This window comes from Variovorax sp. MHTC-1 (genome assembly GCF_003984645.1).
In the GTDB taxonomy this organism is placed as follows: domain Bacteria; phylum Pseudomonadota; class Gammaproteobacteria; order Burkholderiales; family Burkholderiaceae_C; genus Variovorax.
The window spans coordinates 55253-478575 of sequence record NZ_RWKI01000002.1; the positions used below are offsets into that span (position 1 = coordinate 55253).

Annotated in this window: 414 protein-coding genes and 2 pseudogenes (1 of these 416 cut by a window edge); 170 read left to right on the forward strand and 246 right to left on the reverse strand. The window is 67.5% G+C overall.

Translation table 11 applies throughout. From position 1 onward, the window contains the following. Both EJI01_RS03590 and EJI01_RS03595 read right to left on the reverse strand, forming a co-directional pair. Positions 1-1798, reverse strand: partial view of a hybrid sensor histidine kinase/response regulator gene (locus EJI01_RS03590; protein WP_126835754.1) — the 5' portion only. Its footprint begins 17 nt before the window's first position; only the first 1798 of its 1815 coding nucleotides appear in the window; it begins with the start codon at positions 1796-1798; its stop codon lies beyond the left edge, outside the window. Continuing rightward, a complete protein-coding gene (locus EJI01_RS03595) occupies positions 1798-2418 on the reverse strand; it encodes a response regulator (protein ID WP_126835755.1) in 621 nt (206 codons plus the stop codon). Before EJI01_RS03595 ends, EJI01_RS03590 begins: the two co-directional genes overlap by 1 nt. A gap of 145 nt (positions 2419-2563) precedes the next feature. On the opposite strand from EJI01_RS03595, the gene EJI01_RS03600 reads away from it, so the two are divergent. Continuing rightward, positions 2564-2839, forward strand: a complete 276-nt coding sequence (locus tag EJI01_RS03600) for a hypothetical protein (protein ID WP_126835756.1) — start codon at positions 2564-2566, stop codon at positions 2837-2839. On the opposite strand, the gene EJI01_RS03605 is transcribed toward EJI01_RS03600, so the two are convergent. After that, entirely contained in the window at positions 2840-3748 is a 909-nt protein-coding gene (locus EJI01_RS03605; RefSeq protein WP_126835757.1) for a LysR family transcriptional regulator, read from the reverse strand. A gap of 98 nt (positions 3749-3846) precedes the next feature. On the opposite strand from EJI01_RS03605, the gene EJI01_RS03610 reads away from it, so the two are divergent. Together EJI01_RS03610 and EJI01_RS03615 are read left to right on the forward strand one after the other, a co-directional pair. Next, positions 3847-4836 (forward strand): Bug family tripartite tricarboxylate transporter substrate binding protein, encoded by a 990-nt coding sequence (locus EJI01_RS03610; RefSeq protein WP_126835758.1) that lies wholly within the window; start codon positions 3847-3849, stop codon positions 4834-4836. Between the two features lie 10 nt (positions 4837-4846). Beyond that, positions 4847-6565: an FAD-dependent oxidoreductase gene (locus EJI01_RS03615; RefSeq protein ID WP_126835759.1), complete on the forward strand. Its 1719-nt coding sequence runs from the start codon at positions 4847-4849 to the stop codon at positions 6563-6565. Here EJI01_RS03615 and EJI01_RS03620 read toward each other — a convergent pair. Next, positions 6522-7991: an HD domain-containing phosphohydrolase gene (locus EJI01_RS03620; protein WP_185878802.1), complete on the reverse strand. Its 1470-nt coding sequence runs from the start codon at positions 7989-7991 to the stop codon at positions 6522-6524. The genes EJI01_RS03615 and EJI01_RS03620 overlap by 44 nt on opposite strands. 118 nt (positions 7992-8109) lie before the next feature. Here EJI01_RS03620 and EJI01_RS03625 point away from each other — a divergent pair, with 118 nt between their 5' ends. The 5 genes from EJI01_RS03625 to EJI01_RS03645 all read left to right on the forward strand — a co-directional run bounded on the left by EJI01_RS03625 (position 8110) and on the right by EJI01_RS03645 (position 10755). Beyond that, positions 8110-8817 (forward strand): response regulator transcription factor, encoded by a 708-nt coding sequence (locus EJI01_RS03625; protein ID WP_185878803.1) that lies wholly within the window; start codon positions 8110-8112, stop codon positions 8815-8817. Between the two features lie 68 nt (positions 8818-8885). After that, positions 8886-9419, forward strand: a complete 534-nt coding sequence (locus EJI01_RS03630; RefSeq protein WP_126835761.1) for a phosphatidylglycerophosphatase A — start codon at positions 8886-8888, stop codon at positions 9417-9419. 5 nt (positions 9420-9424) lie between these two features. Continuing rightward, a complete protein-coding gene (locus tag EJI01_RS03635) occupies positions 9425-9928 on the forward strand; it encodes a CinA family protein (RefSeq protein ID WP_260602306.1) in 504 nt (167 codons plus the stop codon). A gap of 27 nt (positions 9929-9955) precedes the next feature. Beyond that, positions 9956-10441, forward strand: a complete 486-nt coding sequence (locus EJI01_RS03640; RefSeq protein WP_126835763.1) for a nuclear transport factor 2 family protein — start codon at positions 9956-9958, stop codon at positions 10439-10441. A 5-nt stretch (positions 10442-10446) separates the two neighbouring features. Next, the gene (locus tag EJI01_RS03645) at positions 10447-10755 is read left to right on the forward strand and encodes a GNAT family N-acetyltransferase (RefSeq protein WP_126835764.1); all 309 of its coding nucleotides are present in this window, start codon (positions 10447-10449) and stop codon (positions 10753-10755) included. On the opposite strand, the gene EJI01_RS03650 is transcribed toward EJI01_RS03645, so the two are convergent. Both EJI01_RS03650 and EJI01_RS03660 read right to left on the reverse strand, forming a co-directional pair. Next, positions 10745-11929 (reverse strand): MFS transporter, encoded by a 1185-nt coding sequence (locus EJI01_RS03650; RefSeq protein WP_126836127.1) that lies wholly within the window; start codon positions 11927-11929, stop codon positions 10745-10747. The genes EJI01_RS03645 and EJI01_RS03650 overlap by 11 nt on opposite strands. Positions 11930-12107: 178 nt before the next feature. Continuing rightward, positions 12108-12890, reverse strand: coding sequence for a YecA family protein (locus EJI01_RS03660; RefSeq protein ID WP_126835765.1), 783 nt, complete (start codon positions 12888-12890; stop codon positions 12108-12110). Between the two features lie 141 nt (positions 12891-13031). Here EJI01_RS03660 and EJI01_RS03665 point away from each other — a divergent pair, with 141 nt between their 5' ends. After that, positions 13032-13949 (forward strand): hypothetical protein, encoded by a 918-nt coding sequence (locus tag EJI01_RS03665; protein ID WP_126835766.1) that lies wholly within the window; start codon positions 13032-13034, stop codon positions 13947-13949. A 25-nt stretch (positions 13950-13974) separates the two neighbouring features. Here EJI01_RS03665 and EJI01_RS03670 read toward each other — a convergent pair whose 3' ends face one another. The 10 genes from EJI01_RS03670 to EJI01_RS03715 form a co-directional block, all read right to left on the reverse strand. Further along, on the reverse strand, positions 13975-15312 hold the full coding sequence (locus EJI01_RS03670; RefSeq protein WP_126835767.1) for an HlyD family type I secretion periplasmic adaptor subunit: 1338 nt from the start codon (positions 15310-15312) through the stop codon (positions 13975-13977). Next, entirely contained in the window at positions 15309-17021 is a 1713-nt protein-coding gene (locus EJI01_RS03675; RefSeq protein ID WP_126835768.1) for a type I secretion system permease/ATPase, read from the reverse strand. Before EJI01_RS03675 ends, EJI01_RS03670 begins: the two co-directional genes overlap by 4 nt. A gap of 32 nt (positions 17022-17053) precedes the next feature. Continuing rightward, positions 17054-21427 carry a beta strand repeat-containing protein gene (locus tag EJI01_RS03680; protein ID WP_126835769.1) on the reverse strand — a complete coding sequence of 1458 codons (4374 nt, stop codon included), beginning with the start codon at positions 21425-21427 and terminating at the stop codon, positions 17054-17056. Between the two features lie 153 nt (positions 21428-21580). Beyond that, entirely contained in the window at positions 21581-23215 is a 1635-nt protein-coding gene (locus EJI01_RS03685) for an MFS transporter (protein WP_126835770.1), read from the reverse strand. Further along, positions 23212-23616, reverse strand: coding sequence for a DoxX family protein (locus EJI01_RS03690; RefSeq protein ID WP_126835771.1), 405 nt, complete (start codon positions 23614-23616; stop codon positions 23212-23214). Before EJI01_RS03690 ends, EJI01_RS03685 begins: the two co-directional genes overlap by 4 nt. Positions 23617-23624: 8 nt before the next feature. Next, a complete protein-coding gene (locus tag EJI01_RS03695; protein WP_126835772.1) occupies positions 23625-25508 on the reverse strand; it encodes an amidohydrolase in 1884 nt (627 codons plus the stop codon). Beyond that, on the reverse strand, positions 25501-25794 hold the full coding sequence (locus tag EJI01_RS03700) for a XapX domain-containing protein (RefSeq protein WP_126835773.1): 294 nt from the start codon (positions 25792-25794) through the stop codon (positions 25501-25503). The genes EJI01_RS03695 and EJI01_RS03700 overlap by 8 nt, the downstream gene beginning before the upstream one ends. Positions 25795-25803: 9 nt before the next feature. Further along, positions 25804-26457: a hydrolase gene (locus EJI01_RS03705; RefSeq protein ID WP_126835774.1), complete on the reverse strand. Its 654-nt coding sequence runs from the start codon at positions 26455-26457 to the stop codon at positions 25804-25806. 288 nt (positions 26458-26745) lie between these two features. Further along, positions 26746-27147 (reverse strand): putative toxin-antitoxin system toxin component, PIN family, encoded by a 402-nt coding sequence (locus EJI01_RS03710; protein WP_126835775.1) that lies wholly within the window; start codon positions 27145-27147, stop codon positions 26746-26748. A 49-nt stretch (positions 27148-27196) separates the two neighbouring features. Then, positions 27197-30121: a C1 family peptidase gene (locus EJI01_RS03715; RefSeq protein ID WP_126835776.1), complete on the reverse strand. Its 2925-nt coding sequence runs from the start codon at positions 30119-30121 to the stop codon at positions 27197-27199. A 165-nt stretch (positions 30122-30286) separates the two neighbouring features. Here EJI01_RS03715 and EJI01_RS03720 point away from each other — a divergent pair, with 165 nt between their 5' ends. The 4 genes from EJI01_RS03720 (at position 30287) to EJI01_RS03735 (ending at position 32469) form a co-directional block, all read left to right on the forward strand. After that, positions 30287-30715, forward strand: a complete 429-nt coding sequence (locus EJI01_RS03720) for a CBS domain-containing protein (protein WP_126835777.1) — start codon at positions 30287-30289, stop codon at positions 30713-30715. 98 nt (positions 30716-30813) lie between these two features. Then, positions 30814-31146: a hypothetical protein gene (locus EJI01_RS03725; RefSeq protein ID WP_126835778.1), complete on the forward strand. Its 333-nt coding sequence runs from the start codon at positions 30814-30816 to the stop codon at positions 31144-31146. 165 nt (positions 31147-31311) lie between these two features. Continuing rightward, positions 31312-31509, forward strand: a complete 198-nt coding sequence (locus EJI01_RS03730; RefSeq protein ID WP_126835779.1) for a hypothetical protein — start codon at positions 31312-31314, stop codon at positions 31507-31509. 9 nt (positions 31510-31518) lie between these two features. After that, positions 31519-32469 carry an alpha/beta fold hydrolase gene (locus EJI01_RS03735; protein WP_126835780.1) on the forward strand — a complete coding sequence of 317 codons (951 nt, stop codon included), beginning with the start codon at positions 31519-31521 and terminating at the stop codon, positions 32467-32469. Positions 32470-32482: 13 nt separating this feature from the next. Here the strand turns inward: EJI01_RS03735 and EJI01_RS03740 are convergent, their stop codons facing one another. Continuing rightward, a complete protein-coding gene (locus EJI01_RS03740) occupies positions 32483-33715 on the reverse strand; it encodes a class I SAM-dependent RNA methyltransferase (RefSeq protein ID WP_126835781.1) in 1233 nt (410 codons plus the stop codon). A 106-nt stretch (positions 33716-33821) separates the two neighbouring features. Here EJI01_RS03740 and EJI01_RS03745 point away from each other — a divergent pair, with 106 nt between their 5' ends. The 7 genes from EJI01_RS03745 (at position 33822) to EJI01_RS03770 (ending at position 38866) form a co-directional block, all read left to right on the forward strand. Then, on the forward strand, positions 33822-34481 hold the full coding sequence (locus tag EJI01_RS03745) for a response regulator (RefSeq protein WP_126835782.1): 660 nt from the start codon (positions 33822-33824) through the stop codon (positions 34479-34481). Continuing rightward, complete coding sequence (locus tag EJI01_RS03750) at positions 34481-36337, forward strand: ATP-binding protein (RefSeq protein ID WP_126835783.1); 1857 nt, start codon at positions 34481-34483, stop codon at positions 36335-36337. Before EJI01_RS03745 ends, EJI01_RS03750 begins: the two co-directional genes overlap by 1 nt. A gap of 132 nt (positions 36338-36469) precedes the next feature. Next, positions 36470-36763, forward strand: coding sequence for a hypothetical protein (locus EJI01_RS03755; RefSeq protein ID WP_126835784.1), 294 nt, complete (start codon positions 36470-36472; stop codon positions 36761-36763). 5 nt (positions 36764-36768) lie between these two features. Next, positions 36769-36891, forward strand: coding sequence for a hypothetical protein (locus EJI01_RS29205; RefSeq protein WP_260602308.1), 123 nt, complete (start codon positions 36769-36771; stop codon positions 36889-36891). A 28-nt stretch (positions 36892-36919) separates the two neighbouring features. After that, entirely contained in the window at positions 36920-37507 is a 588-nt protein-coding gene (locus EJI01_RS03760) for a cytochrome b (RefSeq protein WP_126835785.1), read from the forward strand. A gap of 143 nt (positions 37508-37650) precedes the next feature. After that, positions 37651-38190 carry a YceI family protein gene (locus EJI01_RS03765; protein WP_260602310.1) on the forward strand — a complete coding sequence of 180 codons (540 nt, stop codon included), beginning with the start codon at positions 37651-37653 and terminating at the stop codon, positions 38188-38190. A 46-nt stretch (positions 38191-38236) separates the two neighbouring features. Continuing rightward, positions 38237-38866, forward strand: a complete 630-nt coding sequence (locus tag EJI01_RS03770) for a YceI family protein (RefSeq protein WP_185878805.1) — start codon at positions 38237-38239, stop codon at positions 38864-38866. Here the strand turns inward: EJI01_RS03770 and EJI01_RS03775 are convergent. Next, complete coding sequence (locus EJI01_RS03775; protein ID WP_221885631.1) at positions 38847-39881, reverse strand: GSU2403 family nucleotidyltransferase fold protein; 1035 nt, start codon at positions 39879-39881, stop codon at positions 38847-38849. The two genes, EJI01_RS03770 and EJI01_RS03775, sit on opposite strands and share 20 nt — an antisense overlap. Positions 39882-40075: 194 nt before the next feature. On the opposite strand from EJI01_RS03775, the gene EJI01_RS03780 reads away from it, so the two are divergent. After that, the gene (locus EJI01_RS03780) at positions 40076-40447 is read left to right on the forward strand and encodes a hypothetical protein (protein ID WP_126835789.1); all 372 of its coding nucleotides are present in this window, start codon (positions 40076-40078) and stop codon (positions 40445-40447) included. 6 nt (positions 40448-40453) lie between these two features. Here the strand turns inward: EJI01_RS03780 and EJI01_RS03785 are convergent, their stop codons facing one another. The 7 genes from EJI01_RS03785 to argS form a co-directional block, all read right to left on the reverse strand. Continuing rightward, a complete protein-coding gene (locus EJI01_RS03785; protein WP_260602312.1) occupies positions 40454-42058 on the reverse strand; it encodes a phospholipase D family protein in 1605 nt (534 codons plus the stop codon). A 53-nt stretch (positions 42059-42111) separates the two neighbouring features. Further along, entirely contained in the window at positions 42112-43692 is a 1581-nt protein-coding gene (locus tag EJI01_RS03790) for an RNA polymerase factor sigma-54 (protein ID WP_126835791.1), read from the reverse strand. Positions 43693-43710: 18 nt separating this feature from the next. Continuing rightward, positions 43711-44487, reverse strand: coding sequence for an LPS export ABC transporter ATP-binding protein (lptB, locus tag EJI01_RS03795; RefSeq protein ID WP_126835792.1), 777 nt, complete (start codon positions 44485-44487; stop codon positions 43711-43713). Beyond that, complete coding sequence (gene lptA, locus EJI01_RS03800; protein ID WP_126835793.1) at positions 44484-45161, reverse strand: lipopolysaccharide transport periplasmic protein LptA; 678 nt, start codon at positions 45159-45161, stop codon at positions 44484-44486. The genes lptB and lptA overlap by 4 nt, the downstream gene beginning before the upstream one ends. Positions 45162-45284: 123 nt before the next feature. Next, the gene (locus tag EJI01_RS03805) at positions 45285-45929 is read right to left on the reverse strand and encodes a thiol:disulfide interchange protein DsbA/DsbL (RefSeq protein WP_126835794.1); all 645 of its coding nucleotides are present in this window, start codon (positions 45927-45929) and stop codon (positions 45285-45287) included. A gap of 84 nt (positions 45930-46013) precedes the next feature. Then, positions 46014-46733, reverse strand: coding sequence for an SPOR domain-containing protein (locus EJI01_RS03810; protein WP_126835795.1), 720 nt, complete (start codon positions 46731-46733; stop codon positions 46014-46016). 9 nt (positions 46734-46742) lie between these two features. Further along, complete coding sequence (gene argS / locus EJI01_RS03815; RefSeq protein ID WP_126835796.1) at positions 46743-48416, reverse strand: arginine--tRNA ligase; 1674 nt, start codon at positions 48414-48416, stop codon at positions 46743-46745. A 132-nt stretch (positions 48417-48548) separates the two neighbouring features. On the opposite strand from argS, the gene EJI01_RS03820 reads away from it, so the two are divergent. Continuing rightward, on the forward strand, positions 48549-48845 hold the full coding sequence (locus EJI01_RS03820) for a PsiF family protein (RefSeq protein WP_126835797.1): 297 nt from the start codon (positions 48549-48551) through the stop codon (positions 48843-48845). Positions 48846-48900: 55 nt separating this feature from the next. Here the strand turns inward: EJI01_RS03820 and EJI01_RS03825 are convergent, their stop codons facing one another. From EJI01_RS03825 to EJI01_RS03835, 3 genes are read right to left on the reverse strand one after another with little or no spacing between them, the layout of a single operon-like run. Then, entirely contained in the window at positions 48901-50934 is a 2034-nt protein-coding gene (locus tag EJI01_RS03825) for a spermidine synthase (RefSeq protein WP_126835798.1), read from the reverse strand. Positions 50935-50941: 7 nt separating this feature from the next. After that, the gene (locus EJI01_RS03830) at positions 50942-51400 is read right to left on the reverse strand and encodes a DUF2214 family protein (RefSeq protein ID WP_126835799.1); all 459 of its coding nucleotides are present in this window, start codon (positions 51398-51400) and stop codon (positions 50942-50944) included. Beyond that, a complete protein-coding gene (locus EJI01_RS03835; protein WP_126835800.1) occupies positions 51397-52356 on the reverse strand; it encodes a LysR family transcriptional regulator in 960 nt (319 codons plus the stop codon). The genes EJI01_RS03830 and EJI01_RS03835 overlap by 4 nt, the downstream gene beginning before the upstream one ends. An 85-nt stretch (positions 52357-52441) precedes the next feature. Between EJI01_RS03835 and EJI01_RS03840 the strand changes: the two genes are divergently transcribed. From EJI01_RS03840 to EJI01_RS03855, 4 genes are read left to right on the forward strand one after another with little or no spacing between them, the layout of a single operon-like run. Beyond that, positions 52442-53398 (forward strand): chromate resistance protein, encoded by a 957-nt coding sequence (locus EJI01_RS03840; RefSeq protein WP_260602313.1) that lies wholly within the window; start codon positions 52442-52444, stop codon positions 53396-53398. Further along, a complete protein-coding gene (chrA, locus tag EJI01_RS03845) occupies positions 53395-54768 on the forward strand; it encodes a chromate efflux transporter (protein ID WP_260602314.1) in 1374 nt (457 codons plus the stop codon). The genes EJI01_RS03840 and chrA overlap by 4 nt, the downstream gene beginning before the upstream one ends. Before the next feature lie 10 nt (positions 54769-54778). Next, a complete protein-coding gene (locus tag EJI01_RS03850; RefSeq protein WP_126835802.1) occupies positions 54779-55390 on the forward strand; it encodes a rhodanese-like domain-containing protein in 612 nt (203 codons plus the stop codon). Beyond that, positions 55387-55845, forward strand: a complete 459-nt coding sequence (locus EJI01_RS03855; protein ID WP_126835803.1) for a chromate resistance protein ChrB domain-containing protein — start codon at positions 55387-55389, stop codon at positions 55843-55845. The genes EJI01_RS03850 and EJI01_RS03855 overlap by 4 nt, the downstream gene beginning before the upstream one ends. A 9-nt stretch (positions 55846-55854) precedes the next feature. Here EJI01_RS03855 and EJI01_RS03860 read toward each other — a convergent pair whose 3' ends face one another. Then, entirely contained in the window at positions 55855-57048 is a 1194-nt protein-coding gene (locus tag EJI01_RS03860; protein WP_126835804.1) for a CaiB/BaiF CoA transferase family protein, read from the reverse strand. Beyond that, positions 57041-57973 (reverse strand): hydroxymethylglutaryl-CoA lyase, encoded by a 933-nt coding sequence (locus tag EJI01_RS03865; RefSeq protein ID WP_126835805.1) that lies wholly within the window; start codon positions 57971-57973, stop codon positions 57041-57043. The genes EJI01_RS03860 and EJI01_RS03865 overlap by 8 nt, the downstream gene beginning before the upstream one ends. A gap of 94 nt (positions 57974-58067) precedes the next feature. Between EJI01_RS03865 and EJI01_RS03870 the strand changes: the two genes are divergently transcribed. Beyond that, positions 58068-58808, forward strand: coding sequence for an IclR family transcriptional regulator (locus EJI01_RS03870; RefSeq protein WP_126835806.1), 741 nt, complete (start codon positions 58068-58070; stop codon positions 58806-58808). Between the two features lie 5 nt (positions 58809-58813). Here EJI01_RS03870 and EJI01_RS03875 read toward each other — a convergent pair whose 3' ends face one another. Then, positions 58814-59767 carry a Bug family tripartite tricarboxylate transporter substrate binding protein gene (locus EJI01_RS03875; RefSeq protein WP_126835807.1) on the reverse strand — a complete coding sequence of 318 codons (954 nt, stop codon included), beginning with the start codon at positions 59765-59767 and terminating at the stop codon, positions 58814-58816. A 28-nt stretch (positions 59768-59795) separates the two neighbouring features. Then, on the reverse strand, positions 59796-60791 hold the full coding sequence (gene hisC / locus EJI01_RS03880) for a histidinol-phosphate transaminase (RefSeq protein WP_126835808.1): 996 nt from the start codon (positions 60789-60791) through the stop codon (positions 59796-59798). 205 nt (positions 60792-60996) lie between these two features. Between hisC and EJI01_RS03885 the strand changes: the two genes are divergently transcribed. Further along, positions 60997-63171, forward strand: coding sequence for a malate synthase G (locus EJI01_RS03885; RefSeq protein WP_126835809.1), 2175 nt, complete (start codon positions 60997-60999; stop codon positions 63169-63171). A gap of 675 nt (positions 63172-63846) precedes the next feature. Here the strand turns inward: EJI01_RS03885 and EJI01_RS03895 are convergent. Next, positions 63847-64539, reverse strand: coding sequence for a ProQ/FINO family protein (locus EJI01_RS03895; protein ID WP_126835810.1), 693 nt, complete (start codon positions 64537-64539; stop codon positions 63847-63849). A gap of 183 nt (positions 64540-64722) precedes the next feature. Between EJI01_RS03895 and EJI01_RS28630 the strand changes: the two genes are divergently transcribed. Then, positions 64723-65022, forward strand: coding sequence for a proteophosphoglycan ppg4 (locus tag EJI01_RS28630; protein WP_185878806.1), 300 nt, complete (start codon positions 64723-64725; stop codon positions 65020-65022). 76 nt (positions 65023-65098) lie between these two features. Continuing rightward, the gene (locus EJI01_RS03905) at positions 65099-65707 is read left to right on the forward strand and encodes a L,D-transpeptidase (protein WP_260602315.1); all 609 of its coding nucleotides are present in this window, start codon (positions 65099-65101) and stop codon (positions 65705-65707) included. A gap of 3 nt (positions 65708-65710) precedes the next feature. On the opposite strand, the gene EJI01_RS03910 is transcribed toward EJI01_RS03905, so the two are convergent. Then, positions 65711-66643 carry a LysR substrate-binding domain-containing protein gene (locus EJI01_RS03910; protein WP_126835812.1) on the reverse strand — a complete coding sequence of 311 codons (933 nt, stop codon included), beginning with the start codon at positions 66641-66643 and terminating at the stop codon, positions 65711-65713. A gap of 82 nt (positions 66644-66725) precedes the next feature. Between EJI01_RS03910 and EJI01_RS03915 the strand changes: the two genes are divergently transcribed. From EJI01_RS03915 to EJI01_RS03950, 8 genes are all read left to right on the forward strand, one after another. Further along, positions 66726-67037, forward strand: coding sequence for a DUF2917 domain-containing protein (locus tag EJI01_RS03915; protein WP_126835813.1), 312 nt, complete (start codon positions 66726-66728; stop codon positions 67035-67037). A gap of 132 nt (positions 67038-67169) precedes the next feature. Continuing rightward, positions 67170-68348 carry an acetyl-CoA C-acetyltransferase gene (locus EJI01_RS03920; RefSeq protein WP_126835814.1) on the forward strand — a complete coding sequence of 393 codons (1179 nt, stop codon included), beginning with the start codon at positions 67170-67172 and terminating at the stop codon, positions 68346-68348. Next, a complete protein-coding gene (locus tag EJI01_RS03925) occupies positions 68348-69148 on the forward strand; it encodes an enoyl-CoA hydratase-related protein (RefSeq protein ID WP_126835815.1) in 801 nt (266 codons plus the stop codon). The genes EJI01_RS03920 and EJI01_RS03925 overlap by 1 nt, the downstream gene beginning before the upstream one ends. Beyond that, positions 69145-70308 (forward strand): acyl-CoA dehydrogenase family protein, encoded by a 1164-nt coding sequence (locus EJI01_RS03930; protein ID WP_126835816.1) that lies wholly within the window; start codon positions 69145-69147, stop codon positions 70306-70308. Before EJI01_RS03925 ends, EJI01_RS03930 begins: the two co-directional genes overlap by 4 nt. A 47-nt stretch (positions 70309-70355) precedes the next feature. After that, positions 70356-70658 (forward strand): type II toxin-antitoxin system HigB family toxin, encoded by a 303-nt coding sequence (locus tag EJI01_RS03935; RefSeq protein ID WP_126835817.1) that lies wholly within the window; start codon positions 70356-70358, stop codon positions 70656-70658. Positions 70659-70661: 3 nt separating this feature from the next. Beyond that, the gene (locus tag EJI01_RS03940) at positions 70662-71051 is read left to right on the forward strand and encodes a type II toxin-antitoxin system HigA family antitoxin (protein ID WP_126835818.1); all 390 of its coding nucleotides are present in this window, start codon (positions 70662-70664) and stop codon (positions 71049-71051) included. Positions 71052-71062: 11 nt separating this feature from the next. Further along, positions 71063-72319: a 6-phosphofructokinase gene (locus EJI01_RS03945; protein WP_126835819.1), complete on the forward strand. Its 1257-nt coding sequence runs from the start codon at positions 71063-71065 to the stop codon at positions 72317-72319. After that, a complete protein-coding gene (locus EJI01_RS03950; RefSeq protein WP_126835820.1) occupies positions 72316-72576 on the forward strand; it encodes a cysteine-rich CWC family protein in 261 nt (86 codons plus the stop codon). Before EJI01_RS03945 ends, EJI01_RS03950 begins: the two co-directional genes overlap by 4 nt. On the opposite strand, the gene EJI01_RS03955 is transcribed toward EJI01_RS03950, so the two are convergent. Next, entirely contained in the window at positions 72515-73801 is a 1287-nt protein-coding gene (locus EJI01_RS03955; protein WP_126835821.1) for a putative zinc-binding metallopeptidase, read from the reverse strand. The two genes, EJI01_RS03950 and EJI01_RS03955, sit on opposite strands and share 62 nt — an antisense overlap. Before the next feature lie 123 nt (positions 73802-73924). Between EJI01_RS03955 and EJI01_RS03960 the strand changes: the two genes are divergently transcribed. From EJI01_RS03960 to EJI01_RS03970, 3 genes are all read left to right on the forward strand, one after another. Further along, positions 73925-75367, forward strand: coding sequence for an MFS transporter (locus EJI01_RS03960; protein ID WP_126835822.1), 1443 nt, complete (start codon positions 73925-73927; stop codon positions 75365-75367). Positions 75368-75518: 151 nt separating this feature from the next. Further along, a complete protein-coding gene (locus EJI01_RS03965; protein WP_126835823.1) occupies positions 75519-76283 on the forward strand; it encodes a class II glutamine amidotransferase in 765 nt (254 codons plus the stop codon). Positions 76284-76370: 87 nt separating this feature from the next. Continuing rightward, on the forward strand, positions 76371-78569 hold the full coding sequence (locus tag EJI01_RS03970) for a TonB-dependent receptor (RefSeq protein WP_126835824.1): 2199 nt from the start codon (positions 76371-76373) through the stop codon (positions 78567-78569). 6 nt (positions 78570-78575) lie between these two features. On the opposite strand, the gene gshB is transcribed toward EJI01_RS03970, so the two are convergent. The 11 genes from gshB to EJI01_RS04025 all read right to left on the reverse strand — a co-directional run bounded on the left by gshB (position 78576) and on the right by EJI01_RS04025 (position 91797). Next, positions 78576-79517: a glutathione synthase gene (gene gshB, locus EJI01_RS03975; RefSeq protein ID WP_185878807.1), complete on the reverse strand. Its 942-nt coding sequence runs from the start codon at positions 79515-79517 to the stop codon at positions 78576-78578. 289 nt (positions 79518-79806) lie between these two features. Continuing rightward, positions 79807-81675: a potassium transporter Kup gene (locus EJI01_RS03980; protein WP_126835825.1), complete on the reverse strand. Its 1869-nt coding sequence runs from the start codon at positions 81673-81675 to the stop codon at positions 79807-79809. 155 nt (positions 81676-81830) lie between these two features. Next, positions 81831-83129 carry a glutamate--cysteine ligase gene (gshA, locus tag EJI01_RS03985; protein WP_126835826.1) on the reverse strand — a complete coding sequence of 433 codons (1299 nt, stop codon included), beginning with the start codon at positions 83127-83129 and terminating at the stop codon, positions 81831-81833. A 105-nt stretch (positions 83130-83234) separates the two neighbouring features. Then, positions 83235-84527 carry a glutamate-5-semialdehyde dehydrogenase gene (locus EJI01_RS03990; RefSeq protein WP_126835827.1) on the reverse strand — a complete coding sequence of 431 codons (1293 nt, stop codon included), beginning with the start codon at positions 84525-84527 and terminating at the stop codon, positions 83235-83237. 82 nt (positions 84528-84609) lie between these two features. Further along, positions 84610-85671 carry a DNA polymerase III subunit delta gene (gene holA / locus EJI01_RS03995; protein WP_126835828.1) on the reverse strand — a complete coding sequence of 354 codons (1062 nt, stop codon included), beginning with the start codon at positions 85669-85671 and terminating at the stop codon, positions 84610-84612. After that, on the reverse strand, positions 85671-86177 hold the full coding sequence (lptE, locus tag EJI01_RS04000) for an LPS assembly lipoprotein LptE (protein WP_126835829.1): 507 nt from the start codon (positions 86175-86177) through the stop codon (positions 85671-85673). The genes holA and lptE overlap by 1 nt, the downstream gene beginning before the upstream one ends. Before the next feature lie 11 nt (positions 86178-86188). Further along, complete coding sequence (gene leuS / locus EJI01_RS04005; RefSeq protein WP_126835830.1) at positions 86189-88852, reverse strand: leucine--tRNA ligase; 2664 nt, start codon at positions 88850-88852, stop codon at positions 86189-86191. A gap of 63 nt (positions 88853-88915) precedes the next feature. After that, complete coding sequence (locus tag EJI01_RS04010; protein WP_126835831.1) at positions 88916-89377, reverse strand: ExbD/TolR family protein; 462 nt, start codon at positions 89375-89377, stop codon at positions 88916-88918. A 10-nt stretch (positions 89378-89387) separates the two neighbouring features. Continuing rightward, on the reverse strand, positions 89388-90086 hold the full coding sequence (locus EJI01_RS04015) for a MotA/TolQ/ExbB proton channel family protein (protein ID WP_126836130.1): 699 nt from the start codon (positions 90084-90086) through the stop codon (positions 89388-89390). Between the two features lie 267 nt (positions 90087-90353). Further along, positions 90354-91154, reverse strand: a complete 801-nt coding sequence (dapB, locus tag EJI01_RS04020; RefSeq protein ID WP_185878829.1) for a 4-hydroxy-tetrahydrodipicolinate reductase — start codon at positions 91152-91154, stop codon at positions 90354-90356. An 88-nt stretch (positions 91155-91242) separates the two neighbouring features. Beyond that, positions 91243-91797 carry an outer membrane protein assembly factor BamE gene (locus EJI01_RS04025; protein ID WP_126835833.1) on the reverse strand — a complete coding sequence of 185 codons (555 nt, stop codon included), beginning with the start codon at positions 91795-91797 and terminating at the stop codon, positions 91243-91245. A gap of 94 nt (positions 91798-91891) precedes the next feature. Between EJI01_RS04025 and fur the strand changes: the two genes are divergently transcribed. Continuing rightward, positions 91892-92311: a ferric iron uptake transcriptional regulator gene (gene fur / locus EJI01_RS04030; protein ID WP_093109943.1), complete on the forward strand. Its 420-nt coding sequence runs from the start codon at positions 91892-91894 to the stop codon at positions 92309-92311. 107 nt (positions 92312-92418) lie between these two features. Here the strand turns inward: fur and hprK are convergent, their stop codons facing one another. The 4 genes from hprK to EJI01_RS04050 all read right to left on the reverse strand — a co-directional run bounded on the left by hprK (position 92419) and on the right by EJI01_RS04050 (position 96660). Further along, positions 92419-93378, reverse strand: a complete 960-nt coding sequence (gene hprK, locus EJI01_RS04035) for an HPr(Ser) kinase/phosphatase (RefSeq protein ID WP_093109942.1) — start codon at positions 93376-93378, stop codon at positions 92419-92421. Positions 93379-93406: 28 nt separating this feature from the next. Continuing rightward, complete coding sequence (locus EJI01_RS04040) at positions 93407-93874, reverse strand: PTS sugar transporter subunit IIA (RefSeq protein ID WP_126835834.1); 468 nt, start codon at positions 93872-93874, stop codon at positions 93407-93409. Positions 93875-93967: 93 nt separating this feature from the next. Further along, entirely contained in the window at positions 93968-94297 is a 330-nt protein-coding gene (hpf, locus tag EJI01_RS04045; RefSeq protein WP_093109940.1) for a ribosome hibernation-promoting factor, HPF/YfiA family, read from the reverse strand. Positions 94298-94548: 251 nt separating this feature from the next. Beyond that, positions 94549-96660, reverse strand: coding sequence for an ATP-dependent helicase (locus EJI01_RS04050; protein WP_126835835.1), 2112 nt, complete (start codon positions 96658-96660; stop codon positions 94549-94551). A 210-nt stretch (positions 96661-96870) separates the two neighbouring features. Between EJI01_RS04050 and corA the strand changes: the two genes are divergently transcribed. Continuing rightward, entirely contained in the window at positions 96871-97857 is a 987-nt protein-coding gene (gene corA / locus EJI01_RS04055) for a magnesium/cobalt transporter CorA (RefSeq protein ID WP_126835836.1), read from the forward strand. 60 nt (positions 97858-97917) lie between these two features. Here the strand turns inward: corA and EJI01_RS04060 are convergent, their stop codons facing one another. The 5 genes from EJI01_RS04060 to EJI01_RS04080 all read right to left on the reverse strand — a co-directional run bounded on the left by EJI01_RS04060 (position 97918) and on the right by EJI01_RS04080 (position 103434). Further along, a complete protein-coding gene (locus EJI01_RS04060) occupies positions 97918-98694 on the reverse strand; it encodes a 5'-methylthioadenosine/adenosylhomocysteine nucleosidase (protein WP_126835837.1) in 777 nt (258 codons plus the stop codon). 11 nt (positions 98695-98705) lie between these two features. Then, complete coding sequence (locus EJI01_RS04065; RefSeq protein WP_126835838.1) at positions 98706-100382, reverse strand: long-chain-fatty-acid--CoA ligase; 1677 nt, start codon at positions 100380-100382, stop codon at positions 98706-98708. Between the two features lie 88 nt (positions 100383-100470). After that, positions 100471-101958, reverse strand: coding sequence for an NAD(P)(+) transhydrogenase (Re/Si-specific) subunit beta (locus EJI01_RS04070; RefSeq protein ID WP_126835839.1), 1488 nt, complete (start codon positions 101956-101958; stop codon positions 100471-100473). Beyond that, a complete protein-coding gene (locus tag EJI01_RS04075) occupies positions 101955-102284 on the reverse strand; it encodes an NAD(P) transhydrogenase subunit alpha (protein ID WP_093109934.1) in 330 nt (109 codons plus the stop codon). The genes EJI01_RS04070 and EJI01_RS04075 overlap by 4 nt, the downstream gene beginning before the upstream one ends. A gap of 19 nt (positions 102285-102303) precedes the next feature. Beyond that, the gene (locus EJI01_RS04080; protein ID WP_126835840.1) at positions 102304-103434 is read right to left on the reverse strand and encodes a Re/Si-specific NAD(P)(+) transhydrogenase subunit alpha; all 1131 of its coding nucleotides are present in this window, start codon (positions 103432-103434) and stop codon (positions 102304-102306) included. 156 nt (positions 103435-103590) lie between these two features. On the opposite strand from EJI01_RS04080, the gene EJI01_RS04085 reads away from it, so the two are divergent. The 3 genes from EJI01_RS04085 to EJI01_RS04095 all read left to right on the forward strand — a co-directional run bounded on the left by EJI01_RS04085 (position 103591) and on the right by EJI01_RS04095 (position 105344). Continuing rightward, positions 103591-104319: a response regulator transcription factor gene (locus tag EJI01_RS04085; RefSeq protein ID WP_126835841.1), complete on the forward strand. Its 729-nt coding sequence runs from the start codon at positions 103591-103593 to the stop codon at positions 104317-104319. A gap of 43 nt (positions 104320-104362) precedes the next feature. Beyond that, positions 104363-104788: a DUF4019 domain-containing protein gene (locus EJI01_RS04090; protein ID WP_260602317.1), complete on the forward strand. Its 426-nt coding sequence runs from the start codon at positions 104363-104365 to the stop codon at positions 104786-104788. 70 nt (positions 104789-104858) lie between these two features. Further along, positions 104859-105344: an NUDIX hydrolase gene (locus EJI01_RS04095; protein WP_126835842.1), complete on the forward strand. Its 486-nt coding sequence runs from the start codon at positions 104859-104861 to the stop codon at positions 105342-105344. Here EJI01_RS04095 and mnmA read toward each other — a convergent pair. Then, the gene (mnmA, locus tag EJI01_RS04100; RefSeq protein WP_126835843.1) at positions 105341-106450 is read right to left on the reverse strand and encodes a tRNA 2-thiouridine(34) synthase MnmA; all 1110 of its coding nucleotides are present in this window, start codon (positions 106448-106450) and stop codon (positions 105341-105343) included. The two genes, EJI01_RS04095 and mnmA, sit on opposite strands and share 4 nt — an antisense overlap. Positions 106451-106644: 194 nt before the next feature. Here mnmA and EJI01_RS04105 point away from each other — a divergent pair, with 194 nt between their 5' ends. Then, positions 106645-108237 carry a WS/DGAT/MGAT family O-acyltransferase gene (locus EJI01_RS04105; RefSeq protein WP_126835844.1) on the forward strand — a complete coding sequence of 531 codons (1593 nt, stop codon included), beginning with the start codon at positions 106645-106647 and terminating at the stop codon, positions 108235-108237. A gap of 1 nt (position 108238) precedes the next feature. Here EJI01_RS04105 and EJI01_RS04110 read toward each other — a convergent pair whose 3' ends face one another. Further along, positions 108239-109219: an LLM class flavin-dependent oxidoreductase gene (locus tag EJI01_RS04110; RefSeq protein ID WP_126835845.1), complete on the reverse strand. Its 981-nt coding sequence runs from the start codon at positions 109217-109219 to the stop codon at positions 108239-108241. A gap of 138 nt (positions 109220-109357) precedes the next feature. Between EJI01_RS04110 and EJI01_RS04115 the strand changes: the two genes are divergently transcribed. Beyond that, positions 109358-109546, forward strand: a complete 189-nt coding sequence (locus EJI01_RS04115) for a hypothetical protein (RefSeq protein WP_126835846.1) — start codon at positions 109358-109360, stop codon at positions 109544-109546. Beyond that, complete coding sequence (locus EJI01_RS04120; protein WP_126835847.1) at positions 109540-110226, forward strand: hypothetical protein; 687 nt, start codon at positions 109540-109542, stop codon at positions 110224-110226. The genes EJI01_RS04115 and EJI01_RS04120 overlap by 7 nt, the downstream gene beginning before the upstream one ends. 299 nt (positions 110227-110525) lie before the next feature. Here the strand turns inward: EJI01_RS04120 and ssb are convergent, their stop codons facing one another. Beyond that, positions 110526-111038: a single-stranded DNA-binding protein gene (gene ssb, locus EJI01_RS04125; protein ID WP_126835848.1), complete on the reverse strand. Its 513-nt coding sequence runs from the start codon at positions 111036-111038 to the stop codon at positions 110526-110528. A 159-nt stretch (positions 111039-111197) separates the two neighbouring features. On the opposite strand from ssb, the gene uvrA reads away from it, so the two are divergent. The 6 genes from uvrA to EJI01_RS04150 all read left to right on the forward strand — a co-directional run bounded on the left by uvrA (position 111198) and on the right by EJI01_RS04150 (position 116307). Next, a complete protein-coding gene (gene uvrA, locus EJI01_RS04130) occupies positions 111198-114215 on the forward strand; it encodes an excinuclease ABC subunit UvrA (RefSeq protein WP_126835849.1) in 3018 nt (1005 codons plus the stop codon). Between the two features lie 28 nt (positions 114216-114243). Then, complete coding sequence (locus EJI01_RS28635; RefSeq protein ID WP_185878808.1) at positions 114244-114396, forward strand: hypothetical protein; 153 nt, start codon at positions 114244-114246, stop codon at positions 114394-114396. A 102-nt stretch (positions 114397-114498) separates the two neighbouring features. Further along, the gene (locus tag EJI01_RS04135) at positions 114499-114765 is read left to right on the forward strand and encodes a hypothetical protein (RefSeq protein WP_126835850.1); all 267 of its coding nucleotides are present in this window, start codon (positions 114499-114501) and stop codon (positions 114763-114765) included. Next, positions 114740-115006, forward strand: coding sequence for a DUF1488 family protein (locus EJI01_RS04140; protein WP_126835851.1), 267 nt, complete (start codon positions 114740-114742; stop codon positions 115004-115006). Before EJI01_RS04135 ends, EJI01_RS04140 begins: the two co-directional genes overlap by 26 nt. Positions 115007-115137: 131 nt before the next feature. Further along, positions 115138-115383, forward strand: a complete 246-nt coding sequence (gene atpE, locus EJI01_RS04145; protein WP_126835852.1) for a F0F1 ATP synthase subunit C — start codon at positions 115138-115140, stop codon at positions 115381-115383. 24 nt (positions 115384-115407) lie between these two features. Beyond that, a complete protein-coding gene (locus EJI01_RS04150) occupies positions 115408-116307 on the forward strand; it encodes a DMT family transporter (RefSeq protein WP_126835853.1) in 900 nt (299 codons plus the stop codon). Here EJI01_RS04150 and EJI01_RS04155 read toward each other — a convergent pair. Then, positions 116294-117610, reverse strand: coding sequence for a tetratricopeptide repeat protein (locus EJI01_RS04155; RefSeq protein ID WP_126835854.1), 1317 nt, complete (start codon positions 117608-117610; stop codon positions 116294-116296). The two genes, EJI01_RS04150 and EJI01_RS04155, sit on opposite strands and share 14 nt — an antisense overlap. A gap of 96 nt (positions 117611-117706) precedes the next feature. On the opposite strand from EJI01_RS04155, the gene EJI01_RS04160 reads away from it, so the two are divergent. Beyond that, on the forward strand, positions 117707-118756 hold the full coding sequence (locus tag EJI01_RS04160) for a GlxA family transcriptional regulator (RefSeq protein WP_126835855.1): 1050 nt from the start codon (positions 117707-117709) through the stop codon (positions 118754-118756). A gap of 15 nt (positions 118757-118771) precedes the next feature. Here the strand turns inward: EJI01_RS04160 and EJI01_RS04165 are convergent, their stop codons facing one another. The 7 genes from EJI01_RS04165 to gtdA all read right to left on the reverse strand — a co-directional run bounded on the left by EJI01_RS04165 (position 118772) and on the right by gtdA (position 126423). Further along, positions 118772-119689 (reverse strand): acyl-CoA thioesterase, encoded by a 918-nt coding sequence (locus EJI01_RS04165; protein ID WP_126835856.1) that lies wholly within the window; start codon positions 119687-119689, stop codon positions 118772-118774. A 151-nt stretch (positions 119690-119840) separates the two neighbouring features. Further along, the gene (locus tag EJI01_RS04170; protein WP_126835857.1) at positions 119841-121190 is read right to left on the reverse strand and encodes an FAD-dependent oxidoreductase; all 1350 of its coding nucleotides are present in this window, start codon (positions 121188-121190) and stop codon (positions 119841-119843) included. A 119-nt stretch (positions 121191-121309) separates the two neighbouring features. Next, positions 121310-122272, reverse strand: a complete 963-nt coding sequence (locus tag EJI01_RS04175; RefSeq protein ID WP_126835858.1) for a Bug family tripartite tricarboxylate transporter substrate binding protein — start codon at positions 122270-122272, stop codon at positions 121310-121312. Between the two features lie 60 nt (positions 122273-122332). Further along, positions 122333-123295 carry a Bug family tripartite tricarboxylate transporter substrate binding protein gene (locus EJI01_RS04180; RefSeq protein WP_126835859.1) on the reverse strand — a complete coding sequence of 321 codons (963 nt, stop codon included), beginning with the start codon at positions 123293-123295 and terminating at the stop codon, positions 122333-122335. Beyond that, positions 123292-124545, reverse strand: a complete 1254-nt coding sequence (locus EJI01_RS04185; RefSeq protein ID WP_126835860.1) for a 3-hydroxybenzoate 6-monooxygenase — start codon at positions 124543-124545, stop codon at positions 123292-123294. The genes EJI01_RS04180 and EJI01_RS04185 overlap by 4 nt, the downstream gene beginning before the upstream one ends. A 28-nt stretch (positions 124546-124573) precedes the next feature. Then, positions 124574-125278: a fumarylacetoacetate hydrolase family protein gene (locus tag EJI01_RS04190; protein ID WP_126835861.1), complete on the reverse strand. Its 705-nt coding sequence runs from the start codon at positions 125276-125278 to the stop codon at positions 124574-124576. 65 nt (positions 125279-125343) lie between these two features. Next, positions 125344-126423, reverse strand: a complete 1080-nt coding sequence (gtdA, locus tag EJI01_RS04195) for a gentisate 1,2-dioxygenase (RefSeq protein WP_409513926.1) — start codon at positions 126421-126423, stop codon at positions 125344-125346. Between the two features lie 116 nt (positions 126424-126539). Between gtdA and EJI01_RS04200 the strand changes: the two genes are divergently transcribed. From EJI01_RS04200 to EJI01_RS04215, 4 genes are all read left to right on the forward strand, one after another. Then, positions 126540-127454, forward strand: a complete 915-nt coding sequence (locus tag EJI01_RS04200) for a LysR family transcriptional regulator (RefSeq protein ID WP_126835863.1) — start codon at positions 126540-126542, stop codon at positions 127452-127454. Between the two features lie 44 nt (positions 127455-127498). Next, entirely contained in the window at positions 127499-127948 is a 450-nt protein-coding gene (locus EJI01_RS04205; RefSeq protein ID WP_126835864.1) for an acyl-CoA thioesterase, read from the forward strand. A 329-nt stretch (positions 127949-128277) separates the two neighbouring features. Next, on the forward strand, positions 128278-133203 hold the full coding sequence (locus EJI01_RS04210) for a HAMP domain-containing protein (protein ID WP_260602318.1): 4926 nt from the start codon (positions 128278-128280) through the stop codon (positions 133201-133203). Further along, the gene (locus EJI01_RS04215; RefSeq protein WP_185878809.1) at positions 133188-135449 is read left to right on the forward strand and encodes a response regulator; all 2262 of its coding nucleotides are present in this window, start codon (positions 133188-133190) and stop codon (positions 135447-135449) included. The genes EJI01_RS04210 and EJI01_RS04215 overlap by 16 nt, the downstream gene beginning before the upstream one ends. Here the strand turns inward: EJI01_RS04215 and EJI01_RS04220 are convergent. The 7 genes from EJI01_RS04220 to EJI01_RS04250 form a co-directional block, all read right to left on the reverse strand. Beyond that, complete coding sequence (locus tag EJI01_RS04220; RefSeq protein WP_126835867.1) at positions 135383-136069, reverse strand: hypothetical protein; 687 nt, start codon at positions 136067-136069, stop codon at positions 135383-135385. The two genes, EJI01_RS04215 and EJI01_RS04220, sit on opposite strands and share 67 nt — an antisense overlap. Continuing rightward, complete coding sequence (locus EJI01_RS04225; protein WP_126835868.1) at positions 136066-136428, reverse strand: response regulator; 363 nt, start codon at positions 136426-136428, stop codon at positions 136066-136068. The genes EJI01_RS04220 and EJI01_RS04225 overlap by 4 nt, the downstream gene beginning before the upstream one ends. A gap of 92 nt (positions 136429-136520) precedes the next feature. After that, positions 136521-137801 (reverse strand): fumarylacetoacetase, encoded by a 1281-nt coding sequence (fahA, locus tag EJI01_RS04230; RefSeq protein ID WP_126835869.1) that lies wholly within the window; start codon positions 137799-137801, stop codon positions 136521-136523. After that, the gene (gene hmgA / locus EJI01_RS04235; protein WP_126835870.1) at positions 137798-139117 is read right to left on the reverse strand and encodes a homogentisate 1,2-dioxygenase; all 1320 of its coding nucleotides are present in this window, start codon (positions 139115-139117) and stop codon (positions 137798-137800) included. Before hmgA ends, fahA begins: the two co-directional genes overlap by 4 nt. Next, complete coding sequence (locus EJI01_RS04240) at positions 139114-139323, reverse strand: DUF2783 domain-containing protein (RefSeq protein ID WP_126835871.1); 210 nt, start codon at positions 139321-139323, stop codon at positions 139114-139116. The genes hmgA and EJI01_RS04240 overlap by 4 nt, the downstream gene beginning before the upstream one ends. Before the next feature lie 10 nt (positions 139324-139333). Then, entirely contained in the window at positions 139334-140968 is a 1635-nt protein-coding gene (locus tag EJI01_RS04245; RefSeq protein ID WP_126835872.1) for an FAD-dependent oxidoreductase, read from the reverse strand. Between the two features lie 4 nt (positions 140969-140972). Next, complete coding sequence (locus EJI01_RS04250; protein ID WP_126835873.1) at positions 140973-141932, reverse strand: MBL fold metallo-hydrolase; 960 nt, start codon at positions 141930-141932, stop codon at positions 140973-140975. 121 nt (positions 141933-142053) lie between these two features. Between EJI01_RS04250 and EJI01_RS04255 the strand changes: the two genes are divergently transcribed. Then, the gene (locus EJI01_RS04255) at positions 142054-142899 is read left to right on the forward strand and encodes an IclR family transcriptional regulator (RefSeq protein ID WP_126835874.1); all 846 of its coding nucleotides are present in this window, start codon (positions 142054-142056) and stop codon (positions 142897-142899) included. Here the strand turns inward: EJI01_RS04255 and EJI01_RS04260 are convergent. The 11 genes from EJI01_RS04260 to EJI01_RS04310 form a co-directional block, all read right to left on the reverse strand. Further along, positions 142886-143131, reverse strand: coding sequence for a GlsB/YeaQ/YmgE family stress response membrane protein (locus EJI01_RS04260; protein WP_126835875.1), 246 nt, complete (start codon positions 143129-143131; stop codon positions 142886-142888). The two genes, EJI01_RS04255 and EJI01_RS04260, sit on opposite strands and share 14 nt — an antisense overlap. Positions 143132-143208: 77 nt before the next feature. Further along, the gene (locus EJI01_RS04265; protein ID WP_126835876.1) at positions 143209-143733 is read right to left on the reverse strand and encodes a GFA family protein; all 525 of its coding nucleotides are present in this window, start codon (positions 143731-143733) and stop codon (positions 143209-143211) included. 50 nt (positions 143734-143783) lie between these two features. Further along, on the reverse strand, positions 143784-144236 hold the full coding sequence (locus EJI01_RS04270; protein ID WP_126835877.1) for a YiiD C-terminal domain-containing protein: 453 nt from the start codon (positions 144234-144236) through the stop codon (positions 143784-143786). Continuing rightward, positions 144233-144580 carry a GFA family protein gene (locus EJI01_RS04275; protein ID WP_126835878.1) on the reverse strand — a complete coding sequence of 116 codons (348 nt, stop codon included), beginning with the start codon at positions 144578-144580 and terminating at the stop codon, positions 144233-144235. The genes EJI01_RS04270 and EJI01_RS04275 overlap by 4 nt, the downstream gene beginning before the upstream one ends. Before the next feature lie 265 nt (positions 144581-144845). After that, positions 144846-146312, reverse strand: a complete 1467-nt coding sequence (locus EJI01_RS04280; RefSeq protein WP_126835879.1) for a DUF1501 domain-containing protein — start codon at positions 146310-146312, stop codon at positions 144846-144848. Between the two features lie 11 nt (positions 146313-146323). Next, the gene (locus EJI01_RS04285) at positions 146324-148156 is read right to left on the reverse strand and encodes a DUF1800 family protein (RefSeq protein ID WP_126835880.1); all 1833 of its coding nucleotides are present in this window, start codon (positions 148154-148156) and stop codon (positions 146324-146326) included. A 186-nt stretch (positions 148157-148342) separates the two neighbouring features. Further along, a complete protein-coding gene (gene pyrF, locus EJI01_RS04290) occupies positions 148343-149167 on the reverse strand; it encodes an orotidine-5'-phosphate decarboxylase (protein WP_126835881.1) in 825 nt (274 codons plus the stop codon). A 39-nt stretch (positions 149168-149206) separates the two neighbouring features. After that, on the reverse strand, positions 149207-149986 hold the full coding sequence (locus EJI01_RS04295; protein WP_260602320.1) for a uracil-DNA glycosylase family protein: 780 nt from the start codon (positions 149984-149986) through the stop codon (positions 149207-149209). After that, the gene (locus tag EJI01_RS04300; RefSeq protein ID WP_126835883.1) at positions 149968-150543 is read right to left on the reverse strand and encodes a GNAT family N-acetyltransferase; all 576 of its coding nucleotides are present in this window, start codon (positions 150541-150543) and stop codon (positions 149968-149970) included. Before EJI01_RS04300 ends, EJI01_RS04295 begins: the two co-directional genes overlap by 19 nt. Beyond that, complete coding sequence (gene tsaB / locus EJI01_RS04305) at positions 150540-151244, reverse strand: tRNA (adenosine(37)-N6)-threonylcarbamoyltransferase complex dimerization subunit type 1 TsaB (protein WP_409513927.1); 705 nt, start codon at positions 151242-151244, stop codon at positions 150540-150542. Before tsaB ends, EJI01_RS04300 begins: the two co-directional genes overlap by 4 nt. Before the next feature lie 5 nt (positions 151245-151249). After that, on the reverse strand, positions 151250-152242 hold the full coding sequence (locus EJI01_RS04310; RefSeq protein WP_126835885.1) for a DMT family transporter: 993 nt from the start codon (positions 152240-152242) through the stop codon (positions 151250-151252). 75 nt (positions 152243-152317) lie between these two features. Here EJI01_RS04310 and dacB point away from each other — a divergent pair, with 75 nt between their 5' ends. Together dacB and EJI01_RS04320 are read left to right on the forward strand one after the other, a co-directional pair. Beyond that, the gene (dacB, locus tag EJI01_RS04315) at positions 152318-153757 is read left to right on the forward strand and encodes a D-alanyl-D-alanine carboxypeptidase/D-alanyl-D-alanine-endopeptidase (RefSeq protein ID WP_409513928.1); all 1440 of its coding nucleotides are present in this window, start codon (positions 152318-152320) and stop codon (positions 153755-153757) included. Between the two features lie 119 nt (positions 153758-153876). Beyond that, positions 153877-155211: a lipase family protein gene (locus EJI01_RS04320; RefSeq protein ID WP_126835886.1), complete on the forward strand. Its 1335-nt coding sequence runs from the start codon at positions 153877-153879 to the stop codon at positions 155209-155211. A gap of 7 nt (positions 155212-155218) precedes the next feature. On the opposite strand, the gene EJI01_RS04325 is transcribed toward EJI01_RS04320, so the two are convergent. The 3 genes from EJI01_RS04325 to purE form a co-directional block, all read right to left on the reverse strand. After that, the gene (locus EJI01_RS04325) at positions 155219-156220 is read right to left on the reverse strand and encodes an L-threonylcarbamoyladenylate synthase (protein ID WP_126835887.1); all 1002 of its coding nucleotides are present in this window, start codon (positions 156218-156220) and stop codon (positions 155219-155221) included. Then, the gene (locus tag EJI01_RS04330; protein WP_126835888.1) at positions 156217-157407 is read right to left on the reverse strand and encodes a 5-(carboxyamino)imidazole ribonucleotide synthase; all 1191 of its coding nucleotides are present in this window, start codon (positions 157405-157407) and stop codon (positions 156217-156219) included. The genes EJI01_RS04325 and EJI01_RS04330 overlap by 4 nt, the downstream gene beginning before the upstream one ends. 91 nt (positions 157408-157498) lie before the next feature. Then, positions 157499-158041 carry a 5-(carboxyamino)imidazole ribonucleotide mutase gene (gene purE, locus EJI01_RS04335; protein ID WP_126835889.1) on the reverse strand — a complete coding sequence of 181 codons (543 nt, stop codon included), beginning with the start codon at positions 158039-158041 and terminating at the stop codon, positions 157499-157501. A 36-nt stretch (positions 158042-158077) separates the two neighbouring features. On the opposite strand from purE, the gene EJI01_RS04340 reads away from it, so the two are divergent. The 5 genes from EJI01_RS04340 to EJI01_RS04360 all read left to right on the forward strand — a co-directional run bounded on the left by EJI01_RS04340 (position 158078) and on the right by EJI01_RS04360 (position 164444). Continuing rightward, entirely contained in the window at positions 158078-158998 is a 921-nt protein-coding gene (locus EJI01_RS04340; protein WP_126835890.1) for a tetratricopeptide repeat protein, read from the forward strand. Positions 158999-159097: 99 nt separating this feature from the next. Further along, entirely contained in the window at positions 159098-159538 is a 441-nt protein-coding gene (locus EJI01_RS04345; protein WP_126835891.1) for an META domain-containing protein, read from the forward strand. Between the two features lie 169 nt (positions 159539-159707). Beyond that, entirely contained in the window at positions 159708-161504 is a 1797-nt protein-coding gene (locus EJI01_RS04350; protein WP_185878810.1) for an adenylate/guanylate cyclase domain-containing protein, read from the forward strand. A 136-nt stretch (positions 161505-161640) separates the two neighbouring features. After that, the gene (locus tag EJI01_RS04355; RefSeq protein ID WP_221885632.1) at positions 161641-162567 is read left to right on the forward strand and encodes a phosphatase PAP2 family protein; all 927 of its coding nucleotides are present in this window, start codon (positions 161641-161643) and stop codon (positions 162565-162567) included. After that, entirely contained in the window at positions 162564-164444 is a 1881-nt protein-coding gene (locus tag EJI01_RS04360; protein ID WP_126835894.1) for a S8 family serine peptidase, read from the forward strand. Before EJI01_RS04355 ends, EJI01_RS04360 begins: the two co-directional genes overlap by 4 nt. 26 nt (positions 164445-164470) lie before the next feature. Here EJI01_RS04360 and EJI01_RS04365 read toward each other — a convergent pair whose 3' ends face one another. The 7 genes from EJI01_RS04365 to EJI01_RS04395 form a co-directional block, all read right to left on the reverse strand. Next, on the reverse strand, positions 164471-165133 hold the full coding sequence (locus tag EJI01_RS04365; protein WP_126835895.1) for a Crp/Fnr family transcriptional regulator: 663 nt from the start codon (positions 165131-165133) through the stop codon (positions 164471-164473). Between the two features lie 40 nt (positions 165134-165173). Beyond that, a complete protein-coding gene (locus EJI01_RS04370) occupies positions 165174-165845 on the reverse strand; it encodes a helix-turn-helix transcriptional regulator (protein WP_126835896.1) in 672 nt (223 codons plus the stop codon). A 111-nt stretch (positions 165846-165956) separates the two neighbouring features. Continuing rightward, on the reverse strand, positions 165957-166862 hold the full coding sequence (locus tag EJI01_RS04375; RefSeq protein ID WP_126835897.1) for a phosphoribosylaminoimidazolesuccinocarboxamide synthase: 906 nt from the start codon (positions 166860-166862) through the stop codon (positions 165957-165959). Between the two features lie 96 nt (positions 166863-166958). Next, complete coding sequence (fba, locus tag EJI01_RS04380) at positions 166959-168023, reverse strand: class II fructose-bisphosphate aldolase (protein WP_126835898.1); 1065 nt, start codon at positions 168021-168023, stop codon at positions 166959-166961. A 211-nt stretch (positions 168024-168234) separates the two neighbouring features. Next, positions 168235-169683 carry a pyruvate kinase gene (gene pyk, locus EJI01_RS04385; protein WP_126835899.1) on the reverse strand — a complete coding sequence of 483 codons (1449 nt, stop codon included), beginning with the start codon at positions 169681-169683 and terminating at the stop codon, positions 168235-168237. A 124-nt stretch (positions 169684-169807) separates the two neighbouring features. After that, positions 169808-171004, reverse strand: a complete 1197-nt coding sequence (locus EJI01_RS04390; protein WP_126835900.1) for a phosphoglycerate kinase — start codon at positions 171002-171004, stop codon at positions 169808-169810. An 86-nt stretch (positions 171005-171090) separates the two neighbouring features. After that, a complete protein-coding gene (locus tag EJI01_RS04395; protein WP_126835901.1) occupies positions 171091-172002 on the reverse strand; it encodes a LysR family transcriptional regulator in 912 nt (303 codons plus the stop codon). Positions 172003-172093: 91 nt separating this feature from the next. On the opposite strand from EJI01_RS04395, the gene EJI01_RS04400 reads away from it, so the two are divergent. From EJI01_RS04400 to EJI01_RS04425, 6 genes are read left to right on the forward strand one after another with little or no spacing between them, the layout of a single operon-like run. Continuing rightward, the gene (locus EJI01_RS04400; protein WP_126835902.1) at positions 172094-172627 is read left to right on the forward strand and encodes a VOC family protein; all 534 of its coding nucleotides are present in this window, start codon (positions 172094-172096) and stop codon (positions 172625-172627) included. Continuing rightward, complete coding sequence (locus EJI01_RS04405; protein WP_126835903.1) at positions 172620-173741, forward strand: alpha/beta hydrolase family protein; 1122 nt, start codon at positions 172620-172622, stop codon at positions 173739-173741. The genes EJI01_RS04400 and EJI01_RS04405 overlap by 8 nt, the downstream gene beginning before the upstream one ends. An 8-nt stretch (positions 173742-173749) precedes the next feature. Beyond that, positions 173750-175393 carry an FAD-dependent monooxygenase gene (locus tag EJI01_RS04410; RefSeq protein ID WP_126836133.1) on the forward strand — a complete coding sequence of 548 codons (1644 nt, stop codon included), beginning with the start codon at positions 173750-173752 and terminating at the stop codon, positions 175391-175393. Then, entirely contained in the window at positions 175390-175569 is a 180-nt protein-coding gene (locus EJI01_RS04415) for a DUF2783 domain-containing protein (RefSeq protein WP_126835904.1), read from the forward strand. The genes EJI01_RS04410 and EJI01_RS04415 overlap by 4 nt, the downstream gene beginning before the upstream one ends. After that, on the forward strand, positions 175566-176528 hold the full coding sequence (locus EJI01_RS04420) for an MBL fold metallo-hydrolase (RefSeq protein ID WP_126835905.1): 963 nt from the start codon (positions 175566-175568) through the stop codon (positions 176526-176528). The genes EJI01_RS04415 and EJI01_RS04420 overlap by 4 nt, the downstream gene beginning before the upstream one ends. A gap of 27 nt (positions 176529-176555) precedes the next feature. Further along, positions 176556-177527, forward strand: coding sequence for a Bug family tripartite tricarboxylate transporter substrate binding protein (locus EJI01_RS04425; RefSeq protein WP_126835906.1), 972 nt, complete (start codon positions 176556-176558; stop codon positions 177525-177527). Positions 177528-177533: 6 nt separating this feature from the next. On the opposite strand, the gene EJI01_RS04430 is transcribed toward EJI01_RS04425, so the two are convergent. The 5 genes from EJI01_RS04430 to def form a co-directional block, all read right to left on the reverse strand. Beyond that, the gene (locus EJI01_RS04430; protein ID WP_126836134.1) at positions 177534-177878 is read right to left on the reverse strand and encodes an AzlD domain-containing protein; all 345 of its coding nucleotides are present in this window, start codon (positions 177876-177878) and stop codon (positions 177534-177536) included. Between the two features lie 2 nt (positions 177879-177880). Then, positions 177881-178621 (reverse strand): AzlC family ABC transporter permease, encoded by a 741-nt coding sequence (locus EJI01_RS04435; RefSeq protein ID WP_126835907.1) that lies wholly within the window; start codon positions 178619-178621, stop codon positions 177881-177883. Between the two features lie 88 nt (positions 178622-178709). Further along, positions 178710-179660 carry a methionyl-tRNA formyltransferase gene (gene fmt / locus EJI01_RS04440; protein ID WP_126835908.1) on the reverse strand — a complete coding sequence of 317 codons (951 nt, stop codon included), beginning with the start codon at positions 179658-179660 and terminating at the stop codon, positions 178710-178712. Between the two features lie 7 nt (positions 179661-179667). Beyond that, positions 179668-180177: a hypothetical protein gene (locus EJI01_RS04445; RefSeq protein ID WP_126835909.1), complete on the reverse strand. Its 510-nt coding sequence runs from the start codon at positions 180175-180177 to the stop codon at positions 179668-179670. Beyond that, positions 180174-180707: a peptide deformylase gene (def, locus tag EJI01_RS04450; protein WP_126835910.1), complete on the reverse strand. Its 534-nt coding sequence runs from the start codon at positions 180705-180707 to the stop codon at positions 180174-180176. Before def ends, EJI01_RS04445 begins: the two co-directional genes overlap by 4 nt. Before the next feature lie 162 nt (positions 180708-180869). Between def and EJI01_RS04455 the strand changes: the two genes are divergently transcribed. The 3 genes and pseudogenes from EJI01_RS04455 to EJI01_RS04465 all read left to right on the forward strand — a co-directional run bounded on the left by EJI01_RS04455 (position 180870) and on the right by EJI01_RS04465 (position 183818). Then, positions 180870-182087, forward strand: a complete 1218-nt coding sequence (locus EJI01_RS04455) for a LysM peptidoglycan-binding domain-containing protein (RefSeq protein ID WP_126835911.1) — start codon at positions 180870-180872, stop codon at positions 182085-182087. Between the two features lie 21 nt (positions 182088-182108). Next, positions 182109-183243 (forward strand): annotated as a pseudogene (gene dprA / locus EJI01_RS04460) (DNA-processing protein DprA). Positions 183244-183302: 59 nt separating this feature from the next. Then, positions 183303-183818, forward strand: a complete 516-nt coding sequence (locus tag EJI01_RS04465; protein WP_126835912.1) for a DUF494 family protein — start codon at positions 183303-183305, stop codon at positions 183816-183818. Between the two features lie 94 nt (positions 183819-183912). Here EJI01_RS04465 and EJI01_RS04470 read toward each other — a convergent pair whose 3' ends face one another. From EJI01_RS04470 to EJI01_RS04490, 5 genes are all read right to left on the reverse strand, one after another. Beyond that, a complete protein-coding gene (locus EJI01_RS04470) occupies positions 183913-186300 on the reverse strand; it encodes a DUF1631 family protein (RefSeq protein WP_126835913.1) in 2388 nt (795 codons plus the stop codon). A gap of 128 nt (positions 186301-186428) precedes the next feature. Continuing rightward, complete coding sequence (gene secF / locus EJI01_RS04475) at positions 186429-187382, reverse strand: protein translocase subunit SecF (protein WP_126835914.1); 954 nt, start codon at positions 187380-187382, stop codon at positions 186429-186431. 8 nt (positions 187383-187390) lie between these two features. After that, positions 187391-189271: a protein translocase subunit SecD gene (gene secD / locus EJI01_RS04480; RefSeq protein ID WP_126835915.1), complete on the reverse strand. Its 1881-nt coding sequence runs from the start codon at positions 189269-189271 to the stop codon at positions 187391-187393. A 187-nt stretch (positions 189272-189458) separates the two neighbouring features. Beyond that, positions 189459-189791 carry a preprotein translocase subunit YajC gene (gene yajC / locus EJI01_RS04485; RefSeq protein ID WP_126835916.1) on the reverse strand — a complete coding sequence of 111 codons (333 nt, stop codon included), beginning with the start codon at positions 189789-189791 and terminating at the stop codon, positions 189459-189461. A 208-nt stretch (positions 189792-189999) separates the two neighbouring features. Next, positions 190000-193605 carry an indolepyruvate ferredoxin oxidoreductase family protein gene (locus tag EJI01_RS04490; protein ID WP_126835917.1) on the reverse strand — a complete coding sequence of 1202 codons (3606 nt, stop codon included), beginning with the start codon at positions 193603-193605 and terminating at the stop codon, positions 190000-190002. A gap of 180 nt (positions 193606-193785) precedes the next feature. Between EJI01_RS04490 and EJI01_RS04495 the strand changes: the two genes are divergently transcribed. Both EJI01_RS04495 and EJI01_RS04500 read left to right on the forward strand, forming a co-directional pair. Beyond that, entirely contained in the window at positions 193786-194298 is a 513-nt protein-coding gene (locus EJI01_RS04495) for an Lrp/AsnC family transcriptional regulator (protein ID WP_093108646.1), read from the forward strand. Positions 194299-194304: 6 nt separating this feature from the next. Next, a complete protein-coding gene (locus EJI01_RS04500) occupies positions 194305-195933 on the forward strand; it encodes an MFS transporter (RefSeq protein ID WP_126835918.1) in 1629 nt (542 codons plus the stop codon). A gap of 10 nt (positions 195934-195943) precedes the next feature. Here EJI01_RS04500 and EJI01_RS04505 read toward each other — a convergent pair whose 3' ends face one another. The 8 genes from EJI01_RS04505 to EJI01_RS04540 form a co-directional block, all read right to left on the reverse strand. Continuing rightward, on the reverse strand, positions 195944-196258 hold the full coding sequence (locus EJI01_RS04505) for a cytochrome C oxidase subunit IV family protein (protein WP_126835919.1): 315 nt from the start codon (positions 196256-196258) through the stop codon (positions 195944-195946). An 11-nt stretch (positions 196259-196269) separates the two neighbouring features. Further along, entirely contained in the window at positions 196270-196977 is a 708-nt protein-coding gene (locus tag EJI01_RS04510) for a heme-copper oxidase subunit III family protein (protein WP_126835920.1), read from the reverse strand. A 19-nt stretch (positions 196978-196996) separates the two neighbouring features. Further along, positions 196997-197611, reverse strand: coding sequence for a cytochrome c oxidase subunit 3 (locus EJI01_RS04515; protein ID WP_126835921.1), 615 nt, complete (start codon positions 197609-197611; stop codon positions 196997-196999). Further along, positions 197608-199404: a cytochrome c oxidase subunit I gene (gene ctaD, locus EJI01_RS04520; RefSeq protein WP_126835922.1), complete on the reverse strand. Its 1797-nt coding sequence runs from the start codon at positions 199402-199404 to the stop codon at positions 197608-197610. Before ctaD ends, EJI01_RS04515 begins: the two co-directional genes overlap by 4 nt. Continuing rightward, on the reverse strand, positions 199401-200552 hold the full coding sequence (locus EJI01_RS04525) for a cytochrome c oxidase subunit II (RefSeq protein WP_126835923.1): 1152 nt from the start codon (positions 200550-200552) through the stop codon (positions 199401-199403). The genes ctaD and EJI01_RS04525 overlap by 4 nt, the downstream gene beginning before the upstream one ends. 45 nt (positions 200553-200597) lie before the next feature. After that, entirely contained in the window at positions 200598-201113 is a 516-nt protein-coding gene (locus EJI01_RS04530) for a DUF1269 domain-containing protein (protein WP_126835924.1), read from the reverse strand. Between the two features lie 156 nt (positions 201114-201269). Beyond that, on the reverse strand, positions 201270-202259 hold the full coding sequence (locus EJI01_RS04535) for an AraC family transcriptional regulator (RefSeq protein ID WP_126835925.1): 990 nt from the start codon (positions 202257-202259) through the stop codon (positions 201270-201272). Further along, positions 202259-202792 carry an OsmC family protein gene (locus tag EJI01_RS04540; RefSeq protein WP_126835926.1) on the reverse strand — a complete coding sequence of 178 codons (534 nt, stop codon included), beginning with the start codon at positions 202790-202792 and terminating at the stop codon, positions 202259-202261. Before EJI01_RS04540 ends, EJI01_RS04535 begins: the two co-directional genes overlap by 1 nt. A gap of 253 nt (positions 202793-203045) precedes the next feature. Between EJI01_RS04540 and EJI01_RS04545 the strand changes: the two genes are divergently transcribed. Then, complete coding sequence (locus EJI01_RS04545; RefSeq protein WP_126835927.1) at positions 203046-203858, forward strand: class I SAM-dependent methyltransferase; 813 nt, start codon at positions 203046-203048, stop codon at positions 203856-203858. A 271-nt stretch (positions 203859-204129) separates the two neighbouring features. Next, a complete protein-coding gene (locus tag EJI01_RS04550) occupies positions 204130-204960 on the forward strand; it encodes a class I SAM-dependent methyltransferase (RefSeq protein WP_126835928.1) in 831 nt (276 codons plus the stop codon). Here the strand turns inward: EJI01_RS04550 and EJI01_RS04555 are convergent. The 7 genes from EJI01_RS04555 to ltnD all read right to left on the reverse strand — a co-directional run bounded on the left by EJI01_RS04555 (position 204900) and on the right by ltnD (position 211691). After that, positions 204900-205190, reverse strand: a complete 291-nt coding sequence (locus EJI01_RS04555; RefSeq protein ID WP_126835929.1) for a hypothetical protein — start codon at positions 205188-205190, stop codon at positions 204900-204902. The two genes, EJI01_RS04550 and EJI01_RS04555, sit on opposite strands and share 61 nt — an antisense overlap. Continuing rightward, complete coding sequence (locus EJI01_RS04560) at positions 205183-206427, reverse strand: glycerophosphodiester phosphodiesterase (protein ID WP_221885633.1); 1245 nt, start codon at positions 206425-206427, stop codon at positions 205183-205185. The genes EJI01_RS04555 and EJI01_RS04560 overlap by 8 nt, the downstream gene beginning before the upstream one ends. A 134-nt stretch (positions 206428-206561) precedes the next feature. Further along, complete coding sequence (locus EJI01_RS04565) at positions 206562-207752, reverse strand: amidohydrolase family protein (protein WP_126835930.1); 1191 nt, start codon at positions 207750-207752, stop codon at positions 206562-206564. Continuing rightward, positions 207749-208573 (reverse strand): 2-oxo-tetronate isomerase, encoded by an 825-nt coding sequence (gene otnI, locus EJI01_RS04570; RefSeq protein ID WP_126835931.1) that lies wholly within the window; start codon positions 208571-208573, stop codon positions 207749-207751. Before otnI ends, EJI01_RS04565 begins: the two co-directional genes overlap by 4 nt. A 97-nt stretch (positions 208574-208670) precedes the next feature. Beyond that, positions 208671-209345: an aldolase gene (locus EJI01_RS04575; RefSeq protein WP_126835932.1), complete on the reverse strand. Its 675-nt coding sequence runs from the start codon at positions 209343-209345 to the stop codon at positions 208671-208673. A gap of 82 nt (positions 209346-209427) precedes the next feature. Continuing rightward, complete coding sequence (otnK, locus tag EJI01_RS04580) at positions 209428-210696, reverse strand: 3-oxo-tetronate kinase (RefSeq protein ID WP_126835933.1); 1269 nt, start codon at positions 210694-210696, stop codon at positions 209428-209430. Then, the gene (gene ltnD / locus EJI01_RS04585) at positions 210693-211691 is read right to left on the reverse strand and encodes an L-threonate dehydrogenase (protein WP_409513929.1); all 999 of its coding nucleotides are present in this window, start codon (positions 211689-211691) and stop codon (positions 210693-210695) included. Before ltnD ends, otnK begins: the two co-directional genes overlap by 4 nt. Before the next feature lie 11 nt (positions 211692-211702). Here ltnD and EJI01_RS04590 point away from each other — a divergent pair, with 11 nt between their 5' ends. Further along, complete coding sequence (locus EJI01_RS04590; protein ID WP_126835934.1) at positions 211703-212005, forward strand: hypothetical protein; 303 nt, start codon at positions 211703-211705, stop codon at positions 212003-212005. Between the two features lie 46 nt (positions 212006-212051). After that, a complete protein-coding gene (locus EJI01_RS04595; protein WP_126835935.1) occupies positions 212052-212975 on the forward strand; it encodes a LysR family transcriptional regulator in 924 nt (307 codons plus the stop codon). Here EJI01_RS04595 and EJI01_RS04600 read toward each other — a convergent pair. After that, positions 212972-213208: a hypothetical protein gene (locus tag EJI01_RS04600; protein WP_126835936.1), complete on the reverse strand. Its 237-nt coding sequence runs from the start codon at positions 213206-213208 to the stop codon at positions 212972-212974. The two genes, EJI01_RS04595 and EJI01_RS04600, sit on opposite strands and share 4 nt — an antisense overlap. Positions 213209-213319: 111 nt before the next feature. Here EJI01_RS04600 and EJI01_RS04605 point away from each other — a divergent pair, with 111 nt between their 5' ends. Then, the gene (locus EJI01_RS04605) at positions 213320-214186 is read left to right on the forward strand and encodes a LysR family transcriptional regulator (protein ID WP_126836137.1); all 867 of its coding nucleotides are present in this window, start codon (positions 213320-213322) and stop codon (positions 214184-214186) included. 254 nt (positions 214187-214440) lie between these two features. Here the strand turns inward: EJI01_RS04605 and pyk (EJI01_RS04610) are convergent, their stop codons facing one another. The 10 genes from pyk (EJI01_RS04610) to oxc form a co-directional block, all read right to left on the reverse strand. Continuing rightward, entirely contained in the window at positions 214441-215859 is a 1419-nt protein-coding gene (gene pyk, locus EJI01_RS04610) for a pyruvate kinase (RefSeq protein WP_126835937.1), read from the reverse strand. Then, positions 215856-216872, reverse strand: coding sequence for a 2-dehydropantoate 2-reductase (locus tag EJI01_RS04615; RefSeq protein ID WP_126835938.1), 1017 nt, complete (start codon positions 216870-216872; stop codon positions 215856-215858). The genes pyk (EJI01_RS04610) and EJI01_RS04615 overlap by 4 nt, the downstream gene beginning before the upstream one ends. 29 nt (positions 216873-216901) lie before the next feature. Continuing rightward, on the reverse strand, positions 216902-217675 hold the full coding sequence (locus tag EJI01_RS04620) for a fumarylacetoacetate hydrolase family protein (protein WP_126835939.1): 774 nt from the start codon (positions 217673-217675) through the stop codon (positions 216902-216904). A gap of 170 nt (positions 217676-217845) precedes the next feature. Beyond that, positions 217846-218745 (reverse strand): succinate--CoA ligase subunit alpha, encoded by a 900-nt coding sequence (gene sucD / locus EJI01_RS04625; RefSeq protein ID WP_126835940.1) that lies wholly within the window; start codon positions 218743-218745, stop codon positions 217846-217848. Between the two features lies 1 nt (position 218746). Beyond that, positions 218747-219838: an ADP-forming succinate--CoA ligase subunit beta gene (gene sucC, locus EJI01_RS04630; RefSeq protein WP_126835941.1), complete on the reverse strand. Its 1092-nt coding sequence runs from the start codon at positions 219836-219838 to the stop codon at positions 218747-218749. A gap of 15 nt (positions 219839-219853) precedes the next feature. After that, positions 219854-220180, reverse strand: coding sequence for a hypothetical protein (locus tag EJI01_RS04635; protein ID WP_126836138.1), 327 nt, complete (start codon positions 220178-220180; stop codon positions 219854-219856). Between the two features lie 174 nt (positions 220181-220354). After that, positions 220355-221602 (reverse strand): formyl-CoA transferase, encoded by a 1248-nt coding sequence (frc, locus tag EJI01_RS04640; protein ID WP_126835942.1) that lies wholly within the window; start codon positions 221600-221602, stop codon positions 220355-220357. Next, a complete protein-coding gene (locus EJI01_RS04645; RefSeq protein WP_126835943.1) occupies positions 221599-222042 on the reverse strand; it encodes a PAS domain-containing protein in 444 nt (147 codons plus the stop codon). Before EJI01_RS04645 ends, frc (EJI01_RS04640) begins: the two co-directional genes overlap by 4 nt. A 22-nt stretch (positions 222043-222064) precedes the next feature. After that, on the reverse strand, positions 222065-223342 hold the full coding sequence (frc, locus tag EJI01_RS04650; RefSeq protein WP_126835944.1) for a formyl-CoA transferase: 1278 nt from the start codon (positions 223340-223342) through the stop codon (positions 222065-222067). A 25-nt stretch (positions 223343-223367) separates the two neighbouring features. Beyond that, positions 223368-225155 (reverse strand): oxalyl-CoA decarboxylase, encoded by a 1788-nt coding sequence (gene oxc, locus EJI01_RS04655; RefSeq protein ID WP_126835945.1) that lies wholly within the window; start codon positions 225153-225155, stop codon positions 223368-223370. A 155-nt stretch (positions 225156-225310) separates the two neighbouring features. On the opposite strand from oxc, the gene EJI01_RS04660 reads away from it, so the two are divergent. Continuing rightward, positions 225311-225919 (forward strand): Crp/Fnr family transcriptional regulator, encoded by a 609-nt coding sequence (locus EJI01_RS04660; protein WP_126836139.1) that lies wholly within the window; start codon positions 225311-225313, stop codon positions 225917-225919. On the opposite strand, the gene EJI01_RS04665 is transcribed toward EJI01_RS04660, so the two are convergent. From EJI01_RS04665 to EJI01_RS04680, 4 genes are all read right to left on the reverse strand, one after another. Further along, positions 225916-226752, reverse strand: a complete 837-nt coding sequence (locus tag EJI01_RS04665; RefSeq protein WP_126835946.1) for a cytidylate kinase family protein — start codon at positions 226750-226752, stop codon at positions 225916-225918. The genes EJI01_RS04660 and EJI01_RS04665 overlap by 4 nt on opposite strands. A gap of 16 nt (positions 226753-226768) precedes the next feature. Further along, a complete protein-coding gene (locus EJI01_RS04670) occupies positions 226769-228298 on the reverse strand; it encodes a tripartite tricarboxylate transporter permease (protein WP_126835947.1) in 1530 nt (509 codons plus the stop codon). Between the two features lie 21 nt (positions 228299-228319). Beyond that, entirely contained in the window at positions 228320-228841 is a 522-nt protein-coding gene (locus tag EJI01_RS04675; protein ID WP_126835948.1) for a tripartite tricarboxylate transporter TctB family protein, read from the reverse strand. 98 nt (positions 228842-228939) lie between these two features. After that, on the reverse strand, positions 228940-229971 hold the full coding sequence (locus EJI01_RS04680; protein ID WP_126835949.1) for a Bug family tripartite tricarboxylate transporter substrate binding protein: 1032 nt from the start codon (positions 229969-229971) through the stop codon (positions 228940-228942). A gap of 242 nt (positions 229972-230213) precedes the next feature. On the opposite strand from EJI01_RS04680, the gene EJI01_RS04685 reads away from it, so the two are divergent. Continuing rightward, on the forward strand, positions 230214-230453 hold the full coding sequence (locus EJI01_RS04685; RefSeq protein WP_126835950.1) for a hypothetical protein: 240 nt from the start codon (positions 230214-230216) through the stop codon (positions 230451-230453). Positions 230454-230489: 36 nt separating this feature from the next. Here EJI01_RS04685 and EJI01_RS04690 read toward each other — a convergent pair whose 3' ends face one another. The 3 genes from EJI01_RS04690 to aceE form a co-directional block, all read right to left on the reverse strand. Then, positions 230490-231194: a nucleotidyl transferase AbiEii/AbiGii toxin family protein gene (locus EJI01_RS04690; protein ID WP_126835951.1), complete on the reverse strand. Its 705-nt coding sequence runs from the start codon at positions 231192-231194 to the stop codon at positions 230490-230492. After that, complete coding sequence (locus EJI01_RS04695; RefSeq protein WP_126835952.1) at positions 231187-231672, reverse strand: helix-turn-helix domain-containing protein; 486 nt, start codon at positions 231670-231672, stop codon at positions 231187-231189. Before EJI01_RS04695 ends, EJI01_RS04690 begins: the two co-directional genes overlap by 8 nt. A gap of 61 nt (positions 231673-231733) precedes the next feature. Next, positions 231734-234451 carry a pyruvate dehydrogenase (acetyl-transferring), homodimeric type gene (gene aceE, locus EJI01_RS04700; RefSeq protein WP_126835953.1) on the reverse strand — a complete coding sequence of 906 codons (2718 nt, stop codon included), beginning with the start codon at positions 234449-234451 and terminating at the stop codon, positions 231734-231736. Positions 234452-234557: 106 nt separating this feature from the next. On the opposite strand from aceE, the gene EJI01_RS04705 reads away from it, so the two are divergent. Further along, complete coding sequence (locus tag EJI01_RS04705) at positions 234558-235022, forward strand: Lrp/AsnC family transcriptional regulator (RefSeq protein WP_126835954.1); 465 nt, start codon at positions 234558-234560, stop codon at positions 235020-235022. A 70-nt stretch (positions 235023-235092) separates the two neighbouring features. Here the strand turns inward: EJI01_RS04705 and EJI01_RS04710 are convergent, their stop codons facing one another. From EJI01_RS04710 to EJI01_RS04725, 4 genes are all read right to left on the reverse strand, one after another. Beyond that, positions 235093-236304 carry a hypothetical protein gene (locus EJI01_RS04710; protein WP_126835955.1) on the reverse strand — a complete coding sequence of 404 codons (1212 nt, stop codon included), beginning with the start codon at positions 236302-236304 and terminating at the stop codon, positions 235093-235095. A 103-nt stretch (positions 236305-236407) separates the two neighbouring features. Then, a complete protein-coding gene (locus EJI01_RS04715; RefSeq protein WP_260602321.1) occupies positions 236408-237820 on the reverse strand; it encodes a UbiA family prenyltransferase in 1413 nt (470 codons plus the stop codon). Positions 237821-237827: 7 nt separating this feature from the next. Further along, positions 237828-238202: a DMT family transporter gene (locus EJI01_RS04720; protein ID WP_126835957.1), complete on the reverse strand. Its 375-nt coding sequence runs from the start codon at positions 238200-238202 to the stop codon at positions 237828-237830. Positions 238203-238247: 45 nt separating this feature from the next. Beyond that, positions 238248-239390, reverse strand: coding sequence for a murein transglycosylase A (locus EJI01_RS04725; protein ID WP_126835958.1), 1143 nt, complete (start codon positions 239388-239390; stop codon positions 238248-238250). On the opposite strand from EJI01_RS04725, the gene EJI01_RS28640 reads away from it, so the two are divergent. Further along, complete coding sequence (locus tag EJI01_RS28640; RefSeq protein ID WP_185878812.1) at positions 239389-239550, forward strand: hypothetical protein; 162 nt, start codon at positions 239389-239391, stop codon at positions 239548-239550. The two genes, EJI01_RS04725 and EJI01_RS28640, sit on opposite strands and share 2 nt — an antisense overlap. Before the next feature lie 38 nt (positions 239551-239588). After that, a complete protein-coding gene (locus EJI01_RS04730; RefSeq protein WP_126835959.1) occupies positions 239589-240242 on the forward strand; it encodes an OmpA family protein in 654 nt (217 codons plus the stop codon). On the opposite strand, the gene EJI01_RS04735 is transcribed toward EJI01_RS04730, so the two are convergent. The 4 genes from EJI01_RS04735 to EJI01_RS04755 form a co-directional block, all read right to left on the reverse strand. After that, entirely contained in the window at positions 240239-240862 is a 624-nt protein-coding gene (locus EJI01_RS04735; RefSeq protein WP_126835960.1) for a response regulator transcription factor, read from the reverse strand. The genes EJI01_RS04730 and EJI01_RS04735 overlap by 4 nt on opposite strands. 163 nt (positions 240863-241025) lie before the next feature. Further along, complete coding sequence (locus EJI01_RS04745; RefSeq protein WP_260602339.1) at positions 241026-243038, reverse strand: two-component system sensor histidine kinase NtrB; 2013 nt, start codon at positions 243036-243038, stop codon at positions 241026-241028. Between the two features lie 65 nt (positions 243039-243103). After that, a complete protein-coding gene (locus tag EJI01_RS04750) occupies positions 243104-243919 on the reverse strand; it encodes a carbon-nitrogen hydrolase family protein (protein WP_126835962.1) in 816 nt (271 codons plus the stop codon). Between the two features lie 28 nt (positions 243920-243947). Beyond that, complete coding sequence (locus tag EJI01_RS04755) at positions 243948-248072, reverse strand: YhdP family protein (RefSeq protein ID WP_126835963.1); 4125 nt, start codon at positions 248070-248072, stop codon at positions 243948-243950. A 25-nt stretch (positions 248073-248097) separates the two neighbouring features. Here EJI01_RS04755 and glnE point away from each other — a divergent pair, with 25 nt between their 5' ends. Beyond that, complete coding sequence (glnE, locus tag EJI01_RS04760) at positions 248098-250857, forward strand: bifunctional [glutamate--ammonia ligase]-adenylyl-L-tyrosine phosphorylase/[glutamate--ammonia-ligase] adenylyltransferase (RefSeq protein WP_126835964.1); 2760 nt, start codon at positions 248098-248100, stop codon at positions 250855-250857. Beyond that, entirely contained in the window at positions 250850-251884 is a 1035-nt protein-coding gene (locus EJI01_RS04765) for a septal ring lytic transglycosylase RlpA family protein (RefSeq protein WP_126835965.1), read from the forward strand. Before glnE ends, EJI01_RS04765 begins: the two co-directional genes overlap by 8 nt. A gap of 4 nt (positions 251885-251888) precedes the next feature. Here EJI01_RS04765 and EJI01_RS04770 read toward each other — a convergent pair whose 3' ends face one another. Together EJI01_RS04770 and EJI01_RS04775 are read right to left on the reverse strand one after the other, a co-directional pair. Beyond that, positions 251889-252815: an RNA polymerase sigma-70 factor gene (locus EJI01_RS04770; RefSeq protein WP_126835966.1), complete on the reverse strand. Its 927-nt coding sequence runs from the start codon at positions 252813-252815 to the stop codon at positions 251889-251891. 58 nt (positions 252816-252873) lie between these two features. Continuing rightward, positions 252874-253731 (reverse strand): ferritin-like domain-containing protein, encoded by an 858-nt coding sequence (locus tag EJI01_RS04775; protein WP_126835967.1) that lies wholly within the window; start codon positions 253729-253731, stop codon positions 252874-252876. Between the two features lie 127 nt (positions 253732-253858). Between EJI01_RS04775 and EJI01_RS04780 the strand changes: the two genes are divergently transcribed. After that, on the forward strand, positions 253859-254446 hold the full coding sequence (locus EJI01_RS04780; protein WP_126835968.1) for a glutathione peroxidase: 588 nt from the start codon (positions 253859-253861) through the stop codon (positions 254444-254446). A gap of 359 nt (positions 254447-254805) precedes the next feature. On the opposite strand, the gene EJI01_RS04785 is transcribed toward EJI01_RS04780, so the two are convergent. Continuing rightward, positions 254806-255417 carry a glutathione S-transferase N-terminal domain-containing protein gene (locus tag EJI01_RS04785; RefSeq protein WP_126835969.1) on the reverse strand — a complete coding sequence of 204 codons (612 nt, stop codon included), beginning with the start codon at positions 255415-255417 and terminating at the stop codon, positions 254806-254808. Between the two features lie 106 nt (positions 255418-255523). Between EJI01_RS04785 and EJI01_RS04790 the strand changes: the two genes are divergently transcribed. Genes EJI01_RS04790 through EJI01_RS04805 form a run of 4 tightly spaced genes read left to right on the forward strand, consistent with a single transcriptional unit; the run spans position 255524 to position 259715 of the window. After that, entirely contained in the window at positions 255524-256684 is a 1161-nt protein-coding gene (locus tag EJI01_RS04790; protein ID WP_126835970.1) for a YjgN family protein, read from the forward strand. Continuing rightward, a complete protein-coding gene (locus tag EJI01_RS04795) occupies positions 256681-257745 on the forward strand; it encodes a M48 family metallopeptidase (RefSeq protein ID WP_126835971.1) in 1065 nt (354 codons plus the stop codon). The genes EJI01_RS04790 and EJI01_RS04795 overlap by 4 nt, the downstream gene beginning before the upstream one ends. A 30-nt stretch (positions 257746-257775) precedes the next feature. Beyond that, a complete protein-coding gene (gene purB / locus EJI01_RS04800; protein WP_126835972.1) occupies positions 257776-259155 on the forward strand; it encodes an adenylosuccinate lyase in 1380 nt (459 codons plus the stop codon). After that, on the forward strand, positions 259155-259715 hold the full coding sequence (locus EJI01_RS04805) for a YaeQ family protein (protein WP_126835973.1): 561 nt from the start codon (positions 259155-259157) through the stop codon (positions 259713-259715). The genes purB and EJI01_RS04805 overlap by 1 nt, the downstream gene beginning before the upstream one ends. An 11-nt stretch (positions 259716-259726) precedes the next feature. Here EJI01_RS04805 and EJI01_RS04810 read toward each other — a convergent pair whose 3' ends face one another. Together EJI01_RS04810 and EJI01_RS04815 are read right to left on the reverse strand one after the other, a co-directional pair. Beyond that, positions 259727-260032: a DUF2007 domain-containing protein gene (locus EJI01_RS04810; RefSeq protein ID WP_126835974.1), complete on the reverse strand. Its 306-nt coding sequence runs from the start codon at positions 260030-260032 to the stop codon at positions 259727-259729. Between the two features lie 12 nt (positions 260033-260044). Further along, positions 260045-260497 carry a DUF3717 domain-containing protein gene (locus tag EJI01_RS04815; protein WP_126835975.1) on the reverse strand — a complete coding sequence of 151 codons (453 nt, stop codon included), beginning with the start codon at positions 260495-260497 and terminating at the stop codon, positions 260045-260047. A gap of 419 nt (positions 260498-260916) precedes the next feature. On the opposite strand from EJI01_RS04815, the gene EJI01_RS04820 reads away from it, so the two are divergent. The 3 genes from EJI01_RS04820 to EJI01_RS04830 are packed head-to-tail and all read left to right on the forward strand — an operon-like array spanning position 260917 to position 262530. After that, a complete protein-coding gene (locus EJI01_RS04820; protein ID WP_126835976.1) occupies positions 260917-261654 on the forward strand; it encodes a TerC family protein in 738 nt (245 codons plus the stop codon). A 24-nt stretch (positions 261655-261678) separates the two neighbouring features. Next, positions 261679-262143 (forward strand): hypothetical protein, encoded by a 465-nt coding sequence (locus EJI01_RS04825; protein ID WP_126835977.1) that lies wholly within the window; start codon positions 261679-261681, stop codon positions 262141-262143. Positions 262144-262170: 27 nt separating this feature from the next. Next, positions 262171-262530 carry a phage holin family protein gene (locus tag EJI01_RS04830; protein ID WP_126835978.1) on the forward strand — a complete coding sequence of 120 codons (360 nt, stop codon included), beginning with the start codon at positions 262171-262173 and terminating at the stop codon, positions 262528-262530. Here the strand turns inward: EJI01_RS04830 and EJI01_RS04835 are convergent. Further along, positions 262523-264097: a M48 family metalloprotease gene (locus EJI01_RS04835; protein ID WP_126835979.1), complete on the reverse strand. Its 1575-nt coding sequence runs from the start codon at positions 264095-264097 to the stop codon at positions 262523-262525. The two genes, EJI01_RS04830 and EJI01_RS04835, sit on opposite strands and share 8 nt — an antisense overlap. A gap of 54 nt (positions 264098-264151) precedes the next feature. Between EJI01_RS04835 and moaC the strand changes: the two genes are divergently transcribed. Continuing rightward, the gene (gene moaC / locus EJI01_RS04840) at positions 264152-264643 is read left to right on the forward strand and encodes a cyclic pyranopterin monophosphate synthase MoaC (protein ID WP_126835980.1); all 492 of its coding nucleotides are present in this window, start codon (positions 264152-264154) and stop codon (positions 264641-264643) included. Here the strand turns inward: moaC and EJI01_RS04845 are convergent. Further along, the gene (locus EJI01_RS04845) at positions 264634-265728 is read right to left on the reverse strand and encodes a glycosyltransferase (RefSeq protein ID WP_126835981.1); all 1095 of its coding nucleotides are present in this window, start codon (positions 265726-265728) and stop codon (positions 264634-264636) included. The two genes, moaC and EJI01_RS04845, sit on opposite strands and share 10 nt — an antisense overlap. Before the next feature lie 28 nt (positions 265729-265756). Further along, entirely contained in the window at positions 265757-267436 is a 1680-nt protein-coding gene (locus EJI01_RS04850; protein ID WP_126835982.1) for a PglL family O-oligosaccharyltransferase, read from the reverse strand. Positions 267437-267643: 207 nt separating this feature from the next. On the opposite strand from EJI01_RS04850, the gene EJI01_RS04855 reads away from it, so the two are divergent. The 6 genes from EJI01_RS04855 to EJI01_RS04880 are packed head-to-tail and all read left to right on the forward strand — an operon-like array spanning position 267644 to position 275211. Next, positions 267644-268048 carry a type IV pilin protein gene (locus EJI01_RS04855; protein ID WP_221885634.1) on the forward strand — a complete coding sequence of 135 codons (405 nt, stop codon included), beginning with the start codon at positions 267644-267646 and terminating at the stop codon, positions 268046-268048. Next, positions 268048-268650, forward strand: coding sequence for a GspH/FimT family pseudopilin (locus tag EJI01_RS04860; RefSeq protein ID WP_126835983.1), 603 nt, complete (start codon positions 268048-268050; stop codon positions 268648-268650). The genes EJI01_RS04855 and EJI01_RS04860 overlap by 1 nt, the downstream gene beginning before the upstream one ends. Beyond that, entirely contained in the window at positions 268647-269042 is a 396-nt protein-coding gene (gene pilV, locus EJI01_RS04865) for a type IV pilus modification protein PilV (protein WP_126835984.1), read from the forward strand. Before EJI01_RS04860 ends, pilV begins: the two co-directional genes overlap by 4 nt. Further along, positions 269039-270289, forward strand: a complete 1251-nt coding sequence (locus EJI01_RS04870) for a PilW family protein (RefSeq protein WP_126836142.1) — start codon at positions 269039-269041, stop codon at positions 270287-270289. Before pilV ends, EJI01_RS04870 begins: the two co-directional genes overlap by 4 nt. Then, positions 270286-270960: a hypothetical protein gene (locus EJI01_RS04875; RefSeq protein WP_126835985.1), complete on the forward strand. Its 675-nt coding sequence runs from the start codon at positions 270286-270288 to the stop codon at positions 270958-270960. Before EJI01_RS04870 ends, EJI01_RS04875 begins: the two co-directional genes overlap by 4 nt. Before the next feature lie 15 nt (positions 270961-270975). Beyond that, positions 270976-275211, forward strand: a complete 4236-nt coding sequence (locus EJI01_RS04880) for a PilC/PilY family type IV pilus protein (RefSeq protein WP_126835986.1) — start codon at positions 270976-270978, stop codon at positions 275209-275211. Between the two features lie 94 nt (positions 275212-275305). On the opposite strand, the gene EJI01_RS04885 is transcribed toward EJI01_RS04880, so the two are convergent. The 25 genes from EJI01_RS04885 to sucC (EJI01_RS05005) all read right to left on the reverse strand — a co-directional run bounded on the left by EJI01_RS04885 (position 275306) and on the right by sucC (EJI01_RS05005) (position 301290). Then, the gene (locus tag EJI01_RS04885; RefSeq protein WP_126835987.1) at positions 275306-275947 is read right to left on the reverse strand and encodes a sugar transferase; all 642 of its coding nucleotides are present in this window, start codon (positions 275945-275947) and stop codon (positions 275306-275308) included. After that, a complete protein-coding gene (locus EJI01_RS04890) occupies positions 275947-277110 on the reverse strand; it encodes a DegT/DnrJ/EryC1/StrS family aminotransferase (RefSeq protein WP_126835988.1) in 1164 nt (387 codons plus the stop codon). Before EJI01_RS04890 ends, EJI01_RS04885 begins: the two co-directional genes overlap by 1 nt. 4 nt (positions 277111-277114) lie before the next feature. After that, on the reverse strand, positions 277115-277819 hold the full coding sequence (locus EJI01_RS04895) for a class I SAM-dependent methyltransferase (protein ID WP_126835989.1): 705 nt from the start codon (positions 277817-277819) through the stop codon (positions 277115-277117). Then, the gene (locus tag EJI01_RS04900) at positions 277816-279042 is read right to left on the reverse strand and encodes a glycosyltransferase family 4 protein (RefSeq protein ID WP_126835990.1); all 1227 of its coding nucleotides are present in this window, start codon (positions 279040-279042) and stop codon (positions 277816-277818) included. Before EJI01_RS04900 ends, EJI01_RS04895 begins: the two co-directional genes overlap by 4 nt. Next, positions 279039-280133, reverse strand: coding sequence for a non-hydrolyzing UDP-N-acetylglucosamine 2-epimerase (gene wecB / locus EJI01_RS04905; RefSeq protein WP_126835991.1), 1095 nt, complete (start codon positions 280131-280133; stop codon positions 279039-279041). Before wecB ends, EJI01_RS04900 begins: the two co-directional genes overlap by 4 nt. Beyond that, on the reverse strand, positions 280130-281260 hold the full coding sequence (locus tag EJI01_RS04910) for a glycosyltransferase family 4 protein (protein WP_260602323.1): 1131 nt from the start codon (positions 281258-281260) through the stop codon (positions 280130-280132). Before EJI01_RS04910 ends, wecB begins: the two co-directional genes overlap by 4 nt. Further along, positions 281247-282353 (reverse strand): N-acetyl sugar amidotransferase, encoded by a 1107-nt coding sequence (locus tag EJI01_RS04915; protein ID WP_409513930.1) that lies wholly within the window; start codon positions 282351-282353, stop codon positions 281247-281249. Before EJI01_RS04915 ends, EJI01_RS04910 begins: the two co-directional genes overlap by 14 nt. A gap of 141 nt (positions 282354-282494) precedes the next feature. Continuing rightward, a complete protein-coding gene (locus EJI01_RS04920) occupies positions 282495-283475 on the reverse strand; it encodes a hypothetical protein (RefSeq protein WP_126835993.1) in 981 nt (326 codons plus the stop codon). Next, positions 283462-284850: an MBOAT family protein gene (locus EJI01_RS04925; protein ID WP_260602340.1), complete on the reverse strand. Its 1389-nt coding sequence runs from the start codon at positions 284848-284850 to the stop codon at positions 283462-283464. Before EJI01_RS04925 ends, EJI01_RS04920 begins: the two co-directional genes overlap by 14 nt. 36 nt (positions 284851-284886) lie before the next feature. Beyond that, positions 284887-285645, reverse strand: coding sequence for an AglZ/HisF2 family acetamidino modification protein (locus tag EJI01_RS04930; protein WP_126835995.1), 759 nt, complete (start codon positions 285643-285645; stop codon positions 284887-284889). Position 285646: 1 nt separating this feature from the next. Continuing rightward, a complete protein-coding gene (gene hisH / locus EJI01_RS04935) occupies positions 285647-286249 on the reverse strand; it encodes an imidazole glycerol phosphate synthase subunit HisH (RefSeq protein WP_126835996.1) in 603 nt (200 codons plus the stop codon). Beyond that, a complete protein-coding gene (locus tag EJI01_RS04940) occupies positions 286249-287490 on the reverse strand; it encodes a lipopolysaccharide biosynthesis protein (RefSeq protein ID WP_126835997.1) in 1242 nt (413 codons plus the stop codon). Before EJI01_RS04940 ends, hisH begins: the two co-directional genes overlap by 1 nt. Before the next feature lie 42 nt (positions 287491-287532). Beyond that, the gene (locus EJI01_RS04945; protein ID WP_312846022.1) at positions 287533-288639 is read right to left on the reverse strand and encodes a DegT/DnrJ/EryC1/StrS family aminotransferase; all 1107 of its coding nucleotides are present in this window, start codon (positions 288637-288639) and stop codon (positions 287533-287535) included. Continuing rightward, a complete protein-coding gene (locus tag EJI01_RS04950; protein WP_126835998.1) occupies positions 288636-289208 on the reverse strand; it encodes an acyltransferase in 573 nt (190 codons plus the stop codon). Before EJI01_RS04950 ends, EJI01_RS04945 begins: the two co-directional genes overlap by 4 nt. Before the next feature lie 5 nt (positions 289209-289213). Then, positions 289214-290161, reverse strand: a complete 948-nt coding sequence (locus tag EJI01_RS04955) for a Gfo/Idh/MocA family oxidoreductase (protein ID WP_126835999.1) — start codon at positions 290159-290161, stop codon at positions 289214-289216. 2 nt (positions 290162-290163) lie between these two features. Further along, positions 290164-291459: a nucleotide sugar dehydrogenase gene (locus EJI01_RS04960; RefSeq protein WP_126836000.1), complete on the reverse strand. Its 1296-nt coding sequence runs from the start codon at positions 291457-291459 to the stop codon at positions 290164-290166. A 2-nt stretch (positions 291460-291461) separates the two neighbouring features. Next, positions 291462-293378: a polysaccharide biosynthesis protein gene (locus EJI01_RS04965; RefSeq protein WP_260602324.1), complete on the reverse strand. Its 1917-nt coding sequence runs from the start codon at positions 293376-293378 to the stop codon at positions 291462-291464. 59 nt (positions 293379-293437) lie between these two features. Then, a complete protein-coding gene (locus tag EJI01_RS04970; RefSeq protein WP_185878813.1) occupies positions 293438-295135 on the reverse strand; it encodes a PglL family O-oligosaccharyltransferase in 1698 nt (565 codons plus the stop codon). A gap of 119 nt (positions 295136-295254) precedes the next feature. After that, positions 295255-295728 carry a pilin gene (locus EJI01_RS04975; RefSeq protein ID WP_126836002.1) on the reverse strand — a complete coding sequence of 158 codons (474 nt, stop codon included), beginning with the start codon at positions 295726-295728 and terminating at the stop codon, positions 295255-295257. Positions 295729-295930: 202 nt separating this feature from the next. Then, complete coding sequence (locus tag EJI01_RS04980; protein ID WP_126836003.1) at positions 295931-296737, reverse strand: 3',5'-cyclic-nucleotide phosphodiesterase; 807 nt, start codon at positions 296735-296737, stop codon at positions 295931-295933. Positions 296738-296926: 189 nt separating this feature from the next. Beyond that, positions 296927-297577 (reverse strand): FHA domain-containing protein, encoded by a 651-nt coding sequence (locus EJI01_RS04985; RefSeq protein WP_126836004.1) that lies wholly within the window; start codon positions 297575-297577, stop codon positions 296927-296929. Between the two features lie 29 nt (positions 297578-297606). Then, complete coding sequence (locus tag EJI01_RS04990) at positions 297607-298416, reverse strand: Stp1/IreP family PP2C-type Ser/Thr phosphatase (protein WP_126836005.1); 810 nt, start codon at positions 298414-298416, stop codon at positions 297607-297609. Positions 298417-298445: 29 nt separating this feature from the next. Beyond that, a complete protein-coding gene (locus tag EJI01_RS04995; RefSeq protein ID WP_126836006.1) occupies positions 298446-299129 on the reverse strand; it encodes a TerC family protein in 684 nt (227 codons plus the stop codon). A gap of 91 nt (positions 299130-299220) precedes the next feature. Further along, the gene (gene sucD / locus EJI01_RS05000) at positions 299221-300114 is read right to left on the reverse strand and encodes a succinate--CoA ligase subunit alpha (protein WP_126836007.1); all 894 of its coding nucleotides are present in this window, start codon (positions 300112-300114) and stop codon (positions 299221-299223) included. 9 nt (positions 300115-300123) lie between these two features. After that, positions 300124-301290 carry an ADP-forming succinate--CoA ligase subunit beta gene (gene sucC / locus EJI01_RS05005; RefSeq protein ID WP_093108545.1) on the reverse strand — a complete coding sequence of 389 codons (1167 nt, stop codon included), beginning with the start codon at positions 301288-301290 and terminating at the stop codon, positions 300124-300126. 192 nt (positions 301291-301482) lie between these two features. Here sucC (EJI01_RS05005) and argC point away from each other — a divergent pair, with 192 nt between their 5' ends. Beyond that, on the forward strand, positions 301483-302412 hold the full coding sequence (gene argC / locus EJI01_RS05010) for an N-acetyl-gamma-glutamyl-phosphate reductase (protein ID WP_126836008.1): 930 nt from the start codon (positions 301483-301485) through the stop codon (positions 302410-302412). Positions 302413-302439: 27 nt separating this feature from the next. Here argC and recX read toward each other — a convergent pair whose 3' ends face one another. Then, positions 302440-302889 carry a recombination regulator RecX gene (gene recX, locus EJI01_RS05015; protein ID WP_126836009.1) on the reverse strand — a complete coding sequence of 150 codons (450 nt, stop codon included), beginning with the start codon at positions 302887-302889 and terminating at the stop codon, positions 302440-302442. A gap of 10 nt (positions 302890-302899) precedes the next feature. Next, positions 302900-303964: a recombinase RecA gene (gene recA / locus EJI01_RS05020; protein ID WP_126836010.1), complete on the reverse strand. Its 1065-nt coding sequence runs from the start codon at positions 303962-303964 to the stop codon at positions 302900-302902. Positions 303965-304111: 147 nt separating this feature from the next. On the opposite strand from recA, the gene EJI01_RS05025 reads away from it, so the two are divergent. Genes EJI01_RS05025 through EJI01_RS05040 form a run of 4 tightly spaced genes read left to right on the forward strand, consistent with a single transcriptional unit; the run spans position 304112 to position 306978 of the window. Continuing rightward, positions 304112-304597 carry a MarR family winged helix-turn-helix transcriptional regulator gene (locus EJI01_RS05025; protein ID WP_126836011.1) on the forward strand — a complete coding sequence of 162 codons (486 nt, stop codon included), beginning with the start codon at positions 304112-304114 and terminating at the stop codon, positions 304595-304597. A 24-nt stretch (positions 304598-304621) separates the two neighbouring features. Further along, positions 304622-305293: a response regulator transcription factor gene (locus tag EJI01_RS05030; RefSeq protein WP_126836012.1), complete on the forward strand. Its 672-nt coding sequence runs from the start codon at positions 304622-304624 to the stop codon at positions 305291-305293. A 7-nt stretch (positions 305294-305300) separates the two neighbouring features. Next, positions 305301-306749, forward strand: coding sequence for a sensor histidine kinase N-terminal domain-containing protein (locus EJI01_RS05035; RefSeq protein ID WP_126836013.1), 1449 nt, complete (start codon positions 305301-305303; stop codon positions 306747-306749). Further along, positions 306652-306978, forward strand: coding sequence for an N-6 DNA methylase (locus tag EJI01_RS05040; RefSeq protein ID WP_221885635.1), 327 nt, complete (start codon positions 306652-306654; stop codon positions 306976-306978). Before EJI01_RS05035 ends, EJI01_RS05040 begins: the two co-directional genes overlap by 98 nt. A gap of 187 nt (positions 306979-307165) precedes the next feature. On the opposite strand, the gene EJI01_RS05045 is transcribed toward EJI01_RS05040, so the two are convergent. Next, positions 307166-307438 carry a helix-turn-helix domain-containing protein gene (locus EJI01_RS05045; RefSeq protein WP_126836014.1) on the reverse strand — a complete coding sequence of 91 codons (273 nt, stop codon included), beginning with the start codon at positions 307436-307438 and terminating at the stop codon, positions 307166-307168. 81 nt (positions 307439-307519) lie between these two features. On the opposite strand from EJI01_RS05045, the gene EJI01_RS05050 reads away from it, so the two are divergent. After that, positions 307520-308188 carry a helix-turn-helix domain-containing protein gene (locus tag EJI01_RS05050; protein WP_126836015.1) on the forward strand — a complete coding sequence of 223 codons (669 nt, stop codon included), beginning with the start codon at positions 307520-307522 and terminating at the stop codon, positions 308186-308188. On the opposite strand, the gene EJI01_RS05055 is transcribed toward EJI01_RS05050, so the two are convergent. The 3 genes from EJI01_RS05055 to EJI01_RS05065 are packed head-to-tail and all read right to left on the reverse strand — an operon-like array spanning position 308185 to position 309718. Further along, positions 308185-308382: a sporulation protein gene (locus EJI01_RS05055; protein ID WP_126836016.1), complete on the reverse strand. Its 198-nt coding sequence runs from the start codon at positions 308380-308382 to the stop codon at positions 308185-308187. The two genes, EJI01_RS05050 and EJI01_RS05055, sit on opposite strands and share 4 nt — an antisense overlap. A gap of 2 nt (positions 308383-308384) precedes the next feature. Further along, the gene (locus EJI01_RS05060; RefSeq protein WP_126836017.1) at positions 308385-309173 is read right to left on the reverse strand and encodes a biotin--[acetyl-CoA-carboxylase] ligase; all 789 of its coding nucleotides are present in this window, start codon (positions 309171-309173) and stop codon (positions 308385-308387) included. Between the two features lie 2 nt (positions 309174-309175). Beyond that, complete coding sequence (locus tag EJI01_RS05065) at positions 309176-309718, reverse strand: SET domain-containing protein (protein ID WP_126836018.1); 543 nt, start codon at positions 309716-309718, stop codon at positions 309176-309178. Between the two features lie 205 nt (positions 309719-309923). On the opposite strand from EJI01_RS05065, the gene EJI01_RS05070 reads away from it, so the two are divergent. Together EJI01_RS05070 and EJI01_RS28645 are read left to right on the forward strand one after the other, a co-directional pair. Continuing rightward, entirely contained in the window at positions 309924-312863 is a 2940-nt protein-coding gene (locus tag EJI01_RS05070) for a DNA topoisomerase III (RefSeq protein WP_126836019.1), read from the forward strand. A 17-nt stretch (positions 312864-312880) separates the two neighbouring features. After that, the gene (locus EJI01_RS28645) at positions 312881-313048 is read left to right on the forward strand and encodes a hypothetical protein (RefSeq protein WP_185878831.1); all 168 of its coding nucleotides are present in this window, start codon (positions 312881-312883) and stop codon (positions 313046-313048) included. A 38-nt stretch (positions 313049-313086) separates the two neighbouring features. Here EJI01_RS28645 and EJI01_RS05075 read toward each other — a convergent pair whose 3' ends face one another. Further along, positions 313087-313968 (reverse strand): gamma-glutamyl-gamma-aminobutyrate hydrolase family protein, encoded by an 882-nt coding sequence (locus tag EJI01_RS05075; protein ID WP_126836020.1) that lies wholly within the window; start codon positions 313966-313968, stop codon positions 313087-313089. A 167-nt stretch (positions 313969-314135) separates the two neighbouring features. Between EJI01_RS05075 and EJI01_RS05080 the strand changes: the two genes are divergently transcribed. Continuing rightward, the gene (locus EJI01_RS05080) at positions 314136-315191 is read left to right on the forward strand and encodes a sugar phosphate isomerase/epimerase family protein (protein ID WP_126836021.1); all 1056 of its coding nucleotides are present in this window, start codon (positions 314136-314138) and stop codon (positions 315189-315191) included. A gap of 86 nt (positions 315192-315277) precedes the next feature. On the opposite strand, the gene EJI01_RS05085 is transcribed toward EJI01_RS05080, so the two are convergent. Continuing rightward, complete coding sequence (locus tag EJI01_RS05085) at positions 315278-316339, reverse strand: S1C family serine protease (protein ID WP_126836022.1); 1062 nt, start codon at positions 316337-316339, stop codon at positions 315278-315280. A gap of 512 nt (positions 316340-316851) precedes the next feature. Here EJI01_RS05085 and infA point away from each other — a divergent pair. From infA to EJI01_RS05100, 4 genes are read left to right on the forward strand one after another with little or no spacing between them, the layout of a single operon-like run. Further along, positions 316852-317121, forward strand: a complete 270-nt coding sequence (gene infA, locus EJI01_RS05090; protein WP_126836146.1) for a translation initiation factor IF-1 — start codon at positions 316852-316854, stop codon at positions 317119-317121. 11 nt (positions 317122-317132) lie between these two features. Then, complete coding sequence (dbpA, locus tag EJI01_RS05095) at positions 317133-318530, forward strand: ATP-dependent RNA helicase DbpA (RefSeq protein WP_260602327.1); 1398 nt, start codon at positions 317133-317135, stop codon at positions 318528-318530. Between the two features lie 34 nt (positions 318531-318564). Beyond that, a complete protein-coding gene (locus tag EJI01_RS28650; RefSeq protein ID WP_185878814.1) occupies positions 318565-318735 on the forward strand; it encodes a hypothetical protein in 171 nt (56 codons plus the stop codon). 55 nt (positions 318736-318790) lie between these two features. Further along, a complete protein-coding gene (locus EJI01_RS05100; protein WP_126836023.1) occupies positions 318791-319108 on the forward strand; it encodes a hypothetical protein in 318 nt (105 codons plus the stop codon). A gap of 4 nt (positions 319109-319112) precedes the next feature. On the opposite strand, the gene EJI01_RS05105 is transcribed toward EJI01_RS05100, so the two are convergent. Further along, positions 319113-319796 carry a TetR/AcrR family transcriptional regulator gene (locus EJI01_RS05105; protein ID WP_185878815.1) on the reverse strand — a complete coding sequence of 228 codons (684 nt, stop codon included), beginning with the start codon at positions 319794-319796 and terminating at the stop codon, positions 319113-319115. A 185-nt stretch (positions 319797-319981) separates the two neighbouring features. On the opposite strand from EJI01_RS05105, the gene EJI01_RS05110 reads away from it, so the two are divergent. Then, entirely contained in the window at positions 319982-320890 is a 909-nt protein-coding gene (locus EJI01_RS05110) for a c-type cytochrome (protein ID WP_126836025.1), read from the forward strand. 28 nt (positions 320891-320918) lie between these two features. On the opposite strand, the gene EJI01_RS05115 is transcribed toward EJI01_RS05110, so the two are convergent. Together EJI01_RS05115 and EJI01_RS05120 are read right to left on the reverse strand one after the other, a co-directional pair. Next, positions 320919-321896 (reverse strand): tripartite tricarboxylate transporter substrate-binding protein, encoded by a 978-nt coding sequence (locus tag EJI01_RS05115; protein WP_260602328.1) that lies wholly within the window; start codon positions 321894-321896, stop codon positions 320919-320921. Positions 321897-321932: 36 nt separating this feature from the next. Then, complete coding sequence (locus tag EJI01_RS05120; protein WP_126836027.1) at positions 321933-323132, reverse strand: M20 aminoacylase family protein; 1200 nt, start codon at positions 323130-323132, stop codon at positions 321933-321935. Positions 323133-323232: 100 nt separating this feature from the next. Between EJI01_RS05120 and EJI01_RS05125 the strand changes: the two genes are divergently transcribed. Beyond that, positions 323233-323421 (forward strand): hypothetical protein, encoded by a 189-nt coding sequence (locus EJI01_RS05125; protein ID WP_126836028.1) that lies wholly within the window; start codon positions 323233-323235, stop codon positions 323419-323421. A 21-nt stretch (positions 323422-323442) separates the two neighbouring features. Here the strand turns inward: EJI01_RS05125 and EJI01_RS05130 are convergent, their stop codons facing one another. From EJI01_RS05130 to EJI01_RS05145, 4 genes are all read right to left on the reverse strand, one after another. Further along, positions 323443-323754 carry a plasmid stabilization protein gene (locus tag EJI01_RS05130; RefSeq protein WP_126836029.1) on the reverse strand — a complete coding sequence of 104 codons (312 nt, stop codon included), beginning with the start codon at positions 323752-323754 and terminating at the stop codon, positions 323443-323445. Positions 323755-323861: 107 nt separating this feature from the next. Further along, positions 323862-324476 carry a hemerythrin domain-containing protein gene (locus EJI01_RS05135; RefSeq protein ID WP_126836030.1) on the reverse strand — a complete coding sequence of 205 codons (615 nt, stop codon included), beginning with the start codon at positions 324474-324476 and terminating at the stop codon, positions 323862-323864. A gap of 29 nt (positions 324477-324505) precedes the next feature. Continuing rightward, on the reverse strand, positions 324506-324757 hold the full coding sequence (locus EJI01_RS05140; protein WP_126836031.1) for a hypothetical protein: 252 nt from the start codon (positions 324755-324757) through the stop codon (positions 324506-324508). A 48-nt stretch (positions 324758-324805) separates the two neighbouring features. Then, positions 324806-327151, reverse strand: coding sequence for an ATP-dependent DNA helicase (locus tag EJI01_RS05145; RefSeq protein ID WP_185878816.1), 2346 nt, complete (start codon positions 327149-327151; stop codon positions 324806-324808). 82 nt (positions 327152-327233) lie between these two features. Here EJI01_RS05145 and EJI01_RS05150 point away from each other — a divergent pair, with 82 nt between their 5' ends. Together EJI01_RS05150 and EJI01_RS05155 are read left to right on the forward strand one after the other, a co-directional pair. Continuing rightward, entirely contained in the window at positions 327234-327656 is a 423-nt protein-coding gene (locus tag EJI01_RS05150; RefSeq protein ID WP_126836033.1) for a CopG family transcriptional regulator, read from the forward strand. Positions 327657-327683: 27 nt separating this feature from the next. Next, complete coding sequence (locus EJI01_RS05155) at positions 327684-328772, forward strand: alpha/beta hydrolase family esterase (protein ID WP_126836034.1); 1089 nt, start codon at positions 327684-327686, stop codon at positions 328770-328772. Positions 328773-328783: 11 nt separating this feature from the next. Here EJI01_RS05155 and EJI01_RS05160 read toward each other — a convergent pair whose 3' ends face one another. Beyond that, positions 328784-329416, reverse strand: coding sequence for a response regulator transcription factor (locus EJI01_RS05160; protein WP_126836035.1), 633 nt, complete (start codon positions 329414-329416; stop codon positions 328784-328786). A gap of 137 nt (positions 329417-329553) precedes the next feature. Beyond that, the gene (locus EJI01_RS05165; protein ID WP_126836036.1) at positions 329554-329928 is read right to left on the reverse strand and encodes a response regulator; all 375 of its coding nucleotides are present in this window, start codon (positions 329926-329928) and stop codon (positions 329554-329556) included. A 113-nt stretch (positions 329929-330041) separates the two neighbouring features. Here EJI01_RS05165 and EJI01_RS05170 point away from each other — a divergent pair, with 113 nt between their 5' ends. Beyond that, a complete protein-coding gene (locus EJI01_RS05170) occupies positions 330042-330224 on the forward strand; it encodes a hypothetical protein (RefSeq protein ID WP_126836037.1) in 183 nt (60 codons plus the stop codon). Positions 330225-330400: 176 nt separating this feature from the next. On the opposite strand, the gene EJI01_RS05175 is transcribed toward EJI01_RS05170, so the two are convergent. Further along, positions 330401-332788: a catalase gene (locus EJI01_RS05175; RefSeq protein WP_221885636.1), complete on the reverse strand. Its 2388-nt coding sequence runs from the start codon at positions 332786-332788 to the stop codon at positions 330401-330403. Positions 332789-332945: 157 nt separating this feature from the next. Between EJI01_RS05175 and EJI01_RS05180 the strand changes: the two genes are divergently transcribed. Next, positions 332946-333764 carry an SDR family NAD(P)-dependent oxidoreductase gene (locus EJI01_RS05180; RefSeq protein ID WP_126836039.1) on the forward strand — a complete coding sequence of 273 codons (819 nt, stop codon included), beginning with the start codon at positions 332946-332948 and terminating at the stop codon, positions 333762-333764. After that, positions 333751-334254, forward strand: a complete 504-nt coding sequence (locus EJI01_RS05185) for a CinA family protein (RefSeq protein WP_126836040.1) — start codon at positions 333751-333753, stop codon at positions 334252-334254. The genes EJI01_RS05180 and EJI01_RS05185 overlap by 14 nt, the downstream gene beginning before the upstream one ends. 15 nt (positions 334255-334269) lie before the next feature. Here the strand turns inward: EJI01_RS05185 and EJI01_RS05190 are convergent, their stop codons facing one another. Continuing rightward, positions 334270-335565, reverse strand: a complete 1296-nt coding sequence (locus EJI01_RS05190) for an NRAMP family divalent metal transporter (protein WP_126836041.1) — start codon at positions 335563-335565, stop codon at positions 334270-334272. 192 nt (positions 335566-335757) lie between these two features. Between EJI01_RS05190 and EJI01_RS05195 the strand changes: the two genes are divergently transcribed. Continuing rightward, on the forward strand, positions 335758-336744 hold the full coding sequence (locus EJI01_RS05195; protein ID WP_126836042.1) for an SDR family oxidoreductase: 987 nt from the start codon (positions 335758-335760) through the stop codon (positions 336742-336744). Here the strand turns inward: EJI01_RS05195 and EJI01_RS05200 are convergent. Both EJI01_RS05200 and EJI01_RS05205 read right to left on the reverse strand, forming a co-directional pair. Next, entirely contained in the window at positions 336719-337858 is a 1140-nt protein-coding gene (locus EJI01_RS05200) for a YihY/virulence factor BrkB family protein (RefSeq protein ID WP_126836043.1), read from the reverse strand. The two genes, EJI01_RS05195 and EJI01_RS05200, sit on opposite strands and share 26 nt — an antisense overlap. A gap of 112 nt (positions 337859-337970) precedes the next feature. Beyond that, entirely contained in the window at positions 337971-338873 is a 903-nt protein-coding gene (locus EJI01_RS05205; protein WP_126836044.1) for a LysR family transcriptional regulator, read from the reverse strand. Between the two features lie 108 nt (positions 338874-338981). On the opposite strand from EJI01_RS05205, the gene EJI01_RS05210 reads away from it, so the two are divergent. From EJI01_RS05210 to EJI01_RS05220, 3 genes are all read left to right on the forward strand, one after another. Next, on the forward strand, positions 338982-339740 hold the full coding sequence (locus tag EJI01_RS05210; RefSeq protein WP_126836045.1) for an SDR family oxidoreductase: 759 nt from the start codon (positions 338982-338984) through the stop codon (positions 339738-339740). A gap of 263 nt (positions 339741-340003) precedes the next feature. Next, positions 340004-340483 (forward strand): peptidylprolyl isomerase, encoded by a 480-nt coding sequence (locus tag EJI01_RS05215; protein ID WP_126836046.1) that lies wholly within the window; start codon positions 340004-340006, stop codon positions 340481-340483. 14 nt (positions 340484-340497) lie between these two features. Further along, the gene (locus EJI01_RS05220) at positions 340498-341343 is read left to right on the forward strand and encodes a DUF6216 family protein (RefSeq protein ID WP_126836047.1); all 846 of its coding nucleotides are present in this window, start codon (positions 340498-340500) and stop codon (positions 341341-341343) included. 41 nt (positions 341344-341384) lie between these two features. Here EJI01_RS05220 and EJI01_RS05225 read toward each other — a convergent pair whose 3' ends face one another. The 3 genes from EJI01_RS05225 to EJI01_RS05235 form a co-directional block, all read right to left on the reverse strand. Beyond that, on the reverse strand, positions 341385-341585 hold the full coding sequence (locus EJI01_RS05225) for a hypothetical protein (protein WP_126836048.1): 201 nt from the start codon (positions 341583-341585) through the stop codon (positions 341385-341387). 168 nt (positions 341586-341753) lie between these two features. After that, positions 341754-343292: an autotransporter domain-containing protein gene (locus tag EJI01_RS29640; RefSeq protein WP_126836049.1), complete on the reverse strand. Its 1539-nt coding sequence runs from the start codon at positions 343290-343292 to the stop codon at positions 341754-341756. Between the two features lie 378 nt (positions 343293-343670). Beyond that, the gene (locus EJI01_RS05235) at positions 343671-343994 is read right to left on the reverse strand and encodes a hypothetical protein (RefSeq protein ID WP_126836050.1); all 324 of its coding nucleotides are present in this window, start codon (positions 343992-343994) and stop codon (positions 343671-343673) included. Between the two features lie 225 nt (positions 343995-344219). Between EJI01_RS05235 and EJI01_RS05240 the strand changes: the two genes are divergently transcribed. Then, complete coding sequence (locus tag EJI01_RS05240) at positions 344220-345281, forward strand: pirin family protein (RefSeq protein WP_126836148.1); 1062 nt, start codon at positions 344220-344222, stop codon at positions 345279-345281. 18 nt (positions 345282-345299) lie between these two features. Here the strand turns inward: EJI01_RS05240 and EJI01_RS05245 are convergent, their stop codons facing one another. After that, positions 345300-346586, reverse strand: a complete 1287-nt coding sequence (locus EJI01_RS05245) for a PHB depolymerase family esterase (RefSeq protein WP_126836051.1) — start codon at positions 346584-346586, stop codon at positions 345300-345302. A gap of 13 nt (positions 346587-346599) precedes the next feature. Beyond that, the gene (locus EJI01_RS05250; protein ID WP_126836052.1) at positions 346600-348162 is read right to left on the reverse strand and encodes an FAD-dependent monooxygenase; all 1563 of its coding nucleotides are present in this window, start codon (positions 348160-348162) and stop codon (positions 346600-346602) included. A gap of 130 nt (positions 348163-348292) precedes the next feature. On the opposite strand from EJI01_RS05250, the gene EJI01_RS05255 reads away from it, so the two are divergent. Together EJI01_RS05255 and EJI01_RS05260 are read left to right on the forward strand one after the other, a co-directional pair. Then, on the forward strand, positions 348293-348742 hold the full coding sequence (locus EJI01_RS05255) for a hypothetical protein (protein WP_126836053.1): 450 nt from the start codon (positions 348293-348295) through the stop codon (positions 348740-348742). A gap of 87 nt (positions 348743-348829) precedes the next feature. After that, positions 348830-349246 carry a VOC family protein gene (locus EJI01_RS05260; RefSeq protein WP_126836054.1) on the forward strand — a complete coding sequence of 139 codons (417 nt, stop codon included), beginning with the start codon at positions 348830-348832 and terminating at the stop codon, positions 349244-349246. Between the two features lie 45 nt (positions 349247-349291). Here the strand turns inward: EJI01_RS05260 and EJI01_RS05265 are convergent, their stop codons facing one another. Further along, a complete protein-coding gene (locus tag EJI01_RS05265; protein WP_126836055.1) occupies positions 349292-349678 on the reverse strand; it encodes a hypothetical protein in 387 nt (128 codons plus the stop codon). 321 nt (positions 349679-349999) lie between these two features. Here EJI01_RS05265 and EJI01_RS05270 point away from each other — a divergent pair, with 321 nt between their 5' ends. After that, entirely contained in the window at positions 350000-350272 is a 273-nt protein-coding gene (locus EJI01_RS05270; RefSeq protein WP_185878817.1) for a DNA-directed RNA polymerase subunit alpha C-terminal domain-containing protein, read from the forward strand. Positions 350273-350282: 10 nt separating this feature from the next. On the opposite strand, the gene EJI01_RS05275 is transcribed toward EJI01_RS05270, so the two are convergent. From EJI01_RS05275 to EJI01_RS05290, 3 genes are all read right to left on the reverse strand, one after another. Continuing rightward, positions 350283-350651 carry a hypothetical protein gene (locus tag EJI01_RS05275; RefSeq protein WP_126836057.1) on the reverse strand — a complete coding sequence of 123 codons (369 nt, stop codon included), beginning with the start codon at positions 350649-350651 and terminating at the stop codon, positions 350283-350285. 148 nt (positions 350652-350799) lie between these two features. Beyond that, positions 350800-351678 (reverse strand): hypothetical protein, encoded by an 879-nt coding sequence (locus EJI01_RS28655; protein WP_185878818.1) that lies wholly within the window; start codon positions 351676-351678, stop codon positions 350800-350802. A gap of 126 nt (positions 351679-351804) precedes the next feature. Next, on the reverse strand, positions 351805-352140 hold the full coding sequence (locus tag EJI01_RS05290; protein WP_126836060.1) for a cupin domain-containing protein: 336 nt from the start codon (positions 352138-352140) through the stop codon (positions 351805-351807). 160 nt (positions 352141-352300) lie between these two features. Between EJI01_RS05290 and EJI01_RS05295 the strand changes: the two genes are divergently transcribed. Together EJI01_RS05295 and EJI01_RS29225 are read left to right on the forward strand one after the other, a co-directional pair. After that, positions 352301-352657: a hydroxyisourate hydrolase gene (locus EJI01_RS05295; protein ID WP_126836061.1), complete on the forward strand. Its 357-nt coding sequence runs from the start codon at positions 352301-352303 to the stop codon at positions 352655-352657. A gap of 344 nt (positions 352658-353001) precedes the next feature. Then, a pseudogene (locus EJI01_RS29225) lies at positions 353002-353118 on the forward strand (RidA family protein); the annotation flags it as partial. 74 nt (positions 353119-353192) lie between these two features. Here EJI01_RS29225 and EJI01_RS05305 read toward each other — a convergent pair. The 10 genes from EJI01_RS05305 to EJI01_RS05350 form a co-directional block, all read right to left on the reverse strand. Beyond that, on the reverse strand, positions 353193-353468 hold the full coding sequence (locus EJI01_RS05305; protein WP_126836062.1) for a DUF2164 domain-containing protein: 276 nt from the start codon (positions 353466-353468) through the stop codon (positions 353193-353195). After that, the gene (locus EJI01_RS05310) at positions 353458-354009 is read right to left on the reverse strand and encodes a cysteine hydrolase family protein (RefSeq protein ID WP_126836063.1); all 552 of its coding nucleotides are present in this window, start codon (positions 354007-354009) and stop codon (positions 353458-353460) included. Before EJI01_RS05310 ends, EJI01_RS05305 begins: the two co-directional genes overlap by 11 nt. A gap of 81 nt (positions 354010-354090) precedes the next feature. Beyond that, positions 354091-356526: a PepSY domain-containing protein gene (locus EJI01_RS05315; protein ID WP_126836064.1), complete on the reverse strand. Its 2436-nt coding sequence runs from the start codon at positions 356524-356526 to the stop codon at positions 354091-354093. A gap of 14 nt (positions 356527-356540) precedes the next feature. Beyond that, positions 356541-358664 (reverse strand): TonB-dependent siderophore receptor, encoded by a 2124-nt coding sequence (locus EJI01_RS05320; RefSeq protein ID WP_126836065.1) that lies wholly within the window; start codon positions 358662-358664, stop codon positions 356541-356543. A gap of 126 nt (positions 358665-358790) precedes the next feature. Further along, positions 358791-359171 (reverse strand): nuclear transport factor 2 family protein, encoded by a 381-nt coding sequence (locus tag EJI01_RS05325; protein WP_126836066.1) that lies wholly within the window; start codon positions 359169-359171, stop codon positions 358791-358793. A gap of 41 nt (positions 359172-359212) precedes the next feature. Continuing rightward, positions 359213-359803: a phosphonate degradation HD-domain oxygenase gene (locus EJI01_RS05330; protein WP_126836067.1), complete on the reverse strand. Its 591-nt coding sequence runs from the start codon at positions 359801-359803 to the stop codon at positions 359213-359215. A gap of 7 nt (positions 359804-359810) precedes the next feature. Beyond that, complete coding sequence (gene phnE, locus EJI01_RS05335) at positions 359811-360602, reverse strand: phosphonate ABC transporter, permease protein PhnE (protein WP_260602330.1); 792 nt, start codon at positions 360600-360602, stop codon at positions 359811-359813. A gap of 169 nt (positions 360603-360771) precedes the next feature. Then, positions 360772-361719: a phosphonate ABC transporter substrate-binding protein gene (gene phnD / locus EJI01_RS05340; protein WP_126836069.1), complete on the reverse strand. Its 948-nt coding sequence runs from the start codon at positions 361717-361719 to the stop codon at positions 360772-360774. Positions 361720-361753: 34 nt separating this feature from the next. Then, positions 361754-362605, reverse strand: coding sequence for a phosphonate ABC transporter ATP-binding protein (gene phnC / locus EJI01_RS05345; RefSeq protein WP_126836070.1), 852 nt, complete (start codon positions 362603-362605; stop codon positions 361754-361756). A gap of 108 nt (positions 362606-362713) precedes the next feature. Further along, positions 362714-363466, reverse strand: coding sequence for a TerC family protein (locus EJI01_RS05350; protein WP_126836071.1), 753 nt, complete (start codon positions 363464-363466; stop codon positions 362714-362716). A 140-nt stretch (positions 363467-363606) separates the two neighbouring features. Between EJI01_RS05350 and EJI01_RS05355 the strand changes: the two genes are divergently transcribed. Further along, positions 363607-364131: a GNAT family N-acetyltransferase gene (locus EJI01_RS05355; RefSeq protein WP_126836072.1), complete on the forward strand. Its 525-nt coding sequence runs from the start codon at positions 363607-363609 to the stop codon at positions 364129-364131. A 101-nt stretch (positions 364132-364232) separates the two neighbouring features. Beyond that, the gene (locus EJI01_RS05360) at positions 364233-364484 is read left to right on the forward strand and encodes a hypothetical protein (RefSeq protein ID WP_126836073.1); all 252 of its coding nucleotides are present in this window, start codon (positions 364233-364235) and stop codon (positions 364482-364484) included. Between the two features lie 34 nt (positions 364485-364518). On the opposite strand, the gene EJI01_RS05365 is transcribed toward EJI01_RS05360, so the two are convergent. After that, positions 364519-365658, reverse strand: a complete 1140-nt coding sequence (locus EJI01_RS05365) for an SMP-30/gluconolactonase/LRE family protein (protein ID WP_409513931.1) — start codon at positions 365656-365658, stop codon at positions 364519-364521. Between the two features lie 384 nt (positions 365659-366042). Between EJI01_RS05365 and EJI01_RS05370 the strand changes: the two genes are divergently transcribed. Then, positions 366043-366330 (forward strand): hypothetical protein, encoded by a 288-nt coding sequence (locus EJI01_RS05370; RefSeq protein WP_126836075.1) that lies wholly within the window; start codon positions 366043-366045, stop codon positions 366328-366330. Between the two features lie 257 nt (positions 366331-366587). Here EJI01_RS05370 and EJI01_RS05375 read toward each other — a convergent pair whose 3' ends face one another. Further along, complete coding sequence (locus EJI01_RS05375) at positions 366588-367004, reverse strand: DUF4189 domain-containing protein (RefSeq protein ID WP_185878820.1); 417 nt, start codon at positions 367002-367004, stop codon at positions 366588-366590. A 37-nt stretch (positions 367005-367041) separates the two neighbouring features. On the opposite strand from EJI01_RS05375, the gene EJI01_RS05380 reads away from it, so the two are divergent. Beyond that, the gene (locus EJI01_RS05380; RefSeq protein ID WP_185878821.1) at positions 367042-368145 is read left to right on the forward strand and encodes a lipocalin family protein; all 1104 of its coding nucleotides are present in this window, start codon (positions 367042-367044) and stop codon (positions 368143-368145) included. Between the two features lie 12 nt (positions 368146-368157). Here the strand turns inward: EJI01_RS05380 and EJI01_RS05385 are convergent, their stop codons facing one another. Genes EJI01_RS05385 through phnG form a run of 7 tightly spaced genes read right to left on the reverse strand, consistent with a single transcriptional unit; the run spans position 368158 to position 373974 of the window. After that, entirely contained in the window at positions 368158-369306 is a 1149-nt protein-coding gene (locus EJI01_RS05385) for an alpha-D-ribose 1-methylphosphonate 5-triphosphate diphosphatase (protein ID WP_126836078.1), read from the reverse strand. Further along, the gene (gene phnL / locus EJI01_RS05390; RefSeq protein WP_126836079.1) at positions 369303-370019 is read right to left on the reverse strand and encodes a phosphonate C-P lyase system protein PhnL; all 717 of its coding nucleotides are present in this window, start codon (positions 370017-370019) and stop codon (positions 369303-369305) included. Before phnL ends, EJI01_RS05385 begins: the two co-directional genes overlap by 4 nt. A gap of 59 nt (positions 370020-370078) precedes the next feature. After that, positions 370079-370861 (reverse strand): phosphonate C-P lyase system protein PhnK, encoded by a 783-nt coding sequence (gene phnK, locus EJI01_RS05395; protein ID WP_126836080.1) that lies wholly within the window; start codon positions 370859-370861, stop codon positions 370079-370081. After that, complete coding sequence (locus tag EJI01_RS05400; protein WP_126836081.1) at positions 370858-371730, reverse strand: alpha-D-ribose 1-methylphosphonate 5-phosphate C-P-lyase PhnJ; 873 nt, start codon at positions 371728-371730, stop codon at positions 370858-370860. The genes phnK and EJI01_RS05400 overlap by 4 nt, the downstream gene beginning before the upstream one ends. After that, positions 371727-372824 carry a carbon-phosphorus lyase complex subunit PhnI gene (locus EJI01_RS05405; RefSeq protein WP_126836082.1) on the reverse strand — a complete coding sequence of 366 codons (1098 nt, stop codon included), beginning with the start codon at positions 372822-372824 and terminating at the stop codon, positions 371727-371729. The genes EJI01_RS05400 and EJI01_RS05405 overlap by 4 nt, the downstream gene beginning before the upstream one ends. A gap of 2 nt (positions 372825-372826) precedes the next feature. After that, entirely contained in the window at positions 372827-373462 is a 636-nt protein-coding gene (gene phnH, locus EJI01_RS05410; protein ID WP_126836083.1) for a phosphonate C-P lyase system protein PhnH, read from the reverse strand. Beyond that, the gene (phnG, locus tag EJI01_RS05415) at positions 373459-373974 is read right to left on the reverse strand and encodes a phosphonate C-P lyase system protein PhnG (RefSeq protein ID WP_126836084.1); all 516 of its coding nucleotides are present in this window, start codon (positions 373972-373974) and stop codon (positions 373459-373461) included. Before phnG ends, phnH begins: the two co-directional genes overlap by 4 nt. A 77-nt stretch (positions 373975-374051) precedes the next feature. On the opposite strand from phnG, the gene phnF reads away from it, so the two are divergent. The 3 genes from phnF to phnN all read left to right on the forward strand — a co-directional run bounded on the left by phnF (position 374052) and on the right by phnN (position 376234). After that, a complete protein-coding gene (phnF, locus tag EJI01_RS05420) occupies positions 374052-374807 on the forward strand; it encodes a phosphonate metabolism transcriptional regulator PhnF (protein ID WP_126836085.1) in 756 nt (251 codons plus the stop codon). A 165-nt stretch (positions 374808-374972) separates the two neighbouring features. Then, the gene (locus EJI01_RS05425; protein WP_260602331.1) at positions 374973-375665 is read left to right on the forward strand and encodes a DUF1045 domain-containing protein; all 693 of its coding nucleotides are present in this window, start codon (positions 374973-374975) and stop codon (positions 375663-375665) included. Then, complete coding sequence (phnN, locus tag EJI01_RS05430; protein WP_126836087.1) at positions 375662-376234, forward strand: phosphonate metabolism protein/1,5-bisphosphokinase (PRPP-forming) PhnN; 573 nt, start codon at positions 375662-375664, stop codon at positions 376232-376234. Before EJI01_RS05425 ends, phnN begins: the two co-directional genes overlap by 4 nt. Here the strand turns inward: phnN and EJI01_RS05435 are convergent. After that, the gene (locus EJI01_RS05435) at positions 376218-377033 is read right to left on the reverse strand and encodes a hypothetical protein (RefSeq protein WP_126836088.1); all 816 of its coding nucleotides are present in this window, start codon (positions 377031-377033) and stop codon (positions 376218-376220) included. The two genes, phnN and EJI01_RS05435, sit on opposite strands and share 17 nt — an antisense overlap. Positions 377034-377357: 324 nt before the next feature. On the opposite strand from EJI01_RS05435, the gene EJI01_RS05440 reads away from it, so the two are divergent. The 4 genes from EJI01_RS05440 to EJI01_RS05455 are packed head-to-tail and all read left to right on the forward strand — an operon-like array spanning position 377358 to position 382626. Beyond that, the gene (locus EJI01_RS05440; RefSeq protein ID WP_126836089.1) at positions 377358-379157 is read left to right on the forward strand and encodes an FAD-dependent oxidoreductase; all 1800 of its coding nucleotides are present in this window, start codon (positions 377358-377360) and stop codon (positions 379155-379157) included. A gap of 58 nt (positions 379158-379215) precedes the next feature. Next, positions 379216-381090, forward strand: a complete 1875-nt coding sequence (locus tag EJI01_RS05445; protein ID WP_260602332.1) for a 2-oxoacid:acceptor oxidoreductase subunit alpha — start codon at positions 379216-379218, stop codon at positions 381088-381090. After that, a complete protein-coding gene (locus tag EJI01_RS05450) occupies positions 381087-382142 on the forward strand; it encodes a 2-oxoacid:ferredoxin oxidoreductase subunit beta (RefSeq protein ID WP_126836090.1) in 1056 nt (351 codons plus the stop codon). The genes EJI01_RS05445 and EJI01_RS05450 overlap by 4 nt, the downstream gene beginning before the upstream one ends. A gap of 46 nt (positions 382143-382188) precedes the next feature. Then, positions 382189-382626, forward strand: coding sequence for a cyclic nucleotide-binding/CBS domain-containing protein (locus tag EJI01_RS05455; protein ID WP_126836091.1), 438 nt, complete (start codon positions 382189-382191; stop codon positions 382624-382626). 17 nt (positions 382627-382643) lie between these two features. On the opposite strand, the gene EJI01_RS05460 is transcribed toward EJI01_RS05455, so the two are convergent. Continuing rightward, entirely contained in the window at positions 382644-383828 is a 1185-nt protein-coding gene (locus tag EJI01_RS05460; protein WP_126836092.1) for an amylo-alpha-1,6-glucosidase, read from the reverse strand. A 215-nt stretch (positions 383829-384043) separates the two neighbouring features. Here EJI01_RS05460 and EJI01_RS05465 point away from each other — a divergent pair, with 215 nt between their 5' ends. Then, a complete protein-coding gene (locus tag EJI01_RS05465) occupies positions 384044-384370 on the forward strand; it encodes a GYD domain-containing protein (protein WP_126836093.1) in 327 nt (108 codons plus the stop codon). Here the strand turns inward: EJI01_RS05465 and EJI01_RS05470 are convergent. From EJI01_RS05470 to EJI01_RS05485, 4 genes are all read right to left on the reverse strand, one after another. Further along, positions 384367-387750, reverse strand: coding sequence for an ATP-binding protein (locus EJI01_RS05470; protein WP_126836094.1), 3384 nt, complete (start codon positions 387748-387750; stop codon positions 384367-384369). The genes EJI01_RS05465 and EJI01_RS05470 overlap by 4 nt on opposite strands. Positions 387751-387938: 188 nt before the next feature. Then, positions 387939-389756 (reverse strand): IlvD/Edd family dehydratase, encoded by a 1818-nt coding sequence (locus EJI01_RS05475; RefSeq protein ID WP_126836095.1) that lies wholly within the window; start codon positions 389754-389756, stop codon positions 387939-387941. Further along, positions 389753-390772, reverse strand: coding sequence for a D-erythronate dehydrogenase (denD, locus tag EJI01_RS05480; RefSeq protein WP_126836096.1), 1020 nt, complete (start codon positions 390770-390772; stop codon positions 389753-389755). Before denD ends, EJI01_RS05475 begins: the two co-directional genes overlap by 4 nt. Then, the gene (locus EJI01_RS05485; RefSeq protein WP_260602333.1) at positions 390769-391548 is read right to left on the reverse strand and encodes a FadR/GntR family transcriptional regulator; all 780 of its coding nucleotides are present in this window, start codon (positions 391546-391548) and stop codon (positions 390769-390771) included. The genes denD and EJI01_RS05485 overlap by 4 nt, the downstream gene beginning before the upstream one ends. A 151-nt stretch (positions 391549-391699) precedes the next feature. On the opposite strand from EJI01_RS05485, the gene EJI01_RS05490 reads away from it, so the two are divergent. The 4 genes from EJI01_RS05490 (at position 391700) to EJI01_RS05505 (ending at position 395962) form a co-directional block, all read left to right on the forward strand. Further along, the gene (locus tag EJI01_RS05490) at positions 391700-392773 is read left to right on the forward strand and encodes an ABC transporter ATP-binding protein (protein WP_126836097.1); all 1074 of its coding nucleotides are present in this window, start codon (positions 391700-391702) and stop codon (positions 392771-392773) included. 45 nt (positions 392774-392818) lie between these two features. After that, on the forward strand, positions 392819-394147 hold the full coding sequence (locus tag EJI01_RS05495; protein ID WP_126836098.1) for an ABC transporter substrate-binding protein: 1329 nt from the start codon (positions 392819-392821) through the stop codon (positions 394145-394147). Positions 394148-394229: 82 nt separating this feature from the next. Next, a complete protein-coding gene (locus tag EJI01_RS05500) occupies positions 394230-395084 on the forward strand; it encodes a carbohydrate ABC transporter permease (protein WP_126836151.1) in 855 nt (284 codons plus the stop codon). Next, a complete protein-coding gene (locus EJI01_RS05505; RefSeq protein WP_126836099.1) occupies positions 395081-395962 on the forward strand; it encodes a carbohydrate ABC transporter permease in 882 nt (293 codons plus the stop codon). Before EJI01_RS05500 ends, EJI01_RS05505 begins: the two co-directional genes overlap by 4 nt. A gap of 27 nt (positions 395963-395989) precedes the next feature. Here EJI01_RS05505 and EJI01_RS05510 read toward each other — a convergent pair whose 3' ends face one another. Then, the gene (locus tag EJI01_RS05510) at positions 395990-396484 is read right to left on the reverse strand and encodes a PTS sugar transporter subunit IIA (RefSeq protein ID WP_185878822.1); all 495 of its coding nucleotides are present in this window, start codon (positions 396482-396484) and stop codon (positions 395990-395992) included. Positions 396485-396571: 87 nt separating this feature from the next. After that, positions 396572-397495: a LysR family transcriptional regulator gene (locus EJI01_RS05515; RefSeq protein WP_126836101.1), complete on the reverse strand. Its 924-nt coding sequence runs from the start codon at positions 397493-397495 to the stop codon at positions 396572-396574. Positions 397496-397562: 67 nt separating this feature from the next. On the opposite strand from EJI01_RS05515, the gene EJI01_RS05520 reads away from it, so the two are divergent. Then, a complete protein-coding gene (locus EJI01_RS05520; RefSeq protein ID WP_126836102.1) occupies positions 397563-398348 on the forward strand; it encodes an NAD(P)H-dependent oxidoreductase in 786 nt (261 codons plus the stop codon). Here EJI01_RS05520 and EJI01_RS05525 read toward each other — a convergent pair. From EJI01_RS05525 to EJI01_RS05540, 4 genes are read right to left on the reverse strand one after another with little or no spacing between them, the layout of a single operon-like run. Continuing rightward, on the reverse strand, positions 398341-398973 hold the full coding sequence (locus EJI01_RS05525; protein WP_126836103.1) for a hypothetical protein: 633 nt from the start codon (positions 398971-398973) through the stop codon (positions 398341-398343). The two genes, EJI01_RS05520 and EJI01_RS05525, sit on opposite strands and share 8 nt — an antisense overlap. A gap of 19 nt (positions 398974-398992) precedes the next feature. Next, positions 398993-399763, reverse strand: a complete 771-nt coding sequence (locus EJI01_RS05530; RefSeq protein ID WP_126836104.1) for a DUF899 domain-containing protein — start codon at positions 399761-399763, stop codon at positions 398993-398995. Positions 399764-399789: 26 nt separating this feature from the next. Further along, entirely contained in the window at positions 399790-400467 is a 678-nt protein-coding gene (locus EJI01_RS05535; protein ID WP_126836105.1) for a DUF5074 domain-containing protein, read from the reverse strand. Positions 400468-400512: 45 nt separating this feature from the next. Beyond that, complete coding sequence (locus tag EJI01_RS05540; RefSeq protein ID WP_126836106.1) at positions 400513-401733, reverse strand: helix-turn-helix domain-containing protein; 1221 nt, start codon at positions 401731-401733, stop codon at positions 400513-400515. A gap of 143 nt (positions 401734-401876) precedes the next feature. Between EJI01_RS05540 and EJI01_RS05545 the strand changes: the two genes are divergently transcribed. Beyond that, positions 401877-402578 (forward strand): DUF899 family protein, encoded by a 702-nt coding sequence (locus EJI01_RS05545; RefSeq protein WP_126836107.1) that lies wholly within the window; start codon positions 401877-401879, stop codon positions 402576-402578. 9 nt (positions 402579-402587) lie between these two features. Here the strand turns inward: EJI01_RS05545 and EJI01_RS05550 are convergent, their stop codons facing one another. Both EJI01_RS05550 and EJI01_RS05555 read right to left on the reverse strand, forming a co-directional pair. Continuing rightward, positions 402588-403349 carry an esterase/lipase family protein gene (locus tag EJI01_RS05550; protein ID WP_126836108.1) on the reverse strand — a complete coding sequence of 254 codons (762 nt, stop codon included), beginning with the start codon at positions 403347-403349 and terminating at the stop codon, positions 402588-402590. A 156-nt stretch (positions 403350-403505) separates the two neighbouring features. After that, complete coding sequence (locus tag EJI01_RS05555; protein ID WP_185878823.1) at positions 403506-404306, reverse strand: hypothetical protein; 801 nt, start codon at positions 404304-404306, stop codon at positions 403506-403508. A gap of 180 nt (positions 404307-404486) precedes the next feature. Between EJI01_RS05555 and EJI01_RS05560 the strand changes: the two genes are divergently transcribed. After that, positions 404487-405626 carry a PAS domain-containing sensor histidine kinase gene (locus EJI01_RS05560; RefSeq protein WP_221885638.1) on the forward strand — a complete coding sequence of 380 codons (1140 nt, stop codon included), beginning with the start codon at positions 404487-404489 and terminating at the stop codon, positions 405624-405626. 12 nt (positions 405627-405638) lie between these two features. Here EJI01_RS05560 and EJI01_RS05565 read toward each other — a convergent pair whose 3' ends face one another. Next, positions 405639-405875, reverse strand: a complete 237-nt coding sequence (locus EJI01_RS05565; protein WP_126836111.1) for a hypothetical protein — start codon at positions 405873-405875, stop codon at positions 405639-405641. Positions 405876-405984: 109 nt separating this feature from the next. Then, the gene (locus EJI01_RS05570; RefSeq protein ID WP_126836112.1) at positions 405985-406227 is read right to left on the reverse strand and encodes a hypothetical protein; all 243 of its coding nucleotides are present in this window, start codon (positions 406225-406227) and stop codon (positions 405985-405987) included. Between the two features lie 106 nt (positions 406228-406333). On the opposite strand from EJI01_RS05570, the gene EJI01_RS05575 reads away from it, so the two are divergent. Beyond that, positions 406334-406564 (forward strand): hypothetical protein, encoded by a 231-nt coding sequence (locus EJI01_RS05575; RefSeq protein WP_126836113.1) that lies wholly within the window; start codon positions 406334-406336, stop codon positions 406562-406564. Positions 406565-406581: 17 nt separating this feature from the next. On the opposite strand, the gene soxR is transcribed toward EJI01_RS05575, so the two are convergent. Continuing rightward, positions 406582-407061, reverse strand: a complete 480-nt coding sequence (soxR, locus tag EJI01_RS05580) for a redox-sensitive transcriptional activator SoxR (protein ID WP_126836114.1) — start codon at positions 407059-407061, stop codon at positions 406582-406584. Positions 407062-407158: 97 nt separating this feature from the next. Between soxR and EJI01_RS05585 the strand changes: the two genes are divergently transcribed. Both EJI01_RS05585 and EJI01_RS28665 read left to right on the forward strand, forming a co-directional pair. Further along, positions 407159-408064, forward strand: coding sequence for a DMT family transporter (locus EJI01_RS05585; RefSeq protein ID WP_185878825.1), 906 nt, complete (start codon positions 407159-407161; stop codon positions 408062-408064). Beyond that, a complete protein-coding gene (locus EJI01_RS28665) occupies positions 408061-408219 on the forward strand; it encodes a hypothetical protein (protein WP_185878826.1) in 159 nt (52 codons plus the stop codon). Before EJI01_RS05585 ends, EJI01_RS28665 begins: the two co-directional genes overlap by 4 nt. A gap of 121 nt (positions 408220-408340) precedes the next feature. On the opposite strand, the gene EJI01_RS28670 is transcribed toward EJI01_RS28665, so the two are convergent. Next, the gene (locus EJI01_RS28670; protein WP_185878827.1) at positions 408341-410707 is read right to left on the reverse strand and encodes a hypothetical protein; all 2367 of its coding nucleotides are present in this window, start codon (positions 410705-410707) and stop codon (positions 408341-408343) included. Positions 410708-411513: 806 nt separating this feature from the next. Between EJI01_RS28670 and EJI01_RS05595 the strand changes: the two genes are divergently transcribed. After that, positions 411514-412158, forward strand: coding sequence for a GyrI-like domain-containing protein (locus EJI01_RS05595; RefSeq protein WP_126836116.1), 645 nt, complete (start codon positions 411514-411516; stop codon positions 412156-412158). Here the strand turns inward: EJI01_RS05595 and EJI01_RS05600 are convergent. Then, entirely contained in the window at positions 412136-413044 is a 909-nt protein-coding gene (locus tag EJI01_RS05600) for a LysR substrate-binding domain-containing protein (RefSeq protein WP_126836117.1), read from the reverse strand. The two genes, EJI01_RS05595 and EJI01_RS05600, sit on opposite strands and share 23 nt — an antisense overlap. Before the next feature lie 107 nt (positions 413045-413151). Between EJI01_RS05600 and EJI01_RS05605 the strand changes: the two genes are divergently transcribed. The 11 genes from EJI01_RS05605 to EJI01_RS28675 all read left to right on the forward strand — a co-directional run bounded on the left by EJI01_RS05605 (position 413152) and on the right by EJI01_RS28675 (position 423285). Beyond that, on the forward strand, positions 413152-414039 hold the full coding sequence (locus EJI01_RS05605) for a dioxygenase (protein WP_126836118.1): 888 nt from the start codon (positions 413152-413154) through the stop codon (positions 414037-414039). Positions 414040-414072: 33 nt separating this feature from the next. Continuing rightward, on the forward strand, positions 414073-414879 hold the full coding sequence (locus EJI01_RS05610) for a citryl-CoA lyase (RefSeq protein WP_126836119.1): 807 nt from the start codon (positions 414073-414075) through the stop codon (positions 414877-414879). Further along, positions 414876-416042 (forward strand): CaiB/BaiF CoA transferase family protein, encoded by a 1167-nt coding sequence (locus EJI01_RS05615; RefSeq protein ID WP_126836120.1) that lies wholly within the window; start codon positions 414876-414878, stop codon positions 416040-416042. The genes EJI01_RS05610 and EJI01_RS05615 overlap by 4 nt, the downstream gene beginning before the upstream one ends. Then, positions 416039-416653 carry a tripartite tricarboxylate transporter substrate-binding protein gene (locus EJI01_RS29575; protein WP_312846026.1) on the forward strand — a complete coding sequence of 205 codons (615 nt, stop codon included), beginning with the start codon at positions 416039-416041 and terminating at the stop codon, positions 416651-416653. The genes EJI01_RS05615 and EJI01_RS29575 overlap by 4 nt, the downstream gene beginning before the upstream one ends. Further along, positions 416653-416997, forward strand: coding sequence for a tripartite tricarboxylate transporter substrate-binding protein (locus tag EJI01_RS29580; RefSeq protein WP_312846027.1), 345 nt, complete (start codon positions 416653-416655; stop codon positions 416995-416997). The genes EJI01_RS29575 and EJI01_RS29580 overlap by 1 nt, the downstream gene beginning before the upstream one ends. Positions 416998-417040: 43 nt before the next feature. After that, positions 417041-418255 carry an amino acid ABC transporter substrate-binding protein gene (locus EJI01_RS05625; protein WP_126836121.1) on the forward strand — a complete coding sequence of 405 codons (1215 nt, stop codon included), beginning with the start codon at positions 417041-417043 and terminating at the stop codon, positions 418253-418255. Between the two features lie 164 nt (positions 418256-418419). After that, entirely contained in the window at positions 418420-419277 is an 858-nt protein-coding gene (locus EJI01_RS05630) for a branched-chain amino acid ABC transporter permease (RefSeq protein WP_260602336.1), read from the forward strand. 164 nt (positions 419278-419441) lie between these two features. Next, positions 419442-421178: an ABC transporter permease subunit gene (locus EJI01_RS05635; protein WP_126836122.1), complete on the forward strand. Its 1737-nt coding sequence runs from the start codon at positions 419442-419444 to the stop codon at positions 421176-421178. Beyond that, positions 421171-421875 (forward strand): ABC transporter ATP-binding protein, encoded by a 705-nt coding sequence (locus EJI01_RS05640; RefSeq protein ID WP_126836123.1) that lies wholly within the window; start codon positions 421171-421173, stop codon positions 421873-421875. The genes EJI01_RS05635 and EJI01_RS05640 overlap by 8 nt, the downstream gene beginning before the upstream one ends. A gap of 22 nt (positions 421876-421897) precedes the next feature. Next, positions 421898-422923 carry a uroporphyrinogen decarboxylase family protein gene (locus EJI01_RS05645; RefSeq protein WP_126836124.1) on the forward strand — a complete coding sequence of 342 codons (1026 nt, stop codon included), beginning with the start codon at positions 421898-421900 and terminating at the stop codon, positions 422921-422923. Positions 422924-423105: 182 nt separating this feature from the next. Continuing rightward, a complete protein-coding gene (locus tag EJI01_RS28675; protein ID WP_185878828.1) occupies positions 423106-423285 on the forward strand; it encodes a hypothetical protein in 180 nt (59 codons plus the stop codon). Positions 423286-423323 lie beyond the last annotated feature (38 nt).

The following is a 423323-nucleotide window of genomic DNA, read 5'->3' on the forward strand; positions in this document are numbered from 1 at the left end:
CCAACGGCGAGGTATCGAGGCCCGCGAACGAGGAATCGAGCTCGCGCCCGTTCAGCACGAAGGTCATGGCGCGGTACAGCTCGCTCGGCAGCACCGGCTTGTGCAGCAGCGGCACGCCGCTGGCGCGCGCTTCACGCAGGCGCTGCGGCGCAGTGTCGCCGGTGATCAGGAGCGCCGGCAGTTCGGCGCCCAATTCGGCGCGCAGCGCGGCGATCGCCTCCGCGCCGGTGCGCAGTTCGCGCAGGCGGTAGTCGCTGATGACCAGGCCCGGCGGACGGGCGCGCGCGAGCGCCTGCGCCTCTTCGATGGAGTCGGCCACGTCGCAGTCGCAGCCCCAGGCGTCGAGCAGCTGGCGCATGCCGGTGCGCACCGACTCGTCGTCGTCGATCACCAGCACGCGCACATCGAACACGTTCGGCCCGCTGGGCGCGATGTCGGCACTGCCGGCCACCACGCCGATGCGAGCGACGGGCAGGCTGAGCCGGAAGACGGTGCCGCGCCCCGGCTTCGAAACCAGCGTGAGCTGTTGCCCGAGCGCCCGCGCCAGTCCCTGGGCAATGGCCAGGCCCAGGCCGAGGCCCTTGCGCCGGTCGCGCTCCGCATTGCCGAGCTGGTGGAATTCGCGAAAGATCGCCTGGTGCTGCGAGGGCTCGATGCCGATGCCGGTGTCCCACACCTCGACCAGCAGCGCCTCGCCGCGCGCGCGGCACCCCACCAGCACGCCGCCGCGCTCGGTGTAGCGGATCGCGTTCGACACCAGGTTGCGCAGGATCAGGGCCACCAGCGCCGGGTCCGCGTGCACTGCCGCATCGGTTTCGCGCGAGCGGTAGACGATGCCCTTGGCGTCGGCCTGCGGCGCGAGCTCGTTCTCGATCTTGTTGAGCAAGGGCTGCAGATGGAAAGACTGCATCTGCGGCTCGACCACGCCGGCCTCGATGCGCGAGAAGTCGAGCAGGGTGTCGAGCATCTCGGCCGAGGCCTGCCAGGTGGCGCGCGCATTCGCCAGCGCATCGTACTGGCCGGCCGAAAGCTTGCTGCGCGCCAGCACTTCGAGGAACAGGCCCTGCGCATGGATCGGCTGGCGCAGGTCGTGGCTGGCCGCGGCGAGGAACCTGGACTTGGCGAGGTTGGCTTCCTCGGCCGCGCGGTGCGCCGCCTGCGCATGCTCGGTCTCGACGCGCAGGCGTTCGATGAGTTCGAGGTTCTCGAAGCGCAGGCCGATCGCGGCGCGCGCCGCGCGCGAGCCGTTGCGCGCCTGGCCCAGCAGGGCCGCCGTATAGAGGAGCGCGGCCACGCCCAGGGCGTCGTACGCCGGATCGTCCATGGTCCACAGCTTCGTCCCCAGCACGATCAGCTCGGCGGCGCCGAACACGATGAACACCGGCAGGATCGGCGCCAGGGACGACATCGAGCTGCCCGCCACGCCGGCCAGCACGGCCACCACCAGGATGCTGCCTGCGACCGTGGTGGTGCCCAGCGCGGCCCAGGCCAGCGCGCCCCAGGCCGCGCCGTCGATCGCATTGAGCACCATCTTGTGCCGCAGCAGCCGGCGCGCACGCTCCGGGCTGATCTCGGACGCCAGCCAGCGCCGCGCCTCCCACGCCAGGTACAGCTTCAGCACCACGATGGCCGCGCACCAGGCGCGCAGCGCCACTGCGTTGCGCTCGTTGGAGAGCACCCACACGAGCAGCAACGCGACCAGGATGGTCGGAATGACCGAGCTTCCGATATTGCCCAGCTGCAGCCGCAGTTGCTCGACCAGCATGCGCTCCTCGGGCAGGCGGGAGCGCTCTGTCATCAGGCGACCAGGCCCCGGCGCCGGGCCGCGAAGCCGGCTTCCGACCGGCTCGACACCTGCAGCGCGGCCAGAACCGCCTGCACGTGGCCGCGCACGGTGTTCTCCGAGAGGTTGAGCCGGCGCCCGATGACCTTGTTCGAGAGTCCCTGGCACATCAGGTCGAGCACCTCGCTCTGGCGCGGCGTCAGAAGCTGGCGCGAGGCATCGCCTTCGCTCGCCGACATGGGCGCCGAGGATGCGGCCGCGACCGGCAGGCCCCGCCGCAGCTGATCGATCACGGCGAGGATCTTGTCGGCCGGTTCGGCCTTGGACACGAAGGCGAGCGCGCCGCGCTCCATGGCCAGCCTGACGTTGTGATGCGCGACGTCGGAAGAGAGGATGACCACCGCCGCCTCCGGCCACTTACGCTTGACGAGCGCGATGCCTTCCAGGCCGTTGAGCCCGTGCAGCTGGATGTCCAGCAGAACCAGCGCCGGGCTTTCCATCGGCGCACGCATGGCCTCCTCGAGCGAGGCCGCTTCTGCCACTTCCACGTCGGCGATGCCCGCGGCAAGCACCATGCGCAGTCCGCAGCGGAACAGCGCGTGGTCGTCGATGAGAAGAATTCTGGGCGGCAGCATGAGGGCGAGGCAATCTCGAAAAGCGCGATCATTCTGCGTCACTACGGCGGGCCTTCGCCCGGTCCAAATGGACTATTTACCCGCCAGCGCGTTGCGGCGACGATCCATAGCCAAAAGTTCACAAACCCCGCCCTCTTCCCGCCGAATGAAACCTCTCATCGAAATCCACCGCATCGGAACGGACGCCTATGGCTACCGCATCAGTGCTCTAGGCGGCGATGGGCAGGACAAGAGCGGCAGCGGCGCTTTCGATTCGCTGGAGCACTGCCTGTTCGACGCCGGCGCCTCGCTGGGCACGTATTTCTCGCGCGTGGAACTCAATCTCGAAGGCATGTTCCTGGGCTCCTGTTCTACCGACACGCTGCGCCGCAATCCCAAGGGCGTGGCCCAGCGTATCCGGCAGCACTTCCAGCCGGCCTGATCAACCCTCTTTCAGCGCACGCTGCAAGGTCTCGATGAAGCTGCGGCTCGCGGCCGACAGCGAACGCCCGCGCTTGGTCACGACCGAGATGTCGCGCGACACGCGCGGCGCGGCGATGGGCCGCACGACCAGCGCCGGGTCGCCCGCGGCCTTGGCGAAGGCCGAGGGCATGATCGACGCGCCCATGCCGCTGGCCGTCATCCAGAGCGCGGTCGAGAGGAACGAGACTTCGTTGACCACGTTGAGCGCCACGCCGGCCTGCGCCGCCGTGCCGTCGATCAGCGGACGGATGCCGTAGCCGGGGCGCACCGTGATCAGCGGGTGGCCGCCGAGATCCACCCAGCGCACCGCCTTCTTCGCCGACGCCAGCGCATGGTCGCGCGTGCAGACCAGCGCCAGGTGGTCGCGCAGCAAGGTCTGGGTTTCGACCTCGGCGCCCGGACGCTCGGGCGTGCCGATGCCGAAGTCCACATGCTCGCCGATGATGCGCGAGACGAACTGGTCGGGCGCGCAGTCGTCCACCACCACCCGCACTTGCGGATGCGCTTCGCCGAAACGCCGGATCGCCGCCGGCATCAAAAAGGAAGCCAGCGTCGGCGTGATGGCAAGGCAGACGCGGCCGCGCTGCAACTGCGAGAGCTCGCGGAAATCGGCAGAGAGCGAATCGACGTCGCGCAGGATGCGCTCGGCCGTGGGCAGCATCTCGGAGGCCGCGGCGGTCGGCTGCAGCGAGCGCGTGGTGCGGTCGAACAGCCGCGTGCCCAGGCCCTCCTCGAGCTGGCGGATCAGCATGCTCACGGCCGACTGCGTGACATAGAGCTTCTCGGCCGCGGCGCTGAGCTTGCGCAGCTGATGCACCGCGAGAAAGGCGCGCAGCTGGCGGATCGTGGGGCTGAACTTCTGATTCATCAGGGGAAATCATATTTCATTCGTAATTTATTGATTTACGAATGAATAAGGCTGCCGTCCAATGCGCGCTGGAGACAGACATTCACGAAGGAACGACGATGACAAGGAGCTTCGCCCGCGTACTGGTTCCGCTGGTCGCCGCCTGCGCCCTGCTCGCAGGCCCTGCCCGTGCCCAGGTGTCCGCCACGGACTTTCCCAACAAGCCGATCCGCATCGTCGTGACCTTCCCGCCCGGCGGCAGCGCCGACGCGGTGGTGCGCATGCTGGTGCCGCGGCTCAACGAGAAGCTCGGCCAGGCGGTGGTGGTCGACAACCGGCCCGGCGCCGGCGGCAACGTCGGCCTCGCCGTGGTGGCGAAGGCGCCGGGCGACGGCTACACGCTGGGCGTGGGCGCCGCCGGCGCGCTGTCGGCCAACACCAGCCTCTATGCGCAGATGCCCTTCGACCCGTCGAAGGACTTCAAGCCGGTCGGCATGCTCGCAGCCATTCCCTTCGTGATCGTGGGCCATCCCTCGCTCGCTGCGAAGACGCAGGCGCAGTTGATCGCGCTGGCGCGCGCCGAGCCGGGCAAGCTCTCGATCGGCCATGGCGGCAACGGCACGGCCATGCACCTGTCGGCCGCGCTGTTCAGCCAGATGGCCGAGGTCAAGCTGGTCGAAGTGCCCTACCGCGGCTCGGGGCCGGCGGCGGTCGACGCGATCGCGGGCCAGATCCCGCTGGCGGTGGTCGACCTGCCTTCCGCGCTGCAGCAGATCAAGGCCGGCAAGCTGATCGCCTTCGCGGTGACCAGCAGCGAGCGCCAGCCGATGCTGCCGGACGTGCCCACGGTGGCCGAGGCCGGCCTGCCCGGCTACGACTCCACCGGCTGGTTCGGCGTGGTGGCGCCGGCCGACACGCCGGCGCCCGTGGTCGCGCGCCTCAATGCCGAGATCAACGCGGCGCTCAACGACGAACAGGTGAAGAGCGCGATGCGCAACCTGGGCGTGGAGCCCGCGCCCGGCACCTCGAAGGCCTTCGACGACTACATCCGCGCCGAGACCCGGAAATGGGCCAAGGTGATCAAGGCCGCCAACATCAGGATCGAGTGAGAAGCGACGAATGAGCGAAGAATGGGAAGAACTCCAGGCCGACGTGTTCGTCGTCGGCGCCGGCCCGGTGGGCCTGACGCTGGCGATGGACCTGGCCTCGCGCGGCGTGCGCGTGCTGATCGCCGAGATTCGCCGCTATGCCGAACCGCCGAACGTGAAGTGCAACCACGTCTCGGCGCGCACGATGGAGCAGTTCCGCCGCCTGGGCGTGGCGCAAAAAGTGCGCGATGCCGGGCTGCCGGCGGACTACCCGAACGACGTGGTGTTCCGCACCAGCGTGACGGGCATGGAGCTCACGCGCATTCCGATTCCGTGCCGGCGCGACCGCTACACCGAGGCCGAGGGCCCCGACGCCTGGTGGCCGACGCCGGAGCCGCCGCACCGCATCAACCAGATCTACCTGGAACCGATCCTGCTCGAGCACGCGGCCGCGCTGCCGAACGTGACGCTGTTGAACCGCACGCAGGTCACGGACTTCGCGCAGGACGACGAAGGCGTGACCGCGACGGCCACCGACCTCGACACCGGCGCGACGCGCAGCGTCCGCTGCCGCTACATGGTGGGCTGCGACGGCGGCAGCTCCGGCGTGCGCAAGAAGATGGGCGCCAGGCTCGAAGGCACGGCCGTGATCCAGCGCGTGCAGTCGACCTACATCCGCGCGCCGCAGCTGCGCGCGATGATTCCGGGCAAGCCTGCGTGGTCGTACTACGCGATGAACCCGCGCCGCTGCGGCACCGTGTTCGCGATCGACGGGCACGAGACCTGGCTGGTGCACAACCACCTCAACGCCGAGGAGCCCGAGTTCGACTCGGTGGACCGCGACCGCTCGATCCGCGAGATCCTCGGCGTCGGCCCCGACTTCCGCTACGAGGTGATCAGCAAGGAAGACTGGATCGGCCGCCGCCTGGTGGCCAACCGCTTCCGCGCGGGCCGCGTCTTCATCGCGGGTGACGCGGCCCACCTTTGGGTGCCCTATGCGGGCTACGGCATGAACGCCGGCATTGCGGATGCCATCAACCTCTCCTGGCTGCTCTCGGCCTGCGTCGAGGGCTGGGCCGACGAGCGCATCCTCGATGCCTACGAGGCCGAGCGCCAGCCGATCACCGAACAGGTCTCGCAGTTCGCGATGGACCATGCGCAGAAGATGATGCGCGCACGCCGTGCCGTGCCGGCCGACATCGAGGCGCCCGGCGCCGCGGGCGATGCGCTGCGGGCCGAGGCCGGGCGCGAGGCCTATGCGCTCAACGTGCAGCAGTTCTGCTGCGGCGGCCTCAACTTCGGCTACTTCTACACCGGCTCGCCGATCATCGCGGGCGACGGCGAGGCGCCGCCGGCCTATTCGATGGGCGACTTCACGCCCTCCACGGTGCCTGGCTGCCGCGCACCGCACCTCTGGCTGGCCGACGGCCGCTCGCTCTACGACGCCTTCGGCCCGGGCTACACGCTGCTGCGCTTCGATCGCAGGATCGACGTCACGCCGCTCGAAGATGCCGCACGTGCCGTGCGCATGCCGCTCGCGGTGCTCGACGTCGACGCCGGGGACGTACCGCGCGCCTACCGGCACCGCCTGGTGCTGTGCCGCGCCGACCAGCACGTGGCCTGGCGCGGCGACCGCATTCCGGCCCAGGCGGATGCGCTGGTCGCCTTGCTGCGGGGGCAGGCGCGTCCCGCGGAAACGCCGGAACTCAATCGGAGCCCGGCGACAGCAGACCCATTGCCGACGCCTTGAGCGTGGCCGCGGCGCGACTCGTGGCGCCGAGCTTGCGGAACACGCTCTCGATGTGCGTGCGCACCGTCGCTGGGCTGATGCCCAGTTCTCGCGCCGCATCCTTGTTGCTGTCGCCGAGGCTGATGCGGCGCAGCACGTCGAGCTCGCGCGCCGTCAGGACGCTGCGCGATGCCGCCGGCCGAGGCGCTGGCGGCGCAGGGTCGTCCAGCGCCTGCACCACGCGCGCATCGAAAAGCCCTTGCTGCGCCCGCTGCGCCATCTGCCGCGACGCCTCCGTGGCCGACACGGCACTGCGCCAGGGCCGCCAGGCCTGCAGGGCGGTCCATGTCGCCGCCACCGGCAGCACGCGATAGACCATCGGGGTGGCGGCCTCGCCGACCCCCCGGAAATGGCCGGAGCCGTCGAGCCGCTCGCCCACCCAGGAGGCAATCTCCGCCTCCTGCTCCAGGCGCCGGATCTGGCGCGCGGCACGCCCGGTCCAGTAGGTGCTGAGCCGGATCTTCTCGCGGTCCTCGATCGTGAGCGGCGCCTGCGGATTCCACAAGGCATTGGGGATGCCAGCCCGGCCCAGTCCGTGCAGCAGGCCGGCACGCGCCACGCGCGCCTGCTCCGCGGGCGCCAGGCCGAGCCGCAGGGCGACCGACGCCGCAAGCCGCGACACCGCGCGCGAATGGCCGACCAGCCACGGCAGCTTGAGGTCGATCGCATCGGCCACGACGGCCAGGCTGACCATGGCATCGGCGGGCTCTCCCGGCTCCGGGGTGTCGAACGAAGGGTCGGGATCCTGCGCCAGCGCCGTCAGCCAGCGCTCCGCGCATTCGCAGGCCATCGCCACATGAGCGGCCGGATAGTACGTGCCGGCGCGCTCCTTCAGCATCGCCTGCGCGCCCGCGAGCCCATAGACGCGGGCGAAGATTTCGAGATCGCCTGCTAGCGAGACGATCAGGATCGCCAGCGGAATGGCGTCGCCGCGCAGGCCGCGCGGCTGCCCCTGGCCATCCCAGCGCTCGAAGGTGCAGCGCAACGCCTGCGCCACCGAGAGGCGAAGGCCCAGCAGTTCGGCAATCACCGCCGACACCTCGCAGTGGATCGCCGAGATCTCGCCGACGCGCTGCGGCAGCGACTCGGGCGCCACCAGGAGATGGATCCGGTCCATCTGCAGTGCGAGCATGGCGGCGCGTCCCGCCACGTCGTCGCTGATGGTCTGCGCGACGTCGGCTGCGTTGGCCGTGCAGCCGGCCCAGCGCAGCAGCGCTACCTGCAGCAGGTCGGCGCGCATCCCGGTCTCGAGCCCGAGCGCCTGCGCCAGCGCATCGGCCAGCTTCGCGACGCGGCAGGAATGGCCGATCGGCTGTCCCATGCTGAGGTCGCCCATGAAGGCCAGCGCCTTCAGGGCGTCGATGCGATGGATGCTTTCCGGATTCACTGTTCTGCTGCCGGCGGTGCTGCGATGGGACGACGATTTTGGCCGAAGGCGCGGTGACCGGCCCGCATCGGACATTCGACCGATACCGCATGCGCGGCCCGCACCACACAGTCGGCGCATGAGAAAGAGAATCAATGTGCTGGTCAGGCATTCCGAACCGCTGCTCGGCGTCGGCCTGGTGGCCGCGCTGCGGCAGCAGCCCGATTTCGAAGTGTTCGTGCACGGCGTCGACGAGCCCGCGGGAAGCAGCATCGACGTGGTGGTTGCCGACTACCAGGCCGGCCTGGCGCTGGCCGCCGGCCTGCGGCGCGATGCCGGGCCTGCGGCGCGGGCGCGCGCGAAGGTAATGGTCGTGGCCATGAGCGGCCGCGAGCACGAGATCCGCCTGGCGCTCGAAGGCGGCGTTCACGGCTACCTGCTGCTGGGCTGCGGCATCGAGGACCTGGCCGCCGGCGTTCGCAGCCTGGGCCGCGGCGCGCGCTACCTGTCTCCGGCCGCCGCGCAATGCCTCGCCGAGAGCCTGGCGCGCGAAGCGCTGACGGTGCGCGAGGCGGACGTGCTGCGCCTGCTGGCGCTCGGCCACAGCAACAAGGCGATCGCGCGCGAGCTCGGGATCGCGGTCGGCACGGTCAAGGCGCACGTCAAGCGCATCCTGGAGAAGCTCGGCGCGACGACCCGCACCGAAGCGGCGAGCATCGCCGTGCGGCACGGGCTGCTGGAGGTGCCGGCGCCCGCCGCGGGCGCGCCGGCGATCCATGCCTCGACAGCGACGCCGATGGCAAGCCGGGCCGATCGAAGGATCGCGCAGAGCGCGTGGGTCGCCTGAAACGCGCGGGTGGCGCCGCGGATGCGCGACACTGTCGCTCGATGCAGTCCGCTTCCAATTCCGGCGCCATGCCCGTTCCTTCTTTGCAGCGCCCGACGCTGCGCTTCCTGTTCGCACACCCCGCACACCTGATCGCGCTGGGCTTCGGCTCGGGGCTGCCGCGCCGCGCGCCGGGCACGGTGGGCACGCTGTGGGCCTGGGCCGCCTTCCTGGTCATGCAGCGCTGGCTCTCGACGCCGACGATCGGCTGGGTGATCCTCGCTTCGCTGCCGATCGGCTGGTGGGCCTGCACGGTGACCGCGCGCCACATGAACGTCGCCGATCCGGGCAGCATCGTGTGGGACGAAGTGGTCGCCTTCTGGCTGGTGCTGTGGCTGGTGATGCCGGCGGGGCTGCTGGCGCAGGCCGTCGCCTTCGCGCTGTTCCGCCTCTTCGATGCCGCCAAGCCCGGGCCGGTGGGCTGGGCCGACAAGCTCTTCAAGCAGCGCGACACCGCGCCGGGCGCGGTGCATTGGGGCGCGGCGGGCTTCGGCATCCTCTTCGACGACTTGGTGGCGGCCTTCTGTACCCTGCTGGTGATCGCCGCCTGGCACGGATGGTGAACGCGATGGACAACCACGAATCCGAAGACGACACGCCGGCGCTGGCCGGTCTGCTGGCCGAACTGCTGCAGCAAAAGGGCTGGATGCTCGCCACCGCCGAGAGCTGCACCGGGGGGCTGATCGCCGGCGCCTGCACCGAGCTCTCGGGCTCCAGCCTCTGGTTCGAACGCGGCTTCGTCACCTACTCCAACGCGGCGAAGACCGAGCTGCTGGGCGTCGACGCCGCGCTGATCGCGGCGCACGGCGCGGTCAGCGAGCCGGTCGCGCGCGCGATGGCCGAGGGCGCGCTGGCGCGCTCGCAGGCGCAGGCCGCGGTGTCGGTCACCGGCGTGGCCGGCCCCACCGGCGGCACCGCCGAGAAGCCGGTCGGCACGGTCTGGTTCGGCTGGTCGTTCGCAGGTCGCGTGCACACCGAACGCCGCCGCTTCGACGGCGACCGCGCCGCGGTGCGCGCCGCCACCGTGCGGCATGCGCTGCAGACGCTGGTGAACCTGCTGCGCGCAGGCTAGGGTCTTTTGACCCTAAGATGCCCGCCCATGCAAAACGAAGAAACCATCCAGCGCCTCTACCAGGCCTTCGCGAAGCTCGATGCCGACGCGATGGCCGCCTGCTACGCGCCGGATGCGCGCTTCGACGACGAGGCCTTCTCGCTCAAGGGCGCGCGCGAGGTCGGCGGCATGTGGAAGATGCTCTGCGAAGCCACGCGCGCCAAGGGCGCCGATGTCTGGAAGCTTAGCTGGCGCGACGTGAAAGCCGACGCCTCCACCGGCAGCGCCCACTGGGATGCACACTACCGCTTCAGCGCCACCGGCCGCCTGGTCGACAATTCGATCGACTCCAGCTTCACCTTCACGCCGGCCAGCTTGATCGCCACCCAGCGCGACCGCTTCGATTTTTGGGCCTGGTCGCGCCAGGCGCTCGGCACGCCGGGTCTGCTGCTCGGCTGGTCGCCGGTGCTGAAGAACAAGGTGCGCGCCGGCGCCGCGAAGAACCTGGCCGCCTACCTGGCCCGCAACCCCTGAACACCATGGCAGACATCAAGATCACCAACCAGCCCGCGCAGCACCGCTACGAGGCCCACATCGAAGGCCAGCTCGCCGGCTACTGCGAATACAACCTGCTCAGCGAAGCGGTGATGTTCACCCACACCGAGGTCCTGCCCGAGCACGAAGGCAAGGGCGTCGGCTCGGCCATCGCCAGGCACGTGCTCGACGAGGCGCGGGCCGAGGGCAAGCAGGTGATCCCGGTGTGCCAGTTCATCGCCGGCTGGATCCGCAAGCACCGCGAGTACGCCGAGCTCGTGCGGCCCGACGTGCAGCGCGCCTTCAAGATCTGAAGGCCGCGCCGGGCTTCGGCAGCCAGGCGAAGGCTGCGGCGCCGGCGACCAGCAGGAAGGCGATGGTCGCCAGCACCACCTTGAAGGTTTCGATGCCGTAAGCCGCGGCCACCGAGGCCACGGCGCCGGTGAGCCATTGCATCAGCGCCACGCCGAGGAACATCGCCATCGTGAACACCGCCATCGCGCGGCCGGTGAGCGCCACCGGGTAGGCGACCCGCACGTCGGCGTACTGCCAGACGATGAAGCCGGAGACGAGTCCGATCAGCATCGTGGCCGCGATGTCGAGCCAGGCCGCGTTCAAAAAGGCGATGGCGGCGAACAGGCCCGCATAGGCCAGCGCGCACAGCACGATGCGCCGGCGGCGCGCCGGGCCGTCGCGGTCGAAGCGGCCGAACAGCGGAGGGCCGACGAGCGAAATGACGGAAACGGCGAGCGCCACGTTGCCGCTTTGCACCAGCGAATAGCCGTGCCGCTCGATCAGCAGCGGGCCGAGCCACAGCCCGCGCAGCGAGATGAAGGCGGCATAGGTCACCGCGCCGAGCAGCAGGATGCCCAGCGTGTGCGGCATCGCGAACAGCGTGCCGAACTGGCGCAGCGCCGCCGGCACCGATTCCCTCGGCTGCGCGCCTTCGCGCGCCGGCTCGCGCACCCACAGCAGGATCGCCAGCCAGGCCGCCACCGAAGCCACGCCGAGCACGACGAAGCCCGCGCGCCACGAATGCGCCTGCACCAGCCACGCGAGCGGCGTGCCGGTCGCGAGCATGCCGACGCCGCCGATGCCGAGCACCAGCCCGGAGACCGAGGCGAAGCGCGCCGCCGGAAAGTGGCGCGCAATGAACACCGTGCACACCAGGAAGGCCGGCGCGCAGCCGACGCCGATCAGCACCTGGCCGGCCACCAGCACGAGGTAGTCGGTGGACAGCGCCGAGACCACCGCGCCGACGATGGCGAGCGGAAAGGCCGTCAAGACCGTGCGCCGCACGCCGTACAGGTCGATGCCGATGCCCATGAAGAGCTGCATCGCGCCGAAGGCGAAGTGGAAAGAGCCCGAGAAAACGCCCAGGTCCTGCGCCGAGAGCTTGAAATCCGCCTGCAGCTGCCCGGCCATGATCGCGCCCACGGTGCGGTAGGCCTGGCTCAGCGCGAAGGCGGTGCACAGGGCCAGCACCATGGCCCAGGCGCGGTTCAAGGGAAGTGCCAGCGACGCCGCGCTCACGGTGATCGCTCCGTCACGCCGCCGGGAACGCGATGCCAGGAACACCGCGGAACCGGCTTTGCCGGGCCGCTGGTGTTTCCCCCGGTGAGGGGGTTGGCGCAGCGACACGAAGTGCGCGAAGCCTGGGGGAGAGCTATTGCCCGTGGCATTTCTTGTATTTTTTGCCGCTGCCGCAGGGGCAGGGGTCGTTCCGGCCGGGCGTCGCTTCCTTGCGGATCGTCTCCACGCGCGGCCCCATGCTGCGCCAGAGCTGGCGCAGGTCGTACACGGCCCAGATCGCGGCGCCGAAATCGTCCAGGCGCTGCTGGCTCACGCTCGGCGGGCCGTCCTCGCTGTACATCGATACGTCGGGTTTGGCGCGGTCGTCCTCGGTCAGGGTGACGATGGTGTCGAGCGCCTCGTCGAGCATCCGCGCCGCCTCCTTGTCGCGCGGCGGGGCCCATTCCTCGGGCCAGTTCTCGACCGCGAACATGAAGCCGAGCGCCCAGACCTGCGCAAACGAAGGGATGGCCTCGCCCTCCATCTCGGCGCGCTCCTCCTCGGGCAGCGCCGCGATCGCGCCGCGCGTGTCCAGCACTTCGGGCTGCCAGGCGCGCTCGTCGTCGAGCGACTGCACGTCGGCGTCCAGCCCCTCGGCGATCTCGCGCCAGCGCCGCTTCCAGCGCCAGACGAACTCCATGTGCTGCGCCGGCACGAAGCTCTCGCCCAGCAGCACCGGCCAGTATTCGGCCGGCTCGATGGGCCGGCGCGTGCACACCAGCGCGGCCATGAAGCCCTCGCAGAACTCCCATTGCGGGATCTCGTCGTCGTGCTCGCGCATGGCGTCAAGCGCCTGGTCGAGGGCATCGAAATCGTCGGGGCCGAGAGGTGCGTCGTCGGGGCGGGAAGTGGGTGTAGCGGAGTCGATGGTCGTCATGGCGTTGCGGCGGCAGCCCTCTATGATGCAGCAGGGTTCTGGGAGACACACCATTTCAACACCGCCGCTTTCGCCGTTTCCTGCGCGTTACAGCGCCTTTGCGCCGTGCGCGCTCGGCCCGATCGCCAGCCTGCCAGCCCCATGAACCCTGTGAAACGAGGCACGCGCGTCCAGACGCGCAAGGGCCAGGCTTCGGCGCCGGCGCCGCTGGAGGCGAGCGCGCCGCCGCTGGAAGCCGGCGACTACGCGGAATTCCTGCGCACCATGCTGCCGCAGCAGCAGAAGGCGGTGGCCAGCCACCGGCTCGGCAGCGAGCGGGTATGGCTCAAGAAGGCCGGCCCGCCCCACGGCAAGCTGGGCTACCACCTGATGGCGGCGGTCGCCGGCCTGCTGCGGCTGGACGTGCTGACGCCGGTGCCGAATCCGGGCGGCGAGGCCGCCATCGCAACCGAGGCGCGGCGCCTGCGCGCGCTGGGCGCGGCCGGCCTGCGCGTGCCGGCGGTGCTGGCCCAGCAGCCGGACGGCCTGCTGATCTCCGACCTGGGCGAGAGCGGCCGGCCGCCGGTGGTGCTGCAGGAGCGGCTCGAACACGCCGCGGCCGCGGGCCCGGCCGCCCTGCTCTCGGTCTGGCGCGAAGGCCTGGCCGCCATCGCCACCGTCCATGCGCACGGCGCCTATCTGAGCCAAGCCTTCGACCGCAACCTCGTGCAATGCCCCGACGGCGTCATCGGCTACATCGACTTCGAGGACGACCCGGGCGAGACGCTGCCGCTGGCCGAGTGCCAGGTGCGCGACTGGCTCAGCTACCTGCACTCCACCGCCATGCTGGTGCGCGCCGCGTCGCCCCAGGCGGCCGGCGCGCGCTGGCACGCGGCGATGGCAGATGAAAGCGACGCAGTGCGCGAGCGGCTGGCCCTGGCGGCGCGGCGCATGCGCTGGCTTCGGCACCTGCCGGCCGGCCGGCGCTGGGGCCGGGACACGCAGCGCTCGCGCGCGGTGGCACGGCTGCTGGCGCGCTGGTACGGCCACGAGCTGCCCGCGCCGCCGCCGACGGACTGAGCCGCCGGCGGTCAGCAATTCTTCATCAGCGCTCCCGCACGGCGCGGCGCAGCACCTGCGTGACCGGCTCCACCAGGTACTGAAGCGGCGTGCGCTCGTCTCCCTTGACGTAGATCTCGGCCGGCATGCCGGCCAGCAGTTTCAGATCCCCTGCCGTCGCCAATGAAGCCGGGTCGGCCTCGACCAGCACCGAGTAGTAGGGGACATGGGTCGCGCGATCGATCAGGCGGTCGGCCGACACGTAGACCACCTTGCCGCGCACCAGCTGCGTGGTGCGGTACGTGAACGCGGTGAAACGGATGTCGGCTGCCTGGCCGCGATGGATCCGGCCAATGTCCTCGGTGCGAACGCGCGCATCGGTCACCAGCCGGGTGTCGTCCGGCACGACGTCGGCGATCGTCTCGCGCGGCGGGATCACCGAACCGGGCGTCGAATACTTCAGGTCGATGATTTCGCCGCTGGCCGGCGCCGTGATGACCTGGCGCGCCGACGCATCGAGCGACTTGCGCCGCTCCTGCTCGATCTCGGACAGCCGCGCCGCCGTGACCTTCAGCTGGTCGCTCGCATGCTGGCGGTAGTCGCTCTCCAGCGAGCGGATGCGCAGATCGGCATCGACCGTGCGCTGCTCGGCGCGCGCCAGCTCCGCGCGCCGTTCCTCGATCTTCACGCCGTAGTCGGCCACAGTGCCTTCCAGTTGGGCGATGCGGGTGGCCGAGATGAAGCCGTCCTTGAGCAGCTTCCGGTTGGTCTCGAGATCGCTTTTCTGGAACTTGATCGAATCGCTCGCCTGCGCGATCTGCGCGCGCAGCGCGACGATTTCTTCAGCGACCTTCTCGCGCTGCGAACGCAGCAAGCGCACCTGTCCCACGAGCGCATCGCGCCGCGCATCGAACAGCGAGCGTTCCTTCGCCAACTGCTCGGCCAGGCGCGGATCGCTTCCCGCAGTCTCGATCACGTCCGGCGGGAAGGTGATCGCGCGCGCCATGGTCTGCTCGGCGTCGAGTCGCGCCAGGCTCGCGCGCTCGGTCTTGACGCGATGGTCCAGCCGGTTCCTGTCGGCATCCACCGACACGTCGCCCAGCACCAGCAACGGCTCTCCCTGCCGCACGCGCTGGCCATCGCGCACCAGGACCTCGCGCACGATGCCGCCCTCGGCATGCTGCACCGGACGCCGGTTCAGGTCCACCTTCACGTAGGCCTGTGCCACGACGGCGGACGACAGCGGCGCGAAGCTCATCCAGGCGGCTGCCGGCAGCAATCCGCAGACGAGCACGGCCATGCCCCAGTGCGTCAGGCGACGCGCGTCGCGCACCTGGAGTGCCAGGGGATCATTGGCCGCGACGGCATTCGCGGCGTTGTTCATGACACCTTCTCCGCAGTGCGCGGCGGCATCGCCACCACCTGGCCGCCGCCCGTGTTCTGGCCCGTTCGCTTGATCGTCTGCATGACCTCCGCCACGGGTCCGTACTGCTGCACGCGACCGGCTTCCAGCACCAGCAGCTTGTCCATGTGCTGCACCAGCGTGCTGCGGTGCGTGACGAGGATCACCGTGACCTGCCCGCGCAGCGCCTTCAGCGCCTCCCCGAGCGCGAGTTCGCCGGCGCCGTCCAGGTTGGAATTGGGTTCGTCCAGCACCAGCAGCTTCGGGTTTCCATACAGCGCGCGTGCCAGCGCAATGCGCTGGCGCTGGCCCGGCGACAGCATCACGCCCATGGCGTCGATCACGGTGTCGTAGCCCTCGGGCAATGCCAGGACCAGCTCATGCACGCCGGCGCGTTCGGCCGCGTGCACGACCTTGTCCGGGTCGACTTCGCCCAGCCGCGCGATGTTGTCGGCCACGGTGCCGGCAAACAGCTCGACGTCCTGAGGCACGTAGCCGAGCCAGGGGCCGAGTTCCTCGCGCGGCCATTGCGCGAGGTCGACGTGGTCCAGCCGCACGACACCGGCGGTGGGCCTCCAGAGGCCCGTCAACAGGCGCACCAGGGTCGACTTGCCGGCACCGCTTGCGCCCGTGATGGCCAGCGATTCGCCGGGCTCCAGGCTCAGCGACACGCCGGCAAGGATCATCCGCTCGCTCTGCGGCGGCCGGAACACCAGGCCCTGCGCATGCAGGCGGCCGGTCGGCGCGGGCAGCGTCATGCGCTCCGGCTGGCGCTCGGCGGCGCCCAGCAGCTCGGACAGGCGCGCGAAGGCGAGACGCCCCTCGGCCAACACGCGCCAGCTCCCCACCACCTGTTCGACCGGCGCCAGCGCCCGGCCCAGCAGGATGGTGCAGGCCACGAGGATGCCGGGCGTGCCTTCGCCCGTGATGACGAGGTAGGCACCGAGGGCCTGCAGCAGCACCTGGACCGCCTGGCGCGTGGTCCGCGTGATCGCTGCCATCGCCACCGACTTGCGCGCGGTCGGTCCCTGCAGCGCGGTCACGCCGGCGTTGAGCTGCCGCCAGCGACCGATCAGCGCCTCACCCATCCCGAGCGACTGCGCGAGCTCGGCGTTCTGCATCGAGGCTTCGAGGTAGCGCGTGGCCTTGGCGGCTTCATTCTGCAGCGCCTCGATGTCGCGGCGCGTGACGCGGTCGTTCACCACGGCAAGGATGAGCATCAGCAACGACGCGCCGGCGGCCGCGATGCCCAGCGCCGGGTGCGCCAGCCAGATGACGGCGACGTAGACGAAGGCCCATGGCATGTCGAACAGCGCCAGCAGCCCCTGGGCGGAGAACAGGCTGCGCAGTGCCGCGACATCGCGCAGCCCTTCCGACGGCGCCCGCTCCGCGCGCTGCGCCGAGCGGGCCAGCATGACCTTGGCCACGGTCGGGGACAACTGCTCGCCGACCAGGTGGCCGGCGACGCCCTGCAGGCGGCTGCGCAGGTAGTCCAGCATCAGCATCAGGCCGAGGGCCACGGCCACGCCGAGCAACAGGACCAGCAGCGTTTCCTGGCTTTGGCTCGTCAGCACGCGGTCGAATACCTGCAGCATGAACAGCGCGGGGGCGAGCAGCAGCAGATTGACGAAGAAGGAGAAGCCCGCGACAAAAAGGAGCGGCCGCTTGAGCAGCCTTAAAAGAGGCTTCATGCCGCTCGCGCCGGCTGGCGAACGGCAGAAGGTCACGCGCCGACCTTGATGTCGTTGTGGTCGAACGTATCCGCCGGATTGGTTTGCGTCAGCGTCGCCACCAACGTGCGGTTGGCGGCGCTGAGGCCATCCGCGTCGTAGTACAGGTTGCCGGTCGCGCTGTCGTAGATCACGTGCACGCCCGAGCCCACTGTGTCTCCAGCACCGCCGCCGTCCAAGGATGCGAACTCGGTCGCCGACAGCGTGCTGCCGCTCGCGGTCGAGAGAGCCGTGAAGACTCCGAGCGACAGCTCGATCAGGTCGCCGCTCGCCGCCGACCCGGAGGCGTCGAAGTCGGAGATGAAGTCCACGGCGTTCGGCGCCGAGTCGAAAACGAAGGTGTCGTTGTCGGCCCCGCCGGTGAGCGTGTCGGCACCCGTCCCGCCGACGATCCGGTCGTCGCCGCCGAGGCCGTCGATCGCATCGTTGCCGCCGCCGCCGCGCAACTGGTCGGCCGACGCCGAGCCGGTGATCGTGTCGGCGAAGGCAGTGCCGATGACGCCCTCGAAGTTCTTGTAGGTGTCGGAGCCGAGCCCGGCGGCACTGGCATCGAAGCTCGTCGCGCTGCCGCCTTGCGTCAGCGTGAACGTGAGGCCGGCCGTGCCGTCCGAGAAGTCGAGCAGGTCTGCTGCGCCGCCGGCGCCGTCGAGCGTGTCGTTGCCGCCGCCGCCGCGCAGGATGTCGTTCGAGGCGCTGCCGGTCAGGGTGTCGGCGTGGGCTGTGCCGATCACGCCCTCGATGTTCTGGTATCTGTCGTTGTTGCCAAGCCCCCCGGTGCCGTTGGCGATGCTGGTCGACACGGCACTTTGGACGAGCGTGAAATTGACCGCCGCGGTGCCGTCCGAGAAGTCGAGCAGATCCTCGCTGCCGGCGCCGCCGTCCATCGAGTCGTTGCTGCCGGCGCCGCCTCGCAGCACGTCGTTGCCTGCGCCGCCAGACAGACTGTCGCTGCCATCGCCGCCAATCAGCAGATCGTTGCCGGAAGAGCCAATCAGCGTGTCGGCCCCATTGCCGCTGCCTCCGATGAAGACATCGCCGGCCGCACCACCCGTCAACTCGTCGGCACCGCCGCGGCCGTCGATGTAGGAGGCTTGATACGTGCCGGCCGCGCTGAGATCGATCTCGTCGGCGCCGTTTCCGGTGGACACGGCCCTGATGTCGATCGTCGCCGTCGCCGTCGCGGTGCCCCCGGCGCCGTCCGACACGGTGTACTGGAAACTGCCGGCCGTGGCTCCCGCCGTGTTGCCGCTGGTGAAGCTGATCGTGCCGTTGGCGGCGTTCAGGGTCAGGCCGGAAATTCCGACCGCGCCGCCGACGCTGGTGATCGTCAAGGCGAGACCATCGATGTCGGTGTCGTTGCCGAGGAGTGCGTTCACCGACATCGTGACGAGCGTATTGCTCGAGACGATGATCCTGTCGGGCGCCGCGACCGGGTTGTCGTTCACCGCGCTGACTGCGATGCTCGCCGTGTCGGTGGCGCTCGAGAATGCGGAGCTGCCCCCGCTGACTGCAGTGCTCACCATGGTGCCCGCCGTGCCGCTGGTTTGATCCCAGGCGCGGAAGGTGATGCCGTCGCTGACCGTGCCGTTGAAGTTGGAATCGCCCTGGAAGTAGACGCGCGTGTTCGTGTCGGCAGCCAGCAGCAGGGCGGAGGTTTCCGAAACTGCACCGACCGCCGTCCAGTCGCTCCCGCCATTGGTGGAATACCACCAAGTCCCATTGGCGCTGTTCACGCCCGTCAACGCGATGCCGGTGATGGCGCCGTTGTCCGCATCGGTCACGTTGTCGAGGCCGCCGGCCGGCGGGCTGAGATTCACCAGGCTGGACACGAGCGTGCCGACGGCTCCAGCAGGCGCGCCCGCGTCCTCGGTGACCGATGCCAGGACCGGTGTCGCGGCAGCACTCAGGAGCGGCGCGTCGTTGGCGCCATTGATGGTCACCGTCACGAGCTGGCTGGCCGTGCCGTCGGAGGACATGGCCGTGAAGCTGTCGCTGATCGACTGGCCGGCGCCCAACTGTTGGATCGCTGCTTGGCTGCTGTCGGCCGTGAAGCTCCAGCTGCCGTCGGTAGCCAGCGCGAAGCTGCCATAGCCGTTGCTGCCGGCAGTGCTCGCTTGAGGCGTGAAGTTGGACTGGCCTTGGTCGACATCGGCGATCGTCAGCATGCCGCCGGTGCTCAGGTTAGGCGTCGAGTCGTCCTCGCTTACGGTGCCGCTGGCCACGCCACCGATCACCGGCAGGTCGTTGGTGCCGGTGATGGTCACCGTCACGAGCCGGCTGGCCGTGCCGTCGGACGAGATGGCCGTGAAGCTGTCGCTGATCGACTGGCCTGCGCCCAGCTGTTGGATCGCTGTTTGGCTGTTGTCGGCCGTGTAGCTCCAGCTGCCATCGGCCAGCAAGCTGAAGCTGCCATAGCCGTTGCTGCCGGCGGTGCTGGCTTGGGACGCGAAGTTGGATTGGCCTGCATCGACATCAGCGATGGTCAGCACACCGCTCGTCGCAAGGTTGCTGCCAACCACGCCCACATCTTCTTGCACCGCGCCGCCGGCTACCCCACCGATCACCGGCACGTCGTTGGTGCCGGTGATGGTCACCGTCACCACTTGGCTCGCCGTGCCATCGGACGAGACTGCGATGAAGCTGTCACTGATCGACTGTCCGGCGCTTAGCTGCTGGATCGCTGTTTGGCTGTTGTCGGCCGTGTAGCTCCAGCTGCCATCAGCCAGCAAGCTGAAGCTGCCGTAGCCATTGCTGCCGGCAGTGCTTGTCTGAGGCGTGAAGCTGGACTGACCTTGGTCGACATCGGCGATCGTCAACACGCCGTTGGTGCTCAGGTTCGGCGTCGAGTCGTCCTCGCTCATCGCGCCGCTTGCCACGCCACCGATCACGGGCACGTCGTTGGTGCCATTGATGGTCACCGTCACCACTTGGCTCGCCGTGCCATCGGACGAGACTGCGGTGAAGCTGTCGCTGATCGATTGCCCAGCACCCAGCTGCTGGATCGCGCTTTGGCCGTTATTGGCTGTGTAGCTCCAGCTGCCATCAGCCAGCAAGCTGAAGCTGCCGTAGCCATTGCTGCCGGCCGTGCTGGCTTGGGGCGCGAAGTTGGATTGGCCTGCATCGACATCGACGATCGTCAACACACCGCTGGTGCTCAGGTTAGGCGTCGAGTCGTCCTCGCTTACCGCGCCGCTGGCCACGCCACCGATCACCGGCACGTCGTTGGTGCCGGTGATGGTCACGGTCACGAGCTGGCTCCCCGTGCCGTCGGAAGACACCGCGGTGAAGCTGTCGCTGATCGACTGGCCGGCACCCAACTGTTGGATCGCTGCTTGGCTGTTATCGGCCGTGTAGCTCCAGCTGCCGTCGACCGCCAGTGTGAAGCTGCCGTAACCGTTGCTGCCAGCCGTGCTTGTCTGAGGCGTGAAGCTGGACTGCCCTTGGTCGACATCGGTAATCGTCAACACGCCGCTGGTGCTGAGATTCGGCGCCGAGTCGTCCTCGCGTACGGCGCTGCTGGTCACGCCATCGATCACCGGCACGTCGTTGGTGCCGGTGATGGTGATGGTCACCGTCGCCAGACCGCTGTTTCCGTCGGCGTCCTTCACCTCGTACGTGAAGGTATCGGTCGCGCTCTCGCCCGCGGCCAGGTACTGGAAATCAGCCGGGTTGGGCTGGTAGTGGAAATACCACGTCGATGGACTGTCCATGGCCGGCTGCACAAGGGTCGCCGTTCCGTGAGTCGGCGCCGAGGCGAGCTCCAAGGTCTTGACAAGGTCGGGAACCAGATCGTTCTGCAGCACATGGATCTGCACCCCGGGCCCATCTTCGGTCGTCGTCTCGACGTCGTTCAGCGCCGTCACCGCTTCGTTGGCCGGATTCTGTTCGATGCCGTCCACGAGGATTCTCAAGACTTCCGTCATCTGGACCGTCAGCGTGGACGACCCGAAGCTAAAGACGAAATCGCTGGCCGAGCCATTGGAAACCTCGCCCGTCCTGGCGTTGGTGACAGCGGAAAGATGCGCCAGGTAGGCCGCAATTTGCGTCTGAGTGGAAGACTGCAGCCACTGCGCCCTGGTGAATTGGAGCTCAAGCGTATCGACACCCGACCCGCCCGTGTACACGTCATTCGTGCCCGCCGCGAGGTTTTCGCTCACGTTGTAGATCAACGTGTCGCTCCCCGATCCTCCGTTGAGCTGGTCGCTGCCACTGCCGCCGTCGAGGATGTCGCTTCCCGCTCCGCCATTCAGCGAATCGTTCCCGCTACCGCCATCGACGCTGTCATCGCCGTTGCCGCTGTTGATGGTGTCGTTGCCGACGGTGCCTGTGAGGCTGTCGTTTCCGTTGGAGCCTGTCATGGTCGCCATGTTTTTCCTTGAAGAGCACCGGGAATGCCGGCGATATGAAGACCATCATCAAGGTCATCGCTCTCAAGCGCATGGGACGGATGTCCTCATTTCATCGTCGACAAGTACCGGAACGATTCATACGAAAGTAGTACTTTTGTCCTGGCAACGCAGTCATGTCAGAGCAGCTTCGTCGCCGGCCGCCGCGCTGCGCGCCTCGAGCGCGAGGAAGTGATGCACCACCGGCCGCTCCGGCCCGAGGTGGAAGCGAAAGGCCTCGGCCTGCACGTCCGCGTCGGCATGGGACACGCGGCGGTGCTGCCGCAGGTGCTCGGCCCACGACTCCACCAGGAACCACTCCATCACACGTTCGGGCTCTGCCGCGTCCTCGGTGATGCCCCAGGCATAAGCGCCGTCGCGGCGGCGCTCCATCGACAGGCGCTGCATGGCCTGCACGAAGGCGGCGCGGTCTTCCTTGCGGATGCGGTACTCGACCTGGACCATGACCGGCCCGCGGTCGTGCGCGACGGACTCGGCGACGAGCGGCTCGGGCCAGTGGTTGGAAGGCTGCAGATCGGCTTCGCCCGCGGGCAGCCGGACGCGGTGGAAGCCGATCGCCACCAGCGCCAGCCCGAGGGCGCCGGCCAGCAAGGTCATCGGCACGCCGATCTGCTGCGCCACCAGGCCCCAACCCAGGCTGCCGGCTGCCATGGCGCCATTGAACACGGTGAGGTAGACGGCCAGCCCCCGGCCGCGCACCCAATTCGGCAGGATGGACTGCGCCACGCCGTTGAGCGTCGTGAGCGCGATGATCCAGCCGACGCCGAGCAGCAGCAGCAGCCCCACGGCCAGCCACTGTGGCGGCGCGAGCACCAGAGAGCCCATCACCGCGGCGGCGATCAGCGAGGCCAGCAGCACCAGCCCGTCGGCATCGAGTCGCGCTCGCAGGCGCGGCAGCAGCACCGCGCCCAGGATGGCGCCGGCGCCGACGGCGCCGAGCAGCAGACCGTAGAAGCCGGCGGAGCCGCCCAGCATCTGTCGCGCCACCAGCGGCAACAAAGCCCACACCGCGCTTGCGTACAGGAAGAACACGGCAGCGCGCAGCAGCACCACGTGCAGTTCGCGGCTGGCGCGCGTGTAGCGCAGGCCCGCGCGGAAGGCCCCGAGGAAGTTCTCGGACAAGCCGCTGTCGGCCGCGGCCGGCCGGCGCCACCAGAGCAGCGCCGCGATGACAAACACATAGCTCAGGACGTCGACGCCGTAGGTCAGCGCCGCGCCGAAGCTCGCGAGCAAAAGGCCGCCCGCCGCCGGGCCGATCGACCGCGCGATATTGATGCCTAGCGAGTTCAGCGCCACCGCGCTCTTGAGCTCCGCGCGCGGCACCAGCTCCGGCACGATGGACTGCCAGGTCGGCCCCATGAGGGCGGCGCCGATGCCACCCACGAAGGTCAGGGCGATGAGGTATTCCACCGTGAGTGCGCCCGTGTGCGAGAGCACAAGCAGCGTGCCGCTGACCGCGGCCAGCACCAGCTGCACGAAGATCAGGAAACGCCTGCGGTCGAGGATGTCGGACAGCACGCCCGCGGGAATCGCGAGCAGGAAGATCGGCAGCGTCGCGGCGGTCTGGACCAGCGCCACGGCGGCCGGACTGGCGGACAGATCCGTCACCAACCACGAGCTCGCCACGTCGCGCATGAAGCTGCCGATGTTGCCGAGCACGGTCGCCGCCCACAGCACGGCGAACACGGGCTGGCGCAGGGGCGCGAAGCTGCCTGGAGGCTTGGCGAGGGCGGATGCGGGCGAGTTCATGCGCGCCCCTCGTGCTGCGGCTGCAGGTCATGCCATGCCACCAGCACGAAGCCGCCGACCAGCCCCATGTGTTCGAAGAAGGAGTTCGCGGCCATGAAGCGCTCCGGCGGCGCCATCTCCCAGAATCGCAGGGCTACGAAGGTTGCGAGCAGCGTGAAGCCGGCCAACGCCAATGCGCCCAGCCAGCGATAGAAGCCCGTGAGGATCAGCACCGACGCGCCGAGCTCGAGCACGATGACGGCGATCGCGAGCGGCGCCGCGGGGGACAGGCCGAAGTGATTCATCTCGGCGATCGCCGCCGGGAAATCGATCGCCTTGTTCAAGCCGCCTTGCAGGTAGGCCGCACACAGGCCCAGCAACGCGAGCCATCGCACCCAGGGTGCGATGAAGAGATTGCGCATCGCAGCCATCACACCGCCCAGCAGGCGCAGCCGAGCGCGCCCCAGAAGCTCTTCAGGTCGGCGATGGGCAGTTGGCTGCTCCAGGCCGTCGCGTGCCGGTGGCCGTGCACGTTGCAGTCATTGGCGCAGGCGCAGGCCATCGCGGCGTGGCGCAAGGTCTTCTGCAACGGCACCCCCTCCTTGTCGCCCCATCCCGCGTAGCCGCCGAAGGCGCGCACCGGCGACCAGTCGGGCATGGCCGGCGGCGGCCTGCCCTCGTCGTGCGCCGCGAACGCGCCCGCGCCATAGACCACCTTGCCGCCCACCATCGTCAGCAGCGCGGTGGTGTCGGCGATTTCCGATTCGGGGCAGGCGAAGAAATCGCGGTCCGGCACGATGAGATCGGCGAACTGCCCGACCTCGATGCGCCCCTTCTTGCCCACCTCGTTGGAGAACCAGGTCACGTTCTCGGTCCACATGCGCAGCGCGGCCTCGCGGTCCAGGCAGTTGCGCTGCGGATAGATCTGCATGCCGCCCACCGTCTTGCCGGTGATGAGCCAAGAGAGCGAGACCCACGGGTTGTAGGAAGCGACGCGCGTGGCATCGGTGCCGGCCGAGACCTTGACGCCTTTTTCCAGCATGCGCTTGACCGGCGGCGTGGCCTCGGCCGCGCCGGGCCCATAGCGCTCGACGAAGTACTCGCCCTGGTAGGCCATGCGGTGCTGCACCGCGATGCCGCCGCCGAGCGCGGCGATGCGGTCGATGGATTGCTCGGAAATGGTCTCGGCATGGTCGAAGAACCAGTTGAGGCCGGCCAGCGGAATGTCGCGGTTCACCTTCTCGAACACGTCGAGCGCGCGCGTGATGGTCTCGTCATAGGTCGCGTGCATGCGCCAGGGCCACTTGTTCTCAGCCAGGATGCGCACCACCTCCTCGAGCTCGCCTTCCATCTCGGGCGCCATGTCCGGCCGCGGCTGGCGGAAGTCCTCGAAGTCGGCAGCCGAGAACACCAGCATCTCGCCCGCGCCGTTGTGGCGGAAGTAGTCGTCGCCCTGCTTGTACTTCGATGTCGCGGTCCAGTTCAGGAAGTCCTGCTTCTCCTGCTTGGCCTTCTGCGTGAAAAGGTTGTAGGCCAGGCGGATCGTCAGCTGGCCGGCGTCGGCGAGCTGCTGGATGACCTGGTAGTCCTCGGGGTAGTTCTGAAAGCCGCCGCCGGCGTCGATGGCGCCCGTGACGCCGAGCCGGTTGAGCTCGCGCATGAAGTGGCGCGTCGAATTGAGCTGGTACTCCATCGGCAGCTTCGGCCCCTTGGCGAGCGTCGCATAGAGGATCGCGGCATTCGGCTTGGCCAGCAGCAGGCCGGTCGGGTTGCCGCCGGCGTCGCGCACGATCTCGCCGCCTGGCGGGGCCGGTGTGTCTTTGGTGTAGCCCACCGCGCGCAGCGCTGCCCCGTTGAGCAGCGCGCGATCGTAGAGATGGAGGATGAACACCGGCGTGTCGGGCGCGACGGCGTTGAGCTCCTCGAGGGTCGGCAGCCGCTTCTCGGCGAACTGGTGCTCGGTGAAACCGCCCACCACGCGCACCCATTGCGGCGCCGGCGTCACCGCCACCTGGCGCTTGAGCATGCCCATCGCATCGGCCAGGCTCCTGACGCCGTCCCAGCGCAGCTCGAGGTTGTAGTTGAGGCCGCCGCGAATGATGTGGATGTGGTTGTCGATCAGGCCGGGCAGCACGCGCTTGCCCAGCAGGTCGATGACCTTGGTCGCGGGGCCGGCCATGGGCAGGATGTCCTCGTCCCGTCCCACGTGGGTGAAGCGGCCGTTCTTGACGGCCACGGCACTGGCCGTCGGGTTGCTGCGGTCCAGCGTGGCGAACAGGCCGCGGTGCAGGATCAGGTCGGGCGCTTCAGCCACGGGGGGCCTCCGGCGGCGCGGCCTGCGCCACCTGCTGCTGTTGTTGCGACGAGCATTTCGGCAGCTCGCCGAACATGTGCGGCTTGACCTGCTCGTGCAGCCACGAGGTCGAGGCCGGGGTCGCGTTGAACACCTGCCGCACCAGCGGCGGCAGCTGCTCGCCGACCAGGATGCCCAGCAGGCCGACCAGCGCGATCACCGGCGGCGCCGGCGAACGCACGTTGAACAGCGCATAGATCACGCCGACCAGCAGGCCGACCGCCAGGGAGACGATGTAGGGCTTCATCGCGTCCCCTCAGCCTTCGTGGGCGCCGAACATGGTCTTGGCGTAGATGATGCCCAGGCCGTAGGCGCCGCCGAACTTCTTGGCGATGCCGATGGTCATGTCGTAGGTCTCGGTGCGGGCCCAGTCGCGCTGCAGCTCGAGCAGGTACTGCAGCGAGGTCATCGGCCGGGCGCCGGCCTGCACCATGCGGTCCATGGCGCGGTTGTGGGCCTCGGCGGAGACGTCGCCGCAGGCATCGGCGATCACGTAGACCTCGAAGCCCTGGTCGAGCGCCGACAGCGCCGGGCCGACGATGCATACGCCGGTCCACAGGCCGGCCAGCACGATGCGGCTCTTGCCGATCTCGTTGATGCGCTTGATCACGTTCGCGTCCTCCCAGGTGTTCATGGAGGTGCGGTCGATCATCTTCTGTTCGGGGAAGGCGGCCGCGATCTCCTCGAACATAGGGCCCGAGAAGCTCTTCTCGGCCACCGTGGTGAGGATCGTCGAGGCGCCGAAGCCGGCGGCCGCATGCGCGACCAGCGCGGCATTGTTGCGCAGCGAGACCGCATCGATCGAGTGGGTGGCAAAGGCCATCTGCGACTGGAAGTCGATCATGACCAGCGTGTGGTCCTTCGGCGTGAGCAGCTTGGCGCCGGGCGTAGGGGTGGCAGTGACGGGCATGGGAAGGTCCTTTCGGGTGACGGGTGGCGGCAAAGATGACAGCGCCAGTTTGAAAGCGCAAGAACGGAAGCGGAACTGCCAAAGGGGACGGGAGGCAACACCCTCTTTTGGGCTAGGGGCCTGTAAACGCCATTTTGCGGGGTCGCGAAGGCCTGCCAGGAGCGCAACGCCGAGTGGCGCGCCCTGGCAGGCCTTCCCTTCGGGTTACCCAGCCAAGTGGCCGTCTGCGGCGTTGCATCCAGCCCCTTGGCTGGGCAACGCGATCCCCGCAAATAGCGTTAGCAGGCCCTAGATGCCGGACACTTCGACACCGAGCGCCGCCAGCCGCTTGCGCATCGCGAGCACCGCGCGGTCCTTGCTCAGGAGCCGCGCGCGGTGCGCCACCGCGAGGTCGATGAAGATCTGGTCCTCGGGGTCGCTGCACGCGCAGGGCGCGCGCGCCGGGGCCTCGCTCACAGGCCCCACCCGGCGGTCGAAGGCCGCCAGCACGCTCGCGGCATCGCGCCCGTTCTGCGCCAGGCGCGCGGCGATCAGCCGATAGCCGAGCACGCGCTCGAACTCGTCGCGCATCGCCGCGGTGGCGAGCCAGCGCAGCTCGCCGGCGTCGAGGGCCGCGGCAAGCGGCAGGCAGGCAGGGTCGTCGAAGACCAGCAGGTCGAGGGCGATGTTGGTGTCGATCACGAGGGTCATGGGCGAAGCGGCGCTTTTCCTTATGCCCCCCGATCCTAAGAGCCGGCGCTCAGAAGCCCCGCAGATCGTCCACCGGCAGCGCGAGCTCGGTGCCGGTGATGCGCTTGAGCGTGCGCGTGACGATGTCGAGATCGTTGTCGAAGCCGCCGTGCGCCGCGGCTTGCAGCACGGGCCGGCCCGCCGCGTCCTTCGCCACCTGCACGCGCTCGTCCTTGACCCGCTTGGTGCGGCTGTCGAGTTTGGCGGCCTTGGCGGCCTGGCGCCAGAGCGCGAGCGCCTCGCCCGTGTCGGAGGAGCCGTCCCAGCCGGAATAGGCCTCGTCGTGGATGCGGTCCAGGCCCAGGATGGGCGTGTGCAGGTCGGGCTCGAGCGCATTGGAGACGAAGTACAGGAGCGACTTGCGGTAGGCCGGGCTGACGCTGTCTTCGCGTTCGATCTTGTCCGACAGCACATCGATGTGGAGGCGTTCCATCACGGTCGAGCTGCCGGCGTAGTGGCGGTTGGCGAAGGCCACTGAGCACGCGGGCGCATAGAGATTCACCGACGCGAGCCGGTCCTCGAGGCCGCCATCGCGCCCAGCGCGCCGGCGCGCGGCCAGCGCGCTCAGCATGTGGCCGATCGCGATCGAACCTGCCGAATGGCCGACCAGATGAAGCTCGAACTGCGCGCCCCAGCTGCCGGCGAGCGACTGGATCGCATCGAGCAGCAGATCGCCGCCGTGGCGCTCCGCGAAGGCCAACTCGGCGTTCTCCTTCATCTCGGTCCACAGCGGGCGCGCGAAGGGCCGCCCGATGCTCTTCTCGACGAACGGGTCGGTCCGGTCGCTGATCCATTCGCCAATGCCGGCGCCGGCCGGCTGCGGCTGGATGCGGATGCGTTCCGAAAGGATGTTGCGGATGGATTCGAAAAGGCCGGTCTTCCAGATCAGGAACAGCGGATAGCAGCCGTTGCCGATGAAGTAGCGGCCCATGGCGCCGGCGCGCCTGATCGCTTCGTCTTCGTTGTTGAGCCCGCCATGCACGTAAAGCACCAGGCGCTTGCGCTCGCCGGCCTGCTTGCGGAACCACTCGTCCGGCAGCACGTAGGCCTGCTGCTGCAGCTTGCGCGGCTGCTCGTCTTCCGTCAGGTAGCGGCTCACGCGGCCGTCGTTGCCGAGCACGATGCTGTGCTGGTAGGCCAGCGCGGTGTCCCACCACTTGCTGCGGTCGGCGGTCGAGATGCCGGCGGCGCCGCCGCTGCCGGTGCCGGCCACGGCCAGCCGGCCGGCGATCACGCCCGGCACGCCGAGCGAGGCGACCCAGGCGTCCATCGCATTGGCCAGCCAGTCGAGGTAGCTGAGCACGGCGAAGCCGCCGGCACCCCACTTGCCGCCCCAGGAGTTCTGCAGGATGAAGCCTTGCGCATTGAAGCCGATCAGCGCGAAGGCATGGCCGCCGGTTTCGGAGCGCCGGCCGTCGAAGGCGATCACCGGCAGGTCGGCATGCACCTTCGGCGCCGCCGAGTGCGGCACCGCGTCCCAGCCGGCATGCGTGAAGGCGGAGGCGAAGACCGCGCGGTGCTGCGCGATCGCGGCCTGCATGTCGGTGATCGAGCTGGTGTCGATGCGGTAGTAGACGCCGAGGGTGTTCTGCACGGCCCGCGTCGCGAAGCCGTACTTCGCGGGATTCGATTTCTCCGGCAGGTAGGGCCAGTCCGGCTCCAGGCAGACGCCGTGGTTGAACCAGCCCTTGAGCGCGCCGCGGCAGCTCGAGCCTTCGTAGTTCTCGCCTTCGTATTCGTCGTGCCGGCGCGCCAGCGTGTAGAGCATGCGCGGGCTCACGGAGGGCATCTGCGCCGGCAGCCCGGCCTTGACCCAGCGCAGGTAGTTGACGACGCAGCTCAGGCCGAAGCCGGTGCACGCCCCTTCGCGGCCCTGGTCGAGGATCAGGCCGGCCTTGGTGTAGGCCGGCAGGTACTCGCGCATTTCCTTCACGGGCGGGAATTCGTCCGGCAGGCTGATCGCGGGCGGCTGGTAGAGGCGATCGCGCAGGTCGGCGGCGTCCTTGCGCGTGAGCGAGTCGGTCGAGCGGCGCGCGGCCGGCTGCGGCTCGGCCGGCGCAGCGGCGGCAGCGCCTCGCCCGGCGCCGCCGGCGCCCGCGCGCACTGGCGGCCAGACGGTCTTTGCGCGCTCGAACAGGTCCCTGAAGCGATCGAGCCCGTGCGCGCCGCCGTTCACCAGCTTGCGGGCTGCCGCCAAGCCGTCCTTGCCGTCGATGCCGTCGTTCCTGATCGCCTGGCGGAACTTGGTCGCCCGGTCGGCCAGGAACAGCGCGAGCAGCACCGCGGCGACTTCGGGCGCGTTGGCCCGCTCGGGGCTGGTGTCGAGCGGCACGCCGATGCGCTTGCCGTATTTCGTGTAGTTGTCCTTGCCGGTGAGCTGGACGAAGCCGCGGCCGCGGTAGCGCTCGCCGTCGCCGGCCTGGCTGTTGCCCAGGTCGCCGCGCGTGTCGTACTTGCTGAAGGGCGGGCCGCCGGGCGGCGTGTTGTATTTCGATGGCGCCTCGGCGATCGGCACGAAGCCCTCGGTCTCGGCGCGGATGGTGCCGAGCGCGCCCAGGATCATCGGCCGGTCGGTAAGCTCGGCAACGCCGAGCGCCGCTTCGATGTAGGGCAGGTAGCGCGCGATGTTGGCCGGCTTGGTGGCGGGAAAGAGGCGGCTGACGCTGCCCACGTTGAGCGCCAGCTCGAACCTGTTCGCGTCCAGCGCGAGGAGGTCGAGCAGCAGCTGGCATCGCGGCCCGACCACGCCGTCGCCGATGAGGCCGACGCCGGCCTGCCAGCGGCGTATCGCGGCATCGAAGTCTTCGTCGATCGGGGTGCCTGGTTTGGTGAGCGAAGGAAACATGCCGGCGTCTGCGCCGAGCGCATTTGCGATCGCTCGGCGCAGGCGGTCCACGTCGTCGCCAACGCTTCCCTTGCTCATCAGGATGTGCATCGCAGCTCCTCGCGCGGCGGTGGTCGCCGCGCGTCGCATGGTGATGCGCGCGGGTGCGGGTGTCCATCTCCCGAAATGCGTAGACCTTCGGCGTGGGGCCTATGATTTGCGCTGGCGCGGCCCTTGCGTGGGTTGCACGCGAACGTTTCTCCAGGAAGGCTTTCCATGAAACCTGTTTCCGAATTGCTCAAGCGCCGCGATTCCGCCGCCTGGCGCATCGAACCCGGCGCGACGATGTTCGACGCGCTGGAGGCGCTGGCCCGTCATGAGGTCGGCGCGCTGATGGTGATGTCGCACGACAAGCTCGTCGGCGTGATCTCGGAGCGCGACTACACGCGCAAGGTGGCGCTGCAGGGCCGGAACTCCAAGGAGGTGCTGGTGGCCGAGCTCATGACGCCCGATGTACTGACCGTGACGCCCGCCACCCGCACGCGCGAATGCATGACGCTGATGAGCCAGAAGCGCATCCGCCACCTGCCGGTGGTCGAGGGCGACAAGGTGGTCGGCATGATCTCGATCCGCGACCTGATGGACGACATCATCGCCGACCACGAAGAGACCATCGAGCAGCTGCGCACCTACATACAGAGCTGAGCGCTCCGGGGCGCGCAGACGCATTCGCGGGATTGAAGGGCGCCGCCGTCCGCAGCACGATTGCTCCGCGCGGCCAATCCGCGAAGAAGGAGCTCTTCATGACCACTCTGTCGATCCAGGTCCTGGCGCTGGCGCTGCCGCTGGCCTTCGCTGCGCATGTCCGCGCCGATGCACCGAACTTCGTCGCATCCGCAACCGTACAGCAGCTCAAGTACGTCTACCTGCGATGCGCCGAAGTATCCGCCAACGAGGTGCTGGACCGCGGCACCGCGGCGCATTGCTTGCTGGTGGCCGACGCGCTGCGCGACCGCGGCTTCGACGGCAGTTTCGAGCGCATGCTGCGCTGGTGGCACGTGGCGCGCGAGGCGCGCGCCGGGCAAGGGGAGGACGGCGGCGGCTCCTCCGCAACCACATCGGCAGTCATGCCTTGAGGCGTGCGGCAACCCGCAGGGTCGCCCCCCTTGGCATATGGCGCCGTTCGCAGTTCAATCGGCGGCTGGCTCCTAGTCCGATGCAGGTCTTCTGACAAGAGCACTTTTGGAGGAGGTGCAAGGGCGTCTGCCTTGCCACACTTCCGAAAATGGAAGGAAGTTGCCGTGACAAAGAAAATTCAGCTCAATGACGAACAGTGGAAAACCCTGCAGGCGCTGTACGAGGCCGCCGCCAGGCGATCGCCCACCGATTCGATCAAGGTTTCCAGCCGCCTCCGGTCCAACGGCTTCGTCGCTTCGGACCAGCGTGGCACCTTCTTCCTGACCGACCAGGGCCTCAGCCGGTTGAGCCAGGGGCGCTAGGACCTTTTCATGGGCCTCGCTGCGATCGACGAATTCGAAACCGTCGAGATCCAGACGGACGAGACCCATATCCATGCGCGCTGGTCCGGCTCCGGCCCGCCGATCCTGCTGTTGCACGGCTTTCCGCAGACGCACCTGATGTGGCGCAGCGTGGCGCCGCTGCTGGCCCGCAACTTCACCGTGGTCTGCGCCGATCTTCGCGGCTATGGGCGAAGCGGCTGCCCGGCCTCCGCGCCCGACCATGCGCCGTATTCGAAGCGTGCCATGGCACGCGACATGGCGATCGTCATGGAGCGGCTGGGCTTCCCGCATTTCTCCATTGCCGGACATGACCGCGGCGGCCGTGTCGCCTACCGCATGGCGCTCGACCATCCGAGCCGCGTCGACCGGCTCGCCGTCCTCGACATCCTGCCGACGGAAACGGTGTGGGCCCGCGCCGACGCCCGCTTCGCGCTCGGCTATTGGCCCTGGTCGCTGCTGGCCCAGCCCGAACCGCTGCCGGAACGTCTTCTGGCCGCGGCGCCCGAGGCCATCCTCGACGCTGCGCTCGGCGGCTGGGGCTCTCCCGCGGCGGTGTTCCCGCCGGAAGTGCGCTCGGCCTATCTGGAGACGCTGCAGGACCCCCAGCGCATCCACGCGATCTGCGAGGAGTACCGCGCGGCCGCGAGCCTCGATCGCACGCACGACCAGGTCGACGTTGCCGGCCGGCGGCGCATGGACTGCCCCGTGCTTGCGCTGTGGGGCGCGCAGGGCGCGCTCGACACCTGGTATCCCGAAGCGGGCGGGCCGCTCGGGCTCTGGCGCGCATGGGCCGGGGACGTGCAGGGCCACGCCATCGATGCCGGCCATTTCTTCCCGGAGGAAGCGCCGGAAGCCACCGCCGAAGCCTTGACCCGCTTCTTCTCGGTGCCGGTTTCGAACCATCCGGCCGGACCGCTGCTGCATCGCGACCCTGCCTGAGCGAAGGGCGCCCTCAGACCCGGGTGCGCGCCGAACCCGCCACCATGTCGAAGCGGAACAGCCGGCACTCGATCGGCCCGTTCCACATCGGCACGCGGCGCGACTCCTTCAGCCGCATGCGCTTGGGCAACTGGAGGTCGGGCGTCAGCACCCACGCGGTCCAGCCGGCGTAGTTCTTCTTCCAGTGGCTGGCGAGCTGCACGAAGAACTCGCCGCCGTCCTCGGTCTGCGCCTCTTCGCGCCCACCGCCCTTGCCGCGCGATGCCGCGACGCCACCGACCTCGATGCGCTCGCCATAGGGCGGATTGAGCACGATCACGCCCGATTCGGCCGGCGGCATGCGCTGCAGCGCGTCGCCGCCCCTGAACTGCACCGCTTCGGCCACGCCTGCGCGCTCGGCATTGCGCTCGGCGAAGTCGACCATGCGGTGCGATACGTCGGAGCCGAAGATCGCGACCTCGGGCGCCGTAGCACGCTGCGAGGACGTGGCCTTGAGCCCCGACCACACGTGAGGCTGGAAGGGCAGCAACTTCTCGAAGCCGAAGCGCCTCTGCGACCCAGCCGCGATGCCGCGCGCGATCTGCGCCGCTTCGATGGCGATCGTGCCGCTGCCGCAACAGGGGTCGTAGAGCGGCTCCCCGGCGACTTCGCCGGTTTCGGGATTCCACCAGCCGCTGGCGGCCAGCATGGCGGCGGCCAGGGTTTCCTTCAGCGGCGCATCGCCCTTGTCCTGCCGCCAGCCGCGCTTGAAGAGCGGCTCGCCCGAGGTGTCGATGTAGAGCGTGCACTGGTCGGTGGCCAGGTGCGCGAACACGCGCGCGTCGGGCCACTGGGTCTCGATGCTGGGGCGCACGCCGTTCGCCTTGGCGCGGAAGCGGTCGGCGATCGCGTCCTTGATGCGCAGGGTGGCGAAGTTGAGGCTGGTGAGCGGGCTGTGCTGCGCCGTGGTCTCGATCTTGAAGGTCTGCTTGGGCGTGAACCAGATCTCCCAGGCCACGCCGCTCGCGATCGCGTAGAGGTCGTTCTCGCTGCGGTAGGGCGCGTGGGCCAGTTCGATCAGCACGCGCTGCGCGAGGCGGCTGTGCAGGTTGAGCTTCATGGCTTCGCGCCAGTCGGCACGCACGCGCACGCCGCCGCGCAGGGTCAGCAGGTCCTGGCCGACGCGGCCGGTGAGCGCATGCACTTCTTGCGCGAGAAAGTCTTCGACGCCGGCAGCGCAAGGCAGGAAAAGGGAGAGGTCGTTCATGGCGGGATTCGAAGGGCAGTATCCCATGCGGCCCTACCGCGTTTGCGCTATCGCCACGCAACTCCCCGGTGCGAAAATCGCCGGGTCGCGTCGCGAAGGGGCTCACATGACCACCAGCGTGCTGATTGTCGAAGACGAACCGGAGTTCATGCGCCGTTTCTCGGATGCGGTGCTGGCAGATCCCGGCCTGCAGCTCATCGCGGCGGTGGCCACTGGACGCGCGGCGCTGGCGATGCTGGATGCCCAGGCGCCCGACGTGATGCTGGTCGACCTCGGGCTGCCCGACATCGATGGCGTCGAGGTGATCCGCCACGCCGCCCGCCATCGGCCCCAGTGCGACGTGCTGGTGGTCACGATGTTCGGCGACGACCAGCACGTGCTGTCGTCGATCGAGGCCGGTGCCACCGGCTACCTGCTCAAGGACGCCGGGTCGGACCGCATCGCCGCCAGCATCCACGAAGTGCGCGCCGGCGGCTCGCCCATCAGCCCGAGCATCGCGCGCCGCGTGCTGGCGCGCTTCCGCGTGAGCGCGCAGGCGCCGGCCGCGACCCCGCCGTCGACGCCCGAGACGCCGTCTCCCTTGACCGAGCGCGAGACCGAGATCCTGCGCCTCACGGCCAAGGGCCTGAGCTTCGACACCATCGGGGAGCTGATCGACATCTCGCCGCACACCGTGGTCGCGCACGTGAAGAAGATCTACCGCAAGCTGGCCGTCCATTCGCGCGGCGAAGCGGTCTACGAAGCGAGCCAGATGGGATTGCTGTGATGCGTCGGCTGGCGGTCGCCATGCTGTTGGCGGCCTGTATGGCGGGCAGCGTCCATGCGGCATTGCAGGAGCCGCGCCAGGCCTCGGTGCTCGCGGCACCGGAGGTCCCGCGGACCCCGCCGCCGCCCGACGCGGCCTGGGAAGCGGTGGCGCTACCCGACGACGCCGGATACTCTCGCCCCGCGCGCGCCAAGGCGCCGGCCTGGTACCGCATCGGCTTCGACTACCCCGACGATCCGGCCCGGCAGGCGCGGTGGGCCGTCTATGTGCCCTACTTCTACGACGGCGGCGAGCTGTGGCTCAACGGCACGCTGCTCGCCGGCGTGCAGGAGAACACCGACCAGGTCTACGCGCGCACCTACCGGCCGCAGATGGCGGTATTTCCGGCACCGATGCTGCGCCCCGGCCGCAACGAGCTGGCGATCCGCGTCGCGGCCCCCAAGGGCTACCCGCTGCGCTTCCCGCGCGTCGCCATCGGGCCGCAGGCCGAGATCCAGCCGCTGCACGACCGCCGCCTGTTCTGGACCCGCACCGTGCCCGAGCTCACGGTGCTGGTCTCCGTGCTGGTCGCCGGCTTCGTGGTGTTCATCTGGTGGCGCCGCCGCAGCGAGGTGCTCTACGGACTGTTCGGCCTGGCGGCCGCGCTGTGGGCCACCCGCACCATGACCTTCCTGATCGATGCGATGCCCATCGCGCAGTGGCAGTGGTGGCGCGTGCTCTACCACAGCGCCACGGGCGGCTTCGTGGTCGTGATGGCGGTGTTCACGCTGCGCTATGCCGGCGTCCATCGGCCCCGACTGGAGCGCGGACTGGTGGCTTACGGGCTGCTGGGCCCGCTCGGCTTCGCACTCGGCGGCTTCGCTGCGGAGCCGTACGTGGCGCGCTACTGGCTGGGCGGCATGATGGTGGTCGGCCTGCTGATCATCGCGACCTCGATCGGCTATGCGCGCCGCCGCGGCACGCTGACCTCGGCCGTGCTCTCCGCCGTCATGGCGTTCGCGGTGCTGGTGGGCGTGCACGACTACCTGATCACCTGGGACCCGCGCCTGCTCGGGCGCTTCCTGCCGGAATGGGTCGGACATCGCATCCACCTCCTGCATTTCGGCTCGAACACGCTGCTGCTCGCGATGGCCGCGCTCCTGACAGCACGCTTCCTGCGCACGCTGCGCTCGCTCGAGGACCTGAACCGCACTCTGGAGACGCGCGTGGCCGACCGCGAGCGCGCGCTGGCCGCCAACTACGAGCGGCTGGCCGCCCTGGAGCGCGAGCACGCGGCCTCGGAAGAACGCCAGCTGATCATGCGCGACCTGCACGACGGCCTGGGCTCGCAGCTCTTCACCTCGCTGTCGCGCGTGGAGCGCGGCGACATGGACGACGGCCAGATCGCCACCGCACTGCGCGGCTGCATCGCCGACATGCGGCTCGCGCTCGACGCGCTCGCGTCCGACGAGCACAACCTCGGCGCCGCGCTCGGCAATTTCATGTTCCGCTGGGAGGCGCAGCTGATCGCCGCCGGCGTGCACCCCCGCTGGGACATCGACCTGCCCGACGACGCAATGACCCTGTCGCCGCACGCCGCGCTGCAATTGCTGCGGGTGGCGCAGGAGGCCTTGACCAACGTGCTCAAGCACGCGCGGGCCACGCGGGTCGAGGTGCGGCTGCACCAGATCGGCGACATGCTCGAGATGGAAGTCGAGGACGACGGCCGGGGGCTGGGCATCGCCCCGCGGCAGGGCCACGGACTCGGCAACATGGGCGCGCGCGCCCGGCGGCTCGGCGGCGAGCTCGAGATGCGATCGGGTGCCAGCGGCACCTGCGTCGTGCTGCGCCTGCCGATGACCACGCCGGTCGCCTGAGCGGCCCCGCGCGGCCACTCCCGCGAACGCGGGATCACGAACGCGAAGGCGGCATTTTCCGCGCGAGCCTTCCTGCCTAGATTTGCATGCACACGCCTTCATCGCGTGCCATCCGAAGGAAGGAAGGACCTCATGCAGTTCCAATCCCACGCAGCGTCCAGATACCGGCTGTCGGCGCTCGCCGGAAAAAGCCGGAAGAAAAGCCGCATGCCGCGGCTGCTGCTCGGTTCGGTGGCCATGGCCGCGATCCTGCTTGTCGGCCTGGCCCTGCTCGGCCACTGGCAAGCCGAGGCCAGCGGCGCCACGGTGCAGCGCCAGGCCCCGCCTGCGGCCGCCTATCGGAGCAGCGACCCCTCGGTACCCGCCGCAAGCGAGGTGCTGACCGACCGCACGTCCGAACAAGCCGATCACGTACCGACCTTCTGACCGCCATGAACGACCGGTTCAACTCCGACAAGGAAGAGCGCGATGCGCCCTGGCTCGTGGTGCCCTTCGTGCTGATGCTGGTGCTGGGCCTCGGCTTGCTGCTGATCGCGCGCTGGAGCCTCGGGTAGGCGGCTTGCGGGGCGATATGCTCCGGGCATGCCCGCCGAGCCGCTCCATCCCGCGCTTGCCCACGCCCCTTCCGATGCCCCGCGCTACGGCGCGGTCGCCATGGGGCTGCATTGGCTGCTGGCACTGCTGATCGTGGCCGCCTTCAGCGTCGGCCTCTACATGGCCGGCCTGGCCTTCTCGCCGATGCGTCTCAAGCTCATCAACTGGCACAAGTGGGCCGGCATCACGATCCTGACGCTCTCGGCCTTGCGCCTGCTGTGGCGCCTGTCGCACCCGCCGCCGCCGCTGCCGGCGCGCATCGTGGAAGCGATGGCGGGCTGGCAGCTCGTCGCGCACCGCGGCACGCATCTGCTGCTGTACCTGCTGTTCTTCGCCGTGCCGCTCTTCGGCTGGGCCTACAGCTCGGGGCTGGGCATTCCGGTCGTCTGGTTCGGCGTCGTGCCGCTGCCGGACTTGGTGCCGGTGGACAAGGACTTCGCCGAGGCGGTGCTGAAGCCGATGCACAAGGGCAGCGCATTCACGCTGGCCGCCGTAGTGCTGCTGCACGCGGCGGCGGCGCTCAAGCATCACCTTATCGACCGCGACGGCCTGCTGGAGCGGATGTGGCCAAAGTGAAGCTCCCCCCCAGGCTTGCCCACTTCGCGTGGCCGCCAACCCCCTCGCCGGGGGCAACACCAGCGGCCCGGCAAAGCCCGTTCCGCGGTGTTCCCCGAATGGGCCTGGCGGCGCCGGCCGCACGCGCACTGGGCGCTGTCGCCATGATCGCCATCGCAGGGCTGGCGAGCGCCATGGAACCGATGGCGAAGCTCGTCCCCGGCCACGGCCAGATCGTCTTCGTCACCAAGCAGATGGGCGTGCCGGTCGAAGGCGCGTTCAAGAAGTTCGACGCCCAGATCGCCTTCGACCCGCAGAAGCCCGAGGGAGGCACGGTCGCCATGCAGATCGACATGGGCAGCGCCACCCTCGGCGTGCCGCAAAGCGATGCCGAGCTGCCCAAGGCGCCATGGTTCGACACGGCGCGATTTCCCAAGGCCAACTTCCATTCGAGCAGGATCAAGACCCTCGGCGGCGGCCGCTTCGAGATCGCAGGCAGGCTCACGATCAAAGGCACTACCCAGGAGCTCGTGGTGCCGGTGACGATCACGCAATCCGCGGGTCAATCGGTGGCGACCGGAAGCTTTGCGATCCAGCGCCTCGCCTTCAAGATCGGCGAGGGCGAATGGACCGACACCTCGATGGTCGGCGACGACGTGCAGGTCCGTTTCAAGCTCGTGCTGACGGGCCTGCGTCCGCTTTGACCCTGACCTTCTTTCATTCTTTCATCGCCCCATTCGAAAGCTCGTCATGATCAAGTCCATTGCCCTCGTTGCACTCGCGGCCGCAGCGACCCTCGCCGCCGCGCAGCAGGCACCGGAGCTGCCCGCCCTGCCGGCAGGAGGTCCGGTCAAGGGCGCCAGCTACGTGGTCGACCCGACCCACACCTTCGTGATGTACGAGATGGGCCACTACGGCACCACCACCAACCGCGGCCGCTTCAGCACCAAGGACGGCACCGTCAAGATCGACGCCTCGGGCAAGAGCGGCAAGATCGACATCACGATGGATATCGGCTCCATCAACACCGGCGTCGATCTGCTCAACCGTCATGTGATGAGCAGGGACTTCTTCAACGTCGCGGAATTTCCGACCGGCCGCTTCGTGGCCGACAAGATCGACTTCAACGGCGACAAGGTGGTCGAGGTCGACGGCACGCTCACGCTGATGGGCCAGACGCGGCCCGTCAAGCTCAAGGCCAACCGCTTCGGCTGCTACCTGAGCCCGCTGATCAAGCGCCAGGTCTGCGGCGGCGACTTCGAGACCGTCGTGGAGCGCAGCGACTGGGGCATCACCTGGGGCATCAACTTCGGCTTCGAGAACAAGGTGCGGCTCTTGGTGCAGGTGGAAGCGGTCAACATCACCGACCGGCCGAGCTAGGCTTTTTTGTTGCCGGTGCGAGGGCCAGCTCGAACTGCTCGAGCGCTTGAGGATGTCCACTCAAGGCCCTGCGCAAAGCAGGCAGGCGGGTTCTCGCCGCTTCCTTCAGTGCGGCTGGCGCATTCCGAAACGATTCGGACAGAAGCTCGTCCTGCTGCTCGGCCAGGACGGCTCCCAGGGTCGCTGCCTGCAGCAGGTCCTTTTCGGCTTTCTCGGGCCTGGCCTTGCGCTGGGCGCTCGCATAGAGCTTGTGCCAGACGAAACGCTGCGGTTGCGGCAGCGTCAAGGGGATGCAATGACCCCCGGCCAGAGATGCGGCGCGACTGGGCTCCGCCAGCAGGTAGTCATAGTGGGGCACGGTCTCGGCATGCCATTTCAGCTGCGGCAGGAGAACGGTCTTTCCGAGCTCCTCGCCATGCGTCAGAACGTCGACCCGCAATCCATCCCTGCCCTGGAGCTTCACGGAGGTCGAGGGCGCCTGGCTCGGCATCCCGGGAACCGGATGAAAACCGAGCCTGGTGGCCTCCATCGCTTCAAGAAAGGACGCCGGCGCCGCAAGCCCCAGCCTTTGCCGAGCGGCAATGTCGACGTCATGCGTGCGGGCCGATATCGCCATCGCTCCGAGTTCATTCAACCAGGCCATGAAGCCCATGGTTCCGACCAGTGCGAGGCCCGCGCCCAGGATGCCCGCGTTGTGAAGCTCGACCAGGACGCTCGCCACGCCCTTGTCCGCCACCTGGAAATCGAGCTTCCTGAGGTTTCTCACCTGGGCGCTTGTCCATTGGGCGAACTCGATCTCGCGGGACATCTGGTCGAGTGCCGCGGTGTCTCCTTCTTTGCAGACGAGTTGCTCGGCCTTCTTGCCGGGCGCCGGATAGAAGACCCGATACCAGTAGGCATAGCCAGTCCCCTGGCGCAACTGAAGACTCCCTGGCGTTCCTTGAAGAAGGCGGCCGGCAGACGCAGTGCGCTCCTTGAGTTCGGCGTACTGCGTCCGGAAAGCCAGCTCATGCATGCGGTACAGGGCGTGCTGGACAGGCATCGATTCTTACCCCACAAAACTGAATTTTATGTGGTAAGTCTCGTTCTTTCGCCGGGTGTCCGCGCCGCAACATTCAGAAACAAGCTTCACAGAGCAGGCGGATCCTGCTTTACGCGGGCCGGGTGCAATGACTCTCAACGGCACTTCATGCCTTCAGGAGTTTCTTCATGAACATCGCGCACACCCGTTTCTTCAAGTGGATCGCCGCCGGCGCCCTCTCCGCCGCAGCCGTGCTGGGCGCAACGTCAGCCAGCGCCAGGGACCTCGCCGTGTCGGTGGGCATCCACGTGCCAGGTGTCGCCATCGGCATCGCCAGCCCGGTCCACTATGCCCCGGCGCCGGTGTACTACAACCCGCCGCCGCGGCACTACCGTCCGGTGCCCGTGTATGACTACCACCGCCCGGCGCCACGGCACTTCTACCGCCATGAATACCGCAACGAGTACCGGCACGGCCATCGCCATCACTACCGCCATGACCGCCATGACAGGCATGACCGCCATGACCGCCATGACCGACATGACCGTTATCGCTACTGATGAGGTCTAGAGCAGGCTCTCCGGCGCCAGCGGCGCCAGCAGCTCCAGCATCAGGTGGTCCCAGAAGCCCGCATCGGGCTCGCTGGTGAGCACCTGTTCGACGCCGGCCTCCTCGCTCACCCACTCCATTCTCTCGGTGCCCGGCGCGAACCGCACCTTGTAGGCGCCCTGCTGCTTAAGCACCTCGACCAGCTTCAGCACCTGCTGCGCCATTTCGCGGCTGAAGATGAAGAGGCCGATCTCGGTGTTGTGCAGTTCCGAGCGCGGGTCGAAGTTCATCGAGCCGACGAACAGCGTGCGCCCGTCGATCACGGCCGACTTGGCGTGCAGGCGTCCGATCTGCGTGCCGAACAGGCCCAGGCGCACGCTGCGCCGCGTGCGCACCGAGCTGAGCTCGTGGATCTCGGCGCCGAGCCGCAGCATGTCGGCGCGGTAGCGGCGGTAGCCGGTGTGGACCACGGGCTCGTCGGTGGCGGCCAGCGAGTTGGTGACCACGCTGATCTTCATACCGCGGCGGCGGATCTCGCGCAGCACCTCCAGCCCCTCCTTGCCGGGGATCAGGTAGGGCGACACCAGCGTCACGTCGGAACGCCCGCGCCGCATCTGCTCGACCACGTTGTAGCGCACGCTGTCGACGTCGAGCAGCGGCACGCCACCGTAGTTGACCTGCTTGCCGATCACGCGGTCGGGCGAATCGGCGTAGGCCTCGGCGGTGGTCCAGATGAGGTCGAGCTTGCCGGCGTTGAGGTTCTCGACGATCGGGCTGTAGCCCAGCAGGTCGTTGGGCGCCGGCGGGCGCGGCGCCGGCGTGGTGGCCGGGGCGGTCAGTGCCTCGAAGCGCCGCTGCCGTTCTTCGCGCGCGAGCGTGGGCGCGACCACGGTTTCGATCGGCCGCACATGCTCGCTGTTCCAGTACAGGTCGAACAGGCTGGAAAGGCGCGGGATCAACGCGCCGGCGACGAAGGTGTCGAGGTCGATGAAGTTCGCGCCGGCCGTCTGCGTGAAGTACGGGTTGCCGATGTTGCGCCCGCCGGCCACCGCCATCGCGCCGTCGGCGATGAAGAGCTTGTTGTGCATGCGCCGGTTGACGCGGTTGAAGTCGAAGAGCGAGGCCGAGAAGCGCCTGAGCACGCTGCCGCGCCCGGCCGGAAAGGGATTGAAGAGCCGCAGCTCCAGGTTGGGCGTCGCGGCCAGCGCGAGCAGCAGCTCGTCCTCGCCCGCGGTGTAGAGATCGTCCATCAGGAGCCGCACGCGCACGCCGCGCTGCGCGGCGTCGCGCAGCGTGCGCAGCAGGTAGCGGCCGGTCTCGTCGTTGTCGATCTGGTAGTACTGCACGTCGAGCGTGCGCTCGGCGCGGCGCGCGAGCTCGAGCCGCGTGTTGAGCGCGAAGTCGCCGCTGGGCATGAGCCGGAATCCGCTCAAGTCCGCATCCGGCTGCGAGGCCTTGGCGATGCGGCCCAGCGCGGTGTCGGTGGACAGGGGCATCGCCTTCGAGGGCGTGCGTTCGAATTCGGCCGGCAGCATCGCGCAGCCGCTGGCGAGAAGAACCGCCGCCATCAAGGCCAGGCCGAGGCGAATCCAGCTCGGGAGCGGACTCCGACGGCGGCTCATCGTTAGCGCCTGTTCACACATGAATCACCCCCGCGTTCATGTGCGAACAGGCCCTAAAGTGCCTTGCGCAGGTTCGCAGGCGCGATGCGCAGCGCCTCGCGGTACTTGGCCACCGTGCGGCGCGCGCACTCGATGCCCTGCTCCTTGAGCATCTCGGAGACCTGGCTGTCGGACAGCGGCTTCTTCACATCCTCGGCGCTCACGAACTGCTTGATCAGCGCGCGCACCGCGGTGCTGGAGGCGTTGCCGCCGGTTTCGGTGCCGAGGGCCGAGCCGAAGAAGTACTTGAGCTCGACGGTGCCGTAGGGCGTCGCCATGTACTTGGCGGTGGTCACGCGGCTGATGGTGGATTCGTGCAGGCCTAGCTCGTCGGCGATCTCACGCAGCACCAGCGGCCGCATCGCGAGCTCGCCGTGCACGAAGTAGCTCTTCTGCCGCTCGACGATCGCGTTGGAGACGCGCAGGATGGTGTCGAAGCGCTGCTGGATGTTCTTGATGAACCAGCGCGCTTCCTGCAGCCGCTGCGACAGCGCCTGGCTGCCCTCGCCCTTGTGCTGCTTGAGCGCGCCGGCGTAGATGTCGTGCACGCGCAGCCGCGGCATCACCTCGGGGTTGAGCATGACGCGGAACTTCGCGTTGGTGCCGTGGCCGATGCGCGTGACGATCACGTCGGGCACGACGATGTTTCGCTCGACGTCGACGAAGCGGCGCCCCGGCTTGGGTTCGAGCTTCGCGATCAGCTGCAGCGCGGCGCGCACCTCGTCCTCGTTGCTGCGCGTGAGCGTGGCCAGGCGCTTGAAGTCGCGCCGCGCGAGCAGCTCCATCGGCTGCTTGCAGATCGCGATGGCCGCCTTGCGCACCTGGGCCTCCCCCTCGCTCTCCCTGGCGCTCGCCAGCTGGCGCAGCTGGATGGTCAGGCATTCGGCGAGGCTGCGGGCGCCGACGCCGGCCGGCTCCAGGCTCTGCAGCAGGCCCAGCGCGACCTGGAAGTGGTGCACCAGCTCGTCGAACTGGTCGTTGTCGGCGCCCGCCAGGCCGGAGGCCAGCGCCGGCAGCGAATCCTCGAGGTAGCCGTCGTCGTTGAGCGACTCGATCAGGAAGCGCAGCGCGGCGCAGTCGTTCTCGTCCAGGCGCAGCGACAGCGCCTGCCGGTGCAGGAAGGACTGCAGCGATTCCTGGCTGCGCGCGAGCTCGGTCGCATCGGCGCGCTCGTCGTCGCCGAGGTTGTTGGCGCGCGCGGGCGCATCGCCGCCCCATTCGCTGTCGTCGGGCGCGAGGTCGACCGTGCCGTCGCCCTCCCAGTCGGGCTCGCTGTCGGCGGGCGCAGCGGCTTCGGCATCGCCGGTAGCGGCCACCGCCACCTCGGCCGGCGCCGCGGCCGGGCCGGGCGCGAAATCGGTCTCGCCTTCGGCCTGGCGGTCCTCGTCGCGCACCGGCGCATCGGCCACCTCCAGACCGAACTCCTCGCGCGGCGCCTCTTCGGCCGTGCGTTCGAGGAACGGGTTCTCGTCCAGCATCTGCTCCACTTCCTGGCTCAATTCGAGCGTGGAGAGCTGCAGCAGCCGGATCGACTGCTGGAGCTGCGGCGTGAGCGCCAGATGCTGGGAAACGCGAAGCGAGAGCCCTTGCTTCATCGAAATACGGCCCCCTCTCTACATCCGGAAATGTTCGCCCAGGTACACGCGTCGTACCTCGGCGTTGTCGACGATCTCCGAGGGCGTGCCTTGTGCCAGCACATGCCCGTCGCTGATGATGAAAGCGTGATCGCAGATGCCCAGCGTTTCGCGCACGTTGTGGTCGGTGATGAGCACACCGATGCCGCGTTCCTTCAGGAAGCTGATGATCCGCTGGATCTCGATCACCGCGATCGGGTCGATGCCCGCGAAGGGCTCGTCCAGCAGGATGAAGCGCGGTTGCGTGGCCAGCGCCCGCGCGATCTCGACGCGGCGGCGCTCGCCGCCCGACAGCGCCAGCGCGGGCGAGTCGCGCAGGTGATCGACGCGCAGGTCGTGCAGCAGTTCACCGAGGCGCTCCTCGATGCGCTGCTTCGACAGCGGCACCGGCCGGCCCGCGCCATCGGGTTCACGCTGCAGCTCGAGCACGGCGCGCACGTTCTCCTCGACCGTGAGCTTGCGGAAGATCGAGGCTTCCTGCGGCAGGTAGCTCAGGCCCATGCGCGCGCGGCGGTGGATCGGCATGTGCGCGATCGGTTCGCCGTCGATGCTGATCTCGCCCGCATCCGCCCGCACCAGCCCGACGATCATGTAGAACGACGTGGTCTTGCCCGCGCCGTTGGGCCCCAGCAAGCCGACCACCTCGCCCTTTTCCACGCCGAGCGATACGTCCTTGACGACCTTGCGGCTGCCGTAGCTCTTCTGCAGGCCACGCGCCTCGAGGCGGCTGCCCGGGACTTCGTTGCCGCCGTTCACTTGCGCTGCTCTCCACCGAGCGTGGTGGTCGAGCGCAGGCCCGTTCCGGACGCCGGCGCCGCGGGCCTGGCGGAACCGGCAGCGGGCGCCGAGGCGGCCGCCTTGGGCGTGAGAATGGCCTTGACGCGGCCGCCGGGCTGGGTCGCCACGCCCGCATTGGGCGGCAGCGGCGAGCCGTTGACGGTAAAGGTGTCGTTGCTCTGGTCGTAGACGATCAAGGCGCCGCTGCTTTCGTCGTTGGGCGTCGCGCCGACCAGGCGGCGCATCACCGCGCGGCGGATGAACTTCACGTTGTCGGCGCGGCTGTCGTACTCGATGACCTCCGACTCGCCCTCGATCCACTCGTCGGGGCCGGCGTCGCGCTTCTGCTTGAAATAGGCCAGCTTGCCGGGCGCGGCCGTGACCACGCCGTACTGGTAGCCCTCGGGATCCTGCCGCACGTCGATGCGCGTGCCGCGGATGATGATGGTGCCCTTGGTCACCACCACGTTGCCGGTAAAGACGCTGGTCTGCTTGAGGTCGTCGTAGCGCATGGCGTCGGCCTCGATGTTCATCGGCTTGGTGCGGTCCGCCTTCTCGGCCTGCGCCGCCGACACGAAGCCGGCCACACCCAAGGCGAATACCAAAGCACGACAAAGGTGGCGGAGGAAGGGAGAGGAAGGTAACGACGTCATAAAAGGCACGAAACTTGCTGGGCGATTGTATGCGGCCTCATGGATCCGGCTTTCGCCGGCGGATGAAAAAGCCCGCCGAAGCGGGCTTCCTGCAGAGTGCCGCGAACGGCGAAAGAGGGCCTTTTATGCGCTCTTGCGCGCTTCGCCGACCAGGAAGTCGGTGACCTGCAGTGCGCGGTCCATGCTGCGCGCGAGTTCGCCGTCCGTATACCACCTGCCCGCAATGCCCATCGAGGGCACGCCGGCCACCTGGTAGGCCTCCTGCAGCTGCTTGGCGCGCTGGATCTTGCTCGCGACGGTGAAGGACTTGAAGTTCTCGGTGAACTTGGCCTTGTCGAGGCCGTTGGCCGCGGCCCAGTCGATGATCTGCTGCTCGCCCGAGAGATTCTGGCGCTGCTGGTGGATCGCGGCGAACACCTTGCGCTGGTATTCGTCGACCTTGCCCATCGCCTCCAGCGCGTAGTAGAGCCGCTGCTGCGGCTGGAAGCTAGGCTGGAAGGCGACCGGCACGCGCCTGAAAGACACGTGGGCAGGCAGCTTCCTGATCCAGGTCTCGAGCGTCGGCTCGAAGGCGTTGCAATGCGGGCAGCTGTACCAGAAGAACTCGATCACCTCGACCTTGCCGGCCGGCGCGTCGACCGGCACGCGCTTCTCGAGCACCGCGTAGTCGGTGCCTGCCTTGGGCGCGAGCGCCTGGGCATGCGAGGATGAGGCGAAGGGAAGAAGCCCCAGCGAAGTGGCGGCCAGCGAAAAGTCACGACGTTTCATATTAAGAAGTTCTCCTGTGCGGCTGACAGAGCCCGCGGCTGGCCCGGAGTTCCCGGCCTGCGAAGGCGATGAAGAATGAAAAACTCAGCGCTGGACGCGCACCAGGGCGGATTCGAGGCCACCGCCGTCGAGCCGTTCCTTGAGCCGGTCCGCATCTTCCTTCTTGTTGAAAGGCCCCGCGCGCACGCGGTAGACCGTGCGGCCGGCCTGCTCGCGCTCGGTGATGCGCGCTTCCACGCCCATCAGCGAGAGCTTGGCGCGCTGCGCCTCGGCGTCGTCGGGGGTGCGGAAGGCGCCGGCCTGCACGAAATACATGAAGGGATCGGTGCTGGCGCTCGGCGGCGCGATAGCGGCGGTGGTGCCGGGGTTGGCGCCCGAACGTGCCCGCGCGAGATCGCCGATGGGGTCGTTCGACGGCGGCAGCGCGTTGGCTTCGGCCGGCAGCGGCGGCCGTGCGGCGCGCTGTTGCTGTTGCTGCTGCGCGCCGGGCGGCACCACCACGGGCACTGGCGCGGTCGGCGGCGGCGTGGTCGTCCCCGCCGTGGCGGGCTGGGGCGGTGCAGGCGTCGCGGGCGCCTGCGGGCGGGCGGCACCCGCCTTGCCGGCGAGCGGGCCGTTGGGGTCCCAGTCGCGGTTCTTGCGGGCCTCGGCCTCGTCCTGCTCGGGGCCGCCGCGCTGGGTCTTGGTCATGAAGGGGATCGGCACCTTGGTCACGTAGACCGCGATGCCCAGCGCCACGCCCAGCCCCAGCACCAGGCCGACGATCAGCCCGATGACGATGTTGCCGCTCTGTCTTTTAGTCATGTTTCGAAATCACATCTTGCGCGGCGCGCTCACGCCGAGAATTGCCAGCCCATTGTGCAGCACCTGCGCGGTCGCCGCGACCAGCGCCAGGCGGGCCCGCTTGACCGGCTCGTCGTCCACCAGGATGCGCTCGGCGTCGTAGTAGCTGTGGTAGCAGGCGGCCAGTTCGCGCAGGTAGAAGGTGACGTCGTGCGGCGCGAAGTCCTTGGCCGCGGCCGCGAGCATGTCGGGGTACTTGGCCAAGAGCAGCAACAGCGCCTGCGCAGCCGGGCTTTGCAGCGGCGCGAGGTCGACATCCGCCAGCGCGGCCGAATCGCCGCCCCAGGCGGCCAGCACCGAGCAGATGCGCGCATGCGCGTACTGCACGTAATAGACCGGGTTGTCGTTGTTCTGCGCCAGCGCGAGATCGATGTCGAAGGTGTATTCGGTATCGGGCTTGCGGCTCAGGAGGAAGAAGCGCACGGCGTCGGTGCTGGTCCACTCGATCAGGTCGCGCAGCGTCACGTAGCTGCCGGCGCGCTTGCTGATCTTGACCTCCTCGCCGCCGCGCATCACGCGCACCATGGTGTGCAGCACGTACTCGGGGTAGCCGGCCGGGATGCCGACGTTCGCGGCCTGCAGGCCGGCACGCACGCGCGCGATCGTGCCGTGGTGGTCGGTGCCCTGGATGTTGACCACCTCGCCGAAGCCGCGCTCCCACTTGGCGATGTGATAGGCGACGTCGGGCACGAAGTAGGTGTAGCTGCCGTCGCCCTTGCGCATCACCCGGTCCTTGTCGTCGCCGTAGTCGGTCGACTTCAGCCACAGGGCGCCATCCTGCTCGTAGGTCTTGCCGGCCTCGACGAGCCGCTTCACCGTCGCCTCGACCCGGCCGCTGGTGTAGAGGCTGGATTCGAGGTAGTAGTTGTCGAAGCGTACCTGGAAGGCCTTCAGGTCCAGGTCCTGCTCGTGGCGCAGGTAGGCCACGGCGAACTGGCGGATCGAGTCGATGTCGTCGACGTCGCCGCTCGCCGTGTACTCGCGGTCGTCGGAGCGCACGGTCTTCTTCGCCTTGAAGTCCTCTGCGATGTCGGCGATGTATTCGCCGTTGTAGGCCTGCTCGGGCCACTCGGCATCGCCCGGCTTGAAGCCCTTGGCGCGCAGTTGCGTGCTGGTGGCCAGCGTCTGGATCTGCACGCCCGCGTCGTTGTAGTAGAACTCGCGCCACACCTGCGCGCCCTGCGAGGCGAGCAGGTTGCAGATCGCGTCACCGAGCGCGGCCTGGCGGCCGTGGCCCACGTGCAGCGGGCCGGTGGGGTTGGCGGAGACGAACTCGACCAGCACACGATCGCTGCGCGCGGGCTGGCGGCCGAAGGCCTCGCCCGCGGCCAGCACCTCGCGCACCACCTGCTGCTTGGCAGCGGTCTTGAGGCGGATGTTCAGGAAGCCGGGGCCGGCGATCTCGATGGCATCGACCCACTGCGCGAAGGCCGGGGTGGCCTTGAGCGCGGCGCTGATGTCCTCGGCCAGTTCGCGCGGCTTGCGCGCCAGGGGCTTGGCGAGCTGCATCCCCGCGGTGCTTGCGAGATCGCCATGGGCCGCGACCTTGGGCGATTCGAACGCGGCTTTGGCGCCGGCGCCGGGCGAGAAGGATTCGAGCGTGTTCGCGAGCGCCGCGAGCAGCTCCTGTTTGACCAATAGCATCGCGGGATTTTACCGGGGGCAAACCCGGGCGCTCCTTGCAGGTGGCGGTCATCCGCAGCGCGGCCACAATCGTTAACAATTGTGGCCCAGTCTCGGGCTGCCTTTACCACTCTCAGCAAGGACGCGCACACCATGAAGAAGCTCCTCTCGATCGTTGCTGCAAGCGCCTGTCTCTGCATCGGCTTCGCGCATGCACAGGACAAGGCCCCGACGGCCCAGCAAAGCAAGATGGCAACCTGCAACAAGGATGCCGGCGACATGAAGGGCGACGAGCGCAAGGCCTTCATGAAGACCTGCCTCTCGGCCAAGCCGGTGACGCAGCAGGACAAGATGAAGAGCTGCAATGCCGACCCCAAGGCCAAGGCCCTGAAGGGTGACGAGCGCAAGGCCTTCATGAAGGAGTGCCTCTCGTCCAAGCCGGCTGCCTGAGCGCAGCATCATTCATCGAAAGACCCCCGCAGGCTCCGCCTCGCGGGGTTTTTTGTTACTTCAGTACCCCGAACAGGTTGTTGAAGTCATCGGTCCAGGGTTTGAGCCCGGCGATCGGCGGGATGGGGGAGGTCGCGCCGCGGATCGGCTCGCGCATCAGGGCCTGCGGGTCGCGCGACACCAGCACCCAGTCGGTCGAGTCCAGGTTCGTCGATTTCTCGGGCTGGTCCTCCACCAGCACTGCATGCAGACCCTTGGCCAGCGCGATCTTCTCGACCACCGGTGCCAGGGCGAGGTAGCGGTTGCTCACGTGAAAGGCAATCACGCCGCCGGGCTGCATGTGGCGCAGATAGACATCCATCGCCTCTGCCGTGATCAGGTGGATCGGTATCGAGTCGCCCGAGAAGGCGTCGACCGCGAGCACGTCGAAGCGCTGCGGGCTCTCGCGCTCCAGCGCGAGCCGGGCGTCGCCCAGCACCCGCTCGATGCGCGCCGCGCTGTCGGCCAGGAAGCTGAACTCGCGATCGGCCAGCTCGAAGACCAGCGGGTTGATCTCATAGAACCGGTAGACGTCGCCTGGCCGGCCGTAGACCGCCAGCGTGCCGGCGCCGAGGCCGATCAGCCCGAGGCGGCGCGGGCCTGCCGGCGCGGCGGCGATCGCGCGTCCGATACCCGAGGTGGGCCCGTAGTAAGTCGTTGGCTCGCGGCGCAATGCGGGCGCGAGGTACTGCTCGCCGTGCTTGATCGAGCCGTGAAAGAGCTTGCGCATCGGCCCCTTCGCACCGCTGCGCGTTTCGGTGGTGAGCAGCGCGCCGTAGAAGTTGCGCTCCATGTGGAACAAGCCGACCGCATCGCGCTTCACCTGCTGCGCGAGGAACCAGGCGCAGCAAGCGGCCAGCGCCAACGCGGCCGCGATGCCGATGCGCCTCGCACGCCACAGGATTGCCGCGACGAGCGCGCACAGCACGAGGCCGATGCCCAGTTCGTAGTAGGCCGGCAAGACATGCGGCGCGACCAGTCCCACGCTCACGCCGCCGACGGCGCCGCCAAGCGAGAGCATCAGGTAGAAGCGCGTGAGCCAGGCCGCTGCAGGACGCACGCGAGCCATCTCTCCGTGCAGAAACATGCACAGGACGAACAGGCCGACGACGTAGATCGGCAGCGCGGTCTTGATGTGGGTGCCGATGCGGTGCTGCAACCCGAAGGCGCACAGCAGGAGCATCGCCGCGGCCAGCGGCAGGAACACGCGGCGACGGTACCAGCGGTCGCTCTCGAAGGTGAGCACGAAGGTCAGCAGGTAGACCGACAGCGGCAGCACCCACAGGAAGGGGATGGCCGCCACGTGCTGCGTGATGTGGTTGGTGATGGCGAGCAGCAGCCAGGAACCGAGCGCGGGCAACGCGAGCCAGAGCAGGTAGTCCGTGCCGCGCGGCTTCGCGGCCGGCGCAGCGGCAGCGGCCGGCGCGGCCACCGCCTGCGTGGGCGTGGCCCACTTCCGCGAAACATACAGCGTGGTGCCCGCGCACAGCAGCACGAACACGGCATAGCCTGCCGACCAGCCCCAGGCCTGGTGCAGCAGCGTGCTGCGCGGTTCGATCAAGAGCGGGTAGCTCAAGAGCGAGACCAGCGAGGCCAGGTTCGAGAGCGAAAAATAGCGGTAGACCTGCGCGCCCCAGGGCGTGCGCGCGACCCAGGACTGCACCAGCGGGCCGGTGGTGGAGAGCAGGAAATACGGCAGCCCGATGGTGCCGACGAGCAGGCCGAGGATCCACAGCGTCGGGTCTTCGGTACCGCTCGGCTTCCAGCGCGCGCTGGTCACGATCGGCAGGAAGGCGAGGCTCGCGAGCAGCAGCGCGACATGCAGCCGCGCCTGCGCACGCACGCCGAGCCGGCGCGCGATCCAGTCCGAGTAGGCATAGCCTGCCAGCAGCACGACCTGGAAGAACACCATGCAGATCGACCACACCGCGGCCGAACCGCCGAACCAGGGCAGGATCTGCTTGGCGATCAGCGGCTGGACCAGGAACAGCAGGAAGGCACTGGCGAAGATGGTGCCGGCGAACAGTGCCTTGACGCTGCCCGGCCCCATGGGCGCTTCAGCCTCTTGCGCCGAAGCCGCGCGCCAGGAACACGGCGACCAGCGGGATCAGCACGAGCACGTGCGCCTGGATCATCACCAGCCGCCGGGTCTTCTTGATCTCGGCCTCGCTCGGCAGGGTGCCGGCGGAACGCAGCGTCTTGCGCCAGCGGAGGTAGGTCAGCGTCGGGAAGATCGAGATCACGCCGATGATGATGAAGAGCGTGAGCTTCACGTGCAGCAGCGGATTGGTCCAGTACCAGGCGGTGCCCTTCATGCCCCACCAGGTGCGCGCGACGCCGGTCGCGAGCACGGCGATGGCAGCGAAGCCGTAGACCATGTCGACCTTGGCGAGGCGCTCGACCACCGCGGCATTGAGCCACTGCACGCGGCACAGCGCGGCTTCGCTCGAGATGAAGACCACCATCGTGAGAATGGCCAGGATGTGCAGGTAGGCAAGGATCGCTTCGAGGGTCATCGTGGTTTTTCCTGTTGGTTCGACTGCGCAGCGATTGTGCCGCCCCAGAATTCCGGCCGCGCGTACTGCGCCTTCAGAAAATCGAGCCACAGCCGAACCCGCAGCGGCAGGTGCTTGGCGTTGGGGAACACCGCGTAGATGCCGTTGGGCGGCGCCGCGAACTCGTCGAGCAGCGGCACCAGCAGGCCGGCGTCGATTTCGGCCTCCACCTCCCAGGTGCTGCGCCAGGCGATGCCGTGGCCGGCCAGGCACCAGTCGTGCAGCACTTGGCCGTCGGAGCAATCGAGCGGGCCGGTCGGCTTGAGGAAGATCACTTCGTGCTCGCCGCCCGCGGTCGGCACGCGAAAGGTCCAGCCGCGGGTCTGCGATGCGTCGCTCGACAGGCTGAGGCAGGCGAAGCGCGCCAGCTCGCCCGGATGCCGCGGCGCGCCATGCCGGCGCACGAACTCGGGCGTGGCGACGCAGCGGCGACGGTTGTCGGCGAGGCGCAGGCTCACCAGCGAGGAGTCCGGCAGGTCGCCCACGCGCACGGCGCAGTCGTAGCTCTCGCCCGCCACGTCGATCACGCGGTCGCTGAGGTTGAGCGAGATCGTGACCTCCGGATGCAGCGCGTGGAAGCGCGGCACCAGCGGCGCGACATGACGCCGGCCGAAGCCCGCCGGCGCCGTCACGCGCAGGTGGCCGGCGGCCTTGACGCCGCCGGCGCTCACGCTGGCCTCGGCATTCGCGAGCTCGACCAGCAGGCGCTGGCAGTCCTCGAGGAAGGCGCTGCCCTCGTGCGTGAGCGTGATGCGGCGCGTGGTGCGCAAGAGCAGCTTGACGCCCAGCCGCTCTTCCAGCGCATCGAGGCGCCGGCCCATGATTGCCGGCGCCACGCCCTCGGCCTTGGCAGCGGCCGTGAGGCTGCCGCGGGTGGCGATGGCGACGAAAGATTCGAGCTGTTTGAGTCTGTCCATGGCGGGCGTCAATGATGCATGCGCTGCCGGCGGCGCCAACCCCCAGCTCCGATTTTTGATATTGATACTACATTGTTTGTAGCGTATGCTACTCATCATGTGGGCCATCCTGATCGTCACCCTTCCGACCCAGCCGAACGCGGTGCGCCTGCGCATCTGGCGGGCGCTCAAGGCGCTGGGCTGCGCGGCGCTGCGCGACGGCGCCTACCTGCTGCCCGACACGCATGCATCGGTCCTGGAGTCACTGGCCGCCGAGGTGCGCGAGCACGGCGGCACGGCATCGGTGATGACGCTGTCGCCGCGCGACGAAGCCCAGCGCGTCGAGGTGCTGGCGCAGTTCGATCGCACCGATGCCTATGCGCAGTGGCGCGAAACCGCGACGGCGCTGCAGCTCGAACTCGAAGGCCTGGCCGAAACCGAGGCCAGGCGCCGGCTGCGCGGCGTGGCCGACGCGCTGCAGGTCTTGCGCGGCATCGACTACTACCCCGGCCAGGCCGCCGAGCAGGCCGAGTCCGAACTGCTGGCGCTGCGGCGCACGCTCGACGCCAGGTTCTCCAAGGGTGAACCGCAGCCGCGCCCGAACGACGGCATCGAGCGGCTGGATCGGGCCCGGTTCCAGGGCAAGCGCTGGGCCACTCGCGCACGCCCGTGGGTGGACCGGCTGGCCTGCGCCTGGCTGGTGCGGCGTTTCATCGACCCAGCGGCCGAGTTCGTCTGGCTGGACGGAGGCCGCACCCCGGTTCGCACGCCGCGCGGCGCCATCGGCTTCGACTACGACGGCGCGCGCTTCACCCACGTCGGGACGCGCGTCACCTTCGAAGTGATGGCCGCAAGCTTCGGCCTGGAATCCGATCCGAGGCTGCAGCGCGTCGCCGGCGCGGTGCACTACCTCGACGTCGGCGGCATCCCTGTGCCCGAAGCGGCCGGGCTGGAAGCGGTACTGGGCGGCCTGCGCGAAGTGCACGCCAAGGACGACAAGCTGATCGCCGCCGCGGCGGCCGTATTCGATGCGCTGTATGCGGCGCCGGGAGCATCTTCGTGAGCGCCACTTTGGAGAAAGCGGGCGAGGCGATCGCCGCGCCCGACCCTGTCAGCTTCGGCGAGGCCTTCCGCTTCTGGCTCAAGCTCGGCTTCATCAGCTTCGGCGGGCCGGCCGGACAGATCGCAATCATGCACGCCGAGCTGGTCGAGCGTCGGCGCTGGATCAGCGAGAAGCGATTTCTGCACGCGCTCAACTACTGCATGCTGCTGCCCGGCCCGGAGGCCCAGCAGTTGGCCACCTACATCGGCTGGCTGATGCACCGGACCTGGGGCGGCATCGTCGCCGGCGCCCTGTTCGTGCTGCCTTCGCTCTTCATCCTGATCGCGCTGTCGTGGATCTACCTGCGCTTCGGCGACGTGCCGGTGGTGGCCGGCATCTTCTACGGCATCAAGCCGGCCGTGACGGCGCTGGTGCTGCACGCGGCGCACCGCATCGGCACGCGCGCGCTCAAGAACCCGTGGATGTGGGGCATCGCGGCGGCAGCCTTCGTGGCCATCTTCGCTTTCGACACGCCCTTCCCGGCCATCGTCCTCGCGGCCGGGCTGATCGGCCACTTGGGTGCGCGCTGGGCGCCCGCGGTGTTCGCGCTCGGCGGCGGCCACGGCAGCCAACAGCAGAGCTACGGAGCGGCGCTGATCGACGACGACACGCCGACACCGGCGCACGCGCGCTTCTCGCGCCGCCACCTGGCGAAGCTGCTGGCCATCGGACTGGGTGCGTGGGCGCTGGCGATGGGCGCGCTCGTCGCCACGCAGGGCCTCGAGGGCACGCTGACGCAGATGGGCTGGTTCTTCACCAAGGCGGCGCTCGTGACCTTCGGCGGCGCCTACGCGGTGCTTCCCTATGTCTACCAGGGCGCGGTCGAGCAGCACCATTGGCTCAGCGGCGCGCAGATGATCGACGGCCTCGCCCTGGGCGAGACGACCCCGGGTCCGCTGATCATGGTGGTGGCCTTCGTGGGCTTCGTCGGTGGCTGGGCGAAGCAGGTGCTGGGAGCCGACGCCCTCTTCCTCGGCGGGGCGCTGGCTGCCACGGTCGTCACCTTCTTCACCTTCCTGCCGTCCTTTATCTTCATCCTGGCGGGCGGGCCGCTGGTCGAGTCGACCCACGGCAAGCTGGGCTTCACCGCGCCGCTGTCCGCGATCACCGCGGCGGTGGTCGGCGTGATCCTGAATCTCGCGCTGTTCTTCGCCTACCACGTGCTGTGGCCGCAGGGCTTCGGCGGCCGCTTCGATCTCGTCTCCGCCGTCATCGTGGTGATCGCAGCCATTGCCTTGTTCCGCTTCAAGCTCGGCGTGATGCCGCTGCTCGGCGCCTGCGCGCTGGCGGGGCTCGCCGTCACGTTGGGCAGGCCGCTGCTTTTTGCCTGAGGAGAGTTCCATGGATGCATCCGTACTGCCCCCACCGATGGCGCTGGCCCTGGCCGCCAGCTTCGGCAGCGTCGAGCGTTGGCGCGAGGAGTTCGTCGCGATGGGCAAGGCGCTCGGCGAAGCTTCCGAGCGTGTACTGCTGGTGTTCCAGCCGCGCGAGGGCAGGCTCGTCAATCAGCCGACGCCCGGCGGCGGCATGGCGATCCTGGCCGTCGACAAGGCGGACGACATCGAAGCCTTTGTCGCCGGCATCGACTGGAATCCGGTCTACGAGCGCTATCAGGAGGCCGTGCACGCTGCGAGCGAAGCGTTCGGCGCGGAGCAGGACGAGGTCACGGGCGCGCTGCTGCTCGACGTGCGCCGTGCCGGCGTGTTCGAGCAGGCGCCGTCGATGATTCCCGGCGCCCGTTGGCGCGACCCTGCGGCGGTCGGCCGTTGGGCCGGCGAGTTGCCCGCCGATCGCGAGGTGATCGTCTATTGCGTCTACGGCCACGAGGTCGGGCGTTCGACCGCGATGCGCCTGCGCGCCGCAGGCCTGAAAGCGCGCTACCTGCGCGGCGGCATCGACGGCTGGCAGGCCGCGGGTCGACCGCTTGCCGGCAAGACGGGAGCAGCATCATGAAATGGGTCACCCGCGAACGCCCGAAGATCGATCGCATTGCCTGCCCCTGGCTGATCCTGCGCTTCATCGACCGCGAGGCCGAGTTCCTCTACGTGCCGGCGCCCGAAGTGCTGCGCGTGGCCGCGGACACCGGTGCCACGTCCTACGACATCCCCGGGGTGGAGATGAGCCACGTCGGCGACCTGTGCAGCTTCGACGCCTTCCTGGCGAAGTACCGGCTCGAAGAGCCGGCGCTGCACGCACTGGCCGAGATTGTGCGTGGCGCCGACACGTCCCGGCTGGACCTCACGCCGCAATCGGCGGGGCTGTACGCGATCTCGCTGGGCCTGTCGCGCGTGCTTGCAGACGATCACGAGATGCTGCGCCACGGCCTGGTCATGTACGACGCACTGTATGCGTGGTGCCGCGAGGGGCGCGACGAAACCCACAACTGGCCCCCGCGGCTAACGGGCTGAGTCGCGGGTTCAGTCTCCGACCGTGATGTCCTGCGCCTTCAGTTCGGCGAGCTGCGCGTCGCTGTAGCCGACTTCCTTCAACAGGGCGCTCGTGTGCTCGCCGAGCAGCGGCGGCTGGATGCGGACCCCCGGGCGTTCGCCGCCGAGCGTGAAGGGCATCAGCGGCACCTTGGACATGCTGCCGTCGTTCATCCGGATCGGCGCCAGGCCGCCGGTGGCGTTCAGGTGCGGATCGTCGAACAGCTCCTGCGGCTTGGTGATGGGCGCGAAGGGCAGCTCGTTCTTCTCGAACACGGCAGAGAGTTCGGCCGCGCTGTAGCCGGCCAGGTGCGAGCGCAGCATCGGCATCATCCAGTCGCGCGCGAGCACGCGGTCGTTGTTGGTCGCGAGGCGCGGATCGGCCAGCATCTCCTCCAGGCCGAAGGCCTTGCAGAAGATGGTCCACTGCTTGTCGCTGACGGCGGCCAGGAAGATCTGCTCGCCATCCTTGACGGTGAAGACGTCGTACACCGCCCAGGCCGAGATGCGGCTCGGCATCGGGTCGGCCGCGCGGCCGGTGGCCGCGAACTGCATCATGTGCTGCGCGACCAGGAAGATGTTGTTCTCGAACAGCGCCGACTGCACCTCGCAGCCGCGGCCGGTCTGCTCGCGCCGGCGCAAGGCGGCCATGGCGCCGATGGCGCCGAACATGCCGCCCATGATGTCGTTGACGCTGGTGCCGGCGCGCAGCGGGTCGCCGATGCGGCCGGTCATGTAGGCCAGGCCGCCCATCATCTGCACCACCTCGTCGAGTGCGGTGCGGTGGTCGTAGGGTCCGGGCAGGAAGCCCTTGTGGCTCACATAGATGAGGCGCGGGTTGAGCTGCTTCAGGCTCTCATAGTCCAGCCCCAGCTTCCTCATCGTGCCGGGCTTGAAGTTCTCGCTCACGATGTCGGCGGTGGCGACGAGGCGCAGCGCGGCCTCGACGCCCGCGGGCTTCTTGAGGTCGAGCGCGATGCTCTTCTTGTTGCGGTTGAAGGTCGGGAAAAAGCCGGCGCCGGAGCCCAGCAGGCGCCGCGTGGCGTCGCCTTCGATCGGCTCGACCTTGATGACTTCGGCGCCGAGGTCGGCCAGCAGCATGCCGCAGGTCGGGCCCATCACCATGTGGGTGAACTCGACGACGCGGATGCCTTCGTAGGGCAGCGAAGCGGTGCTTTCAGACATGTGCTTTTCCTTGGATGAAGCCCTTGGGCAGGCCCGCCTCGGGCGTCATGCCGTAGACCGGCTCGCCCGGCAGGCCGGCCATGAGCGGCGCGCGCGCCGCGATGAGTTTTTCGATGTCGATGCCGGTGGCGATGCCCATGGCCTCGAACATGAAGACCAGGTCTTCGGTGACCACGTTGCCCGATGCGCCGGGCGCGTAGGGGCAGCCGCCGAGGCCGCCGAGCGAGGCGTCGAAGGTGCGCACGCCCTCTTCATATGCCGCGAGGCAGTTGGCGAGGCCCAGGCCGCGCGTGTTGTGCATGTGGGCGGCGCCGGCCTTGTCGCCGAGCTCGGCGCGCAGGCGTTTGAAGAGTCGGCGCACCTGCGCCGGATTGGCATAGCCGACGGTGTCGGAGAGGCCCGATTCGTCGGCGCCGGCGGCGATGCATTGCGCGGCCAGTCTGATCACTTCGTCCTCCGGCACCTCGCCTTGCAGCGTGCAGCCGAAGGCGGTCGAGATGCCGGCTTCGAGCTTGACCTGCGGCGCGATCTCGCGGCGCAGATCGGCGATGGCGCGCACCTCCTCGACCATCTCCTCGCGCGTCTTGCGCACGTTGGCCAGCGAATGTGCAGCGCTGGCCGACACCGGCATCGTGAGCTTGTGCACGCCCGCGGCGAGCGCGGCTTCGGCGCCGCGGCGGTTGGGCACCAGCGCCATCACCGTGAGGCCGGGCAGCGTGACCGCATGGCGAACCACCTCGGCGGCATCGGCCATCTGCGGCAGCAGGCGGGCCGGCACGAAGGACGCAACTTCGATCTCGCGCACGCCGGCGGCGTGGAGCGCATCGATCCAGCGCAGCTTGTCTGCCGTGGGCATCGTCGCCTCGACGGATTGCAGGCCGTCGCGCGGACCGACCTCGCTGATGAGGACGGCGGGGCTTGTCATTGGGCTTGTCTCCTTGACAGTTCTGCCTAACAGAACTAAATTCTGTTTTACAGAATTAAACCGCAGCAAGCGCAGCACTGTCAAGCCGAAGCCCATGCCCCGCAAAGCCCATACCGAATCGGTTTCCGACCTCAACGCCGCGCCCGGCGGCGCGGCCGCGGTCGATCGGGCGCTGAGCCTGCTCTCGGCCTTCCAGCCCGGCGACGAGGCGCTGACGCTGGCGCAGTTCGCCGAGCGCACGCAGCTCTACAAGAGCACCGTGCTGCGCCTGCTCGCCTCGCTCGAGCATGCGCGGCTGATCCGCCGGCAGGAAGACGGCCGCTATGCGCTGGGCGCGGAAATCGCGCGGCTGCACGGCCTCTACGCGGCCTCGCTCTCGCTCGACCGCATCGTGCCGCCGGTGCTGCGCGAACTGGTCGCGGCGACCGGCGAGAGCGCGGCATACCACGTGCGCCAGGAACAGGGCGACAGCTGGGCGCGCCTGTGCCTCTACCGCGTCGATTCATCGCACGTGGTGCGCGACCACGTGCGCGCCGGCGACCTGCTGCCCAACGACCGCGGCGTCGGCGCGCGCATCCTGATCGCCTTCGGCCCCGAGGCCGAGCGTCCGCGCGGCCCCAAGGAGCGCAAGCTGTACGACGCGATACGCGCGCAGGGCTACTGCGCGATGGTCGGCGACCGCTCGGCCGAACTGGGCGGCATCTCGGCGCCGGTGTTCCATGCCGACGGCCGACTGGCGGCGGCGCTCACGCTGACCATGCCGGCGCACCGCTACGACGAGGGGCACATCGAGCCGGTGCGCGCCGCCGCGCGACGGCTCACGGGACAGGTCTGAGCACCCTATTCAGCCTTGAAGCCCGAGGCCTTGATCGGTGTCTCCCAGCGCTTCAGATGCGCTGCCTGGATCGCCGCCAGCTCCGCCGGGCCGGCACGCGCCGGCACCAGTCCCAGGTTGTAGATGCGCTCCTGGATCTCGGGCGCGCGCAATGCGTCGGCCACCGCGCGATCGATACGCTGCACCAGCTCCGGCGCCATTCCCGGCGGGCCGTAGAGCCCGAAGAAGGCATCGGCAGTGATGTCGATGCCGGACTCCTTGAGCGTGGGGACATCCGGCAGCGCCCTGCTGCGCTGCGCGCCGGTGACGGCCAGGATGCGCACCTTGCCGGCGCGGTGGTGCTCGATGGTTTCCACGGCCGTGTCGACCATCAGCGGCACCTGGCCGCCGATCAGGTCTTGCGCGGCCGGCGCGCCGCCGCGGTAGGCCACGTGCGTCATCGGAACGCCGGCCGCCTGCGAGAGCAGCAGGCCGGCGAAATGCGGCACCGTGCCCGCGCCCGAGGTGGCGTAGTTGGCCTTGCCGGGATTGGCCTTCATCCAGGCCAGCACCGTCTTCAGGTCCCCCGGCGGCGCCCCCGGTCCGGCAGTGACGGCGAAGTCGAAAGTGCTCGCGAGCGAGATCGGGGTGAAGTCCTTCACCGTGTCGTAACCCAGGTTCTGGTAGAGCCACGGGTGGATCACCAGCGCGCCGCTGGGCGAGAAGATCAGGGTGCTGCCGTCCGGCGCGGCGCGCTTGGTTTCGGCCAGGGCCAGCCGGCCGCTCGCGCCCGGCTTGTTGTCGACGATGACGTTGTGGCCGAGCGAGACACGCATCTTGTCGGCGAGGAGGCGCGCGACCACGTCGGCCGATCCGCCCGGCGGGAAGCCGATGAGGATGCGGGTGCTTCGTTCCTGCGCCAGGGCCAGGGGTGCGGCCAGCGCGACGGTGGTCAGCGCTGCGAAATGACGGCGTTTCATCGGGAGTCTCCTCGGGTGTCCGCAGGAATCAGCGCGCCGGCGCGTTGTCGCGCAGCGCAGCCAGCACGGCCTCGTTCTGCTCGGCCAGGCCGACGGTGATGCGCAGCCAATGCGGCAGGCCGTAGTTGTCGAGCAGCGAGACCTCGATGCCGGCGGCCAGCAGGCGCGCATGCACGGTACGCCCCTCGCCGACCTGCACCATCAGGAAGTTGCCGGACGAGGGAATGGAGGCCAGCCTGAGCTCGTGCAGCCCGTTCGCGAGTTGCGCCCGCCCGATGGTATTGAGCTGGTAGCTGCGGGCGAGGAAGACCTCGTCGGCCAGTGCCGCCACCGCCGCGGCCTGGGCCGGCGTGCTCACGTTGAAGCGCGGCCGCTGCGCATTGAGGCGCGCTGCCAGCGCCGGCTGCGCGACGCCGTAGCCGATGCGCAGCCCGGCCAGGCCGAAGGCCTTGGAGAAGGTGCGCGCCACGATCAGGTTGGGGAAGCGCCGCACCCAGCCGATGCTGTCGTAGCGCTGCGCCGGCGCGAGGTACTCGGTGTAGGCCTCGTCGAGCAGCACCGTGACGTGCGCCGGCACCGACTGCAGAAATTCGAGCAGCGGGCCCGCTTCGATGAAGGTGCCGGTGGGATTGTTCGGATTCGCCACGAAGACCAGCCGCGTGTCTTCGACGATGGCCGCCCGCATGGCAGCCAGGTCGTGGCCGAAATCCTGCGCCGGCACCACGGTGCTGCGTGCATGGGCGTGGGCGGCAGCCTGCGCGTAGACGATGAAGCCGTACTGCGAATAGACGATGCCTTCGCCGGGCTTGACGCTCACCTGCGCAGCCAGCTCGAGGATCTCGCTCGAGCCGCTGCCCAGCGTCAGCCAGTCCATCGGCACGTCGAGCCGCGCCGACAGCGCGTGCTTGAGCGCGATGCCGTTGCTGTCGGGATAGTTGCCTGCGCCTTCCAGCGCTGCGGCGGCTGCGCGGCGCGCCGATTCGGGCATGCCGAGCGGGTTTTCATTGGAGGCCAGCAGGATCATCGCGGCGGATCGTAATTATTTAAGAAGTTAAATTATCCGAGGCATGTACATCGCTCCTATCAGGGCCTACCCTTTGAACTGAAGCTTCGGCGGGCCACGATTACCTTCAATTTGGTCATTGATAAAACCCGCTTTCGACTCTTACTGATCAGCCAGGTATCGAATAAAGTCGTTGGCTGCATTCGATTTCAAGGAGTAAAGAACCATGACCGCCCGCACCACCGTCCACGGCCTCCAGGTCGCCGACGAGCTCCATCGCTTCATCGAAGACCGGGTGCTGCCCGCCACCGGCGTGGCCAGCGAGACCTTCTGGAAGGGCTTCGACGCGATCGTCGACGAGCTCGCGCCGAAGAACATCGCGCTCCTGGCCGAACGCGACCGGCTGCAGGTCGAAATGGACGCCTGGCACAAGGCCCACCCCGGCCCGATCGCCGACATGCCGGCGTACCGCGCCTTCCTCGAGAAGATCGGCTACCTGCTGCCGCAACCCAAGGACGTCAAGGCGACCACCGCCAACGTCGACGCCGAACTCGCGCTGCAGGCCGGCCCGCAATTGGTGGTGCCGATCCTCAATGCGCGCTACGCGCTCAACGCCGCCAACGCACGCTGGGGCTCGCTGTACGACGCGCTCTACGGCACCGATGCGATCCCCGAAACCGGCGGCGCCGAGAAAGGCAAGGGCTACAACCCGGCGCGCGGCGCCAAGGTGATCGCGTTCGCGCGCGGCGTGCTCGACCAGGCGGCCCCGCTCGCGAACGGCTCGCACAAGAACGCGACCGGCTACTCGGTCAAGGACGGCCAGCTCGTGGTGGCTCTGCAAAGCAGCAGCACCCACCTCGCGGACCCGGCGCAGTTCGTCGGCTACCAGGGCGACGCGGCGGCGCCGAAGTCGGTGCTCGTCAAGCACAACGGCATCCATATCGACATCCAGATCGATCGCACGACCGCGATCGGCAAGACCGACCCCGCCGGCATCAGCGACGTGGTGCTCGAAGCCGCGCTCTCCACCATCCTCGATCTGGAGGACTCGGTGGCCGTGGTCGATGCCGCCGACAAGGTGCTCGCCTACGCGAACTGGCTCGGCATCCTCGAGGGCACGCTGACCGAGGAAGTCGCCAAGGGCGGCAAGACCTTCACGCGCGGCCTGAACCCGGATCGCGAATACACCGGCGCCGACGGCCGGCCGGTGAAGCTGCACGGCCGCTCGCTGATGTTCGTGCGCAACGTGGGCCACCTGATGACCAACCCGGCCATCCTCTACGGCGGCGGCAAGGAGATTCCCGAGGGGATCATGGACGCGGTGATCACCACGACCATCGCCACCGTCGACCTCAAGCGCAAGGGCAACTCGCGCACCGGCTCCGTCTACATCGTGAAGCCCAAGATGCACGGCCCGGCCGAGGTGGCCTTCGCGAGCGAGCTCTTCGGCCGCGTCGAAGCCATGCTGGGCCTGCCGGCCAACACCGTGAAGCTCGGCATCATGGACGAGGAACGCCGCACCAGCGTCAACCTCAAGGCCTGCATCGCCGAGGCGGCCGCGCGCGTGGCCTTCATCAATACCGGCTTCCTCGACCGCACGGGCGACGAGATGCACACTGCCATGCGCGCTGGCCCGATGCTGCGCAAGGGCGACATGAAGACCACGCCGTGGATCCAGGCCTACGAAAAGAACAACGTGCTGGTCGGCCTCTCGTGCGGCCTGCGCGGCAAGGCGCAGATCGGCAAGGGCATGTGGGCCATGCCCGACCTGATGGCCGCGATGCTGGAACAGAAGATCGGCCATCCGAAGGCCGGTGCCAACACCGCCTGGGTGCCCTCGCCCACCGCCGCAACGCTGCATGCGCTGCACTACCACCAGGTGAGCGTGGCGGATGTCCAGAAAGAGCTGGAGAAGATCGATGCCAATGCCGAGCGCGACAACATCCTGGGCGACCTGCTCAAGGTGCCGGTGGCGCCGGAAGCGAAGTGGAGCGCCGAAGAGCGCCAGCAGGAGCTCGACAACAACGTGCAGGGCATCCTGGGCTACGTGGTGCGCTGGATCGACCAGGGCGTGGGCTGCTCCAAGGTGCCCGACATCCACAACATCGGCCTGATGGAAGACCGCGCGACGCTGCGCATCTCGAGCCAGCACATCGCCAACTGGCTGCTGCATGGCGTGGTGAGCAAAGAGCAGGTCGACGCCACCTTCCAGCGCATGGCGGCGGTGGTCGACGGACAGAACGCCGGCGATCCGCTCTACCAGAACATGGCCGGCAACTTCGCGAGCTCGGCCGCGTACAAGGCGGCGCAGGACTTGGTATTCAAGGGCATCGAGCAGCCGAGCGGGTACACGGAGCCGCTGTTGCATGCCTGGCGGTTGAAGGTGAAGGCAGGCGGCTGACTTGTTGTCTTTTCTCCCTCCCCTTCCGGGGGAGGGTTGAGGTGGGGTGGGGGCTCTTGGGCCTTTGAATCGTTACTGTTCTTTGGTGAGTCCGGAGCCGGGTCTCGCCCCGGCGGGCGACTCACTTTCTTTTGCTTCGCCAAAAGAAAGTAAGCAAAGAAAAGGCGACCCCACTGTGCGTGTCCCTCCACTTCGTTCCGGGCAACCTGCGGTGCTCGCTTCAGGCAGGGTCCGCGCAAACTCGCTGAGCTCAAACACGCGCGGCCCTTTATCCGCCTGAAGCTGCGCTCCTCGGCACGCCCAGAGGGGATTGAACAAGTACGCGCCATGGCGCGTACTTGTGTGGGGGGGCGGCTGTTGGTATTCAACCGGCCGAGCGAAGCGAAGGCCCGAGCCACTCCCCTCTGGCTGCGCCGAGGAGCGCAGCTTTTCGCGGATCAGGGCTCGCGATTGTCTGAGCCGAAGGCGAGTTCGAGCGAGACCCCGCGAAAAGCGAGCACCGCAGGTTGCCCCGGAGCGAAGCGCAGGGGTCGCAGAGGGGTCGCCTTTTCTTTGCTTACTTTCTTTTGGCGAAGCAAAAGAAAGTAAGTCGCCCGCCGGGGCGAACTCCCGTCTCCAGCCTCCACTCAAGCGCGACGTTCAAATCAAAGGCCGAAGTGCCGGAGAGGAAGGGCGCTATGCGGTGCTCCCCCGCGCGCGCTCCAGCGTCCGCCCTACCTCCGCCGGATCCATCCCATACATCTCCGCGAACTCGGCCACGCTGCGCCCGCTGGCTTCGAAGGCACGCAGCAGTGCCTCGCGTTTCGCGGTGCGCGCGCCCAGCTCGGCGAAGGCCTCGTCGAGCACCGCGTTCGATGCCTCGTCGCTCGAGCGCACGACGAGCATGTATTCCTCGCGCGAGAGGCCCGAGGCCTCGATGGCTTCGACCAGCCGCGCGCGCAGCTTGGGACGCAGGTCTTCGTCGGTGCGAGCCTGGCGCCGGCGGAACACTTCCAGGATCGCGTGGTGCACATGCTCGGGCGCGACATCTTCCACCGGCACGCCGTTCAGGTCGTGGCGCTTCTCGCCTGCGGCCACGGCCTCGAGGTAGCGCGTGGAGCGGGCATGGAGGCCGAGCGCGATCTTCAGCTCCTCTTTCTTGAATTCGTCCGGGTGCAGCGCCAGCAAGTCCTGGAACACGCCGAGCTTGAGCGGCAGAAAACGCGCGCCGAACATCTTCGGGTAGAGCTCGAACAGGCGTTCGAGCACCGGGTTGACCTTGCGCGCGCGCGGCGGCGCTTTGCCCCCCTTGTCCTGGGGCTGGGTCTTGCGGCGAGGGCGGCTGCCCTCCTTCTTGGCGGCAGTCGGTGCGGGAGCGGTGTCGGTCATCAAAAGACTTTTTTCTCGAATTGGTTGCCCCGGACTGTACTGCCGCGCCGGTGCCCTCCTACAGGACTGCGCGTCGGGTGCCGACCCGGCGGATGCACAAGTGGCGCCTAAGTTGGGCACAGCTGGTCAATCGGGCCGGCGCATTCCATCGGAACCCTCAGTCTGTCCTCAAGGAGCAAACACATGAACGCACGCAAGCATCTTCTCGCCGTCCTCGCGCTGGGCGCCAGCGGCTTTGCCTTCGCGCAAGCCACGCCGCCGACGACTTCGTCGCCCAACCCGGCCACCGCAGCTGGCCAGCAAAGTCCCGCGGGCGGCCCAATGGGATCGACCGGCACATCCGTAGCGCAAGCCCAGACGCCGACAACCCCGGGCACGACCACGAGCCCGACCCAAAGCCAGGCACCTGCAGCCATGCCTGCACCGAGCACCGACACCACGACGCCGGCACCGATGTCTCCGCCGCGCGCAGACCGCAACTGAGGTGCTGCGAGATAGCTTTCGCAACGAGCCGGGCTGCATGCCCGGCTTTTCCGGTCCTCTGTTCGGAGTCGACGCCTTGAAGCGCCTCACCTCTTTCGTCCTTTGTCTGGCGGTCTGCTCGGCCGCCATCGCGGCAGCCGATGCACCCGCGGAGATCGCGCAGTTCGCAGAGCGCGCGGTGGCCACGGGCGACAGCGCCCAGCGCCCGTTCGCGATCGTGGACAAGCGCAACGCGAGGGTGTTTGTGTTCGATGCCGACGGCCGTATGCGCGGCGACGCGCCGGTGCTGCTGGGCCTGGCCCGCGGCGATCGTTCGGTGCCGGGCATCGGCGAACGAAAGATGTCGGAGATCCGGCCCGAGGAGCGCACCACGCCGGCCGGCCGATTCCCCTCCGAGCCCGGGCGCAACATGCAGGGCGAAGACATCGTCTGGGTCGACTACGGCGCGGCCGTGTCGATGCACCGCGTGCGCGCCAACGTCAAGTCCGAACGCCGCCTCGAGCGCCTGGCTTCGCCCAGCGTGGACGACAACCGCATTTCCTATGGCTGCATCAACGTGCCGGCCGACTTCTACGATGCGCATGTGAAGCCCGCGCTCGGCACCTCGCATGGCATGGTGTACGTGCTGCCCGAGACCGCATCCGCCACCGATCTGTTCAGCTTTGTCGCGGCCGATGCGCGCTGAAGCTCAGGCGCGCTGCGCCGCCTCGGCCTCGGCGCGCAGCCAGCGCACGAAGTCCTGCGCGTCGGCATTGCCGGCCGCGCGGCGCGAGCTCTCGACGAAGTAGGCGCGCCGCGAGGCCGCGCCTTCGCTGAAGGGCGCCACCAGCTGTCCGCTCTGCACCAGCTCGCGCAAGAGCGGCAGACGGCCGATCACCACACCCTGCCCCGCCACGGCGGCTGCCACCGCGTCGGTGTACTGGGTGAAGCGCATGGTGTTCTTCATGCGCAGTTCGGTGAGTCCCATCACCTCGAACCAGGGCTCCCAGTCGACCGTGGGTGCCTCGCTGTGCTTCGGCATCTCGATGGTCAGCAGGGTCTGGTCGGCCAGATCGCCCGGCACGCGCAGCAGGGCGGCCACCCGCGGCGCGCACAGCGGCATGACCGACTCCACGAACAGCGCCGGCCCGGTGCCGCGCTCGATCGGCACGAAGCGCACCGCCAGGTCGAGGCGGCTGCGCTCGAGGTCGAGCACCTCGAGCGTGGCCGAGAGGCGCACGTCGACCAGCGGATGATCGGCCGTGAAGCGCGCCAGCCGCGGGATGAGCCAGAAGGACGCGAAGCCCGGCGTGCAGGTAATCGCGACCTGGCGCGGCGTCGGCACGGCGCGCAGGCGCGCGGTGGCGTCGCGCAGCCGCTCCAGGCTTTCGACCACCGCGCGCTGCAATACGCCGCCGGCTTCGGTCAGCGCCAGCGCGCGATGGCGGCGCTCGAACAGCAGCACGCCGAGACTGGCTTCCAGCTGCTGGATCTGCCGGCTGACGGCCGACTGGGTAAGAAAGAGCTCGCCGGCCGCCTGGGTGAAGCTCAGCGTGCGCGCCGCCGCCTCGAAGCTGCGCAGCAGCTCCAGGGGCGGCAGGTCGGCCGCGGCGGAAAAGAGTTTCGCATTCTCTACACGCATGCAACGAGTTCCTTATGACCGTGTGAATTATGCGGACTCGACCACTATATTCATTCTCATACCGAATGCAAAGGAGTTCGCCATGACAACCCAGACCAGCCGCTTCCACCTGAGCCTGGCGAAGCGCACCATCTTCACCCTGCCCGACGCGGCCGGCGTCGGCATCGAGTGCCGCAGCGGCACCGTCTGGGTCACGCTCGACAACGATCCGCGCGATGTGGTGCTGGAGGCCGGCGAGCGCTTCGAAGGCGATTCGCACCGGCGCATGCTGGTGTCGGCGCTGGAGCCGTCGTGCATCACGGTCTTCGGCTCGCGGCCGGCGGCGTTGCCGGTGCATGCTCGCGACCAGCGGTCGCCTTGGCGACTCCGGTCCCACGGGATGTCCCCGGCTTGACCACCGGGGCCCGGGCGTAGAACCATCGATGTTCGTGGCCCTGGATGCACCGATGCACGCCGTCCCTCGGGACGGCGTTTTGCTTGGCGGCGCCGGCCATCGACTTTCTTCTTCTCCGAACAAGGGATTCACATGGCAGAGGCATACATCGTCGCCGCCGCACGCACCGCAGGCGGCCGCCGCGGCGGCAAGCTCGCGGGCTGGCATCCGGCGGACCTGGCGGCGCAGGTGATCGACGCGCTGGTGGCGAAAAGCGGCATCGATCCGGCCGCGGTGGAAGACGTGATCCTCGGCTGCGTGAGCCAGGTTGGCGAGCAGGCGACCAATATCGCGCGCAACGCAGTGCTGGCCTCCACGCTGCCCGAATCGGTGCCGGGCACCTCGGTCGACCGCCAATGCGGCTCCTCGCAGCAGGCGCTGCACTTCGCGGCGCAGGCCGTGATGTCGGGCAGCATGGACGCGGTGATTGCAGGCGGCGTCGAAAGCATGACGCGGGTGCCGATGTTCACCCCCAACGCGCTGCCGGCCAAGGCGGGGCTCGGCACCTACATGAGCCCCGGGATGCAGCGACGCTATCCCGGCGTGGAGTTCAGCCAGTTCGTCGGCGCCGAGATGATCGCGAAGAACTATGGGATCGAGAAGGAAACGCTCGACCGCTATGCGCTGGAAAGCCACAAGCGCGCCATCGCCGCGACGCGCGAAGGCCTGTTCAAGGACGAGATCCTGCCGGTCGAGATCCGGCAGACCGACGGCTCCGCCTCGGGCGAGATGCACACGATCGACGAAGGCATCCGCTTCGATGCCACGCTGGAAGGCATCGCGGGCGTGAAGCTGATCGCCGAAGGCGGGCGCTGCACCGCCGCCACGGCGAGCCAGATCTGCGACGGCGCGAGCGGGCTGCTGGTGGTCAACGAGCGCGGCCTGAAAGCGCTGGGCGTGAAGCCGCTGGCGCGCATCCACCACATGAGCGTGCTGGGCCACGACCCGGTGATCATGCTCGAGGCGCCGATTCCCGCGACCGCGCGGGCGCTCAAGAAGGCCGGCATGAAGATCGAGGACATCGACCTCTACGAAGTCAACGAAGCCTTCGCGCCGGTGCCGCTGGCCTGGCTGCAGACGCTGGGTGCCGACCCGGCGAAGCTCAATGTCCACGGCGGCGCGATCGCGCTCGGCCACCCGCTGGGCGCCTCGGGCACCAAGCTTATGGCCACGCTGATCCATGCGCTCGGGCAGCGCGGCAAGCGCTACGGGCTGCAGACCATGTGCGAGGGCGGCGGGATGGCCAACGTGACGATCATCGAAAGACTCTGATGCCGGCCGTTCTCTGGGATCTTGAAAACAGCGTCGCGACGCTGACGCTGAACCTTCCGCACAAGCTCAACCCGATCGCGCTCGACCTCCAGCACGAACTGCGCGAAGCCTTCGCCCGCGTGCGCGAGGACCGCAGCGTGCGCGCCGTGGTGCTCACCGGCGCCGGCAAGGCCTTCTGCGTGGGCGCGGACCTGAGCGCGATGCGCCCGCCCGATGCCGGCGAGACGCTCGGCGACCAGACGGCAAAGTGGATGCAATCGGTCAGCAATCCGCTGATCGAGGAGATGCGCGCGCTGCCGGTGCCGGTGGTGTGCGCGGTCAACGGCGCCGCGGCGGGCGCCGGCGTCGGCCTCGCGCTCGCGGGCGACGTGACCCTGGCGGCGAAGAGCGCCTACTTCTACCTCTCCTTCTTGCCCAAGCTGGGCATCGTGCCGGACCTGGGCTGCACCTGGTTCATCCCGCGCCTCGTCGGCCCGGCGCGCGCGATGGGCATGAGCCTGCTCGACGAGCGGCTTACAGCGGAACGCGCGGCGCAGTGGGGCCTGATCTGGGCCTGCGTCGAAGACCATCTCCTGCTGCTCGAAGCGCGGCAAATCGCCGAGCGCCTGGCGCGCCTGCCCGCGCATGCCGTGCTCGAGGCGCGCACGGCCTTCGAGGCCTCTGCGCGGCACACGCTGCCGGAGCAGCTGCATTACGAAAGCGAGCGCCAGCGCGAACTGCTGAACCGGCCCGAATTCGGCGAAGGCGTGAGCGCTTTCCTGCAGAAACGTGCACCGGTCTTCGCGGGGCGAAAGTCATGATCGAACGCACGCTCTTCGGCCCCGACCACGAGGCCTTCCGCGACAGCTTCCGCCGCTTCATGGACAAGGAGATCGCGCCCTTCCACGAGGCCTGGGAAGAGCAGGGCTACGTTGCGCGCGAGGTCTGGAACAAGGCCGGCGCGAACGGCTTTCTCTGCATGGCACTGCCCGAGGAATATGGCGGCGCGGGCGCCGACCTGCTCTATTCGGTGATCCAGTTCGAGGAGCTCTGGGCGCACGGCTTCACCGGCATCGGCTTCGGGCTGCACAGCGAGATCGTGGCGCCCTACCTCCTGCGCTACGGCACCGAGGCGCAGAAGAAGAACTACCTGCCGAAGCTCGCAAGCGGCGAGATGATCGGCGCCATTGCGATGAGCGAACCGGCCGCCGGCAGCGACCTGCAGGCCGTGCGCACCACCGCGCTGAAGCAGCACGACGGCACCTACCTGATGAACGGCAGCAAGACCTTCATCACCAACGGCTGGCATGCCGACCTCGTGATCGTGGTCGCCAAGACCGATCCGGCAGGCGGGGCCAGGGGCACCAGCCTGTTCCTGGTGGAGCGCGGCATGCCAGGCTTCGAAAAAGGCCAGCGCCTCAAGAAGCTGGGCCTGAAGGCGCAGGACACCTCGGAGCTCTTCTTCAACGATGTGCGCCTCCCGGCCGAGGCGCTGCTCGGCGGCGCGGCGGAGGAGAACCGCGGCTTCGTGTGCCTGATGGAGCAGCTGCCGTGGGAGCGGCTGCAGATCGCGATCAGCGCGGTGGCCGCCGCGCAGGCCGCGATCGACCATACCGTGGCCTACGTGAAGGAGCGCAAGGTCTTCGGCCAGCCCGTGGCGGCCTACCAGAACACGCGCTATACGCTGGCCGAGCTGCAGACCGAGGTGCAGGTGGCACAGGTCTTCGTCGACAAATGCATCGAGCTGCTGATGCAGGACAAGCTCGACACCGCCACCGCGAGCATGGCCAAGTACTGGACCACCGACCTGCAGTGCAAGGTGATGGACGAGTGCGTGCAATTGCATGGCGGCTACGGCTACATGTGGGAGTACCCGGTGACGCGCGCCTACGCCGACGCGCGGGTGCAGCGCATCTATGGCGGCACCAACGAGATCATGAAAGAGGTGATCACGCGGGCGATGGGCTTGCCGGGGCGCTGAGGGGAAGCGCTTGTTTTGGTCCCAATCTGGGACTAAACTTCACCGCGATGCGGATCATCTCGGTGAAGTACTTGAGGGACTTTTGGGTGCGCCACCCCGACTCGGAACAGCCGTTGAAGGCTTGGCATGAAGAGGCCAAGGCAGCAGTTTGGAAGACACCGCAGGACATCAAGGACCGCTATCGCAGCGCCAGCTTTGTTGGAAGCAACCGGGTCGTTTTCAACATCAAGGGCAACGAGTACCGACTCATCGCTGCCATCGCCTACAGATACGAGGCCGTTTACCTCAAGTTCATCGGCACGCATTCGGAATATGACCGAGTCGATGCCCAAACTGTTGAAGTGGAGTAGTTCATGGACATCCGACCCATCCGAACCGAAGCTGACTACAAGGCTGCCCTGAAGGCGGTGTCGCCGTACTTCGATCAGGAGCCGGCGCCAGACACGGAAGACGCCGATCGCTTCGAAGTGCTGCTGGCATTGATCCAGGCCTACGAATCGAAAAATCACCCGATCGACCCGCCGGATGCGATCGAGGCGATCAAGTTTCGAATGGAGCAGCAGGGCCTCTCGGCGAAGGATCTCGAACCTTTTATCGGGCAGTTGAATCGCGTGTATGAAGTCCTCAATCACAAACGTCCCCTGACCTTGAGGATGATTCGTCGAATCCACAAGGGGCTCGGCATTCCAGCTGAGGTATTGATCCAGACCGAGAACGACGACAAGTTCTCGCTTGCCGCATAGGAGCCCGCGTCATGCCCACCAATGCCTTCTACGCCCAGTCCGGCGGCGTCACTTCGGTCATCAACGCCTCGGCCTGCGGCGTGATCGAAACGGCGCGCCGGCACGCCGACCGCATCGGCACCGTCTACGCCGGCCGCAACGGCATCCTCGGTGCGCTCGCCGAGGAGCTGATCGACACCAGCCTGGAGTCGGCCGAAGCGATCGCGGCGCTGCGCTCCACGCCAGCGGGTGCCTTCGGCTCCTGCCGCTACAAGCTCAAGTCGCTGGAGAAGAACCGGCGCGAATACGAGCGCCTGATCGAGGTCTTCAAGGCGCACGGCATCGGCTACTTCTTCTACAACGGCGGCGGCGACTCGGCCGACACCTGCTTCAAGGTGAGCCAGCTGTCGCAGTCGCTCGGCTATCCGCTGCAGGCGATCCACGTGCCCAAGACCATCGACAACGATCTGCCGCTCACCGACTGCTGCCCGGGCTTCGGCTCGGTCGCGAAGTACGTGGCGGTGTCCACGCTGGAGGCCTCGCTGGACGTGCGTTCGATGGCCGCCACCTCCACCAAGGTGTTCGTGCTCGAGGTGATGGGGCGGCATGCGGGCTGGATCGCGGCGGCCGGCGGCCTGGCCGCGGACCACGGCATTCCGGTCGTGATCCTGTTCCCCGAGATTCCCTTCGACCAGCCGGCCTTCCTGGCGCGCGTCGATGCGCTGGTCAAGCACCATGGCTACTGCACGGTGGTGGTGTCTGAAGGCTGCCATCACCCCGACGGCACCTTCCTCGCCGAGCAGGGCACGAAGGACGCTTTCGGCCATGCGCAGCTCGGCGGCGCGGCACCTGTGGTGGCGCAGATGGTCAAGGAGGCGCTGGACTACAAGTTCCACTGGGCGGTGGCCGACTACCTGCAGCGCTCGGCGCGCCACATCGCCTCGGCCACCGACGTGCGGCAGGCCTACGAGCTCGGACAGCGCGCGGTCGAGCTCGCACTCGAAGGCAAGAACTCGGTGATGCCGACGATCGATCGGACCTCCGACTCGCCCTACGCCTGGCGCATCGGGAGCGCGCCGCTCGACCAGGTGGCCAACGCCGAGAAGTTCATGCCGCGCGACTACATCTCCGCCGACGGCTATGGCATCACCGACAAGTGCCGCGCCTACCTGCTGCCGCTGATCCAGGGCGAGGACTATCCGAGCTACCGCGACGGGCTGCCGGTCTACGTGACGCTGCAGAACCACGTGGTGCCCAAGAAGCTTGCGCCCTTCGAGATCGCCAAATGAAGACAGCAGTTGCACGGCTCGAGCCTTCGCGTTGCCCGCTGTGCGGCGAGGCGAACCGCTGTGCGATGGAGATCGAGCGCGAGACCGGGCGGGCGCAGCCGCCCTGCTGGTGCATGCAGGCCGACTTCGACCGCGCCGTGCTCGCGCGCGTCCCTGCAGAGATGCGCGGCCTCGCCTGCATCTGCGCGCGCTGCGCTACTGCTGCTGTTGTTGCGACTGCTGCCGATCCTGCTCCTGCGCCGGCGGTTCAGGATTGACGGCCGCCGGCGGCTGCCGGTTGCGCTCCCGCTGCTCTGCGATCAGCGCGTGGATGAACTGCAGCTTGCCCACGGCCGCATGCGGCAGCACGAAGGGGTAGTAGTCGGGCTGGCCCATGCTGCGCGACAGCTCGTTGAGCACATTGGTGAGGCGCAACCAGCCGTTGAGGAAGTCCAGGAAATTGGCCGCCCCCGGATGTTCGGGCTGCCAGAGATCCGAGAGCTCGAACAGGTCGCTCGTGAGTTCGACGTTCTGCGCGTCGACGCCGAAGCTCTTCGCCGTGTCCGCCGTGTCGGCCATGTGCAGATAGTGAGCCCAGGTTTCCGCCCAGTCCTCCCACGGATGCGCGCTCGCGTAGCTCGTGACGTAGCGGTTCGCCCAGTCGGGCGGCGGGCCGGCCTCGTAGTGGTTGCGCAGCGCCGTCGCGTAGTCGGCGCGCTCGTCGCCGAAGAGCTCGCGGAAGCTCTCGAGCCACGGCGTCGGGAAGACCAGCAGATCCCAGTAGTAGTGGCCGATCTCGTGGCGGAAGTGGCCGACCAGGGTGCGATAGGGCTCGCGCATCTCGGCGCGGATGCGCTCGCGCACCGCGTCTTCCGCCTCTTCGGCGTTGAGCGTGATCACGCCCATTTCGTGGCCGGTCATCACGTGGGGGCCGCCCGGCATGTTGCCGAGAAAGTCGAAGGCCAGTCCGTGCCCCGGATCGCTCAGGCGCGTGACGACCGGCAGGCCCAGCGCCAGCAGCTGCGAGATCAGCCGGCGCTTGGCCAGCTCGAGCTTGCGCCACAGCTCGCCGTTGCTCTCGATCGACAGGTCGGGGATGGTGCGCGTGACGCTGCATGAGAGGCAAAGACCCGGCACCAGGCCGTCGGTATTGAAGGCCGGGTCGTCGCCCTCGCGCGGCGCCGGCACCATCCAGTTGCAGGCCGCCGGAGTCATCAGGTTGTCGCAGCGGCGATAAGCCTTGCCCTTCGCATCGCCGAAGAGGGTGAAAGTATCGGGCTCGGCGCCGTCGAAGGTCGCGGGTGCGAGCGGCACCACGCCGAGGCTTTCGATCACGTAGCCGAGCGGCGTACGGCAGGCCAGGCACTGGCTGTTGCGCAGGAACACGGGGCGGCCGCACTGGCACTGGTAGGCGCGGGTGACGGTCGGCGCCTGGAGTTCGGCCGCGAGCGAGGGCGAGGCTTCGACTGCGGGGACGCCGTCATCGGGTGTGGAGGGTTCCATGGCTCTCTGTTGTTTTCGACTTCGGGCGGGCAGCCGAGCCATTGTGAAGGGTCGCTCGCGCGCAAGACGGGCGCTCAAACACCGATATCCTTGTAGGACGGCCCGAACAGGCCACCGACCTCGATGACCTCGACGCTCCCGCCGCAATCCCTCAGCAGCCGCTACGGCGCCCGCTACCGCTGGCTTCTGCTCTTTTCCGTGATGGTGGGCGTCATGGCCTCGATCATGTCCTCGACCATCGTCAACGTGGCGATCCCGGGCATGAGCCACCACTTCGCGCTGGGGCAGGAACGCGCGCAGTGGGTCAGCTCGGGCTTCATGGTAGCGATGACGGTGTCGATGCTGACCACGCCCTGGCTCCTCGCACGCTACGGCTATCGCCGCACCTATGTCGGCACCATGGTGCTGCTGCTCGCAGGCGGCGTCGCGGGCGGGCTGGCCAATCAGTTCCCGCTGGTGCTGGCCGCGCGCGTCGCCGAAGGCCTCGCAGCCGGCGTGGTGCAGCCGATCCCGGCCATCATCATCCTGCGCGCCTTCGAGCCTCACGAACAGGGCCGCGCGAGCGGCATCTTCGGCATGGGCGTGGTGCTGGCGCCGGCCATCGGCCCCAGCATCGGCGGCGTGCTGGTCGACCTGTTCGGCTGGCGCTCGATCTTCTTCATGGTGGTGCCCTTCTGCATCGCCTCGATCTGGCTGGCCTACAAGTTCGTGCCGACCACGGCGCCCGGCGGCGTGGCGGCGGCGCGCAGCGGCGGGCTCGATTGGCGCGGGCTCGCACTGGGCACCGCCGGCACCCTGTGCCTGTTGAACGGCCTGGTCGAGCTGCGCGGCGATGCGCCGCTGAAGGCCGCGGCGCTGCTCGTCGGCGCGATCGTGGCCTTCGGCGCCTTCATCGGCTGGCAGAAGCGGCTCGCGGCCGCGGGCGGCTCGCCGCTGATGAACCTGGCGCTGTTCCAGTACCGGCAGTTCGCGATGGGCAGCGTGGTCGCCTTCATCTACGGCACGGCGCTGTTCGGTTCGACCTACCTGCTGCCGGTCTACATGCAGGTCGGGCTGCACCTGTCGGCGTCGCACGTCGGCACCATCCTGCTGCCGGCCGGCATCGTGCTCGCCTTCACCATCGCCGTCGTCGGGCGCCTCGCCGATCGTCAGCCGACCTGGCTGCTGGTGAGCATCGGGCTCGCGCTGCTGGCCGCTTCCTTCGCGCTGATGCTGGTGCTGCGGCTCGACAGCGCGCTCTGGCTGCTGGTGGCCTTCGCGATCATCGGCCGCGTCGGGCTGGGCTTCATCCTGCCTTCGCTCAACCTTGGCTCGATGCGCCCGCTCGCCAAGCCGCTGATTCCGCAGGGCGCGAGCGCGATCAACTTCCTGCGCATGCTGGGCGGCGCCGCCGGCGTGAGCCTGTGCGCGATCGTGCTCGAGTGGCGGCTGGCCGCGCATGGCGATTCGCTGGTCAACCCGGCCACTAGCCCGGCGCGGCTGGCGGCCTTCGACGAAGTGTTCGCGATGCTGGCCGGCCTGTGCGCGCTGGCGATCTGCGCGGCCTGGCAATTGCGCGAAAAATAGCTCTCCCCCAGGCTTCGCGCACTTCGTGTCGCTACGCCAACCCCCTCACCGGGGGCAACACCAGCGACCCGGCAAGCCGGTCCCGCGGTGTTCCTGGAATGTGCTCGACGCCGTGGGCGGAATGAGCAACGCACTGCAGTCTAATAAGGACATGTGCCAACTGCTCGGAATGAACTGCAACACGCCGACCGACGTGACATTCAGCTTCACGGGCTTCGCGCAGCGCGGCGGGCGCACCGACCACCATGCCGACGGCTGGGGCATCGCCTTCTTCGAGGACCGCGGCCTCAGGCATTTCGTCGATCACCAGCCGGCCTGCGAGTCGCCGGTGGCCGAGCTGATCCGGCGCTATCCGATCCAGAGCCGCAACGTCATCGCACACATCCGCAAGGCCACGCAGGGCGCGGTGAACCTGCAGAACTGCCACCCCTTCGTACGCGAGCTGTGGGGCCGCTACTGGGTGTTCGCGCATAACGGCGACCTGAAGGACTTCAGGCCGCGGCTGCACGGCAACTTTCATCCCGTCGGCAACACCGACAGCGAGCACGCCTTCTGCTGGATCATGCAGGAGATGGCCAAGTCGCATGCCGGCGTGCCGAGCATCGAGGAGCTGACGCTCACGCTGCGCGAGCTGGCGCCGCGCTTCGCGCGCCACGGCACCTTCAATTTCATGTTGTCGAACGGGCAGGCGCTCTGGTCGCACGCCTCGACCCACCTCTGGTACATCGAACGGCGCCACCCGTTCGTGACGGCGGAGCTCTCGGACGAAGACCTGAGCATCGACTTCGCGCAGCACACCACGCCGAACGACCGCGTCGCGGTGGTGGTGACGTCACCGCTCACCACCAACGAGACCTGGACCGCCTTCGCGCCCAACGAGCTCTCGGTGTTTGTCGACGGCCGGCGCGCCGGCTGACCGCGAACGCCGCGCGGAAAGCGGCCCGATATATGCATACGCATAGATAATAACGGTTCTCATTTGCACCTTTATTCTCAATACGTCATGTCTTCCGCCCGTTTTCCCCTGCGTCCCATCGTCCTGGCCACCACGCTCGCGCTGCAGGCGCTGGGTGCGGCGGCACAGACGCCTTCTCCGACCGAGGCCGCCGGAACCTTGCCCGCGGTGAAGGTCGAAGCCAGCGCCGATGCCTCGGCCGAGGGTCTGACCAAGCCCTATGCAGGCGGCCAGGTGGCGCGCGGCGGGCGCGTGGGGATCCTGGGCAATCAGGACATCATGAACACGCCGTTTTTGACGAACAGCTACACCACCGAGCTGATCCAGGACCAGCAGGCACAGAGCGTGGCGGACGTCCTGCTCAACAATCCGTCGGTGCGCACCGCGCGCAGCTTCGGCAACTTCCAGGAGCTCTATGTGATCCGCGGCTTCCCGGTTTACTCGGACGACGTGGGCTACAACGGGCTCTACGGCATGCTGCCGCGCCAGTACATCGCCTCCGAGTTCTTCGAGCGCGTCGAGGTCTTCCATGGCGCGAACACCTTCGTCAACGGCGCCGGGCCGGCGGGCAGCAACCTCGGCGGCGCGATCAACCTGCTGCCGAAGCGCGCGCCCAACGAGCCGCTCAACCGCGTCGGCTTCGGCGTCCAGACCGGCGGCCAGGCCTCGCTCACGGCGGATTTCGCCCGCCGCTTCGGGCCCGACCAGAGCACCGGCATCCGCGTGATCGCCGCGCGGCGCGACGGCGGCACCGGCGTCGACAACGAGAAGCGCGAGCTCAGTGCGCTCGGCGTCGGCCTGGACTGGCGCAGCCGCAGCGTTCGCTTCTCGGCCGACGTGGGCTACCAGGACCACGAGCTGCGCGAGGGCCGTCCGAGCGTCACGCCCGCGGCCAATTTGCCGATCCCGCGCCCGCCGTCGGCCGACGCCAACTTCGCCCAGTCCTGGACTTATTCGCGCGAGCGCGACACCTTCGGCACCGTGCGCAGCGAGTTCGACCTCAGCGACAACGTAACGGCTTGGGCCGCCGCGGGCGTGCGGCGCAGCACCGAGTCGAACTCGCTGTCGAACCCGGCCGTGACCAGCATCTTCGGCGACACGCAGGCCTCGCGCTTCGACAACGAGCGCAAGGACCGCGTGACCACGGGCGAGGTGGGCGTCCGCGCCAGGTTCAACACCGGCAGCGTCGGCCACACCGTGAGCGCATCGGCCGCGACGCTGGACAACGCGCGGCGCAACGCCTACGGCGTCTCGGGCACCACCGTGCTGAGCAACCTTTACTTTCCGATCGACCGCGTGCCCCCGCTTGCCACCGTGTTCACCGGCGGCGCGCTCCGCAACCCGCTCGTGACCGATGAAGTCAAGACCAAGAGCATCGCAGTGGCGGACACCATGTCTTTCGCGGACGACCGCGTGCTGCTGACCGTCGGCGCGCGCCGCCAATCGATCGAGCAGAACAGCTTCGACTACGACACCGGCGCCTTCACAAGCGGCTACGACCAGGCCAAGACCACGCCGGTCGCGGGCATCGTGTTCAAGCCCAGTGCGCAGATCTCGCTGTATGCCAACTACATCGAGGGATTGATCAAGGGCGACACCGCGCCCATCGTCGTGAGCGGCCGGCCGGTCACCAACGGCGGCCAGACATTCCCGCCCTTCGCCGCCAAGCAAAAGGAGATCGGCGCCAAGTACGACGGCGGCAACTTCGGCGCCAACCTGGCCTTCTTCACCACCGACCAGCCTTCGTACTTCGTGCAGAACGACACCTTCGGCCCGTACGGCAAGCAGCGCAACCGCGGCATCGAGCTCTCGCTGTTCGGCGAGCCGGCCAAGGGCCTGCGCGTGCTCGGCGGCCTGACCCTGCTCGATGCCACACAACGCCGCACGCCCGGCGGCGTGACCGATGGCAACGACGCGATCGGCGTGCCGAAGCAGCAGTTCAACCTCGGCATGGACTGGGACGTGCCGGGCGTGCGCGGCCTCGCGCTCAATGCCCGCGTGGTGCATACCTCGAAGCAGTACGCCGACGCAGCCAACACGCTCGAAGTGCCGGGCTGGACGCGCTTCGACGCCGGCGCGCGCTACCTCATGGACATCGGCAGCGGCCGCATGCTGACCTTGCGTGCGCGCATCGACAACCTGTTCAACAAGTCGTACTGGGCCTCGGTGGGCGGCTATCCGGGCACCAACTACCTCGTGCAGGGCGCGCCGCGCACGCTGGTGGTGAGCGGCACGATCGATTTCTGAAGCGAGCTACCGCAGATACGCCTCCAGCGCATCGATGAACATCGCCGGCACGTCGAAGCCGGTCTGTTCGGTGATCTCCTGGAAGCAGGTCGGGCTGGTCACGTTGATCTCGGTCAGCGAGCCGCCGATCACGTCGAGGCCGATCAGCAGCAGGCCGCGTTCGTTCAGCACCGGGCCGATGGCTTCGGCGATGCGCCGGTCCTGGTCGGTCAGCGGCTGCGCCACGCCCTTGCCGCCGGCCGCGAGGTTGCCGCGCACCTCGCTGCCCTGCGGAATGCGCGCCAGGCTGTGCGGCACGGGCTGGCCGCCGATCACGAGGATGCGCTTGTCGCCCTGCGCGATCTCCGGCACGAAGCGCTGCACCATGATGGTTTCGGCGCCGTTCTTGTTGAGCGTCTCGACGATCGAGCCGAGGTTCAGCCCGTCGGCCTTGACGCGGAAGATGCCCATGCCGCCCATGCCGTCGAGCGGCTTCAGGATGATGTCCTGGTGCTCGGCATGGAAGGCGCGCACCGCGGCCGCGTCGCGCGTGACCAGCGTGGGCGTCGTGTACTCCGCGAACTCCATGATCGCGAGCTTCTCGGGATGGTCGCGCAGCGCGCGCGGCCGGTTGATCACGCGCGCGCCTTCGCGCTCGGCCTGCTCGAGCAGGTGGGTGGCGTAGATGTACTCGGCGTCGAAGGGCGGGTCCTTGCGCATCAGCACGACGTCGAAAACATGCAGCGGGCGCTCGATCACCGCCTCTTCGCGGAACCATGCCTGCTCGCCGGTCAGCACGATCTCGCGCACCCTGGCGCTGACGGGGCGCCCGCGCTGCCAGTTGAGATCCTGCGGCACGCAGGCCGACAGCGTGTAGCCGCGGCGCTGCGCCTCGCGCATCATCGAGAAGGTGGTGTCCTTGTAGATCTTGAACTGCTCGAGCGGGTCAGCGATGAAAAGGATGTGCATCAGGATTCTTTCCGGGGATCGATGAGGAAGGGGCGGCGTCGAAGCAGAAGCGGAAGTAGAAGCGGCCCGTACGTCTTGCTTGATCTTGCAGGCAGGTGCGATGTCCTTGCCGGCGAAGGGTTTGCCTCGAGCCCGAAGCCCACCAGCATCAAGCACCGCATTCTGCGATTGTGCCGGGAGGCTCGTTGCTTGGCCCGATGCCGCGCAACCGCGGCCGGCGAAGCCAGGCCCGTTCGGGAAACACCGCGGGACAGGCCGAGCACACGAAGTGGGCAAGCCTGGGGGAGAGCTAAATCTCGATCTTCGAGCCCAGCTCCACCACCGCGTTGTTCGGCAGCCCGAGGAAGCCCGCCGCTCCGCTCGCGCTGTGGTGCATCTGCGCGAAGAGCTTCTCGCGCCACGGCGCCATGCCGCTGCTGAGCGTGGGGATCACCACGTCGCGCGAGAGGAAGTAGCTGGTCGTCATCGGCTCGAGCTGGCAGCCGCGCAGGCGCGCATGCTCCAGCGCGCGCGGCAGGTCGACGTCGTTCTTGAAGCCGTAGTGCACCACCACCTGCCAGCAGTGATGGCCGAGCGGCTCCATCTCGATGCGCTTGTCCATCGAGATCCAGGGCACTTCGTGGTTGCGCACGGTGACGAACAGGTTCTGCTCGTGCATCACCTTGTTGTGCTTGAGGTTGTGCAGAAGCGCGTTGGGCACCACGCCCGGCTCCGCGGTCATGAACACCGCCGTGCCGCCGACGCGCGCCGGCGGGTTGACGAACACCGAATCCAGGAAACCGCGCAGGTCGATGGCCTCGGCCAGCTGCATCTGGCCCATGAGGCGCCGGCCCTCCTTCCAGGTCAGCATCAGCATGAAGACGGACCCGCCGATCAGCAGCGGGAACCAGCCGCCTTCGAACAGCTTCAGCAGGTTGGAGGCGAAGAACAGGAAGTCGACCACGAAGAAGGCGCCGGTCGCGGCGATGCACAGCGCCAACGGGTACTTCCATGCATAGCGGATCACGAAGAAGGTCAGCACCGTGGTGATCAGCATGTCGGTGGTCACGGCAATGCCGTAGGCCGCGGCCAGGTTGCTCGACGAGCGGAACATGACCACCGCCAGCACGATCGCAACGAACAGCCCCCAGTTGACGAACGGAATATAGATCTGGCCCGCGGTGCGCACGCTGGTGTGCTCGATGTTCAATCGCGGCAGGTAGCCGAGCTGGATCACCTGCCGCGTGACGCTGAAGGCCCCGGTGATGAGCGCCTGCGACGCGATCACCGTGGCGGCGGTGGCGAGCAGCACCAGCGGGATCAGGGCCCATTCGGGCGCCATCATGTAGAAGGGATTCTTCACCGCCGACGGGTTCTCCAGCAGCAGCGCGCCCTGGCCGAAATAGTTGATCGTGAGCGCCGGCATCACGACCGAGAACCAGGCGATGCGGATCGGCCGCTTGCCGAAGTGGCCGAGGTCGGCGTAGAGCGCCTCGGCACCGGTCACGCACAGCACGGTCGCGCCGAGGATGATGAAGCTGGTGCCAGGGTTGTCCCACATGAAGCGCAGCGCGTAGTGCGGGCTCACGGCCTTGAGGATCTCGGGGTGAGAGACGATCTGCGACACGCCCAGCAGCGCGATCACGAAGAACCAAACCAGCGTGATCGGGCCGAAGTAGCGGCCGATGCCCGTGGTGCCGTGCTTCTGGAGCGCGAACAGGCAGAACAGCACGACCAGCGTGATCGGGATCACGTAGTGCTTGAAGTGCGGCGAAACCACCTCCAGGCCCTCGACCGCCGACAGCACCGAGATGGCCGGCGTGATGACGCCGTCGCCGTAGAAGAGCGAGGTGCCGAAGATGCCGACCACCAGCAGCACTTGGCGCAGGCGAGGCTTGTCGACCACGGCCTGCGAGGCCAGCGCCAGCATCGCGACCAGTCCGCCCTCGCCCTCGTTGTCGGCCCTCAGGACCAGCACCACATACTTGAGCGAGACGATCACCGTCAGCGTCCAGAAGAACATCGACAGGATGCCGTAGACGTTCTCGACCGTGAAGGGAACGTGGCCGTGGCCGAACACCTCCTTGACCGCATACAGAACGCTGGTGCCGATGTCGCCGTAGACGACACCGATGGCCGCAAGGATCAGCGCGGCTGAGGAGGATTTGGTGGGGGACACGGAGTCGATGAAAAAGGGTGTCCGGCGTGACGCTGCACGCCCGGGCGCCTGTGCGGCTGGGTGCAGCCGCCGCGTCGCCTTCCGCCCTCTTGTTGCGTTGCTGTGGGGTCGCTATTTTGCCGCCGCTGGAAGGCCCCGCAACACGTACTACGAAATCATTCGTAGATTTCAGCGTCCGGATCGGTCGCCTCGAGCTCGTAGCTGGCCGCCACCATGGCCAGCCGCCCGATCACGCCGTACATGTAGAAGCGGTTCGGGGCGCTCGCGCCGGGCTTGGCGCCTGGTTGCGGTAAGTGCGCACTCTCGGAAAACGCCAAGGGCACGAAGCTCGCGCCCGGGAGGTTGAGGTTCTCGTCGGGGCTGCGCTCGGCATGCACGCGATAGAAGCCGCCGACCACGTAACGGTCCATCATGTAGACCACCGGCTCGGCGACGCCGTCGTGCACGCGCTCGTTGGTCAGCACGCCTTCCTGCACGATCACATCGCCCGGTTCCTGGGTTTCCCCGGCGGCGCCTGTTGTCTTGTTGCGCGGCCTGCGGCCGAGCGCCTCGAGGTCCTTGACGTCGCGCACCGTCATGACGCCCATGCGATGGGCGCCGTTGTCGGCCTTGACGATCACGAAGGGCTTTTCGTTGATGCCGTATTCCTTGTACTTGCGGCGGATCTTGGTGAGCAGCGCGTCCACGTGGCTGGTCAGCACATCCATCCCCTGGCCCTCGGCGATATCGACGCCGCTGGCCCGCGCATACATCGGGTTGATCAGCCACGGGTCGATGCCCAGCAGCTTGCCGAAGCGCTTGGACACTTCCTCGTAGCTGTGGAAGTGGTTGCTCTTGCGGCGCACCGACCAGCCGGCATGCAGCGGCGGCAGCAGGTACTGCTCGTGCAGGTCTTCCAGGATGCCGGGCGTGCCGGCCAAGAGGTCGTTGTTGAGCAGGATGGTGCAGGGGTCGAAGTGCTTGAGCCCCAGGCGCCGCTTGCCGCGCACCACCGGCTCCAGGCACACGGTCTCGCCGTTCGGCAGCTCGATCTTCTTGGGCGACTTGATGGCCGGATCGATCGAGCCCACGCGCACGTTGAGCCCCGCCATGTGAAAAATCCGCACCAGCCGGGCCACGTTGGCCAGGTAGAAGGTGTTGCGGGCATTGTTTTCCGGGATCACCAGCAGGTTGCGCGCCTCGGGGCAGATCTTCTCGATCGCGGCCTGCGCGGCCTGCACCGCCAGCGGCAACATGTCCTCGGTCAGGTTGTTCCAGCCGCCTGGATAGAGGTTGGTGTCGACCGGCGCCAGCTTGAAGCCGGCGTTGCGGATGTCGACCGAGCTGTAGAAGGGCGGCGTGTGCTCCATCCATTCGAGCCGGAACCAGCGCTCGATGGCCGGCATGGAGTCGAGAACGCGTTGTTCGAGTTCGTTGATGGGGCCGGTCAGGGCGGTGACGAGGTGGGGAACCATGCGGCGGCCTTGTTATGCGTGTTCTGCGACGAAAGGTGGAGTGGAATTGTAGGATTTGGGGACGCCCGTTCGGATGACAAGCACTGTCCCGATCCACGTCACCTTTCAGCTCCGCACTTCACCCTGGCCCAGCACCACGTACTTGAGCGAGGTGAGCCCCTCGATGCCCACCGGCCCGCGCGCGTGGAACTTGTCGGTGCTGATGCCGATTTCAGCGCCGAGCCCGAACTCGAAGCCGTCCGCAAAGCGCGTGCTCGCGTTCACCATCACGCTGGCCGAGTCGACCTCGCGCAGGAAGCGCTGGGCGTGCATGTGGTCGCGCGTGACGATGGCGTCGGTGTGGTGGCTCGAATAGCGGTTGATGTGCGAAATGGCCTCGTCCACGCCCTCGACCACCTTGATGCTGATGACGGCGGCCAGATACTCCTCCGACCAGTCGGACTCGACCGCGTCCACCACCCGGGCGCTCGGCGGGAGGGCCCCCTCGGCACGCAGGATGCGTGCCGCGACGGGGTCGCAGCGCATCTCCACCCCCTTGGCCGCGAAGATGGCGCCGATCTCGGGCAGGAAGCTCTCGGCCATCGAGGCCGCCACCAGCAGGCCCTCGGCCGCATTGCAGGGGCTGTACTTCTGCGTCTTGGCGTTGTCGACGATCTTCACCGCCATGTCGAGCTCGGCCGTGTCGTCCACGAAAACGTGGCAGTTGCCGTCCAGGTGCTTGATGACCGGCACCTTGGCCTCGCGGCTGATGCGCTCGATGAGGCCCTTGCCGCCGCGCGGAATGACCACGTCGACGAACTCGGGCATCGCGATCAGCTGGCCCACGGCCTCGCGGTCGGTGGTCTGCACCAGCTGCACTGCCTCCACCGGCAGGCCCGCCTCGGCCAGCGCCTCGGACACCAGCAGCGCGAGCGCCTTGTTCGATTCGATCGCCTCCGAGCCGCCGCGCAGGATGGCCGCGTTGCCGCTCTTGATCGCAAGGCTCGCGGCCTCGATGGTCACGTTGGGCCGGCTCTCGTAGATCATGCCGAAGACGCCGATCGGCACCCGCATCTGGCCGACGCGAATGCCGCTGGGCTGCTGCTTCATGCCGATGACTTCGCCGATCACATCGGGCATGGCGGCGAGCTGTTCGCAGCCCAGCGCCACGGTCTCGATGACCTTCGGCGTGAGCTTGAGCCGATCGACCATCGGGGCCGAGAGGCCGGCCGCAACGGCCCGTTCGATGTCGCGCGCATTGGCCGGGGCCAGGGCCGCCGTGCTCTCGCGCAGGCGCCGCGCCAGCGCCTTGAGCGCCTTGTTCTTGGTGGCCGCGGAGGCCTTGGCCATCAGGGCGGCGGCCGCCTTGGCCTGCAGCCCGAGGGTCTGCATGTGTTCGTTGACATTGAACGCGTTCATCGCCGCATTTTCCCACGCGAGCTGCAGGCAGGGCAGCAGAGGCGTGGAAACGCCGGGTTCGCGAAAGAGGAACGATGCGGGCTCAACCCCGGGCCGGCGCCGCGCAGGCCCGGCACAGTATCAGCGCCAGCCGCTGCAGCGCCTGCCAGCCGCCGCTCGGCCAATCGGGCTGCTTCAGGCCCTTGACGATGCCGTCGACGATGTGCGCGGCGCGCAGCATGCGGGCCAGCGCACGGTCGTCCAGCCGCGGCAGCACGCGCTCGAAGGCGCGCTCGCGCGGGCCCCAGATGCGGTTCTCGCGCAGCGCCATGGGCAGCGGCCGGCCGGCGGCCATCGCGTCCTTGACGCGCTTGAGCGCCCGGATGTCCTCGGCCAGCGTGTAGTGCACCAGCACTTCGGCCTCGCCTTCGGCTTGCAGCCCCTCGAGCATGCGTGCGACGCGCTGCGGATTGCCGCCGAGCACCGCCTCGGAGAGCTTGAACACGTCGTAGCGTGCGACGTTGTTGACCGCGCCTTCGACCTGCTCCCAAGACAGCTCGCCTTCGGGATGCAGCAGCGCGAGCTTCTGGATTTCCTGGTGCGCGGCGAGCAGGTTGCCTTCCACGCGGTCGGCGAAGAACTGCAGCGTGCGCTGGCCTTCCTCGCCACCCTTCACGCGCTGGCCCTGCTGCGCGAGCCGCTGCGCGATCCACTGCGGCAGCGCGGCGCGCTCGATGCCTTCGATCTGCAGGCTGATGCCGTTGTTCTCCAGCGCCGAGAACCAGGCGCCGGTGCGCGTGGCCTTGTCCAGGCGCGGCAGCATCACGAGCGTCAGGGTGCTGTCGTTGCCCGGCGCGGCTTCGGCGATCTGCTGCAGCGCTGCGCTGCCGTCCTTGCCCGGCTTGCCCGAAGGGACGCGGATCTCGACGATTTGCCGGTCGGCGAACAGGCTCAGCGACCCGCCGGCCGCGAGCACCGCGCTCCAGTCGAAATGCGCGCCGGCCACGGTGTACGAGCTGCGCTCGGTGTAGCCCTGCGTGCGCGCCGCCGCGCGGATGGCGTCGGCCGCCTCCTGTGCGAGCAGCGGCTCGTCGCCGTGGATGACGTATAGCGGCTTGACGCCCTTCTGCAGATGGGCTCCCAGCTGCGCGGGGCTGAGCTGCATCAGAGGCTCTTGACGGCCGCGAGGCGGCGCAGCGTCTGCTGGGCGATGTCGTTCTGCATGTCGCGGTACAGCAGCTCGGTCTCGCTCTCCTTGGCGAGGGCGGCGGTTTCGTTGTAGGTAATGTCGCGGAACTGCTCGATCTGCGTCGGGCCCAGCAGCTCCTTGCCGGCAGGCGTGCGCAGCCGGATCCGCATCACAAGGCGCAGTTGCAGCTCGCGCACCTGGCCCGCCGAGTTGGTGGAAAGCACGACCGTGCCGCGGTTTTCCGACAGCACGTCCAGGATCGCATCGGCCCGCGCCTGTTCCTCGAGCGGCACCAGCTCGACGTTGCCGGCGGCACGAAACTGGCGGCGCAGCGAATTCACGAAGGCAGAGGTGCCCGGCACCGCCAGCGACTTGAAGGCGAAGACCGGCGCGCGGCGCAGCTCGAAGCCGCAGCCCGCGAGCGCGAGGGTGGAAACCGCTGCGGCGAGCAGGGCCCGGCGCCGACTGGAGGATGTATTCATGCCGCCCTTTTTCATACCACCACGTTGACCAGTCGCCCAGGCACCACAACCACCCGCTTGGGCACGGCGCCCTCGGCATGCTTGGCGAGCACCTCGCTGGCCAGCGCGATCTTCTCGATGTCCTGCTTCGAGGCATTGGCCGGCACGCGCAGCGAGCCGCGCAGCTTGCCGTTGACCTGCAGCATCAGCTCGATCTCGTCCTGCTCGAGCGCGATCACGTCGACCGCAGGCCAGGGTGCATCGAGCAGCGGGCCGTGCAGCGTGTCGTAGCCCAGCTGATGCCACAGCGCATGCGTGATGTGCGGCGTGGCCGGGTAGAGGCAGCGCATCAGGATGCCGAAGCCTTCGCGCACGGCCGCCCGGTCGCCCGTGCTGCCGTCGGATTTGAAGCCCTCCAGCGCATTCAGGAGCTTCATCGCGCCCGACACCACGGTGTTGTATTGCATGCGCTGGTAGTCGTAGTCGATCTGGCGCAGCACGGTGTGGACTTCGCGGCGCAGCGCCTTGGCCTCCTTGCCGAAGGCCGAGCGCGGGTCGACCGCGTCGATCTCGATCTCCGTGTTTTCCGCGGCGCTGACGGTGGCCGCCTCCAGCGCCACCCCGAAGTTCCAGACTCGGCGCAGAAAGCGGTAGCTGCCCTCTACGGCCGCATCGTTCCACTCCAGCGTGGCTTCGGGCGGCGCGGTGAACATGGTGTAGAGGCGTGCGGTGTCGGCGCCGTACTTCTCGATCAGGTCCTGCGGATCGACGCCATTGCGCTCGCTCTTGCCCATCTTGCCGACGCCGCCGTAGTCGACCTTGGTGCCGTCGGCCAGGGTGCCGCCGGCGATGCGGCCCTGCGCGTCGAGCACGGGCGTCACTTCCGAGGGCGGGAAGTACTCCTTGCCGCCCTTTCCGCTGCGCTTGTAGAAGATGTGGTTGAGCACCATGCCCTGCGTCAGCAGCTTGCTGAAGGGCTCGTCGATCTTCACCAGGCCCAGATCGCGCATCACCTTGGTCCAGAAGCGCGCGTAGAGCAGGTGCAGGATCGCGTGCTCGATGCCGCCGATGTACTGGTCCATCGGCATCCAGTAGTCGGCGCCCTCGGCCACCATGGCCTCCTCGTTCTTCGGGTCGCAGTAGCGCATGAAGTACCAGGCGCTGTCGACGAAGGTGTCCATGGTGTCGGTCTCGCGCCGCGCGGGCTTGCCGCAGACCGGGCAGACCACGCCGGCATGGAAGCCTTCGTGCTTGGCCAGCGGATTGCCCGAGCCGTCGGGCACGCAGTCGGTGGGCAGCACGACCGGCAGGTCCTTCTCGGGCACCGGCACCGCGCCGTGTTCCTCGCAGTGGATGATCGGGATCGGCGTGCCCCAGTAGCGTTGCCGGCTCACGCCCCAGTCGCGCAGGCGCCAGGTGGTCTGCATCTCGCCCAGGCCCTTCTGGCCCAGCGCATGGGCCACGGCCTTCACCGCCCCGGCGTAGGACATGCCGCTGAAGTTGTCGGAGTTGATGGTCACGCCGCGCTGCTTGTCGGCGTACCAGTCCTGCCAGCGGTGATAGTCGAAGTGCGGCTCGTCGTCGACCAGCACGACCTGGATGATCTCGATGCCGTACTTGTTGGCGAAGGCGAAGTCGCGCTCGTCGTGCGCGGGTACGCCCATCACGGCGCCGTCGCCGTAGCCGATCAGCACGTAGTTGCCGACCCAGACCGGGATCGGTTCGTCGGTGATCGGGTGCCGCACGTGGAGACCGGTGGGCACGCCCTTCTTTTCCTGCGTCGCGAGCTCGGCCTCTGTGGTGCCGCCGGTCTTGCATTCCTCGATGAAGGCGGCGACCTTGGGATCCTTCCTCGCGGCGTGCACGGCGAGCGGGTGCTCGGGCGCCACGGCGCAGAAGGTCACGCCCATGATGGTGTCGGCGCGCGTCGTGAAGACGTACATGCGGCCGCCCTGTATCAGCTTGCCGTGCTCGTCCTCGATGTCATGCGGGAAGGCGAAGCGTACGCCCTCGCTCTTGCCGATCCAGTTCTCCTGCATCAGCTTCACGCGCTCGGGCCAGCCCGGCAGCTTGTGCTGGGTGTGCTCGAGCAGCTCTTCGGCGTAGTCGCTGATCTTGAGGTAGTAGCCGGGGATCTCGCGCCGCTCCACCGTGGCGCCGGTGCGCCAGCCCTTGCCGTCGATCACCTGCTCGTTGGCCAGCACGGTCTGGTCGACCGGGTCCCAGTTGACCAGCTGCGTCTTGCGGTAGGCGATGCCTTTTTCGAGCATCTTCAGGAACAGCCACTGGTTCCACTTGTAGTAGCTGGGATCGCAGGTCGCGATCTCGCGGCTCCAGTCGATCGCCAGCCCCATGGCCTGGAGCTGGCTCTTCATGTAGCCGATGTTCTCGTAGGTCCACTTCGCCGGCGGCACGCCGTTCTTGAGCGCAGCGTTCTCGGCCGGCAGGCCGAAGGCGTCCCAGCCCATCGGCATCAGCACGTTGTAGCCGCTCATGCGCAGGTAGCGCGTGAGCATGTCGTTGATCGTGTAGTTGCGCACGTGGCCCATGTGCAGCTTGCCGCTGGGGTATGGCAGCATCGAGCAGGCGTAGTACTTCTTCTTCTGCGCGTCCTCGGTCACGCGGTAGGCGTCGGCCGCCGTCCAGGCGGCCTGGGCAGCGGACTCGACGTCGCTGGGTTTGTAGCTGGGGTTCATTGGGCTTCAGGCAAGCCCGGCATCGGGCGGCCGGGGAATGCGGATTATCGCGGCAGCGGAAGCTCAAGGCTTCCTGGCGGCCGGCGCTTCGGTCACGAAGCCGATGCGGCTGAGCCCCGCCTTGTTCGCGATGCCCATCAGCTCGACCACCTTGCCGTAGGGAACGGTCTGGTCGGCACGCAGCTGGACCTCGGTGTCGCGGCTGGCGGCGGCGGCCTGCCCGAGACGGGTGGCGAGCTCTTCGGTCGTCACGGCCTGGTCGTTGAGGAAGACCTTGCCGGTCGCATCCACCGCGAGGCTCACGAACTTGGGCGTGTCGGTCGGCTGCCCGGCGTCGGTGCGCGGCAGGTCGAGCTTGATCGAGCTGGCCATCAGCGGCGCGGTGATGATGAAGATCACCAGCAGCACCAGCATCACGTCCACCAGCGGCGTGACGTTGATGTCCGACAGCGGCCGCTGCCCGCCGGCGCCGATCGCGCGCCCGCCGGTGGCGGTGCTGCCGAGCGAGGTGCGACCGAAGGCCATGGGTGTGCCGTTAGACAGGCATCGGCCGCGCCGGCGGCAGCGGCGCTTCGCGCTGCGGCTCGTCGCCGAGCGCGCCGAGCAGGTCGTGCGCGAAGCCTTCCAGCTCGGCCTCGATCCGGCTGACGACGCGGCCGAACACGTTGTAGGCCAGCACGGCCGGAATCGCGACGGCCAGGCCGAACGCGGTCATGATCAGCGCCTCGCCGACCGGGCCGGCCACCTTGTCGATGGTGAATCCGCCGCTTTCCCCGGCAATGCCCACGAGCGCGCCGTAGATGCCCCAGACCGTGCCGAGCAGCCCGACGAAGGGCGCCGTGGCGCCCACCGTGGCGAGCAGGATCTGCCCGGCCTGCAGGCGCCGCAGTGCGGCATGCAGGGCCTCGCGCAGGGCGCGCGTGAGGCGCTTGCCGCGGTCGACCGCGCCGCCGAGGGTGGCGGCATCGGACTTGGCGGCCAAGCTCCGGACCGCGCTCACGGCCGGCCAGACCAGCGCAGCATGGTCGAAGCTTCGGAGCTTCTGCTCGGCGTCGCCGAGCGAGGCCGATTGCCAGAAGGCCGCGATGCTGCGCACCACGTCGCGCGTGCCGCCGCGCAGCAGCCAGGCTTTCCAGAGGATCACGACCCAGCTGGAGACCGACATCAGGAGCAGCAGCGCAGCCACAGAACGGCTGACGCCGTCGCCGTGGGTCAGCAGCTCCAGCACGCTCATGCGGGCCTGCTCACCCATGAATCACCCCCGCGCCGGGGCGGCAAGGGGTGCAGGGCTAGGCGCGGGCCGCAGCCCAGGCTGGCCGCCTGGGCAAGGACCGCAACGACGCCATGCGCCCCTTGCCGCCCCGGCCCTTCGGGTGAGGCCCCACTGAGGGCCCACTCGTCGTTGCCAATGCTCACTGGGTGTTCAACCCAGTTCCGCTTGGCGCCTAGATCGGGCCCTCTGTGGGGCCTCACGCGGGGGTGGTTCATGGGTGAGCAGGCCCTAGCGCAGGCCGAGCACGTCGAACATGTCGAACAGGCCGCTCTGCTGTCCGGCCAGGAAACGCGCCGCGCGCAGGCTGCCCTGCGCATAGGTCGCGCGGCTGGCCGACTTGTGCGTGATCTCGATGCGCTCGCCGGTGCCGGCGAACAGCACCGTGTGGTCGCCCACGATGTCGCCGCCGCGGATGGTCGCGAAGCCGATGGATGACGGGTCGCGCTCGCCGGTGACGCCTTCGCGCGCGTAGACCGCGCACTCCTTGAGGTCCCGGCCCAGCGCATCGGCGATCACCTCGCCCATCTTGAGCGCGGTGCCCGAGGGCGCATCGACCTTGTGGCGGTGGTGCGCCTCGATGATCTCGATGTCGTAGCCGGTCGAAAGCGCCTTGGCCGCCATTTCGAGCAGCTTGAAGGTGACGTTGACGCCCACGCTCATGTTGGGCGCCATCACGATCGCGATGTCTTTCGCTGCCGCGGCGATCTCGGCCTTCTGCGCGTCGCTGAAGCCGGTGGTGCCGATCACGGCTTGCACGCCCAGCTCGCGGCATACGGCGAGGTGCGCCAGCGTGCCTTCGGGCCGCGTGAAGTCGATCAGCACCTGGGCGTCCTGGAGGCCGGTGCGCAGGTCGGCCACGATCGGGACGCCGCTCGCGGCGCCGAGAAAGGCGGCCGCATCGCTGCCGAGCGCCGGGCTGCCGGCGACATCGAGCGCACCGGCGAGGCGGCAATCCTGCGCCTCGCGCACGGCCTCGATCAGCATGTGCCCCATGCGCCCGGAAGCGCCTGCGACCGCGATGCGCCGCAGCGGGGGAATGGAGGAGGAGGAGGAGGAAGAAGAGGAATCAGTCACGCGTTTCAGCCTTGAAGAAGCGGGCCGGCGCGGCCGGCGCGCGCTAGCGCGATGCTTCGAGCGGGGGATAGCTCGGCGGCAGCGGAGGCAGGGAGGCGGAGGACTCGCCGTCCGCCTTCTTGTCCTTGGCCGGCTCGAATTTCTTGAGCTGGTCTTCCGTAGCTTCCAGGACCGGTACCTTGCCGCTGCGCTTGCGGCTGTCGAGCGCAGCGACGAATTCTTCCTCGCTGGGCATCGGGTCGCCTTCGAAGCGTTCGAGCGCTTCGCCATTGAAGAACACCGTCAGGCGGCGTTGCTGGGGCTCGACGCCCTGGCGCCGGATCGTGAACACGTAGTCCCAGCGATTGGAATGGAAGACGTCGTTCAGCAGGGAGGTGCCGAGGATTTCGCGCACCTGCTGGCGCGACATGCCGGGCTTGAGCAGCTCTACCTGCTCCTTCGACACGAAATTGCCCTGGACCACCTCGACCTTGTAGGGCGTGATGGCATGCAGCGCATCGCGCGAGCGTTCGGTCACGCTGCTGCAGGCGCCGAGGCAGAGGCTCCCAGCGACGGCGCCGACGAGCAGCCAGAGGCGGCGTTGTGGAATGTCAGGCATGGGCAAAAGGGCAAAGAGGGGTAGCGATATGATCGGGCCATTGTAGCGGCTGCCCCCCGGCGTGCCCCTCTCGCCAGCCGGCGCAGGAACCATCATGGGCAACATCGACGAACTGAAGAACACCGGCCTCAAGGCCACCCTGCCGCGCCTCAAGATCCTCGAGATCTTCCAGAACGGCGGCCAGCGCCACATGACGGCGGAGGACGTGTTCCGGGTGCTGCTCAACGAGCACTCCGACATCGGGTTGGCGACGGTCTACCGCGTGCTGACGCAGTTCGAACAGGCCGGCATCCTCGAGCGCAGCCATTTCGAGAGCGGCAAGGCCGTCTACGAGCTCAACGAGGGCAAGCACCACGACCACCTGGTGTGCACCTCCTGCGGCAAGGTCGAGGAGTTCTACGACCCCGAGATCGAGCGCCGCCAGCAGATGATCGCGACCGACAAGAAGTGGATCCTGCAGGACCACGCGATGTCGCTCTACGGCCTCTGCGGCGACTGCGCAAGCAAGCGCTGAACTGACAGACGGCGGCGGCCGCCGCCGGGGCCGCCCCAAGGCGGGCCGCGCCTCCCCCTCGGGGGGTGGAGTTACACGCAGCGAAGCGCAGTGAAAAGCCGGGGGGGCTAATCATCTTCGCGCGCGCCTTCCATGGCCTTGTGGTGGCGCGCCACGAAATCGGCGTACGTGTCGATGCCACGCAGTTGCAGGATCGAGTTGCGCACCGCCGCTTCGACCAGCACCGCGATGTTGCGGCCGGCCACCACCTGGATGATCACCTTGCGCACCGGGATGCCCAGCACGTCCTGCGTGAGCGGCGCCGAGGGCATGCGCTCGTAATCGCGCTCGAAGCTGTCGCGCCGCACCAGGTGCACGATGAGCTTGAGGCGCATCTTCCGGCGCACCGCGGTCTCGCCGAAGATCGCCCGGATGTCCAGCAGGCCGATGCCGCGCACCTCGAGCAGGTTCTGGAGCAGCTCGGGGCAGCGCCCTTCCAGCGTGGTCTGGTTGATGCGATACAGATCGACCGCGTCGTCGGCCACCAGGCCGTTGCCGCGCGAGATCAGCTCCAGGCCGAGTTCGCTCTTTCCCAGTCCCGATTCGCCCGTGATCATCACACCCAGGCCCAGGATGTCCATGAACACGCCGTGCATCGAGGTGCGCTCGGCGAAGTGCTTGGAGAGGTAGGCGCGCAGCAGGTCGATCACGAAGGCCGACGATTCCCGCGTGGCAAAAAGGGGCAACTGCGCCCGCTCGCAGATCGACAGCAGCTCGTCCGGGGCCGGCTGGCCGTCGGCCAGCACCAGCATGGGCGGCTCGAGCGTGACGATGCGGGCGATGCGCCGTACGCAATCGTCGGGCGTGCCGCGCGTCAGGTAGGCGACCTCGCGCGCGCCGAGGATCTGCACACGGTAAGGATGGATGTAGTTGAGGTAGCCCACCAGATCGGCGGCCGACTGGGCGCGGCTGATGACGCCGGGATCGAACTGGCGCTCCGAGGCGCCCAGGCCCGCCAGCCACTCCCATCGGAGCGAGCCGCGGAACTCCTCGAACATCGCATCGGCACTGATGACGGTCGGCTTCATGCGCCAGACTGTCTCATGCGGATGCGCTTCAAGCCACCTGGGCGGATTGCCATCCTGCGATCAGGGCGTGGAGCGCGGCGGCGTCGGAACTCGACTTGATCTGCTCGCGCAGGCCGGCATCGCTGAGCAGCTCTGCGATCTCCGAAAGTATTTCAAGGTGTTTCTGCGTCGCCGCCTCGGGCACCAGCAGGAAGATCAGCAGCACTACCGGCTGCTCGTCCGGCGCGTCGAAACCGATCGGATTCGCGAGCTGGAACACCGCAGCCATCGGCGACTTGAGGCCCTTGATGCGCCCATGGGGGATGGCTACGCCGTGGCCGAGGCCGGTGGAACCCAGGCGCTCGCGGGCGAACAGGCTGTCGGTGATGAGGGCGCGGCCAAGGCCATGCAGGTTTTCAAACAGCAAGCCCGCTTCTTCAAAAGCACGCTTCTTGCTGGTGGCCTCGACGCTCACGAGGACTTGAGCGGGCGGCAGGATGGACGCGAGTCGGTTCATGTTGGGGCAGGGCGGGGGCGATTATGCACCTGCTCCACAAAAAGCAAAGAGCCGCCCGAAGGCGGCCCGCAAGAGTATTTGCCCGGAGAGGTACTACATCACGCGCTTCGGCGCCTCGTGATGGTGGTCCTGCAGGCGGTCTTTGTGGCGGACGACCTGCCGATCGAGCTTGTCCACCAACTCGTCGACCGCGGCGTAAAGATCAGCGTGGCTCGATTCCGCGAACATGTCATTGCCCTTGACGTGAATATTGCATTCGGCTCGTTGCCGGCGTTCCTTTTCCTTTTGCTTTTCCACCGTGAGGATCACCTTCACATCGACCACCTGGTCGAAATGGCGGGTGATTCGGTCCAGCTTGCTCGTAACGTAGCTGCGCAAGGCGGGGGTGACGTCGAGGTGATGACCGCTGATCGTCAAATTCATGAATGACCTCCTGGATTGACGGTTGGGGAAAAAGACCTCGCTTCACGGGATCGTGAAACGCGGCCGGCGAAACAGGGAGAAGGTGGGGGAAGGAGAGAAGAAAAGAAGGGGAGAGAGGGAAGAGGAAGGTCGGTTCACTATGCCCATGCTGTCATCGAATTGCAATCCCTTTCCGGGGCAAACCCCGGCACCGCCCGCCCCTGCTCGCGGGCTGCTATCGATTCGATAGTGCTAAAGACCTCGCGCGACGCTCAGCGCCAGGCGGCGCGCATGCGGCTCAGCAGGTCGATCGTGGCTGCCGGCGGTGGCACATGGGGTGCACGTTCGGGCGGCGGCGGCCAGGTCTGCTCGTCGAAGCGCTCGGCATCGGCGGCAGAAATGAAGCGCGTTCGGCCGGCGTAGAGATGCCGGTCGCCGCGCACCGCCTGCTGCGTGACGTAGAAGCGCTGGGGCACCAGCAGGTGCAGGTGATCGCGCGCGCGGGTCATCGCCACGTAGAGCAGGCGCCGCTCCTCCTCCAGCTCCTGCGCGCCCTGCGCCACGTCGGCCGGTATGCAGCCGTCGACCACGTTGAGCACATGCACCGAGCGCCACTCCTGCCCTTTGGCGGAGTGGATGGTCGAGAGAATCAGGTAGTCCTCGTCGAGCAGCGGCGGACCCGGCCGATCGCTCGTGGCCTCGGGCGGATCGAGCGTGAGCTCGGTCAGGAAGCGCTCGCGCGAGGCATAGCCCGAGGCCAGGCGCGCGAGCTGCTCGACGTCGCCGCGCCTGAGGCCGGCATCGTCGTGGAGCCGCTCCAGGTGCGGCAGATACCACTGCAGCGCAAGCTCCATGTCGGCCGGCCAGGCGAGCGCGGGCGCGCGCAGCGCGGCATAGATGGCGGCGAAACGCGCCCACTCCTCCTTCGCGGCGGCGGGCGGCACGAAAGCCTGCACGACGGCACCGGGATCCGCGGCATCGGCCATCGCATCGAGCAGCCGCGTGGAACTGACGGGCCCGATGCCAGGAATCAGCTGCGTGACGCGAAAGCCCGCCATGCGCCCGCGCGGATTCTGGGCGAAGCGCAGCACCGCCAGCAGATCCTTGACATGCGCGGCCTCGAGAAACTTGAGGCCGCCGTACTTCACGAAAGGGATGTTGCGCCGCGCCAGCTCGAGCTCGAGCGCAGCGCTGTGGCTCGAGGTGCGGAACAGCACGGCTTGCGACTTCAGCGCCAGCCCGCCTTCGCGGTGCGCGAGCACGCGTTCGGCCACGAAGCGGGCCTGCTGCGCCTCGTCGGGCACCAGCACCAGCTGCGGCCGGCCGGCCGAGGGCTTGTCGGTCCAGAGCGTCTTGGCATGGCGCTCCGGGGCGGCGGCGATCACCGCGTTGGAGACGTCGAGGATGGGCTGGGTCGAGCGGTAGTTGCGCTCCAGCGTGACGATGCGCGCCGGCTGGGCGAACTGCTGCGGGAAATCGAGGATGTTGCGCACCGTCGCACCGCGGAACGAATAGATCGACTGCGCGTCGTCTCCGACCACGGTGAGGCCGCGGCCGTCGGGCTTGAGCGCGCGCAGGATCGCGGCTTGCAGCAGGTTGGTGTCCTGGTACTCGTCGACCATCACGTGATCGAAGCGCGCGCCGATCTGCGCCGCGAGCGCGGGCTCCGCCACCATCTCGGCCCAGTACAGCAGCAGGTCGTCGTAGTCGAGCACCTGCTGCGCCTGCTTGGCTTCGACGTAGGCGCCGAACAGGCGCTTGAGCTCGGCCTCCCATTCGGCGCACCACGGAAACGCATGCGCGAGCACCTCGGCCAGCGGCGCGCAGGTGTTGACGGTGCGCGAGTAGATCGAGAGGCAGGTTCCCTTGCGCGGAAAGCGCCGCTCCATGGCCGCGAGGCCGATGTCGTTGCGCACCAGGCCCATCAGGTCCTCGGCATCGCCGCGGTCGTGGATGGTGAAGTTCTCCTGAAGGCCGATTTGTGCCGCGTGTTCGCGCAGCAGGCGCGCGCCGATGCCATGGAAGGTGCCGGCCCATGGCAAGGCCGGCGGCGCCTCGGATTTCAGGCCGAGCACGCGCGCCAGCACTTCGCCAGCGCGGCGCTCCATCTCCTGCGCCGCGCGGCGCGAGAAGGTCAGCAACAGGGTGCGCTGCGGATCGGCGCCACGCGCGATCAGGTGCGCAACGCGGTGCGCGAGCGTGCTGGTCTTGCCCGAACCCGCGCCGGCGATCACGAGCAAGGGCCGCTGGTCTTCGGGCGCCTCGCCCAGCGCCGCGCCGACGCCGTGCTCCACCGCCGCCCGCTGCGCGTCGTTGAGCTTGGCGAGTGCGGCTGCGAGGCGCTCGGCCTGGCTCGTGGGTGCGGGTGTCGCGAGGCTTTGCATCGCCGCGACTTTACTGGATGCCCATCCAGGCCCCGGCAGAAAAGTGCTGGAGGCCGGTGACATAATCGCGCCTCGCTGCAACCGGAGACTTCGCATGGAAACCGTTCCGCCTCGGCAGCTTTCAACTCCCCTGTGATGCGTCGTTGGCCAGGGAATTGAAAGCGCCCGACCCCTCGCCAACCGCTAGAAAAATTCACCGGGAGTGAGCCAATGCTCAATATCTTCACGCTCGCCAACGGCCGCCTCGTCCAGGAAGAGATCGAGGCCCTCGAGGAGCTCTCTCAGTTCCAGCCCATCTGGGTCGATCTCGAATCGCCCACGCTCGAAGAAAAGCGCTGGATCAAGCAGTACTACGGCCTGTCGATCCCCGAGGATGCGATGGACGAGGACATCGAGGAGTCCGCGCGCTTCTACGAGGAAGACAACGGCGAGCTGCACGTGCGCAGCGACTTCCTGATCGACGACGCCGAGAACCCGCGCTCCGTGCGCGTGGCCTTCATCCTCAATCAGCACAACACCGAGCTGCGCAGCCGCGGCGTGCTGTTCTCGATCCACGATGAAGACGTACCGGTGTTCCGCCTCCTGCGCATGCGCGCGCGCCGCGCGCCCGGCCTCATCGAGGACGCCAAGGAAGTGCTCTTGAAGCTCTTCGACGCCGACGCCGAATATTCGGCCGACTCGCTGGAGAACATCTACGACGAGCTGGAGGTCGCCGGCAAAAAGGTGCTGGAGGGCAACGTCAGCGACGAGCTCGCCGGCGAAGTGCTGGCCGCGATCGCCCGGCAGGAAGACCTGAACGGACGCATCCGTCGCAACGTGATGGACACGCGCCGCGCGGTGAGCTTCATGATGCGCAGCCGCATGCTGAACGCCGAGCAGTTCGAGGAAGCGCGCCAGATCCTGCGCGACATCGAATCGCTCGACAACCACACGGCCTTCCTGTTCGACAAGATCAACTTCCTGATGGATGCGACCGTCGGCTTCATCAACATCAACCAGAACAAGACCATCAAGATCTTCTCGGTCGCCAGCGTGGCGCTGCTGCCGCCGACCTTGATCGCGAGCGTGTACGGCATGAACTTCAGGCTCATTCCAGAGCTGGACTGGTCCTATGGCTACGCGTACGCGATCGCGCTGATGGTGGCCAGCGCGCTGGTGCCGATGTGGTACTTCCGCCGCCGCGGCTGGCTCAAGTAGCAGTCGCCCAACCCCGTTCGGGCTGAGCTTGTCGACAGGCTGCTCCCGGCTTCGACAAGCTCAGCCCGAACGGGCGGGGGAAGACAGGCCGGCGAGCCAGGCACCGATCACCGCGAGGCTGTAGCGGCTCGCGACGACCGCCACGAAGCGCAGGAAGTCGGCATGCGCCGCATCGTCGGCGCGGTCCGAGATCGTGCGCACCGCGGCGAAGGGCACGCGGTAGTCGTGGCACACCTGCGCCACCGCGGCACCCTCCATCTCTACCGCCAGGGCATCGGGCAGATCGCGCCGGAGCGCCGCGCTTTCCGCGGCGGTCGACACGAAGCGGTCGCCGCTCACCAGCAGGCCGCGATGCAGCCGCGGCGCATGCAGGCCGAAGTCGTCGACCACGGCCTGGCCAAGCAGAGCGACCGGATCGCGCAGCACGCCGGCAACCACGGCGGCCAGCGCATCGCTGATCGCTGTATCGGCCGCGAAGCGTGCGTGCCCGGTCAGCGGCACTTCGTACTTGGGAAAAATCGGGGAGGCGTCCAGGTCGTGCTGCAGCAGCTTGGTCGCCACCACCACGTCTCCCACCCGCACGCCGGGCGCCAGGCCGCCGGCGACGCCGGTGAAGACGATGGCGCGCACGCCAAAACGCTCGAGCAGCACGGTGGCCGTGGTGGCCGCTGCGACCTTGCCGATGCGCGACAGCACCGCCACGACCGCCTGCCCATGCAGATGGCCGACCCAGAAATCGCGGCCGGCGACGCGCACGCGCTGCTCGTCGGGCATGGCCGCGAGCAGCGCGCCCAGCTCTTCCTGCATGGCGGCAACGATCGCGACCGGCCCCGCCATGGAGGCCCCCGCTACTTCTTGTCGCGCAGCTCGCGCCGCAGGATCTTGCCGACCGGCGTCTTCGGCAGCTCGGTGCGGAACTCCACCACCTTGGGCTGCTTGTAGCCGGTGAGATTGGCGCGGCAGAAGTCGCGCACCTGGGCCTCGGTGAGGTCGGGGTTCTTCTTGACCAGCACGAGCTTGACGGCTTCGCCGGTCTTCTCGTCTACGATGCCCACGGCCGCGCATTCGAGCACGCCCGGGATCTGCGCGACCACTTCTTCGACCTCGTTCGGGTACACGTTGAAGCCCGAGACCAAGATCATGTCCTTCTTGCGGTCGACGATCTTGAAGAAGCCGCTCTCGTCCATGACGCCGATGTCGCCGGACTTGAAGTAGCCGTCGGCCGTCATGACCTTGGCCGTCTCGTCGGGGCGCTGCCAGTAGCCGGCCATCACCTGCGGACCCTTGATGGCGATCTCGCCCGGCTGGCCCACAGGCACCTCGCGGCCGTCGTCGTCGAGCAGCTTCAGCCAGGTGCTGGGCAGCGGCACGCCGATGGTGCCGGTGTAGGCGGTGCTGGTGGTCGGATTGCAGGTGGCCGACGGCGAGGTTTCGGAGAGGCCATAGCCTTCGCAGATCGGGCAGCCTGTCTTCTCGAGCCAGAGCTTGGCCACCGCGCCCTGCACCGCCATGCCGCCGCCGACAGAGACCTTGAGGTTCTTCCAGTTGACGGTGCCGAAGTCCGGATGGTTGGCAAGCCCGTTGAACAGCGTGTTGACGGCCGGGAAGCTGTGGAAGGTGTGCTTCGACAGCTCCTTCAGCACGGCCGGAATGTCGCGCGGATTCGGAATCAGGATCAGCTTGCCGCCGGTGCGCATGCTGAGCATCATGTTCACGGTGAACGCGAAGATGTGATAGAGCGGCAGGGCGCAGACGCTGGTGGGCTGCTCGCCGGCCGGCACCTTCTGCATGACCGGTTCGTTCCAGGCCTCGGACTGCAGCACGTTGGAGATCACGTTGCGATGCAGCAGCACCGCGCCCTTGGACACGCCGGTGGTGCCGCCCGTGTACTGCAGCACCGCGACGTCATCGGGCCCGATGGGCGCCGGCTGAGGCGCGCGCCCTGCTCCCTTGTCCAACGCGTCGTTGAAGCGCACGGCGCCCGGCAGGCTGAAGTCGGGCACCAACTTCTTGACGTTGCGCACCACGTAGTTGACCAGTGCGCCCTTGAGCATGCCGAGCCGATCGCCCATGCTGCTCAGGACGACGTGCTTGACCGGCGTGGACGCGATGCATTGCTGCAGCGTGGCGCCGAAGTTCTCCATGATCACGATGGCCTTGGAGCCGGAATCCTTCAGCTGGTGCTCGAGCTCACGCGGCGTGTAGAGCGGGTTGACGTTCACGAGGATCAGCCCGGCGCGCAGGATGCCGCAGACCGCGATCGGGTACTGCGGGCAATTGGGCATCATGACCGCGACGCGATCCCCCTTCGCGAGCCCGAGTCCCTGCAGGTAGGCCGCGAACGCCCGGCTCAGCTTGTCGACTTCGCCGTAGCTCAGGTCCTTGCCCATGAAGCTGTAGGCGGTGCGCTCCGCGTACTTCGAGAAGCTCTCCTCCATGAGCGCTACCAGCGAGGGATAGCGCGAGCCATCGATGTCGGCAGGCACACCCTGCGGGTAGCTGGCGAGCCAGGGGCGGTCGGTCATGGATATGTCTCCTCAACGAAATTCTGAGTTCTGGTCAACGGGCTGCCGCCGGCGATGCCGGCAAGGGGGGCGCGGGCGCAAGGCGCCCTTATTCGATCGCCTTGCCCATGTCTTCCACCACCTTCTTGGCGTCGCCGAAGACCATCATGGTCTTATCCATGTAGAACAGCTCATTGTCCAGACCGGCATAACCCGCAGCCATCGAGCGCTTGTTCACGATCACCGTCTTGGCCTTGTAGGCCTCGAGAATCGGCATGCCGTAGATCGAGCTGCCCTTCTGCAGCGCAGCCGGATTCACCACGTCGTTGGCGCCCAGGATGATCGCGACGTCGGCCTGCGCGAACTCGCCGTTGATGTCTTCCATCTCGAACACCTGGTCGTAGGGCACTTCGGCCTCGGCCAGGAGCACGTTCATGTGGCCCGGCATGCGGCCGGCCACCGGATGGATCGCGTACTTCACCGTCACCCCCTTGTGGGTGAGCTTCTCGGCAAGCTCGTTGACCGCATGCTGCGCCCGCGCCACCGCCAGGCCGTAGCCCGGCACGATGATCACGGTTTCGGCGTTGGAGAGCATGTAGGCCGCGTCGTCGGCGCTGCCGCTCTTCACCGGCCGCTGCTCCTTGGCGCCGCCGTCGGCCGCCACCGCCTCGCCGCCAAAGCCGCCCAGGATCACGTTGAAGAACGAGCGGTTCATCGCCTTGCACATGATGTAGCTCAGGATCGCGCCCGATGAGCCCACCAGCGAGCCGGCGACGATCAGCATCGCGTTGTTGAGGCTGAAGCCGATGCCGGCCGCGGCCCAGCCCGAGTAGCTGTTGAGCATCGAGACCACCACCGGCATGTCGGCGCCCCCGATCGGGATGATGATCAGCACGCCCATCACGAAGGACAGCAGCACCATCAGGAAGAAGGCGGTCCAGCTCTCGGTGAAGACGAACACCAGGCCGAGCGCGATGGTCAGCAAGCCCAGCGCCAGGTTCAGCATGTGCTGGCCTTTGAACTGGACCGGTGCGCCCTGGAACAGGCGGAACTTGTACTTGCCCGAGAGCTTGCCGAAGGCGATGACCGAGCCGCTGAAGGTGATGGCGCCGATGGCCGCACCCAGGAACAGCTCGAGCCGGTTGCCGGCCGGAATCCCGAAGCGCGCGTAGCCGTCGATGAGCAGCGCGCCGGCCGGCGTGGCGCTGCCGACCACCGCCGGCACCGGCGGCGGCGTGATACCGAAGGCCCAGGGCTCGACCACCGCCGCCACGGCGATGAAGACCGCGGCCATACCGATCATGCTGTGGAAGAAAGCCACCAGCTCGGGCATCTGCGTCATCTCGACGGTCTTGGCGCGGTAGGCGCCGTAGCCGCCGCCGGCCACCAGACCCAAGAGCACCCAGGCCATGCCCATCGCCTTGCCGTTCGAGATCTGCACGATCAGAGCGGCGGTGGTCAGGATGGCGATCGCCATGCCGACCATGCCGAAGATGTTGCCGCGGATCGAGGTGGTGGGGTGGCTCAGGCCCTTGAGCGATTGAATGAAGCAGACCGATGCGATCAGGTACAGCAGCGTGGCGACATTCATGCTCATGCTGCATTCCCCTTGTCCGCCGCGGGCGCCGCCTTCTTGTCCTTCTTCTTGAACATCTCCAGCATTCGCCGCGTCACGAGGAAGCCGCCGAAGACGTTGACCGCTGCCAGCGCCACGGCGAGCACGCCCATGGTCTTGCCGAGGCCGCTCTCGGTGAGCGCCGCCGCCAGCATGGCGCCGACGATCACGATCGCCGAGATCGCATTGGTCACGGCCATCAGCGGCGTGTGCAGCGCGGGCGTGACGGTCCAGACCACGTGGTAGCCGACATAGATGGCCAGCACGAAGATGATCAGGTTGATGACGGTATGGGAAACGGGATCCATGGTCTTTTTTCCTTCTCTCTCACTTCCGGGTCACTTGACCGTCTCTGCTCATCAGGCAGGCGGCCACGATGTCGTCTTCGAGGTCGATGTTGAGCGCGCCTTCCTTGTTCACGATGAGCTTCAGGAAGTCGAGCACGTTGCGCGCATAGAGCGAGGAGGCATCGGCGGCCACCAGCGCCGCGAGGTTGGTCTCGCCGACGATGGTCACGTTGTGCTTGACCACCGTCTTGTCGGCCTCGGACAGCGGGCAGTTGCCGCCCACGCCGTCGGGGCCCTTGCCGGCAGCGATGTCGACGATGACCGAGCCCGGCTTCATCGACTTGACCATGTCTTCGGTGATGAGCGTCGGCGCCGCGCGTCCAGGGATCAGCGCGGTGCTGATCACGACATCGGCCGCGGCCACGCGCTTGGCCACCTCGATCTTCTGCCGGTCGAGCCAGCTCTGGGGCATCGGCCTGGCGTAGCCGCCGACGCCCTGCGCCGCCTCCTTCTCTTCCTCGGTGTCGTAGGAGACCTCGATGAACTTGGCGCCGAGCGACTCGACCTGCTCCTTGACGCTCGGGCGCACGTCGCTCGCCTCGATCACCGCGCCCAGGCGCTTGGCGGTGGCGATGGCCTGCAGGCCGGCGACGCCGACGCCGAGGATCACGATGCGCGCCGCCTTCACGGTGCCGGCGGCCGTCATCAGCATCGGAAAGAAGCGCTGGTACTTGTCGGCCGCGATCATGACGGCCTTGTAGCCGGCGATGTTGGCCTGGCTCGACAGCACATCCATGCTCTGCGCCCGCGTGGTGCGCGGCGCGGCTTCTAGCGCGAAGCCGGTGAGGCCCGCCGTCGCAAGCCTTTGCAGGCCGGCAGCATCGAAAGGGTTGAGCATGCCGATGACGACGGTGCCGGGCTTCATGAGCGTCGCCTCGGCATCGCTCGGTGCGCGCACCTTGAGCACGATGTCGGCGCCCAAGGAGCCTGGCGCGTCTGTGATCTCCGCGCCGGCGGCCTGGTAGGCCGCGTCGGTGACGCTGGCCGCCACGCCGGCGCCGGACTGGATGCGCACGGTGTGGCCCTGTGCAACGAGTTTTTTGGCCGTCTCCGCAGTGACGGCCACACGGGTTTCGCCTGGCGCAGTTTCGGCCGGCACGCCTATCAGCATGGGGGATCTCCTCGGGGCAGCGTTGGAATTCGGGCCGAGCTTACATGAAGATGACAAAGAACTGGCCGAGGACCGCGTCCCTCTGTACAGTAGCGCCTCGCGAATGACCGGTGCACAGATCGCCGGCTTTGCAGAAAGAAATCAGGGGGAAGAAAGATGCGAATTGCAGCGCTCGACGACGAGCCGCGCCAGCTCGAACTCATTCGGCATGCCATGGCGGTGATCGGACATGAATGTCATGGATTCGAAGACGGCCGCTCCCTGCAGCGTGCCCTCTACCAGCAGAGCTTCGACATGCTGATCCTCGATTGGCGGCTTCCCAACGTCGAAGGCTCCGACGTCGTCAGATGGATTCGCGAAAAGCTCGGCAGCCGTCTCCCCATCCTCTTCGTGGCCAGGCGGCGCAAGGAAGAGGACATGGTCGAGGCGCTGACGATCGGCGCCGACGACTTCATGGCCAAGCCGATCCGCGTTGCCGAACTCCAGGCGCGGGTGAAAGCGCTTCTGCGCCGCACCTATCCCGCGCTGTTCGAAACGGAACTGGTCTGCGGGCCCTATCGCTTCTTCCCTCTGACGCGCACGCTTCAGATCCACGGCCAGGCGACCAGGCTCAAGCATCGCGAATACACGCTGGCGCTCTTCCTGTTCCGCAACATCGGCCGCCTGCTGTCGCGCGAGCACCTGCTCGAAGCCGTGTGGGGTGCGGATGCAGAGGTCACTTCGCGCTCGCTCGACACGCACATGTCGCGGCTGCGCTCCAAGCTAGACCTGCGACCGGCCAACGGTCTCGTGCTGTCGGCCGTCTACGGCCTCGGTTATCGTCTCGAGTTCATCGACCAGAATGGGATCGAGTCGCCCTACCCCACGGCGGACGTGTCCGAATGAGCCGATTTCCGATCGAAGGAGCACCACTGCAATGATGAGCCAAATGACCCGACTTCTGTCCGCAGCCCTGCTGCTCGGCGGCTGCCTGCAGTTCGCGGCCGCGCAGGAGGTGGACCCGGCCGAGCTGATGCGCGGCGGCCTGCAGGCGGTCCAGATGATCGACCAGAACAAGCTCGGCGAGCTGTGGGACGGCGCCACGCCGGCCGCCCGCAAACGCGTCAGCCGCAGCGACTTCATGAGCCAGGTCGCCAAGGCCCGCACGCCGCTCGGCGCCGCGCAGCAACGCACCTGGGTCGCGATCAACCGGCAGGTGGTCGGCGAGGGCGACCCCGAGCTGGCCGGCCAGTATGTGAACATCGAGTACGAAACCCGCTTCGCCAACAACAGCTCGGCCACCGTGCGCGAGCTGGTGACTTTTCAGCTGGGCAGCGACCGCGTCTGGCGCTTCTCGGGCTACGTGCTGCGATAGTCATGCGGCCCCCACGCTCGGCACTTCGTGTCCTCTCTGTCCCCCGAGGGGGCGGCCCGGCGCCAGCTTGATGGCCTCGGTCGCTCGCTGGAAACCCAACGTCACCGTCGCCGCGGTGATCGAGCAGGACGGACGCTTCCTGCTGGTCGAAGAGCATACGAAGGCCGGCCTCAGGCTGAACACGCCGGCCGGCCATCTCGACCCGGGCGAGTCGCCGGCCGAGGGCTGCGCGCGCGAAACGATGGAAGAAACGGCCCACCACTTCACGCCGACCGCCCTCGTCGGCATCTACATGGCGCGCTTCCTCGGCGACGAAGACGTGACCTACATGCGCTTCGCCTTCGCCGGCACGCTCGGCGCGTTCGAGCCGGGCCGGCCGCTGGACAAAGGCATCGTGCGCACCCTGTGGATGACAGCTGACGAGATCCGCTCGAGCGCGGCGCGCCATCGCAGCCCGCTGCTGCTGCAATGCGTGGAGGACTACCTGGCAGGACAACGCTATGCGCTGGACCTGATCCACACCCACGTATCGGTCGGCGCACCGCCGCAAATCTAGCCGGCCCGCGCGATCACCCCGCCGCCCAGGCACACATCCCCGTCGTAGAGCACCGCCGACTGCCCCGGCGTCACCGCCCACTGCGGCTCGGCAAAGGCGAGCCGGAAAGCGCCGTCGGCGCCTTCGCCCAGCTCGCAATCCGCATCGGCCTGGCGATAGCGCGACTTGGCGGCATAGGCGCCCGAGGGCGGCGCGCTGCCCGCGACCCAGCTCGCATCGTCGGCTTCGAGCGCGGGCGACAGCAGCCACGGATGGTCGTGGCCCTGCACCACCCACAGCGCGTTGTTCGCGACATCCTTGCGCGCCACGAACCACGGCGAGTGATCGCCGGCCCCGCGCTGCGCTCCCTTGGGCTTGACGCCGCCGATGCCCAGGCCCTGGCGCTGGCCCAGCGTGTAGAAGCTCAGGCCCTGGTGCTCTCCGATCCGGCGGCCGCGCTCGTCGCGGATCGGACCCGGCTCCTTGGAGATGTAGCGGTTGAGGAACTCGCGGAAGGGCCGCTCGCCGATGAAGCAGATGCCGGTCGAGTCCTTCTTCTTCGCGTTCGGCAGGCCGATCTCGTCGGCGATGCGGCGCACCTCGGTCTTCTTCAACTCACCCACGGGGAACAGCGTCTTCGACAGCTGCTGCTGGTTCAGGCGATGGAGAAAGTAGCTCTGGTCCTTGGCCGGATCGAGTCCCTTGAGCAGCTCGTAGCGCCCGCCCGTCGCATTGCGGCGCACCCGCGCGTAGTGCCCGGTGGCAATCTTCTCGGCGCCGAGCCGCATCGCGTGGTCGAGAAAGGCCTTGAACTTGATCTCGGCATTGCACAGCACGTCCGGGTTGGGCGTGCGGCCGGCCTGGTATTCGCGCAGGAACTCGGCGAACACGCGGTCCTTGTAGTCGCCCGCGAAGTTGACGTGCTCGATCTCGATGCCCAGCACGTCGGCCACGCTCGCGGCATCGACGAAGTCGATGTTCGACGAGCAGTACTCGCTGTCGTCATCGTCTTCCCAGTTCTTCATGAAGATGCCGATCACCTCGTGGCCCTGCTGCTTGAGCAGGTGCGCCGTGACTGCGGAGTCGACTCCGCCGCTCAGGCCCACCACGATGCGCTGTTTTTTCATAGCCCGGCGATTGTCCCAGCCTCGGCAAGCCGGTGCCCGCATCCGGGAAATCACCGAGCGGCCCATGCTCGCAGGGAGGCCGCAGGCTCCCACAATGGGCTGCCTCACCCAGGGCGCATGGCCGCAGAGCAGAAGACCTGGAAAGAAATCGTCGCCAAGGCCGGCATCAAGCCGGATTGATCAAGGAGCCCTTCATGATTCACCTCAGCGGCATGGACGCATCGTTCCTGCACCTCGAGACCCCCGAGTCGCCGATGCATGTGGGCAGCCTGCAGCTCATCGACCTGCCGCCCGGCTACGAGGGCGACTTCGCCGAGGATGCCAAGAAGTATTTGAGCGGCCGGCTGCACCTGGCCTCGGTCTTCGTGCGCAAGCTCGCAATGATGCCCTTCGACCTCGCCAATCCGGTGTGGGTGGACGACGACGAACTGGACCTCGACCATCACATCCACCACGTGATCATGCCGCGGCCCGGCACCATGGCGCAGCTGGAGCGTCTGGTCGGCCGGCTCCATTCCTCGCTGCTGGACCGCAGCCGCCCGCTGTGGGAGATCCACATCATCGAAGGCCTGCAGACCGGCCAGGTCGCGCTCTACAGCAAGATGCACCACGCGGCCATCGACGGGCAGGCCGGTGTCGCGGTGGCCAAGGCGCTGTTCGACATCTCGGCCACGCCGGCGCCGGTGAAGGCACCGCGCGCCAACCGCCGCGCCGATTCATCGCAGCTCGGGATGGCCGAGCTCGCGAGCGCCGCGCTCAGCAACACCGTGCAGCAGTACGTGAAGCTGATCCAGTCGATCCCGGCTACGGCCAAGGCGATCACGAGCGTGCTGCTGCCGGTGTCGGAGACCACGGGCAAGCGCAGCTTCGAACTGCCCAAGGGCTTGAAGACCGCGCCGAAGACGCCGCTCAATGTCTCGATCACCAACCAGCGTTCCTTCGCCGGGCGTTCCGTGCCGCTGGCCGAGGTCAAGCAGATGGCGAAGGCCACCAACACCAGCCTCAACGACATCGTGCTGGCGATCTGCGCCGGCGCGCTCAAGCGCTACCTGGCCGACTACGGCTGCAAGCCGGCCAAGCCGTTGATGGCCGGCGTGCCGGTGTCGCTGCGCAGCGAGGGCAACACCGACCTCAACAACCAGGTGTCGGTGATGCTGGTCAGCCTGGCCACCGACATTTCAGATCCACTGGAGCGGCTCGCAGCAATCCACGAATCGTCCAGCGAGGGCAAGAAGCTCACGGGCAACGTGAAGGCTGCGATCCCGACCGACTTCCCGTCGCTGGGCGTGCCTTCGCTGATGTCGGGCCTGGCTTCGCTCTACGGCCGCTCCGGACTCGCCGACAAGCTGCCGCCGATGGCCAACGTGGCCATCTCCAACGTGCCCGGCCCGTCGTTCCCGCTCTACTTCGCGGGCGCCAAGCTGGCGACCTACTTCCCGGTGTCGATCCCGGGGCACGGGCTGGCGCTCAACATGACGGTGCAGAGTTACAACGGCTCGCTCGAGTTCGGGCTCACGGCCTGCCGGCGCGCGGTGCCGGACATCGCCGACCTCGGCGACTATGTGGTCGCGGAGCACAAGAACCTGTTCGGCCTGATCGTGGGGCAGGCAGCGACTGCGCCTGTTGCTGTTGCTGTTGCTGTTGCTGTTGCTGCTGTCGCTGCGCCGGCAGCCAAGAAGCGGGCAGCACCCAAGAAGAAAGTCGTTGCGAAAGCGGTGCGCACTGCCGAGACCAGAGCACCGCGCAAGGCAACTGCTGCTGCGAAGCGTGCCGCTGCCTTGAACTGATTCAGGCAGCGAGCTCGGCCAGGATCTCGTAGGACCGCAACCGGGCCTCATGGTCGAACACCTGCGAGGTGATCATCAGCTCATCCGCGCCCGTGCGTTCGACGAAGGCCTCGATGCCGGCGCGCACCGTCTCGCGCGACCCCACGGCCGAACACGACAGCACCGAATCGAGCAGCGCGTTCTCCGCCGGCCCGACGCGCTGGCGGTAGTTCTCGACCGGCGGCGGCAGGCGCCCCGGCCGCCCGCTGCGCAGATTCACGAAGGCCTGCTGCCACGAGCTCGATCGGAACACTGCTTCCTCGTCGGTCTCGGCCGCGAACACGTTGAAGCCGAGCATCACGTAGGGCTTGTCCAGCTGCTTCGAGGGCTTGAAGGTCTCGCGGTAGATGCGGATCGCCTGCATCAGCTGCTGCGGCGCGAAATGCGAAGCGAAGGCATAGGGCAGCCCGAGGTGCGCTGCGAGCTGCGCACCGAAGGTGCTCGAGCCGAGGATCCAGACCGGCACTTCGAGGCCCATGCCCGGCACTGCGCGCACCGGCTGCTTCGGCTCCTTCGACATGAAGTCCATCAGCTCGACCACGTCCTGCGGGAACTGGTCGGCATCGGACTGCAGATCGCGCCGCAGCGCCTGCGCGGTGCGCTGGTCGGAGCCGGGCGCGCGGCCGAGGCCGAGATCGATGCGGCCGGGATAGAGCGATTCAAGCGTGCCGAACTGCTCGGCGATCACCAGTGGCGAATGGTTGGGCAGCATCACGCCGCCGGCGCCGATGCGGATGGTCGAGGTGCCGGCGCCGATGTAGGCCAGCAGCACGGCCGTCGCGGCGCTCGCGATGCCCGGCATGCCGTGGTGCTCGGCCAGCCAGTAGCGCCGATAGCCGAGCTTCTCGCCATGCTGCGCCAGGGACAACGAATTGCGGAAGGACTGCGCGGCAGTGCTGCCCTCGGTGATGGGGGACAGGTCGAGGATGGAGAGTGGGGTCATGGATCGGCCGGAGCGAACGGAGCAGGGCCGGTATCTTGGACCGACGCGCAGGCCCGCGACCGCGAAGGGCCATTGCAGCCTTGCGGCCGCTCTGCTAGGCGGACCCGCTCAAGCCGCGTTCATGGGAGGCCGGTTGCCGTGACGGTGCACTGCATCGTCACGACCAATCCACCGCCGGCGGGCAGTACAGGGATCGCCACGCCCGCCGTGCTGATCAGGCTGGTCACAGGCACGGTAGCACCGGGGCAGATCGCGCCGCCGCCGGCCGTGCAAGTGGCCGTCGAACTCGGCGTGGTGCAGTCGAGGCGCGAAGCGCTGTGTTGGTGAAGGTGCATCGGACCATCGCATTCATCACGACACCTCACGCGCCAATTGACGATGCGCAGCGGGTCTTCGCTGAAGTTGTCGCCGAAGGCCTCCACCGGCGTGCCCGCAGGCACCGTGCAGCTGATCTGCTGGCGTTGATCGTGCAGCCCGCCGGCGCAGGCAGCACGAAGCTCAGCCCTGCGCCCAGCGTGTCCACCAGCGCCGCCATCGTCGGCGCTCCGCTCACGGTGGCCGGCAGCGTGTACGCAATGGTCGCCCCCGGCGACACCGCCGCCCCGGAGGCCGGCACCGCGCTTTTCACGGTCGCGATAGCCCAGACATTGATGTTTGCCGTCGATGTGTTGTTTCCCGCAGAAACCAAAGAGTGCTGCGCGCCGGAAAACCTCAATTGCGTTGCGCTTCATCATGACGGACGGACTTTTCTCAAGGCCCGAACTCCCTCACGCATGAATAGAGAAACCCGAGCCGCAGGACTGCAAAAAGGACAGCGATTCCAAAAGGAACAAATTGACAGGCGACGCAATGCTTTGCGCTCTGTCAGCGGGTGCGGATGGTGCGGGGAGAGGGTTGTCGCGACAGAATGGCCGCGACAATTCATCAGAATTGACTCGGGCCAGGAAGTAGTTCTTGCGAGTTACTTCACACTTCTTGTGCATTTCACCTGCTGGACGGCCCTGTGAGAGGGCGAGCGAGGCGCGACAGGCGACGACGAGGTCGTTCTATGGAAAGTACCGACTGGGTGGTCCAACGAGCGATGTGGTCTGTTTAGGCTGTCTGTCAGAAAAAAACAGATTTTGCACGGCTGTTCTGGATACTGATGACTTCGCCCAAAGACTTGCTGATCGCAATCAGGGCGAAGTCAATTGACACACCGCGACTTCGTCTCTCGTGCTTGGTGTCATGCGCGTATCCGAGGTGCAGCAAAAAAGCGCAGAGCCGTCAAGCCCTGCGCCTTTTTATGAGACCTCGAAAGGTTTTGTCAGAAAGGAATATCGTCGTCCATATCGTCGAAGCCCGACGAGGATTTGGCCGGCGCCTGCCGTGGTGCCGGCGCCGCGGCGCGCGGTGCCGCAGCGGGAGGACGCGAATAGCCGCCGCCTTGCGCCCCCTGCGAGTAGCCGCCGTCGTCGTCGCCGCCCGAAGGTCCGCCCTGGCCCTGCCGGCTGCCCAGCATCTGCATCTGGTCGACGCGGATATCGGTGGCGTATTTTTCGGCGCCGTCCTTGTCGGTGTACTTGCGGGTGCGGATCTGGCCTTCGACGTAGATCTGCGAGCCCTTGCGCAGGTATTGGGCAGCGATCTCGGCCAGCCGACCGTTGAACACGAGGCGGTGCCACTCGGTGGCTTCGCGCATCTCGCCGCTTTGCTTGTCCTTCCACTTGTCGGTGGTGGCGAGGGTCACATTGCAGATCTGGTCCCCACTGGGAAAGGTGCGCGTTTCCGGATCGCGCCCGAGATTGCCGACGAGGATGACTTTGTTGACCGATGCCATATGCACTGCCCCTGATGAATGGATGGAGAGGAGGAAAGCGGAGATTGTGCCGCAGCCGGTCGCTGCGGCCGAAGCGCCGAAGAAGTCGGCCGAATCCCACCGGCTGCCGCGGAATCGCCGGGGACTTATCATGCTCGGTTGCCCAAGACCGACCGCCCCGTGAATTCCCCCAACGACGATGCCTACCTCGGCGCCGTGCTCGCGCAGCAGCGCATCAGCATCCGCGGCGCCCGCACGCACAACCTCAAGAACGTCGACCTCGACATTCCGCGCAACAAGCTGGTGGTGATCACCGGCCTGTCGGGCTCGGGCAAGTCGAGCCTGGCCTTCGACACGCTCTACGCCGAGGGCCAGCGCCGCTATGTCGAGAGCCTGTCGGCCTATGCGCGGCAGTTCCTGCAGCTGATGGACAAGCCCGATGTCGACGTGATCGAGGGCCTCTCGCCCGCCATCAGCATCGAGCAGAAGGCGACCAGCCACAACCCGCGTTCCACCGTGGGCACGGTGACCGAGATCCACGACTACCTGCGGCTGCTCTATGCGCGCGCCGGCACGCCCTACTGCCCCGACCACGACCTGCCGCTGCAGGCGCAGACCGTGTCGCAGATGGTCGATGCGGTGCTGGCGATTCCGGATGAACCCAGGCTGATGATCCTGGCACCGGTGGCGCGCGAGAAGAAGGGCGAGTTCCTCGAGCTCTTCGCCGAGATGCAGGCGCAGGGCTACGTGCGCTTCCGCGTCAACGGCGAAACCTTCGAATACAACGACCTGCCCAAGCTCAAGAAGACCGAGAAGCACGACATCGACGTCGTCATCGACCGGCTGCGCGCGCGGCCCGACATGCAGCAGCGCCTGGCCGAGAGCTTCGAGAACGCGCTGCGCCTGGCCGAGGGCCGCGCGATCGCACTGGAGATGCACGAGGACGGCAGCGCGAAAGAGCATCTCTTCAACGCCAAGTTCGCCTGCCCGATCTGCCACTACTCGCTCGCCGAACTCGAGCCGCGCCTGTTCTCCTTCAACTCGCCCGTGGGCGCCTGCCCGAGCTGCGACGGCCTCGGCCACAGCGAAGTGTTCGACCCGGCGCGCGTGGTCGCCTTTCCGTCGCTGAGCCTGGCGAGCGGTGCGATCAAGGGATGGGACCGGCGCAACGGCTACTACTTCAGCATGATCGAGAGCGTGGCCAAGCATTACAAGGTCAATGTCGACACGCCCTTCGAAGAGCTGCCCGCCTCGGTGCAGCAGGCCGTGCTGCACGGCTCGGCCGAGGAAGAGATCAAGTTCTCCTACACGATGGAAAGCGGCCAGCAGGCCGGCAGGAAGCTGACCCGCAAACACCCCTTCGAAGGCGTGATCCCGAACATGGCGCGGCGCTACCGCGAGACCGATTCGGCGATGGTGCGCGAAGACCTCGCGCGATTTCGCAACATGCAGCCCTGCCCCGATTGCGGCGGCACGCGGCTTCGGCGCGAGGCGCGCAGCGTGTTCCTGCAGGACGAATCCGGCCCAGAGCCGCGGCGCATGGCCATCTTCGAGATCAGCCGTGTGACGCTGCGCGACAGCCTCGCCTACTTCCAGGGCCTGCACTTGCGCGGGGCCAAGGCCGAGATCGCCGACAAGGTGGTGCGCGAGATCGGCCTGCGGCTCAAGTTCCTCAACGACGTCGGCCTCAACTACCTGAGCCTGGATCGCAGCGCCGAGACGCTCTCGGGCGGCGAGGCGCAGCGCATCCGCCTGGCCTCGCAGATCGGCTCCGGCCTCACCGGCGTGATGTACGTGCTCGACGAGCCCAGCATCGGTCTGCACCAGCGCGACAACGATCGGCTGATCGGCACGCTCAGGCATCTGCGCGACATCGGCAACAGCGTGATCGTGGTCGAGCATGACGAGGACATGATCCACGCCGCCGACCACGTGATCGACATGGGCCCGGGCGCCGGCGTGCATGGCGGCCGCGTGATGGCGCAGGGCAGCTATGCGCAAGTAGCGGCGAACCCCGATTCGCTGACCGGCCAGTACCTCTCGGGCGTGAAGAAGATCCCGGTTCCCGCGCGCCGCACGCCCTGGCTGCCGGCGGTCGCCAAGCCGGCCTTCAACGAGGGCAAGAAGGCCTCGCGCTTTCCGCAGAGCCCGGCGGCCGAACGGCGTGCGGCACGCGAGGCGGCGCACCTCGCATCGCAGACCGATCTGCAGGAGATCCGAGTGATCGGCGCCACCGGCAACAACCTTCGGGACGTGGACGTGGCCTTCCCGGTCGGCCTCCTGACCTGCGTGACCGGCGTCTCCGGCTCTGGCAAGTCGACGCTGGTCAACGACACGCTCTACAGCGCCGTGGCGCGCACTCTCTACCGCGCCCACGAAGAGCCGGCCGCGCACCGGGCGGTCGAGGGCATCGAGTACTTCGACAAGGTCATCAACGTCGACCAGTCGCCGATCGGCCGCACGCCGCGCAGCAATCCTGCCACCTACACCGGCCTCTTCACGCCGATCCGCGAGCTGATGGCCGAGACCAACACCGCACGCGAGCGCGGCTACGGACCCGGGCGCTTCAGCTTCAACGTCGCGGGCGGCCGCTGCGAGGCCTGCCAGGGTGATGGCGTGGTGAAGGTCGAGATGCACTTCCTGCCTGACGTCTACGTGCCCTGCGAGGTCTGCCACGGCCAGCGCTACAACCGCGAGACGCTGGAGGTGCAGTACAAGGGCCGCAACATCGCGCAGATTCTCGACATGACGGTCGAGGCCGCGCACGAGTTCCTGAAAGCCGTGCCGACCATCGAACGCAAGCTGCGCACGCTGCTCGACGTGGGCTTGAGCTACATCAAGCTGGGGCAGGCCGCGACCACCCTGTCGGGCGGCGAGGCGCAGCGCGTGAAGCTCGCGCTCGAGCTCAGCAAGCGCGACACCGGCCGCACGCTCTACATCCTCGACGAGCCGACCACCGGGCTGCATTTCGCCGACATCGAGTTGCTGCTCAAGGTGCTGCACCAGCTGCGCGATGCCGGCAACACCATCGTCGTGATCGAGCACAACCTCGACGTCATCAAGACCGCCGACTGGCTGATCGACATGGGGCCCGAGGGCGGCGCGGGCGGCGGCACGGTGGTGGGCGTGGGCACGCCGGAAGCGATTGCCGCGAACGAGGCGAGCCATACCGGGCGCTACCTCAAACGACTGCTCTAGTGCATGCGCTGGCAAGGTACAGTCGGCGATGACCGAAATCACTCCTCCTGACTCAGGCCCCGAGGCGCCGGACGACCTGCAGACAGAGGCATCGGCATTTGCAGCCGGCTGGATCGTCTTCGGCGTGCTCATGCTGCTGGTGCTGCTCGTGCTGGCAGGCGTTCGCCACTTCTTTCCCTGAAGAACGCGCGCCCGGCGACCGCCGCCACGAGGGCCTACGCCGAGTTGCTCTGAATGTGCGGTCTCGAACAGACAGGACGCAATGGATCGCCTACAAGGGGGGATGGACCATGACTTCGCTTCCAAACGCCTTCCCTACCAAGGATGGGAGGTGCGCAGCCGCCTCACCCATGTTTCCCTGGAGGGCACGGTGGCGGCCGGCGCGGATCTCTATGTCGACGAGATCCTGAAGTGCCACCTCGTGTCGTGCAAGCAGTTTGCCCACGGGGGCGACGCCATCCGCGCGATCGAACGCAAGGCCACCCTTTGGATCGACGACCGCGCAACGCATTCCAGGAGCAGCGATGTCGCAGCCGCCCTTCTTTCATGAGGCTTCCGGCACTGTCCGCTTCTGGGTCGAGGTCGAGGGACAGTTCGTCGGCGCCAGCGTCGGCAGGGAAACCTTGCACTACCGCTACCGCTCGACCGCCACCGACGACGAAGCACTCGACACCTATGCGCTCCACGCGCAGGACATCGATGACGCCGTGCGGCGCCGCGTCGCACAAGGTTCCACCGAACCGGTGATGCTGCGCGAGTTCGATCTGCGCCAAGACGCTCCACGCCCCTGAGGTCCGGCCAGTCGCCATGACCTGCGAGGTCATCGACGCCGCGCAACTGCTCTGAGACATTGGATGCAAGCCGCAACCGAGGTGGTTCCGGCAGCAACCAGGCCGAACTTCAAAGGCCGCGAAAGAGCATCATGACCTCAGGTTTCGACATCCTCCCCCTCGCCGTCGCGCTTCTCATCGGCATCGCCGCCGTGGGTTCCTGCATCGGCATCGGCATCGTCGGGTCGAAGCTGCTGGAGGGCACGGCGCGGCAGCCCGAGCTCAAGGACACGCTGCAGACCCAGTTCTTCCTGATCGCCGGCGTGACCGACGGCGCCTTCATCATCGCCACCGGCATCGGCCTCTGGTTCGCCACGGCCAATCCGTTCGGGGGTTGAGAGCGCGGGCCACAATGCCCACCCATGCAAACCCTCACGCTGCGCCAGTTCGCCCTGCTCGTTCCGCTGACGCTGGTGTGGGGCCTCAACTGGCCGGTAATGAAGCTGGGCGTGGCCGACTACCCGCCGCTGGCCTTTCGCACCCTCTCGCTCTGGCTCGGCCTGCCCGTGCTCGGACTCGCACTGGTCGCGATGAAGGTGCCGTTCCGCGTTCCGCGGCGCTATTGGCCCGAACTGCTGTGGCTGGCGGCCACCAACATGTTCGTCTGGCACGCCTGCATCATCCTGGCAGTGAAGGCGCTGTCCAGCGGGCGCGCCGCGATCCTGGGCTACACGATGCCGGTGTTCTCGGCCGTGATCGGCGCGCTGCTGTTCAGCGCGGTGCTGACGCGCCGCGGCTGGCTCGGCGTGAGCGCCTGCGCGCTGGGCGTCGCCCTGCTGCTCTGGCATGAGTTCACTCATCTCGCGGGGCGCCCGGGCTATGTGGCGCTGGCCCTGACGGCGGCGGCCACCTGGGCGCTGGGCACGCAGCTGCTGCGGCATACGCGCATCGAGCTGCCCACGCTCACGCTCTCGTTCTGGATGACCGCGCTCACCACCGTCGTGATGGCGCTGTTGTCGCTGCTGTTCGAGCGCCCGCAATGGCAGATGCCGGGCAGCGCGACGTGGGCCGCGATCGCCTACAACGCGGTGCTGATCTTCGGCTTCGCGCATGCGGCCTGGTTCTACCTCGCGCGCGGGCTGCCGCCGGTGGCGTCCACGCTCAGCGTCATGCTGATCCCGGTGCTCGGCGTGTTCAGCGGCGCGCTGTGGCTGGGCGAAACCGTGTACTGGCAGGATTGGACCGCGGTCGTGCTGATGATGATCGCCATCGCCTCGGTGCTGTGGCCGGCGCGCCCCGGCCCCGCGCTCAAGCGACCCTGAGCTCGAGTTCGCGGCGAGCCCGCGCCGGAATCGCCGGCGCCTGGCGCGCCGCGCCCTCGCTGCGGAGCGCCTCCCACAGCGCGGCATCGCCGCCCCGGCGTGCTGCCTCCATCGCCGTCAGATGGATCAGGCCGCGCTGCGCCTGGCTGCCGCCGAAGCCGTTCGTGGCCGGCAGCAGCGGCAGCAGCAGCTGCGCGCAGTGGGCGTAGCGGCCCGCGCCGAAAGCCATGACCGCCTCGCACAAGGTGCCCGCCTCGCGCCACCACGGCGCCGGCGCCGTGGCCGGCACGGCCGCCATCGCGCGCTGCCCGACCTCGATCTGCGCGGGCTCGCCGGCGCCGACCAGCGCCAGCATCGCGTGCACATCGTTGAAGACCGACCAGCCCCAGGCCGCCTGCTCGCGCCAGCGCGCCGCCAGCGCCTGCCAGCGCGCGGCCACGTCGACGCCCCGCAGGCCGAGCCGCCACAGCAGCGCGCTCGCATCGACCAGGTCCAGCGCCATCGAGGCCGGCCCGGGCGCGATCGCGCGGTCGTAGAGTGCCAGCGCCGAGGCGTGGTCGTCGTTGCGCAGGTGCTGCAGCGCCAGGTGCCAGTGGTTGTGCACCGCGAGCGCGTTGTCCTGCTGCCAGAGCGAGGTGTCGATGCTGAGCCAGCGGATGCCATCCGCCACCCGGCCCTGCATCTCGTAGACGTGGGCCACGGCATGCACGGCCCAAGTGTCCTGCGGATTGCGCGCCAGCGCCTCCATGCCCAGCGCCTCGGCGCGCGCGTACTCGTTGCATTCCTCGAGGCCGAAGGCGTGCATGCCCAGCAGGTAGCCGTAGCCGACGTCGTCTGCGCTCCACTGGTTCAGCGCGCGGCCGATGCGGTCGCGCAGCATGGTCGACTGGCCCAGCACCAGGTCCGCCATGTGCGTAAGCTGCAGCGCGAACAGGTCGCGCGGGTGGTCGATCAGGTGGCGGTCGAGCAGACGGTTGGCGCGGCCCATGTCGCCGTCGGCCCAGACCTGCAGCGCGGCCTGAAAAGAACGTTCGCGCTCGTTCGGCCGGTTCCGGCTCGCCGCGGCGGCGGCCAGGCTCGCGCGCGCGGCCGGCAGCACCTGGCCGTCGATGGCGCTGAGCATGAAGCCGGCCATCATGAGGTGGCCGGAAACGAAGTCCGGGTCCTGTTCCAGCGCCGGCTGCAGCACCGCGACCGGGTCGAGCCGCAGGCTGTTGAAGAGGTCGAGCGCCTGCTCGTAGGCGGCGACGGAAGCCGCTTGGTCGGTGGAAAGCGCCAGTCCGCGCGCATCGTGGTGGGTCATGGTGGCTCCTTGTACGAAAGACGCAAGAAGCGTAAGTTCGCCCGGCTGAAAGCCCCGCAGCGATTCCCGCAACAAGGCTGACGATTCCGCCAACCCATGAGCTCCGCAGCCCCTTCTTCCGGCGACCGCCCCGTGATCGCCATCCTCGTGACCGCCGAGAGCGCAGCCTCGGTGGTCTACGGCATGTTCGACCTCCTGAAGTGCGCGGGCCGCGACTGGCCGATGGTGGTCGACGGCCAGCCGGGCGCCGAGCTGCTCGAACCCGTGCTGGTCGCCGCGAGACCGGGCATCGTGCGTGCCGCCAATGGCGTGCCGATCGAGGCGCACCGCAGCTTCGACGAGCTGGCCGCGCCGGCGGTGGTCTGCGTGCCCGAACTCATGATCTCGCCCTACGGGCCGCTCGATGGCCTGTTCGCCCGGGAGGTCGCGTGGATCCAGCGCTGCCACGCCGGCGGTTCGCTGCTCGCCGCCTCCTGCTCGGGCGCCATGCTGCTCGGCGAAGCGGGCCTGCTCGACGACGAGGACGCCACCACGCACTGGGCCTTCTGCGAGGTGCTTCAGCGCCGCTATCCGCTCGCGCGGGTGCGGCCGCACTGCGCGCTGATCGCCTCGGGCGAGGGCCAGCGCCTGGTGATGGCCGGCGGTGGCAGCTCGTGGATGGACCTGGCGCTCTACCTGATCGCGCGCTTTGTCGGCATCGAGGCCGCGATGCAGGTCGCCAAGCTCAACCTGATCGACTGGCACCATGTGGGCCAGCAGCCCTTCGCGCGCGTGGCGAGCACGCGGCAGGCGGAGGATGCGGTCATCGGCCGCTGCCAGACCTGGATTGGCGACCACTATGCGCAAGCCGCGCCGGTGGCCGCGATGGCCGCGCTGAGCGGGCTGGCGGAGCGCTCGTTCCAGCGCCGCTTCAAGCTCGCGACCGGCATGACGCCGATGGAATACGTGCAGACCCTGCGCATCGAAGAAGCCAAGCATCTGCTCGAGACCACGCAAGCGCCGGTCGAGGCGATCGCGGGCGAGGTGGGCTACGACGACGCGGCCTTCTTCAGCCGCATGTTCCGCCGCGCGGTGAGCCTGAGCCCGGCGCAGTACCGGCGGCGCTTCGGCGGCCTGCGCGCGGCGCTGGCCGGTACGGGGCGCTGAACGGCAGGGCCTGCGTCAGATAGGAGCAGCGCCGCCACTGCTCGACCACGGGCTTCCCTCGGGCAGCACGCGCAGCATGCCTTCCTGCGCGGTCGAGGCCACCAGCCGCCCGTCGCGCGTGAACAGGCTGCCGCGGCACAGGCCGCGGGCGCCGCCGGCACTGGGCGAATCGACGGCATAGAGCAGCCAGTCGTCCATGCGGAAATCGCGGTGGAACCACATCGCATGGTCGAGGCTGGCCGGGCGCACCCGGCCGCTCATGAAGCTCAGCCCGTGCGGCAGCATGGCGGCACGCAGCAGGCCGTGGTCGGAGGCGTAGGCCAGCAGCGCGCGGTGCACGATCGGGTCGTCGGGCAGCGGCGCGATCGCGCGCAGCCAGAGCGCGCTTTCCGAAGGGCGAGGCGCCGGCGTGAGCAGGTCGTCGGGATCGGCGCGGCGGTATTCGATGCCGTGCGCTTGCAGCGCCTTGGCGCGCCAGCGCTCGGGCAGGCGATCGCCGAGGGCGTGGCGCTGGTCCAGTTCGCTCGGCAAACCCTCAGGGCCAGGCGCCGCGGGCATCGCGAGCTGGTGCTCGATGCCCTGCTCCACCGTCTGGAAGGAGGCCGACATCTCGAAGATGATGCGCTCGCGCTGGCGCGCCACCACGTGCCGCGTGGTGAAACTGCGACCGTCGCGCACGCGGTCGACCGCGTACTCGATCGGTGCGTGCTCGCCCGGCAGCAGGAAGTAGGCATGCATCGAGTGCACCGGCCGGTCGGCGGCGACCGTGCGGCTTGCCGCGACCAGCGCCTGGCCGAGCACCTGGCCGCCGAACACGGCCGGGGTGCCGATGTCCTCGCTCTGGGCCCTGAAGCGGTCATCGCCCAGGGCTTCGAGGTGCATGAGTTCAATGAGCTGGTTGACGAGGCGGGCAGCGGTGGCGGAATCGGTCATCCGATGACGATAGCAAACACCTCGCCACTGCGCTGTCGCGCACGGCGCGCCCATTCGGGAGACGCCGCGGAACCGGCTTTGCCGGGCCGCTGGCGCCGCACCCTGCAAGGGGGTTGGCGGCTACGCGAAGCGAGCAAGCCTGGGGGTGGGCTTAGCTTCGGTCGAGGTCGACGCCGTCGGCGATCAGCTTCTCCTGCAGTGCCGGCACGTCGACAGCGGCGAAGCTGCCGCTGCCCAGCGCAGCCGCAGCGGTCCCCGCGGCCTGCCCCATCACGAAGCAGCCGCCGCTGGCCCGCGCGGCCGACTGGCCCTCGTGCGTCATCGAGGCGCAGCGCCCGGCCACCAGCAGGTTGTCGACGCCGCGCGGCACCAGCATGCGCCAGGGCAGCTGGTTGTAGGTGCGCCTTTCGTCGCGCGGAAAGGCCCATTCGATCTTGCCGGCGGCATGCATCTCCATCGGCCAGGCGTTGATGCCGACGCTGTCCTCGAAGCGCGCCGATGAGAGGATGTCTTCGCCGGCCAGCGCATAGAGCCCCTCGATGCGCCGCGTCTCGCGGATGCCGACCTGCGGCGCGATCTCGACGATGGCCGATTGCTCGAAGCCCGGCACTTCGGCCTTCAGGAAGCGGAAGTACTCGCCGATCTGGCGCCGGCCCTCGACCTCGCCGTCGCTGAGCTCGCGCGCATCCACGCCGTTCATCGCGTCGCCCCTGGCATTGCGGATCTGCGTCACGTTGGCGCGCCATTCGCGCGGATCGATCTGCGGCCGCAGGATCGCGCCTTCGCGCGGGAAGCGGTAGGCCTCGGGGTCGCGCTCGCGCGCCTTGGCCATCAGATCGTTGATGGCCTTGAACTCGCCCACCGCGGCCAGCGCGCGCGGCGCATCCACATGGCCGACGCGGAACATGGTGGACGGAAAGAGTCCGCTGCCATGGCCGTCGCCGACCTCGAAGGGCACGCCAGCGAAGACCGCGACGTCGGCATCGCCGCTGCCGTCGACGAAAGCATTGGCGCGGATCGCCTGCCGGCCCGACTTGGTCTCGACCACCAGCGCCGCGATGCGCGGGCCCTCCATCACCACGGCCGCGGCCCAGGCGTGGAACAGCAACTCGACACCGGCATCGAGCAGCAGCTGGTCGGCCGCGCACTTGTAGATCGAGGTGTCGTAGGAGCGCACGCGGATGCGGCCCTGCATGCCGTCCTGCGGCTTGTTGAGGCCGCCCATTGCATCGATGCGCGCGAGCAGCTCGTCGGCCACGCCGTGCACCAGCTGCGTCATCTCGCCCCCGCGCTTGCCGTAGAGGCCCGCGAAATTGGTCACGCCGCCAGCGGTGCCCATGCCGCCAAGGAAGCCGTAGCGTTCCACCAGCAGCGTGCGCGCGCCATGGCGCGCGGCGCTCACGCTGGCCGCGATGCCGGCCGGGCCGCCGCCGACCACGACGACGTCGTACTCGCCGAAGACCGGCAGATCACGCGCCGGTTCGCGAAGGATCGAATTCATTCAGTTTCCTTGCTTGCCTGTTCGGGGAACACCGCGGAACCGGCTTTGCCGGGCCGCTGGTGTTGCCCCCGGCGAGGGGGTTGGCGCACGACACGAAGTGCGCGAAGCCTGGGGGAGAGCTATTGCAGCTTGATGTTGTTGGTCGAGATGATCTTGGTCATGATGGCCGCCTCTTCCTTCACGCGCGTGCGCATGCCGTCGGGCGAGGTGCCGACCGCCTGCCAGCCCTGCTCGAACAGCTTGCGCCGCACTTCGGGCGTCTTCATGACGATGGCGAGCTCGCGCGAAATGCGCTCCTGCGCGTCCTTGGAAAGGTTGGCCGGGCCGAGCAGCGCGGTCCAGACCTCGAGGTTGAAGTCCTTCACGCCGATGTCGGCCAGCGGCGAAAGCTCGGGCACGAGGGTGCTGCGCCCGCTCGTGATGCCGATGGCCTTCACCTTGCCGGCCTTGACCTGCGGCATCGCGATACCGGGCGGGATCAGAGCCATCTGGATCTGATTGCCGATCAGATCGGTCATGACCTGCGGATTGCCCTGGTAGGGCACATGCACCGCCTTCAGGCCCGGCACGCGGCCCTTGAGCAGCTCCATGCCCAGGTGGCCCACCGAGCCGACGCCCACCGAACCGTAGCTCCACTTGTCCTCGCTCTTGCGCGCCGCCTCGACGAAGGCGGCGCCGCTGGGCAGGCTGTTCTGCGCCACCAGCACCAACGGCGCGGTGGTGAGCAGCGAGAGGTAGGTGAAGTCCTTGGCCGGGTCGTAGGGCAGCCTTGAATAGAGCATCTTCGACGAGGTCAGGTTGCCGTTGATGACCACGCCAAGCGTGTGATCGTCGGTCGCCTTGGCCACTTGGTCGGCCGCGAGGTTGCCCGAGGCGCCCGGCTTGTTGTCGACCACCACCGGCTGGCCCAGCGCCTTGGCCAGCGGTTCGGCGATGGTGCGCGCCGCGATATCCGGGGTCGAGCCACCGGGGAAGCCGACGACGAGGCGGATCGGCTTGGTGGGCCAGGCGCCGTTCTGCGCCGCGGCGGCCAGCGGCAGTGCGCAGGCGGCGATCAAGAGGGCTCTTTTGGATAGGTGCATGGAAGTAATGAGAAGCGAGAAAGGAAGAACAGAAGGATAAGGTCGACCTGTGAGCAAGCGTTACTCGAGGCTGATGTTCCCGCGCCGCACCAGCTCGCCATAGACCTTCGATTTGGCCTCGGCCTGCCGCTGGATCTCTTCCGGCGACCAGGCCAGCGGCTCGAAGGCGAAGGTGTCGAAGCGCGCGCGGATCTCGGGGTCGGCGATGACCTTGGCAACATCGGCATTGATCTTCGCCTTGACCGCCGGCGATACGCCCTTGGGCGTGAGCAGCGAGACGAATGAGCTCACCTCCAGGGTGGCCGGCCCGCCGGCTTCGGCCATGGTGGGCACATCGGGCATCTGCGGAATGCGCTTCGGCGCCGCGATCGCGATGTAGCGCAGTTTGCCGGCCTTGTAGATGCCCTGGCTCGACGGGATGCTGGCGTAGGCCCACGGCACCTCGCCCGATCCCACGTTGGCGTAGAGCTGCGAGACCTCGCGGTAGGGCACGTGCTGCATCTGCACGCCCGTCAGCGCCTCGAGCTGCTGCGCGCCCAGGTGGCCGGGACTGCCGACGCCCCACGAGCCGTAGCTGACGGGGCCGGCCTTGGCGGCGGCGACCAGGTCCGTCATGTTCTTCCACTTCGAATCGGTCGGCACCGCGACGAAGAAGGGCGTGCGAAACAGCGAGGCCACCGGATCGAAGTGCTGCAGCGTCACGAAGTTGCGCGACTTGTACAGGTGCGGCAGCGCCGCGATGTGCTCGCTGTCGAGCTGCAGCAGCGTGTAGCCGTCCGGGGCGGCACGCCGGGCCTGATCGATCGCGATGAAGCCGCCGCCGCCGGGCTTGTTGTCGACCACCACGCGCTGGTTCCAGAGCCGCCCCAGCTTGTCGGAGATCAGGCGCAGCACCGCATCGGGTCCGCTGCCGGCGGCGAAGGGCGTGATCAGCGTGACCGGCTTGCTCGGGTAGTCAGCGGCCGATTGCGCCGCGGCGCCGAAGCTGAACAGGGCGGCGATCAGCGGGATGAGGGGTTTCATGCAGTTTGTCTCCGTGCGGTGTCGTTGAAATAAGTTGGGGTACGCGGCGCGTCGGCCAAGCACTGAGCCGGGTCCCACGCGTAAAGCCATTCGACCGCATCGTAGAAGCGCTCCGGCGTGCGGCCGACCCAGAGGGAATTGCGCACCAGCCGCTCGACGCCCTTGGCATGGTAGAGCCGGCCCATCTCGCGCACCGACAGCACGACGCGCGCGGTGCGCGCCACGCGCGCCGACGCATAGAGCTGGAAGGCGGCGGGCAGATCGAACTCGCAGGCCTCGATCGCCGCGCCCAGCGTCACCGCGTCCTCGAGCGCCATGCAGGCGCCCTGCGCGAGGTACTGCATCATCGGATGGGCCGCATCGCCCAGCAGCGTGGCCGGGCCTTCGCTCCAGTTCGCGACCGGATCGCGGTCGGCGGTGCTCCAGCGGCGCCACGAGGTGGGCCGGTCCAGCAGCTGGCGCGGGCGCGCATGCACGCCTTCGAAGTAGGACAGCACTTCCTTCTTGCTGCCTTCGGTCACGCCCCACTCTTCCTGCTCGCGGCTGTGGAAGGTCACGACCAGGTTGTATTGCTCGCCATGGCGCAGCGGGTAGTGCACAAGGTGGCAGTTGGGGCCGGCCCAGACCACCGGCGCGTTCCAGCGCAGGTCTTCGGGCATGTCGGCGGCCGGCACCACGGCGCGGTAGACCACGTGGCCCGAGACGCGCGGCGCATCGCCGATGAGCTTGGCGCGCACCACCGACTTGACGCCGTCGCAGCCGACGATCGCATCGGCCCGGAAGCGCCGGCCGTCGCGCGTGACCGCCGTCACGCCGCTGCTGCCGATATCGAGATGCTCGACCTGCGCCGAGGTGTGGAAGCGGATCAGCGGATGCTCCTTGACCGCCTCGTGGATCGCACCGTGCAGGTCGGCGCGGTGGCTCACCGCATACGGATTGCGAAAGCGTGCGCGGAAGGCCTCGCCCACCGGCACCGAGGCCACTTCGCTGCAATCGACCGCATCCATCATCACCAGCCGGTCGGTGAAGACCGATCCGCGCCGCACCGCCTCGCCAACGCCCAGCGCATCGAGCGCAGCGAAGGCATTGGGTCCCAGCTGCAGGCCGGCGCCGATCTCGCCGATGGCGCCGCTCTGCTCCAGCAGGTCGATGGAGATGCCTAGCCGCGCCAGGGCCAGCGCCGCCGCCATGCCGCCGATGCCGCCGCCGACCAGCAGCACGGAGGGCTTGTCTTGTCGTGGGGTGCCCATGATGTCTTGTCTCCCTGTTGTGCCGGACTCAGTCGATGCGAACCGCAATCGGCTCGAGGCCATCGATGCGCACTTGCATCGTCTGCCCGCGCTGCACCGCGCCCACGCCTTCCGGTGTGCCGGTGAAGATCAGGTCGCCCGGTTGGAGCGCGAACAAGGTCGAGAGGTTCGCGATGACTTCGTTCACCGACCAGATCAGGTTGCGGATGTCGCTCTTCTGGCGCGTCTCGCCGTTCACTTCGAGCGTGATCGCGCCGGCCGTGATCTCGCCGGCTTCCTCGCGACGGCGCACCACGCCGACCGGCGCCGAGAAGTCGAAGGCCTTGCCGATTTCCCAGGGCCGGCCCTGCTCGCGCATCTTCATCTGCAGGTCGCGGCGCGTCATGTCGAGACCGACCGCATAGCCGTAGATGTGCGCAGCCGCGTCCTCGACCGCGATGTCGCGGCCGCCCTCGCCGATCAGCACCACGAGCTCGGCTTCATAGTGGTAGTTGGCGGTCTGGCCCGGATAGGGAATGCCCACGGTCCGGCCCCCAGGCACCGGCACGATCGACGCGTCGTCGTTCGGCTTGCAGAAGAAGAAGGGCGGCTCGCGGTCGGGATCGAAGCCCATCTCTCGCGCATGCGCTGCGTAGTTGCGGCCCACGCAGTAGACGCGTCGCACCGGGAACAGGTCGGTCGAGCCGGCGATGGGAAGGCCGACGACGGCGGGGGGCGTGAGAACGAAGGACATGAAGGCTCCTGCCGCTGTGCGGCGCAGATGGATCGAGAAAAAGAAGGCTGCCGGGGCAGCGCGAGTCAGGCGTTGTCTAGAAAGGCTTCGCGCAGGACGCCCATCGCCTGTTGCACGGGGCGGTCGGAGAAACTGAACAGCACCACCTCGTCGGCGGCGGAAAAGCGCAGCGGCGCCCACGAGGGCACGACGAAGGTGTCGCGCGGACCAAAGTCGAAGCGCTGGCCGCCGATCTCGGCCGTGCCGCGGCCCTCCACCACACTGTAGACCGTGCCGTCGGTCGCACGGTGCGTCTTGCCGGCAAAACCCTCGGGCAGCAGCTGGAGGTGGGTTCCGATGGTCGGCATCGGCGAGCCGCCGGTCAGCGGGTTGATGTAGCGCAGCTTGTGGCCCAGCCAGGCATCGGGCGCTTCCTGCTTCTGCAACTGCGCCAGCGCCTCGCGGCTGCGCGCATAGGGGTAGTTGAAGATCGGCGATGTGGGCGTGCTGTGGTCGTGGCGCACCGGCACCATGTTGTGGCCGAAGCGCGCCAGGCTGTGGCCCTCGGGCCGCGCGACATGCTGCACCTTGGCGTCGTCGTTCTCGGCGAAGCCGGCATCGAAGAAGCGCAGCATCGGAATGTCGAGCCCGTCGAGCCACACCACCGGCTCGGCCGCGCCTTCGATGCCCTCGTTGCCGTGGTCATGCCAGGCCCACGAAGGCGTGATGATGAAGTCCCCCGGGTACATGGTGGTGCGCTCGCCGCCCACCGTGGTGTAGGCGCCCTTGCCGTCGACGATGAAGCGCAGCGCCGACTGCACGTGCCGGTGCGACGGTGCGACCTCGCCCGGCATGATGAGCTGCAGGCCGGCATAGAGCGATTGCGTGATCGACGAGCGGCCCGGGATCGCGGGGTTCTCCAGCACCAGCACGCGGCGCACCGCCTCTTCGGCCGTGATCAGCGCGGCCGATTCCATTAGGAGCGGACGAATCTCGCCGTAGCGCCAGAGCGCGGGCACGCATGGCGTCTGCGGTTCGCGCGGCACCAGCGCATGCAGCGATTCCCACAACGGCGTGAGGTGCAGCGGACGGATGCGCTCGTAGTAGGCGCGGCGCTCGGCGGCGTCGCGGCGCGCGGGCTGGGGGGCGGTGCTCATTTGCGGCATGTCTCCGGGGGAATGACCTCATTGTTCGCCCCCACCACTATTTGTTCAAGACGCACAGCCAATACCTGGAATCCGATTTTTCGATAATGGCCGCTGCATCCCACCCGAGGAATTCCATGTCCAAGCTCGATCTCGAATGGCTCGCGGTCTTCGACGAGATCTACAAGACCGGCAGCGTCTCGAAGGCGGCCGAGCGCCTCGACATGGCGCAGGCCGCGGCCAGCACCATGCTCAACAAGCTGCGCGCGCACTTCGACGACCGGCTGTTCGCGCGCACCGCGCAGGGCATGCAGCCCACGCCCTACGCGCAGCGCATGCTCCCCCATGTGCGCGAGGCGCTCGCGCAGCTCGAGCAGGCGCGCGGCAGCCGCGCAAGCTTCGACCCTGCCGCGGCGCGGCGCACCTTCCGCATCTGCATGACCGACATCAGCGAGGTGGTTCTGCTGCCCGGCCTGCTCGACCACCTGCGCCGCACGGCGCCCGGCGTGCACATCGAGACCGAGATCATCTCGACCGCGAGCGGCCGGCGGCTGGAGGACGGCGAGGTCGATCTGGCAGTGGGCTTCATGCCGCAGCTCGACGCCGGCTTCTACCAGCAGACGCTCTTCATGCAGAACTTCGTCTGCCTCGCGGCGCAGAACCATCCACGCATCGGCGAGCTGCTCACGCGCAGGCGCTTCGAGGCCGAGGCGCATGCGGTGATCTCTTCCTCCGGCACCGGTCACGCGATCGTCGACAAGACCATCGCCCGCCTGGGCCTCGCGCGCAACGTCGTGGTGCGGCTGTCGAGCTTTCTCAGCGTGGCACGCATCGTCGCCCACACCGAGCTGATCGTGATCGTGCCGCGCATCCTCGGCGAGGTGCTGGTCACGCAGGAGCCGGTGAAGCTGCTGGAGCTGCCTTTCGAGCTGCCGTCCTATGCCGTCAAGCAGCACTGGCACGAGCGCTTTCACGCCGATGCGGGCAGCGCCTGGCTTCGGCGCACGGTGGCCCAACTTTTCGGCACCCGAACCGGCCCGGCGCTTACATAATCGCCGCGGGCGCCCCACGAATTCAACTCCTCGCCCAGGCAATCATGAGCTCGATCACCCTGCGCTTCCTGGCTGAACCCAGCACCGTCAATTTCGGCGGCAAGGTTCACGGCGGCACCGTCATGAAGTGGATCGACGAAGCCGGCTACGCCTGCGCGACCAGCTGGTCCAAACGCTACTGCGTGACGGTGTTCATCGGCAGCATCCGCTTCCACCGGCCGATCATGATCGGCGACCTGGTCGAGGTCGAGGCGCGGCTCGCCTACACCGGCAGCAGCAGCATGAACATCTCGGTCGAGGTGCGCAGCGGCGACATGAAGGGCGGCGAGATGCAGAAGACCACCGAATGCCTGGTCGTCTTCGTCTCGGTCGATTCGCACGGCCGGCCGCTGCCGGTCGACACCTACACGCCGGAAACGCCGGGCGAGATGGCGCTCGCGGAGCGTGCACGCACACACCTCGAGGCTTCGCGCGCCGCTTCGGGCGGCGGCTAGGAGTCTGGGCGGCAGAGACCGTCGAAGCGAAACGCGCGCAAAACGAGGACAGCGTGGTGATGCCGGCAAACCCATAGCCGCGCTATGGGCGCAGACAGCAGCAGCGCCGCGATGGACCGTTTTCTCGCGTGTTGCAGCCGACGGGCTTCTGCCGCCCAGACTCCTAGGGCAAGCGCTCCGGCTGCCCGCGCCGCAGAGGGCGCTCCCTGGCTACACTGCGGCGTGCCGAGGCACGCCGCTTTCGTCTAAGGCACTTTTTTTCCTCACTCCGACAGGGGCAAGAGATGAACGTTCTGGACAAATCCGTGGCGACCAGCTCAGTGGACGAAATGGCAACGCTTCTGGATGCGCTGACCCGGTTTCGCAAGGGCGATGACAAGGTCCGGCTACCCGCACACTGGACCGGGCTTTCCGGCAAGGTCGCCGACGTCTTCAACGACCTGGTGGAGCAGAACGCCGCGCTGGCCGCCGAGCTGGTGCGCCTGCGCCAGGTGGTCGGCAAGGAAGGCAAGCTCAAGCAGCGCGCGGTGCTCGCCGAAAGGCGCGGCTTCTGGGGCGAGTCGGTCGAATGCGTCAACGCGCTGATCGACGACCTGGTCCACCCGACCACCGAGGTCGCGCGCGTGATCGGCGCCGTGGCGCAGGGCGACCTGTCGAAGAGCATGGCGCTGGAAGTCGATGGGCGCGAGCTGGAAGGCGAGTTTCTCCGCACGGCCAAGACCATCAACAAGATGGTCGAGCAGCTCGGCAACTTCTCGGCCGAGGTCACGCGCGTGGCGCGCGAGGTCGGCACCGAGGGCAAGCTCGGCGGCCAGGCCAAGGTAAAAGGCGTGGCCGGCACCTGGAAGGACCTGACCGATTCCGTCAATTCCATGGCCGGCAACCTGACCGACCAGGTGCGCAACATCGCCGACGTGACCACGGCGGTGGCCAAGGGCGACCTGTCGAAGAAGATCGATGTCGACGTCAAGGGCGAGTTCCTGACCCTGAAGAACACGATCAACACCATGGTCGACCAGCTGCGCTCCTTCGCATCCGAGGTGACGCGGGTGGCGCGAGAGGTCGGTACCGAAGGATCCCTGGGCGGCCAGGCGCGGGTCGAAGGCGTGTCGGGCACCTGGAAGGACCTGACCGACTCGGTGAACTCGATGGCCGGCAACCTGACCAGCCAGGTGCGCAACATCGCCGACGTGACCAAGGCGGTGGCCGCCGGCGACCTCTCCAAGAAGATCACGGTCGACGTAAAGGGCGAGATCCTCGAGCTCAAGAACACGGTCAACACCATGGTCGACCAGCTGCGCTCCTTCGCGGCCGAGGTCACGCGCGTGGCGCGCGAAGTGGGCACCGAGGGCAAGCTCGGCGGCCAGGCCGACGTGCAGGGCGTGGCCGGCACCTGGAAGGACCTGACCGAGTCGGTCAACTTCATGGCCGGCAACCTGACCTCCCAGGTGCGCAACATCGCCGACGTGACCAAGGCGGTGGCGGCCGGCGATCTTTCCAAGAAGATCACGGTGGACGTGAAGGGCGAGATCTCCGAGCTGAAGAACACTGTCAACACCATGGTCGACCAGTTGCGTTCCTTCGCCGCCGAGGTGACGCGGGTGGCGCTGGAGGTCGGCACCGAGGGCATCCTGGGCGGCCAGGCCGACGTGCAGGGCGTGGCCGGCACCTGGAAGGACCTGACGGACTCGGTCAACCTGATGGCCTCGAACCTGACCAGCCAGGTGCGCAATATCGCCGACGTGACCAAGGCGGTGGCCGCCGGCGACCTCTCCAAGAAGATCACGGTCGACGTGAAGGGCGAGATCCTGGAGCTGAAGGCCACCATCAACACGATGGTGGACCAGCTTTCGTCCTTTGCCGCGGAAGTGACGCGGGTGGCGCGCGAGGTCGGTACCGAAGGCCGGCTCGGCGGCCAGGCCCAGGTGCGCGACGTCTCGGGGACCTGGAAGGACCTCACGGACAACGTCAACTCCATGGCCGGCAACCTGACCGGGCAGGTGCGCGGCATCGCGAAGGTGGTGACGGCGGTGGCCAACGGCGACCTGCAGCAGAAGCTGACGGTCGAGGCCAAGGGCGAGATCGCGGCGCTGGCCGAAACCATCAACAGCATGACCGACACGCTCGCCACCTTTGCCGACCAGGTGACGACCGTCGCGCGCGAGGTCGGCGTCGAAGGCAAGCTGGGCGGCCAGGCAAAAGTGCCCGGGGCCGCCGGCACCTGGAAGGGCCTGACCGAGAACGTGAACCAGCTCGCCGCCAACCTGACGACCCAGGTGCGCGCCATCGCGGAGGTGGCCACGGCCGTGACGCAGGGCGACCTGACCCGCTCCATCACCGTGAAGGCCCAGGGCGAAGTCGCGGCGCTGAAGGACACGATCAACGAGATGATCCGCAACCTGAAGGACACGACGCAGAAGAACACCGAGCAGGACTGGCTCAAGACCAACCTCGCCAAGTTCAGCCGCATGCTCCAGGGCCAGAAGGACCTGCTCACGGTGGGGCAGCTGATCCTGTCCGAGCTGGCGCCGGTGGTGGGTGCGCAGCAGGCGGAGTTCTATGTGCTGAGCACCGCCACCGCCACGCCGAAGCTGAAGCTCTTTGCCAGCTATGCCTCCGGCGGCCAGACCTCGCACGGCAAGGAGCTCGAACTGGGCCAGGGCCTCGTCGGCCAGTGCGCGGTCGAGAAGTCGAAGATCCTCCTGACCAACGTGCCGAGCACCGCGTTCCGCATCGTCACGGGCCTGTCCGAAGGCGCGGCCATGGACGTGATCGTGCTGCCGGTGATCTTCGAGGGCGAGGTGCGGGGCGTGCTGGAGCTGGCGTCGCTGGAGCGCTTCAACCCGGCGCACCAGGCCTTCCTGGACCAGTTGACCGAGTCGATCGGCATCGTGATCAACACCATCGCCGCCAACATGCGCACCGAGGACCTGCTGACCCAGTCGCAGTCGCTGGCGGAGGAGCTGCAGAACCGCCAGCTCGAGCTTCAGCAGACCAACGAGGCGCTGCAGGAAAAGGCGCGGCTCCTGGTGCACCAGAACCAGGAGGTCGAGCGCAAGAACCAGGAGGTGGAGCAGGCACGCCAGGCGCTGGAGGAAAAGGCGGAGCAGCTCGCGCTCACCTCCAAGTACAAGTCCGAGTTCCTGGCCAACATGTCGCACGAGCTGCGCACGCCGCTCAACAGCCTGCTGATCCTGTCGGACCAACTGTGCAAGAACAGCGATGGCAACCTGACGGCCAAGCAGGTGGAGTTCGCGAAGACCATCCACCTCTCGGGCAACGACCTGCTGATGCTGATCAACGACATCCTGGACCTGTCCAAGATCGAATCCGGAACGGTCGCGGTGGAGGTCAGCGAGCTGCGGCTGGACGACCTGCAGCGCTCGGTCGAGCGCAGCTTCCGCCACGTCGCCGAGGCCAAGCACGTCGGCTTCCACATCCAGGCATCGGGGCCGCTGCCCGGCACGATCGTGACCGATGCCAAGCGCCTGCAGCAGATCATCAAGAACCTGCTGTCGAATGCGTTCAAGTTCACGCACCAGGGTTCGGTCGCACTGACGGTCGAGGTCGCGGACAGCGGCTGGTCGCGCGACAACGAGGAGCTCAACCGGGCCGGCCAGGTCATGGCATTCGCCGTGTCCGATACCGGCATCGGCATTTCCGCCGACAAGCAGCAGATCGTGTTCGAGGCCTTCCAGCAGGCGGACGGTTCGACGTCGAGAAAATACGGCGGCACCGGCCTCGGCCTCGCGATCAGCCGCGAGCTCGCGCGCCTTCTGGGCGGCGAGATCCGCCTGGTGAGCACGCCCGCGCAAGGCAGCACCTTCACGCTGTACCTGCCGCAGAACTACGGCTCGTCGCGCGGCGCCCGGCTCAACCGCACGGCCGCGGCGGGGTCCGATCCTTCCCGCCGAGCCCCCGCGCGCAACCGGGCGGCGGAACTGCGGCCCGGTTCGGAGAAGCCGGCGCGGCGCATCGTTGCCGCCGGGGCCAAGCCGGTCCCGGCCGCCGAACGCGGCGATGCAGCCGACATGCTGCCGTCGCTCAACGTCGCCGATGACGACCGCGACAGCATTCTTTCCGGAGACAAGGTGCTGCTGATCGTCGAGAACGACCTCGCCTTCTCGAAGATGCTGCTGCAGGCCGGGCGTAAAAGCGGCTTCAAGGGACTGGTCAGTCCCAGCGGCGCCGGCGCACTGGCGCTCGCGCGCGACTACCGCCCGGGTCTCATCACGCTCGACATCTTCCTGCCCGACATGGAAGGCTGGCGCATCCTCGAACGCCTGAAGGCCGACCTCGCCACGCGGCACATCCCGGTCTGCGTGGTCTCGACGGACGACTCGAGGGAGCGGGCCCTGAACTCCGGCGCCGTCGGCTTTCTCGCCAAGCCGCTGCAATCGATCGACGAGATCGACGCAGCGCTCGGGCACCTCTACGGCTTCGTTCAGGCGGACGCCAGGAAGCTGGTCGTCGCCATGCGCCCCTCCTCCCTGCGCGAGCGCTACCTCGCGACGCTGGCCGACAGCCGGATCGACACCGTGGTCGCGGAGACGGCCGAGGCGGCCAGGGCCGAACTGGCGCGCAACGACGTGGACTGCCTCGTGACCGACGGCACGCTGGCCGGCTTCGGCCGCGCGGATACGGCCGAGTTTGCCGAAGCCCGTCCGGCGACGCGGCAATTGCCGATCGTCCTGTACAGCGCGGCCTCGGGCGGCCGCGTGCCGGGATGGGAGCCCGGCCACAGCGGCTCGGCGATGCGCGTCGCCGATTCGCTGGAGCGACTGATCGACGCGACGGCCTTCTTCCTGCACCGGGGCCTGGCTTCGATGTCCCAGCAGGAGCGAAGAGCGGTCGAAGCGGTCAACGCCGGCGCCGGCACGCTGGCTGGCAAGAAGGTGCTGATCGTCGACGACGACATGCGCAACATCTTTGCGCTGGCGACCATCCTAGACGCCCAGGGGATGGTCATCGTGTCGGCGGAAAACGGCCGCGACGCGATCCGGCTGGTGCAGGAGGACGCCGGCATTGACATCGTCCTCATGGACATCATGATGCCGGAGATGGACGGCATGCAGACGATGCGCGAGCTGCGCCGCCTGCCGCGCGGCAAGCAGCTGCCGCTGGTCGCCGTGACGGCGAAGGCCATGAAGGGCGACCGCGAGAAATGCATCGAGGCGGGGGCCTGGGACTACCTGTCGAAGCCGGTGGACACGGCCTATCTCCTGGCCGTGCTGCGGGGGTGGCTGTGCAAATAGACGAGCCGCCTGGGCCATCCGACGAACGTGGGCCCGACGGGCTGCCCTTCGACGAGAAGGCCGACATCCTGGTCGTCGACGATCTGCCCGAGAAGCTGCTGGTCTTCCGCACCGTGCTCGAGGACCTGGGCCAGAACCTGGTGCTGGTGCGCTCCGGCACCGATGCGCTGCGGGAGATCCTGCAGCGCGAGTTCGCGGTCATCCTGCTCGACGTCAACATGCCAGGCATGGACGGCTTCGAGACGGCGACGCTGATCCGCCAGCATCGGCGAAGCGCCCATACGCCGATCATCTTCATCACCTCCTATGCCGACGAGATGCAGACCGCGCGCGGCTACTCGCTCGGGGCGGTGGACTACATCCTTTCGCCGGTGGTGCCAGAGATCCTGCGCAGCAAGGTGAGCGTCTTCGTCTCGCTGTACCTGATGCGGCGCCAGGTCCGGCGCCAGGCCGATGCGCGGGCCGCGGTGATGGCGGCACAGGCGGCCCGCCGCGTCGCGGAGGAGAACGACAGGCGCTCCGCATTCCTCGCCCATGCCAGCCGTGCGCTCAGCGGATCGCTGGAGATCACGGCTGCGATGAATCAGCTGGTCGAACTGCTGGTGCCAGCCCTGGCGCCGCTCGCCGTGCTGCTGCTGATCGACCCCGAGCTCGGCGCGGGCGAGGTGCTTGCCGCGGCCGAGCGGCCGGGCCACGCGAGACTTCAATGGTCGGCCGCCGTCGAATCGGCACTCGACCCGGGCATCCGGGCTGCGCTGCGGGCTGCGGCAAACGGCAGGCGGCGAACCACCATGACGGAAGAAGCGCTGCAGCCGCTCACGGCCGCATCGTTCGGCCTCGCTCCGGCGGGCGCCGAGTTCCCGCTGCTGCGCTCGGCCGCGGTCGTGCCGATGGTCTTCGGGGAACGTGTGCTGGGCGCGGTTCTGGTCGCGTCCGCGAATCCGGACGACCGGATCGCCGGCGCCGAAGCCGGGATGCTCGACGAGCTGGCGTCCCGCGCCGCGACGGCCTTCGAGAACGCGCGCCTCTACCGCATCCTGCAGCGCGAAATCCTCGAGCGGCAGGCGGCGCAGGAAGAGCTGCAGCAGGCCAACCAGCGCAAGGACGAATTCCTCGCAATGATGTCGCACGAGCTGCGCAATCCGCTGGCGCCCATCCATACCGCCGTCGAGGTGATCCGCCGCGTCGCCGCGCCGCAGCCCCGGGTCACGTGGGCGCTCGACATCGCCGACCGGCAGCTGCGGCAGATGACGCGCCTGATCGAGGAGCTGCTCGATGTCGCCCGCATCAGCCAGGGCAAGATCGTCCTGAAGCGCGAGACGATGGATCTCAATACCGTGATCGGCCAGGGCGTGGAAACGGTGCAGCCCTTCATCGACAGCCGTCGCCAGGTGCTGAGCGTCGCGATACCCGAAGAGCCGGCATGGCTTCTGGGCGACGTGGCCAGACTCACGCAGGTGATCGCCAACCTGCTGCACAACGCCTCCAAGTACAGCCCGGAGGGAACCGCCATTGCGCTCGCTTGCTGGTTCGAGGAAGACGACATCGTCGTCTCGGTGCGCGACCAGGGCATCGGCATCGACGAGGAGCTGCTGACGCGCATCTTCGACCTGTTCGCGCAAGGCAAGCGCGGCCTCGACCGCGCCCAGGGCGGGCTGGGCGTCGGCCTGACGCTGGCACGGCGACTGACGGAGATGCACGGCGGCCAGATCGAGGTATTCAGCGAAGGGCGCGACCGGGGTTCCGAGTTCAAGATCCGCTTGCCGCGCGTCGCGGCCGTGCCCGAAGCGGGGCAGAACGCGGCCGCGGTCCTTTCAGCGCCTCGCCTTGAGCCGCAGCGCGTCCTGATCGTCGACGACAACTGCGACGCGGCCGCGGGCATCGCGGCGGTTTTCGAGCTCGAAGGGCACCAGGTTCGCACTGCGGGCGATGGCGAGGAAGCGCTCGCGATCGTCGCGGCATACCGGCCCGGCATCGTCGTGCTGGACATCGGGCTGCCGCTGCTCGACGGCTACGAGGTCGCGCGCCGGATGCGAAGAATGCCCGAGGCCGCAGAAGCGCTGCTGATCGCGCTGACCGGCTACGGCCAGAACGAGGACCGCCAGGCCGCGCTGGGCGCCGGCTTCGATCACCACTTCGTCAAGCCCGCGGAGCCGAATGCGCTCCTGGCCTGCATCCGTCAGTGGTTGTTCGAGCGGCGCGCCAGCGAAAGGCGCACCGTATCACCGTCCAGCGCCACGAAGTAGCCCAGGTCTTCGGCCAGCAGCTGCAGCGCGACCCCATCGATCGCCAGCTTGCGCGGCGCCCGGTGCGGATCCGCAGGCTCCGTGGGGTCCGACGCTCCGCGCGTCCCCTGGAAACGCACGACATCGCCACCTTCGGGCTCGATGCGCACCGCGCTGAGTTTCGGTGCGCCGTCGTGCAGATAGCTCAGGGCACCGAGGAACATGTAGCGCAGCGCGGCGCCGGCCGGAAAGCGCTGCTCGTCCTCGTCGGGCGCCAGTCCCTCGCCGATGTGGAGCCGGATGCCGTTCAGTTCGAAGGCGGCGCGCATCAGTCCTGTGCACTGGGCCACGAGCGCGCTGCGGGTGACGCCCTCGTCGGTGACGGCCAGCTCCCAGTCGCGCAGCGAACGCACCCCGGTCGCCAGCGCGCCGACCTGGCTTTCCACCAGCGCCACCCTTTCCTCCCAGGCGGCCGAGTCGGCAGGCTTCACCGTTGCCAGGCGCTTGAACATCAGCATGGCCATCCGGATCACCGACACGGGCGAAGCCAGATCGTGGCGCAGCGCCGGGAAGACGCGTGTGAGCAGTTCGTGGCGCACGCCGGCAGCCATCCAACTTCGGGCTCCGGGTGTGGCCTTCATCGTGCAGCAGGCGGCGCCAAGATGCGATCCAGATCTTCGAAGTCGATCGGCTTCTGCAGATGATGGTCGAACAGGCCCGGCGCGGTCGTGCCGCCGGGCTCGTCGGCGCCGTAGCCCGAGATCGCGATCAGCAGCAGCGGCTTGTTGCCCGCCTGGTCACGCATGCGCCGCGCCAGTTCGGCGCCGGGGAGATCGGGCAGCACCAGATCGACCAGTGCCGCATCGAAGGCTGTCTCGGCCGCCGCGTCGATCGCCTGTTGCGCGGTGTAGCTGCAATGCGCCGCATGGTCCTGCAGCGCCAGCAGTTCCCGCAGCAGATCGGCCGCGGCCTGGTTGTCGTCGACGATCAGCACGTTCACAGCAAATACCCCCGGAAACGGCTTGCAGTATCGAGGGCGGCCGCGGAACCCGGCGTAGGAGCGTGCCTCGTCCGAACCGAGGCCGTGGACGCTCAGGCGCCGGCCGCTTCGACCGTCGCGCTGACTTCGCCCAGCCCGATGCGCACCGCGCCTTCGCGCTCGCAGAAGCCGCGCAAGGAGAGCGTGTCGCCGTCTTCGAGGAAGCTGCGGCGCTCGCCGTTGGGAAGCAGGATCGGCTCCTTGCCGCCCAGCGTGAGCTCGAGCAGCGAGCCGGCCTCGTCGGGCTTCGGACCCGAAAGCGTGCCCGAACCGAGCAGGTCGCCCGGCTGCAGGTTGCAGCCGTTCACCGTGTGGTGCGTGACGAGCTGCGCGGCGGTCCAATAGGCGGCTTCTTTCGCGTTGCCGCGCGTGAGACGCACGGCGCCCTCGCCGGCTGCGCGCATCTTCGCGGTTTGCAGCCAGACCTCGAGCGTGATGTCGAGCGCACCGCCTTCGCGGTTGGCGGGCGCATCGAGGTAGGGCATCGGCTGCGGATCGCCGGCCGGACGCTCGAAGGCGGCGCGGAAGGGCGCGAGCGCCTCCATCGTCACGATCCAGGGCGAGAGCGTGCTGGCGAAGTTCTTCGACAGGAAGGGCCCGAGCGGCTGGTACTCCCAGGCCTGGATGTCGCGCGCCGACCAGTCGTTGAGCAGGGTGACGCCGAACAGGTGCGCTTCCGCCTCGCCGATGGCGATCGGCTCGCCGAGCGCATTGCCCTGGCCGACCAGGAAACCGAGTTCGAGCTCGTAGTCGAGCCGCTTCGAAGGACCGAAGGACGGCGTTGCGGCATCGGGCGCCTTGGTCTGGCCTTGCGGACGCTTGAAGCGCTGGCCGCTGACGCCGATCGACGAGGCGCGGCCGTGGTAGCCGATGGGCACCCACTGGTAGTTGGGCAGGAGCGGTTGGTCGGGGCGGAACAGGCTGCCGACCGTGCGCGCGTGATGGATGCCGGTGTAGAAGTCGGTGTAGTCGCCGATGCGGCAGGGCACCGTCATCTCGACGGCCGACTGGGCCAGCAGGGCCTTGGCCCACTCGCCGGCCTGCTCGCTGCCTTCGGCCAGGCCGGCGGAGATCGCGGTACGCAGGGCCTGGCGTTCCGTCGGGCTCTTCGCCATCACCACGTTCATGTCGTCCGTATGGACCAGGCCGGTCGCCTTCAGGTCCAGCACCTGGTCGCCGATCGCGACGCCGATGCGGAAAGGCTCTCCGCTGCCGGCGGGCCGGAAGCGGCCGAACGGAAGGTTCTGGATCGGAAAGTCGCAGGCAGCCTGGTTGGCCGAAGCGACCCAGCTACGCAGCGCCGGGTCGTGGGTGGCGTTCAGTGCGTTGTTCATGGCTTGAATTGGTCCTTGAGGCCGGCCCAGCAGTCGGCGTAATCGGTGTCCAGCGCCGGGCTCTGCAGCGCCCAGGCGGTGGGGATGAAGCGCAAGCGGCTCTCGAACATGAAGGCCAGCGTGTTGTCCAGCTTCTGCGGCTTGAGGTCGGCGTGGCTGGCCTTCTCGAAGGCTTCCTCGTCGGGGCCGTGCGGCACCATCGCGTTGTGCAGGCTGGCGCCGCCCGGCTTGAAGCCTCCGGGCTTGGCGTCGTACTCGCCGTAGACCAGGCCCATGAACTCGCTCATCAGGTTGCGGTGGTACCAGGGCGGACGGAAGGTGTCTTCCATCACCAGCCAGCGCGGCGGGAAGATCACGAAGTCGCAGTTGGCGGTGCCGGGCGTGTCCGAGGGCGATGTAAGCACGGTGAAGATCGACGGGTCCGGATGGTCGAAGCTGATCGAGCCGATGGTCATGAAGTTGGCCGTGTCGTACTTCACCGGCGCCAGGTTGCCGTGCCAGGCGACGACGTTGAAGGGCGACTGCTTCGTCGGCGCGCGCCAGAAGCGGCCGGCGAACTTCTTGACGATCTCGTAGCCGCCGGCCTCGCTCTCGAAGGCGGCGACCGGCGCCTGGAAGTCGCGCGCGTTGGCCAGGCCGTTGGAACCGATCGGGCCGAGCTCGGGCAGGCGGAACTGGGCGCCGTAGTTTTCGCAGACATAGCCGCGCGAGGGCCCCGCGCCGGCCTCCGAATCCGGCAGCGCGACCTTGAACGCGACGCCGCGCGGCAGCAGCGCGATCTCGCCGGGCTTCACATCCAGCACGCCCATCTCGGTGGTGATCACGAGGCGGCCCTGTTGCGGCACCAGCAGCATCTCGCCGTCGGCGTTGACGAAGGCGCGGCGCTCCATCGAACGGCTCGCGAGGTAAACGTGCGCGGCGACGCCGCTGTGCGCCTCGGCATCGCCGTTGGCCGCCAGGGTGTGGATGCCGTCGACGAAATCGACGTCGGCATCGTCGAGCGGGATCGGATGCCAGCGCAGCGGCTCGGGCGCCAGCGCGATGCTGCGGTCGGCGCCGGTCTGCCAGTGCGGCTGCGCGTAGGCCTGGTAGCGGCCGGAGACCACCGAGGGCTGGCGCCGGTACATCCAGCTGCGCCGGTTCTCGTGGCGCGGGGCGGTGAAGGCGGTGCCCGAGATCAGCTCGGGGTAGAGGTCGAAGGGCGCGCGCTGCGGGCTGTTGCGGCCCTGCGGCAGGGCGCCGGCGACGGCCTCGGTCGCGTATTCGTTGCCGAAGCCGCTCTGGTAGCGGCGCTCGGCGGTGGAGTGATTCGTCATGGTGTGCTCTTGCTTTCGTTGGATCGGGCAGCGACCGCGAGCGCGCGCCGCAGTACGGCCAGCGAGCCGATGTGGTTGGCCAGCACCAGCACCAGTCGCGCATTGAACGCGTGGCTTTCCTCGATCGACAGGCCTTCGTGCGCCTCGAGCAGCGCTTCGTAGAAATCGTCGGGCGACTCGAGGTTGGGGGTGGTGATCAGTTCCATGGTTTTTTCATCATGCCTTGGCCAGCGCGCGATCGAAGGCGGCGCGCAGCGCCTGCGCGCTCGGCTGGCGCCAGCGTGCGCACACATGCTGGTCGGGACGCAGCAGGTAGACGGTGCCCGGGCGCGCGTCGTAGCGCTCCGCGGCCAGATCGGCTTCGCCGGCGGCTGCGATGCGCAGCACGTGCAGCGGGAGGTCGGCTTCCGCAATGGCCTGCAGACCGCGCTCGGCGGCTTCGCCCTCGCCGAAGACCAGCGCGGTGAAGCGGGTCGGCAGCTCGCGCAGCAGCCAGCCGCTAGTGCCGTCGGCACGCACGATGGGCGCATCGGCCGCCGGTGCGCCGGGGACCATGCGGCCGCCGAAGACATCCGCATCGGGCGTATTGAGCGGCGAGCCGTGCAAGGTGGTCGGCACCGAGAGCCGCCCGCTGTTGACCAGCGAGCGCGCGAAAGGCTGGTCCTTGGACAGCTCGAGCACGGCATCGCGGAACAGCCGGCTCGTCTCGCTCTTCGGCGTGATGAAGTCGGTGGCGCGCGTGGAGTTGCGGATGTTCTCGTCGGCCGCGAACTCGCGCTCGCTGCCGTAGCTGTCGAGCAGCGCATCGGGCGCCTCGCGCTTCAGCACGGCGGCCAGCTTCCAGGCCAGGTTGTCGGCGTCCTGCACGCCCGAGTTGGCGCCGCGCGCGCCGAAGGGCGACACGCCGTGCGCCGAATCGCCGGCGAACAGCACGCGGCCCTGGCGGAAGCGTTCCATGCGCTGGCAGGCGAAGGTGTAGACGCTGGCCCAGCCGATGCTGAACTGCACGCTGCGAAAACCGATGCTGTCGAGCAGCGCGCGCACGCGCGGATTGATCTTCTCAGGCTTGCGCTCCTCCACCGGATCGGCGTCCCAGCCGAGCTGGAAGTCGACGCGCCACATGCTGTCGGCCTGCTTGTGCAGCAGCACGCTCTGATTCGGATGGAAGGTCGGATCGAACCAGAAGCGGCGCTCGGTCGGCAGATCGGCATCCATCGCGATGTCGGCGATCAGGAAGCGGTCGCGGAACACGCGGCCCTTGGTCTCCTGGCCGAGCAGCTGCCGCAGGTTGGAGCGCGAGCCGTCGCACGCCGCCACGTAGTCGGCCGCGATCGTGTAGTCGCCCTCGGGCGTCTCGACGGTCAGGAGCGCATGGTCGGCCTGCTGCTCGATGCCGACCACCTTGTTGTTCCAGCGCAGGTCGACCAGCGGCAGCTGCGCGGCGCGTTCCGCGAGGTAGCCTTCGACGTAGTACTGCTGCAGGTTGATGAAGGCCGGGCGCTCGTGGCCGGCCTCGGGCAGCAGGTCGAAGCGGTAGACCTGCTCGTCCTTGAAGAACACCTTGCCGACCTTCCACGAGACGCCCTTGGCCACCATGCGGTCGCCGCAGCCGAGGCGATCGAAGATTTCCAGCGTGCGCTTGGCGAAGCAGATGGCGCGCGAGCCGGTCGAGAGCGTGCAGTCGTTGTCGAGCAGCACCACCGGCACTTGCTGCTGTGCGAGATCGACGGCGAGTGCGAGGCCCACGGGGCCGGCGCCGACCACCACCACCGGATGGCGGACCGGGGTCGCGGCATCCTGGTCCGGGTGGTGCCTGTAGTCGAAGCGCAGGGACTGGTAGTCGACCGCCATGGCTTCAGCCTTCCAGCGCTTTCCACATCTCTATGTCGCGCTCTGCAGTCCAGACGCGCGGATCGGCGTGGCCCGAGGCCTCGTCGTAGGCGCGGCTCACGTCAAAAGGCATGCAGTGGTCGAAGATGACCCACTGGCTGTACTTGGGCTTGAGCTTGGCGTAGGTGTCCTTGTAGACCGTGTTCAGGTCGCGGCCGGCCTTCACGCCTTCCTGCACGCTCTGGTAGACGTCGGCGACGAAGCTTCGCGTGCCGGCCAGGCCCTTGGCCACCTCTTCCGGCGTGGTGAGCGCAGCGCCGCGGCCGGGCACCAGGGCCTTCGGCTCGAGCGCGGCGATGTTGTCCAGGGTCTTCGGCCAATCCTGGAAGTAGGCGTCGCCGGCATAGGGCGTGGCGTCGAACTCGACCAGGTCGCCCGACAGCAGCGTGCGCTCCTCTGGCAACCAGACCACGGTGTCGCCCTTGGTGTGGCCGCGGCCGAGCTGGATCAGCTGCACTTCGAGCTTGCCCAGCCACAGCGTCATCTTGCCGGTGAAGGTCATGGTGGGCCAGGTCAGGCCGGGCGGCACCGTTTCGACGTTCTGGAAGAGGCGCGGGAAGCGGCCGATCTCGCTCGCCTTGTCCTCCTCGCCGCGCTCGACGATCAGGTCGCGCGTGTCCTGGCTGGCGATGATGTGCTCGGGCTTGTAGCCGGCCGCGCCCAGCACGCGCACCGCGTGGTAGTGCGTGAGCACGACGTACTTGATGGGCTTGTCGGTCACTTCGCGGATGCGGCGCACCACGTCGGCGGCCATCGCGGGCGTGGCCTGGGTATCGGCCACCAGCACGCAGTCTTCGCCGATCACGATGCCCGTGTTCGGGTCGCCCTCGGCCGTGTAGGCCCAGGCATGCTCGGAAATCTGGCTGAAGGTGATCTTCTTTTCTTCGAGGTCGGCCTGGCTGGCGAAAACCTTGGTCTGGCTCATCGGGGTCTCCTTGGTGATTTGTCTAACACGAATGAATTCGCAGGGAACGAATGAGGCGGAGTGTAGTCCGGAGATCAGTTAATGTCTAATGCCTTCTACATGAACGAACAAAGAGACGGATATGGCCGCTGACGGCAACGACCGCGCACAACGCGGCATCCAGAGCATCGAAGTGGGCGGCCAGTTGCTGCGCGCCCTGGTGCACCATGGCCGGCCGATGGCGCTGAAAGACCTCGCGCGCGAGGCCGAGATGTCGCCCGCCAAGGCGCACCCCTACATGGTCAGCTTCGGCCGCCTCGGACTGATCGAACAGGACCGCAGCAGCGGTCACTATCTGCTCGGCCCGCTGGCTTTGCAACTGGGGTTGATCAGCCTGCAGCAGGCCGATCCGGTCCATATCGCGACGCCGCTGATCGCCGAGCTCGCTCAGCAGATCGGTCACACCGCCGCCATCGCGGTGTGGGGCGACCGCGGCGCCACCATCGTGCGCGTGGCCGAGTCGCCGGCGGCTTTGCATGTGAGCATGCGGCACGGCACGGTGTTCTCGTTGACCAGCACCGCCTCGGGCCGCCTCTTCGCCGCCTACCTCGACGCCGCAGTGGTCAAGCGCCTGCTCGACAAGGAGCGCAAGCGGGAAAGAAGCAGCACCGCGCCGGCGCCGCACGTGGGCATGCCGCCACCGCCGCCGCTGCCGGATTGGAACGCCTTCGAGGCGCAGCTGCACGAGGTGCGCGAGCGCGGCATCAGCCGCTCCGAAGGCGAAATCGTGCCGGGCGTGAGCGCGATGTCCGCGCCGGTGTTCGACCACACCGGCGCGATCGCGCTGGCGATCACCGCGATCGGGCCAGCCGGCGTTTTCGATGCGAAATGGGACGGGCCCGTCGCCCGCGCGCTGAAGCAGTGCGCGGGCGAGGTGTCGCAGCGGCTCGGCGCCGCACGCGCCTCCGTGGCGCCTAGGCCCGCTTGAGAAGGCGGACGATCAGCAGAAGCACGATCGCCCCGATGGTGGCGACGACGATGCTGCCCACCAAGCCGCCGCCGAGCGAAACGCCGGCCGAGCTGAAAAGAAGGCCGCCGAGAAAGGCGCCGATCACGCCGACGACCAAGTCGCCGACGAGGCCGAAGCCACCCCCTTTGACCAGCACGCCGGCCAGCCAGCCCGCCACGAGGCCAACGACAAGAAACAGCAAAAGGCTCATTTTTTACTCCCTGATTGAACTACAAGGGCGGCGGCGCCGCCCGCGCGCAGGGTATCAGCGGGCGCCGGACCTGGCAATCAAGCGGCCGTCGGCCCGGCGGGCGGGCGCGAGGCCTTCAGCGCCCTGGCACGTTCCAGGCTTTCGGCCGGCCAGTGCTCGGCGCGGCTGTAATACTCGGCCACGGCCGGCGTGCCCGGCGGCAACAGCACCCAGGGCTGCTTCGACATCGTGAAGATGTGGATGTCGGGCGGCAGGTGGTCCGGCGCATCGAGCGTGCCCACGCGCACGAAGCACACGGCATCGCCGGCACCCGCGTAGTGGCTCCACAACGCGACGCGGCAGTGCGGGCAGCGCGCCACCTTCTCGCCCCTGCCGCTGAAGGACGGCGTGAGCACGAGATCGATCTCGCCCTGCAGCAGTTGCACGCGATCCGCCTCGATCAGCGCGTTGAGCGCGAAGGCGGTGCCGGTCTCGCGCTGGCACCAGCGGCAATGGCAGCAGTGCACGAACAGCGGCCGCGTCGTCATGCGGTAGCGAACGGCGCGGCAGGTGCAGCCGCCTTCGAGCGGGAAGGGGTGGGGGTCGTTCGGGATGGCGCTCATGGTGCGCCGTACTTTCGCGCGGCCGCGCGCGAAACGCAAACGCGGCGTTCTCAGGTTGCGGTCGCCCCAAGCGCCACGAACTCGCCCTCGAGGCGCCCCACCGTTCGGCCCCCTTGCGCCAGCACGGCCGCAACGGCGATGCGAGCCCGCCCCTTGCGGTCGAGCATGCGAAGAAAGCTCGGCCAGGCCTGCGGCTGGGCGATGTGCGAGCTTGCTGTGAATTCGCCCGTGATCGGCAGTTCGTAGTCCATGCTGTTGCGCTGGATGACCAGACGGCTCGAGACGCCAGCGCGCTGAAGCCGCGTGTGCAGCAGCGACCAGGCCGCCAGGATGGCGATGGCCGAGGCGCTGCCGCCGAACACGGTCTCGCGGTGGTTGATGTTGGGCGCCAGCGGTGCGCTCAGCACGACGCTGTCTTCATGCAACGCGAGCACCGCCACCTGCATCGCCTTCGACAACGGAATGTGCGCGTGCAGATAGTCCTGCAGCTCGCCGGGACTCACCGCGAACGCCCGTCGAAATGCGTCACCAGCACCGAGTCGAGCTCGATGCCCTCGATGCAGCGGATGTTGATCGCCGACATCTTGTTGCCCTTGGGATCGCTGCCCTCCGCAAAGGGATGGATGCCGCAGGCGGGACAGAAGTGGTGCTCGAGCACATGCTTGTTGAACAGGTAGGTCCCCATGTCCTCGCGCGGCGTGAGCAGCGTGAAGCTGTCGCGCGGCACGAACCACAGCAGCGAGCCCTTGCGCTGGCACATCGAACAATTGCACGCCATCGCATTCTTGATCTCGCCCTCGGCCTCGAACGCAATCCGGCCGCAATGGCAGCTGCCTCTGTATTTCATCGGAGTCTCCGTTGAAAGCACGGCCCCACAGTATGCAGCGCCGCAGTTCGTGTGCGCTCACAAGAACCCGCCCGGCGAAGCCAGGGCCGTTCGGGAACACCGCGGAACCGGCTTTGCCGGGCCGCTGGTGTTGCCCCCGGCGAGGGCTGAAGGCCGCGGCTCCAAGCCCGCCTGCGCAGGCTTGGACGGCCTGAAGGGCCAAGGCCTCCGTGCCGCGGCACGTTTGGCGGCCACACGAAGTGGGCACGCCTGGGGGAGAGCTCAACTACGCCATGAAGCCCACGTTTTTCGGGTAGTCGATGCCGTTGAAGTTGCCGCCGAAGTTCTTGAGATTCGGCAGGATGCTCTCCAGGTTGCCCGCCGGCACGCCGAACCAGCTCGCCAGCGTGGCGCCGTACTGGTCGACCGAGGTGGTGGGAATCAACCGGCCCTGCCCCACGTGGCCTTCATAGCCGGCCAGCTTCGAGTCGTTGTTGATGCTGACCACCTGCGGCGTGCCATAGATCTGCTTGCCCTTCACCGCGCCGCCGACGATGAAATGGTGGCCGCCCCAGCCGTGGTCGGAGCCGTCGCCGTTGGAGGCCAGCGTGCGGCCGAAGTCGGAGGCAGTGAAGGCCGTGACCTTGTCGGCCATGCCCTGCGCGACCATCTGCCGGTAGAACGCGGCCATCGCGTCGCTCAACTGCTTCATCAGGCCGGGCTGGTTGGCGATCAGGTTGTCGTGCAGGTCGAAGCCGCCCATCGAGACGAAGAACACCTGCCGCTTGGCGCCCAGCGTGCTGCGACCGCGGATCAGGCGCGCGACCATCTTGAGCTGGTTGCCCAGGCCGGTGGCCGGGAAGGTGCCGGCAGCGAAGTCCGTGCCGATGGCCGAAGTGACCGAACCCTCGGCCTCGACCGCTCGCTTGGTGACCTTGTTGTATTCGTTCTCCAGCACATGGCCGCGCGCCTGCTGCACGAGCTGCGCCATCGCGGCCTTGACCGAGCTCGAGCCGTAGACGCTGGCGTTCTTCACGCTGTTGATGCCGACCGCACCGCCCGTGCTCAGCTGGTACTGCAGCGCGGTATCGCCCGAGAGGAACACCGCGTTGCCCGACACCGACATGCAGGTGAAGAGCGAGTTGCTGTTCTGCGTGAGCATCAGGTCGCCGATGTTGCCGCCCCAGCCGACGGTCGAGCCTTCGGGCGAGGACGACTGCCAGGTCGACTGCTGGTCGTTGTGCGAGAACAGTTTCGGCGGCTGCGGATAGAGCTTCTTGTTGCTGTTGTTGTACTGGGCGCGCGTGAGCGGCACCACCAGGGGTCCCACGTTGAGCTGCACCGCCATTTTGGCGTCGGTGTTGAACAGCGAGGCCAGCTCGGTCATCGCCGGGTGCAGCGCGTACTGGCGTCCGTCGGGCAGGGCCGTGGTGGGCGCGAGCAGAGTCGGCGTCAGTTCGGCCTTGCCGATCGCCACGCCCCCCGCTGCTTGGCCCGCGGCGCCGCCGCGAATCGTGCTGTAGGCGTTGTAGCTCGGGTCGTCGTAGGTGACGACTGTGTTCGCATAGTCGTTGCCGCCGAACAGGAAGACGCAGACCAGCGCCTTGTAGTCGTCGCCGGCCGACTGCGCGGCGGCCTCGCCCATTGCGGCCAGGTTGAGCGCGAAGGGCAGTGCGGTGCCCGCCATGGCGAGCTGGCCCGAGCGGCGCAGAAAGGCGCGGCGGGTGTGGGCCGCAGGATCGATCAGGTACATCGCGCGCTTCCTTATTTCTGGATCAGGTAGTCCGGCGAGGCCATCACCAGCAGCACCGCGGCATAGACGCGGTTGTTCTTGACGCTGTCGCTGCTGGTTGCGGTGACGGTCGGCGTGGCGAGCGCGTTGACGATCAGAGACTGCGAACTGCCCGAGAGCTGGTTGCCGGTCAGAAGCAGGTTCAGCCGCCGCACCAGCGCGGCCGGGTCGAGCACCAGCGCCTTCTCGGCCGCGTAGCTCGCGATCACGTCCTTGCTGCTGAAGCCGTTGGGAAGCACGTTCTGCATGAAGTTGAGGTAGCCGCCCACGCTGGTTTCGTTGACCAGCTGAAACTCGGGCGCGACCAGCTTCGCGCTGGCGATCGCGGTCGAAGGCGGCACGTAGCCGGGCCGGAAGAAATTGAAGACCGAAGGCGAGCGCAGCGGACTCTGGCCCAGCGAACTGAAGGGATCGGAGCGGTCGCCGATGTTCCAGGTGCCCAGCGCTGAGGTGACGCCGAAGGTGCGGCCCCATTGCACGAGGCGCAGCATCGGTTCGCGCAGATGGCCGAAGTTCGGATCGGCGAGGCCGGCCGGGCTGCGCGCCTCGTTGTCGAGCAGCACGGCGGCGAGCACGCTCTTCATGTCGCCGCGCACGCCGGCGCCGTTGTTGGCGAATACATCCGAGACGCGCTTCACATAAGCCGGGCTCGGGTTGCTGGTCACGAGGCGCTGGATCAGCTGCTTGCCGATGAAGGGGCCGACGTTCGGGTGGTTGAACAGCGTGTCGAGCGCGATCTTGAGCGCGGCCTTGCCCTCGGTGTTGGCCGGCACGGTGGCGCCGAGGAACCTGGCTTCGAGCATCGAGTGCCTGGATGCCGTGAGCGCCATCGGCCGCCTGGTCCAGGCGTTGCTCTCGATGGTGTAGCTGGCGCCGGGTGGCGTGAAGGTATTGCGCTCGGCGGCGGGGATGTCGAGGTCGTAGCCGGTGAACACGCGCGCCAGATTGGTCACGTCATCCTGCGTGTAGCTGTCCAGCGGCGCGCCGTCGGCACCGAGCCTGACCGTGCCGTCGGCGTTGAGCTGGTAGAGCCCGATGGTCATGAGCTGCATGACCTCGCGCGCGTAGTTCTCGTCCGGCTGGCGGCCCTGCGCGTTCTCCTTCTGGTTGCCGCGCGTGTTGAGGTAGTAGCCCATCGCCGGGTTGAGCGTCACATCCTCCAGCAGCTTGCGGAAGTTGCCGGTGACGCCGGCGACCAGCATGTCCCAGTACTGGGCCATCATGTGGTGCGGCCAGCTGGAGCCGATGCCGTTGGCCGAGACCACGAAGATCTCGGTGAATGCCAGCGCCATGCGCTTGCGCATGCCGTCCGGCGCGGTCATGAGCTGGCTCCAGATCATGTCGTCGGTGTCGACGGTGTTGTATGGCTTGCTCGCGATCCAGTCCCAGCCCGTCTGCGTGGGCGGCCGGTCCACCTGCTCGCCGAGCCAGGGCAGGTAGCCCTTGGAGCGCACTTCGGCGATCTCGGCCTCGGAAGCCGAGAACTGCGCCTGCAGCAGGAAGCGGGCGGCCTCGTCGTCGCTCTTGGCCTGCGTGTAGATGTAGGTCTGCCCGGTCGGCGTACTGGCCAGGGGCGTCAGCGAGCCGGCCTGGGCCTCGCCGCCGCCCATCCCGGCGAAACTGCTGCCGCCCCCTCCGCCGCCGCCACCGCCGCATGCGGCGAGCGCCGCTGCGGCAGCCAGCGCGGCTGCCCGGGGCAGGGGATTGTTGTGCGCCGCCGGCGCCTCGGGGGCCGCGTGCGTTTCGGACGCGCGCAGCATCTCGTCGGTCGCCTCGGAGCGACCGGTCGCAATATCTTCCACCATGAGTTCCTCGCTCCTCGGCGCGCTTGCGCCGTTCTTCTCCAGGCAAGTGCCATGCCCGACTTACGCCAGGCTGCGAGGACTCTAAAGGCGGTAGAAAGGCGCCGACTACGACAACAATTGTTCTGAAATGTGACTTTTTCCGTCACTCCGATACAACCGCGCCTTGCCGGCGACGCGAAAAGTCGCTCAGAGCTTGGCTTTTTCGAGGCTGTCGCGGGTGCGGATCGCCTCGCGCCGGGCGGCTTCGGCGAAGTCGGGGCCGGCCGAGGCGTAGCAGATGGCGCGCGACGAACTGACCACGATCGGCGCATCGGCGCGCCAGCCGGCACGCACGGTGGCGACCGCGTCGCCGCCCTGGGCGCCGATGCCGGGAATCAGCAGCGGAACGGTGGGCGCCAGCGCGCGCACGCGCTCGATCTCGGCCGGATAGGTGGCCCCGACGACGAGGCCGAGCTGGCCGTTCAGATTCCAAGGCCCCTGGACGAGTCTTGCAACGTGTTCATACAAAAAAGGTTCTCCTTCCAGGCCCGCGAGCCGCTGGCCCTGCAGGTCGGCGCCGCCCGGGTTGCTGGTGCGGCACAGCAGGAAGGCGCCCTTGCCGTGATGGCGCAGGTAGGGCTCGACCGAATCGAAGCCCATGAAAGGCGACAGCGTGACGGCATCGGCGCCGTAGCGCTCGAAGGCTTCGCGCGCGTACTGCTCGGCCGTCGAGCCGATGTCGCCGCGCTTGGCATCGAGGATCACCGGCACTTGCGGCGCGTTGCGGCGCATGTGCTCCATGAGTTGTTCGAGCTGGGCCTCGGCACGGTGGGCCGAGAAGTAGGCGATCTGCGGCTTGAAGGCGATCGCCAGGTCGGCAGTGGCATCGACGATGCGCGCACAGAAGTCGTAGATCTTGCCGGCGTCGCCCTTCAGATGGATGGGGAATTTCGCGGGTTCGGGGTCGAGGCCCACGCACAGCAGCGAGCCATTTTGGCGCTCGGCGGCGCGCAGCTTGTCCAGGAAGATCATGGGGCGGAATTCTAGGGTCCTCCGCCGCCTCCGCAGCGCTCAGCCCGAGCGCAGCAGTTGCTCGGCCGCCAGGCACAAGTCGGCCCAGGCGCGCGCCTTGTCGGCCGGATTGCGCAGCAGGTAGGCCGGGTGGTAGGTCGCGACGACCGCGACATCCTCCAGATCCGGGATGGCCAGCCGCAGCGCGCGGCCGCGCAGCTTGCCGAGCGGCTCGCCGCTTTGCAGCAGGCTCTGCGCCGCCAGCGGGCCCATCGCGAGGACCACCCGCGGCGCCAGCGCGGCGGCGGACGTCGCGAAGGCCTCGGCGATCGGGCCCGGGCTGCCCGGCTGGCCCGCGGCCACGCCGCGGTGCGTGCGCATCAGGTGCACGGGCGTCGCTGCGCCATGCAGTTGCAGCGCGCGCAGCATGTTGTCGAAAAGCCGGCCGGCATCGCCCGCGAAGGGTTCGCCGTGGCGCCCGTCGAGCTCGGGCGGCATGTCGGCGACGATCAGCCAGCCGCCTTGCACGTCCTTCTCTTCATTGCCGTAGAGACGATGCGGCGCATCGATCAGCACGGTCGCACCATGGGACGATGCGGTAGGCGGACGGGCCGCGGCGGGCACCGGCGCAATGGCGCGGGCCGGCTGCGGCGCAGGCAGCGTGCGCGGCAGCGCCGGCACGGCTTCGGCCTCGACGCGGACAGCCACCACGGCCGCCACCTCGACAGCCTCGGCCGGCGCCTCTACCGGCCACCAGACCTTGACGCCCATCTCGTCGAGCATCGCGCGCTGCCGCGCGTCGAGATTCAGCGTGCCGGCGCTCATTTCAATGCACCCCATGCGCTGGTCGATTCGTTGAGCAGCAGGCTCATTACCACCGCATCCTCGCGTGCGTTGCCCTCTGCCGGGTAGTAGCCCTTGCGCACGCCCACGCGGCGAAATCCCTGGCGTTCGTAGATGGCGAGCGCGCGCAGGTTGCTGGCGCGCACTTCGAGCCAAAGCCACTGCGCGTTCTGGCCGCGCGACCAGCCGGCCAGCGCCTCGAGCATCAGCGGTGCCCAGCCCTGGCCCTGAAAGGCCGGCGCGACCGTGAGATTGAGCAGATGGACTTCGTCGACGCCTTTCATCGCCACGAAGTAGCCGATGACAATTTCGTCGCCGGTCCGCGCCGCCGGCCGTCCCCAAAGCGCGCGCGGCCCGCCCGCGGGCGGCGGCAGCGCGAGCGGCGCCACCAGGCACTGGCAGTGGTAGCCGGCGGCCAGCGAGTCGCTGAAGTTGGCCGGCGTCCAGGGATGGGTGAAGGCGGTCTTCTCGATCGCGCAGACAGCCGGAATCCGCTCGAGCGTGATCGGTTCGAGACGGGCTTCACGCGGCGGTTGCTGCAGGACTGCACTCATGATGACGAATCGGTGGTTGCCGCCTTGAGGGCTGCACGCTCTTCAGTGGTCTGCGCCACTTTATCGCGAACATAGAGCGGCCAGGCCTCTGCGGGGGCGACGGTGCGGCCGGCTGCAAGCAATTCGGGCACCAGGCGCAGCATCGCGGCCGCGGTGGGCAGCACCTCGTGGCGCGCCGCGGCGACCGGCAGGCGCTCGCCATAGGCCGCGAAGGCATTGCCGGCCAGCGCCCAGCCGGGCGGCACCTCGACCTCCTCGGGTGCCAGCAGTACCGCTTCGCCGGCAGGCGCCGCTGCACTCCCCAATTCATAGCGCGCGGCATACACCTGGTCCATGCGGGCATCGAGCACGGCGACCACGCGCATGGCGCCGAAACGGTGATGCGCCTCCTCTGCCACGGCCTGCAGCGTGTCGATCGGCAGCAGCCGCAGGCCCGCGCCGAAGCCCAGGCCCTGCGCCACTGAGCAGGCGGTGCGCAGGCCGGTGAAGGAACCGGGTCCGCGCCCGAACGCGATCGCATCGAGCTCGGCCAGCGCGAGGCCGGCTTCGGCCAGCAGTTGCTGGATCAGCGGGATCAGCGTGGTCGAGGATTGCGCGCCGCCGGCGCCGCTGTGCTCGAGCAGCCGGTCGCCCCGGCGCACCGCGACCGACAGCACCTCGGTGCTGGTGTCGAAGGCCAGGAGCTTGAGCTCTGTCGCCACGGCCGTCATCCGCGCGCCGGCGCGGCGGCCGGCCTTGCCGCTGCCGCAGCGCGAACGCGCTGCACGCCGAACAGGATGCCGGCCGTCACCAGCAGCAGCCCGGCGATCAGGTTCCAATGCAGCGGCTCGCCGAGGAAGAGCACGGCGGCGAGTGCGGAGAGGCCCGGCACCACGGCCGTGATCATGGTCGAGCGCACCGGCCCGAAGTACTGGATCATGCGCGTGAAGCTGATGCCGGAGATGACGACCGAGCCGACACCCTGGAACAGCATCTGGAACACGATCTCGCCGGCCGGCGCGCTGTCGAGCCGGCTCGCGACCACGCCGGCGGCGGCCAGCAGGAGATAGACCGGCACGTAGGTCATGAAGGCGAACACGGTGATGGCGATGGTGGCGCGCACCGCGTCCAGCCCGTGGCGCCGCACCACGACGCTGTAGCAGGCCCAGCAGAAGGCCGCGCTCATGAAGAGCAGGTCGCCCTTCCAAATCTGGCCGCCCTCGAGGGCATGCAGCAGGCTTGCGCCGCCGACCAGCAGGTCGCCCGCGACGATCAATGCGAGTCCGAGCGCGCGGGCTGCAGTGATGCGGTCGTGCAGCACGATGGCAGCCAGCACGGCCGTCCACAGCGGCAGGCTGCCCGGCATCAACACCGAGGCATGGGTGGCGGGCGCGTAGACAAAGCCGGTGTAGGCGAGCAGGGCATAGGCCAGGCCGCCGAAAGCGCCCGCGATCGCGGTGGCGCGCAGCGAAATGGGCGACAGGCCAAAGAGCGAGCCGGCAGACGGATCGCTCCGTCGCGCCTGCATCACCAGCCAGGCGCCCCAGGGCATGAGCACCAGGCTTGCGCCGCAGATGCGCGCGAAGGCGATATCGAAGGGCGTCAGCGAGCGGCCGGCCGAGGCCCGCGCGATCACGATGAAAGCGGTCCAGACCAGGACGGTGACGACAGCCGCGCCGATGCCGATGGTGCGGGCGGAAAAGCGGGGTGCGGCGGGCATCACGCGATTATCGAGGGACGGCCATGCACCGCGCTGCCATGGGCCCTTGGCACTGCAGGCCGGGATAATCGCGCGATGCTTTTCGCCCTGCCCCTTGCCGCGCGCCGCGCCCTCCGCATGCCGTCCCTGGTTCTGGCGCTGGCGGCGCTGGGCTCGGTGCCCGCCATCGCCCAGATCCTCCCGCCCGAAGTCGAGGCTGCACTGGCCCGCGCCAAGGTGCCGCGCGATGCGGTGACGATGCTGGTGGCCGATGCCGACGCCACCCGCGCCCCGCGGCTCGCGTGGCGGGCGCAGGTGCCGGTCAACCCGGCCTCGGTCATGAAGCTGGTCACTACCTACGCGGCGCTCGACCTGCTCGGCCCGGCCTTCACCTGGACCACGCCGGTATACGTCGACGGCCCGATCCAGAACGGCGTGCTGGCCGGCAACCTCTACATCAAGGGCCAGGGCGATCCGAAGCTGGTGCTGGAGCGCCTGTGGCTGCTGCTGCGCCGCGTGCAGGGGCTGGGCATCCACACGATCCAGGGCGACATCGTGCTGGACCGCAGCGCCTTCGAAGTTCCCGACGTCGATCCGGCGGCCTTCGACGGCGAAGGCCTGCGCCCCTACAACGTCGCGCCCGATGCGCTCCTGATCAACTTCAAGTCGGTGGTCATGACCTTCGTGCCGAACCGCGACAGCGGGATGGCGCAGGTCAACTTCGAGCCCTACCTCGCCGGCGTGGCAACGCAAGCCACGGTGCCGCTTTCGGCCGGCGAATGCGGCGACTGGCGTGCCGCGCTGGCACCGGCCTTCACCGACCCGACGCGCGTGAGTTTCGCCGGCAGCTACCCCGCCGCCTGCGGCGAGAAGGTGTGGCCGGTGGCTTATGCGGATCCGCGCAGCTACGCGGTGCGCGCGGTCGGCGGGCTGTGGGCCGAGATGGGTGCCAAGCTCCGGGGCCAGGTGCGCGAGGGGCAGGTGCCGGCGGGTCTCAAGCCCGCATTCGAGCTCGCCTCGCCGCCGCTGGCCGAAGTGATCCGCGACATCAACAAATACAGCAACAACGTGATGGCGCAGCAGCTGTTCCTCACGCTCGGCCTGCAGCAGAAGAAACGCGGGACGCTCGAGGGCGCGCGCGCCGCAATGCGCCAGTGGTGGAACGAGCGCATCGGCACCGGCGAAGGCCAGCCGGTGTTCGACAACGGCTCGGGCCTCTCGCGCGAGGAGCGCATCAGCGCAGCCGCGCTGGCGAAGATGCTGCAGGTGGCCTGGCGCTCGCCGGTGATGCCCGAGCTGATGTCCTCGCTGCCCGCCACCGGCGTCGACGGCACGCTGCGCAAGCGCGCGCTGCGCTCGGGCGGCGCGGCGCATCTCAAGACCGGCACGCTGCGCGATGCAGCCGGCGTCGCGGGCTACGTGCACGGCGCGAGCGGCCGGCGCTGGGTGGTGGTCGCGATCGCGAACAACGGCAATGCCGGCGCGGCGCGGCCGGCTTTCGATGCGCTCGTGGACTGGGCCGCTCAGGACAACTGAACCGAGCGTCGCCAACGCGACTTCCACGCCGTTCCGGCTCCGGGTTTCCCTTGTCTTGCTTTGTAGATCGCCAGCCTAGGATCGGTGCGCCTTTCACAACAAGACTCCCGGAGACATCCATGAAGCGCCTGCATCTTCTGAGCGCCGTCGCCATGGCCAGCCTGCTGGCCGCCTGCGGCGGCGGCGGCGACGGCCCTGGTTTCAACTTCGGAGCCGGCGGCGGCGGGACCGGCGCACTCCAGGAACCGGCGGTAAAGGTGACGACGCTGTCGGCCGCGCAGATCGATGCGGGCACCGCGCAGAACGGCTTGCAGCCGATCAGCGGCAAGGCCAAGTGCGACGTGAACGTGGTGGCGCTCAACTACAGCACAGTGGGTCCGAAGGGCGAAGCCACCAACGCCTCCGGCGTGCTGCTGATGCCCGCGGGCAGCTGCGCCAACGACGCGCCCCTGGTGGCCTACGCCAAGGGCACCGACGTGCAGAAGCCGCGCACGCTGGCCAATCCGCAGGATCCGGAGACCTTCCTGCTGACGGCGATGTACGCGGCACAGGGCTATGCCGTGGTCGCCACCGACTACCTGGGCTATGCCAAGTCGAGCTTCTCGTACCACCCCTACCTGCATGCCGATTCGGAAGCGCGCTCGGTGCTGGATTCGATCCGCGCCGCGCGCACCGCGCTGGCGGCGACGGGCGGATCGTTCTCAGGCAAGGTGATGTTCAGCGGCTACTCGCAGGGCGGGCACTCGTCGATGGCGGCGCACCGGGCCGCCGAGCGCGACAACCCGCTCGAATTCAACGTGGTGGCCGGGGCTCATCTGGCAGGTCCGTACAACCTGTCGGGCTCGTTCAAGCTCACGCAGGCGATCGCGGGCTACCAGTTCTTCGTTCCCTTCGTCGTCACGTCCTATCAAAAGGTCTACGGCGACGTCTACACCGACGTCAACACGGTCTTCAAGGCGCCCTACGCGGCGACCATCGAAAACCTGCTGCCGAGTCCGACGTTGAACTTCACCACGCTGGTGACGAGCGGCGCGCTGCCCGGCGCCAACGGCGAGACGCCGGCGCAGGCGCGCGACGCGCTGTTCCACAGCGCGTTCCTGACGGACGTGCAGACCAACCCCGACAACGCGTTCTTCCTCGACGCGAAGAAGAACGACCTGTTCGGCTGGAGTCCGCGCGCCAAGACGCTGCTGTGCGGCGGCGCCGGCGATCCCACGGTGCCGCCGGCCGTGCACATGGCCCCCATGAAGGCGGACTTCGACGCGCGCGGCGTGACCACGGTCACGACGGTGGACGTCGATGCGCAGATCCAGGCGGCATACGGTCCGGGCGGCACGGCGCCGACCGATCCGACGACGCCTGCCTACGCCACCTACTTCGCCGCCTACCACGGCACCTACGAGCCACCGTTCTGCCACGCACGTGCGCGGGCCCTCTTTGACACGGTGAAGTAGCGGGAGATCAGGCCGCGGCCGCGCGCTGCAAGCGATCGCGCACGCCTTCCCATTCGGGACCGGCCGGCGGCGTCTCGACCCAGATCAGCTTGACGCCCTCGGCGTCGAAGGCGCGCAGCACCGCGAAGAGCTGCTGCGCGGCGGCGGCGGCATCGTCGGGCATGCGGCGCTGCAGGATGTGCTGCGAACGGCTCTTGAGCACGCTGCGCGACCAGACCGCGATGTGGGCGGCATAGGGGCCGAGCACATCGAGGCCGGTCTGCATGGCCTTCGCATCCATCAGGCGCAGCTTGGCGCTCGGCGCGTAGTGGGCCTCGAGCGTGCCCGAGGCGCGCGGGTCGGGCGCTGCCAGCTCGTGCTTGTCGCGCAAGGCCTCGCCGCAGGCCGCCTCGATCTGCGTGCGCGTGATGGCGCCGGGGCGCAGCAGCACCGGCGCGCCGCGGCTGCAGTCGACGATGGTCGATTCGATGCCCACCTCGCAGGGACCGCCGTCGATCACCAGCAGCTCGTCGCCGAACTCCTGCTGCACATGCTGCGCGGTGGTCGGGCTCACGCGTCCGAAACGGTTCGCGCTCGGCCCGGCCACGCCCGGCACGCCCTGTTCGGCGCAGGCCGCGAGCAGCGCCTGCGCCACCGGGTGGGCGGGGCAGCGCAGGCCGATGGTGTCCTCGCCGCCGGCGGCCGCCGCGGCCACGCCGGGCTGGCGCGTGACGATCAGGGTCAGGGGGCCCGGCCAGAAGGCGAGCACGAGTTTCTGGGCGAAAGGCGGCAGCGGCTGCGCGAAGCGCGACAGCGCTTCGGTGCCCTTGACGCCGGCAGCCACGTGGACGATCAGCGGATGGTTGCTGGGCCGGCCCTTGGCCTTGAAGATGCCGGCCACGGCCGCGTCGCTGGTCGCATCGGCGCCCAGGCCGTAGACGGTTTCGGTCGGGAAGGCGACCAGGCCGCCGGCGCGCAGCGCGCGCACGCCCTCGTCGATGGCAGCGGGCGACTGGCCGTCGCGGATCATTCGGAAAGCGGAATCGGCAGGCCGAGCAGCGCAGCCGCGAAATCGGCGGTGCTGCGAACCGTGTCGATGTTCTCGCCCGTGATCGTGAGATGGCCCATCTTGCGGCCGCGGCGCGCCTCGGCCTTGCCGTAGAGATGGAGATGCGTTCCAGGCAGCGCGAGCACATCGGCCCAGCGGGGCTCGACCGCCGTCTCCGACGACCTGGGCCCGCCCGCGGCCTCGGCGTCGGCGAACCACAGGTCGCCCAGCAGGTTCAGCATGAGCGCGGGGCTGTGCTGGCGCGGCGCGTTCAGCGGCAGGCCGGCGAGGGTGCGCACCTGCAGCTCGAACTGCGAGATGTCGCAGGCCTCGATGGTCCAGTGGCCGCTGTTGTGCGGGCGCGGCGCCATCTCGTTAACCACCAGCGAGCCGTCGGCCAGGACGAAGAATTCGACGCACAGCACGCCGACATAGCCCAGGCCCTCCGCGATGGCGACGGCCGAGTCGACGGCGCGCCGCGCCTGCGCTTCGGCCATGTTGCCGGCATGCACCTCGGTCACCGCGAGGATGCCGTCGCGGTGCAGGTTGCGCTGCGGCGGGAAGTGCACCACCTGGCCATCTTCGCCGCGGGCGACGATCACCGAGCACTCGAAGTCCAGTGGCAGCAGCTTTTCGAGCACGCAGGGCACGCCGCCCGTCGCCTTCCAGGCGGCTGCGAGTTCCTCGCGCGTGCCGACGCGCTGCTGCCCCTTGCCGTCGTAGCCGAGCCGCGCGGTCTTGAGGATGCCGGGCAGCAGGTTCGGCGGCACGGCCATGTGGTCGGCGGACTCGACGATCGCGTAGGGCGCACAGTCGACGCCGCAGCCGACGAAGTGGCTCTTCTCGCGGATGCGGTCCTGCGCGATCGCCACCGAGGTCGCCGCCGGCCATACCGGACGCGCGACCGAGAGATGTTCCAGCGAGGGCGCCGGCACGTTCTCGAATTCGGTCGTGATGGCATCGGCCAGGCCCGCGAGCCGTGCGAGGCCGTCGACATCGGTGTAGTCGGTGTGGATGTGATGGTGGCTCACGCGCCCTGCGGGACTGTCGGCATCGGGGTCGAGCACCGCCGTGAAGTAGCCCATGCGCTGCGCCGCGTGCACGAACATGCGGCCGAGCTGCCCGCCGCCGAGTACGCCGAGCGTGGCGCCCGGCAGGATCGCGCTCATAAGGCGACCTCCCCCAGGCTCGTCACTTCGTGTACTTCGCGCACCCCCTCCCGAAGGAGGGGGCGCGCGCCTTCGGACGGCCGGGCGGCGCTCACAGGGCGCCTCCGCCCTGAGGCGAGAACGGCGATACCGCCGGCGAATCGACCGGCGGCAGGGCCATCGATCGGGCCGCCTCGGTCTGCTGCGCGCGGAAGGCGTCGAGCCGCTCGCGCAGCGCCGGATCGGCCACGGCCAGCATCGCGACCGCGAACAGCGCCGCGTTGGCCGCCCCGGCGTTGCCGATGGCAAAGGTCGCGACCGGCACGCCCTTGGGCATTTGCACGATGCTGTAGAGCGAATCCACACCCTGCAGATGCCGGCTCGCGACCGGCACGCCGAGCACGGGCACCGTGGTCTTGGCCGCCAGCATGCCGGGCAGGTGCGCCGCCCCGCCGGCGCCGGCGATGATGGCCGCCAGGCCGCGCGACGCCGCGTTTTCGGCATAAGCGAACAATTCGTCGGGCATGCGGTGGGCGGAGACCACCCGCGCCTCATGGGCGATGCCGAATTGCTGGAGAATCTCGACCGCGCTGCGCATCGTCTCCCAGTCGGAGCTCGAGCCCATCACCACGCCGACCTGAATTGTTTGCTTCATGGTTCCAATTTTACGTTTCACCCCCAGGTTCCCGCGATGATCGACATCACCCTCGAAAATTTCCAGACCGAGCTGATCGACGGCTCGATGACCACGCCGGTGCTGCTCGACATCTGGGCCGAGTGGTGCGGGCCGTGCAAACAGCTCGGTCCGGTGCTCGAAAAGCTCGAACTCGAGTATGGCGGCCGCTTCACGCTGGCCAAGCTCGACGCCGACAAGGTGCCGCAGATCTCGCAGCAGCTGAGCCAGATGTTCGGCGTGCGCAGCATTCCCTTCTGCGTGATGTTCAAGGGCGGCCAGCCGGTCGACGGCTTCGTCGGCGCGATTCCTGCCGACCAGATCCGCAGCTTCCTCGACAAGCATGTGCCGGGCGCCGACGAGGCCGCGGCCGCCGAACAGGAAGATGCGGCGCAGGAAGCGCTGGCCGAGGGCGATACCGAAGGTGCGCTCGAACGTCTGCAGCAAGCGCTCGCGACCGACCCGGCCAACGACGACGCGCGCTTCGACTACGTCAAGCTGCTGCTGCAACAGGACCGCGTCGACGATGCCAAGGTCGCGTTCGCCCCGGTGATCGCCAAGACTTCGGCCGTGCGTCGCTTCGACACGCTCCAACGCTGGATCGACGCGATCGACTTCGCAGCGCCGGCCACCGGTGCGGCACCGATCCTCGCCGACGCCGAGGCCCGCATCGCGGCCAACAAGCGCGACTTCGAAGCCCGCTTCGACCGGGCGCGCCTTCTGATGAGCGCGCAGCGATGGACCGATGCGATGGACGAATTGCTCGACATCCTGATGCGCGACAAGGGCTGGAACGAAGAACTGGCCCGCAAGACCTATGTCGCGATCCTGGACATCATCGAGCCGCCCAAGCCCAAGGTGGCGGACGGCCAGATCCCGCCGGACGATCCGACCGTGGCGAGCTACCGGCGCCGCCTGAGCAGCGTGGTGCTGAGCTGAAGGCGGGGGTGCGTCGGCCTGCGGGCGGGGGCGTTGGCGCGCCGAGCAGGCTCGCATACGATGGGCGAGTTTCAATTTGTTGCCAAGGGAAATCCGGCCATGCGCTCCTTGTTCTTCACGACCGCATTGCTCGCATCCGCGCTCACCGCCGGTTGCGGCAGCGGCATCAGTCTCGATGAGCCGATCGAAGGGCCGGTCTGGCAGCTCGAGCAGCTCGGCAACGAGTTGATCGAGCCGAGCAGCGATCCGCGCCGCAACGCCCAGATCCAGTTCGACCGCAACAGCGGGCGGATCAGCGGTTCGGGCGGCTGCAACCGCGTATCGGGCACTTACGAGCGCAGCGGCAGCATGCTCAGGATGCGCCAATTGGGCGCGACCCGCATGGCCTGCCCCAACGAGGCGAGCACCATCAACGAGACCCAGTTCTTCGCGGCGCTGCGGGCCACGGCGAGCTACAGGTTGCAGGGGAGCTCGCGGCTCTCGCTGCTGGACGCGGCCGGGCGTACCGTCGCAACCTTGAGCAACGGCTCGGCGCGTTGACCGCCGGCGGCCTGCCCAACGCCCGGCTCGGGGAACGCCACCCGCAGGGCGGTACGGGGCACGACGGGTGACCACACGTCCTCTGGCGGATGGACATCTCGTTGCCGATGTGACACAAACGACTTACACGCCTCGCCGCGCGTGTTACTCCACCCCCGAGGGGATGACGTTGTCATCGCGTCCCAACAACATGCCGTCTCTGCCCGATCCCGAATTCAGCCTGCAGCGCCGTCGCAAGGTGGTGCTGGTAGTTGATCTCGTCGAATCGGTGAGTCTGATGCAGGCGGACGAACTGAGGGTCATCACACGCTGGCAAGCCTTTCTTGCGCACGTGAACCAGGTCGTACTGCCCGCCAACGAAGGGCGACTGGTGAAAAGTATGGGTGACGGGTTAATGGTGGAGTTCGAAAGTGCGCCGCAAGCGGTGGCAGCGGCCTTGGACATGCATGCGTGGATGACCGCAGGGCCTCGCGACATCGCACCGCTCATGCAGTTGCGCGCTGGCCTGCACAGCGCGGAAATCTATTCGGACCAACACGACATCTACGGTGCTGGGGTAAACCTTGCGGCACGTATCGCGACGCTGGCGGGTCCAGGCGAGACCGTGGTCAGCACGGCAATCCGCGACAGTCTTACAGACGGGCTTGACGGCATGCTCGAGGACCTTGGAGAGTGTTACCTCAAACATCTGGAAGCCCCAGTGCGCGCGTGGCGCGTCGGGGCTGCCGGACGGAATCCCGTCGTCATTGCGAAACGCAACTACGCCGCGCCTTTGCAGCCCACCATTGCGGTCATTCCGTTTACAGCGCGCAGCCGCGAAGCGGAGCATTTCGCAGTCGGCGAACTGATTGCGGACGGGGTGATTGCACAGCTGTCCCGAATCAGCGAATTCAAGCTTATCTCGCGACTCTCAAGCGCAGCATTCAGGGATCGCGACTCAACCGTCGACAACGTGGCCGTCAATCTGGGTGCCGACTACGTAGTCAGCGGCAGCTACGTCATGCTGGGAACGAAGCTTCAGGTCAATGCAGAGCTTGCAGGCAGTCGGGACCACGTGCTGCTTTGGACCGATCGCATTCATGGCGATATCGCAGATCTGTTGACCGCCCAAAGCGAACTCGTAAATACGATTTCGAGCAATGTGCAGGCAGCCATCAGCCAGAAGGAAGTGGCGCAAGCACTGACGCGTCCCTTGCCGACTCTTGCAAGTTGCTCGCTGATGTTCGGCGCGATGTCGCTCACGTACAGCATGGCGCGCGCCGAATTCTTCAGGGCCCAGGAACTCCTGCTGCACTTGATGGAGAGGCACCGGCGCCATCCATTGCTGCCCGCCTGGCTGGCCAAGTGGCACGTCCTCCAGGTCGAGCAGGGCTGGACCGACGATGCGACGGCTGTGGCACATCGCGCGCTTGACCACTCGAGCCGTGCACTGGATCTGGATCCTCATTCGTCGCTGGCCCTGGCCATCGACGGATTCGTGCGTTGCAACCTGCACCAGGACTTCGACGCTGCTGCCGATCGCTACCGAGCCGCACTTCAATGCAATGCCAGCGAACCGCTCGCATGGCTGTTTCTGGGAATGCTGCACGCGTTTCGCGGCGAGGCAGCCCCTGCGCTTGACGCTGCCGAGCGCGCACAAGCCCTTTCGCCATTGGATCCTGCCAAATACTTCTACGACTCCCTGGCGGCATCCGTGCAGCTCAGCGCGGGCAACTACGAGCGTTCGATAGAACTTGCACGGCGCTCCCTGCGCGCCAATGGCTCACATCTGTCGACCCATCGCGCAATGACCATCGCGCAGGTCATGGCAGGACACATGGACGAAGCACGGGCGTCGGCAGCCCGACTCATGCAACTGGATCCACAGCTCACGGTATCGCGCTATCTCGCACGCTCGCCTGGCGTGCGTGTGGGACCGGGACGGCGCTTTGCCGAAGCGCTGCAGGCTGCGGGCGTTCCGCAATAACACTTCCGAGGAGAGCGACATGGCTGGTTGGGGCGGTTGGGGTGGTTGGGGTGGTTGGGGTGGTTGGGGTGGCTGGGGTGGCTGGGGCGGTTCGAGTGCCGCTGCGACAGCCTCACCGAGCGCAATAGCAGAGCCGTTGCTCGCGGAAGCCCTGATGCGCAGCCGGGACGGAACCGTCCTGCAGGATGTGAACGCTTCATTTGCGCCGAAGCACTCTCCTGTCGGAGACACCTCATCGATGAAACGCTGGGAGTCAATTCTGCGCTTCAATGCCGCCTTGTTCGACCTGCTTTCCGGCCTGAGTTTCACGCTTGGCCAGCAGAGCGCCACGCTGTCTGTTCAAGGGCAGCCATTGATAAAGATGGAGAGGCCGGACGACACCTTCTTCGAAAGTCAGTTGAGGCATGTGATCGATTACGCGGAGATTCGAACTGATCGCGCCAGCGAAATCGTTGTGCAAATGCATCCGCAAGTTCCCTTTTGGAGTGCTGCAGTGCATATCCATCCCGCGCACACGCCAAAAACACTCGAGATGATCGAGCTTGCCCTGGGGTTCGCGTCCATCATCTGCATGCGCTTCAAGCAGGCGATGGCTGTAGCGCGTCCGATCGATTGGAGTACCGATATCCAGCCCATCATCGCAACGCCCAGCCACAGCGCCTACCCCAGCGGTCACGCGACCGAGGCTTTCATGATCGCGTATGCGTTGCCGAAGATTCTGACCAACGATGCAAGCGCGCAGAGCGCGTATCAGACGCAGTTGGAACGCCAAGCCCATCGCATCGCCGAAAACCGGACCGTGGCCGGGGTTCATTTTCCAGTCGACAGCGCTGCTGGACAAATCTTGGCGAAGGTGCTTGCCGACTATTTCTTGTTCAGTTGTTTCGGCGACCACGCGGTCAGAGCGCGCAGCTTTGAACCATCGGACAAGGACGCCGACTTTGATCCTGTCGCCAACTTGGAAGCGTGCAAGCCTATAAGCACTCTCAAGCTGCCAGCCGCCCAGCCTGAGACGAGTCCACTCTATTGGTTGGCCGAAAGAGCGCGGAGGGAATTCGAATGAACGCCCGCGTGCGACCTGATTTGTACTGGTGGTGGGCCGAGGCTACAGACTATCGTTTTGGAGCCGATGCCCGGGAAGGCAGGTTGCTGCAATTGCTGATTGAAGGAATCAGCGAGACGTCGGCAGTGGAGCTGGATCAGTGGCTGATGAAAGGCGATTCAGGTTTTGTTCCTGCTCCGTACAAACGGGCAAACGCACGTTTCTTCAGCGCATTCGTAGCAAGAAGCAAGATCGCCCTCCTGCCCGGCAGCATCGTCCGGCGTTTCAAGCTCGGGCTGGCGTTGCGTCCCGATGCCGCCGTCAGGGATCACCCTGCCACCACCCCGGGGAGCCATCATCGCCACAGAACGTGTGCCGGCCACCTTGATACGGCGTCCGCTTTGAAGCCAAAGGCGGTGCTCGCCATCATCGACGATCTGATCGACGTCGATCATTTCGAGTTCCGAGATCGCTTCACGGGCGGTTCGCGCTTCGAGCTCTTTTGGGATCAGACAACGAACGCGTCCGCCGGGGGGCGCGCGCCAGACTATGGCTATTCGCTGCTCGGGGATGCCCGCTCGCCCTTGGCTCATCGCCGCGCGCAGTCTCATGGAACCCATGTAGCCAGCCTCGGCGGGGGGGGCAAAACGCCCGCCTACCGATTGCGTCACAACCAGCCGTTTGCGGGACGCAGCGTTCCCTCGGCGGACGCAGCATCGGCCGGCCGACTGGCGGCGGTATGCCTGCCACAGGCGACCGTGATGGACACGTCGGGCGGCGCGCTAGCGGTGAATGTCTACGACGCGCTGAGCTATCTTCTCGACAACATCGCGTCCGACACAGCAGTGATCGTCAACTTGAGCTTCGGAACGATGGCCGGACCGCACGACGGCACTTCAGTGCTGGAAGCTGCGATCGACTACCTCATTGCCTCCTCGAACGACGCGGTGCCCAAGCGCAATTTGACAGTCGTACTCCCCGCAGGAAATAGCTTCGATGCGCAATGTCATGCGCGCTTCACGGTGCCGCCCTCGTCGGCAGATGACCCGTCTCGTGGTGACGATCTGGTCTGGCGCGTGCTGCCCGACGACGGTACGCCCAGTTTCGTTGAGTTGTGGATGCCGGAAGGCGCGAATGCCAGGATCGAGGTGACTTCTCCCAACGGAGACTTGCAGTTTCATTCGGTATCCGAAGGCCACGTCGTTTGGCCAGCGGGTGCTACCGGACAGGCAGTGCAAGGCGGAATATTCCATTCCGCCTTGCCCGCAAATGGCGATCACGGCCAACTTTTTCTGATTGGCATGGCACCGACTCGGCGCAGCAATCCGGGAGCGAAGAGCGCGATATCAAGCCACGGGGACTGGAAAATCAAGGTGATCAATGACGGCGCCCTGCCCCTCCCGATACGGGCGTGGATCGAGCGGGATAACGTTTCATTCGGTCAACGCCGACGCGGCAGGCAATCTTATTTCGTCGATAAAGGCGAACTTCGCAAAAGCAGCAATCCAAAATTTTCATCCCTCCTCCGGGCCGATCGCATCACCGGGTTCGGCACCATGAATGGCATTGCAACGGGCAGGGAGACTACGGTCGTTGGGGGATACCAACTGAGTGACCAAACGCTCGGCGCCTATAGCGGCGCAGGTACCCCGGATCATCACGTTCGCCCGCCGAATGTCCTGAGTCCGGGCGATGAAAGCTCAGTACTCGTCGGCCTTCCCGGTGCAGGCATTTCGCGCCACGCTACTGTGCGGATGCGCGGCACGAGCGTCGCGGCGCCCTTGGTGGCGCGATGGTTCTTCAATCGACATTTGAATGGTCGTTCGCCAGGCGTCTTGCGCGACACGAACACCGCTGGATATGACGTGCGTTCGGGCTTCGGCCAGTTCCTGCCTTGAAGGCAAGCTCGCGTGGACTCGCCGATCTACCAGCGAGTCGGCATGGATTTCATCAGGGTAATGTGCTTCGCCTGCCGCAAGATATGGCCGCCCTCAGCAAGATCCTTCAGCAAGCGGCTGACCATTTCTCTTGAGCATCCGATCTCGCTTGCTATCTGTTGATGTGTGAGTTGCTCGGTGATGAGGCGGGAGCCATCTGGCCGCACCTGCGCCCGCTCCTCCAGAAATTGCCGCAGCCTGCTATAGACATCGAGCAACGCCATGCTTCGCGCACTCTCGGTGGCCAGCCTCGCCCGCTTGATCAAGCGCTTGATCAAGCCTAGTGCGAACTCCGGATCGGCCGCAATGTGGCGCAGCATCGTCTCACGCGTCACGATCGCGCAGATCGTCGGCTCCACCGCCTGAACGCTTGCCGAGCGTAGACCGCCATCGAGCGACATCTCGCCCACGTATTCCCCCGGCCCATGCAGGCCCAGGGTTACCTCGCGGCCGCGCGCATCGGACACGAAGGCGCGCAGCCGGCCCGAGAGCACGATATAGATGGCGTCGCCCTGGTCACCCTCTTCGATCAGCACGGCGTGGGTGCGATAGCGGCGCTGCACCCCCAGCGCCGCGAGCTTGCGCAACTCCGGCGGCAGTGCTTCGGCAGGCGAGTCTTCGGCGCGGGAGGCGGCAGGCTTGGGCGGCATGCGCGGACTATACGGTCCGCGCGGCGCCCGCCCCAAGTCTTCAGTCGTGCCCCGCCAGCCGCAGCGCCGACACGATCTGCGGCATGCGCGACAACTCGCGCACCAGTTCCCGCACGCTGCCGCGGCCGGTCTTCTGCCGGACGTTCTTGATGTGGGTGCGCACGGTGGAGACGCGAATGCCTTGCAGGCAGGCGATCTCCTGAGCCCCGTGCCCCGCGCACAGCTGCGTCAGCACCGCCTGCTCCGCCGGGGTGAGCCGTTTGGAGCGGGCGAACATCTGCACCGTGAGCGTCTCGCAGCTCGCGCGCCGGCTGCACATGACGAGCACGGTATCGACCGTCTCGCTCCCGTGCAGCATCGCGAGTGGGATGAAGGCCAGCGAGAGCGGCTCGCCCGCCGGGCCGAGCTCAACGATGCTGCGGCAATCGCGCTCGGCGTCCCTGAGCGCCTGGCGGATCTTCGCCTGCCAGACCGGCAGGGCGCCCTCCATCAGGCCATCGACGCGGTGCAGCGCGCGGCCCGCGGCCAGCTCGCGCCGCGCTGGCCGGTTCGCATGCAGGATGCGCCCGGTCAGGTCGACGAGCACCAGGCCGTGGTCGATCTCGTCGAGCACGCGCGCCAGCAGGCCGGCCTGCAGGGCATCGGGCGGCGGCGGAACGGTGTTCCGTACTTCCTCACGTTGGAAAATAGGTGACTCGGCGATCGCGTTCATGGCACTTTCCTCATCCGTTGTGATGAGAAAAGTATCGGAAATCCCGATGGCGCCGGGCTGTGACTATTGCCGCCGGATTTGTGACTTATTCACCTCCGCCGATCGACTGCCTCAACCTGTCAGCCGCTGCAGCGCCTCGCGGTACTTGGCCGCCGTCTTCTCGATCACCTCGGCCGGCAGGCGCGGCGCCGGCGGCGTCTTGTCCCAGGGCTTGCCGTTGATCTTGGTGGCCTCCAGCCAGTCGCGCACGAACTGCTTGTCGTAGCTCGGCGGATTCGTGCCGGCGGCGAACGCGGCCTCGTAGCCCTCGACCGGCCAGTAGCGCGAACTGTCGGGCGTCAGCACCTCGTCCATCAGCACCAGCGTGCCGGCCTCGTCGAGGCCGAACTCGAACTTGGTGTCGGCAATGATCATTCCCTTCGCCAGCGCGATGGCCGCGGCCGCCTCGTAGATTGCGATGCTGGTCTCGCGGATCTGCTGGGCGAGTGCCGGCCCCACGGCCTCCACCACCTTGTCGTAGCTGATGTTCTCGTCGTGCGCGCCCGCCGCCGCCTTGGCCGCGGGCGTGAAGATCGGCCGCGGCAGCTTGCTCGCGTTGCGCAGGCCCTCGGGCAGCGGCACGCCGCAGACGGCACGGTTCTCCTGGTATTCCTTCCAGCCGCTGCCGGCGAGGTAGCCGCGAACCACGGCCTCGACCGGGATCGGCTTGAGCCGCTTGACAAGCATGGAGCGGTCCCTGACCTGGGGCACTTCTTCAGGGGTCACCGCGCTTTCGGGCGCATCGCCGGTCAGGTGGTTGGGGCACAGGTGTCCGAGCCGGTCGAACCACCAGAGCGCCATTTGCGTGAGGATCACGCCCTTGCCCGGAATCGGCTCGCCCATGATCACGTCGAAGGCCGAGAGGCGGTCGCTCGCGACCATCAGGATGCGGTCGTCGCCGACCGCATAGTTGTCGCGCACCTTGCCGCGCGCGAGCAGGGGGAGACTCTGGATGGAGGAGGTGTGGACGGTGGTCATGGCGGGGCGGCTGTGTCGGGATGGACGAGAACGATGGAGATTGTGCGCGCAGAAAAAAGCCACCGCGAGGGTGGCTTGTGCGCAGCGGCGAAAGGATCAGACCACTTCTTGCGCGAGCTCGCCCTTGGCGTACTTGGCGGCGACGACCTGCAGCGTGTCGCCCTTGAACTTGGCACCCTGGCCCTCGCAGCCGAACTCGATGTAGCGCTGCTTGCAGATCTGCTTGGCGGCCTCGCGCGCGGGCTTGAGCCATTCGCGGGCGTCGAACTTCTCCGGGTTTTCGGCCAGGAACTTGCGCACGGCGCCGGTCATCGCGAGGCGGATGTCGGTGTCGATGTTGATCTTGCGCACGCCGTACTTGATGGCCTCCTGGATCTCCTCGACCGGCACGCCGTAGGTTTCCTTCATGTTGCCGCCGTACTGGCGGATGATGGCCAGCAGATCCTGCGGCACGGAGGACGAGCCGTGCATCACCAGGTGGGTGTTGGGGATGCGGCGGTGGATCTCCTTGATGCGGTCGATCGCAAGGATGTCGCCGGTGGGCTTGCGGGTGAACTTGTAGGCGCCGTGGCTGGTGCCGATGGCAATGGCCAGCGCGTCGAGCTGGGTCTTCTTGACGAAGTCCGCTGCCTGCTCGGGGTCGGTCAGCAGCTGCTCGCGCGTCATGGTCGCGTCGGTGCCGTGGCCGTCTTCCTTGTCGCCCTTCATGGTCTCGAGCGAACCCAGGCAGCCCAGTTCGCCTTCCACCGTCACGCCGACCTTGTGGGCCATGTCCACGACCTTGCGCGTGACGTCGACGTTGTAGTCGTAGCTGGCGATGGTCTTGCCATCGGCTTCCAGCGAGCCGTCCATCATCACCGAGGAGAAGCCCAGGTTGATTGCACCCTGGCACACGTCGGGGCTCTGGCCGTGGTCCTGGTGCATCACCAGCGGAACGCTCGGGTAGGCCTCGATGGCCGCCAGGATCAGGTGCTTGATGAAAGGCTCGCCCGCGTACTTGCGTGCACCGGCGCTGGCCTGCAGGATGACCGGCGCGCCGGTTTCCTTGGCCGCTTCCATCACGGCCTGCACCTGTTCCAGGTTGTTGACGTTGAATGCCGGGATGCCGTAGCCGTTGGCTGCGGCGTGGTCGAGCAGTTCGCGCATCGAGACAAGTGCCATGGGTAGTACCTCGCGGGGAAGATTAAGAACAAAAAACTACCGCGATTCTACCGAGCGCCCCTGTCGGACAGCGCTGACGCGCGCCGGGCGCAAACGACATCAGGCACGTTTTCGTGAGGGCCGCCGCGCACGGCCACCCGAAGCGGCCGGCCCGCCCCCCGGCAGGGGGGTTGGCGAAGCGACACGAAGTGCGCGCAGCCTGGGGGGCGAGCTAATTCACCCGGCAGATCTTCAGCATGTTGGTGCCGCCGGGCGCGCCCATCGGCTCGCCGCAGGTGATCGCGTAGACGTCGCCGGTCTGCACGATGCCGCGCTTCTTGAGGTGGGCCTCGGCCTGCAGCAGCGCGGTGTCGCGGTCGCTTTCGGAATCCATGAGCAGCGGCCGAACATTGCGGTAGAGCGCCATGCGGCGCTGCGTGGCGAGGCGCGAGGTCAGCGCATACATCGGGATGTGGGCGCGGTGGCGGCTCATCCACAGCGGCGTGGAGCCCGATTCGGTCAGCGCGACGATCGCCTTGGCGCCCAGGTGGTGGGCGGTGAACAGCGCGCCCATGGCGATCGACTGGTCGATGCGGGCGTAGGACTGACCGCTGAAGTCGGCATCGAGCTTCAGGTCCTCGGCAGCTTCGGCGGCCTCGCAGATGCGGCTCATCTCCTGCACCGTCTCGAGCGGATAGCGGCCCGAAGCGGTCTCGGCCGAGAGCATCACGGCGTCGGTGCCGTCGAGCACGGCGTTGGCCACATCGCTGACCTCGGCGCGCGTGGGCACCGGGTTGGTGATCATCGACTCCATCATCTGCGTGGCGGTGATGACGACCTTGTCCATCTCGCGCGCCATGCGGATCATCTTCTTCTGCAGCGCCGGCACGGCCGCATTGCCGACCTCGACCGCCAGGTCGCCGCGCGCGACCATGATGCCGTCGCTGGCGCGCAGGATCTCTTCCAGCTTCGGGATCGCCTCGGCACGCTCGATCTTGGCGATCAGGCCCGGCTTGTGGCCGAACTCGGCCGCCGCCACGTTGCAGAGCTGGCGCGCCATCTCCATGTCGGTCGCGTTCTTCGGAAAGCTCACCGCCACGTAGTCCGCCTGGAAGCTCATCGCGGTCTTGATGTCCTCCATGTCCTTGGCCGTCAGCGCCGGCGCCGTGAGTCCGCCGCCTTGCTTGTTGATGCCCTTGTTGTTGGAGAGCTCGCCGCCCAGCCGCACCGTGGTGTGGACCGCGTCGCCCTTGACGGCCTCGACCGTGAGCACGATCAGCCCGTCATTCAGCAGCAGGCTGTCGCCGGGCTTCACGTCGCGCGGCAGATCCTTGTAGTCCAGCCCCACTTCGCTGACATCGCCCAGCTCGGTGCGCGAAGCGTCGAGCACGAACTTCGCACCGGCCTCGAGCCTGACCTTGCCCTCGGCGAACTTGCCGACCCGGATCTTCGGACCCTGCAGATCGGCCATGATCGCCACCTCGCGCCCCGTGCGGCGGGCCGCCTCGCGCACCATGATGGCGCGGTTGATGTGGTCCTGCGCCGTGCCGTGGCTGAAGTTGAGCCGCACCACGCTGACCTTGTGATGGATCATCTGCTCGAGCAGCTCGGGCGAACTCGATGCCGGGCCGAGCGTGGCGACGATCTTGGTGGCGTGGCGGGGAAGGCGAGGCGTACTCATTCAGGTCTCCGGTTTGTATTCCATACTGTATACACTTTCCCTGCCCCCAGCCAGCGCTATTTGGCCCGTCCCAGGAACACCGCGGAACCGGCTTCGCCGGGCCGCTGGTGTTGCCCATAACGTTCTATTCGCCAGCCGCGCGCTTCGAAAGAATCTCGAAGGCGGGCAAGGTCTTGCCTTCCAGGATTTCGAGGAAGGCGCCGCCGCCGGTCGAGATGTAGCCCACCTGCTTTTCGATGCCGTACTTGGCGATGGCGGCCAGCGTGTCGCCACCGCCGGCGATCGAGAAGGCGTTGCTGTCGGCGATGGCGCGTGCGATGGCCTCCGTGCCCTTGGCGAAGGCGTCGAACTCGAACACGCCCACCGGGCCGTTCCACACGATGGTGCCGGCTTCGCGCAGCTGGGCGGCCAGGATCTCCGCGGTCTTCGGGCCGATGTCGAGGATCAGGTCGTCGTCGGCCACGTCGCCGGCCGCTTTTACCGTGGCGACGGCATCGGCCGCGAAGGTCTTGGCCGTGACCACGTCGACCGGAATCGGCACCGCCGCGCCGCGCGCGCGCATCGCCTCGATCACGGCCTTGGCCTCATCGAGCAGGTCGGGCTCGGCCAGCGACTTGCCGATCTGGAGGCCGGCCGCGAGCATGAAAGTGTTGGCGATGCCGCCGCCCACGATCAGCTGGTCGACCTTGTCGGCCAGGCTTTTCAGGATGGTGAGCTTGGTGCTGACCTTGGAGCCGGCGACGATCGCGACCAGCGGGCGCTTCGGCTGCGCCAGCGCCTTGGTGATGGCGTCGATCTCGGCCGCCAGCAGCGGGCCGGCGCAGGCCACCTTGGCGTACTGGGCGATGCCGTAGGTCGTGGCCTCGGCGCGGTGCGCAGTGCCGAAGGCGTCGTTGACGTAGATGTCGGTCAGCGCGGCGAGCTTGCGCGCGAGTGCCTCGTCGTTCTTCTTCTCGCCCTTGTTGAGGCGGCAGTTCTCGAGCAGCACGACCTGGCCGGCCGCCACCTGGACGCCATCGACCCAGTCGGCCACCAGCGGCACCTCGCGGCCCAGCAGCTCGCCCAGGCGCTTGGCGACCGGCGCCAGCGAATCCTCGGGCTTGAACGCGCCTTCCGTCGGACGGCCGAGATGGGAGGTGACCATCACCGCGGCGCCGGCGTCGAGCGCCAGCTGGATGCAGGGCACCGAGGCGCGGATGCGCGTGTCTTCGGTGATGCGGCCGCTGTCGTCCTGCGGCACGTTGAGATCGGCTCGGATGAACACGCGCTGGGCCGCGACTTTGCCTTGCGCACAGAGGTCGGTGAATCGAAGAACGTTCATGGGATGGGCAGGATGAGAAACGGACGGGGGAGTGCCTTGAAAAGAGGCGAGCGGCCATTGTAGGTTTCGACGGTGGCGCCCCGATGTCAACCCGCGAGACCCGGCTTCCGCACGAACTGCTCCAGCATCTCGACGAAGCCGGCCGCCGCCGGCGACAGGGAGCGCCGCGACGCGGTGTAGACGCAGACCTCGCGATGGAAATCGGGCCGGTCGAGCTTGACCATCTGCAGCCCGTGGGCCTTGACCAGCGAGGCGGAGTAGGTCGGGCAGACCGTGAGCCCCAGGCCCGAAGCGACCATGCCCAGGGCGGTCGTCATGTAAGAGACCTCCTGCGTCGTCGCGCGCTGCATCAGCTCGCGGGCTTCGGCGTCCAGCTCGGGCAGCACGCGCTGGCGGAAGTCGCGCGTCGGCGCAATGAAGGTGTAGGGCGCGAGCTCGCTCCAGCGCACCTGGCGCCGGCGCGCGAAGACATGGTCGGAGGGGCAGATCAGCCAGTGGCGATCGCGAAAAAGCGCGCGGCGCTCGATCACTGCCGGGTCCACCGCCACGTCCTGTCCCACCGCCAGCTCCGCCTCGCCCGAGAGCACGCCGGCCAGCAGGTGCTCGGGCAGCGTGTCGGCCAGGCGCACGTCGATGTCCGGGTAGCGCGCGCTGTAGGCCGCGATCACGCGCGGCATCAGCGTGCAAGCCATGAGCTGCGGCGCGGCAAGCCGCAGCACGCCCTTCTTCTGGTCGCGCAGCTCGGTCACGCCGGCCACTGCGCCCGCGAGATCGGCCAAGAGGCGCTGCACCGAAGGCTGGAATTCGCGCCCGGCCTCCGAGAGCAGCACGCGCCGCGTGTGGCGGTCGAAGAGCTGCACGCCCATTTCGCGCTCCAGCTCGCGCACCAGCACGCTGAGTGCCGACTGGGTCAGGTGCAGCCGGGCGGCGGCGGCGGTGAAGCTGCCGGTCTCGGCCACGGCGTCGAAGGCGCGCAGCTGGCGCAGGGTCAGATTCATGGCCTCAGTTCATCAATCAATGAATTTATTTCGATTGAATCATAAGAAGAACGACGGCCCAATCACGGACAGCCCACCCTGGAGACAAGCCATGACCACCCCGCCCGTGCCCGTGCGCGGACTGCACCACTTCGCCTGGCGCTGCCGCGACAGCGAGGAGACGCGCCGCTTCTACGAGGACCTGCTGGGCCTGCCGCTTGTGCACGTGATCAAGAGCGACCACGTGCCGAGCACCGGCGAGTTCTGCCCCTACATCCACATCTTCTTCCAGATGCGCGACGGTTCCTACATCGCCTTCTTCGACCTCGGCGACGACGTGGCCGCGCTGCCCTCGCCCAACACGCCGGCCTGGGTCAACCACATCGCGCTGCGCGTCGATTCGGTGGCCGATCTGCTGGCCGCCAAGGCGCGGCTCGAAGCGGCCGGCGTCGAGGTGCTGGGCGTGACCGACCACCACATCATCGAGTCGATCTACTTCTTCGACCCCAACGGCATCCGCATCGAGCTGACCACGCCCACCGTGCCGCAGACCGAGATGGATGCGCATGCGAAGCGCGCGCATGCAGACCTCGCCGCCTGGACCGAGCGCAAGGCCGAACTGCGGAGGAAGGCGGCGCATGCCTGAGCTCCAACTCGCCGTCATCGACGTCAAGCCCGGCGCTGCCATGGAGAGCCAGTCGGGCCTGCAGATGCTGCGCCCGCGCATCTACGGCGCGTACCGCGTGCCGGCCGGCCCGAAGAAGATCGCGGCCATCGTGATGCACCCCACGAGCAACTTCATGGGGCACTACCTGATCGCGCCGCTGGCCGAGCGCGGCATCTGCTGCATGGGCCTCAACTCGCGCTACATGGGCAACGACACGGTGCTGCTGATGGAGCGCGCGATCCAGGACCTGGGTGCCGGCGTGCAATTCCTGCGCGCCGCGGGCTACGAGAAGGTGCTGCTCATCGGCAACTCGGGCGGCGCCGCGCTCGCGAGCTTCTACCAGGCGCAGGCCGAGAAGCTCACGGCACATCACTTCCCGGACGGCGATCCGACACATTTGCATCCCGACGACCTGCCGCCGGCCGACGGCATCGCCTTGTGCGCGGCGCACCAGGGCCGCTCGAAGCTGATGCGCGACTGGATCGATCCCTCCGTCACCGACGAGCACGACCCGCTGTCGGTGGACCCCGAGCTCGACATGTACGACCCGCGCCATGCCGTGCCCTACAGCGCCGCGTTTCTCGCGCGTTTCAGCGCCGCCCAGAAGGCCCGGCTCGACCGGCTGGAGCACTGGGCGATGGAGCGACTGCGCCAGTTGCGCAGCACGCCGGACGCGCCGCGCGACCAGGCATTCATCGTCTATCGCACGCACGCCGATCCGCGCTGCGTGGACCTCTCGATCGATGCCAACGACCGCGCACCGGGCAGCGTGTGGGGCGACGCGCGGCAGGTGAACTACTCGGCCAACGCGATGGGCCGCACCACCTCGCTCACGGCCTTTCTTTCGCAATGGTCCTCGCGCTCGCAGGCCGACGGGCCCTCGAACCTGGCGCGCACCACCTGCCCCAAGCTGCTCCTGACCTACACAGCCGACCAGTCCACCTTCCCGAGCACGCGCGATGCCTGGCTCGCAGCCGGCGGCGAGCGCATCCGCAATATCGACATCGTCGGCGGCAACCACTACCTCGCGGGCCAGCCGGAGCTGGTGCCGCGCGCCGCCGACGCCATCGCCGAATGGGCCCACGCGCTCTGAACGCCGCGATGGAAAGCTTCCACTTCGCGCCCGAATACGAGCTGCCGCGCTGGCCGTTCCAGCCGCCGCCCGAGCTGCGCAGCGGCCAGGTCGTGCGCCATCCGATCGTCATCGCCGGCGCCGGGCCGGCCGGCCTCACGCTGGCCTGCGACCTCGCGCAGCGCGGCGTGCGCGCCGTGCTGCTCGACGAAGACGACACGGTGGGCGTGCGCGGCGCCTCTTCGCGCGGCATCTGCTATGCGCAGAAGAGCCTGGAGATCTTCGAGCGCCTCGGCATCTACCGGCGCATCGCCGACAAGGGCATCACCTGGTCCTTCGGCCGCACCTTCTCGGGCGAAGAGGAGGTCTACAACTTCAACCTGAAGACCGACAGCGTCTCGGCGCAGCCGCCCTTCATCAACCTGCAGCAGTTCTACCTCGAGTGGTTCCTGGTCGACCGCGTCCTCGAGCTCGGCCTGACCGACTTGCGCTGGAAGAACCGCGTGGCGCGCATCCATCCCGGCGACGACGGCGTACGCATCGAAGTCGAGACACCGGCCGGCTGCTACGCCATCGATGCCGGCCACCTGATCGATGCGACCGGCGCCAACAGCGCGATCCGCACCCAGCTCGGGCTCGACGCCCACACTTCGCGCAGCACCGACCGCTGGTGCATCAGCGATGTGCGCTTCAAGAAACCGCTGCCCGTCGAGCGTTGGACCTGGGTCGACGCGCCGTTCAACGAAGGCCGCGCGGTCTGGCAGCACCTGATGGCCGACGGCGTCTGGCGCATCGACTACCAGATGCCCGAAGACTGCGACACCGCCCACATCAGCAAGCCCGAAGTGGCCGGCGCGCGGCTGCGCGAGCAGCTCGGCCCGGGCGTCGAGTTCGAGTTCGTCTGGATCGGCCCCTACGGCTACCGCGACCATCTGCTCGACCGCTTCCGCCATGGCCGCGTGTTCTTCATCGGCGACTCGGCCCACGTCGTGAGCCCCTTCGGCGCGCGCGGCGGCAACAGCGGCATCCAGGACGCCGCCAACCTCGGCTGGAAGCTGGCGCTGGTCATGCAGGGCCAAGCCGGCGACGCGCTGCTCGACACCTACGATGCCGAGCGCCGGCCGGCCGCCGCGCAGAACCTCCAGGTCACGAGCCGCACGGCCCGCTTCCTGGCCCCGCGCTCGCCGGCCGAGCACACGCTGCGCCGCGCGGTGGTGGCGCTCGCCGCGCGCCATCCCTTTGCCCGCGCGCTCGTCAACACCGGCCGCATGTCGGTGGCGAACGACTACCCGGCGGCGCGGCACCTGCCCGCAGGCGGGTACACGCTGCAGAACCTGCCGCTTCGCTGGAGCGACGGCAGCCCGACCACGCCGATGCAATTGCTGGCCGATGGAACGAAGTGCCTCGGACTCTGGTTCGCACCGGCGCGCGCACAGGCCGAGGCTGCAGCCGAGCTGACGGCATCGCTGCCGCTGCAGCTCGTCGCGGTGGGTGGCGAGAGTGGCCTGCCGACGCTGAAGCCCGATGAAACGCTGGCCCGCCATCTCGGCATCGAGTCGCCCGGCAGCTTCTGCCTCGTGCGGCCCGACGCCTACCGCGCCGCGCTGCTTTCCGAACCCACGCCGGCGGCGATCGCAGCCGCTCTCCGCACTGCACTGGCACAAGACACATGAACACCGAGCCCCACATCCCCGACCCCGACGGCTTCTACGCAGAATGGCTGGCCGCCCACGAAGGCTTGAGCGAAGCGCAGAGCGCCGACCTCAACGCCCGCCTCGTGCTGCTGCTGGCCAACCAGTGCGGCGACCAGGCCGTGCTGCTGGAATGCATCGAGGCGGCGCGCGAATGAGCGAATCGACCGTCTCCTTCGCTTCGGCGGCCGACACGCGCGAGCAGAAGCCGCAGGTGCGCGAGCTCGCGCCCAACGTCTACGGCTACATCAGCGACTTCGATCCCAACTGCGGCTTCATCGTCGGCGACGAGCACGTGGTGCTGATCGACACGCGTCCGACGCCGCGCATGGCGCGCGACTTCCTGGCCGACATCCGCACAGTCACCGACAAGCCGGTCAAGTTCATCGTGCTCACGCACTACCACGCGGTGCGCGTGATGGGCGCCAGCGCCTTCCACGAGGTGCAGGCCGTCATCGCGAGCCGCGGCACGCTCGACTGGGTGCGCGAGCGCGGACAGGCCGACTTCGACTCCGAGGTCGGGCGCTTTCCCCGACTCTTCGCCGGTGTCGAAGAGATTCCCGGCCTCACCATGCCGAGCATGAGCTTCGAGCGCGAGATGAGCCTGTGGCTCGGCACGCGCGAAGTGCGGCTCATGTGCCTGGGCCGCGGGCACTCGGGCGGCGATACCGTGGCCTGGCTGCCCGATTGCGGCGTGCTGTTCTCCGGCGACGTGGTGGAGAACCGCTGCGGCGTGTACGCCGGCGATGCCTATGTCCACGACTGGGCCGGCACGCTGGACGCCGTGGCCGCGCTGAAACCCGATGTGCTGGTGCCGGGACGCGGCGCCGTACTGCAAGGCGCCGCCGCCTGCAGCGAGGCGATCGCGCTCACCAAGGCTTTCCTGTCCACGCTGCTCGCGAGCGTTCGCTCAGGCATCGACGCGGGCGAGGGCCTGCGTGGCTGCTTCGAACGCACCGAGGCCGCCATGAAGCCGCGCTTCGGCGACTGGCCCGTGTTCCAGCATGTGCTGCCCTTCGACGTGTCGCGCGCCTATGACGAGCTGCGCGGCATCGAGCACCCTGTCGTGTGGACTGCAGAGCGCGACCGCGAGCTGTGGCAAGCCTTGCGCGGCTGAGTTCCTTATCAACCCGGAGACAAAGCGATGAAACGATTCCTGCAACTGCTGGCCACTGGCCTCGCCCTGGCCGCGGCCAGCCACGTACCGGCCCAGAGCGCCTACCCCAGCCAGCCGCTGCGCTGGATCGTGCCGTACCCCGCCGGCGGCGGCACCGACAACCTCGCGCGGGCATTGGCCGACGCGATGCAGCCTTCGCTCGGGCAGCCGATCGTCATCGACAACCGGCCGGGCGCGTCCACCAACATCGGCGTGTCGGTGCTGATGCAGGCCAAGCCCGACGGCTACACGATCATGCAGGCCGAGAACGCGGCGCTGCTGTTCAACGAGCACATGTTCGCCAAGCTGCCCTACAAGCCGGCCAGCGACTTCAGCTACATCGGCACCATCGGCCGCTTCCCGGTCGCGCTGGTGGTGCATCCGGACTTCCCGGCCAAGACGGTGGCCGAGTTCGTGAGCTACGTGAAGGCGAATCCCGACAAGGTCAGCTATGCCTCGCCCGGCAACGGCACGCCGCACCACATGGCAATGGAGCTCTTCAAGCAGAAGGCCGGCCTTTCCATCGTGCATGTGCCGTACAAGGGTGCCGCTCCGGCGATGACCGACATCATGGGCGGCCAGGTGCCCACCATGATGCTGGACCTGGCCTCAGGCCTGCCGATCATCCGCTCGGGCAAAGTGCGCGTGCTCGCGATCGCGCTGCCGCAGCGCGCGAGCGCCTTGCCGGATGTGCCGACCTTTTCCGAAGTCGGCCTCAAGGACGTCAACGCCTATGCCTTCCACGGCCTGATCGGCCCGGCCGGCATGCCGCAGGAGGCGGTAAACCGGATCAACGCCGAGCTGCACAAGGCGATGAAGTCGCCGAAGGTGACGAAGCTGTTCGCGGACTTCGGCTTCGAGGCGCTGCCCGGCACACCGCAGGACTTCTACAAGCTGTCGCGCGCCGAGAGCGAGCGCTGGGGCAAGGTCATCAAGTCGGCCGGCGTGCAACTCGATTAGGGCCTGTTACCAACCGAGCCCCAAGTGAAGCGGCAGGTAGACCGCCATGCCTGCCAGCATCGTCCCCAACACGCCGCGGCGCCAGAAGTAATAAGCGGCGCCGGCCGCAGCGGCATACAGCCGCGCATCCTTCCAGGTCGCGATCAGGTGCCCTTGCGTCATCACGATCTCGGGCACGATCACCGCCGCCAACGCCGCCGCAGGCGCATAGTGCAACGCGCGGTGCGCCCATCCCGGCAGGCCCCATGGCCGGTCGAGGATGAAGAAGAAGCAGCGCGTCAGCACCGTGACGCCCGCCAGGCCGACGATCACGGCCAGCGTCCAGAAATCGGTTGACCCGCCGTTGCCCATGTTCACTTGTCGTCCTCCGCACCGGGGTCCAGCCCGAACTGCTTCTCAAGCCAGAAGCACAGCAGCACCGCGACGCCGATGCCGGCCACGATGTTGAGCTTGAGCGGCAGTGCATAGGCCGCCACGGCCGTGGCGCCCGCGACCAGTGCCGCCAGGATGCGCAGCCGCGTCGTCGCCATCGAGCAGACGATGGCCACCAGGCTCAGCACGCCGGCGAAGCCCAGTCCCCAGCTCTGCGGAATCAGGTTGGCCAGCACGATGCCGAGCAGGCTCATGCCCATCCATGAAGACCAGGTTACGAAGTAATTGCCGGTCAGGTAGGCCTCCTGCGCGTGCTTCTCGGGTTCGCTCGCGGGCGGCTCTGGGTAGCGCCCGGTGAACATCGCATAACTCATGTCGGCCGTGAGATAGCCGTGCATGAGCCGGCGCCAGCGCGGCATATGCATGAGGTAGGGCCGCAGATGCAGGCTGAAGACCACGAAGCGCAGGTTGACGCAGAAGCCCGTAGCCAGGACCACCCATGCCGGCGCGCCCGCGATCAGCAGCGGAATCGCGGCCAGCTGCGAGCTGCCGGCATAGACCAGCAGCGTCATCGCGACCGACTCGAACACGCTCATGCCCGACTTGACCATCGCCACGCCGGTCATCAGGCCCCAGGCGCCGATGCCGACGGCGACCGAGGACATCTCGCTCGCGCCTTCGCGGAATTCGGGTTGGCGGCGGATGGAAGAAGACAAGAACATCAGGACTCCCGCCGGGCCGACACAAGGGAGGCCTGCGGCCCCTCGTAAGGCAGCGAGGATACGCAGTGCCGAGCGCGAGGGCAGGTCATCAGCCGAAGACCTGCCCCGGCTGGATGTCGAAGCCGCGCAGGAAATCGGCCGCGGCCAGGCGCTTGCCGCCGGGCCGCTGAAGCTCGGTGATCACGACGACGGCATCCCCGGCGGCAACGGCGATGCCCGGCGCGCCGGCCGCCAGCACCGTGCCTGCCGCGTCGGCAGGCACCCCGGGCTGAACCCGCGCCGCCCAGAGCTTGATGGTTTCGCCGCCGAGCGCGCTGCTCACGCCGGGGAAGGGATCGAAGGCGCGGATGCGGCGCACGATGGCGGCGGCGTCCTGGGTCCAGTCCATCTGCGCTTCGTGCTTCTCGACCTTGTGCGCGTAGGTCACGCCTTCGGCGGGCTGCGGTTCGGCCTGCAGCGTTCCGGCCTCGGCCTGCTTCAGCGCGTCGACGATCAGCCGTCCACCGAGCGCAGCGAGCCGGTCATGTAGTTGCGCGGTGCTGTCCTCGCCGATGGCGAGCGATTCAGAGATCAGCATGTCGCCGGTGTCGAGCCCGGCGTCCATCTGCATGATGGTGACCCCGGTCTCGGCATCGCCGGCCTCGATCGCGCGGTGGATCGGCGCCGCGCCGCGCCAGCGCGGCAGGAGGCTCGCATGGATGTTGAGGCAGCCGAGGCGCGGCGCATCGAGCACCCACTGCGGCAGGATCAGGCCGTAGGCGGCAACCACCGTCACGTCGGGCTGCGCCTCGGCGATGGCGTCACGCGCCGCCGCGGCATCTTCGGGGTACTTGCCGTCCAGCCGAAGGCTGCGCGGCTGCGCCACCGGCCAGCCGTGGGCGACGGCGAACTGCTTGACCGGCGAGGCCTGCAGCTTCATGCCCCGGCCGGCGGGGCGGTCGGGCTGGGTCAGCACCAGCACGATCTCGAAGCCCGCAGCGGCGATCGCCTCCAGCGCGACGCGGGCGAACTCGGGCGTGCCCGCAAATACGACCCTCATGCGCCCCTCACAGCGGGGCCAGCAGTTCGAGCGTCAAATCGTCGCCGGTGTGGTAGCGCTGCACCACGCCGGCGGGATCGACATAGACATAGAGAAGGCGGGGCGTGTTCATCATCTTGTAGCGCCAGGTCCAGATCACGCCGTCGAAGGAACTCACGCGCGTGATCTCGAACGGCCGACCGTAGGTGCGCAGCAGATCGGCCTCGCGCCAGACGCCCACGCCCGGCTGGATGGTGCGGTCGAACAGGCGCTCGTCGAGTTCCTGGCGGATCGAGATCACGCGGCCGCCGGCGTCGAGATCGACGTTGTTCACCTCGAAGCCCGCCGGCGCGCGGGAATACTGGAGCCGCTCGCCGCCGCCGGGCAGCGGATAGATGGCGGTGGGCGCGCCGAGCTGCCGCAGCGCGTCGGCCTTCGAGGTGCCCGGCGCGATTCGCGTGGGCTCGCCCGCACACCCCGCCAGCCCCAGCGCTGCGGCAAGCAGCGCCGCGGCGCCGGCACGGGCGGCGACGCTCACCGCCGCCCGTCCCGTTGTTCGAGCTTCTGGTCTTCGCGCTGCTGCTTGAGCAGCTTGCTCTTGATGCGGTTGCGCTTGAGGGGAGAGAGGTACTCGACGAACACCTTGCCGAGCAGATGGTCGAGCTCGTGCTGGATGCAGACCGCAAGCAAGCCCTCGGCCTCGATGGTCTGGGGCTCCCCATTGGCGTCGAGGGCGGTCACGCGTACCGCGGTCGAACGCTCGACGCCGTCATAGATGCCGGGCACCGAGAGGCAGCCTTCTTCGTTGAGTACTTTTTCCTCACTGGCCCAGACGATCTCGGGGTTGATCAGCACCACCGGCTGGTTGCGCTCCTCCGAAATGTCGATCACCACCAGCCGTTCATGCACGTCGACCTGCGTGGCTGCCAGGCCGATGCCGTTGGCCTCGTACATGGTTTCGATCATGTCGGCGACCAGTGTCTTGATGCGAGCGTCGACGCCCTGCACCGGCTTGGCGACCGTGTGCAGCCGCTTGTCGGGATAGCTCAGGATGGTTCTTTTGGCCATGAATGAGAGGAAAAATTGTCGTTATTTTCGCCATTTCCGCGACGGTACGACGCGCTGCGACCTGATAAACGTTGCCCCTTCAAGGGCTTCAGCGCAAAATTCGTTGCAAATTGTGAGGATTCGTACGTCCCCCTGGGCGTAGTGCGTGCACACCATCAAACCATGAAACAACTCCGAATCAACGACCGCCTGCGTCCGAACATCTTCGCCACGCTGGCGATGATCGCCATGGTGGGCAGCGGCACGACGGCCTTCGCGCAAAACTACCCCGTCACGCCGCAGCAACGCGCCACGGCCCAGCAGACGGCGCAAACCGGCGTGCCGCTCAGCGAGCTGGCGCCGAACGCGCCCGACGAATACACGATCAAGCCGCGCGACACGCTGTGGGCCGTTTCCCGCCTCTTCCTGCGCAGCCCCTGGCGCTGGCCCGAGCTCTGGGGCATGAACATGGGCGAGATCCGCAACCCGCACCTCATCTATCCGGGCCAGGTGCTCTATCTCGACAAGACCGGCGGCCGCGCCCGCCTGAGCACCCGCCGCGGCGGCTCGGGCGCGGCTGACGGAGGCACCATCAAGCTGACGCCGCGCACGCGTTTCGAATCGCTGTCGGGCATGGCGCTGCCGACGCTCAATCCCAGCCTGATCGAGCCCTTCCTGAGCGAACCGATCGTGGTCGACCAGGAGACGCTGCTCTTGTCGCCGCGCATCGTGGCCGGCAACGACAGCCGCGTGTTGCTCGCCCGCGGCGACCGCGCCTATGCGCGCGGCGAAGTCAACTCGCCGCTGGTGGAAACCGCCGGCCCCATCAAGACCTTCCGCATCTTCCGCAACGCAACGCCGCTGAAGGATCCCGGCACCGGCGAGATCCTCGGCTACGAGGCGCAGTACCTCGGCAAGGCCCAGCTGCAGCGCGGCGAGTCGAGCGTCACCGAGATGGTGGAAGGCAAGGAGCTCAAGAGCGTGGTGCCCGCAACCCTCGACATCGTGGCAGCGCGCGAGGAAATGCGCGCCGGCGACCGCCTGCTGCCCGAGCCGCCCCGCCAGCTGCTGAGCTACGTGCCGCGCGCACCCCACCAGACGATCGAGGAGGGCCGCATCGTCTCCGTCTACGGCAACGCCGTCCAGTTCGCGGCCCAGAACCAGGTGGTCGCGATCAACAAAGGCACGATCGACGGCATCGAGAACGGCCATGTGCTGGCCATCCTCAAGAACGGCGAAACCATCATCGACAAGACCGGATCGGGCAAGGAAACGCTGAAGCTGCCCAACGAGCGCATCGGCCTCTTGATGGTGTTCCGTCCGTTCGAGCGGGTCTCGTACGCGCTGGTGCTCGAAATCAGCGACGCTCCGCGCATCGGCGATCTGCTGGTCAATCCCTGACGCCTCCTCTTCCCCCTTCGCGTGGAACGTGAAGAACTCGCGGGCTGGCTGCGGCTCACGCTGACGCCGGGCATCGGCAACGGGGCTGCGCGCAAGCTGCTCGCGGCCTTCGGCCTGCCGCCGGACGTTTTCGTTCAGTCGCCGGCGGCGCTGCGGCAGCTGGTGACCGACGCGCAGGCAGAGGCCCTGTCTCGCGCGCGCCGGCCGAATTCGCAGCGCAGGTCGATCAGACCCTCGAGTGGCTGCAAGGCGCCACGCGGCGCATCCTGACCCTCGGCGATCCCGGCTATCCGGCCTCGCTGCTTGAGATGGCGGACCCGCCGCTGATGCTCTACCTGCTGGGTGCGCCGGCATTGAATTTCACGCAGCTCAAGAACAGCATCGCCTTGGTCGGCAGCCGCAATCCGACGCCGCAGGGCACGTCGAAGGCGCGCGCGTTCGCTCGGGCTTCGGTGAAGCCGGCATTCCGGTGGTGTCGGGGCTTGCGCTCGGCGTCGACGGCGCGGCATACGAAGGCGCGCTCGATGCATCCGATGACCCCGACCGCCCGGCGACGGTGGCGGTGGTCGGCACGGGCCTGGACCGCGTCTACCCCGCCAGGCACCGCGAGCTGGCGCACCGCATTGCGGCCCGCGGCCTGATCGTGAGCGAGTTCCCGCTCGGCACGCCGCCGCTCAACCAGAACCTCCCGAAGCGCAACCGCATCATTGCCGGCCTGGCGCGCGGCACGCTGGTGGTGGAGGCCGCACTGCAGTCGGGCTCGCTGATCACCGCCAGGCTCGCGACCGAGCAGGGCAAGGAGGTGTTCGCCATTCCCGGCTCGATCCACTCGCCGCAGTCGCGCGGCTGCCATGCCTTGATCCGCCAGGGTGCGAAGCTGGTCGAGACAGTGAGCGACGTGCTCGAAGAGCTGCAGCTGGAGGACGTTGCCGCTTCCACCGCCACCGCCGCGAACCCGAGATCCGAAGACGCCGATGCCATGCTGGAACACCGGCTGCTGCGCAACATGGGCTACGACCCGGTGAGCCTGGATGCGCTGTGCGCACGCACCGGCTTCAGCGCCGCCGAGCTGCATGCGCAGTTGCTGGAACTCGAACTCGCCGGCAGCGTGGCCCGCCTGCCCGGCGGCCTGTTCCAGCGCGTCGCGCAGGCTTGACGGCGTCGCGTTCGAACAACGCGGCGAGCCAGGCGCGCCGAGTGGGCTATATTGGCCCCATGTTCGAAGTGCTCGTGTATGTCTACGAAAACTACTGGCGCGGCGATGCGTGTCCCGAGCCCGAGCAACTGGGCCGCAAGCTCAGCGCGCAGGGCTTCGATGCGGAAGAGATCCGCGACGCGCTGCGCTGGCTCGACGGCCTGAGCCTCGCCACCCAGGGCGTGCAGCTGACCCGGCACCCCGAGGGGACCAGCGCCACGGTGAGCCTGCGCAGCTCGGCCGATGCCGCCCTGCCCGCATCGCCGGGCTCGATGCGCGTCTATTCGGCCGCCGAGCAGGAGCACCTGGGTGCCGAATGCCTGGGCTTCATCAGTTTCCTCGAGTCGTCTCACGTGCTGCCCTCCGGCATGCGCGAGATCGTGATCGAGCGCGCGATGGCCACGCCGGGCGACCCGGTGGCGCTCGACGAGCTCAAGATCATCGTGCTGATGGTGCACTGGAGCACCGGCGTCGAGCCCGATGCGCTGGTGCTCGACGAGCTTTGCGACGACACGACCGATCGCATCGCGCATTGAGGCTCTCCCCCAGGCTCCGCGCACTTCGTGTCGCGCGCGCCTCCCGCGGTGTCCCGCAAACGGGCCTGGCTTCGCCGGCCGCGGAGATTCTTATCTAGTTCAGCAGTCGTTCGGGATTCGCGTCGAGCTTGGCCAGCGCCTCGCGCGTGGCCCGCACCGTGAGCGTTTCCTCTTCCGCCGGCACCAGCAGCCCGGCCTGCAGATAGGACGCCAGCCGCCCGACCTGGACCAGGAAGCTGCGCCCGTCGCTCGATGCGAACAGGTGCAGCTGCTTGCGCTCGCTGCGCCAGACGAACTGGACCTGGCTCACGCGGTCGTTGTGGTCGAGCATGAACCAGGTACCGACCTGGAGTTCGCGCGCCCACGCGAGCATGTCCTCGCCGACCTTGGTGCCGGTGTCGGGCACGATCTCGAGCGATGCCGCATCGACCCCGAGCAGCAGCTCGATGCTGGCGGCGTCCAGCGGCAGGTCGGTCGCGCCGTCGTCATCGGAAACGAAATCCTCGAGGTTGGCCAGGCGCTTGGCCATGGCCTCGATCTTGGCCGGCGGAATGGCCTCGGTCTTCGACAGGAAGGCATCGGACAGCGTGGCGCCGATGGTCTTGATGTGCGCCTCCTGCGGCTCGCCCTCGATGCCCAGCAGGCCCATGCCCTGGCGCAGGCGCTGCAGCAGCTGGGGCAGATCCTGGATCACGCGGGCGCGGTCGTTGCGGTTGGGCTTGGCGCTCGCGGCCCACACCAGGTCGGAAGCGGCGCGCTTGAGCGTGACCGTCTGCTCGTCCTGGGCGCCGTAACGCAGCGCCGCGATCGCGAGCACCTCGGCCCAGACCTTGAACAGGAATTCGCGGATCTCCTCGCGCACCGGCATGTCGTTGAGCATCTTGCGCAACTCGATGGTGTACTGGATCGCCATCGTCTCCTTCTGCTCGACCTGCTGTGCCACGCTCATCAGGCGCTGGGTGGCGTCGCTCTGCGTCAGGTACTTGTTGAGGAAGGCGACGAATTCGTCGAACACCAGCTTGAACACGCGCTGGCCGGTTTCAGGGTACTGCTCGATCACCTGGACCACGCGCCGGATCTCGCCCTCTAGCGCGCTGCCCGAGATGGCGGCGGCGTCGAAGCCCATGACGCAGGAGCCCATGCGGTCGATCAGCATGCGCGCAGGATGCTGCAGCGTGCCGAAGAATTCCGGCTCGGCGATCGCGACGCGCAGCACCGGCATCTGCAGCCGCGCGAACCACACGCGCGCCGAGAACGGGATGCGCTCCTCGGCAAGAATGGCCTGGAACATCAGCGCCACGATCTCGACCGTCGCCTTGTCGGCCGTGGTCGGCGCCTTCTTCTTGAGTTCGCTGGTGCGCCGGCGCAGTTCGGCCGCGGTCTGGTGAATGGCCGTGGCTTCGTCGCCGACCACGTACTGCGAGGCCATCATCTGGTAGGCCGCTTCCGCATCGGCGATGGCGGCGGCAAAGGCCGGTGCGCCGAGGCCACCGGCATTGCCACTGCCGCCCGCACCGCCGCCGGACCCGCCCGCGGCTCCGGCGCGGTGCTGGGTGATGTCGCCGCCGATGCGCGCGGTCACGAAACGCTTGAGATTGAGCAGCACGCCCTGCGCCCGCTGGCGCGCCAGGACCAGCGGCGAGCCGCCGGTCGCGACCATCGTGTCGCCGCCGGCGCTGCCAGGCCCGCGGCCGACGCCGATCGCCGCCGGCGCGAAGCTGCCGGGGGGCGCTCCGAAGGCGGCCGGATTGCCGCCGATGCCCATCGGCGCGCTGCCGGCATGGGATGCTCTCGCGAAACTGGAGCCGAGCGCCGCCGTGCCGGAACTGACACTGCCGGTGCGCTTGACGAAGCTCTTGAGATCGATCTCGGGCATCACGCCCTTCTCGATCAGGAAGGCATTGGATTCCCTGTAGGCCTTGGCGATCACATCGACCAGGTGGTTCTGCACCACGTCCTGCACCTTGGTCCAGAGACTGCGGCTCAGGCCGGCGGCTAGCCACTGGTCGACCAGCACCTTGGCCAGCGCCTCGGGCTTGAGGATGTCCCGGGCAGCCAGCTCGGCCGTGCCTTCGAGATGCTGGATGCGCAGGCGCAGGTCGTTGAGCTCGAAGCTGGCCTTGTCCTGGATGGCCTGGGCCAGGCGCGAGTACAGGATGCCGGTTTCCACCACGTCGTCGCCGATCAGCTCGAGACGCGACAGCGAGTTGGCCGAAGGCCCGCTGCCGGTGCTGCCGGCCAGCGCCTTGCGCCATGCGGTCTGCGACAACGGCACCCAGCTCGACCCCTGGGCCTGAAAAGCGATGTAGTCGTCGCGGTTCTCCTGCATCTGGCGCACGTTGCCGGTCATCCCGGCCAGCGCAGCCAGCCGCTCGCGGATCGCGAGAGCGACCGGCGGGATCGCCCCTTCGGTGGCGGCGACGAAGCGTTCGCGCGTCTCGCGAGCGAGTTGCTGGGAAGAAGCTGGAGACCGCGAGATCATGGACAGTAGCGACGGCTAATTAAAACGTTTCAGGCGCGAGCTTGCATCTGTAAGCGTAACCGCACAAGAGCCGCCCCCGCTCGGCAGCAACCCCAACAGACGAAAGTCGGTGTGCCGTGACGCGCCGTTCACACGGTGGCGCCTGCGTTCGGATCGTCCGGATCGCCCTCGCGCTTGATCGGCCCCTTGACCAGGTCCTCCCGCTTCACGCCCAGCCACATCGCGATCGCCGCCGCCACGAAGGCCGACGAGTAGATGCCGAACAGGATGCCGATCGTCAGCGCCAGCGCGAAGTAGTGCAGCGTGGGGCCGCCGAAGAAGAACATCGAGAGCACCACCAGTTGGGTCGAGCCGTGCGTGATGATGGTGCGGCTGATGGTCGAGGTGATCGCGTTGTCGATGACTTCGCGTGTCGTCATCTTGCGGTAGCGCCGGAAGTTCTCGCGCACGCGGTCGAAGATGACCACCGACTCGTTGACCGAATAGCCCAGCACCGCCAGCACCGCCGCCAGCACGGCGAGCGAGAACTCCCATTGGAAGAAGGCGAAGAAGCCCAGGATGATCACCACGTCGTGCAGGTTGGCGAGCACGGTGGCGACCGCGAACTTCCATTCGAAGCGGAAGGCCAGGTAGACCATGATGCCGACCACCACCATGCCCAGCGCCTTCAGGCCGTTGGTGGTGAGCTCCTCGCCCACCTGCGGGCCGACAAATTCGTTGCTGCGCAAGGTGGCCGATGGGTCTGCCGCCTTGAGCGCCGCCATCACTTGCTCGCTCTGCTGGGCCGAGGTCTGGCCTTTTTGCACCGGCAGGCGGATCTGCACGTCGCGCGAGGTGCCGAAGTTCTGCACCTGCACCTCGGGGTAGCCGAGCTTGCCTACGGTCTCGCGCACCTTGCCGACGTCGACCGATTGCTGGTAGGCGACCTCCATCACGGTGCCGCCGGTGAACTCGACCGACAGGTGCAGCCCGCGGTGGAACAGGAAGAACACCGCCAGCAGGAAGGTGATGATGGAAATCGCGTTCAGCACCAGCGCGTGGCGCATGAACGGGATGGTCCGGTGGATGCGGAAGAACTCCATTTTTTCCCTTACTTGACGTCGGCCATGGTCTTGCCGGCGTCCGGCTTCCAGACCGTACCGATCGACAGGCTCTTGAGCTTCTTCTTGCTGCCGTACCAGAAGTTCACCAGCCCGCGCGAGAAGAACACCGCCGAGAACATGGAGGTGACGATGCCGATGCAGTGCACCACGGCGAAGCCGCGCACCGGGCCCGAGCCGAAGGCCAGCAGCGCGATGCCCGCGATCAGTGTGGTCACGTTGGAATCGAGAATCGTGCCCCAGGCGCGGTCATAGCCCGCATGGATGGCCGCCTGCGGCGAGGCGCCGTTGCGCAGTTCCTCGCGCACGCGCTCGTTGATCAGCACGTTGGAGTCGATGGCCACGCCGATCGCGAGCGCCATCGCCGCGATGCCGGGCAGCGTGAGCGTGGCCTGCAGCATCGAAAGGATTGCGACCAGCAGCAGCAGGTTGACGGCGAGCGCGATCGACGAGATCACGCCGAACAGCGCGTAGTACGCGCACATGAAGATCATGATGGCGATGAAGCCGTACATCACGCTCTTGAAGCCCTTCTCGATGTTGTCGGCACCCAGGGTCGGACCGATGGTGCGTTCCTGGATGATTTCCATCGGCGCGGCCAGCGAGCCGGCGCGCAGCAGCAGCGCGAGGTCGTTGGCCTCGACCACCGTCATCGAGCCCGAGATCTGGAAGCGGTTGCCGAGCTCGCCGTTGATCGACGGTGCGGTCAGGACCTCGCCCTTGCCCTTTTCGAAGATCAGCATCGCCATGCGCTTGCGGAAGTTCTCGCGACTCACGTCGCGCATGATGCGGCCGCCCTTGGAATCCATGGTCAGGTCGACCTTGGGCTGCTGGGTCTGCGAGTCGAAGCCGGGTTGCGCGTCGGTGAGGTTCTCGCCCGTCACCAGCACCTGTTTCTTGACGATGACGGCGCGGCCTTCGCGATCGAGGAATTTCTCGGAGCCGAAGGGCACAGGGCCGCTGCCGGTTTCGGCCGCGCGGCCTTCGGCCGACTCGTCGACCAAGCGCATCTCGAGCGTGGCGGTGCGGCCCAGGATGTCCTTGGCCTTGGCCGTGTCTTGCACGCCCGGCAGCTGCACCACGATGCGGTCCAGGCCCTGCTGCTGGATCACCGGCTCGGCCACGCCGAGCTCGTTGATCCGGTTGTGCAGGGTCGTGATGTTCTGCTTGAGCGCCGCATCCTGCAGCCGGCGCGCGGCCTCGGGCTTGATGGTGGCGACGAGCCTCCACTCGCTGCCTTCCTGGCTCTCGGTCGTCGCGAGATCCGGGAACTGGTCCTGGATCAGCGCCTTGGCTGCGTCCAGCCCGGCGGCATCGCGGAAGCGCACCTCGATGGTCTGGCCGTTGCGGTTGACCGAGGTGCCGCGGACATTTTTGTCGCGCAGGCCGGTGCGCAGATCGTTGGCGAAGGACTCGGCCCGCTTGTCGATGGCGCCCTTCATGTCGACCTGCAGCAGGAAGTCGACGCCGCCGCGCAGGTCCAGGCCCAGATACATCGGGTAGGCGTGCAGCGCGGCGAGCCATGCCGGCGAGCGCGACACCAGGTTGAGCGCCACGATGTAGGGCGGGTCGCTCGGGTCCGGCACCAGCGCGCGCTGCAGCACGTCGCGCGCCTTCAGCTGGTCGTCGGTGCTGAGGAAGCGCGCGCGCACCGAGGTGGCGTCCAGCGTCATCAGGTCGGGCGCGAGCCCGGCGGCCTTCAGCGCCTCGGCCACGCGGGCCTGGGTACCGGCGTCGACCTTGACGGTCGACTTGCCCGCGGATACCTGCACCGCAGGCGCCTCGCCGAAGAAATTGGGCAGGGCATAGATCAGCCCCACGAGCAGCACGATCACGATGATCGCGTACTTCCAGACCGGATATCGGTTCATAGCTTTGCTCGTCCCCAGGCTGCGCGCACTGCGTGTCGCTTCGCCGACCCCCTACCGGGGGCGCTGCCTATGGCCCGGCAAAGCCGGTTCCATGGCAGCCCACGAACGCGGCGCGCTACGCGCGGCCGATGGAGAAAATGGTCACTGCACATTGCATTTCGGCCGGCGAAGCCGGCTGGGGGAAGCATTACTTGATGGCGCCTTTGGGCAGCACTTGCACGACCGCCGAGCGCTGCAGCTGCACTTCGACGCCCTTGGCGATCTCGACCGTCAGGTATTGGTCGCCGAGCTGGGTGATCTTGCCGAGCAGGCCGCCGGCGGTCGCCACCTCGTCGCCCTTGGCCAGGGCGTCGATCATGGCGCGCGCTTCCTTCTGGCGCTTCATCTGCGGGCGGATCATCACGAAATACAGCACCACGAACATCAACACCAGCGGCAGCATGCTGCCGAGCGAGGACATCATGTCGCCGCCGCCGGCAGCAGCAGGCGCGGTCTGGGCGAAAGCAGAGGAAATGAACAAGGAAGTCTCCAGCAGAGGGAAGTGATAAGAGCGTGAAACCCCGCCGGGGTTCACGCGTCCGCGGCGCATGACGCGGCCGCACAGCGCGGGGCCGAGCCGCGCACAGCATCGAGCATTGTATTCGGCGACGTCCGCCCCGCCGACGTGCTAACCCGGCGACGGATTCAGGGCTTTCGGGGCCGCGCCAGGCGGTCCGCCCGCGCGCGCCTCAGGCTGCAGCGCGCTGCGCCTGCGGATCGCGCCACTTGGCCACCAGCTCGGCCCAGCGCTTGCGCGCGGCCGCCAGGTTGCGCTCCTTGACGTGGCCGTAGCCGCGGATCTGCTCGGGCAGGCTCGCGATTTCGAGCGCGAGCGCATGGTTGCCGGCGTTCAGCCCGGCCAGCACTTCGTCGATGCTGGCACGGTACTCGGCGATCAGCGCGCGCTCGGTCTTGCGCTCTTCGGTGCGGCCGAAGACGTCGAGCGCCGTGCCGCGCAGACCCTTGAGCTTGGCGAGCAACCGGAAGCCGGTCAGCATCGCGGGGCCGAACTTCTGCTTCTGCAGTTCGCCTTTGGCATTGCGCTTGGCGATGATCGGCGGGGCCAGGTGGTAGTGGAGCTTGAAGTCGCCCTCGAACATGCCCTCGACCCGATCGAGGAAGCTGCGGTCGGTGTGCAGGCGCGCGACTTCGTACTCGTCCTTGTAGGCCATGAGCTTGAACAGGTAGCGCGCCACCGCTTCGGTCAAACTGGTTTTGCCCAGCGCCGACTCGGCCTGCTGCACCTTCGCGACGAAGGCCTTGTACTGCCCCGCATAGGCCGCGTTCTGGTAGCCGGCGAGGAACTCGGCGCGGCGCGGGACCAGGCTCTCGATCGTGTCGCGCTTCTTGAACTCGATGACCTGGCCGGGCGAGATGCGCTTTTGCAGCGCTTCCGGCCGCTGCGCGGCCTGGCGCCCCCATTCGAAGGCGGCCTTGTTGTTCTCGATCGCCACCGCATTGAGCTCGATCGCGCGCATCAGCGACGCATGCTCGAGCGGAAGCCAGCCCTTCTGCCAGGCGTAGCCCAGGATCATCGGATTGACGTAGATGCTGTCGCCCATCAGCGAGGTCGCGGCCGCATCGGCATCGAAGGCGCCGACGCCTTCGACTCCCACGGCGCGCGCGATCTCGGCGGCGCAGGCTTCCTGCGGGTTCTGCCAGTTGGCGTTGCGCACGAAGGCCGCCGTCGGCGTGCTGTGGCTGTTGAGCGCGACATGGGTGCGCCCTTCGCGCATGCGCGCCATGGTTTCGGCGTTCACGCTGACCAGCGGGTCGCAAGCCAGGATCAGGTCGGCCGCCGCTGTGCCCACGCGCGTGGTGCGGATGTCGTCCTGCGTGTCGCCGATCAGCACGTGGCTCCAGGTGGCACCGCCCTTCTGCGCCAGCCCGGCCGCGTCCTGCGTGACGATGCCCTTGCCCTCGATGTGGGCCGCCATGCCCAGCAGCTGGCCGATGGTGATGACGCCGGTACCGCCGACGCCCGCCACCACCACGCCCCAGACCTTGCCGCCCGAAAGCGAAGGCAGGGCCGGCTCTGCAAGCGCACCCAGCTCCGCCGGCGTGGCGGACTTGTCCTTCGCCTTCTTCTTGAGCTGACCGCCTTCGACGGTCACGAAGCTCGGGCAGAAGCCCTTCAGGCAGCTCATGTCCTTGTTGCAGGTGCTCTGGTTGATGGTGCGCTTGCGGCCGAACTCGGTCTCCAGCGGCTCGACCGAGAGGCAATTGCTCTGCACGCTGCAGTCGCCGCAGCCTTCGCAGACCAGGTCGTTGATCACCACGCGTTTGGCCGGATCGACTGCCGTGCCGCGCTTGCGGCGGCGGCGCTTCTCGGTGGCGCAGGTCTGGTCGTAGATGATGGCCGTGGTGCCCTTGATTTCGCGGAACTCGCGCTGGACCTCGTCCAGCTCGTCGCGATGGCGCACCTTCACGTCCTGGCCCGGCACGTTCACGCCCTCGTACTTCTCGGGCTCGTCGGTCACGACCACGACCTTGACCGCGCCTTCGGCATGCAGGCTTTCGGCGATCTGCAACACCGAGTGGCCCTCGGGCCGCTCGCCGACCTGCTGGCCGCCGGTCATGGCGACCGCGTCGTTGTAGAGGATCTTGTAGGTGATGTTGACGCCGGCCGCGATGCTCTGGCGGATCGCCAGCAGGCCGCTGTGGAAGTAGGTTCCGTCGCCGAGGTTGGCGAAGATGTGCTGGTCGGTGGTGAAGGGCTGCTGGCCGACCCACGGCACGCCCTCGCCGCCCATCTGCGTGAAGCCCAGCGTCGAGCGATCCATCCAGGTCGCCATGAAATGGCAGCCGATGCCCGCCATCGCGCGCGAACCCTCGGGCACCACGGTGCTGGTGTTGTGCGGGCAGCCGGAGCAGAACCAAGGCTGGCGTGCGGCGTCCGACACGCCGACGGTCTGCGGCGCCGCCATCGCCTGCTCCTTGGCCTCGAGGATGGCGAGCTGCGCATCGATGCGCGCGGCCATGTCGGCGCCGGCGGCAGCCAGGAGGCCGCTCTTCTTCAGGCGCTGCGCGATCGCCTTGGCGATCAGTGCCGGGTTCAGGTCGGCATTGGCGCGCAACAGCGTGTGCGAGGTCGGATTGGGCATCGACCATTCGCCGCCGGAGTAGCCCTCGGCCTCGTACACCTCGCCCTCGTCGAACTTGCCGACCACGTTGGGCCGCACGTCGGCGCGCCAGTTGTAGAGCTCTTCCTTGAGCTGGTATTCGATGACCTGGCGCTTCTCCTCGACCACCAGGATCTCCTGCAGGCCGGTGGCGAAGGCGCGCGTGAGCTGCGCCTCCAGCGGCCACACGACCGCGACCTTGTGCAGCCGGATGCCGAGCTGGCGGCAGGCTGCGTCGTCCAGGCCCAGGTCGAGCAGCGCCTGGCGCGTGTCGTTGAAGGCCTTGCCGCTGGCCATGATGCCGAAGCGGTCGTTCGGGCCTTCGATCACGTTGTGATTGAGCCGGTTGGCGCGGATGTAGGCCAGTGCGGCGTACCACTTGTAGTGCATGAGCCGCGCCTCCTGCTCCAGCGCATGGTCGGGCCAGCGGATGTGCAGGCCGCCGGGCGGCATCTGGAAGTCGGTGGGCATCACGATCTCGACGCGCTCGGGGTCGATCATCGCGGTGGCGCTCGATTCGACGATCTCCTGGATCGTCTTCATGCCCGACCAGATGCCGGCGAAGCGGCTCATCGCGAAGGCATGGATGCCGAGATCCAGGATCTCCTGCACGTTGGTCGGGAAGAACACCGGCGTGCCGCAGGCCTTGAAGATGTGGTCGCTCTGGTGCGCCGCGGTCGAGCTCTTGGAGATGTGGTCGTCGCCGGCCACTGCGATCACGCCGCCCCAGGGTGTGGTCCCGGCCATGTTGGCGTGCTTGAAGACGTCGGAGCAGCGGTCTACACCAGGGCCCTTGCCGTACCAGATGCCGAACACGCCGTCGTACTTGTTGGTGCCCGCGGGCGAGAAGCCCAACTGCTGGGTGCCCCAGAGCGCGGTGGCCGCGAGCTCCTCGTTCACGCCCGGCTGGAACACGATGTGCTGTTCCTTCAGGTACTTGCTGGCCTTCCAGAGCGCCTGGTCGTAGCCGCCGAGCGGCGAGCCGCGGTAGCCGCTGACGAAGCCGGCCGTGTTCTTGCCGGCCTGCTTGTCGCGCAGGCGCTGCAGCATCGGCAGCTTGACCAGGGCCTGCACGCCGGACATGAAGGCGCGGCCGTAGTCGAGTGAATATTTGTCGTCGAGCGTGACGGTTTCCAGGGCCTTGCGGATGTGTTCCGGCAGCGGTGCGTTCATCGAGTTTGTCTCCGTGGCTGTGCCTTGTGGGCTTGGCGGTTGGCGGCGAGGCGTCCGGGTAGGAACACACCCCGCAGCCATCATGCTCGCAAAGTGTATGCCTGCTGCCTTGATAGGTGTTTGCGTTCTTTGCCCATTCAAGACCGTGTTTTGAAAGGATCTTGCTTAAACTAGGCCTCCATGGAAAGCATTGACAAATTCGACCTCGCGATCCTGCAAGAACTGCAGGCCGATGCCCGGCTCACCAACGCCGAGCTGGCCCAGCGCGTGGGGCTCTCGGCCGCGCCCTGCTGGCGCCGCGTGCGGGCGCTCGAGACCGCCGGCTACATCCGCGGCTACCACGCCGAGATCGACCGCCACAAGATCGGCCTGGGCGTGCTCGCCTTCGTGCGCCTGGACACCGACCGCGCCACCGGCGAAGTCACGCGCAAGATCGAGGAAGCGATCCGCAAGCTGCCCGAAGTGGTGGCCTGCCACTACATCAGCGGCACCGGCATGTTCGAGCTGCAGGTGGTCGCCGAAGACCTGGACGGCTTCTCGCGCTTCGCGCTCAACAGCCTGATGCACCTGCCCAATGTGAAAGACCTGCACACCAGCTTCTCGCTCGGCGAGGTCAAGGCCAGCCGAGCGCTGCCGCTGGGCCACCTGGCGAAGAAGCCGGCCAAGTCCGGCAAGCCGGGCGCGGGACAATAGCGGCCGATGCCACCGATCTCGACCGAGGAAACCCCCGTCGCCCCCTTGCGCGCGCAGCCGCCGCGCATCGGCCCCTTCGAACCGCTCAGGCAGCCGGTGTTCCGCATGCTGTGGAGCACCTGGCTGGTCGCCAACGTCTGCATGTGGATGAACGACGTGGCGGCGGCCTGGATGATGACCTCGCTGACCACCTCGCCGATCTGGGTCGCGCTGGTGCAGTCGGCCTCCACGCTGCCGGTGTTCCTGCTCGGGCTGCCCAGCGGCGCGCTGGCCGACATCCTGGACCGGCGCCGCTGGCTGGTCGCCACCCAGTTCTGGCTCGCCGGCACAGCGATCGTGCTGTGCGGCGCCGTGGTGCTGGACCTCATGACCGCGCCGCTCCTGCTGGCGCTGACCTTCGCCAACGGCATCGGCCTGGCGCTGCGCTGGCCGGTGTTCTCGGCCATCGTGCCCGAGCTGGTGCCGCGCACCCACCTGCCGGCTGCGCTCGGCCTCAACGGCTTGGCGATGAACGCCTCGCGCATCGTCGGCCCGCTCCTGGCCGGCTCGCTGATCGCGAGCGCGGGCACCGTCTGGGTGTTCGGCCTCAACGCGGTGCTGTCCATCGCCTCGGGCTTCATCGTGCTGCGCTGGCGGCGCGAGCACAAGCCCAATCCGCTGGGCCGCGAAAAGCTCGTCAGCGCGATGCGCGTCGGCGTGCAGTTCGTGCGCCAGTCGCAGCGCATGCGCGCAGTGCTCACGCGCATCTCGATCTTCTTCCTTCATTCCACCGCGCTGCTCGCGCTGTTGCCGCTGCTGGCGCGCAACCTGCAAGGCGGCGGGGCCGGCACCTTCACGCTGCTGCTGGCGGCGATGGGATCGGGCGCCATCGTGGCGGTGCTGTTCCTGCCGCGTCTGCGCCAGGCGCTCGCGCGCGACCAGCTGGTGATCCGCGGCGCCATGCTGCAGTCCGCCGCCACGGCCGTGATGGTGGTGGCGCCCAACGCCTGGGTCGCGGTGCCGGCGATGTTCCTCGGCGGCATGGCCTGGATCACGGTGGCCAATTCGCTCTCGGTCTCGGCCCAGCTCGCGCTGCCCGACTGGGTGCGCGCGCGCGGCATGTCGATGTACCAGATGGCCATCATGGGCGCTAGCGCTTTCGGCGCCGCGCTCTGGGGCCAGGTGGCCGAGCTCTCCTCGCTCTACATCAGCCTCGGCATCGCGGCCGCGAGCGGCACCCTGTGCATGCTGGTCGCGCTGCGCTACGTGACCGACGGCGTCGGCGAAGAGGACGACACCAGCCCCGCGCGCAAGGGCTGGGTCAAGGGCCCGCCGGCGGAAGCGCCGGGCGAGGAGGGGCGGGTGGTGATCACCGTCGAATACATGATCGATCCTGCGCGCGCCGCCGCCTTCCACATCGTGATGCAGCAGACGCGCCGCGCGCGCTTGAGCCAGGGCGCGATCGGCTGGGAGCTGCTGCACGACATCGCCGAGCCGGGCCGCTATGTCGAGGAGATCGTCGACGAATCGTGGACCGAGCATCTGCGCCGCTTCCATCGCGCGACGGCGGCCGACATGGCGCTGCGCGAGCGGCGCCTGGCTTTCCACCAGGGCGAAACGGTCCCGGTGGTGACGCGCTACGTGGTGCGGCGCTGAACGCGCGCCCTCAATTGAAGAACAGCAGCCGCGTGAGGAGGGTGTGGCCGGCCTCCGCCGCCATCAGCCAGACCAGCACCAGCAGCGCCAGCGGCGGCAGCAAGATGGCATAGACCAGCGACAGCCGCTCCCAGGCCATGTGCATGAAGACCGCGACGATGAGCCCGGCCTTCAGCAGCATGAAGGTGAGGATCAGGCCCCAGCGCAGATAGCCCTGCAGTTGCAGGTAGTCCACCAGGTAGGACATCGCGCTGAGCACGAACAGGAGCCCCCAGATCTTGAAATAGAGGCTGATCGGATGTTGCTGGCCGGTGCCGGGGTTCATGGTCGAAGTCCTCACCAGAGATAGAAGAGCGCAAAGATGAACACCCACACCAGATCGACGAAGTGCCAGTACAGGCCGACGATCTCGACGATCTGGTAGTTGCCTCCGCCGCGGTCGTAGTCGCCGCGCAGCAGCTTGAAGGCGACGATGAACAGGAAGATCACGCCGCCCGACACGTGCAGTCCGTGGAAGCCGGTGATCATGAAGAAGGCCGAGCCGAACTGCGCCGCGCCCATCGGGTTGCCCCAGGGCCGCACGCCCTCCATGATCAGCTTCGACCATTCGAAGGCCTGCATGCCGACGAAGATTTCGCCGCAGGTGGCGGTCACCAGCATGAGCGTGACGGCGTTCACCTTGTCGCCGCGGTAGGCGCAGTTGACGGCCATCGCCATCGTGCCGCTGCTGCTGATGAGCACGAAGGTCATGATCGCGATCAGCAGCAGCGGCACGTCGGCACCGGCGACGTGGAGCGCGAACACCTCGCTCGGATTCGGCCAGGGCACGGTGGTCGAGACGCGCACCGTCATGTAGCCGACGAGGAAGCAGCTGAAGACGAAGGTGTCGCTCAGCAAGAAGATCCACATCATCGCCTTGCCCCACGAGACGTGGAAGGCTTCGCGGTCGGAGGACCAGTCGGCGATCAGGCCGCGCAGGCCGTCGACTGTGGCGGCGGCAGCCGGAGCCACGGACACGGGGGCGATCGATGCGGCGGTGTTCATGGCGGAGCTCCTCGATCGATCAGGCGGTGCCGCAGATGACGCGCGCCACCTCCGGCGTCAGCCATCCCAGCATGGCGAACAGCAGCAGCCACACCACGAGCATGAAGTGCCAGTAGCGAGCGATGAGCCCGATGCGCCACGCGAGGTCGGCCAGGCGCGCGCCCGGCCGCCAGGCGGCGCGCGCCATCCATGCCCAGCCGGCGAGGCCACCCGCCACGTGCAGTCCGTGCATGGCGGTCAGCAGGTAGAAGAAGCTGCCGCCAGGATTGCCGGCCGGCATCACTTGCGCGGCCAGCAGCGACTGCCAGGCCCACAGCTGCACCGCCAGGAAGGCCAGCGCGCAGAGCCCGCCGGCCAGCAGCAGCCGGCGCGCCGGCGCCAGGCCGCGACTGCCGCGCGCCGCCGCGCCGGCCTTCGAAAGCGCCGCGCCGCCAGCCAGCAACAGCGCGGTGCTGAGCCACAGCTGCCAGGGCAGCGCGAGCGCGACGGCATCGTCGCCGCTCATGCGCATCACGTAGGCCGTGGCGAAGAGCGAGAACAACGCCGTGGCCACGCCCATGAACACCCACAGGCCGATGCTGGCGGAGGTCGCGCGGGCGCGGACGTCGAAGGGCAGCGTGGCGGCGGTGTTCATGTCGGCGTCCCCCGAACCTTGTCGTCCTTTTCGCCGTAAGCCTCCGGTTCCATGCCGCCCGCCTCGGGCGGCTCGTTCTGCGCCACGTAGTCCTTCGGCCCGTCCGGCACGCCGTAGCCGTAGGCCCAGCGGTACACCACCGGCAGATCCGGCCCCCAGTTGCCGTGCACCGGCGGCGTCTGCGGCGTCTGCCATTCCAGCGAGGCGGCGCGCCACGGGTTGGCATCGGCGCGCCGGCCGTAGCGCAGGCTCCAGGCGAGATTGAAGATGAACAGCACCTGCGCCACGCCGACGACGAGCGCCACCACCGTGATGAAAGTGTTCAGGCTGTAAGCCGACGGCGGAATGAACTGGTAGTTGTCGAAGTTGTAGTAGCGCCTCGGCATGCCCTGCACGCCGAGGTAGTGCATCGGGAAATAGATCAGGTAGGTGCCGATGAAGGTGATCCAGAAATGCAGCTGGCCGAGCCGGTCGTCGAGCATGCGGCCGGTGACCTTGGGGTACCAGTGGTAGATACCGCCGAAGACCACCAAGAGCGGCGCCACGCCCATCACCATGTGGAAGTGCGCCACCACGAAGTAGGTGCCCGAGAGCGGGATGTCGACGCTCACGTTGCCGAGGAAGAGGCCGGTCAGCCCGCCGATCACGAAGGTGCAGATGAAGGCCAGCGAGAACAGCATCGGCACCGACAGGTGTATGTCGGCGCGCCACAGCGTGAGCAGCCAGTTGTAGACCTTGATGGCCGTCGGCACCGCGATGATCAGCGTGGTAGTGGCGAAGAAGAAGCCGAAGTACGGGTTCATGCCGGCGACGAACATGTGATGCGCCCACACCACCAGGCTCAGGCCGCCGATGGCGACGATGGCCCAGACCATCATGCGGTAGCCGAAGATGCTCTTGCGCGCATGCACGCTGATCAGGTCGGAGACGATGCCGAAGGCCGGCAGCGCCACGATGTAGACCTCGGGATGGCCGAAGAACCAGAACAGGTGCTGGAACAGGAGCGGACTGCCGCCCTTGTACTGCGTCGCCTGCCCCATCGAGAGCAGCGCCGGCATGAAGAAGCTGGTGCCCGCCACGCGGTCGAGCAGCAGCATCACGCCGCTGACGAACAGCGCCGGGAAGCCGAGCAGCGCGAGGATGGTGGCGACGAAGATGCCCCACACCGTCAGCGGCATGCGCAGCAGCGTCATGCCCCTGCAGCGCGCCTGCAGCACGGTGGTCACGTAGTTGAGGCCGCCCATCGTCGTGGCGACGATGAAGATCAGCAGCGACACCAGCATCAGGATGATGCCGGCGTCGTGGCCCGGCGTGCCGGGCAGGATCGACTGCGGCGGGTACAGCGTCCAGCCCGCGCCGGTGGGTCCGCCCGCCACGAAGAAGCTCGCCATCAACACGATCACCGACAGCAGGTAGACCCAGAAGCTCAGCATGTTGAGGTAGGGGAACACCATGTCGCGCGCGCCGACCATGAGCGGAATCATGTAGTTGCCGAAGCCGCCGAGAAACAGCGCGGTGAGCAGGTAGATCACCATGATCATCCCGTGCATGGTGACGAACTGGTAGTAGCGCTCGGGCGTGATGAACTCGAACACGCCCGGATAGCCAAGCTGCAGCCGCATGAGGTTGGACAGCACCACACCGATCACGCCGACGGCAATGGCCGTGCAGGCGTACTGGATCGCGATCACCTTGTGGTCCTGGCTCCAGACGTAGCGCGTCAGGAAGGTCTGCGGCGCGTGGTGCCCGGCAACGTCGGCGATCTCGCCGGGCGGGGGGGTTATGGCACTCATTTCTGCGCCTTCTGTTCACCGGAAGCCTGCGCCGGCGGGCTGCCGAGGGTCTGGATGTAGGCCACCAGCGCGGCCAGTTCTTCGTCGCTCAGCTCGATCTTCGGCATCACCGGCGCGAAGCCCTTGATGCCGCGCGCCTGCGGATCGCGGATGAAGTCGCGCAGGAATTTTTCGTCGACCTTCGCGGTGGAGCCGTCGCGCATGTTTTCGGTCTTGCCGTACAAGCCTTTCCATGTCGGCCCCACGCGCTGGCTGCCGTCGATCGAGTGGCAAGCCACGCAGCCCTTGGCATCCGCCAGCGCCCGGCCGCGCTCGGGCAGCGGACCAGCGGCGCCCGCCGCGGCAGCGGCCCGCACGTTTTCCTGCATGGCGGCGAATGTCGGCAGCGCGTTGTGCCAGGCCTGGAAGCTCGCGGCGTCTTCCACCACCACGTGGGCACGCATGTTGGGATGGCCGACGCCGCACAGCTGCGAGCACAGGGCCTCGTAGCGGCCGGCCACGGTGGGCGTGAACCAGAAGGTGCTGATCTGGCCCGGCACCATGTTCATGCGGGCACGGAAGGGCGGCACGTAGAAGTCGTGCAGCACGTCGTGCGAACGCAGCAGCACGTTCACCGGCTTGCCCAGCGGCAGGTGCACCTCGTCGGCCGCGATCAGGATGTCGTCCTGCCCGGCCGCGTCGGCGGGATCGAGGCCGAAGGGGTTGGTCGCGCTGACGAAGCGCGTCTCGGTCAGCCCGAGCTTGCCGTCCGCGCCGGCGAAGCGGAAGCGCCACTGCCACTGCTGGCCCAGCACTTCCAGCGTGATGGCGTCAGGCGGTGTCTTGACATAGTTCGCATACACCACGAGGCCGGGCGCCAGGAGCGCGATGATGCCCACGGTGGTGATGCCGATCAGCCAGCGCTCCAGCGACTTGCTCTCGGGCTGCCGAACCGCGCGCACGCCATCGCGGTGCCGGAAGCGCACCAGCATGTAGACGAGGAAGAGGTTGATGACGACGAAGAACAGGCCTGTGATCACCAGCGTGATGGTCAGGGTGTCGTCCATCGGCTTCCAGTTGGATGCCAGGGGAGTGAGCCACCACGGATTGACAATGTGAAACAGCACCGATGCGACGACGATGATTGCGAGCGCGATGGCCATGATCATGTGTGGCACCTCGACTCGTCATCGGCGATTCGCAGTCCACGCGCCTCAGGGCAGCGCGGGGACCAGCCGCTCCTCGCCCTCGAAGCGGGCCTCCGGATGGGCGGTTCGCAACAGCGCCTCGATGGCCTGCACGCGCGCCGGCGGCAGGTCCACCATCAGGAGAATCTGCCCGCGCCCGATTGCGCCTTCGAAGCGCGCAAGCCGCGGGCTGGGAATGGAGATGCCGATCATGCTGGCCGACCAGGCGCCGATCAGGCCGCCGAGCACGGCCAGGAGCGCAGCCGTTCCCCATTCGGGCGCTTCCCCGGCGAGCGGGAACAGCAGCGCGGTCACCAGTCCGACCGCGGTGCCGACGCCGCCGCCGATCACCAGGCCGCTGCCGGCGGCATGGACGACATCCGAGGTTTGCCACGCGTTCGCCGCATGCAGCCCGGTCATGTCCATGCCTTCGGCCGCGGCGAAATGAATGTGCGCAGTGTCGACGCGCGCCTGCACGAGATCGTGCATCGCTCGCCTGGCACTCGCCGGATCCGGCAGCAGCCAGTAAATGCGTCTCTTCATGGTGCTCTCCTTCCTCGTCATACGACGAGACAAAGAAACCATGGGTGACTTATAGGCCAGGGGGAGGCGGTTAGCAAGCCCACGCCGCCTCTAAAGGCGCTGCCCGCGCGACGCCCACCACCAGCGTCGCGCACGAGGCAGGCACCGAGCGCGCGGTCATCGCAGGCTCCGCGCTCCTTCGACCTGCTCGCGCATCGACCGGCTCCGGCGCCAGGCCGCCGGCGGCGCGCCGTACTCGCGCCGGAAGGCGCGGCTGAAGGCGGTGTCGGTCTGGTAGCCCACGTCCTCCGCGATGCTCGCCAGCGGGGCATTGCTGCGGCACAGCAGATTGGCGGCCAGGAGCATGCGCCACTGCGTCAGGTACTGCATCGGCGAGCTCCCCACCAGCTGCTGGAAGCGCTCGGCCAGCACCGACCTCGAACTGCCGGCCGTGCGGGCCAGTTCGTCCAGCGTCCAGGCATGGGCCGGGCTCTTGTGCAGCGCATTCAGCGCGGCGCCGACGATCCGGTCGCCCACCCCCGCCAGCCAGCCGGTGCGCCCCTCGCCCTGCTCGTTCATGTACAGGCGCAGGACTTCGATGAACAGCACCTCGGACAGCTTGGCCAGCACGCCGGCGCCGCCCGGCCGCGGCGAGCGCGCTTCGGCCAGCGCGTAGCGAACGGAGGCTTCCAGCCAGGTGCCGGCGTTCGATCCGCGCACATTGACGCGCACCAGCGCCGGCAGCCCGGCCAGCAGCATCCCCGCGAGGCGGGCATCGCAGGCGAGATAGCCGCACACCAGGCGCGTCGTCGCACCGCCGCCGCCATAGGCCAGCTGGCGCGGCCGGCGCGACAGCACCTCGTCGAGCCGTCCGCCGGTGGCCGGCGGCAGCCCCGGCTGCGAAGTCATGCGATGGGCATCGCCCTGCGGAAAGATGATGGCGTCGCCCGCGATGAGATGCACCGGCGGCTCGCCCGCGAGCTCGACATAGCACTCGCCCTCGGTGATCAGGTGGAAGATCACCACGCGCTCGGCGCCGGGCTCCAGGATCGGCGCCACCGTATCGGCGCGCGGCGACTGGTAGCACCAGGGCGCGGTGAACCTGCCGTTGATGAAGATGGCACCGACCAGCCGCACGACGCGAAGGGTCTCGGACAGCGCGTCCATCAGCTGTCACCCACCTCGATGCGCAGTGTCACCGGCACCGCGAGCTGGATCGCCGAGGACATCGGTGAACAGCGATGACTCTCCTCGACCAGCGTTCGCAAGCGCTCCGGCGCCACGCCGGGCGCGGAGATCCGCACCCACAGCTGCATGTCCAGCGGCCCGGCGATCACCGGCGTGCCGTCGGCCTGCGCCACGTCCAGCATGCCGCGCGCATCCGAGTGGCTGTCGACCCGCACCTCGAGTTGCTCCAGTTCGATTCGCTCGGCGGCAGCGCCCATCGCGATGCGGGTAGCGACGCAGGATGCGAATCCGGCCCGCAGCAGCCAGCCCGGCGTGACCCGATCGCCGCCGCCGCCGAACTCGCCCGGCATGTCGGTCGCTACCTGGGTGCCGTTCGCGTGGCTTGCGACGACCGTCAAGCCGCCGGTCCAGCGCGCAACGGCCTGCGAGTCTTCGTGAAAGCCGGCCTCGGGCCGCCGTCGCAGCACCGCCTCCGCCCGCTGCAACGCCGCCGCAATGTGCTCTGCTGCCATGGCTGTCCTCCGCATCGACTTCGATGCAGGCCATTCTGGGCGCGTCGGCGCACGGCGCCAAGGGCCTAGGCCCTGGAGATACGGACTATGCCGCTCGGCCGGATGAATGGGCAACCGGCCCGGACGCTCGGCATGCCCCGCGGCCACATGCGGACGATCGGGCAGGCCGGGACGACGCGCAGGCAGGACGCCGCCGCGGCGCCGCGCGACAGTTCAGGCCTTCCCCCACATCAACCACAAGGAGACCAGCGCCATGAATGCACCCGTCGATTTCAACGCCATCAAGAGCCGCCAGATGACCGCTTGGGCCAGCGGCGACTACGCCGTGATCGGCACCACGCTGCAGCTCGTCGGCGAGCAGTTGGCCGAGGCCTGCGACCTGCGCTGCGACGAGCGCGTGCTCGACGTCGCGGCCGGCAACGGCAATGCCACGCTGGCCGCAGCGCGCCGCGGCTGCCAGGTGACTTCGACCGACTACGTGGCCGCGCTGCTCGACCGCGGCGCCGAGCGCGCGCGCGCGGAACGCCTGAATGTGGAGTTCCAGACCGCCGACGCCGAGGCGCTGCCCTTCAAGGACGCCAGCTTCGACGCCGTGCTGTCGACCTTCGGCGTCATGTTCACGCCCGACCATGCGAAGGCGGCCTCCGAACTGGCGCGCGTGTGCCGCCCCGGCGGCCGAATCGGCCTCGCCAACTGGACGCCCGAGGGCTTCATCGGCCAGCTGTTCAAGGTGCTGGGGCGCCATCTGCCGCCGCCGGCGGGCGTGCAGCCGCCCTCGCTGTGGGGCACCGAGGCGCACCTGAAGGAACTCTTCGGCGAGCGCGCGGCATCGATCGCGACCACGCAGCGGCAATTCAACTTCCGCTACCGCTCGGCCGCGCATTTCATCGAGGTGTTCCGCACCTGGTACGGGCCGGTGCACAAGGCCTTCGCGGCCCTGCCGGCCGAGGGTTCCGCCGCGCTGGAACGCGATCTGACGGAGCTGCTGGACCGCAGCAACCGCGCCGGCCCGGCATCGCTGGTCGTGCCCAGCGACTACCTCGAAATCGTGGTCACGCGGCGTTGAGGGCCTGTCGTTCAATGAATCACCCCCGCGTGAGGCCCCACAGAGGGCCCAATCTAGGCGCCAAGCGGAACTGGGTTGCACACCCAGTGAGCATTGGCAACGACGAGTGGGCCCTCAGTGGGGCCTCACCCGAAGGGCCGGGGCGGCAAGCGGCGCATGGCGTCGTTGCGGTCCTTGCCCGGGGGATTACCCCGGGCTGCGGCCCGCGCCTAGCCCTGCACCCCTTGCCACCCCGGCGCGGGGGTGTTTCATTGGATGACAGGCCCTAACCATGGACGCCAGGCTGCAGCGGCGTGTCCAGCGCTACGGCTGGGACCTGGCGGCCGAGGGCTACGAAGCGCTGTGGCAGGCGCAGCTCGCCGATGCGCGCGCCGGGCTGTTGGCGGTGGCGGTGCCGGCATCGGGCGAGCGCGTGCTCGACGTCGCATGCGGCACCGGGCTGGTCGCCTTCGAGGCGGCATACGCGGTCGGTCCGGCCGGCACCGTGCTCGGCGTCGACCTGTCCGGGCAGATGGTGGAGGCCGCCCGGCTCCGGGCCTCGAAGAAGGCGCTGGCCAGCGTGCGCTTCGCGCGCATGGATGCCGAAAACCTGGCGCTGCCGGACGCGAGCTTCGACCTTGCGCTGTGCGCGCTCGGCCTGATGTACGTGCCCGATCCCGAACGGGCCGTACGCGAGATGCGGCGCGTTCTGCGGCCGGGCGGGCGCATGGTTCTCGCCGTGTGGGGCGAGCGATCGCGCTGCGGCTGGGCGGACGTCTTCCCGATCGTCGACGCCGAGGTCGCCAGCGAGGTCTGCCCGCTGTTCTTCCGGCTCGGGCAGCGCGACACGCTGGCACGCCTGTGCGCCGGCGCCGGCTTCGAGGCCGTCGAAGAACGCCGCATCGCGACGACGCTGCGCTATGCCGACGGCAACGAAGCCTGCAACGCGGCCTTCGTCGGCGGACCCGTGGCGCTGGCCTGGTCGCGCTTCGGCGCCGAGGTTCGCACGCGGGTCCGCGCGCGCTATCTCGAGGCCATCGATGCGTGGCGGCAGGGCCCGGGCTACCGGGTGCCGGGGGAGTTCGTGGTGGTCGGCGCCGTCGCGCCGGAGCGAGGGCTGTAGCCGGGCGCCGTGCGCCGTGCATTCGCCGCCGATGCCGGCGCGGCAAACGGGTTGAAGATGGCGCCGCCGAGGCTCTCCGGCGGGGCTGGCGCTGCCGCCGGCGCGACGGCCGCGCCTGGCCTGACGGCCGCCGGCGAGCCCGGCAGGCCGCCTTCGGCATGCGCCGGCTGCGCGAGCGCCGCGGCCGCGGCAAGCGCACCCAGCCTCCGCGCGAGGCGCCGCTTAGTCATTGTTTCTTTCGCACCGGCGTGCGTTGACCAGGCATGCGGCGTAGTCCGGATCGTGCTTGAGCAGGAACATCGCGCGCGCAGCGACGGCGGTGTCGGCGAAGTCGCTGAACAAGCCGTCGACGCCGGCCTCGTAAAACGCGAGGTACTCGTTGACCGGGTTGCCGCCGAAGCTGCCGGTCAGCCGCTTCTGCTCGTTGCGGAAGGTGTACGGATGGACCAGCAGGCCCAGCCGGTGCGCATTGGCGATCACGTCGGTGGGCGGCAGCAGCACGCGGTCGCGGTCGTCGACCGCGCCGTCGCCAGTCACGTCGGCGCAGGCGCCGTTCTGCACCGACTTGCAGGCGCTCGAGATCAGGTAGGGCTTCCAGGGGCCGATGCCGTCGGCGTAACCCTTCACCTCCTGCAGGCCGCGCGGCGTCACCAGGTCGCTGAACAGGCCGTCGCGGTTCGACACCACCCAGTCGTAGGGCTTGTCGTAGGGCTTGCTGAAGTCGAGCGAGCCGTCGGGCTTGACGTCGTTGGCATCGACCAGCTGGATCAGCCGCACGCTGGTCTTGCTGCGCAGGTAGCGCAGGTTGGCGGTCTCGAAGGACTGGATGAAGACCGGGGCGTTGCGATGGTTCCAGCCGGCCGCGCTCAGCACGCCCAGCAGCCGGTCTTCCAGCGGCAGGCCGATGCCCTGGTGGTAGGTCGGGTGCTTGGTTTCCGGATAGATGCCGATGCGGCGGCCTTCCTCGCGCGACTTGCGCTTGGCCAGTTCGATCACCTCCATCAGCGTCGGGATCTGGAACTTGCCGTTGAAGCTCTGGTCGCGCTCGGGAAAGGACTGCACCGCGCGCAGCTGCTTGATCTCGGCCAGGGTGAAGTCGCTGGCGAAAAAGCCTTCGGTCGCGACGCCGTCGACCATGACGGTCTTGCGGCGGCTGGCGAACTGCGGCAGGTCCTTGACGTTGGTCGTGTCGATCAGGTTGGGCTCGTGGCGCGCGATCAGCTGGCCGTCCTTGGTGGCGACCAGGTCCGGTTCGATGTAGTCGGCGCCGAGTGCGATGCCGAGGGCATAGGCTTCCAGCGTGTGCTCGGGCAAATAGCCGTTGGCGCCGCCGCGGTGTCCGATCACCAGCGGCGCGTTATCGGCGCGCCGGCGTGCTTTTTCCTCGTGCGCGGCGGCCGGCGCGACGGCAGTGAACAGCATGCCCATGCCAAGCAGGGCGACGCAGACTCTCTTCAGACGGTTCATGGACTCTCCTCGTTGATGCGGCGTCGACACTATGCGCCCTCCGTGACAGCCGAGTGAACCAGATCAGCGCGAGATGGGCGTCGCGATACGGCAGAGGTCTTGCGATGCTGGCCGCGTCCGGCACGTCGCCGTGCTCATTCGGTGTTCTCCAGGATTCGGCCCGCGCGGATGACGGTGCGCCGCCGTCCGTGCGGGTCCAGCAGTTCGTATTCATCGGTCGCGGCCAGCAGCACCAGGTCCGCAGGGCAGCCCGAGGCGATGCGGCCGTCCCAGCCCAGGCCCAGCGCCGCTGCCGGGCTGACGGTGATCGCATCGAGCCAATCGGAAGCCGGCGCCAGGTGCGCCATCTGCACGCCGAGGCCGAAGGTTTCCAGCAGGTCGTAGCCGCCGTAGGGATAGAAGGCGTCCTGCACGTTGTCGGTGGCCAGGCTCGCGCGCAGGCCGAGCGCCGCCGCCTCGCGGATGCGCGTGATGCCGCGCGGCACCGGTGTGCGGTCCCAGCCGCCCTGCAGGTAGAGGTTGGTGGTGGGCAGCGCCACCAGATGCAGGCCGGCCTTCGCGCACAGGCCGAGCGTGTCCCTGGCGGCCGCGTCTTCCTGCACCGACAGCGAGCAGGCGTGGCCGCAAAGCACGCGGCCGTGCAGCCCGCGCGCGATTACGAGCTGGGCGATGGTGCGCAGGCCCGTCGCTTCCGGATCGAGCCCTTCGTCGACATGGAAATCGAGCGCGAGCTGGTGGTCCTGCGCGAGGTCGAGCACGCGCCCCAGCTTCGACACAATGCCCTCGTTGCGATAGACGAAAGCGCCGAGCACGCCGCCCGCGCGCTGCACGGCGCGGGCGATGCGCTCGCCGGCTTCGCGATCGGCGAACACATCGAGCGGCACCAGCGCGACGAACTGCAGCTCGACGCGGCCGTGCCACTGCGAGCGCAGCTCCTCGAAGACCGCGAGCGAGGCCGGCGCTTCGGCGCTGTTCCAGTCCAAGTGCGTGCGCAAGGCGCGCGTGCCGGCACGCCAGGCTTCCTGCAGTGCGCGTTCCATGCGGGCGCGCAGCGCGTCGGCAGTCCAGTGCGCGCGATGCGCGGCCATGCGCGCGATGGCCGCGAACAGGTTGCCCTCGGCGGCGCCCACTTCGCGCACGGTGTAGTTCTTGTCGATGTGCGCGTGCGCATCGACCATGGAGCTGAGCAGGGTGCCGCGCGCCGGCTGAGCGCTCGCTTCGATGGCCGCGACCTGCGCGCCGGCCAGCGTGACGTCGAAGACCTCCGTATCGCGCGCCGCGAAGCCCCGCAGGCGCGGCGGGATGCGTACGGCTTCGATCCTCATGCGGTCTGTGTGTGCGGCAGCGCCCGAAGCCAGCCGAAGCCGTCCGATGTGCCGCTCGCCACGGCACCGCGCCGCGGCCGGTATTCGCAGCCGACCCAGCCTTCCCAACCGCACTGGGCCGATACCTCGTCGATCACGTCGAAGAGATAGGGATGGTTGAGCTCGCCGATGTCGGGCTCGTGCCGCTCGGGGACGCCCGCGATCTGGAAATGACCGACGCGGCCGGAGGGCAGGTACTTGCGGATCTTCATCGCCACATCGCCCTCGACGATCTGGCAGTGGTAGAGGTCCATCTGCACCTTGAGGTTGGGCGCGGCAACCATCTCGACGATCTCGTGCGCGTGGTCCTGCCGGTTCAAAAAGAAGCGCGGGATGTCGCGCGTGTTGATCGGCTCGATCAGGAGATCGCGCCCGGCCTTGGCCGCCTCGGCCGCGGCCCAGCGCAGGTTCTCGGCATACACCGGCTGCACGGCCTCGCGCTCCGTGCCCTCGGGCACCAGGCCGGCCATCACGTGCACGCGCGGGCAAGCGAGCGCGTCGGCATAGTCCAGCGCCTTCAGGACGCCCTCGCGGAACTCGGCCTCGCGCCCCGGCAGGCAGGCCAGCCCGCGCTCGCCGCGATCCCAGTCGCCGGGCGGGCCGTTGAACAGCACCTGCTGCAAGCCGTTGGCCGACAAGCGCGCCGCCAGCTCGCGGCGTTCGTAGGGGTAGGGGAAGAGATATTCGACGGCACGAAAGCCATCCTTGGCGGCGGCTTCGAAGCGATCGAGGAAATCGAGCTCCGGATAGAGCATCGAGAGGTTGGCGGCGAATCGGGGCATGAGTCAGGCCTCCTGCAGGGCCGTCCCAAGGGAGGCCTCGGCCCCCTCGGGGGGCAGCGAATACACGTAGTGATGAGCGTGGGGGCGTTTCATTCTCTTACCAGCGGGCGCCGAAGCTCCGGCGCAGTTCATCGATCTGGGCCGCGCCCAGGGCCTGCGGTCGGCGCTCCGCCGTCGGGCCGCTCCATAACCAGAGTTTCGCGGTCTCCTCGAGTTCCTCGAGCACGGCCATGGCGGCGGCGGGCGTTTCGTGCCACACGTTCGGACCCAGGCGCTCGAGCATCGCGGCGCGGATCGGCGTGCCCTGCGCGCCGTAGCGCTCGATGGCCTGTGCCACCAGCTCGGCCGCTTCCGGCGCGCCCGGGCGCTGGTACGGAATCACCGGCACATGGCCGACCTTCATCACGAAATAGGGCGTGAGCGCCGGCAGCAGTTCCTCGCCCGGCTCGCGCAGCGAGAGCGCGACGCAATGCGTGGAATGGGTGTGGATCACGCAGCGCGTGCCGGCGTCGAAACGCGTCGCCGCGCCGTAGATGCGCGCATGCAGCGCGATAGTCTTGCTGGCGCGATCGCCGGCCGTCTGGTTCAGCTCGGCATCGAGCCGCGCGAGCTTCGCCGGATCGAGAAAGCCGAGGCAGGCGTCGGTCGGCGTGATCAGGAAGCCGTCGTCGAGCCGCACGCTGATGTTGCCGGCGGTGGCATGCACATAGCCGCGCTCGAACAGGCTGCGGCCGATGCGGCAGATCTCTTCACGCGATTGGCTTTCGGTCATCAGCGGCCGCCCGGCCGCCCGAAGGCCGCTGAGCGCCCCCTCGGGGGGCAGAGATTCACGAAGTGATGAGCGTGGCTAGTCATCATCGGGGGACTGTAAAGGCTTTGGTGAAGAAGTCGTCAGTGCCGAAGTTGCCCGACTTGAGCGCGATATGCAGGCCGACGCCCTCGGCCGCATCGGACATCGCATGGCACCACGGCACGCCGGGATCGATCTGCGGGCCGATCTGCATCTGCTCGATGCCCAGCGCCTGCACGCAGGCACCCGAGGTCTCGCCGCCGGCCACCACCAGTTGCCGCACGCCGAGGCCGACCAGCCCGCGCGCGATCGCGGCGATGGTGCGTTCCACCATCGCGCCGGCTTCCTCGATGCCGAGCCGGCCCTGCACCGATTTCACGGCGCCCGGCTCGGCCGTCGAATAGACCAGCACCGGGCCGGATTCGACGAGCGGCGCAGCCCAGTCCAGCGCCTCGCTCGCCACGTCGACGCCTGCCGCGATGCGCAAGGGATCGATCGCCAGCGCCGGCCGTCCCGATGCGACGAAGTGCTGAACCTGCCGGTTGGTGGCAAGCGAGCAGCTGCCCGACACCACGGCCCTGAGCCCCGAAGCCGCAGGCAGCGCGCTCGCTGCAAATGACGGCGCGATGCCGAAGTTGGCCGGAAGCCCGATCGCGACGCCCGAGCCGGCCGTGACCAGCGGCATCTGCGCCAGCGCCGGGCCGAGGCGCAGCAGGTCGTCGTTCGAGACCGCATCGACGATCGCGATGCCCACGCCCTCGGCGCGCAGTTGCGCGATGCGCTCGCCGATCGCGTCCGGTCCCTGCGCGACGGCCACATGATCGATCAGCCCCACCTTGCGCCGCGTCTGCGCCTGCAGCACGCGCACGAGGTTGGCATCGGTCATCGGCGTGAGCGGATGGTTCTGCATGCCGCTCTCGTTGAGCAGCACATCGCCGGCGAACAGGTAGCCCTTGAAGACGGTGCGCTTGTTGTCGGGGAAGGCCGGCGTGGCGATGGTGAAATCGGTGCCCAGCGCGTCCATCAGCGCCTCGGTCACCGGCCCGATGTTGCCCTCGGGCGTGCTGTCGAAGGTGGAGCAGTACTTGAAGTAGATCTGCCGCGCGCCCTGCGACTGCAGCCAGCGCAGCGCTGCCAGCGATTGCGCCACCGCATCGGCCGGCGCGATGGTGCGCGACTTGAGCGCCACCACCACCGCATCGACTTCGGCGGCCAGCGGCTCTGCCGGCACGCCGATGGTCTGCACCACGCGCATGCCGGCGCGCACCAGGTTGTTGGCGAGATCGGTCGCGCCGGTGAAATCGTCGGCGATGCAGCCGAGCAGGACGGTCATGGCTTGTCTTGGTGGGGAGTGGAAGGCAGTTCGATGCCCGGAAAGATCTTGATCACCGCGCTGTCGTCCTCCTTCGCGAAGCCCGCGGTGGAGGCCTGCATGAACATCTGGTGCGCAGTGGACGCGAGCGGCAGCGGAAACTTGCTCGCGCGCGCGGTGTCGAGCACCAGGCCCAGGTCCTTGACGAAGATGTCGACCGCCGACAGCGGCGTGTAGTCGCCGGCCAGCACATGGGCCATGCGGTTCTCGAACATCCAGCTGTTGCCGGCGCTGTGCGTGATCACCTCGTACAGCGCCTCGGGCGCCACGCCTTCGCGCAGGCCCAGCGCCATGGCCTCGGCGGCGGCCGCGATGTGCACGCCCGCCAGGAGTTGGTTGATGATCTTCACCTTGCTGCCCGCGCCGGCCCTGTCGCCCAGCCGGTAGACCTTGCCCGCCATGGCATCGAGCAGCGCATCGGCCCTGGCATAGGCCTCGGGCTTCGCCGAGCTCATCATCGTCATCTGCCCGCTCGCGGCCTTGGCCGCGCCGCCGGAGATCGGCGCATCGATGTAGTGGATGCCGGCGGCGCCGAGGCGTTCCTCGAGGGCGATCGACCAGTTGGGGTCCACCGTCGAGCACATCACGAACACGCTGCCGGGCTTCATCGCCGAGGCTGCGCCCGCTTCGCCGAACAGCACCGCCTCGGTCTGCTGGGCATTGACCACCACCGAGACGATGAGCTCGCATTCGGCCGCGATCTGCGCCGGCGTGGCCCAGGCGACGCCGCCCTGTTCGGCAAAGGCGAGCGCAGCGCCGGGACGCGCATCGCACACATGCATTTCGTAGCCCTTGCTGCGCAAGGTGGCCGCGATGCCGGCGCCCATGGCGCCCAGGCCGACGAGTCCTGCTTTTTTCATGGAGATTCCTGAGAGTGGGATGGTGCAGCGCTCGCACTGCGGGACTTCAGCATTGCCCCGGTCCGGGCCACATGATAAGAAGCGGCAGCGCCTCAACCAAGGAAAACATGGATCACGATGGAGACAAGGGCGACGACAGGAGCGAAGACTCCAGCCCGGAGCGCGAAGGCCACGACCGGCCCGGCTACCAGCGGGCTGCTTTCATGGGCCGTGCATTGAAGGCGGTGATCGCCATCATCGCCGTCGGCGCGGCCGCCGCATCGATTCCCTACTGGGGCAGCGCCGACTTTCCGGTGACGAGCCTGATCGTCTACGTCGCCGGCATGGTGTTCGTCGCCATGCCGCTGTGCATGTACTACGAGGTGTTGCTCAAGGTACACGAGGAGCGCGTGGCGAGCGCCATGTCCTAGCGTGCCGCCGGGCTCGCCGCGGAACTGCGCGGTACGATGCCCTTCGATGAAGAACGCGACCCTGCGCCAGTTGAAAGTCTTCGAGGCGGTCGCCCGCCTGTTGAGCTTTTCACGCGCAGCCGAAGAGCTTCACCTGACCCAGCCGGCCGTCTCGACGCAGATCCGAAAGCTCGAGGAGCATGCCGGCAACGTGCTGTTCGAGCAGTTCGGCAAGAAGATCTACCTGACGCCTGCCGGGTCGGAGCTGCTGCAGATCAGCCGCGCCATCATCCAGCAGTTCGAAGCGGCCGAGAACGCGATGACGCAGTTCAAGGGCGTCTCCGGCGGCAAGCTCAACGTGGGCGTGATCAGCGCCGGCGACTACTTCTTTCCGCGCCTGCTGGTGGAGTTCGCGAGCCGCCACCGCGGCGTGACGCTGAACTTCACGGTCCACAACCGCGAAGGGCTTCTGACCCACATCGCCGATAACCTCACCGACCTGGCGATCATGGTGCGGCCGCCGACCGACATGGACACGGTCAACCAGCCCTTCGCGCCGCATCCCTACGTGATCGTCGCAGCGCCGACCCATCCGCTGGTCGGCGAGAAGAGGATCTCGCGGGCCCGGCTGATGCGCGAGCCCTTCGTCGTGCGCGAGAAAGGCACCGACACCTGGAACTCCATGGAGGAAGGCTTCGGCGGCGACCTGCGCGACATCAACATCGCGATGGAGATCCCGAGCACCGAGACCATCAAGCAGGCGGTGATCGCGGGCATGGGGGTGAGCTTCGTGTCGGCACACACGATCAGCCAGGAGCTGAAAACCGGCAGCCTCTGCGTGCTCGACGTCGAGGCATTTCCGCTGATGCTGAATTGGTACGTCGTGCATCGGCGCACCAAGCGCCTGCCGCCGGTGGCGCAGGCCTTCAAGGACTTTCTGCTCAGCGACGGCGCGTCGCTGATTGCGCAGATCGTCCCCTTCGATTCTTAACGCACTCCGATATATGCCGCGCGGCGGCGCAGCACGGCGGCGCGCACCGGGTCGATGGCTTCAATGCGGTTCGCGTCGGCCTGCAAGGCACGCATCTGCTCGACTTCCCCGATGATCTTGTTCGGGTTCAGCAAGGCATGGACGAGCACGCCGGCTTCATCGGCCAAGGCCTTGAACGCGCCGGCCAGGCCGTCGAAGGCGTTCGCGCGGGATGATCGGGAAAGGGTGGACATATGCAGCTCCTGGATGTGATGGCTTCATCTTCGTGCTGCCTTCGCAATAAGTAAAACGAGATTTATTGCCAGTTGAATGCAAAAATCATGCATTCAAAAGAACAGGCAGCAATGGACATCACCCTGGCCCGCACCTTCCTCGAGATCGTCGAGACCCGCAGCTTCCAGCGCGCCGCCGAGCGGCTGCATGTGACGCAGACCTCGGTCAGCGCGCGCGTGCGAACGCTCGAGGAGCTGCTCGGCCGCCGGCTCTTCGTGCGCAACAAGGCCGGCGCCGCGCTCACCGCGGCCGGCGAGCGCTTCCTGCCGCATGCCACCACGCTGGTGCAGGTCTGGGCGCGTGCGCGTGATCAGGTGGCGGTGCCGACCGGCAGCCGCGCCGTGCTCGCGGCCGGCTGCGAGATCAGCCTGTGGGATCCGCTGCTGCTGCGCTGGCTGCTGTGGATGCGCGCCAGGCACCCGCACCTGGCGCTGCGCACGGAAGTCGGCTATCCGCATGACCTGCTCGACAAGGTGGCCGCGGGCGTGCTCGATGTCGCCATCGCCTACGCGCCGCAGCAGCGGCCCGGGCTGCGCGTGGAGCTCCTGATCGAGGAAAAGCTCGTCATGGTCACGACGGCTAAGCGTCCGCGCGTGCCGCGCCCGGCGGACTATGTGTATGTCGACTGGGGGCCCGAGTTCGCAGCGCAGCACGGCCTGGCCTTTCCCGAGCTTTCGAGTGCGGCGGTGATGGCCGGGCTCGGACCGCTCGGCCGCGAGTACCTGCTGGCCGCCGGCGGCACCGGCTATTTCCGGCTCGACGTGGTTCGCGGCCACCTGGAATCGGGGCACCTGCGCCGCGTGCCGCGCACGCCGGAGTTTCTCTACCCGGCCTACGCGGTCTACGCGGTGGGCGCCGATCCCGCCATCATCGATCCCGCGCTTGCCGGCCTGCGCCAGGCCGCGGGCACGGACGTGCGGAAAGCGGGGGCCTGTTGACGCTATTTGCGGGATCGCGTTGCCCAGCCAAGGGGCTGGATGCAAGGCGCCCGCGCGCAGCAAGGCTTGCGCCTTGCAAGCGCGGGCAACGCCGCAGACGGCCCCTTGGCTGGGCAACCCGGAGGGAAGGCCTGCCAGGGCGCGCCACTCGGCGTTGCGCTCCTTGTGCGTGCCGACGCACGCACGGCGTCGCGCGCCTTGATTGGCCCGCCCTGGCAGGCCTTCGCGACCCCGCAAATAGCGTTAACAGGCCCCTAGCGCGCGATGCGCGCGACGTGCAGCAGGTTCGTCGTTCCGGACTGTCCGAAAGGCAGGCCCGCGACGACGACCACGTCGTCGCCCGGCTTCGCGAATCCTTCGTCGCGCGCGCTGCGGCAGGCGCAGTCGATCATCTCGGCGACATCGTGAACGTCGTCGACGAGCACCGCGTGCACGCCCCAGACCATGGCCATGCGGCGCGCTGTGGCGATGGCGGGCGTCAGGCTCAGGACCGGCACCGCGGGCCGTTCGCGCGCGGCGCGCAGGCTGGTGAAGCCGGAGGAGGTGTAGGTCACGGTGGCGGCCGGAGAGAGCAGCCCGGCGACGTTGCGCAGCGACGCGCAGACCGCGTCGGCGGTGGTCGCCTCGGCCGCCGCGTGCGTGGCGTCGATGCCGCTGCGGTAGGAGGGGTCGGCTTCGACGCGGGCGACGATGCGGTCCATCATCGCGACCGCTTCCAGCGGGTATTTGCCCGAGGCGGATTCGGCGGACAGCATCACCGCATCCACGCCGTCGTAGATCGCGGTCGCGACGTCGGAGACTTCGGCGCGCGTGGGCACCGGCGACGCGATCATCGATTCGAGCATCTGCGTTGCCACCACCACCGGCTTGCCGCCCTTGCGGCAGGCGCGCACGATGAGGCGCTGCAGCTCCGGCACCTGCTCCGGCGGCAGCTCGACGCCGAGGTCGCCGCGCGCGACCATGATGCCGTCGGACAAGGCGACGATGCCGTCCAGGTGTTCGATCGCGGCCGGCTTCTCGAGCTTGGCCATGATCCAGGCGCGCGTGCCGATGAGGGCGCGCGCCTCCTCGATGTCCTCGGGACGCTGCACGAAGGAGAGCGCGACCCAGTCCACGCCCAGCCCGAGGCCGAAGGCCAGGTCGTCACGGTCCTTCGCAGTCAACGGCGAGATCGGCAGCAGCACGCTCGGCACGTTGACGCCCTTGCGGTCCGAGATCGGGCCGCCGACGAGCACCGTGGTTTCGGCGAAGTCGGGGCCGTGCTTCTCCACGCGCAGGCGCAGCTTGCCGTCGTCGAGCAGCAGCTCGGTGCCGATCTGCAGCGCGGCGAAGATCTCGGGGTGCAGCAGCGGCGCTCGGCGGCCATCGCCCGGGCGCTTGTCCATGTCGAGCCGCAATCGCGCGCCGGCATCGAGCTGCGTCCTGCCGCCTTCGAAAGTGCCGAGGCGCAGCTTCGGCCCTTGCAGATCGAGCAGCACCCCGATCGGCCGGCCGAATTCCTTCTCCAGTGCGCGGATCGTCGCGAGCCGCTGCGCATGGTCGGACTGCGTGCCGTGGCTGAAGTTGAGCCGGAACACGTCCACCCCGCGCTCGAACAGGGCGCGGATGGTCTGTTCGTCCGACGTGGACGGGCCGAGCGTGGCGACGATCTTGGCGCTGCGGGTGCGTCTCACGGAACTGCCATTTCATGAAGCCGGACCCGGCCTCTTTGGTCCTCCATCGTGCGGGCCAGCAGCTTGACCAGCGAGTAGACCGTGTCGATGTGCGGCGTCTGCGTGTCGGTGAGCCGTGCCAGCTCCACCACCGCACCCACCAGCGCATCGATCTCCGGCGCGCGCCCGGCTTCCACGTCCTGCAGCATCGAGGTCTTGTGCTTGCCCACTTTCTCGGCGCCGGCGATGCGCTTTTCCAGCGACACGCGGAACTCGATGCCCAGCTTGTGCGCGACGGCCTGGGCTTCGCGCATCATCGCGGCGGCGAGGTCGCGCGAGGGCGGGTACTGGCAGATGTCGACCAGCGTCGAGTGCGACAGGCTGCTGATCGGATTGAAGGTCAGGTTGCCCCACAGCTTGAGCCAGATCTCGGCGCGGATGTTGTCGAGCACCGGCGCCTTGAAGCCCGCCTCGGTGAAGCAGGCCGCGACGCGGTTCACGCGTTCGCTCGACGAGCCGTCCAGTTCGCCGACGGGAAAGCGGTCGCCCTCGATGTGCTTCACCACGCCCGGCGCCACCAGCTCGGACGCGGGGTAGACCACGCAGCCGATCACGCGGTCCGCCGGGATCCTGGCGCCAACCACGCCGTTCGGGTCGACGCTCCTCACCGTCGTGCCTTCGAGCGGTCCGCCGTGCTTGTGGAAGTACCAGTACGGGATGCCGTTCTGCATCGTCACCACCACGGTCTCGGGGCCGAAGAGCTTCGGCACCTCGTTCGCCACCGCTTCGACCTGGTGCGCCTTCATCGCGAGGATGACGATGTCCTGCACGCCGGCCTGGTCGTAGCGGTCGGTGGCCTTGACGTTGCGGGCGACCTGCTCCTCGCCGTCGGCCGCGAGGAGCTTGAAGCCGTTGGTGGCGATGGCGTCGAGGTTGGCGCCGCGCACGATGAACGTCACGTCCTCGCCGGCCAATGCGAGCTTCGCTCCGACCAGGCCGCCGATGGCGCCTGCGCCGATGACTGCAATCTTCATGTCGATCCTTGAAGTTTTGAAAACCTTTGCTAGCCGAAGCGGTTGCTCAGCTTGCCGATGCCGTTGATCTCGACCTCGACCAGGCTGCCGGGCTTCATCGAGCCGACGCCGACGGAGGTGCCGCAGAGGATGACGTCGCCCGGATGCAGCGTCATGTCCAGCGAGATCAGGCTCACCAGCTGCTGCACCGAGAAGCGCATGTCGCTGATCGGATAATTCTGGCGCGCCGCGCCGTCGAGCAGCGTGGTCACGGTGAGCGTCGCCGGGTCCAGGCCGGTGGCCACCACCGGGCCCATCGGGCAGAAGGTGTCGAAGCCCTTGGCGCGCGCCCATTGCGCGAAGGAGGCGTCGCGGTTGAGGATGTCGGCCACCGTCACGTCGTTGGCGCAGGTGTAGCCGAACACGTGATCGAGTGCCGCTTCCTCGGTCACCGCCGTGCAGGTCTTGCCGATGACGATGCCGAGCTCGCCCTCGAACACCACCTTGCCCTCGCACAAGGGCTTGCGGATCGGCTCGCCCGCCGCAAGAAAGGAATTGGGTGCCTTCAGCAGGTACAGCGGTTCGGCCGGCACCGGCAGCTTCAGCTTCTCGCCGAGCGCGTGGAAGTTGTTCCACAGGGCGATGACCTTGCTCGGCTGCGTCGGCGTGAGCAGCTTGAGCTCGTCCAGGTCGAACACATGGCCGGTCGCTTCCGGGTAGTCGAACATGTCGCCCCGGTGCTCACGCACCTTGTGGCCATCGAGTGTCCCGAAGCCCGTCTTGCCGGCGCGTTCGAAACGGATCCATCGTTGTGCTTGTTGCATGTGAAGTTCTCTGTCTCTCTTGATCTCAAAAGGGTGCGCAAACCTTGGCGCCGTCGGACTTCACGCGGGGAACACCGCGGAGCCGGCTTTGCCGGGCCGCAGGTGTTGCCCCCGGTGAGGGGGTTGGCGAAGCGACACGAAGTGCGCGCAGCCTGGGGGAGAGCGTCATGTCAGTCAAAAGGAAGGTAGTCGGGGGCGACCAGGGAAGCCAGCAGCCTTCCCATCTCGGCCGGGTTGCGCGTGACGTGAATGCCGCACGCTTCCATCACGGCCAGCTTTTCCTCCGCCGTGCCCTGGCCGTCGGAAACGATGGCGCCCGCGTGGCCCATGCGCCGGTCCGGCGGCGCGGTGGCGCCGGCGATGAAGCCGACCACGGGCTTGCGCATGTGCTCCTTGATCCAGCGCGCGCAGGTCTCTTCGGCGTCGCCGCCGATCTCGCCGACCATGATGACGGCGTCGGTGAGCGGGTCGTCGTTGAACATCCGAAGCACGTCGAGGTAGCGCAGCCCGCCGATCGGATCGCCGCCGATGCCGACCACCGTCGACTGGCCGATGCCGAATGGATGGAGCTGGTTCACGGCCTCGTAGCCCAGCGCGCCGGAGCGCGACACCACGCCGATGCGGCCGCGCTGGTGGATGTCGCCCGGCATGATGCCGATCTTGATCTCCTCGGGCGTGATGAGGCCGGGACAGTTGGGGCCGAGCAGCACCGTCCCGCTGCCCTCCATGCGGCGGCGGGTGCGGATCATGTCGCGCACCGGGATGCCTTCGGTGATGCAGACGACCAGCTCGAGCCCGGCATCGACCGCCTCGTCGATGGCGGCGGCCGCGGAGGCCGGCGGCACGTAGATCACGGAGACGGTCGCGCCGGTCTCGGCCCTGGCTTCCCTTACCGTGGCGAAGACCGGGATGCCGTCGACGGACGCGCCCGGCTTGTTCGGGTTCACGCCGGCGACGAAGCACTGGCGGCCGTTGCCGTAGGCGCGGCAGGCCGCGGTGTGGATGCGGCCGGCCCTGCCGGTGATGCCCTGCGTGATCACGCGCGTGTGCTTGTTGACGAGGATCGACATCTCAGTGGCCCCGTGCGGCGGCGACCGCCTTCGCGGCCGCGTCCGCCATGTCGTCCGCGCCGATGACGGCCAGGCCCGATGCGGCCAGGATGCTTCTGCCGAGCGCCTCGTTGAGACCCTTCATGCGCACCACCAGCGGCACGCGCAGGTCGAGCTCGCGCGCGGCATCGACCACGCTCTGCGCAACCAGGTCGCAGCGCATGATGCCGCCGAAGACGTTGACGAGGATGGCGCGCAGCTTCCGGTTGCGCAGCATCAGCTTGAAGGCCTCGGTCACCCGTTCGGCCGTCGCGCCGCCGCCCACGTCGAGGAAGTTGGCAGGCGATCCGCCGTAGAGCCGGATCGCGTCCATCGTCGCCATCGCGAGGCCGGCGCCGTTCACCAGGGTGCCGATGTCGCCGCCGAGCGTGACGTAGCAGAGGCCGAACTTCGCGGCCTCGATCTCGACCGCATCCTCCTCCTCGAGGTCGCGCAGCGCGGCGATCTCGGGCTGGCGGTAGAGCGCATTCGGATCGAAGCCGAACCTGGCGTCGAGCGCGATCACTCGGCCGTCGCCGGTCAGCACCAGCGGGTCGATCTCGGCGCGCGACGCGTCGCATTCGTCGAATGCGCGGTACAGGTTCTGCATCAGCGTGCGCGCCTGCGGGATCGACTTGCCGGGAATGCCGATGCGGCGTGCGATGCCATCCGCCTGGCCTGCCGTCAGGCCGGAGACCGGGTCGACGAACACCGTGTGGGCGCCGCCGCCTTCGTCCGAGGCCATCAGGACGACCCGCTGCGTGTCACGGTCTATCGCCATGTGGATGGAGAAGGCCTGCCGGATCTCGGTGCGCTCCTCGACCAGCAGCCGCCGCACGCCGAGGTCGGCCAGCAGCGCGCCGGCGTGCTTGCGGACCTCGGGAACGGTCCAGGCCTGCCGCACGCCGTCGCCGCGTCGCGCGGCGTGGACCTGCGCCTTGACCATCCATGTCCTGCCGCCCAGTCGCAGCGCGGCCTCCTCGGCCTCCTGCGGCGAATGGCAGAGAAATCCACGCGGCGACGCCACGCCATAGCGGCGCAATACGTCCTTGCCCTGGTATTCGTGGATGTTCATGGTAAGCAGACCGAATTACGCGCCGAGGTCGGCGCCGGCCAGGGTCGCCCAATCGAAGTGTCCGGAAGCGGCGCCGGGCGCGGGGCCGCGCTTGCGGTGCTCGGCCTGTTTCTGCTGGATGACTTCGACCAGGAATTTCTCGTCGTACGCGCGCAGCAAATGGGGCTGGCGGGTCTTCAGGTAGTGGCAGATCCGGTCGGCGGCATCCGGAATCCTGGCCAGCAATTCGTAATAGGTAGGGCTGTCCCAATACCACCGGAAACCCAATTCGTAGAACGCTGCGTTGTATGCATTGCGCTCGACTTCGTCGTTCCAGTATTGAATTGGCAAATCATTGACCATGAGCTTCTCCATGAATTTGAATGCCGCAGCGGATGAATTGGATTTCGCTCGGCATGGTCAAAATGTAGGATGGCTGATCGATAATTAATAGTGAAAGTATTTTATTGAATGCATTCTCTATGAGTTATGGATCGAGGGTGGCAAATTTCCTTGTCCGTCCCGTCCACGCCCAGTTCAGATCACGCGCTCTTCGCGCAGCATCGCCACGTCGTCCGCGCTGTAGCCGAGCTGGCGCAGCACTTCCTCGGTGTGTTCGCCGAGCAGCGGCGAACGCGTCACCTCGGTCGGGCTGTCGGACATCTTGATGGGATTGCCCACGGTCAGGTACTTGCCCCGCGTCGGATGGTCGACCTCGACGATGGTGCCGGTCTGGCGCAGCGACTCGTCGGCGGCGATTTCCTTCATCGACAGGATCGGCCCGCAGGGAATGTCGTACTTGTTGAGGATCTCCATGGCCTCGAACTTGTCCTTGGTCATGGTCCACTGCTCGATGCGCGCGAAGATCGGCTTCAGGTGCAAGAGGCGGGCGGCCGGCGTGGCGTAGGCCTCGTCGTCGATCCAGCCCTCTTCGCCGATGACCTTGCACACAGCGGGCCAGACTGCACCCTGCGTGATGAAGTAGATGTAGGCGTTGGGGTCGGTCTCCCAGCCCTTGCAGCGCAGGATCGAGCCCGGCTGGCCGCCGCCTGAGGCGTTGCCGGCGCGCGGCACCGCGTCGCCGAACTTGCCGTCGGGGTATTGCGGGTACTCGTGCATGGTGCCGGTACGCTCCAGGCGCTGCTGGTCGCGCATCTTCACGCGGCACAGGTTGAGCACCGCGTCCTGCATCGGCGCCAGCACCTGCTGCCCGCGCCCGGTGCTGTTGCGCTGGTAGAGCGCGGCGACGATGCCGAGCGCCAGGTGCAGGCCGGTGCCGCTGTCGCCGATCTGCGCGCCGGTGACGACCGGCGGGCCGTCCTCGAAGCCGGTTGTCGACGCGGCGCCGCCGGCGCACTGCGCGACGTTCTCGTAGACCTTGCAGTGCTCGTATTTGCCGGGGCCGAAGCCCTTGACCGAGGCCACGATCATGCGCGGGTTCAAGTCCTGGATGTGGCTCCAGGTGATGCCCATGCGGTCCAGCGCGCCGGGCGCGAAGTTCTCGACCAGCACGTCGCAGGTCTTGATCAGCGTGTCCAGCACCTGCTTGCCTTTCGGCTTCTTGGTGTCCAGCGTGATCGAGCGCTTGTTGTGGTTCAGCATCGTGAAATAGAGGCTGTCCACGCCGGGAATGTCGCGCAGCTGGCCGCGCGTCGCGTCGCCTTCGCCGGCGCGCTCGACCTTGATCACGTCGGCGCCGAACCAGGCCAGCAGCTGGGTGCAGGTGGGGCCCGACTGCACATGGGTGAAATCGAGAATCCGAACGCCCTCGAGTGCCTTGCTCATCGACTGTCTCCTTCTTGGATCTTGGCCTCGACTTCTACCAGACGAGCGCGCAGTTTGCGCTCCTCGGCGAAGCGGGCGGTCTCGTCGCGCACCATGGCGACGATGCCCGTGACCTTTCGATCTTCGGAGAACAGCATCGATACCGTGAAGGCGATCGACAGCGTGTGCCCGTCCTTGTGCAGGGCGGGCACGCGCAGCAGGTCGGCGCCGTACTTGGTGATGCCCGTGTCCATGGTCTTCTGAAAGCCGTCCCAGTGCCGGCCGCGCTGGCGTTCCGGGATGATCAGATCGAGCGACTTGCCCAGCGCCTCGGCTTCGGTGAAGCCGAAGATGCGCTCGGCGGCCTGGTTCCAGAGCGTGATCGCCCCTTGCGCATCCGCGACCATGATGGCGTCGCCGGCGCCGGCGACGAGCTGAGCAAGATCCACGTCCGAGTGCAAACCAAACCTCCCTTTCGCGACCTCAAACTACCTTGGCTTCGCGCAGATTGACGATCTGGTCCTTGGTGTAGCCCAGCTCCGCCAGCACCTCGTCGGTGTGCTCGCCCAGGAGCGGCGAGGCCGTCACCTCGGGTTTGAGGTCCGAGAACTTGATCGGGCTGCCGATGGTCCAGTAGGTGCCGCGCTCCTTGTGCGGCACTTCGACGATGGAGCCGCTCTTGCGCAGCGACTCGTCGCGCAGAAGTTCCTTCATCGACAGCACGGGCGCGCAGGGAATGTCGAACTTGCGGAAGATGTCGACTGCCTCGAACTTGGTCTTGTCCTTGATGAAGTCCTCGATGGTCGCGAAGATCTGCTCGATGTGCGGCTGACGAGCCTTGGCGGTGGTGTAGTCGGGGTCGGTCTTCCACTCCGGCTTGCCCAGCGCATCGCAGATCGGCTCCCAGGCGTGGCCCTGTACCGTGAAGTAGATGTAGGCGTTGGGGTCGGTCTGCCAGCCCTTGCACTTGAGGATCCAGCCCGGCTGGCCTCCGCCGCCGGCGTTACCACCGCGCGGCGTCACCTTGTCCGCGAACGCTTCCATCTCGTGCGGGTACTGGGGGTACTCCTCCAGATAGCCCACGCTTTCCAGGCGCTGTTGATCGCGCATTTTCACGCGGCACAGGTTGAGCACGGCGTCCTGCATCGAGCAGGCCACCTTCTGACCCTTGCCGGTCTTCTCGCGGCCGATGATGGCCGTCAGGATGCCGATAGCCAGGTGCATGCCGGTGTTGGAGTCGCCGAGCGCGGCCGACGAGATGGTGGGCTGCGAGTTCTCGCCCTTCCACCAGCCGGTGGTCGAGGCGGCGCCGCCGGCGCACTGCGCCACGTTCTCGTAGACCTTCAGGTCCTCGTAGTGGTGGCCTTCGCTGAAGCCCTTGACCGACGCGTGGATCAGCTTGGGGTTGAGTTCCTGGATGCGTTCCCAGGTGAAGCCCATACGGTCGAGCGCGCCGGGGCCGAAGTTTTCGACCAGCACGTCGGATTCGCGCACCAGCTGCTCGAGCACTGCCTTGCCTTCCGGCTTCTTGGTGTCCAGCGTGATCGAGCGCTTGTTGCTGTTGAGCATTGTGAAGTACAGCGCGTCCACGTTCGGGATGTCGCGCAGCTGGCTGCGCGTGACGTCGCCGGCGCCCGGACGCTCGACTTTGATGACGTCGGCGCCGAACCAGGCCAGCATCTGCGTGCAGGCGGGACCGGCCTGGACATGGGTGAAGTCGATGATCTTGATGCCGTTGAGTGGTTTGTTGCTGCTGCTCATGGGATATCTCCTGTATTGCCTGGGATTACTTCTTCTTCGCCGTTGCCGGGTTCAGACTGGTGATGCGGCCGCTTTCGGTGCCGGCGGTCTCGTCGATCACGGCGTTGATCAGGGTCGGCCGGCCGGAGGCGACGGCCTCGGCCAGGGCCTTCTCCAGCTCGTCCGCGGTGGTGGCGTTGACGCCGACGCCGCCGAAGGCCTCGATGAGCTTGTCGTAACGCGCGTTCTTGACGAACACGGTCGGCGCCACGTCGGGCGTGCCGCTCGGGTTCACGTCGGTGCCGCGGTAAACGCCGTTGTTGTTGAAGACGACGATGCAGACCGGCAGGTTGTAGCGGCAGATGGTTTCGACTTCCATGCCGCTGAAGCCGAAGGCGCTGTCGCCCTCGATGGCGATCACAGGCTTGCCGGTGACCACGGCCGCGGCGACGGCGAAGCCCATGCCGATGCCCATGATCCCCCAGGTGCCGACGTCGAGGCGCTTGCGCGGCTCGTACATGTCGACGATGCTGCGCGCGAAATCGAGCGTGTTGGCGCCTTCGTTGACGACGATGGCATCGGGCCGCGCCTTCACCTGGTCGCGGATCACGCTGAGCGCGCTGTGGAAGTTCATCGGCGAGGGCCGGGCGGCCAGCGTGGCGGCCATCTTCGACAGGTTCTTGTCCTTGCGCTCGGCGATGGCGCCGGTCCAGTCGGCCGGCGGCTTGGCCCACTTGGCATCGATGCCCGCCACGAGTGCCGCGACGCAGGAGCCGATGTCGCCGATCACCGGCGCGGCGATCGCGACGTTGCTGTCGATCTCGGTCGGCGCGATGTCGATCTGGATGAACTGCTTGGCGCCCTTCTCCTGCGCCCAGGTCTTGCCCTTGCCGTGCGACAGCAGCCAGTTGAGGCGCGCGCCGACCAGCATCACGACGTCGGCTTCCTGCAGCACATAGGAACGCGCGGCCGCGGCCGATTGCGCATGGGTGTCGGGCAGCAGGCCCTTGGCCATCGACATCGGCAGGTAGGGAATGCCGGTCTTCTCGATCAGCGCGCGAATGTCGGCATCGGCCTGCGCATAGGCCGCGCCCTTGCCCAGCAGGATCAGCGGCTTCTTGGCACTCTTGAGCAGGTCGAGCGCGCGCTTCACCGCGTCGGGCGCCGGGATCTGGCGCGGCGCCGGGTCGATCACCTTGATCAGCGATTTCTTGCCGGCTGCCGCGTCCATGGTCTGCGCGAACAGCTTGGCCGGCAGGTCGAGATACACGCCGCCCGGGCGGCCCGACACGGCCGAGCGGATCGCCCGGGCAATGCCGACGCCGATGTCCTCGGCATGCAGCACGCGGAAGGCCGCCTTGCACAGCGGCTTGGCGATCGCGAGCTGGTCCATCTCCTCGTAATCGCCCTGCTGCAGGTCGACGATCTCGCGCTCGCTCGAGCCGCTGATCAGGATCATCGGGAAGCAGTTGGTGGTCGCGTTGGCCAGCGCGGTCAGGCCGTTGAGGAAGCCGGGCGCCGATACCGTCAGGCAGATGCCGGGCTTTTGCGTCAGGAAGCCGGCGGCCGCGGCGGCGTTGCCGGCGTGCTGCTCGTGGCGAAACGAGATGACGCGCATGCCTTCGGCCTGCGCCATGCGCGTGAGGTCGGTGATCGGGATGCCGGGAAGACCGAAAATGGTGTCGATGTCGTTCAGCTTCAGCGCGTCGATCACGAGGTGGAAGCCATCGGTCGTTTCGCGGTCCGGCGCGTCATCGGTCATGTTCTTGAGGGCACGCGCGACCAGGTCGTCGGCTGTGGTGGCTCCCTGCTGGGCTGTGCTAACTGAAGACATGTCTCTCCTTCTGCTTCGTGGTGAATGGCCGGGGGCCGAGCCACGACTATGATTCGGGCCCAGGCTTTCAGCTGTTGACCTCGGTCAACTTTCCGGAAAACGGGCGCTCTCCCGGTGAACCGGCGGTTGTTGCGAAATCGAGCAAGACGGGAACCATGACGTTGTTGGAAAACCACCCGGAGAAAAACATCATCCGCGCCCAGCTCCGGCAGAACATCCTTCTCAAGGACCTGAGCGAGAGCGATCGCGCCGAACTGGAAACCCATCTCGCCGTCGTGGACGGCAACAAGGGCGACTTTTTGCTGCACCAGGGCGTGCGCGAGATGGCGCAGTACTTCATCCTCGACGGCATCCTCAAGCGGGTGGTGAGCAACCCGGAGGGCAAGGAAATGATCCTGCGCTTCGCCGACGAGAACGACATGGAGACCAGCTACGCCGCGCTGCGGCTCGGCACGCCCACGCCGTACGGCATCGTCTGCGTGACCAAGGCGCGCGTGGCCAGCCTGCCGCTGAAGGAATGGATCGCGTTCCTGAACCGCCATCCGGAAAGCAAGGAGCTGTTCGAGTTCAGCGTCATGCGCGGGATGAGCGAGATCATGGCGCACACCATCACGCTGCACCTGCTGGACGCCCCCGGTCGCGTGCACCGCTTCATGCGCAAGCATCCGGAACTAGTGGATCGCATTCCGAGCAAGGAACTGGCCTCCTATCTCAACCTCTCCGCGGAAACCCTGAGCCGGCTGAAGAAGCGCGGAAAAATCTAGGTCTGCTTGGAGGAGGCGAACAGCCGCGAGCTGGTCATCAGCCTCAGCTGGTTGTCGACGCTCTGCACGCCGGCCACCGCCGCCGCAACGTCCTCGGTCTGGCTTCGCTCTTCCGCGTCGAGCACGATCCCGCGCAGCGCGACCTGACCTTGCCTGGCGTTGATCGTGATGTTGATGTCGCGCGTCGCCGGATGCTCCTTCAGCGCCGCGCGAACGCGCGCCTCCAGTGCCATGTCGGCGAGCATGGCGCGCGATTCGGGCGTCTCGGCGAATTCCGGGCGGCTCGCCAGCAGGCTGATCTGCTCCACGCAGCTCTCGACCGACAAGCGATCGGTGTTGAGCACCAGGTCGTAGAGCACCGGGTCGCCCCAGGTGACGCCGAACTGGTCGTTCATGCGCGACGCGTGCGCCTGGTCGCTGCGGCGCAGCTCGGCTTCCGCGAATTCGACATCGTCGGTGCCCAGATGGCCCATCAGCCACTCGACCCGCTTCTTGAACGAGCGCGTGACGCGCACGCACACCACGTGCGGCACCGGACGCAGCAGGCAGGTGGCGCCCCAGCCGCGCAGCACGACGTTGCCGCGGTCGGCCAGCGCGAACAGTTCTTCCGCTGTGTAGAGGGCGACGCTGCGCTTGTCGGTTGTCAAGCGCTCTACGAGCCCGGCCTTGCCGTCGCGCAGACGGCCGATCAGGCTGGTGGACACCTGCGCGCGGTCGGCCACGCGCTCGATGGCCTCGTGGCGCATGACGGCCAGCCCGAGCGACTCGGCGAGCCGCAGCGACACGTCCTTGGCGAGGGAACCCATTTCCTGGGTCATTGCGATGACGGGCATGGTGTCGGCTCCTCGTTCAGTCCACCGGCCGCTCGACGGCGAACTCGTCAGGCTTTTTTGGCTTGATCATTGCCATCACCTTCGAGATCACCGGCCAGAACAGCAGCACCAGGGCCAGCGTGGTGATGCTGCCCACCAGCGGATTCGCCCACATGATCATGACGTCGCCTTGCGAGACCAGCATGGCCTGGCGGAACGAGTCTTCGGCCTTGTCGCCGAGCACCAGCGCCAGCACCAGCGGCGCCAGCGGGAAGTCGAGCTTCTTGAAGAGGTAGCCCACCACGCCGAAGCCGAGCATGAACCAGATGTCGAGCATCGCGTTGTGCACGGTGTAGGCGCCGATCGCACAGATCACGATGATCACCGGCGCGATGATCGAGAACGGAATGCGCAGGATCGAGGCAAAGAGCGGCACGGTGCTCAGCACGACGATGAGGCCGACGATGTTGCCCAGGTACATGCTGGCGATCAGGCCCCAGACGAAGTCCTTCTGCTCGACGAAGAGCAGCGGCCCCGGCTGCAGACCCCAGATCAGCAGGCCGCCCAGCAGCACAGCAGCGGTCGGCGAGCCGGGGATGCCCAGCGCCAGCATCGGCAGCAGCGCGCTGGTGCCGGCGGCGTGCGCGGCGGTCTCGGGCGCCACGACGCCTTCCATTTCGCCGGTGCCGAACTTGGTGCCGTTCTTCGACATCTTCTTGGCCAGGCCGTAGCTCATGAACGAAGCCGGCGTCGCGCCGCCCGGCGTGATGCCCATCCAGATGCCGATCAGCGAGCTGCGCAGCGAGGTCACCCAGTATTGCGGCAGCTGCTTCCAGGTCTGCAGCACCACCTTGGGATCGATCTTCGCGCTCTTGCCGGAGAACTTGAGGCCCTCCTCCATCGACAGCAGGATCTCGCCGATGCCGAACAGGCCGATGACCGCGATCAGGAAGTCGAAGCCGCGCATCAGCTCGGGCTGCCCGAAGGTGAGGCGCAGCTGGCCGGTCACGGTGTCCATGCCGACGCTGGCCAGCGCGAAGCCGAGCGCCATCGACCCCAGGATCTTGAAGGGCGAGCCCTTGCCCATGCCGACGAAGCTGCAGAAGGTCAGCAGGTACACCGCGAAGAATTCGGGCGAGCCGAACTTGAGCGCGAACTTGGCCACCAGCGGCGCCAGGAAGGTGATCATCACCACGGCGAGGAAGGCGCCCACGAAGGACGAGGTGAACGCCGTGGTCAGCGCCGCGCCGGCCTTGCCCTGCTGGGCCATCGGATAGCCGTCGAAGGTGGTGGCCACCGACCACGGCTCGCCCGGGATGTTGAACAGCACGGAGGTGATGGCCCCGCCGAACAAGGCGCCCCAGTAGATGCACGACAGCATGATGATGGCCGAGGTCGGCGACATCGTGAACGTGAGGGGCAGCAGGATGGCCACCCCGTTCGCCCCGCCCAGGCCCGGCAGCACGCCGATCAGCACGCCGAGGATGATGCCGACGAACATCAGGCCGATGTTCATCGGCGTCAGGATCACTGCAAAGCCCTGCATCAGGGCACTGATTTCTTCCATTTCGCGTTCGCTCCGTGAGATTCAGTAGCCGAGAAAGCGAAGGGGGTCGAGCGAACCTTTGAAAAGGGGCACCTTGAACCACACTTCGAACATGAAGAAGAAGAGCGTGTTGACGGCCAGCGCGATGAGCACGCTCTTGACCCACGAGTACTTGCCAAGAACGATCATGAACAGCGCGATGTAGAGCGCCGATGCGATGTACAGCCCCAGGAAGGAAACGGCCAGCACGTACACCGTCGCCGGAATCAGCACGGACATCACGCGCTTCAATTGCTCCGAATCGACGAAAACCTCGGTCTTCTTGTGCTTTCCGAGCAGGGCTTGATACAGGATGCCGGCGCCCGAGATGGTGATGATCAGGCCGATGTAGAAGGGAAAGTAACCCGCCCCGGGGCCGTCGGTGGTCCAGCCGGCGCCCAGCCTGCGGCTTTCGTAGATCACTACCAGGCCGATGATCAACAGGACCGCCGCAACCACCGCCTCCACCAGATTGGTGGCAACGCCCACGCGCGCCGGGCTGTCGGAATTCTCTTCGTGCTCCATGGAGCCCCCATCGTGTATTTGTGATGAAAACGGAATGCGGCGCCCCCGCCATGCACCGCTCGGGGTGATGGCTGCTGCGTGCGCCGCTCGGCGCGCTGTTACTTGCCGCTTGCGGCCATGAAGCCGGCTTCAGTCATCAGGGTGCGATGGGTAGCCTCTGCGTCTGCGAGCCACTTCTTGAACGCGTCGCCGGTCATGAAGGTCGAGTTGAAGGCACCCTTCTCCATGTATTCCTTCCACTCGGGCGTGGCCGCGACCTTGGTCAGCAGGTCCACATAGAACGCGAGCTGGTCGGGCGTCACGCCCGCGGGCATGAAGATGCCGCGCAGCATGGTGTAGTTGGTCGGCACGCCGGCTTCCTTGCAGGTCGGGATGTCGTTCCACGACTGCGTGTCGGTGACCTTGGCCTTGAAGGGCATGCGCTCGTCGTCGAACACGCACAGGGCGCGCAGCTTGCCGGCGCGCCACTGGGCGACCGCCTCGATGGGGTTGTTCACGGTGGAATGCACGTGGCCGCCCACCAGCTGCACCGCGACTTCGCCGCCGCCCTTGAAGGGCACGTAGATGAACTTCGTGCCGGTGGCCTTCTCGAGAGCCACCGTGATGATCTGGTCTTCCTGCTTCGAGCCGGTGCCGGCCATCTTGAACTTGCTCGGCCCCGCCGCTTTCGCCGCGGCGATGTACTCGGCGGCACTCTTGTAGGGCTGCTCGGCGTTCGTCCACAGCACGAACTGGTCGAGCGCGAGCATGGCGACCGGCGTCATGTCCTTCCAGTTGAAGGGCACGCCGGTGGCCATCGGCGTCGTGAACAGGTTCGACAGCGAGATCACGATCTTGTGCGGATCGCCCTTCGCTTCCTTGACCGCAAGGAAGCCCTCGGCGCCGGCGCCGCCCGACTTGTTGACGACGATGAGCGGCTCCTTCATCAGCTTGTGCTTGATGATGATGCCCTGCATCAGTCGCGCCATCTGGTCGGCGCCCCCGCCGGTGCCGGCAGGGATGACGAATTCCACCGGCTTGGTGGGCTCCCACGCGGCGAAGGCAGGTGTCGTGACCGCCAGCGCCATGACGGCCGCGGTGGACAGGCTGGCTGTGCAGGCCTGGGTACGCGAAATGAGATTCCGAATCATGTTGTCTCCTATGTGGGCTGTGCTCTTCTTGCATGGAATCTCAGTCGAAATCCCAGTGAAGCGAATGCTGCGCGCCGCCGCCCAAAGCCGGCTTGACCATGGTCAACTTTTCGGAGATTCCGTATGCGGGTAAGCCCGTGCCGCGCCGGCAACCCAGGAGGATGGAATCAAGGGTTTACCCTTTAATCGGGTAAACCCTATAAGATGCACGGAACTCGACTTTGCAATCCAGGAGTTCCCTAATGTCTACCACCCTCGACCCATCGTCCCGCGCGAATGCATTCGGCGGCCTGGCCGGCGCGTTCAAGGCCTTGGCCGATGAAGCCAGCATGCTCGTTCATGCCTTGCTGAATCCGAACAAGATCATCGAGGAAGTCGAACAGATGCGCGCCCTACACCAGGACGCGAACAAGATCGAAGCCAGCAACCCGGCGCGCGCCGCCGCGTTGCGCTCGCAGGCCTCTCGCGTCGGCCTGCGCTGAGCGCGCATTCGCCGGCCAAGCCGGCGAGGATTCAGCTCAGGTCAATACCCTCCTCAATGCGCGAATGCGCTGCCATACCTGCGCCTGCGTACCGGCCATGCCCATGACATGCATGCACCGCTCCAGCCAGCCGGTGCGCTCGCGCATGCGTTCGATGGCGCGCTGCAAGTCGCGGCGCACGGCCACCCCGTAGGCACCTTCGGCCTTTGCGACGGCATCGCGCAGCAGCGCCAAGGTCGGCTTCATCATCGCCAGGTCGATCAGGTCGCGGCTGAACACGCCGTCATCGGGCCAGCGGTCGGAGTTGGCGAGCAGCTTGCTTGCGGCCATGTCCAAAAGCGTGAGCGTCGGAACGCCGCACAGTTCATCGGCTTTGCCAGGTGCCCGCAACGCCATGCGGGCCTCGAACACGATCTCGAACTTGATCGGCTGGTCATCGACCTGCACGCGCGTGCGGATGCCGTACTGGTCGGCACGCAGTTCTCCAGCCTGCGCCAGCGGTGTGGCATCCGCCCGCGTGACAGCCGCGAGCCCGTCGATGCCCGTCATTGCCTGCCGAAGCTGACGGTATGCCGCAAGGTCCGACACGAGGAAATCGATGTCCACCGATTCGCGGTACTCGCCGAAGCGCAGCGCGATCGCGGTCCCGCCGCCGAACAGGCAACCCAGCTCGCGCAGCCGCGACCCGTCGAGCGCCTGGAGTACCCGAGCGACGCGGCGGTGATGCGGCCGTTCAAACAACGGGATCGTTCCCTAGAGCCAGCCGCAAGGCATCGACGAGGTCACGCTCGGCCGCGGACAGCGTCGCAGGATCGAGGTGCCGCCAGTTGCGCTCGTAGATGCCCAGTGCTTCGCGCGGCGTCAGTTCCTGCGGGCCATGGACCTGCCACGCGAGTTCCTTGAGCCCGGGGTAGTCGGCGATGCGGATGCGCGCGGGAAGCCAGCCTTGGCGGTGCGCTTCGGCGGGCGCAGCAGCTTCTTCCTGCGGCTTGACATCGACGGCCAGACCCAGAGCCGCCAGCACCCGCAGGTATGCACCCATGGTGACCGCCGGCTCGCCCTTCTCGATTCGATGCAAGGTCACACGCGAGATGCCGGCCGCTTCGGCCGCGGCGACAGCGCTGATGCCCAGGTCCTTGCGGCGCCAGCGCGCCGCGGCGCCAATGCTAGCCAGGATTTCGGCAGATTGGCGGGTCAGTTCAGGGGCAGAAGAAGGCATAAGTGTTTCTCATTTTGAACAAATAGCCTAATTTGTCAATAATGAGAAACATATTTCGGCCTCAGCCCAATGCGTACCGCGCCGCGCCCACGATGCTTTCGGCATCCACACCGAAGAACCGGCGCAGCGCCGCGCGCGTATCGCTGCGGCCGAAGCCGTCGGTGCCCAGCGTGAGATAGCGGCGGCCTTCGGGCAGGAATGCACGGATGCTTTCAGGCACCGCGCACACATAGTCGGTCGCCGCGATCACCGGCCCGCTGCCGCCCGCCAGCTGCTGCGCGATGAAGGGCGTGCCCGGCGCCGCATCGCCGGCCAGCGCACGCTGCTCGCAGGCTCTCCCATCGCGCGCAAGTTCGCTCCAGCTTGTGACGCTGAAGACCTCGGCCTCGATGCCTTCCGCGGCCAGCAGCTGCGCCGCCTTGAGGACCTCGGTCAGGATCGCGCCGGAGCCGAGCAGCGTCACCTTGGCCGACGCGCGCTCCGGACCCTCGAAGCGATAGCAGCCGCGCAGCACATCGGCCTCCGCGCCTGCCGGCAGGTCGGGCTGGGCGTAGTTCTCGTTCATCAGCGTGACGTAATAAAAAACGTCCTTCTGCAGGGTCATCATCTCGCGGATGCCGGCATCGACGATCACCGCCATCTCGCCCGCGAAGGCCGGGTCGTAGGCCTTGCAGTTGGGGATGGTGGCGGCGACCAGATGGCTCGTTCCGTCCTGGTGCTGCAGCCCCTCGCCGCCGAGCGTGGTGCGCCCCGAGGTGGCGCCGAGCAGAAAGCCGCGCGCGCGCTGGTCGGCCGCGGCCCAGATCTGGTCGCCCACGCGCTGGAAGCCGAACATCGAGTAGTAGATGTAGAAGGGCAGCATCGCCAGGCCGTGCACGCTGTAGCTGGTGGCCGCCGCGGTCCAGCTCGCGATGGCGCCGGCTTCGCTGATGCCCTCTTCGAGGATCTGGCCGTCGGTGGCCTCGCGGTACGAGAGCACCGAGCCGATGTCCTCCGGCGCATAGCGTTGGCCCACGCTCGAATAGATGCCGACCTGCTTGAACAGGTTGGCCATGCCGAAGGTGCGCGCCTCGTCGGCCACGATGGGCACGATGCGCGGGCCCAGCGCCTGGTCCTTCATGAGGTTGCCCAGCATGCGCACGAAGGCCATGGTGGTGCTCATCTCCTTGCCGCCGGCGCCGACCGCGAACTGCGCGTAGCTCGCGAGTTCGGGCTTGGCGACCGGATCGCACGCGGTTTCGCGCCTGGGCATGCTGCCGCCGAGCGCGGCGCGCTTCTCCAGCAGGTAGCGCATCTCGGGGCTGTCCTCGGCCGGCTTGTAGAAGGCAGCCTGCGCGGCCTGCTCGTCGGTGAGCGGCAGGTCGAAGCGATCGCGGAATTCGATCAGGTCGTGCTCGTCGAGCTTCTTCTGCGAGTGCGTGGTCATCTTGCCCTGCCCCGCGCTACCCATGCCGTAGCCCTTCTTGGTGTGGGCCAGGATCACGGTGGGCTGGCCGCGGTGCGCGGCGGCGGCTGCGTAAGCGGCGTGGATCTTCACCAGGTCGTGGCCGCCGCGCTTCAGGCGGTCGATCTGCTCGTCGGTCATGCCTTGTGCGAGGCGCGCGAGTTCCTGGTTCTGGCCGAAGAAGGTGTCGCGGTTGTAGCGGCCGTCCTTGGCCGCGAAAGTCTGCATCTGGCCGTCGACCGTGTTCGCGAATGCGCGTGCCAGCGCGCCGCCGGTGTCGCGCGCGAACAGGCCGTCCCAGTCGCTGCCCCAGACCAGCTTGATGACGTTCCAGCCGGCGCCGGCAAAGAGTTTCTCGAGCTCGTCGATGATGCGGCCGTTGCCGCGCACCGGGCCGTCGAGGCGCTGCAGGTTGCAGTTGACCACCCACACCAGGTTGTCGAGCTTCTCGCGCGCGGCCAGCGTGAGCGCGCTCATCGACTCGGGCTCGTCCATCTCGCCGTCGCCGAACACGCCCCACACTTTTCTCGCTTCGCAATCGAGCAGGTTGCGGTGCGTCAGGTAGCGCATGAAGCGGGCGTGGTAGATCGAGCTGATCGGGCCGATGCCCATCGAGCCGGTCGGGAACTGCCAGAAGTCCGGCATCAGGTACGGGTGCGGATAGCTGGAGAGGCCGCGCGCGCCGCTGCCGGTGGTGAAGGCCGGCGCGGTGAGCTCCTGGCGGTAGTGCCGCAGGTCTTCTTCGCTCAGGCGCCCTTCGAGAAAGGCGCGCGCATAGACGCCCGGCGCGCTGTGCGGCTGGAAGAACACCAGATCGCCGCCCTGCTCACCTTGCCCCCCACGCTCCCCCGCTTCGTGTGGGTCGCTGCCCCCCCGAGGGGGGCCTTCGCCGCTAGGGGCGGCCCGTCGCGGCTCGCGCGCACGGAAGAAGTGATTGAAGCCGGTCTCGAACAGGTCGGCCGCGCTCGCGTAGCTCGCGATGTGGCCGCCCAGCTCGCCATAGGCCTGGTTGGCGCGCACCACCATCGCGAGCGCGTTCCAGCGCATCAGCGAGGCGAGGCGCTCCTCGATCGCGAGGTCGCCCGGAAACGCGGGCTGCGCCTCGACCGCGATGGTGTTGACGTAAGGCGTCGACAGCTCGGGCTGCCAGCCGACACGCTGGCTGCGCGCGATGCGCGCGAGTTCGTCGAGCATCCAGCGCGCGCGCTCCGGCCCGTGCGCCTCGGCCAGCGAAGCGAAGGCATCGCGCCATTCGGCGGTCTCTTGCGGGTCGGGATCGTTCAAGGGCACGTCGATCAGCGCGCGCAGCTGACCGGAAGGAATCGGGGCATTCATGGACCGCACTTTAGGCCGCCGCCAATGAAATGGGCTGCCGTTCCAGCGGCTCTCTCAAGGTTACTGCAGCATAGAATGCCGCGATTCATCGAATTCAAAGCATTTCATGCATCTGGACACGATCGACCTGCGCATCCTCGACGAGCTGCAGCGCGACGGCGCGCTCTCGAACGTCGAGCTCGCGCGGCGCGTGCACCTGTCGCCCTCGCCCTGCCTCGCGCGCGTGAAGGCGCTCGAAACCGCGGGCGTGATCCAGCGCTACGTGGCGCTGGCCAATGCGGCCGTGCTGGGGCTGGGGCTCAACGTGTTCATCTCGATCAGCCTCAAGACGCAGAGCAAGAAGTCGCTGGCCGACTTCGAGCAGCGCATCGCCGAGCACGACGAGGTGATGGAGTGCTACCTGATGACCGGCGACAGCGACTACCTGATCCGGGTCGCGCTGCCCGACATCGGCGCGCTCGAGAAGTTCATCCTCGAGCAGCTGACGCCCATCGCGGGCATCGAGAAGATCCGCTCGAGCTTTGCGCTCAAGCAGGTGCGCTACAAGACGGCGCTGCCGTTGCCGAAGTAGCGCGTCATTCCCGCCGTTCGCGCCGAGCCTGCCTGTCCTGAGCTTGTCGAAAGGCGAAGCGCTCGTCCCCTCAGCGCGTGTGCTGCAGCAGGCGCGCCGCCGTCTCGTACATCGCGACGTTGTTGAAGGCCGCGAGCCCGGCTGTCAGCAGCGCGATGCACGCGGCGACCGGGCCAGGCAGCGAACGCGCGGCAAACACCGCGAGCGCCATCAGGAGCGGCAGGAAGTGCGCGGCATAGAGAAAGGTCTCCTCGCCGTAGACCAGATGCAGCACGACTTGCGCCGCCAGCGTGAGTCCGAGCACCTTGCCGAAGACATGCCACTGCGGCGAACGCAGGAGCCCGTGGGTGCCGGCCGCCAGCAGCAGGGTCCACAGGCCGAGCGCGAGCATGCCCGCCCAGCTGCCCGAGCCGGGCGCGCTCAGTTGCACCGTGAGCCAGTTCAGTTTCGGCGCTTCGGATGCCTGGGCCAGCAGCACTTCGGGCAGGCTGATCGGATGCCAGAACATGCCGGCGAGCTGGTTCAGCACGGTGCCGGACTCCTGGAGGCCCATGTAGTCCACCTCTTCGCGGCTGCCGAGAAAGAAGAACTTGGCGAAGCTGTAGAGAAAGCGCTGCGGCACAGTGAGGAGGGCGACGATCGCGAACGCGATCGCGCTGATGGCGAGCGCGCGCCGCCAGGGCCGCTGTACCACGGCCAGCGCCAGCCCCGCGACCCAGTTGGTGACCGTGATGCTGAGGCTCGCGATGCTGGCGGCGATCAGCAGCCGGTCGCTCACCGGCCGATGCGCCGCCAGCGCCGCGACCAGCAGCACCCACAGCAGGGTCAGCGATCCGACGCCGAAGGTCTCCGGCACCGAGAACCAGAACTGGAAGCCGGCGCTCGAAATGGCCAACAGCGAGAAGCTGGCCGCAACGAAGCGGCCGGTGCCGAGCAGCCGGCACAGCGCGTAGAAAGAGACCACCCACAGCACCGCCACCAGGACCGTGAAGCGCATGGCCGCCTGCAGATCGCTGCCCGGCCACAGCGCGCGCAGTGCGGCGACCAGCGGATGGATGAGGATCGAGGCGATCGGATGGACCTTGGTGCGGTAGTGGTTGCTCTGCGAGTCCACCATGTTGGCCAGCACGCGCGGCAGGTCGGCCTGGAACCAAGCGTCCAGGCCCTCGGGCCGAAAGAGCTGCGGCGGCAATTGGCGCGACAAGGTCAGCAGCAGCCACAGCGCCAGCGCCGCGAGCAAGGCGGCGAGCAGCGCATCCCAGGCGAGGCTGCGCTTCGTCATGGGTGCGTGGGGGCCCACGCCGGCGCCGGGCCGCCCCCAACGCGGCGTGCGGCCCCCTCGGGGGGCAGCGACGACACGAAGTGCGGGAGCGTGGGGGCCATCCTCACCCTGCCATCCATATCGCGACGGCCCCGATCGCCACGGCCAGCCGGCTGACCCAGTCGCGCGCGGCAAAGACCACCGGATCGTCGTGCAGCACGCCGCGGATCGCCTTGAGCCAGATGCGCATGGTCCAGAACAGGAAAACCGGGATCAGGATCCAGAGATATTCGGGGTCTTCGTAGCGCGCCAACATCTCCTGGTCGTGCAGGTAGAGGCCGAGCAGCAGGGCCGCCATCTGCCCGGCAGCGACGCCGGTGCACAGCACGAAGGGCGCATCGGTAGCCACGTAGCCGCGATTGCGCTTCATCTGGCGCACCTCGGCGGGCGGGCCGGTCAGCTCGACGTAGCGCTTGGCCAGCGCCAGGCTCAGGAAGATGAAGAGCGAAAACGAGAGGATCCAGAAGGACAGCGGCTGGCCCGTGGCCGCCGTTCCGGCCGCCACCCGGATCGTGTAGAGGCCGGCCAGCGAGAACACGTCGACCACCGCGCGGCGCTTGAGATGCAGCGAGTAGGCCGTGGTCAGCGCCATGTAGAGCAGCAGCACGCCCACGAAGGCATCCGGCAGCAGCGCGAGCGACAGCGCCAGCGAAGCGGCGCACAGCACGCCCGCCATGACCAGGCCCGCGGGCACCGAGATCTCGCCGGCGGCGAAGGGCCGCGTGCGCTTGCGGTGATGCCGCCGGTCCGTTTCGAGGTCGAGCAGGTCGTTAAGCACGTAGATCCCCGAGGCCATCAGGCCGAAGGCCAGGAAGGCGAGCGCCGCGTTGACGACCAGCGGCTGCGTGAGCTCGTGCAGCACCGGCATCAGCGGCAGGAAGATCAGCACGTTCTTGAGCCACTGGTGCAGCCGGGCGCCGTACAGATAGCGCCTCCAGGACGTGCGCGGCGGCACGATGTGCGCCACGACCGTGCTCGCACCGGCCGCGCGCCGGGCCAGCGCTTCGGAGCGGCTGACGACCACCGCGGCTTCGGCGCCGCGCCAGACCGCGAGGTCCACGCTGTGATCGCCGGCATAGCAGAAGGCGCGGCCGCCTGCGTCGGCCTCGATCGCCGCCAGCTTGCCCGCTCCGCGCAGGTTGCGCTCGCCATCGGAGGCGAGCACCGCATCGAAAAGGCCCAGGTGCCGGGCCACCGCATGCGCGAGCCTGGCGTCGCTCGCCGTGACCAGAACCGTGCGCCGGCCGGCGGCGCGCGCATTGCGCACCAGCTCGATCACCTCGGGCCGGTAGGGCAGCGTCGTCACATCGATGGTGATGCGCTGCGCCACCTCGTCCTTGAACGCCGCCTTGCCGCGCAGCAGCCAGAGCGGCAGGGAGAGCAGCGACAGCGGCGAAGCGCGCACCAGCTGCAGCAGGGATTCGTGCAGCAAGTCGGTCGCGACCAGCGTGCCATCGAGGTCGACGTACAAGGGCAACAAAGCCTCAGCTCCTGCTCAAGACCACGACCCCGGCCAGGATGATGGCGATGCCCAGCACCCGGCCGGAGGTCAACGGCTCTCCGAACAACTGCCATGCCAGCAGCGCTGCGATCACATAGCCCATCGACAGCATCGGATAGGCGATGGTCACATCGACGCGCGTCAGCGCGATGATCCACAGCCCTGCGCTCACGAAATAGCAGACCAGGCCGAGAACGATCCAGGGCTGGGTGGCCGCGTTGCACGCCGCCGCCATCAGCGATTGCCCGCTGCCCATGGTCACCGTGCCGAGCGTCTTGGCGCCGGCCTTGAGCATCAGCTGCGCCGCCGAGTTGAGCAGCACGCCCGCGAAGATGATCGAAAAGGTCTGCAGATTCATGAAGATCCATGCCCGTCGAAGGCAAGGATCATGCCCTGGCACCCTCTACTTCGGCCACAAGACCCACAAACGCAGAGGCTGATTCATGCGCGCGGCCAGGCGCCCTGCTTCGGCGCCGGTACCGGCGAAATAGTCGGCGCGCACGGCGCCGACGATCGCGCTGCCCGTGTCCTGCGCCACCACCAGCTTCGCGAGCGGCACCACCGGCCCGGGCGAGGCCAGCCAGACCGGCGTGCCGTAGGGAATGCTCTCGCGGTCGACCGCGATCGAGCGCCCGGCCGTGAGCGGCACGCCCTGCGCACCGACGGGGCCGGAGGCGGCATCGGTTTCGGACAGCGGCTCTTCGCGGAAGAACACGTAGCGCGGATTGCTCCACAGGAGCTGCGACAGGCGCTGCGGGTTCTGCGCGGCCCAGAGCTTGGTGTCCTCGGGCCACAGACTGACCTTGGTCGCGCCCTGGCTCACAAGCCATTGCTGCACGCTCTTGTAGGGCTGCTCGTTGGTGGCCGCAAAAGCCACGCGCACGGTGCGCTGCGAGCCGTCGGCTTCGGTGATGCGCAGGCGCCCCGAGCCCTGGATATGCAGCATCAGCACGTCGATCGGATCGGCCAGCCAGGCGATCTCGCGGCCGCGCAGCGCGGCCTGGGCCTGCGGCAGGGTGTCGATCTCCTGCCGCGTGTACCAGGGGCGGCGCGCCACCAGGCCGGCCGGCGCCTGGTAGAGCGGCACGGTGTGGGTCGCGGTCGGCCGCCGCGAAGCGTCGAACACCGGCTCGTAGTAGCTCGTGAGCTTGCCCTCGCTTTGGCCGCCCGCGAGCGATTCGACGCGGTAGGGCTGCAGCCTCTGCTGCATCCATTCGCGCTGTTCCTCGGTCTCGGCGAGCGCGAGCTGGCGTACCTCGCGGCACAGCGGCGCGAAGGCCGCGTTGGGGCGCGCGCAGTTGGCGACCATCGCGACCCAGCCCTCGTGCAGCGCGTCCTCGCTGAAGCCCGGCAGTTCGGACCAGGGCACGGGCACCCACTTGCTCTTGGGATGGGAGAGCGACCCGGTGAGCGGCCCCAGCTCGCGCTGCGGGCTCGCGCCCGGCACGGCCGCGGGTGCTGCGTCGGGCTGCAGGGTGCCGACCGAACAACCGGCGAGCGTTGCTACGATCGCGAGCCCGACCAGCCACTGGAGTCCTTTTGTCATGGGTTTGATTTTGCTTGAAGCGCTGGGTGCCGGAATCGTGCTGGTGCTGATCGTCTGGTGGACCATGTTCTCGGGCCGCAAGCGCGGCGAGATGCACGATGCGGGCGATTCTGAAAAAGAGTCTTCGTCCGACGAGCCGCCGCCGGGAGGCTCCACATAATTCCTCTTCGCTGAATTAGGCGTCAAAAAGGAATGCATATGAAAAAACTCGTACTCGCCACCACGGCAACTGCCCTCGTTCTCTCGGGCTGCGCCGGCATGAGCGACACCCAGCGCAACACCGGCATCGGCGCCGGCATCGGCGCCCTCGGCGGCGCAGCCATCGGCTCGGCAACCGGCGGCAACAGCCGCGCCATCGGCACGGGCGCTGCGGTCGGCGCGGCCGCAGGCGCGCTGGGCGGCTATCTCTGGTCGCAACGCATGGAAGCGCAAAAGCGCGAGATGCAGGCCGCCACGCAGGGCACCGGCATCGCCGTCACCCAGACTCCCAACAACGAGCTCAAGCTCGCGATCCCCAGCGATGTCTCCTTCGACACCGGCCGCTCGGCCATCAAGCCCAACTTTGCGCCGATTCTCAACCAGTTCGCCAACGGCCTGCGCAACAACCCGAACGCCGAGGTGCGCATCATCGGCCACACCGACAGCACCGGCACCGATGCGATCAACAACCCGCTGTCGGTCGACCGCGCGGCCAGCACGCGCGACTACCTGATCGCCCGGGGCGTGCCGCAGCAGGCCTTCCGCATCGAAGGCCGCGGTTCGCGCGAGCCGGTTGCCGACAATAATTCGGACGCGGGCCGGGCACAGAATCGCAGGGTCGAAATCTACGTCGGCGAACGCACGCAAGGCTAGGGCCGCAACAAGTTGGCCAGTTCCACGGCCGACTTGACTTCCATCTTCTCGAACACGCGCGCACGGTGAACCTCCACCGTGCGCACGCTGATGGAGAGCTGCTCGGCGATCAGCTTGTTGGGCAAGCCCTCGACCACGCGCCGCATCACCTCGCGCTCGCGCTCGGTCAGCTCCTCGATGCGGCGCACCAGGAGGCGCCGCGCGCGCTGCGCCTCGATGGCGCGCAGCGATGCGCCGAGCGCATGCTCGATGCGGTCGACCAGCGCGTTGTCGGAAAAAGGCTTCTCGCAGAAATCGAAGGCGCCGCGCTTCACCGCGTCCACTGCCGTGGGCACATCGGCGTGGCCGGTCAGGAAGATGACCGGCATGACCTCCAGCAGCCCGCGCTCGGCCAGCCGGTCGAACAGCACCAGCCCGCTGGTGCCGGGCATGCGCACGTCCAGCAGCAGGCAGTGCGGCTGATCGGCCAGCGGCTCCTCGGTCAAACGCAGCTCGAAGGCTTCGGCGCTTGCGAAATGTTCGCTCACCAGCCGGCGCGAACGCAGCAGCCAGGCCAGCGCCTCGCGCACGCTGGCGTCGTCGTCGACGATGAAGATCAGGGCATCGATCAAGGGCTGCATGCTTTGATTTTCCTTGCAATGGCACACAGAGCCTGCAATGCACGATACCGCCGCAGCCCCTTCGGGAAACACCGCGGAACCGGCTTCGCCGGGCCGCTGGTGTTGCCCCCGGCGAGGGGGTTGGCGTAGCGACACGAAGTGCACAAAGCCTGGGGGAGAGCCATTACGCCGCGGGGAGGGTGAAGCGGAAAACGGTGCCGCGCGGGCGCTGCGGCTCGAACACCAGCGCGCCGCCATGCTGCTCGACCACCGTGCGGCATAGGCTCAGGCCCAGGCCCATGCCGTCGGGCCGCGTGGTGAAGAAGGGCGTGAAGAGGCGCTGCGCCACCTCTTCGCCGATGCCGCAGCCGAGGTCGGCCACCGAGAATTCGATCCAGCGGCGCGTGTCGAGCTTGTCGGCGGCATCGCTGGCTTCGCCGACCGCACGGGCGCGCGCCGCGCGCAGGCGCAGCACGCGTTCGCTGAGCTCCGGCAGATCCATCGCCTGCATGCCGTTGCGAGCCAGGTTCAGGAGCACCTGCTCGACCAGCGTGCGGTCGCAGAGCACCCGCGGCAGGCGCTCCTCGAAGCTGACCTCGATGCGCACCGCGAGCTTGCGCGCCTGCAGTCGCACCAGCGGCAGCACCGCATCGAGCAAGGCCTGCGGTGCGACGGCCTCGCGCGTGCGGTCGCGCCGGCGCACGAAGTCGTGCACGCTGCGGATCACCTTGCCGGCGCGGTCGGCCTGCTCGGCGATGCGGCGCACCGCCATCGCGACCTCGCCATGGTCGCTGCCCTGCGGCGCCTGGCCCGCGCCGTGCAGCAGGTTGAGCGAGCCGCTGGCATAGCTGGCGATCGCAGCCAGCGGCTGCGTGAGTTCATGGCTCAGCAGCGAAGCCATCTCGCCGACGGTCGCCAGCCGCGCGCTGGCCTGCAGGCGCTCCTGGCTGGCGCGCGAGAGCTCCTCGATGCGGCGCTGCTCGCTGAGGTCGATGGAGGCGCTCATCCAGCCGGTCTGGGCGCCCTGCGCGTTGATCAGCGGCGCTTCGAAGATCAGCACCGGGAAGCGGGTGCCATCCTTGCGCATGAAGACCGATTCGAAGCCCTCGCGCGGCGGTGGGCCGCCAGCGAGCCGCACGGCCTGGCGCCGGCGGTACTCGTGCGCCAGCTCGGTCGGCCAGTACGGCGCCTCGCCGGCATGGTCGAGGAGTTCCTCGGCGCTGAAGCCCACCATCTCGCAGAAGGCCGGATTCACATAGGTGATGTGGCCCTGCAGGTCGCGCGCGCGCAGGCCGGTGATGACCGAGTCTTCCATCGCCTTGCGGAAGGCGAGCGCGTCGGCGAGGTCGCGTTCGGCGCGCTGGCGCCGCCGCGTGTCGCGCGCCAGCAGCACCAGCACCGACACCAGCGCGATCGAGATCGCCGTCACCAGCGCGGTCAGCAGATTGGGAAAGAGATCGGGCGCGGCGCGCCAGCCATCGACGCGCAGCATCAGGGTGGTGCCGGGCAGATCGATGAGCTGCTGCGAGGTGAACACGCGGGTGCCCAGGCGGCGCGCCGCACCGACGGCCACGAGGCGGGTGCCGTCGGCCTCGGTGAAGGCGACCTCCTGGCCGCGCGTCAGCGTCGGCGCGACCAGTTCGATCAGCGTGTCGCGCAGCGAATAGGTGGCCACCAGGTAGCCCCCGCCGTCGACCGGCAGGCACAGCTCCATCACCTCGAGGCCGCCGCTCGGGACGAAGGGCACGTAGTGGCTCGGCGAGTAGGCCGCCGCGCCGAGCTTGCGCGCCGCGGCGCAGGCGAGCGCGACGTCGGACTGGTCCACGCTGCGGCTCGACTCCTCGAACACGCGCCTGCGGTAGGGCGTGTCGGCGGCGGCCAGCGGCCGCAGCGCGGCATCGCGCCATTCGAGCCTGAGCCATTCGCGGTGCTCGCGCAGCAGCGCGGCGGCTTCCATGGGCCAGTGCTCGCGGTCCAGGCCGTCGGCCTGGGAGGCACGCAGGCTCTGCGCGTTGCGCTGCAGGCCGCTGCGCAGGTCGGACACCGCATCGGCGGTGTCTCGGTCGAGCGCGGTCTGGACCTGCTCGATCTCGTGCAGCCCCGCCAGCCACACCACGGTGACCAGCAGCGCCAGCACCAGCACGGCCAGCAACACCCAGAGGAACCAGCGCCGCCAGACGGAGCGCAGGAAGCGCAGCCACGCGAAGGCGTGGCGAAGGGTGCGGGCGGCGGGCGGCGTGGTCGACGACACCGTTAGGAAGCTCAAAGCACGCAGTGCGAAAGCGCCGGCAGCTGCGCGCGGGCACGCGTCACCTGCTCCGCATCGAGATCGAAGAGCACCACGCCTTCGTCCACCGCGCGCTCGGCTACCACCGTGCCCCAGGGGTCCACCACCATCGACTGGCCCCAGGTCTGGCGTCCGTTCTCGTGGATGCCGCCCTGCGCCGGCGCGACGACCCAGGCCAGGTTCTCGATCGCGCGGGCGCGCAGCAGCACTTCCCAGTGCGCGGCGCCGGTGGTGCGCGTGAAGGCGCTGGGCACCAGCAGCAGCTCGGCGCCCTGGCGCGCGAGTGCGCGGTAGAGCTCGGGAAAGCGCAGGTCGTAGCAGACGCTCATGCCGATGCGCCAACGGTGGCCGTCGCGCGAAGGCAGATCGAAGCAGACGGGTTCGCAGCCGGGCGCGATCACGCGGCGCTCGTCGTAGCGCTCGCGGCCGTTGTCGAAGAAGAACAGATGGATCTTGTCGTAGCGAGCCACGCGCTGGCTGTCCGGCGCGTAGGCCAGCGAGCTGTTGAACACGTGGGTTTCGTCGCCGGTCTCGAGCGGCAGCGTGCCGCCGACGATCCACAGGCCGAACTCGCGCGCCGCGTCCGCCAGGAAGCCCTGCACCGTGCCGGCGCCGGCGGTCTCGCGCAGCGCCAGCTTGTCGGTATCGCGCGCGCCCATCATGCAGAAGTACTCGGGCAGCACGGCGAGCTCGGCGCCCGCGGCGGCGGCTTCGCCCAGCAGCGCATGGGCGCGCGACAGGTTGGCTTCGCGCGCGACTGCCGACACCATCTGGATGGCTGCGACTTTCATCTCTCGATCTCCGTTGGTTCTTTCTCTTTCAGCGCGGCGTGGCCGGCGCCGGCGCGCTCACGGCTTCGGGCAGCAAACGGCGCGGCACCTTGACGATTTTCGGGTCGGTCCACGTCCCCTCGATCTGGAACTCCTGCGTGGCAGCCGCGATCAGCGGCCTGCTCAGCACCATTTGCGCAAGGAAGGTTCCCAGGCCGATCGCGGGGTTGATGGCGGTGGCCACCAGCGCCGCAGTGCCGGCATTGATCTCGGGCACTACCACCACGCGCAGCTTCTGCGTTTCGCGCGCGATGTCGGCCGAGCCGTCCATCAGCACGGCGGCGTTGACGCCCTTCATCTGCAGGTTGTTGGTGCTGGCCACGCCTTGGCTGATCGTGGCGTCGCCGCGCACGAAATCGAAGGTGAAGCCCTGGCTGAACACATCGCGGAAGTCGAGCGTGAGGCGCCGCGGCAATGCCTGCAGGCTCAGCACGCCGAGCAGCTTGGCGATGCCCGGCTCGGCCTTGAGGAACTGGCCCTGCCCGACATCGATCTGCAGCTGTCCGCCCAGGCTCGGATAGTCGAGCGAGAAGGGCGAGCCGCTCCAATGGACCTCGCCCTCGAGCCGGCCGCGGCCGCGCCGCACCACGTCCTTCATGCCGAAGCGCGCGAGCAGCTCGCCGGCGTCGGCGATCTCGAGCTTGAAGTCCATGGTGGTGCGGCGCTGCTCGCGTCCGCGCGCGGCCGCGCCGCCCGGCACCGCGGCCCAGCTGCCCTGTGCCGTGAAGGTGGCTTCGGGGGTGCTGAAGGCCAGCTTGTTGAGCCGCCATTCGCGCCCCGCGCCGCCCCGGTTCACGGCGTCGATCTCGGCGCGGCCGAGGCGCCGGCCCAGGAGCTCGAAATCATCGACCACGATGTCGAGCGCCGGCAGCGTGCCGGGCTGCTCGTCGAGCAGCGACTCCACCGCGCTGGCCTCGCTGGGCGCGATCTTGAGGCGCGCGAGCCGCGCATGCAGGCGCCCGTCCTGCGCGCTGCGGTACTCGGCGTAGCCGCTCAACTCCGTGGCGTCGATGTTGGCGCGCCACAGGCCGCCGTCGCGCGTGCCGCCCATCACCACGTTGTGCAGCGTTCGGCCGCCGACCGCGAGCTCCTTCGCGCGCACGGCGAGGACGGTGGGCAGGTAGGCGGAGGCGCTGTCGGCAGCGCCATCGCCGGCCGCTGTCGACTCGGCGGGCTTGCCGGCGGCCTCGCTGAAGAGCGCCTGCCAAGCCCGCACGTCGATGCGCGCGAGCTGGATGTTGGCGAGCACGCCGCGCTCCGGCGCCGCCGCGGATTCGCCCGCCGCCAGGCCGATGCCGATGCCGCCGCGCAGCACGCGCGGTTCGCCGCCGGAGATGTCGCGCACGTAGGAGGCCGATCCGACGCGGCCCAGCTCGATCGACAGCCGGTCGTGCAGCAGTGGCGTTGCGCCGGGCCGCGCCTCGCGCAGAACGATCTTCTTCTCGATCGACAGCGGCATCGGCTCCTCGGCCGGCTTGGCCAGCGGCGCGGGCAGCTGCAGCGCGAGGCCCTGCAGATTGCTGACGAAGGAGAACTCGGAGGCGCCCTCGCGCACCGCGAAAGAGGCGGTGTAAGGCGTGCTGCCGCTGGTGTTCTTCGCCAGGCGCGCGAGCCAGTCGACTTCGCGCGCCGCGCGCAGGCCGTCGGCGGTGGCCGTGCCCTGGGCGCGAATGCTCAGCTCGTTGGCGGTGCCGGCATAGCGGCCGGCGCCCTCGATGCGCAGCGCGCCGCCCAGCGCGCGGGCTTGCACGCCGGCCAGCGAGAAGCCGTTTTCGGTGAAGCTCAGCGTGCCGCGCGCCTGGGTGAGCGGCGGTATTTCGGGGGCGATCTGGATCTCGTTGTCGGCCAGGGCGACGCTGGCCTGCAGCTTGGTTTTTTCCATCGCGTCGAGCGGCAGTTCCAGGCGCAGCCGGTAGTCGGCGTTGCCGGTGGCGCGCGCCTGCGCCAGCGTCGGCGCGGCCTCGCCCGCGAGCGGCGATCCGGCGCGCAGCAGTTCGGCCAGCGGACCCTTGGCCTGGGCATCGACCTTGAGCACCGGCGCATGGTGCGCCATGTCGGCGATCTGGGCTTCGGCCTTGGCGATCTCGATGCCGGGCGCGCCGGCAATGCGCCCGCGCGCATTGCGCACCAGCATGCCGGAGCGCTCGAAGACCAGCTCGCCGGAGAGGCCATTGAGCGCGGGCCAGGTTTTCGCGTCGCCCGCGACGGGCGGCACATAGGCGTAGGTGACGTCCGCCACGCGCGCGGCGATGCGGAAGTCGCCGTGCCGCGGATCGTCGAAGGGCATGTCGTGCAGATCGCCCTTGACCTTGAAGTCGACCACGCTGGCGCTGCCCTTGACGACCGCGTCGCGCACGTAGTCGCGCGTGTGCTTGGGGATGTGCAGCGGCAGGTAGCGGAACACGCGCGTGCCGTCGGCGCGGCTGAGCTTGCCCTGCAGATCGAGCACGCCCGGAAAGCGCGAGCGGCCGCGCGAAGTGGCCGGATCGCTGGTGCGCCAGCTGGCCTGCGCCTCGCCCTTGGCGTCGGCGTTGGCGAATTCCAGGTTGGCGAGCTGCAGCTGGGACTTCTCGCCGTCGATCTTCCATGTGAGCTGGGTGGACAGCTGGTCGATCGAGATCATCGGGTCCTCGAACACGCCCGGAAACTCCAGCGCGCCGTTCGCGATCGAGACCGAGGCGTTGCCGCCGGCCTGGGTGGCGTCGAAGTCGATGGTCGCGCCGCGCAGGCCGGGCGCGCCGACCGGCGGCTGCGGCTGCGGCGCGGCAGCGGCCGATGCAGCCGAACGCGGCGCCGGCGAGGCGGGCACGGTGGCCGTCGGGGTGCCGGGCTGCGAGGCGATGCCGAATCCGCTGACCCGGCCGCGTGCCTGGTACTTGTCGGGCGCGCCGAGCGAGCCCTGCCAGCTGGCGTCGATGCGCTCGACCAGGCCGCGCGGCTCCAGGCCGCCGATGAGCTTGTGCGTCGCCTCACCGAGCGGCAGGCGATCGGCGATCAGCGCCAGCGCCGCGAGATCGAGCCGGTCGGCGCGCAAGGTGCCGCGTTCGGAGCCGCGGCCCTTCGCGGGCGTGTGCTGGAACCACAGGTTGCCGCCCGGCCAGCGCATGCCGTCGGCGGTGTCGAACTGCAGATCGGTGGTGGCGAACTCCAGGGTTTCATCGGTCATGCGGCCGGCGAGGCGCCCGGTGACGGCGCGCAGCACCAGCGGCTGGAGCGCCTTGCCGAGCGAGGTGTCGACGCGCAGCAGCGCCAGGTCGACGGCACCGCCGATGACCTTGCCCTCGTTGACATCGGCCCAGACGCGCAGCGCGCCGTCGCCCTCGCGGATGCGGGCGTCGAGCGCCACGTACTGGCCGAGCCGCGTGACGTCGATGCGCGGCAGATCGGCATAGGCCTGGCCGTCCCAGCTTTGCCACTTGCCGGTGCGCACGGACAGCAGCGGCTGGCGGAACTGGCCGCGCAAGGTGAAGCGCTCGCCCCAGCCGGCCGGCGGCGTGGCGTCGAGCCGCATCGCATGGCGGCGGCCACCGTTGCGGGCGACGAACTGCACGTCGGTCAACAGCAGCGGGGCCGCGCCGCGGCGCTCGTCGGTCCAGCGCACGGTGCCGCCCTTGATCACGAACTCGCGCTGGGCGAAGAACCAGTCGGCGCCGCGGCCTTCGCCGGTGGTGTCGGTCGACATGTCGAGGCCGGCCACGTGCAGCTTGCCGAGCGCGTCCAACCGCACCTCCAGCTGCGGCTGCTCGATATAGAGCTGCTCGAAGCTCAGGCGCCAGATGGAGCGCGGCGAGACGCTGGCCACCACGCGCGCGAGGCGCAGCGCCTCGCGCTGGCGCTCGTCGTGCAGCACCACGTCACGCAGCTCGAAGCTCGGAAACAGGCTGCCGGAACGGGCGGTGATCGAACCGATGCGCACCGGCACGCCCATGGCCTTGCTGGCCTGCGCTTCCAGCGCGGCACGGTAGTCGCCGATTCGCGGCACAATCCAGACGTGTAGGACTACGACTGACAGCGCAAGCAGCAGCCATGCACCGATCAGCAAACCCAACAACCAGTGCGCCGTCACAGCGGTGATCTTGAGCAGACGTGAAGGGGAAGACGTCGTGTCGTTCATTGAGGATCGCGCTGTGTCAGGAATTATGACCGCCAGCTCCCACCCGGGTTCCGTCGAAGCCGAAGTCGTCGCGGCTCCATCCTTGTCCGACTACTCGCGCTTCGTGCAGCGCCTGCGCCGCCGCTACGCCGCAGAACTCGCGCTGCTGCCGCCCGGCGAGCCGTTGCGCGAGCACATGGCGCAGGCTTTCGGCGCGCTGCGCGAGCGCGGCGACAACGTGGCCGATGCGCTGCGAACCGTGCGGCAGCTGGTGATGGAGCGGCTCATCACGCTGGACTGCGACCATCACGCGCCGCTGGCCGTGGTCACCACCGCCGTGACCCAGCTGGCCGAATTCGCGCTCGACGTCGCCTGCCGCGAAGCCTGCGCCGAACTCGACGCCCAGCACGGCGCACCCCTCGGCCCCGAAGGCCAGCGCGCCCAGCTCTGGGTGGTGGGCATGGGCAAGCTCGGCGCCCGCGAGCTCAACGTGTCGAGCGACATCGACCTGATCTATCTCTACGACCAGGACGGCGAAACCGCGGGCGATGCCGACGGCCGCTCGCGCCTCTCGAACCAGGAGTACTTCGCGCGCGCCGTGAAGCGCATCTTTGCCCTGGTGGGCGACACCACCGCGCACGGCTTCGTGTTTCGCGTCGACCTGGCGCTGCGCCCTAACGGCAATTCGGGGCCCAGCGCGGTCTCGCTCGATGCGCTCGAAGAGTATTTCCAGGTGCAGGGCCGCGAGTGGGAGCGCTTTGCCTGGCTCAAGAGCCGCGTGGTGGCGCCGCAGTCGGTGGTGGACGACCGCTCGGCCCGCGCGCTGCGCAGCGTGGTGCTGCCCTTCGTGTTCCGGCGCTATCTGGACTACAACGTGTTCGACTCGCTGCGCACGCTGCACCGGCAGATCCGCGAGCAGGCCGCGCGCCGCAGCGCCGGACGGCCCGAGCGCGCCAACGACGTCAAGCTCTCGCGCGGCGGCATCCGCGAGATCGAGTTCACGGTGCAGCTGCTGCAGGTGGTGCGCGGCGGCCAGTTCCCCGAGCTGCGCACCCGGCCCACGCTCGATGCGCTGCAGCGCCTGGCGCGCGCCAACCTGATGCCGCAACAAACGGCCGATGCGCTGGCCGCGGCCTACGAATTCCTGCGCCGGGTCGAGCACCGCATCCAATATCTGGACGACCAGCAGACCCATGTGCTGCCGGTGCACGACGAAGACTTGCGCTGGATCGCGCGCACGCTCGGCTATGCCGACTGCTGCCCCTTCCTGGCGCAGCTCGATGCCCACCGCGAATTCGTCGCGCAGGAGTTCGACAAGCTGCTGGGCGGCAAGAAGCCTTGCTCACGCTGCAACGGCAGCAGCGGCAACCCGGCGCCGGCCGACCTGAGCGACCTGGTCGACGAGCTGCCGCCGGCCTTTGCCGAACGCATCCGGGAGTGGTGCGAAAACCCGCGCGTGACCGCCTTGCGCGACGAAACGCGCGCGCGGCTGCGCCAGCTCGTGCAGCGCACCGGCCAGTGGCTGCGGGAACCCGACAGCGAAGCCCCGGGGCAGATCAGCCACCATGTGGACGCCGCGCTGCGCTGGGCCGACTGGATCGAGCCCTTGCTCCGGCGCGAGAACTACATCGCGCTGCTGGTCGAGCGGCCGGCGGTGCAGGAGCGGCTGCTGCGCCTGCTGGGCTCGGCCAAGTGGCCGGCACGCTACCTGATGCAGCATCCCGGCGTGATCGACGAACTGGCCAGCAACGAGATGCTGGCCGGGCGCTTCTCGGCCACCGAGTTCGAGCGCGAGCTGGAAGACCGCCATCGCTCGCTGCGCCAGACCGGCGAGGCCGACGAGGAGCGCCTCCTGAACCTGCTGCGCCATGCGCACCACGCGGAGGTGTTTCGCACGCTGGCACGCGACGTCGACGGCCGCATCACGGTCGAGCAGGTGGCCGACGATCTCAGCGCCCTGGCCGATGCGGTGCTGCGCGTGACGGCGCGCTGGTGCTGGCCCCATGTGCGCAATCCGCACCGCGAAGCGCCGCAGTTCGCGATCATCGGCTACGGAAAACTCGGCGGCAAGGAGCTCGGCTACGGCAGCGACCTCGACATCGTGTTCGTCTACGACGACGACGACGAGCGCGCCAGCGAGGTCTATGCGTCCTTCGTGCGCAAGCTGATCAACTGGCTCACGGTCAAGACGCGCGAAGGCGACCTGTTCGAGATCGACACCGCGCTCAGGCCCAACGGCAACTCCGGCCTGCTCACGACCAGCTTCGAGGCCTACGAGAAATACCAGCTCGGCCGAGGCAGCAACACCGCCTGGACCTGGGAACACCAGGCCATGACGCGCGCACGTTTTGTCCTGGGTGATTCATCGCTGGGCGAGCGCTTCGACCGCATCCGCGAAGCCGTGATCACCTCACCGCGCAACCGCGACGCGCTCAAGGCCGAGATCGTCGCGATGCGCGCCAAGGTCAGTGCGGCTCGGCCAGTGAGGCCCGAGCGCTTCGACGTCAAGCACAGCCCCGGCGGCATGGTCGATGCCGAGTTCGCGGTGCAGTTCCTCGTGCTGTCGGAAGCGAAGGCGCATCCAGAGCTGATTCCCAACGTGGGCAACATCGCGCTGCTGCTGCGCGCCGAGAAAGCCGGCCTGCTGCCTGAGGGCATCGGACGCAATGCGGCCGCCGCCTATCGCGAGCTGCGCCGCGTGCAGCACCGGGCGCGGCTCAACGAAGAGCCGACGCAGGTACCGATGAGTTCGCTCGCGGCCGAGCGCGAGGCGATGCTGGCCTTGTGGAAGGTAGTGTTTGGATAAGTCGCACCTCCCTGCCCTGATCGCGGGCGCGGCGCTCGCGCTGCTGGCCGGTTGCGCCAGCGGACCGCGCGGCAGCGCCGGCATCGGCCGCGACGGCCCGGACGCCAATCCGCCTGCTGGACTCAGCCAGGTTCCCGATGCGCAGCCGCGCATCGAAGCGATCCGCAGCAGCGGCGGCACCAGCAAGCCCTACGTGGTGCTGGGCCGCTCCTATGTGCCGATCACCGACGACCGGCCGTGGCGCGAGACCGGCCTCGCCTCCTGGTATGGCCGCAAATTCCACAGCCAGTCCACCGCCAGCGGCGAGCCCTACGACATGTACGCGATGACGGCGGCGCACAAGACGCTGCCGCTGCCGAGCTATGTGCGCGTGCGCAACCCGGCCAACGGACGCGAGGCGATCGTGCGCGTGAACGACCGCGGCCCCTTCCATGACGACCGAATCATCGACTTGAGCTACACCGCGGCGCTCAAGCTCGACCTGCTGCGCGGGGTGGCGCCGGTGGAGATCGAGCGCATCACGAACGAGGACATCCGCGCGGGTACCTGGCGTCGCGGCGACGCGGGCGCGACAGCGCTGGCGTTCGCGGCGCCGGCGGCATCAGCGCCAGCAGCGCCGCGCGCCTTGGCTGCGCCAGCCTCCGACAGCGTCGCCGTCCCTGCGGCCCTCACCCGCCCGGTGGTCGCCATGCCGAGCGCAGAGGTGCGCGAGCTCGCGGCGCTGCCGCCGCTCACGCCCGAGGCAGCGCCGTCCGCGCCCGAAGCCCCAACGGCCTCCATGAAATTGCCCGCCTCCGGCTTCTGGGTGCAGCTGGGCGCCTTCAGCCAGCGCGACGGCGTCGATCGCTTCCAGCAGCAGGTGGCACGCAGCCTGCCCGTGCTGGCGCCGGCGCTCAACGTGTTCGCGGAGCGCGGCACCTACCGGCTGCAAGCCGGGCCCTATGCCTCGCGCGAGCTGGCGCGGGACATGGCCGAACAGGTGCGCAATGGACTTCAGCTTGCGCCGATGATCGTCGAGCGCCGCTGAGCATTCAGGGCGCGGGCGTCCGGAGCCCCAGCAGCTCCTCGCGCGTGATGGCCCGCGACGCGAACTGCGCGGCAATGCGTTGCAGCTTCTCGGGATTGCGCTGCGTGCGGATGCGCAGGATGCGCTCGCCGTCGGTCTCGATGGTCTGCACCGACTCCAGCGCGCCGTTGAAGAAGCGCAGCAGGCCCGGCTCGCCATTGACTTCCACGACCTGCAGGCGCAGGCCGATCCCAAGCAGCCGCACGACCGCGTAGTAGTACTGCGCAATGCGCTGCGCGCCGCGCAGCATCGCGCGGAAGGCAGGCACCTTGCCGCCGCTGTCGCCGATCAGCTCGACGTCTTCGGCCAGCAGCGCCTTCAGCCGCTGCATGTCGCCGCTGGCCGCCGCTTGCGCGAAGCCCTCCAGCAGGCGCCGGTGGGCCTCGCGCTCCACCGCGAAGCGCGGGCGTTCGTCCTGGATCTGGGTCTTGGCGCGATGCACCAGCTGGCGGCAGGCCGCCTCGCTCTTGCCGAGGGTGCGGGCCACGTCTTCGTAGTCGGCATCGAACACCTCGCGCAGCAGGTAGGCGGCGCGCGCTTCGGGCGCCAGCCGCTCGAGCACGGCGAGGAAAGCCATCGAGACGTCGTCGGCGCGCTCCAGCATCTGCTCCGGCGAAGCCGGCGCATCGGTCACGAGCGGCTCGGGCAGCCAGGTGCCGACGTAATGATCGCGCTGCTGCTTGGCGGCGCGCAGCCGGTCGATCGACAGGCGCGTGACCACCGTGACCAGCCAGGCCTCGGGGTTGTTCAGCGCATCGACCGTGGCATCGTTCCAGCGCAGCCAGGCGTCCTGCACGACGTCTTCGGCATCGGCCGTCGAGCCGAGCATGCGGTAGGCGATGCCCAGCAGCCGCCGGCGATGGCGGTCGAAAGTTTGGGTGGAAGCGTCCATATGCAAGCAAGACGGACGAGACGCACGTTTTGTGACGCGCGCCGAAGGAAACGCGGGCTCAGGCGCCCTGGTAGGCCGGCTGGGGGCCCAGCGTCGCCGCCAGTTCCTTGCGGTAGCGGTTCAGCTCCTGCACGGTCTTGAAGCTGCGGTTCATCAACAGGCTCAGGTTGTGCAGGATGCGCTCGCCGACCTTGTTCTCCCAGACGGCATCGAACTTGATCTGCTTGTCCAGCCAGTGCTCGAGCCAGTCCGGATCGGGCACGCGGCTCTGGATCGTGTCGCGCGGGAACAGCGCCTTGTTGACGTGCAGGTTGGTCGGATGCAGCGCCTGGGCGGTGCGCCGGGCGCTGGCCATCAGCACGCCGACCTTGGTGAAGGCGGCGCGCGCCTCGTCGCCGAATTTTTCCATCGCGCGCTTCATGTAGCGCAGGTAGGCGCCGCCGTGGCGGGCCTCGTCCTGGCTCAGCGTGGTGTAGATGTGCTTGATGACCGGCTCGGTGTGCCACTCGGCCGCGCGGCGGTACCAGTGGTTGAGGCGGATCTCGCCGCAGAAATGCAGCATCAGGGTTTCGAGCGGCGGCGCGGGGTCGAAGTCGAAGCGCACGTCGTGCAGCTCCTGCTCGGTGGGGGCATGCTGGGGGCTGAAGCGCTTCAGGTACTCCATCAGCACCAGCGAGTGCTTCTGCTCCTCGAAGAACCAAATCGACATGAAAGCCGAGAAATCACTGTCATGCCGGTTGTCGCGCAGGAACATCTCGGTGGCCGGCAGCGCCGCCCACTCCGTGATCGCGTTCATCTTGATGGTCTGGGCCTGCTCTTCGGACAGGCGGCTTGCGTCGAAAGACTGCCACGGAATATCCTTGTCCATGTCCCAGCGGACGGATTCGAGCTGTCTGAAGAGTTCCGGATAAAGCATCAAAGTCTTTCTTAAGCCGACGGATTTTAGTCGGCTGTCTTGGCGCGCTCGTGACAAGCGCGCGATGATGGCGGTTGCGCGCGCCGCCGTGGTGCGGATGCAACCCATTTCACACCGGAAAATCGCCATGCGAACCTCGATCCGACGGCCAGTGCTTCTTCTTCCGGCGATCGCGGCTGCCGCCCTGCTTCTGCCTGTCAGCGCCAGCGCCCAGGCCGCGAGCGCCCCGGCCGGCTGCCCGCCCATCCTGCAACACACCTTCCCACGGCTGCAAGACGAAAAACCCCAGTCGCTGTGCCAGTACGCGGGCAAGGTGGTGCTGGTGGTCAATACGGCGAGCTTTTGCGGCTTCACGCCGCAGTACAAGGGCCTGGAGGCGCTGGACAGCAAATACCGCTCGCGCGGACTGGTGGTGCTTGGCTTCCCCTCCAACGACTTCTCGCAGGAGACCGGCACGAACAAGGAGATTGCCGAGTTCTGCGAAAGCACCTTCGGCGTGAAATTCCCGATGTTCGCCAAGTCCTCAGTTCGCGGCCCGGGCGCCAATCCGCTGTTCAAGGAGCTGGCGCAAGTCTCGGGCACCACGCCGAAGTGGAACTTCTACAAGTACCTGATCGGCCGCGACGGCAAGGTGGTCGAGTCCTATTCGAGCATGACCTCGCCGGACGATCGCGGCTTCGTGCGCGACCTGGAAAAGCAGCTCGATCCCCGCTGAGACGCATCCTTCGCAGCTCGTCACAAATGCTTACCACTGCCCCGGGAACCGGCTCCGGCTGGCTGGGCTCATACCGGTCTCGGGCGCAGAAAGCCCGGCCATTTTTCATGTTGCGAGGTCTTCCAGGCGCTTGCCGTCTGGTCGAAATCCCGAGGCGATTCTTCTCCTCCTCCCTCCCTCCCTCCTTCGTTTCGGGGCGCCTCGCAGCATTTTTGTCTCTCCCCCAGGCTTCCCCACTTCGTGTGGTCCGCCAACCCCCTTCCGGGGGCAACACCAGCGGCCCGGCAAAGCCGGTTCCGTGGTGTTCACCAACAAAAAGCCCCGCAATGCGGGGCTTTTGTTTGGGGCGCTGGATGGCTCTAAGGCGCCGTGTCGGCGAAGCTGGGACGCAGCATCAGCTTGTCGTAGAGCTTGCTCAGGTTCGAATGCTCGCTGCGCCAGTCGATCTCGGGAAAGCGATAGCCGACCCAGCCGAGCGCGCAGCCGACCGCGATGTCCGACAGGCTCAGGTGGATGCCGCTGCAAAAAGGCTTGTCGCCCAGGCCCTTGGCCATCGCGCGGATGCCGCCCTCGACTTTGGCGCGCTGGCGGTCGATCCAGGCCTGGCTGCGCTCGCCATCGGCGCGGCGGGCCCAACTCGCCTCGAGGCGCCAAAGCACGCCTGCATCCATGACGCCGTCGGCCAGAGCTTCCCAGGTCTTCACCTCGGCGCGCTCGCGGCTTTGCTGCGGGATCAGCTTGCCGACCGGCGAGAGGGTGTCGAGGTACTCGACGATCACGCGCGAGTCGAACATGGCCTCGCTGCCGTCCATGATCAGGCAGGGAACCTTGCCGAGGGGATTGGAACTGGCGATGGTCGTGTCTTCGGACCAGACGTCTTCGATCACGAACTGGTAGTCGAGCCGCTTTTCGGCCATGACCACGCGCACCTTGCGCACATAGGGGCTGGCAGCGGATCCGATCAGTTTCATGCAGGCTCTCTCCCTTCCGGGGTCGTCGTTGTAGCGTTTTGATTCTAGGTGAACGCACGCAGTGCAGAATCCGGCTCCATACCAACGAGGGAGAAGGTAGGAAAGCATGGACATCGAAGCGCCCATCGACGCGACTGCGGAACGCCATCCGATCGAGTTCACGGCCAGCGGCAGCGAGTACTTCCGCATCTGGATCGTGAACCTGCTGCTGATCGTGGTCACGCTGGGCATCTACCTGCCCTGGGCCAAGGTCCGCAAGCTCAAGTACTTCTACAGCAACACCTGGGTCGGCGGCGACGCGCTGGACTTTCATGGCGAGCCGGTCAAGATGCTGCGCGGCACGCTGATCGCCGCCGGCTTCCTGATCGCCTATTCGGTGGGCAGCAACTTCTCCGGCTGGGCCGCCCTGGTGGCGGCGCTGGCCTTCGTCGTGCTGTGGCCCGCCCTGTTCCGCGCCGCGATGCGCTTCCGGCTCGCCAACACCAGCTGGCGCGGCCTGCGCTTCCGTTTCGCCGGCGATACGGCCGGTGCCTATGCCTGCATGCTGCCGCCGCTCGCGCTGGCGCTGCTGCCGGTGGCGATCGCCGGCGCGATGGCGGGCGCGCCGGGCGACGAGGAGGTCCAGCAGGCGCTGCCGGCCGTTGCGGCCGGCGTGATCGGCCTCGGCATGCTGATCTTCGTGGTGGGCCTGCCCTACTTCCTCTGGCGCGTGAAGCGCTACCAGCACGACAACTACGCCATCGGCGGACTGCAGACCCGGCTCAAGGCCGACGTGGGCGTGCTCTACGGCATCTTCATCAAGCTGATCGCGCTGAGCTTCGTCGCCTTCCTGATCGCCATCGTCGTGTTCGGCGGCCTGGCCTTCGCCGGCCGCAAGAGCGGCATGGGCGCGGCCTTCGTGCTGCTGGCCGTGGTGCTGGGCTTCGGCGGCATCCTGCTGTTCAACATCCTGCCCAAGTCCTATCTGCAGGTGCGGCTGCAGAACCTGCTGTGGTCGACCACCGGCAACGAGCTGATGCGTTTCGACAGCCGCCTGCTGTTCAAGGGCTACCTGGGCCTGCAGTGCAAGAACTACCTGCTGATCTTCCTGACCCTCGGCCTCTACTGGCCCTTCGCCGTGGTGAACACGCGGCGCGCGCAGATCGAGGCGATCGAACTGCAGACCCGCATCGGGCTGGACAGGATCAGCCAGGTGGCGGGGCGCGAGGACCCGGGCGCGGCGGGCGACATGGCGGCCGACCTGTTCGGCCTGGACATCGGGATGTGAGCACGGCCCTCGACGCCCGTTTCTTCGACGGTCGCAGCAGCCGGCCGCACGCGGCGCGCCTGCATGTGCAGGGCGACCTGCTGACGATCGCCCCGGCGCCCGGCGAAGCCTTCGAGGCGCTCACGGTACCGCTGGCCCAGGTGCGCTGGCCCGAGCGCACGCGGCACGGCGGACGCATCGCGCAATTGCCGCAGGGCGCCAGCGTGCAGGCGCTCGACGTCGCGGCCTGGGACGAATGGGCCGCGCGGCAAGGCCGCGCCGACAGCTGGGTGGTGCGCGCCCAGCAGAACTGGCGCGGCGTCGCGATCGCCTTCGTGCTGCTGTTGGCCGCCACCGCGGCCATGTACCAGTGGGGCCTGCCCTGGGTGGCGCGCGGCGTCACCGCGGCGGTGCCGATTCGCGTCGACGCCTTGATCGGCGAGGAGGTGCTGGCCTCGGTCGACCAGTCGCTGCTGCAGCCCAGCGCCCTGCCGCCCGCCGAGCAGGAACGCATCCGCCGCGCCTTCGCGCGGATGGTGCAGGCGGCGCATCCGGAGGACGCGCCGGCCTGGAAGCTCGAGTTCCGGCGCGGCCGCGACAAGCAGCTGGGGCCGAATGCGCTGGCGCTGCCGGGAGGCACCATCATCCTCACCGACGAACTCGTGCGGCTGATGCCCGGCAACGACGAGGCGGTGCTGGGGGTGCTGGGCCACGAGTTCGGCCATGTGCGCCTGCGCCATGCGATGCGGCAGCTGGTGCAGGTCTCGGCGGTCGGCTTCGCGGTATCGGTCGCCTTCGGCGACTACGGCACGCTGATCGGCAGCGCGCCGGTGCTGCTGGCCACGCTGGGCTACTCGCGCGATGCCGAACGCGAAGCCGACGCGGAATCGGTGCGCCTGATGCGCGCCGTGGGCATTTCGCCGCGCACGATGGTCGGCTTCTTCGAGGCCATCGAACGCTGGCGCGGCGAGCAGAAACGCGCCGGACTCGACGACGACACCATCGGCCTGGCCTTCTCCTCGCATCCGGCCACGGCCGAGCGGATCGCGTTTTTCAGGGAGGCGGCCGAGAGCGCAAATTGATTGCGGCAGGGCGCCACCTAAAATTGGCCCATGAGTTTCTCCACCGTCTCCGCCCTTTCCCCCCTCGACGGCCGCTACGCGGCCAAGCTCTCGGCGCTGCGCCCGTTGATGAGCGAACAGGGTTATATGCACCGGCGCGTGCAGGTCGAGGTGGCGTGGTTCATCGCGCTGTCGGACTGCGGCTTTCCCGAATTCAAGCCGCTCACGGGCGGCGCGCGCAAGTACCTGCTGGGCCTGGTCACCAATTTCTCCGAGGCCGACGCAGTCGCGATCAAGCAGATCGAGAAGACCACCAACCACGATGTGAAAGCGGTCGAGTACTGGATCAAGTCGAAATTCGAGGCGCGGCCGGAGCTGCTCGCTGCCTCCGAGTTCGTGCATTTCGCCTGCACCAGCGAAGACATCAACAACACCAGCCACGCGCTGCAGATCCAGGCGGCGCGCGAGAAGGTGATGCTGCCGGCGATCGACGGCCTGATCGCCACCCTGCGCGAGATGGCGACCAAGTTCGCCGCCGTGCCCATGCTCTCGCGCACGCACGGACAGACGGCGAGCCCGACCACCGTCGGCAAGGAGTTCGCAAACGTCGCGGTGCGCCTGACCAAGGCGCGCGAACGGATCGCCGGCGTGCAGCTGCTGGCCAAGATGAACGGCGCGGTCGGCAACTACAACGCGCACATGGCAGCCTGGCCGGAGTTCGACTGGGAAGCCTTCAGCCGCAAGGTGGTCGAGACGCCGGCGCCGCTGGGCCTGGGGCTCAGCTTCCAGCCCTACAGCATCCAGATCGAGCCGCACGACTACATGGCCGAGCTCTTCGATGCGGTGGCGCGCACCAACACCATCCTGATCGACCTCTCGCGCGACATCTGGGGCTACGTGAGCCTGGGCTACTTCAAGCAGCGCCTGAAGCCGGGCGAGATCGGCTCCTCGACCATGCCGCACAAGGTCAACCCGATCGACTTCGAGAATGCCGAAGGCAACCTCGGGCTTGCGAACGCGCTGCTGCGCCACCTGAGCGAGAAGCTGCCGGTCAGCCGCTGGCAGCGCGACCTCACCGACAGCACCGTGCTGCGCAACATCGGCGTGGCCTGCGGCTATGCCGTGCTGGCCTACGCGAGCCTCGCGACCGGCCTGGGCAAGCTCGAGCTCAACGAGGAGGCGCTGGCCGAGGACCTCGACGCCTCGTGGGAAGTGCTGGCCGAGCCGATCCAGACCGTGATGCGCCGCTTCGGCGTGCAGGGGGCGTACGAGCAGTTGAAGGAAGTGACGCGCGGCAAGACGGTGACGGCCGAGGCGCTGCACGGCCTGATCCGCTCGCTCGAGATTCCGGAAGCCGAGAAGGAACGCCTGTTGGCGATGACGCCCGGCAGCTACATCGGCAAGGCCGCCGAGTTGGCCCGGCGGATCTGATGGCGCTGAAATCCACGATCTTCAAAGCCAACCTCGCTGTCGCCGACATCGATCACAGCTACTACGCCGACCACGCACTGACCCTCGCGCGCCACCCCAGCGAGACCGACGAGCGGATGATGATCCGGCTGGTGGCGCTGGCGCTCAACGCCTACAAGCTGCAGGACGTGTGCAACGGCGACGGCACGCTGGCCTTCGGCGCCGGCCTGTCGAACCCCGACGAGCCCGACGTCTGGCTGCGCGATTTCACCGGCGAGGTGAAGCTCTGGATCGAGGTCGGGCAGCCCGAGGACAAGCCGGTCATCAAGGCCTGCGGGAAGGCCGACGAAGTCATCGTCTACTGCTTCAATCACGCGGCCGAAATCTGGTGGCGCGGCATCGAGAACAAGCTCACGCGGCCGCAGAACCTCAGCGTGTTCCGCGTGCCCACGGCCGCCTCGCAGTCGCTCGCCGCGCTCGCGCAGCGCTCCATGCAGCTGCAGGCCACGATCCAGGAAGGCACGCTGATGCTGGGCGACGGCACGCACAACATCGACATCGAGCCCGTGCGGCTGAAGTAGGCGGGCTCGGTTCAGGCGGGCGGCATCATCGCGCCGCACTGCCAGCACTGCTCGAAGCCGCCTTCGACGAGTTCGCCGCAGCTGCATTGCCAGCGCCGCTGCGGCCGGTGCTGCAGCTCGTGGAGCAAGCGCTCGGCCAGCGCGAACTGGGCTTCGTCCTCGATCCAGATCTCGGGCAGGCATTGATCGGGCGGCAACTGCCCGGCCGCGGCGCCGAGGTATTCGCGCTGCACCGAGGCCGCGACGCCGTCTTCGCGCAGCGCATGCACCCACAGCGTGGCGATTGCCAGGTTGGGGGCTTGCACGAGGCGGCGCATTGGAATTTCTTTTCAGCGCGGCGCGTCGGCCGCAACCGGGTCGTCGGGCCAGACGTGCTCGGCCTCCCGCGCCCGCTCGGCGTACTTGTTGAAGCGCCAGGCGCTGTCCTGCATGGTGATGCGGCGCCAGGTCGAGCGCTTCTCGCCCGGGGTCATGGCGGGCCAGTGCTGCACCTCGTCGAAGCTGCGCCCGCAGCCCTTGCACTCGTCGTCGCCCTGGCTGGTGGAGCAGATGGCGATGCAGGGCGTGTCGGGCGTGCCGAGGTACCACGCCAGCCAGGCATCCCAGGCATCTCTGGGAAAGCCCGCCTCGTCGACCTCGTCCTCGTGGTGAAACACCATGAGCGCGTAGACCTCGGCCAGCGCGCGCAGCTCGGGCGCGAGGGTGATGCCATCGGGCGAGGGCTTCTGCTCGCGCCAGAAGTTGATGGCGGCCTCGATGTCGGTGATGTGGATGGCGGCCATGAGGTCGGAAAAATGCGAGCGGGCATCATAGTCCGGCAAAGTCCCAAGGCGATCGAAGGTTATGCGGCGCTACAGAATCCATAGCGCCGGATGGCCGAACAATGGCGCATGCGGACGTTTTTTCTTTGAGGCGCGGAGAAATTCAGGTTGCCACGCCGGGGGTCTCGATGCTTTAATCCGGGCCACGAAGGGGAGTAGCTCCCGTCCGCTTTTCGCAAAGCGGATATCGCCAGGTCGTCAATACGAAGCACACAACACTTCCGGCCTGACGGGCAGCCGCACGCGCTGCCGAGCAAGACCTTCGATTTGAACCCGTGCAGGTTTGATCGAAGCGATTGCAAGTTCCCGGGGCCACCCGGTCCTCATTCAGTCGCTTCATCCGAGCTGCTCGGAATAGAGCAAAACGAACAGAGGACTTTATGGAACAGTTCATGGCCCCCGAATTTTGGGTCGCCGTCGGTCAAATCATTATGATCGACATCCTGCTCGGTGGCGACAACGCCGTCGTGATCGCGCTGGCCTGCCGCAAGCTGCCGCCGGCGATGCGCACCAAGGGCATTCTCTGGGGCACGGCGGGCGCCATTATCCTGCGCGTGATCCTGATCTTCTTCGCGCTCACGCTGCTTGCGATCCCGTTCCTGAAGGTGGTAGGCGCCCTGCTGCTGGTGTGGATCGGCGTCAAACTGCTCGCGCCCGACCATGACGATGCGCACGGCAACATCGCCGCCAGCGACAAGCTCTGGGCCGCCGTCAAGACCGTGATCGTGGCCGACCTGGTGATGAGCGTGGACAACGTGATCGCGATCGCCGGCGCCGCCCAGGGTGCGGGCGAGGGCCACCAGATGCCGCTCGTGATCTTCGGTCTGCTGGTCAGCATCCCGATCATCGTGTGGGGCAGCCAGCTGGTCATCAAGCTGATGGACCGCTTCCCGATCATCATCACGGCGGGCGGCATGCTGCTGGGCTGGATCGCCGGCACGATGGCGGTGAGCGACCCGGCCGTGGTCAACCCCGCCGCCTGGACCTGGGTGCCCAAGGTGCCGCAGACCGACACGGTGCGCTACATTGCCGGTATCGGCGGCGCGCTGCTGGTGCTGGCCATCGGCAAGTGGGTTGCCATGCGCAAGCCGAAGCCTGAAAGCACCGCCACTGCCTGATCTCGCAGGAAAGAAGGAGCACCCATGGAAAAGATCATTCTGTATGTCGACGATGCGGCCTATGCGCGCGAGTTTCTCGCCAAGCTGTCGCCGGCAGCGGTCGGCACGGGTGCTAGGCATTGGGTGCTGGTGGCTTGCGCGCCGCGCATGACGCATCGCATCAGCAAGTGGGTGAGCCACAGCGCGCGCGAGAACTGGCGCGCCAAGTGGTTCGCGAAGGTGCAGGAGCAGCTGCTGCCGGTGCTGCGGCTGCGCGACGGCCAGGTCACGCCGGTTCTCGCCAAGGGTCCGCTCGCCGAGCTGACCCAGCAGCTGAAGCTGGAGCACGGCGCGGCCCAGGTGGTCGATGCGCGGCGGCCGAAGATCGGCGTCGACCTCGAGCCCGTGGCGCCGGACGTGCCCTCGCCCGGCCAGTCGGGCTGGGCCGTGCCGGGCGGGGTGCTGGGCATGGGTGCGCTGCTGGTGCTGGCCAACGAGCTGTCGGAATAGGGCCCATCCAGCGCCCTCGTCCGACGCATGCGACTTCTCATCAAATGGCTGCTGAGCGCGCTCGCGCTCCTCGCAGTCACCTACGTCTACAGCGGCGTGCAGGTGCCGAACTTTACCTCGGCGCTGATCGCCGCGGCGGTGATCGGCCTGCTCAACATGTTCGTGCGGCCGGTGCTGGTGGTGCTCACGCTGCCGGTCAGCATCGTCACGCTGGGACTCTTCCTGTTCGTGATCAACGCCCTCCTGTTCTGGGCCGCCTCGGGGCTGCTGTCGGGCTTCCATGTCAACGGCTTCGTGGCCGCGCTGATCGGCTCGCTGATCTATTCGCTGCTCGGCATCGTCATCGAGGCGGCGCTCGGCGGGCTGTTCGCCAAGCGGGTTATTTGAGCGGCGGTTCGGCCGCCTGCTCCTTCACCAGTACCTCGACCGCCCGTGCGCGCGTGTCGATGATCGACGCCTCGTAGTGATCGATGGGCACCCCGCCCTGCCCATCCGCGCTCTTGCGCATCAGTTCCTGCGCAGCCTTGAACCGGTCGCGCGCACCCGCGTAGTCGAGCACCGCGACGTTGGCCTCGGCATCGGCACGCACCGCGCGCAGCGTGTCGTTCTGCGCCCCGTAGAGATTGGCCAGCGTGCGCCAGGCAGTCGCATCGCGCGGATGCTGGGCCACCCAGTCGCGCAGCGGCGCGACCATCGGCGCCGCATTGCGGGTGGCGACCGCCGCTTGCGCGGCGAGCAGCATTTCGGGACGGTCCTCGGCCTTGGCGTCCAACAGCGCGGCCGCCTTGGGGGCGTCGTTCGCGGCGAGTTCGATCTCGGCTGAAAGCAGGCGCGCCAGGCGCGAGGCCGCCGCATCCTCCGACGTCCGCGCGACCAGCCGCTGCGCCAGCGCGCGGGCGGCCTTGAAATCGCGCAGCTCGTTGGCCGACAGCGCCGCCGCGTAGAGCGCGCCGGCCTGCTGGGCCGGCGCGCTGCGCGTGAATTCGCCGGCTCCGGCGGCGTTGACCCACAGCCGCAGCACATCGACACCCGGCCGCGAGAGCACGCGCGCGCGGGCGGCGATCATCGCGTGGTCCATGACGAGCGGCATCGTGTGCTCCGCGCCCGGCTTGAACTGGAAGCGGCCCTGCATGTCCGAGATCCGCTCGCTGTTGAGCGGATGGCTGCGCAGGTAGGGATAGGAGCCGTTGTCGTTGAGGCGCGAGGCGTACTGCAGCTTTTCGAACATCGCGGCCGCGCCCTGCGGGGCGAAGCCGGCCTGCGTCATCACACCGAAGCCGACGCGGTCGGCCTCGCGCTCCATGTCGCGCGAGAAGCCGAGCTGGCTCTGCACGAAGGCGGCCTGGCTGCCCATCATCACCGCCTGCCCGGCATCCGGATTGCGGCTCTTGCCGGCCGCGATCATGCCGAGGATCATGCCGGCGAGCAGCAGCGGCATCTGCCGGCTCTGCTTGGCCATGATGCGCGAGATGTGGCGCTGCGTGACGTGCGAGAGCTCGTGCCCGAGCACGGTGGCGAGCTCGTCGCGGCTGCCCGTGGCCGAGATCAGCCCCAGGTGCAGCCCGAGATAGCCGCCCGGCAGCGCGAAGGCGTTGATGCTGCGGTCGCGTCCCAGCAGCACCGTCCAGGCGAAGCGCTCGTCGAGCTCGGGCGTGAGATCGCCGCGGGTGCGCGCCGCAGCCAGCAGGCGCTGCCAGATGTCCTGCACATACTCGACCAGGACCGGGTCGTCGATGTAGTCGGGGTCGCGGTACAGCTCGCGCGCGATCTGGTCGCCGAGCCGACGCTCGGCGCTGGCGGTCATCTCCCCGCCGTCGCCCATCCCCGGCAGCAGCTGGGCCTGCGCCAGGGGCGGCAGGGCGAGCTGGGGCGCGATCAAAAGGGCAGCGCACAGGGCCCGCAGCCGAGGCTTGGGCGGTCGAATCGAAAGAGAGAAAAGAGTCAAGCGCGGCATTCCTCGTCAATGGCTCGGCCTCGTATGATGCGTCACTCTACGGAACGTTCATCCATGAGTCCACTCACCCATTTCGACGCCCAAGGCCAGGCCCATATGGTCGACGTGGCCGCCAAGCCCGCCACCCACCGCGTGGCCGTGGCGACCGGCCGCATCGAGATGCAGGCCTCGACCCTGGCGCTGATCGAATCGGGCACGGCCAAGAAAGGCGACGTGCTCGGCATCGCGCGCATCGCGGGCATCCAGGCCGCCAAGAAGACCAGCGATTTGATTCCCTTATGCCATCCCCTTGCGCTGACGCGGGTGGCGGTGGCTTTCGCCATTGCCGACGGCGGGGTGCCGCAGGTGGCTTGCACAGCCACGGTCGAGACCGTCGGGCCCACCGGGGTCGAGATGGAGGCGCTGACAGCGGTGCAGGTGGCGCTGCTCACGATCTACGACATGTGCAAGGCGGTGGATCGGGGGATGACGATCAACGGGGTGCATCTGCTGGAGAAGCATGGGGGGAAGTCGGGGAGTTACGTGGCGGGGAAGGATCAGGCGTAGCGGCGGCGTCCGAAGCGTTCGATCGTGTTTTCGATCGCCTGCCTGATCCTTCGAAAAACCATGTTGCTGCTGAACATCCTGACCGATTCGCGGACCAGGTGGGCCGGAGGGAGCAGCGTACGGTCGCGAACCAGGTGCTGAATCCGGCCGGCCAACGCGCCGCCGTCGCCGACCGGATAGAGCCATCCGTTGTGCCCGTGCAGGATGATGTCTGCGGGACCCGAGGAACAATCGCTGCTGAGACACGGGATCCCGCGCGCCAGGGCCTCGATCAGGACCATCGGGAAACCCTCGAAAGCGGAGCAGAGAACAAGTAGATCCGCCGTCGCGACGGCACGCCACGGATCGGATTGCCAACCCAGCCAGTTCAGGCGATCGGCAATGCCGAGTTGCTCGGCCAAGGCATGAAGTCCGGCGATGTCTTCCTCGCCCTCTCCGGTGCCGATCAGGTCCAGCCGCCAATCACCTTCAACCAGCGCGAGCGCGCGCAGCAGATCGTCGGTGCGCTTCTGCCTTCCGACCATGAGGCGGCCGACATGCAGCAGCCGCAGCGGCCCGCTGGTCGAGCGAGCCATTGCCGAAGCCGCCTCGATGCGCGCGCCGTTGTAGACAAGGTGCACGCTCTCGGCCGCAATGCCGACGATCTTCTTGGTCGCAGCCGCGATCTGCGAGCTGATGCAGATGTGGCCATGGGCGTAGCGAAGGAAATCGGTTCTCTGCTTGTGCGCGGTCGAAAAATGCAACCAGGCCATCACCGGACGCTTGAGCCTTGCAAGGAGCAACCCCAATCGCACCAGCAGGATGCTCGAACCGTAGATCACGATGACGACATCGGGCGGATGGGTCTTGCAGGCGCGGATGACGGCAGGCAGGCCGCCAAGCATCTGCCATCTGAGTGACCTCGATCCGTTGGGCACTTCGGTGTACGCCAGCCCCTGATGCCAGCGCGCATCCAGCACGCTCGGGCAGAGCGCAAGAACCCGCACGCGGTCGCCATTGGCCTCGGCCTCCTCAGCCAGCGTCCGCACGCAAGTCTCTATTCCCCCGATGCCGGACAGGGTGCCGACGACGACAAGAATCTCCATGTTGCTCTCAGTTGTTGTTCTTGATTTGCTATTCGGACGGATCGTCCACCGGCTCGTTCTCGAGCCAGCGCGCGTACTCGCGCGGGAACGCTTTCTTGAAGCGCATCGCCTGCGCCAGCGCTTCGTCGTTCAGGCCGAGCAGCATGGCACTGTCGATCAGCTTGGTGATGACGCGGGGCTCCGGCGAGAAGTGAAGAAGGCGCTGCGCCAGCGCATGAACCTCGGCCGCATTGGCGGCGCTGACCGGCGTCAGCATGAGCTGGGCGAACTTCACCTGATTCGCGAACAACCAGGAACCTCGGAGCTTGGCCAAGGTGTCGTTGCGCCACGCCGGCAAGCGATCCTCGCGCGCAAGGTAGATCTGGCTGATGCGGGTGTAGTCCCAGGCGGCGTAGCCGACGGCCACCATCAGGACCGCCGCGGCAGCCAACGAAGGTCCAGCAATCCACTTCAAACGTGCTTCCTGCGATCCACGCCACAGAAAGCCCAGACAGAGCCCGAAGGCGAGTTGGAAGGGCCCGTACCAGAGCGGGTATTCGAGCATGCTGTGCAGCACGATCGCGCCGAGCAGGCCCCACGCCATAAGCCTCGCCGGATCGGTCTCGCGCCAAGGCCGTGCGGCCAGTACCAGCCAGCCGAAGCCGCCGCAGATCAGCAATGCTGCCGGGATTCCGAGTTCGACTGCGAGGTGGAGCGGCAGGTTGTGGGCGTTATCTAGGATCTCGACGAAGCGCAAGCCGCTGTAGAGCGTGCTGTAGTGCGCAAAGCTCAGCTCGCCCCAGCCCCAGCCTGTCCAAGGGCGCTGGGCGATCAGGTCGAGGACGTTGCGCCAGAGCACCAGGCGGCTGTGCGCGTCGGGCGCCCCTTCGCGCAGGCGGTGCATCATGCTTTCGACGCCGGAGCCGGCGAGCAAGGGCAGCAGCCAGGCGGCGGCGAAATAGGCGGGGGTCAGGGCCAGCAGCAGCAAGGGGTGCGGCAGCTTGAAGTTCGCAGCCTCTTCGTTTGGGCGATGCCGCTCGCGCCAGGCAAGGAAAGCGGCGGTGCCGCTGATCAGCAGAAGCTGCAGCAGCCCGGTGCGCGAGGTGGAGGCGGCGGCCGCGACGATCAGCAGTAGCCCTGTCGGCAGCAGCGCGGCGCGTATGCGGCGGCCGCCTGCCGCATGCAGCCACAGCGCAGCGATGAGCGCCATGCTGATCAAGGTGGCGAACTGGTTGCGCTGGCGCAGGTTGCCGTAAGCCTGACCCAGGTCGGGTGAGGTCGTCCACGGGGCGAGCGACTCGGCGAGGCCGTAGTACTGGAGCAGGCCGAGGATGGCACTGAGGAGGCCGGCGGTGAGCAAGCCCCAGGCCAGCGGCCAGGGCCGTGATGCCGACGCGTGTGCCAGCCCGGCACCCACGCAGGCTGACAGGCCGACGACCGCTACAGCAATGACCGCAGAAATATCGAGCATCGGGTTGTCGGATCGCCTCAGCAGGATCGACACGCCGACCAGGGCCAGCCAAAGCGCGAGGCCCCGAGCAGGCAATGCGACCGGCCCCGCCACCACCAATAGCGCCGCACAGCTCCATGCCGCCAGTTGCTGCCATACGTTGGCCGACGGACCGGCAACAAAAGGGAAAAGAAAAGACAGCGCGATCAGCGCAGCAAGTGCAAAGGCCGAGATGAGATCGGGTGCGGGCGCGTCTGCGCGAACGGCAGCTGGCGTCATGCGCGGAATTGTGCCTGTAGGAAAAAGTACACGAATTGCCTGCCCGGAGTCGACGAAAGGAAGCGACGCCCTGACAAGCGGTGATTCAGAAATCGATGGATTGGTGACAATTTGTGACCATCGTAAACGTTGCGATCAAAGGTCATCACAGTGCAAAACGCTTCTCTGCCTCGTTGCCGTCAGTCGGGCTTCACACTCATCGAAGTGATGATCGTGGTCGCCATCGTCGGAATACTTGCCGCGATCGCCCTGCCCGCCTATCAAGACTACGTGCTGCGCGGCCGGCTTGTCGACGCGCACAACGGCTTGGCCGCCATGCGGGCGGACATGGAGCGCTTCTACCAAGACAACCGCACCTACGCCTCGGTTGGCACCACCTTCATCTCGCCCTGCAAGGTCGATGAATCCAAGCGCAAGGTCGGCCCCTTCACGCTGTCTTGCGACGGCGATCCCTCCACCACCGCGTTCAAGCTGAAGGCAGAGGGCAGCGGCTCGACCAGTGGCTTCACGTTCACCGTCGACGAGAAGAACAACCGCACCTCGACGGTCACCGGTGTATCGGGCTGGAGTGGCTGCGCGAACGATTGGGTTGCCAAGAAGGGCGGTTGCTGATGCACGCTCTCCCCGTAGGCAACCGACGAGCGGCCGGCTTCACGCTGATCGAGCTGATGGTCACTGTCTCCATCATGGCGCTCCTGGCGATGCTGGCCGTGCCGGCGTTCTCGACCTGGATTGCCAACAGCAAGGTACGCACCATCGCCAACGCCCTGCAGGATGGTTTGCGCACTGCGCAGACCGAGGCCACGCGCCGCAGCCGCCAGGTGGTGTTTGCGCTGACGGACGACAGCAATCCCAGCGACGGCTACACCGCCAAGGAGAACGGCAAGTATTGGGCCATCAACACCATCACGCTGACGGACAGCGGCGAGACCGCAGCCTTCGTGGAGGCCGGCGTGCTCGCGGCCTCCGGCGCCAACGTCACCATCACCGGCCCGGTGGCGGTTTGCTTCAACTCGCTGGGGCGGCTTGTGACCAACGCGTCTCCAGGGGTCACCAGCGCCAGTTGCACAGCCGGCGACTCCACCTACAAAGTGGAACTCGCCGGCGCCGACCGGCCGCTGCAGGTGCAGATCAAGCTCGGCGGCCAGGTGCGCATGTGCGACCCGGCCAGGACTCTTTCCGCCACTCAGCCCGATGGCTGCCCCGCCTCATGAAACCTGCTCCTCGCAACCCCGCGGCGCACAGCCAGGCCGGCATCGCCTTGATCGAGGTACTCGTCTCGATCCTGCTGTTCTCTCTCGGCATCCTGGGCCTGATCGGCCTGCAAGCGCGCGCCATCAACTTCTCGGTCGATGCCGAGGACCGCAACCGTGCCGCTCTCCTGGCCGATGAACTGGCCAGCACCATGTGGCTCAACAAGACGGTCGATCTGCCCAGCGCTGAAAAGGAAAAGTGGGAAGACAAGGTGGAAAGCGCCCTGCCCGGCGCCAGCGCCACTGTGACCCCCAACGGCGGCACCGCCACCATCAGCATCAGTTGGCGCGCGCCGAGCCGCGCCGCCTCGGCGGCCGACAGCAGGCTCACGACCCAGGTGGTGCTGCCATGAAATCTACGCGCCCCTTCCGCCGCGATCCGCTGCAGCGGTCGCAACGCGGCCTGACCCTGGTGGAACTGCTGGTCGCCGTGGTCATCGGCCTGGTGGTCACGCTGGCCGTGACCAGCACCATCACCATCGGCGAGGCGCACAAGCGCACCACCACCTCGAACAACGACATCGGCCAGGCGGGCGCCTATTCGGCCAGCGTGATCGATCGCGCGCTGCGCAGCGCCGGCTCGGCATTCACGCAGGCCTGGAGCGCCGGCGGAGTGTTCGGCTGCAAGCTCAGTGCCGATCGCGCCAACACGGCAATCCTGCCGCGGACGGATGCCGATGGCGCCTTCAAGGCCCCTTTCGCCGGTTTCTTGGGCGATCTCGCCGGGCAGAAGGACCTGCGCGTGGCACCGGTCCTAATTGGCAAGGGCCAATCCAAATCAGGCTCGGACGTGTTGATGGTCATGGGCAGCAATGGCGCGGCCGGCGACGTGGCGCGCCCGAGCGTCGGCAACGCCGGCGGCGACCAACTCACGTTGAACACCACCATCGGCCTGCTGAGGAACGATCTGGTGCTCATCAGCCAGAGCGGCAAGACGGACTGCCGGCTGGAGCAGGTTTCATCAACTGCGAGTTTCGACGACAACTACACCGACAGACTCAGCCACGAGTTCGGCCGGGGCAGCCTGCCATTGGCCGGCAACTATCACAACGCCTCGAACACCACGGCACTTCTGGGCGTAGCGGACGGCTCGGGCTACCTCTCGGCGTTAGGCAAGCCCGACAACATCCAGTTCCTGCTCTTCGGTGTCGGCGACAACCACACGCTCTTCAGCTATGACCTGCTGCGCACCGGCGGCACCGACACCCCGCAGCCGATCGCAGAAGGCGTCTACGGCCTTTACGCACGCTATGGACTGGACACCAATCTCGACGGCAAGCTCGACACCTGGGCCAAGCCCGACGCGACCGGCTGGGACGTCGCCACCGTGATGAAGACACCCGCCACCGCACGCCAGATCGTGGCTGTGCGCGTGGCGCTGGTGATGCGCAGCACTCTCTACGAAAAGAGCAGCACCACCAACGTCAAGGTGGACGGGGAGGAGGACGAGAGCTATGTCGCCCCATCAACGCTCACCCTGTTCACCAGCCTGGGCGATGCCTTCAAACAGGACGAGCCAGTCACCGACCGTCACTACCGCCACCGCGTCGTCGAATTCACCGTTCCGCTGCGCAACATGCTGTTGCTGCCAACCTCATGACCAAGCAATCCCTTCCCAAGGCATCTCGCCAGCGCGGCGTGGTGCTGCTGTTCTGCCTGATCGTGCTGGTGGTGCTGCTGTCCGGCGGCGTCGCCGTGGTGCGATCGATGAACAGTTCGCTGTTCAGCGCCGGCAACCTCGCCTTCAAGCGCGACCTCGTCAATCGGGGCGAACTGGCAGCCTCGACGGTGTTGACGCAATTCAAGAGTGGTGCGCTGGCCACGGTTGCCGACACGTACACCAACATGCCCGCCAGGAATTACAGCGCCGTGCAATTGGTCGCCAATGACCGGGGCATTCCGCTGGTGCTGCTCAAGACGGGCGCCACTCCTACCGGCAAGAATGTCGCTGGCGCTGATTTTTCGCCAACCAGTGCCGACATCAAGGACGACGACGCAGGCGTCACCATCCGCTACGTGATCGACCGCCTGTGCAGCGCCACCGGCGAACCCACCATCACCACCACCAACACGCCGCCCGCTTCAGCCGGTGCCGACGTCCACTGCGTCTCCGTGCCGTCCAGCACCGACCTGATCGGCGGCGATGCGCGACGCGCCGGCAAGGACCTGGGCAATGCGTTGGCGCTGGTCTATCGGCTGACGGTCCGCGTGAGCGGCCCGCGCGACACGCAGGTGTTCCTGCAATCGTCCTTCACCAATCCTCTCGAATAGCCGGGGCACCGAGCCATGAAACACCCTTTGTCGTCGCACCCAGGCCTGCGCCGCGCAGCGCGCGCCACCGCCGTCTGCGCGGCCTTGCTCGGCATGCAGAATCCGATTCCTGCCGCCAGCCTGGCCGATCAACCCTGGGCAGCCACCGCCGACGTGCCCGGCAATCTGGCGCTGGCGCTTTCAGTCGAATGGCCCACGGCCTCGCGCACGGCCCACACGGCGGCTTACTCGAGCGCCAGCGAGTTCAAGGGCTACTTCGATCCCAACAAGTGCTACACCTACGTTTATGACGCCACGAGCAACGGCGTGACCAAGGCGGACGGCAGCGCCACCGGCAACAAGAGCTACTTCCAGCCGGCTGGCGCGGCTACCAGCCGTACATGCACCGGCGGCAACGACAGCAAATGGAGTGGCAACTTCCTGAACTGGGCTGCCACCGCCACCATCGATCCCTTCCGCTGGGCCATGACCGGTGGGCGCCGCGTGGTCGACGACGTCGACAAGACCATTCTGGAAAAAGGCTGGCATTCGGGCCAGGGCCTGTTTGACGACCGTAACCTGCCGGTGAGCGAAATCGCCGGTGCCACACCCTTCACCAGCGCCAACCAGTTGACCATCAAGGTCAATGGCATGGGCTTCAAGATGCGCCTGACCGCCAACCCGCGCACGCTCAAGGGCGACTACTACAACAACACCACGCTCGGGGGTAGCCCGAGCCACACCGTAGCGGCCGATTCCGCCGATCACATCTGGGGTTCGGCCAAGCCCTTTCCCAACATCAATGCCGACAATTTCTCGGCACGCTACACCGGTACCTTCGTCGCGCAAGAGACAGGTACCTACACCTTCCGCACCATCTCCGACGACGGCGTGCGTCTGTACGTCAATGATGTACTGCGCATCGACAACTGGACGAACCACTCGACCACCACAAACGACGCAACGGTCACGCTGACCAAGGGCGCCAGCTTCACGGTCAGGCTTGAATACTTCGACAGCGGCGCCGATGCCGTGATACAGCTGCAATGGGCAACCCCCTCGTCGCCCACGGTGTTCAGCTCCTTTGGCGGCTCGGCCGGCAGCACAACGGCGGTCGACTACAACAACGAAACCGGCAGCGGAGTCTATGACCTCACGATGCGCACGAGGGTGTGCGACGCCTCGTCCGGCGCCGGCGGCGTGGAATCCAATTGCAAGGCCTACGGCAGCAACTACAAGCCCGAGGGCTTGGTGCAGCAGTACGCACAGAAGATGCGCTACAGCGCCTTTGGCTACCTCAACCAGTCCACGGCCGCAGATGGCACAAGCAACGGCAACGCGCGCGATGGCGGCGTGCTGCGCGCCGCCCAGAAGTTTGTTGGCCCGACTCAGCCGGTACCGCTGAAATCCGCCATTGCTAACACGATTGGGGAGTGGGATCCCACTACGGGCCAGCTTGTGCAGAACCCAGATTCAATTACCTCGGCACTAGGCGTGGACATCGCGGATAGCGGCGTCATCAACTATCTCAACAAGTTCGGCCAGCTGACCCCCGGCAACTACAAGTCGCGTGACCCGGTCAGCGAGATGTACTACGGCGTTCTGCGTTACTTCCGCAATCTCGGCAATGTGCCCGAATGGAGCAACGTCGGCGCAGCCTCAACGTCGAGAATCAAGACGTGGGTGGATGGCTTTCCTGTCATTACCGACTGGAAGGATCCGATCCAGTACACCTGCCAGCGCAACTTTGTGCTGGGCATCGGCGACATCTATACCCACGCCGACAGAAACGTACCCGGCAACAAGGGAGATCCAACCGACCTGGAGAACACCACCCTGCCGGCAAAGGTGGCGGCGGACACGACGGTTGATGCCGTGAAGGCGACGGACAAGATAGGTGCATTGCAAGGCCTCGGCGCCATCGGCACCAACAACACGGGTTGGGGCGCTCCTGGCCGGGGCAATTCCGCGTACATGGCAGGCTTGGCCTACGACGCCAACGCCAAGGACATCCGTTCCGACGTGGACGGCAAACAGACCGTGCAGACCTACTGGGTCGACGTGCTGGAACAGTCGTTTCAAAAGAACAATCAGTTCTACCTGACTGCCAAGTTCGGCGGCCTCAACGTGCCGGGGGGCTTCGATCCTTACACGTTCGACCAGGCCATCCCGGATCTCTGGTGGTCTACCAGCGGCGATACGCTGACTGATACCCGTCTCACCACGGACGCCACCCAGAAAAAGCCTGACAACTACTTCACTGCCGGCAACCCTGACGACATGATCTCGGGCCTCAAGAAGGCTTTTGCAGCTATCGCCAACGCGATCGAGACCTTTACCACCTCGTTCTCGCCTTCGACATTCCAGTTCGCTAGCAGCGGATCGGCTTCCTATGGCGCCCAGTTCAACGCCAAGTACTGGAGCGGCATCCTGTCGGCCAGCGAACTGACTTTTGCCGCCGACGGCACCCCGACCGCCACCGCCAAGTGGAGCACCAGCACCACTCTCGAGACGCAGCTCGCCGGCACCGGCTGGGATACGAATCGGCGAGTGGCCACCTGGAGCGGCTCGGCGGGTATTCCGTTTCGCAAAGCCAGCCTCAGCAGTACACAGCTGGCAGCCCTGGATACCAGTTATGTGAGTACCGACGACAGCGAGAATTACCTGAACTGGCTGCGCGGCGACCGCAGCAACGAACGCACCGAAACCACCACCACCAAGCCCTATCGGTTCCGCAAGGCGCTGCTGGGCGATGTGGTCAATGCCAAGGTCACGCCGGTGGCAGTGCCTTCGCGAACGTTCTCGGAAACCGTCAACGTCGGCTACAGCAATTTCAAGACCACGTGGAAAGATCGCCTCACCATGGTCTACGTGGCGGCCAATGACGGCATGCTGCACGGCTTCAACGGCTCGCTCGACAGCAGCACCGATGTCAATGCCGGCAAGGAAGTGTTTGCATACGTGCCGAGCGCACTGTTCGCAAAGCCCAGCAGCTCGGATGCCGACGGCCTGCTGGCCCAGTTGGGCAACCCGCAGTACTCCCACAAGTACTATGTGGACGCCACGCCGATCGCCTACGACCTCGACTTCAACAACGCCGGCGGCGCCTTCAAGACCACCAAGGCATCGGATTCCGACTGGCGCACCCTGCTGATCGGCGGGCTCGGCAAGGGCGGCAAGGGCTACTACGCCATCGATGTGACCGATCCAGCGTCCATGACCGACGAAACCAAGGTCGCCGCCAAGGTGAAGTGGGAGTTCACCGACTCGACCATGGGCTACAGTTACGGCGCACCGCTGGTGGTCAAGACCAAGAAGTACGGTTGGGTAGCCATACTGACCTCGGGCTATAACAACAGCGACGGTTACGGCTACGTCTACTTCGTCAACCCCACGAATGGCGCCCTGCTCGAGAAGGTGCGCACCGGCAGCGCTTCGGACGGCTTGACGCAGATCACCGGCTTCATGAAGGAGTTCAACGACGGTACCGTTGATGCCCTCTATGTGGGCGATCTCAACGGTCAGCTCTGGCGCTTTGATGTGACGGCCCCCAAGGACACCACCACCACTACAGCTTACCCCGCCCCCCTGCTGCTGGCAACGCTCAAGAGCGACGACGGCACCGCACAACCCATCACCACGCTGCCGCTGATCGAAATTCAGCCCCTCACGCGCAAGCGCTTCGTGCTGGTGGGTACCGGGCGTCTGCTCGACATCTCGGACGTGGAGTCGACCGCGCCTCAGAGCTTCTACGCCATCATGGACGGCGGCGTGAACACCTTCAACAGCGCAACCGACCTGCCGGCCAGCGCATCGTTTCCGATGACGCGCTCCATGCTGACCCAAGTCAGCGACCTGACGGCCGGCATCACCCTCACCAATACCTCAATGGGCTGGTATACCGAACTGGGTACCACAACATCCTCCGCCTGGCGGTTGGTGCCCAACAACCACCCCACTTATAGCCGCGGCATCGTGGCCTTCGCGGCCTTCATGACCGCCGGCAATCCGTGCAGCCCGTCGGGGATCAGCCGGATCTACGCCATCGATATTGGAAACGGCAAGTCGACTCTGCTAAACAGCAGCGACGCCATTATTTCCTTCATCGAGACCGCCTCGGCGGTCACCGACCTGGAGTTCGTCAAGGTGGGCAACAAGGTGCGGCTGGTGGCGGGTGACTCGACCGGCAAGGTAACAAACCAGCGTTTCATGCCGCCGCCGAGCCAATCGCTGCGGTTGCTCAACTGGCGTGAAGTGCCGACGGTGGATTGAGGTGGCGTGCTCGGGCGTCACGCCTCGGGTGGCTTGGTCTCACTCCGGAGCACGGCGAGCAAGGCACTAGCTAGCGCCGCAAATAGTTACTGCCTCAGCGCTCCGCGCCCTTGCGTCGACCCGGAACTTCTCCTTCGGCCGTTCGACTCAGAACGACGCGCGCTGTGCGCCAGACGATAACCAGATCGAGCCAAAAGCTCCGCTTCCGGACGTACTGGCAGCAATGCTCTAGCTTGGCTGGCAGGATCTCTCGAACGTAGAGTTCTTCCGGATCTTCCGCAGCGGCGAGCACCGCACCCTCATCTCGGTAGGCAATCGAGGCAAGATCGGTGATACCGGGTCGCACACTCAAGATCAGATCCCGCGCTTCGCCCGGATACAGCGCGATGTAGCGGGACACCTCGGGTCTCGGGCCCACGACGCTCATGTCGCCGATTAGCACATTCACGAACTGGGGGAGTTCGTCGAGCTTATATTTGCGCAGGAGTACCCCTGCTCGCGTGATGCGCAGATCGGACTCTGCTGTGATCTGTGGGCCGTCTTCGGCGGCACCTACGCGCATGGTTCTGAACTTATAGATCGCAAAAGTTCGACCTCGCAAGCCGACGCGCTCCTGTCGAAACAGAATCGGTCCTCGCGAATCGAGCTTGATCCACAGGGCAGCGGCCACGAGTACAGGCGCCGATATCAGCAATGCGCACAACGCAAAGACGATATCGAACGCCCGCTTGAGCATCAGCCGAGCACCTCGCGCAATGCAGCAATCACGCGGTCTTGATCGCTGTCGGTCATCGCCGTGAACAAGGGAATGCTCACCATCGACTGATAGGCCGCATCGGAGTGCGGAAACATCTCCGTGGTGAGCGCGTAGCGGTCGCGCCAATAGGGCTGTCGATGTAGTGGCACGTAGTGCACGCTGGTACCTATGCCGCGGTCGGACAGTGCCTGCACCAATTCGTCTCGGGTTACCTTGGCAGTCGGGGCGAGGCGAATCACATAGAGATGCCAGGCATGCACCTCGCCCGCTGGAGGGTGCGCAGGACAGATCAGTGGCAAAGAGCTCAGCGCCTCGTGATAGCGCGCTGCCAAGTATTGCCGGCGCTCGAGAAACCGCGGCAGCTTGGTCAACTGCACCAACCCGATCGCTGCGGCGATATCTGTAAGGTTGTACTTGAAGCCAGGGGCAATCACCTCGTAGTACCAGGCGGGCGTCTTCGACTGGAAGCGGTCGAATGCATCGCGATTGATGCCATGCAGGCGCATGACTTTCATGCGCTCGGCAAGCGCGATGTCGCGGGTGACGACCATGCCGCCTTCACCGGTGGTGATCGTCTTGTTGGCGTAGAAGCTGAAAACGGTGATGTCTGAGCCCAGTGTTCCAACGAGCTGGCCGGCAGATGTGGTGGGCAACGCGTGTGCTGCATCCTCCACTACCTTTAACTTGTGGGCTTGGGCCAATGCCAGCAGCGCGGGCATGTCCGCGGCGAGACCTGCATAGTGCACCGGCATGATGGCTTTGGTGCGTGGTGTGATCGCCGCTTCAACAAGTCGTGGGTCGATGCACAGTGTGACGGGGTCGACATCCACCAGCACGACGTCAGCACCTAGATAGCGCACCACTTCCGCGGTGGCGGTAAAGGTATGGGTGGTGGTAATCACCTCGTCTCCGGGGCCAATGTCGAGTGCCTCGAGCGCAAGGTGAAGGCCGGCCGTGGCCGAGTTGACGGCCAGGCAACGCAGCGCTGAGTCGCTAAGAAACGCGCCAAATGCCTCTTCGAAGCGCTTAGTCTTCGGGCCGGTCGTGACCCAGCCCGACTTCAGCGCGCTTGCGATCTCGGCGAGTTCCTCATCGCCTAGCTCTGGCAGTGCGAACGGCAGGAATGGGGCTTCTTCTGGCATGGCTTCAGGACTTGGCGATCCACGCGAGCACATGCGTGCGCAGCAGTGGAACGGTATTGAACACGGTGTAGAGAGAAGGATGTACTGCAGACACGCGCCGCGCGATTGGCGGAGCCAACGTGATGCGCTGGGCCTGCATCTTCCCTTGCGGGAAGAGCTCACGAGCGCGTTTGAGCGGCACACCGCGCACGTCGGCATTGCCGGGGTTGTTGACGGTGAAGTCGTACCACAGCACGCCGCCGCCGGGCTTCACCCATCGCCACATCGCGTCGGCCAAGCGTTGCTGGAACGCGTCGTCGAGCAGCGAGGAGAACACCGTCGACTGCAGCACGACGTCCTGGCTCGCTGATGGCACATCGACTTCGCAGGCGTCGCCGCAGGTGAGGCGTAACGCCAGCGGCAGCATGTCTCTGGCCTTCGCGTGACGCTCTTCCAAGAGCTCTACCCCCTGAAGGTTGTGAGGGTCGAAACCGAAGCGTAGCAACTCGAGCAGATTGCCTCCTGAACCGGAGCCAACTTCCAGCAACGCGATCGTGGAAAGATCTTGCCAACCCAATCGTCGAAACAGCCGCAGCATCTTCCGCTGGCGCTCGTGAACCGACTGCCATACCGACGGGTTCAGCGGGTTGTAACGCCAGTCGACGCCGTGGGCTGGTCGCCGCGCATAGCGCTGGCGAACCGCAGCAATTTCCGCCGAGTCCTCTGTCATGCCAACGCCTCCACGAAGCGCTTCGCTAACGTCGGCCAAGTGTGATGACGTCGCACGTACTCTCGGCCCCTGCGTCCCATCGCATGCCTTGCCTCGACATCCATCTTCGCCAGGGCGCGCAGCCCGTCGGCGATCGCGACGGGCGACTCGGGTGAAACCGACAGCCCGCAACCGGCCTCCTGGACAGGATCGTTGCCTGCCTCGATGGCGCTGAGCACCACGCAGCCGCCCATCATGTAATCCATCAGCTTGTTGGGGGCGATGCCGAAGCGAAACAGCGGAACGCGCTGCAAACCGATGTAGGCCACATCCGCGGCAGCCAACAGCGAAGAAATTTGTCGCTTCGGAATGGGTTCGAACATGCGTACCTGGGTCAACCTTTCGGATGCCACTCGCCGCGACAGCCTATCGCGCTCGGCACCATCCCCCACGAGCACAAAGCTGAACCCCTCTTTGGCGAGCAGCGCTGCAGCGTCGAGCAGCGAATCCAGCGCGTTGGCCAATCCATGCGCACCGGCATACACGACCACCAACCGCCCGTCGCCACGGGCCTGCCGAATGTGCTGCGCAAGTTCCGGCGCAAGGGCTTCGCCAGCCTGATCCCACTCTTCGGTCTGCACACCATTGGGCACGATATGCAGCTTGCCCAGATCGAGCCCGTGCGCCGCCAGATGATCGTGGACTTTGGGCAGCATGGACACAACCACATCGGCTCGTCTGCAGGCAAAATTCTCGGCCGCCTGGCATACCGCAATGAATGGGTGCCGCGCCGACATGCCGTTGAGCTCCATCGGCGACAGCGGCCACAGGTCGTGCACCTCGTGTACCAACTTTGCCGAAGCCAGCCGTGCGATGCGATGCGCCGGCCAGATGTCCATGGGGTAGGTACTGGACGCTACCACGACATCGGGTCGAAAGTTGCGCGCAAGTTGTTTTGCATCCCACATGAGTTGAATACAGAACGCGGCGATGTTCAGTACGCGACCCACCCCATTCCCTTGATAGCGAGGCGTGAAATGCCATAGATATTGCACCCCGTCGATGATCTCCCGCTGCGTACGCTCAGCAAACTTCGGCTGGACACTGCGTACGTGTGAATGCGAAGCTGCGACGATGCAAACCGTATGGCCAGCGCGAACCCACTCGCGCGCCAGATAAAAGGGTCGGTACTCCATGCCGTGGTGCAAGGAGCCTGCATAGTGATTGATGTAGACGATGTTCACGCCAACAAGTCCACCGACAGCTGCCGGACGATGCGCTGCGCAGCGTCGCCCAAACCATAGGGGGAAATGCTATCGCCCCTCGTGCCGATAGCGTCCAGCACGGCGTCGCGAATGACGTCAACCGAGACAGGAGGTGCAAGCCGGTTCCAACCCGACGTTAACAACTCCGTCCATTCGGTCTCGTTTCGCAACGTCACGCAAGGCACGCCGTGAAAGAAGGCTTCCTTCTGCACTCCGCCGGAATCTGTCGCAATGACCGCTGCGCTCATTTCCAGTTGCACCATGTCCAAGTAGCCAACAGGCTCAATCAATTTGATACGGGTAGCGAGCCCATCCAGACGCCCTTGACGCATGAGCTCAGCACGGGTTCGCGGATGCACCGGCCAGACCACAGGGATGTGGTCAGCAACCGACTCCAATGCACTTGCCACCATGGCAAGCCTTTCAGGTTGGTCCGTGTTCTCGGCGCGATGCACGGTCACGAGTGCAAAACTCGCCGACTTCAACTCAAGCTGGCGCATCACACCGTTGAAAGCGCTAGCTCGTTGCCCGTGATGAAGTGCCACGTCATACATGACGTCACCCACAGGGATCACTCGCTCCGCAGCGGCACCTTCGGACATAAGGTGATGTTCCGCGGCATGCGTCGGCGTGAAGAGCCAGCGCGAAATTCGGTCCGTCAGGATGCGATTGACCTCTTCCGGCATCGCCATGTTGAACGAACGCAAACCTGCTTCGACATGTGCCACCGGAATGTGGAGTTTCACCGCAGCGAGAGCACCGGCTAGCGTCGAATTGGTGTCTCCGTACACCAGCACAGCATCCGGTCTTTCGATTAGCAACAGGCGCTCGACTTCGGCCAGCATGCGCCCGGTCATTGCGCCGTGGCCTCCTCCGTGGATGCTCAACTGATGCGCTGGCGCAGCCATGCCCAATTCCTCGAAGAACACATCCGACATGTTGGCATCGAAGTGCTGGCCGGTATGAATCACGATTTCGCGCAAGTCGCCAGCCGCGGCGATGGCATGAGACACGACGCTGGCTTTGATAAATTGCGGGCGGGCGCCAAGCACGGTGACGATTTTCTTCATCCCAGAACCACCTCGTACAGGCTTTGCAGCTTGCGTTCTTCGTGAGCCCACTGGTAGCGCTCAAGCACCGCAGCGCGACCCAGTGCTCCCATCGCTCGACCCTTGACAGGATCATCAAGCAACGCTCCTACCGTTCGAGCAATCGCGGTGGCGTCAAGAGGGTCAGCGCAAACCCCAGCCCCCGCCTCTTCAAGAAGCAAGCGCCACAGCGGGAAGTCCGATGCCAGGACCGGTAGCCCCGCGGACATGTACTCGAACATCTTGTTTGGCTGAGCGTCCACATGGTTGGGCTCGGGATGAAAGAACAGCAATCCAGCGCGTGAATTCGCCATGATCTCGCGCACCTGCGAGCGCGACACGACTCCGCGGTAGTCCACTTTCGACCAGCCTGGCAGCCGTCTCAGTTCCGCCTCTGTGCTTGCACTCTCGAACGCACCGGCCATGATCAAAGTGGCGTCGATCTGCTCGAACGCGCTAATCATCTCGATCGCGCCCCGAATTTTCCCGATGCCCCCCACGTAGCACACTGCGCGCCCATCGCCCATCGGCTCGCAGCGCGACTCGAGTAGTTCCGTTTGCATCGGATAGTTGTTGATGTCGATACTGCGCGCGTTGAACTTTGCGAAGCGTCGAGCGATATGCGGCGTGGCCGTCACGATGGCGGAGAAGCGGCGCGCGGCAAAATTTTCGAACAACTCGAACGTTCTCGCGACCACGTGGCGCAGCCAGGGGCGAATCCAGTGCTTGCTCATCACCGCACGCGGCACATCCTCATGACTGTCGTAGACCACCTCGGCTCCGCCCCAACGCAACAGCAACGCGACAGGGATCAGTTCCGGATCATGAAAGTGATACAGAGAGGCTTTCAACTGGCGCGCGGCCCGCAGCATTCTCCAAGGCTGCAGGCACATCCGTCGAATGCGGCCCTGCACTGCGCCGATGTCATGAATAGTGATGCCACCTATTTGTTCGGCGCCCGACCCGTCGGCCACCAGTAGATGAACGTCGTAGCCCGCTGCGGCCAGGCTCTCACATTCCTTGTGAAAAATGCGCACATCGCGCCGTGCATGCACGGTCGTCAGATGAGCTACGCGCAGGGCGCGATGCATATCGTCAAGAGTAGACACTGATGCGACGTCCGGTGAACATTTCAACCCCTCTTTGAAGGCGCTTCAGCACGCGATAGCGCCCCTCCCACGTCGGGAATTCTGTGTGGTGATGCGGCGGTGCGATCATGAATTCGTTGAACTGAGCGGGTGTGATGCGCAGCTTTTTGCAGAAGTAGGCGATGTCGATCGCCAGTTCCTGGGGGTCGTAAAGTGGCACGTCCAACTCGGCAAGCGCCTCTTGCCGCGTCATCTGGCCCGACACAACTAAGCTCGCCAGGTGGGGGCGGCGCTTGTCATAGCCGAACTTGGTTGGTAGATAGTGGTTCTGGAACAGCTTGGTGAACAGTGACTCCCCGTGCTTTCGACCGTAGGCGCGCCATCCGATCGAGCGCTCAAGTTCAGCCATTGCAGCCGCCTTCTCGTAAGGCATGTAGTTAAGAGGCCGCACGGTGCGCATCTTCTTCACGAAGGGGTACCAGAGATAGTGTTCGAAGAAACTTATGGTGCTGTACGTCTTCAATGGACGCTCGCCGAATCGGCCATGGATGGCCTTTAGATTGATCGCATCCATGGCGCTTCCATGCCAGGACTTCGGGAAAATGCCTTCGGTCGCGATGTTTCCGCCGCTCAAGATATAGCGAATCTTGTTCCGTGTTGCAAAGTGATAAAGGCTTGAGAAAAACACGTGATCTTGCGGCACGTCCTGGTTCGCGACGCCAGCACGGAGGTAGGCAATATGCAGATCGCGCATCTCCTCCCAGTCGACCACATGGGTGTGTAGATCGAAGTTGCAGTGCTTGACGACCTTCTCGATATTGGCCACGGCCAGTTCGCTGTTCCAGCCCGCGTCAACATGCACGACCAGCGGCCGCAAACCCCATTCGCGAACTCGAACGGCAAGGTAGGAACTATCGACGCCACCGCTCAAGCCCAAGATGCAGTCATATGCAGCACCGTTCCCGTCACGCTTGATCCGATCGACGATCCCTCGCAACTGAGACATACCTGCTTCGTTCGGAAACCACCTCAGCCGCGTCACCTCATCGAATTCTCGGCAGTGATTGCAAACCCCTTGCGGATCGAATTCGATCTCGGGATCGCTGGTGTCCATCACACAGCGCACACATTCTTGATAGTCGCGCATCACAGCTAGGCACCCGAACTCTGAAAAGGGAACTTCATATCAAATGTCAAACATCCATTATCGAGGTGCATCAGGCTTCCCAGGTATGCCAACGTAGTGCTTAGTCGATCATTTTGGTGCTAGACCCATTCGGGCAAGCAGTTGACGACCGACCGCCGGCTGATAGTGTGTTACGTCGATGAATGAACTGTCCGAGCCACCGGACAGGTCGGAGACGACAACGAAGTCGGTGAAATCATGAAACTGAGCTCCCGCTGACGTTGCCACACGCATCGCCTCTCGGCGGTAGGCATCAAATTCCGATCGCTTGCCCACTTCACCGAGGATGGAGGCGAATGCTGGATTGACCGGACTAAGCACCACGACGACCTGTGTACCGCCCGCCCTCAAGCTCATGATTGCCTGCTGCAGCTTCATGAAGAGCGCCGAGTCATATCGCATCGCTCGGTACTCTCGTCGCGTACTATCGAGAATCCACTCGATGTCCTTTGCTGTTCTCAGGTAGGTGAACTTGTAGCCCGCGTGATCCCAGCGACCATCGGTGGAAGGGCGCTGCCGGCTTCGCCAAGCCATCGCTGCGTCCCATGCGGCCGATCCACTCCCCAAGGCACGTGCCAGCAACTCACCCTGCACCAGCATCTGGTCGGCATGAGCCTCGTAGCCAGGTTCACTTTGCCGCAGCGCATCAAACATGAAGAAGTCCAATGCCAGCACAGCCTTGCGCGGCCTGACCTTTGCCGAGATCAAGCGCGCATAGCCCTCCATCTCGGTGATCCTCATTCCCGAGATCCCGAAGTTGTAGCAAGGCAAGGCGCAGGCGCTAGGGTCGAGTCCGCGGTACACCGTGCTACTGCCCAGCAGCACACCATCTGACTCCAGAAAGTAGGCGCGAAGCGTCTTCACGAATCTCATCTTTGAATCGAGGACGCTGTTGTAAGGATCTGCGCCGCGCCAACGAAACAGGTTGTAGGGATCGCTCCAGATGATCCAGATCGTTGACGCCGCGAATGCGACTGCAGCGACGCCTAGCGCCCAGCGCATGGCTGCTCTCTGAAGCATTCCGACAGCTGCAGTGTCAGAAGTTTGCATATAGGAACTCCGTCACACCACCGACGCGCGAAAGGGTTGCGAACGCAAACAGCCCGAACAGCACCCAAATCCACTTGCGCGCCAACCATGTGTCGCGCGTGAGTATTGCGCAGATCTCCTGGCTGTTCGGCGCCCCCAGCGACAACAGCAGCGCAGTACTCACGCCGAGGATCACCGGCCAGCCGGCAAGCAACTTCGACGTCTGATTCCAAGGATGGGCCATCGCGTCGAAGATCGCCAAGGCCGTGGGAATGTCGGGTGATCTGAACCAGACCCAGCCGGTGATCACCACCACCAGGGTGAGCCCTCTCACGATCCAGGCCGGAACCATACGCGCATGGGGTTTGGCGACATGCCACAGGCAAAGCCAGATCGCATGCCATGCCCCCCAGATGATGAAAGTCCAGCCTGCGCCATGCCACGCACCGCCGACGACCATGGTGACCATCAGTGCGCTCGACTGACGCACCGTACCGTATCGATTGCCTCCCAAGGGAATGTAGATGAAGTCGCGCAGGAACTGCGATAGGCTGATGTGCCAACGTCGCCAGAAGTCGGCGGGATCTGCCGCCTTGTACGGTGAGTTGAAGTTCGAGGGCATTCGGATGCCAAACAACATCCCGAGTCCGATCGCCATGTCGGAGTAGCCCGAAAAATCGAAGTAAAGCTGCATCGAATAAGCGAGCACTCCGCAAATCGCGTCAACGCCGGCTACTCGCCCTTCCGCGTGTGCCTGTGAAAAGACGCTGGCTACATAAGGGGAAAGTGGGTCGGCAATGAGAACCTTCTTGGCCAGCCCCAGGACCAGAAGCACCAATCCCTGCACAACCAAGGTTCGATCGAAACCGAACAGCTTGGTACGCATCTGACTCATGATCGACTCGTAGCGCAACAGCGGCCCCGAGACAAGATGGGGAAAGAAAGTCACTGCCGCCGCGTATTCCAGCAACGCGGGCCGCTCCTCTTCGTGGCGCAGCAGGAAGTAGAGGAACGCAATCTGCTGAAAGGTAAAGAACGAAATGCCGAGCGGCAAACTTCCATCGTGCACCAACGGCAAGCCTAGTTCCTGAAAGACGAAGTTGGCGTACTTGAAATACGCAAGCGCTGAGAGATTCGCCGCTACACCAACCGCAAACAACCATCGCCGCTGCCGAGCCTTCCCGGAGCGCTGCATCGCATACCCCAGCAGAAAATTGCCAAGAACGGAGGTTGCTAGCAGATGCAGGTGGCCGCCCCAACTGGCATAGAAGAGCCCTGACACCATCAACAACACCAGCAAACCGCCATGCGCTCCACGCGCGACCAGCGTGAATCGATACAGTCGCAGCGCGGCTGGCAAGAACAGAAGCAGGAAGAAGTAGGAGTTGAACAGCACGGTCAACGTTCTGCCATCGTTTTCGGGCGAAGGCGCTCAGTCGAGATCCGGCAGTTCATGCGGTGCCGGGTAGTTGATCAGAACTGCACGATGCTTGCCGTAGTAAACAAACAAGCTGCCCGCCGCGACCGCTGAAGCCCCGCCTTCACGAATCGCTCGCCCGAAATCCGCATGAGACCCGGCTCCGCCACAGGCGACGACTGGCACTGATACAGCACCGGAGACAGTCCGGATCAGGTCGATGTCATAGCCACCGTAGGTTCCATCACGATCGATGGAGTTGAGAAAGATTTCTCCAACGCCAGCGTGAACCAACGCACGCGCTTGCTCGACCGGACCTACTCCTGTGTCTTTAGTTCCGCCGGCCGCCATCGCTTTAGGTCGGCCCATCAGGTTTCGCTTGACATCAATGGCGCCCACCAAAGCCTGGCTTCCATAGGAAGCTGCAGCTTCTTGAATGAGATCGAACGATTGAAAGCTTGCCGTGTTGATCGCCACCTTCTCGATGCCGGATCGGATAAGCCGGCGAATGTCATCCGCGCTCCGTACGCCACCGCCGTAGCAGACAGGCATGAAGCACTCGCCCGCCAACTCGGCGATCAGTTCGAAGTCGATCGGCCTGTTCTCTCGGCTGGCCTGGATGTCCAGTACCACCAGTTCGTCGACCTCTTTCTCGCTGAAGATGCGCACCGCGTTGATCGGATCACCGAGATAGACCGGATCCTTGAACTTCCTGGTTTTCACCAGACCTTGGCCACGCAGCAGGAGGCAGGGAATCACTCGAGGCCGATACATGTCAAGCGGTCGCGAAATTGCGCAACAAGCGCATGCCGAATCTGTGGCTCTTTTCCGGATGGAACTGCACGCCAGCAACGTTGTCGTGTTGAACTGCAGCAACAAAAGGCTCACCGTAGTCCGCCACCATCAGGACATCCTCTGGAGATACGCCACTCATGAAATAGCTGTGCACGAAATAGAACCGAAACGACTCATCGAATCCGGTCACCAGCTTGGTAGTCTTGGCGATGCGCACATGATTCCATCCCATATGCGGCACCCGCAGACCCGTCACCGTCGGAAACCGAATCACATCCATGTCCAGCCAGCCAAGGCCCGCCTCAGTGCCCTCTTCGCTTCCCCGGCCGAGCAGCTGGGCGCCCACGCAAATTCCCAGCAAAGACTTGCCTGTATCGACAAACTCTTCGAGTACGGACACTAGGCCCGTGTTTCGCAAGCTGCGCATACAGTAATCGAACGAGCCGTTTCCGGGCAGCACCACGCGGTCGGCGCTGCGGATCAGGTCTGGATCGCGCGTGCACTGCGCCGCGAAGCCGAGGCGGGAGAACATGTTGACAACCGACTGGAGATTGCCGACGTCGTAGTCCACGATGGCGATCATCAACGCAGCCTTTCGCCTTTGGAGAACTGGTACGCCATGCCCAGGTACACGATGTAAAGAGCGCTGTAGCCTAGAGAGTAAGCCAACAGCTTCGCATCAAGATCGCGGGGAACAAGAAAAGCCGCCGCCGTGATCGACAACAGCGCCATTTGCCAGAGGAGATCGAACCGCTGCTTGCCGGCGATGTACAGTACATAGCTCAAGGGACTGGCCACGAAACGAAGGAAATACAGCGGTACCAGCAAGCGTGCCATGTCTCCCGCCGCACGCCAGTCCGCACCGAAGACGATCGCGAAGAAGTCCGGGGCAAACCAGGCCACCACCGTCATCGGCACCACGGCTAGGACGGTCAAAGCTTTGAGGGTTTTCACAAACACCGGCTGACAGTTGCCATGCGATCGATAGTCTTCCGTCGCCTGCTGTTTGAATACATCGAGTACAGAGGCAGCAAGTAGCGCCACGGGGGCACCCAGCGCTCGCTGGGTCAGCGCGAACAGGCCTGCCGGCCCAACGCCATGAGCGGCCCCGATCAGAAAGAGCGGCATCTGCGCTGCTCCCGCGTTGATCAGATCAGCCGGCAACGAGAAGCGAACAAAGTCTTTCTGCGACCACAGGTAGCTTGTAGACCGCTGCCATAGTCCCCGGATTGAGAGCCCCCAGATCGGTAGCTTGAACCGGAGGAGCGCCAGCGCGGCAGCCAAGGTCACACCAATACATTGCCCCACCACCAGACCAAGGAAGGTACCGTCTCCCCACCATCCACAGCCCAGTTGCCCCGAGGCAATGGCGAATGCTGCGATCAGTTTGACGTGCGCTGCGGGCGCGAACATACGTTGAGTAACCGCGTAGGCAAGGCCCAATTGGTAGATCGCGGTCACCACGACGGCAAGCGCAGCCAACAGGATGGCATGTCGGCCGATTGTTCCCGTTGTGAGCATGCCAGCAACCTCGGCCATTGATGCGAGGATTGATCCAACGACAGTAAGGATCGCGACTGCGAGCAGGGCGGTGACGATGCCGTCGCGCCGTTCATTGGAGGTCGCGGCAACCACAATGGCGACCTCCAGACGCAGAGTCGCCACGATGGCAGCAATGGACACCCAAGCCAACCAGATGCTGAATAAACCCAAACTCTCGGGGCCATAGAGACGGGTTAGCAGCGGCGCGGCCAGAAAGGCTATCAGCTGGGCAGCCAGCGAGCCGCTGAGGACTGTCGCGACGCGTGACCAGAAAGAAGTCATCGGCCGTCTCGATCAAGGCTTCGCCCAGGGCTCGTAGCGTTGTCAAGCACCACTGGCTGCGATGGTCCGGGCCACCCGCTGTTGATCCAGCTCTGTCAGATACGGGCTAAACGGCAGGCTCAGCACATACTGCGCCGCTGCGACGCTGTTGGGGCAGGCGTTGGGGAACGAGCTCGTGGCGTAGACCGGCTGCAGGTGCAGTGGCTTCGGATAGTGCACAGCCGTCGGGATGCCCTGCAGTTGCAGCGCCTCCGTCAGTGCGTCTCGATGCTCGACCTGAAGCGTGTACTGACCCCACACGCAGTCCCGATCGGGCCGCAATGCGAGCGTTCGAACACCCTCCACGCCCGCCAACATCGTGTGATAGCGCGAGCCGATAGTCTTGCGTTGTCCGATCTCCCACTCGAACCGATCCAGCTTGGCCAGCAAGATGGCGCATTGCAAGGTATCCATCCGCCCGCCGACGCCGATTCGAGTGTGGGTGTAACGCGCGCTCTGACCGTGAATGCGAATCTCGCGGCAGGCTTGCGCAAGTGCATCGTCACCGGTGAAGATCGCGCCCCCGTCGCCATAGCAGCCCAGCGGCTTGCTGGGGAAAAAGCTGGTGCATCCGAAGGTGCTGAGGTTGCAGCTTCTCCGCCCTTTGTAGCTCGCGCCAAAACTCTGTGCCGCGTCTTCGATCACGGTCAGGCCATGACGTATTGCGATGGCGTTGATCTCGTCCATGTCGGCGCACTGACCGTACAAGCTGACCGGCATGATGGCACGCGTCCGATCAGTGATCTTCTCCTCGATCAGACTTGCGTCGATATTGCAGGTGTCCAGTTCGATATCGACGAACACTGGCTTGGCGCCGAGCAGCACGACCATCTCGGCAGTAGCGGCAAAGGTGAATGGCGTGGTGATGACCTCGTCACCCGGCTTGAGGCCCATTGCCATCAGCGAGATGAGCAATGCTTCGGTCCCGCTTGCAACGGTGATGCAGTGCCTGGCGCCGACGAACGCGGCAAGCTTGTCTTCCAGTTCTGCAACCTCCGGCCCCATGATGTACTGACCATGGTCGAGCACGCGCTGGATGCGCTCGTCGATCTGCGCTTTCATAGCCCTGTATTGCGCCTTGAGATCCACGAACTCCAGCTTGTCGCTCATGCCGATCCTTCGGCGACAAGCGCACAAGTGCCGTCACGCAGCACATATTCTTCACCAGTGGCAGAACACGTCGCGTGCTCGCCAACAAAGTGCAGCCGTTCGCCGTGCCGGCTCATCCAGCCCGCGAGCCGAGCGGGCACGCCGAGCATCAATGCAAAGTCCGGCACGTCGCGAATGATCACAGCGCCGGCGCCGACGAAGGCATAGCGCCCTACCGTCACACCGCAAACGATGGTGCTGTTGGCGCCCAATGTCGCGCCCTGGTGCACGAGCGTGCGGCGGTATTCGTTTTTTCGACTCACCATCGACCGAGGGTTGTAGACGTTGGTGAAGACCATGCTGGGGCCGCAGAACACATCGTCTTCAAGCGTCACGGCGTCGTAGACGCTCACGTTGTTCTGGACCTTGACGTTGTTGCCGATGCGTACGTCGTTGCCGACGTAGACGTTCTGCCCAAGGGAGCAGTGTTCGCCGATGGTCGCGCCGGCGCAGACGTGCACCCAATGCCAGACATGAGTTCCTTCCCCGATACGGGCGCCCGGATCAATGATGGCTGTTTCGTGGACCACGGCGCTTACGAACTCAATCGTTTCAGAAAGGGGTGACCGTCAGAGTGCGCAGGGCTTGGTTGAGCCGTGCGAATGACATGCACGGTTTCAACGGCTTGGCGCGCATCTGCCGAACCGTAGCCCCGCCCTGCCAGAATTTCCTGATAGCTCACGGTGTGGAGGTCCGTGAAACCCTCGGAAAATTCCAGTTCTTCTTCATTCACGACGATCGATCGATAGGTCGTCTTCTTGCCTTTGACTTCATCCGGCAGATCGCCAGCATCGATGGAAAGAAACCAGCGCACGCGCGCCCGCTCGTATTCAAGAAATCCGGCAGCCTTGTCGTCGCCGGCGTGATGCACCACATTGCTCCGCACGCGCCCAAAGATGAAATGCAGCATGTCGAAGAAATGCACACCGATGTTGGTGGCCACGCCGAAGGACTTGCGCGGATCGCCCTTCCAGCTCGCCGCATACCATTTGCCGCGCGACGTGATGTAAGTCAGATCCACATCAAACTTGGTGTTGGCGGGCGCATTGGCGACCTTCTCGCGCAGCCGGAGAATGGCTTCGTGGTGACGCAACTGAAGAATGGTGAACACGCGTTTCCCACTTTCGCGCTCGACCCGCTCCAGTTCGTCGAGCAAATCAGGCGTGGGCACCAACGGCTTTTCGCAAATCACATCACAACCGAGGCGCAGGCCCGCTGCGATGTGCGGATGATGAAGATGATTGGGGGAGCAAATGGACACGTAGTCCAAGGCCGACAAAGGCGATCGCTTGAGCCTGTGGCCATACTCGTAGAACGATTCGAATTCCGTGAAGAACTCGGCCCTCGGCGCAAGACTGTCGATGATGCCGACCGAGTCGTTGATGTCATACGCCACGGCAAGCGTATTGCCCGTGTCCTTGATGGCACGCATGTGCCGTGGAGCGATGTAGCCAGCGGCACCAATCAGTGCGAAGTTCTTCATCTTCAAAGCCTGAATACCGTGAAGCCGGCGCTAGCAGCATCATGCCGGTTGTAGAGCGACTTGACGTCCGTCAGCACTGGCGCTGCATGGCTGCAGTAGCCGCGCAGTACTTCGGGTGAGAGCGCTCGGTACTCGGTATGCCCTACCGCCACCACCAGCGCATCCACCGGATTATTTTGGTCGATGACTCCAAGCTCCAGACCGTACTCATATTGCACGTCTTCGGCACTGGCCCATGGGTCAGTCACGACCACCTGCGCACCCCAGGCTTCCAGCTCGTGCACCAAGTCAATCACCTTGCTGTTGCGAATGTCCGGACAATTTTCCTTGAAGGTGATGCCCAGCACACCGATCTTGCACCGCGGCACATCCAAGCCGGCCTGCAGCATCAGCTTGATGGTGTTACGCGCTGCATAGCGCGCCATGTTGTCGTTGATGCGCCGCCCCGCCAGGATGATCTGCGGGATATAGCCGACCTGCTCTGCCTTATGCGTGAGGTAGTACGGGTCGACCCCGATGCAGTGCCCCCCGACGAGGCCGGGTCGAAACGGAAGAAAGTTCCATTTGCTTCCTGCCGCCTCCAGCACGTCGAGCGTGTCGATCCCAAGCCTTTCGAACAGGACAGAAAGCTCGTTCATTAGCGCGATGTTCAGGTCGCGCTGCGTGTTTTCGATGACCTTGGCGGCCTCGGCCACCTTGATGCTGCTCGCCTTGTACGTGCCTGCCGTGACGATGCTGTTATAGAGGCGGTCAACCACTTCGGCCACCTCGGGTGTGCTGCCGCTGGTGATCTTTTTGATCTTCGTCAGCGTATTGACCTTGTCACCCGGGTTCACGCGCTCTGGGCTGTAGCCGCAGAAAAAGTCCTCGTTGAACACTTTGTTCGAATACTTCTCCAGGGCGGGTACACAGACTTCTTCGGTCGCACCGGGATAAACCGTCGATTCGTAGATGACGACGGCGCCTTGGGGCATGACCTTTGCCACCGTTTCACTGGCGCTCAGCAGATGGGTGAGATCGGGGCGATTCGCGCTGTCGACTGGGGTCGGCACGGTCACAATGAACACATTGCAGTCGCGCAGATCGGCAGCATCCGCGCTGTATGTCAACCGGTTTGCGTCTCGCAGATCTGCCGGGTCGGTTTCCAACGTCCTATCGTGACCGCCCTTGAGCTCTTCGATTCGGCGCTGATTGGTGTCAAAGCCGACGACGGACATCAACCTGCCGAACTCCACCGCCAAAGGAAGGCCTACGTACCCGAGTCCGATGATGGCAAGCTTGATCTCTGCGAAGTTCATGTCTATTCAATCGATGGCGTTTTGGGTGCGTAGCCAGGTACCAGCAAACGCAAAAGATCCTTCATTGCCGCGACGTTGTCGTTGCGCGCGGCGCTCTGCAACGCCTGCAAATGAATCGTAAGGGCGGGCCAAGCCATGAAATCTTCTCTAGCGCGAATGATGCGTGGGTGACTGGTCGGCAGCGGATTCTCACCGATGAGCAGTTCTTCGAATAGCTTTTCGCCGGGCCGCAGCCCGCTGTAGGCTATATCGATATCTCCGGTGGGGCGCGCTGCGCTGCGAACTGTCAACCCGGCGAGCGCAATCATTCGTTTTGCGAGATCGAGGATCTTTACCGGCGCGCCCATATCCAGAACGAACAGATCGCCGCTGTCCGCCATGGCTCCGGCGTGCAATACGAGTTGGGCGGCTTCCGGAATCGTCATGAAATAGCGCGTCACTTCGGGATGGGTCACTGTGAGTGGCCCCCTTTCCGCGATCTGCGACCGGAAAAGCGGCACCACGCTGCCACTCGATCCCAGCACGTTGCCGAATCGCACCATCGAAAAACGGGTCTGGGGGAGTGTGGCGCCGCCCTCACCCATGCGGAGCTCTTCGAACGCCGCCTCGCCGCAGTTTGCCAGCGCCTGCAGCACGAGTTCTGCTACCCGCTTCGTCGCACCCATGATGTTGGTCGGGCGAACGGCCTTGTCGGTGGAAACCAAGACAAAATGATCCACGCCGGCGGCCAGCGCTGCGCGGGCTACGTTCAGCGTGCCGAAGACGTTGTTAAGTACGCCTTCGCCAGGGTTGGCTTCGACCATCGGCACATGCTTGTAGGCTGCGGCGTGGTAGATCGACGCGGGCTTGTACATGCTGCATATTTCGGAGATGCGCTCGAAATTGCACACGCTGGCGAGCAGCGGGATGGTGCGCACCGGGAACCCGCTGCGTCCTATCAGAAGTTCCAGTTCCTGATGAATTCGATACAGAGCGAATTCGCTGTGATCGAGTAGCAGGATCTGACTCGGACCCTGCTGCACGATCTGGCGGCACAGCTCGCTGCCGATGCTGCCGCCGGCCCCCGTGACCAGCACCACCTTGTGCGAGAGCTTGCGCGCCAGCAACTCGAGATCTGGCGCAACCGGTGGCCGGCCCAACAGGTCTTCGATGTCCAGATCGCGAAAGTCCTGCACCGTCACACGGCCGCTGGCCAAGTCGGCCAGACCCGGAAGCGTACGGATGCGGACCGGCAGGGCAGACAGACGCTCAATGATCTGGTTGCGCCTTTCGCGGCTGGCGCTGGGCAGCGCCAGCAAGATGTCGGTCACCGCAAATTTGCTGGCGAAAGCCGGCACAGCGTCCGGTGCCATGACGGGGACACGATTGATGGTGCGACCCGCCTTGCGCTCGTCGTCGTCAACGAAGCCAAGCAGGGTGTACTGCTGAGCGCTGGTCAGGGCGGCCGCGGTCTGCGCACCGGCGCTTCCTGCACCGTAGATCAACAAGCGGCTAGAGGTACGAGCGGTATTGGCCACCAGCCAGTGCCAGGCCAACGTCCTGCTCCCGGCGATTAGCAGCAGAAGAATGAGCGGCTGCAGAACGCTCAGGCTGCGGGGTATGCCTTCCCATAGATAGAGCGCAACGACCGCGGGCAGAAAGAGCAGGCCGTAGATCGCAACGGCTTTGCTCGTTGCAAGGATCGCGGCCAAACCGGTGTAGCGAAAAATCGCGCGGTACAGGCCGAACTTCACGAAGACAGGAATCGACAGCAGGGGCGCCACTCCATACACGGCCCACTCCATCCCAATGGGGCGGTGCCAAGTGTCCAGCCTCAGCGTGAACGCCATCCAGGTCGCAGCCAGCGCGAGGCAGAGGTCGAGGCAGACCACCACCAAGCGCTTGCGGGAACGGGACCACCCGAGAACGATTTCTTGCACTTTGCCTTCAGGCTGGTTAGGACTTCATAGATCGGAACTTCAAACAACGATCGTCAATGTCAAGGAGTGATGACCGATGCCGACTCGCTTTCTTCCGGCGGCCATTCGACGGCCGCCAATTGTGGATGGAAGCGACGCGCCTGTGCCCACCTGGCCGGCGCAGACTCGCATTGATCGGGTGGAACGATGCGACACATCTTGATCAACCAGTCGCGCGCTTCATCCGGATGCTGGTTCAGGCCCAGCAAGACTGCGAGTGTCATGAAGCTGCGGGAACTTGGCCATACGACCGTGGCGTCTCGCGCCCATTGAATCTCGGCCGGCGAAACCCCCGCCACGGGTTCGTATTTCATGAACCGCTGCGCTTCGCGCAAATCGGTCAGCAACAGAACGTCCGGCGGTTCGGCCGGCCGACTGTTGACGATGTTGGCCCTCTCCAATTGCAAGGAGGCATAGGCGCTCTCTACCTTGAAGTAGTCACGCGCAATGAGTCCCAGTAGAGTCGCCCCCAGGCACAATGCTCCGAGCAATAGCCACCGGCCGGCGATCCGTGAAGGCGAGCCCATGGGCCAGATGTTCAAGCTCGCATTCAAGGCTCCCATCGCCAGACCAGTGGGCAGCAAGAAGTAGGCGTAGTGCAGAGGCAATTCCAGCATCGCGTGAATCCCGACCATCAGCACCATCAGCAAGTACAAGCCTTCAGGCGCTCGGCGTATCCGACGCGCGGCGGTTACCAACCAGGCCAGCACAAGAGCCGTCAACACGAGGCCGAGAGGGATGCCTGCCCAAAGCATGAAATCGAGAAACAGGTTGTGCGACTGCAGAAAAGGATGGTAGAGCGCTGGATAGCCTTCAGCCACAGTTACTTGAGCGGCCACGACGTTGTTCCACCCGTAGCCAACCCAAGGACGCTGCAACGCTGCATCAAGCAACATTCGCCACAACTCAGGCCTAAGTTCGTGACCAAGACGCTGCACCATCGATCCCGAGACATCGAGCATCAGAGCACTGCGAAGCGGCCCCAATGCAAGTAACGCCAAGACATAGAAGAGTGCCAAGCCGGTGGCATACCAGGGAGTGTTTTTCGCCTCCCATAGCCCGCGCCACCACCACGCCGCCAGCAGCAAGACCAGCAAACCTAGCGCCCCGGTACGAGATTGCGTCAGCGCCAGGCCGATCAGCAGGAATGTGGTCGCAATCAGGGCTGCGGCGCGCCCTAGCTGCCTGCGCCAAACACCCCAGGCACAGGCGAGCAGGCCCCAGAGCAGCAATGTCGCAAGCTGATTGGGCTGCGCCATGTTGCCGGAGGGACGAGCACTATTCGAGCCAAGCGCCCAGACACTGAGGGTGCCATCACCGCCGGGCTCCAGCCATTGCTGAAATTGCAACGCAACGGAGACGATCGCGCCGATGCCGATAGCCGAGAACAAGATGTCGCCCATCCATCTGGGTCGCCAGCCTTGCCAATGCTGGCCGACCATCATGGCCAGCAGGAAGCCCGCTATATAGGCGCTTGCGGTCCAAGCCTGTCCGGCAAACGGCAAAAGCCCAAGGGCATGGTGCGCAAAAGGCAGTGGGAGCAGAAGTGCGACCACCCACACCAAGCCGTGCCAGGCGACCGACTGCCTAGCTCGTACCATGACCACACCCCCCATCACAACCAACATCGCGGCCGCCCAAGCGTCAGAATGAAACGACATCCATGGCATCGAATGGTTGGGCAACAGCCACGCCAACGACAGCAAGACTGAAGCCATGGCGGCCCATACGGGAGCCAGTGATATCCGGGAAAGTCGATTCATCGAACGGGGCGCCATTGAGAACATTCACCCGCAAAAAAGCCGCCCGAAGGCGGCTCCGACGCCAGGCGCAACGCTTAGGCAGGTTGGCGGCATTCCGAAGGAACGTACTTGTACTTGCCGGCGTCGGCAATCGAGCACTTCCACTTGACCGGGCCGCTCGGCAGCACGCCGGCTGCAAGTGCGCCTGCGCTGCTGCTGGGGGTCAAAACCACGGTAACGGCACCGGCTGCTGCCGACGTCACGATCGTAATGACGCCGGTTGCCGCCGTAACCGTCAGGCTGTCGATGTTCTTGGTGTTGCCGCTGCCGACCGACAGGTTGTCAACACCAACGTTCAGCGTCGAGGCTGCATTCGCTGCGTTCTCTGCAATGGTCGACTTCGCGCCCGAGGCGAGAACCATCGCTTCCGACACGCGAGCGCGCACCGTGTAGTCTTGGTAGGCGGGAAGGGCAACAGCGGCCAAGATACCGATGATCGCCACAACGATCATCAACTCGATAAGGGTGAAACCCTTTTGCACATTACGTGCGATGGAACGACGGTTCATTCAAATACTCCGGTTGATTGAAGGGGCCCGAGGAAGCCCCCGGTGCGTTCAACCTCCGCAGCATCTGTGCCATCCCGCCTTCTCGCCTCTGAAGCACACCTTGGTGTGCATTTGTTCACGATCGAGTTACACCAAGTGACACAACTTGTTGCGAACGCCAGACAAGCTCTGACAAATTTTGTCAGCTGGCCAACCACTGTCGTCAGACCTGCAGCACCCCCGCCGCCTCCAGCCACCGAATGTCCCACCCCTTCGTCCCCTGCACCCGCGAGCCAACCGCCAACATATCGATCTGGCTCATGATCTCTCCGGTCTCAGCCGGCTTGGTGTGGGTGATGTAGATCGGGTAGCTCTTGCCAGGCGCGATATGCGCCAGCTCGCCGGCCAAGGTCGCAGGCGACAAATGCAAGCTGCGCTGCGCCAACGCCTGCTCCCGATTGCTGAACGCCGTTTCTATCACCAGCATCCCCACATCGAGCTGGTTCACCCGCTGCCAAAAGGCCGGATTGCGCTCGGTATCCCCGCTGAAGACCCAGTTCGGCCCGCCCTCCGCGCAGCGCACGGCGTAGCCGCAAGCCGGCACGGTGTGCACCGCAGGCAGCACCTCGATGTTCTTCAGCGCCCGTGTTCCCAGCTGGAGCTGCTGCCCTACCACGATGTCATGAAAGCTCACAAACGGCGCTTCCAGACTAGGAATGCTCGCGAAATCCGGCCAGATGATGTTGTTGAACACATGGGCGCGCAGCGCCTCGATGGTGGCGCGCAGCGCATGCACGCGCAGCGGCTTGCCGCGGCGGCTGGCGACGGCGTCGATCATCAGGGGCAGCGCGGCGATGTGGTCGAGGTGCGAATGGGTGAGCACGACGTCGTCGATGGCGCCCATTTCGTCCAGGCTCAGGTCGCCGACGCCGGTGCCGGCGTCGACCAGCAGGTCGCTGTCGACCAGGAACGAGGTCGTGCGGCAGTCCTTGGCGATGGCGCCCGAGCAACCCAACACGCGCACCTGCATATGCGAGGCCTTTGATTTCTATTTGGTTTCGAACCGGGTTGCACCATCCCAGTTCTGGTCTTTGGGCTGCAACGCCAGTGAGGCTAAACGCTGTGCGTGGAGCCGGTAAAGGACTTTTTTGGCATCTCCAGCCGGCAGTGGGGTCACAGCGCTTGGACCGGTCGAAAGTCTCGACGCGCGAGCCGGCGCTCAGCCGGCGACGAACTGCATCCGCGTGCCGCCGAGCTCGAGCACGTCGCCGTCCTGCAGGGCGACGGCCTCGTTGCCGAGCGGTTCGCCGTTGAGCTCGGTGCCGCCGTCGATGGGCGCCACCACGTAGCCGTGCAGGCGCCGCGTGACGGCGGCGACAGCCACGCCGGGCTTGCCGATGGTGGTGACGACCTTCTGCAGGGAGAGCTCGCGCCCGGCGCCGCTGCCCGACAGAACGCGCATGACGGCTACGCCGGTGCCGCCGCCGAAGGGCTGGTGCACCGTGGGTGCGGAGCTGAGGGGAATCGGGCCCGACGGTGCCGGCGCGATGTGCGGCGCGGGCCCTGCGCCTTCGGAGGCGCCGCTGCCCACCAGGTAGCGGATCTTGTACTTGCCGACCTCGACCACGTCGTTGTGCTCGAGCGCCTGCTTCTTGACGGCGCGCCCGTTGATGTAGGTGCCGTTGGTGCTGTTGAGGTCTTCCAGGTAGACGTCGCCGCCGATCATGTGCAGCACCGCGTGCTCACCGCTGATCGCCAGATTGTCGATCACGATGTCGTTGTACGGCCGCCGTCCCAGCGTGGTGCGGTCCTTGGCGAGCGTCACCTCCTTGATGACGACACCATCGATCGAAACGATCATCTTCGGCATGGCCGACTCCTCGATCTCATTTTTTTGGGCTATCCGGATGCCTCGAGAGCTTCACCTGAGCCTGCTCTGGCGAGGACAACCGAAATGTTGTCCCTGCCGCCATTGTCATTCGCAGTTGAAACCAAAAGTGTTGCCTTTTCCGAAAGGCCGATATCTTGTAACAAAAGCGTGAAAAGCTGCGCGTCGGAAACCATCTCGCTCAGCCCGTCGGAACATAGCAGGAAAAGGTCGCCGGGCTTCACGTTGTGCTCGTGCATTTCGAGTTCGACATGCCGTTCGATGCCGAGCGCCCGCGTCACCAGGTTGCGGTGCGGCGACTGGATGGCCTGCTCTGGCGTGATCGCGCCGGCGTCGAGTTGCTCCTGCAGCAGCGAATGGTCGCGCGTGAGCTGTTCGAGCTTTTCGTTGCGCAGCCGGTAGCAGCGGGAGTCGCCGATGTGGCCGACGATCGCGCGCTTGGGCCCGAAGGCGGCCAGCACGAGCGTGGTGCCCATGCCCTGCAGCTGCATGTTCGCGACGCCGGCTTCGAGGATGGCCGCGTTGGCCTCGTCGGTCCCGGCCTGCAGCGCGCGGCGCACGGCCCGCGGGTTGGCGGTCGGCCCGGCGTGGGCCAGCCAGCGGCCGAAGCTGGCTTGCAGCAAGGCGATGGCCATGCCGCTGGCCACCTCGCCGCCGTTGTAGCCGCCCATGCCGTCGGCCAGGAGCACCAGGCCCAGCGAGGCGTCGAAGGCGATCGTGTCTTCGTTGTTGGCGCGCACCCGGCCGGGGTCGGTGAGCGCGGCGAAGTCCCAGGTCAGCGAGCCGGTGTCAGGAGAAACGGATACGCCCAGGTTCACCATGAATCTATGTGGTTGAGAGCGGCGCTCGCTCAGTGCGCCGCGGTGGCCGCGCGCCTTTGCTGCCAGCGGCCGACAGCGATGACGAAAAATGCGCCGGCCGCGGCGCCTGCATAGTGCAGCCAGGGGTTGGCTGCCAGGGCGCCGCGCAAGGCGACGTCGCTCACGATGGTCTCGCCGCCGACCCACCCGATCAGCGCGGCGCCCAGCATGATGATGATCGGGAAGCGTTCCATGAGCTTGATCATGAGGGTACTGCCGAAAATCACCAACGGGATGCTGATGGCCAGGCCGAGGATCAGCAGCACCATGCTGCCCTGCGCCGCGGCCGCGACCGCGATCACGTTGTCCAGGCTCATGACCAGATCTGCCAGCAGGATGGTCCGCACGGCGGCGAGCATGCTGCCGTATTCCTTTTCCTCGCCGTTGTCGTCTTCCTCATCGCCGAGCAGCTGTACGCCGATCCACAGCAGCAGCGCGCCGCCGAGGATCTGCAGATAAGGCAGCGCCAGCAGCTTGGCGGCGACCACGGTGAGCGCGATGCGCAGCACCACGGCCGCGCCCGAGCCGAACAGCACGGCCTTCTTCTGCTGATGCGACGGCAGCGAACGGGCGGCCATCGCGATCACCACCGCGTTGTCCCCCGAAAGAATGATGTTGATCCAGACAATCTTGACGAGCCCGATCCAGAAATCGGCAGTTTGCAAATAATCCATGTCCCATATCCACTGTTATGTATTGAAAAAGCGCTCGCAACGTGAATTGCGAGCGCTTTTGTTCTTGTGTGGTCGAGGAAGGCCGGAAGTTTTAGAGCAGCGCCTTGAGGCGCTTGGCCAGCTCCGAGAAGTTTCGTGTGACCGTAAAACCGCACTCTTCCATGATGGCGAGCTTGGCATCCGCCGTGTCGGCGCCGCCCGAAATCAAGGCGCCCGCATGGCCCATGCGCTTGCCCGGAGGGGCGGTCACGCCGGCGATGAAGCCGACGATCGGCTTCTTCATGTGGTCCTTGCACCAGCGCGCGGCGTCGGCTTCATCGGGGCCGCCGATCTCGCCGATCATGATGACGGCGTCGGTGTCGGGGTCGTCGTTGAAGGCTTGCATCACGTCGATGTGCTTCAGCCCGTTGATCGGGTCGCCGCCGATGCCGACAGCGCTCGACTGGCCGAGGCCGATCTCGGTGAGTTGCGCCACGGCTTCATAGGTCAGCGTGCCGGAGCGGCTGACCACGCCGATGCGGCCCTTCTTGTGGATATGGCCGGGCATGATGCCGATCTTGATCTCGTCGGGCGTGATCAGGCCGGGGCAGTTCGGGCCCAGCAGCAGCGTCTTCTTGCCGCCGGCGGCTTCCTTGGCCTTCATCTTGTTGCGCACTTCGAGCATGTCGCGCACCGGGATGCCTTCGGTGATGCAGATCGCCATGTCCAGGTCGGCCTCGACGGCTTCCCAGATCGCCGCAGCAGCACCGGCCGGCGGCACGTAGATCACCGACACGGTGGCGCCGGTTTGCGTCGCGGCTTCCTTCACCGAGCCGAAGATCGGGATGTTGAAGATCGACTCGCCGGCCTTCTTCGGGTTCACGCCGGCCACGAAGCAGTTCTTGCCGTTCGCGTATTCCTGGCACTTCTCGGTGTGGAACTGACCGGTCTTGCCGGTGATGCCCTGGGTGATGACTTTGGTGTCTTTGTTGATGTAGATCGACATGACGTTTCCTTAGGCTTTCTTGACCGCTGCCACGACCTTCTGGGCCGCGTCCGCCATGGTGTCGGCGCTGATGATGGGCAGGCCCGAGTCGGCCAGCAGCTTCTTGCCCTCGACCTCGTTGGTGCCCTTCATGCGCACCACCAGCGGCACTTGCAGGTTCACGGCCTTGCAGGCCGCGATCACGCCGGTGGCGATGGTGTCGCACTTCATGATGCCGCCGAAGATGTTGACGAGGATGGCCTCGACGTTCTTGTTCTTCAGCATGATCTTGAAGGCCTCCGTCACCTTCTCGGGGGTGGCGCCGCCGCCCACGTCGAGGAAGTTGGCCGGCTCGCCGCCGAACAGCTTGATGGTGTCCATGGTCGCCATCGCGAGACCGGCGCCGTTCACCAGGCAGCCGATGTTGCCGTCCAGCGAGATGTAGGCGAGGTCGAACTTCGAGGCTTCGACTTCGGCCGCGTCTTCCTCGTCGAGGTCGCGCAGGGCCACGATATCGGGGTGGCGGAACAGCGCGTTGCTGTCGAAGTTGAACTTGGCGTCCAGGGCGATGATGTTGCCCTTGCTGTCACGGTTGAGCGGATTGATCTCGACCAGCGACGCATCCGTCTCCATGTAGCAGGTGTAGAGCTTCTTGAAGATGTCCACGGCTTGCGCGGTGGAATCGGCCGGGATGCCGATGCCGTCGGCGATCTGCTTGGCCTGCGCGTCGGTCAGTCCGTCCTTGGGATCGGCGAAGACGGTGATGATCTTCTCGGGCGACGAGTGCGCCACTTCCTCGATGTCCATGCCGCCTTCGCTCGAAGCGATGAAGGCCACCTTCTGCGTTGCGCGGTCGGTGACGGCCGAGACGTAGTATTCCTTCTGGATGTCGGCGCCGTCCTCGATGTAGAGGCGGCGGACCTTCTGGCCCTCGGGGCCGGTCTGGTGGGTCTTGAGCTGCATGCCGAGGATGTCGCCGGCGAGCTTCTTGACGTCGTCGATGCTCTTGGCGACCTTCACGCCGCCGCCCTTGCCGCGGCCGCCCGCATGAATCTGGGCCTTGACCACCCACACAGGGCCGCCGAGCTTCTGGGCGGCTTCCACCGCCTCCTGCACCGTATATGCCGGGATGCCGCGGGGCACAGGCACACCGAACTTGGCAAGAATTTCCTTGCCTTGGTACTCGTGAATCTTCATGAGGGTGTCTCTCGGAACGAGGTTGAGAACGGGAGATTTGGGTTGTTGTCCACGGGCCACGGCGTGTAGGCAATCGGGCGGCGGACAGCAGGCGACTGTATCATGGTGCGCCGCACCAACGGCTGACCGCTCCTTCGGTCAACGTGTAATTTCTTCTTACGCGACTTTCCCAGGCAATCCGAGGCTTCCACCATGCCCAAGGTCTTCATCGACGGCGAAGCCGGTACCACCGGCCTCCAGATTCGCGAGCGGCTCCAGCAGATGCCGCAGATCGAACTCGTGAGCATCGCGCCGGAGCTGCGAAAGGACGTGGCCGCCAAGCGCGAACTGATGGCCGGCGTCGACCTGGTGGTGCTCTGCCTGCACGACGATGCCGCGCGCGAATCGGTGGCGCTCATCGACCAGCTCGAAGGCCAGGGACGCCGCCCCAAGATCATCGATGCCTCGACAGCGCACCGCACGGCCGCCGGCTGGGTGTTCGGCTTCCCCGAACTCGTGGCCGGCCAGCAGGAGGCCGTGGCCAAGGCCGAACGCGTGGCCAACCCCGGCTGCTACGCGACCGGCGCGATCGCCATCGTCCGCCCGCTGATCGATGCCGGCCTGCTGCCCGCCGACCATGCGATCGCCCTGCCCTCCGTCAGCGGCTACTCGGGCGGCGGCCGCACCATGATCGAGGCCTACGAGGGCGGAAAGGCACCGCTGTTCGAGACCTACGCGCTGGGCCTCAAGCACAAGCACATTCCCGAGATCATGAAGTACACCGGCCTCACGCGCCGGCCCGTGTTCATCCCCTCGGTGGGCAACTTCAAGCAGGGCATGCTGGTGCAGCTGCCGCTGCACCTGGACGAGCTGCCCGGCCGGCCCAAGGCTGGCGACCTGCAGGAGGCGCTGGCGGCGCACTACGCGAAGAGCAACACGCCCGAGAAGTTCGTGAAGGTGCTGCCGCCCACCGAGGACGGCAAGATCGACGCCCTCGCGCTCAACGACACCAACGAGCTCGAGATCCGCGTCTTCCCGAACGAAGACCACCGCCATGCCGTCGTCATCGCGCGGCTGGACAACCTGGGCAAGGGCGCCAGCGGCGCCGCGGTGCAGAACCTCAAGCTGATGCTGGGGCTCTGAGCCCAGCGGCCGCGCGTCGCGCGGCCTTCACTCGTTCGGGTCGTGCCGCAGAACCTTGGCGACGACCGCCGAGGCGAATCCACGCGCCAGCAAAAAGCGCATCTGCTTCGCGCGCTCCGCTGCGTCGTTCGGCAGCGTGCCGAAGCGCTGCCGCCACACTTCGAGCGCACGGTCGAACTCGCTGCCCGAGAGGCCTGCGAGCGCCTCGGCCACCGCTTCGGGCGCAATGCCCTTGTGCAGCAGCTCCTGGCGCACGCGCGCCGCGCCGTGGCGAGCCGCGCGCTGGTGCAACACCGACTGCACCACCCTCGCCTCGCTGATGAAGTCTTTGGCGGCCAGCTCGTCGAGCGCACGCGCCAGCGTGCCGGGCTCTTCCTCGTACCTGGCCAGCTTGCGCTCGAGCTCGCTGCGCGAGTGCTCGCGCTGGCTCAGGAGACGGAGAGCGCGGCCCTTGAGAGAAGGAGCGCTGAAAGCCATGGCCCGAGGCTTATTTCTCGGGCGCGGCCTCGACCGCTTCGGCCAGAAGCGGAATGCCCAGCGATTCGCGCACCTTGTTCTCGATCTCGCGCGAGAGCGCCGGGTTCTCGCGCAGGAACTCGCGCGCGTTGTCGCGGCCCTGCCCGATCTTCTCGCCGTTGTAGGCGTACCAGGCGCCCGACTTGTCGACGATCTTGGCGGTGACGCCCATGTCGATGATCTCGCCCTCGCGGCTGATGCCCTCGCCGAACAGGATGTCGAACTCGGCCGTCTTGAAGGGCGGCGAGACCTTGTTCTTCACCACCTTGACCTTGGTCTCGTTGCCGATCGCCTCGTCGCCCTTCTTGATGGTGCCGATGCGGCGGATGTCCAGGCGCACCGAGGCGTAGAACTTCAGCGCATTGCCGCCGGTGGTGGTTTCGGGCGAGCCGAACATCACGCCGATCTTCATGCGGATCTGGTTGATGAAGATGACCATGCAGTTGGTCTTCTTGATGGTGGCGGTGAGCTTGCGCAGCGCCTGGCTCATCAGGCGGGCCTGCAGGCCGGGCAGCGAGTCGCCCATTTCGCCTTCGATTTCGGCCTTGGGCGTGAGCGCGGCGACCGAGTCGACCACGATCAGGTCGACCGCGCCGGAGCGCACCAGCGAATCGACGATTTCGAGCGCCTGCTCGCCGGTGTCAGGCTGGCTGATCAGCAGGTCCGACAGGTTCACGCCCAGCTTCTGCGCGTACTGCACGTCGAGCGCGTGCTCGGCATCGACGAAGGCGCAGGTGCCGGCCTGGCGCTGCATCTCGGCGATGACCTGCAGCGTGAGCGTGGTCTTGCCCGAGGATTCCGGGCCGTAGATCTCGATCACGCGGCCGCGCGGCAGGCCGCCGACGCCGAGCGCGATGTCGAGGCCGAGCGAGCCGGTGGAGACCACCTGGATGTCTTCCAGCGCCTCGCCCTCGCCCAGCCGCATGATCGTGCCCTTGCCGAACTGCTTTTCGATCTGGGCCAGCGCGGCCTGGAGGGCCTTGGCCTTTTCGCTGCCTGCGACCGAGATGCTGGTGCCTTTGACGAGTGCGTCCATGTGGAAATCTCCTTGAATATCAATGGGTTGTGTTGGGTTTGTCCAATCTGCTTTTAACCACAGGCTGGATGCTTGAACAGTAGTGTAGGGGTTGATGGATTCGAGTGAACCCATTTTTTGGTCAGTTTGATTTACTATCGAGGCGCCGTGACCGACCCCGTATTTCCGATCGACCCCGACGCCTGGCGCCAGACCCACCTGGGCCGCCTGCTCGGCCACGCCATGCGCCGCTTCGACGAGCGTGTGCTGGCGCTGATGGCGCACGACGCCGACGTGCCGCTGGCGCTGTCGAACCTCGCGGCGCGCGCGCAGGTGAGCGCGGCGCACATCCACATCACGCGCCATCTGTCGCGCGAAGGCTCGCGGCTGACCGAACTCGCGGAGCGCGCCGGCATGACCAAGCAGGCCATGGGCACGCTGGTCGACCAGTGCGAGGCCTGGGGCCTGGTGACGCGCGGGCCCGATCCGCTCGATGCGCGCGCGCGGCGCGTGCTGTTCACGGCCGATGGGCTGGCCTGGCTGGAAGCCTTCCGCAACGCGGTCGCGCAGGCCGAGCGCGAGTTCCGCGCCAGCGTCGGCGACGAGATCGCCACCGTGGTAACCATCGGTCTCGAAGCCTATGCTGCAACCTAGAATCAGACCGTCTGGAGACACGCCATGCGAATACTGATTGCGGAAGACGACCAGGTGCTGGCGGATGCCCTGCTGCGCAGTCTGCGCACCTCGGGCTCGGCCGTCGACCACGTGGCGACCGGTTCGCAGGCCGACGCCGCGCTGATGACCAACAGCGAATTCGATCTGCTGATCCTCGACCTCGGCCTGCCCAACATGCACGGCCTCGAGATCCTGAAGCGGCTGCGCGCCCGCGGCTCCCAGCTGCCGGTGCTGGTGCTGACGGCGGCCGACAGCGTCGAGGAACGCGTCAAGGGCCTGGACTACGGCGCCGACGACTACATGGCCAAGCCCTTCTCGCTGCAGGAACTCGAGGCGCGCGTGCGCGCGCTCACGCGGCGCGGCATGGGCGCCACCAGCAACGCGATCAGGCACGGCCCGCTGGTCTACGACCAGGCTGGCCGAGTGGCCACCATCGACGGCAAGATGATCGAGCTGTCGGCGCGCGAGCTCGGCCTGCTCGAGGTGCTGTTGCAGCGCGCCGGCCGGCTGGTGAGCAAGGACCAGCTGGTCGAGCGGCTGTGCGAGTGGGGCGAGGAAGTGAGCCTCAACGCGATCGAGGTCTACATCCACCGGCTGCGCAAGAAGATCGAGAAGGGGCCGATCCACATCGCCACCGTGCGCGGCCTCGGCTACTGCCTCGAGAAGATTCCCTGAGCCTTCGGTGAAGCTCTTTCAGCGCGCGCAGCGCTCCCTTTTCGGCGAGATCCTCGATTGGATGCTCACGCCGCTCCTGCTGCTGGTGCCGGTCAGCATCGGCGTCACGTGGCTGGTCGCGCAGGGCATCGCCAATGCGCCCTTCGACCGGGAGCTGCAGCACAACCTGCGCACGCTGGCCAAGCTGGTGAACCCGCAGCAGGGCGCGGCGCAGTTCGTGCTCCCGCAAGCGGCGCGCGAGATCCTGCGCGGCGACGATGCCGACCGCGTGTACTACCAGGTGCTGGACGGGCGCGGCGAGCTGGTGAGCGGCGAGCCCGACCTGCCCTTTCCCCACACCGACGAGCCGCCGGTGACGGGCACCGTGTACCTGCGCAACGACGAGATGCACGGCAAGCCGGTGCGCGTGGCCTCGCTCTGGGTGGCGGGCGCCACGGACGAGGCGCCGCCGGTGCTGCTGCAGATGGCGGAGACGCGGGAGAAGCAGTCGGTGCTCGCCACCGAGATCATCAAGGGCGTGCTGCTGCCGCAGTTCGCGATCCTGCCGCTCGCGGTGCTGCTGATCTGGCTCGCGCTGGTGCGCGGCATCAAGCCGCTGTCGGTGGTGGAGGCGCGCATCCGCGAGCGCCGTCCCGGCGACCTGAGCCCGCTCGACGAATCCTCGGTGCCGCTCGAGGTGGTGCCGCTGGTGCTGTCGGTCAACGACCTGCTGAGCAAGCTCAACGATTCGATCGGCACGCAGAAGCGCTTCCTGGCCGACGCAGCGCACCAGCTCAAGACACCGCTCGCGGGGCTGCGCATGCAGGCCGACCTGGCGCAGCGCGAGGGCGCCAATGCCGACGAACTCAAGAAGTCGCTCAAGCAGATCGGTCGCGCGAGCATGCGCGCCACGCACACGGTGAACCAGCTGCTGTCGCTGGCGCGCGCGGAGAGCAGCGGCGCCAGCATCGCGCGCCAGCCCTGCGACCTGGCGCGCCTCACCATCGAGGTGGTGCGCGAGGCGGTGCCGCGTGCGATCGAGAAGCGCATCGACCTGGGCTACGACGGCGCCGAGGCGGGCGCGCCGGGCGTCGCGCTCGAAGGCAACCCGACGCTGCTCAAGGAGCTGGTGCGCAACCTGGTCGACAACGCGATCAACTACACGCCCTCGGTGCCCGAGCGGCCGGGCGTGATCACGGCCCGCGTGCTGGGCGATCCCTTCGGCCGCATCATCGTGCTGCAGGTCGAGGACAACGGCCCCGGCATCGCCGAGCACGAACGCGAGCTGGTGTTCGAGCCCTTCTACCGCGTGCTCGGCAACGAGGCCGACGGCTCGGGGCTGGGCCTGCCGATCGTGCGGGAGATCGCGCGGCAGCACTATGCGACGGTGGAGCTGGAAGACGCCCATCCGGGCCAGCGCCCGCCCGGCACGCGCTTCAGCCTGCGATTCGACGCCGACGGGCGCGACAGCGCCTAAGCGCCAGAACCAGCTAACGCAAGACCACGTCGACGAGATCGTCAACGCCTACCAGAATCGCGAGGTTGAGGAAGGGTACTCCAAGCGCGTGACGATGGAGGAGATCGCTCTCAACGGCCACAACCTGAACATCTCGCGCTACGTCAGCACCACTCAAGTAGAAGCGGAGATCGACCTAGCGGCGAGGACGGGATCCGTGAGGCAACGACGAAGCACATGGGTTCCTTAAGGAACTTGGCCTACCCCCGCTACCCATCGGCCGATCCTGAGTTCGAAGAGAACGCGAGTGGTTAGGTGTGGTCTTTAGGGCCTCGATCGGTCCAGCTTTTTGGGCGAGGACTGCCATGCTCCAGCACCCCGATGGGGCGGCCCAACATCTCGCGTGATTGAATGAGCTCTACTGGAAGTGATCAGGGTTAGGCCCTTTTAGGCTTTCTCCCTGGTCGATCCATAGCCTGGAAGAACTCTGAGGGCTGCATGTCAAGAGCGGCAACGATCTTGAGAATGTTGATCAGTGCCAAGTTGTGCTCACCGCGCTCAATGCCACCCATGTAGCTGCGATCGATTCCACAGGCATCACCAAATGCCTCCTGGGAATAGCCGCGCTCCTTGCGATACCGACGAACGCTTTCTCCAAAAAGTACCAGTTCCGGCGCCTTCTTCTTGCCGGAATCGACTGCATTGACCATGCAGGAATGGTCGAGTTTGCTTGCATAAAGCACCACGGGATATATATTCCCGGTATATAGTTACCTGACGCTGTCGCCCCCATGGCCTCTGCACGACTAGCCTCGCCATTCCCCACCTCCCGGCCCTTCCGTGTGCCGGCATCCGTTCGCGCGCGCCTGCCCTCGGTGGGACCGCCACCGCGCAGCAGCCCCGCATCTCGCCTCGGCCAGCAAGTACGCGCACTACGGATCGCTTCTGGCGCTTCCGGTGGCGAGCTGGCCACTTGTGCTGGCGTTTCGAGCTCCATGCTCTCCCGCATAGAGCGCGGTCTCGTGTCACCTTCCGTCGAAACCTTGGATCGCATCGCCACTGGCCTGGGCGTGCCCGTCTCACGCTTCTTCAGCGACCAGTCGAGCCGCACCGACTTCTCGCACGTGCCCGCAGGCCGGGGCATCTTGGTGGATCGGGTCGGTGCTGTGGCTGGCTACCGCTATGAGCTGCTGGGCCATCAGCTCTCCGGCAACCTGTTCGTCGAGCCTTACCTGGTAACGCTGCTGCCGGAGGCCGAGCCCTACGTCACCTTCCAGCACCCTGGTGTGAAGTTCCTGCACCTTCTCTCAGGCCGAGTCTCCTACCGCTATGGCGCGAAGGTGGTGAAGCTGGGGCCAGGGGACTCGCTGCAGTTCGACGCCACAGCGTTGCATGGCATCGAGGCCATTGAGGCTGGCCCGGTGACGTATCTGTCGATCGTGTTCACGATGCGAGACTAAGGCTTCGGCGCAGCAGGCGCCTCGTCCTTGCGGATCTGCAGCAGCTGCGGCCGCAGCTGTTGCGCCAGCCGTTCGGGTTCGGTCTCGCTGAAGCGCGCCGGCGTCGTGCCGAACATGGCGAGCCCGCCACGGGTCCACGCGAAGTAGCCCGCATTGGCCAGCAGCAGAAGAAGAACCAGTGCGCGCAGCAGCATGCCTATTGCACCGGCCGCACGCTGACTTCGGCGCTGGTGATCGTCTTCATGCCCAAGGCCGTCTGGACCAGGAGTTCGCCGCCCCAGCCCACGCCCTCGCAGCGGCCCACGGTGCCGTCGCTGAGCTGCACCTCGCGGCCGCGCAGGAGGTCGCGGGCCGCGAAGCGCTCGGCAAAGGGCACGAAGCCGCGCTCGCCGAACAGCAGCACGTCGTCCACCAGCGGCACCACGATCTCGCGCAACAGCCCGGGCGCAGTGGCACGCGGGCGCCACTGCTGGATCCACGCCGGCGCGGTGCTGAGGCCTGTGGCCTCGCGCGGCCCGATGTTGAGGCCGATGCCGATCACCAGGTAGCGCTCGGCCGTGCCGTTCTGGGGCAGGGCGGTTTCGATCAGGATGCCGCCGAGCTTGCGCTCCTCGACCCACAGGTCGTTCGGCCACTTGAGCGAAATGCCTCCCGCCTTCGACGGGTCCAGGCTTTCCGCCACGCTGACGCCGACCGCGAGCGAAAGCCCCGACCAGTCCCGGGGCAGCAGCGGCAGGCCGAGCGAGAAGGTCAGCGAGGCGGGTTCGCCCCGATCCTGCGCGCTCTGCCAGGGGCGCCCCATGCGGCCCCGGCCGGCGGTCTGCCGCTCGGCCACCAGCAGCACCGGCGACGAGCGGCCGTCGCGGGCACGCCGCATCAGCTCGCTGCTGGTCGAATCGATCTCGGCGACGACCTCGACCGCGAGCCCCGGCAGCAGCGGGGCCAGGACGGCGGCGATCTCGTCTTCGAACCAGGGATCGGCCATGGTCAGCGCTTGCCGTCCTTGCCGTTCTTCTTGGCCTTCTTGTCCTTCTTTTTCTTCTTGTCTTTCTTCTTGCCGTCCGACTTGGGCGCCAGCAGGGTGCCGCGGCAATTTTCGGAGCCGCACCAGCAGGGGAAGTCGGCCTTGAGCTTCTTCGTGTAGGGCTCGTCGATGATCAGCCCGTAGTCGTAGTTGAGCTCCTCGCCGGCCGGGATGTTGCGCCGCGCCTTGATGAAGACGCGGCCGTCGGTTTCATCGGCTTCGCAGTTCGGCTCGCAGGAATGGTTGATCCAGCGCGCGGCGTTGCCCTTCACGCCGCCGTCGATCACACGTCCGTCATCGATGTGGAAGTAGAAGGTATGGTTCGGCTGCGCCGGATCGTGCGGATGGCGGCGCAAGGCCTCCTTCCAGGTGATGAGCTCGCCCTTGTATTCGATCAGCGTCTCGCCCTCCGCGATGTCCTGCACGGCGAACACGCCGTTGCCGTGAACGCCGGAGCGCCGCGTCTGGATGCGGCGGCCGCCGGAAATAGGGGATTTGGAAGGCATCGCCGAAGTCTGTTAGTTTGAATATGTACGCATGCGCGTGCGCGTACGCACGCGAGAAGCGCCAGATTGTAGATGTGACCCCCACGCTCCCGCACTGCGTGTCGTCGCTGCCCCCGAGGGGGTGCGGCAGGCCGCCCGTCCGTGCGAAGCGCGGACTTCGCCGCGCCGGGGGGGCCGGCGTCGGCCTGAATACGAGGAATTGTTGATGAAGACTTTGGTAATTGCAGAGAAGCCGTCGGTGGCTCAAGACATCGTGCGCGCGCTCACGCCGGTGGCCGGCAAGTTCGACAAGCACGAGGAACACTTCGAGAACGAAAAGTACGTCGTCACCAGCGCGGTGGGCCACCTGGTCGAGATCCAGGCGCCGGAGGAGTTCGACGTGAAGCGCGGCAAGTGGAGCTTCGCCAACCTGCCGGTGATCCCGCCGCGCTTCGACCTGAAGCCGGTCGACAAGACCAAGACCCGCCTCAACGCGGTGGTGAAGCAGGCCAAGCGCAAGGACGTGACCCAGCTCATCAACGCCTGCGACGCGGGCCGCGAGGGCGAGCTGATCTTCCGCCTGATCGAGCAGTACGCCGGCGGCAAGGCGCCGCTCGGCAAGCCGGTCAAGCGCCTGTGGCTGCAGTCGATGACGCCGCAGGCCATCCGCGACGGCTTCGAGCAGCTGCGCAACGAGCAGCAGATGCAGGGCCTGGCCGACGCGGCGCGCTCGCGCTCCGAGGCCGACTGGCTGGTCGGCATCAACGGCACGCGCGCGATGACCGCCTTCAACTCGCGCGATGGTGGTTTCTTTCTGACCACCGTCGGCCGCGTGCAGACGCCGACCTTGTCGGTGGTGGTCGAGCGCGAAGAAAAAATCCGCAAGTTCGTGAGCCGCGACTACTGGGAAGTGCACGGCAGCTTCGCCGCCGAAGCGGGCGAATACCCCGGCAAGTGGTTCGACCCGAACTGGAAGAAGCCGCCGCCCGGCCCCGATGGCGCGCCCGACCCCGAGCAGCGCGCCGACCGCGTCTGGAACGAGCGCGAAGCCAAGGAAATCGCCGAGGCCGCACGCGGCAAGCCCGCCAGCGTCACCGAAGAGAGCAAACCCACCACGCAGGCCTCGCCGCTGCTGTTCGACCTGACCTCGCTGCAGCGCGAAGCCAACAGCCGCTTCGGCTACAGCGCCAAGACCACGCTCGCGCTGGCGCAAAGCCTCTACGAACGCCACAAGGCATTGACCTACCCGCGGACCGACTCGCGCGCGCTGCCCGAGGACTACCTGCCGGTGGTCAAGCAGACCATGGGCATGCTGGCCAACAGCGGCATGAAGCACCTCGCGCCCTTCGCGAAGCAGGCGCTCGACGACAACTACGTGAAGCCCTCGAAGCGCATCTTCGACAACGCCAAGGTCAGCGACCACTTTGCGATCATCCCGACGCTGCAGGCGCCCAGCGGCCTGTCGGATGCCGAGCAGCGGCTCTACGACTTCGTGGTGCGGCGCTTCCTCTCGGTCTTCTTCCCGAGCGCCGAGTACCAGGTGACCACGCGCATCAGCACGGTCGAGCAGGGCGGCAGGAAGTACCCCTTCCGCACCGACGGCAAGGTGCTGGTCAGGCCGGGCTGGCTCGCGATCTACGGCAAGGAAGCGCAGGACGACGAGAAGGAAGACGACAAGGACGGCAAGCGCCTGGTGCCGGTCAAGCCCGGCGAAATGGTGCGCGCCGAATCGGTGGAGACCAAAGGGCTCAAGACCCGCCCGCCCGCACGCTACTCCGAAGCCACGCTGCTCGGTGCCATGGAAGGCGCGGGCAAGACCATCGACGACGACGAGCTGCGCGAGGCGATGCAGGAAAAGGGCCTGGGCACGCCGGCCACGCGCGCCGCGATCATCGAAGGCTTGCTGGCCGAGAAGTACATCCTCCGCGAAGGCCGCGAACTCATTCCGACCGCGAAGGCCTTCCAGCTGATGACGCTCCTGCGCGGCCTCGGCGTGGAAGAGCTTTCCAAGGCCGAACTCACCGGCGAGTGGGAATACAAGCTCGCGCAGATGGAGCTCGGCAAGCTCAGCCGCGAAGCCTTCATGCGCGAGATCGCCCAGATGACGGAGCACATCGTCAAGAAGGCCAAGGAGTACGACCGCGACACGGTGCCCGGCGACTACGCGACGCTCCAGACGCCATGCCCCAACTGCGGCGGCGTGGTGAAGGAGAACTACCGCCGCTATGCCTGCACCGGCAAACTGGGCCAGGAGCCCTGCGGCTTCTCCTTCGGCAAGTCGCCGGCCGGCCGCACCTTCGAGGTGGCCGAGGCCGAGGCGCTGCTGCGCGACAAGCACATCGGCCCGCTCGAAGGCTTCCGCTCGAAGGCCGGCTGGCCCTTCGTCTCGGAGATCGTGCTCAAGTACGACGAGGAGGCGAAGAATTGGAAGCTCGAATTCGATTTCGGCGACGACAAGAATGCCGAGAGCGGCGAGATCATCGATTTCAGCGGCCAGGAATCGCTGGGCCCGTGTCCGAAATGCGCCGCGCGCGTATTCGAGAACGGCAGCAACTACGTCTGCGAGAAGTCGGTGCCGACGACCGAGCAGCCCACGCCGAGCTGCGACTTCAAGACCGGCAAGATCATCCTGCAGCAGCCGGTGGAGCGCGCCCAGGTCGAGAAGCTGCTCGCCACCGGCAAGACCGACCTGCTCGACAAGTTCGTCTCGATGCGCACGCGCCGCGCGTTCAAGGCTTTCCTGGCCTGGAACAAGGACGAGGGCAAGGTGACCTTCGAGTTCGAGCCGCGCGACAGCAAGTTCCCGCCGCGCAAGACCTTTGCACGAGCGGCGCCGGCGGCTGCAAAGAAGGCGGCTGCCGCGAAGACGAAGACGCCCGCCGCCAAGAAGGCCGCGTCCGCGAAGAAGGCCGCCGCGCCCAAGGCGCCACGCAAGCCGGGCGCCGGACTCAAGCCCAGCGAGGCCCTGGCCGCGGTGATCGGCGCGGAACCCGTGGCGCGCACCGAGGTCATCAAGAAGCTGTGGGACTACATCAAGGCCAACGGCTTGCAGGATGCGGCCAACAAGCGGGCCATCAATGCCGATGCCAAGCTGAAGCCGGTGTTCGGCAAGGACCAGGTGACGATGTTCGAGCTTGCGGGTATCGTGGGCAAGCACCTCGGCTGATCAAGAAGGAGATTCCCGTGAAGAAGCTCGTTTCCATGCTCTTGTTGACGGCAGCGCTCGGCGCCGTCGCCGGTTGCGCATCGCGGCCCGCAGCCGAGGGCGACCGCTCCGCCACCACCGGCGGCAGCGGCATCACGGTGTTCGGCACCATCGACGCGGCCGTCAGCGGAAGCCGCAACCGCTGACCGTTCACTCCGGCCGTTCGTCCCGAGCCTGTAGGTCGTTAGCGCATCAGCAGCGCCTGCCGCAGCAGCCGCGCCGCGCGGTTGCGGATGCGGCCCGGTGCGCTGCGCAGCGGTCCCCGCGGGCTCACCTTCGCGGTTGCGCAGGCCCAGAGAAAGTCCTGCAGGATGGCCGTGTCGTCCAGGGTTTCGGTGCTGCCGTACTTGTGGAACTCCGGATGCCACTGGGTCGCGGAAATGTAGCTGCGGCCGCGATCGACCCGGCGGCGGATGGCTTCGGGCACGCGGTCGGGAACGCTCCAGGCCTCGACCTCGAAGCCGGGCGCAATGTTTTTCACGCCCTGATGATGGATGCTGTTGACCCGCGCCATCTCCATGCCCGGATAGAGCTTCGAGAGGCGCGAACCCGGCGTGATGCTGATGTCGTGGAAATTCTGGTCGTAGGTCACCGGGTCGCGGTGCTTGAGGGCGTTGGGATGCTGCGCCTCGATGTCCTGGTAGAGCGTGCCGCCGAAGGCTACGTTGATGAGCTGCAGGCCGCGGCAGACGCCGAAGATCGGTTTGCCGGCTTCCTCGAAGGCCTCGACCAGCGCGAGGTCGTACAGGTCGCGGACCCGGTCGCCGATCCAGGCGTCCTTCAGCGGCACCTCGCCGTAGCTGCCGGGCCAGACGTCAGCGCCCCCGTGCATCACCACGCCGTCGAGCCATTCCGCATAGTGCGAGAGCTTGGTGTCGCCGCGCGCCGTCTCGCCGGTGGGGCAGGGCACCATCACCACCATGGCCCCGGCCGACATCAGCCAGTGCGCGATGGACTGCTCGACATACTGCAGCGTCTTGTTGGTGAACAGCGAACGCTCGGGATCGGCGTGGGAGAAGCAGGCGGACAGGCCGATCTTGAGGCGGCCGGAGACGGTTTGTGGCATTGCGATCAAGGCTGGCGCCGCACGGGCCGCGCCGCCCTTGGTGAACAGAGGACCATTGTGAAACGTTCCAAAGGCCCGCGCAGAGGACAGGCCACCCCGCCGCTGCGTCGTACAGCGCCGCGGGGATAGGATCGCCTCTTTTCCCATTCGTGACCCAGGAGATCCCCATGAAGACCATCAAGGGCCCGGCCATCTTCCTGGCCCAGTTCGCGGGCGACAGCGCACCCTTCGATTCGCTCGAGGCCATCGCCGGGTGGGCGGCTGGCCTGGGCTACAAGGGTGTGCAGATTCCGAGTTGGGACGCCCGCCTCTTCGATCTCAAGACGGCCGCGGAAAGCAAGACCTACTGCGACGAAGTGAAAGGCATGCTCGGGCGGCACGGCATCGAGATCACAGAGCTCTCGACCCATCTGCAGGGCCAGCTGGTGGCCGTGCATCCGGCCTACGACGCCGGCTTCGACGGCTTCGCCGCGCCCGAAGTGCGCAACGACCCGGCCCGGCGCCAGCAGTGGGCAGTGGAGCAACTGCATCTGGCAGCCCGCGCGTCGGCCCATCTCGGGCTCACGGCGCATGCGACCTTCTCAGGTGCCCTGGCCTGGCCCTATCTTTATTCGTGGCCGCCGCGCCCGCCGGGGCTGATCGAGGAAGCCTTCGACGAGCTCGCGCGGCGCTGGCTGCCGATCCTCAATGCCTTCGACGATGCCGGCGTCGACGTCTGCTACGAGATCCATCCGGGCGAGGACCTGCACGACGGCGTCAGCTACGAGATGTTCCTCGAGCGCGTGGGCCGGCATCCGCGCGCCTGCCTGCTGTACGACCCGAGCCACTTCGTGCTGCAGCAGCTCGACTACCTGGCCTACATCGACCACTACCACGAGCGCATCAAGATCTTTCATGTGAAGGATGCGGAGTTCAATCCGACCGGCAAGCAGGGCGTCTACGGCGGCTTCCAGTCATGGATCGACCGGGCGGGGCGCTTCCGCTCGCTGGGCGACGGCCAGGTCGACTTCAAGGCGATCTTCTCGAAGATGGCGGCCTACGACTTCCCGGGCTGGGCGGTGCTCGAATGGGAGTGCTGCATCAAGCACCCCGAGGACGGGGCCCGCGAGGGCGCGAAATTCATCGCCGAGCACATCATCCGCGTGGCCGAACGGGCCTTCGACGACTTCGCGGCCGGCGGCGTCGATACCGCGGCCAACAAGAAGATGCTGGGGATCACCTAGACAGCGGCGCCGCCGGGCCGCCCCAAGGCGGCCGCGCCTCCCCCTCGGGAGGGTGGCGACGCACACGCAGTGGCAAGCCGGGGGCCTTAGATCCCGGAAGGCTTGCGCAGGGTCTGCATGCGATCGACCGCCTGGATCCGGATCTTGCGCGTCTCCGAGCCCTGCTGCACCGTGAGCTCCACTTCCGCGTCGGGCGCCGGCCGCTTCCAGAGCTGCTTGTAGAAGGCCTCGAGCGTGGCGACCTCGATGCCGTCGACCTCGAGCACCACGTCGCCGGGCTGAAGCCCCGCCGCCAGCGCAGGCCCCTGCCGGTCCACGCGCACGATCTGCACATGCCCGTTGCGCTCCGAGGACGAAAGGCCGAGCCAGGGCCGGATGCTCGCGCGCGTGCTGCCGGTCGACTGCATCTCGGCCAGCACCGGGCGCAGCAGTTCGACCGGCACGAACATGTTGCCGGGCAGCGTGCGATCGGCGCCCGCGGCCTCCAGCACGAACAAGCTGCCGACGCCGACCAGCTCGCCATTGCGGTTGAAGAGCGGAGCCCCGCTGTGATTGGCCACCGGCGGGCTGGTGAAGAGCGCCGATTCGATGTGGTACTCCCAATAGCCCGAGAAGGGACGCGCGGCGATCAGGCGCGTGAAGCCGACCTCGGTGCCGCTGCTGCTGCCGGTGGCCACCAGCAGCGGCTCGCCCAGCGTCAGGCCGGCGACGCCCGCCATCGGCACCGGCTCGACGCCGCGCAGCGGCACCAGCGGGCGCAGCAGGCCGAAGCCGGTCGCGAGGTCGTAGGCGACCTGGCGCGCGGGCAGGGTGCGATCGTCCTGCGTGATGACTTCGATGGTCTCGGCTTCCAGCAGCAGGTAGCCGATGGTCAGGATCAGGCCGTCGGGCCCGATCACCACGCCGGAGCCCGATCGGCGCATGCCCAGGCTGTCGGCCGAGGTGGCGCCCTCCGTCGCGGTGACGCGCAGCGCGACGACCGCGTCGCCCGCGCGCTGGAGGGCCTGGACCTGCGGGGACACCGCTTCGGCCTGGCGCGGCGTGCCGGGGGTGGCGGCGTGGGCCGTGGAGAGCGCGGACACTGCGAACAGCCAGAGAGTGCTGGCGACCAACGCCCACAACCGCCGGGGCGATTCTCGAGTCTTCATGGCCGCGCTCCTTGGAACGAAGTTGAATGTGATGGTGCGCCGCAAGCGACCGGCTCGCAAGTGGCCGGCTGAATCAACCTCACCAGCGGTGCGCGCAGCGCATTCGCTCGTCGAGCCCGCTACATTTTCGATAGCACTTCACGCAGGAAGGGCGGCATCTGCCGCCCTTCGCTTCGATTCGGCAGTGCATTGCCAAGCAACACTCATACCATCTCGGTTAGAATGCGGGGTTCGTTTCGATACCCGACGAAGTATTTCGTCACTCAGCCGGCTGACCTGGATTCCAGGCCTTTCACTCAGAAGCCGGCTCACACAGTGTGTTGGTGCGCCAGACCCGGCGCCCATGTTTGCCACCACTGCCTTCGTACCGTTGAAGCGAACAGCGCGCTGTCCGCTCCGGTGGGCGCCATTTCCGGCCCGGCCTGCGCCCGTTTCACTGTTTGTTAGCGCTTTGCGGCGTCGCAATGCGCAGGCGCCCGATTCGAACCATCCACACACTATTCGGAGTCCTCATGCCCAAGGAAGAACTGATCGAAATGAACGGCGCAGTCACGGAAGTGCTGCCCGATTCCCGCTACCGCGTGACCCTCGACAACGGTCACCAGTTGATCGCCTACAGCGGCGGCAAGATGCGCAAGCACCACATCCGCATCCTGGCCGGCGACAAGGTGTCGCTGGAGCTGTCGCCCTACGACCTGACCAAGGGCCGCATCACCTTCCGCCACCTGGAACGCCGCGGCCCGCCGCCGGTCAACGGCGGCAACAACTCGCAGCGCCGCTGATCCCTCTTGCCGTGACGGGTCCAGCCACCGACTTCGCCGCGCTGCCGCTCACGCCGCAGACGCTCGCGAACCTGAAGCAGCTCGGCTATCTGCAGATGACGCCGATCCAGGCGGCCAGCCTGCCGCCGGCGCTGCTCGGCCGCGACCTGATCGCCCAAGCCAAGACCGGCAGCGGCAAGACCGCCGCCTTCGCGCTGGCGCTACTGGCCAACCTCAATCCGCGCCGCTTCGCGGTGCAGGCCATGGTGCTGTGCCCGACGCGCGAGCTGGCCGACCAGGTGACCACCGAGATCCGCCGCCTGGCGCGCGCCGAAGAGAACATCAAGGTGGTCACGCTCTGCGGCGGCGTCGCGCTGCGCGGGCAGCTCGCCAGCCTCGAGCACGGCGCCCACATCGTGGTCGGCACGCCGGGCCGCATCATGGACCACCTCGATCGCGGCAGCCTCGAGCTCGAAGCGCTCAACACGCTGGTGCTCGACGAGGCGGACCGCATGCTCGACATGGGCTTCTTCGACGACATCGCCAAGGTCGCGCGGCAGTGCCCCAAGGAGCGCCAGACCCTGCTGTTCTCCGCCACCTACCCCGAAAGCATCGCCCAGCTCAGCGCGCAGTTCATGAAGAACCCGCAGCAGATCACGGTGCAGGTGCAGCACGAGGAAGGCAAGATCCGCCAGCGCTGGTACGAGGTGAAGGACAGCGAACGGCTGCACGCCGTGAGCCTGCTGCTGAACCACTTCCGCCCGCCGAGCACGCTGGCCTTCTGCAACACCAAGCAGCAGTGCCGCGACCTGGTGCAGGTGCTGCAGGCCCAGGGCTTCAGCGCGCTGGCCCTGTTCGGCGAGCTCGAGCAGCGCGAGCGCGACCAGGTGCTGGTGCAGTTCGCCAACCGCAGCTGCTCGGTGCTGGTCGCTACCGACGTGGCCGCGCGCGGACTCGACATCGCGCAGCTCGAAGCCGTGATCAACGTCGACGTGACGCCCGATCCCGAGATCCACATCCACCGCATCGGCCGCACCGGCCGCGGCGATGCAGAAGGCCTGGCGCTCAGCCTGGCCAGCATGGACGAGATGGGCAGCGTCGGAAAGATCGAGCAGTTGCAGGGCCGCGAATCCGAATGGCATCCGCTGGCCGAACTCGCCTCGGCGGCGGCCGGACCCTTGCAGCCGGCCATGGCCACGCTGCAGATCGTCGGCGGCCGCAAGGAGAAGATCCGCGCCGGCGACGTGCTGGGCGCGCTCACCGGCGATGCCGGCTTCACGCGCGACCAGGTCGGCAAGATCAACGTCAACGAGTTTTCCACCTACGTGGCGGTCGACCGGCGCATCGCGCGCGAGGCCGCGCACAAGCTTTCCACCGGCCGCGTCAAGGGCAGGACCGTCAAGGTACGGCTGCTCGACGATGTGGCTTAATTACGCCCTTCGACCATTTTTATCCGAGCTTTCCATGACCAAGAAAATCCGCACCGAGGCAGACCGCATCGCCACCCCCAAGCCCGTCCCGATGCCCGGCTACACCACCGCCCGCACGGGCGGCGGCCAGAAGGTCAGCCTCGAGCGCGGCACCGCGACCCGCAGCAAGAAGAACCCCGGCAAGCGGGCCAAGAAGGGCGGCTGAACGCGCTTCGCGCTTCATTCGAGCTCCGGAACACGCGCCTTCGGGCGCGTTTTTCATGTCCGACGACTACCAGATCCTCATCCCGCCTTCCTTCTTCGCGGTCTACACCGACGCGAGGCAGCGCCTGCGCGAACCGCTGGCCACCGTGCGGGCGCGCTACGAAGTGTGCGAGGACCTCGCCAACCACCTGGTGCAGCACGCGCAGTTGCTGCATCACGTCGAGGTGCCTTCGGAAGAGGAGATCCTGCTGCGCATCCATGCCGGGCTGAACTCGCCCGAGTCCGGCGTGTCGTCTGCGGAAGCCGGCTGGATCGTGCAGCGGCTGGCCGAGCTGTTGGGCTGGAACTGTCCGCCGCTCGGCGAGCCGGACTGAGACGCTAGCCCGCCATCGGCGGAAAGGGCGGGAGCGGCCGGTGCGCCACTTCCTTGGCCGCGGCGTACTCCATGCCCAAACCGCGCAGCACGCAGGTCGCGACCTCGCGGCCATGGTTCGGCGGCGCCAGCCCCAGCGCCACGCTGCGCATGGCCTGCGCGACGGCGCCGTTGATCAGGTCCATCGCCGCCGCCTCGCTGGGAATGCGAAAGGCCTTCTGCTTCACGCCCAGGCGCAGGTCGGCCAGCACATAGTCGCGGATCTCGAGCAGCAGCTCGGGCGCCGCGGCCGCCACGTCCAGCATCATCGATGCCCACTGCGGGCTCTGCTCGGCCAGCCAGATGTAGCGCTGGTTGCCGATGGCCATGCGCTGCGCGCCCTCGGCGATCCCTTGCTGGCTGTCGGCGATGCGGCGGCACAGCGTGTCGGCCAGCAGCAGCGCGACGGCGCTCGCGACCTCCTCCTTGGTCTTGAAGTGGTTGTAGACCGTGCCGGTGGTCATGCCGGCGACCGCCGCGAGTTCCTGCATGGTGGCGCCGGCGAAGCCCCGCGCCGTGAAAACCTTGATCGCCGCCTGCACCAGTTGCACCCGCGTGCGCTCGCGCTTCGCCAGGCCGGGCCGCGGCCGCCACACACTTTCGGCCAGGGCCTCTGGCAAAAGAGGTATGGACGGGTCACCCAAATTCATTACATCATTCATTTTTAGACGTATACGACATTTTTGCTTCCATCATCCATTTATAGAGAGTTTGCCATGCCCCCCGATCTATGCCTCTTTGAAGTGCGCCGTCCCGCGCGGTGGACAGCCTTCTGCCAGCACGTGCCCGGTCTGTCCGCATCCGGCGGCGCGCCGCGCCAGGCGAAGGAGCTCGCATGACAACGACGTCCAGGCGGTGGCTCAAGCGGGGTGCGCTCGCGCTGGTGGTCCTGATCGCGCTCGCCGCCGCCGCCCTGTTCGCCGGCGACCAGCTGGCCCGCCGCAAGATGCAGCGCAAGCTCGACGTCGCGGTGAAGGCCGTGCCCTTCCGCGAAGACGCCGCCGCGCTCGAACGCGGACGCTACCTCTACGCCTCGCGCGGCTGCGTCGACTGCCACGGCGCCCAGGGCAACGGCAGGACTTTCGTCGACGACGGCAAGGGCCTGCGCATCGCCGGACCCAACATCAGTCCCGGCCCGGGCAGCGTGGTCGCCGGCTACACGCCGGCAGACTGGGTGCGTGCCATTCGCCACGGCGTCGGCCCGAACGGCCGCGTGCTGATGGTGATGCCGAGCGAGGACTACAACCGCTTCACCGATGACGACCTCGCCTCCCTGGTCGCCTACATCCGCAAGATGGCGCCTGCCGCGGGCGGCGCAGCGGTGCTCGACCTGCCGCTGCCGATGCGCGCCTTCTACGGCTTCGGCCTGATGCACGACGCCGCCTCGAAGATCGACCACGCGCTGCCGCCCGCGCAGCCGGTGCCCGAGAGCGTGAGCGTCGCGCATGGCGCCTACGTGGCCAACATGTGCCTTGGCTGCCACGGCGCGAAGCTCGAAGGCGGCAAGATCCCCGGCGGCCCGCCCGACTGGCCGGCTGCCGCCAAGCTGACACCCGGCGACGGCACGTCCATGACGCGCTATGCCGACGCCGACGCCTTCGCGCGCATGTTCAAGTCCGGCAAGCGCCCGGACGGCACGCCGATCAAGGTCATGCCCTTCGAGTCGCTCGGCCAGATGAACGACACGGACGTGCGCGCGCTCTTCCTGTACCTCAAGAGCTTGCCATCGAGCCCGCAGGGATAGCGCACCGCGCGCCCTTTCGGTCGCGGCTCTAATCGATCTTCGCGCCCGAGGCCTTGACCACCGCGCCCATCACGTCCCAATCGGCGCGCAGCAGCTTCTGGAAGTCCGCCGGGCTGGTGGTGCGCGCCGGCTCGATGCCCAGGCGCGCCAGCCGCTCCTTCATGGCCGGATCGGCGAGCACCTTGACGACCGCTGCGTTGATCTTGTCGACCTCGGCCTTGGGCGTGCCGGCAGGCGCCAGCAGGCCGATCCACGAATCGAACTGGTAGCCCGGCAGGCCGCTTTCGTCGGCGGTCGGCAGGTTGGGCAGGAAGGGGCTGCGGACCTTGCCGGTGGAGGCCAGCGGCTTGATGCGCGCATCGCTCTGCAGGCCGATCACGCCGATGCTCGATGAGGTCACGGCCTGCACGCGGCCGGCCAGCAGTTCGTTCACCGCCTCGCCGGTGGACTTCATCGGGATGTGCGTCATCTGCAGGCCCGCCTTGGCGAGGAAGGAGGCCATCGCGAGATGCGTGGCGCTGCCGTTGCCGGCCGAGGCGTAGTTGTACTTGCCCGGATTCGCCTTTACCTCGCGGATGAACTCGGCCGTGTTCGACACCTTCATGTCGCTCGAGGCCACGACCACGTAGCCCGCATTGCCGATGTCGGCCACGCCGACGAAGTCCTTGAGCGGGTCGTAGGGCAGCTTGCTATAGAGATGCCCGGCGATGTGGTGGCTGGCCGCCGCCAGCACCAGCGTGTTGCCGTCGGCCGGCGCCTTGGCGACGATGGCCGCGCCCACCGTGCCGCCGGCGCCGGCGCGGTTCTCGACGATCACGCTGGCATTGAGCGCCGACCCCAGCTCGTTGTTGAAGGCGCGCGCCACGGTGTCCTGCACGGCGCCGGTGCCGAAGGGCACGACGATGCGGATCACGCGCTGCGCATGCGCAGGCGCCGCGGCCGCGAGGGCCAGCAGGCCGGCGGCCGCGAAGGCGGCCAGGGAACGTCGGGTGAACGGGTGGGACATGGAAGCGGCCGCTTTCGTCATGGTTGCTTTGGAAGTTCAGGTGCCGGCCGGAAGCCAGCGCTCCACCAGCTTCACGAAGTAGCTGGCGCCGATCGGAATGATCTCGTCGTTGAAGTCGAAAGACGTGTTGTGGATGATGCAAGGACCGGGCCCGTGGCCATCGAGGCGGTGGTCGCCGTCGCCGTTGCCGAGGAAGGCGTAGCAGCCGGGCCGCGCGAGCAGCATGTGGGCGAAGTCCTCGGCGCCCATCACGGCCGGGAAGTCGTCGGTCACCATGTCCTCGCCCACCACCTCGCGCATCACGCCGGCCGCGAACTGCGCCTCGGCCTTGTGGTTGACCACCGGCGGCGAGGCGCGCACGAAGCTCACCTCGGCCGTGCACTCGTGCGCCTGCGCGATGCCCTGGGCCAGCGTGCGCAGGCGCTCCTCGATGCGGTCCAGCGCAGGAATCGAGAAGGTGCGCACCGTGCCGCCGAGCGTGGCCACGTCGGGAATGACGTTCGGCGCATCGGAGCCTTGCAGCTGCGTGACCGCGAGCAGCGCGCGCTCGGTGCTGGCGATGGTCTTCGGCACCAGCGTCTGCAGCGCCTGCGCCAGCGCGACGACGGCGCCCACCGGGTCGATGCCGGTATGCGGCATCGAGGCATGCGTGCCGCGGCCGCGCATCGTGACCTTGTAGGTGTTGCTCGAGGCCATCAGCGCGCCTTCGTTGAGCGCGAAGCGGCCGACCTCCCCCACCGGAAAGTTGTGCAGCGCGAACACCGCGTCGCACGGGAAGCGCTCGAAGAGCCCGTCTTGGATCATCTTCTTCGCGCCCGCCTTGCCCATCTCCTCGGCCGGCTGGAAGATGAAGTTCACCGTGCCGTCGAAGCGGCTGCCTTTCTGCGCCAGGTGCCAGGCCGCCGCCAGCAGCATCGTCGTGTGGCCGTCGTGGCCGCAGGCGTGCATCCGGCCCGCGTGGGTGGACTTGTGGGCGAACTCGTTGGCTTCATGGAGCGGCAGCGCATCCATGTCGGCGCGCAGGCCGATGCTGCGCGTGCTCGTGCCCTGCCGCAATACACCCACCAAGCCGGTGCCGGCGATGCCGCGGTGCACCTCGACGCCCCACTCGGCGAGCAGCTTCGCCACTTTCTCCGAAGTGCGGTGCTCTTCGAAACCCAGCTCGGGATGGGCGTGGATGTCGCGGCGGATGTCGACGAAGCGGCTGACGTCTGCGAAGGAATCGGCGAGGTTCATGGAGGCGCGGCTGGAGGGCAGAGCCCCGGATTCTGACGCAGCTTGGCCCGGCGCGCGTCCCGGCCTACGATCGAGCATTACCGATCCGATGAGGCCCACCATGAGCAACGAGCTGCGCAGAAAGCTGCACGAGCTGCAGGAACTGTCGAACAACGCGCCCGATCCGCAGACGCGCGCCATCATCGAGGCGCTGCGGCTTCAGACCGCGATTCTCAACGAGCGGCTGTTCGCCATCGAGCTGCAGCTGGCCGAGCTCACCAAGGGCGGCCTGCCGCAGCCCGAGCCCTGAGCGCCGCGCTCCGAGCCGCGCTCACCCGCGCGCAGCGGCGTTGCGCTTGCGCGTTGCGGCAGCCTTCTTCGCCGAGGCCGAGCGCTCCGCGGCGCTGCGGCCGGCGGAGGCCGCGCCTCCGATGTGGCCGCCCTTGCGCGAGGGCGCATGGCTTTCGGCCTTGCCGCGGCCCGAGCCGCTCTTCTTGCCGCCGCCGGTCTCCGCATTCACCGTGGCCCAGGCGCGCCGCTCGGCTTCGCCCTTGGCGACGCCGCGTTTCTCGTAGCCTTCTTCGATGTGCTCGGCCTTGCGCTTCTGCTTGCCCGTATAGGACGATTTGTCACCTCTTGGCATAGCGACTCCTTTCCATTGCTGGAGCTCGAATGGTCCACGCGCTGGCGCTGCGCAGGGTAGGACCGTCAAGTCCCTGCGCGTCAGTGCTGTCCCGCGGCGCGCGGTGCTCAGCGGCGCAAGAGCCTTCTCGTGGAGAAGGCCCGCGTCCGATGCCGCGAGCCCACCAGCACGCACCCGGCTGCCGCAGCGGCCACCACCAGGGTGATCGCGATCTTGTTGCCGGAGGCCGCGCGCGCCATGTTCAGCGCGATCTCGCCGCTGCGCGGCGCGACCAACTCCATGCGGCGCTTGGTCATGCGCAGGCCGAGCTCCCCGAGCTGGTCCGGGATCAGGCGCTCGGCTTGCGGAAGAACCTGCGTCTCCTCGTCGGCGACGTGGTGCAGCACATTGCGCATCAGGGACATCAGCGTGGCGTCGTAGTCGATCGCTTCCGGCTCCATGCGCCGAAGCAGGTCGATCAGGCGCCGCATTTCGGCGTGCTCCGACACGCTGTCGCCCAGGATGGCATCGCCGCCTTCGATGTCGCCCATCGCGGGATAGAAGATCTCCTCCTCGAGCTGGGCATGGATTTCCAGCGCGGTGAAGATGGTGCTGGCCAGACCTTTCCTGACTCGCGCGGGCGCGGCGCCCTTGTATTGATGAAAGGTGGACAGCACGTGCGTGTGGTCCAGCCGGATCATGTTGGTGACTGAGGGCAGGAGGCGGGAGCTGAGGGTCGACATGGGATTCGTCCTGTTCGAATTGGAAAGCCTCAGCGCTTGTCGCGCTGCATGCGTTCGGCTTCGTCCAGCTGCGCGGCGTCGGTCCCGATATCGGGCGTGCCCGGAAAGCCGGTCTTGTCGTGCGCCTTGCGCCCCATGCGGCTGCCTTCCATCGGATCGTCCTGTCCGATCGCGCGGTTCTGGTCGATGTTGCGGCCGGAGGCGTCGCCGCGGTCGCCGAGCCGGGTCTCGTTCTCGCCCAAGGGGCTGGGCGGGCCCGGGCGTGCTGTCTTGTCAGCCATTGCGTTTCCTTTCCTAGACTGGAAGCCGCCAAGGCTGCGCTTCGCGATTCACCGACCGCGCAGGCCGGCTTGCCGCCTCTGCGTAGGCGATGCCGCACCGGCCTCGATGCGCGCGAACAAGGGCTGCACATGCCACCAGCCCGGCAGCAGCGCGCGGATCTCCTGCCGCGCGAAGCGGTCGTCGAGCAGGTACAGCACGCCCGCGTCCTCTTCGCTTCGGATCACGCGCCCGGCGGCCTGCACCACCTTCTGCAGCCCCGGATAGACATAGGTGTACTCGTAGCCGTCGCCGAACAGCGCCTGCATGCGCTCTCGCATGATCTCGTTGGCCTCGTTGTGCTGCGGCATGCCCAGGCTGGCGACGAAGGCGCCGACCAGCCGGTCGCCCGGCAGGTCGATGCCCTCGCCGAAAGCGCCGCCGAGCACCGCGAAGCCGATGCCCTGGCCGCCGGGCGCGAAGCGCGCGAGAAAGGCCTCGCGCTCCGCCTCCCGCATGCCGCGCGACTGCGCCCACACGGGCACTTCGGGATGCCGCGCGGCGAAGGCCCGCAAGGCGCTGTCCAGGTAGTCGAAGCTGCTGAAGAAGGCCAGGTAGTTGCCCGGACGCTCGGCGAACTGGCCACCGATGATGGCGACGAGCGCCGCGAGCGAGCGGCCGCGATCGCGGAAGCGCGTCGAGACGTCCATCGCCACGCGCACCGTCAGCTGCTCGCTGCGGAAGGGCGAGCCGACATCCAGCGTGGCCGTGTCCTCCGGCAGGCCCAGCGTGTCGCGGTAGAAGGCAAAAGGCGCGAGCGTGCCGGAGAAGCAGGCCGCCGACGCGCAATCGGCGAAGCGCTGTTCGAGGAAAGGCGCCGGCACCAGGTTGCGGATCGCCAGCGATGCGGCGCCGCCCTCGCCGAGAGTGGATTCGAAGACCGAATGCGTGCCGAAGGCATCGGCCAGGCGCAGGAAATGCAGCGCATCGAAGAAGAAGCGCTGCAGCGGACCTTGCGCTTCGTCGGGGCGGGCGGCGAAATGTTCGGCCATGGCCGAGACCGCCTCCTGCAGGGCGCGCTCGAAGCGCTCGGCGATGGCCTCGTGCGCCTGGTAGGCGACGGCCTGGTCGCGCTGCTGCAGCGCCCACTCGCGCTGCAGCTTGCCCAGCATCGGCTTCAGGCCGGCCGGTGCATGGCGCCGCGCCTCCGCCAGGGCCTCTGTTTCCAGCTCAGCGCTGTACATGCCGCGCGCGCGGCCCAGCAGGTTGTGCGCCTCGTCGACCAGGAGCGCCACGTGCCACTCTTCCTCCTTCGCCAGCGCGTAGAGGAAGGCGCTGCTGTCGAAGTAGTAGTTGTAGTCGCCCACGATCACCTCGCACCAGCGCGTCATCTCCTGGGACAGGAAGTAGGGGCAGACCTGGTGCGCCAGCGCGATGCGGCGCGTGGCCTCGCGGTCCAGCCAGCCCGCTTGCGCGGCTTCTGCGCGTGCCGCGGGCAGGCGGTCGTAGAAGCCGCGCGCGAGCGGGCAGGCCTCGCCGTGGCAGGCGCGGCCCGGGTATTCGCAGACCTTCTCGCGCGCCGCGAGTTCGAGCACGCGCAGCGGCGCGCGCCCGTCCGCGAGCAGGCGCAGGCTGTCGAGCGCCAGCGCCCGGCCCGAGGTCTTGGCCGTCAGGAAGAAGATCTTGTCGATGCGCTCCGAAGGGCGCGCCTTGAGCAGCGGGAACAGGGTGGCCACCGTCTTGCCGATGCCGGTGGGCGCCTGCGCCAGCAGGCAGCGGCGCGAGGCGGCCGAGCGGTAGATGGCCTGCGCGAGTTCGCGCTGGCCATGCCGGAATCCGGCGTGCGGAAAGGACAGCCGGGCGAGCGCCTCGTCGAGTTCCGCGCGATGACTCGCCTCCTGTTCGGCCCACGCGAGATAGCGCGCGCACAGCGCCTCGAAGTCTTCGCGCAGAGCCTCGCGCGTCCAGCTCTCGGCCAGCGCGAACTCCTCGCCGGTGGCGAGTTCGAGGTACACCAGCGCGACCTCGATGCCGGGCAGCGAGCGCTCTTCGCACAGCATCCAGCCGTAGACCCTGGCCTGCGCCCAGTGCAGCGCGCGATGGTTCGCCCGGATGGCCGCGAACTCGCCGCGAAAGGTCTTGATCTCTTCCAGCCGCCGGCGCGCGGGGTCATAGCCGTCGGCACGGCCGCGCACCTGCAGCCGGCCGAAGCACGCGGCGAGCGCCACCTCGCGCTCGTAGTCCTCGTCGCGCCGGCCTTGCACCAGCCGATGGCCGGCGATGCCTTCCAGCGCCGTCGGCGCGGGCATGAAGCGCAGGTCGAGGTCGCCGGCTTTGGCGGCGAAGGCGCACAGCGACTTCACCGAGACCGCGAAGCGCGGTTCGATGGCAGTGGGAGAGGCGGGTTCGGTGCGCATTGCCGTAGTCTGTATGAATATACAGTCGTGTCCGCAAGAAAGACAAAAACACCATCCACTTGGATGGTGGTAGGATGGCGTCATGCCGAGAAAAAGCGCCACCCTGACCTCCGCCGCAAAGCCGGTCGACGAAAAGATCACGATCAACGTGGGCTGTGTCGATCTCGGGCAAATCGACCTGCTGGTGCAGGAAGGCTTCTATGCCAACCGCACCGACCTGATCCGCACCGCGATCCGGAACCAGCTAGCCACGCAGATCGACGTGGTGCGCCAGGTCGTCTCGCGCAAAGCCCTGGTGCTCGGCATCCAGCACTACTCCGCCGCCGACCTGCAAGCGGTCCAAGCGGCGGGCGAGACCTTGCAGATCCGCGTGCTCGGGCTCGCCTCGATCGCGCTCGACGTCACCCCTGCGCTGGCGCTGGCCACCATCGAGTCCATCACCGTGCTGGGGGCGCTGCATGCGAGCCCGGCCGTGAAGGCGGCGCTCGCCGGGCGCATCGGCTGAACACCAACCCCTTTTTGAAAGACCAAGATGAACCCTGACTTCAAGCATCTGATGGCGGAAGCGAACCGGCTGACCCGGGCGGGCGACCTTCACGCGGCGACCGCCGCGATCCAGGCCGCGCTGGGCAGCATGGGACTCGCGCAACCGATGCCGGGCGACATGCCCGGCGACATGCCGGGCGTGATCGACGTCGAGGCCCGCCCAGTGCCCGAGCGCCGGCCGGCGGGCGTCGATCCGGAGGCGCCGGCCGCGTACGTCGATGCTCCCGCTTCGGGCAGTTTCATCGCCGGCAGCTTTGCCGACGCAGCCGGCCGCCGCGACTACAAGCTCTTCGTCCCGCCGCAGGCCGGCGAGCGCGCGCTGCCTTTGGTCGTGATGCTTCATGGCTGCACCCAGAATCCCGACGATTTCGCAGCCGGCACGGCGATGAACGAGGCGGCGCTGGCGCAGGGCTTCTTCGTGCTGTATCCGGCGCAGTCGCGCCAGGCGAATCCGCAGGGTTGCTGGAACTGGTTCAAGCACAACCATCAGCAACGCGGCCGCGGCGAGCCGGCGCTCCTGGCGGGCATGACACGCGATGTGATGGCGCGCCACGCGATCGACCCCCAGCGCGTCTACGTCGCCGGGCTGTCGGCGGGCGGCGCGATGGCCGCGATCCTGGGTGAAGCCTATCCCGACCTGTTCGCGGCGGTCGGGGTCCACTCCGGCCTGGCAGCGGGTGCCGCATCCGACTTGCCGGCCGCTTTGATGGCGATGAAGGCCGGCGGCGCGCTCCAGGGCGATGTGGCCAGCGGCGTGCCGACCATCGTCTTCCACGGCGATGCAGACGCCACCGTCCATGCGAACAACGGCGCCCAGGTCATGGCCGCGAGTGTGGGAAAAACGACCTCCGTCGAAGTCGAGCATGTGCAGGGCAACGGCGGCCGCGGCGCAACCCGGCGTTCGCACCGCTCGGCCGATGGGCGCGTGGTGGCCGAACACTGGGTGGTCCACGGCGGAGCTCACGCGTGGTCGGGGGGCAGCGCCAAGGGCTCCTATACGGACGGCCGGGGCCCCGACGCCAGCGCCGAGATGCTGCGCTTCTTCTTCGAGCATCCACGGCTGCCGGTGCACTGATCGCCGGGCGCTCAGTCGATCAGCTTGTTCTTCAGCGCGTAGTAGGTGAGGTCGCTGTTGGAGGAGAGATTCATCTTCTCCATCATGCGCGTGCGGTAGGTGCTCACGGTCTTCACCGACAGCGACAGATGATCCGCGATGCGGCCCGCGGTTTCGCCCTTGGCCAGTTTCAGGAACACCTGGAACTCGCGCTCCGACAGCTGCTCGTGCGGCGCGGAATCGTCCCTGCGGTCGAGCTGGCGCGCCAGCAGCTCGGCCACGCCGGGCGTGATGTAGCGGCGGCCCAGCGAGACGACGCGGACCGCGTTCACGATCTCGATCGGCTCGCATTCCTTGTTGAGGTAGCCGCTCGCGCCCTGGCGAATCAGGTTCATCGCGTAGTGCTCTTCGGGGTAGCCGCTCAAGACGAGGATCCCGACCTCCGGCGCCTTGGCACGGATCATCGCGATGGCATCGATGCCGCTCTGCCCGGGCATCGACAGGTCCATGACCAGCACATCCAGCTCCGTGGTGCGCACCAGCTCGATCGCTTCGCGCCCCGTGGCGGCTTCGCCGACCACGCGCAGGTCCACATGCTGGGAAAAGAAGTCGCGCAGCCCCGTACGCACGATGGCGTGGTCGTCGACGATGCCGATCTTGATCACTCGTTGCCCTCCTTGTGGTTCTTGCAGCGGTTCTTGTCAGACCGCCGGCCCGCTCGAAGGATGCTGCAGAACGCTGCGCACGTGCGTGGGCGCGCAGCCTGCGCATGCGTAGGCCGCAGACGCGACGCGCTCGGCGGTCAGTCTGGCGCTGCTTGCAGGCAGTAGTCGAAGAAGGCCTCGAGCTCGGTGGACTTGTCGAAGACTGCGTCGGCGCCGGCATCCAGGCAGGCGGACCGCGTCGATGGCGCGGGATAGTTCGTCAGGACCACGACGCGCTGGCTGGGCTCGCGACCCGCGCACCACGCCACCACACCGAGGCCGGTGCCCTGCTTCAGGAAGAAGTCGACGACGGCCAGATCCCACTGGCCCTTGTGCTTGCCAAGCCACGCGATCGCTTCATTCTCCGACTCGGCCGTGGCCATCACGCTGGCCGATCCGAGGTCGGCCAGCGCCGGAATCAGGCTCTCCCTGATTCTGGGGTTGTCTTCGACGAGGAACACCGTGAGCGCCATGAAATGAGTCCGTTTCTTGTTCTGCCCGATTCAGGCTAGTCCGCGATGGGCTTCGGTCAGTGGGCGCTCAGGAAGCATGGCGGTAGGATGATGCCGATACCACAAGGAAGCACATGGACAAGAAGACCGCCCAGGTCAGCGCGAAGTTGAAGTGGGAAGCCGCGTGCGAGCGGCTGGCCTTCGCCTTGAATCCTCCGGCGGGCATACCGTCCGAGGACGCGCCGGATCTCGAGACGGCGGTGCGCTTGGCACAGGCCGCACTCGACGAAATCCGCGAAGCCTTCAAGTCCGACTGAAGGTCGACGAGAGCGGCATCTCGTTCGAGCCGCCGCTGCCGAACTCCTAGCGCAGCGATACCCGTAGGTATCGCGAGCATTTGCAACGCCGCAGCGCGCCCGCATCGGGCGGACAGCACCGACCGCTTTCAGTGATTCAGTGATTCAGTGATTCAGTGATTCAGTGATTCAGTGGATTAGAGCCGCGGCGGGTCCGAGTCGCGCTCCGGATGCTTGTGCTTCGACACCGCCGCGATGAAGTCCGCAGCCACCCGCGACGCATCGCGACCCTCCGCGTAGAGGATGCCGGGGTCCGGCGCACCCGAGGGCAAGGTGGTCGGCATGCCGAGCTTCTCGGTCAAGGCGTGTGACGCGCCGAGCACCAGCAGCGTCTTGCAGTGCCGGTAGGTGTTGACGATGAACTCGGCGGTGTTGCCGATGCGTGCCAGCGCATCGACGCCCGCCTGCCCATCGGGCAGCACCACCGCGTCGAACAGCACGGGCGGCGTGTTCTCGAGCGAGGCATCGGCTTCCAGCGTGCCGCCATCGGCGGTCGCGATGCTGCCCAGGCGCGGCGCGACGATGCGCGCGACGGCGCCGGCATCGACCAGCGCGGCCTGCAGCGCGGCCAGCGATTCGCCTTCCACGCCGTCGGCGGCGAGCAGCGCGATCTTGCGTGCACGCACGCCGCCGTTGCCCGGTCGCGCGGTGAGCGAGAGCGCGGGTGACGTTTCGATCTCGGGCGGCTGCGGCCGTTCGAGCGCCCTGGGCATCGGCGGCGGGACCGCGATGCCCAGGCCTTCCGCCACGCGTGCCGCCAGCTCGGGCGACACGTGGACCAGCCCGGACACCATGCGCTCGCGGATCGCCGGCACGGTGAGCTTGGAGAGCTCGAAGCGGAAGCCGCCGACGATGTGCGCCTTCTCCCACTCGGTCTGGCTGTTCCAGAACAGCGTGGCCTGCTGGTAGTGCTCGGCAAACTTCTCCGGCTTGCCGCGCAGCTTGTCGCCCTCGGCCGGATCGGGGAAGGAGACGAAGCCCTTGGCGCCGGCCTGGAACGGGCAGCCGCCGGCGAGCGAGTTGGGCTCGTAGGCCACGCGGCCGCGGTGCAGCGCCTGGCGCTTGATGCCGTCGCGCTGGTTGTTGTGCACCGGCACGATGGGCGCGTTGATCGGGATCTCGTGGAAATTGGCGCCGCCCAGCCGCAGGATCTGCGTGTCCTTGTACGAGTGGATGCGCCCGGCCAGGAGCGGGTCGTTGCTGAAGTCGATGCCTGGCACCACGTGCGCGGTGCAGAAGGCGACCTGCTCGGTCTCGGCGAAGAAGTTATCGGGGTTGCGGTTGAGCACCAGGCGGCCCACGCGCTGCACGGGTACCAGTTCCTCGGGCACGATCTTGGTCGGATCGAGGATGTCGAAGCTCCAGTGGGCCGATTCTTCCTCGGTGAACACCTGCAGCCCGAGCTCCCACTCGGGGTACTCGCCGGCCTCGATCGCTTCCCAGAGGTCGCGGCGATGGAAGTCGCAGTCCGCGCCCTGGATCTTGACAGCCTCGTCCCACACCAGCGAATGGGTGCCGAGCTTGGGCTTCCAGTGGAACTTGACGAAGCGGCTGCGGCCTTCGGCATTCACCATGCGGAAGCTGTGCACGCCGAAGCCTTCCATCATCCGGTAGCTGCGCGGGATGGCGCGGTCGCTCATCACCCACATCATCATGTGCGTGCTTTCGGGGCTCAGCGAAATGAAGTCCCAGAAGGTGTCGTGCGCGCTGGCGGCCTGCGGCATCGCATGGTGCGGCTCGGGCTTCACGGAATGGATGATGTCCGGGAACTTCATCGCGTCCTGGATGAAGAAGACCGGCATGTTGTTGCCCACCAGGTCCCAGTTGCCTTCGTCGGTATAGAACTTGACCGCGAAGCCGCGTACGTCGCGCGCGGTGTCGACCGAGCCGCGCTCGCCGGCCACGGTGGAGAAGCGCACGAAGACCGGCGTGACCTTGCCCTTCTCCTGGAAGGGAGCGGCGCGCGTCAGGTCGGTCAGCGCCTCGTAGGCCTCGAAGAAGCCGTGCGCGGCCGAACCACGCGCATGCACGATGCGCTCGGGGATGCGCTCGTGGTCGAAGTTGGTGATCTTCTCGCGCAGGATGAAGTCTTCCAGCAGCGTGGGCCCGCGCAGGCCGGCCTTGAGCGAGTTCTGGTTGTCGCCGATCGGCACGCCCTGGTTGGTGGTGAGCACCCGGCCGCTCGAATCCACGCGCACGCGATCGAGCGAGCCGGCAGTCGCATTCACGCCCGGCGCGGCGCCCTGGCCGGTCTTGGTCGAGGCGTTGGCCTCGCTCAGCGTGCTGCCCGTGACCGAGGGCGCGGCGGGCTGGGCGGTGGCGCCCTCGGGCGGCATGACGGCGCTGTCGCGGCCCTTGTCGAGCGCCTTGTTCGGGTTGTAGGGCATCGATGCGGCGAGCGCATCGACCTGCTGCGCGTGAAGGGCGAGCGCATCGCCGCTCGAGCCGTCGACGCCGTGCGCCGGCGCGCTGGATGTGTTGCGGGCAGCCGCCTTGTCGGCGCTCTTCTTCCGGGAGGTGGGCATGTGTAATCCTTCGCGTGTGAGGGAAGGCGATTGCAATGCGCTCGCCGAGGCATCGATGTCAGTCATCGCCGCTTCCGAACCCGATGCCGTCCGACACCGGCCGCACGGAGCGCTACGTAGCGTCCACGGCATCGCCACTTCATGCGAGGGAAGCACCATGGAATCGTCCGACCTCCGTCCTCTCGCGCTCGTGACCGGCGCGTCCTCCGGCATCGGCCTCCACCTGGCCAAGCAGGCTGCGCAGAACGGCTTCGACCTCGTGATCGGCGCCGACGAGCCGCTCGAGCAGGCCGCGGGCGAGCTGCGAATGATGGGTGCCGAGGTGACCAGCGTGCAGGCGGACTTGGCGATGCGCGAGGGCGTCGACAAGCTGCTGCTCGCCGCCGGCGAGCGCAACATCGATGCGCTCTTCGCCAATGCGGGGCACGGCCTCGGCGGCGCCTTTCTCGACCAGGACTTCACCGCCGTCCAGCACGTGATCCACACCAACATCACCGGCACCATCTACCTGCTGCAGCGCGTGGCGCGCCACATGAAGGAGCGCGGCCAGGGCCGCATCCTCATCACCGGCTCGATCGCCGGCTTCCAGCCCGGCAGCTTCCAGGCCGTCTACAACGGCACCAAGGCCTTCATCGACTCCTTCTCCTTCGCGCTGCGCAACGAGCTCAAGGACACCGGCGTCACGGTCAGCTGCCTGATGCCGGGCGTGACCGACACGCACTTCTTCGCGCGCGCCCACATGCTCGACACCAAGCTGGCGCAGCAGGAGGACAAGGCCGATCCGGCCGAGGTGGCCAAGCTGGGCTTCGATGCCATGATGAAGGGCGAGGCCGACGTGATCGCAGGCTGGAAAAACAAGATGCAGGTCGCGCTCGCCCATGTGACGCCGTCCGACACGCTGGCCGAGCAGCACCGCAAGCTGGCCCAACCCGGGAGCGCACGCGAGCCGGAGCGCGCCGGCCATGCCGAACGGTGACGGCACGGCGGCAGCCAAGGCCGCCGCGGAGTACCTCGCGAATCACGGCCTGGTGCTGGTGACGGCCGAGTCCTGCACCGCCGGCCTGATCGCCTCGCACCTGGCCGAGGTGCCCGGTGCGGGCCGCGTGCTGGAGTCGGCCTTCGTGGTGTACGACCCCAAGTCCAAGCAACGCTGCGTGGACGTGAGTGCCGAGACCCTCGATCGCTACAACCTCACGAGCGAGCCCGTCGCGCTCGAGATGGCCCGCGGCGCGCTCAGGCACAGCGACGCGAACCTGGCGATCGCCAACACCGGCGTGGCCGACGATGCCGACCCGGCGGTCAAGCCCGGCACCCAGTGCTTCGCGTGGGCCTTTCGCGAAGGCAACCGCACGCAGGTGTTCACCGAGACCAAGCTGTTCGACGGCAACCGCAACGAGATCCGCGAAGCCGCCGCCGACTACGCGCTGCGGCGCATCGCGCACTACCACCGGCGCTTCAAGCCATGAGGGGCCGGGCGCCGCTCAGCCCACGGAAACCACCAGCAGCGCGAGCGAGGCCGCCGCCATCGCGGCCGTGGCCAGCCAGCCCAGCAGCTTCCACTTGCGCGGCAGCACGATCTCGCCCATGACCTTGGGGCTGGAGGCCGCGATCATCACGGCCACCATCACCGGCACCGAGATCACCGCGTTGATCACTGCCGACCAGTAGAGCGCCGAAATCGGATTCACGCCCGACAGGCCGATGGCGACGCCGATCGCCATGGCGGCGGCGAGAATGCCGTAGAAGCTGCGGGCCTTGGCCAGCGGCAGGTTCAGGCCCTTGCGCAGGTGGAAGTAGCTCGCCACCGCATCCGCCGCAGAGCCGGCGAGCACGGGCAACGCCAGCATGCCGGTGCCGATGATGCCCATCGCGAACAGCAGGAATGCCGCGTCGCCCGCGATCGGGCGCAGCGCCGCGGCGGCCTGCGCCGTGGTCTCGATGTCGGTCTTGCCGTTGACATGCAGCGTGGCTGCGGTGGCGAAGATCATGAACAGGGCGATCAGGTTCGAGAAGCCCATGCCGACCGCGGTATCGATGCGCAGCCGTCGCAGCTGGCGGCGCGCCTGCTCGGGCGCGCGGCGCAGCGGCTGGTCCTCGGGCACGCGCTTGATCTCCTCGCATTCCTGCGCCGCCTGCCAGAAGAACAGATAGGGACTGATGGTGGTACCGAGGATGGCGACGACGGTCGTGACGTGATCCTTGCTCCACTTGAAGGAAGGCACGACGAGCTCCTTGAGCGCGGTGGCCCAGTCCACGCCGACCACGCAGACGACGCCCACGTAGGCAAAGAGCGACAGCGTCAGCCACTTGAGCACGCGCACGTAGCGTTCGTAGGGCAGGAACACCTGCAGCAGCAGCGACAGGACGCCGAAGCCCACCGCGTACCACGCGGGCCGGCCCGGCAGCACCATGGCGGCCGAGTCGCCCATGGCATTGAGGTCGGCGCCGAGATTGATGACGTTGGCGATGAGCAGCAGCAGCACCAGCGAAGCCACCAGCCATTTGGGGCAGAAGCGTTCGAAGGCCCCCACCAGCCCGTGCCCGGTGACCCGGCCGATGCGCGCGCTCGCGAGCTGGATGCCCACCATCAGCGGGTAGGTGAACAGCATCAGGGACCCCGCGCCGTAGCCGAGCTGCGCTCCAGCCTGCGAGTACGTCGCGATGCCGCTCGGGTCGTCGTCCGCGGCGCCGGTGATCAGGCCCGGCCCGAGCTTGGCCCACCAGCCTTCTTTGGCGCCGTCGCTCGCAGGATTCGCGTTGGAAGTGGGAGTGCCCATGGTGGCTCCAAGGAACAGCAGCGCTCGCACCTTCGCCGGGCCGCGCGTGCCGGCTCATCGGCCGGTGCCGCGCAGCGCTGTGGGACTTCGTCGAGTCTGGGCGGTGGACGAGGCCTTGGACGACAAGGGGCGCAGCGCCTGCTGACTACGGTGAATCGGATCAACCCCCTCAACCCGCAGGAGCAAAGAGCCATGACTTCTTCTTCCGATTCCGACGATGTCGCCGTGAAGCAGCGCAAGGTGCAACGCGAGCAGGACGCCAAGGATCGCGCCGCCCCCGACAAGCCCAAGAGCAAGAAGCCTGTGCAGGCCGGCCACCGCCCCGAGCCCGAGAACCCGATGCCGGCGCAGCATCTCAAGAAGCCCGGGCTCGAAGCCGAGATGGACCTGCAGCCGCGCTTCAAGGCCTCGGGCTACCTCGGCAGCGGCAAGCTCGACGGCATGGTGGCGCTGGTGACCGGCGGCGACTCGGGCATCGGCCGCGCGGTGGCGCTGCTGTATGCGCGCGAGGGCGCCGAGGTCGCGATCGTCTACCTCGATGAAGAGCAGGTCGATGCCGAGGAGACCAAGCGCTGCGTCGAGGCCGAGGGCAAGCACTGCGTGCTGATCCCCGGCGACGTGCGCGACCCGGCCTTCTGCAAGCGCGCCGTCGAGGAAACCGTGCAGGCCTTCGGCAGGCTCGACATCCTGGTCAACAACGCCGCGTTCCAGCTGCACGCGGCCAGCATCGAGGACATCACCGACGAGCGCCTCGACCTCACCTTCAAGACCAACATCTACGGCTACTTCCAGATGGCGCGCGCCGCGGTGCCGCATCTGCGCAAGGGCGGCTCGATCATCAACTCCGGCTCCGTCACCGGGCTGGAGGGCAGCCCGCAGCTGCTGGACTACGCGACCACCAAGGGCGCGATCCATGCCTTCACCAAGTCGCTCGCGAGCAACCTGCTGGACAAGGGCATCCGCGTCAACGCGGTCGCGCCGGGTCCGGTGTGGACGCCGCTGAATCCCTCCGATCGACCGGCCGAGGAGGTGCAGAACTTCGGCAAGCACACCGACATGAAGCGGCCCGCGCAGCCCGAAGAGATGTCGCCGGCCTACGTGTTCCTCGCGGCACCGTGCTGCGCGAGCTACATCACCGGCATCGTGCTGCCGATCACCGGGAGCGTGGGCGCGGTCTAGCGCGGCGCTGGCGCCGGTACCAGTGCGAAGCCAGCGCGTTGCCTAGCGTCACGGCGCCGAGCAGCAGCAGCTGGCGGATGAGCACGGCGCTGGCGCGCGCCACGCGGCGGTCGATCTCCGCCTGCGCGGTGGCCGTGCGGCCCAGCCCTGAATAGTCTGCTGGCGGCGGCGTTTCGACCGATGCCACCGCCGCGCTGCCGTCCACGCGATCGGTGCCGGCCGCGTCCTCGGCCGCGCTCGCCTCGGTGGCCGCCACCGCCTTGGCGCCCGAGACGGAGCCATGCTCGTTGGCATAGACCTTGGTGAACTCGGCGCCCAGCAGGAAGATCTGCGCCGCGTAGTAGACCCAGGCCACCAGCACCACCAGCGAGCCCGCCGCGGCGAATGATTCGTTGACGCCGCTCTTGCCGAGGTAGAGCCCGATCGCGAGCTTGCCGAGCTCGAACAGAAGCGCCGTGACGCCGGCGCCGATCCAGACGTCGTGCCACGCGATGCGCGCCGTGGGCATGAGCTTGAAGATCATCGCGAACAGCACGGTGATGATGCCCAGCGAGATGAGAATGTTGAGCGCCTGCAGCAGCAGCTCCCACCCCGGCACCAGGCCGCCGAACCAGCTGCCGAAGGCGGCCAGGGCCGCGCTCACCAGCAGCGACACCATCAGCAGGAAGGCCAGCCCGAGGATCAGGCCGAAGGACAGCAGCCGCGCGCGCAGCACGGCCCACACGCCCGAGGGCTTTTCTCTTTCCGGCACGTGCCAGATGCGGTCCAGAGCGCTCTGCAGCTCGGCGAAGACCGTGGTGGCGCCGATCAGCAGCACCACCACGCTGATCAGGCCGGCCACCAGCCCCTTGCCTGGCTCGTCGACGCTGCGCAGCAGCGACTCCACCGCGACGGCGCCCTCGCGCCCCACCAGTCCCGAGACCTGCGCCACGATCTCCCCCTGCGCCGCTTCGCGCCCGAAGAGCGCGCCGGCGATCGCGATGACGATCACCAGCAGCGGCGCCAGCGAGAAGATGGTGTAGTAGGAGATGGCCGCGCCCATGCTCGGGGCGTAGTCGTCGACCCAGGCCATGACGGCCTTGCGGCACAGATCGAAGAGCTGCTTGGCTTTCATGGCGTGCGAATGTCGTGGTGGACGCAATGTCTTGCTCCGCGCGCCGCTGCGCCATGCGCCAAGCTTGCGACTTGGAGTAGGCGGCGGCTCACGCCATGCGCCGCAGCCGCGGCTAGCGCTTCGACACGCCGCCCAGCACCCGCACCAGCTCGTCGTACACCAGCCGCACCCGCGCCGGCACCGGCGAACGCTGCACGCGGTAGACGTACACCGGCCAGGGCTCCGGCGCCTCCGCATCGAGCACCGGCACCAGCTCGCCCGACTGCAGCCCCGGCTCGGCCAGCGGTGCGACGAGCTGGCTGAAGCCCAGGCCGGCCAGCACCGCCGCGCATTCGGCATCGGTGTCGTCGGTGATGAAGGCGGGCGAGGACAGCGTCATCAGCCGCCCCTTGCTGAATGGCCAGGGCCACGGGCGGCCGGAGTTGCGATCGATCAGCGCCGTGAGCGGCAGGCGTGCGAGTTCGTCGATGCTTTGCGGCACGCCGGTGCGCGCGATGAGCGACGGCGCCGCAAACACGCGCAGCGCCATCGTGCCGACCGGCTTGGCCACGAAGCGGCTGTCGCGCAAGGGGCCGGCGCGCACGCCGACGTCGATCTGCTCGGCGACCACGTCGGCCAGCTGCTCCGAAAGCCGCAGGTCCAGCGTGAGCCCCGGATGCGCTGCCAGCATGGGCGCCAGCGCCTGCGGAATCAGCCGGCGGCCGAGCACGCTGGGCGCCGCCACGCGCACCGTGCCCGCATGCTGCGAGAGCGCGCGGCGGTCGATGCGATGGAAGAGCTGGTCCACGCCGCCGACTGCCGCGCGTGCCCGCTCGGCCAGCTGGCGGCCGAAGTCGGTGAGCTGCACGCCGCGCGTGCTGCGGTGGAACAGCGGCTCGCCCAGCTCTTCCTCGAGCTCGCGCACCGCGCGCGTGACGACCTGCGGCGAGACCGACAGCCTGATCGCCGCATCGCGGAAGTTGGCAGCATCGGCGGCGGTGCAGAACACGCGCAGGGCTTCGAGGCGGTTGGACATTGGGGTATTCCGGTTTGGCGAATTCTGAACTCGCCAGAGTTTCATTTACGGGAACGCTCGGATTTTCCACACTGAGCGTCTCTTCAACACCCTCCAAAGGAAAGCACCATGACATCCGTTCAAGACAACATCCAGGGCAAAGTCGCCATCGTCACCGGCGCGAGCAGCGGGCTCGGCGAATCGACCGCGCGCCATCTCGCCGCACGCGGCGCCAAGGTCGTGCTCGCGGCACGCCGCACCGACCGGCTCGAGCAGGTCGTCGCCGAAATCCGCGAGGCCGGCGGCGAGGCCATTGCGGTCGCGACCGACGTCGCCAAGCGCGCCGACCTGGACAAGCTGGCCGCCGCTGCCGTCGAAGCCTTCGGCCGCATCGACGTGCTGGTCAACAACGCCGGCGTGATGCCGCTGTCGCCGCTGGACAAGCTCAAGGTCGACGAGTGGGACCGCACCATCGACGTCAACATCAAGGGCGTGCTCTACGGCATCGCGGCCGTGCTGCCGCGCATGAAGGCGCAGGGCAGCGGCCACATCGTCAACGTCGCGTCGATCGCGGGGCTGAAGGTGTTCACGCCGATCGGAACCGTGTACAGCGCGACCAAGCATGCGGTGCGGGCGATCTCCGAGGGCTTGCGTGTCGAAGTCGGCAACAGCGGCGTGCGCGTGACCATCGTGTCGCCGGGTGCCGTCGAGTCGGAACTCAAGCATGGCAGCAGCGACCCGGAGAGCGCGGCTGGCGTGAAGGCGTTCTATGACGCGAACCAGATTCCGGCGGACTCGGTGGCGCGCGCGGTGGTCTATGCGGTCGAGCAGCCGGCCGACGTGGACATCAACGAGGTGGTGCTGCGGCCGGTGTCGCAGGAGTTCTGAGCGGCAACAGCGCCCGGTCAGGCGCGCTCATTCATTCCCCCCGCGCGGCAGACGAATGCCGGCCCACGACCGGTGCTCGCACCATCCTTGTGTGCGGCGCGGCGGGGAATCGCGTCAATGCGCTATGGCCTCTGAGCCTGGCCGCAGCGGGAAGTTGCCGACGGTGATCACTCGACCCATCGTTGCGAAACCGGCGAACGCCACCTTGATAAAAGGTGGACGAAAATTGCCCACCTTGCACTCAATCCGCAGCACAACTTCTCATGAAAATCCAAAAGGACTCCGTCGTCACCCTCCGCTACAAGGTGGCCGACGCCGCCACCAACAAGCTCATCGAAGAGAGCCGCGACCCCATGGTCTATCTGCATGGCGGCTATGACAACACCTTCCCCAAGGTCGAGGCAGCGCTGGAGGGCAAGGAGGCGGGCTTTCAGACCACGCTGAATCTGCAGCCCGAAGATGCGTTCGGTGCGCGTGACGAGTCGCTGGTGCGGACCATCTCGAAAGCCGACTTCCCGCCGGGCGTCAAGGTGGGCGGCCAACTCGAGGGCCGCAACGACAAGGGCGAGCCGCAGGTCTTCACGGTGATGAAGATCAAGGGCCCGCAGGTGATCCTCGACGGCAACCACCCGCTCGCGGGCAAGGCGCTCAAGTTCAGCGTGACGGTGACCGGCGTGCGCGCCGCGACCGAGGAGGAGATTGCCCATCGCCATGTGCATGGCGAGCACGGGCACCATCACTGAGCATGGGCGGAGCGATGGACTCCACCACGCTTTCCGCGATTCCCGGCGTTTTCAGCATCGCTGCGCCGGTTCTGCTGGCACTGGCCTTCATTTGGGTCGTGCGGCGTACTGAATCATTCCATGTGCCGGTACGCCGCCTGTGGCAGCTCGTCCACGGCAATCAGGAGATCGCCGACCCGGACGTACGCTCGTTTGTTGACGAGCAAACGAGTCTGGTTTCATTCCGCATGTTTGCCGGTGTCCCGGCCGCAAGTTTGGACGAGGCCCACAGGCTCATACAGTGGACGAAGCTCAACGGCGTTCAGATGAGAACAGTGCGCCTTTGTGGCGAGTACTTTGATGCTGGAACGTGCCAGATCCGCGTGCACAAGCTGCCTGGTCGGCCGCGGCAGATTGCGAGGTTGATCGGATTCGTCATTGCGGTGGTGATGGGCGCAGTGAGTGCCGCGAGCCTTCTGTCGGACCGCCCGCTCTTGAGTCTCAAAGCGACCTCGAAAACGTTCTTTGGAACAGCCACGGAGGCTCAAGCAGCCTGGCCTCTCTGGCCGCTAGACCCTGCCCCTCTGCGCTTGGCAGATTGCTCCAAAAGTGAGAGCGAAAACGCGGCGCGCACGACATTCACGGGGCCGGAGGTGAATGTGCTCTGCGACATCTTCAAAGCAGAAGACACGTCCGCCTTCATGAAGGAAGCTCTAATGAAGCAACGTTGGAATTTGGCTCAGTTCGCGTTGGTCGTGGCATGGATCTCGTGGCTTTTGCTGGTGGCATTGGCCAGAGCAACTGCAGCCAGGAGCCTTGCGCGGCGAAGCGTGGGTCCATCGCTTGGCGGGCACCAGCTCAGCTTTGACTGGCACAAGTGACAATACCGTTTGAGGCGGCGTCGGCTGTCTCGCGCCGAGCGCTATCGCGCTCTCGAATTCCGATCGCTCCAAAGCTTCGACAACCCCGCCGCAACGCTCTCGCGGCTCGGCGGCGTCCCGGCGCTCGCAGCGTCATCCGCTGCGGCAATGCCGTTCTCCATCGTTTCTGCCTCCGTTGGCTGCGTGCTCACGGGCGGCATCACTGTGGGGTCGATGTCGGGGGGTGGGATGGCGATGGGCATGGCGTGACTCCTTTACAGCTGCGACTGATTGCAAGGTAGCCCTCGGCCCCGCCCGGCCTGTAGGAAGCCGCCGTGGTCGGCACGGGCAGCCGTCCCGGCTTCGTGTCGGACCCGCCAGCGTCCGGCTGCCAGCGCACTCTTCTGCGTGCGCTGGACGACAGCCTCGCTCTAGAAGCTCACGCGCAGGCCGATGGTGCCCTGGACCGACGATTTGACCCGGGCATCGCCGCCTGCGCTGGACACGCGCCCGAGCTCGCCGTACACGGTGGTGGCGGGTGTCAGCGCCAGCGACAGGCCGGCCGCCACTTCCGTCGCGGTGTAGCCGCTTGCACCGGAGATGACGGTGCTGCCGGCGGTGCCGACGAAGGTCGCCACGTCGGTGCCCGAACTGGCGCGGTAGACGCTGAAGCGCGCATAGGGCTGCAGCCGGCCCGCGCCGGTGGGAATGTCGCCCTTGATGCGCACGCCCAGCCGTCCGATCCAGCCTGCTTGAGTGTCCTGGTGCACTTGCGCGCCGGCGATCGACACGTCGTCGAAATGTGTTCTCTGGCGGATGAGCTGTGCTTGCGGCTCGATGCTCCAGTTCTCGGCGAGGGCGAAGGACTTGCCGGCTTCTATCGATGCCGAGAAGCTTCGGGCCTTGCCCGACACCGTGAGGCCGCCGTCGGGCCGCACGCTGTAGCGGTGGCGGCCCGCTTGCAGCACGGCATCGACATACCAGCCGCTCGCGTCCCTCCAGGTGGCATAGCCGCCGAGGTAGTGCGACTTCAGATCGGTGTTGCCGACCCGGCCGAAGGTGCCGCGCGCGTTGCCGCTCACATCGACGTCCCCATTCAGCGAACCGACGTAGAGGCCGGCGCGCCAGTTGCTGCCACCCAGGAGGTCGGCGCCTGCCTGCAGGCCGCTCACCTGGCCTCGGCTGTGCGGAGCCGCGCTGCCGTGCTGGCGGATGTCGAGGTCGGTGTAGACGGCACGCACCCACGCTTGCCGGTCGGGCCCCGAATCGCCGATCCGGCGGTGCAGGTTGCCCAGCATCGCGAGATCCGCCTGGCGAAGCTGCGCCGGGAGGGCGGAGAAGAGCGGCATTTCGTTGCTATAGGCGAGTGCGGCAGGGGCAGGCGTGATTGCCTTCTTGTCGGGCTCTGCAGCCGCGGGCTCGCTCTGGGCCGCTGCCGTTTCGGGGCTCTTTGCCTCCCCTCCTTCGGCCTGCGCCGCTGGGGCCGCTGCCGCGGGTGCGGGTGCCGGTGCCGGTGCGGGCGCTGGTGCTGGTGCCGGTGCCGGTGCCGGTGCTGGTGCTGGTGCTGGCGCTGGTGCTGGTGCTGGTGCTGGTGCTGGTGCTGGCGCTGGTGCTGGTGCTGGTGCTGGTGCTGGTGCTGGTGCTGGTGCTGGTGCTGGTGCTGGTGCTGGTGCGGGTGCCGGTGCCGGTGCCGGTGCCGGTGCAGGTGGATGTGAGGGGCACTTCGGGACCTTGCCCACGTCCTTGTCGTTCCCGCAGTCCGCCGCTGATGCAGCACCTGCGAAAGCGAGAAGCGCCGCCGCCACGCAAGCTTGCAGCCCCTTGGCCAGCGCAAACTCAGGCGCTCGGAGCGGCAAATCGGAAGGCGGGGTGCCGGTCGCCGCCGACTTGCCGAGGCCTGTCGCAAGCTCCGATGCCACGGCCCAAAGACCTTTGGCGGCATTCCAGATGATCCTGAAAACACGGTTCATATCGACTCCTCCATCCCCCGCCGAAGCGGTAATTGAATACTTTTGACTTTAGTACCGAGGTATTCATTTTCTAAGGAAGGAGTTCACACAATCGGTTACATAACGGTGTTCTGGCGGTCCAATTGCTATGGTTTACATAGCAGGCAGGCCCCATCCCACGAGTGTTCGTGAGATTTTTCACATTGCAGGAGGATGAGGCGCGGCGCCTCGGAGGGGGCAAGGCAGCCCGGGAAATGAAACCAGGCGCTCGGCCAGGCGAGCGCCGCCCCAGGGCCGGCCTGGGCGCTAGGAGATCAGATGAAAGCCGGCGTCAGATGCACTTCGCCGGCAAGGCTCAGGTTGGGGTCGCGCGACTGTATGGAGGCGAACCGGCAGTTGTCAGACCCACCAGCGCCCGGCGGCCAGCGCGGCGGCCAGGGCGAGGGGGCTGGTGCTCTCGGCGGCACTCCATGCGAGCTGCGATACATCGCCGCCGCCGGGCACGCTGGACGCCGCCATCAGCGCGAAGGTGCAGATGCCGATGGCGTAATAGCCCATCACGGCGAGGAAGGGGACGGCAAAGCCCATCACCGGGCCGCGCGCCTTGCGCTCGGCAGCGGCCATGCTCGGCAACGGCACTTCGGCATGCTGTGCAGCGGTCGCTTTGGCGGACCGCTCGCGCATCTCGAAATGGCGGTGCTGCAGTTGCTGTTCGATGTTCATGCAGTTGTCGTTCGTGGGGATCGATGGCTCCGGGCGCGAATTGTGAACGGATCGACGTCGCGCCCATCCAACGAACAGCCGGGATTTTCCCCTTCTGTTGTTCCGCAGACGGTGCGACTGCGTTGCACCCGCCGCACTTCAGGAACAGGACGCCGCCCCCATGTGTGAGGGATCGCTCCTCTCGCATCCGACAGAATGAGCGCCCCGCAAGAAAGCACGCACGCCATGACCGCCACCGCCACTGTCACCGCCAGCCCCATCGTCCAGATCAAGGCCCTGGGCTTCCCCTGGGAAACGATCGACCCGTTCCTCTTCTGCGCCTACCACGACGATGCCTACCCCAGGGCCAACGGGCAGATGGGGCCCGATGCCCCGCTGGCCGGGCGCGACCTGGGCCAGGACTTCAGCCGCAAGGACGGCTGGAGCATGTACCACGGCAATCCCGTGCCGGGCTTCCCGGGGCATCCGCACCGCGGCTTCGAGACGGTGACCATCGTGCGCAAGGGGCTGATCGATCACTCCGATTCGCTGGGCGCGGCCGCGCGCTTTGGCGGCGGCGACGTGCAGTGGCTCACGGCCGGCAAGGGCATCGTGCATTCCGAGATGTTCCCGCTGCTCGATGCTTCCGCGCCCAATCCGCTGGAGCTGTTCCAGATCTGGCTCAACCTGCCGGCGCGCAGCAAGATGGCCGAGCCGCATTTCACGATGTTCTGGGCCGAGGACATTCCGCGCTTCACCGCGATGGACGCCGACGGCCATGCGACCGAGGTTTCGGTCGTCGCGGGGCGGGTCGCGCCGGTGGACGGCGAGCCGGGCGCCGGCGGCCCGCTGGCGCCGCCGCCCGATTCGTGGGCCGCGCAACCCGACGCGGACATCGCGATCTGGACGATCCGCATGGGGCCCCATGCCTGCTGGATGCTGCCGGCCGCGGCCGGCGAGGGCACGCGGCGCAGCCTGTATTTCTTCAAGGGCGCTTCGGTCAGCGTGGCGGGCCGGAAGATCGAGAACCATGCCGCCATCGAGCTGCGCGCCGACACCAAGGTGGAGCTGGTCAACGGCGACGAGCCGACCGAGTTCCTGATGCTGCAAGGCCGCCCCATCGGCGAGCCGGTAGCGCAGTACGGCCCCTTCGTGATGAACACGCAGACCGAGATTGCGCAGGCCATGGCCGACTACCGCCGCACGCAGTTCGGCGGCTGGCCCTGGCCCGACATGGCGCCGGTGCATGGGCGCGACGCGGCACGTTTTGCGCGGCATCCGGACGGGCGCGAAGAGAAGCCGAGTTAGGGCCTGTTAACAGAGGCCCTAGCAACCGGCCGGCGGCTGCACGAACCAGCGCCCGCCGGCGCCCTGGTGCAGGTCCACGCGCGTGAAGAAGAAGTCCCAGGCGAAGCCGATATCGCGCATGTCGCCAGTCGAGATCGCGCGCAGGCTGAAGAGCCCGCCCGCGACCGCGCGGCCCGCCGAGACGTGGGCGCCGGGCGCAGCGTTCACCGTGCTGCAGCCCGAGGGCGGTGGAGGCGGTGGCGGTGGCGGCGGCCCGCTGGTGTCGGCCGCATGGCGCGAGAAGAAGTCCCAGACGATGTCGGGATAGCTCGGCCCGCGCTGCAAGGCCCAGCGGCCGTTGCGGCCGTCCTGGCCGCCGATCCAGTAGTGGCCGTGGTCGGTGTCGCCGGGGTCGGGCGTGGCCGTGGGGCCGTTGTAGAACACGGTCTCGACCAGCGAGCGGCTGCCCGGCTGGGCGTCGACGGTGTAGAAGACCTGCTGGCAGCTGTAGTCGGGGCCGTTGGCCGGCGTGCAGGCACGCTGCTGCGCCTGCGCTTCGGCCGGGCTGTTGTGCAGCGCGTCGCCATTGAGCAGCAGCTGCGCATCGCGCAGGTTGCGGCCGGCGGGCTGGATCACGGTGCAGTCCTGGTTGTTCTGCAGCACCATCAGCGGGATCGCGTAGGACGCATTGCGCTCGCGCCGCATGTCGGCGACCACCTGGCTCACCGCATGAAAGGTGGCCCTGCCGGGGCAACCCGAGAAAGAGACCGAGGCCGCGTCCTCGCCGTAGGGCAGGCCCGAGGCGCTGGCCGCGGCCGCGAAGTACTCGTTGTGGGTGACCGAGAGCACCACCGCCATCGCGCCGCCCGACGAGAGGCCGGTGACGTAGCGCCGCTTCGGGTCGATGCCGAAGCGCGATTCGACCTGCCGCGCGATCTGGTGCAGGTCTTCGGGCTCGCCGCGGCCCTGGTGGCGGTGCTGGTCGAGCCAGAAGCCCCAGCAGTTGGTGTTGCGCAGGCCGTCGTAGCTGGTGATGAAGGGTGCGACGAGGATGAAGCGATGGCGGTCGGCCGCCGCCACCAGGCCCCAGTCGCGCAGCACGTCGTCGTGCGTCTGCTGGCAGCCGTGCAGCGCCATCACCATCGGCGCCGCGGCCGTGAGGCCGTCGGGCACGTAGACCTTGTACTGCCGCTCGCGCGAGCCCGAATAGCCTTGCGGGGACAGCGTGAAGGCGCTGGTGGTGCCGGCCCGGGCGGGCAGGCCGGCAAGCTCCAGCAGCGCCAGCAGCAAGACGGCGAGCCAGCGTGTCGTGGGCAGGTAAGCCATGGTCACCGGGCCGTCAGCCGAGCCTCAGCCGCTCCGCCGCGTAGCGCGCCACGGCGGCAGCCTCCAGCCGGCGCCCGCAGAGCCCGATGTAGCCGTCGGGCCGCACGAGATAGAAGGAAGGCCGGGGGATCCCGTGGTGCGCCAGCTCCGCATCGTTGGCGGCGCCCGCCGGCATCGCGTGGACGTGTAGCAGGTTGCCGAAGGCCGGCAGCGGCTCCGAAGGCAGGGCCTGGCCGAATGCGATCAGGTGGAAGTGCGTGTCTTCCAGCCTTTCGAACAGGTCCTCGACCGGCCCCTTTGCATCGAGGCGCAGCTGCAGCCACGGAAAGCGGTCGCCGGCCTGCGGCGCCTCGGCCGGCAGCGCGTCCAGCGATGTCGCCAGCGGTCCTTCGCGGTAGTGGATGCCGGTCTGCGAGACGGTGCGAAAGGCCAGCTTCTGCACGCGCTCGCGGCCCATCGCGAAGGCGGCGAGCCGTGCCAGCAGCTGCGTGCGCAGCAGGCCGGCGAACGGGGCGTCGGAAACCACCAGCCGGAAGCCGCGGTCGGTGGTCTCGAGCAGGCGCCGCGCGATGGGGAGGCGCTCGGCCTCGTAGGAGTCGAGCAGCGTATCGCCGGCCTCGCCCTCAGCCACCAGCGCGAGCTTCCATGCCAGGTTGTAGGCGTCCTGCAGGCCGGTGTTCATGCCCTGTGCGCCCACCGGGCTGTGGATGTGAGCCGCGTCGCCGAGCAGGAAGCAGCGGCCCTTTCGAAAGCGCGACGCGCAGCGGTGATGGATGCGGTAGGTCGAAAACCAGCTGCACGCCTTGAAGACCAGGCCGGCGCCGGCCTCTGCGTGCAAGGAAGGCACCACGTCCTCGAAGCGCACGCCCTCCTTGCCGCGCAGCTCGGGCGGCAGGATGCCGACGATGCGCCAGTGGTCCGTGCCGCGCATGGGGAAGAGCAGGTGGAAGCCTTTCTTCCACAGGTACACGTTGACCTCGTCGGGAACCATGCCGCCGGTCATCTCCACGTCGGCGACGAAGAACACATGTTCGTAGGGCGCCCCGGGGAAGCCGATGCCGTTCATCTCGCGCACTGCGCTGCGCGCGCCGTCGCAGCCGGCCACCCACGTAGCGTCGACGCGGCGGATCGTGCCGTCGGCATTGCGCAGCGTCGCGGCCACATGGCCGGGCTCCTGCGCGAGCTCGATCAACTCGGTGTTCCAGTGCACTGCCAGGCCCCAGTCGCGCAGCCGGTCGGCCATGATCCGTTCGTTGTCGTCCTGGCCGAGGATCAGGATGTACGGGTAGGGCGTCACGCGCCTGCCGACATCGCCCAGGGGGACGCGCGCCATCTTGCGGCCCTCGGCCCACAGGTTGGCGCCGGTGCCGCGCTTGCCGAGTTCGAGCGCGCGCGGGGCGATGCCGAGCTGGGCGTAGATCTCCAGCGTACGCGCCTGCACGCCGAGCGCGCGCGTCTCGCGCGACGGTCCGGCATGCCGGTCGACGATCACGGTGCGGACGCCGCGCCGGCCGAGCTGATTGGCAAGCATCAGGCCGGTGGGGCCGGCGCCGACGATCAGGGCATCGCAATCCATGTCCGTCTCCTCGTTAGTTCGAAGTTCATCGTGCGAGGTCGCCATTGAGCACCCGAAGGTCGTCATCGCGCAACTCGCCGGCCGCGCGCTACGATCCACATCGCGCGACACGCGTTGGGCAGGAGGTGGTATGGCAACGGCAGAAAGGTCGGATGGCAGCGGCACCGCAGACTTCGGCGCGGGGCGCTACGCGTGGTGGAACTGGCCCCTGCAGCAGTGGCCATGGCCTGCCGCGGCGCCGCAGCAGCTCAGCCAGCCGATCAACTCCGGCTGGTCGCTGGTGAGCGTGAACTACAACAACTCGTCGGCGCCGGACATCGAGCGCGACGTGCTGCAGCAGCACAGCTATGGCCGCCAGATCGGCCGGGTGATGGAGGCGGTCTCGGCCCTGGCCGAACGCCTGCCGGCCACCGCGCGGGCCGACAAGCGCATCGCCGACTTCGAGGCGCTGGCGCACGAGGTCGAGCGCATCAAGCAGAGCGCACGGCTGCCGCGCGTCGAGCGGCTGCAGGAGGAGCTCGACGCGCTCAGGCGCGAGGATCCGAACGCCTACAAGCAGCTGAAGGCGAAGCTGCCGTAGTCAGCCGGCCGCGCGCCGCAGCGCCGCCACCACCGCCTCGCCCATGTGCAGCCCCAATCCTCATCGCCAGCGCCTCAAGGAGCCTCCGTGTTTTCACATGTCTTCGTGAGCGTGACCGATTTCGAGCGCGCGTTGACCTTCTACAGCGCTGTCATGGACAGCCTCGGCATCGAGCGTCGCTTCTGCGAGCGCGAGAAGCCATGGGCGGGCTGGCACAGCGCTGGGCGAGCGCGGCCGTTTTTCGTGATCTGCAAGCCTTATGACGGTCAGCCGCATGAGGCCGGGAATGGGCAAATGATTGCCTTCGCTGCCACCGACCGGGCCAAGGTTCATGCTGCGCATCGGGCAGCGCTGGAACATGGCGGAAGCTGCGAAGGACCGCCCGGGCTCAGAGAGCAGTACCACCCGCACTACTACGGCGCCTACTTCCGCGACCCGGATGGAAACAAGCTCTGTGTCGCCTGCCATGAACCTGCGGAAGGAGGGTCTGTTAAGAGGCCCTAGCGGCATCGCAGGCGGTGGCTGGCATCGGCTACGCCGGGCGAAGCATCAAAGGTAGCGCACCTCGGCCACGACCGGCGCATCGAGTTGGTTGGTGTCCGCGTTGGCGTAGGCGCCGCCCTGGCGGAACCAGTAGCGGCATCCGGTGCGGCCCATCATCTTCACGCAGGTCTGCCCGTCGTCACGGATGCTCCAGGTGCCCGCGGCGCGGCCGAGCCCGCCCGCGGCTTCCACCGTTCCGTCTGCGCGGAATTCCCACCGGGAAAGCTTTCCGCTCGCGATGTTCTTCGACACCACCGTCTTGCCGAGCAGGCCGGCCTCGATCTCGCTCTTGCTCAGGTAGCTGCGCTCTTCGGCGAAGGCCGCGCCCGGCAGCAGGATGGCAAATGCCGCGAGGGCGGCAGAGGCGAACCGGATGACGAAGCAGTTGCACATGATGTCGGCCTTTCGGTGATCGGAACCCGCGTCTCAATCGGGTTCGCCATGGCCGTTAATTTAGGGATTCGATCCCTTTGGCACGAGTAAGCAGTGCACGCGTGGCATGTGACGCGGTTCACATGGGGTGAAGACGTCCGTGCGCGCCTCAGGGACAACCCTGCTCATTCAGAGGACAGTTGTCGATGTTTCAGACAATTGATTTGTCCGCGTTTCCAACACGGGGCGGCCATGTGCTCGCAAGCGCCCAGGAAGGGAAGGTGCACGCGCGCAGGCACGGCATGTGCACTGTCAAGCGGCATCCCTTGCCACCTGACCGCCATGCCACAAGCAGAACCGTCCAGCGAAACCCTCCTCGACGCCGACATCGCGATCCTCGGCCTCTCCTTGCGAGCCTCCAACGTGCTGCGGCGCCACGACCTGCATACGGTCCGCGACGTGACACGGGTATCGCCCCGGAAGCTGTTTGTCATGACGCGACTGGGGCGCCGCTCGGTGGCGCAGATCGCTTCGAGCGTGGAGCGCCGCGGGCTGCGGCTTGCGGACGATGGGGTGAAGGAGACGGGCGCTGTCGACGGGGCTGCGCACCGCTGAGCGGCGCCGGCTACTTCAAGGTCCAGGCGGCGATTGCCAGAAGCACAAGCCCGGTGGCCGCGATGGCGGCATGCAGCAGAACAAGCCAGATCGGCAGGGCGAGACTCTGCAAGTGATAGCGCAGGTTGAGGACAACTCCGCCGAGCGCCGCCGCCACGAGCAGCCCCACGCCGGCCCACGCGCCTTGGGGCGCACCCGAAGCAATGCCGGCATAGAGAGCGAGGGTCAGGCCACTGCCTGCGATCAAGCCATGCAGCATCGCCAACCAGCTGGGCGGTTGCGGGCGCCCCGTGAAACGCATGCCGGCCATCAACAACCCGCCTGCGGCCGTCAGCGCGAGGAGGATCACCGCCGTCTTGAGCATCGTCTGCACATCCATGGCGTGTCTCCTTCGTTCAGATCGCCGCGCGTCCATTTGACGTCACGATGCAAGCGCACGTTCCCACGAGGCCGGCGCTCCTACAGCATCTCAGGCTGCCTGGCTACGTTGGGCCTCAACGTGCCGACCCCAACGCAATGCCGGAAGCTCAGCCCGCCTGCACGGCAACGAGCCAGAGCTGCGCCCCCTGCTGCGGCGTCGACGCCCAGGTCACGTTGTAGGTACCGGCCGCGCTCACCTGCCTGACGGCAACGGCGCACTGCACCAATGCACCGGCAGCCAATAGCGAGTCGATCACCGTGAAGCCGTTGTCGGGCACGGCCGTCTTGTCGAGATCGACACCTGCATCGCCCCACCACCATGCGACGAGCAGCGCAGGGCCGGTAGTGGTGACGCTGGCGCTGGTCAAGGGCTGACCAGACAGCACCTCGCGCCACCGCACATCGCGCACGGAGCCGCCTCCGGTGATCTCGACAGCGCACAGGGTCGTTTCGTCGGTGACCTTGGGCTTCGGCACGGTGACCACGTGGCCGGCCATGCCCCTGGCCTGCTCACAGGCGTACAAGGCCGTCCCCGAGTTTGGCCAGAGGGTGTAGGTACGCGCCACGTCGAGCTGAACGAAGGCATTGCCCACGTTGTCCGTCGGCGCGCCGGCAGCAAGCAGACCCCGCCCGACGCAGACCAACAGGGTGCTTCCGGTCGCGCGCGTGGCCATGCCGGAAGTGGACAGCGACGAGGAGGTCACGCCGTCAAGGTTGAAGTCGAGCGCGTGGGCGCCGAGCGCTGGCGCCGTTGGAGCAGGGGCAGGGGCAGGTGCTGGTGGAGGGGCAGGGGCAGGAGCAGGAGCAGGAGCGGCTGCAGTCAGTGTGGCCTGGCCGCCGGAACCTCCGCCGGAGCCTCCGCCGCAGGCCGTGAGTGCCGCGCTTCCAGATGCCACGCCGATCGTCGCAAGCGCCCACATACGGCGCAACAGGCTGCGGCGCTCGTTCAGCAGTGCAAGTGCCGCACTGTCGGAGAGTTTATTCATGTAAGCACTCCGTACTAATCAGCCTGCGATTGTGGAACACCGCGGTCTGCGAACCAACCACATCCGCTGTCCAGGTGTTACCGACGGTCAGGCCGGCGCCGCCGCGGCGATGCGCCACGCTCCGATTCAGTCGGTGCGGCTGGCCGGCAGCACGACGGTCATCAGCAGCCTGGCGTCTACCAGCGCATGCAAGCCGTGCGGCACGCCGCCGGCGAGGTACATGACCTGATCGGCCTCGAGCAGCTTCACGTTGCCGTCGAGCTGCACCTCGACCCTTCCGCGCATGCACTGCAATGTCATCGAGGTCGAGACGGCGTGCGAAGGGACCTGCTTGCCGGCCGGCAGCACCAGCCACATGATCTCGATGTCGCCGGCCTTCAGGAGCGCGCAGGTCTCCGCCGCCTGCACGTCGAGCGCGCCGAGTTCCACGACCTGACCGGATGATGCGTGGGGGAGTGCCATGCGGGGCAGTTTGGCAAGGTGGGCGCTCGCTGTCCAGATGGGTTCATCGCTCCTGGCCCCTTGGCCGACATGATGACCTCGCCTGACTGGCGAGCTGTCTTCGGGTGGGGCACCGGGACGGCGTCATACTGCCGCCCATCGATACTTCCGGAGCTTTCAGATGCAGGCCGTTTCCATCCACGTCGTCGATGTAGCCCACGGCGTTGTCGCCCAAGGCATGCGGGTCGACGTCGCCCGGTTCGATGGCGAAGGCTGGACGGATGTCGCCTCGGGCAAGGTCCGCAGCAATGGCGTAGTGGACGGCATCGAAGGCCGCGAGTCCTTGTTCGAGATCGGCTTCTACGAACTGCGCCTGCACGTGGCCGAGTACTACCGCAGCAAAGGCATCAAGCTGCCCGAGCCCGCGTTCATGGGCGTGCAGGTATTCCGCTTCGGCTTGGCAGATGCGTCGCAGCACTACCACCTGCCGGTGAAGCTGACTCCGTGGGGCCTGTCCTGCTTCCGCGGCGGGGCATAGCCCCGAAGCCGTTCATGCAGCAGGTGAAGGCGGCCTGCCCCCCGCCCAGCCCCTCCTACCAAAAGCGCCACCAGCGGCGGCGGCGCTTGCCCGCCGGCTTGTCATCGAAGATGGCGGACTCGTTCTCGGGCACGCCTGCTCGGCGGCGGAGTTCTCTTTCGAGATGCAAGGCCATGGAGCGCGCGTGCTTCTCACCATGAAATGCTCTTCGGCGCCAAACGTGCGCTGACGCTGCCAGTTGTTCGTCTGTTAGGTCTTCCGTTTCCATCGGTCGATTTTGCCGAGCACCGCACGCCTTCGCTTCCGCCGTTTGGTGGAGGCATCGCAGCGGCCGGCGTTTCAAAAGCGAAACGGCCGATGCGGCGTCGGACCTGATGCATCGTGTCTTCGGCGATGCCGGTGTGCATGCCCGCACCTCCGTCGGCGTCTACGCCCTGCCGAAGAATGCGGCCGTGGAGCTGGGACATGATCGTCGCCGCGCGGGACGGGTTCTAGTTCGGCGGCTTGCCGAAGGATCGCGTCGCCACTCCCCTCGTCACTTCCGCTCCCGCTCCTTGCGCTCATGCTTGCGCCAGTACTGGAACTCCTCCTCATGGACGTCGATGTCCAGCTCCATGACCCTGGCTTGGAGCCGCTCCTGCGCGTCGGCCACGGCTCGGTTGTAGATCACCGGCCCGACTTCTTCGAGAAAGAAGCCAAGAAGAGCGCCCGCAGCGATGTTGCCGATGGGCTCCTCCATGTTTTCCCGGAAGTACCTTTCGATGGAGGCTATGGCCTCCTTCCTGGCTTCCTTGCTCAGCTCAATGGTCATAGGACCCTCCGACGCGCAGATCTTCGGTCGAAACGACGCGCACCCTCGGCCCGAAGCTCTCGATGTTGGCGAGTGTTTCGTTGTGATGCCGGATCACCTGCACTGCGGACAGATGCCGATTGCCCTCGGTCGTATGCGCGTCGCCCACCAGGGTGACAGGGAAGCCCAGCGCAAGCGCCCTGCGTGCGGTGGTGTCGACGCAGAACTCCGTATGCATTCCGCAGATCACGAGCTCGGTGATGGCATGCTTGCCGAGCACGTGCTCCAGCTCCGTGCGATGGAAGGCGTCGGGCGAGGTCTTGCGGATGCGCAAGTCCGTTGCCTCGACCTGGAGGCCACGCGCGAGCTGCCATGCATCCGTTTCGAACTCGAGGTAGCCGGACGTCGATTCGTGCTGGACGAAGACGACCAGGCCGCCGGCTTCACGGACCTTCGCCGACACCTGGTTGATCCGGCCAATGATCTGCTGCGACTCGAAGGCATCGTGCTCGCCTTCGCAAAGGCCCTGCTGGACATCGATCACAAGGAGCGCGGTGTTCATGGTCGGCATGCTTCGAGTTGGGGGTTTGCGGCGAAGGGAGCGTTGGTCGTGGCCGCATTCTGTCGCATCGGAACCGCGAGCTCAGTACACGTCGCGCCGGTAGCGCCCTTGCGCGATCAGCTCGTCGAGCCCGGCCGTTCCCAGCACGTCGCCCAGCGCCGCATCCACGCCGGGCGCCATGCCTTCGAGGCTGCCGCACACGTAGACGAGTGCGCCATCGGCGATCCAGCGCCGCAGTTCGTCCGCCGCTTCGCGCAGGCGGTCCTGCACGTACCTGCGCTCGGGCTGGTCGCGCGAGTAGACGAGGTCGGCGCGCGCCAGCATGCCGAGCGCCTGCCAGCGCGCGACCTCCGCGGCACAGAAGGCGTCGTACGCGGATTGGCGCTCGCCGTACACCAGCCAGTTGCGCCCGTGGCCGCGCCGCACCCGTTCGCGTAGGTGCGCGCGCAGGCCGGCGAAGCCGGAGCCGTTGCCGATGAAGATGCAGGGCAGGTCTTCGTCCACGAGCGCGAAGCCCGGGTTGGCGACCAGCCGCATCTCGATGGCGCCTTCGAGCGGCGCGCCGGCCGTCAGCCAGCCGGATGCGACGCCCAGGCCGTTGTCGTGCCGCGCCTGCCGCACCAGCAGCTGCACGCAGCCGTCGGAAGAGATCGAGGCCACCGAATAGCTGCGCGGCGCCGGCGGCGCAAGAGGAGAACGGGCATCGGCAGTGCCGTTCGGATGAGGCGGCAGCACTTCGACCAGCGCGCCCGGTGCCCACGCCGTGGCGCCGGCGCGATGCAGCTCGATCTCGAACAGCGGATCGCCCTGGCTGCCATCGTTGAGAAGGCTGCGGCGCACCAGCCGCCAGGCTTCGAAGGGACGCTCGGCGGGAGCAGCCGCATGCGACGGCCAGGCGGCGCCGCGCACATCGAAGGCCTCGGCAATCGAGCGCTGCCAGCGGCCGATGGCTTCGGGACTGCCGTTGTGGACCTCGACCATCGGAAAGAGCGCCTGCGCGCCCTGGCTGCGCAGGTCGTGATCGAGCTTCCGGCCGAAGCCGCAGAAGGTGGCGTAGTGCCAGTCGCCGAGCGCGAGCACGCCGTAGTGCACGTGCCGCAGGTGCGAGCCCGCCTGCTGCGCGAACCTGCGTGCGAAGGCGCGTGCGCTGTCGGGCGGATCGCCGTCGCCGAAGGTGCTGACGACCCACAGCACCTTTCGGAAGTGCAGCAGCGCATCGACGCTCAATTCGGCCAGGGTCTTGACCACGGTGCCGACGCCGGCCGACTGCAGCGCGGCCGCGGTCTGCAGGGCGACGCGCTCGGCATGGCCGGTCTGCGTGGCGAAGGCGATCAGCACCTGCTCGGCGCCCGGCGCGGAGGCGCTGCGGCCAAGGCCCAGCCGCGCGCGTTCGGCGCGCACCGCCTGGTTGGTGCGGCGGCGTCCGAGGTACAGCATCCAGCCGGTGACCGCGAACAGCACCAGGCCCAGGCTGGCCAGCATCATCAGGATGCGGCCCGGCAGGCCCCAGTAGGTGCCCATGTGCAGCGGATAGATGCTGTTCACCAGGCGCCCGGCCAGCGGCTTGTCGGCATAGCGTTCGTGCGGGCCAGGCTCGCCGGTGGCGGCGTGCAGGTAGAGCCGGTTGCGCGCGCGTTCGTGCTCCGGCGCGGCGCGCAAATAGGTCGCCTCGACTTGCGAGGCAGTGCGCGCGGGCAGGCGCAGCGTGACCTGGCTCCAGTCGCCGCCGGTCGTTCGCTGGAAGGACAGCCACACGCGCTGCAGGTCGAGCCTGACGGGGGCCGCGGCACTGCCGGCGCCGCCTTCCATCCGCCGCATCCGCGCGGCGCGTCCGACGCCTGCCGCATCGTCGACCAGCGAGCGCACCCCATCGAAGGCCCAGTAGAGGCCGGTGAGGCCGGAGACCAGGTAGGCCGCGAGCGCGATCGTCCCGGCCACCGCGTGCAGGTTCCACAGGAAGGCGCGGCCGCTCTGCGCGAAGTCGATGCGCAGCCAGTTGCGCCACGCGAGCGGCCGCCGCGGCCAGCGCAGGTACAGGCCCGAGAGCGCGAGCACCAGCAGCGCCGCGGCCAGGGTGCCGGTGACCGGCTTGCCGGTGTCGCGCGGCATCAAGAGCCTGCGGTGCAGGCTCTCGACGAACTCGAAGAAGGCCTCGCTGCGCGGCTCGGGCAGCAGGGCCGCGCTGAAGGGATCGACCAGGCGCGTTTCGCCGCGGCGTTCGCCGGGAGGGGGCGCGAAGTTCACGCGCACCGGCCGGCCCGGCTCGGCGTAGAGCGTCAGCGCCGCGACGCGGCGGCCGGGCTCTGCGGCTTGGAGCTGTTCCAGCAGCGCCGCCGGGACCAGCGGCATCGCTGCAGCTTGCGCCGGCACGCGGTGCAGCGCCGGGTTGAGCAGCTCGACGATCTCGGCGCGAAACGACAGCACGGCGCCGCTCAAGCCGATGACGGCCAGCACGGTACCGGCCGTGATGCCGATGAACCAGTGGATCTGGACCCAGATGCGCCGGAGAAGAGCCATCGCGGATGCCGTCTTCAGAGATCGATCTTGAGCGTCGCCTTGACGCTGCGCGGCGCGCCGACGGCCAGCCGCGTGCCGGCGGCGGCCCAGTAGCGCTTGTCGCCGACGTTGTCGACGTTCAGCTGCCACAGCGTGCGCTTGCCGAAGAGCTGCGTGACGTAGCGCGTGCCGAGGGCGAAGATCGTGTAGCCGCCGATGAAGCCCTGGTTCAGGTCGTCGATCGGACGCCGGCCCGTGTAGTAGGCGCCGCCGTTGACCGACAGCCCCGGCACCGCCGCGATGTCGTAGGAGAGGAAGGCGCTGGCCGTGTGCTTGGCCGTGTTCTCGGGCCTCTTGCCGTTGTACTGGGCGTTGATGTCGCGGAACTCGGCGTGCAGGGCTTGGGCCGACAGCTGCCAGGCCAGCTGGCGCGTCAGGCGTCCCTGCGCCGAGAGCTCGAGGCCGCGGTAGTTCTGGCGGCCGTCGGCGACGAAGGTGTTGGCGCTGTTGGTGTAGGCGCCGGGCCGCTCGATGTCGAACAGCGCTGCCGACAGCAGCGTGCCCGTGCCGGTCAACCAGCGCAGGCCGAGCTCCTTCTGCTTGCTCACGCCCGGCGGCATGCGGTTGTTCTGGTTCGCGGTGCCGGCGGGCGCGACCTCGCCTTCCTCGACGCCTTGCGCATACGAAACGTAGGCCGCGAGGTCGGGCGTGAACTTGTAGCTCAGCGCGGCCAGCGGCGTGGTCTTCTTCACGTCGTAGTCGATCCGCGGCAGCGACGAGCTGGCGAACTGCGTGCTCTCGAAGCGCGTGCGCCGCACGCCCGCCACCAGCTGCCATTGCGGCGAGAACGTGATGCGGTCGAGCGCGTACAGCCCGAGCTCCCGGCTGTCCTGCGCGCCGGTGGTCGGCTGCGCAGGCAGTGCGGTCAGCGGCAGGAAGCCGATGGCGCGCGGGAAGTACAGGTTCTGCGCGGTGGTGGCGCCGCCGTAGTTGCGCTGGAAGATCGGGGCCTGGCTCTTGTCGCTGCGCGCGGCGCCCAGCGTGAGCTCGTGCTGAATGTCGCCGGTCGCGAAGGTGCCGAACAGTTCGCTGCGCAGCAGGTCGGAGCTTTGCTCCAGGTGCTGCACGTTGCCGGTAATGCGGCCGGCGCCGGTGCGCACGTTGTAGTTGCCGAACATCGCGAGGCGGCGGTCGCGCTCGGCCTCGGAATGCCCGGCCTCCACCGTCAGCGCCCAGTTGTCGCTGAGCGAGTAGTCGGCGCGCAGCTGCGTGTTCGTGACTTCGGCTTCGAAAGTGGCCCAGGGCGGGCCGATCAGCTTGCGCGGATCGGGCAGGGCCGGCAGCGCGATCACGCCGTTGACGGCCGCGAGCCGGTTGATGCCGGCCTGCTCGGTGATGCTCTTGCGATAGTGCTCGATGTCGGCCTTCAGCGTCAGGCGGTTGTTGACGCGCCAGTCGAAGGCGGCCGACAGGAACTTGCGCTTGCCGTCGACGCCCTCGATCGGCGAACCCAGCTGTCCGCCGGCCGCGTTGATGCGCAGGCCGTACTGGTTCGCATCGCCGAACTGCCGGCCCACGTCGGCGAAGCCCTGCGCCGCGCCCTCGCTGTCGAAGCTCATGCCGAGCGTCGCGACCGGCGCGGGGCCGGCGCGCTTGGTCACGAAGTTGACGATGCCGGCCGGCGAGGTGAAGCCGTAGTAGAGCGCCGATGCGCCCTTCAGCACCTCGACGCGCTCCTTGTTCTCCATCGGGATCTCGGACACGTTGGGAATCGCGAGCGAACCGTTGAGCCGGTAGTTGGTGCGGTTCTCGACCGCGATCCCGCGGATCACGAGCTGGTCGAAGGTGTCGCCGCCGTTCTGCTGGCGCGTGACGCCGGCCGTGTTGCGCAGCACGTCGTAGAGGCCGGCCGCGCCCTGCAGCTCGATGACTTCGTGCGTCACCACGTTGACCGTGGCCGGCACGTCCATGATGCTGGCGCCGCGGAAGGTGCCGGCCTCGACGGTATTGGCGACGAAGCCGCTTGTCCGGTCGGACCGCACGGTCACGGTGCGGAGTTCGCCTTCGGCATTCGGGGAGGGGGAGGGAGAAGGGGCGGCCTGCGCGCAGGCCAGCTGCGCCGCCAGGGCGAGCGGCATCGAGACGAAAAGCTTGTGCATGGGAGCGCGAGCCGACGGGGCAGCGATCCCGGCGACGAATCCAGACGGAGAGGGTTGAGACGGGGCCGATTGTAGGCGAACGAATGAGAATTATTCTCATGTTCGCCCCGCCCGAAGGCGAGCTGCCTAGGAGGCCTTGTCCACGAAGCCGCCCGGCTTGGCTTCGTGCGGTAGGGACCAGCCGAAGTACACCTCGGCTTCGACGAGCCTTCCGCTCCGGACGGTCAGGATTTCGGTGTTGCGGAAGCGATGGCCGCCGGTGTTCCGCGCCTCGTAGGTCACGAACACGCGGTCCCCGTCCTCCACGAGATTCACGTACTCGAAGGCCTCAGCGGCCTTGCTGTTGGGCCAGCAGCGCTCCAGGTAGGTCGCGCGGTCGAGCCGGTTGTCCAGCGGACTCGTGAAATGGAAGTCCTCGGCAAGAAGGGCTTCGATGGCGGCGCGGTCCTTCTTCACGTAGGCCTCGTAGCAGGCCTTGGCCACTTCGGCCTTGTCGCTGGGGTTCATGGCGGATCCTTTCCTTCGTCTGGAACGCGGAGCCGACCAATCTACAAGGCCGTGAGCCTCTCGCGCGTAGGCTGTGCCTGACATGCCAGCGCCCTGGCCAAGCACATGTAGTGCGCGAGCGGCGGCGTGGCCTGGCCCGGCACCTTGGCCGCGTCGTCGTAGCGCCGCAGCCGCACCGCCTCGGCCGCGAAGGGCTGAGCCATGAAGCGCTGCGCTTCCTGCTGCGTGTGGATGCCGCCCTGCAGCTCGAGGCTGCGCTTCGATGCCGGCGACAGCGTCTCCCGATAGCCCGCGTCGACGGCGCACAGGTAGCGCTTGGCATCCACGTGCAGGCGGATCGGCTCCAGCACTGCGGGCGCGAACAGTCCGCGCAAGAAGGGCAGCGCGATGTACTGGTGCAGGTCGTCGCGCTGCTGCTCGGCGTGAACGGCTTCGTCCGCGCGTTCCGCTGCGAGCAGGTGGCCGAGGTCGTGCAGCAGGGCCGCGACCACGGTCTCGGGGGTCTCCTGCGCTTCTTCGGCGAGCTGCGCGCACTGCAGCGCGTGCGCGAGCTGGCTCACGGCTTCGCGCCCGTACTGGCGCTGGCCCTTGGTGCCCAGCAGACGAGCGATCTCTTCGACGGTCAATGCCATGGAAGCTCTAGACGAGAAGCTTGCGGATGCGCGCCGACACCAGGTCGATCGCGCTGACGGCGGCGACGATGATCAGCATCACCGCGCAGGTCTCCGCGTACTTGAAGCCGCGGATGATCTCCCACAGCACGACGCCGATGCCGCCGGCGCCCACCATGCCCACCACGGAGGCCGAGCGCACGTTCGATTCGAAGCGGTAGAGCGCATACGAGATCCACAGCGGGATCACCTGCGGGATCACGCCATAGACGATCTCGTGCAGCGCGCTCGCGCCGGTCGAGCGGATGCCTTCCACCGGCTGCGGATCGATGGCCTCCACCGCTTCGGCGAAGAGCTTGGCCAGCACGCCGGTGGTGTGGACCCAGAGCGCCAGCACGCCGGCGAAGGGCCCGAGCCCGACGGCGACGACGAAGAGCATGGCGAACACCATCTCGTTGATGGCGCGGCAGCCGTCCATCAGGCGCCGCATCGGCTGGTAGACCCACCACGGCACGATGTTGGCCGAGGCCAGGAGCGCCATCGGCACGGCAGTGAGCACCGCCAGCGCGGTGCCCCACAGCGCGATCTGCAGCGTGATGACGATTTCCTCCACGTACATGCGCCACTGCGTGAAGTCGGGCGGAAAGAACTCGGCCGCGTAGGTGGCCATGTTGCCCGAGTCGCGCACGAGATCGAAGGGCCGCATGTCGGCGCCCTTCCATGAGGCCGCCAGCAGGATCAGCAGTAGCGCCCACGCGACATGCCAGGCGAAGCTGCGCTTCGGCACCGCCGCGGCGGGCAGCGGCGGGCGTGGGTTCATGAGCGAGGGTTGCATTTCAGTTGATTCCAGCACTGCGCATCGGTACGGCCGGCCGGCGAAGCCAGGCCTGTTCGGGAAACACCGCGGAACCGGCTTTGCCGGGCCGCTGGTGTTGCCCCCGGTGAGGGGGTGGCGCAGCGACTCGAAGTGCGCGAAGCTTGGGGGAGAGCTAGTTCAATGCGCTCAGCTTCTTGTCGATCTCCGCCATGCGGGTCTTCTTGTCCGAATCGCTCAACGCGGCATCGGCCTCGACCTTGGTGCGCTGGCCGAACAGGTCGAGCTGGCGGATCGGGACCAGCTGCTTGTCGCTCGATTCCTTGAAGCCCGAGAGCTTGGAGATCTTCATGATGATCTCCTTCTCGCGCGCATCGGTCTTGGCGTAGTTGTAGAAGAAGTTCTTGATCTTGGCCTTGGTCGCCTCGGGCAGATCACGGCGCATGACCAGCGGGTCGAGCGGGATCAGCGGCGAGGTCCAGACGATCTTGATCTCCTTGAACTTCTCGGGCGAGCGCTCTTTCACCTTCTCCAGGTTCTCGCTGTTGTTGGTGGCCACGTCGACCTGCTTGTTGGCCACGGCCAGCGCGTTGGTCTCGTGATTGGCGCTGCGCGTGAGCTTGAACAGCGACTTGGCATCGACCTTGTTCTGCGCGAAGGCGTAGTAGCTCGGCACCAGGAAGCCCGAGGTCGAGTTCGGGTCGCCGTTGCCGAAGCTCAAGCTCTTGCCGTTCTTCAGCACGTCGTCGAGCGTGTTGAGCGGGCTGTCCTTGTGCACGATCAGGTGCGAGTAGTAGCCCTGGGTGCCGTCGGCATTGACCATCTGCGCGAACACCTCGCCGCCGGCGCGGTCTACCGCCTCCATCGCCGACTTGTTGCCGAACCAGCCGAGATGCACCTTGTTGAAGCGCATGCCTTCGATGATGCCCGCGTAGTCCGGCGCGAAGAAGGCAGTGACCTTGAGCCCGGTCTGGCGGCTCATGTCGTCGATCAGCGGCTGCCAGTCCTGCTTGAGGTTCTGCGTCGCCTCGGTGGAGATGATGCCGAAGTTGATGTCCTGCGCGAAGGCGCCGGTCGTCATGCAAAGGCCGATAGCCAGGGCTGCACACAGTTTCTTGATCATGGCGGGTTCCGGGTTGGAAGGAGAAGGAAGGAAATCAGGCCGCCGCCGCCCACGGCACCAGCGCGGGTTGCGGCAGCACATGCACGTTGGGGGCGTCGGCGGGAGCAGGGGACAGCAGTTCGTCGGCCGCCGCGCCATAGAGCTCGCGCAGCAGCGGCGCGGAGAGCGCAGAGGAGGGGCCGTCGTAGACCACCTCGCCCTGCTTCAGCGCGATCACGCGTGGGCAGTACTTCATCGCGATCTCGACCTGGTGCAGCGAGACGATCACGGTCGAGCGGTCTTCGCGGTTGATGCGCGCCAGGATCTCCATCACCTTGCGCGAGGATTCGGGGTCCAGCGAGGCGATGGGCTCGTCGGCCAGCACCACTTTCGCGCCCTGCACCAGCGTGCGCGCGATCGCGGCGCGCTGCTGCTGGCCGCCCGACAGCGTGGAGGCGCGCTGCGCATGGCAATCGGCGATGCCCACGCGGGCCAGCGCGTCGAGCGCCAGCGCGCGCTCGGCGGCGGTGAAGGCGCGCGTCCAGCTGCGCCACCACGGCATGCGATGCAGCGAGCCCACGAGCACGTTCACCAGCACCGGCAGCCGCGCCACCAGGTTGAACTGCTGGAACACGAAGCCGACCTGCGCGCGCACCTTGCGGATGTCGCGGTGGATGCGCCCGCGCTGCTGCACGCAGCGGCCGTCGATCTCGATCAGCGAGTCGCTGCCGCCGTCGGCAGCCACCAGGCCCGCCACATGGCGCAGCAGCGTGGACTTGCCGGAACCCGAGGCGCCGATCAGCGCCACCATCTCGCCGCGCTGCACGCTGATGTTGATGTCGCGCAGCGCGTGCCGGCCGTTGGCGAAATGCTTGTTGAGCTGGTGGATGCGCAGGGCGGTTTCCATCGTCGAGTTCCGAAGTCGTCTAGACAACCGGAGTCTGATCACCGGCTGTGACGGCCTCTTGACGCTTTGACGACGCCCGTGTGTCACCCGCCGCGCGGCGCGCGGCGCTCAATCTCCCGGCATATGGGGCGGGTGCAGCGCCACCGGCTTGGCCGACTTCTTGCGCATCCGGATGTTGAGCATTTCCACTGTCACGGAGAAGGCCATCGCGAAGTACACGTAACCCTTGGGCACGTGATGGCCGAAGCCCTCCGCGACCAGCACCACGCCCACCACCACCAGGAAGGACAGGGCCAGCATCTTGATGGTGGGATGGTTGGAGACGAAGCGGCCGATCGGGCCGGCAAACAGCATCATGAGCCCCACCGAGGCAACCACCGCGGCGATCATGACCCGCACGTCGTCCACCATGCCGACCGCGGTGATGATCGAGTCCAGCGAGAACACCAGATCGATGAGCATGATCTGGAGGATGACGGAGGCGAAGGTGGCCCCGACCGCGCTGGGCTTCTCCTCGCCGTGGCCGCCTTCCAGCGATTGGTGAACCTCGCTCGTGCTCTTCCAGATCAGGAACAATCCGCCCAGGATCAGGATCAGGTCCCGGCCCGAGATGTCCTTCCCGAGCACCGAGAAAAGCGGTGCCACCAGGCCGACGATCCAGGCCAGCACCAACAGCAGCCCGATGCGCATGAACATGGCCATGAACAGCCCGACCCGGCGTGCGAATTCGCGCCTGGCGGGCGGCAGCTTGTCGACCAGGATCGAGATGAAGATGATGTTGTCGATACCCAGAACGAGCTCGAGCGCAGTCAAGGTCGCGAAGGCGATCCAGACTTGCGGATCGGTCAGGAGTTCAATCATTGAGATCCTTTCGGGATGGCAGGGGTGGTTGGATTGGGCGGAAGTATCTGCGCAGAAATGCCACGGCAAGGTATGCCCCGATCGCGGCGCAGGCCATGTATCGTGAGGCGAGCGCGATCTCCGGCGCTGCGAGGCTGAGAATGAATCTGTCGATCGAACCCGTTTCCGAAGCGCATTTCGCGGGGCTGCATGCCGCGCTCGACACCGTGGCGCGCGAGAAGCGATTTCTTGCATTTACGCAGGCGCCCCCTGTGGAGCAGGCCTTCGACTTCTACCGCTCCATCATCGCCAACGGCGGCTGCCAGATGCTCGCCTTGCGGGACGGACGGGTGGCCGGCTGGTGCGACGTGCTGCCGAGCCACGGCCAGGCCCGGTCGCATGTGGGCATTCTCGGCATAGGCCTGGTTCCATCCGCGCGGCATCTGGGCATCGGCGCGAAGCTGATGCAGGCAACCATCGCGGCGGCATGGGCGAAGGGAATGACGCGCATCGAACTCACGGTGCGCGCCGACAACACGAACGCCAAGGCCCTCTACGAACGGCTCGGCTTCGAAGTCGAAGGGCTCCTGCGCCGCGCTTTCCGGGTGGACGGCGAGTACTTCGACAGCTATTCGATGGCATTGCTGCGGCACGATTCCATGACGATGATCGAGAGCAGCCTGTAACTCTTTCAGCGTAGGACCGAACCGCAATTTGTCGGCATGCCTGCGCTGCCGACCCTACGATAGCACCCGGAGTCGAGTGAGAACTCCCAGGAGCTTCGGCCATGAATCATTGGTCACCCGCGGACGATGCAGAAGCGCAGCAGGCGGCGCTGAGGTCCATCCTGTTCAAGCATTGGAACGCCATCAAGGCCGAAGGCATCACGGCATCTCAGCTTGTCGACTTCCTGCAGCCGCTTGCCGATCTCGACGGAATCACTGTCTCGTATATCGACGGCGACGAAGATGGCAACGAAGGCGTGTACGGCCATCGCCGCAGAGAGTCCGACGTTCAGAGTCCGCGTTCGCAGGCATAGCGGCAGGCTCGCGCGCCTAGTCCGCTGAAGTGGACTAGCCCGGCGCCGAACCCTGCGTCGCCGTATAGACGGCATACAGCGACTGGCTGGCCGCCATGAACAGGCGGTTGCGCTTGGGGCCGCCGAAGCAGACGTTGCCGCAGACCTCGGGCAGCCGGATGCGCCCGATGAGCCGGCCTTGCGGCGTCCACACGGTGACGCCGCTGTAGCCCACGCTGCGACCCGCATTGCTGGAGCACCACAGGTTGCCGTCCACATCGGTGCGCACGCCATCGGGCCCGCACTTCACGCCGTCGACCATGAAGCTGCTGAAGAGCTTGCCGTTGCTGAGCCGGTTGTCCGACCCGACGTCGAACACGTACATGTCGCCCTTGCCACCGGCGATGGTGTCGCCCGGTCCCTGCCCGGTGCTGACGACGTAGAGCTTCTTGAAATCAGGCGAGAAGCACAGCCCGTTCGGGTCCGGCACCAGATCTTCACCGGCCACTTGCGTGAGCGTTCCGCTCTTGTCCAGGCGGTAGACCGCGGTCGGCAGTTCGCGCTTGTACGCGCCGATCTCCGGCGGCTGCCCGAGCTTCGGATTCAGCCGCCCGGCCTTGTTCGCGGGCCCGCCCGCGGCGTCGACCGTGCCCTCGTAGAGCTGGGCGCCGTACGGCGGATCGGTGAACCAGTAGCTGCCATCGGGATGAGGGACGATGTCGTTGGGCGAGTTGAGTCGCTTGCCGTTGAAGGTCGAGGCGAGGATGGTCACCGAACCGTCGAGCTCGTAGCGCACGACGCGCCGCGTGAGATGTTCGCAGGACAGCTGCCTCCCCTGGTAGTCGAAGGAGTTGCCGTTGCTGTTGTTGGAAGGCGCGCGGAACACGCTGACGTGGCCGTCGTCCTCGCTCCAGCGCAGCTGGCGGTTGTTCGGAATGTCGCTCCAGACCAGGAAACGGCCGACGGAATTCCATGCCGGCCCTTCGGCCCACAACGCGCCGGTCCACAGCCGCTGGATCGGCGCGTTGGGCTGGCGCAGGCCGTCGAAGGCCGGGTCGACCGTGAGCACGTCGGGGTCGGTGAAGTAGGTGGTCGGCGCCCCGCGCCGGCTGAAGTCGCGCGGCGGCTGCGTGATGGTGCTCGGCGGCGCAGCCGGTCCGCCCGAGGTAGCTTGCGCATGCGCCCAGCGCGGCACGACGATGGCGCGCCTACCGCGGCTCCCACGCCGCGAAGAAGCTTGCGGCGTAGTACCGAACTATTCAATCTCGAGTCGAGTTTTTCTTGTGCCATGACTCACCCCACGAAAACGATGGAAGAAGCTGGAGAACGCGAGACCGCAAAAGCCGGTCGCATGCTACGCGCTTCTCTCCGGCTGCACCAGATTGGCGAGCTCCCGATCGGTGTCGTATGCACCACGACGAACGACCCGATCGCGCGAGACTTTCATCACGCCGACGCCAGGTTTCGGCGCTCGAGGCGGCATCCGACGGCAGTTTTCAGCGACGCTTAAGGATCGGCGAAGAGACTGGTTTCACGGCAAAAGGAACAGTCCCGAGCCCACCCAAAAGGACCGCACGCCATGAAGCCCCCTGTCGCCCCCGAACCCCTCAACCCGTCGCAGATCGAGCTGGTGCTCGAGTTGCTCGCGCTGCGCCAGCTGGCGCCGCAGGAGACGGCCGCGAAGTTCGATCGCCTGACCCAGGTCGGCGTCTTCTCCGAAGCCCAGCAAGAGGCCATCGAGATCCTCTTCGCGCTCGATGAAGACGAGATCCCGGATGCGCTTTTCGACTTCGCGGACGACGATGCCCGAAATCTCGTGCGCGACGCGCTGCCGCACGAGGCGCGGCTCAGCTTCGTGACACGCTAGGGCCTGTTAACGCTATTTGCGGGGTCGCGAAGGCCTGCCAGGGCGGGCCAATCAAGGCGCGCGACGCCGTGCGTGCGTCGGCACGCACAAGGAGCGCAACGCCGAGTGGCGCGCCCTGGCAGGCCTTCCCTTCGGGTTGCCCAGCCAAGGGGCCGTCTGCGGCGTTGCAAATGCTCGCGATGCCTACGGGTATCGCTGCGCTTTGCGCCTTGCGTCGCATCCCGTCTCGGGCGTCCCTCACCGCCCATTTCAATGATTCAGCGGACTGGCGAGCAGACGCCGACGACGACCTTGCAAGGCTCGGTCGGCAGATGGCTCTCGCACCGGCCGGCGGCCGACTTGCCCGCAGCGCCCGCCGTCGCAGCGGTGGCCGTGCCCCATTCCCCATGGTTGCCGATCGCGAGAGCGCCGCATGAGCGATCGAAGTAGGCGCGCACCGCGCACGCGCCGGAGCGGCCTGCCGCGCGATCGCATTGGGCGCGCGCCGCAAGCTCCGCCGCGTCGCGGGACGGGTGGTTGATCGAGTAGCCATACCACCCATGCATCGACGCGATCGCGCCCCAGCTCGGGCCGTCGCCAGGGCCGGCATGGGCCGGACGCACGGCGATGCCCGCCAGGGCGCAGCACAACAGCAGCGCAGGCCAGCCGATCCCTCGGCCCTTTCTTCTCTCCATCGATATCTCCTGTACGGCTGGATATTGTGAGAGAGTCATGCGCTTGAGACCCTCCCTTGCATCATTGGTTGCCGTCGTCGCGCTCATCGGCGCCGGCCTTCTCTATGTATGGACGTCCGAGCCGGCCCCGGCCATCGCGGCGCCGGGCGGGTCGCGCGACCCGAGCAGGAATGCGATCGAACGAACCGCCGCTCTCCCGCCCCTGAACCTGCCGGCCGACGACGCTCCTCATGGCAGCGGCATGGAATGGTGGTACTACAACGGCATCCTCGACGCGAAGACAGGCGCTCGCTATGCATTCCACGTCGTGGTCTTCGTCGCCAACGGGCTGGTCAAGCACACGGTCATGCACGCGGCGCTGACCGACCTCCAGACCGGGCAGCGCTATTCCCGTCAAACGCGCACCGGCGGCGTTCCGGCGAAGAGCGTCGCCAGCGGCCTGGACTTGAGGCAGGACCGCTGGCAGGTCGCTGCATCCGGTCCATCCCATCTCGTGCGCGCTTCCCTGAACGGCGCTTCCATCGCGCTCGACCTGAGCGATTCGCGCCCGCCGGTCGCCCATCGGGCTGCCGGTTCGCAAACACCGGGGCTGCTCGATTTCGGCCAGAGCGGAATCAGCTACTACTATTCACGCCCCCGCATTGCCGCGCAGGGCGAAGTCTCCATCGGCGGAAAGGCCGTCCAGGTCAGCGGCGACGTGTGGTTCGATCACCAATGGGGCGATTTCGATGTGCTGGCCCTCGGCTGGAACTGGTTCGCCTTGCATCTGGCGGATGGCTCCGACCTGATGCTCTACGAGCTTTTCGACATGGCCGGCCGCAGGGTCATGACGGCGGGAACGGTCTCGAACGCGAGCGGCTCCGTGCCGCTGAAGCCGGACGATATCGAGTTGGTGCCCGTCCAGAGGTGGACCAGCCCGGGCACGAAGATCAGCTACCCCGTCGAATGGACCATCAAGCTTCCATCCGGCGTGCTGAACATCAAGCCCTTCCTTGCCGACAGCGAATTCGATTCGCGCGAGACCACCGCGAACATCTACTGGGAGGGCGCCGTCAAGGTGACGGGGAGCGCCACCGGCCAGGGGTTTCTCGAGCTGAGCGGGTATGACCGCGTGCGCGCGACGCAGGCCGCTCGCAAATGATCGCGACCGACGCTACAGCACGCGCCGCCCTTCGCGCCAGACGCCGCGCACCACCGCATGGCGCGACCCGTCGGGCAGCTCGGCCATGCGCACCTGCACCAGGTCGGCCCGCAGGCCGGCCTCGATCGCGCCGCGATCGTGCAGGCCGGTGGCCCGCGCCGGCGCGCGCGTGACGGTGTTCACCGCCTGCGGCAGCGTGAGGATCTCGTCCTCCACCAGCCTCATCACGGCGCCGAGCAGGCTGCTCGGCACGTAGTCGGAGGAAAGGATGTCGAGCAGGCCGCGGCGCGCCAGCTCGGCCGCCGCGACGTTGCCCGAATGCGAGCCGCCGCGCACGACGTTGGGCCCGCCCATCACGGTGGAGAGCCCGCGCTCGCGCGCCGCGCCAGCGGCGGCCAGCGTGGTCGGGAACTCGGACATGCTCGCGCCTTCCGCATGGGCCTGCTCGACGTGCGCCACGGTGGTGTCGTCGTGGCTCGCGAGCGCGATGCCGTGCGTTGCGCAGTAGTCGACGAAGTGGCGCCGGTGCGGCTCGGCGTACTTCGCCTGCAGCGTGGCTGCATGCGCGACCTGGCGCTCGAACTTCTCCTGGCTCCAGCCCTTCTTGCCGGTGTAGTAGATGCGCGCGACCTCCAGGTTTTCCCACTGGCGCTGGCCCGGCGTATGGTCCATCAGCGAGATCAGCGACACGCGCGGATGGCCGTGGAAAGGCTCGAAGAGCTCGATGGTGTTGGGTGCCGGCAGCTCGCAGCGCACGTGCAGGTGGTGGTCGGCGCGCAGCAGGTCGCGGGCGGTGCAGTTGTCGAGCGTGGCCAGCGTCTGGTTCCAGGTGCTGCCGCGCAGGCTGTCGGTATCGGCTTCGCCGACGCCCAGCGCATCGAACACGGTGGTGATGCCGGCGGCGGCCACTTCGGCGTCATGCGCCAGGAGCGCCGGCAGCTCGGCCCACTGCACCTTCGGCCGCGGCATCAGGTGGCGCTCGAAGTTGTCGGTGTGGACCTCGACCAGGCCGGGCAGCAGGTAGTCGCCCTCGAGGTCGATGGTGGCTACGCCGGTGTGGCCGTTGTGCAGCGCCGCGATGCGGCCGTCGGCGACCGAGAGGCTGCCGCGCACCACCTCGCCGGGCAGCACCATGCGGGCGTCCTTGAATACCGTGTTCATGCAGGGCTCCTGAAGTCGGCGACGTTGACGCGGCGTGTCGCAACTGCAGCGCCGACCTCGGCGTCGTGGAAGATGCCGACCATCGCCGCGCCGCGCGCCGCGGCCTCGCGGATCAGCTCGATCACGGTGCGGGTATTGGCCGCGTCGAGCGAAGCGGTCGGTTCGTCCAGCAGCAGCAGCGGCTTGGGCTTGATCATGTTGCGCGCGATGTTGATGCGCTGCTGCTCGCCGCCCGAGAAGGTGGCGGGCGGCAGATGCCACAGGCGTTCGGGAATGGAAAGGCGCGTGAGCCACCTGCGTGCCTCCTCGCGCGCCGCTTCGAGGGCGGCGGGGTCGTCGCCCGCGTCCTCGGCCAGCGGCTCGGCCACGACGTCGAGCGCCGGCACGCGCGGGATCACGCGCAGGAACTGGCTCACGTAGCCGATCGTGTCGCGGCGCAGCCGCACCAGCTCGCGCGGATCGGCCTCGGTCACCTCGACCGGTGCAGCGCCCGGCGGCTGCACCGTGATGCGGCCCGCGCTGGCGCGGTAGTTGGCATGGATGAGCTTGAGCAGCGTGCTCTTGCCCAGGCCCGAGGCGCCGTCGAGCACCACGCATTCGCCGGCCGAGACGCTGAGCTCGAGGCCCTCGAACACCGAGAGCTCGAGATGGTTCTGTTGATGGAGGGTGAAGCGCTTGGCCACGCCTCGGATCTGGAGCAGCGGAACGTTCATTTGAATCACCTTCGTGCTGAGCACTGCGATGCGAGCCCCTTCGGGCGGCCGGGCGGGGCTCATGGTTGCAGTACCGAGGAAACGAGAAGCTGGGTGTAGGGATGCTGCGGGTCGTCCAGCACCTGGTCGGTGAGGCCGGCTTCGACCACGCGGCCTTTCTGCATCACCATCATGCGGTGCGCGAGCAGGCGCGCCACCGCGAGGTCGTGCGTGACCACGATGGCGGCGAGCTGCATCTGGCGCGTGAGCTGGCGCAGCAGGTCCAGCAGCCGCGCCTGCACCGAGACGTCGAGGCCGGAGGTCGGCTCGTCCATGAAGACCAGGCGCGGGCGCGTCACCAGGTTGCGCGCGATCTGCAGGCGCTGGCGCATGCCGCCGGAGAAGGTGCGCGGCGCATCGTCGATGCGCTGCGGATCGATCTCCACGCGCTGCAGCCATTCCGATGCGGTAGCGCGCAGGCGTCCGTAGTGCCGCTCGCCGAGGCCCATCAGGCGTTCGCCGACGTTGGCGCCGGCCGAGACATCCATGCGCAGGCCGTCGGCGGCGTTCTGGTGCACGAAGCCCCAGTCGGTGCGCGCGAGCAGGCGCTGCTCGGCCTCGCTCATCGCGAACACTTCCTGCAGGCCGCCGGTGCGGGTGTGGAACTGCACGCTGCCCTGGTCGGGCCGGCTGCGCGCCGCGACCGCATCGAGCAGCGTGGTCTTGCCGGAGCCCGACTCGCCGACCACGGCCAGCACCTCGCCGGGCCAGAGGTCGAAGGAAGCGTCGGCCAGCGCGACGCGATCGCCGTAGCGCTTGCCGATGCCGCGCACGCGCAGCAGGGGAAGGGTGGCGCTCTTCATTCCACCTCCGCCAGCTGCGGCGCCGGCATCGCCGCGCTCTGCTGCTGCCGCGACCGGCAATAGTCGGAATCCGAGCACACATGCATGCGCGTGCCGCTGTCGTCGGTGATCACCTCGTCGAGGAAGCTGTCGGTGGCACCGCACAGCGCGCAGGCCGCGTCCCAGCGCTGCACTTCGAAGGGATGGTCCTCGAAGCCCAGGCTTTCGACGGCGGTGTAGGGCGGCACCGCATAGATGCGCTTCTCGCGGCCGGCGCCGAAGAGCTGCAACGCGGGGTTCATGTGCATCTTGGGGTTGTCGAACTTGGGGATGGGCGAGGGCGACATCACGTAGCGCGCGTTGACCAGCACCGGGTAGTCGTAGGTGGTCGCGATGTGGCCGTAGCGCGCGATGTCCTCGTAGAGCTTGACGTGCATCAGGCCGTACTCGGCCAGCCCGTGCAGCGTGCGCGTCGCGGCCTCGCGCGGCTCCAGGCGCTGCATGGGCTCCGGCACCGGCACCTGGTAGACCAGCACCTGGCCCTCCGCCAGCGGCGCCTCGGGAATGCGGTGGCGGGTCTGGATCAGCGTGGCGTCCCGCGTGCGCGTGGTGGTCGCCACGCCGGTGGTGCGCTCGAAGAAGCGCCGGATGTTGACCGCGTTGACGGTGTCGTCCGAGCCCTGGTCGATGACCTTGAGCACGTCCTGCGGCCCGATCACCGAGGCCGTGACCTGGATGCCGCCGGTGCCCCAGCCGTAGGGCAGCGGCATCTCGCGCGAGCCGAAGGGCACCTGGTAGCCGGGAATGGCCACGGCCTTCAAGATGGCGCGGCGGATCATGCGCTTGGTGCGCTCGTCGAGATAGGCGAAATTGATGTGCATCTCGGTCATTCATCGTCTCCCTGGTAAGAGGGCGCGCTGCGCATCCGGCGCACCAGCTCCAGCTCGGACTGGAAGTCCACGTAGTGCGGCAGCTTCAGGTGCTGCACGAAGCCGGAGGCTTCGAGGCTGTCGCTGTGCGAGAGCACGAACTCCTGCATCTGCGCCGGCGATTCGACGGCTTCGCCGAGCTCGTCGGCGCGCAGCGCGCGGTCGACCAGGCTCATCGCCATCGCCTTGCGCTCGCTGTGGCCGAAGGCGAGGCCGTACCCGCGCGTGAACTGCGGCGGCTCGGTCTTGCTGCCGGCGAACTGGTTGACCATCTCGCACTCGGTGATCTCCATGTCGCCGATCGAGATCGCAAAGCCCAGCTCCTCGGGCTCGATCTCGAGCGCGACGCTGCCGAAGCGGATCTCGCCGACGAAGGGGTGGCTGTGCGAATAGCCGCGCTGCGTGGAGTAGGCCATCGCGAGCAGAAAGCCTTCGTCGCCGCGCGCGAGGTTCTGCAGGCGCGTCGCGCGCGCAGCCGGAAAGCGCAGCGGCTCGCGCGTCAGGTCCACCGGGGCGGGGTCGCCGGGCGGCTCGGGACGGGTCTCGATCAGGCCTTCGCGGTTGAGAAGATCCACCACGCGCGGCGTGGCCGCGGGCGTGTCGACGGGCGCCGCAGGTGCGGCCGCTTGGCGAGCGGCACCATCGCCGCTCGCGAGCAGCGTGAAGTCGAGCAGGCGCTGCGTGTAGTCGTAGGTCGGCCCCAGCACCTGCCCGCCGGGCAGGTCCTTGAAGGTGGCGGAGATGCGGCGGTCGAGCTGCATGCGCGCGGTGTCCAGCGGCACGCTGGTGCCCAGGCGCGGCAGCGTGGCGCGGTAGGCGCGCAAGAGGAAGATGGCTTCGACCAGGTCGCCCGAGGCCTGCTTGATCGCGAGCGCGGCGAGCTCGGGGTCGTAGACCGAGCCTTCGGTCATCACGCGGTCGACCGCGAGCTTGAGCTGCTCGCGGATCTGCGCAACCGAGAGCTCGGGCGTGGCCGGATCGCCGCGGCGCTGCTCGGCCAGCAAGCGGTAGCTGTGGAGGATGGCGGCTTCGCCACCTTTGACTGCAACGTACATGCTCAGTGTTCCAGCTCGATGTGCGTTGTGCGCGGCAGGCCGACGATCTGGTGCTCGGTGGCGAGGAACAGGTCGACGCCGCGCGGGAAGGCCGCCTGCTGCGCGGCGCGCTGGGCAATCAGCTTTTCGGCGCGCTCGGGCGGCAGGCCGTCGACGCACAGGCGCGTCTCGGTACGGATGCCGGGGCCGCGCAGGGTCCAGCCTTCCGAGTCGTCGCCATCGGCCAGCGAGGGCACGTCCACCACGCAGGTGGCGGACTGGTCGGGGCAGGTGTCGCTGCCCTGGGCGAAGCGCTCGAGCGCGGGCGCCTCGTCGCCGCCGGCGATCCAGGCGAACTGGGCCTGCGACGGGTCCTCGACGATCACGCAGCCGCAATGGAAGCGCAGCCAGGCCGCGGCATCGCTCTTCGCCAGTGTTGGCGAGAGCCAGAGCTTGCAGTCCGGATCGAGCAGCGCGAGCAGCAGCGCGGCCGAAGCCGCGTGCCCGTGCCGAGGCACTTCGGCATCGTGCGGCAAGTCGACGATGCGGCCCGGATGCGAGAGCGCTTCCAGCGCGGCGCGGAACACGGCCTGGCTGCCGAGCGCGAGATCCGAGAAGCCGGCGCCGACCTTAGAGAGATCGGTGGTGGTCCTGTTCATTCGCTGTCCTCCTCGCTGCCATCGATACCGCCGGCTTCGCGCGCAACGGTGAAGAACTCGACCTTGCTGCCTTGCGCACGCGCATGGCGCTCGGCGCGCTCGCGGGCCAGGTGCTTGCGCACCGGCGCGAGCAGCTGCGCGTCGAGCGCCTCCTGCTGCGCCGGATCCTGCAGCAGCGCATCGGCCACCGCCGCGAGCTGGGCCTGCCGGTGCGAACGGCCCAGCACATAGCCGACGCCGACGGCCGCGCCTTCGTGTGCGACGCCGTGCAGGCGCAGCGCACAGCGCGTGACCGTGATCTCGCCCAGGTTGAAGCGCTCGCCCGTGCCGCCGGCGCGGCCCTGGACCATCATGAGGCCCGTCTCGGGCGCGCGCAGCCACTGGGGCGTACGCCGGGCGTGCTCGCCCAGCGCCGGCTCCAGCATCGAAAGCGGCGCCCGCGCGAGCACGGCCATCCACTGCGCGCGGCTCGGCGGCCGGCGCGCAGGGTGGTTGTCAAAGGCATGAAACATGGGGGTGCTAATCTGGGAAAGTTGTATAGACAAATCGAACAACTGGCGCCAGCTTAGGGCGCACGCATGTAGCTTTCATGACAGCCATCACGACTTCTCCCGACCCGCTTCCGGCGCGCGCAGCGCGCGACAGTTTCTGGACCCGCATCGCGGCCGAGCTGGCCGAATCGATCGCCCGCGGCATCTACCCGCCTGGCCAGCGCCTGCCCTCGGAGCACGCGCTGGCCGAACAGTTCGGCGTCAACCGCCACACCATCCGCCGCTCGCTCGCCAGCCTCAGCAGCCAGGGCCTGCTGCGCGTGACGCAGGGCAGCGGCACCTACGTGGAGGAGTTCGCGGTCGACCTGGTGCTGGCCAAGCGCACGCGGCACCACCAGAGCATGGCGCTGGCGGGGATGCGCGGCGCCCTGCGCGTGCTGGCATCGAGCACGGTGCGCGCCACGTCCGCGCAGGCGCGCGCGCTGCAGCTGCCCGCGCGCAGCACGCTGCTGCGGCTGCAGGTGCTGGGCGAGGCCGAGCAGCAGCCGCTGCACATCAGCGAGCGCTTCTTTCCGCTGCCGCGTTTCGAGCAGCTCGATGCGGTGGTGCGCGAGACCGGCTCCATCACCGCGGCCTTTGCCGCGCACGGCGTGCACGACTACACGCGGCACGAGAGCCGCATCACGGCGCAGATGCCCGAGCCCGAGGTGGCGGCACAGCTGCGGCAGCCGGCCGCGCGGCCGGTGCTCTTCGTCGAGAGCGTCAACGTGGACACCGAAGACGTGCCCATCGAGTTCGCGCGGGCCTGGTTCGCGGGCGATCGAGTCACATTGACGGTAACGCACGATGAGTGAAATGTTGCTCTCCCCCAGGCTTCGCGCACTTCGTGTCGCTACGCCAACCCCCTCACCGGGGGCAACACCGACGGCCCGGCAAAGCCGGTTCCGTGGTGTTCCTGGAATGAGCCTCGCGCTTCACGTGTCGCGTGTCACGCGATGCCTCGTGGAGAACTGATGCACATGAACCGCTGGGCCGTCTACTTCGCGCCGCGCCTCGACAGCGCCTGGTGGCGCGCCGGCAGCCGCTGGCTCGGACGCTGCGCCTCGCGGCTCGAGCCGCTGCCGCAGGCGCCGCTGCCGGGCGTGCCCGCGCCCGAGCTGCATCGGCTGACGAAGGCGCCGCGGCGCTACGGCTGGCATGCGACGCTCAAGGCGCCCTTCGCGCTGGCGCCGGGCGCCGATGCCGAGCAGCTGCGCGCCGGATTGCGCAGCATCTGCGAGGACTTCGAGCCCTTCGCGATGCCCGCGTTGAAGGTCGCGATGCTCGACGACTTTCTGGCGCTGGTGCCCGGGGTCGGCAGCCGCGCGATCGAGGACATCGCTGCCGCCTGCGTGACGCGCCTGCACGCACTGGCCGCGCCGCCGGCGCCGGCCGAGATCGAACGCCGCCGCGCGGCCGGCCTCACGCAAGAGGAAGACGCGCTGCTGCTGCGCTGGGGCTATCCCTTCGTGCTGGAGCGCTTCCGCTTCCATCTCTCGCTCACGGGAACGCTGCGCGATGCGGCGCCGTCGATCGTGCAGGCCATCGAGGATGCGGCGCGCGAGCGCTTCGCCGGCTTGCCCGCCTGCCGTTTCGACACGCTCTCGCTGTTCGCCGAACCCAGGCCCGGCGCGGACTTCGTGCTGCTCGAACAGATGGAGCTCGGGCAATGAAAGGGCAGTTGGTCTACGTGATGGGGCCCTCCGGCGCCGGCAAGGACAGCCTCCTGGCCTGGCTCGAGGACCATCTGCCGCCGCACATGCCGATGCACCTGGCGCGCCGCACGATCACGCGGCCGCCTCGGTCCGGCGACGAGCAGCACCACAGCGTGAGCGCGCAGGCCTTCGAGCAGCTCAACGAAGCGCAGGCCTTCGCCTTCGACTGGCAGGCCAACGGCCTGCGCTACGGCGTGCGCCACGACGAGCTCTCGCCCCTGCACCTGGGCAAGTGGGTGATCGTGAACGGGTCGCGCGCCTACCTGCCGCAGGCCCTCGAGAGGTTTCCGCATCTGACGGTGGTGTATGTGACGGCCAGCATCGAGGTGCTGCGCCAGCGCCTGCTGGCGCGCGGGCGCGAGACGCCGGTGATGGTCGATGCCCGCGTGCGTCGGGCCCTGGCGTTCAAGGCGCCGGCGCATGCCATCGAGGTGCGCAACGACGGCGCGCTGGCCGAGGCCGGGGCGCAGCTGCTGCAGGCCTTCGAGCGGCTGCAGCGCCCGGCTTCGCTCAGAAGCGCGCCTTGACGAAGGCCGAGGGCCCCTTCAGCCTGACCTTCAGGCGCGCGGTGCTGCTGATGCTGTCGATGTCGCGCCTGAGATCGATCTGGCTCACGCCGTAGGACAGCACCAGGCCGACGTTCTTGATCGGGAACCACTCGACGCCGAGGGCCGCGTTGTAGATATGACCGTGCAGCCCACTGCCGCCCTTGCGCACCCCAGAGGCATCGGCGAACAGGCGCAGGTCCGGCGTGATGGCATGGCGCACGCCGATTTCGAGCAGCGGCGCGAAGGCGTCGTCGCTGTCGTGCTGATTGAAGGTGGTTGTGGCCCCGTTCACGCCGGCGATGGCACTGGTGTCGAGGGTTGCCTTGTAGTACGCCACACCGGCGCCGAGGCCCAGCACCGTGTTGCCCGAGCCGATCCACCACTTGTAGGCGATCTTGGCGAACTCCAGCTTGGTCGAGAAATTGACGTTGGCCAAGGCGGTGACCGAGGTCGGTCCGAACGCGAAGCTGTCGGCGAAGCCGGTGCCGTAGTCGCGCTTGAAGCGGTAGTAGTCGAGCGACAGGCCCTGGCTGTCGCCCAGCAGGATGTCGGCCGTGATGCGCGGCATAGTCACGTCGCTGGCCTTGATGTCGCCCGGGTCCAGCCGGCCGTAGGGCGTGTTCAGCGAGGCATTGAAGGTGGGGTCGGCATTGAAGGCGCCGACCGAGAAGCTGAAGCGGTCGAGGGCCGGCGAGGGTTCGGCCAGCGCCGGGGTGGCAGCGAGGAGGCCGGCGCCGGCCACGGCCGCTGCAAGGGCGCACAAACGCGTCGAAGACATGAGGCAGGATCCTGAAGTGCGGCAGTCTTGGCGTGCTTTCCGCTCTGGATCTGTCGGCCGCAATGCTCCCCTGGGCGCGAACGCGACTATCCCTCCAGCGCCGGTGCGGTGCCAATGCGCCGTTGCCGACTCTGCATGTAGGACTCGACGCAGGGGATCGGCGGCGAGGCGGAGCGCAACGGCCTGGTGCCGGCGCAGGCGCGCAAGGCCTCCTGCTGCGGGATTTCACCAAGGATTTGCGCCGGCCAGTGCGGCGCATACTGAGGGCAGACCCGAGCCGGCTCCTCCCCCCGGAGCCCCCGGGCGGCAAACAGGAGACACGCTTTGCAGCGAACCAACATTGCCAACCCGACCTATTTCCACAAGGTCGTCGATTGCCAGTACGCCTGTCCGGCGCACACCCCGGTCCCCGAATACATCCGCATGATCGCGCAGCGCCGCTACGGCGATGCCTACATGATCAACTGGGTCTCCAACGTCTTCCCCGGCATCCTCGGGCGCACCTGCGACCGGCCTTGCGAGCCGGCCTGCCGGCGCGGGCGCGTGGAGGAAAGCAACGCCAGCAAGCCGGAGCCGGTGGCGATCTGCCGGCTCAAGCGCGTGGCTGCCGACATGAAGGAGGACGTGCGTTCGCGCATGCCGGCGGTGGCGCCGAAGAACGGCAAGCGCGTCGCCTGCGTGGGCGCGGGGCCGGCCTCGCTCACCGTCGCGCGCGACCTGGCGCCGCTGGGCTATGAAGTGACGGTGTTCGACAGCGACATGCAGGCCGGCGGTTTCATGCGCACGCAGATCCCGCACTTCCGCCTGCCCGAGTCGGTGATCGACGAAGAGACGGGCTACATCCTCGACCTTGGCGTGGCATTCCGCGGCGGCGAGCCCATCGATTCGATGAAGGCCCTGCTGGCGCAGGGATGGGACGCCATCTTCGTCGGCTGCGGCGCGCCGCGCGGGCGCGACCTCGATCTTCCCGGGCGCCGGGAAGCGGCGGCCGCCATCCACATCGGCATCGACTGGCTGAACTCCGTCTCCTTCGGCCACGTCACGAGCATCGGCCAGCGCGTGATCGTGCTGGGCGGCGGCAACACGGCGATGGATTGCTGCCGCTCGGCCCGCCGCCTCGGCGGCACCGACGTGAAGGTCGTCGTGCGCAGCGGCTTCGAGGAAATGAAGGCCTCGCCCTGGGAAAAGGAGGATGCCCAGCACGAAGGCATCCCGATCATCAATTTCCATGTGCCCAAGGCCTTCGTGCACGACGACGGCAAGCTGCTGGGCATGCGCTTCGAGATCGTCCGCGCGGAGTACGACGGCCAGGGCCGCCGCACGCTGGTGCCCAGCGGCGAGCCGGATGCCTTCTTCGAATGCGACGAAGTGCTGGTGGCGGTGGGGCAGGAGAACGCCTTCCCCTGGATCGAGCGCGATTGCGGCATCGACTTCGACAAGGGGGGATTGCCTGTGCTGGACGAAAACACCTTCCAGTCCACCGTGCCGCAGGTGTTCTTCGGCGGCGATGCGGCCTTCGGCCCCAAGAACATCATCTGGGCCGTGGCCCACGGGCACGAGGCCGCGGTGTCGATCGACCGGCTGCTGCACGGCCAGCCGGTCGGCGTGCGCCCGCCGCCCATGACCAACCTGGTGTCGCAGAAGATGGGCATCCACGAGTGGAGCTACGACAACGACACCTCGAACGACCTGCGCTACAAGGTTCCCTGGGCCAAGGCCGAGAAGGCGCTGGCCAGCATCCGGGTGGAGGTGGAGCTGGGCTTCGATGCCGCCACCGCCTTCAAGGAGGCCGAGCGCTGCCTCAACTGCGACGTGCAGACCGTGTTCACCGAGGCCGCGTGCATCGAATGCGATGCCTGCGTGGACATCTGCCCGATGGACTGCATCAGCTTCACCGCCAACGGCGAGGAGAGCGAACTGCGGGCCCGGCTGAAGGCGCCGGCGCTCAACCTGTCGCAGGACCTGTACGTCTCCGGCGGGCTCAAGACAGGCAGGGTGATGGTCAAGGACGAAGACGTCTGCCTGCACTGCGGGCTGTGCGCCGAGCGCTGCCCGACGGGCGCCTGGGACATGCAGAAGTTCCTGCTGAAGATGACGCCCGCAGGGCAGGAGGTGGCAGCATGAAACGCCGGGCCGCTCCCAAGTCGAACAGCACCGCAGCGCATTGCGCGGAGGGCAACCCATGAGCGCCATTCCCGCAGCACGGCCGCCCGAAGGCGGGAAAGCCCCGTCGAGCGCCATCCCGCAGATCGAAGCCGTCAACGATTTCGTCATCAAGTTCGCCAACGTCAACGGCTCGGGCTCGGCCTCGGCCAACGAGCTGTTCGCCAAGGCCATCCTGCGCATGGGCGTGCCGGTGAGCCCGCGCAACATCTTCCCGAGCAACATCCAGGGCCTGCCGACCTGGTACGAGGTGCGCGTGAGCGAGCGGGGCCATATGGGGCGGCGCGGCGGCACCGACATGATGGTGGCGATGAACCCGCAGACCTGGGATGCCGACGTGGCCGAACTGGAGCCCGGCGGCTACCTGTTCTACGACAGCACGCGGCCGCTGCCGCCGTCGAAGTTCCGCGACGACATCCGCGTGATCGGCATGCCGCTGACCGAGATCTGCAACGCCGTCTACCACGACCCGCGCCAGCGCCAGCTGTTCAAGAACATCGTCTACGTGGGAGCCCTGGCCATCCTGCTGGGCATCGAGCCCGAAGTGGTCGAGAAGCTGTTCGGCGAGCAGTACAAGGGCAAAGAAAAGCTGCTGGCCTCCAATGTCCAGGCGCTGCACCTGGGCTGCGACTTCGCGCGGGAGCACCTGCGCGGCCAGCCCCTCGGGCTGCAGGTGCGGCGCGCCGACCGGGTGGGCAACCGGATCTTCGTGGACGGCAACAGCGCCGCGGCCCTGGGCTGCGTGTATGGCGGCGCCACGGTCGCGGCCTGGTATCCGATCACGCCTTCGTCTTCGGTGGCCGAGGCCTTCCAGCGGTACTGCATGAAGTTCCGCGTCGATCCGGCCAACGGCCAGAACCGCTTTGCCATCGTGCAGGCGGAAGACGAGCTGGCCTCGATCGGCATGGTGGTCGGTGCCGGCTGGAACGGCGCGCGCGCCTTCACCGCAACTTCGGGGCCGGGCATTTCCCTGATGGCGGAGTTCATCGGCCTGGCCTACTTCGCCGAGATTCCGGTCACCCTCATCAACGTGCAGCGCGGCGGGCCTTCCACCGGCATGCCCACGCGCACCCAGCAGGCCGACATCCTGTCCTGCGCCTACGCCTCGCACGGCGACACCAAGCACGTGCTGCTGTTTCCCGAGGATCCGCACGAGTGCTTCGAGCACGCGGCGGCGGCGCTGGACTTGGCCGACCGGCTGCAGACACCGGTGTTCCTCATGACGGACCTGGACATCGGCATGAACCAGCGCCTGTGCGCGCCCTTCGAGTGGGACGACAGCCGCGCCTACGACCGCGGCAAGGTCATGAGCGCCGAAGAGCTGGAGGCGGGCCGCGACTTCGGCCGCTACAAGGACGTGGACGGCGACGGCATCCCCTGGCGCACGCTGCCGGGCACGCACCCGACCAAGGGCAGCTTTTTCACCCGCGGCACGACGCGCGACGCCTACGCACGGTATTCCGAGCGCGGCCCCGACTACATCTACAACATGGAGCGGCTGCTGAAGAAGTTCGCGACCGCGGCCACGATGGTGCCGCAGCCGGTGCTGCGGCTGGCCGCCGAGAAGACGGATCTGGGCGTGATCTATTTCGGCTCGACCAGCCCGGCCATGCAGGAGGCGCTGGAGGCGCTGGACGAACGCGGCATCCGCCTGGACGCGCTGCGGCTGCGCGCCTTTCCATTCCCCGACCGCGTGGCGCAGTTCCTCGCGCGCCATGCGAAGGTGTTCGTGGTCGAGCAGAACCGCGACGGCCAGATGCGCAGCCTGCTGGTCAACGAGCTCGGCATCGATCCCGCCCGGCTGGTCCCCGTGCTGCATTTCGACGGCACACCCATCACTGCGCGTTTCGTGGTCCAGGCGATCGGCGCCCATCTCGCCAAGGAGCCCGCATGACCTACATCGCCAAGCCCAAGCTGCACCACCCGACGCTGGCCACCAACAAGGTCGGCTACACGCGGCGCGACTACGAGGGCAAGATCTCCACGCTGTGCGCCGGCTGCGGCCACGACTCGATTTCCGCCGCCATCATCGAGGCCTGCTGGGAGCTGGACATCGAGCCGCATCGGGTGGCGAAGCTCTCGGGCATCGGCTGCAGCTCCAAGACGCCCGACTACTTTCTGGGCGCCTCGCACGGCTTCAACACGGTGCACGGCCGCATGCCCAGCGTGCTGACCGGCGCCAACCTGGCCAACCGCGACCTGCTCTACCTGGGCGTTTCGGGGGACGGCGATTCGGCCTCCATCGGCCTGGGCCAGTTCGCCCATGCCATGCGGCGCGGCGTGCGGATGGCCTACATCGTGGAGAACAACGGGGTTTACGGCCTGACCAAGGGCCAGTTCTCGGCCACGGCCGACCAGGGCTCCAAGAGCAAGAAGGGCGTCATCAACAGCGACAGCCCGGTGGACCTGGTGGCCATGGCGCTGCAGCTCGGCGCCAGCTACGTGGGGCGTGGCTTCTCGGGCAACAAGGCGCAGCTGGTGCCGCTGATCAAGGGCGCGATCAGCCACGGCGGCGCCGCCTTCATCGATGTAGTCAGCCCCTGTGTCGCCTTCAACAACCACCCCGGCAGCACCAAGAGCTACGACTACGTGCGCGAACACAACGAGGCGGTGAGCCGCATCGACTTCATCAGCGGGCGGGAGGAGATCACCGTCGACATGGCGCCGGGCGAAGTGATGGACGTGCGCCAGCACGACGGCACGCTGCTGCGGCTGCGCAGCCTGCATCCCGACTACAACCCCGGCGACCGCTACGCCGCCATGGCCTACATGCAGCGGCACCAGGAAATGGGCGAGGTGGTGACGGGCCTGCTCTACGTCGACCCGCTGGCCACCGATCTGCACACGGCGCTCAACACCAGCGGGCGGCCGCTCAACACGCTGGGGCCCGCCGAGCTGTGCCCCGGCGCCGGTGCGCTGGAGCGGCTCAACGCCGCCTTGCGTTAAACCAAGGTCCGTCGCAACATCACGCGTTCCGAAAGGAGGGTGCCCCATGGACGAACGTACCGTTTTCCAGTCCATCTCGCGCAAGCACGTGACCTGCCTGGGCCCCCAAGCCAGCGTGCGCGAAGCTGCGGGCGTGATGACGCATGCCAACTGCGGCAGCGTGCTCATCATCGAGCCGCCGGAGACCCTGCTGGGCATCCTGACCGAGCGCGACCTGATGACGCGGGTGCTGGCCCGTGGGCTCGATCCCGAGCGCACCACGGCGCGCGAAGTGATGACGCCCAACCCGATCTGCATACCGCCGGAAACGCTGGTGTCCGACGCCGTCGTGCTGATGATCGAGCGAGGTTTCCGCCACCTGCCGCTGGTGGCGGGCACGAAGATCCTCGGCGTGTTCTCGGTACGCGATGCGCTGCCGCGGGAGATCGGCGCAGCGCTGAGCCAGGCCGAATTCAACGAGCAGGTGAACGACGTTCTGGGCTAGGGACGCCCCAGGCAGGCTCACCAAGCCGCCGCGCCGCCCAGCAGGGCGCGCCGCGCGAGCAGGAAGGTCGCCGCATTCCAGCTCTGGCCGGCCATTCCCATCGGCGCCAGCGTCCGGCCGTGGAACCACTCGGTGAAGCGCCAGTCGCCGAGCTCGTTCACACGCGCCAGCCGCGCGAGCTCGGGCCAGGCCAGTGCGTGCAGGCCCAGCCGGGCGAGCGCCATCACCCAGAAGCCGCCGACGAAGGGCCAGAGGCCGCCGTTGTGGTACTGGTGCACGACGTTCTGCTGATGGCGCGCCATGTACGGCCGCCACAGTGCATGCTGGCGCGTCAGCGGATGCAGCACCACGCGCACCGGGTACGGCTCGCAAGCACGCGCCGCGCCGATGGTCTTGACGATGCGGCGCGCCATGGAGGAATCGGCCAGCCCGCTCTGGATCGCCAGCACGTTGCCGAACACATCCCCCTCGTTGCCGACGAAGGAGAGATTGACGAAGCTGAGGTAGAGGCCCGGATCGTCTCGGCCGCGCCGCGCATAGTGGCGCAGCAGCCGGGCGCGATGGTATTCGGGCAGGTCGCGCTGGAACGGATTGAACAGGTGGTTGAAGTGGTACTGCGTCGCCTCGGCCTGGTCCAGCGCAAAGCGGCGCTTGACGTCGTACCAGAGCGCGTTGCTGTACAGAACGTAACCCGAGCGCGGCATGATGTCGGCCCAGTCGCTGGCCTCGTTCTGCTGCAGCAGCCGAAAGTGCTGGTGCTCCTGCGCCAGCAGCCAGGCGAGCGCGCGCTCCACCTCGCGGCGCCAGTGCGACAGGCCGACGCGGCCATGGCGGCGCACATGGTCCACCGCGATCAGCCACCACAAGGTGGCGTCGATGCAGCCCAGGTACCAGAAGTCGGCATCGCGGCCTTCCGGGTCGACGTACTTGGGGATCTGTCCGTTGCCCGCCTGCTGCGCCGCGAGCGCGTCGAGGCTGGCCACCGCGCCCTGCTCCAGCGCGGGCACGCCGCTGCCGCACATCGCCATCACGCAGATCGCGGCGTCGCGTCCGAAGATGCGCGTGTAGCGCCGCGCCTCGGCCGCTTCGGTACGGCTGGCCGCCAGGATGCCGTGCGGCGTCAGGTTGCGTTGCAGGAGTTCGAGCGAGGCCTGGGAGCATGCGTCGATCAGCGCGAGCGTGGGGGCGTCAAGGTTCTTCATGGCTGGTTTCGTGCATCGTCGGCTGGGAGTGGCGCAACGAGAATTCTCGCGGCACATCGGATACCCGATTGGCCTGGCGGGCGTCGGCGCCCGGCCGAGGCTCGAATACTCGGGTTCGCATGAATGACATGCCTGTCCGTCGCCCAGGAGGCAGGGCTAGACTTTCCGTGCTCGCGCACTGCGAGCGGCACGGACGCTGGAAGGAGGTTGTGGTTATGGCTCTCTACTTGACGCGCTTCAGCTACACGCCGGAAACCTGGGCTCGATTGACGAAAAAACCCGAGGACCGCCGCGAAGCGGCACGCATGTACATCGAGTCGGTCGGCGGGAAGCTGCACGGCTTCTGGTACGCCTTCGGCAGCTATGACGGCTACACCCTCTGGGAGGCGCCCGACAACGTCTCGATGGCCGCGGTCGCGATTGCGCTGGGCGCGGGTGGTGCGCTGTCGAAGGTCGAGACCACGCCGCTGCTCACCGTCGAGGAGACCCTGGACGCCCTCGGCCGTGCGCAGGCGGTCGGCTACCGGCCGCCCGGCGCCTAGGGCGCCTTCGCCTGCCCTTTCTGCAGCGCGTCGAGCAGCGCCTTCGTTTCGCGCAGGTCGCTGAACTGGAAGCCTTCGCCGAACCAGCCGTAGAGCGGCTGCAGCATCCGGCGCGCCTCGGTGTTGTTTCCCCGACGCTGCCAGAGCCCCGCCAAGTCGCGGGCCGCGCGCAATGAAAAGAGCTTGAGGCCGCGCTCCTCGGCCAGGGCGATGGCGTCCTGGTAGCGGGCCTCGGCGCCGGTGTCGTCGCCGTCGAGCTCCAGCAGCCGGCCGCCGAGCCGCAGCAGTTCGGTCTCGTAGAAGCGCTCGTCGGTCTCGCCCTGGGCGGCCTGGGCCTGCGCGATGAAGCGCTGCGCCTCGTCGGTTTGCCCGGCCCGCAGCAGCACGTCTGCCGCCTGCGCCCCGTACTGCGAAGCCTGCTGCTTTCCGCCGGCGGACAGCCAGAGCGCATAGCCCTTCCTGAGAAGAGCGATCCCGGCCTCGACATCGCCCAGCGCGACGCCGGTTCGTCCCAGGAACATCAAGCCGTTGGCAACCCGCGTCTGGATGCCGAAGCGTTCGGACAGCTCCAGCATCTGCTTCGCTTCCGAAGCCGCCTGCGCATGCTCGCCCTTGGCCAGCAGGACCCGGATCCATGCCTGCCTGGCCATGGCGATCGTCGGCGGATGGCCTCTGGCTTCGGCGATCTGCAAGGCTTGCGCCGCGAGCGCCTCGGCCTGCTCCAGATAGCCCTGCATCCCGCGCACTCTCATGCTGATGGCGCGAATCATGATCGCCGGGTCCGCCCCCGCGACGGGGTGCTCGTGCGTGAGCTGCACGCTGTCGTCGAGCACCCTGGCCTCTTCCAGGTGCGCCCACGCCTCGCCGATCTCGCCCCGCAGGTAGTGGGCGGCGCCGAGGACGATCGATACGTTGATGCGCAATCGCGGCTCCAGCGACGCCAGCTGCGCCGCATCGATCTCGTGGATGCTTTCGATCAGCTCGCCGTTGCGTCCGGCCGAGTTCATCGTCGGCGCCGAGCCGACCCAGGCGCTCACGTAGTCCTCGACCCGTCCGAGTTCTCGCGCCAGTTCGCGTGCCTTCGCGTAGCTCTGGTAGGTGGCGCCCGAGCCGTAGCCCTCCGATACCGTCAGCGCATTGCCGAGCTTCAGCTGGAGAGCGAGCTCGAGTTCGCTGCGCGCCGGCCCGGGGTCCAGGCGCGAGACGAGTGCGATGGCGGCGTTGTAGTGAATCGTTGCTTCGCGGCTGGCGAATCGGCGCTGCGCCAGGTCGCCGGCCGCCGTCCAGTACCGGAGGGCTTCGCTGCCGTGGCCGGCTTCCTGATGGTGCTGGGCCAGCAGCTCGGGATGCGCGGCGACGGTCTGCGGCTCGCTGCGCTCGAGCGCGTGCGCGATCTGCGCATGCCGCAGCGCGCGCTGGCTCCTCACCATGCTGTTATAGGCCGTGTCCCGGATCAGCGCATGCTTGAACGCATAGCCCGCCTCCGCCGGCGTGCCGCGGCGAAACACCAGCTCGGCGCGAAGCAACTCGTCGAGCGCCTGTTCGAGCTGCGCGGCCGGCATCTGCAGCACCTGAGCAAGCAGCGCATGGCTGAAATCGCGTCCGATGGCGGCTGCGACCTGTGCGATTTCCTTGGCCGGCGCCAGCCGGTCGAGCCGCGCCATCAGCGAATCCTGCAGCGTCGACGGAATCGCCAGCGTCTGCAGCGGGCCGTGCAGCCGGTAGCCGGCCGGAGTGTCCTCGACCAGCGCGGAGGCCAGCACGGTCTTGGTCAGCTCCTCGACAAACAGCGGCACGCCGTCGGTCTTGCGGATGATCTCGTCGATCAGCTCGGGAGGCAGCGGCTTGCCGGCGGTGACCGTCTCGATCAGCGCCGCAGACTGCCGGTGGCTCAGCCGGTTCATCGTCAACCGGGTCGAGTTCACCGGATTGCCCCAGGACGGCTGGTATTGCGGCCGGCAGGTCAAGAGCATCAGGACGCGCGCGTCGCGCAGGCCGTCGACGGCCAGGCCGATCCATTCCTCGGTCGTCGGATCGATCCAGTGCGCGTCCTCGATCAGCATGAGCAGCGGCGCCCGCAGCGAGACACCGCCGATGACGTCGATCACCGCCTGCAAGGTCGAGGTTTTCTGTTGCTGCGGCGTCTGGCCGGCCGGGGCCGGCCGGCCTCCATCGGGCAGCATCATCAGCCTGAGCAGGCACCCCAGGGCATCGGGCGCGAGCGACACCCCGAGCTCGCCCAGATACCGTTCGAAGCGCGCGGCGCGCTGGACCGGTGAATCGGCCGGCGTCAGGTTCGCCGCGATCTCCAGGCAGCGCACCAGCGGATAGAGGGCGCTGTTGCTGTGAGAGGGCGAGCATTGCAGCACCATCGTCTCGAATGCGCCGGCGGCTGCGCGCTGCCGCAGGGCCTGGGTGATGCGCGACTTGCCGATCCCCGCTTCGCCCGAAAGCAGCACGATCTGGCCCTCGCCCTCGCACGCGGTGTTCCAGCGCTCGAGCAGCAGCGCGAGCTCGCTGTCGCGTCCGATCAGCTGGGACAGTTGCTGGGTGTGAACGGCTTCGAAGCGGCTGGCGGTGCGGCGCTCGCGCAGCACCTGCCATGCGTGCACCGGCGCTCCGAAGCCCTTGAGCTCCAGCATGCCCAGCGAGTCGAGCTCGAACTCTTCGCCGATGAGCCGCCGTGTCCGGTCTGCGATCACGATGCAGTCGGGTGCTGCGTAGGTCTGCAGCCTGGCAGCCAGGCTCGGCGTTTCGCCGCTGGCGCTCCACTCGGCCGCCGATGTGCCGGATCCGATCTGGCCGACGACGACCAGGCCCGTCGCGATGCCGATCCGGGTGTGCAAGGCATGCTGGCCAGCCGCCGAAAGCCGGCCGACTGCGGCGATCGCGTCCAGTGCCGCGTGGATCGCACGCGCCGCATCGTCCTCGTTGGCGTGCGGATAGCCGAAATACACGAGCACCCCGTCGCCGAGCAGCTGTGCGACGTAGCCGTCGTGCGCAGCCACCGCCGCCGTCACCGCGGCATGGTAGTCGCCGATGACGGCCCGCAGGTCTTCTGGATCGAGCAGGCCGGCCAACTGGGTCGAGCCGACCAGGTCGCAGAACATCACCGTCAGTTGCCGCCGCTCGGCGGCATGCGCCGTCGCAGGCAAGCTCGCAGCCGCAGCTTGCGCAACGGGGCTCGCGGGAGGCTCCTGGATGCCCTGCGCGATCACCGACAAGATCCGCTTGCGGTCACCCAGCGCCGCGATGCCGATTTCCTTCAGGTCTGCGTCGGTGAGGCCGGCGAGGACGTCCAGTTCAATGCGCTGCGCCTCGAACATCGGCGCATATCGCTCCATGCCGAGCGCGGCCAGCCACTGGACCATCGTTTCCATGATTCGCCACCTCTCGATGGGTCTTCGATCGGCGCTCGCAGCGACCGGGCCCGGCACGCATCGTCCAGCACCTCGGCCGCCAGTCGCGCTTGGCGTGAAGTTGCGAGGATACGCCCGCGGCTGCGCGGCGGTTCATGTGTAACCGACCCTGTGGCTTGTTACCAGGTCCTAGCGAGCGACCATGATGCCTAGTGGTTGTCCCGCGGAATACCGAAGGTCGCGTGGATCTTCTGGTACTTGACCGCGGGCTTGAGCACCATGCCTTCGGAGAGCTCGTCGACCACGGCGCGCTGGATCTCCTGCCATGGCGTCTGGCTCGGCGGGTACGGGTAGCCGCCGGCCGCGTCGAGCTTGGCACGTCGCCTGGCAAGCTCCTCGTCCGGGACCAGCATGTTGGCCGTGCGCTTCTTCAGATCGATGCGGATGCGGTCCCCGGTCTTGAGCAGCGCGAGCCCGCCGCCCGTGGCCGCCTCCGGCGAGGCGTTGAGGATCGACGGCGAGCCCGAGGTGCCGGACTGCCGGCCGTCGCCGATGCAGGGCAGGGCGAGGATGCCTTTCTTGAGCAGGTAGTCGGGCGCGCGCATGTTGACCACCTCGGCCGCGCCGGGATAGCCGACCGGCCCCACGCCGCGCATGCAGAGGATGCTGTTCGCATCGAGCTTCATCTTCGGGTCGTCGATGCGGCGGTGATAGTCCTCCGGCCCGTCGAAGACGATGGCCGTGCCTTCGAAGGCCATCGGATCGTTCGGGTTCTCGAGGTAGCGCGCATGGAACTCCGGCGTGATCACGCTGGTCTTCATGATCGCGGAATCGAACAGGTTGCCCTTGAGATTGAGGAAGCCGGCGTTCTTCTTCATCGGCTTGGCGTAGGCGAAGATCACCTTGCGGTCGCTGGTGAACTTGCCTTCGCAGTTCTCGATCAGCGTCTTGCCGTTGGCGGTCAGCGCCGGCTGGATCTTGCCCTGGGCGACCAGCTCGGCCACCACCGCGGGCACGCCGCCGGCGCGGTAGTACTCCTCGCCGAGGTACTCGCCGGCCGGCTGCAGGTTCACGATCAGCGGAATCTTGTAGCCGTGCTTCTCCCAGTCGGCCGTCGTCAGCTCGACGCCGATGTGGCGCGCGATGGCGTTCAGGTGCACCGGCGCGTTGGTCGAGCCGCCGAGCGCGGAGTTGACGACGATCGCGTTCTCGAAGGCGGCGCGCGTGAGGATGTCGGAGGGCTTCAGGTCCTCGCGCACCATCTCGACGATGCGCTTGCCGGTCATGTAGGCCATCTCCTGGCGGTCGCGATACGGCGCCGGAATGGCCGCGCTGCCCGGCAGCGTCATGCCCAGCACCTCGGCCAACGAGTTCATCGTCGATGCCGTGCCCATGGTGTTGCAGTGGCCGGTCGACGGAGCCGAGGAGGCCACGAGCTTCAGGAATTCCTGGTAGCCGATCTTGCCCGCGGCCATCAGCTCGCGCGCCTTCCAGACGATGGTGCCCGAGCCGGTGCGCTCGCCCTCGTACCAGCCGTTGAGCATCGGCCCGGTATTGAGCGCGATGGCGGGGATGTCCACCGTGGCGGCGGCCATGAGCTGGGCCGGCGTGGTCTTGTCGCAGCCGGTTGTCAGCACCACGCCGTCGAGCGGATAGCCGTAGAGCACCTCGACCAGCGACAGGTACTGCAGGTTGCGGTCGAGCGCAGCCGTCGGGCGCTTGCAGGTTTCCTGGATCGGATGGATCGGAAACTCGAAGGCGATGCCGCCGGCATCGCGGATGCCTTCGCGCACCCGCTCGGCCAACACCAGGTGGTGGCGGTTGCAGGGCGCGATGTCCGACCCGGTCTGCGCGATGCCGATGATCGGCCGCCCCGACTGCAGCTCGTCGAAGCCGAGGCCGAAGTTCATCGTGCGCTCGAGGTAGAGCGCCGTCATGTCGGCGTTGTCCGGGTTGTCGAACCAGGCCTGGGAGCGCAGCTTGAGGGCCTGCTTCGGCTTCTTCTTGTTGTTGTTCTTCGGTTTCATCGAATCATTCCCTTCAGGGTTTCGTTGGCGTTCGGAAGCGCGCGGCAATCGTCGATGTACTGCCGGATGATGTCCGCGAAGTTCTCGTGCGGCAGCAGGCCGAGCCGCGCGGCGCGCGCGGCCGTTGCGCCGCTGGGCCAGTTGGCCACGATGCCGGCGATGCGCTCGTCGCGCTCGAAGCGCACGCGCGCGCGCACCGCCGGGCCGGCCACCTCTTCGAGCGCGTCGAGCATGTCGGCGACGCGCACGTTGAGGGCCGGCAGGTTGAGCGCGGTGCGGCCGCAGAAGGCCTCGCGGCTGGCTTCGTAGACGGCGATCAGGCCGTCGACCGTGCGCGACGGCGAGGACATCGGGTGCGACACCTCGGGCGAGACCGGGCAGAGCGCCTCCACGCCCGCCAGCGGCTCGCGGATGATGCCGCTGAAGAAGGACGAGGCTGCGGCGTTGGGCCGCCCGGGGCGCACGGTCACGGTCATGAGCCGCGCGGCGCGGCCGTCGATGTAGCCCTTGCGCGTGTAGTCGGCGATCAGGTGCTCGCAGATCAGCTTCTGCGTGCCGTAGGAGGTTTGCGGCGCCGGCAGCGTGTCGTCGGCGACCAGTTTCGGCAGCGGCACGGCCGGATCCGGCCCGAACACGGCGACCGAGCTCGAGAACACCACGCGCGTGACCTTCCCGCCGGCGTTGACGTTGGCGCGCAGCGCATCGAGCAGTGCGCGCGTGCTGTCGAGGTTGGAACGCAGGCCGAGATCGAAGTCGAGCTCGCATTCGCCCGAGACGGCCGAAGCCAGGTGGAACACGCCGTCGAAGGCTTCGGTGCGCAGCGCGTCGGTTTGCGCCAGCAGCGGGCCGGTGCGCGCCTCGACGCGCGCATCCGCCGCCAGGTCGGCCGGCGGCGGCGCGATGTCGGTGAGGACCATGCGGTCGATGCGCTCGCCGGCGAGCGTGCCGCGCGCGAGCAGGGTGCGGGCGAGGCGCGCGCCGACGAAGCCGCCGCCTCCGGTGATCAGCAGTTTCATTTCTTCTCCTTCAATCTTCGTTTGCGGCCGGCAATGATGCCGCCCTCGACGAGCCGTTCTTCGCCGAGGATCAGGTGTTGCGTCGCGTGGTGGCGCGCCGCTTCCGGGTCCCGCGCGGCGATGGCGTCGACGATGGCGCGGTGCTCGTGCTGCACCGCCTCCATGAAATCCTTGCGGCGCGCCTCGTTGCCGCGCGTGATGCGCATGCCTTCGCGCAGGTACTGCTCCAGAAAGCCGAGCAGGAGGCGGAACTGCGGGTTGCCCGTGGACTCGCCGATGATGCGGTGGAAGGCCAGGTCCTCCGCGACGCCGTCGCGCCCCTCGGCGACCGCGGTGTCGATCGCCTTCAACGCACGGCGCAGCGCCGCGATGTGGGCGCGGGTGGCCCGCTCGGCCGCCAGCGCGGCGATCGCGCCTTCGAGCACCCGCCGCACCTCGACCACGTGCACCACGGCCTGCACCGAGCCCAGCACGGCCGGATCGAAGGCCAGCGGCTGGTTCTCCGGCGTGGGCGCGACGAAAACGCCGGAGCCCTGGCGCGACACGACGAGCGCCCTGGACTTGAGCTGGTGCACCGCCTCGCGCACCACGGTGCGCGATACGCCGTGCGTGGCGGCCAGCTGCTGCTCGGTGGGCAGACGGTCGCCGGGCGCGAGCTCGCCCGATTCGATGAGGGCCTCGAGGCGCAGCGCCAGCCGGTCGGACAGCCGATCGGCTGCCGACCGCAGGGGTTCGGAAGGAAGGCAAGCCTGCGCGGGCGTGACGGATTGGAGCACGGTGATCAGGTCATCATACAAATTCTTCAGGGGTTAACGCCTACCGGTTTGCCCTGATAGCGACACGCCGACCCAGTGCCGATACTGCGCGGCTGCGATGCAGGGATCCCGCGTCGCCCGCAAGCTTCGCGCAACTTCAGGATTCCAGTGCATGGCCAATGTCACGATCCAGGCAGTCAAGAAGAACTTCGGCGAGGTCCCGATCCTGCATGGGGTGGACATCGAGATCCGCGACGGCTCGTTCACCGTGCTGGTCGGCCCCTCGGGCTGCGGCAAGTCGACGCTGCTGCGCATGATCGCGGGGCTGGAGCAGATCAACGGCGGCGAGATCCGCATCGGCGACCGGCGCGTCAACGACCTGCCGCCGAAAGAGCGCGACATCGCGATGGTGTTCCAGAACTACGCGCTCTATCCGCACATGACGGTGCGCGACAACATGGCCTTCGCACTGGCGCTCGCCAAGCTGGACAAGGCCGCGATCGAATCGAAGGTGAAGCGCGCGGCCGAGATCCTCGGCCTCATTCCGCTGCTCGACCGCTTCCCGCGCCAGCTCTCCGGCGGCCAGCGCCAGCGCGTGGCGATGGGCCGCGCGATCGTGCGCGACCCGCAGGTGTTCTTGTTCGACGAGCCGCTGTCCAACCTCGACGCCAAGCTGCGCGTGGCGATGCGCGGCGAGATCAAGGAGCTGCACCAGCGCTTGAAAACCACGTCGATCTACGTCACGCACGACCAGATCGAGGCCATGACCATGGGCGACAAGATCGTGGTCATGCGCGACGGCCGCATCGAGCAGACCGGCAGCCCGCTGGAGCTCTACGACAACCCGGCCAACCAGTTCGTCGCCGGCTTCATCGGCTCGCCGGCCATGAACTTCCTGCCGGGCACGCTCCGGCGCAGGGGCGGCATGGCGCGCGTGGAGCTGCAGGACGGCACCCAGCTCGATGCACCCGTGCATGCCGGCGGCATCGACGGCCAGCCGGTGGTCTACGGCACCCGGCCCGAGCACCTGACGCTCGCCGACGGCAGCGGCATCCCGGCGCGCGTGGCGGTGATGGAACCGACCGGCATGGACACCTTCGTCTCCTGCCGCCACGAGGGCGCCGAACTTTCCGCGGTGTTCCGCGAGCGACACGACTTCGCGCCCGGCACCACGATCCACCTGCAGCCCGACCTGCAGCGCGCGCATCTTTTCGACGCAGGCACGGGCGAACGGCTGGTGTCCTGAGGTTTCCATCGGCAGTCCGTTCACAACGCACAGGAGACAACAGCAATGAATGAGTTCAATCGCCGCAAGTTTCTGGAAGGTTCTGCCGGCGTCGCCGCCGCGGCCACGCTCGGCACCGGCACCGCGCTCTTCTCCACTGCCGCGCATGCGCAGGCGACGACCTTCAAGCCCGAGAAGGGCGCCACGCTGCGCGTGCTGCGCTGGAGCCGTTTCGTGCAAGGCGACATCGACGCCTACATGGCCAACGTGAAGAAGTTCACCGATGCCACCGGCGTGCCGGTGCGCGTGGACAACGAGACCTGGGAGGACGTGCGCCCGAAGGCCGCGGTCGCCGCCAACACCGGCGCGGGGCCGGACATCATCCTGTCGACCAACGACGACGCCAACCTCTACCCGGACAAGCTGCTCGAGGTCACCGACCTGTGCACCTACCTCGGGCGCAAGTACGGCGGCTGGTACCCGGGGTGCGAGGCCTACCTGCGGCCCGACGGCAAGAAGTGGATCGGCGTGCCGCTCGGTACCGCCGGAGCGATGCTGGTGTACCGCCAGAGCCATGTGAAGGCGGCCGGCTTCGACACCTTCCCGAGGGACACGAACAGCTTCCTCGAGCTGCTCAAGGCCTTGAAGGCGAAAGGCACGCCAGCCGGCTTCGCGCTCGGCAACGCCACCGGCGACGGCCTGTGGACCAACTGGCTGATCTGGTCGCACGGCGGCAAGCTCGTCGACAAGGACAACAAGGTCGTCATCGACAGCCCTGAGACCATCAAGGCGCTCGAGTACGCCAAGGAGATGTACGGCAACTTCGCGCCCGGCACGCTGTCGTGGCTGGACCCGAACAACAACAAGGCCTTTCTCGACGGCCAGATCAGCCTGACCAACAACGGCATCTCGATCTACTACGCGACGAAGAACTCCAAGGACGACAAGCTCAAGGAGATGGCGCAGGACATCAACCACTCGCCCTACCCGATCGGGCCGGCGGGCGTGCCGACCGAGTCGCACCTGTTCTTCAACCAGATGATCATGAAGTACACGAAGTATCCGCAGGCGGCCAAGGAGTACCTGCGCTTCATGATGGAACAGGAGCAGTTCGACCCGTGGCTGCAGGCCGCCGGCGGCTACATCTCGCAGCCGCTCGCAGCCTACGAGAAGAGCGCCGTCTGGACCGTCGACCCGAAGCACACGCCGTACCGCGACTGCACGAAGAACATGCGCCCGACCGGGTATGCCGGCACGCTGGGCTATGCGTCGGCCGGCGCGGGAGCGGACTTCATCGTGACCAACATGGTGGCCGAGGCGGCCAGCGGCTCCAAGTCGCCGAAGGAAGCCGCAGAGCGGGCGCAAAAGCGTGCCGAACGGTATTACAAGGTCTGAGCCCGCTGCGGACGCGCCGGCGCCGGCGCGTCCGTGGACGGCGCGGCTGGCCGACAGCCGCAACTTCCTCGGCCTGCTGTTCATGGTGCCGGCGGCGGGATTGCTGCTGCTGTTCCTTACCTATCCGCTCGGCCTGGGCGTGTGGCTCGGCTTCACCGACACCAAGGTCGGCCGCGGCGGGGAGTGGATCGGCCTCGAGAACTACGTGTTTCTCTGGGACGACGCGGTCACGCGGCTCGCGCTCTTCAACACGCTGCTCTATACGGTGGTGGCGAGCGTGTTCAAGTTCGTGCTGGGGCTGTGGCTGGCGCTGCTGCTCAACAAGAACATCCGGCTCAAGACCTTCTTTCGCGCGGTCATCCTCTTGCCCTACATCGTGCCGACCGCGCTGTCGGCCATCGCCTTCTGGTGGATCTACGACTCGCAGTTCTCGATCATCAGCTGGGCGCTGGTGAAGATGGGCCTGATCGACACCTACATCGATTTCCTCGGCGACCCGTGGAACGCACGCTGGTCCGTGATCGCGGCCAACGTCTGGCGCGGCATCCCCTTCGTCGCCATCACGCTCCTGGCCGGGCTGCAGACCATCTCGCCCTCGTACTACGAGGCCTCGGCCATCGACGGCGCATCGCCCTGGCAGCAGTTCCGCCATGTCACGCTGCCGCTCCTGACGCCGATCATCGCGGTGGTGATGACCTTCTCGGTGCTCTTCACCTTCACCGACTTCCAGCTCATCTACGTGATCACGCGCGGCGGACCGCTGAACGCGACGCACCTGATGGCCACGCTGTCGTTCCAGCGCGCGATCTCGGGCGGCGCGCTGGGCGAGGGTGCGGCCATTGCGATCGCGATGGTGCCCTTCCTGCTCGCCTGCGTGCTCTTCAGCTACTTCGGCCTGCAGCGCAGGAAGTGGCAGCAAGGAGGATCCGACAAATGAACACCAGCAAGGCCGCAACCACCGACATGGTCGGCATGAGCTATCTCGATACGCTGCCGCGCAAGGTGGTGACGGTGTACCTGCCGCTCGTCGTCTTCCTGATCGTGCTGCTGTTCCCGTTCTACTGGATGGCGATCACCTCGGTGAAGCCCGATGCCGAGCTGCTGACGCGCGAGGGCAACCCCTTCTGGGTGGTGGCGCCGACGCTGGCGCATTTCCACAAGCTGCTGTTCGAGACCTCGTACCCGCAGTGGATCTGGAACACGCTGCTGGTGTCGGCGGTGTCGACCTTCTTCTCGCTCGCCTGCTCGGTATTCGCGGCCTATGCGATCGAGCGGCTGCGCTTCAACGGCTCGCGGCAGGTGGGGCTCGCGATCTTCCTGGCCTACCTGGTGCCGCCGTCGATCCTGTTCATCCCGCTCGCCAACGTGGTGTTCGGCCTCGGCCTCTTCGACACCCGCCTGGCGCTGATCCTGACCTATCCGACCTTCCTGATCCCGTTCTGCACCTGGCTGCTGATGGGCTACTTCCGCTCCATCCCCTTCGAGCTGGAGGAGTGCGCGCTGATCGACGGCGCGAACCGCTGGCAGATCCTGGTGAAGATCGTGCTGCCGCTCGCCGTGCCCGGCCTGATCTCGGCCGGCATCTTCGCCTTCACGCTGTCGTGGAACGAGTTCATCTACGCGCTGACCTTCGTCTCGTCCTCTGAGATCAAGACCGTGCCGGTGGGCGTGGTGACCGAGCTCGTGCAGGGCGACGTCTACCAGTGGGGCCCGCTGATGGCGGGCGCGCTGCTGGGCTCGCTGCCGGTGGCCTTCATCTACTCCTTCTTCGTGGAGTACTACGTGTCGGGGTTGACGGGATCGGTGAAGGAGTGAAAGGCCGCGGGACCGACTGGTATCCGATCAAGTACCGAGGGCGGAAACCACGCGCGCGATCCCGGCCCGGAAGGCGTCCGCTGCTGCCGCGGCATCCGGCGCGCCATCGAGCTGCGCGCGGAAAGGACGATCGGAAAACAGGCGGCCGACCAGTGCGAGCAGCTGCAGATGATCGTCCCTGGCGCCGCCCTCCGGCACCATGATGGCCAGCAGCTGGGAGACCGGCTTGCCGTCTGGCGCGTCGAAGGCAATCGCATGCCTGGTGCGAATGAAGAGGGTGGTCGGCTGGGCAATGCCGCCGATGCATGCGTGCGGAATCGCGAATCCTTCGCCGAGGGCGGTCGACCCGGTCTGCTCGCGTCGCCACAGGGCGCGAAAAACCGGCGCCGGGTCGAGTCCACGAGCGCCGCAGATCGTCGCTGCCGCGAACTCGAGTGCGTGCGACCGGTCCCGGACGTCGGCGTCGAACACGATGTCCTGCGGTTGCAACCAGCTCGCAATCTGCGCGATGTCGTTCGTCATCGAGTCCTCCTCTCGCTGTGCACATTCAGCCATGTTGAAAGCTGCTGCAGAAAAGCGGTGTAGAAAAATTGCCTGAAATCATGAAGTTCATGAATCCCTGCGCTCGCCGGTCTGAAGGTCGATCATCGCGGCGATGGTCTCCCGGATCCAGCGCTGGCCGCTGTGCCCGTGGCTGCGCTCGTGCCACACCATCCCCACTGCGAAGCCTTCCACCGGGAACGGGCAGTCGATCAGCTCCAGCTGCTCGGCACGGTCGCGCACCAGCCGCTCCGGCACCAGCGCCACGAAGTCCGACTGCGACACGATATCGGGAACGACCAGGAACGAAGCCGCCGACAGCACCACGTTGCGCTTGAGTCCGAAGGCAGCCAGGGCGTCGTCCACCGGCGTGACGAAGCCGCCTCCGCGAAGGGACACGACGACATGCTCCAACCGGGCAAATTCCTCGACCGTGATCCCGGCCCGCAGCCGCGGATGCTTCCGCCGGCCGATGAGCACATAGCGCTCGGCGAACAGATGCCGGGTGCGAAGACTGGGCGGTGCGGCTTGCGGCGTCATGAGCGCCAGGTCGACATCGCCGCGCGCCATTTGCGCTTCCAGCTCGGGAATGTCCAGGTTGCGCTGCGCCACACGCACGCCGGGCGCCTTGGTCCTGAGTTCCACGACGAGCGGCTTGACCACCGCCGCGTGCAGGTAGTCCGTGCAGGCGATGGCGACGGTCAGCCTGGCCTTGGAAGGGTTGAAGTTGCTGTGGGTGGCGACCGTGGCACGCACCTGGTCGAGGGCCTGGCGCAACGGGTCGAGCAAGTCGAAGGCCTTGGCGGTCGGCGTCATCCCGCGCTGTGCGGGAATGAGCAGCGGGTCACCGAACACGTCCCGCAGCCGACTCAACTGCGCGCTGACCGCCGGTTGGCTCAGGTGCAGGCGGGCGGCCGCCTTCGTCACGTTCTGCTCGACCAGCAAGGCCTCCAGCGTGACCAGCAGATTGAGGTCGAGGCGTTTGCTATCCATGCGATGGATGGTAGCCAAACATTCTTGCGATTTCACGGATGGCTGCGAGCGACCGAGACTTGGCCGCATGAAGAAAGTCTTGATCGTCCACGCCCACCCCGAGCCCACGTCGCTGACCCGGCAGCTGGTCGAGGTCTCCCGGCAGGCGCTTCGGCAGCAAGGGCATGAAGTGCTGCAGTCGGACCTGTACGGCATGCGCTGGAAGGCCGTGTTCGACGAGCACGACTTCCCCGCTCGCGCCGACAAGGAGCGGCTGTCCTTCGTGGACGAGTCCGGGCATTCCTATGTTAGCGGGCGCCAGGCCGCCGACATCGCCGCGGAGCAGCAGAAGGTGCTTGCCGCGGACGCACTGATCTTTCAGTTTCCGCTTTGGTGGTACGGCATGCCGGCCATCATGAAGGGGTGGCTGGACCGGGTGTGGGCCTACGGCCTCGCGTATGGCTACAAGAACGCCGGCAACACGTATCGCTACGGCGATGGTGCCTTCAAGGGCAAGCGGGCCATGCTGTGCGTCGCGGCCGGGGGGCCGGCGAAGGACTATTCGCCGCGAGGCATCAACGGACCGCTCGAAGAGCTGCTTTTCCCCATCACGCACGGCTCGCTCTATTTCCCGGGCTTCGACGTGCTGCCGACCTTTGCGGCCTATGGCGCCGGGCGCTTGAGCGGGGAAGCGCTGAGCGCGACGAAGGAAGCCTGGCGCTCGCGCCTAGCGGGCCTCTTCGAGGACGCACCGATTCCCTTCCGCCGGCAGAACGGCGGGGACTATCCGGACGGGCATGTGCTGGCCAGCCATGTCGCCGTCGGCCGGAGCGGGTTGCCGGCGCATGTCGAATCCGAACTGCTTGCTAGCTAAGCGCGATCAACAGCACACCGGTGAGGGCCAGCGCCGCGGTCCAGGCTTGGCGCGGCGCAGTGCCGCTCAGCAGGCGAGGGTGCATGGCGACGCCGCGGCATACGCCGGTGGCGATGACGCCGGTCACGACCAGCATCGCAGCCGTGTGCACGCCGACGGCCGCCAGTGCCAGGAGCAGCGAGCCCGACGCGGTGATCTCGCGCGCCGGGTTGTCGCCAAGGCACAGCGGCACGAGCGCCGGCACCAGCATCAGCCCGGCCCCGTGCGTGGTGGCCATCAGGAAGGACCAGAGCGCGATGCCGGCGTGGCCGGCCTGCGTGCTGATGGGCGTCGTTCGCTGCCCGGCGCCGCGCAGCCAACGGCAGGCCGCCGCGCCGACGAGCAGTGCGCCGGCCAGGCCCTGGACCCATGTGGGGTCCATCGACATGCCCTGCGCGAAGGCGAAGGCCACGATCGCGACCGACACGGCATGTCCACCGGCGATGGGCATCAAGGCCCGCAGCGCCTGCGCCCGATCGCGCGAACGCAGGCCCCAGGCGGCGGCCCACAACCAGCCGGTGGCAGGGTTCAGCCCGTGAAGGGCGCCGACCCCTGCGACCGCCAGCCAGGGCCAAAGGCTTGCCATGACGCGTGCTCGATGTCAGTCAGTGGCAGCACGATCCGGCCGCAGCGGCCGGCTTCGCCGCCGGCGCCGGCTCGTAGCGGTCGTGGTGGCGCACCCATGCCATGCCCTGGCCCGACTTTTCGTCGCGGCCCTTGGGCGTGAGGTCCAGCATGTTGTACGTGCCCATCATCACTTCCACGCCGCGCCCGTAGGTCGAGTAGGTATGGAAGACTTCGCCCGCGTCGTCCTTGTAGAACACGCTGATGCCGGGCCACTCTTCCCCGGCGAGGGGCCACTCGCCGTAGTTGTAGTCGAGCTTGCCCCTGGTCACTTCCTCCGGCGTAAAGCTGACGCCGAAGTCGTAGTTGAAGTCGGTGCCATGCGAGGACACCCACTCGAACTGCCAGCCCATGCGCCGGCGAAAGCGCTCGATCTCCGCCAGCGGCGCGCGCGAGACGGCCACGAAGGTGACGTCGCGATGCGCCAGGTGCACCTTCATGCCGTCGGCGTGGTCGGCCATGTACGAGCAGCTCGGGCACCCTTGCTCCCACCCCGGGGCGAACATGAAGTGCTGCATCAGCAGCTGGCGCCGGCCCTCGAACAGGTCGGCGAGCGTGCGCCGGCCTTCGGGCGCGTCGAAGACGTAGTTTTTCTCGACGCGCTCCCACGGCATTGCGCGGCGCTCGCGGGCGATCTGGTCGCGCAGGTGCGTGAGCTCCTTCTCGCGCGCCAGCAGCGTCTTGCGCTCGGCAAGCCATTGCTCCTTCGGCACGACGGGATGGTTCACCGTGCCTGCTTCGGTGGTGTTCATGATTGCTCCTTGGCTCGAAGGGCCGTTCAAGAGGGGTGCTTCGGACGCCGCACGGCGCGGACCTTTCCGCTCGCGCCGCCGCCGCAATAGAAGAGGTCTGCGCCGTCGGACTCGAGCCCGCTGACGCCGATGCCGTGCGGCATCTCCAGCCGCTCGAGCACGGTGCCGCTCTTCGGGTCGATGCGGCGGAGTTCGCTCTCGTCGCCTTCCCAGGTCCCGTGCCACAGCTCGCCGTCGACCCAGGTCACGCCGGTGACGAAGCGGTTCGACTCGATGGTGCGAATCACGGCGCCGGTCGCCGGATCGATCTGGTGAATCTTGCGATCGCGGTACTGGCCCACCCACAGGCTGCCCTCGGCCCAGGTGAGCCCCGAGTCGCTCCCGTTGCCGGGCGCGGGGATCGAGGCCAACACCTTGCCGGTGGCCGGATCGATCTTGTCGATGCGGGCCTCGGCGATCTGATAGAGGTGCTTGCCGTCGAAGGCAGTGCCGGCGTCGCCGGCGCATGCCAGCGTGCGCGCGGTCTCGCCGCTCGCGGGATCGAAGGCCACCAGCGAGGCCCCGGTGGCGGCCCAGACCCGCTGGCCGTCGTGGGTCACGCCGTGCACGGTGTCGGTGCCGGGGAAGGGGCCGTACTCGCGCACGATCTCGGCCGCACGCGGCGTGGGCTGCGATCTCTTCGTGCTTGCCTTGCTGCTGCTCATCCTTGCTCCTTGTGCTGCGCCTCGGATCGGCGCCTGGAGACAACTCTATTCAATCGGGAGCGCAGCAGGGAGTAACAAGATCGTCGTGAATCCGGTGAGCGGCGACGACAGCCAGCGCTGCGCCCGCGCCCGCCCGATGGCGCGCACACGCCCAACGGCCTCGAGCTCGACCAGCGCGCGCTGAACGGTGCGCTGGCTGGCGCCCAGGGCCAGCCCCAGGGCCGAGGTCGACCAGGCCGCGCCGTCGGACAGCAGCGCCACCAGCGAGGCCTGGTCGCCGTCGATGGGCGGCGCCAGCACGACGACATCGCGCGCGTCGCGCGGCCTGAGGACGAAGCCTCGCGCGGTGGCCTCGATCTGCGCCAGCGCTGCGACGAGCGCGCGCAGGCGGCCGATCTCGACCCGCAGCCGCGCTCGATGCGTCTCGTCGGGCCGGCGGGTGCGGAACGCGCGTGCGATCAAGGCTTCGCGATCGACGTCGCCTGGCCACGCCTCGGCGAGCGCAAGCGCCAACGCGAACAGCACCGGCCGGCGTGCCAGCGGCCGCCACGCGTCGCCGCTGCCCACGCCGCGACGGCAGGCATCGACCACCAGCGCATCCGAGGCCAGGAGCGCCGCGACCTCGTCGAGGCGCAGCGCCTGCTCGCCGCCGTTGGAGAGGCGCCGGGCGGCGGGACGATCGAGCGCCGCCCGCGCCTCCGCCACCTCGGCCAGGAGCGCCGGCACGCGCGCGCGATTGGCCGCCTCGTGCGCGCGCGCGAGCGCCGAGCGCGCCGGGCCTGTGCGCAGCGAGCGCAGCGCCAGTTCGGCCGCGGCCAGTTCGGCCACCGCCGCAAGCGCCGGCGGCAGGCCGCGCGCATCGAGCCGTGCCAGCGCGGCCGCCGCCTCGTCGAGGCGGCCGAGCAGCAGCAGCCGGCGCAGCGCGATCAGCCGCGCCTGCAGCGCGTTCGCATGGTCGGCATGCGCTTCGAGCGTGGCCGAGGCCGCCGCCAGCGGGCGCGGCGAACCGCCGAGGTCGCGCATGGCCAGCGCCACCTCGGCCTCGGCCACGACGCAGCGCGCGCGCGCCAGCTCCTCGTGGGCGCCGAAGCCGCGGGCGGCGAGCCGCAGCAGCTCGCGGGCGCGCGGGTGCTCGCCGAGCTGGGCCATGGCGATGCCGCGCAGCGCCAGCGCCGGCGGGTCGTCGCGCAGGGCGACCCGCTTGAGGGCGCCCAGCGCGTCGCCGGCGGCGAGGGCGCGCGCGGAGGCGGCGATCAGGGAGTCCATGGCGACAGGCTAACCCACCGCCCATCCCGCGCCGCGGCCTGCTTGCAGGAATAGGCCTTCGAAGCGCAAGCTGCATTGCCTACCGTTCCTCGAATGCGCTCCCGCACCATGGAACGTTCGTCATGCATACACAGGAGCAAGGCATGAAAGACACGCTGATCCCCGCCGCAGCGCTCGCGAAGAAGGCGAAGACGCCGTTTCCGGGCGCGTCGGCCGAATACGAGGCCGCGCGCCAGGCGCTGCTGGCAGAAGAGATCGAGTTTCGCCGCCACATGACGCGGCTGGTCGAGCAGCGCCGCGCGCTGCCGCCCGGGCCCGTGATCGAGAAGAACTACCGCTTCAAGGACGAGCAGGCCTTCGAGGTCGGGCTCGCCGATCTGTTCGGCGACAAGGACACGCTCGTCACCTACTTCTGGATGTACGGGCCGCAGCGCGAGCGGCCGTGTCCGATGTGCACCAACTGGCTGGGCGCGGTGGAAGGCAATGCCGCCGACATCAAGCAGCGGGTCGCGCTCAAGATCCTGGGGCGTTCGCCCGTCGAGCGGCAGTACGCCTTCGCGCAGGAACGCGGCTGGCGCGACCTGAACTTCGTGCAGACCATCGGCGACGACTACGCGAAAGACCTCGGCGTCCTGATGCCCGACGGCAGCGAGTACCCGGCGCTGAACGTGTTCCAGCGCGACGGCGACAGGGTCCGCCTGTTCTGGGCCAGCGAGATGACGCTCGAGATGGCCGACCCGGGCCAGGACCCGCGCGATGCGCCCGACATCGCCACGCTCTGGTCGGTGCTGGACCTGACCCCGGGCGGGCGCGGGACCGACTGGTATCCCAAGCTCCAGTACTGAGGGCGGCCCTCAGGGCCGCGCCGGATCCGGATAGAACGCGCGCAAGCCCGCCGGCGCGGCGAACCGGGTCCACGCGTTCTCGGGCATCGACAGCCGGTCTGCCACCGCATAGAACACGGCTGGATGAACGCCCAGGCCGAGGTGGCTCGCTTCGACCTCGATGTTCTCGGAAGACGGCGTCTCTTCTTCGAAGCTGCTGCGCCAGGACACGATGCCATCGGAGCGGCTGAAGATCGATGTGGTGGGCACCGCGGACGTTGCCCGCACCCATCTGCGGCGCCTGGGATCGTTGGCCGGCCTGCCGCTCAGCAGCTCGTAGACCTTGGCCGCACGCGTGGCCTTCGGGCTGCCGTGCAAGGGGCTGCCGAGCGTGACGACGCCGCGCACCGCATCCGGCGCCTTGGCGGCGAGCATGCGGGCGAACACGCCGCCCAGGCTCCAGCCCACCAGGCTCACCTTGCCCGAGGTTTCGTGCAGCCGACGCAGGAGCGCCAGGAGCCCGTCTTCGACGCCCGGCCGGGGCCCGCAGTTGGTGCCGTGGCCCCAGCCTTGGACCGCGTAGCCGCGGGTCTCTAGAAAGCCGCGAAGCAGCTCGGTCGAACCGTCGCTCGCGCCCAAGCCGGGCAGCACGATGACGGCATGCCCGTCGCCCCGCGGCGCGAGTTGGAGCAGGGGCCAGAGCGCGATCGTCGCGCCGGCCTCCCAGAGCGCTCGGCCTTCGGCCAGCAGCAGGAGTTTGGATGGAGGGCGGGCAATGGCTGCAGTCGACATGGAGGATCTCCCTGGATTTCAGAACGTCCGAAATTAGGGGACCTTGCCGGCGTTCCGTTGGGACATCACGCCTGCACTGCGTAGGCGGAATTGCCATTCCTTCGATTGCTATGTCTTAAGACATTCCGGGACGCCCGCGAGTGAACATTTGCGGCCCTAGCAGTTGGCGCGGATGCTCCGAATGAGCGTCTGCTGGCGGACGGATTGGGTTTCGACGATCGCGAGCCCTTCGCATGGCGTCTTCGTTGCCCGGTATCGGTACCTGGCCTCGACCCGGTTCTCGTCGATGGCGCGAATGGAGCGCACGACAAGCGGCTCCCTGAGGGATCGATAGAACCTCGACATGTTGGCTTCGTGGAACGGGCCGATCCCGCGCTTCGCGGGAACGACGATCGCGGCGGCAGCCTCGCCGTCGGCGAGGGACAGGGCGCGATAGAACTTCGCCACCGCCTCCACGGATGCGTCGGCCGGCGACAGGGCGGCCGGCAGGTCGGACGCCGCGGGGGCCGTGGGCGCCGGCATGGGCTCCGCGGGCGCCGGTATCGGCGCGGCGCGCGGAGCGGGCGACATCGGCGCAGGGACGGGCGCGGGCGCAGGCATCGCAGCCGTGACCGCCGGCACCGGAGCGGCGGCCTTTCGTGTGACGTACACGTACCACCCCATGAACCCGATCGTCATCCCCAACACCAGCAGGCCGAGTCGAAGCCAGAACACCGGCGCCTCCGCGGGCAGCGCGCGGCGTGGCGCCGCGTTCTCTTCCAGCGCATGCGCTCGAGGCCGCAGCGCCTTGGCGGTCTCGAGCGCCGAAGGCCCGGAAGCAACAAAAGCAGGCAAGCGGCTCGCGCATCCGATGCAGAACATGGCCGTCGCGCGGTTCGAGCGTCCACAGGCGGCGCAAGCGATCGTCCGGGGGCCACCCGCGCGCGCGCTGGTTTGCGCTTCCCTGTCATCGGCCATGCTGCGGCTCCCCGAAGTTCGCCTGGCCGGATGGTGGACGGCGCATGCCAGGGCCGTCGTCATCAAGCCGTGACGACCCTTGTAGGAAGGCCGTCCTACACCGTCGCGCGCAACACGCTTGCACCAACGGGGACCAGGGCTCGCACCTTCGACGCTGGAACGGGAGTCCCCATGAATGCCATGAATCCTCGAGCATCGCCTGCCCAGGCCGCCGCGAGCGCGCTGACGGTCGAGCGGGCGTTCGAGCTGCTTTGGCAGCAGGCGCCGGACTTCGCCTTCGTCGTGCTGGACCGCGCGGGCACCGTCCTGGGCTGGCGCGCCGCTTCCGAATCGATGTTCGGGTACTCCGAGGCAGAGATCGTGGGCGGAACAGCCGACATTCTTTTCACGGAAGAAGACCGCGCCCTGGGACTGCCGCAACTGGAGCGAGAGGTGGCTCTTTCGGCGCAACGGTCGGAAGACGATCGCTGGCACGTTCGCAAGGACGGCACGCGCATATGGGTCTTCGGCAGCCTGATCGCACTGCGCGAAGGCGACCGGCACGTGGGCTTCGCAAAGATCATGAGCGATCGAACCAACCTGCGTGCGCAGCTGGAAACCCTGGAGAACCGGCTAGACAGCGCGCACGACGCCTTGCGCGGCAGGGATGCATTCTTCGGCCGGTTGACGCACGAGATCCGCAACGCGCTCGGGCCGATCGGCAACGTCACCGATCTCGTCGAACGCAGGGGACTGCTGACGAGCGAGCTGCAAATGCCCATCAGCATCGTGAAGCGCCAGGTCGCCCAGATGACAAGAATGCTGGAGGACCTGGCGGAGGTTGTTCGCTTCGGCGCGGGCAAGCTCCGGCTCGTGAAGCAGCGCTTCGACCTGGGGGCGGACCTGGTCGAGATCGCAGCGGCGGTGCAACAGGATGCCGAACGCAAGAGCCAGACGATCGATGTGCTGGTGCCGCCGGCGCCGGTGCCTGTCGTCGCCGACAAGGCGCGTGTTCATCAGATCGTCTTCAACCTGCTGCACAACGCCATCAAGTACACGCCGCCCGGCGGGCGCATCTGGCTGCAATGCACGGTCGAGGCCGACGAGGCGGTCATCAAGGTGGAAGACACCGGCGCCGGTATCGCCCCGGCCCTGCTGCCGAAGATCTTCGAGCTGTTCACGCAGGAGGATCCGCACCAATCGGGCGGCGGCTTTGGCGTCGGCCTGTCGCTCGTGAAGGACCTGGTCGACGCGCATCGGGGCTTTGTCGAGGTCAGGTCCGACGGCAAGCACCAGGGCAGCGAGTTCACGGTCAGGCTGCCGCTTCGCCCCGTCGATTGAAGATGCCTTTTGCTAGTCGTGCGGCTTCGACATGGCCGCATGGTGGTCCGCCCACTTGATCGCCGCGTTGTGCACACCTGCCAGCAGCTTGGACGCTCGCTCCTCGGCGCCGGATCTCGACAGCACGCACACCAGCGCGGCTCCACGGCGGATCTCGGCCCGAACGAAGAACTTGGCGCCGTGCGTCCAATGGGCAACGGTCACGCGGTGCCCGCGATGCACGAAGGATTTCTGTTCAACGCCGTTCATGCGCCGAGGCTGGCCCGCCCCTGGCGGGCAGCAAGCGTCGAACTTCGTCCGCAGCTGTAGGCGGAATTGAACGCGCGGTGCAGAGATCGGGCTGCGAGGCTCGGGCCCGCTAGTCGGAGTCCATGTCGTCCGGCGACGCCTCTACCGGGCCGGCCAGCTCGTCGTCGACGTACGCCAGCAGCGCCTCGTTGCCGGCGTCGTAGGCCTCGCGCCAGTTGTCGTAGGTGTCGTCACCCGTTTCGAGGTCGAGCCAGACCGCCGGGTCTTCCGTGCTCTCCATCAGGACCCAGATGAAGTTGCCCGGACTCGGACGGTCCACGAAGACGGCAAGGCGGCGGTATTGGTCGGGCATGCGGTACAGGGTAGCTCTGAGCGGCGGCGAAAGCTAGAGGCAATCGGAGGCGAATTTTCAATCTCCGCTTGACCTCAAGTTAGGTTAAGGACGCACATTGCGCCGCATGACCAGTGAACAGCAAACCTCATCATGCCGCGTCGCCCAGGCGCTCGAGATCCACCGAAGCATTGCCGCGTGCAGTGACCGCCTCACGCGGAACGACGATGTCCACGCGCTGACCGCCGCGTTGATGCTGCCCTGCTACCAGGCCCAGCTCGGCCGGCTGACGCGCGCGATGAGCTCGGTGGAGCAGAGCGAGCTGATGTCGCTGCTGATCCCCATCGACGTGCGTTGACGGCAGCAGCAGCCCCCTCAGCCGTCCGCGCGCTGGATGACCACCAGGCGGCGCGCGCCGGGCCCCTGCGACGCCAGCTTGTCGCCGGGGTTGCGCAGCCGGCAGCGGTCGATGGACAGGCAGCCGCAGCCGATGCAGTCGTCCAGCGTGTCGCGCAGCTTCTTGAGCTGCGCCATGCGCTCGTCCAGCTCCGCGCGCCAGCCGGCCGAAAGCCGCGCCCAATCCTCGCGGCTGGGCGCCGCCGACGTGGGCAGCGTCGCCAGCGCATCGGAGATATCGGCCAACGCGATGCCCACCCGCTGCGCGACACGGATGAACGCCACGCGCCGGAGCATGTCGCGCGCATAGCGACGGTGGTTGCTCGGCGCGCGATGGCTGGCGATGAGGCCCTTGGATTCGTAGAAGTGGAGGGTGGAGACGGGGACGCCGCTGCGTTGAGCGACCTCGCCTACGGAGAGGGTGGCGCAACGGTCTATGGGTTTTGGCTGGGATTTCATGGGTGTATTCGGTGTGGCACGATGCAGGCAGGCAAGCGCGGCCCTCGCGCATGCTCCGACAAGTCTCCTCCCCCCGTTCGACATGAGCTCGCAGCCCTTGTCCTCAAGGCCCTCCGCCGCGGCCAACGGCCGCGCCATCGCCACGATGATGGGTGCCATGGGCTGCTTCGTGCTCAATGACGCACTGGTCAAGCATGTCAGCCAGTCCATGCCCTCGGCGCAGCTCATCTTCCTGCGCGGATTGATTGCCTCGGTGCTCGTGCTGTTGGTCGCCCATCGTTTGGGCGCGCTGCGCCAGGCGGGGGCGGTGCTGAATCCGCGGGTGGCACTGCGTGGCGCGGTCGATGCATGCGCGACCATGATGTACCTGCTGTCGCTGTTTCAGTTGCCGATCGGCAATGCCACGGCCATCAATCTCGCCGCGCCGCTGTTCATGACCGTGTTCGCGGTGCTCTTCATGGACGAGCGCGCCGGCATGGCGCGCTGGTCCGCCGTTGTGCTCGGCTTCGCGGGTGTGCTCTGCGTCGTGCAGCCCAGCGGGGAGGGCTTCAGTGCGTGGGCCCTGCTGTGCCTGCTCGGCACGCTGTTCCACGCCATGCGCGACCTGATGACGCGGCGCATCGATCCGGCCATCCCGTCGATCATCATCACCCTGGCCACGGCGCTGGCCGTCACCGTGCTGGCTGGATGCCTGACGCTGCTGAGCGGCTGGCAGGCGTTTGCGCTGCGCGATCTGGCCCTGCTCGGCGTCGCGGCGGCCTTCCTGGCCTCCGGCTATTTCCTGCTGGTGCAATGCATGCGCGCCGGCGAGGTGTCGCTCACGGCACCCTTCCGCTACACGGCGGTTCTCTTCGCCATGCTGCTGGGCTACGCCATATGGGACGAGGTCCCGAGCGGATGGGCCTGGCTGGGTGTCGCCCTGCTCGTCGGATCGGGCCTCTACATGCTGCACAGCGAGCGGGGCCGGACCCGCGCAGCCGCGCTGGACGCCCAGCCGGAATGACGGGCGACGACGAGATCTCCCCGCAGCTGTCGCAGGCGCGCGCCGTGCTCGAGCGCAATCTGGCCGGCCGCGCTGGGCAGGTGACTGCGTTCGTGCGCTACGTCCGGACGGCGATCGAGAGCGTCTGCGCACGCGCGGGGATGAATCCGGGCTGAAGGTTCAAGCCAGGTGGCGCCGGTATCGGGCGTGAAGGGCACGCCAAAGCGGGCCCACCGCCGCCTCATAAAAAAGCCCCAGCCGAAGCTGGGGCCTGGGGTGGGCGATGAACTCAGCGCGTCACGGCACGTTCGAAGAGTGCACCGCGAACGGCTTGAACGGCAGGGCCAGCTTGCCTGCGTACTCGCCATGGGATGCCAGCGTGGGGCAAAAACCGATCGCGGAGCAGAAGTTGGTGTCCGGGTAGATCAGGTCATCGAAGCGGTAGTTGTCGATGCTCTGGCCGCTGTAGTTCGCCACACTGACGATGTTGCCCTTCGTTGAGTAGTTGTCGGACATCGTCACCATGACCGGGTCGACGCGCGAGTCCTCCATGGTGCGCAGGATGGTGCCACTGTTGCCGTCGGCGCCAAACTTGAGCCAACCCCACTTTCGATTGGCGCGATCGGTGAAGATCAGCATCGTGTTGATGGTGTCGTCCTGGCCCGGGTAGTCCTTGGCCGCGGCGAGGTGCGTGACGTTGCTGCCCAGGCCCGTCACCACGCCGACTTCCGCGATCTCGGCGGGCGTGCCGACCGCCGGCTTGGGGCCCTGCACATACTGCCCCAGCGAGTACAGATGCACCTTGCCGTTCTCGGTGGCAACCCATGCGCGTGGATAGCGTGGCACGGTCTTCCAGTACGGGCTGTCCGGCGTCACGCGCTCGCGGTCGTCCTTGCTCCAGTAGCTGTAGGTCGAGGTCGTCAGGATGCTCGTGGGCTTGTCGGCCAGCGTGATCGTCTTGATGATCGTCGGCATGGCCTGCGGACGATCCGCCAGCAGGTACGGCCACTGGTTGGCGGCGAGCCCGACGTTCTGCGTTTCGAGGTTGCTCGCAGCGCCGCCCAGGTACATCTCGTTCGTGTACTTGAAGAGCGGGCCGAGGTCGATGAAGGCCACGGTCTTCTCCGACTTCGAGGCCACCACGGCGATGCCGCCCTTGGCGTACTTCTCGTAGTACTGGCCGCCCGGCAGCAGCTTCGCCCGGTTGTCGGCCATCGGCGAGGCTTCCTTGGCCATGCCCGACAAGCCGCCGTTGCTGGTGTACACGACGGCCGCATACGGGTGCATGCCGGTGGTCACCTTGATCGACGTCGGGGCCTTCATGTTGGCGGGCAGATCGACATAGCCGAGCACCTTCATGAAGATGTAGTTGCCCTGGTTGAAGAAGCCGGGATGCACCATGTCCATCCAGTCGTGCCACCAGTCGTACTTGGGGCCATTGAGCGTGCAGTTCTGGCAGGTGCCACCGAGCGAGACGACCGCGACCTGGCCCTTGTGGCCGATGGTGTCCCACACGGTGACGAAGGCGAACTCGCCGCCGCCGGTGACGGAGATGGCGGTCGGCACCTTGCCGAGGGCCAGCTTGACGCTGGCGCGGTTCTGCGCGGTGAACGTGCCGACGGTGAAGATCGTTGCCGGCTTCGTGGGGCTGCCTTGTGTGGCGATCAGCGACAGGCGCGTCGAGGGGCTGTCCGCTGCGTTCTCGCCGCGGTCTTCGACGATGGGCAGGTCTGCCGGGTCGTTCGGCGACAGCACGCCTGCGGCGTAGTAGGCATCGACCGAGGTGGGCAGCAGTCGCCGGTCTTGCCACAGCATCTGCGGGCGCTGCATGAAGGTCACCCGGTCGGTGGCCTGCGACTGGAACCACGCGAGCGAGTTCGACAACGAGCTCCCGCTGGCGGGCGTGCCGATGGCTGCGCCATGGATGCTCACGTACAGGTTGGCCGCGGAGTTGTTTTCCGCACCGAGCTGGTAGTAGAGATCATTGCCCGGGCCGTGGTTGATCGCGCCCACGTCGCCGCGAAGCGGAAGCGTGTTGACGCCGGTCTTGGTTGCTGCCGGGCCGAACCTGTATGCCACGCCCTCGGATTGACCGAGCTTGTAGGCGAGGGTGGCGTAGGCACTCGCAACGATGGCGCCGGAGCTGTCCACCACGTCGCCGGCGATGGGGGAAGGCGCGGGAGCAGGTGCGGGAGCTGGTGCCGGGGCGGGGGCGGGAGCCGCCGGAGCGGGAGCGGGAGCCGTTGCTGGTGGCGATTCAGGCGCAGGACCGGCCGACACACATGTTTTCACCGTCATGAACGCGGGGTCGCCACCAAAGAAGGTGTTCGTGCACGCTGCTGTTCCAGTGACCGACTGGGTAATCCAGCGCGAGTCGGCGCCGTACTTCACCAATGTGGGGGCGGGCACAGTGAACGAAGAACCTTCCTTGGCGAGCAAGGTTCCCGCGGGAGGAGCAGGCAAGATCTGCACATAGCACGCCTTCACCACGTACTCCAGCGGGTCACGGCCGAAGGTGGCGTTGCTGCAGACCACGGCGCCGGCGAGCATCTTGCTCGTCCAGCCCGAATCCGCGCCGTACTGCACCACCGTCGACGTTGGCAGGTTGAACGCCTGGCCTTCGTTGGCGACCTTGACCCAGCTCGAGTCGAGCTTGCTGTGCACTGCCTCCTTGTCTGCGGCGGGCTCGCCTGCCGATGCAGCCGCCGATTCCGTCGGCGCATCCGTGCCTTGAGGGTAAGCGAAGCCGCCGCCGGAGCCGCTTCCGCCCCCTCCGCAGCCCGCGAGTGCGCCTGCTGCAATAAAAAGCAGAAGCGCACTTTTGTTGATCTTTTTCACACTGAATCTCCTGGTCGACCTGTAGTCGAGAAAAAAGAAATCCCCTGCGCCTCAAAAGGGCGCAAAAGAAATTGGTAAAAACTGCTGAAACGGGAAGGGCTGATCGCCGCTTGGGCTAGAGGGGTTTGGCACGGTGTCCGTGCTCAACCCTGCTCGTGGTGTTGGGGCCTGAGGCCGCCGGACATCGAACCCAACTGGACCGCGGTGACAGCCATGTCGTTCTTCAAGAGAACGCCCTCGTGTCGCCTTACTCTTCGCGGTGCCGCTGCGATTCGATCGTCAGAGCTCAACCGATTTGTCGTCGGTTCTTTTGAGTACTTAGGTAAGCTGCATGCGCTGCGCGTCGTCGCTGCAGGCCGCTGCGACAGAAGCTTTCATAGTGTTGCCTTTTATTGTTTCAATAAAATTTTGAACTGATGTTATTGTCGGTTCGCAGTTCTCTTTTGCGCCAAATCAAAGGCCCAAAGACAGGCACAACTTCACGTCTTGGCCGCGCGATATCGAATAACGTCTCCATGAGGCCATTCGACTTTAATAAAATAGTTAAAAAGTCATTGGCTCTTCCACGCGATCAACGAATACTTAATTCGGATTAAGGTGAAAGAATTAGAGTCTTGAAAGCGGTGGCGAGGATGAAGAAGATCGATTTCAAAAAGACCCTCAAGCCGCTCTACAACCCGCCTGCCGGGGAGTTCGCTTCCGTCGAAGTGCCGCAGATGCAGTTCGTGAAGGTGGACGGCGATGGCGATCCCAACACCGCGCCAACTTACCGTTCGGCGGTCGAATGGCTCTACGGGGTCAGCTATGCCACGAAGTTCGCCGCCAAGGCGGCACTCGGCAAAGACTATGTGGTGCCGCCGCTGGAAGGCTTGTGGTGGGCCGACGATCCCAAGAGCTTCATCACGCGCGCAAAGGACCAGTGGCGCTGGACGATGATGATCATGGCCCCCGATTTCGTCACCCGTGACATGTTCGAGAACGCGGTGGCCAAGACGAGCGGGAAGCTCGGCCAGCCCCCGCAAAGCCTGCGCCTCGAACCCTATGGCGAAGGGCTGTCGCTCCAGACCCTGCATGTGGGCAGCTACGACGACGAAGCTCCGGTTCTGGCCCGGCTCCATGGCGAGGTGATGCCGAGCAAGGGGATGGCCTTCAACGGCCCACACCATGAGATCTATCTGAGCGATCCGCGCAGGACTGAACCGGCCAGGCTCAAGACGATCCTGCGCCAGCCGGTGTCCATCGAGCCCGCATTGCTTACCCCGGCCCTTCGCGCCTGAGGCTGTTGCTCAACGCCGTCTTCCTCAAGATCACGGCGAACGACTGCACCGCCGCCGGCTTCGCCTCCTTCAGCCGCCACAAGATCCCCGGCGTCCGTATCGGGGTCGGGCTTTCGAGCGGGATGATCTTCAGTCCCGCCATCGCCTCCGGCACCGCGTTGATGGCCACGATCGAGCCGATCATCGTGCGCGCCACCAGCGCGAGCATCGGCGCGACGGTCGACATCTCGGCCACCACCGTGGGCTCGGCGCCGCAGGCGTGGAAGCATTCCTCGAGCATGGTGCGGGTCGAGAAGGCGGATGAGACGAGCACCAGGTCTCGCCGGTGCAGCTCCACCATGCGGATGCGCTTGCGGTGGGCCAGCGGGTGGTTGGTGGAGACGACCAGCACCATCTCCTCGTTGTAGAGCGGCTCGAACCACAGGCCGGCCGAGTCCTGCGGGCGGTAGGAGATGCCGAGGTCCATCTCGCCGTCGCGCAGCCGCGCGGCAATCACTTCGGCGGCGAGCTCCTCGACGCTGATGCGCACCGTCGGATGGCGCGCGAGGAACTGCGCCACGCATTCGGGGATGAGGCCGATGTTGAAGGTGTGGGTGGCGCCGATGCGGACCTTGCCCGTGAGGTTGCCGGCGCCGGGCTTGAGCAGCGCCACGCCCTGGTCCACCTCCTTCAATGCGCGCGAGGCGTAGCCGCGCAGCAGCTCGCCGGCCTCGGTGGTCACCACCTTCTTGCCGATGCGCTCGAAGAGCGGCTGGCCCAGCTCGTCCTCGAGCTGCTTGATCTGGTGCGAAAGGGTCGACTGGGTTACGTGCACGCGTTCGGCCGCGCGCGTGAAGCTCAGGCAATCGGCCAGGGCGACGAAGTAGCGCAGATGCCTCATCTCCATACAAACCCCCGCGAATGATCGATGCCATCGATCATATCCATGGAAATTCATCATTTGTCGCGGCCATCTGCGCGGCCTATCGTCCAGCCAGAACCAGGAGACAAGACATGGCGGACTACAACCAGGACAGCATCACGCGGGATGTGATCGAGGCCTTCGCGAAGACGCCCGACCCGCGGCTGCGCGAGCTGATGACGGCGCTGGTCAAGCACATCCACGCCTTCGCGCGCGAGGTCGACCTGAAGCCCGACGAGTGGCTGGCGGCAATGAAGTTTCTCGAAGCCACCGGCCAGATCTCGACCGACAAGCGGCCCGAGTTCATCCTGCTCTCCGACACGCTGGGTCTCTCGATGATGGTGGTGGCGCTGGACCAGGCGCGCGCCAGCGGCGGCGCGCAGGGCGCGACCGAGGCGACGGAGGCCACGGTCGAGGGCCCGTTCTACTGGCCCGGCGCGCCCGAGATGCCGCTGGGCGCCGACATCACGGGCAGTGCGCGCGGCGAGCCGACCTTCTACATGGGCCGCGTGACCGATGTGCACGGCGCGCCGCTGGAAGGCGCCTTGCTCGACGTTTGGTCGGGCGACGGCGAGGGCAAGTACGACGTGCAGCTGAGCAGCGAGCCCACGATGGCTGCGCGCGGGCGCTTTCGCACCGATGCGCAGGGGCGCTACTGGTTCTGGTCGATCCGGCCCGCCTACTACCCGATCCCCGACGACGGCCCGGTGGGCCAAATGATGCATGCCACCGAGCGCAGCATCTACCGCCCCGGCCACATCCACCTGCAGGTGTCGGCGCCGGGCCATGTGACGCTGACGACGCAAGTGTTCGTCGGCGGCAGCCCGTACATCGACCAGGACGCGGTCTTCGGCAAGCGCGACAGCCTGGTGGTCGACTTCGAGACGCACCCGCCGGGCAAGGCGGTGGACGGGCGCGAGATGAAGGTGCCCTACCACTCGGCGAGCTTCGACGTGCGGCTCGCGCCGGCGGCGGCCTGAACTCCACCTCTCTTCTTTTTTGCAAGGACTCTCATGAAGATCGGCAAGGCCACGGTGCCGCGCACTTCCATCTGCACCTCGGACGCCCACACCATCGTCGTTCGCGGCTATGACCTGTCGAAGGACCTGATCGGCAAGCTCTCCTTCGTGGATCATTTCTTTCTGCTGCTGACAGGGCAGAAGCCGACGCCGGGCCAGGCCGCGGTGCTCAACGCCACGCTGGTGGCCATCGCCGAGCACGGCCTGGTGCCCAGCGTGCAGGCCGCGCGCATGACCCTCGCCGCGGCGCCCGATGCGATGCAGGGCGCGGTGGCGGCGGGCATCCTCGGCTGCGGCTCGGTGGTGCTCGGCTCGTCGGAGACGGCGGGGCGCATGTATGTCGAGATCGATTCGCAGGTGAAGGCCGGCGCCGCACTCGACGAGGCGGCACTCGAGGTGATGAAGGCCTGGCGCGCCGCCGGCCGCTCGATTCCCGGCTACGGCCATCCGCTGCACAAGGAGCGCGACGAGCGCGTGGGCGCGCTGTTCGACGTGGCCAAGGCCGCGGGCACCGACCTGCGCTTCGTCGGCATCGCCGAAGCATGCGAAAGGCTCCTGCCCGAGCTGCTGGGCAAGCCGCTCAAGCTCAACGTCTCGGGCGCGATCCCCTCGGTGCTGCTGGGCGCGGGCTTTCCGGTCGAAGGGCTCAAGGGCGTGCCGATGCTCGCGCGGACCGCGGGGCTGATCGCGCACATGGTGGAGGAGATGCGCCTGCCGATCGGCTTTGCGCTCTCCTACCAGGGGACACGCGAGATGGAGTACGACGGCGAGCTGCCTCCGGGCTTCGGGAAGCACAAATGATCCCTGTGTTGAACGGCCTCAAGGTCATCGAGCAGGGCACCTTCATCACGGGGCCCGCGGCCGGCATGCTGCTCGGGGACCTGGGCGCCGACGTGATCAAGGTCGAGCAGCCGTTGACGGGCGACCCGTTTCGCGCCTTCAAGAACGGCCTGTACAGCCCGCACTACCAGACTTACAACCGCAACAAGCGCAGCATCACGCTCGACACCAAGGACGCCGCGGACCGCGAAGTGCTCGATGCATTGATCGCCGATGCCGACGTCTACATCCAGAACTTCCGGCCCGGCGTGGCGGAGAAGCTGGGCGTCGGCGCGCAGCGGCTGCAGGCGCTGAACCCGAAGCTGATCTACGTCGCCATCAGCGGCTTCGGCGCCACCGGGCCCGCAGCCCATCGGCCGGCCTACGACACGGTGGCGCAGGCGGCCAGCGGTTTTCTCAACCTGCTGGTGAACCCCGAGAACCCGCGCGTGGTGGGCCCGGCCATTGCCGATTCGCTCACCGGCTTCTACGCCGCCTACGGCGTGCTGGGCGCCTTGTACGAACGCAGCCGCACCGGCATCGGCCGCAAGGTCGAGGTGTCGATGCTGGAGGCGATGGCGCATTTCAACCTCGATGCCTTCACGCACTTCTTCCAGGTCGACGAGGTGATGGGGCCGTACAGCCGGCCGAGCGTGTCGCAGTCCTATGTGCTGCGCTGCGCGGACGACAAGTGGATCGCGCTGCACATGTCCTCGCCCGAGAAGTTCTGGCAGGGCCTGGCGGTGGCGATCGAGCAGCCCGACATCTTCCAGGACCCGCGCTTCGCGACCCGCGACGCGCGCATCGACAACCAGGAGGCGCTGATCGCGTTGCTGGGCGCGCGTTTCCGCACGCAGACGCGCGACGAATGGTGCCGCCGCCTGCAGCGCGAGGACGTGCCGAACGCGCCGATGTACGACACCAGCGAGGCGCTGGAAGACCCGCAGGCCAAGCACCTGCAGCTGATGACCTCGGCCGAGCATCCGGTGATGGGGCTGTTTCGCACGGTGCGCTCCCCGGTCAGCTTCGACGGCGAGCGCGCGCTCGAGGTGCGGCCGCCGCCGACGCTGGGCGAGCACAGCGACGAGATACGCGCCGCGCTCAAGCGCAAGCAAGTACACAAAGACAACGGAGACAAGCGATGACGATCAAGACAACGATGCGCACCCTGCTGGCCGCGGGCGCGCTGCTTGCGGCCACCGCTGCTGCGCAGGGCCAAGACAAGGGCCCGATCAAGATGGTGGTGCCCTTCGGTGCCGGCACCACCACCGACACGGTGGCGCGCGTGGTCGGCGAGGGGCTGGGCAAGGCGCTGCAGCAGACGGTGATCGTCGACAACCGCGCCGGCGCGGGCGGCTCGACCGGCAGCGACATGGTCGCCAAGTCGGCGCCCGACGGCCGCACGCTGGTGATGGGCACGGTGGGCACGCACGCGATCAACGCGGCGCTCTTCAGCAAGCTGCCCTACGACCCGATGCGCGACTTCGCGCCGGTCGCCTTCATCGGCTACACGCCGACGCTGCTGGTGGTCGCTGCCGACTCGCCGCTCAAGTCGCTGAAGGACCTGGCCCAGGCCGCCGCGCGGCCGCAGGGCGTGGCCTTCGCCTCGGCCGGCAACGGCACCTCGGGCCATCTCGCAGGCGAGCTGCTCGCGCAGCGCCTGGGCGGCAAGATGCTGCACGTGCCCTTCAAGGAAGGCGCGATGGCGCTGACGGGCGTGATCTCGTCGCAGGTCGACTTCACCCGGCCGCCGTGATGCCGCAAATCAAGGCCGGCAAGCTGCGCGCGCTGGGTGCCAGCGGCGCGGTGCGCAGCGCCGCGGCGAGCGATGTGCCGACGCTGATGGAGCAGGGCATCGCCGACTTCGACCTCGTCGCCTGGTTCATGTTGTACGCGCCGGCGGCCACGCCCGCGGCCACGCTCACGCAACTGCGCACGGCCAGCGCTGCCGCGCTCGCGCAGCCCGAGGTGATGACGCGCCTGCGCGACCAGGGGGTCGAGTCGAAGCCGATGCGCGCCGAGGAGATGCAGCCCTTCAACAAGACCGAGCTCGGCAAATGGGCCGGGCTGGTCAAGCGCTCGGGCGCTCAGGTGGATTGAAAGTTTTCCGTTCCGCAAAAGAAATCAACAGGAGACAAAGACCATGAGCACGCAGAACTTCTCACGCATCGGGCGGCGCACCGCCGTGGGCGCCATCGCGCTGGCCGCGGCCGGCTTCGCGCTGGCGCAGCAGCCGACGGGCCAGCCGATCCGCATCGGCAGCACGCTGGCGCTGACCGGGCCGCTCTCGGCCACGGCGCAGATTCACAAGGTGGTGGGCGACATCTACATCGAGCAGCTCAACAAGCGCGGCGGCCTGCTCGGCCGGCCGGTCGAGTGGGTGGTGAAGGACGACCAGTCCAAGCCCGACCTGGCGCGCACGCTGTACGAACAGCTCGTCACCGCCGACAAGGTCGACCTGCTGATGGGGCCCTACGCCACCGGCGCCATCCTCTCGGCGATGGGCGTGGCGCAGCGCTACAACAAGGTGCTGGTGCATCACACGCTGGGCATTCCCTCGCTCGCCAAGTACGACATGCAGTTCCCGGCCTGGTCGATCGGCTCCGACCCGGCGACCACGGTGCCCAACACCTTGTTCGATGCGCTCGCCGCCTCGTCCAAGCCGCCGAAAACGGTGGCGGTGGTGACCAGCAAGTTCCCCTCGGTCCAGTTCATGAGCGCGGGCGCGCGCGAGGTGCTCAAGAAGCGCGGGCTGACAGAAGTTCTGTTCCTCGAATGGGACTTCGGCAACCGCGACTTCGGCCCGATCGCCAATCGCGTGAAGGACGCCAAGCCCGACTTCGTGTGGGTCGGCGCCATCGGCCTCGAAGGCAACCTGCTGCTCGACGCGATGAAGAAGATCGACTATTCGCCGCCGCAGCACTTCTACCTGTACCCCGCGCCCGGCCCGCTGCTCGCGTCGCCGGATGCGAAGAACGCGCTCTCGGCCACGATCTTCGAGGCGCAGCCGCCTTTCACCTCCAACTTCGGCGCGGCCGAATTCGTCAAGCTCTACGCCGAGCGCGCCGCCAAGGCCGGCTTCACCGACACCTCGGTCGAGACCCAGGCCGCGGCCTCGTACACCGCGTGGCAGATCCTCGAGGCCGGCGTGGCGAACACCAAGAGCCTGGACGACAAGGCCATCGCCAACTGGCTGAAGACGAACAAGGTCGACACGCTGCAGGGCAAGCTGCGCTTCGACGGCACCGGCAACTTCGGCGACGACCTGATGCGCATCAAGCAGATCCAGGGCGGTAAGTGGGTGGTGGTGTGGCCGAAGGAAGTGACCTCCGGTGGCGCCAAGCTGATCGCGCCGTGAAATGTTGCCCTCCCCCAGGCTCCGCGCACTTCGTGTCGCTCCTCCAACCCCCTCGCCGGGGGCAACACCAGCGGCCCGGCGAAGCCGGTTCCGCGGTGTTCCCCGAACGGGGTGCGCATTCTTCAACACCTGCGCATCGCCGGTCTCGCGCATGAGGGACCGCCATGTCGATGCCTAGTTTCTCGCTGCTGTCCCAGTCCATCCTCTCGGGCATCTTCGTCGGCGCGCTGTATGGGTTGATGGGCCTGGGCCTCAGCCTGAGCTGGGGCCTGCTTCGGCTCATCAACCTCGCGCACTTCGCCTTCGCCTTTCTCGCCGCGTACCTCTGCTACCAGATGGCGACGATGGGCATGGACCCGCTCTTGACGCTCGTCGTCATCGTGCCCTTCTTCTTCGCGCTCGGTGCCGGCCTGCACTGGGTGATGGTGCGTTTCAAGGTCACGCCCTTCAATTCGCTCTTGCTGACCTTCGGGCTCACCGGCATCGCCGAGAGCGTGATCCAGTCGATCTGGACCGCCGACTTCCGCAAGCTCGAATCGAGCTACGGGGAGGAGAAGTTCAGGATCGGCGGACTGTTCGTGCCGGTGCCCGAGCTGATCACGCTGGTGCTGGCCGTCGGCCTGTGCTTCGCGGTGTGGGCGGTGCTGCGCTTCACGGACCTCGGCCGCGCGATGCGCGCCGCCGCGCAGGACGCGCCGGTGGCCGCGGCCTTCGGCGTCAACCAGAAGGCGCTGGGGCTGGTGTTGGCGGGGACCTGCGCGGCGCTGGCCAGCGTGGCCGGCGTGTGCCTGGCGCTGAGCTTCACGCTCGCGCCCTCGCAGATGTACGCGTGGGTCGGCGTGGTGTTCGCGGCCGTGATGCTGGGCGGGCTCGGCAGTGCGTTGGGGCCGCTGGTCGCGGGAACGCTGATCGGCGTGAGCGAGGCCATCACGATGGCTGTCACCGCGCCTTCGTGGGCGCCGATCGTGTCGTTCACGCTTCTGATCGTCGTCCTGCTCTTGAAACCAGGAAAGACCGTCTAGATGAAGCAAGGCATCGGATTCATTTCCCTCGGGTTTGGTCCCCTCTCCCTCCGGAAGAGGGTTAGGGTGAGGGCACGCGGCGCATCCACGGCTACGCACGCATCCACCGCCCGGCGCCCTCACCCCAGCCCTCTCCCGGAGGGAGAGGGAGCAAAGCAGCCAGGATGAAACGCACCCCACTCCTGATCCTCGCCGCCGGCGTCGCGCTGGCCTTCGTGCCGCAGCTCGGCCTGCCGGCCTTCTACGACTCGCTGCTCTACCTGATGCTGCACTGGATCGTGCTGGCGACCTCGTGGAACATCCTGTCGGGCTACTCGGGCTACTTCTCCTTCGGCCACGGCGCCTTCTTCGGCGCCGGCATCTACACCAGCGCCAACCTGATGGCGCGCTACGACTGGCCCTTTCTCTGGACGCTGCCCGCCGCCGCGCTGGTGGCCGCGGTGCTGGGCGTGGCGCTGGGCGCGGTGGTGTTCCGCGTCAAGGGCGTGCGCGGCGAACTGTTCGCGCTGCTCACGCTCGCGATCACCTTCGTGATCGGCACCGTCGTGGTCAACACGCCGCTGGACGGCGGCAACGGCGTCTCGCTCGCGGCAGTGCCGGTGCCGAAGATCGGGCCGACGGCTTCGTCGACCTTCTACCTGCTGGCGCTGACCGCGGCGGTGGCCACGCTCCTGATCGCCTGGGGCATCCAGGTCTCGAAGTTCGGCGCCGGCCTGTTCGCGATCCACGACGACGAGGACGCGGCCGAGGTGATGGGCGTGCCGACCTACCGTTACAAGCTGATGGCGCTGGCCGTGTCGTGCGCGCTGGCCGGCGTGGCGGGCGGCATCCATGCGCTCTTCCTCTCCTACGTGACGGCCGGCGAGGTGTTCACGATCACGGTGCCGCTGACGGTGGTGCTGATGAGCGTGCTCGGCGGCACGCGCCACTGGGCCGGGCCGGCGATCGGCGCGGTGGCGATCACCGGGCTGCTCTACAGCTTCACCGCGGCCGACCATGCGGTGGCCGGCAAGGCGCTGATCGGCATCATCCTGATCGCGGCGATCCTGTTCATGCCCGACGGCATCCTGGAACGTGTGCGGCGTGTGTGGCGGCGCGCGCCGGCCGCGAAGCCGGCCGCTGCCGCCGCATCGGCCGAGATGCCGGTGCGGGCAACGGCCGGCGCGCAGGGCGACGTGCTGCTGCGCGTGCAGGGGCTGCGCAAGTCCTTCAAGGGCGTGCGCGCGCTCGGCGGCGTGGATGTCGACGTGCGGCGCGGCGAGATCCTCGGCCTGCTGGGGCCGAATGGCTCGGGCAAGTCGACCTTCATCAATGTCGTCAGCGGCCACTACGCGCCCACCGGCGGCGCGATCTGGTTCGAGGGCCGCTGCATGAACGGGTTGCCGGCGCACCGCATCGCGGGCAGCGGCATCGCGCGCACCTACCAGATCCCGCGGCCCTTCGGCCACCTGAGCGTGCTGCAGAACGTGGCGATCGCGACCATGTTCGGCGGCGCGGTGCGCGACCCGGCGGCCGCCGCCAGGCAGGCGCGCGCCTGGCTCGAATTCACCGGCCTGGAAGACAAGGCGCATGCCCGGCCCGAGGACCTCAACCTGCACCAGCGCAAGTTCCTCGAGCTGGCCCGCGCGCTCGCCTCGCGCCCGCGGCTGGTGCTGCTCGACGAAGTGCTGTGCGGCCTGACACCGCACGAGATCGACGGTGCGGTGGCGCTCATACGGCGCATCCGCGAGCAGGGCTCCACCATCGTCTTCGTCGAGCACGTGATGCGCGCGGTGATGGCGCTGACCGACCGCATCGTGGTCTTCAACCACGGCGAGCTGCTGGCCGAAGGCGCGGCCACCGACGTGATGCAGCGGCCCGAGGTGATGACCGCCTACCTGGGAAAGGCCGCCCATGCTTGAAGTGCGCGATCTGCAAGTGGCCTACGGCGCGGCACAGGCGCTGTGGGGCGTGTCGCTCGATGTGCGGCCCGGCGAGCTGCTGTGCGTGGTGGGGCCGAACGGCGCCGGCAAGACCACGCTGATCAACGCCATCGCCGGCATGCTGCGCGCGCGCAGCGGGCACATCCTGCTCAACGGGCAGGACATCACGCAGCTGGCCGCGCACCGCTTCTGCGAGGCCGGCATCGCGCTGGTGCCCGAGGGCCGGCGCCTCTTCACCGGCATGACCGTGCAGGAAAACCTGGAACTCGGCAGCTACCTGCCGCATGCCAAGGCGAAGCGGGCCGAGACGCTGGCGCAGGTGATCGAGCTGTTCCCGGTGATCCGCGAGAAGCTCGCGAGCCCGGCGGGTGAACTCTCGGGCGGGCAGCAGCAGATGGTCGCGATCGCGCGTGCGCTGATGGCGCGGCCGCGTTTGCTGCTGCTCGACGAGCCCTCGCTCGGCCTCTCGCCGCGCATCGTCAGCGACATGTTCGCGGCGATCCGGCGCATCAATGCGGACGGCATGTCGGTGCTCCTGGTCGAGCAGAACGTCGCGATGGCGATGGAGGTCTCGCAGCGCGCTTACGTGCTCGAAGAGGGCCGCATCGTGGCCGAGGGCGTGCCCGACGAGCTGCTCGCGCGGCCCGAGATCCAGCGCGCCTACCTCGGTGTTTGAACCCCTCTTACTGGAGAAACCCATGCTGTTCCCCACCACTATCGTCGGCAGTTTCCCGCAGCCCGAGTGGCTGATCGACCGCGCCAGGCTCGCGGGCCGCTTTCCGCCGCGGGTGCGGGCGCGCGAGCTGTGGCGCATTCCGCCGCAGTACCTGGAAGAGGCGCAGAACGACGCGACGCTGATGGCGATCCGCGCGCAGGAAGAAGCAGGCCTGGACATCGTGAGCGACGGCGAGATCCGGCGCGAGAGCTATTCGAACCGCTTCGCGACCGCGCTCGACGGCATCGACCTCGACAACCCGGGCACGGCGCTGGACCGCTCAGGCCATCCGAACCCGGTGCCGCGCATCGTCGGCAAGATCCGCCGCCGGCATGCGGTGGAGGTCGACGACCTGAAGTTCCTGCGCGCCCACACCGACCGCCAGGTCAAGATCACCGTGCCCGGCCCGTTCACGATGCTGCAGCAGGCGCAGAACGACTTCTACGGCAGCGAGGAAGAGGCGGCGATGGACTATGCCGAGGCCGTCAACGCCGAGATCCGCGATCTCTTCGCCGCCGGCGCCGACGTGGTGCAGATCGACGAGCCCTACATGCAGGCGCGGCCCGAGAAGGCGCGGCAGTACGGCCTGAATGCGCTGAACCGCGCGCTCGACGGCATCGCCGGCACGACCGCGGTGCACATCTGCTTCGGCTACGCGGCCATCATCCACGAGCGGCCGAGCGGCTATTCCTTCCTGCCCGAGCTGGCGCAGTGCAGCTGCAAGCAGGTGTCGATCGAGACCGCGCAGTCGCACCTGGACTGCTCGGCGCTGGCCGCGCTGGACGGCAAGCGGGTGATGGTGGGCTGCATCGATCTCTCCACGCCCGAGGTCGAATCGGTCGACACCATCGTCGAACGCATCCGCCGCGCGCTGCCGTACGTGAAGCCCGAGAACGTGATCCTCGCGCCCGACTGCGGCATGAAGTACCTGCCGCGCGACGCGGCCATTGGCAAGCTGCGGGCGATGGTCGAGGCGGCGAAGGTGCTGCGCAAGGAGCACGCGGCCTAGGGCCTCGGTAAGCGTTTTGTCATGCCTGACGCAGCACGAAGACGAGCGTTCTGTCCTCGTCAGGTAAGGGCGCAACGCTCATGCATGCGCTTGCCTGCAGGCCTACATTCAGACCCCAAGGCAGGCCCGCACTCGAATTGACGCGACGGGGCCATCAGCAAGAATCAAATTCGGAGATACCTATGCGAACTGTCGCCCTCCTTGTCAGCCCCCTCGCAACGATGGCATTGGCCCTTGCCTTCGGCTGGCCCGTGCTGCTCGCATGCTTTGCTCTTGCATTGAGCACGCTTCTTTTCTCCACTGGCGAGACCGAAGCTGGGGAGTCCTCGACAACGCTGCAGGTATTGAAAGAATCGACCTGATCGAGGCGCCGAAGGTGCCGCGCAAGGAGCACGCGGCT

Bases quoted from the DNA above. Each gene is read 5' to 3' on its own strand.
- sucC (WP_126835941.1), bottom strand. From the start codon at position 219,838: ATGAACATCCACGAATACCAGGGCAAGGACGTATTGCGCCGCTATGGC.
- EJI01_RS04320 (WP_126835886.1), top strand. From the start codon at position 153,877: ATGAAGCGCCTGCATCTTCTGAGCGCCGTCGCCATGGCCAGCCTGCTG.
- EJI01_RS03990 (WP_126835827.1), bottom strand. From the start codon at position 84,527: ATGAACGCGTTCAATGTCAACGAACACATGCAGACCCTCGGGCTGCAG.
- EJI01_RS05305 (WP_126836062.1), bottom strand. From the start codon at position 353,468: ATGACCATTGAGCTGAGCAAGGAAGCCAGGAAGGAGGCCATAGCCTCC.
- EJI01_RS04275 (WP_126835878.1), bottom strand. From the start codon at position 144,580: ATGAAATACAGAGGCAGCTGCCATTGCGGCCGGATTGCGTTCGAGGCC.
- EJI01_RS04040 (WP_126835834.1), bottom strand. From the start codon at position 93,874: ATGAACCGACTCGCGTCCATCCTGCCGCCCGCTCAAGTCCTCGTGAGC.
- EJI01_RS05075 (WP_126836020.1), bottom strand. From the start codon at position 313,968: ATGCCACAAACCGTCTCCGGCCGCCTCAAGATCGGCCTGTCCGCCTGC.
- EJI01_RS05350 (WP_126836071.1), bottom strand. From the start codon at position 363,466: ATGATTGAACTCCTGACCGATCCGCAAGTCTGGATCGCCTTCGCGACC.
- EJI01_RS03720 (WP_126835777.1), top strand. From the start codon at position 30,287: ATGAAACCTGTTTCCGAATTGCTCAAGCGCCGCGATTCCGCCGCCTGG.
- EJI01_RS04975 (WP_126836002.1), bottom strand. From the start codon at position 295,728: ATGAACCGTCGTTCCATCGCACGTAATGTGCAAAAGGGTTTCACCCTT.
- EJI01_RS05425 (WP_260602331.1), top strand. From the start codon at position 374,973: ATGAACCGCTGGGCCGTCTACTTCGCGCCGCGCCTCGACAGCGCCTGG.
- EJI01_RS03810 (WP_126835795.1), bottom strand. From the start codon at position 46,733: ATGACTAAAAGACAGAGCGGCAACATCGTCATCGGGCTGATCGTCGGC.
- EJI01_RS04725 (WP_126835958.1), bottom strand. From the start codon at position 239,390: ATGACAAAAGGACTCCAGTGGCTGGTCGGGCTCGCGATCGTAGCAACG.
- EJI01_RS04245 (WP_126835872.1), bottom strand. From the start codon at position 140,968: ATGGCGGTCGACTACCAGTCCCTGCGCTTCGACTACAGGCACCACCCG.
- EJI01_RS04735 (WP_126835960.1), bottom strand. From the start codon at position 240,862: ATGCAGCCCTTGATCGATGCCCTGATCTTCATCGTCGACGACGACGCC.
- EJI01_RS05145 (WP_185878816.1), bottom strand. From the start codon at position 327,151: ATGCGCACCGAACCCGCCTCTCCCACTGCCATCGAACCGCGCTTCGCG.
- EJI01_RS04845 (WP_126835981.1), bottom strand. From the start codon at position 265,728: ATGGAGATTCTTGTCGTCGTCGGCACCCTGTCCGGCATCGGGGGAATA.
- purE (WP_126835889.1), bottom strand. From the start codon at position 158,041: ATGAAGCAAACAATTCAGGTCGGCGTGGTGATGGGCTCGAGCTCCGAC.
- EJI01_RS05630 (WP_260602336.1), top strand. From the start codon at position 418,420: ATGTCGATGCCTAGTTTCTCGCTGCTGTCCCAGTCCATCCTCTCGGGC.
- EJI01_RS29640 (WP_126836049.1), bottom strand. From the start codon at position 343,292: ATGAACCGTGTTTTCAGGATCATCTGGAATGCCGCCAAAGGTCTTTGG.
- sucC (WP_093108545.1), bottom strand. From the start codon at position 301,290: ATGAAGATTCACGAGTACCAAGGCAAGGAAATTCTTGCCAAGTTCGGT.
- EJI01_RS04855 (WP_221885634.1), top strand. From the start codon at position 267,644: ATGATCGTGGTCGCCATCGTCGGAATACTTGCCGCGATCGCCCTGCCC.
- EJI01_RS03940 (WP_126835818.1), top strand. From the start codon at position 70,662: ATGGACATCCGACCCATCCGAACCGAAGCTGACTACAAGGCTGCCCTG.
- holA (WP_126835828.1), bottom strand. From the start codon at position 85,671: ATGCAGCTCAGCCCCGCGCAGCTGGGAGCCCATCTGCAGAAGGGCGTC.
- EJI01_RS04880 (WP_126835986.1), top strand. From the start codon at position 270,976: ATGAAACACCCTTTGTCGTCGCACCCAGGCCTGCGCCGCGCAGCGCGC.
- EJI01_RS03640 (WP_126835763.1), top strand. From the start codon at position 9,956: ATGCAAAACGAAGAAACCATCCAGCGCCTCTACCAGGCCTTCGCGAAG.
- EJI01_RS03705 (WP_126835774.1), bottom strand. From the start codon at position 26,457: ATGCCCGTCACTGCCACCCCTACGCCCGGCGCCAAGCTGCTCACGCCG.
- EJI01_RS05500 (WP_126836151.1), top strand. From the start codon at position 394,230: ATGGTGCCGGCGGCGGGATTGCTGCTGCTGTTCCTTACCTATCCGCTC.
- def (WP_126835910.1), bottom strand. From the start codon at position 180,707: ATGGCCAAAAGAACCATCCTGAGCTATCCCGACAAGCGGCTGCACACG.
- EJI01_RS04435 (WP_126835907.1), bottom strand. From the start codon at position 178,621: ATGTTCTTGTCTTCTTCCATCCGCCGCCAACCCGAATTCCGCGAAGGC.
- EJI01_RS04750 (WP_126835962.1), bottom strand. From the start codon at position 243,919: ATGAAAGTCGCAGCCATCCAGATGGTGTCGGCAGTCGCGCGCGAAGCC.
- EJI01_RS05130 (WP_126836029.1), bottom strand. From the start codon at position 323,754: ATGCCAAGAGGTGACAAATCGTCCTATACGGGCAAGCAGAAGCGCAAG.
- EJI01_RS03820 (WP_126835797.1), top strand. From the start codon at position 48,549: ATGAAGAAGCTCCTCTCGATCGTTGCTGCAAGCGCCTGTCTCTGCATC.
- EJI01_RS05400 (WP_126836081.1), bottom strand. From the start codon at position 371,730: ATGACCGAGATGCACATCAATTTCGCCTATCTCGACGAGCGCACCAAG.
- EJI01_RS04200 (WP_126835863.1), top strand. From the start codon at position 126,540: ATGTCCAAGCTCGATCTCGAATGGCTCGCGGTCTTCGACGAGATCTAC.
- EJI01_RS04535 (WP_126835925.1), bottom strand. From the start codon at position 202,259: ATGGACGCGCTGTCCGAGACCCTTCGCGTCGTGCGGCTGGTCGGTGCC.
- EJI01_RS04090 (WP_260602317.1), top strand. From the start codon at position 104,363: ATGACCCGACTTCTGTCCGCAGCCCTGCTGCTCGGCGGCTGCCTGCAG.
- EJI01_RS04280 (WP_126835879.1), bottom strand. From the start codon at position 146,312: ATGTACCTGATCGATCCTGCGGCCCACACCCGCCGCGCCTTTCTGCGC.
- sucD (WP_126835940.1), bottom strand. From the start codon at position 218,745: ATGTCGATCCTCGTCAACAAGCACACGCGCGTGATCACGCAGGGCATC.
- EJI01_RS04560 (WP_221885633.1), bottom strand. From the start codon at position 206,427: ATGAACCGTCTGAAGAGAGTCTGCGTCGCCCTGCTTGGCATGGGCATG.
- EJI01_RS05615 (WP_126836120.1), top strand. From the start codon at position 414,876: ATGATCCCTGTGTTGAACGGCCTCAAGGTCATCGAGCAGGGCACCTTC.
- EJI01_RS04955 (WP_126835999.1), bottom strand. From the start codon at position 290,161: ATGAAGAACTTCGCACTGATTGGTGCCGCTGGCTACATCGCTCCACGG.
- EJI01_RS29580 (WP_312846027.1), top strand. From the start codon at position 416,653: ATGCCGCAAATCAAGGCCGGCAAGCTGCGCGCGCTGGGTGCCAGCGGC.
- EJI01_RS03595 (WP_126835755.1), bottom strand. From the start codon at position 2,418: ATGCTGCCGCCCAGAATTCTTCTCATCGACGACCACGCGCTGTTCCGC.
- EJI01_RS05525 (WP_126836103.1), bottom strand. From the start codon at position 398,973: ATGGCAAGCCTTTGGCCCTGGCTGGCGGTCGCAGGGGTCGGCGCCCTT.
- EJI01_RS03775 (WP_221885631.1), bottom strand. From the start codon at position 39,881: ATGCATGAGCTGGCTTTCCGGACGCAGTACGCCGAACTCAAGGAGCGC.
- EJI01_RS05550 (WP_126836108.1), bottom strand. From the start codon at position 403,349: ATGTCGACTGCAGCCATTGCCCGCCCTCCATCCAAACTCCTGCTGCTG.
- EJI01_RS04150 (WP_126835853.1), top strand. From the start codon at position 115,408: ATGCAAACCCTCACGCTGCGCCAGTTCGCCCTGCTCGTTCCGCTGACG.
- EJI01_RS28655 (WP_185878818.1), bottom strand. From the start codon at position 351,678: ATGAATAAACTCTCCGACAGTGCGGCACTTGCACTGCTGAACGAGCGC.
- EJI01_RS03785 (WP_260602312.1), bottom strand. From the start codon at position 42,058: ATGAGCCGCCGTCGGAGTCCGCTCCCGAGCTGGATTCGCCTCGGCCTG.
- EJI01_RS05055 (WP_126836016.1), bottom strand. From the start codon at position 308,382: ATGCTGCTGCGCGCACTGGTTCTTCTTCTGCTGCTGGCCAATGCGGGC.
- EJI01_RS04240 (WP_126835871.1), bottom strand. From the start codon at position 139,323: ATGGAACTGATCACCACCCCCAACCTCGAGTCGCCCGACGATTTCTAC.
- EJI01_RS04260 (WP_126835875.1), bottom strand. From the start codon at position 143,131: ATGAGCCTTTTGCTGTTTCTTGTCGTTGGCCTCGTGGCGGGCTGGCTG.
- EJI01_RS04660 (WP_126836139.1), top strand. From the start codon at position 225,311: ATGACGTTGTTGGAAAACCACCCGGAGAAAAACATCATCCGCGCCCAG.
- EJI01_RS05555 (WP_185878823.1), bottom strand. From the start codon at position 404,306: ATGGCCGATGACAGGGAAGCGCAAACCAGCGCGCGCGCGGGTGGCCCC.
- EJI01_RS04820 (WP_126835976.1), top strand. From the start codon at position 260,917: ATGGAACAGTTCATGGCCCCCGAATTTTGGGTCGCCGTCGGTCAAATC.
- EJI01_RS04515 (WP_126835921.1), bottom strand. From the start codon at position 197,611: ATGAACACCGCCGCCACGCTGCCCTTCGACGTCCGCGCCCGCGCGACC.
- EJI01_RS04075 (WP_093109934.1), bottom strand. From the start codon at position 102,284: ATGGATCCCGTTTCCCATACCGTCATCAACCTGATCATCTTCGTGCTG.
- EJI01_RS05050 (WP_126836015.1), top strand. From the start codon at position 307,520: ATGGCCTCTGCACGACTAGCCTCGCCATTCCCCACCTCCCGGCCCTTC.
- EJI01_RS04170 (WP_126835857.1), bottom strand. From the start codon at position 121,190: ATGAATTCGATCCTTCGCGAACCGGCGCGTGATCTGCCGGTCTTCGGC.
- EJI01_RS03650 (WP_126836127.1), bottom strand. From the start codon at position 11,929: ATGGTGCTGGCCCTGTGCACCGCCTTCGCGCTGAGCCAGGCCTACCGC.
- EJI01_RS28640 (WP_185878812.1), top strand. From the start codon at position 239,389: ATGGGTTTGATTTTGCTTGAAGCGCTGGGTGCCGGAATCGTGCTGGTG.
- EJI01_RS04785 (WP_126835969.1), bottom strand. From the start codon at position 255,417: ATGAAACTGATCGGATCCGCTGCCAGCCCCTATGTGCGCAAGGTGCGC.
- EJI01_RS04050 (WP_126835835.1), bottom strand. From the start codon at position 96,660: ATGCAAAGCCTCGCGACACCCGCACCCACGAGCCAGGCCGAGCGCCTC.
- recX (WP_126836009.1), bottom strand. From the start codon at position 302,889: ATGGCTTTCAGCGCTCCTTCTCTCAAGGGCCGCGCTCTCCGTCTCCTG.
- EJI01_RS04595 (WP_126835935.1), top strand. From the start codon at position 212,052: ATGAAGAACGCGACCCTGCGCCAGTTGAAAGTCTTCGAGGCGGTCGCC.
- EJI01_RS05270 (WP_185878817.1), top strand. From the start codon at position 350,000: ATGCCACAAGCAGAACCGTCCAGCGAAACCCTCCTCGACGCCGACATC.
- EJI01_RS05110 (WP_126836025.1), top strand. From the start codon at position 319,982: ATGACAACGACGTCCAGGCGGTGGCTCAAGCGGGGTGCGCTCGCGCTG.
- EJI01_RS04875 (WP_126835985.1), top strand. From the start codon at position 270,286: ATGACCAAGCAATCCCTTCCCAAGGCATCTCGCCAGCGCGGCGTGGTG.
- EJI01_RS03950 (WP_126835820.1), top strand. From the start codon at position 72,316: ATGAAGACAGCAGTTGCACGGCTCGAGCCTTCGCGTTGCCCGCTGTGC.
- EJI01_RS04665 (WP_126835946.1), bottom strand. From the start codon at position 226,752: ATGCCCGTCATCGCAATGACCCAGGAAATGGGTTCCCTCGCCAAGGAC.
- EJI01_RS04295 (WP_260602320.1), bottom strand. From the start codon at position 149,986: ATGGGGTGCATTGAAATGAGCGCCGGCACGCTGAATCTCGACGCGCGG.
- EJI01_RS03635 (WP_260602306.1), top strand. From the start codon at position 9,425: ATGGACAACCACGAATCCGAAGACGACACGCCGGCGCTGGCCGGTCTG.
- EJI01_RS05540 (WP_126836106.1), bottom strand. From the start codon at position 401,733: ATGGACTCCCTGATCGCCGCCTCCGCGCGCGCCCTCGCCGCCGGCGAC.
- EJI01_RS03920 (WP_126835814.1), top strand. From the start codon at position 67,170: ATGGCAGAGGCATACATCGTCGCCGCCGCACGCACCGCAGGCGGCCGC.
- EJI01_RS04605 (WP_126836137.1), top strand. From the start codon at position 213,320: ATGGACATCACCCTGGCCCGCACCTTCCTCGAGATCGTCGAGACCCGC.
- EJI01_RS05150 (WP_126836033.1), top strand. From the start codon at position 327,234: ATGCCGAGAAAAAGCGCCACCCTGACCTCCGCCGCAAAGCCGGTCGAC.
- EJI01_RS04095 (WP_126835842.1), top strand. From the start codon at position 104,859: ATGGCCTCGGTCGCTCGCTGGAAACCCAACGTCACCGTCGCCGCGGTG.
- EJI01_RS04835 (WP_126835979.1), bottom strand. From the start codon at position 264,097: ATGCCGCGCTTGACTCTTTTCTCTCTTTCGATTCGACCGCCCAAGCCT.
- phnD (WP_126836069.1), bottom strand. From the start codon at position 361,719: ATGATCAAGAAACTGTGTGCAGCCCTGGCTATCGGCCTTTGCATGACG.
- EJI01_RS03605 (WP_126835757.1), bottom strand. From the start codon at position 3,748: ATGAATCAGAAGTTCAGCCCCACGATCCGCCAGCTGCGCGCCTTTCTC.
- EJI01_RS03955 (WP_126835821.1), bottom strand. From the start codon at position 73,801: ATGGAACCCTCCACACCCGATGACGGCGTCCCCGCAGTCGAAGCCTCG.
- EJI01_RS04105 (WP_126835844.1), top strand. From the start codon at position 106,645: ATGATTCACCTCAGCGGCATGGACGCATCGTTCCTGCACCTCGAGACC.
- EJI01_RS05080 (WP_126836021.1), top strand. From the start codon at position 314,136: ATGAAGACCATCAAGGGCCCGGCCATCTTCCTGGCCCAGTTCGCGGGC.
- EJI01_RS04995 (WP_126836006.1), bottom strand. From the start codon at position 299,129: ATGGATTATTTGCAAACTGCCGATTTCTGGATCGGGCTCGTCAAGATT.
- fahA (WP_126835869.1), bottom strand. From the start codon at position 137,801: ATGAACAACGCACTGAACGCCACCCACGACCCGGCGCTGCGTAGCTGG.
- secD (WP_126835915.1), bottom strand. From the start codon at position 189,271: ATGAACCGATATCCGGTCTGGAAGTACGCGATCATCGTGATCGTGCTG.
- EJI01_RS04895 (WP_126835989.1), bottom strand. From the start codon at position 277,819: ATGACAGAGGACTCGGCGGAAATTGCTGCGGTTCGCCAGCGCTATGCG.
- EJI01_RS03895 (WP_126835810.1), bottom strand. From the start codon at position 64,539: ATGACCGACACCGCTCCCGCACCGACTGCCGCCAAGAAGGAGGGCAGC.
- EJI01_RS05140 (WP_126836031.1), bottom strand. From the start codon at position 324,757: ATGGCTGACAAGACAGCACGCCCGGGCCCGCCCAGCCCCTTGGGCGAG.
- EJI01_RS05530 (WP_126836104.1), bottom strand. From the start codon at position 399,763: ATGAACACCACCGAAGCAGGCACGGTGAACCATCCCGTCGTGCCGAAG.
- EJI01_RS04085 (WP_126835841.1), top strand. From the start codon at position 103,591: ATGCGAATTGCAGCGCTCGACGACGAGCCGCGCCAGCTCGAACTCATT.
- dacB (WP_409513928.1), top strand. From the start codon at position 152,318: ATGCTTTTCGCCCTGCCCCTTGCCGCGCGCCGCGCCCTCCGCATGCCG.
- EJI01_RS04815 (WP_126835975.1), bottom strand. From the start codon at position 260,497: ATGGCCGCCATCCACATCACCGACATCGAGGCCGCCATCAACTTCTGG.
- EJI01_RS03970 (WP_126835824.1), top strand. From the start codon at position 76,371: ATGTCTTCCGCCCGTTTTCCCCTGCGTCCCATCGTCCTGGCCACCACG.
- EJI01_RS05515 (WP_126836101.1), bottom strand. From the start codon at position 397,495: ATGGATAGCAAACGCCTCGACCTCAATCTGCTGGTCACGCTGGAGGCC.
- infA (WP_126836146.1), top strand. From the start codon at position 316,852: ATGCCCAAGGAAGAACTGATCGAAATGAACGGCGCAGTCACGGAAGTG.
- EJI01_RS05445 (WP_260602332.1), top strand. From the start codon at position 379,216: ATGAGCGCCATTCCCGCAGCACGGCCGCCCGAAGGCGGGAAAGCCCCG.
- EJI01_RS04300 (WP_126835883.1), bottom strand. From the start codon at position 150,543: ATGAGTGCAGTCCTGCAGCAACCGCCGCGTGAAGCCCGTCTCGAACCG.
- EJI01_RS04175 (WP_126835858.1), bottom strand. From the start codon at position 122,272: ATGCACCTATCCAAAAGAGCCCTCTTGATCGCCGCCTGCGCACTGCCG.
- EJI01_RS05235 (WP_126836050.1), bottom strand. From the start codon at position 343,994: ATGAACATCGAACAGCAACTGCAGCACCGCCATTTCGAGATGCGCGAG.
- otnK (WP_126835933.1), bottom strand. From the start codon at position 210,696: ATGACCGTCCTGCTCGGCTGCATCGCCGACGATTTCACCGGCGCGACC.
- gshA (WP_126835826.1), bottom strand. From the start codon at position 83,129: ATGGTTCCCCACCTCGTCACCGCCCTGACCGGCCCCATCAACGAACTC.
- EJI01_RS03745 (WP_126835782.1), top strand. From the start codon at position 33,822: ATGACCACCAGCGTGCTGATTGTCGAAGACGAACCGGAGTTCATGCGC.
- EJI01_RS05190 (WP_126836041.1), bottom strand. From the start codon at position 335,565: ATGGGCACTCCCACTTCCAACGCGAATCCTGCGAGCGACGGCGCCAAA.
- EJI01_RS04415 (WP_126835904.1), top strand. From the start codon at position 175,390: ATGAACACCGAGCCCCACATCCCCGACCCCGACGGCTTCTACGCAGAA.
- EJI01_RS04430 (WP_126836134.1), bottom strand. From the start codon at position 177,878: ATGGGCAACGGCGGGTCAACCGATTTCTGGACGCTGGCCGTGATCGTC.
- EJI01_RS03760 (WP_126835785.1), top strand. From the start codon at position 36,920: ATGCCCGCCGAGCCGCTCCATCCCGCGCTTGCCCACGCCCCTTCCGAT.
- EJI01_RS05240 (WP_126836148.1), top strand. From the start codon at position 344,220: ATGACCGCCACCGCCACTGTCACCGCCAGCCCCATCGTCCAGATCAAG.
- phnH (WP_126836083.1), bottom strand. From the start codon at position 373,462: ATGAACAGGACCACCACCGATCTCTCTAAGGTCGGCGCCGGCTTCTCG.
- EJI01_RS03805 (WP_126835794.1), bottom strand. From the start codon at position 45,929: ATGAAACGTCGTGACTTTTCGCTGGCCGCCACTTCGCTGGGGCTTCTT.
- EJI01_RS04370 (WP_126835896.1), bottom strand. From the start codon at position 165,845: ATGAACGCGATCGCCGAGTCACCTATTTTCCAACGTGAGGAAGTACGG.
- EJI01_RS04615 (WP_126835938.1), bottom strand. From the start codon at position 216,872: ATGAAGATTGCAGTCATCGGCGCAGGCGCCATCGGCGGCCTGGTCGGA.
- EJI01_RS05510 (WP_185878822.1), bottom strand. From the start codon at position 396,484: ATGACGAACGACATCGCGCAGATTGCGAGCTGGTTGCAACCGCAGGAC.
- EJI01_RS28635 (WP_185878808.1), top strand. From the start codon at position 114,244: ATGACCGAAATCACTCCTCCTGACTCAGGCCCCGAGGCGCCGGACGAC.
- EJI01_RS04540 (WP_126835926.1), bottom strand. From the start codon at position 202,792: ATGGCAGCAGAGCACATTGCGGCGGCGTTGCAGCGGGCGGAGGCGGTG.
- EJI01_RS03875 (WP_126835807.1), bottom strand. From the start codon at position 59,767: ATGAAACGCCGTCATTTCGCAGCGCTGACCACCGTCGCGCTGGCCGCA.
- EJI01_RS04860 (WP_126835983.1), top strand. From the start codon at position 268,048: ATGCACGCTCTCCCCGTAGGCAACCGACGAGCGGCCGGCTTCACGCTG.
- EJI01_RS05215 (WP_126836046.1), top strand. From the start codon at position 340,004: ATGAAAATCCAAAAGGACTCCGTCGTCACCCTCCGCTACAAGGTGGCC.
- EJI01_RS04470 (WP_126835913.1), bottom strand. From the start codon at position 186,300: ATGATCTCGCGGTCTCCAGCTTCTTCCCAGCAACTCGCTCGCGAGACG.
- pilV (WP_126835984.1), top strand. From the start codon at position 268,647: ATGAAACCTGCTCCTCGCAACCCCGCGGCGCACAGCCAGGCCGGCATC.
- EJI01_RS05385 (WP_126836078.1), bottom strand. From the start codon at position 369,306: ATGAACACGGTATTCAAGGACGCCCGCATGGTGCTGCCCGGCGAGGTG.
- EJI01_RS04015 (WP_126836130.1), bottom strand. From the start codon at position 90,086: ATGAGCGTGCTGGAGCTGCTGACCCACGGCGACGGCGTCAGCCGTTCT.
- sucD (WP_126836007.1), bottom strand. From the start codon at position 300,114: ATGTCGATCTACATCAACAAAGACACCAAAGTCATCACCCAGGGCATC.
- hmgA (WP_126835870.1), bottom strand. From the start codon at position 139,117: ATGACGAATCACTCCACCGCCGAGCGCCGCTACCAGAGCGGCTTCGGC.
- EJI01_RS05455 (WP_126836091.1), top strand. From the start codon at position 382,189: ATGGACGAACGTACCGTTTTCCAGTCCATCTCGCGCAAGCACGTGACC.
- hpf (WP_093109940.1), bottom strand. From the start codon at position 94,297: ATGAATTTGACGATCAGCGGTCATCACCTCGACGTCACCCCCGCCTTG.
- EJI01_RS04135 (WP_126835850.1), top strand. From the start codon at position 114,499: ATGGACCATGACTTCGCTTCCAAACGCCTTCCCTACCAAGGATGGGAG.
- EJI01_RS04940 (WP_126835997.1), bottom strand. From the start codon at position 287,490: ATGACTTCTTTCTGGTCACGCGTCGCGACAGTCCTCAGCGGCTCGCTG.
- EJI01_RS04010 (WP_126835831.1), bottom strand. From the start codon at position 89,377: ATGGCCTTCGGTCGCACCTCGCTCGGCAGCACCGCCACCGGCGGGCGC.
- EJI01_RS04970 (WP_185878813.1), bottom strand. From the start codon at position 295,135: ATGGCTTCAGTCTTGCTGTCGTTGGCGTGGCTGTTGCCCAACCATTCG.
- EJI01_RS05135 (WP_126836030.1), bottom strand. From the start codon at position 324,476: ATGTCGACCCTCAGCTCCCGCCTCCTGCCCTCAGTCACCAACATGATC.
- EJI01_RS05375 (WP_185878820.1), bottom strand. From the start codon at position 367,004: ATGGAGAGAAGAAAGGGCCGAGGGATCGGCTGGCCTGCGCTGCTGTTG.
- EJI01_RS04780 (WP_126835968.1), top strand. From the start codon at position 253,859: ATGCGAACCTCGATCCGACGGCCAGTGCTTCTTCTTCCGGCGATCGCG.
- EJI01_RS04510 (WP_126835920.1), bottom strand. From the start codon at position 196,977: ATGAACACCGCCGCATCGATCGCCCCCGTGTCCGTGGCTCCGGCTGCC.
- EJI01_RS04590 (WP_126835934.1), top strand. From the start codon at position 211,703: ATGGATCACGATGGAGACAAGGGCGACGACAGGAGCGAAGACTCCAGC.
- EJI01_RS29205 (WP_260602308.1), top strand. From the start codon at position 36,769: ATGAACGACCGGTTCAACTCCGACAAGGAAGAGCGCGATGCGCCCTGG.
- EJI01_RS03790 (WP_126835791.1), bottom strand. From the start codon at position 43,692: ATGAAGCAAGGGCTCTCGCTTCGCGTTTCCCAGCATCTGGCGCTCACG.
- EJI01_RS04825 (WP_126835977.1), top strand. From the start codon at position 261,679: ATGGAAAAGATCATTCTGTATGTCGACGATGCGGCCTATGCGCGCGAG.
- EJI01_RS03750 (WP_126835783.1), top strand. From the start codon at position 34,481: ATGCGTCGGCTGGCGGTCGCCATGCTGTTGGCGGCCTGTATGGCGGGC.
- EJI01_RS03915 (WP_126835813.1), top strand. From the start codon at position 66,726: ATGACAACCCAGACCAGCCGCTTCCACCTGAGCCTGGCGAAGCGCACC.
- phnE (WP_260602330.1), bottom strand. From the start codon at position 360,602: ATGAACCCACGCCCGCCGCTGCCCGCCGCGGCGGTGCCGAAGCGCAGC.
- hisH (WP_126835996.1), bottom strand. From the start codon at position 286,249: ATGATCGCCATCGTGGACTACGACGTCGGCAATCTCCAGTCGGTTGTC.
- EJI01_RS03770 (WP_185878805.1), top strand. From the start codon at position 38,237: ATGATCAAGTCCATTGCCCTCGTTGCACTCGCGGCCGCAGCGACCCTC.
- EJI01_RS03610 (WP_126835758.1), top strand. From the start codon at position 3,847: ATGACAAGGAGCTTCGCCCGCGTACTGGTTCCGCTGGTCGCCGCCTGC.
- EJI01_RS03600 (WP_126835756.1), top strand. From the start codon at position 2,564: ATGAAACCTCTCATCGAAATCCACCGCATCGGAACGGACGCCTATGGC.
- EJI01_RS05495 (WP_126836098.1), top strand. From the start codon at position 392,819: ATGAATGAGTTCAATCGCCGCAAGTTTCTGGAAGGTTCTGCCGGCGTC.
- fur (WP_093109943.1), top strand. From the start codon at position 91,892: ATGGGCAACATCGACGAACTGAAGAACACCGGCCTCAAGGCCACCCTG.
- EJI01_RS05465 (WP_126836093.1), top strand. From the start codon at position 384,044: ATGGCTCTCTACTTGACGCGCTTCAGCTACACGCCGGAAACCTGGGCT.
- EJI01_RS03865 (WP_126835805.1), bottom strand. From the start codon at position 57,973: ATGACAAGCCCCGCCGTCCTCATCAGCGAGGTCGGTCCGCGCGACGGC.
- EJI01_RS03930 (WP_126835816.1), top strand. From the start codon at position 69,145: ATGATCGAACGCACGCTCTTCGGCCCCGACCACGAGGCCTTCCGCGAC.
- EJI01_RS05155 (WP_126836034.1), top strand. From the start codon at position 327,684: ATGAACCCTGACTTCAAGCATCTGATGGCGGAAGCGAACCGGCTGACC.
- EJI01_RS05435 (WP_126836088.1), bottom strand. From the start codon at position 377,033: ATGTCTTCGACGCGTTTGTGCGCCCTTGCAGCGGCCGTGGCCGGCGCC.
- EJI01_RS05245 (WP_126836051.1), bottom strand. From the start codon at position 346,586: ATGGCTTACCTGCCCACGACACGCTGGCTCGCCGTCTTGCTGCTGGCG.
- EJI01_RS04455 (WP_126835911.1), top strand. From the start codon at position 180,870: ATGAAACAACTCCGAATCAACGACCGCCTGCGTCCGAACATCTTCGCC.
- lptE (WP_126835829.1), bottom strand. From the start codon at position 86,177: ATGAATACATCCTCCAGTCGGCGCCGGGCCCTGCTCGCCGCAGCGGTT.
- EJI01_RS05040 (WP_221885635.1), top strand. From the start codon at position 306,652: ATGCGACGGTGGAGCTGGAAGACGCCCATCCGGGCCAGCGCCCGCCCG.
- pyrF (WP_126835881.1), bottom strand. From the start codon at position 149,167: ATGATCTTCCTGGACAAGCTGCGCGCCGCCGAGCGCCAAAATGGCTCG.
- EJI01_RS05180 (WP_126836039.1), top strand. From the start codon at position 332,946: ATGGAATCGTCCGACCTCCGTCCTCTCGCGCTCGTGACCGGCGCGTCC.
- EJI01_RS05225 (WP_126836048.1), bottom strand. From the start codon at position 341,585: ATGCCCATCGCCATCCCACCCCCCGACATCGACCCCACAGTGATGCCG.
- EJI01_RS05065 (WP_126836018.1), bottom strand. From the start codon at position 309,718: ATGCCTTCCAAATCCCCTATTTCCGGCGGCCGCCGCATCCAGACGCGG.
- purB (WP_126835972.1), top strand. From the start codon at position 257,776: ATGAGTTTCTCCACCGTCTCCGCCCTTTCCCCCCTCGACGGCCGCTAC.
- EJI01_RS05170 (WP_126836037.1), top strand. From the start codon at position 330,042: ATGGACAAGAAGACCGCCCAGGTCAGCGCGAAGTTGAAGTGGGAAGCC.
- otnI (WP_126835931.1), bottom strand. From the start codon at position 208,573: ATGCCCCGATTCGCCGCCAACCTCTCGATGCTCTATCCGGAGCTCGAT.
- EJI01_RS05605 (WP_126836118.1), top strand. From the start codon at position 413,152: ATGGCGGACTACAACCAGGACAGCATCACGCGGGATGTGATCGAGGCC.
- EJI01_RS04545 (WP_126835927.1), top strand. From the start codon at position 203,046: ATGAATGCACCCGTCGATTTCAACGCCATCAAGAGCCGCCAGATGACC.
- soxR (WP_126836114.1), bottom strand. From the start codon at position 407,061: ATGAAATCCCAGCCAAAACCCATAGACCGTTGCGCCACCCTCTCCGTA.
- EJI01_RS05210 (WP_126836045.1), top strand. From the start codon at position 338,982: ATGACATCCGTTCAAGACAACATCCAGGGCAAAGTCGCCATCGTCACC.
- EJI01_RS04680 (WP_126835949.1), bottom strand. From the start codon at position 229,971: ATGATTCGGAATCTCATTTCGCGTACCCAGGCCTGCACAGCCAGCCTG.
- denD (WP_126836096.1), bottom strand. From the start codon at position 390,772: ATGAAACTGCTGATCACCGGAGGCGGCGGCTTCGTCGGCGCGCGCCTC.
- EJI01_RS05645 (WP_126836124.1), top strand. From the start codon at position 421,898: ATGCTGTTCCCCACCACTATCGTCGGCAGTTTCCCGCAGCCCGAGTGG.
- EJI01_RS05125 (WP_126836028.1), top strand. From the start codon at position 323,233: ATGAGCAACGAGCTGCGCAGAAAGCTGCACGAGCTGCAGGAACTGTCG.
- EJI01_RS03715 (WP_126835776.1), bottom strand. From the start codon at position 30,121: ATGCACATCCTGATGAGCAAGGGAAGCGTTGGCGACGACGTGGACCGC.
- EJI01_RS05315 (WP_126836064.1), bottom strand. From the start codon at position 356,526: ATGGCTCTTCTCCGGCGCATCTGGGTCCAGATCCACTGGTTCATCGGC.
- EJI01_RS04185 (WP_126835860.1), bottom strand. From the start codon at position 124,545: ATGGGCACCCCACGACAAGACAAGCCCTCCGTGCTGCTGGTCGGCGGC.
- EJI01_RS04405 (WP_126835903.1), top strand. From the start codon at position 172,620: ATGCCTGAGCTCCAACTCGCCGTCATCGACGTCAAGCCCGGCGCTGCC.
- EJI01_RS04755 (WP_126835963.1), bottom strand. From the start codon at position 248,072: ATGAACGACACGACGTCTTCCCCTTCACGTCTGCTCAAGATCACCGCT.
- EJI01_RS03965 (WP_126835823.1), top strand. From the start codon at position 75,519: ATGTGCCAACTGCTCGGAATGAACTGCAACACGCCGACCGACGTGACA.
- EJI01_RS04505 (WP_126835919.1), bottom strand. From the start codon at position 196,258: ATGAACCCCGGCACCGGCCAGCAACATCCGATCAGCCTCTATTTCAAG.
- EJI01_RS04410 (WP_126836133.1), top strand. From the start codon at position 173,750: ATGGAAAGCTTCCACTTCGCGCCCGAATACGAGCTGCCGCGCTGGCCG.
- EJI01_RS04285 (WP_126835880.1), bottom strand. From the start codon at position 148,156: ATGGTGGAAGATATTGCGACCGGTCGCTCCGAGGCGACCGACGAGATG.
- frc (WP_126835942.1), bottom strand. From the start codon at position 221,602: ATGAGCAAGGCACTCGAGGGCGTTCGGATTCTCGATTTCACCCATGTG.
- EJI01_RS04360 (WP_126835894.1), top strand. From the start codon at position 162,564: ATGAACGCCCGCGTGCGACCTGATTTGTACTGGTGGTGGGCCGAGGCT.
- EJI01_RS03690 (WP_126835771.1), bottom strand. From the start codon at position 23,616: ATGCGCAATCTCTTCATCGCACCCTGGGTGCGATGGCTCGCGTTGCTG.
- EJI01_RS05535 (WP_126836105.1), bottom strand. From the start codon at position 400,467: ATGAGCAGCAGCAAGGCAAGCACGAAGAGATCGCAGCCCACGCCGCGT.
- phnL (WP_126836079.1), bottom strand. From the start codon at position 370,019: ATGAACGTTCCGCTGCTCCAGATCCGAGGCGTGGCCAAGCGCTTCACC.
- EJI01_RS04720 (WP_126835957.1), bottom strand. From the start codon at position 238,202: ATGAATCTGCAGACCTTTTCGATCATCTTCGCGGGCGTGCTGCTCAAC.
- EJI01_RS04810 (WP_126835974.1), bottom strand. From the start codon at position 260,032: ATGCGCCGCCTCGTGCAAGCCCCCAACCTGGCAATCGCCACGCTGTGG.
- EJI01_RS04705 (WP_126835954.1), top strand. From the start codon at position 234,558: ATGCATCTGGACACGATCGACCTGCGCATCCTCGACGAGCTGCAGCGC.
- EJI01_RS05220 (WP_126836047.1), top strand. From the start codon at position 340,498: ATGGACTCCACCACGCTTTCCGCGATTCCCGGCGTTTTCAGCATCGCT.
- EJI01_RS04830 (WP_126835978.1), top strand. From the start codon at position 262,171: ATGCGACTTCTCATCAAATGGCTGCTGAGCGCGCTCGCGCTCCTCGCA.
- EJI01_RS04960 (WP_126836000.1), bottom strand. From the start codon at position 291,459: ATGAACTTCGCAGAGATCAAGCTTGCCATCATCGGACTCGGGTACGTA.
- EJI01_RS04140 (WP_126835851.1), top strand. From the start codon at position 114,740: ATGTCGCAGCCGCCCTTCTTTCATGAGGCTTCCGGCACTGTCCGCTTC.
- EJI01_RS03675 (WP_126835768.1), bottom strand. From the start codon at position 17,021: ATGAAGCCTCTTTTAAGGCTGCTCAAGCGGCCGCTCCTTTTTGTCGCG.
- EJI01_RS04870 (WP_126836142.1), top strand. From the start codon at position 269,039: ATGAAATCTACGCGCCCCTTCCGCCGCGATCCGCTGCAGCGGTCGCAA.
- EJI01_RS05545 (WP_126836107.1), top strand. From the start codon at position 401,877: ATGAAAGACACGCTGATCCCCGCCGCAGCGCTCGCGAAGAAGGCGAAG.
- EJI01_RS05185 (WP_126836040.1), top strand. From the start codon at position 333,751: ATGCCGAACGGTGACGGCACGGCGGCAGCCAAGGCCGCCGCGGAGTAC.
- EJI01_RS04190 (WP_126835861.1), bottom strand. From the start codon at position 125,278: ATGTCCTTCGTTCTCACGCCCCCCGCCGTCGTCGGCCTTCCCATCGCC.
- EJI01_RS04390 (WP_126835900.1), bottom strand. From the start codon at position 171,004: ATGAACGTTCTTCGATTCACCGACCTCTGTGCGCAAGGCAAAGTCGCG.
- EJI01_RS03725 (WP_126835778.1), top strand. From the start codon at position 30,814: ATGACCACTCTGTCGATCCAGGTCCTGGCGCTGGCGCTGCCGCTGGCC.
- EJI01_RS04340 (WP_126835890.1), top strand. From the start codon at position 158,078: ATGATCGACATCACCCTCGAAAATTTCCAGACCGAGCTGATCGACGGC.
- oxc (WP_126835945.1), bottom strand. From the start codon at position 225,155: ATGTCTTCAGTTAGCACAGCCCAGCAGGGAGCCACCACAGCCGACGAC.
- EJI01_RS04155 (WP_126835854.1), bottom strand. From the start codon at position 117,610: ATGACCCACCACGATGCGCGCGGACTGGCGCTTTCCACCGACCAAGCG.
- EJI01_RS05310 (WP_126836063.1), bottom strand. From the start codon at position 354,009: ATGAACACCGCGCTCCTTGTGATCGATGTCCAGCAGGGCCTTTGCGAA.
- EJI01_RS03660 (WP_126835765.1), bottom strand. From the start codon at position 12,890: ATGACGACCATCGACTCCGCTACACCCACTTCCCGCCCCGACGACGCA.
- frc (WP_126835944.1), bottom strand. From the start codon at position 223,342: ATGAGCAGCAGCAACAAACCACTCAACGGCATCAAGATCATCGACTTC.
- EJI01_RS03700 (WP_126835773.1), bottom strand. From the start codon at position 25,794: ATGAAGCCCTACATCGTCTCCCTGGCGGTCGGCCTGCTGGTCGGCGTG.
- EJI01_RS05490 (WP_126836097.1), top strand. From the start codon at position 391,700: ATGGCCAATGTCACGATCCAGGCAGTCAAGAAGAACTTCGGCGAGGTC.
- fmt (WP_126835908.1), bottom strand. From the start codon at position 179,660: ATGAGGGTCGTATTTGCGGGCACGCCCGAGTTCGCCCGCGTCGCGCTG.
- EJI01_RS05640 (WP_126836123.1), top strand. From the start codon at position 421,171: ATGCTTGAAGTGCGCGATCTGCAAGTGGCCTACGGCGCGGCACAGGCG.
- EJI01_RS04565 (WP_126835930.1), bottom strand. From the start codon at position 207,752: ATGAGGATCGAAGCCGTACGCATCCCGCCGCGCCTGCGGGGCTTCGCG.
- phnG (WP_126836084.1), bottom strand. From the start codon at position 373,974: ATGTTTCATGCCTTTGACAACCACCCTGCGCGCCGGCCGCCGAGCCGC.
- EJI01_RS05380 (WP_185878821.1), top strand. From the start codon at position 367,042: ATGCGCTTGAGACCCTCCCTTGCATCATTGGTTGCCGTCGTCGCGCTC.
- EJI01_RS04160 (WP_126835855.1), top strand. From the start codon at position 117,707: ATGAGCTCCGCAGCCCCTTCTTCCGGCGACCGCCCCGTGATCGCCATC.
- EJI01_RS04420 (WP_126835905.1), top strand. From the start codon at position 175,566: ATGAGCGAATCGACCGTCTCCTTCGCTTCGGCGGCCGACACGCGCGAG.
- moaC (WP_126835980.1), top strand. From the start codon at position 264,152: ATGAGTCCACTCACCCATTTCGACGCCCAAGGCCAGGCCCATATGGTC.
- EJI01_RS05070 (WP_126836019.1), top strand. From the start codon at position 309,924: ATGAAGACTTTGGTAATTGCAGAGAAGCCGTCGGTGGCTCAAGACATC.
- lptA (WP_126835793.1), bottom strand. From the start codon at position 45,161: ATGACGTCGTTACCTTCCTCTCCCTTCCTCCGCCACCTTTGTCGTGCT.
- EJI01_RS04500 (WP_126835918.1), top strand. From the start codon at position 194,305: ATGCCACCGATCTCGACCGAGGAAACCCCCGTCGCCCCCTTGCGCGCG.
- EJI01_RS05520 (WP_126836102.1), top strand. From the start codon at position 397,563: ATGAAGAAAGTCTTGATCGTCCACGCCCACCCCGAGCCCACGTCGCTG.
- EJI01_RS03710 (WP_126835775.1), bottom strand. From the start codon at position 27,147: ATGACCCTCGTGATCGACACCAACATCGCCCTCGACCTGCTGGTCTTC.
- wecB (WP_126835991.1), bottom strand. From the start codon at position 280,133: ATGAAGAAAATCGTCACCGTGCTTGGCGCCCGCCCGCAATTTATCAAA.
- EJI01_RS04575 (WP_126835932.1), bottom strand. From the start codon at position 209,345: ATGACCGAAAGCCAATCGCGTGAAGAGATCTGCCGCATCGGCCGCAGC.
- EJI01_RS05360 (WP_126836073.1), top strand. From the start codon at position 364,233: ATGAATCATTGGTCACCCGCGGACGATGCAGAAGCGCAGCAGGCGGCG.
- recA (WP_126836010.1), bottom strand. From the start codon at position 303,964: ATGGACGCACTCGTCAAAGGCACCAGCATCTCGGTCGCAGGCAGCGAA.
- hisC (WP_126835808.1), bottom strand. From the start codon at position 60,791: ATGATCCTGCTGGCCTCCAATGAAAACCCGCTCGGCATGCCCGAATCG.
- EJI01_RS03680 (WP_126835769.1), bottom strand. From the start codon at position 21,427: ATGGCGACCATGACAGGCTCCAACGGAAACGACAGCCTCACAGGCACC.
- EJI01_RS04375 (WP_126835897.1), bottom strand. From the start codon at position 166,862: ATGACCACCGTCCACACCTCCTCCATCCAGAGTCTCCCCCTGCTCGCG.
- EJI01_RS04885 (WP_126835987.1), bottom strand. From the start codon at position 275,947: ATGCTCAAGCGGGCGTTCGATATCGTCTTTGCGTTGTGCGCATTGCTG.
- fba (WP_126835898.1), bottom strand. From the start codon at position 168,023: ATGGCACTTGTCTCGATGCGCGAACTGCTCGACCACGCCGCAGCCAAC.
- EJI01_RS05635 (WP_126836122.1), top strand. From the start codon at position 419,442: ATGAAACGCACCCCACTCCTGATCCTCGCCGCCGGCGTCGCGCTGGCC.
- secF (WP_126835914.1), bottom strand. From the start codon at position 187,382: ATGGAGTTCTTCCGCATCCACCGGACCATCCCGTTCATGCGCCACGCG.
- EJI01_RS04180 (WP_126835859.1), bottom strand. From the start codon at position 123,295: ATGAAACCCCTCATCCCGCTGATCGCCGCCCTGTTCAGCTTCGGCGCC.
- phnF (WP_126836085.1), top strand. From the start codon at position 374,052: ATGACAGCCATCACGACTTCTCCCGACCCGCTTCCGGCGCGCGCAGCG.
- EJI01_RS05200 (WP_126836043.1), bottom strand. From the start codon at position 337,858: ATGAAAGCCAAGCAGCTCTTCGATCTGTGCCGCAAGGCCGTCATGGCC.
- EJI01_RS04620 (WP_126835939.1), bottom strand. From the start codon at position 217,675: ATGCAACAAGCACAACGATGGATCCGTTTCGAACGCGCCGGCAAGACG.
- phnN (WP_126836087.1), top strand. From the start codon at position 375,662: ATGAAAGGGCAGTTGGTCTACGTGATGGGGCCCTCCGGCGCCGGCAAG.
- EJI01_RS03835 (WP_126835800.1), bottom strand. From the start codon at position 52,356: ATGGACAGACTCAAACAGCTCGAATCTTTCGTCGCCATCGCCACCCGC.
- EJI01_RS04400 (WP_126835902.1), top strand. From the start codon at position 172,094: ATGACCACCCCGCCCGTGCCCGTGCGCGGACTGCACCACTTCGCCTGG.
- EJI01_RS04805 (WP_126835973.1), top strand. From the start codon at position 259,155: ATGGCGCTGAAATCCACGATCTTCAAAGCCAACCTCGCTGTCGCCGAC.
- EJI01_RS04550 (WP_126835928.1), top strand. From the start codon at position 204,130: ATGGACGCCAGGCTGCAGCGGCGTGTCCAGCGCTACGGCTGGGACCTG.
- EJI01_RS03870 (WP_126835806.1), top strand. From the start codon at position 58,068: ATGCCCCGCAAAGCCCATACCGAATCGGTTTCCGACCTCAACGCCGCG.
- EJI01_RS05115 (WP_260602328.1), bottom strand. From the start codon at position 321,896: ATGTCCCACCCGTTCACCCGACGTTCCCTGGCCGCCTTCGCGGCCGCC.
- EJI01_RS05325 (WP_126836066.1), bottom strand. From the start codon at position 359,171: ATGAACCCCAGCGACAAGGCCGAAGTGGCCAAGGCCTGCTACGAGGCC.
- EJI01_RS04670 (WP_126835947.1), bottom strand. From the start codon at position 228,298: ATGGAAGAAATCAGTGCCCTGATGCAGGGCTTTGCAGTGATCCTGACG.
- EJI01_RS03860 (WP_126835804.1), bottom strand. From the start codon at position 57,048: ATGTCTGAAAGCACCGCTTCGCTGCCCTACGAAGGCATCCGCGTCGTC.
- EJI01_RS04325 (WP_126835887.1), bottom strand. From the start codon at position 156,220: ATGATCCGCGACGGCCAGTCGCCCGCTGCCATCGACGAGGGCGTGCGC.
- EJI01_RS03960 (WP_126835822.1), top strand. From the start codon at position 73,925: ATGACCTCGACGCTCCCGCCGCAATCCCTCAGCAGCCGCTACGGCGCC.
- EJI01_RS28630 (WP_185878806.1), top strand. From the start codon at position 64,723: ATGAACGCACGCAAGCATCTTCTCGCCGTCCTCGCGCTGGGCGCCAGC.
- EJI01_RS04695 (WP_126835952.1), bottom strand. From the start codon at position 231,672: ATGCCTTCTTCTGCCCCTGAACTGACCCGCCAATCTGCCGAAATCCTG.
- EJI01_RS29575 (WP_312846026.1), top strand. From the start codon at position 416,039: ATGACGATCAAGACAACGATGCGCACCCTGCTGGCCGCGGGCGCGCTG.
- EJI01_RS04265 (WP_126835876.1), bottom strand. From the start codon at position 143,733: ATGAGCGCCATCCCGAACGACCCCCACCCCTTCCCGCTCGAAGGCGGC.
- EJI01_RS04710 (WP_126835955.1), bottom strand. From the start codon at position 236,304: ATGACGAAGCGCAGCCTCGCCTGGGATGCGCTGCTCGCCGCCTTGCTC.
- EJI01_RS04790 (WP_126835970.1), top strand. From the start codon at position 255,524: ATGGACATCGAAGCGCCCATCGACGCGACTGCGGAACGCCATCCGATC.
- EJI01_RS28650 (WP_185878814.1), top strand. From the start codon at position 318,565: ATGACCAAGAAAATCCGCACCGAGGCAGACCGCATCGCCACCCCCAAG.
- EJI01_RS03945 (WP_126835819.1), top strand. From the start codon at position 71,063: ATGCCCACCAATGCCTTCTACGCCCAGTCCGGCGGCGTCACTTCGGTC.
- EJI01_RS05250 (WP_126836052.1), bottom strand. From the start codon at position 348,162: ATGGATTGCGATGCCCTGATCGTCGGCGCCGGCCCCACCGGCCTGATG.
- EJI01_RS03765 (WP_260602310.1), top strand. From the start codon at position 37,651: ATGATCGCCATCGCAGGGCTGGCGAGCGCCATGGAACCGATGGCGAAG.
- EJI01_RS03625 (WP_185878803.1), top strand. From the start codon at position 8,110: ATGAGAAAGAGAATCAATGTGCTGGTCAGGCATTCCGAACCGCTGCTC.
- mnmA (WP_126835843.1), bottom strand. From the start codon at position 106,450: ATGAAAAAACAGCGCATCGTGGTGGGCCTGAGCGGCGGAGTCGACTCC.
- EJI01_RS04250 (WP_126835873.1), bottom strand. From the start codon at position 141,932: ATGAGCCAGACCAAGGTTTTCGCCAGCCAGGCCGACCTCGAAGAAAAG.
- EJI01_RS05290 (WP_126836060.1), bottom strand. From the start codon at position 352,140: ATGGCACTCCCCCACGCATCATCCGGTCAGGTCGTGGAACTCGGCGCG.
- EJI01_RS04495 (WP_093108646.1), top strand. From the start codon at position 193,786: ATGGAAAGCATTGACAAATTCGACCTCGCGATCCTGCAAGAACTGCAG.
- EJI01_RS03630 (WP_126835761.1), top strand. From the start codon at position 8,886: ATGCCCGTTCCTTCTTTGCAGCGCCCGACGCTGCGCTTCCTGTTCGCA.
- ssb (WP_126835848.1), bottom strand. From the start codon at position 111,038: ATGGCATCGGTCAACAAAGTCATCCTCGTCGGCAATCTCGGGCGCGAT.
- EJI01_RS05085 (WP_126836022.1), bottom strand. From the start codon at position 316,339: ATGAAGACTCGAGAATCGCCCCGGCGGTTGTGGGCGTTGGTCGCCAGC.
- EJI01_RS03885 (WP_126835809.1), top strand. From the start codon at position 60,997: ATGACCGCCCGCACCACCGTCCACGGCCTCCAGGTCGCCGACGAGCTC.
- EJI01_RS05450 (WP_126836090.1), top strand. From the start codon at position 381,087: ATGACCTACATCGCCAAGCCCAAGCTGCACCACCCGACGCTGGCCACC.
- EJI01_RS04930 (WP_126835995.1), bottom strand. From the start codon at position 285,645: ATGTATCGGCCTCGAGTGATTCCCTGCCTCCTGCTGCGTGGCCAAGGT.
- EJI01_RS03910 (WP_126835812.1), bottom strand. From the start codon at position 66,643: ATGCGTGTAGAGAATGCGAAACTCTTTTCCGCCGCGGCCGACCTGCCG.
- EJI01_RS05045 (WP_126836014.1), bottom strand. From the start codon at position 307,438: ATGGTCAATGCAGTCGATTCCGGCAAGAAGAAGGCGCCGGAACTGGTA.
- pyk (WP_126835899.1), bottom strand. From the start codon at position 169,683: ATGAGTACGCCTCGCCTTCCCCGCCACGCCACCAAGATCGTCGCCACG.
- EJI01_RS04850 (WP_126835982.1), bottom strand. From the start codon at position 267,436: ATGACGCCAGCTGCCGTTCGCGCAGACGCGCCCGCACCCGATCTCATC.
- leuS (WP_126835830.1), bottom strand. From the start codon at position 88,852: ATGAACCCCAGCTACAAACCCAGCGACGTCGAGTCCGCTGCCCAGGCC.
- EJI01_RS03780 (WP_126835789.1), top strand. From the start codon at position 40,076: ATGAACATCGCGCACACCCGTTTCTTCAAGTGGATCGCCGCCGGCGCC.
- EJI01_RS05560 (WP_221885638.1), top strand. From the start codon at position 404,487: ATGAATCCTCGAGCATCGCCTGCCCAGGCCGCCGCGAGCGCGCTGACG.
- EJI01_RS05255 (WP_126836053.1), top strand. From the start codon at position 348,293: ATGGCAACGGCAGAAAGGTCGGATGGCAGCGGCACCGCAGACTTCGGC.
- EJI01_RS05570 (WP_126836112.1), bottom strand. From the start codon at position 406,227: ATGCCCGACCAATACCGCCGCCTTGCCGTCTTCGTGGACCGTCCGAGT.
- EJI01_RS04025 (WP_126835833.1), bottom strand. From the start codon at position 91,797: ATGCCTGACATTCCACAACGCCGCCTCTGGCTGCTCGTCGGCGCCGTC.
- EJI01_RS04685 (WP_126835950.1), top strand. From the start codon at position 230,214: ATGTCTACCACCCTCGACCCATCGTCCCGCGCGAATGCATTCGGCGGC.
- EJI01_RS04775 (WP_126835967.1), bottom strand. From the start codon at position 253,731: ATGCTTTATCCGGAACTCTTCAGACAGCTCGAATCCGTCCGCTGGGAC.
- glnE (WP_126835964.1), top strand. From the start codon at position 248,098: ATGACCGCCAGCTCCCACCCGGGTTCCGTCGAAGCCGAAGTCGTCGCG.
- EJI01_RS04675 (WP_126835948.1), bottom strand. From the start codon at position 228,841: ATGGAGCACGAAGAGAATTCCGACAGCCCGGCGCGCGTGGGCGTTGCC.
- EJI01_RS28665 (WP_185878826.1), top strand. From the start codon at position 408,061: ATGACGGGCGACGACGAGATCTCCCCGCAGCTGTCGCAGGCGCGCGCC.
- gtdA (WP_409513926.1), bottom strand. From the start codon at position 126,423: ATGCCGCAAATGAGCACCGCCCCCCAGCCCGCGCGCCGCGACGCCGCC.
- EJI01_RS05105 (WP_185878815.1), bottom strand. From the start codon at position 319,796: ATGAATTTGGGTGACCCGTCCATACCTCTTTTGCCAGAGGCCCTGGCC.
- EJI01_RS05370 (WP_126836075.1), top strand. From the start codon at position 366,043: ATGAAGCCCCCTGTCGCCCCCGAACCCCTCAACCCGTCGCAGATCGAG.
- EJI01_RS05330 (WP_126836067.1), bottom strand. From the start codon at position 359,803: ATGGCATTGACCGTCGAAGAGATCGCTCGTCTGCTGGGCACCAAGGGC.
- EJI01_RS05030 (WP_126836012.1), top strand. From the start codon at position 304,622: ATGCGAATACTGATTGCGGAAGACGACCAGGTGCTGGCGGATGCCCTG.
- EJI01_RS04065 (WP_126835838.1), bottom strand. From the start codon at position 100,382: ATGACCGACCGCCCCTGGCTCGCCAGCTACCCGCAGGGTGTGCCTGCC.
- EJI01_RS04210 (WP_260602318.1), top strand. From the start codon at position 128,278: ATGGCAACGCTTCTGGATGCGCTGACCCGGTTTCGCAAGGGCGATGAC.
- EJI01_RS04395 (WP_126835901.1), bottom strand. From the start codon at position 172,002: ATGAATCTGACCCTGCGCCAGCTGCGCGCCTTCGACGCCGTGGCCGAG.
- EJI01_RS03825 (WP_126835798.1), bottom strand. From the start codon at position 50,934: ATGGGGCCGGGCAGCGTCAAGGCACTGTTCGCCGGCACCATCTTCGCC.
- EJI01_RS04915 (WP_409513930.1), bottom strand. From the start codon at position 282,353: ATGGACACCAGCGATCCCGAGATCGAATTCGATCCGCAAGGGGTTTGC.
- argS (WP_126835796.1), bottom strand. From the start codon at position 48,416: ATGCTATTGGTCAAACAGGAGCTGCTCGCGGCGCTCGCGAACACGCTC.
- EJI01_RS03855 (WP_126835803.1), top strand. From the start codon at position 55,387: ATGAAATGGGTCACCCGCGAACGCCCGAAGATCGATCGCATTGCCTGC.
- hprK (WP_093109942.1), bottom strand. From the start codon at position 93,378: ATGAAGCCGACCGTCATCAGTGCCGATGCGATGTTCGAGGAGTTCCGC.
- EJI01_RS03615 (WP_126835759.1), top strand. From the start codon at position 4,847: ATGAGCGAAGAATGGGAAGAACTCCAGGCCGACGTGTTCGTCGTCGGC.
- EJI01_RS05595 (WP_126836116.1), top strand. From the start codon at position 411,514: ATGAAGAAGATCGATTTCAAAAAGACCCTCAAGCCGCTCTACAACCCG.
- EJI01_RS03850 (WP_126835802.1), top strand. From the start codon at position 54,779: ATGGATGCATCCGTACTGCCCCCACCGATGGCGCTGGCCCTGGCCGCC.
- EJI01_RS05100 (WP_126836023.1), top strand. From the start codon at position 318,791: ATGTCCGACGACTACCAGATCCTCATCCCGCCTTCCTTCTTCGCGGTC.
- EJI01_RS05460 (WP_126836092.1), bottom strand. From the start codon at position 383,828: ATGAAGAACCTTGACGCCCCCACGCTCGCGCTGATCGACGCATGCTCC.
- EJI01_RS04600 (WP_126835936.1), bottom strand. From the start codon at position 213,208: ATGTCCACCCTTTCCCGATCATCCCGCGCGAACGCCTTCGACGGCCTG.
- EJI01_RS03740 (WP_126835781.1), bottom strand. From the start codon at position 33,715: ATGAACGACCTCTCCCTTTTCCTGCCTTGCGCTGCCGGCGTCGAAGAC.
- EJI01_RS03830 (WP_126835799.1), bottom strand. From the start codon at position 51,400: ATGACCCTCGAAGCGATCCTTGCCTACCTGCACATCCTGGCCATTCTC.
- EJI01_RS04490 (WP_126835917.1), bottom strand. From the start codon at position 193,605: ATGAACGCACCGCTGCCGGAACACATCCGCAAGGCCCTGGAAACCGTC.
- atpE (WP_126835852.1), top strand. From the start codon at position 115,138: ATGACCTCAGGTTTCGACATCCTCCCCCTCGCCGTCGCGCTTCTCATC.
- EJI01_RS04080 (WP_126835840.1), bottom strand. From the start codon at position 103,434: ATGCTGATAGGCGTGCCGGCCGAAACTGCGCCAGGCGAAACCCGTGTG.
- EJI01_RS05505 (WP_126836099.1), top strand. From the start codon at position 395,081: ATGAACACCAGCAAGGCCGCAACCACCGACATGGTCGGCATGAGCTAT.
- EJI01_RS04890 (WP_126835988.1), bottom strand. From the start codon at position 277,110: ATGCCAGAAGAAGCCCCATTCCTGCCGTTCGCACTGCCAGAGCTAGGC.
- EJI01_RS28675 (WP_185878828.1), top strand. From the start codon at position 423,106: ATGCGAACTGTCGCCCTCCTTGTCAGCCCCCTCGCAACGATGGCATTG.
- EJI01_RS05625 (WP_126836121.1), top strand. From the start codon at position 417,041: ATGAGCACGCAGAACTTCTCACGCATCGGGCGGCGCACCGCCGTGGGC.
- phnC (WP_126836070.1), bottom strand. From the start codon at position 362,605: ATGGAAACCGCCCTGCGCATCCACCAGCTCAACAAGCATTTCGCCAAC.
- EJI01_RS03935 (WP_126835817.1), top strand. From the start codon at position 70,356: ATGCGGATCATCTCGGTGAAGTACTTGAGGGACTTTTGGGTGCGCCAC.
- EJI01_RS04310 (WP_126835885.1), bottom strand. From the start codon at position 152,242: ATGCCCGCCGCACCCCGCTTTTCCGCCCGCACCATCGGCATCGGCGCG.
- EJI01_RS03840 (WP_260602313.1), top strand. From the start codon at position 52,442: ATGCTACTCATCATGTGGGCCATCCTGATCGTCACCCTTCCGACCCAG.
- EJI01_RS04060 (WP_126835837.1), bottom strand. From the start codon at position 98,694: ATGGCGGGGCCGGTCGCGATCGTTGCCGCCATGCAGGAAGAGCTGGGC.
- EJI01_RS04425 (WP_126835906.1), top strand. From the start codon at position 176,556: ATGAAACGATTCCTGCAACTGCTGGCCACTGGCCTCGCCCTGGCCGCG.
- EJI01_RS03735 (WP_126835780.1), top strand. From the start codon at position 31,519: ATGGGCCTCGCTGCGATCGACGAATTCGAAACCGTCGAGATCCAGACG.
- EJI01_RS05475 (WP_126836095.1), bottom strand. From the start codon at position 389,756: ATGAAACCGAAGAACAACAACAAGAAGAAGCCGAAGCAGGCCCTCAAG.
- EJI01_RS05320 (WP_126836065.1), bottom strand. From the start codon at position 358,664: ATGCACAAGCTTTTCGTCTCGATGCCGCTCGCCCTGGCGGCGCAGCTG.
- ctaD (WP_126835922.1), bottom strand. From the start codon at position 199,404: ATGAGTGCCATAACCCCCCCGCCCGGCGAGATCGCCGACGTTGCCGGG.
- EJI01_RS05470 (WP_126836094.1), bottom strand. From the start codon at position 387,750: ATGGAAACGATGGTCCAGTGGCTGGCCGCGCTCGGCATGGAGCGATAT.
- EJI01_RS03645 (WP_126835764.1), top strand. From the start codon at position 10,447: ATGGCAGACATCAAGATCACCAACCAGCCCGCGCAGCACCGCTACGAG.
- EJI01_RS05060 (WP_126836017.1), bottom strand. From the start codon at position 309,173: ATGGCCGATCCCTGGTTCGAAGACGAGATCGCCGCCGTCCTGGCCCCG.
- phnK (WP_126836080.1), bottom strand. From the start codon at position 370,861: ATGAAGAGCGCCACCCTTCCCCTGCTGCGCGTGCGCGGCATCGGCAAG.
- EJI01_RS05405 (WP_126836082.1), bottom strand. From the start codon at position 372,824: ATGTACGTTGCAGTCAAAGGTGGCGAAGCCGCCATCCTCCACAGCTAC.
- EJI01_RS04525 (WP_126835923.1), bottom strand. From the start codon at position 200,552: ATGATCATGGCCATCGCGCTCGCAATCATCGTCGTCGCATCGGTGCTG.
- EJI01_RS04530 (WP_126835924.1), bottom strand. From the start codon at position 201,113: ATGAAGAGACGCATTTACTGGCTGCTGCCGGATCCGGCGAGTGCCAGG.
- EJI01_RS04980 (WP_126836003.1), bottom strand. From the start codon at position 296,737: ATGCAGGTGCGCGTGTTGGGTTGCTCGGGCGCCATCGCCAAGGACTGC.
- EJI01_RS05575 (WP_126836113.1), top strand. From the start codon at position 406,334: ATGACCAGTGAACAGCAAACCTCATCATGCCGCGTCGCCCAGGCGCTC.
- EJI01_RS04730 (WP_126835959.1), top strand. From the start codon at position 239,589: ATGAAAAAACTCGTACTCGCCACCACGGCAACTGCCCTCGTTCTCTCG.
- gshB (WP_185878807.1), bottom strand. From the start codon at position 79,517: ATGCACATCCTTTTCATCGCTGACCCGCTCGAGCAGTTCAAGATCTAC.
- EJI01_RS05275 (WP_126836057.1), bottom strand. From the start codon at position 350,651: ATGGATGTGCAGACGATGCTCAAGACGGCGGTGATCCTCCTCGCGCTG.
- EJI01_RS04365 (WP_126835895.1), bottom strand. From the start codon at position 165,133: ATGCCGCCCAAGCCTGCCGCCTCCCGCGCCGAAGACTCGCCTGCCGAA.
- argC (WP_126836008.1), top strand. From the start codon at position 301,483: ATGCCCAAGGTCTTCATCGACGGCGAAGCCGGTACCACCGGCCTCCAG.
- EJI01_RS05195 (WP_126836042.1), top strand. From the start codon at position 335,758: ATGACTTCTTCTTCCGATTCCGACGATGTCGCCGTGAAGCAGCGCAAG.
- EJI01_RS03755 (WP_126835784.1), top strand. From the start codon at position 36,470: ATGCAGTTCCAATCCCACGCAGCGTCCAGATACCGGCTGTCGGCGCTC.
- EJI01_RS05120 (WP_126836027.1), bottom strand. From the start codon at position 323,132: ATGAACCTCGCCGATTCCTTCGCAGACGTCAGCCGCTTCGTCGACATC.
- EJI01_RS04555 (WP_126835929.1), bottom strand. From the start codon at position 205,190: ATGACTAAGCGGCGCCTCGCGCGGAGGCTGGGTGCGCTTGCCGCGGCC.
- EJI01_RS04205 (WP_126835864.1), top strand. From the start codon at position 127,499: ATGAGCTCGATCACCCTGCGCTTCCTGGCTGAACCCAGCACCGTCAAT.
- EJI01_RS05295 (WP_126836061.1), top strand. From the start codon at position 352,301: ATGCAGGCCGTTTCCATCCACGTCGTCGATGTAGCCCACGGCGTTGTC.
- EJI01_RS05355 (WP_126836072.1), top strand. From the start codon at position 363,607: ATGAATCTGTCGATCGAACCCGTTTCCGAAGCGCATTTCGCGGGGCTG.
- EJI01_RS04220 (WP_126835867.1), bottom strand. From the start codon at position 136,069: ATGAAGGCCACACCCGGAGCCCGAAGTTGGATGGCTGCCGGCGTGCGC.
- EJI01_RS04985 (WP_126836004.1), bottom strand. From the start codon at position 297,577: ATGCCGAAGATGATCGTTTCGATCGATGGTGTCGTCATCAAGGAGGTG.
- EJI01_RS04330 (WP_126835888.1), bottom strand. From the start codon at position 157,407: ATGAGCGCGATCCTGCCGGGCGCCACGCTCGGCGTACTCGGCGGCGGG.
- EJI01_RS04110 (WP_126835845.1), bottom strand. From the start codon at position 109,219: ATGACCCCACTCTCCATCCTCGACCTGTCCCCCATCACCGAGGGCAGC.
- EJI01_RS05565 (WP_126836111.1), bottom strand. From the start codon at position 405,875: ATGAACGGCGTTGAACAGAAATCCTTCGTGCATCGCGGGCACCGCGTG.
- EJI01_RS04920 (WP_126835993.1), bottom strand. From the start codon at position 283,475: ATGCAAACTTCTGACACTGCAGCTGTCGGAATGCTTCAGAGAGCAGCC.
- EJI01_RS04465 (WP_126835912.1), top strand. From the start codon at position 183,303: ATGTTCGAAGTGCTCGTGTATGTCTACGAAAACTACTGGCGCGGCGAT.
- EJI01_RS05265 (WP_126836055.1), bottom strand. From the start codon at position 349,678: ATGTGCAACTGCTTCGTCATCCGGTTCGCCTCTGCCGCCCTCGCGGCA.
- EJI01_RS04635 (WP_126836138.1), bottom strand. From the start codon at position 220,180: ATGGTCAATGATTTGCCAATTCAATACTGGAACGACGAAGTCGAGCGC.
- EJI01_RS03665 (WP_126835766.1), top strand. From the start codon at position 13,032: ATGAACCCTGTGAAACGAGGCACGCGCGTCCAGACGCGCAAGGGCCAG.
- corA (WP_126835836.1), top strand. From the start codon at position 96,871: ATGCTCAATATCTTCACGCTCGCCAACGGCCGCCTCGTCCAGGAAGAG.
- aceE (WP_126835953.1), bottom strand. From the start codon at position 234,451: ATGAATGCCCCGATTCCTTCCGGTCAGCTGCGCGCGCTGATCGACGTG.
- EJI01_RS05600 (WP_126836117.1), bottom strand. From the start codon at position 413,044: ATGGAGATGAGGCATCTGCGCTACTTCGTCGCCCTGGCCGATTGCCTG.
- EJI01_RS05205 (WP_126836044.1), bottom strand. From the start codon at position 338,873: ATGTCCAACCGCCTCGAAGCCCTGCGCGTGTTCTGCACCGCCGCCGAT.
- EJI01_RS04345 (WP_126835891.1), top strand. From the start codon at position 159,098: ATGCGCTCCTTGTTCTTCACGACCGCATTGCTCGCATCCGCGCTCACC.
- EJI01_RS04165 (WP_126835856.1), bottom strand. From the start codon at position 119,689: ATGACCGATTCCGCCACCGCTGCCCGCCTCGTCAACCAGCTCATTGAA.
- EJI01_RS05610 (WP_126836119.1), top strand. From the start codon at position 414,073: ATGAAGATCGGCAAGGCCACGGTGCCGCGCACTTCCATCTGCACCTCG.
- EJI01_RS05175 (WP_221885636.1), bottom strand. From the start codon at position 332,788: ATGCCCACCTCCCGGAAGAAGAGCGCCGACAAGGCGGCTGCCCGCAAC.
- EJI01_RS04255 (WP_126835874.1), top strand. From the start codon at position 142,054: ATGGCCGCTGACGGCAACGACCGCGCACAACGCGGCATCCAGAGCATC.
- EJI01_RS03925 (WP_126835815.1), top strand. From the start codon at position 68,348: ATGCCGGCCGTTCTCTGGGATCTTGAAAACAGCGTCGCGACGCTGACG.
- EJI01_RS04945 (WP_312846022.1), bottom strand. From the start codon at position 288,639: ATGAGCGACAAGCTGGAGTTCGTGGATCTCAAGGCGCAATACAGGGCT.
- EJI01_RS03670 (WP_126835767.1), bottom strand. From the start codon at position 15,312: ATGAACAACGCCGCGAATGCCGTCGCGGCCAATGATCCCCTGGCACTC.
- EJI01_RS03685 (WP_126835770.1), bottom strand. From the start codon at position 23,215: ATGAACTCGCCCGCATCCGCCCTCGCCAAGCCTCCAGGCAGCTTCGCG.
- EJI01_RS04990 (WP_126836005.1), bottom strand. From the start codon at position 298,416: ATGGTGAACCTGGGCGTATCCGTTTCTCCTGACACCGGCTCGCTGACC.
- EJI01_RS04070 (WP_126835839.1), bottom strand. From the start codon at position 101,958: ATGAGCATGAATGTCGCCACGCTGCTGTACCTGATCGCATCGGTCTGC.
- EJI01_RS05165 (WP_126836036.1), bottom strand. From the start codon at position 329,928: ATGGCGCTCACGGTGTTCCTCGTCGAAGACAACCCCAGAATCAGGGAG.
- EJI01_RS04770 (WP_126835966.1), bottom strand. From the start codon at position 252,815: ATGGACGCTTCCACCCAAACTTTCGACCGCCATCGCCGGCGGCTGCTG.